The sequence below is a fragment of the Streptomyces sp. NRRL S-1813 genome, assembly GCF_000719605.1.
Taxonomy (GTDB): domain Bacteria; phylum Actinomycetota; class Actinomycetes; order Streptomycetales; family Streptomycetaceae; genus Streptomyces; species Streptomyces decoyicus.
The window spans coordinates 112,493-530,783 of record NZ_JOHB01000002.1 but is presented as its reverse complement, the minus strand read 5'-3'; the positions used below and the strand labels follow the sequence as shown (position 1 = coordinate 530,783).

Sequence of the window (418,291 nt, the reverse complement as noted above, 5' to 3'; positions counted from 1 at the left end):
CAATGGCTGCATACCTACAATCACCACCGCGGACACACCGCGCTCGCAGGCAAACCACCCGCCAGCCGCGTCCCCAACCTCACAGGGCAATACACCTAGAGCTGAGCGCTGGCCGAATCCGCGAGCCGGCGCCGCACCGCGCGGGCGGCCGGCAGGGCCGAGGCGATTGCGGCGATCGTCACCGCGACGGCAATGACCAGCAGCAGCATGCCCGTGGCGGGACGCTGGGCGATGCCGGTCCCCCAGCCGCTGGTGCGGCCCTGGAGGTTGATCAGCCACTCGGAGGCGAGCAGGCCCAGCGCCGTGCCGGCCAGCGCGGCGGCGAGCGTGACGAAGGCGGTGGCCGAGACGATGACCGCGGTGATCTGGCGGGGAGTGAGGCCGACGGCCTTGAGGGCGAGCAGGTCACGACTGCGGTCGCGTACGGCGGCACCGACCGTCGTCGCCAGTTCCGCCAGCCCGATCAGGATCAGCACCGCCATCAGGCCGATGCTGACGGCACGGACCGCCGACAGCTGGTCGGCGGGGTTGGGGACCTCGCGCACTTCGAGACGGCCCGCGGACGCCTCGGTCAGCGCGTCGCGTACGGCGCCGGGATCGGCACCGTGGTTCAGGACCAGGTTGTAGAAGTCCGGGCGGGGCGGGTGCGGGCCGGAGGGTGTGCCGTCGGCGGTGTCGCCGTCGCGCAGGGTGTCCAGGCTGGTGGAGATGACCCGGCCGGCGTCGGCGGTTTCGATGTTGCGGCCGACGATGTGGAGGACGTAAGGGCGGCCGGCGACGGTCATCCGGACCCAGTCGCCGACGTGTGCGTCGAGGAGTTCCAGCAGGCCCTGTCCGGCGACCGCTTCATCGGGGCCGTGGGCGGCGCGGCCTTCCACGACGGCGAAGGGGTACGGCTGGGTGTCCGTGCCGAGCCCGCGCAGGGTGATTGTCCCGGTTTGCCCCGGTACGAGCGCCTGTTCCTCGGCGCCGGGGTAGGCCTTCATCCGTGGCCTGGAGGTGAGGAGTTGGCTTAGCTCCCCGTCGCCGAGGGTGTCGGAACGTGCGGTGAGAGCGGCGGGCAGGCCGACGTTCCCGGGGTGGGAGGTGAAGCGGTCCAGGGTGGTCCAGGTGCCCAGCGCGATGGTGATGAGCAGCAGCGGGACGGCCAGCCGTGCCACTGCTGCCGAGGAGCGCAGCGGGCGGTGGAAGGCACCGCGCCAGCCGAGGACCAGGGCCGGTGGGACCCGCAGTCCGAGTGCCCGCCGGGTGAGGCCGGACGTCCGGCTGCCGGTGACGGCGGCGGCACGGGCGACGGGCACCGGTGGTACCCGCCCGGCACGCCAGGCGGCCAGACAGGTCGCCGAGCCGATGAAGACCACCACGCCGCCGGAGATCACCAAGGGCAGCCAGGTGTGCTCGGGAAGCCGGTGCCACAGGGCCATCGCTTCGCCGATCCGGCCGGGGACCAGCGTGCCGAGCCCCTGGGTGAGCAGTGCCCCGAGGGCGACGCCCAGCAGCGCCAGGCCGAGGTGGAGCGCGAGGAACATCCGGACCACCTGACCCGGCGTGAACCCGATGGCCTTGAGGACCGAGATGTCCCGCAGATGTCCGCGGATCCGGGTGCTGATGGCGCCGCCCACCGCCAGGGCGGCGGCGAGCAGCGCGCCGAGTCCGAAGAGGCCGAGCAGCCGTCCGAGGAGTTGGTTGTCCCCCTCGGCTTCGGCCTTGGCCTGCCGCCAGGTGGAGACATCGGTGATCTGATCGGCGCCGAGCCGGGTGACCGCCCGCTGGACGACGTAGTCCGTGTCCGCGGGGTCGGTGAGCTGGAGGCCCATGGTGCGGCCGCGCTGGTCGCGGCCCGCGTCGGAGGCGGCGAGGGTCTCGGGGAGCACCCAGCCGACTCCCGGGGACTCGCCCGCGCGGAAGGCGACCTCGGCGGTGTCCGCGACGCCCACCACTCGCAGATGTGCCGGGATCCCGCTCAGCGCGAGGGTGTCGCCCGGCTTCGCCCACATCGCGCGGGCGACCGAGCTGTCCAGCACGATGCCCTTGGTGGCCCCCGTATCGGCGCCCGCGTCGAGCCAGCGGCCCGCCACGATCTGGGGCGTCGCGGTGGCGGGGCGCTTAGCCGCACCGCGCAGCTCCACCGTCGCCTTGGCGCCGCCGGGCTGGAGGCTCGCGGTGGTGCGGACCGTACGGAACGGTCCTGAGGTGGCCCGCACCTCGTCCAGTTCGGCGAGCGACCCGGCGGCGGTGCCGGCTTGGGTGTGGATCCATACATGGGCGCCGGAGGACTGGGTGAAGACCCGTTGCCAGGGGTCGGTCGCATAAGCGAACAGCGCGGTGGCCAGCAACAGCGAGATGGTGATCCCGGCGGTGGCCAGCACGATGAGGACCGCGGCCGGTCGGTGTGCTCTCAGGTGCGCCTGTGTCCAGCGTGCCGCTGCTCGCACGGGTCAGCCCTTGAGCTTGAGTACGTCGGCCACACCGGCCGCGGGGCGGTTCCGGCTGCCGCCGAGGTGAGCGTCGTCGGCCACCTGGCCGTCGTAGAAGCTGATCACCCGGTCCGCGGCGCTGGCCATTCTGGCGTCATGGGTGACCAACAAGATCGTCTGGCCGCGCTGGTGGAAGCGGGCCAGCAGCCGCAGCACCTCCCTGGTGCCCTTGCTGTCGAGGCTTCCGGCGGGTTCGTCGGCGAGCAGCAGGCTGGGGGTGTTGACCAGGGCGCGGGCCAGGGCGACGCGCTGCTGTTCGCCGCCGGACAGCTCGCCCGGAGTGCAGTTCTCCTTGCCCGTCAGGCCCAGTTCGTCGAGCAGTTCCGCCCGGTCGGTGCGGGCCCGCCGGGGGGACCTGCCGGCCAGCAGTGCGGGGAGTTCGACATTGTCGGCGACGCTGAGGTTCGAGACCAGGTTGAAGAACTGGAAGACGATGCCGATGTGGTGGCGGCGCAGCTCCGCCCAGCGTGCCTCGCTGTAGCCGTCGACCTGGCGGCCGTCGAGCCAGAGTGCACCGCTGTCGGGCCGGTCGAGGCCGCCGAGGAGATGCAGCAGAGTGGATTTGCCGGCTCCCGAGGGCCCGGTGACGGCGACGAACTCACCGCGTTCGATGGACAGGTCGACGCCCCGCACCGCGGGCACGGGGGCGGCGCCTTCCGGCCGGTGGGTCTTGACCAGGCCGGCTGCCCGGACTATCGGGCCGGACGGCTCGTCCCGGTTCATTCCAACTCCTCTTGACAGCGCTCCAGCCAGTCGAGATCCGCCTGTAGATGCAGCATCGCGCCCTCTATCAGCAGTTGCGCGACCCGGTTGTCCCGGTCCTCGCCCGCCGCGAGTTTCGACAGGTCACGCATGGTGTTGAGGTAGTGGCGGCGCTGCTTGTTGATCAGGGCGATCTGGTCTGCGGTCCCGGTGTGGGGGGCCAGGGCGAGCTTCATGAAGAATTCGTCCCGTACCCGTGGTTCGGCGGTGGATTCCTCGAACCAGACGTCCACCGTCTCGCGTCCCGCCTCGGTGATCCGGTAGATGCGCTTGTTCGGGCGGTCCGACTGCTCGACGTCCTCCCCCGCGATCAGGCCCGCTTTCTCCAGCCTGCCCAGGGTGACGTAGATCTGGCCGACGTTAGGCTGAGGGTATGCCGCGCCCAGAAGGTTCTCAAGGGCCTGTTTGAGTTCGTAGCCGTGTGCGGGGCCGCTGACCAACAGCGCCAGGAGTGGCAGCCGCACGCTCTCCCTCTCCCTCCCCGCCCTAGTTGACCGTCATCTGGACGCATCCGACTGTGAGCCGGGTCGCCGTCGCATCTTCCTGCTGCATCTAGTATCCCGCATGGCTAACAGGTATACATGGGGCGGGCTGTCGGTCCAGTGTCCCGTCGACGCCTGGTATGAGGAGGAGCCCATGCGGTGGAAGCGTGCCGCGGGAAGGGCTCTGCTGGTCTGCTCCTTGCTGTTCGCGGGCCAGGCCGGTGCGCGGGCCGGGGAGCCGGCCGTCGGTCCGGACGGACGGGGCCCTGTCACCCTGGTGACGGGCGGCGACCTCACGGGCTACCTGCGGGGTGTCCTCGACGGCTGGAACGACCGCCACCCACGCGAGAAGGTGACGCTGGTCGAGCTGCCGGACGCGGCCGACGAGGTCCGCGCCCAGATGGTCACGGAGCTGCGCTCCCACAGCGACCGCTTCGATGTGCTGAACATCGACGTGGCATGGACGTCGGAGTTCGCGGCCGCGGGCTGGATCAAGCCCGTGAACAGTGCGCAGTTCCCGCTGAAGCGCTTCCTTCCTCCCGTCGTGGACACCGCCACCTTCCGGGGGCGGCTCTACGCGGTCCCGTATGTCACCAACGCCGGGCTGCTCTACTACCGCAAGGACGTGCTCGCCCGTGAAGGTGCGCGGCCGCCCCGCACCTGGGCCGAGCTGGAGCAACTGGCGAAGACGGTCGCGCCCAAGTACGGGATGGACGGTTACGCGGGCCAGTTCCTGCCGTACGAGGGGCTGACCGCCAATGTCGGCGAGGCCGTCCAGTCGGCGGGCGGCACGGTGCTCGCCGGCGAAGGCGCGCGCGTGACGGTGGACTCCCCCGCGGCCCGCCGTGGCCTGTCCTTTCTGCTCGACGGGGTACGCGAGGGCTGGATCCCGCAGCGGGCGCTGACATACAAGGAAGAGGAGTCCCGCAAGGCCTTCCAGGACGGCCGACTGCTGTTCCTGCGGAACTGGCCGTATGCCTACGCGCTGGCCAACGCCCGGTCGTCGAAGGTGGCGGGAAAGTTCGGCGCGGTGCCGCTGCCGGGTCCTGACGGACCGGGCTCCAGCGCGCTGGGCGGCTCCAATCTTGCGGTCAACGCGCAGTCGCGGCACCAGAAGACGGCCACCGAGCTGATCTCCTATCTGACGACCGAGTCGGTGCAGCGCCGGGTGCTCACCGAGGGCGCACTGCCACCGGTGTGGGCCGACCTGTACTCGGATCCGGAACTGGTGCGTCGCTTCCCGTACCTGCCGACGCTCAAGCGGGGCGTCCTGGCGGCCAAGCCGCGCCTCAAGAGCCCGCATTACGACCAGGTGAGCCTGGCGGTTCAGGCGGTCATGCATGACGCGCTGCTCCATCGCCGGAGCACGGATGCCACCGTCGCGCGGCTGACGAGGGAGTTGCGGGCCATCGTCGGCCGCGGCTGACCCCTCGCGGCTGTCAGCAGTTCCCTCTCCGGCTGCCCTAGTTACTTGTTAGGTACAGGCTGGCCACCCAATCTCCCATAAATCCGGGCATCTCACAGCGACTTTTGACCATTTCGTTGACACTCGAACGACACACCTACTTAACATGCATGCATAACAGCGATTGCAGCCGCACGGCATGCCCATGCAAGAACGGGATCACGGCAGATGCTCATAGCCACGGCAGGGAACGGCTCCTCCGCCGACTCCACGCCCTCCCCCACCCCCACCGGTCCGGCCTCCCCCGCGCTCTCACCGGCCGCCACCGGGACCCCGTCCCAGGACTCGGCACAGCGCTGGTGGCGCGACGCGGTGATCTACCAGGTCTACGTCCGCAGCTTCCTCGACAGCACCGGCGACGGCATCGGCGATCTGGCCGGCGTCCGCACCGGGTTGCCCTACCTCAAGAAGCTCGGGGTGGACGGCATCTGGCTCAGCCCCTTCTACCCCTCCCCCCAGCACGACCACGGCTACGACGTCGCGGACTACCGCGATGTGGACCCCGTATACGGCGACCTCGCCGAGTTCGACCTCCTGGTGGCCGACGCCCACCGGCTGGGTCTGAAGCTGCTCCTGGACATCGTCCCCAACCACTGCTCCAGCGAGCACCCGTGGTTCCGGGCCGCGCTGGCGGACGTTCCGGGCAGCCCGGCACGGTCGCTGTTCCACTTCGCCGACGGGCGCGGGGAGGCCGGTGAACTGCCGCCCAACAACTGGCGGGCGATGTTCGGCGGGCCCGCCTGGTCCCGGATCAAGGAGGAGGACGGCACGGAGGGCCAGTGGTACCTCCACATGTTCACGCCCGAGCAGCCCGACCTGAACTGGCGCAACCCCGCCGTGGCCGCCGACTTCGACCAGGTGCTGCGCTTCTGGCTGGACCGCGGTGTCGACGGCTTCCGTATCGACGTGGCCGCCGGGCTGTTCAAACACCCCGAGCTCCCCGACTCCCCCGACCCGGCGGCCGACGAGCGGACCCGCGACTCGGTCAATCCGCTGGCCTGGAACCAGCCCGAGGTGCACCAGGTGTGGCGCGACTGGCGTGCCCTGTGCGAGGAGTACACGGCGCGCGACGGCCATGACCGGCTGCTGGTCGGCGAGGTATCCGTACGGACACCGAGCGAGCAGGCCGCGTACGTCCGCTCGGACGAGCTGCACCAGGCGTTCTTCTTCCACCTGCTGACCGCGCTCTGGGACGTCGACACCTTCCGCCGGGTCATCTCCGAGGCGCTGACCGACATCGCGGGCACCGGCTCCACGGTCACCTGGGTGCTCAACAACCACGACCAGGTCCGCACCGTCACCCGGTACGCGACCGAACCCGGCGGCAGGGCCCGGAGCACCGCCCTGGAGGCAGCCCCAGCGGCAGCCGGGGAAGAGTCCGAGGGAGGGCTGGGCCCGGCACGCGCCCGCGCGGCCGCCCTGCTGATGCTGGCGCTGCCCGGCGCCGCGTACATCTACCAGGGCGAGGAACTGGGCCTGCCGGAGGTCGTCGACCTGCCCGACGAGGTCCTCACCGACCCGATCTACCACCGTACGGGCAGCCGGGAGCACATCCGCGACGGCTGCCGGGTGCCGCTGCCCTGGTCCGGGCACGCCTCCCCGTTCGGCTTCACGTCCGGTACCGACGCGGCGCGGCCATGGCTGCCGCAGCCCGCGTGGTTCGCCGATCACGCCACGGACCGGGCGCTGGCCGACACCCGGTCGTTCTGGCACCTGTACCGCGAAGGGCTGGCGCTGCGCCGCAGTCTTCCGCAGCTCGGCGAAGGCACCCTGCGCTGGCTGGAGTCGCCGCCCCAGGTCCTGGCGTTCGTCCGTGGCGACGGCCTGGTCTGCGCCATCAACTTCGGCACCGAACCGGTGCCGGCCCCCGTACCCGGCACCCCGCTGCTGGCGAGCGGCGACTGCCCCGCAGGAACGCTCCCGGGCTCCACCGCCGCCTGGTGGATGCACGCTCCCGCCCCCCGATAGCCCCACCTCTCCACAGCCCCCTCCCCGCTAGTCCTCCGAAGGGAACCCACGATGAGACGACCCGCAGTACGACACACCCGAGCCGCCGTGTCCGGCGCCGCCGTGCTCGGTCTGGCGCTCTGCGCCACCGCATGCGGCGGCAACGTGTCCGCCGGTGGCAAGAAGCAGGAACTCAACGGCCAGACCGTGAGCGTGGCGGGCGTCTGGACCGGCGTGGAACAGCAGAATTTCAAGAAGGTCCTGGACGCGTTCTCCGAGAAGACCGGCGCGAAGGTCACCTTCTCCTCCACCGGCGACAACGTCTCGACGGTCATCGGCAGCCAGGTCGAAGGCGGCAACGCCCCCGATGTGGTGATGGTCCCCCAGGTCGGTGTGCTCCAGCAGTTCGCCAAGAAGGGCTGGCTCGCGCCCCTGTCGGCGGAGGTCGGTGCCGAGGCCGAGAAGAACTTCGCGCAGGTGTGGAAGGACTACGGCACGGTCGACAAGACCTACTACGGCCTGTACTTCAAGGCCTCGCACAAGTCGACGGTCTGGTACAGCCCGGAGGCGTTCACCCAGGCCGGGGTCACGCCCGCGAAGACGTACCAGGAGCTGCTGACGTCGGGCCGTACGCTGTCCGACTCGGGTGTGCCGGCGTTTTCCGTCGCGGGCGAGGCCGGCTGGCCGCTGACCGACTGGTTCGAGAACGTCTACCTCTCCCAGGCCGGTCAGGAGAAGTACGACAAGCTCGCCGCCCACAAGATCCCGTGGACGGACCCCAGCGTGGTCAAGGCGCTCACCGCGCTCGGCAAGCTGTTCAGCGACAAGAGCCTGGTGGCGGGCGGCGGTTCGGGCGCACTGCGCACCGACTTCCCCGAGTCCGTCCAGCAGGTCTTCGGCCCGGAACCGAAGGCGGCCATGGTCTACGAGGGTGACTTCGTCAGTGCGCTGGTCACCGATGAGCTCCACAAGGAGGTCGGCAAGGACGCCAAGTTCTTCCCCTTCCCCGCGGTCGACGGCGGCAAGGCGCCGGTGGTCAGCGGCGGCGACGCCGCGGTGGTGCTCAAGGCCGGGAAGAACAAGAAGGCCGCGATGGAGCTGGTGAAGTACCTGGCCACTCCCGAGGCGTCCGGTGTCTGGGCCAAGGCGGGCGGCTACATCTCGCCCAACAAGAAGGTGCCCGCGGACGCGTACCACGACGAGGTCGCCCGCAAGGCCGCCACGTCGCTGACCGACGCCGGCAACTCCGTGCGCTTCGACATGTCCGACCAGGCCCCCGCGGCGTTCGGCGGCACCCAGGGAGCCGGCGAGTGGAAGCTGCTCCAGGACTTCCTGCGCGACCCCTCGGACCCCAAGGGCACGGCCCACAAGCTCGAGGCCGCCGCCGCCAAGGCATACGGAAAGTAAGGACCAAGGGCCCGAGCCATGCCTGTCACCACTCCCGCGGTGCCGCCCGCCACGACGCGCGGCACCGCGTCCCTCCCCCCGGGCGGCACACCCGGCAGGGCACCTGACCCCGTGCGGGGCGCCGCCCGGCGCCGTCGCCGGATCGCCGTGGCCTTCCTGTTTCCCGCGCTGCTGCTGCTGGGCGCCCTGGTCGCGTACCCCATCGTGTTCTCGGTCATCCGCAGCCTGTACGACGCCTCGGGCGACACCTTCGTCGGCGCCGACAACTACACCGCGATGTTCCAGGACCCCGCCACGCTCCGGGCCATCCGCAATAGCGCGATCTGGGTCGTCTTCGCCCCGGCCCTGCTGACCGGACTCGGCCTGGTCCTCGCCGTCCTGACCGAGAAGATCCGCTGGAAGACGGCGTTCAAGCTGCTGATGTTCATGCCGATGGCGATCTCCTTCCTCGCCGCCGGCATCATCTTCCGCCTCGCCTACGAGCAGGATCCGCAGCGCGGTGTGCTCAACGCGATCACCGTGGGCATCCACGACAAGGTCCAGGGCGAGTCCGTCTCCTTCCCCACCGCCAAGACGCGCATCGGCGACAAGCGTCTGGTCAAGGGGAACGACGGCTCCTATCGCACCGCCCGTAGCGCCGGCCCGGGAAACACCGTCAACCTCGGACTGGTCGGCGTCGCGCCCAAGGACATGCCCCCGCAGGCACGACCGGCCGCCCCGGCGGCCAAGTCCCCGGCAGGCGAAGGGGAACTGCGCGGTGTGGTCTACCTCGACTTCACCCCCCGTGGTGGCGGCACCCCCGGCACGGTGGACCGCGACGAGCGCGGACTGCCGCAGCTCTCCGTCGAGGCGGTCGACTCGCATGGCAAGGTGGCGGCGACGACCACCACCGCCTCGGACGGCTCCTACCGCCTGCCCCGTCTGGCCCCCGGGTCCTACAAAGTCCAGCTCCCCGCCAAGGACTTCGCCGCCCCCTACGAGGGCGTCTCCTGGCTCGGCCCGGCCCTCATCACCCCCGCCATCATCGGCGCCTATATGTGGATCTGGACCGGCTTCGCGCTCGTCCTCATCGGCGCGGGACTCTCCTCGATGCCGCGCGATGTGCTGGAGGCCGCCCGGATGGACGGCGCGAACGAATGGCAGGTCTTCCGCCGGATCACCGTTCCGCTGCTCGGCCCCGTCCTGGGCGTGGTGTTCGTGACGATGGTGATCAATGTGATGAAGGTCTTCGACCTCGTCTACATCATCGCCCCCGGTCCCGTGCAGCAGGACGCCAATGTCCTGGCCCTGCAAATGTGGCTGGTCTCCTTCGGCGGCGGTAACAACCAGGGCCTCGGCAGCGCGCTCGGTGTCCTGCTGCTGCTCCTGGTGGTCCCGGCCATGGCCCTCAACATCCGACGTTTCCGCAGGAGCCAGTCATGACCACCGCCCCCGGAACCGCCGCACCCCGCAGGCGGGCGACGGCACGGCCGGTGAAGCGTCTCAGCCGCGGCGCGATCCAGCTGTTCCTGCTCCTCGTCGGCCTGGTCTGGGTCACGCCCGCCGCCGGACTCTTCCTCTCCTCGCTGCGTACGGAGGAGAAGAACGCCGGCAGCGGCTGGTGGACCGCGCTCACCGCCCCCGGTCAGCTGTCCCTGGACAACTACACGGCCCTGCTGAAGGAATCAGGCATCGTCCAGGCCTTCTTCAACACCGTGCTGATCTCGGTGCCCACCACCCTCGCCGTCGTCGTGATCGCCGCACTGGCCGGTTACGCCTTCGCCTGGATGGATTTCCCCGGCCGGGACTGGATCTTCCTGGTCGTGGTCGCCATGCTGGTGGTGCCGGTCCAGATCGGACTGCTGCCGGTGGCCCAGATGTTCGGTGCGCTCGGCCTGTTCGGCTCGATCCCCGGCGTGGTCCTCTTCCACACCGCCTACGGGCTGCCGTTCGCCATCTTCCTGCTGCGCAACTACTTCGCGGAGATCCCCAAGGAGATGCTGGAGGCCGCGCGCATGGACGGCGGCGGCGAGTGGCGGATCTTCTCCCAACTGGTCCTGCCGCTGGGCCGCCCCGCCATCGCCAGCCTGGCCATCTTCCAGTTCCTGTGGGTCTGGAACGACATGCTGGTCGCCCTCCTGTTCGCCGACAACACGTCACAGCCGCTGACGGTGGCCCTCCAGTCGCAGATGAGGCAGTTCGGCAGCAACATCGGTGTACTGGCGCCCGGCGCGTTCTTGTCCCTGATCGTGCCGCTGATCGTGTTCTTCGCCTTCCAACGGCATTTCGTGCAGGGAATCATGGCGGGTTCGGTCAAGTAGCGACCCCACCGCTGACGGTGCGAGATCCGGGCCCGCCGACGGCGCCGTTACGGCGCGGGCGGGCCCGCCTCGCTCTTCGCCCGGCTCGCTCTTCGCCCGGCTCGTTATTCGATCGTCCCCTCAGCCTGCGCGGGTTAGATTGGCGGGATGTCCGAACTGCGAACCGAGCGTCTCCAGCTGCGCGGCTGGCGGGAGTCCGACCTTGCTCCCTGGGCGGCGATGAATGCCGATCCCGAGGTCCGGGCGCACTTCCCCGGGGTGCTCACCCGTGAGCAGAGTGAGGCGTCCGTCGCTCGTTTCCAGGCGGCTCTCGAGGCGCGCGGCTGGGGGTGGTGGGCGGTCGAGGTGCGTGCCACCGGAGAATTCATCGGATTCACCGGGCTGGATCCGGTGGAGGAGGCCATGCCGTTCACCGGAGTGGAGGCCGGCTGGCGTCTGGCCCGTCGCGCCTGGGGGCACGGCTACGCCACCGAGGCCGCCGAGGCCGCATTGGCCTACGGCTTCACCGCCCTCGCCCTGCCGGAGATCCTCGCGGTGACAACCACCACCAACCTCCGCTCGCAGGCCGTGATGCGCCGCATCGGTATGACCCGCAACCCCGCCGACGACTTCGACGACCCCGGCGTGCCCGACGGCCCGCTGCGCCGGAACGTGGTCTACCGGATCTCCGCCGAGGAACAGCGGACCAAGAAGCCCGCGTGAGACCGGCCGGCGGCGGTGCGGTGCGGTGCGGTCGGCAGGCCACGCGCAGATGCCGGGACCGTTGCGTGCCCAGGAGAGCAAACAGGAGAGCAAAGGAGCACGGCCGCTCATGGGTGAATCCCTGCACCATCCGTGGAAGGCGGTCGAGGAGCCCTTCCTGATGCCGGTCTCCGACGTCGTCCCCCTGCGTCAGGGCAGGGCGGTCATGTTCACCGGTGCCATCGAGCGTGGGCACGTACACACGGGCGACACGGTGGAGTTCGTCGGCCTGGGCAACAGTGGGTGCGCCCTCGTGACGGAGATCGACGCAAGGGGGACACGCGTCGACGAGGCCGGTGTGGGCAGGAACGTGGGCCTGGTGCTGCGCGGAGTGGAGGCAGGCGGGGGCAAGCAAGGACAGGTGCTGGCCGCGCCGGGATCGGTCGGCGCCCATGCGCACTTCACGGCGGAAATCGAGCTGCTGCCCGAAGATGAGGGCGGACGGGACGTCGTCACGGGCAGCCGTTTGATCTTCTACGCCTACACCGCCGCGCTGCGAGGCACCGTGACGCTGCCGCAAGGCCTCGACACACTACGGCCGCACGGGAGCGCCACGGTGACGGTCGCACTCGACAAGCCCCTCGCTCTCGAAGAAGGCCGGCCGTTCGCGTTCCGCCACTACGGCCGTGCCGCCGGCTCCGGGATCGTGACCCGGCTCCTGGCGCAGTAGCCCCTCGCGGCGGGTCACGAGTGAAGGCCGGCCCGAGCCGGAGAAACCGTCACTCCGCTCCCCTCACCCCGGGCGCCGCATGTGCCCATACGGCGCCCGGGCAGTGCGCGGTCACCGCCCGGAGAGGGCGGCGGCCGGTGTGGGCAGTGTCTCCAGTCCGGCGGGCAGGGGCGCGGTGTGTATGACACCCAGCCGTTGCGTGGCCCGGGTGAGTGCGACGTACAGGTCGCTGGCTCCGAGTTCCGCCGGTTCCACCACGATCACCGTGTCGAATTCCAGGCCCTTGGCCTGCCGGGGGTCGATCAGCACCACGGCGCTGGTCAGATCCGGGGAGGCGCCGGCGGAGGCGGCCGGGAGGACAGCGGAGAGGGCCTCGTGGTGGGAACGCGGGGCGATCACCGCGAGGCGGCCTTCCTCGCCGGTCTCCCGTGCGACGGCCTCGGCGACCGCGTGAGCGAGGTCGTCGGTGCGGTACGCCCAGGGGCGGACGCCGGTGGAGCGGATGGAGCGCGGCGGTTCGAAGGCGGGATCCGTGGACCGGGGAACCCGCGCCGCCACCTCCATGATCTCGGCCGGCGTCCGGTAGTTGACGCCGAGCCTGACGTGCTGCCAGCGGTCTTCGACGTATGGCGCAAGGATGCTCTCCCACGACCCGCAGCCACCCGGCTCGGCGGTCTGCGCCGGATCGCCGACCAGAGTCATGGAGCGGGTGGGACAGCGGCGCATCAGCAACCGCCACATCATCACGGACAGCTCTTGCGCCTCGTCCACGATGATGTGGCCGAACGCCCAGGTCCGGTCGGCCGCGGCGCGTTCGGCGGCGGTGCGGTGGTCGGCCTCCTCGTGCCGGTCGGCGAGCCGTTCCGCGTCCAGCAGGTCGTGGGCGGCCAGCACCTCCGAATCGTCGTCGTCACGGTCCTCGAACTCCTGGGTGCGGGAGCCGTAGGAGAGTTCGAGCACGCCCTGGGCGTACTGGATCTGCTCCTGGCGTTCCGCCTCGGCGGCGGCGCGGGCCGCCGAGTCGTCCTCGCCGAGGAGTTCGGCGGCCTCGTCCAGCAGGGGAATGTCCGCGGGGGTCCAGTCGCCGTCCGCCCGGCGGATCGCCTCCGCGTCGGCCTCCGGGAGGTGGGCGGGCACGGCGAGGAAGTCCGCCACCAGTTGCTGCGGGGTCAGGAGGGGCCACAACTCCTCGATGGCACCGTGCACTTCGGGGTTGAGGGCGATCGCCTTGCCGAGCTGGGCGAGGTCATCGGGGCCGAGGAAGTTCGGCCCGCCGAAGGGGTCCGCGCCGAGCCGGTCGGCCAGTTGCCCGGTGAGTGCGTCGATGATGCGGAACGCGAAGTGGGGGCGGGCGAGGTTGTGCGGCAGCTTGGTCTCGCGGGCCAGGCGTCGTGCCTCGTGCGCCATGTCCGCGTCCAGCCGCAGTTCGCCGTCCTCGTGGTCGATCACGATCACGGGGTCGGGCAGGGTCTGCCGGTCATGTACGAAGCGCGCCAGGGCGTCCGCCATCGCCGCACCGCCCTTGACCGTGGCGGCTTCGGCGGTGTCGGTTCCGGTCGCCGTCACGCCCGGGAAGAGCTCGGCGGGTGTGGCGAGCAGGACGCCCGTCTCGCCGAGCGAGGGCAGCACTTCCTCGATGTAGCCGAGGAATGCGGGGTTGGGCCCGACGATCAGCACGGCACGGCGGGCCAGCAGTTCGCGGTGCGCATAGAGCAGGTACGCGGCGCGGTGCAGCGCGACAACGGTCTTGCCGGTGCCGGGGCCGCCCTCCACGACGAGGACGCCGCGGTGCGGGGCGCGGATGATCCCGTCCTGCTCCGCCTGGATGGTCTGCACGATGTCGTGCATCCGTCCGGTGCGCGCCGCGTCCAGCGCCGCCAGCAGCACGGCGTCCGCGTCGGCGCCCTCGTGCCCGGTGCGCAGGGTGTCGCCGAGATCGAGGATCTCGTCATGGAGGGCGGTGACCCGCCGGCCCTCGGACGTGATGTGCCGCCTGCGCCGCAGCCCCATCGGAGTGTGGCCGGTGGCGAGGTAGAACGGGCGGGCGACCTCGGCCCGCCAGTCGATGACCAGCGGGGTCCGGTCCGCGTCGTCGCGCCGGATGCCGATGCGGCCGATGTGGTGATCGCGGCCGTCCCGGAAGGCCAGCCGTCCGAAGCACAGGCCGTGCTCGCCGGCGTCGAATGCGGCCAGCAGGCCCGAGTGCTCGGCCACCAGCACATCGCGCTCCAGTCGCGCCTGGGCGTTGGTCCCGCCCAGCGGCAGGGCTTCGTCGACCGCCCTTTCGGCGCCGACCCGCAGTTCGGCGAGGCGTTCATAGAGCAGATCAATGAATTCCTGCTCGTCCTGCCATTCCTCGTTTGACAATTCGACTCCGCTCAGATAAAGTTCGGAATGAAGTTGGGCTTGCTTCCCGCATTCATGAAGACACAGAAGCCCTCAATATACACAGAGAAATACCCCGGCCGTCAATTCGGTCCGGGGTATTTCTCTGTGTACTGCGCGAGCTTTACGCGAGAGCCCGCCCGGTCACCTCGCGCCTTCCATCGGAGCGACCGGGCAGGCCTCGGCGACGCGTCCGGTCAGCCCTTGTGGGCGACGTCCACAATCAGCTGGTGACCGGACTGGTGCACCCGGAACGGCAGCTTGGTGCGCACGCCCAGGCCGACCTGGGTCTGCCCCTCGAAGCTCGCTCCGAACTTGGTGTCCTTGAACGTCTTGTATCCGGTGATGTTCACCCCCGGCAGCGCCTTGCCGGCGGTCCCGGCATAGGTCTGCTTGCCGGTCGCCGGGTCGTGGCTGGGCGCGGACACAAATATCTCAAGAATGGCGCCGCCCTTGACGGGTATCCGGTCGCCCGAGCCGTCCTGGTGGAACGCGTCGACGTAACCGACGTGGTAGCCGGCCTTGCCGGTGGCGCCACTGATGTCGAAGACCATCCGGTCGTAACACGTGGTGCGGCTGGTCTTGATGTTCTTCAACGGCTTGATGTTCGCGTCCGTCGCCGACTTGTTGCCGCTGCCCCAGGCGGTCGAGCAGGCCGAGGTGGCCTTGCCCGCCGGGCCGGTCGCGGCTCCGGCCACCCCGGCCGTGGCCGCCACCCCGGCGCCCGCCAACACGCACGCCGCGGCCATTGTCGCCAACCGTCGCATGAATTACCTCCAGAGAGCTGAATACAGTGCGTGCGGTAGGACGGGCGGGATTGCGGAGGCGTTGTCCGTCCGTCGACTTTCGGCCGATGGCCGGGCCAAGTTGTCGCGAAATCGAAGTTGTTGATCAGTCGGAGCCTTCCGTGCGGGACCCCTCACCGCCACGCTCGGTTCGCCCGATGCCTCCAGTGTCCTTCCGGCCGGCCAGGCGGCGCACCCGCAGCGCGACGTCTGTCCAGACAGGTTCCGGGAGGTCATGGCCGACCCCCGGCAGCGAGACGAAGTGCGCACCGGGGATGCGGGCTGCGACGGCGCGGCCTGCGGCCGGTTTGACGAGGGGATCGTCCGCGCCGTGCAGGACCAGGGTCGGCACCTTGATCCGGCTGATGGCGGGACCGTGCCACTGGGCGCCGATCTGACGGCTCTGGCTGTGCCGGTCGCGGCTCCCCGCATCGGCGAGACCGGTGATCATGTCCCTGGCGGCCTGCTCGTCGAGCGGATGGGCGGGTGAGTGCAGGAGGCGGACGAGGGCGAGCCCGGCCTCGACGTCGCCTTCGGGAGTGGCGGGGAAGCGCATCCGGGCGAGCTTGCCGAGCGTCCTCAGCCGGATGTAGCGCAGGGTGCCCAGGCCCGCGACGTCACCGGGAACGGCCGACACCGACGTCAGGGTCCGTACCCGCCGGGGATGACGCAGTGCGATGCGCTGCGCGACCGCACCCCCGAGCGACTGACCGAACAGATGGGCCGAGTCCCAACCCAGCGCATCCAGCACGGCGATGGCGTCGTCGGCCATGTCCTCGGCGGTGTAGGACTCGCCGCGTTTGCGGAAGAGCGCGGTGAGGGGGTTGCCGGTCGCGGTCGGCGGCAGACGGGTCGACTCTCCCCCGTCGCGCTGGTCGTAACGGGCCACCGCGAAGCCCTGCGCGGCCAGCGCCTCGGCGAGGCCGCCGGGCCACCAGAGCCGGGAGACGCCGAGTCCGGTCACCAACAGCAGTGGTTCACCGCCCTGTTGTTCCGTCAACCGGTCGTGGGCCAGCTCGATGTCGCCGTTGCGAGCCCAGCGGACGGGAGTCCAGGTGGTCATGATGCCCCCTCAATACTGCGATCGGTGTTCGCAGTTATTAGCATAGCCGCCGGACGACGGAGAGACGTAGGTGAGGCCAGTGGCCGAGGAACCCGGGACGGTGTGGGAGCGCCCCGAGCGGGGAGCGCGAGGGCCTGCACCCGTGCGCAGCCGCGGGCAGATCACCCGCGCCGCGATCCGCCTGGCCGACGCGGACGGGCTGACGGCCGTGTCCGTACGGCAGGTGGCCAAGGAGCTGGGCACCGGCCCGGCGTCCCTCTACCGGTATGTCGCCGGCCGGGACGATCTGGTGGATCTCATGGTGGACGCCGCGACCGGCGGGATCGACCTCACCGTGGCCTTGACCGGGGACCCGGTGACGGACCTGGTGGCGTTGGCCGCCCGTACCCAGCAGGTCCATTTCCGGCATCCCTGGCTGCTGGAGGTGACGCCGGAGGCGATGCGGGTGGGCCCGTGCGGCCTGGACTACCTCGAATACGCCCTCGGCGCCCTGGCTCCGGTGCGGATGACGGGCCCGGCCGAACTGGAGGCCGTCGCCGTGCTGAGCGCGCTGGTCGCGATGCTCTCCCGTGCGGCGCTGCACAGCCGCAGGGCACCCACTGCCCGTCAGGCGGCGCAGGCCGCCTACCTCACGACGGCGGCCCGGCAGGGTGCACATCCGCTGCTCGCAGAGGCACTGGCCGGGCAAGCGGCGGCAGACCCGGCGCGGGATGCCCAGGCCCTGTCCGAGCGGGTGGTCCGCCGGGTGCTGGCGGGCCTGCTCTCCCCCGATGCGGGGGCGCCGTCGCCGCTGCCGGGGTAAGCCTCAGGGCGGCGCCCGGCGCACTCCTGCGGGACGGCGCCGCGGCGAGCCGTCAGGCGTCGACCAGGTCCACGCTCACGCCCCTGCGGCGCAGTTCGGCCAGCTCCTCGGCCGGCGCGCCGCGGTCGGTGACGACCCGGTCGTAGCGGGCGATGTCGCTGTAGGCGTGCGTGGCGGTCTTGCCGAACTTGGTGTGGTCCACCAGCAGCAGCGACCGCTGGGCACAGTCCAGCACGGCTTCCTTGATCTCGGCGTAATCGCGTATCGGGTGGAAGAGCCGGCCGCCGAGGACGGACACCGCCGACATCACCGCGAGGTCGGCGTGGATACGGCCGAGGGCGCGCAGCACGTCGGGGCCGACACAGGAGCCGAACTCGCCCCGGTAGCGGCCGCCGAGGAGGGTGACATCGGCCCCCGGTGCCTCGTCGAACAGCCGGGCCACACCGAGGGAGTTGGTGACCACGGTGACCGCTTCGGTCCGCGCGATGAGGGCCGCGAGGGGGAAGACCGTGGTCGAGTCGTCCAGCACGACGGTGCTGCCGGGCCGGATCTCGTCGGCGACGGCGGCACACAGCGCCTCCTTCACCGCGCGGTTCACGCCGATCCGGAAGCGGGTGGCGGTCTCCATGGTGAGGGACGGGAACGGCGCGGCCCGGCCGCGTTCCTTGCACAGCAGGCGGCGTTCGGCGAGCTGGTCCAGATCGCGGTGCATGGTCGCGAGGCTGACCCCGAAGTGTCTGGCGAGGTCGTCGATGCGCACTTCTCCGTGCTCGACGACATGGGCCAGTACGTCCTGCCGTCGCCGGTCGACCTCGGCCAGCGACGACCGTGTGGAAGCCATCGGGGCCGCCCCTTTCCGGTCGGACAGCGGCGGTGCGCCTACCGCTGCGGATAGATGACGGCCTTCACGGCAGTCGCGTCGTGGGTGGCGACGGTCAGTGCGCTCTCGGCCTCGGCAAGACCGTAACCGTGCGAGACCAGGGAGTCGAGCCGGACCGTTCCCGACTCCACCAAGGCCGTCGCGGCGGGCCAGGTGTGGGCGTAGCGGAAGGTACCGGTGACTTCCAGCTCGTAGTTCTGCACCCGGCTCACGGGCAGGGGCACCTCGGCGCCGCCCATGCCGATGAGCACCACCCGGCCGGCCCGGCCCACGGTACGGATCGCCTCGCTGCTCACCTCGGGAACGCCGGAGCACTCCAGCAGGACGGTGGGCGTGTAGTCCGCCGCGGACAGCGGGGTGCGGGAGACATCGACGACGGTGGCGCCGGCGGCCCGGGCGAGTTCGAGGCGGTGCGGCACTACGTCGGTGACCAGCACCTCCCGTGCGCCGTAGGCCCGTGCGGTCTGGGCGGCGACCAGGCCGATGGGCCCGGCGCCGGTGATCAGAACGCGGTCACCGGGGGCGACGCGGGCCTTGCGGCAGGCCCAGACCGCCACGGACAGCGGTTCCAGCAGCGCGGCCTCCTCGACGGTGAGGGAATCGGGGACCTCATGGGCGAAGTCCTGGTGCACGGCCAGGTATTCGCAGAAGGCGCCGTCGACCGGCGGCGTGGCGAGGAAGCGCATGTCCGGGCACAGGTTGTAGCGGCCCGGACGGCATTCACCACAGCTGCCGCAGGGTGTGCCGGGCTCGATGGAGACGCGCTTGCCCATCCGGCGCGCGTCGGCCCCCGGCCCGCAGGCGACCACCGTGCCGGCCGCCTCGTGTCCCAGCACCAGCGGCTCCCGTACGACGAAGTCACCGATGCGTCCGTGCCGGTAGTAGTGCACATCCGAGCCGCAGGTCCCGACCGCCTCGACACGGACCAGGACCTCTCCCGGGCTGGGGGCGGGCACGGGGCGTTCTTCGATGCTCAGCTGCGCGGGTCCGTGCAGTACGGCGGCACGCATGGTGGCGGGAATCCCGGATGTGACGGTCATGGCGGGCTCACGGCTCCCTCGGGGGCGGGGATGGGGCGGGGCGTGGCGCGATCCGGCTCCGGACCGGCGCGCGCCCTTCGGTTTCAGCACGGTACCCCTTCTTTTTTTATCAGAGGAGTCTTGACTTCACACAAAATGCGAGAAGACTTTGGCGGACTCACCACCAGCCGACGTCTGCGCCAGTGCGTCCGTCCCCCTTGCTCACCCGGTTCAAGATCAGCCCCTTGGAGAGTCCATGCGCAGCCCCGCTCACCCCCGACCGGTGCGGCCACCGGTCACCGCTCCCCCGCCGACCGGCCGCTCGCGCTCCGCCCGTCTGGGCATACCCCCGGCTCTGACCTGGGGATTCGTGGGAGTCCTGCTGTTCATGACCGGCGACGGCGTGGAGACCGGCTTCTTCTCGAAGTATCTGGCCGACCATGGTCTGGCCAAGGCGGACGCGGCGGTGATCATCGCGGTCTACGGCATCACGGTCGCCGTCGGCGCCTGGCTCTCGGGAGCCCTCTCGGACCTGTGGGGGCCACGGCGGGTCATGACCGCCGGCTTCGCCATCTGGCTCGTGTTCCAAGTGCTCATGCTGACCGTGGCACTGCCGGCCATGAACTATTGGCTGCTGCTGCTCATCTACGGACTGCGCGGGTTCGGGTACCCCTTGTTCGCCTACGGGTTCCTGGTGTGGGTCACCGCGGCGACGCCGCCGCACCGGCTGGGGACGGCGGTCGGCTGGTACTGGTTCGCCTTCACCGGCGGCCTGCCCACCCTCGGCTCACTGGTCGCCGGCACCACGATCCCGCTGGTCGGCTCCTACGACACCCTCTGGATCGCCCTCGGCCTGGTGGCACTCGGCGGCCTGCTCGCCCTGTTGCTGGTGCGCGAGCCCACCGGCCGGACCGGACTCGCGCCGGACGGCGGGCGTGCGCTCGCCACGCTGGCGGGCAGCATCTCGATCATGCGGCGGCGCCCGCGGGTGGCCGTCGGCGCCGCGGTGCGCGTCTTCAGCACCGGTTCGCAGTTCGGTTTCCTGGTCTGTCTGCCGTTCTTCTTCACCGAGACGGTCGGCTTCAGCACCTCGGCCTGGCTGCGTCTGCTCAGCGTGATGTTCGCCGCGAACATCTTCGCCAACCTGTTCTTCGGCGCCGTCGGCGACCGCCTCGGATGGCAGCGCACGATGACCTGGTTCGGGGCCGTGGCCTGCGCCGTGACCTGTCTGGCGCTCTACTACGTACCGGTCGTGGCGGGCCCGCACTTCGGCGCCGCGGCGGTGGCCGCCGCGCTCTACGGCATCGCCCTCGCCGGCTACGTACCGATCTCGGCTCTGGTCCCCGCGCTGGCGCCACGGCACAAGGGGCAGGCCATGTCCGCCCTCAATCTGGGCGCCGGAGCGAGCACCTTCGCCGGCCCGGCCATCGTCGCCCTCGCCCTGGGCCCGGTCGGCGTCGAGGGCATCGTGTGGGTCTTCGCCGCCCTGCACCTCGCCACCGCAGTCGCCATCCGCTTCCTCGAACCCGACCCGGAGTTCACCTCGCCCGACGCCTCACCGGCCGTCGATCACGCGGACCTTCCCGCGGGGCGCCACTGAGGGGACCACTCACGCCGACGCCTGTGCGGCGGCGCGTTCGCGGGCGGCCGCGGCGCGGGCCGGGTCGCCGTGCCGTTCCTCGAGCCGGGCCGTGGCCGACCAGTTGTACGGGCAGACCGGGCGCAGCTGGATACGCTCGCTGAGCAGCGTCCGCGCCAGGTCGGCGCGGTCCGCGCGGATGGCCGCTTCCACGAGGGTCCGCTGGATCGCGTCCCGCTGGGCGTGACTGCCGCCGAAGCTGTGCAGGCGGTGACGGACGGGCAGCAGCAGATCGACGGCCCGGCCGTAGTCCTGCCGGCCGTAGGCGATCAGCGCGCGGCAGACGGGCAGCCCGATCTCGGCCGTCATTCCGTGGTTGGACACGCCGGGCTCCGCCGCCACCCAGCCTTCCCGCTCCCGGACCAGGCGCTGTGCCTGGGCGACGCGGCCTGCCCCGACATAGGCCATGGCCGCATGTACGTCGTTGAAGGCGTAGTGCGGGCCGTCCTGGCGGCTCTCCCAGGCGTCGGCGAGCCGGGCCCACCGTGCGCTCTGTTCGTCCTCTGCCAGATACAGCCGCCACAACAGGGCCGCGGCGTCCAGCAGTTCCATCGCCACCCCCGCCGAACCCTCGTGATGCAGCGCGGAGTCATAGATCTCCAGCACCCCGGCGATGTCTCCCCGTTCCAGTGTGTAGAGGGCGTAGTGCCACCAGTTGTGCACGGTGAGCAGGCTGCCCTGGGCCCAGTCGTCCGTGCGGGCGTCGAGGAAGCGGATCCCGTCCGTGAAGCGTCCCCGCATCTCGTAGGTGTGCACCACGCCGTGGATGCCCCATACGTCGCCGGGATGCTGCGCAAGGGCCGCCAGGCCGACCTCCTCCGCCCGTTCGTAATGGCCCGACTCCTCCAGGCCGAACGCATACATACCGAGCAGTGGACCGTGGTGCGGGTCGTCCTCGTCCCAGGCGTGCAGTGCTCCGCCGACGCGGTCCCGGAGGCGCTGGGCGTCCCCGGTGAGGAAGTCGTGCTGATGCCCCGCGAAGAGCGCCAGCGCGTCGCGCGGAAAGGCGACGGTGAGGTCACCGAGGATGCGGCCGGCACCGTGCAGGTCGCCGTCCAGCCATGCCGTTGCGGCGGCGAGATGCATACGCTCGCGGGGTGTCAGCCCGTCGGCGTCCAGGCCGGAGCGGAAGCGGACGAAGTGCTCCCGGGCCTCGGCCGCATCCTTCTCCTCCGTTCCCAGCACCCCCAGATAAGCGGCCAGGGTCTGGCCCATCACCGACCGCGGCGAGTCCGCCAGTACGGACTGTGCGCTCTTTGCAACCTGGGGCCGGAAGAACAGCAGGTCGTCCAGAGCCTGTTCGTAGTGGGTACGGGCCTCGGCGCCGGTTCCGCTCATCGGGTGACCGTGGCGGTCCACTGTCATGGGTGACTCCTGTCGCGTGAGGAGAGGGTTCGGAGATCGTCCCGCATCGCGGGAACCGCTGCCGGCGGCAGCGGCGGGTGGAAGTCGGTCACATCACCGCGTCGGTCTTCAGCGGTCCTGCGGTGATGCGCAGTTCACGGACGCGGATCGCCTCCTCGTCGGCGAGGTAGAAGATATGCATGAACGGGGCGCGGACCACGCGGTCGGGTTCGGTCTTCCTGGCCATGGTGGCCTCGCCGCGCAGGAGGCAAACACCGTCGCCCGTGGCCCAGAATTCCAGGATCTTGTGGGCGATGTGCAGCGGCTCGTCAATCTTGACGAAGAACGCCTTGACGGCTTGGGCGCCGTGGACGTGTGCGGTGCCGAAGGACATGTCGGGGTCCTCGGTCAGGGGTCCAGCCAAGGTGAGCCTAAGGGCTTGCAGGGAATCAAGGTGTTGCTTCCCGCTCTGGGGCCTTCAGCGAAAGCGTCCTTGGCCGGGTCGTGCTGGTCTTCGTGACCGTCCTGATCGGTCCAGGTGCCGAAGGGGCCGGGCCGGCCGGGCTCGTCGGCACCGAGCAGGACGGCTCCGCCCTTGCGCCGGTGCTCGCCAGGGATCACCTGCTGCTCGCATCGAGTTGGGCCGGGATGCCGGTGCGGCTGGACCGCAGTTCCCGCAGGTCGGGGATGTGGTTACCGCGGGCGCGGGCAGCGGCCAGGCCCTCGCGGGTGCCGGAGACGATGAGCTCAGCGGTCCGGGCCGGGTCGCAACTGGTGTCAGGCGTTGTGCTTGGCGAGGAAGTCGGTGATGAGGTTCTGCCACTCCTCGGGGCGTTCGACCATGGGCAGGTGGCCGGTGGGGATCTCGGTGAGCTGGGCGCCGGGGATGTTCTCGGCGAGCTGGTGGTGCAGGGCGGGGGGAGCCAGGTGGTCGACGGTGGTGGAGATCACCAGGGTGGGGACGCGGATGCCGGCGAGGTCCTCTCGGACGTCGATCCGGCCGGCGAGGTCGGCCTGCTCGACGGTGCCGGAGGCGATGTCGGCGGCGGCGTAAGTGATGACCTCCTCCAGCTGCTCGGCGGGCATGGCCTCCATGGCCTGGGGGCTGAGGGCGTGGGGGAAGAGGAACTCGCTGACCAGGCGGCGGTCGCCGGTGGCGGCGAGCTTGCCCCAAACCCTGAGGGTCAGTGCCTGCTGGTTGTTGGGGTCGGCCATGGTGGCGGTCAGGACGAGGGCGGTGACGCGCTCGGGGTGGCGGGCGGCGGCGCGGATGGCGACCGGACCGCCGAGGGAGTAGCCGTGCAGGGCGAAGGTGTCCAGGCCCTCGGCGACGGCGGCGGCGACGAGCTGGTCTGCGATCTCGTCGAGGTCGAGGGGGGCGGTGGCGCGGGGGGTGTCGCCGCTGCCGGGGTAGTCGACGCCGACCACGGTGTGGTGGGCGGCCAGGCCGTCCAGGATCGGGCCGTAGGTGCCGGCGATGCTGCTGCCGGCGCCGTGGGCCAGGACAAGACCGGGGCCGGAGCCCAGGCGGGTGCGGGCGAAGGTCGCTTCGGGGAGGTGGCGTGCGGACATGAGTGATCGGTCCTTCCGGGTTGTGGTGATCAACGGGGGTCGGTTGTGGTGGCCGGAGTGCGCTGCTGCCACCAGTGGCGGATCTGTTCGAGTGCGGGCAGCAGGGCGCGGCCGTCGGCGGTGAGGGTGTAGGTGGCGGGGCCGGGCGGGAGCTGGGCGTGGGTGGCCATTCCCGCATCGACCAGTTCGCGCAGCCGGTCGGCGAGCATCTTGCTGCTGATCGAGCCGATCGCCGCGTGCAGTTCGCCGAACCGGGCGGGGCGGGTGGCCAGGTGTGTAGGAGGATCCCCTTCCACTTCTGGCCCAGCACCGCGAACGCGGAGGCCAGGTCCGCATCCGCCGTCGGTACGGGGAGGTTGGCCAGGGCCATCGGTTCGGCCTTCCGTCTCGTGCGTGCCAGTGCGGGGCATGCGTGATTCGGGCTTGGGGGTGGGGCCGCGGCCGGTCGGGGATGTCGGTTGGGCCCCGGGGGCCGCCTCGCTCGTTCCGGCGACACGAGGGGCGGCATCGGGGGTCAGGGCACCAGGACGGCCTTGCCCTGGTTGCGGTGGGCTTCCAGGTCGGCTTGCGCCTGGGCCGCCTCCGCCAGGTGGTAGGTGCGCCAGACCGGCACGGTGAGCTTCCCGGCGGCGGCCAGCTGCACCAGCTCGGGCAGGGACTCCCCGATCGGCTCGGAGGCACCGGCGCTGAAGCGGACGCCGTGCTGCGCGGCGGCCATGTCTGCGATGGTGATGACCTTGCCCGCCTCGCCGGTCAGGGCGACGGAGTCGGCGAGCACGCCGACGCCGGAGGCGTCGAAGACGAAGTCCACGCCGCCCGGGGCGGCGGCCTTCACCCGCTCCACCCAGCTCTCGCCGTAGCGGACCGCGGTGGATCCAAGGGCGGTGACGCGCTCCAGGTCGCGCTCGGCGGCGGTGCCGATGACGGTGATCCCGCGGGCGGCGGCCAGCTGCACCGCGATGACGCCCACGCTGCCGGCGGCGCCGTGGATCAGCAGGGTCTGACCCGCCCCCACGCCCAACTGGCCCAGAACCCGGGCCGCGGTCTGGCCGACCGTGACCAGCGAGGCGGCGACCCCCCACGACAGTGACTCCGGCTTGGCCACCGGCCGCTCCAGCAGGGCGTACTCGGCGTAGCTGCCGCCGACGGTGGCGCCGAGGACCTCATCCCCCACCGTCGCGTCGGCTCCCTCGCCGACGGCGTCGACGACACCCGCCGCATCCAGGCCGGGGATCACCGGGAAGTCGGCCGGGACCATACGGGCCATCAGGCCGGATCGGATCTTCATGTCGAGCGGGTTCACGGAGGCGGCCCTGACCTTGATCCGGACCTGGCCCGGCCCCGGCGTTGGCGGGATGACCTCCGACAGCCGCAGCACCTCGGGTGCGCCGTACTCGGAGAAAGTGATCGCTTTGGACATCGAAGGCTCCAGGGGAGAGGACCCGGATGCGAAGTGATCCGCATCACAGGAGTGGGGTCGGAGGGGCGAAACGCCCGGCAGCAGCGGGTCGTGTGCCCGGGCTGCGCGGTCAGCCGGCGAGAGCGGGGTAGTCGGTGTAGCCGCGGTGGTCGCCGCCGTAGAAGGTGCCTGGGTCCGGGGCGTTGAAGGGGCCGCCGGCCGCCAGGCGGGCGGGAAGGTCGGGGTTGGCCAGGAACAGCGCCCCGTAGGCGACCATGTCCGCAGCTCCGTCCTCGACCAGCTTCAGCGCCTCGGGCCCGGTGACCTCCGGGTAGGTGAACGGGTTGAGGACGAACGTCCCGGGCCAGGCCTTGCGCAGACGCGCGGTCAGGTCACGGTCCGGGCCCTCCATCAGGTGCAGATAGGCCAGGTCCAGGCCGGCGATCCGCTCGATCAGCACCTCGTAGGTCTCGGCCGGGTTGTCCTCGGCCATGTCGTTGTAGGGGTTTCCGGGCGAGATCCGCAGTCCGACCCGGTGGCCGCCGATCGCCTCGGCCACGGCGGCGGTGACCTCAGCGGCGAAGCGGATCCGGCCCTCGACCTCGCCACCCCAGGCGTCGGTGCGCCGGTTGGTGTTCGGGGCGAGGAACTGGTGGATCAGGTAGCCGTTGGCGCCGTGGATCTCCACGCCGTCGAACCCGGCCTCGATGGCGTTGTGCGCCGCGTCGGCGAAGTCGGCGATCGTCTGCCGGATCTCCGCCTCGCTCAGCTCCTTGGGCGTGACGAAGTCCTTCGGCCCCTCGTGGGTGAAGACCTGACCATTGGCGGTCACCGCCGACGGCGCCACCGGGACCAGGCCGTCGGGCAGCAGGCTGGGGTGGCCGATGCGGCCGGTGTGCATCAGCTGCGCGAAGATCACCCCGCCCTCGCGGTGCACCGCGTCGGTCACCGTCCGCCACGCCGCCACCTGCCCGGCTGTGTGCAGCCCGGGGGTGTTCGGGTAGCCCTGGCCGACCGCCGAGGGCTGGATGCCCTCGGTGACGATCAGGCCGGCGGTGGCGCGCTGCGCGTAGTACGTCGCCATCAGCTCGGCGGGCTCAGCGCCCGGCCCGTAGGCGCGGCTGCGGGTCATCGGCGCCATCACGACGCGGCTGGCCAGGCGGCGGCCGCCCAGGACGATCGGATCGAAAGGGGTGGTCATGATCAAAGCCCTTCACGCAGTGGCTGCTGCAGCGGCCGGTGACGGCCTCTGTCGGCGGGGTCCGATGCGACCCGGCCGATTTACTTGTTCGAACAGTAAAGCGGCCAGCAGCATTCCGCAAATGACGTGATGCACGTCACAGCGGCCTGCGATCCCCTTGTGATCGGGCAGGTTGCGCATGGAGAGCGAGAGAGCGAATCGGGAGATCCTGCACCGGAAGAGGGGTATCTTGTTTGAGCAGCATTCACTGCGAGGCAGGAGTGTCAGAGACCATGGCGGAGTCCGCAGCCAGCAGCGAGGGCCGCTCCCCGGCCTCGGCCGACGCGACCATCCCCCTGCCCGCAGCAGCCAGCGGAGGACCCATCAGTCACGCGATCTTCCGGGTGGCCCGCACCCACCGCATGATCGCCGGACACCTCCTGCGCCGCGTGGGCCTGCACCCCGGCCAGGAGCTGGTGATGATGCAGCTGTGGGAACTCGGCCCACAGCGGCAGGTCGACCTCGTCCGTCTGCTCGACTCCGACGCCGCCACCATGACCCGCACCATCCGCCGCCTCGAACACGCCGGCTTCGTCCGCCGCTCACCCTGCCCCGACGACAAACGCGCCTGGGTCATCGAGGCCACCACCGCCAGCCATGCGCTGCGCAAGGAAGTCGAACAGCTGTGGCGCCAGCTCGAAGACGCCACCGCCGGCGACACCACCGACGAAGAACAGGCCTCCGTCCTGCGCGCCCTAGAAGACATCGAGAAGCGACTCACCCGCACCGCCGCACAGCTCGGAACCTGACGGCGCACCACGGCGAAGAGCCGACCGGCACCTGCCCTGCACGTAGGACACCGATCGATGTCGAAGGGCCCTTCGACTTCGATCGGGTCCGGTGCCTACCCGGCGTACGGCCAGCCCGGCTTCTTCACCCACTCACACCGCCACTGCCTCGTCGTCGCCGAGCACGCTGAAGTCCAGGGAGGCCAGTCCGTTCGACTGGACCATCAGCCCCTCGGCCAGCAGTATCCACGGTAGAGGTGTGCCGATGATCGCCCCTGGGGCGGCGGCAGTGCTGCCCCCGGCGCTCGGTCGGGTATCAGCGGCGGGTCGGTGTGATCGCAGTGCATTTCGAGGTGCTGATGCCACGTCACGATCCGGACCAGCGGTTGGTGATCTACCGCGCCGCGGACGATGAGAGCCAGTCGGCATTGGACCGGTTGTGCGCACGGTGATGCCGAACCGTCCCTTCGTGCACTGAGCCGAACCAGCACGACGCCGGGCACGACGCAGGGCTCGACGCCAACGGCGTATACATCGTGCGGGAAGACCATGTTCCGGAGCAGTTGGCCTTCCAGGAGTTCGAGGAGACCCGGGAGACCGCTCGCCGGCAGATCGCCGCCCGGCCGTCATGACTCCGGAGGCGGGCGCGAGGAACTGCCACCCGTCCTGCGACACGAGCACCCGGTCACCGGATGAGACGGCCCAAGAACCCGCTGGTCAGTGCAACGCCCTGGTCACGAGCCGCGAGTCCCCACACTTCCACCGCCTTCCGGACCACCCTCCGGACCACCGTGGAAACGTCTGCTTCATCTGGGAAGACGTTGCGGGAAACACGGGCTCCCTAATGTCCCGCCATGGACACAGGACCCGATCGGGTGGTCCGGCACCACACCGTACGGGGCCGGGTCCCCCTCGTGCGCATCACCGCACTCCCGCTTGCCCACGCCCGCACGCGTGACACGGCCGCCCCTGCCGTGGGCGTGGACCGGCGTCGCATTCCCACTGCACCCTCAGGAGGTCCGGCATGAGCGTCGAGCCACAACTGACAGTCCCCGACAGCAGCCATCGGCCCCCGCCCACCGAGGCACCCGTCGGCAAAGCCACCGACGAGACCCTCGAGGACTACACCCTCCGGTTCGCCCCGCGCAGCTACCGCCGTTGGACACCGATGGTCGTGGCGACCACCGCGCTGGGCGGCATCGCGTACATGGCCGACTTCTCGATCGGTGCGGGCATCGGCCTGACGCACGGCACAGGGAACGCACTGGCCGCGATCCTCCTCGCCGCTGTGGTCATCTTCGTCACCGGCTTCCCTCTCGCCTACTACGCGGCGCGCTACAACATCGACCTGGACCTGATCACCCGGGGTTCGGGCTTCGGCTACTACGGCTCGGTCCTGACCAGCGTCATCTTCGCCAGCTTCACCTTCATCTTCTTCGCCCTCGAAGGCTCGATCATGGCGCAGGGCCTGAAACTGGGCTTCGGGCTGCCCCTGTGGCTGGGCTATGTGCTGTCGACCTGCATGGTGATTCCCCTGGTCATCTACGGGATGAAGGCGCTGAGCAAGCTTCAGGTCTGGACGACCCCGATCTGGCTGCTGCTGATGGTGGGACCGCTGCTCTACCTGGTCGCCACCGACCCCGGAACGGTGCACACCTTCCTCACGTACAAGGGCTCCCACGGCGACGGCGGGATCAACGCCGCCTCGGTGCTGCTGGGCGCGGGCGTGTGTCTGTCGCTGATCGCGCAGATCGGCGAACAGGTCGACTATCTGCGCTTCATGCCGCCCAGGACCGCGCAGAACCGGCGCGCCTGGTGGACGGCCGTGGTGATGGCGGGCCCCGGATGGGTCGTGCTCGGCGCACTCAAGCAGGCCATCGGTGTCTTCCTGGCCGTCTACATCCTCGCCGAGGTGGGCGCGGCCTCGGCCACCGAGCCCATCCAGCAGTTCACCGGCGCCTTCTCGGCCATGATGCCGTCCTGGCTGGTCATCCCGCTGGCCGTGGTGCTGGTCGTGATCAGCCAGATCAAGATCAACGTCACCAATGCCTACTCCGGTTCGCTGGCGTGGACGAACTCCTTCACCCGGGTCACCAAGCGCTATCCGGGCCGGATGGTGTTCGTGCTCGCCAATCTGGCGTTCGCACTGACGCTGATGGAGGCGGACATGTTCAGCTTCCTCAACAGCATCCTGGGCTTCTATTCCAATTGCGCCATCGCCTGGATCGTCACCGTCGCCACCGACATCATCGTCAACAAGTACCTGCTCAAACTCTCCCCGCAGGCCCCCGAGTTCCGCCGCGGGATGCTCTACGCGGTCAACCCGGTGGGAGTGGTGGCCTTCACCGCCGCATCCGGCCTGTCGATCGCCATGTACTTCCACGCCCTGGGTGACACTCTCCAGCCGTACTCACCTGTCGCGGCAGCCCTGATCGCCTTCGTCCTCACCCCGTTGATGGCCGTCCTGACGAAGGGCCGGTTCTATCTGCGGCGCACCACCGACGGGATCGACGCTCCGCTGCTGGACCCGGACGGCAACCCCAGTTCGGCCCTGTACGAGTGCCATGTCTGCCGACAGGAGTTCGAGCGCCCGGACCTCGCCGCCTGCCACCGCCATGCCGCGGTGGTCTGCTCCCTGTGCCTGAGCACCGACAAGACCGGCGCTCACGTCCTGCCGACGGCGCCTGCTTGATGCAACCGGGAACGACAGTCAACACCGACAGCCATATCACCTAAACGTCTGCTCTTCGTGTCCGCTGCCTCTGGAACGGGAGCCGGTGGGGAACGGCAGTCTTGTACGGGCGGCTCACAGCCGTGGCGCAGCGTGGCCTACGGGGGTGCCGCAGCGTCATGTGCCGTAGTTCTTCCACCAGTTAAGGAGACTGATCGATGGCTCACCGGATCAAGACTGCCCTCGCGACTGCGGGCGCCTGCGCCGTCGTCCTCGGCACGGCAGGTATGGCCACCGCCGACAGCGGCGCCCAGTCGGCCGCCGTCAACTCACCCGGCATCGTGTCCGGCAACGTCATCCAGGCCCCCATTCACATTCCGGTCCATGTCTGCGGCAACACCATCAGCGTCATCGGGCTGCTCAACCCCGCCTTCGGCAACCCCTGCGTGAGCGACTGACGCCTTCTCGGCGCACGGTCGTTCGGGCGGCAGACATGTCGTGGCGTCTGCCGCCCCGAAGCGGCCCCCGGATGCCGTCCCGGGGGCCGCTTTCACGCCTGAAAACCGCCTCATCCGCCCGGGGCGGTGAGCTGCACCTGCCGCAGAAACGTCGCATTGTCGGGCGTGCGCCGGACCTTGTCGAGCAGAGACTCCAGGCTCGTCTGTCCGTCCCCGGTCCGGAGGGCGCGCCGTAGTCGGCGCGTGGCGGTCAACTCGGCTTCCGGAAGCAATAGTTCTTCGCGGCGGGTGCCCGAGGCGGTGACATTGACCGCCGGGTAGAGCCGCTTGCCGGCGAGTGCGCGGTCCAGACGGAGTTCCATATTGCCGGTGCTCTTCAATTCCTCGAAGAAGTAATCGTCGGCCCGGGAACCGGTCTCCACCAGCGCCGTGGCGAGAATGGTCAGCGACCCGCCCTCTTCCGCGAGACGTGCCGCGCCGAAGAGCTTCTTGGGGCCGAGGAGCGCGGCGGCGTCCACACCTCCGCTCAGCGTTCGGCCGCCCGACGTGGCGGCATTGTTGTGTGCCCGGCACAGGCGGGTGAGGGAGTCGAGGAGCAGGACGACGTCCTGGCCCTGCTCGACGAGTCGTTTGGCGCGTTCCACTGCCAGTTCGGCGAGGGCGATGTGCTCTTGCGCCGGCCGGTCGAAGGTCGAGGCGAGCACCTCTCCGCGTACCGAACGGCGCATGTCGGTGACTTCCTCCGGTCGTTCGTCGATCAGCACGACCATCAAAGAGGATGCGGGGTGGTTCTCGGCGACGGCGGCCGCGAGTTGTTGCAGCAGTACCGTCTTTCCTGTCTTCGGCGGGGCCACGATCAGGCCCCGCTGCCCCTTGCCGATCGGTGCGAGCAGATCGACGATGCGCGGTGTCAGTCCGCCGCTCGGCCTTTCGAGGCGCATACGGTGCCGCGGGTGCAGCGGCGTAAGGTCACGGAAATGCGGCCGCCCGTGCAAGGCGTCCGGCCGGCGTCCGTTGACCGATTCGAGCCGCGCGAGCGAGCGCGGCCGGTTGCACGTCCCTACGACGAAATCGCCTTTGCGCAGACCCGCTCCACGGATCAACGCTGCGGGCACCCGGACGTCGACGGGCGAGGCAAGGCAGCCCTCCCCGCGAAGAAACCCGAATTCCTGCCGGTCCTTCGCGATATCCAGGACCCCGGCCACCGAGACGGCGGATTGCGCCGAGGCTGCCGCAGCAGGCTGTTCAAGGGGGACGGCAGCGGAACGGGAAACGTTCATGGTGGGCGTGCCGACATGGGTATCAGTCGTCATGATGTCCTCTCGGGACCTTCCTACAGGCGCCGTTGTGGGAGGGGAATCCGGCAGCAAAGGGCGGTGATGTCACGCCCCGCAGGCGGGCAGAAGGCCCGCGGCCGGAAAGGGAAAGTGGAGCCGCACCGGAGCCGCATCGCGGAACTGCGGGTGTGGAACTTTCGGTGCTGGATCGCCGGTCGAGAAGGACGGGCGCGACAGTGCTGCGCAAGCAATACGCAATACAAGGGAAGTTAAGCACCGGCGCCGAAATTGCGGCAAGCACAAATGCGTTCCGCTCGCACGGTACCACACGGCGCGGCCGATGCGGCATGGTGCGGACCGGTTCTATGCTGAGGGCGATGTTCGCACCTCAGGGTCCCACCGTCCGTGAGCTCGCCGTGCAGGCGCTGTCCTCCGTCGAGCGCGGCTATGACCTGCTCGCGCCGAAATTCGACCACACGCCGTTCCGGACCCCCGAAGCGGTGCTGACGCCCGTGTCTCGGGTGCTGCGGAGGCTCGGGCCGTTCGACAGCGGCCTCGACCTGTGCTGCGGGACCGGGGCGGGCATGGACGTACTGCGGCAGGTGTGCCGGGAGCGGGTCACCGGAATCGACCTCAGCGCGGGCATGCTCGCCGAGGGCCGCGCCGGTGAGCCGGTGACCGCGGGCGCGCCACGTACCGCGTGGGTGCGTGCGGACGCCCGGGCACTTCCCTTCGGGCCGGTCTTCGACCTCGCGGTGAGCTTCGGTGCGTTCGGGCATTTTCTGCCCCGGGAGCGGCCGGGGCTGTTCGCGCAGGTGCACTCCGTTCTGCGGCCCGGTGGCCGGTTCGTCTTCCCGATCGGGGCTCCGCCGCGGCCGGGGTCGCGCGGCTACTGGACGTTGCTGGCTTTCGACGCGGCGATGCGGGTCCGCAATGCACTGTGGCGGCCGAGCTTCGTCATGTACTACCGGACGTTCCGCCTCGCCGACGTACGTGCGGAGCTGATGCGTACGGGCTTCGATGTGCAGCTGTACGCCCTGCCGGAGCTCGGCCGACGCCCCGACGGCAGCCCGCGGTGCCGACTCGTGGTGGCCACCCGGGCTGCCTGAGAAGCGGGCGCGCCGTCACCACCGCACAGCGGTGAAGTCGACGGGCTGCGGACGGAGCTCGCGGGTACGCGCCGTCAGCTGTCCGAGGCGGCGCGTCATCTCCTCCGCGGGGAGCCGCTTGCGGTCGCCATGGCCGGCCAGCACCCACTCGAAGCGCAGCTGAGGGGCGGTGCGTGCCAGGGAGTCGGCCAGTTCCACGATCGAGTACCAGGTGACGGAGGCTGCCACCTCCAGATCGCCTGTGGTGCGCGACCAGTAGAAACTGTCGCCGCTGAAGCAGTAGCGCGTATCGGCGAGGTAGAGCACGCTGCCGCGCGTATGGCCGGGGAGCGGATACGCGGTGACGCCGTCACCGATCTCGACCGGGTCGGTGCCCCGCATGATGCGGTCCGCGTCCGGAGCGGCGTCGAGATCGCCCTCGTGGATCCACAGCCGGGCCCCGAACCGGTCGGCGTAGCGGCGGCCGTGCGCCGCGTGGTCCCGGTGGGTGAGCAGGACGTCGGTGACGGGGCCCAGCGCCTCGTAGCGGTCGGCCAGACCGCTGCTCCAACGGGGCGTATCGATCATCATCAGGTGTCCGGCGGGCCGGCGCAGCAGATAGGAGTTCGCACCCGCCGTGTGGCGGGAGTTGTGGCCGCAGAGCTGGACGGTGCCGTCCAGCGCGAGGGGAAAGGGGTCGAGGTCGGGGGTGAGGCGCTGGGCGGGGTGCCGGATCGACCGGGTGTGGCAGGCGAAGGCGGCGGCATACAACTGCCGTTGCTCCGCGTCGTTCTGCGGCTGCCGGAACACTTCCGCGCGGCCGTTCGTCTCGCGGATCACCTCGGGAGCGAGCTGTCTGGCGACATCACAGTTGGTACAGCGCGCGTCGACGTGCCAGCCTCCGTCGGCCTCCTCCGGTACCCCCACGGGTAACAGCTTCTCGGTCATGACGGGTCCGTCCCTCCTGGTCCGGGTTGGGCAGGTGAATGAGTGGTCAGCGCGCGCCACCAACAGGAGTACCCCGCCGTCAACCGGAAGCGGAAGAGGGGGCGGATCTTGTGCTTTGCGCCGGGAACGTCTCTTCCGGGCAGCCGGCGGAAGCAAAGAGGTGGGCGTTTTATGGTGGTATGCCTTGCCTGCCGTTCGGATGCCTGGAAATGGGAGGTCGACCGTACGTCCGACCCGAGGCGCGAGCCCGGGCCGATCAACTTGCAGCGGTATGCGTTCGTACCGGCTTACGCCGGGATCGCCACGCTCTTCGGGCTGCCGCTCTGCCTCAACCCGGACGACCTGCGTGCCGGCCACGTCGATGTAGCAGTTGTCGGTGCGCCGGTGGACATGTCGACCGGGCACCGGGGGGGCTGCCTACGGGCCACGTGCGATCAGGGCCGATGAGCGGATTCCCCGTCCCCCTGAACGACAAGCAGCCCGAGACGCTTTCGCACCTGAGGGCCGCTTTCCCCGACCGACGTCCAGGAGCCTGGACAAGTTCACCGTCCGGTTTGATCACTTGGTGTCCGAGGTGGCCCAGGGCCCGACGGGATTGCGGGCGAATCCACCTGGGGAAATGAGCGGCAGGGCCTCAAGTCCCCTTGGTACGGTGCACCGATGTCAGCGATCAAGAAGTTCCAAGTCACCTTTGACTGCGCAGAACCTGAGCGTCTCGCTCGTTTCTGGTGCGAGGTGTTGGGGTACGTCGTACCGCCGCCGCCAGAGGGGTTTGCCACTTGGGATGACTTCAAGCGTTCGCAGCCACCTGAGCAGCGGGATTCATGGTTCGCCTGCATAGATCCCTCAGGTGTGGGCCCGCGACTGTACTTCCAGCGCGTCCCCGAAGGGAAGACCGTCAAGAACCGGGTGCATCTTGATGTGCGGGTCGGCACCGGACTCGTGGGTAAAGAACGCCTCGCCGTACTTGAAGCCGAATGCGCACGACTGGTCCCGCTCGGCGCAGTACACGTGCAAACGCTGTATGACGGCAATGATTCATGCATCCCGATGCTGGACATCGAGGGCAACGAGTTCTGTATCGACTGAGCACATGGGACGGGAGTCATCCCGTGAGGGCGAGGTTGCGCAGCGGGGCGATGCCGAGCATGGCGGTGTGAACGCCGTCCCCTTTCAGGCGGCAGTCGCGAAGGATCTCCAGCTCGTCCTTACGGAACCGCTGACGGGACTGAAGCGCGAGCGACGGTCCGAGGCGGCCGATGATGCGGTCAGCGGCCGACTTCGACACTCCGAACGGCGGGGCGAGCCGCCGCAGCGTCAAGTTCGTACGCCAGTAGACCGCTACCAGCAGGATCCGGTCCTCCAAGGTCAGGCTCCACGGTCGGCCCTTGCGTACCGGGCTCGTACCTTCGCTCCGTATCGCAGTGACCAGCTTGCCGAACTGCCGCGGGCTCAGCCCGGTGAACGGGGCTATCCATGGCTCCGACGCCATGATCAGACCAGGAACGACAAGATCATGCCACCAAGATCAGCTGTTACGGGACAGCCCTTGGCCTGCTGAAAGCCCGAGGCTTGGCAGACCTCCCGCGACGCTTCAGACGGCCGTGCTGCACGTGGCGCGCAGGCGGCGAAGGGTCACCCGCATGCCGAGGCGATTGCGTGCGGCGCGGCGGGCGGCCGGGGTTCCGGTGAAGACCAGCCCCAGCAGTTCGGCGATCCAGCGACGCCATCCGCGGCGCCGGAGGTCGATCCAGTATTCGGTGACCAGGGTGCCGTGCTCCGTCGGGGTCAAGCGATAGCCCCAGCGCGCGACCGGCAGGCCGAACGTGATGTTGTCGAAGGCGAACTCCCGGCCGGGGTCGGCAATGACGATCCGGCAGGTGGCGAACCAGATCCAGCAGGCTTTCCGGTTGACTCCCACGAAGCGGTCTCCGCGGGGCCACACCCCGATGACCTCGGGGCTCCAGTCCTTCATCCGCCGGATGTCCGCGAGGGCCGCGTAGACGGCTTGCGGAGGGAGGGGGATTTCCAGGGATTCCTCCACGCTCCATACCCGGGCGGTCACTGCGCGGCTTCCGGCGCCGACGCGCCGCGCATCCTGGCCGTGACGACCCCTGCGGCATCGAGAACATGACGGGTGAGGTCCGGCGTATCGGTGAGGCTGGTGATGTGCCCGCAGCCCGGTCGGATGATGAGGCGCCCGTCGCGGCAGGCGTTGAGGAAGAGGCGTTCGTTGCGGCGGAAGTGGTCGCGCTCGCCGTTCACCAGCCAGACCGGCCCTGGATACGCGGAGAGCGATGCCAGCGGATCCATCTCACGGACGGCCTTGACGACGCTCGGTGTGACCTCGCTGCTCAGTCCGCCGGAGACCATGGCGTGCGCCTGTGGGCGGGGCAGGGCGCGGCGGAACGCGAACGCGCTGAGGCGATCGGCCTGTCGGGGGTGTCCGGCCGCGAGCCGCGCCGCTCCCCGGTAGACGGCACCGAACAGCCCGCGTGGGAGCGCCGTACAGCCCATGGCCACCGTGCCGAGGACACGGTCCGGATGGGCGCCGGCGGTGGCAAGAGCGACATAGCCGCCCAGGGACAGCCCCACGAGCAGTGCGCGGCCGCCGAGTTCGTCCACGGCGGCGGTCACCGCCGCCACGGCGCCGGGGATGCTGAACGGCTCACCTCTTCGGCCTCCGTGGCCGGGCAGGTCGGGCGCCGCCATGGGATGACGCTCTCCGATGGTGTGGATCACGGGTCGCCACATCGCACCGCTCACACGCGTGCCGTGCACGAAAACGATGGGCAGACCGGCTTCATTGGACTCCATGCCCGGCACGCTACATGAAATGCAACGCAACGTTGCGTTGTTTTTGATGCTAATCTCGCCCCATGAGTGAGAAGCGGAACGGGGCACGGCAGGGCGGCGGCCCCCGGAAGGCACAGGAAATCTTCGACGCCACACTGGATCTGCTCGCGGAAAAGGGTTACGAGGGGCTGACCATCGAGGGGGTCGCCCAGCGATCCGGCGTCAACAAGACCACGATCTACCGCTGGTGGCCTTCCAAGGGAGCCCTCCTGGGCGCCGCACTCATCGGCGCGCGCCAACTGGAGCTCACGGCCCCCGACACCGGCAGCCTCGAAGGGGACCTGGAGGCCCTGCTGCACACGATAGTGACCCTGCTCACCACGCGACCGGCCTCCGACATCGCCGTCTCCGTACTGGGAGCCGTCACCCACAGCCCGGAACTCGCCGCACACGTGAAGGGCTTCCTCGCCGACCGGATCGCCCGCGAGCAGCCCGTTTTCGACCGGGCCGTCGCACGCGGCGAGATCACGGCGGACACCGACCGCATGCTGCTGGTGGACCTGCTGGCCGGGGCCGCGTGGGTGCGTGTCGCGCTGCGCCAACTTCCCCTTGAGAAGGACTTTGCGGCGCGGGCCGTGAACACCGTTCTCAACGGGGCGCGCGCCGCCGGATAACGTCCGACGACCGGCTCTCCGGAGCTACGGCGGGACCTGATGCTGCCTCCGTTTCGGGCCCTTGTAAAGGGTCTGTTTCACTATCAACTACAACTTTACTAATTCTTGGTGTAGTTGTCACAGATTTCACACCAGTCTCAAACGCAACAGCGACGAATGCCACACGGACTCGTCGCTTCCACAAGGCTGGGCGAGAGGCAACAGCACGATGACGAAAAGCAGAACGATCCGCCACGGAAGCCGGCTGCTGGCGCTGTCCACGGCGTCACTGGGCCTGGTCGCGGCGATGGCCATGCCGGCTGCCGCGGACGACCAACCCACCCGGGACCAGCTCATAGCCGACTGCGCTTCCGGTGAAGGGAAGTGCAGCTTCAACGAGCCGACCCTCGGCGAGGCATATCTCGGGGACTTCCGCCAGGTCTCCAACTCCCTCTACAACTGCAGTACGTCGGACGCCACGCAGTCGATGGGCTGGGCGGACACCGTGGGCTCCACGGACTCCGCAGGCGTCTCCGTCACGGCCGGCGGCAACATCGCCGGTCTTATCGACCTGAGTGTCACGGCAACGTACAGCCACACCTGGTCGAGCTCGCACACCGAGAACAGCTCCCTGAACATGACGGTCAAGCCCGGCGAGGTGGGCTGGATCTCCCGTGCGCAGGTCATGCAGACCGTCTCCGGGACCTGGCAGACGCACTACGACAACCAGAAGTGGGGGCACTACTTCTGGTTCGTGCCGGACACGGTCACCGGCCCCGCGCCCAACGGAACCGACGGCAAGAGCAATGCGGTGACCGTCAAGACGCGCAAGATGACCGCGGCGGAGAAGAGCTCCTGCTCGGCCGACGCGAAGAAGGGCCAGGCGTTCGTGGTCAAGCGCTGAGCTGACCACGACCAAGCCGAACGGCCGCATCGGGGGGCTGCCTCGCGCACTTCGGGCACGGGGCAGACCATTGCGGCCGTCGGCGACCGTGCCTCCCGGCTCCTACGGGCCGGGAGGCACACTCATCTCAGCACCTCCCCCGCGACGCTCCGGCGCTTCTCCCGCCTCCCCCGGCCCGGCCGCGGCGGCGGGCCGACGGCCGAAGGGATGTCCTGCTCGTCCTGACCATCGAAGGCACCCAGCATCTGCAACTGCGCAGCGCCGAGGGCACCCGCAATCCCTGGCACGCCACGTCCTTGGGGTAGGCGCTGGTGGTACGGGCCCACGGCTGGGCGGCGGTCGCCGAGGAGAACGAGATCGGTGTGCGCTCCCTCGCGCTCGCCGTGCCGGGCAGCGAGACCTCCGGCCGCCCGCCCCTGGCCGTATTCCTGGGCGCGGCCGTCGTCCTCACCTCCCAGGACGAACTGCTCAACCATCTGACCGCGCTGCACTCCTGCGCCCAGGACATCGCCGACCGTCTGGTGTGAGCGAAGCGCTCCCGAGAGCACCCCACCGGCACCTCCGGGCACCGACCGCACATAGGCTCCGCCTGTGCACTCCTTACGCCCCCTCGCCGTCGGCGCCTTCGTCCTGGTCATGGCGCTCAGCACGGCGTGCTCCGCCGCCCGTCCCGGACAATCCGCGGACTCCGGGACATCGGCGCCGCCCGGCGGGGCGGCCGCCCCGACCGCGGTACGGCCGCCGGCCGCGAACGCCGTCTTCGACTACCAGCTGGGCGGCGCCTATCCGCCGCCCGCCGGGGTCCGGGCCGTCTCCCGCGACCGCACGGCCAAGCCCGCCCCCGGTCTCTACAACGTCTGCTACGTCAACGCCTTCCAGGCGCAGCCCGACGCCGATATCTGGGAGGACCACCACCCCGAACTCCTGCTGCGGGATGAGCACGGAAAGCCCGTCATCGACGAGGACTGGGACGAGCCCCTGCTCGACATCTCCACCGGCGCCAAACGCCTCGCCCTCATGGACATCGTCGGTCCCTGGATCGACGGCTGCGCCAAGGCCGGTTACGACGCGGTCGAACCCGACAACCTCGACTCCTACGAGCGTTCCGACGGCAGGCTCACCTCCCGGCACGCCGCGGCCTTCGCCCAGCTCCTGACCCGCCGCGCCCACCAACGGCATCTGGCAGTCGCCCAGAAGAACACCACCGACCTGCTGCCGCAGCGCCATCGCATCGGCTTCGACTTCGCCGTCGTCGAGGAGTGCGCCCGCTACAAGGAGTGCACCGACTTCGGCGACGCCTATGCGAACAGGGTCTTCGTCATCGAATACCGGAAGAAGGACTTCACCGCCGCCTGCCGCGCCTGGGGCAAGGCCCTCTCCCTCTCCCTGCGCGATCGCGAGGTCCGCCCTGCCGATGCCGAGGGCCATGTCTCCGAGCACTGCTGACAGCCAGGCCGTTTGGGGAGGATCAGCTGTCGTCGGCCCGGGAGTGTGCCGTTGCTCGATGGCCGTCGGGTGGGGGTGGGCGGGTCGCAGTGGGTCTCGCCGGGTGTCTGTTACGCGGCGCTGTCCGCGCGCTCGTAGACGCTGATATGGCGCCAACTTGCGGCGGTGTACGGCTCGCCGTTCCACCCGCCCCACCGTTCGCGCAGCCGGAGGCCGGCGATGCGGGCCATGAGGTCGAACTCGGGCGGGTGGGCCAGGCGCAGCCTGATGGGAGAGAGCCTGATGCCCCCGCTGCTGATGCGGATGTGGTTCAGGTCGAGGACCTGGGTCAGTGGGTCGTACCGGCCGGCATCCAGGTCGACCTGATCGAGGCGGACCTGCTCGGTGTCGAGGTACTGATGACCGGGGCGTGCGGGCGCGGTCGGGACGCGGCATTCGACGACGAACACACCGTCGTCGGTGAGATGGCAGGCCGCGTTCTGGAAGCATCGGACCTGGTCTTCCTGGGTGAGCAGGTTACCGATCGTGTTGAAGACCAGGTAGGCCAGTCCGTAGGTGCGGCCGGTGGTGACGCGGGACATGTCGCCCATGGTCACGTCGACTTGATCGCCACCTGGTTTCTCGCGCATCCGGTCGACCATGTCCGGCGACAGCTCGATCCCGTCCACCCGTACCCCCGCCTGCATCAGCGGGAGCGCGATGCGGCCGGTGCCCACGGCGAGTTCCAGGGCGTCTCGCTGCCCGGCAAGCTTGGCCAGGAACGCGACCGTCTCGGCCTCATCACCGCGTGGCTCCTCGTCGTACCGCTGCGACACCTCATATCCGAAGCTCGTCCTGGGATCGAATCCCTCCACGGAACGCTCCTCTCATGATCAGCCGAATCGCTCGGCCGAGCCTGACGAAAGCTCGCGTGCGGGCCGGACCCTACCGCCGAAGTGGCGTGCACCTCCACGCATTTGGTGAGCCGTCCGATGCGGCAACAACGGCTCGGTCCGCACGCACTGCGCGTCAGCCAGGGTCCCTCGGCCCGTCAGGGCCCGGATCGGTCGTGCCGCCATGGACCGGGTCCTCCCGGTCGGCACGGCCCTGGCCTGGCGGGTCATCGCGGCCCGGCTCGGTCCGGTGCAGGTCGGCGTCGGAGAGTGGTTCGAGTTCGCCGTGGGTGTCCAGCCAGTACAGGAAGGCCACGGCCGGGCAGACGACCACGGCGGCCACGAGGGTGACCAGGCCGACCCAGCGCAGGCTGCTGGGAGGGCCGGCGCCCTCGGCCACGGTCAGGGAGGTGGGGATGAGGTAGGGGCGTTGGGCGGCCCCCCAGGCGAGGACCGCCGCGGCGACGACGCCGACGGCGGTCAGCCGCGACCAGGCTCCCGACCGGCGCAGCAGGAGCAACCCCGTGGCGAGGGAGCAGACTCCGGCCAGGACGACGAGGCCGAAGCCGACGCCGTGGGTGAGGCCGTGCCATACGTGGGGGGCATCGTTCCGGGTGACGGTCAGCATGACCCCCGCCAGTACGGCGAGCGCGACGAGACTGCCCAGTGCCCGCCGCCGGAAGTAGCCGACCAGGTCGGGTGCGTCGAAGCGAGCGGCGTCGGCGGCCAGGAACACGGCGCCGAGGAAGGCGGTCGAGACGATCGCGATCAGCCCGAAGAGGGTGGAAGTCGGGTTGGCCCAGGCATGAGCCGACGCCTCCGTGCCCGGTACCGCCCGTCCCGAGGCGATTCCGCCGACGGCCGCGCCGAGGAAGAACGGGGTGAGCAGTGAGGAGAGGGCGAAGGCGGCGCCGTAGAGGCGTCGCCCCGCGATACGGCGGATGGGCTTGCGCAGTGCGAAGCCGGCGCCGCGCAGGACCAGGCCGATGGCGGCCAGGGCCAGCGGCACCCACATCGCGGAGAACACGGTCTGGAAGAGGATCGGGAACCCGGTCCACATGATGACGAAGATGAAGACCAGCCAGACGTTGTTGACCTCCCATACGGGGGCCATGGCATGGTCGATCAGCCATCTGGGGCGCTTGCCGCGTTCCGCGCCCCCGGCGGTCAGGTCCCAGAATCCGGCTCCGTAGTCGGTGCCGCCGGCACAGGCGTAGGCGGCCACGGCGAGCAGCAGCGCCACGGCGATCACAGCGGCGATCATGGCCGGCCGTCCTCGGTCGGTGCCGCTCCCGTCTCGCCCGGCGGCCGAGGGTCGCCGGCCGGCACCGGCGAGCGCGGCCCGTAGGGTGTGCCGGTCTCCGGTCCCTCGTGCCGCTCCCCCGCCGCCGGTCGCGCGTCGGCGAGCCGCCAGCCGGTGCGCATCTTGAGCAGCACGGCGAGCATCGAGCCGAAGATGAACACATACACCACGATCACCAGGCCGAGCATGATCCACAGACTGGTGGACCGGGTCGCCGTCACCGCCTCGGCGATCCGCATGTGCCGGTAGACGATCCAGGGCTGGCGTCCCACCTCGGCGGTGACCCACCCGCATTCGACGGCGACGACGGAGGCGACACCCGCGCATGCCGCGCCGCGGAAGAACCACGGTGAACGGGGCAGCCGACGGCGCCGCAGCCGGCACCAGCCGTACCAGAGTGCGAGGAGGAGGAGCAGTGAGCCGAGCACGACCATGAGGTCGAAGGCCCAGTGCGCGATGGTGGCCTGGGCGGCCGTCGGACGGTCGCTCGCCGGGACGGAGGTCAGCCCGGTCACCCTGGTATCGGCGGTGAACCCGGCCAGATAGGAGTCGAGTTGGGGAATCTTGATGCCGCCGGAGATGCTGCCGTCGGGGTGCAGACGGCCGAAAATGTACTCCGGTACGCGGGTGTCGCTCCGCCAGACCATCTCCGTCGCGGCGAACTTCACCGGTTGCTTGTGAAAGACCGACCGGGCGATGGAGTCACCGAGCAGCATCTGCACCGGGGTGAACACCGCGGCGAGGGTGAAGGGAACGGTGAAGCCGAGCCGGTGGTAGCGGTCGCGGCGGCCGCGCAGCCAGCCGACGGCGTAGACGCCGGCAACGGCGTATCCCGCAGTGACCAGCATCGCCACGACGAAGTGCCAGTACTGGGGGCCGAACATCGGGGTGAAGATGGCCGACCAGATGTCGACGTCCACGGGCTTGCCCTCGGCATCGAGCGTGAATCCTTGGGGCGTGTTCATCCACGAGTTGGCCGCCAGAATCCCGAACGCACCGAGCAGGGCGGCGGCCGGAAGCGGCAGGCCGAGCAGGAAGTGGGTGCCGGGCTTCAGCCTCCGCCAGCCGTAGAGATAAATGGCGATGAGCACCGCTTCGAGGAAGAAGGCCCATGCCTCGACCCCGAATCCGATCCCGAAGACGCCGCCCCATGTGCCCATCAGTCCCGGCCAGAGCAGGCCGAACTCGAAGGACAGCACGGTGCCGGTGACGACGCCGACCGCGAACTGCACCGCCATGACCGCAGACCAGCGTCGGGCGAGGAGCAGCGCCACGGGGTCGTGGTGACGGAGGCCGCGGTAGTGCATCACCAGGGTGATCAGCGGCAGCGCCACGCCGAACGGCACCAGGATGATGTGGGACGCCAAGGTGAAAGTCATCAGCTGCCTGGCCGGGAGCAGTTGGGCCGGGGCGTCCGCCAGCAGGGTGACCGTGGTGTGCATGCCTACGTGCCTTTGCTGCTAGGGACGTTCAGGAGAGGGCCGCCTCGGTGGCGCCGACGGGCGGGCCACGCCGTCGGCCCGGCCCGCCGGGCCGGGCCTCCCGTACCTGCGCCGGCTGCCCCTCTCGTGCTGCGCCGGCGGTGGGGTTCACGATGGCCTGCCTCCTCGGTGCTCGGCCCCGTCCTGCGGACAGCGCCGGGCCCGGTGCTGCGGGACAGCGCCGGTTCGCGCCCGGCTCGTCACGGAACCACCGGCGGGCGCGGGCAGCACGCACCACGGCTCCGCATTGAGCCGTTGGGCCGATGAGCTTCGCCCGGTCGGCCCAGTCGGGCCCAACCCACGAGTGGACGGTGCCTCAGGAGGGGCCCGGTGCGACGCAGGAGAGATGTCAGCACTGGCGTCAAGAAAATAGGCAGGGGCAGGGGGTCCGGCAGTCCCGAACTGCCGAACCCCCTGCCCCAGGAGAGCAGGACTCATCGCCGCCCTACTCGGCCCGTCGCCCTGCTCGGTCCGTCGCCCTCCTCGGTCCCTCGTTGCCCTCCTCAGTCCGTCGCCGTGCTAGGCCGTCTCATGACTGGCGTTGCCGTTGATCTTCTCTATCGCCTGACGGGCCTGCTCCTGAGGAGAACGGGACGGCAGGGGTGACACCGTGGTGGACGCCATGGCGGGCTGCTGCACCCGCTCCTGTGTCACCGTTTTGGCGTGGGTGGCCGGCGGGCGGATGCGCAGCCGCTGGCTGGCGGCCTCATCAAGGGTCACGGGGCGCTTCCAACGAGCAGCCAGTCTGGCGGCGTCCTGACCGAGCGCGGCAACGTCCTCCCACTGCAAACGAACCACCAGAGAAACTTCGGCGTCTCCGTCCGGCAGGGCCTGGAGCTGCGGGATACCAGGGTCAGTCATGGTGCCCTCCTCACATCGTGGACCGGTGCCCCACGGGGCACGGATATGGAGAGATACGGAGCGGCGCCCGCGACCGTTCACATCCCGCCATCGGCAAAGATTTTTTGTGGCTTCCGCCCTCTGCCGGTGGGGGACAGCTCCCTTCCGCGCCACACACGCCTCACCCCCGCAGCCGGCGTCGACCGTCAGGATGGCGAGCAACTCCCCCGTGCGGGGCCGCTCTTCATCCGGAGGGCCGCAGAGGCGGGACGGCGGGCACATCCGAGGCGCGGTCGATGGCGTCGAGAGTCAGCCGGAAGCTCTCCGGGTAGGCGTCGCGCCGGGTGCGGCGGTCGGGCTCGCTGGTGCGCCAGCAGTAGAGGCACCGTGCGCACTGCAACACGTGCCAGGCGCCCGGGACGGGTGAGGTGAAGAGCTGCTCGATGGTGGTGTGTGCACAGCGCGGGCAGCAGGTGGTGGCATCGGTCATGGTGTGCCGGGGTTCCCTTCGTGAAGTGGGGGAAAGGTGGTGTATCGCACCCGCGGGTCGGGAAGCCGGACAACGCAGTCGGCTACGCCACGGTGTGGAAGAGCGCCGCCGCCTCGCCCCGCGACTCGACGCCCAGCTTGGTGAGGATCTTTGCGACATGGAACTTCACCGTCGACTCGCTGATGTGCAGCTCCTGCGCGATCGCCCGGTTGCGGTGCCCCAGCGCCAGCCGGGCCAGCACCTGTAGCTCCCGCTCGCCCAGCGCAATGAGGGGGTCCGGGGCCGGGTCCTGGGAGACCCGCAGCGGGATGGTCGCCGACACGGTGGTCCCCCACCCTGGTACGGCGTCGACATCCAGCCGCCCGTTCAGCACGTCAAGCCGCTCGATGACCCCGCCATGCGCCAATACGCCGTGGGTGAGCGTGCCGGGCCCGTCGTCCCGTACCGTCGCGCGCAGTTCGTCGTCGGTGATCTGCCAGCCGACGTGGACGCGGCCCACCGTCTCCTGTTCCAGCACCTTCAGCAGCAGCGTACGGACGATGGCCCGCGCGGTGTGCGCCACGTCGGCGGCCACGGTCCGCGTGGAGTCCGGAGCGCCCAACTCCAGCCGTACGGGGCTGTACCGCACGAGCGGCCGCAGCACGTCGGCGAGCCGGGCGAAGGCCTGGGCGGCCGGTTCCTCGGCGATCTCCTGGTCCCGTTCCGCCTCCGCACGCAGCTCCACCAGGGCCGTGACCGCCAGGTCCGTGGCGGTGGCGCGGGCCGCCGCATCGTCGAGGGTGCGGCTGCGCAGGACGGCCAGCAGGCCGGTGAGCCCGGCCGAGTAGGACTCGCCCAGCTCCGCGATCACCTGAGCCCGGGTCCCGGCAGCAGTCCGCGAGCGGGCCAGCGCCCCGGGCACGGCCTCCGCCGCCAACCGGTCGAAGTGGCTGGTGACCACGTCCCACAGCGCCTGCACGAGGGCGGCGGCGCGGTCGTCGACGGGGGTGGCGTCCGCGTCCCGTACCAGCAGCAGGACCGCGCCCCGGAGGGTGGCATGGCTCGTCGCGGCGAGGACACACCGCTCGGCGCCGGCGAGCGCGAGGGTGCCCTGCCACGGGCGGCCCGGAGTGCCCGAGGCGAGCAGCGGCGCCAGGTCGGCGGTGAACAGCCGGCCGGTGAGCTCCGCGTCGCCGTACGTCTTGAACGGTGAGTGCGCGCAGTGCGTAGACAGTTCCGCGGCTGCCCGGTGCGGCACCACCTCGGCCAGGACGACGGAGAGCCGGGGCAGGATCTCGCCCAGTGGCTGGCGGATCACCTCGTATGCGGCGGTCAGGGCGGGCACGGAACCGGTCAACTCCATGTGCGTCAGCGTAACCAGGGGCACCGGGGCAGGCGCTGGCCTTTCGACCAGGTCGGACTGTCCCGACGATCGGCGCCGTCTCCCTTCCCGGGGACGAGGCTGAAGTCATCGATCCAGTGCCTCCGGCACGACAGCCCGGGGATTGCGTACATCCCGACATTCCATGCAGCGAACGGGGAGACCCACATGCGAGCGATCATCTACAACGAATTCGGCGGCGCGGAGGTGCTCGCCCTCGGGCACACCGACAAGCCGGTGCCAGGACCGGGGGAAGTGCGGGTGAAGGTGGTGACGGTCGGCGTCAATCCACTGGACTACAAGCGGCGTTACGGGTGGGTGGAGCAGTTCTACCCGACGACGTTTCCTGCCGTGCCGGGGCTGGAATTCGCCGGGGTGGTGGACGCGATCGGTGACGCAGCGGACCGCGGCTCCGGCGGAGGGCCGGCGGACGCCCTCGCCGTCGGCGACGAGGTCTTCGGCTTGACGAGCACCGGTGCCTACGCGGAGTACGCCCTCGCGGGGGACATCGTACGCAAGCCCGCGGCGCTCTCCTTCGAAGCCGCGGCGACCCTCCCGGTGGCCGGTGAGACGGCGCAGCGCGTGCTCGACCTGCTGGGTCTGAGGGAGGGCGAGACCCTGCTGTTGCACGGTGCGGCGGGCGCCGTCGGCCAGGTCGCGGTACAGCTCGCGGTGGCGCTGGGCGCCTCGGTGGTCGGCACGGCGTCCCCGGCCAACCACGACTTCCTGCGCTCGCTGGGCGCGGTCCCGGTGGCGTACGGAGCGGGCCTTACCGACCGGGTCAGGGCGGCTGCGCCGCAGGGCGTCGACGCGGTCTTCGACGCGGCCGGCCAGGACGCGCTGCCGGTCTCGATCGCACTGCTCGGCGGAGAGACCGACCGGATCGTCACCATCGCCGATATGCACGCCGCGGATCATGGCGTGGTCTTCTCGGCGGGCGGTACACCCCCGGAGAAGGTCCGGGCAGTCCTTGCCGCGCACGCCCGCCTCGCCGTCGAGGGGAGGCTCGCCGTACCGGTCGTCGAGACCTTCGCTCTCGCGGACGCCGCCAAGGCCCAGGAACTGAGCGAAGCGGGGCATGTACGGGGGAAGTTGGTCATCAAGATCTGAAGTTGGTCATCGCGATCTGAGGACTGCGCCGGCCGGTGTGTCACGACGTCCGCCTGGACCGCCGCAACCGGCCACCGCCTGCACCCCCCGGTGCGCCGCAGGAAGCCTGCCTGTGGCGCACCGGGGGGTGCGGGTGGCTGCCGGGGTGGTGGCGGGGCCGCCCCTCTGGTGGCCGCGGGCCCGGGGGCGGGGGCAGGGTACGCCGTGGCCTCAACTCATCTGTCTTCTACGCCACTCGGGCCCCATCCGTTGCCTCAAGCCCCCGCAGCCTCTACGTTGAGCGCGCCTGAATTCGGATCAACCCGCCGCTCGTGCGGCGGGCTTCGGGAGGACCCCCCATGCGCAGACGCACCTCCGGACACACCTCGAAAGACACCTCCAGACGCACTTCCATACGCACCGCCGTGTCGGCCGGCCTTGTCGTGGTGACACTGGCGGCAACGGCCGCCGCGGCCACCGCCCAAGGCACCGCCTCGGCCCCGTCCCCGCACGGACAACGCACCCAGCAGGTCGAGTACTTCACCGGATCGACCGCTCACCCCCGGCACACCACCGTCCCGGCCTCGAAGCCGGTCTCCCCCTCCGACAGGGCCGCGATCGCCGCCGACGTCGACGTCACCTCGATCGTGCAGAACGGCCCCGTCGGCAGCAAGCTCGATGTGGTCTTCGTCGGTGACGGCTACACCGCGGCCCAGCAGGAGGACTTCCACGCCGACGTCCGCGCCAAGTGGGCCAAGATCTCCGCCGTCGAGCCCTACGCCTCGTACGCCGGCCTGTTCAACGTCTGGGCCGTCGACGCCGTCTCCAACGAGTCCGGTGTCTCCGGGGATCCGACGCAGGACGTCGTCCGCGACACCGCCCTCGACTCCGCCTTCTTCTGCGAGGGCACCGAGCGGCTGCTGTGCGTCGACACCGGCAAGGTCGAGTCCTACGCCTCCAAGGCCCCGGCCGCCGACCTCGTCGTGATGCTCGGCAACTCCACCAAGTACGGCGGTGCCGGCTACAACGACATCTCCTCGCAGGCCGGTTACGACGGGATCGCCACCGCCTCCTCCGACAACGACCGCTCCGACCAGATCGCGGTGCACGAGACCGGTCACTCGCTCGGCAAGCTCGCCGACGAGTACGACTACGGCCAGTCCGGCACCTACACCGGCCCCGAACCCACCGAGGCCAACATCACCACCCTCTCCGCCGACCAGATGACCGCTCAGCGGCAGAAGTGGTACCGCTGGATCGGCCAGGAGTCGCCGGACGGCGGCGCGGTCGGCGCGTTCGAAGGCGGCGGCTACTACCAGTACGGGCTCAACCGGCCCACCGAGAACTCGATCATGCGGACGCTCGGCCGGGAGTTCAACCTCCCCGGCCGCGAAGCGATGATCGCGGGCTTCTACCGCTATGCGACCGTGCTGAACAGCCCGGTGGCCACCGACCGCGCAGTGGCCCGCAAGGCTCGTCTCCGTGTCACCGTGCCCGCCTCCGCGCAGGTGAAGTGGTATGTCGACGGCCGGGAGCGCAAGGCCGCACGCGGCAGATCCACGGTCGTGGTGCGGGCCCTAGGGGTCCCTGCCGACGGCCGCAGCCATACGGTCACGGCCAAGGCCACCGACCGTACGGCCGCGGTCCGTGACCCGGCACTGCACAAGCTGCTGTCCGGCTCGCTGAGCTGGCGGGTCTCCCCCTAGCCAGCCCTCGCACACCACCCCCGGTCCCGGGCGTGCCGCAGCAACGCGGCCGCCCGGCACCGGGGGTTCGGCCTCTCACGGGCGTCCGCCCATCCTTCGCGGGCGACGTACCGTCCTGGCCATCTCGCTGCTGCCGTGATCTCCCGCCCGGCCGTCCGGCTGTCCTGCCGCCCGGCCGTCCTGCAGCCCTGCTGCCTGGCTGTGGAGGGACCGAAATCGCACGCCGTCCGGTGCAGCCGTCGGTGTCGTCCCCGGCGGGGCGAAGATCAGCGCGGTGCGGCGAGGTCCTGGGTCCACCAGGGCCCGCCCGTGCCCTCGACGACACCGATGCCGACCGCGGTGAACTTGCAGTCGAGCATGTTGTCGCGGTGCATGGCGTCGCCCATCCAGTCGTTGACCGCCGCGGCGGCGGTGCGCGGACCCCGGTCGAGATTCTCGCCCCAGCTGATCCAGCGAAATCCGGCGGCGGTGATCCGGTCGTCGGGGCCGGTACCGTCCGGAGCGTCGTGCTCGTAGTACTGACGAGCCGCCATGTCGGCGGAGTGGCGCCGCGCCGCGGTGTGCAGTCTCCGGTCGATCCGCAGCGGTCCGCAGCCGGCCCGTGCCCGCCGCTGGTTGATGAGTTCGGTGGCCTGTTCTTCGAGGCTGGGCGGGGTGGCCGACGGGGTGGGGGTCGGCGTGGCGGACGGTGTGGGGGACGCGGTCGCGGTGCGCGACGGGGTCGGTGTGTGCGTGGGGCGGGGCGTCGGCGGGGGCGCGGCCACGGTGGGTGCCGCCTTCGGCTCGTCCTTCCGTTCCTCCGGAGGTGGAGCGGACGACCACCACAAGGCGGCTGTGACGGCCACCGCGAGCGTGGCGGTACCCGTGACGGCGGTGCCCTTCTTCAGCCGGCGGGGCCTGGGGAGCCGCGTCGGCAGCGAGGGTGCGCCGGGCGCTCCGGACGCGTGGTGTGCGGGAGCCGCGGCCGCCGTAGTAGTCGCGGCGGTGGGGGCCAGGGCTGCGGGCGGGGCGAGGTGCGTGGGCAGCGGCAGGAGGGCGAGGCCGGCCAGGAGTCCTTCGGCGGGCAGCAGGTCCTTCCAGTGCCCGGAGCAGGCCGAGCACTGGCGTGCATGACGGGATATTCGTTTGCGCCAGAGGGCGCAGGGTTCGTTGTCCCAGGTGGCCGTCAATTCGGCCAGATCCGGGCATGGCGGACTCGCCGCGAGCGCGCGGACCACCACGCGCCCTGCCTCGAGTTGCTCTTTCATGCGCTGCACCCGGACGGCCGCGTGACGGGAGTCGATCCCGACGGCGTCGACCAGCTCCGGTCTGGTGATCTCGCCCGCGGCCTCCAGCCACCACAGGGACAGCAGCGACCGGTCGCCCTCGTCCAGCCACCGGGTGGCCGCGGCCACTTCGCGGCGCTGGCCGGACAGTCCCAGCTTCAGGATGGTCAGGTCCACGAAATCGGCGGAACGGTCGGGCCGTTCCGGTTCCTGTTCCAGGCCGACGACGGGTGCCTTGCGCTCGGTGGTCCACCGGCGGCGTACCTGGTTCATGGCGATCGCCACCAGCCAGGAGCGGAAGGACGCCGGCTCCCGTAGGTCCGCCAGCGATTCCAGGACGCGCAGCATGGTCTCCTGCACCACGTCGTCGACATCCGCGTGGCCGTCCAGTGCACGTCCCACGACGTTGTAGATCAGCGGGAGGTAGGAGGCGATCAGCTCCTCCCGGGCATGTTCGTCCCCGGCCTTGGCAGCCTCGACGGCTGCCGTCCCGTTTTCCTGCTTCACGCCCATTCATCCCTGTTCAGTCGTGCGTACTCGTAACCCCCGCGCTCAGGTGACTCCGTGGGCACGTCGCGATAACAGAAAAACCTACGCGGATCCGGAAGGCGCCCGCGCCCCGGCCCACGCGCATGGCTCAGCCCGGGGCCGACGGCCCGGCCACGCGCCGCGGCAGCGGTCCGTGGAGCGCCACCGGAGGTCCCCCAGGGACCGCCCATGAGGACGCACCAAAAAAATCTTGCGAGCTTTTCGTTATCGGGGCCCGCCCCCGGGATCTCCCATGTGTCGGACCACCCGGACCACACACCACGCGGCACCGCAGGCCCGACGGATCCCCAGCCCCCACAGGAAACGGAACCATGAACAACGACCACCTTCACACGGATCTGCACGACGAGGCCCCGACGGGGAGCGGCCGCCGGGCGAACGGGTCCGCCACGCACCGGCCTTCCGGCCTGCCCGGCGCCGGCGGCCGCTCGGGGGGACGGCACGGGCGGAACGGCGGTCTGCACCGCGGTGGCGGTCATCCCCGGCGGAAGGTGACGCTGCTGGCAGTGGCTTCCGTGATCGTCGTGGGCGCTACCGGTGCGGTGCTGATACGGCCCGACTCCGGAGCCGACCAGGCGCTCGCGGCAGAGGGCCGGTCCGCGCCGGTGACGACCGACGCCGCCACCTCCGCGTCCCCTGCGCCGAAGGCCTCGAAGCCGCCCAAGAGCCGCAAGCCCTCGGCCTCCCCGTCCGAAGCCAAGCGCCACGGCAAGCGGCACACCTCAGCCCGGCCGCACGCCAAGACCCCCGACCGCACCACGGACACGGTCAAGAGCACGACACCCCGCACCCCCCGGCGCGAGTCCGGAACCGGAGCCGGTGCACCGGCCGGAACGCGGGCGGCAACGGGCACCGCCGCGGCGTTCGCGCAGAAGGTCGTCGAGCTGGTCAACGCCCAGCGGGCGCAGCACGGCTGCGGCCCCCTCACCGTCGACCCCCATATCCAGGCCGCGGCGCAGGCCCACTCGGACGACATGGCCGCCCGCAACTACTACGAGCACAACACCCCGGAAGGCGTCGACCCCGGAACCCGGATGACCAAAGCCGGTTTCCAGTGGGGCAGTTGGGCCGAGAACATCTTCAAGAGCCCCAAGGATCCGTCCACGGCGGTGAAGGGCTGGATGGACAGCCCGGGCCATCGTGACAACATCCTCAACTGCTCCTACAAATCCACCGGAGTGGGCGTCAATCTCAGCGCCAACGGGCCGTGGTGGACCCAGGACTTCGGCACCCACGCCTGACCGCACCCGGCGATCGGTGCACTGGCTCCTTCGCCGGCCGGGGCGGTGAGCACGCGTCCCCAGCAGCCCCCGGGAGTTCCCAGCAGTTCGGGCCGGTCCGGTCCGGACTGCTGGGCCCCGCGACGCCGAGCAGATCAGCCACCCGAGGGGTCAGCCGCCCGCCGGGGCGAAGGTCCGGCCGAGGAAGCCGTCGAGACTGCGGCGGGCCGCGTCACCGTGCGGACCGGCGAAGATCTCGGCGGCGTGGAGCGTGCCGGGCAGGACCTTGACCTCGGCCTTCGGGAAGCCGTGGGCGACCTCGCGCAGCCGGCCTTCGTCGGAGAGCGGATCGTCGGCGGTCCCCAGGAGCAGCAGTTCGCCGTCGTAGGACGTGCCGTTCCCCGCGGTGTAGCCGCCCAACGAGGCGAGCGGGCTGATGCCGGCGACGCCGGCCGGCCGGGCGGTGCGGTCCGTCAGCATGCCGAGCATGAGCGTGCCGCCCATACAGCCGCCCACCCACGCCACGCTCTTGGTGCCGCGCGAGCGCAGCAAACGGGTCGCGTCGGACACGGTCCGGCGGCGGTCCGCTCCCCAGTCGAAGGTGACGACGTGGTAGCCGTCGGCGGCGAGCCGCTTGGCCTCGGCCGCCCATTCGCAGGCGTCACCCCAGGAGATGGGGGCGAAGACGACCCCGTGTGGTCCGGTGCCCGCGGCGACCAGGCGGCCGCCGCCCGAGGTGCCGGGCAGACGGTATGCGGTGGCGCCCCGGACGCCGCGGAAGCATGACGGCAGCCGGTCCGGTGCGGCGCTGAACTCTCGCATTCCGACGGTTCCTTCCTCGGCGGAGCGGCGGTTTTCCGCCATTGCGCTCCCTTGTGGGGCCTTTTCCGCGGTGTGGCCGGCACAGGCAGTGGCGCCGGTCAGAGCCAGAGCCAGGACCGCTGTCATGGCCAGAGCACGCCTCGACTCACGCTTGAACATGGGAGAAGCATAGAGAGAAAGCATTGGAAAAAGCTATATTGAAAGATAGATGGAAAGCTTTTCACAGTGTCTGCATCTGGCAATCACACAGTCTCCCCAGGTCAGAACGTGCCTGTCCGGACGGTGGGATATGTTTGGACTGAGCACTTAGGTAGAGGGAAGGCGGTTCTCAGTGGAGCCTGACCACGTAGACGAGATCATCTCGGCATGGGGACATGAACTGCCCGAAATCGCCGGTCTCCCGCTGGAACTCGCCAAACGGACCGCCCTGTTGGTTTCGGCCTTCGACATCGCCGCCGGAGCCGAGCTGGAGAAACTGGGGCTCACCCAGGCCGAGTACGGAGTGCTCGCCACCCTGCGGCGGATCGGCGCCCCCTACCGCCTCAAGCCGACCGATCTCACCCACGCTCTCCTGCTGTCCTCCGGCGGCACCAGCAATGTGATCAAGCGCCTGGTGGCCGCCGGTTATGTCACCCGCGCGGCGGCCGAGGACGATGCGCGCAGCAGCTGGGTGCAGCTCACGCCGAGCGGGGTGGAGACCGCCGAGGCGGCGGTGCGCGCCACCACCGCCGTGCACGCCCGGCTCGTCGACCGCATTCCGGCCCCCACCGCGAAGGCGCTCAGCGAGCAGCTGCGGATCGCCCTCGCCGCCATCGAGGAAGGCGTGCTGATCCGCCGCTGACCGGCGACGTCAGCGGGCGGCCAGCCGGTCGCGCACGCCCTGGGCCCGTGCCAGCAGCCGCGGCAGCCCGGCGTACTGCAACCGTCCCTGCCGCTTGACCACCCGCCCGGCGACCATCACGGTGTCGACATCGGCGCGGTCCATCGAGCACACGACGGCCGCGGTGGCGTCATGCACCGGCGCCACGCCGGGGCGGTCGGTCCGCAGCACGAGCAGATCGGCCTGCTTACCCGGGGTGAGGGAGCCGATGGTGTCCGCCATCCCGAGTGCCGCGGCGCCGCCGAGCGTCGCGAACCCCAGGACCTCCCGCGCCGTGAGCAAGGGCGCTTCCGGGCCCGCATGGCCCTGAAGCGCGGCGAAGCGCCCGATCTGGAAGGCGGCCCGCATCTGCGTGAACATATCGCTCGGCGCGGCGACTTCGACGTCCACGCTGAGGCTGGGCAGCAGTCCGGCTGCCGCCGCCGCGGCGAACGGCGGCAGCCCGTGGCCCATCGTCATTTCGATGGCGGGCGCGACCGACAGCGCGCCACCGCTGTCGTGGATCATCCGCAGCTCACCGTCCTCCATCCCGGTGCCGTGGATGAAGACCGTGCCGGGACGCAGTACGCCGAGGCGGTGCAGCCGGGAGACCGGTCTGCCGCCCCGGACGTGCAGGGCGGTCGGCAGGTCCAGTTCCCGTGCCAGGGCCCAGCCGCGCCGGATGGTCTGCGCACTGCCGGCCTCGGCATTGAGTGCCATGGTCACCAGGCTGTCCTTGGTGTGCAGCCGGCGGGTACGGACCCGGCGGGCATCCTGTTCCGTGCCGTGTCCGTAGGCGAAGACGCTGCGCAGTCCGGAGTCGGTGAGCGCATCGAGCAGGGCGTCGGTGTACTCCTCGGTCGGCTTGGCGACGTTGGAGATGTCCTGCACGGTGGTCACCCCCGCGTCCAGCGCCCCCAGCGCGCTCAGCAGGTTCCCGACGTGGAGATCGTCGGCGGTGAGCCGGGGCGCCAGGGCGTGCAGCACGGTCGCGAAATACTCGTCCAGGGTCTGGTCCGCGCCACTGCCGCGCAGTACGGCCTGCCACATGTGCCGGTGGGTGTCGACGAAGCCGGGCAGCACGAGGCACCCGCGGGCGTCGATCCGCTCGCCCACCTCCGTGGCATCGATGTCCGGGCGTACTGCGGTGATCCGGCCGTCCTCCACCAGGATGTCGGCGGACGGCAGTTCACCGATGGCCGGGTCCATGCTGAGGACGCGGCCACCGGTGAGGAGCGTACGGGCGGAGGTCATGCAGTGCCCCACCCCTGGGGCGGTTGCAGGCGGCCCATCTGGAGGTTCCAGTACTCGGTGTTGCGCCGGCAGCGGCCGTCGGGTGCGAAGAGCAGGATGTTGCTCTCCAGGAAGGTGACCCAGTGGTCGCCGTCGGGGTTGATGCCGGGGGCCCGCAGGGTGACCCAGAGTTCGACGGCCGCACGGTTGCCGGTGACGACCGGGGTGCCGTGACGGCCCGTCATGTCGCTTTGGCCGGCGGTGATGTCGCGCCAGTAGCGTCCGATGGCGTCGCGCCCGCGGAAGGTCTGTGCGGGAACGCCGGGCACTGCCTCGTACACGGCGTCGGGGGTGAACAGCCGGACCGCGGCGGTGTCGTTCTTGGTCCGCCAGGCCTCAAGATAGGCGTCGGTCCAGCTCGATACCTGGGCGGCGGTGAGCTTGCCGGACCGTTCGGCGGCGTGTGCGGCCGGGGTCACTGCCGCCAGGGGCAGCGCGGCGAAGCCGGCCCGGAGCAGGGTACGGCGGTGGGTACGGGGATTCACAGGTGTTCACAGCCCTTTCTGGCGGGTGCCCGGAGCGGCGGCGTCATGCCTCGTCCTGGAGGCGGAGGGAGAATTCGATGCCGTCGCCCAGCGGCAGCTGCTGGGAGAGGTAGCCGTTGCCGGCCGTGCGGACGTGGTCGGTGAACTCGGGCGGCAGCATCGGCAGGTTGTCGGAGACGATCAGGGAGCCGGCCCGCAGTGCGGGTTCGAGCACCTTGAGGACCGGGAGATAGAGCTCCTTCCATCCGTCCAGCAGCACCAGGTCCACCGGCCCGGGGAGCGCGGCGAGCTGTTCACGGGCGTCGCCGGTCCGGATCTCGGCGTAGGTGTCGAGCCCGGCGCGCTCCAGGTGGGCGCGTGCACGGTCGGCCTTGCCGGGATGCAGCTCCGAGCCGATGATGCGGCCGCCGCCATTGTCGCGAAGCGCCGCCGCCGCATAGATCGTCGAAGCGCCGAAGGAGGTGCCGAATTCCACGACGAGCGCCGGGCGCAGGCTCCGTACGAGCTGGAAGAGGAAGGTGCCGACCTGCGGGTGCACGGGCAGCGCGGCCTGGGCGCACAGCTCGGCGGCCTCCTGGGCGGTGGGCGGCTGCGGCCAGTCGGCCGCGGTGGCGTAGGCACCCTTCATCACGTCCGGGTCATGGTGCTCGGCGGTGCGGGCAATCTCCTCCAGGACGGCGCCGACACGCGCGTCATCGAGCCCGGTGGGCGTACGGGTCATCCTTGCGCCTTCCCGTTCCGCCCGGCGGCCAGCAGTGCGGGGTCCAGATAGCTCTGTGCGTTGTAGATGGTCCGGTCGGTGTCGAGGATCTCGCGGCGGCCGTGCATCACCCGCGTGTTGTCGATCAGCGCCAGGTCACCGTCCTGCCAGTCCAGCTCCTCGGTCAGTTCGGAGGTGAGCCGGCGGAATTCGGCGAGGAGTTCCTCGGGGATGTCGGTGCCGTCGGCGAAGGTGATGTGCGGGGTCTCGTAGTTGTACGAGGGGCCGAAGATGCTGTTGGCCCAGGCGAGCCGGCTGCCGAAGAGCGTGGCGCGGGCGGCGCCGGTGCGGTACGCGTAGTGGAGGGAGCCGTCGTCGTTGAGCTGGAGGGTGGTGGAGACATTGCTGCCCACCAGGTCCTTCATATCGGCGAAGGTGATGTCGTCGGGGTCCTTGCGGCCTTCCGTCTGGTGGCAGACGAACGCCTTCCACTTCGGCTCCTCCACCCGGCGGCTGTACATGATGTCCTTGATGCCGAAGACCGCGCGGGCGGTGTCACTGGCCGCGTCCCAGACGCGGTAACCGTCGCAGACGGTGGTCCGGGAGCCGCTGGCGGCGGCCTTCTCGCACAGGAACCACGTCAGGTCGGGTCCGAAGGGGCTGTTGCCGTTCTCCAGATGGAGGCCGACGGCGCCGGTGCCGGCGTCCACCTTCTGGGCGACCTCGCCGCCGTGGAAGGAGCGTGCCGGGTCGAGGGTGATCCGGCTGGAGTGCGCCTTCACGAACGAGGTGAACTCCTCCAGGTCGGTGTGGAAGCCCCGGAAGAGCAGAAAGCCGGCGTCGGCGAGCAGCCCGGTGACCCATGCCGGGTCCAGCGCACCCAGCGAACCGTCCCCGGCGGGCAGGACGAGCCGGCCCGTGGCGGCGCCGTAGGGCCGGACGTCAGCGATCGTGGTCATGCGTCAGCTCCTTGGTGGTCGTACAGCGTTCCGTTGGACAGAGCGGTGCGGACGGCTGCCCGCATGGGCCGGCCGGTGACGGTGAAGAATCTGCGGTAGAGGCGCTCGTCGGCCACGGTGAGGTGCGGTACGGCGACCCGTTCCACCTCGGAGAGGTGTGCTGCGCCGAACTCCCGGACGGCTGCTTCGGCTTCCGCGAGATCGGTGGACTCCTCGACCAGGAACAGACCGTGGAGGACGGTGAGTCCGTCGCCGACCACCGCGACGGCGCGGACGAACGGGAGTTGGGCGTACTGCGCCTCGACCCACTCGGGGGCCACGTTGCGGCCCGCCGCGGTGATGATGACGTTCTTCTTGCGGCCGGTGATGCTGAGGAATCCGTCCCCGTCGATCCGGGCCAGATCGCCGGTGCGGAGCCAGCCGTCGGCGTCGAGGACGAGGCTGGAGGGGTCGTCGCGGGTGTAGCCGGCGAACAACGAGGTGCTGTTGACCAGGAGTTCCCCGTCGTCCGCGAGCCTGACGCGGACGTGTGGCAGCGGCCGGCCCACGGTGCCCGTGCGGCGCGCGGCCGGGGTGTTCCAGCTGACCACGGAGCTGTTCTCGGACAGTCCGTACCCCTCGTGGACGGGGAGGCCGTGCTCCTCCAGGCGGCGCAGCAGCTCGGGGTGCACGGGCGCACCGCCGCAGCAGATGAGCGGCGCCTCGGCACTCCCGAACAGGGCCGGTGCCACGGCCCGTCCGCCGGCCGCGGCCTCGTCCGCGGCGGTGGCGAAGGCATCGACGAGCGCGGGCGTGGCGACCATCGCGGTCGGGCGGGACGCGGCCACGTACGGCATGGCGTCTGCGGGGGCCGCGGCCGCGGTGCCGACCAGGGCCTTGCCGGGCGGCATCAGGACGAGCGTCCCAGCGTCGAGCAGGACCATGTAGAGGCCGGTGACCTGCTCGATGAGCAGGCTGAACGGAACGACGGAGAGATAGCGGGCGAAGGCCCCGCGGGGCATCACCGACCGCAGTGAGCCCAGCAGTTCATTCAGCGCGGCCGCCCGGATCCGCACCCCCTTGGGACGTGAGGTCGTCCCGGAGGTGTGAATGACCTTGCACTCCCAGTCCGCTTCGCCGACACCGTCCGGCGCCAGTACCAGCGGCGCGGTCGGAACGGGCCCGTCGGTGGACAGCGGCAGCACCGTGCAGTCCGGGCGCAGCACCCGGTCCCTCCCCCACTGCGTCAGCCGCTCCTGCCCGGCCGCGTCCGCAAGACACAGATCGGTCTCCTCCAGCAGACCGGCGGCCTGTTCGGCGGAGAAGGCGAGCGGGACCGGCACCTCGATGGCGCGTGCGACGATCAGTGCAAGATCGGCGACCACGAATTCGGGGGTGTTGCCGCAGACCACACCGATGCGCAGCGGCCGGCCGTCCCGGGGGCCGATCTGTTCGGCGAGGTCCGCGGCCCGGCGCGTCACCTCCTGGTAGCCGAGGGTCCGTGCCGGGACACCGTCCTCCCCCAGCACCTCGATCAGCGGACGCGCCGATTCGCCGAACCTGACCAGGCTCTCCCTAATGGCCCGCATGGCCGGCCACCTCCATTGCGCTGATGCTCAGTTGGAGGTCGGTGACGGAGTAGCGCCCGGTGGTGTCGGAGAACAGCCGGTCCAGGGCGTTCAGCGCGATGACGCCGACCTGCGGCTTCTGGTCGTAGTACGAGCCCCAGCGCGCCGCCTCGTCGGGAGACAGCCGGCCCGGGTCGGCGGGTCCGAACGGTTCGAAGCAGATGCCGGTACGGGCCAGCGTCGTGATCAGGCTCCGGGTGGCGGTGCACAGGATGTACTCCATGCCCAGGCACCAGGAGATGATCGGGGTGGCTCTGATCAGTTCACGGCCGACCGAGGCGCGTCTGGTGGCCAGTGCCCCCACCTCCACCACCCGCCTGCGGTCCACCGTGACCCCGAGACGGTCCAGTGCGGCGGCCTCGATCCCGGTGTCGAGATACCGCTCGGAGAACAGTTCCTGGTCCCTGCCGAAGGTGAGCCCCGCGCAGGCCAGTGGCGGGCAGGGCTCCGCCGCCCCGCCGCAGTCCGGGCGGGCGACGATGAACGAGTCGGGCCGGGGCGCCACATCGGCGCCATAGGCCTGGGCGTACACCTCGCGAGCGAGGTCCGCGGCGTCCAGCCATGAGCTGCTCGCCCGGTGTGCCAGATCGATCTGCACGGTGCTCCCCCCTTCCCCGGCTGCCGGCTTACTTGGTGCCGACGACCAGAGAGACGGATGAGGGCAACGCGATCCGCTCGACGGTCTTCAGCCCCGCGTCGGTGAGCCAGCCGGAGATCTCCGGCAGGCTGTAGGTGCGGTCGCCGGAGCAGGCGTACATCGCCAGGGAGAACGCCGCGTTGTGCTCGTCGAGCTCCTCGCCGCGTACGTCTTCCAGCACCACGATCCGGCCGCCCGGCCGCAGCGCCTTGGCGGCCCGCGCGACCAGGTCCCGGTTCTCCTCGTCGGTGTGGTTGTGCACGATCTCGAAGAGGAAGACCACGTCATATCCGGTGCCGAGGTCGCCGCTGAGGAAGCTGCCGCGCTCCAGGGTGATCCGGTCGGTCAGTCCCGCCTCCGCAATCGCGGTGCCGGTGTCGGCGAGCGCCTCGGGCAGGTCGAGGATGGTGGCGGACAGCTCGGGGTGGCGACGGCACATGGCCATGGAGTGCAGTCCGTGCGAACCTCCCAGGTCCAACAGGCGCCGCGCGCCTTCGGGCAGCGGTACGGCGTCGACGATGGACTGCACGGTCAGCCGCGACTTGACCCGCATGTACGCGGAGAAGTCCCGCCCGGCATCGGGGTTGTCGGCCCAGCGCTCCCACAGCGACCGGTCGGGCTTGCCGTCCCGTACGGCCTGCGGCAGGTCCCACATGACGTTGGTGAGTTCGTACGCCCACAGCAGCGCCGGGGTGAAGTCGTACTCGGCGTTCTTGCCGAGCCAGCGTTCGGCGAGCGGGCCGTTGCGGTAGCGCCCGTCCTCCAGGGTGAGCCAGCCCAGGACGGCGGCGACGTCGGCCACCGCGCGGGTGCCGTCCGTGCTCGCGCCGATCGCCGCGGCCAGCTCGTCGAGCGTCTTCGGGCCGTCCTCCTCCAGGGCGGTGAAGATGCCGAGCTTGGCGGCGGAGGTGAGCGCCGCGTAGCGGATGGTGGAACCGATCACCTCGTCGATCGGGTTGCCCGCCAGCTCGGCGTCGGTAGTGGTCTTGAACATGGCTGATCTCCTCAGGATGGCAGGTGACAACAGCCGCGCCGACGGCGCGCGGCCAGGACACACCGTGCTCGCGGCGGCCCGCGGGCACGGTGAAGGTGATGGGACTGCCGAACGGGGACGAGCTTCAGCCGGCCGGGGCCGTGGAGCAGATGCGCCCATGGGGCGAACCGGCTCCGGCTGTGCCACGAGGGCGAGGGGGGAGGGTGCTGCGCGCCGTGGCGGGCGTGGTGGATCACACCGAGGTGCGGGGCCCATCGGAGTGGTGTTCAGCTTCGGTTCCGGCCGCGGCGCCCGCTGACGACGCCCCGTCCGTGACGGCACCGGAGGAACCGGCCGCCGCCCGGACAACGCGGCAACGCAGGGCATCAGCGGCAACGCAGGGCATCAAGGGGCCCGGCACTCCTCCGGTGGCCTCGTGTGTGCAGCCGGTACGGAGCCGGGCAGCGGCGACCTCGGCCGGTGTGCCGTGGATCGGGAGCGGTTCGGTGCTGGGGCAGTGGGCAACGCGTGGCGGAGCCGGTGGGGCGGCGATGTCATGGCGCCCCGGAACGCGCCGGACGCGGAGGGCGCGGGGCAGGAATCGCCCGGGGGACGCCCCTGGCACGAGACGGAAGACCGGCGCTCCACCGGGATGCGAGCGACTGACGGCACAGTCGATTCCACTCGCCCTGCCGGTCGTCGGATCGTCGCGGTCGGGGCGGGCGAGCCGGACGCGGGACCGGGCGGGCCCGCACCCGGCGATCCCCCGACAGGAGGCGGCGGTACGGAGAGGGCCGTCCCCACCGCCGGCACGGGAGACGGCGGCGGTCTGGGGCACGGCACCCCCACCGGTGCGTCGCGAGCCGCCCCGCACCCGTGCGGCAGCCGCCCCGATGCGTGGGTATCGGCTGCTCGCGTCGCTGCGGGCCTGCTCGGACGCGTCCGCATGGGGAACCACCGGTTCCTGACGGCTGTTCATCGGGCCCCCCTCCCGGTCTCAGCTGCCTCGGTACGGGCCTTCGAAGGTCAGTCGGAGACCTCGAACCCGACAGCCGCGCGGCCGGCCCGGTGGACGTGGGCGGTCTCGGCGATCCGGCGGCCGAGTGCCTCGGCGGTGCGCAGATCGCTGGCGCAAGGGGTGACGTCGGGTCCCTCGTCGTTGTTGGACTGGGACATCGCGCCCAGCCAGCTGCCGAGCCGGTTGATGTCCTCGGGGCTGCCCGAGGAGGTGTTCCAGCCGCCGTACTCGGCGAGGCCGACCCAGACCATGCCGTGCTGGGCGGCGAACAGCGCAATGTCGATCAGCGCGTTGAGCTTGTCGCCCGCCATGTTGCCGCTGTTGGTGAAGCCACCGGCGATCTTGTTCTTCCAGCGCATGTTGTCGCCCCAGACCTGACTGGTGGCCTCGACGAACGCGCGGAAGACGGCGCTGCTGCCGCCCATGTAGGTCGGCGTGCCGAAGATCAGGGCGTCGGACTCCTGGAGCACCTCCCACAGTTCGTCGTTCAGCTCGGCGAGGGAGACCAGGCGCACCTGGGTGTCGGGAACCTTCTCCGCGCCGGCCGCGACGGCCGCCGCCTGCTTTGCGGTGTGGCCGTATCCACTGTGATACGCCACCGCAACCTTGATCTGCATGCTTCTCCCCCACCCGGGACCGATACGATGTTTAGCTTTCACTAAAGCTGTTCAGAAAGCTTTAGGTGCTGGTTACGCTATCCATCCCCGCGCTTCCAAGGCAAGCGCCTCTGGACAACACCCTGAAAAGAACAGGTAAACCGGCAGGTCGGAATGGTTCACCCGGCCACCTCCACTTCTCTGAGCAGTTGCGCGCGACACCGGACACCCCGTCACCATGACCGGCCCGTGCGCGACTTCCCCCCAACCGGACGAAATCGGGCGGCGCATCGTCGGCGGCGCCGAACGCCCCGCGACACGCTTCACGATCACCCTGCGGGCGCCTCGGCGCCTCAGATGTCACGTCCCGGAACAGCTCCACAGTCCACCCGAGGCAGCTCCTCTACGCTTCCCCCGAGGGGAGCAACGGACAAGCGGCGGCGAGGACTTCGGTTGTGCCGGCTCCCGGGAGACCGGCATACGGAGGCGAAGCCAGGTGTTACCGATCGTCGCGGGCGTCATCGTGGCCCTTTGGATTCTGCTCTTCGCGTGGGCGGGCCGGCGGCGGCGCAAGTACGGAGGCGGCGGCGCGACATCCGGCCCGTGGGACGAGCTCTTCCAACCCTCACAACAGCACGTCCAGGAGGAGAAGGAGCGCCGCCTCGCCCTCCGTGACGACACGAAGTCCGGTGCGCCGCCGCGCAACTTCGTGGACCTGCACTCCGGCACAGCAGTGATCCGCCCGGAGCCCGGCCACCGGCCCGAACCAAGCTGATCTCGGCCTCATATCGGCTGCGCTCGTGGGGAGGTCTTGTGTGTGTGACCGACGCCGGCCGATAGCCTGAAAGGTTCCACTCCCGTGGATCCTGCCCTCGGACAAAGGAAGGAGTGTGCCGCCGTGAAGTGGCGAACCCAGCCGCCCGCCCGGAAGGTCTCCGGGAGTCCGGGCGGCGGTTCCGGAAGGAACGAGATGTCCCGTACGGACAGGACCAAGCCGTTGTGGGTGCGCTACGCGGAGCACAACCCCCGGCCGGTCCACGACCACCGCCACGGCGCCTGCGACCTGCCGCCGAACCCGACGCGTGCGGACGCGGACACACGCTGCCGGTGGGAGCACCCCGGCGCACTGCTGTTCGGCAGCACCTGCTGCTCGGGGTGCAATGTGCGCTCCTGCATCAAGGAGCGCCAGCAGATGGTCAGGGCCGACAACCGCAAGGACCGCTACGCAGGCCGCCGCGAGGCCCGCCTTTCCGTCACCGGAGAAGCCAGCGGCTGACTCCGCCCCGCATCGCCCGGAACCTGCGGAAACACCGCTCGGTTGCGGTGGCGCGCATTGCTCCCAGCGGCCTCCAGCGCGGGGCCCGGAGCGGCGGGCGCAACCCGGTCACGATGTCCCTGACTCAGCGTCAGGACGGCAGTGGGGGCCGTCACTTCTCTTCGGAGGTGGCGGCCCCCACCGGCTTGATCTCAAGCCTCGCACGATCCGCACACCGGTCCGGCTTGCGGTTTCCGCTGCGTCAACTTCTACGGTCGTCCGTGTGGCCGGAGGGACCGGCCCGGCGATGGGAGGCACGGCAATGGCCTGGTCGATCGCGGAGGTGGCCCGGATGTCCGGGGTGACGTCCCGGACGCTGCGGCATTACGACGAGGTCGGCCTGCTGCCGCCTGCATGGATCGGAAGCAACGGGCACCGCTTCTACGAGGAGGCCGACCTGCTGCGGCTCCAGCAGATCCTGCTGATGCGGGAGTTGGACCTGGGACTGCGCGAGATCCAGGCGGTTCTGGACAGCCAGGTCGATCAGGTGGCCGTGTTGCGCGAACACCACCGGCGACTGCTGAAGGAGCGGGACCGGCTGGAGACGCTGGCACACACGGTCGGGCAGACCATCGCCGAACTGGAGGAGGAAAAGGACATGGACGGAACGACAAAGATCAACAGGCCGGAGAACCTGTTCGAGGGATTCGAGCCCCACCCCGCCGAGGCCGAGGTGCGCGAGCGGTGGCCTCAGGAGTGGGAGCAGACCCGGCAGGTCATCGAGACGATGACCGCCGAGGACACGGAGCAGTGGCAGCGTGAGGTGACGGCGCAGATGATCCGCATCGCGGAGTTCATGGCGTCCGGCACACCGGCTGCCGATCCTGCGGTACAGGCCGAACTGGACGCCCACTACCAGGGCATCTGCCGCTTCTGGACCCCGAACTCGGCCGCGTACAAGGGCCTGGGGCAGACCTACGTCGACGACCCCGGGATCCGTGCGAACTACGACAAGATCGCCGACGGGCTGGCCGTCTACCAGCGCGATGCGATGGTCGTCTACGCCGACGCCCGGCTGAGCTGAACCGACAGCTCACGTTGCCGGGGTGCCGCGGACCCCGGCGACAGCGTCAAAGCCGTCATGTGACCCAGGTCACACAGCAAGGTGTCATACGCCGAAGCGGCCGCATCCGTATGCAAGGTGACGGGCCCGCACGGGGCCCGTCACTACGGGGAAAGGACCTCTCGTGCGTAACAAGCGAATTCTCACCACTGCACTAGCTGCCGCCGCGCTCACGGTCATCGGGCTGGGTGGCGCCGCCCAGGCCCACGCGACCACCGGAGCCGAAGCCGCGCCGGCCGCCTTCCACGCGCCGGCCAAGCCGATGGACGGCCCGCCCGGAACGGTGTGGACCGGCAAGAAGTTCTGGACCCTCGGCGGCTGCCAGGCCGCGGGTACCGACCTGGTCAACAGCGGCAAGTGGGCCGACCCCTTCTGCGACGGTACGGGTCTCCGGTGGGACCTGTGGGCCCGGCCCCTCTAAACCCTCTCCCGCTTGCGGCATTTCATCGGTAAGCCGCAGGTAGCAATCCCGAGCTGGACGGCCGTCCCCGTGCAAGTCTGCGGTTACGGGGGGGGGACGGCCGTCCGTTGTTCCACGACCAGGACAACGAGGAAAGCCGGACCGGTCGTTCACCGAGCGCATCGCTGCGGCGCTTGCACTCGCGCACACCACCACGCCCCGCCAGGACTTCGCGCTGCCGGGGGCAGTGGGCAGCGTGAGGACGAAGGCGTGAGAATGGCGGCATGAAACGCACGACGGTCGTCAATCTCAAAGGCCACCGGGACGACCCGGAGTACGCCGATGTGATCTATGTGGGGCGTGCCATGAACCGGGGCGGCTGGCACCTCAAAGCTTCACCCTTGGCCAGTCCGTTCCGTCCGGGCCCGGACGGGTCCCGCGCGGAGGTCCTGGCGAAGTACCGCGCCTATCTGCTGGAGCGCCCCGACCTGCTCGCGCTCCTGCCTGAACTGCGCGGCCGCCGGCTCGGCTGCTGGTGCCTCCCGGAGCCCTGCCATGCCCAGGTGATTGCCGAGATCGCCGACTCCATGGAGTGAGAAGGCGAGCGGGGCAGGGAGGCGCCGGGCCGTTTCCCGAGCCTGGGGCCCGGCCCTCCGCTGTCAGTAGTAGGAGCGCACCAGCTCGGTCGACCACTGCGGCTGCCGGAGCTCTCCGCGGGGGCCGAACTCGCGGAGGTAGGGCTTGATGCCATAGACCGCGGCATCCAGCCGGATCACCGCAGGGACCTCGCCCCAGTGGTCGTCGGTGAGTTCGCCCCGCGGGCTCATCACTTGACCGATGGGCCGCACGGTTACGGCACCGGGCTGACGCTGCGAGGTCGGGTCCATTCAGGCCTCCGGACGGGCACATGTCCGACAGAGACTTCAGTCTGCCCCGGCAGAGCCCCTAGGATCAGGCGAAACCGGATTTTGATCACATCCCCAGGGGCCGGCGGCACCGGCAGGAATGTGTGCGAGGGCCGCACTCGATATGCGGTACCGGCCGTTCGGCACGTCGGCGGCGGTGACGTGGACGGTGAGCGGCCCCGCCCATTCGTATCCGCGCTCGACGGCGTGCCGGGCCAGCACATCGGTCAGTTGCTGCCCCACCTGTCCGCCGCGTTCGGCCAGTTCATCGTGCACCTCTTTCGCGAGTTCGACGGTGTAGTCATTGGGCACGAGGACTCTGCTCTGGCTACAGACGACCGCATGGCCGTCACACTCCTGCCGTAGCGCGTCGAACAACTGGACCGGATCGGTCCGGAAAATCTTGGCCAGCAGCGCGCTCTCGCAGTCCTCCACCACTCGTTCCCAACGCATCAGCAATCCCATGGAGATCGTCTGCCCTGGTGCACCGTGCACATGCGGAAGGGTGTCGCTACGGAGTCATCGGAGACGGGGCGGCTACGAGGCGATGCACCGGGCCGGGCGGGGCGGTCGGGGCGGGGCGGGTCGGGTCGGACCGGACCGGGTCATAGAGCCGGGCAGGTCCGGTCTGATCGGGTCGGGTCACAGAAAAACCTTGGCCCTCCTCACACCGGCAGTCACAATGGCCGGGTGCCGATCATGACCTTCCCTGAAGCCGATGTCCCGCCGGGTCTCCACACGCAGGTGTCGGAGCTGCGGGACGAGGCCTGGCCGCCGGATTCCTCGTCGGCGCCCGGCACCTTCGCCCACGACCCTGCCTTGCGGCCGGTGTCCATGCTGCTCGTCGACGGTGGCGCGGTGCTCGCCGCGCTGGACATCCTCACCAAACCACTCGTCCATGACGGAGAGCGGTTCCGGGCCGCGGGGCTGAGCACGGTGGTGACCCGTGGCACCGCCCGCGGCCAGGGACACGGCCGCCATCTGGTGACGGCTGCCCGTGAAGCAATGGCAGCCATGAATCTGGATATCGGCCTGTTCACCTGCGACCGGCCGCTCCGGTCCTTCTACGAGAGCGCGGGCTGGCACCACCTGCCCGGCGCGGTGCTCGTCGGCGGTACGCCCCTGGCCCCGTTCCCCAGCGACCGCCCCGGCTTCGACAAGGCCACCATGGCCGACTTCTTCTCGCTCCGGGGCCGCCGGCATCGGTCGTCCTTTCCGCATTCCCGCATCGAGTTGTACCCGGGCGAGATCGACCGACTGTGGTGACGACGGCCCTCCGCGGGGCACGTAGCGTTCCCGTTGGACGGAATGACGGAATGACGGAATGAGGCCAAGCACCGCGAGAGCGGATTTCATGGTCGATCATTGATTTCAGCAGACGCGCGCCCGACGGCCCGGTGATGCCCGGCCGCCCGGCCTGACCGGGGGCCCCGCCCCGACCAGTGCGCCCGGCCCGAACAGCCCCCGCGGAGGATTGATGGTCGGTCATGGGGAGTTCCGCAAGGCGGCCGGAGACGTGCCCGGGGCCGGCCCCCGGAATCCGCGGACTCCCCGTCGCGCTCATCGGCCCGGGTGTCCCTTCTGCCTCATCGTCCGGGGCCGGGCACCGGCAACGGTGCTGCGCGAGTGGCCGGAGACCCTCGCCATCCGGCCTCGCCATGGAGGTGTCACCGACGGACATGTGCTGGTCATCCCCAAGGTGCATGTGGCCGATGTCGCCGAGGACCCGTCGGTCTCCGCGACCACCATGCTGCGCGCCGCCGAGCTCGCGGCGGAGGCCGGCGACTGCAATGTGATCACCTCACGCGGACCGTCGGCCACCCAAACCGTCCGCCATCTTCATCTCCACCTCGTCCCGCGCGCCGACGGCGACGGCTTGCTTCTGCCGTGGACCATCGCCCGGCCCGCGGAGAGATGACCACCGGGTCCACACCACTCAGGCGAGGAAGAGGACCGTCATGGTGTCGATGGCGACCAGGACGCCATAGGAGAGCAGCATCGTCCTGGACAGCGCCACCCCACGCCAGGGCACTCGGTCGCCGTACTGCTCGGCGTCCATGGTGAACGGCGGCACCTGCGGGGTGCGGCGGTCGGCGACCTTCTCGTAGAGGGTGCGGAACCTCCGCTCCTGGCCGAGGTAGTAGCTGTCCAGCAGCCAGAATCCCGCCGCCAGTCCCAGCGCGACCACCGCCGTCTTCCAGCTCGGACCGCGGGTGGCGACCGCGATGAAGGCACCGCTGACGGTCATGGCCCAACTCTTCACGACGAAGGAGGTGTTGGCATGCCGGGCGATCACGGTCTGGAGGAACTCCAGGTGTTTCACTTCCTCCGGACAAAAGCGCGGTGGCACGGTCATGCCGTCGTCCCTCCTTGCTCGGGCCTCGGGCTGTCGGAGCCGTCGTGACGGGACTCCCCCGGCGGGGCCGTCCTGGACTCACCGGGTGCCCGCTCCCGGTCGGCATGGGACGTCCGGGGCTCGTCCGGGACGTGGGCCTCGGCCGGTACGTGGGCGTCGTCGGGTTGCCCGGCCTCGTCGGTCGCCTGGGCCTCGCCGGGTATCCGGGTCCCGTCGGCTACCTGAGTCGCGTCGGCTGTGCGGGCCCCGTCGGTTTCCTGGGCATCATGAGGTACGTGGGCCTCGCCGGATGTCGTCGTGTCGGGCTGCTCCGTCCGCTGCTCCGGCGGTTCACGGAACTGTGCGTTCAGGTCGTCGGTGATGCCGTTGAGCCGGTCTTCGAGCGGCTCGGGGGCGTAGCGTTCGAGCACTGTGTAGGCCTGGTCGAGGAGTTCTAGACGCGCCCGGGGCGGTGTGGGACGGGTGGGAGCCCGCTCGTCGGTGGGCGGGGCGGCTCCGTTGCGTGCCGCTGCGGGGTACGGCCAGGCGGGCGTGGTGAGCGGAAAGTCGTGGCGGCCGGCGACGCCGGTGCGGGCGCGCTCCTCGACGATGCGGATGCATGCCTCGTCGAGCGTTCGGTGGGCGTCGCTCGCCGCCGCTTCGACCGCGGAACGCAGCCGCCACCAGGTCTCGGTGTGCCCCACCAGCCTGCGCCGTGCCTCCCCGAGCAGCTCCCGGCCGCGTTTCTCCGCGTCGGCTACGGACCGTCGGGCCTCCCGGTCGCTGTCGGCGCAGGGGTTGTGGGCGAGCACCTTGACCACGATCGCGGCGGTGCTGAGCACCAGGGTGAGGAGGACGACGGCGCCCTGGTCCGGTGCCAGGTCCACATGCTCGCGCACCGCGTCGGCCGCGCGCATACGGGCCCAGATGCCGACCATCGTGAGAATGGCCAGGGCGAAGAGCACCGGTCCGGCCGCATTCGGCCAGGGCAGTTCTCCGGCCTTCCGCCGCTCCGTACGCGAACTCTTGGGCCAGACCGCCTCGCGCAGGGCGGCGATCGGACCGCGGTGGGTCCGCTCCAGTGTGCGGGCGGCCCGGGTACGCCGCCGGAAGACGGACTCGGCCAGCAGACTGCCCGCGGCCAGCAGGCAGACGGCGACCCCGAACCCGGGCAAGTACGCCAGATAGTAGGCGAGTGCCTGCTCCTCCCCCAGCCCGAAGAACCGCTGCATCAGCGTGCCGATGAACATCGTGTCGAAGGCCACGCCGGCGACCAGGGTGGGCCACAGCAGACGCCGCCAGAGCACCGGAGGGCGGCGCAGGCTCTCCGGCCCGTCGTCGGCATGGCGGGTGCGCAGTTCCCCGACGCGCTCCTGGGCCCGCCGGGACGTCCGGGCGACGGTGAACCGCTCGGCCGCTTCGATGGTGGTCCGTGCCTCCTGGAAGGTGCGGGCGACCGCGGTTGCCGCGCTGCCGAGCCCCGGCTGCGCCGCGGTCAGCACGGTGTTGGCGTCGGTGAAGGCACGCATGAGGGCGGCCTGTTCGCGGTTGTCGGTCTGGTCCGCCGGCCGTGAGACCGGCCGCTTCTTGAGGTCCAGTTCGACGAACGTGGGGTCACTGCCGGGAGGGCAGTCGACCGCCGCCTGATAGCGGGCGGCCGGCCCTGGCCGGTGCTTTCCGTTGGTGGTGTTCATCGCTGCCCGCCGTCCTCACTTTCTGATGATTTCGATGTCGACGCGCCGGTCGCACTGGAGCTTTTCCTCGGCGGTCATCCGGCCCCCTGCGGCATGGGCCGGTTTCGAGCACCCCGTGGGCAGGCCCCGGCCGTGTGCCGTCACCCGCGTCACTCCGAGGCCGGTCAGGACCTTCTTGACCGCGTTCGCCCGTGCCTGCGAGAGCTGTTGGTTGTTGTCCGGGCGGCCGCGCGGATCGACATAGCCGAGGACGGCGACCCTGCTGCCGGGGGTGGTCCGGGCCCTGACCGCGACATCGTTGAGCAGCGGCAGGGCCTGGGGGCGGACGGTGGACGAGTTGGTGTCGAAGAGTGCGGCGCCGGGGAGTTGGTAGGTCTCGGGGCGGTCGTCGGCGTAGCGGATCACCGGGTCCTGGGGCGGCTTCTTGTCCGGCGCGCGATGTCCGGCGGCGCCGATGGCCGTCGGGGCAAGGGTGCAGGAGGTGCCGGGAGCGGCCGTGTCCGCGGCGCCGCACAGCTTCCGCCACAGGGCGGTCAGCCAGGTGCGCTGGGCCGCCGTGGGAGCGGGCTGGTCGGTGGCCGGCCGGCCCAGCCCGGCGAGCGTGAGGTCCACTCCGGTCAGGGACGGTGTCTCGTCGCGGGCGGCGCAGACCCGGGCGATGGCGTTGATCTCGCTCGTGTCCCGGAAGGCGGCCGCGCGCAGATCGGCGCAGCCGGTGGTGGAGAGGCCGTCGGTCAGTACGAGGAGACTGCGGCTGCCGGATGCGGCGTCCAGTGAGGAGACGCCTGCCGTGAGCGCCGCAAGGACGTTGCTGCCACCGCTTCGGGGGACGGCGCTTTCGGCCTTGCCGACGAGGCCGGTCAGACAGCCGACTGCTTGCTGCTTCCGCTTCTTCTGGTTGATCGCGTTGTCGTTGTCCTTGACCCAGTCGGTCGAGCGGTCCTTGGCGATCCAGGTGATCTGTGCCGAGTCGCCGCTGAAACTGCCCACCGAGACCATGTCCTTGCGGTCGACCACCTCCGCGAGGAGCCGGCCGATGCTGTGGGCGTAGTCGCGTCCGGCGGTCTTGCCCCGTACGGAGGCGGAGTCGTCGACGAGGACCACGGTGCGGCCCGCGGTGTCCACGGGCTCCTTCATCCAGGCGCAGGCGTCCAGGCGTGGCGCGTCCCCGCAGGCGCTGATGAGGCCGGCCGTGAGCACCATGCCGAGGGCTCCGGCGAGCGTGGGCGCTGGCTTACGGCGCCCGGGTGCCGGGAGTGCTGCGGTGTCCGGTGGGTTCACGGGGCCAGCTCCTCGACGTCGGCCGTGGAGTCCACCCACGAGAAGGGGCTGAGTCCCATCTGGCGGCAGAATTCGCTCAGTGCCTTGTCGTAGGCGTTGGCGTACTCGAACAGTCCGACCTGCTCGTGGTGCTTGGTCGCGGCCGTGAGGACGCCGGCGAGCGCCTCGGCACCGTTGCGGCGGGTGTTCTTGAGGGCTTGCATGACCTTGAAGAAGTCCTCGTCGGCGAGTGCCGCGGCGAACGGCACCAGCAGCCGCCGCTCGGCCGGGCCCAGCGTGCCGAGGAGCTCCAGTTCGCTCATCACGTGCAGCCAGCGCTCGGTGCGCGCCTGCACCTGTCCGGCCTTGAGCTCACCGAGGCGGTGCTCCTCCGTCAGCCTCAGTTCGGCGAGGTGGAAGGGCAGCACATGTTCGCGCAGGGCCGGGTCGATACGCATCCGCACCGACGGCCGGCAGCGGATCAGGCCTTTGTCGTCGTTGTAGCACCACCCGCCGCGCAGCTCCTTGTTGACGGCCTTCTCCGCGGCCACCGGATCGAGGGGATCGCAGGTCCGGGCGACGGCCCAGGCGCGGCGCAGCAGCTTGCCACGGGCTGTCTCCTCGTGGAGCGCCGCGCGCTCGCGCAGGGTGTCCAGCGGCATCTCCCGGCTGCTCCAGCGGAAGTGCGGAACGAGTTCAAAGGCGAACACATCGCCGCGCGCCGCTACCGACAGCGCCTCCTCGACCGGTGGCAGCTCCACCGCCGCCTCGGCCTGTGCCGCCTGTCCGGCGGCCGGGGTGCCGGTGCCGTCCGCCTCGTCGACGGGCTCGGGACCGTCGACGGTCTCCGCGCCGTTCTTGCCCGTTACCCGGTGCCACCAGTTGCGGAGCCGGGCGCGCAGTCCTATGCGCTCTGTCATGGTCTCTCCTCTTCGTATGGGCGTCGGTCAGGACGCGGAGTCGGTGGCGCGGCCGCCTCGGGGCGGCTGGGGGCGGAGCCGGCGAAGGGTGGTCGAGTCCGGGTGACGTCCGGCCCACATGCCCAGGTAGAACCCGGCGCGCAGGGACAGCGGCCGGGCGCAGATCCGCGGTACGAGTACCTCCAGGAAGGCGGCGAGTTCCTTGTCCGCGTCCCCTGCGAGCAGCCAGCGCCGCAGCAGGTCCCAGGCGCGTGTCGAGCTGTCCTTCCCCATCAGGGCGTGGCGCCAGAGGCGCACCAGGGCCTCGGCACGGTCCGGGTCGGTCATGGCGGTGTCGGCAAGGACGGGGCGGTCGCGGCGGTCCGGGCCTGCGCCGTAGCGGCTGAGGATCAGCAGGGTGCGGATGGCGTGCTGGGACAGATGGTCGTTGTCCGAGGTGATCCAGTGGTCCAGGGCGTCGGCTGCCGGGCCCGGGGCGCCGGCGAGATAGAGCCAGGACATCGAGAAGGCCACCGAGCTGCTGAAGGCAAGCTCCGGCCGACTGCCCAGTTCGCGCAGTGCCCAGAGGGTGTCCGGGACGTCCTGTGCACCGACCAGGGTTCCGTAGGCCCGGGCCGCGCTGTCCTGGAGCTGCCACCGGGGGCTGCTCAGCCAGCTTCTGATCTGGCCCCGTACCCGGTGCACCAGCCGCGGGTCGTGGGCCGCCATCTCCAGGGCCAGCGCGGCGGACTGCCGGTAGGCCGCGGACTCCCCGGCCCAGTGCCGGATCAGGTCCCGGTAGACGCTGTCGAAGTCATGGCTGAGCAGGATTCCGGCGATCTGCGCGGCACGGACCCGTATCCGCTCCAGCGGGCCGGCGACCAGCGCCGTCAGCCACTCCCGCAACGGGTGCCGCAGACTGTCGTAGTCGTGCCAGACGACCTCGATGACCGCGTGCATCAGCTCCTCGTCCACCAGCCGGGCGCGTCGGGGGTTGTCGTCGGCGCGGCCACCGGACGTGGCGTCGGCACTGGCGCGCATCTCCTGCGGGATCAGCTGGTCCAGTTCCCGTTCGAAGACGTGGTTGGTGGGTGCCGGTTCACGGGTCTCGTAGCGCGGCAGGACGGTCGCGCTGAGGACCTCGCCCGCTTCGAAGACGTCGGAGAGCGGATGACCGTGGAAGAACGCATAGGCGATACGGAACGCCTGGCGGTGCGGATCCAGGACCGGGCCCTGTGAGGTCTCGGCGGGGACGTGCAGCAGTTGCTTCGCCAGCCGGCGCAGCCGGTCACGCCACTGCCCGATGACCTCACCGAGACTGGTGTCCTCCGCGTGGACGCGCTGCGCCAGGACATCGGCGAACTCCACGACACTGCGCACGGACGGGGCCCCCTCGAGGGTGCGCTGCACCTGCTGTGCCTCCAGCATCCGGGAGATGAACGCCGCGGTGTGCTCGGCCGTGCAGTCCGGCTGTGTGCAGGCGCCGGGGTGCCCGGCGAGCAGCCTGCGCAGGTGCACGGCCAGGACGTCGCCGAGGGCCGGGCGCCGGTGCTCGAAGGCGTGGGGGCGCAGCCGGTCGGGGTCCACCGGGCCCGGTTCGCCGATGACGACGAGGAAGGCGCGCTGTTTGCGGGCGAGATGGCCGAGTGTTTCGAGCGTCGACAGTTTCAGTGGCTGGTCGTCCAGGTCCACCACGAAGCCGCCCGGGGTGAGCAGTTCGTCGGCGCGTCGGCACAGGGCCTGGAGGATGCCCTGGGCCTCGCTGTGCAGGATCTTGATGCTGTCGTCGGGGCAGCAGCCGGCGAGCAGCTTCAGGGCGGTGGACTGGCGACCGCTTCCCGGCTGCCCGGCGAGCACCAGGACGTGCTGCGCCGCGAGCCGGGACGCCATCTGTGCCTGCTGGTCGACGTCCTGGTGGGAGTCCAGGTGCTGGGCGACGGTCAGCGCGGAGACGCTCAGCACCTGGATCTCGATGCCGGTGTCGGCGCCGATGGTCAGCTGCTCGGCGTAGAAGGCGGAGCCGCTGCCGTTGGCGACGGCACTGCGCTTGAGCTTGTTCAGGGCGTTCTGCTGCCGGGCCTGCTGGTAGCGGGTGAAGTCGCCGCCGTCGCCGGTTTCCCGGCGGGGTGCTTGGCGGCCGGTCTCCTGGGCCGACGGGCGGGGGTCGCCCATCTTGGCTGCTGGGTGGTCGGGCGCGGCGCCCGCGGGGTTTGCTTCGGTGCCGTCGGACGGTGGGGCCGCGGCGGACTCCACCGGTTCGGGCGCGCTCGGTGCGGGGTCGTCCGCGGCCGGAGCGGAGTCCGCCGCCGAGGAGAGGTCCTCGCCCGGCCTCTCCGGCGCCTCTCCCTCCGCGACGGCCTGTTCGGTCTCACTCACGGCCTGCCTCCGCTCTGTGCGTCGCGGCCCTCGTAGTAGCTGGGGTTGCCGCTTCCGTTGTTGACGGCGCACCGGTCATAGGTGGAGTTCCCGCCCGGCTGCGCGGTCCCGTCCGCCGGGGCCGGCTGCCGGGCCGTCCGGTTCACGGGTACGTGGCTGCGCAGTGCCTCCGTGATGTCGGGAAGGTCGAGATGCGCGTACGGCACCCGCAGCTGCATGAACTGTCGCTCCGTCAGTTCTGCGATATCGGCTGGAAGTTGGTCCTTGCACGGCAGCACGGCCGCATCGATCAGCACGGGGATGACGGTCTTGCGCCACTGGAGGGCCGCGCGGATCTCGTCGTGGACGTAGTCGCCCGGTACATCGATCCGGCGCCGGCCGGCCTCGTCCCGCACGGAGAGCCAGTTCGGGCCGATGAGCACGAGGAGGACCCCGCAGTTTTCGAGGCGGCGCCACAACTCGGGCGGAAAGTGCACGCCCGGCGGAGTGGTGCGGCGGTCCCGGAAGACGTTTTCCGGCCCGAATACGTCCTTCAATTCCTCATCGAGCAGGACAGCCGCCACGGCACCGTCACCGGTCCGGTAGTTGATGAATACTCCGGCCATGATTGTTCTGCCTTTCCTCAGGATGACAGCGGTGGATTGCGGCAGCCGTGTGCTGCACGGGCCACTCGGGCTGTCGCGGGGCATAGGGGATGAAGCCGAGATTCACAGGGGTTTCAGGCGTGGTCAACGCGTTGCCCTCGGCCTTTTGGCCGGGCAACGGAACACCACGGATACGTCAGGATTACGGGTTCTTCGGGCAGCCTTCTGCGTACGGCGGTCCGGTCCGTCAGCAGTCAGGCAGGAGTTTCCGGCCCGGTCCGGTTGGCGTGCAGACCCATCGCGATATGCGGAAGGGTCCGTCGGACAGTGGGATTCTTTGGCCAACGATTGAGCGCGCGGCTCAGGCGCAGAAGATCGGCACGGATGGTCGCCGAGTCGATGAGGGCAACATGACCGGCGACCAATTCGGCGATCGCACAGGCCTGTTCGATTTCACCGACGTTCGCCAGTGCAAGCGCGAGCCGGGCGCCATATCGCGCCCTGGCCCGACGGGATTCCGGCGGAATGGCGTCCAGGCCGTCCCCGAGCAGGGTGACCGCCTCTGCCGGGGAGCCGAGGTCGTGCATACACCAGCCGGCGACGAAGGCCATCAGATCCGGCAGATGGATACTGCCGAGGACCGGGTCCACGCCACCCGGAGGCGCCGCGCCGGAGGTCAGTTCCGCACCGCGGTCGAGAGCGCGGCGGCAGGCGTCGCGGTCACCCACCAGTGCGTGCCCCTGCGCCTCGCGCTGCGCGGCGAGCCCGCGGATGCGTGCGCTGCGGGCCTGCTGTCCGGCCCGCCGGGCCAGTTGTATGGTGGCCACCGAATCACCGGTGTACAGGGCCAGTTCCGCCCGTCGGACCAGGGCATACGCGGCCAGCTCGTCGTCACCGCCGTCCGCGGCCAGCTGGACCGCCTGCTCGGTCCACCACAGCGACGCCGCGTCGCTGCCCGCCTCCTGCGCCATCCACCCGGTGTACTCGGCGAACCGGGAGGCGAGCCGGAGCACGACTTCACGGTGGCCCGGCTGCGCCTGATGGGCCATGCCCCGCAGGGCGCTGGTGGACGCGATACAGAGCTGGGCGACCACGGACGGTCCGAAGAGCTGCCCCATCCGGCGGAACTCGTCGAAGACAGTGCGGAAGTACGGCAAGGCCGAATTCGTCTCCCCGCTTTCGAGGAGCGGGGGCGCCAGCGACCAACTCACGAGGGTGGCGGGCAGGGCCCCGGCGCCGAGCGACGCCTGGTCGAATGCCACGAAGTCGCTCTCACCACCGGCGTGCATACGTAATGTCCAGGGCGTACCGACATCCGCTTCCGCGACGGGCACCACGACGGCGCTGCGCTCAGGTGCGGAAATCAGGCTGCTGAGTTGCCCTCCGGCGTTGAGGGCGCTGTCGCATAACTGGGCAAGATCATGGCTGGGCGCCTTCACACTGCGCTCGATCTTGCTCAAGTGCCCTTTGGAAAAGCAAATCAGAGTCGCCAGTTCTCCCAGCGACAGCCCCGCTTCAATCCTTCGCCGACGTAACTCCGCCCCGAACCGCACAGGAATCCGCTGCACCCCGCCCGCCCCCCTCATCGCTCGCGACCGGTGAAGGGAGTGTGCCACGCATCACACCGACTCTCGCATCCTCTTCACACATTGCTTGCTATCGGTTTCATCACGCTCCGCTTCGCACGAGGCAAATCCCCTTCTCCGCAGGAAGGAGCCCTTGCGCAACGGGTCACTTCACTGCCTGCGTCCGTTCCGAATCGTTGAGATCATTAGCGATGGCGGGGAGTTGGCCCGCATCCGCTGCCCCGGAATCGGCTACCGGCCGGCCCGGCCGGACTGTCAGACTCAATGGGGCGACTGCGGCCTCGAAGGCCATACTTGATCCTCCCCCTCCCCCTCCCCCGCCACGGCAGACGAATTCGGTTGCGGCGGGACCGGTGGGCCCGGTGAGGTACCCCCGTGGACGGTGCCACGGAGCAGGCGCAACCAGCGAGGTCAGAACGAGGCCGCATGATCACGGCGCAACCGGCCCGGTGGCACAGGCCGGTGGTACTCATAGCCCTGATGCTGGCCGCCTTCACCTTCAACACCGCGGAGAACCTGCCGGTCGGCCTCCTGGATCTATTGGTGGTTTCCTGCTGGCTGCGGCGCGGCAGGTGGTGCTCAGGTCGGGGCGTCCGGTGTGGCTGCGGCGCCGCCTGGCCGGCCGCACTCCAGCTGGTGGAGTGGGCCTGGGCGCCACCATGACTGAGGAACGGCACACGATGTGGAACGGCAACAAGCACGTACAGCTGGAACAGCGCAGGGTGGATCTGACCCTGTAAGACGACCAACACGACGGAGCTCCGCGCCGGACGGGCATCGACTTGGATGCGGGCAGAGCTGTGATCAGGCGGCGCAGTTGAGAGGTCATCTCATGTGGTGAGTCTGCGGTGACAGATGAGGGTGCTGCTCTGCCGACGAAGGCAAGGAAGTGCTCGGCCTTGCGCTCGTAGCAGGCTCGTCAACGCCCCCCTTTTGCCGCCCGGATGCTGACGGAATCGATCGCACAGCGCGACCGGTCCAGCTCCCCGCGGGCACCGAGTTCATCGAGTACAACGCGGTGTAGCCGCGCCCACACCCGCGCTTTCGACCACTGGGCGAAGCGTCGGTAGACCGTGGGCCAGGCCGGCCCGAACACCGGCGGCAACTGCCGCCACGTCCAGCCCGTGGTGGCAACGAACAAGATCGCCGTCGGCACTTCACGATCGCCCGCACCCCGTCGACCACCGCCTTGGGGACGCATCGCCTCCGTCGGAGGCACAACAACACCGTCCGCCGACGACGACACGTCCGCGGTCCTCCACCCCCCACCGGCCCGCGGAGTCGTACGGCAAGCGGGGCGGGAGGAAAGCGGGGGGCGGGGGAAAGCGGGGCGGAGGCAAACCACGCAACGATGGCTCGCCCCGCCCCCGAAGTGCGGGGTCGGTCCTAGCTGATGAGGTCCTGGGGACGCAGGTAGCCCGCGGCGCGCTCGTGTTCGCCGAACCACCGGTGGGCGGCGCGGGAGCGGGCGGCCTCGAGCAGCGCTTGGCCGTAGTGGCGGGTGGCGAACACGGGGATGCCGATGCGGTAGCGGCGGTCGGATACGCCGGGCACCCCGGACTGCTCCTCGACGACGAGCGGGGCCAGTGCCGGGTCGTGCTCCTGCACCCCGCCGGTGGGGCACAGTTCGAGACTTGCCAGCCGGTGCCCCGACTTGTCCGGCCCTTGGTGACACAGGAACAGGCCCACGCTGTCGAGCGAGTCCCACGGGATGACCGCGTGCGCCGTCTTGTCGTGCCACCACCACACGCCGGTCGCGTCGAACGCCAGGTACGCCTTGCGGTCCGACCACCCGACCCAGCCCATGAACACCCCGACGCCGCCGAACACCAGGAACCAGAGCACCGCGAACACCCAGGTACCGACGCCGTATCCGTAGACCACGCAGGAGATCGGCATCGACAGACCGAGGGCGAGAGCGGCGAGGGCACCGGGCATGGTCCGGCGCATCCGCTGCTTGCCGAAGGGGAACATGGCGGCATCAGGAGAAGGGGTACGTCCGGGAAGCATGCAGTGAGTGTACGGAGCCGGGACATCCCGTCCGGAGGCGGGCTCCGCGGCCCCGGACGCTGGTGTGACGGCGGGTCACCAGGCCATCGGGACCCTGCTCATGTCACCGCCGGGCTCGCCCCCGCACCGGTGGTGCGGCGACTGGTCGTGGCTCGCCCTCGCCGCGCCCGGAAGTGCATGCGGCCGTCCCCGGGCCGGTGCAGCCCCAGGCCGGCGCTGGGAGGGACCCGTCTCCGCTCGAACTGAGGGAAAACCTCCAAATGCATCACTCCAATACTGTGGCCGCCAAGACGATCATGGGGAGGTATGGGGTCGCAGACTTGCAGGGGCGGTGCGTGCTCCGGTGGCGGCCCGCCTCCTCCGCGACGACCTGAAGGACGTGCGTCATGAGCGAACGTGTCATCACCCCGCGAAGCCGGGGATTCCTCTTCCTCGACTCCCACCCGGCCGGCTGCGAGCGCGTGGTGCAGGAGATGTGGGAGGCCGCCCCCGCACCCGCCCGTGTCCCGGACAGCGCTCCGGTGGCACTCCTCATCGGCTCGTCAGCCGGCTACGGGCTGGCCGCGACGATCGCCGGACTCGCCCGGGCGGGGATCCGCGGCATCGGCGTCTGCTTCGAGAAGGCCCCTACCGAGCGGCGCACGGCCACGGCCGGCTGGTACCGCACCGCCGCCACCGCTGAACTCGCCCGGCGGCACGGCCACGACATGGTGTTCCTCAACGGCGACGCCTTCTCCGACGAGATGAAGGACCAGGTCGCGGACCTTCTCCGCCAGCGCTTCGGCCGCCTGGACCACCTGATCTACTCGGTTGCCTCACCGAGACGCACCGACCCGGAAACCGGTATCACCTACTCCTCGGCCCTCAAGCCCATCGGCGAGGCCTACTGCACCAAGACCCTCGTCTTCGACGGGGACGGGGCTCCGGAGGTCAAGGAGGTGGAGACGCAGCCGGCCGAGGGCGATGACGTCGAGCAGACGATCGCGGTGATGGGTGGCGCGGACTGGGAGCGGTGGATCGATCATCTCGCCGACCGCGGTCTGCTCGCCACCGGATTCTCCACCGCCGCTCTGTCGTACATCGGTTCCCCGCTGACGGACGGGATCTACCGGCAGGGCACCATCGGCGCCGCCAAGGCGCATCTCGAAGCGACCGCCCGCACTCTCGACGAGCGCTTGGACAAGCTGGTCGGCGGCCGAGCGGTGACCTCCGTCAACGGGGCCGCGGTCACACAGTCCTCCACCGCCATCCCCGGCATCGCCCTCTACGTCGGTCTGCTGCGCGGCGTTCTCGGCGAGGCTCTGGTGCCGCCGATTGCGCAGCTGTCCGACCTGTGGGACCAGCTGACCGGCGTCCGGCCGCTCGACACGGATGAGGACGGCCGGGTCCGTCTCGACGGCTGGGAACTCAACAGCGCGGTCCAGGCCGCCGTCACCGAAAGGTGGGACTCGGCCACCACCGAGACCATTACCCGCCTCGCCGATCTCGACTGGTTCCACGCCGAGGTCCAGCGCCTCTACGGTTTTGCGGTACCGGGAATCGACTACACGGCCCCGACCGCGACCCAGGTTCCCTGGCCGGACGCCACTTCCTGATCCCCGGGAAAACGACGACCGGATCCGGTGGTTTCGGCCGGACGCCACCACTTTCCCTGACGTCCCCTGACATCACCTGGCAGCAAGGGTGAGTTGGTCGACCTGACAGTAAGGGGTGAGTTCGTCAAGTTGAGGAAAGGGCTCGCTCGCCTTAGGGAAGTCCTGTCATGAGGAAGGAAGTTTCCCTGGTGATGAGGGGCGCGGCCAGGAGTGTGTGCGGACGTACGGTCGTTCGTCGTCTGCCTGCGCGGCGAATTCGGTTCCACCGTCAAGGAATTCAGGCGGCCGGGCCTGGTTTCATCGGACGGCCGGCGTCAGCTTATGACCGACTCCACCTGATGACCGGCGTCAGCTTATGACGGCTTCATCGGGTGGCCGGCTCCGTCGTGAGTGCATTCGAGGGAGCATTCGGGCGGCTGAGGGGGGTCGACATCCACCGCGTCATCAGCAGACCAGGTGGCCGGCCCGGGTGTCCGCCGTGGCGGACGGCTGTGTTCTCAGGTCGTGGCTCATCGGCCACGGCCTGGCCGGTCACGGTGTGCCGCGCCCCTGGCGGGGGACGATCGCGGTCACGGTTTTGCCGGCCTGTTCTCGCCTGATCTCCACGGCGGTCGCGATCCGGCAGACCATCGACCATCCAAAACCTCCGCCCTCTCCGGTGACGTCGGGGGTGCGGGGGCGGGGAAGAACAGGGCTGGAATCGCCTACGGTGACCACCACCGACTCCGGGCCGGCCCGCAGCCGCAAGGTGCAGGTCTTTCCGCCCGCGTGCCGTACCGCATTGGTAACCAGTTCGGAGACGACAAGGATCACCGCCTCCCTGGTGTCCCTTTCCACGGAGGGCTCCAGCTGCTCCAGGTAGCCGGATGCAAGGTGCCGTGCGGGCCCGACTGCTTCGGAATGGCAATCGAGTTGAAGCTCCAGCACCGGCGACGCCGTATTGGTGTGCGGAGCCTCGGCGGTGCTCATGATAAAGCTCACCTCATATCGCGTCGTCTTGCCTTCAGGCCGGAAAGCGTGCCCTCTTCCCGGGCCACCAATCCCAAATCTCCGAGGTGGGACGAAGTGGTTTCTTCGCCGCAACGGTGGAAAGACCGACCCCGCGCCTGTCCCGAACGGGCATGGCCAAGCGGAGCGCTGTGGAACACCTCACGCCGACCCGGCAGCTGGACGGCGAGTACGGCCACCGCCACGCCCTCAGGCCTGCCGTGCCCCTCCGGCGCCGAAAAGCTCAGCGCGCGAGCGGCAGCGGCAAAAGCGGAACCACCGTCATCCTCCTCCGGACAGTCGGGTGCCCGAATCCGCCGCGAGCAATCGGGCATTTCCCCGGTTTCCTTCACGGGCCGATGGGTAGGGGCTGGCCCTTTCCAGTCGTTGCGCGGCAGGTAGGGACGAATATCCGGCGGCGTGATGCGTCGAGCCCGACGCCACCTTCCCGCGCCGGGCTCAACACCACGTGACCGACCAGACCCACCCCTAATCAGTCAAATACGAGCAAACAAACCTATAGCTGCCCAACCTCACCACGTCGAATGATGCGCGCCCCTCGGCTATGTGACGACCACTCCCGGCCAACGGCGGACGGCCACTCCCGGCCGGCCGGGACAAGTCGCGAGCCGGCCCCTGTCCACACGCCGGCGCTGTGTGCCGTCGCCGCGGACGGGCGCCCCGGCCCACGTCGCTGCGCCCGCGCCCGCACTCGGGACGACACGACCCGCGCACCGACGAAGACCATCGCCGTGGCCGCCAGATATCCCAGTTCGAGAACCGCGGCGTGGGCCGGGGCAACCTTCGCCGACCAGCCTGCGCCACGCTGTACGCCCTCGAACACGACGCGGTTGACGCTGAGGAAAGCCACATGGGTGCCGATCGCCACCCACAGGGGCGCGGACCCCGGCGCCGTCCGCGCGGCCAGCAGCGTGAGACCGAAGACCGAGAGCAGCACGAGATAGGCAATCGGATCCTGACCAGCGGGAGTAACACCCATCGGCGGAGCCGCCACGCCCACGAGACGGGACACTCCGGCCTGCGCCACGGTGGATGCCGCCGGCACCAGCAGGAAGACCGCCGTCGTCCCCAGGGCCGAGATCACCCCGCCAAGCCGGTCGCGCAACGAGGCCCAGGCGTAACCACGCAGTGTCGCCTCCTCCGGCAGCGCCTCCAGCAGCACGGCCACCAAGGCGTTGCCCACCAGGAACGAGGCGAGGGCTGCCGGGTCAAGGGCGGACCAGTGGACCCACCCGAGGGCCGTACCGGCCCCGAGCGCGAGGGCGGCACACGAGGCGGTGACGCCCAGGCCACGAAGGAACCCGAGGGGCGCCGAGGAACGGGGCCCCAGACCCATGGGGCAGCGGCTTGTTGACCGCATGGCCCGTAAGCCCAGTACGGCCGGGACGGCCAGCAAACTCACCAGTGCGGCAGGCAGCAGCTGCCGCAGGTATCCCTCGGCGCCGAGCAGCCGCGCGAGCGCCTCCCCCAGCGCATTGCCCGCCCCCAGCGCACACGCCATCACCGCACCGCCGAGCAGCGCTCTCCCCCAGGCCCGCCATGCGGAGCCCCGAACCGGCGTCGTCGTGCCGCAGGTCGTAGCCATCAGCTCTCCCTTCACGATCAGCGGGAGGGATGTCCGGGTGCGTCCGCCGGAATCGTCCGTGCGCATCGAACCGGGCCCGGTGGCGGCTCGTCACCCCGACCGGCCACACCGGTCGGGCACCGGACCGCCGTACCCCGCAAGCTCTTCGAGAGCTACGTGTGCCCGCGGCATCGACGATGAAGCCGCACCCCGGCGCACCCGACACGAACGGCCCGGCAAACCCTCCTGCGGCATGACGTGTCGCGGCCAGGGACTACATCCCTCGATCCAGATCCCTCGGTCCAGCGGTCGTACGCGAAGGGTTCAGGCGCCCGGCGCAGTCACGGCAGGCTCGGACGTCCGGTCCGCACGAGCACCAGAAAGACTCCGCAAAGGTGCATATACGGCAACAGAGGCAATGAATGCGACGTAGTACGCAAAATCGGCGCCATGGAGCGCGGCCGCGACGGGGCCGACGAACAGGGTCGTATCCATGAAGGGCACGGCCGCCGCGAACGCGACGACGAAAGCGGCACACGCGGGCCACCACGGCTGAGGGCGGGCGAACTCGGCCTCGACGTCGATCGGCGCACCGCGGCGGGCCTTGGCGCGCAGCCTCGCGTCGACAAGGACGATGCCGACGAAACCGGGGATCCAGTAGCCCACGAACAACAACAGGTTCTGGAAGCGCGTCGTGGTGTCCGCGGCGTGCATCCAGAGCACCAGCAGGAAGCCGAGTACGGCCGCTGCCGCCGCGGCGAGCGGCCGGGGAACCCGTATGCCGGCCGTCTGGAGCGCCAGGGAGCCGCTGTAATCGTTCATGGCATTGCTGCACACCGCGGCGGCCGCGATGGCCAGCAGGCCGAAGGCACCGAGCACCCCGCCGCCCAGCAGCCCGTGCACCCCGGCGGCCGTCTGGTCGGTGAAGAGCTCGGCCCCCCACAACCCCAGCGCCTGCACCCAGGCGAAGGACAGCACCATGCCGAGCACGGAGTACCAGAACATCCGGGGCCGGGATGTCGTACGGGGCAGGTAGCGGCTGAAGTCCGAGGCGTAGGGGGCCCAGGAGATGGCCAGACTGAGTGCGATGGTGCTGGTCAGGATAAAGGCGCCGAGACGGTCGGCACCGTGCGCGGAACCCGACAGGGGAAGCGGCACGCCGGACAGCAGCTTGACGCTCAGGACCAGGAAAGCGGCGCCCAGCACGAAGGTCATCACCGTCTGGAGCTGATGCAGCGCCTCATAGCCGAAGACGCCGACGGCTCCCTGGAGGAGCAGGACCACCAGCGCGCCCAGCCAGAACGGCCAGCCGAGCAGCTGGGCCAGCGCCTCGCCGCCGAAGAGGCCGATGAGCGCGTCCCAGGCGACGGAGGAGAGCCACTGCATGATGCCGGGCAGTGCCACTCCACGGCCGAAGGCCAGCCGCGACAGCGGCAGCTGGCCGGTCCCGGTCTGGCTGCCCCAGGTGCCGAGGTAGGCGGCAGGTACCGCGCCGACGATCGTGCCGAGCACCATGGCCGTGAGGGCCGTCCAGAAGTCCAGCCCCAGGGAGACGCCCACGGTGCCGGAGAACACTCCGGTCATGGTGAGATTGGGGGCGAACCACACGGTGAAAAGTCGGGCAGACCTTCCATAGCGGTTGCTTTCAGGCACCGGCTCGATACCGTGCCGCTCGACCGTCAGGTCACCGGGCCGGGCAGGCATCCGCCCTCGGAAGGCGGATTCTTCGATGGTCATGACTCTCCAGGCTCAACAGATGCGCGCCCTACCGTAGGCCGGACAGCCGGCCCGCCCGCAACGGCCCCCTGGCCCGGCACCACCGGCCGGTGGTGCCGGACGGAGGCGGAGACGGAGACGGCCCCAGAGGCTCAGGGCCCACGCCTCACGCCTCACGCCTCACGCCTCACGCCTCAGGGATAAGACACCACCGTCGACGGCACCGTCGAGGTGCCCGTAGTGGGAGCCCCGATGCCGTTGATCACGTGCTCGTACTGGCCCTTGCCGCCCAGGGAGACCACGAGCAGATCGTGGAACTTCACACCCGGCTTGTTCGGCGCCTCGAAGCCGTGGTCCTGGCGGATGGTGGGATCCACGTTGTAGAAGCAGTAGCTGCCCAGGCCCCACCCCTCGTGCGTGGTCACGTCGTCAGCGATCTTGTACGCGGCGTACCCCTTGATGTTGCCGTTCTGCACCGCGGCCTGATCGGGAGCGTCGTACGCCTTCTCGTTCTGGAAGAAGACGGTGCGCCCGCGCTCGCCGCGCCACTCCACGTCGTACTTGTTGAAGTGCTCGACGAAGAGCCCGGTCGCCAGGACGTCGTCACCGTTGACGCGGACCCCGTAGTCGGCCCGGTTGGTCTCCCAGCCCACTCCGTCCCCGTGGTCGGCGCGCCAGACCCAGGTGTGATCGACGATGGTGTGGTTGCTGTTGATCACCATGTTGGTGGTCGCCTTGCCGGGGCCCGCCCCGCCGATCCGCAGGAAGACGTCCTGGACCGTGGTCGGGTTGGCGGCGTGGCTCGCGGAGGAGCCCTCGGGGCCGACCTCCAGCAGCGTTGCGGAATTGACCGGACCGGCATCGATCAGGAACCCGGCGAGCCGCACACCGTCGACGTCGGCCACCTTCAAGGCCGTCGCCCCCTTGTCCGGAACAATCGTCGCGTACCCCAGCCCCAGGACCACCGTGTTCGCGCGCTGCACCTCGATCGCCCGGTCGACGTGGTAAATCCCGGGCGTGAGAAGCAAGTTGAGGCCCTGGGCCAGCGCGGCGTTGAGGGTCGCCGCGTCGACGCCGGGCTTGGCCACATAGAACTGGCCGAGCGGAAGGGACTCGCCCCGTGGTGTGCCGTTACCCCAGGTGGTGCCGCGAGCGTGGGTCCGCTTCTCGGGCAGGAAGACCTTGTAGTCGGCCCCGTCGAGATAGAGGAAGGGCTTTTCACGGGAGACCGGAGTGGTGTCGAGGGTGGTGTACGGCGGGTTGGGGAAGCTCTGCGCGGGGGCTCCCTCGACTCCTGAGAACACCATGTTCCACACGGCGTTGTTCCAGCCGCCCACCGAACTGTCACGGGTGTACCACTGCTGCTGCGAGTACGGGCCCACCGTGCCGTCGATACGGCTGTCGGCGATATAGCCGCCGCTCGCCCAGCCGTAGCCGTCGGGCGACAGGTTCAGCCCGCCCCTGACGTGCATCCGCCGGAACGGTGCCGCCTGGGCCACGGCCCACCGGTTGGTGCCGTTGACGGGACGGAGCGCGAGGTTCTCCGCCGAACGCCAGAAGTTCTGTGTCGCGTTGCCGTTGAACCACCCGGCGTCGACGGTCACATCACCGTTGAAGGTCGTGTCGTCGGGCGACAGACCGAGGCCCGCGATCGCGGTGTAGAAGCCGAGCTGGGCGTTCAGACCGTTGTATGTGCCCGGCTTGAAGAGGAGCGCGTACCGCCCGTTGCCGAACTGGGCCGACTCCTGCCGTTTGAAGATCTCGTCGAGTCTTCCCTGGATGTTGGGCGTGGCGGGGTCGAAGACCAGGACGTTCGGGCCGAGATCGCCCCCGCCCGGAAGTGCGGCGGCTGCGGCGGGCGCCGCGGACGCCCGGGAGGACAGCACCGGGAGGCCTGCGGCGGGAAGCGCGGCCGCCATCGCGGCCAGGACCCTGCGGCGTGAGGGCTTCGGTGTGCGAGGGGCCGTGGCGCCTGTGGGGGGTGTGGGCATCGCAGCTCTCCTAGTTCAGGAAGTGAACGAGTGAAGTGCATGGGAGCGCTCTCTTGCCCGATGCATGTTCATCACATGTGAACGGCACGTCAAGACTTCTGTCGGGAATCCGCAAACTTGGCACTGACCAATCCTCAAGCGCCAGGCTATTTAGCCTAGTTACGGGGTTTCTGCGTAAGCGCGCAAGCTCCCACGGAGCCCTCGCCGCGTTCAGTAGATGTCAATGGGGGGCAGGGCAAGGGGAGTTCGTCAGCCCAGTGCCCGGTCGAGGTTGAACGCGGCGCTGATGAGTCCCAGATGGGTGAAGGCCTGAGGGAAGTTGCCGATCTGTTCGCCGGTACGGCCGATTTCTTCGGCGTACAGCCCGAGGTGATTGGCGTAGGTCAGCATCTTCTCGAAGGCGAGCCGGGCCTCGTCCACCCGGCCGGCGCGGGACAGCGCCTCGACGTACCAGAACGAGCAGATCGAGAAGGTGCCCTCCTCACCTCGCAGTCCGTCCGGGCTGCGGCGCGGGTCATAGCGGTAGACCAGGGAGTCGGACACCAGCTCCTCGCCCAACGCGTCCAGGGTGGAGAGCCATTTCGGGTCGGTGGGAGAGATGAACTTGGCCAGCGGCATCATCAGGACGGACGCGTCGAGGACGTTGTCGCCCTCGTGCTGGACGAAGGCTTTCCGCTCGGCGGACCAGCTGCGCTCCATGATGCGGTGGTAGATCGCGTCACGGGCATGCGCCCAGCGGGGCATGTCCGCCGGCAGGCCCCGGTGGGTGGCGATCCGCATCGCGCGCTCGATCGCGACCCAGCACATCAGCTGCGCGTACAGGAAGCGCTGGGTTTTGCCCCGGGTCTCCCAGATCCCTTCGTCCGGCTGGTCCCAGTTGTCACAGACCCAGTTGACCAGGGTGCCTACGGTGTCCCAGTGCTCACTGGACAGCGGCTCTCCCCATTTGTCGTAGAGATAGAGGGAGTCGATAAGGGCCCCGTAGATGTCCAGTTGGAGCTGGTTGACGGCGTCGTTGCCGATCCGCACGGGCGTCGAGCCCAAGTGGCCCTCCAAGTGGAGGAGTTCCTCCTCGGGGAGTTCGCTGCGGCCGTCGATGCCATACATGATCTGAAGCGGTCCGCCGGAACCGTCATTGAGGCCGACGTTCTCGGACAGGAAATGCACAAAGGCCTTGGCCTCGTCGGTGAACCCCAGTCGGAGCAGCGCATAGATGCAGAACGCGGCGTCTCTCACCCACGCATAGCGGTAGTCCCAGTTGCGCTCGCCGCCGACCTGTTCGGGCAGGCTGGTCGTGGGCGCGGCCACGATGGCCCCGGTCGGGGCGTAGGTGAGGAGCTTGAGGGTGAGCGCGGAGCGGTGCACCATCTCCCGCCAGCGCCCTCGGTAGCGGGATTTCGACAGCCATCTGCGCCAGTACCGCACCGTGGCACCGAAGAGTTCTTCCGCCTCCGTCACCGGACAGGCCCGCGGCTCCAACCCCTCGCCGATCCGGTCGAGCGCGAACACCGCGGTCTCCCCCTCGGCCAGCGTGAACGAGGAGGTGGCATCCGGGCCGTCGGTCTCGACGGGAACGCTGGAGGTCAGCGCAAGAGAGAGATCCGGGGAGTCGAACACGGTCTGGCCCTGCCGCGTACTCACCGTGTGCGTGCTGCGCCCGTAGTCGAAGCGGGGTGCCACACGGACGGTGAACGGCAGCGCCCCGCGCACGCAGAGCACCCGCCGGATCAGCCGGTGGCGGTCCGCCTCGCGTGAGTCGTCGACGATCGGCATGAAGTCCTGGACCTCGCCGACACCGTGGTCCGCGAAGAACCGCGTGATCAGGATGTTGGTGTCGGGGAAGTAGAACTGCTTCGTCCGCGCGGGTACGTCCGGGGCCAGCTCGAAGGCCCCGCCACGGTCGGCGTCCAGGATCGCCGCGAAGACACTGGGTGCGTCGAACCGTGTGCAGCAATACCAGTCGATAGTGCCGTTGGTCCCGACGAGCGCGGCCGTACGCATGTCCCCGATCAGGCCGTGCTCGGCGATGGGGGTGTAGCGAAGTGCGTCCGCCTTGCTGGGGCGGAGGCTCACAGCGGCGGTCATCCGACCTCCCCGGGACGGGGCTGCGGGAGCAGTGGATTCAGGTTACCTCCGCACGGTTGCGGGCGCCGAGCCGGCGATGGGCGGTCGGCGCCCGCAACGGCGCGTCACTGTGTGTGATCGAGGCGCGGGATCCGGAGGCCGCCGCCACCAGCGCGGACACCGCCGGCTACGCCCATGACCTGGAGACATCCGGTCAGTCGTGCGTACCGCGCGTTCCACCCCGGCGCCGCACCAGCAGGTTCCCCAGAGCAGTGCGGCGGTGCAGGACCGCGCGCCCCGCGCGAACCGTGGTGATCAGGCCCGCGCCGCGCAGCGCGGCGGTGTGGGCGGACACCGTGGCATTGCTGACGGCCAGCCGCCGGGCGAGCTCGCTGGTGGTGTGCCCGTCCGCGAGCAGGAGCAAGATCTCGACCCGTGTGCGCCCGAGCACCCCGGCGAGCGCGTCGTCCGTGTCATCCGGCTCGGCCGGCGGGAGCGGCACCCCCGGACCGGCCGGGTAGGTCACGGTCAGCGGACGGTCGGGCGGGTGGGAGATGAGGGGCCGGCCGGTCCAGTGGAAGGTGGGCAGAAGCAGCACGCCGCGACCGCGCAGCTCGATGTCCTGCTCGTAGGGTGCTTCGAGCTCCCAGCGGCTCTCGTGCACCCGGGCGCCGGGGACGAGTGCGGCAAGTGCGGCGCCGGTGCCGTGCTCCGCCACGGCCAGCGCATGGCGGAGGAACTCCCTCTGGTGGAGGTCCTGCACCAGGGGCCACACAGGACCCAGTGCCGTATCGAAGGCCGCCCGCTGCGCGCGGCCGAGGAGTTGCCAGGCCTCGGCGTCACCGCGGTGCAGACCACGGATCCACAGCGGAGCCGGGGACGCCTGCCGGGCGTACACGCGCTCCAACTCGGAGCGCACCAGGTCCGGGCGTGTGGCCCGGACGGTGTCCGCTCCCTCCTTCAGCGTGTCGCTGAACACATCGAGGAAGGCGGGGGCCGCCTCCGCAGGGACCACGTCCCTCAGCGGCAGGACGGCAGGAGGAAGGGACCGGAGCAGGCGTCGTCTCCAGCGGCCGAAGAGCAACTCGTCGTCCGGGCGGCACATTTTCCTGAGTGCCACGTTCAGCTCCTGCAAGGGAGCCGGCCGGGGCGCGAAACGGACCTGGGCGAAGTCGGCGGTCGTGAAATGGATCCGGATCACTACTCTCCCTGGTGACAGCGCGCCATCGTTCAGGGCAGGGCCTCAACGATCGCCGGCCCTCCCCACCGGCTGCCAGCATCCAGGTCGTGCCCCCTTCCCTCCACCCAGGGGGCGGCCGGAAGGCACAAGGACTGACGTCACAGCGGAAGAAAGCCGCGGCACAAGGGAGAGTCATGTTGCGCAAGAAGGCGGTCGACGACGGGCGGGCGGGACGAACCTCCGCCGTGGGAAAGGGCGTTGATGTCACCGCGGGTGGTGAGGGGGTGGCGGCCGCGCCAGACCGACGAGCCGTCACCAAGTCAGCGGTGCTGGCGGCCGCGATGCTGCTCACGGGCGCCGGGCGCGCGCAGGCACGACCCGCACAAGCACGGTTCCAGGCACACCCCACACAGGCGCAACCCGCCGGCGAGGTCACCGTACGGTTGCCGGCGCCCACCGGACCGCACCGGACCGGGGTCACCGCACTGCACCTGGTGGATCGCTCCAGGCGCGACCCATGGGAACCGCTCCCCGTTCGGGAAGTGATGGTCACGGTGTTCTATCCCGCCCGCACCGTCCGCGGCTACCCGGTCGCAGCGCAGATGACCGAGGGCGCCGCGAAGACTCTCCCCCATGTCGATCCCCTCTTCCATGGGGAGTTGCCGACCCGCGGGGTGAACTGGGCGGCCACCAGAACCCATTCCCACACGGGGGCGCCCGCACTGCCCGCGCGACGACCGGTACTGCTGTACAGCCCGGGAGGCGGCGACCCGCGCACCCTGGGCACCGGTCTCGCCGAAGAGCTGGCGAGCCACGGCTACGTGGTCGTCACCATCGACCACCCAGGCGATGCCAGTGAGGTCGAGTTCCCCCACCGGATGAAGGGGAGGAAGAAGGTCCGCACCACCGTCTTCAGAGGAGACCCCCGGAAGGAGCCGGCGCTCTTCCGCAGCATGATCGACACCCGGATCGCGGATACCCGCTTCGTGCTGAACCAGCTGGAGGCGCTGGCAGGCGGGCGGAACCCGGACGCGGAGCGACACCCGCTGCCGCACGGCCTCGGTCGTGCGCTGGATCTGCGGCGGACGGGCATCTACGGGCACTCGGCCGGCGGCACCACCGCGGCCCAGGCGATGTACGAGGACCGACGCATCGTCGCGGCGGTCAACCTGGAAGGGTTTCTGGACCATCCACCGGAGGTGCCCGGCCGGGAAGGGAAGCTGTACCCGGTCGCCCGGTACGGGGTGGACCGGCCGCTGCTCCTGCTGGGAACGGATGGCTTCCGCTACCAGAAGGAACTGGAGCGTTCCTGGTCGGCGATGCTCGCCCATCCGCACGGCCGCACCCACCGGCGTCAGCTCGACCACGCCACGCACGGGGTGTTCACCGACTACGCCACCATCGCCCCCCAGCTGCAATCCGCCGGGCTGATGACCGCCGGCAACCGGAACAAGCTGGTCGGCGCCATCGACCCCGCCGTGTCGGTTCCCCTCCTGCGCGGCTACGTGCACTCCTTCTTCGCCCGGCATCTGCCCGCGCACTGACAGAAGTCGGCGGGAAACCGATGGGCCCCGCACACCGCGGTACGGCTGAGGCCTTCGCCGTACCGCGGCGGAGTGCGCAGCCCCACGACCGGAACTGCGACAGTGCGGTAGGAAGAACGCATGAGCTTCGTCCCTGTCTGCGGTCCCGAAGGTCCCATCCGCGTCACAGCCGCCTCGGCAGCACCGCGCCCGGCCGCCGTTCGCGCCGTGCTCTTCGACTTCTCCGGCACGCTGTTCCAGATAGGAACGTACGAGGACAGGATCCGGGCAGCACTCGCCGAGCCGGTGGACGACGTGATGATGGACCGTCTGCTGAACGGGCTGGAAGCCAACCTGTCCCACCCTGACGTCGTCGAAGCCCAACGCGCTCGGGACGTCTCCTCGAAGGCCCACCGGCACGCCTTCACCACGTGGTACGCCTCGGTCCCCGAGCTCGTTCCCTGCGCCGAGGCGCTCTACGAACAGCTGCGGGCTCCCGAGCAGTGGCTGCCCTACGCGGACACCGCACCCACGCTCGCCCGCCTCACCCAAAGCGGCCTCCCCCTCGGAGTGGTGAGCGACGTCGGCTGGGACCTCCGGACCACCTTCGCCCACCACGGCCTCGACCGGTTCATCTCGGCCTGGGTGCACTCCTATGAGCACCGCACGGAGAAGCCCGACCCGTTGCTGTTCCGCCACGCCTGCCGCGAACTGGGCGCGGATCCGTCCGAGACGCTCATGGTGGGCGACCACCCCGCCAAGGACGGCGGCGCGGTAGGGGCGGGCCTGCGTTCCTATGTGCTTCCTGCGGGAGCCGCTCCCGGTTCGCTACGAGGACTGGACGCGGTACTGCGGCTGGCGGGGCTGATCTCGGCCTGAACGTGGCCTGGATGCCCGGAGCCATGGCCGCTCCCCGGCAGCCGCCGGCTGACCCGTCACGGGCATCCCACTGCCCACTCGGCGCCCACTCGCTCCACCACCGGCGGGAATTCCGGCCCGGCCTCTCGCCATACGCCTCCCCGGCGTAGGACCATGGCACGCTCGCCTCGCATCTGTCTCCCGTTCCGTACGCCGTGCCCTGGGGAGGACCCGGATCATGAGCAGACCGATTGCTGCACGCGGCCGCTTCACCCTGCTGCTCACCCCCCTGCTTCTCGGACTCGCGCTCACGCTCCCGCCCGGACCGCCTGCGCACGCGGCGGCCGCACCGGGCGGCTCCGGCCGCCCGGCCGCGTCCGCCGACTCGTACTGGAGCCCGCAGCGGATGAGGGCAGCGGAACCGGCCGCCGTCACCAGGAGTTCGAAGACGCGGCCCCCGGCAGCGGGACCCACTCCACCACCGAGCCACCCGTTCGACGGCCTCCCCCAGGTGGGAACCTTCTTCTGGACGGACGGCAGCAACACCGGCCGGTTCTGCGGCGGCACGGTCGTGCGCAGCCCGCACCGCGACCTCGTGGTCAGTGCCGCACACTGTCTCCGCTCCCCCGACCCGAAGCGGCACCTGTCGTTCGTGCCGCAGTATCACGACGGCCTGAAGCCGCACGGGATCTACCCCGTCGACCGCATCTACCTCGACCAGCGGTACTACGACCTCGGAACGAACGCGGGCGCCCGCTGGGACTACGCGGTGGTGCGGCTCGCGGCGCGGGAGGACGGAGCCGAGGTGGAGACGGTCACCGGCGGCTTCGACCTCCTGCCGTACCCGGGATATGACCACCGGAACGTTCGGCTCATCGGTTACCCCGGGAACAGCGACACCAGCCATCCCAAGCCCCTTGACTGCACCTCCTCCACGCACCGGTACACCAGTACCGACCCGGCCGCCCCCGGCAACTTCCTGGAGATCGCCTGCGCGGGCTATATCGGCGGCACCTCCGGCGGGCCCTTTCTGGTACGGGACTTCACCGGTTACGCCCTGATCGGCGTCATCGGCGGCTACCACACCGGGGGCGACTTCCCGGACGTCTCCTACAGCTCGTACTTCACGGGCGACGCGCTGGCGCTCTACTTGCATGCCGTGCGCGGCGATACGCCTGCCGGACCGCGCCGGAGTCCGCCGTCGAAGTGAGCGAAAAGTGTCGATGAGTGGACGGCGGATGAATAGATGGTGGATGAACGCCGGACGCGTCATCACCCTCCACATATCCGGGCATTGCCTTGGCCCCTGTTAATGTCAGCGATGACTAAAGGCTCTTTGCCCACCAGGCCCGCCCGCAGTGGAAGGTGACGCCCGTTGGTGCCGTCATTTCTCTTGTCCGTACTGAATCGCCTCTTCGGCAATGAATCGTGGCGCCGACTTCATGCACGAGCGGCGTTCTGGGTCACCGTCGTCATGACCGCGGCACTTCTCGGGGGTGCCGCTCTGGTCGTGGTCGCCGAATCCGGCGCGCCACGCGCCAATATCACGTCCTACCCGAGGGCATTGTGGTGGTCGATCGAGACCGCTACCACAGTGGGTTACGGGGATTTCTATCCGGTCACCCTGTGGGGCCGCGTCATTGCTTCCTTTTTGATGCTCAGCGCCATTACGGCATTCGGCGTCATCACGGCGGCCCTCGCCACCTGGTTCGTCGGCCACGCGGAGCAGGACATGATCCGCCTGGGCAAGTCAGTGGGAAGCCACGCACGCGTGGACGCGGAGGCGATGCGTTCGGAACTGCGCACGCTGCACGCGCGTTTTGACCACGTCGAGAATCTGATCCGGGACAAAGGTACGCACTCCGCCCCTTGAGCAAGGAGGGCGGCGACTCTTGGCCGAGGAGGGCCGAGGAGGATTGGCGGGCCCTGAGCATGGGCGTCGCGCCGTCGGCGGGGGGACCCCGCGGCCGCCAACGGCGCCATGGCTTCACCTTGCGGGAAGCTCCAGGAAGCGCTGGGAAGCCCGAGGAAGCGTGTGTGGGGGGAAGCCTGTTAGCTCATTCCCTGTGTGTCTAAGCTGGTGAGCGTGATCGATTCCGCTGATGTCCGCCGTATCGCCCTTTCCCTCCCCGAGACGGTGGAGAAGGAAGCCTGGGAGATGCCCACGTTCCGGGTCGCCGGAAAAATGTTCATCACGATCCCCGACGATGAGACGTCGTTCGCCGTGAGATGCCCGATACATGAGCGGCAGGAGTTGATCGCCGCGGAACCGCGAAAGTTCTGGGTGCCGCCGCACGAGGCCGGCTCCGCCTGGGTGCGGGTGCGGCTCGCCGAACTGGAAGACATGGACGAGCTGCGGGACATCCTCGTGGACTCCTGGAAGCAAGCAGCTCCGACGCGGCTGGTGGAGGCTTTCCCCCGGAAAGAATGAGCCGGCCGGCAATTGCTGCCCGACGCCACTCCCCCGCCGGAATCGCTCACCACGGTTCCGGCGCGACGTCCGCAGATATCAGTGCCGGCGGCGCAAGTCGCTCCAGTCGAGCGCTTGGGACGCCGTCTGCTGGGAACGCTCGGCGGCCTCGCGGGCTTCGGCGAGGATATCTCCGTGCTCCTCGACGAGCTCTTCATAGATCGGGGTGGGGCTGGAGGTGTGCGTGGAAGTAGTCATGTCAGTGTCCCGTTCCCTTGTGATTCTTGGATTGCGGCTCGGTAGGTTCTCGCCGCCCTGGGAAGTAGGGAGCACCACAGTGGAATACTCGGTGCACAAAGGGAGGTTGTCCCCACTCGTCCGCCGCTCCCCCGTGCGGCGCTGGACATCGTGTCATGAGCGCGGCGACCACGCAAAGATCACCCCGCGCCTGAGACCGTTGATGAGGGAACGTCCGTTTCGCGTAGGCCTTTACTGCTCTTGCTCGGTCTCACGCGCCACGTTAGTTCCGACTTGCACTACTGGACTACGACGTCCTGTCCGCTCTCACTCCCGGCGGAACCCCGAAATCCATTCGCCCGTGATGTGGCGACCTGCGCACTGAGCACCCGGACCCCGTGCAGATGAGGCTGCCTCGGGAGGGTGAGCTCCACTCCGCAGAGTGTGCGACAGCGGTGACATTCTTCGATCGAGGGCGACCGACCTGGCCGAAGGGCCGACGAGCCGGCTCCGAAACCACGCTCGGCGTGCATTTCCCTTCAGCGGATTGACCGGATACGCCTCTTCTCACCCATGGGTCCGGATGGCGAATTACCCGATCGGCACCAGGTCGCCGAAAACCGATGGATTCCGCCGCCGGCACCGTCGGTCCGACAGTGAGCCTTTCCCGGCTTGCGCAGGGTCAGCTCGTCTTCCGCTCCGGCGGCCCATCCGTGCCGTACAGCTTCGCCGAGGCGTCCACATGGGCCAGCCTGCGCAGCGCGCTGAACACCGCCTCACCCAGTACCGTTCCGATCACCACACTCTCCACCATGCCCTCGACCGACACCCGCCGGTCCACGTACGCGAGGTCGGCGCGGGCGACCTGCTCGGCGGCGTCGGCGTAGTCGTCGAGCACCTCGACGAACGCTTCGTGCCCCAACCGGGCCATGGAGGCAAGGGCCTTGGACAGGTCGGCCGCGGCGGGGTCCGACTCGTGCGTCCGCCAGCCACGCCGGGAGATGAGGTCGGCGACGACGGCATGCGCGGCCGCAGACTCGGAGTCGTCGTGCTCGATGTTTGCGCTGCCGAGGCGGTCCGCGGCGACACCGAGCACTTTGTGCAGCGGACGCGCCGGATCGTCGATGGCGGTCAGTACGTCCGCGATTTCGGCCACCTTCATGCCGCCCACATCGAGCAGGGCGCGGATGAGCCGCAGCCGGCGCTCGTGCGCCTCGCCGTAGGTCGCTTGATTCGGGCTGGTCAGCTCGCCCGGAGGCAGCAGCCCTTCACGGACGTAGTACTTGATCGTCGGCACCGACACTCCGGTTGTTCGGCTCAACTCTCCGATTCGCACTGCCGGTTCACTCCTTGACCTTCGCTCTGCTCACCTCGCCGGCCCTTGCCAGCTCGCCTCCCATCATAGATAGTTGGGCTATCAGATAGCAGATAGTGCTGCTATCTATGAGGGAGTAATCCATGTCTTCGTCACTTCCGTCTTCGCGGTCTGTGCCGTCGTGGTGGTCTTCGGCTCCATGGCGGTCGTGGCATCGGCCGCTGGTGCTGTTCTCGGCGGCAATGGTGGTGATGGCGGTCGTATCGGCAGTGGGGCTCGTCGCCGACGACCGCATGCTGGTGGGCGCGCCGATCTGGTTCAAGCCGTTCAAGTTCTCGGCCTCCTTCGTGGCGTACTGCCTCTCCCTGGCCTGGATGCTTTCGCTTCTCCCCCGAGGCCGACGCGTGGGCTGGTGGGCGGGGACGGTCGTCGCGCTGGCCGGCCTTGTCGAGATGGTGATCATCGCCGGGCAGACGATGCGCGGGAAGCGCAGCCACTTCAACCACGAAACGCCCTTCGACGAGGCGCTGTTCAACGCGATGGCCGTCACGGTCGTCATCCTGTGGCTCGGTACGCTCGTCGTCGCCGTGCTGTTGCTCCGCGCCCGAATCGCCGACCGTGCGTCCGCCTGGGCGATGCGCTCGGGCATCGTCCTGGCGCTGGCCGGGGCTGCCGTCGGCTTCCTGATGACACAGCCCGCGCCGGGGCAGCGGCGCGGCGTCTCCAAGGTGGTCGGCGCGCACAGCGTGGGCGTGCCGGACGGCGGTCCCTCCATGCCGCTGACCGGCTGGTCGACGACCGGCGGAGATCTGCGGATCCCGCACTTCGTCGGCATGCATGCACTGCAACTCCTGCCGCTGCTGGTCATGGTGCTGACCGCCCTCGCACCGCGCTTCGCCCGCCTTGCCGATGACCGGGTACGGTTGCGCCTGGTGCTGTTCGCCTCGGGCGTGTACGCCGCCGCGTTCGCCCTGGTCCTCCGGCAGGCGCTGCGGGGTCAGCCGCTGATCCAGCCGGACGGCGTGACTCTGGGGGCGGCCGGCCTGATCCTGGTGGCCGTCATTCTCGGTACGTATGGATGCCTGCGGGTTCCGACTCCCCTTGCGGGCAAGGCAACTGCTGAAGACGTCAGTGCCTCGGACGTCAGCGCCTCGAAGGAACTCGTGTCATGACCGGATTCCTCTTCGAGCTCTCCTTCTGGCTGGCCGCACCCGTCTGGCTGCTCATGATCTTCGCCCCCGGGTGGGGCCCGACCGCCCGCATCGCCGGGTCACCGCTGACCGTGGTGCCCGTACTGCTCGTCTATCTCGCGCTCGCCGTCCCGGTGTTCGGCGAACTCTGGACCGCGGTCAGCAGCCCGGACCTCGGCACCTTCCGCGAACTGACGGCACTCGCGGACGGCGCGGGAGCCATCTGGTCGCAGGTCATCGCCTGGGATCTTCTCATCGGGCAGTGGATGTACCGGGAGGCCAGACGGCTCAGGATCCCCGCCCTGCTGATGGGGCCCCTGCTGGCCTTCACGATCCTGCTGTCGCCCTTCGGGCTGCTGGTGTTCCTGGGGCTGCGAACGGCGTGGGCACGGCGTTCGACGCGCGACGACCTCGCGATTGCCGCATCCCGCGGGGCCACGTAGGCCGAGCACGGCCCCGCCTCGCCCGCCACAGACGACTGATCAGCAGCTCGAGCCCACTTTGGACTCCGAAACGGACAGTGGCCTCAACCTGACTGTATGCGGCGGGAGTTGAGCGCAAAGGCGGTGTCCAGATGTGGAGAGTCTCCTGGCAGATGGGTGATTGTCGAGATCAGCTGTCCAGCCAGGAGCCTCCGCCTGCTCGTCTGCCCATCGGGGATCGATCTGCCCTCCGCCTCCGGCACACTCCGATGCGGCACCACCCGCATCACCACCATCGTCGCCAAGCGGTACTCGCCCTCCGCCTCGCGTCAGCCTCAGGCGGGAAAGGGCTCAGTGCCGCTCAAGGGTTCTTCTGTTCGTGGGCGGCAAGGATGGCGGCGACGGCGCTGCCGATGTGGGCTTCGGAGGTCGCCTTGTCGACACCGAGGCCGGTGAGTATGCCTGCGCCGTCCTCGAGCTCCAGCAGCGCGAGCAGTATGTGCTCCGTCCCGACGTAGTTGTGGCCCAGGCGCAGGGCTTCCCGGAAGGTGAGTTCCAGTACCTTCCGCGCCGCGGCATCGAACGGGACGAGTTCGGGCAGTTCGTCGGCCGCCGGCGGCAGCACCCTGGCCACTGCCTGGCGCACGGCATCCAGCGGCACATCCTGCGCGGTGATCGCCCGTGCGGCGAGCCCGTCCGGCTCCCGCAAGAGCCCCAGCACCAAGTGCTCGGGCCGGATCTCGTCGTTGCCTGCGGCACGGGCTTCGTTCTGCGCCGACACCACCACGTTCCTCGCCCGGTCGGTGTACCGGCCGAAGCCCTGGCTGGGGTCGAGGCCTGACGGTTCGCCGGAAGCCTTGGGAACGAAGCGCTTCTGCGCCGCTTGCCTGGTCACCCCCATGCTCTTGCCGATGTCCGTCCACGACGCGCCCGAGCGTCGTGCCTGATCCACGAAGTGACCGATCAGGTGGTCCGCCACATCGCCGAGGTGATCCGCCGCGATCACCGCGTCGGAGAGTTGTTCCAGTTCATCGGAGTGGACCTTTTTGATGGCTTCGATCAGGTCGTCGAGCCGGACCGAATTGGTCATGCGAAGGGGATTCACCATGGGGGCAACCCTAGGTTGACAGCCAGGGGTCGTCAACCCTGAGTTGACACCTATCTGCCCCGCCACGGCCTCCAGTTGGGCACCGCGCACACCGCCGTAGCGACATGACGGGAGCGACATGGGGGGTGACATGCCGGGAGCCCAAATCGGCGAAGAAGCATGAGGCGCCGCGGCCTCCTCGACGAAGATGAGCCCGGCGACAGCTTGGGCCGCGGCCGGTCCGCTTCCTTCCCGACACATCAGCTGGAGGAGTTCTCGTGGGTGAGGCGACCCCACGATCTACGATCACGACCTCAACCCGGGGGCGGTGGCGTGGTTCAAGGCCACCGCTGTGCATCTCATCGACCGGGTGGAGGACTACTTGGAGATCCTGGCGGCGCATGATGTGAGCTGCGAGCGGGTCGAGTCCACCAACCCCGGAAGATCATTTATCCAGCGCCGCGGTCCGAGCCCTCCGTACGAATCGGCTGACGTTCCGCGCCGGTCTCGTCGACTGAGACAGCTGCGCGCGGCTGGGCGGATCCCGGACGTGCCGGAGAGCAACGCTGGTGCGAGTGCCGCGCGTTAGGCAGGATGCCTGGTGTGGCGAAGTCGCAGGGATGTGAAGCATGTGGTGCGCCGCTCCCGACGCCCTCACGGGCGACAAGCGGCGGCAAGGCTCCGGGCGGCCGGCCCGCGCGGTACTGCTCCCGTGCCTGCCGGCAACGCGCGTTCCGGCAGCGCGCGGTGCGTCACGCCCCGGCGCAGGCGGAGCCGGCAGGTCGGGGACTGCCGCCCTCGCTCGATGCCTTCGTAGGGCGCGAGCGAGAGCTGTCCCGGTTACGTACGCTGCTGAGGTCCTCGCGACTGCTGACGCTGACCGGACCCGGCGGAGTGGGCAAGACACGCCTGGCACTGGAGCTCGTCGGCAGTGTGCGGGGCGCGCGGGCGGGCCGCGCGCAGTGGGTGGCACTGGACTCACTGCGAGACGGCGAGCTGCTGCCGCAGGCTCTTGCCGCGGCCCTCGGGGTGCGCGAGCGCGGAGGCCGGGCAGGGGTCGAGGCGTTGGTCCATGCGCTGGGGACCCACACCATGCTGGTCGTGCTGGACAACTGCGAGCATCTGGCGGACGCCTGCGCACAGTTGGCCGCTACGCTGCTCGCCCGTTGCCCCCGACTGCGGATTCTCGCCACCAGCCGGGAGACGTTACGGGTCCCCGGCGAGGTCGTCTTCCGTGTCGCCGAACTGTCGCTGACGCCCACAGGCGAGGACCACGACCTGGCCGGGCTGCTGCGCTCGGAGGCGGTCAGGCTGTTCCTGGAGCGCGCCCGGACGAGCGACGCGACGTTCGAGCTCGGGCGCGGCGAGGCTCGCACCGTGGCCGAGATCTGCCGACGGCTGGACGGGCTGCCCCTGGCCATCGAACTGGCGGCGGGCCGCGCGGGCTCACTCTCGCTGACCGGCATCCTGCACGGCCTGGACGACCAGTTGTCCCTGCTGACCGATGGCAGCAGGACCGGACCGGGCCGGCATCGTGAGCTGGGGGCGGCGATCGACTGGAGCCATCGACTGCTGGATCCGTTGGAGAGAGTGGTGTTCCGGCGGCTGTCCGTGCTCGGGGGCGGCTTCAACGCGGAGGGAGCGGCCGCAGTCTGCGCCGACGGAAAGAGAAGCGGTGACGGGGCCGAAGACAGAGGTCCCCACGACATCGTCGGCCCCCACGACATCGTCCCCCGCACGCACGGCATCGGTCACCCGGGCCCCCACCACCTCATACGCCCCGAGCAGGTGTTGCGCGTGATCTGCGCGCTGGAGGCCAAGTCCCTGATCGTCCGGGTACGCGGGGACGAGCCGCGGGACGCGGCGAGGTTCCGGCAGCTGAGTGCCATCCGGGCCTATGGGATGGACCGGCTGGCGGAAGCCGGAGAGCTGCACGACACCTGGGGCCGGGCGCTCGACTGGCTGGCCGGGCAGGCTGCCGGAGCCGCCGTGTCAGGGGCGTTCCCCGACACCGCAGAGGGGCCCCTCATCGAGGAGCAGGAGAACCTCGCGGCGGCCGTCGCCTACGCCGCGTCGCGTGCCGACGGCCGGCATGTCCCGCTCGCGTTCGCGCTGGCCCGTTTGCAGTACCGGCAGGAGCAGTTGACGTCCGCGCGTGCTCTGTTGTCGGGGGTGCTGGAGCGGGTGCAGGAGTACGAGGACCGGGGCGCGGCGCTGGCGCTGGCCGCGCGGTCGGCCTGTCTTCAGGACGACCATGCCGCGGCCCTCGACCTCGCCCGGGAGGCCGTCGCCGTCGAGCGCGCGGGGCGGCATCCGGCCAGGCTGGCCAATGCCTTGGATGCGCTGGCGGCCGCTCGGCTGTGCCGGGGCGAGTTCTCCGACGCCGTCGCCGTCTTCGCCGAGTGCCTCGCTGTGGTCCGTACGCTCGGCCGTCCACTGGATCTCGCACTCTGCCGGCACCATCTGGCCTGGGCGCTGCTCCAGACGGGCCGGACCGCGGAGGCCGAGCGGCTGATGCAGGAGTGCCTGCCCGCGCTGGAAGCGGATGCCCCGGCAGGCCAGTTGACGGCCGCTCTGCACACCGAAGGGGCGATCCGGCTGGCGCAGGGCGACTTGGCAGCCGCCGAGCGGCGGTTCGCCGAGGTGCTGCTCAAGACGCCTGCCGGGGAGAGCTTTCATGCGCTCTATCCGCTGGAGGGTCTGGTCATGGTGGCAGCCGAACGTGGGGAGCTACAGCGGTCGTTACGGCTGTACGCGGCGGCCGCCGCGATACGGCGTCGGATCGACACGGAGCCGGAAGCTCACTGGTGGGGGCAGGTGGAGGCGGTCGTGGCACGGGTCAAGGAGCGGGTTCATCCGTCCGGAGTCAGTGCGGCGATGGCGGCCGGACGTCGACTGCGCGGCGCGCGGCTGGTCGCGTATGCACTGCGCGGCACTCAGGTCCGTTCCCTGGTCCACGGCAGCGACCACGACGAGATCCGTGATCGGGTCGCCACGGTCGGCCAACCCCCGCTGACCGGGCGGGAGTCGGCCGTCGCGGAACTCGTCGCCGAGGGCATGACCAATCAACAGATCGCCTCCCATCTGGGCCTCTCCAAGAGCACCGTGGCCGCCCATCTGGACCGGGTGCGGGACAAGTTGGGGGTCAGGTCCCGTACGCAGATAGCCGTCCGGGTTGCGAGACGGCCGGGAGGCTCCGAGCCCGGCAACTGAGCCTGGTTCAAGCCGGCCGCCCCGGCTCGTCCGGTCCTCCGAGTGCCCGCAGAGAGCCATGGACGCGGCGGCTCAGTAGGCCGGGAACGCCCATCCTCCCGGGTAGAACGGTTCCCGGTCTCCGCGGAAGGCGCTCGTTGCGCGTGCCAGGGCACCCGGTTGCAGTTCGCTGACTCGGCCGACGGCCGCAAGGGAGGCCAGAGTGGTGCCGCCGAGGAAGGCAGCGCCCAACTCGGTTGAGGTCAGCCGGAGACCGGCGGGGTCATGGGTGCGCTCGCAGGCGACCACGTCACCGTCGGCCTGAAGCCGGTAGCGCCCGGTGTTCCAGGGGCAGAAGCTGTCTTCCACGTCCAGGACGAGGTCCAGCGGCGTTGCGTAGCGGCGCCCGGCCGGCGCCCGGTCGACGTCGACCAGGCGTACCCACAGCCGGTCCACTTGCGTCGAGCGCACCGCACGGGGATCGGTCAGCAGGTGCGGCAGCGGTTCGTCGACCGCCGCCTCGTACTCGATCCATGGCACGAGGTCGATACCGGCGAGGAAGCGCCACAGTGCGGCGTACGCCTGGTGGCAGGTCGTCACGAACTCCATGACCTGCACCGCGCTTGCGTTGTTGGCTGTCCCAGGAGCGGCCGGTACCGAAGCGGTCGTAGATGGCGGCTTCGGAGGGACGGAGCACAGCGATCGGCTCGCCGCCGCACTCATGCAGGTCGGTGAGCTGCTTGCGCATCATCGCGGTGAGGATGCCGCGGCGCCGGTGGGTGGGGGCCACGCCGACCCAGGTGACGCCCGCGACCGGGAGGACGGCGCCGGGGACGGCCAGGCAGCGGGCGTAGGCCGCGGTGCCGCCGACGGGGGTTTCGCCGGCGAACGCACCGATCGTGCGCGCCAGTTCCACAGTGGCTCGACTGTCAGCCAGTTCCTCGTCGGACCGGTCCTCGTTGTAGGTGTTGGCGACCATGCGGGCCCATGGTGCGAACTCGTCATCGGTGACGGGACGGAGCAGATAAGGGTCACTCACCGTTCCTGTGTAGCGGAGATCGCGCCGCCGCACGATCGAATTGGCCGGTCGAGACGCTGACCCGGTGCTGCGCTCTGTGCGGTCGCCGGGGGCCAGTCCGCCTCAGCCGACCGATTCCCGTTCGTCGGAGTAAATCACCAACGTCTGTTCCGGCTGTTCGGCCAGGTGGAATGCGGTATACGCGAAGTCGATCGCGCCGCGTCCCGGGCGCCGCAGCCGCTTCCGTCCGCCGTGCCGGGCCTGTACGTCGTATCGCGGCCACCAGTCACGCACTTCCGGGCTGCCCGCGTTCAGCTCGTCGATCAGCCGGGTGTAGCGGGGGTCGCCGGGGTGGCGTCCGGCCAGCGTGCGCAGCCGGGCGAGCAGGCCGCGCGCCTCGGGCTCCCAGTCGACCACAACATCCCGGGCCGCAGGTTCGAGGAACACCCAGCGGGCGAAGTTCGCCGGTCGGTCCACGGCCGCGGTGAGGCGCGGGAACAGCTCGTCGGCCGCCTGGTTGTAGCTGAGCACGTCATAGTTGCCGCCGATGATGTACGCCGGGTGCGGCTGGATCAGCAGCGGGACGGCCGCCACCTCGGCAGCGAGCGGCTCGGATTCCTCGGCCTCGGCCGCCGGCGCGTGACCGGCGAGCTGGAAGAGGTGCCCGCGTTCGTGGCGGTCGAGCCGAAGCACCGAGGCGAGGGCGTCGAGCACCTGGTCCGAGGCGCGGATGTCCCGGCCCTGTTCGAGGTAGGTGTACCAGGTGGCGCTGATCCCGGCGAGCAGTGCGAGCTCCTCGCGGCGGAGTCCCGGCGTCCGGCGGCGACCGGTCTGTGGCAGGCCGACCTCGTCGGGGGTGATCCGCTCTCTGCGGCTGCGCAGGAAAGCGCTCAGCTCACGGCGTTGGTCCGGCTGTTTCGGCATGGTGGATGGCACCTCTGGTTCCAGAATGAACGCGCTCTGTATACCAGGCTAAAGCCGGCGCAGACTGGTGCCTGAGTGGGGGTTGCAGCCCTCACCGAGAGCCGGTGGACGGCTCATCCCGGCGTCCGGCGCCCCTGGCGCGCGGACGGGTTCCGGCGCTTGCCCGGATCCCGGTAACGACCGGACCCGGTAACGACGGGAACCGGTAACGACGGGAACCCGGTAACGAGAGGGAAGAGGAAGTCGTCATGTCGGAAACAGACATCATGTCGGGGATCGACGGCAAGGTCGTGGCGATCACGGGGGCCAGCAGTGGCATCGGCGAGGCGACCGCACTGCTGCTCGCCGAGCGAGGCGCGCGGCTCGTCCTGGGCGCGCGGCGGTCCGAGCGGCTCACGGATCTGGTGGCCCGGATCGAGAAGGCCGGTGGCTCGGCCGTGCAGACGCGCACGGACGTGACCCGGCGGGACGACCTGCACGCCCTGGTCGCGCTGGCCGGTGAGCGATTCGGCCGGCTCGACGTGCTGGTCAGCAATGCCGGGGTCGGTACGATCTCGCCGCTCGACGATCTGCGCGTCGACGAGTGGGACCGGATGGTCGACGTCAACATCAAGGGTGTGCTGCACGGGATCGGTGCCGCGCTACCGGTCTTCCGGGCGCAGGGCACCGGACACTTCATCACCACTGCCTCCACGGCCGCGTTGCGCATCGTGCCGAACATGGCGGTCTACGCCGGTACGAAGTTCGCGGTCCGCGCCCTTTGCGAAGGCCTGCGCCAGGAGGCCGGCGACTCCCTGCGGGTGACCACCGTCTCGCCCGGCATAGTGGGGACCGACTTCGCCGAGACATCAACGAATCCGCAGGTCAGAGCGCAGATCACGGAGATGAGGGACCGGATCGCGATTCCGCCTGAGGCGATCGCCCAGGCCATCGCGTTCGCGATCGAGCAGCCGGCCACGGTCGATGTGAACGAGATTGTCGTCCGGCCCACCGCCCAGAGCTGACACTCCTCGCCTGTGAGCGGTTCCGAGGCCCGGGCCGTTGCGGGGAGTCCGCTACGGCGGGACTCCCCCACCGGCCCGGCCGTGGCCGTGGCCCTGACCCTGGCTGTGGCCGTGACCCCGGCCCTGGCCCTTCCCCTGCCCCCATCCGAGGTTTCGTCACGCGGGCAACTCACCGGTCATCCGACCGATGTGGGGACTGGCGCGGCACCGGAGGCTGAGCGGGAGAGCGCACCTCACGTGGGGCGGCCGTACCGCGGTCCTCCGCCATCCCGCCGAGGGCCGTCCGGCACAGGGACGACCGTCAGGAGGGGGTGTGGGCGTCACAGGCATGACTGTCACAAGGACACCGCCGAGGACAGTCATCGTCAGCCGTTCGTCACGTCATCATCGCTGACCCGGCCGTCAAGGACGACCCACACCCGTGGGGTGCCCCGTCAACGAGTTCCTTCCGGCAAGGAGATGCGATGCGGTACGCCGACGATACGAGCCCGGGGGCTGCGACCGGCCCGCAGCCACCGTCACGGGCAGGCAGCGAGCAGGGAAGTTCGAGGAGGTCCTTCATCAGGTCCACTTCCATCGGCGTGACTTCGGTCGCGCTCGGGGCGGGCGTGGCTGCCGTGGCCGGCCCTGCGGCCGAGGCCGCGGAGACGAGCCGCCCCTCGTCGCCACGCCGAGCGACGCTTCCCCTCGCCGTCACCCCGGCCTGCTCGGGCCAGGAAACCCCGGAGTCCATCGAGGGCCCGCTGTTCAAGCCCAACTCCCCCGCACGGGGCGATCTGATCACGCCGGCGACTCGCGGAGTACGGCTCGGCCTCAGCGGAGTCGTGTACGACACCGCCTGCACACCGCTGCCCGAAACGCTCATCGAGTTCTGGCAGTGCGATCAGAACGGCGACTACGACACTTCGGGGTTCTCGCTCCGCGGGCATCAGTACACGGACAGCAGGGGCGGCTATCGGCTTCAGACGATCATTCCCCGGGACTACTGGGGCCGTTGGGGCCAACGGGCACCGCATATCCACACGCAGGTGCAGGCGTCGGGCGGTCCCGTGCTCGTCACCCAGCTGTACTTCCCCGACGACACCCAGGCGTACGGCAGGGACTTCGCCGCCCTCAACGCCGCCGACCGGCTGCTCAACCGCGCCTGCACCATCGGCCTCACCGGCCCGAAGGACGGCCGCTACACCGGCACCTTCGACTTCGTGATCACTACCAAGGTCTGAAAAGCCGGCGGTCGGACGCTCCCCAGTCGCCGCCCCCGCTCGGACCCGAGCCCCCCAGACAAGAGGAAGTCCGTATGCCCTCGAGCACCTCCCTGCCCCGGCGGCGTCCCGGCCGGGTGCCACTGCTGGCGGCACTGGCCGCCACCGCGGTCACCGGAACGCTGGTGCTGACCGGCCTCAACGGTGAACCGGCCGCATCCGCGGCAACGACAATTGCTGCCTCGTCCCACACCGCCCCCGACTCGTCTCCCGCATCCTCCGCGTCACGTGCGGGCCGGTGGCAGACGACACCGGTGCCCATGACGAAGGGCGATCTCACCGCGATAGCGGCTCTGAGTGACCAACAGGCCTGGGCGGTGGGCTATCGGCTGAAGAGTGCCACCGCTCTCGAGGCCGTCGCGCTGCGCTGGAACGGTACGTCCTGGGCCCAGGAGTCCACCCTGCCGGAGAACAGCTTTCCGCAGGCCCTGGCCGTCCGGACGGCTTCCGATATCTGGGCGGTGGGCAGCGCGTCGGTGCACTGGGACGGCACCAGCTGGACCACCCGCCAACTGGACCGCGACCCGGGCGGCCGGGTCGTTCCCGACGCCGTGACGACGACATCCGACGGGAAGGCCTGGACGGTGGGCCGGGCGATGAACCGGTCGGTCAAGGACGGTGTCCCGGCCGTCCAGTCATGGGACGGCAAGAGCTGGCACCGGCAGACCCTGCCCGACGTCGGCAAGGGCGAACTCAGCAGCGTCACCGCCGTCGCTCCGGACGATATCTGGGCGGCCGGCACCGCGTACGCCGCCGACGCGAAGTCACCGCAGACGGCACTGCTGCTGCACTGGGACGGCACGAGCTGGAAGCGTGTCACCGTGCCCGGCCCCGAGGACTCCCACACCTGGCTCGGCGGGATCACCGCGTTCGCCCCCGACGACATCTGGGCGGTGGGCGGCAGTACGTCCGGCAGCGCGGAACGTCCCTTCGCCGCGCACTGGAACGGCACGGCCTGGACCACGGCCACGACGCCGAACGTGGCCGACGGCCGGCTGCGCGCCGTCGGCAAGGCGGCGAACGGCGAACTCTGGGCCGTCGGCGGTAAGGGCGCCGCGCCCGTGGCCCTGCGGTGGGACGGGCGGAACCACCGGTGGGACACGGCTTCCGCCCCGGGCATCGTCGTACGGAGCTTCACCACCGTGCCCAAGAGCGCCGATCTCTGGGCCGCGGGTATCGCCGAACACGGAGACCTCGTGCCGACGATCACCCGGCTGAAGGGCTGAGCCCAGGGCCACCGCTGGGATGGAGCGGGGGAGTTCGTCCCACCCCGGCGGTCGGCCCCGGCCCCTCAGGCCCGAACCGCCCTCGCTCACCCGAGCGCCGCCGCGGACCGCCGGGCGGCCCGCTCGGCCGCCGCAAACGCCCATGCCCGGATGATCGGATGAGGCCGCCTGCCGTCGCCGGCGAGTTCCGGCTGGAACAGGGTGGCGAGGAAGAAGGGGTGGTCCGGCAGCTCGGCGATGCGTACGTCGCCCGCCTCGTCGACGCCGCTGAAGTGCATTCCGTGCGTACGCAACACGTCCGGACAGGCCGGGTCGGCGCCGTACGCACAGTGGTAGCGCTCAACGGTCCGCTCGGCCCCGAGCACGCGCTCCGCCAGCGATCCGGGGGTCACCTCGACCGCGCCTTCATGGCCGACGAGGGAGCAGGCCAGCGGGAGGGCTGCGGTTCGGACATACGGGCATCCTGACCCGGCAACCGAGTTCAGCGCCAACGATGATCCATGACCCTCCCATTAGCGATACTGATGAGAGGGGTCGGGCCGAATCAGGCGGCGGTGGCTCGATACCGGTAAAGCCAACAGGACTTGGGGGCAGGGCATGGATCCGCATCTTCTCCGTACGTTCGTTGCGGTGGCCGGCCACGGATCGTTCTCCGAGGCGGCCCGCGAGCTCGGCTATACGCAGTCGGCGGTCTCCCAGCACATTGCCGCGCTCGAAAAGGATCTCGGAGCGGTCCTGCTGCAACGGCGGCCGGTGGCCCCGACCGGCGCCGGCATCCGGCTCCTCGAACACGCCAGGCCCCTGCTGCTCCGATGGGACGCCGCCCGCGCGGACATGGCCCGGCTGACCACGGCGCCCACCACCCGGGAGGCACCCGACACCGCGATTCCGCTCGCACAACTACGGACCGCGAGCGGATCCGACGGCTACCACGCATCCCTGCGTTACGAAGGCACCGATGTCCGCGGACTCACCGCGCTCATCGCCGCCGGACACGGCCTCGCCCTGCTCCCCCAGCGGGAGTTCGACGATCTGCCCGGCATCCATGCGGTTCCCCTCCGCACCCCACGTCTGGTCCACCGCATCGAGGCACTGCACAACGAGATGCCGGACGGGCCGACGGCTCGGCTCGCCGCTGCCCTCGTGGCGGCATCCTGACGGTCGGCCGGGCGCGCGAGGGAGGCAGGACGGCATCGGCACGGGAGGGGACCGGGCACATGCCGACAGCTGCCGAGGCCCCTCGCCGCCGGCCCCGGGCCAAGACACCGAGCCGGGGTCCGGAGAGCACGGAGTCCGGAGAGAGCACGGAGCCCGGAGAGCCGGTGCCGGCCACCCCGTCCGAGGAACCAGCCCTCCGGGGAACGGACTTCAGTGCGCGATGCCGTCGATCAGCTCGCGGGCGCCCTGGCGCAGCAGGGCGACGGCCACGGACGTGCCGAGCGTCTCCGGGGTGAGCGGCCCGGCCCATTCGTGCGCGTTGAGGACCGTCTTGCCGTCCGGGGTGAAGACGCAGGCCCGCAGGGACAGTTCACCGCGGCGGTCGGTCCTGGCGTAGCCGGCGATCGGGCTGTTGCAATGGCCCTGGAGAACGTGCAGCAGCATGCGTTCGGCGGTGGTCTCCCGGAACGTCTGGGGGTGACCCAGCCCGCTGACCACGTCGATGGTGTCGGTGTCGTCCTCGCGGCACTGGAGAGCCAGCACGCCCGCACCGATCGGCGGGCACATCTCGTCCACGGACAGGACCTGGGTGATCACATCCGTACGGCCGATACGCTCCAGCCCCGAGACGGCCAGCAGCAGCGCATCCGCCTCACCGGCTGCAAGCTTCTCCATCCGGCGGTTGGCGTTGCCGCGCATCGGCACGCACTGAAGGTGCGGGTGGGAGGCGGCGAGCTGTGCGCTCCGGCGGACCGACGAGGTGCCGATCCGGGTGCCTTCGGGGAGTTCGTCGAGGGTGAGCCCGCCGGGGTGGATCAGCGCGTCCCGGACGTCATCGCGTTCGAGGAAGGCGGCGAAGGTGGTGCCGGCCGGCAGCGGGCGGTCACCCGGGATGTCCTTGACACAGTGCACCGCGAGGTCCGCCTCGCCGGCCAGGAGGGCGGCATCCACCTCCTTGGTGAACGCCCCCTTCCCCTCGACCTGGGAGAGGGCGCCCATCCAGCGGTCGCCGGTCGTCTTGACCGGGACGACCTCGGTGGCGATGCCGGGGTGGAGGGCGCCGAGCTCGGCGCGGACCCGCTCCACCTGGGCCAGGGCCATCGGCGAGTCGCGGGAGACGATACGGATCAGTTCAGGGGCGGACATGCGCCCACGATAGACCGTCAGATCGGTCCGACGGCCACCAGCAGGCCCCGAGTCCACCGGCACTCCGGTACGGTCCCAGCATGTCCCGATCAACCGAAGCCGAACTCCCGCCGTCCGCCGTAGCCGCGGACGATCTGGACCGCGCCGTACAGCTCGCGGTGACCGTATTGCGCGAGGCGCCCCCGACGGCGTGGGACGGCAAGGCGGGCTCACTGGAGTGGGACTGCTGGGAGACCGTCGAGCACCTCAGCGACGACCTCTTCGCCTACGCCGTCCAACTGGGCCCGAGGAAGCCGCCGTTGGAGGGCAATGTGCCCTTCGTCTGGGAGAGCCGACGGCCCGGCGGCCCCGCCAATGCCGTGCACGCCGACCGTGCGGCGGGTCCTGGCGGACTGCTCCAGGTGCTGGAGGCGAGCGGCGCGCTGCTGGTGGCCATGGTCCGTACGATGCCACCGCAGGTGCGCGCCCATCATGTGTTCGGGGTGTCGGATCCCGAGGGCTTCGCCGCGATGGGCACCGTGGAGACCCTGGTGCACACGCACGATCTGGCGGAGGGACTCGGGCTCGCCTGGAACCCGCCCGCCGATCTGTGCACACGGGTACTGGCCCGGCTGTTTCCGGACGTGACGGAGGCGGCCGACCCCTGGCGCACCCTGCTGTGGGCCACCGGACGCGCGGAACTGCCGGGGCGCCCTCACCGCACCACGTGGCGCTGGTACGGGGAGGTCCGGGCATAAGTACCGGGCGTCGACGGTTCGGTTCCGGACGAAGGGTCAGTCCCGGGCGAAGGATCGCTTACTGGCGAAAATCAGTCCCGGGTGAGGATCGGCCCTGGCGAAGGATCAGTCCGGGGCGGTTGCGCCGGCCGGGTGAGCGTCGGGCCTGGCCGAGCCGTTGAGCACGCTGCCCGTCGGCACGCTCAGCGCCGCGCCCATGGGTGCCGCAGCCGCAGCCAGAGGTCCCTGGCCCGCTGCCCCGCTTCGGTACGGCTCTTGGCCACCAGCTCCTGGGCCTGCTCCTCGCTCTCCACCATCGGGCCGGAGCCGCGCAACGGCTTTCCCGCCGTCTCGTGCAGGAAGAAGGTGGCGATGAGCCCGATGACACCGGCGACCATGAGGCAGTAGGCGGGGACCAACTGGTCGCCGGTCGCCTGCACCAGCGCGGAGGCGATGAGCGGTGTCGTACCGCCGAAGAGCGAGACCGAGATGTTGAAGGCGATCGACAGCGCGCCGTAGCGCAGCCGGGTCGGGAACAGTGCGGGCAGTGTCGAGGCGGACGTACCCGCGACACCAGCAAGAGCCCGAGGATCAGGCATCCGAAGGCCGGCAGCAGGATGCCGCCGCCGCGGATGAGAAGCACGGGCGGGCACGGCAAGGATGACGCGAAGGTGCTGATCGCCATCATGATCATGGTGGCGGCGAGTACGCGTTTACGGCCGATACGGTCGCCGAGCGGGCCGAATACCAGGCCGCCGAGCGGCCGGACGAGAAACGCCGCGGCAAATGTGGCGAACGTCGAGACCACCTGGGCCCCGGGGGAACTCGACGGGAAGAAGACCTTTCCCAAGGTGCGGCCAGATAGGCATAGACCCCCAAGTCGAACCACTCCAGGGTGTTGCCCAGTGCCGCCGCTGACACTGCCTTGTGCACGGCGGGCCGGTCGGTGAGCGTCACATCCTCGGCACTCAGCGGCCGTTTGCGGCAGCGCAGCAGAATGCGGAGCATGCGGTCGGTGGCGGGAGTGCCTCCGCGGGCCGGCTTCCGGCCCTTGCGCGGATTCGACGGGTCTTGGCGTCCAGCGCTCATGTCATCCCGTCAACAGGCCTGAATCGGGTGCCTCATGAATGCCTCGTCGGCAGATCAGCGGCGCGCCAATGGTTTCATTGACGGTTCGTTATTCCCCTGGCATCCGTATCGGCAGAATGCCACGGCACCGCGTGTCGCACCGGCTGACAGCCTGTCGGCTTCATGGGGCGGGAGAGGCCCGGGGGCGGAAGGGATTGTCGGAATCCTTAGGAGTTGGCACCGCCGCCATTCATGGGCCATGGGATTCCTGATGATCGGCCTCAAGCGGTGATGGCCGGTCTCGAAGGTCACAGTCTCCGGGAGAAGGCCTACGTGGTGCACCTGGCGCCGGGGGTCCCGCTTGCCCGGCGCAGCCCGCCCCCCCAGCGGCGCGCTGCGCTCATTTCCCGTGCTCCGTCTCAGGTGGCGGAGCACGGGATCTGATAAGGCCATGGGTGCCGGACCGCGAAGGGCACCGCGAACCGGAAAAGTTGTGCGCCCGGGTCATCGCCCCGTTCGCGGAAGACACAGTTCAACGGACAATTTATACGGGTCACGGTCGCGCATTGCGCTGGCCGGCCGGCCCCGGATGAGGGTGGGGCCCCGTCAGGCTCGGGCGCGCCCGACCGCGTGGTCCGGCCGGAGCGCCCCCTCTCCGAAGCGGGTCACGCCCGGCCCCCTCCCCCGCCCTCTGTCTCGTACGCGAGTGAGTCGGCCGATCGCGGCCGCATCAGCACACCGCCGCATCAGCCCGTAGCCACGCGCGGCCGACGGCTTTGCCCGGTGGGACGCCCGCCCCTGGCCGCGCCCGCTACCTGAGCGGCTCACCCGGCTGCTCCGGTCCGGTCCGGCGCCGACCATGACAAAGCCCAGGCTGACCGGGGGTCAACCTGGGCTTGCCATGGGGTGCGGTGCCTGCGTGGTCTGCGGGGCCTGCGGGATACGAAGCGAGCCCGGCCCGGCGTGAGGAATCGATTCAGGGTGCGGGACGCGTCAGGCGAGTGAGGTGAGTCCGATGACTCAGCCCTGCCGGATGACTCATGCGCGTCGCGGGGATCAGCCCTGTCTGAACGAGGCGAGGTGGGCGAACACCACAATGTTGTCGACGTAGTCCTTGACCTTCCTGTCGTATGCACCACCGCAGGTGATCACACGGAGCTGCGCGGTGGAAGCATCGGCGTAGACCCGGTCACTGGGGAACTTCGCCTTGTTGAAGGTCTCGACGGAGTCGACCTTGAAGGTCGCGATGACGCCGTCTTCACGGGTGATGTTGATCGTGCTGCCGGGCTTGAGCGATTCCAGTTGCAGGAACACCGCGGGGCCGGTCTTGGTGTCCACATGCCCGGCGATGATCGCCGAGCCGCGCTCGCCCGGCGCCGCGCCGTCCTTGAACCAGCCGACGAGATTCTTGTCCCCCGCGGGCGGCGCACCGAGCTGTCCGGTCGGGCCGATGGTCAGCTGGGTGAAGGGCGCGTCGACGGCGATCTCCGGAATCCGCACCCGCTTCGGCGCGGAACGGGGCAGAGCCAGGTCGGGGAACGCCGGGGAGGCGGACGACCTCGGAGTGGCGGAGGAGGCCACGGCGGACGGGGACTGCGGCTTGGGGTCTGCCGACGTGTCCACGGAGTTGTAGACGAGCAGGGAGCCCAGCAGAAACGCTCCCGCAGACCACAGCAGGCCGCGGCCGACGGGGCGGGACGCGGAGGCGGTCCGAGGTGGGTGCGAATTCGGCTGGGGCGACTGCTGGGCGGTCATGTGAGGTGCCTTTCATGAACGGGGCGGGGAGGCGCGAGGAGCGGCGGTAATGCCGTCGCCGCGGCCACCGTCCGCGAGGAACGGTGGCCGCGACAGCACAGCGGCTCCCGCATGGGGCAGCCGGGTCAGGCCGCCGCAGCGCCCGAGGTGTTGCGACGACGCAGCATGTACGCACCGGCACCGAGGCCACCGAGCATCAGCACCGAACCGGCGGCCAGACCGCCACCGGTCGCCAGGCCGCCACCACCGGTGTGGATGCCGCCGTGCGGCTTGCGGTGCTCGCCGTAGCCACCGTGGTCGCGGTCGCCGTAGCCACCGTGGTCACGGTCGCCGTAGCCACCCCGGCCGTGGTCACGTCCGTTGTCGCGGTCGCCGTACCCGCCGCGGCCGTGGTCACGGTCGCGGTCGCCGCCGCGCCCGTGCTTGTCGTGGTCGTCGCCGTAGCCGCTGCTCTGGTCCCAGTCGGCGAGCACGGTCTTGGCCATGGCGCCGCCACCGGTGTGCATACCGCCGCTCGGCCTGCGGTCGCAGTTGTCACCCCAGTGGCCGTGGCCGTGGTCGCGGTCGCCGTATCCACCGCGGCCGTGGTCACGGCCGTTGTCACGGCCGTTGTCGCGGCCGTTGTCGCGGCCGTTGCCACGGTCACGTCCATTGTCGTGGCCGTTGTCACGGCCGTACCCGCCGCGACCGTTGTCACGGCAGTTGTCACGACGGTGGTCGCCACGGCCATTGTCACGTCCGTGGTCACGGCCGTTGTCCCGCCCGTGGTCACGGTCGCGGTCGCCGTTCCTGTCGTGGTCGTTGTTGCTGACGGAAGAAGCGCTGTCCGAGGCAATGTCCGCCGTGATCATGGCGTTCGCAGCGGGAGCGGAGATGGCAAGCACCGCCGTAACGGCGGCTGAGGCGAACAGGGTGCGAGCAGTGCGCATGGGGACATGTTCCTTTCGGCGCGACTGCGAAGGCTGACTCTTTGTCGGCTCATCGGATCGCAGTGGCGACGTCATCACCGTCAGCCGGATCGCGGCCTCGCACCACCGGAGAACGTCGCATTCGAGGGACGCCATGGGCTCTTCGGGTGGCCCAAGGCGGTGGATTCACCCATTGGATGGCGCGCGTCGTCGGCGTGTCGCGTAACGGTTGGGCTAGAGGCACTTTCGCAGCCCTCCACGGCGGTCCAATTCAGCCGTGAACGAGCGCGGCGAGCGGGGCTTTCCGCGACACGCCGATGGTGCGACAGCCCCGTGCGTGTGCCGGGACGAGGGCCGGTCGGCGAGTGAATTTCGACGGGGAACCCGACGCGATGGATGCGGGGCAAGCCCACGGCCCCCGCCCTGTGTCTCGCGGATGCCGGCTCTGGCGGGCTGCCGTCACTCCGTAGCGCACGTAGCACACGTAGCGCATGAATTGAGACGAACTCCCGTACAGCAAAGGCTAGTTCAGCAGACCGCCCAGGCGGACCCTGGTCCGGCCCAGGGGGGAAGATCCTCAACAGCCCTTTTCCGCCGCGTCGTTCAGCCGCGCCTCACAGGTGGTCCCACCCACCCGAATTGCGGAATCCGTACGCCCGTGGGGCCGATCCGGCAGGCGGTCTCTGCTTCTCCTGAAATCATCGAGGGCCGCATCTCCCCTCGCCTGACCTCACCTCAGGTGGCGCTGTCCCGGAGTGCCTCTTCGACGATTGCCTCCAGGCGGGCATGGTGGGCCCCCCGCCAGTAGACGCGCCCGCAGGCAGTGCACTGCGCGAAGACGTCATAGGTGTGCTGAGTGCCGTGTTCGAGGTGCTCCCGGACCGAGTTCTTGTCCGCGTCCGCCAGCCGGCCGTTGCAGGCGGTGCAGCGCGTCCACGGGGCGAGTGCGGGAGCGAAGCGGCCCAGTACGTCCCGGAGTTGGTCCTCGGGCCGGTCGCTGTAGACGAAAGCGCCCGCCCAGATCTCCCGGCGTCGCAGCAGCCCCCGGTCCCGGGAGAGCAGCACCCGTCGCTCTTTCGCCGAGAGCGCCGCCAGCGCCGCGTCGCCGGGGTCCTCGTTCGTATACGCCGCGTCGACGCCGAGCAGCCGCAGCCTGCGCGCAAGGGTTCCGAGGTGCACATCGAGCAGGAAGCGCAGGGGAGCGCCGGGGATCCGCTGCGGGCGCTCGACAGCGTGCACCGCGATGGTCTCACCCGCTCCCGGGACATGGGAGCCGGGAACTTCCGCACCGTCCACGACGAGACGCCCGACCTCGGTGAGCGGAACGCCGAGCGACTCGACGACATGGCCGAGCGTCGACGCCCCGTCGGTCACCACGGGCGCAGGTGCGGTGGTGGTGTGCTTCGACGCGACGAAAAGGTGCAGCTCAGGGGCGAAGCTGACATGAATCTCAGGACCGTTCACGCCGGACAGCATGCCATCGCGCGGACCGGGCCAGCCAGTGCATTCTGGCCGGTCACAGGGGAGAGCCAGGCCCGGGTGCCCCACCTCCGACCGGGATCCGCCGGACCGGTCCTGAGCCTGTCCGCAAAGTCCCGCCTGGCAGCCCGGGTGCGGCGCGCCGCGGGCCGACCGCAGCCACGGCGGATCTGGCTACGTACGGACCGTAGCGATCCGCGTCCCGGATTGTTCACGATGGAGCGGGACCCGCTCCCCCGCCGCCCCTAGCCTCACTGCCACCACATCACCAACATCACCAACATCACCAATGAGGGGCGGTACCGGTGAACTGGCTCATCCACGACTACCGCGAGAACGATCTCGCCGAAGTGGTCCACCTGATCGACTCCACGGCCGAACTCGGGCAGGAGTCCGTCTTCTCGCTCGCCGAGTGCATCAGCGCGCTGACCTCTCGGCAGCCGGCTGTGGTGGCCGTCCACCAGGGCGCGCCCATCGGGGCGGCGCTCGCGTGCGTCGCAGGTGAGCGGGGCTGGGTGATGCGGATCGCGATCTCTTCGGCCTGGCGCGGCCGGGGGCTGGCGAGTGCTCTGCTGGTGGAGCTGGAGCGGCGGCTGATCGCCGCCCGGGTGAGCCGTATCGCGTATGTGCTCCCCGAAGAAGATCTTCTCGGGGAGGGACTGCTCAACGCCGGCTATACCCGGCAGCCTGCCGTGGCCTACTTCGAGAAGGTCGAGCCGCATCACGGGCCCGCGGCCAGCCTCCTGGAGGACCTCGGTGGACGGTTCCTGCCCACCGACCTGTGGGCCAAGGTGGCCGGCATGGAAGCGGAGAAGGACCTGATCGAGCGGCGTGTCGTGCTGCCGCTGGCGGAGCCGGAGCGCGCCGCCCGGCACGGGGTCAGGCCGCCGCGGGCGATCGCCCTGTTCGGTCCGCCGGGAACCGGGAAGACCACCTTCGCCCGTGGTATCGCCGCCAGACTCGGCTGGCCGTTCGTCGAGCTCCTGCCGTCCCGGCTGGCTGACGAGGGCAATCTGGCAGCTGCCCTGCGCAGCGCGTTCGCCCGGATCGCGGAGCTGGAGCGGGTCCTCGTCTTCATCGACGAGGTCGAGGAGATCGCGCCGCTCCGCAGCGAGCCCGCACAACCGGGCGGGCTGCACGGCGTGACCAACGAGCTGCTCAAACTGATACCCGGCTTCCGGGAGCGGGACGAACGGCTGCTGGTGTGCGCGACCAACTCCATCCGCTCGCTCGACCCGGCTTTCCTGCGCCCCGGCCGGTTCGACTACTTGATCCCGATCGGTACGCCGGACACAGCGGCCCGAGCGGCCATCTGGTCCCGGTACACGGACGGCCGGGCCGATGTGGATGTGGCCGCGCTGGTGGCGGCCAGTGACTTGTTCACCCCGGCCGACATCGAACACGCCGCCCGGGTGGCCGCCCAGACTTCCTTCGAGCGGGATCTGGAGGCGATCGGCGTCGGCGCGGGCGTGCACGGGCGGCTCGGGGCGAGCACCGAGGACTATCTCGCCGCCATCGCCCAGTGCCGGCCGAGCGTCACCCCCGCAATGATCGACGAATTCGACGCGGACATCACAGCCCATGCCCGTTGCTGACGCCCGTACGCGGCGCAACGCTCCTGGCAACGGCCTGCGCTGACCTGGCCTGGCCTGGCCTGGCCTGGCCTGGCCGTGGATGAGGGACCGCCCGGGGCCGGCCCCACCCGACCACTCCCTCGTCAGCAGCTCAAGTTGCCGCCAGGCGTGGTCCCCAGGATCTGCACAAAGCTCTGGTAGGCGTTGATCCTGCTCTGCACCTGGCCGGGGTTGCCGCCGTTGCACTCCAGGGAACCGTTGATGCTGCGGATGGTCTCACCGAACCCGGCGCCACTGACCATCGCGTGGTGTGGGGTCATGGTGCCCGGCCCGGTTTGTGTGTTCCAGTACCAAAGGGCGGTCTTCCAGGCGACGGCGGCATCCTGCTCCACCAGGTAGGGGTTGTTCAGCAGGTCGATGCCGAGCGCATCACCCGCTGCCTTGTAGTTGAAGTTCCAGCTGAGCTGTATCGGGCCGCGGCCGTAGTAGGCGGCCTGCCCTGCCGGGCACCCGTACGGCTGGCTGGTATCGCAGTAGTGGGGGTAGTTCGCGGTGTTCTGCTCCACGACGTGGACGAGGCCACCGGTCTCGTGGCTGACGTTCGCGAGGAAGGCCGCGGCCTCCTGGCGCTTCACGGTGTCGCTCCCGGTGTTCGCGAATTCCGGATAAGCGCTGAGCGCCGCGGTCAGTCCGCTGTAGGTGTAGAACGCATTCCGGTTCGGGAACATCTGGTTGAACTGCGCCTCGCTGACGACGAACCCCTCGGCGCGGGTGTCGGTTCCGGCCGGGGCCACGGCGCAGCCGGAGCAGGCCGGCGTGGCGGCCGCGGGCATCGTCGGCCCGACGAGGGCCACGCTTGCGGCTACGGCGGCGGCGCCCAACAGTGCGGCAATACGCGATCTCATGTGCGGTGACTCCTTCGCGCGGCCGGCCTCCGGACAGGAGCGGCCACTGCATGTGGGGGAAATGCCGAATGAGCGAATCGCCTTACAGGACACGCGAGTTGACGTGGATCGACTTGCCTCGGCGACGAATCAACTCCTCTCCCCCGCGGCACGAGGGGGGAGCGCGGATCGACCAAGCGGCACGTTCAGGGACAGGTACGGGCACGGCTCAGCTGCGACGGACTGGGACCACGAGGAGCTGCGGTCTAGACCAACGCCAGGTTATGGGCAGCACGTTGAACATGTCCATACCAATGCGCCGTCCCATCGCCCCCTCCATGGAGAGGCCCGGGAGCGGTCGTCGTCAGACCCCCGCGAAAGACCGGGACCACGGCAAGGCCGACCACGGCCCCGTAGTGCTGACGCAACAGCCCGCGTCCTGTGCGAAGGTGGCCCGATGAAGACGATCGGGTTGCTCGGAGGCATGAGCTGGGAGTCCACGGCGGAGTACTACCGGCTGCTGAACCAGTTGACGCGCGAGCGGCTGGGCGGCCTGCACTCCTCGAAGTGTGTGCTCTACTCCGTGGACTTCGCAGAGATCGAACGCCTCCAGGTCGAGGGACGATGGGAACAGGCCGCCCAGGTGCTCGCCGAAGCCGCCAGGGCACTGGAATCGGCCGGCGCGGACATGCTGTTGCTCTGTACCAACACCATGCACAAGGTCGCCGACGAGGTGTCCGCTGCCGTGACCGTCCCGTTGGTGCATCTCGCCGACACCACAGCGGACGCCGTACGTTCCAGCGGTCTGCGCCGCATCGGATTGCTGGGCACCGCCTTCACCATGGAGCAGGACTTCTACCGCGGGCGACTCGAGAGCCACGGTCTGGACGTGCTCGTCCCGGACGCCGCCGGGCGGAGAACCGTCCACCGCGTAATCTACGAGGAGCTGTGCCAGGGCATCGTCCACGAGACATCCCGGCAGGCATTCATGGCCGTCATCAGCGATCTCGTCGCCGCCGGAGCCGAGGGCATCGTGCTGGGCTGCACCGAGATCGAGCTGCTCATCGAGCCGGAGCACAGCCCGGTCCCGGTCTTCCCCACCACCCGGCTGCACGCCGAAGCAGCCGTCACACGCGCCCTCGCCGACGCCCCGTAGCCCGTAGCCCGTAGCCCGTAGCCCGTAGCCCGTAGCCCGTAATGCCGTCGCGCATCACGGGTTACGGGCCCCGCGAGCAGCTACTCGACGGGTTCGGCGATCAGTGCGGTGGCCACGGGGCGGAAGCCGAGCCGGGCGTAGATCCGTGCGACATCGTCGTCGCCCGCGGACAGGAAGAGCGTCTCGATGCCTCGCGAGCGTGCGTCCGCCACCAGCGCCGCGGTGACCGCGAGCCCGAGACCGCGGCGGCGTGCGGTCGGCAGAGTTCCGACTCCGACGATCTCGCTGACCTTCCCGACCGGCTGGTGCTGACCGGCGCACAGCGCCGTGCCGTCCTGCACCGCGGCGGCGACACACGTCAGGCCGGCCCGCATGCGTGCGGCCGAGCGTTCCACCGACCCGTCACCGGCGCTGCTCCGCACCGCCTCGTCCAATTCCGCCACCCCTGCCACACCCACACCGGTCCCGGGATCGGCGAAGGCCAGGTGAGGGACGGCCAGCGCGCCGGGCAGCACAGGGTCGTCCGGCCCGACGGTCCGCAGCACCACACCCTCGGCCACCTCGGGCACCTCAGGGGTCGGAGCGTCCGGGCCCAGCACCATCAAGGGGTGCGCGTGCACCGCAAGCCCCGTCTGCTCGACCGCGGCCTTCAGCGTGGGCGCGGTCTCGGCAACCCACTCGAAACTCTCCGGGATGCCCAACTCCCGCTGCCGAGCGCGCACTCGGGTCACCTCGTCAGCGCTCGCCACTCCTTCCCGCCCCAGGGTCGGGCGGGCGTAGAAGGGCCACCCCTGCCCCTCCCGGACGAACAGCGTCAACGACCCGAAGTCCTCGGCCCGGGCGCCGGAACGGGGGACAGCGTCGTAGTACGCCTCGAGCTGGTCCAGCAATGCACGACGATCGTCAAGATCTACAGAAGTCACACCGCGCATCCAAGCAGCAGACCGCAAACCACTGCCACGGATTAATCCACCCCGCCACCGGCAGCGGCGGCCCGCCCCCATGAACGCCCGGCAACGAACAGCTCTTGGACGGAGCGCTGGTCAACTGCCGACCGCCCTCTCGCGAACGAAGCCGTAAGGCGGAGCCCTCTAGCCAGGGCCTGTCTTCAAGGTTGGGATCGCCCGGGTTGAGCGCAATGCGACCACCAACTCCCCCATCGTCACGGATTCTTGGGTCATGCCGAGGTTTGAACTCGCGGCAGGTACGCTGACGTGGTGTCGCGTACCGAGTTAGAACGACTGGCCAGGATCCGGATGCAGGTCACCGGTGAGACGCTCGAACGCGCCATGGCTGCCCTCGAAGGCCGGACCACCGCCCCCGGGTCGCAATCCGAGCCCCAGGCCGATCCCGACCCCGATACTGGCTCCGCTCCCACCGGGAACGGTGAGGCCAACGCGGTCGACGTGGACAGCGCGCACGGCGAGAGCAATGAGGACGGCGAGAACGCCACCATGCCCGACGGTCGACGGACACCCAAAAGGCGAAATCATCTGCGCGGGCTCTGATAACCGTGCAGGCGTGGGGGCGGCGGCGGAGAGGACAACCTGACGGGCGGAGCGAGCTGCGCGCCTGTGCCGCTCGAGATGACTGATCGATGATTCTCGCCCCGCGAATTGCACGCAACGCAAATAGGCGCTTACGCAACGTAAGGGTAATTGCCCGTCCAACACTGCCGGACGAGACTCCGGAAAGCCCTCACGGCGTGAGAGGTCGCGCCAGCAGCGGCGTCCTGAGCATCTGATGTCCCCCGCTGGCCAGCATGCGGACCTCTCCCCGGTCGCTGATTTCCGCGCGCACGATCCCCGACTCGTCCTCGTAGACCGGATAGCCGCCCGCTCCGGCCCGCTCGGTGCGACGGACGATCACCACGTCGTCCTCGACCGCAGGAGCTTGAAATACCAGCTCATAGCATTCCGGATAATCCATCGAGGCCTCCGACAAGACTGGGCAGGTGCTCCGGGCGTCCCCCGCCGCCCCTGTACGCGCGCCACTGCACCGCGGTTCTTCCATCCTCGCCCACACGGGCCCTGCGCGCCTGAGGAGGACGCGGACGGTCGCTTCCTCGCCTGGCGGGCGTATGTCGCCTCGGGGGCGTATACCGAGCTGCCCGCCCAGGAGGCCGGCCGGCTGGGCTCGATCTACGGCGGACGATCGGCTGGCGCCGCGCTGCCCGCGTTGCCTGCACTGCCTGCGCTGCCCGCACTGCCCGCACTGCCCGCACTGCCCGCACTGCCCGCACTGCCCGCACTGCGTGCGCCGGGCGGACTGGGCGGGCCCCGGGGCCTCAGCGGGCCCGGCTCGGCCGTGCGGCCTGGGCGAGACGCTCAAGGAATTCCATGAGCGGGGAGGCACGGCACGCTCTTTGCGGTGCGGGGCGGTGCGCGGCGGTACGGGGCAGCTCGATGCCGGGCGGGGCGGGACGGCGCCGCGCAGCGGCAGGGGTGCGGGCCGGATGTGTGGCCCCGCTCCCGTGCGCTGTCACAGGAGCGGGGCGGGTCCGAGTAGCGCCAGCAGCTCGGATATTTACGGGAGCCACCGTATGGGGCACCACTGACAACGGCGGGCACGGCGGAACTCGGCGGCGTGCTCATGGAGAGCCATCCCGCCCGAGAAAGATGAGGTGACGGTCGCACCCGCATGCGATGAAGCGGGGCCAGGCCCTCGCCACCGGCCGCGACGGAAGGTGTGGGCCGTCGGCGCCAGCCGCGAGAGCCCAGGACGAGCATCACCCGATCGGGCTATCGTCCGCGCAGCCACCACCCAGCCACCGCGCCATCTTCATCAGCCTCGACCAGGACACGGCCACGGGCCCTGCCGCCGTATGGCCAGCTACGGTATTGGCCGTCCACCGTATGGACAGCCGCTGACGATTCCGAGTCCCCTGGGTTGTCGCGTTGGCTTATCGAGGCGGCGTTTCCGGTTGGTGTGTCAATTCGGTCTGTTGATAGGAGCGATGGTGGCGAGAAAACCTCGGTTTTCGCTTACGACGGTGGTCTTGGATTGCCCGGACGCTCATGTGCTTGCGGACTTCTATGGGCGACTGCTCGGCTGGGAGGTGAAAATCAGCGAACCGGACTGGGTGCTGCTCAGATGCCCGGAGGGAGGAACGGGGCTCTCTTTCCAGTCCGAGCCGGAATACGAGGCCCCGGTGTGGCCGGAACTGCCCGAGGAGCAGCAGAAGATGCTGCATCTCGATATACGCGTCGACGACCTGGCCGAGGCCGAGGCGTATGCGGTCGCAGCAGGTGCCACGCGCGCCGCACACCAGCCGCAGGACGATCTTCGGGTGCTCTTTGACCCGGCGGGGCACCCCTTCTGCCTCTTCCTCCATTGAAGGACGGAGAGAGGCGTGCCGGGGCGTGCCGGGCTACTGGGCTACTGGACTACTGGGCTACTGGGCTACTGGGCTACTGGGCCGGCGATACAGGCCTGGTTCCGGCGACCGGGGCTACCGCCGCTGAGTGACCGAGGGTGACCGCGGAGCGTGTGGGAATGGACACATGCAGGCAGCAAAGGCCGAGCCGAGGGCCGACTGTCTCTGCTGGTCAGGAAGTTGAGATGGCGCAGGGGCGTCGGCCGGGGCACCGGCTGCAACCACCGGGAGGCCGCGAGCGGGGCCGCGTTGTCAGTGTCTGCCCCTAGCATGGCTCATATGTCCCCAACTCCTTCTGCCCCTACGGGGGCGCCCGTTCCTGCTTCCGAGGCGAACGAATCGATCCGGCGATTTGTGCGCGCCCGCCGCGGCGTGGCGTGGTCGGCTCAGGACATGGCGGAGTATGCGGTCCTGCTGGAGATCTGGACGTTGGCGGTGCGCTCGGAGGTTGTCGAGGCGGCGTAGGTTCGCGCACGGTCAACGCAACGGCCGCGCCCGGCCTGCGTGCCGTCCGCCTTCTCCCGCCTCCCGCCTCCCGCCTCCCGCCTCCCGCCTCCCGGACAGTGTCTGTGACAGCCCCACGCTCCAGGCTCGGCCTGCGGTGAACAAGCGGCTGCGAAGACTGCGTTAGTGGTGCGTTAGTAGATCGGCAGTGGCCGGCGCCAAGCTGGCGCCTGTACCGCTCACGAAAGCGGAACGAAGGCCGTACCCATCGTCCATCGCCCGAACCACACGCACACGCACGCGCCTGCGCCCATGCCAACACCGACTCCACGCGGCCAACGGCGCATTCCCCAGAGAAGCTGTGCGGCACCTTGCACATAAAAGGGGTTTCATGTCCTGGAAGAAGGTCTCCGACGTCGACGCAGACGCCCACAGCGCCACCGGATCCGCCCCCACCGCCGGCTCCGCCTTACGCCGTGGGCGCCGGGTCGCCGCCGCTTCGCTGGTCGCCGTGGCCGCACTCTCGTTGACCGCCTGCGGCAGCGGCGGTGACGACACGAAGGCGAGCACCAAGGTCTCGTCGAGCCCCGATCCTTCACGCCTGGCGGACGAGGCAGCGGCCCTGGGCGATGTTGCGAACGAACCCCGCGCCAAGGACAAGTCGACGCCGAGCCGGAAGCCGTCTGCACCTGGGAAGGCCGGCGGTGACAGCGGCGGGGCGAGTGATGACAAAACGGATCGCGACGGTGGGACGGGCGGCGCCGACCACACCGGCGGTACGGACGCAGGTGGCGGCTCGGCGGCCGGGGCCGGGTCTGCGTCCCAGGGCAAGGGTGTGAGCGGCACCTGGAACGGCGTCCTCAAGTACCTGGCTCCCGGCAAGATGACCGTGGCTCCAGACTCCGGGCCCGAGCAGGGGTTCTTCGTCGGCTCGCAGACCAAGAGCCTGGGTGCGGCCGCGATGTGCGCGTCGAACGGCAATGTCACCATGGACGAAAGCGGTTACGGCACCTCCCCGTGCACCGATGCGCAGCTGGAGGAGGCGGCCAAGATGAACTCGCTCGAGGTCCGGGTCACGGTCGAGGGCGGCGTCGCGACAAAGATCGTCGAGCACTACCACCCCTGAGAGCGTCGAAGACAGGGCTCAGCACTCCTGGTTACGCCTGGCCGTGCGCCGGCACCCCTCCCTGGCCGGCCCGCCGCTGCGGCCCCCGTCCGCGGCGGCGTCGTCGCCCAGCCATCACGGTGCCCAAACCGGCCACGGCCCCTCTTGATGGCATCAACTCCCTTAGTGGACACGGCAGATAACGCCCACCCTCCAGCCTTGACTCTCCCCCCGAGGCGCAGTAGTTTCCGGGGCCGAAACAACAGGAAACTCGCCTATCAGCACGGCGCTACTGATGCTCATCCCGTGGAACGCCTCGTCGCATCGTCCTGACTGGAGGACTCCATGCGCATGCGCACCAGACCCGCGCACCGCACCACTTGGACCGTGGCCGTCACTGTCGCCCTGGCTGCCGGACTTCTCATCTCGGCCCCCGGCACAGGCCGCGCCACCGGTACGAGCCACGTGGCCGGTCCGAGCCACACCGCCGGCACGAGCCACATAGCCGCTCCGAACCACACCGCCGGAAGCCCGGACCCGGCCCCCGCCTCCGAGCCCGGCTCCCCGAAAACCGTCTCGTCCGGCTGGTCCATCCCCTGGGGCCTGAGCTGGCTGCCGGACGGCTCCGCCCTCCTCACCGAGCGCGACTCGTTCAAGGTCTACACGCTCACCCAGGGCGGTACGAAGCAGCAGATCGGCGAGGTCCCGAACGTCGTCACCACGGGCGGCGAGGGGGGACTGTTGAGCATTGCCGTATCGCCGTCCTGGAAGAGCGACCATTACGTGTATGTGATGCACACCGCCGCCGACGGCAACCGCGTAGCCCGCATGACCTTCGACGGCAGTGCCCTCAGCGACTACAAGGTGCTGGTCGACGGCATCAGGAAGAACACGTACCACAACGGCGGGCGCATCAAATTCGGTCCCGACGGCTACCTTTACGCCACCACGGGCGACGCGCAGTCGCCTGATCTCGCCCAGGACAAGACATCCCTCAACGGCAAGATCCTGCGGATGACTCCCGACGGAATGCCCGCCCCCGGCAACCCCTTCGGCTCACTTGTCTACTCCTACGGCCACCGCAACCCTCAGGGCATCACCTGGGACGCCGAAGGCCGTCTGTGGGAAGGCGAGTTGGGCGACAGCAAGTACGACGAGCTGAATCTCATCGAGCCGGGCAAGAACTACGGCTGGCCCACATGCGAGGGCGGATGCTCGACCACCGGGATGACCGACCCCAAGCGTCAGTGGCCCGTCGCGGAAGCCTCGCCCAGCGCGGTCGCCTACGCCGACGGGGCGATCTACATGGCCGCGCTGCGCGGCGAGCGGCTGTGGCGCATCCCGGTCGCCGGCACCAGCGCGGGCACCCCGAAGGCGTACTACACCAACCACTACGGACGACTGCGTACGGTCGAGTCCGTACCGGGCACGAAGTCCCTGTGGCTGACCACCACCAACGCCGACAACAACGGCGATGGTGAGGCGGGCTCCGACAAGGTGTTCCAGATCGACCTCACGTAGCTCCCCCACGGAACGTGGTCGGCGCGTCGGCCGCTACCCGGGCAACGGGGGTACACGCCGGTGGCCAGAGCGCGGGTAGGGCGAGTGAGGGGAGCGAGTGATCGGTGGCGGTCGATGGGGAGTGGGCGACCGACGGGTGGTGGCAAACCGGCGGGCTGCGGTCAGCGGTCAGCGGTCAGCGGTCAGCGGTCAGCGGTCAGCGACTGTGACCGGCCAACGCCCACCGTGACGTCCGTTTTCCGCCAGCCGAGGCGAGGACGACCCCGCAGACTCGAAGAGTGAAAGCAGTGGACACGAACGAGGAAGCGCCATGACCTCCACCGCGGCGACCACCGCCACCCCCACCCTCAGCTACACCACGCTCGACAGCCCTCTGGGTGAGCTGCTGCTCGTCGGCGAAGAATCGCCCACCGCGCCCGGCGGCACCGCCCTGATCTCCCTCTCCCTGCCGCAGCAGCGGGGCGCCGCCACCGTGCAGCCGCACTGGCGTCGCGACGCCCGGCCCTTCGCCGAGGTCCTCCGCCGGCTCCGCTCCTATTTCGCCGGCGAGCTCACCCGCTTCGCGCTCGAGTTCCGTACGACCGGTACGGAATTCCAGGAGCCGCGTCTCTCGGTGTACCGCGCAGCGACGTACGGGCTAGGGGCCGCGATCGGCGCGAATCCGCTGCCGATTCTGCGCCCGTGCCATCGTGTGATCGGCGCGGATGGCACGATGCGCGGCTACGCGGCAGGCGTCGAACGCAAAACCGCGCTGCTCACCCACGAGGGCGCGCTCCAGCCCACACTCATCTGATCCCGCCCCTCCCCCGGGACGTCCCTCCCCCATGACCTCTCCCATGATCTCTCCCCTCATTTCCCCGGCGGAGGCGGCCGCGTACGGCGACCTCCCCTCCCCCGCCCCGCACTCCGACGCCGAACTTGCCGCCCTGCTCGCCCTGTTGACCGTGCCCGGCACTCGTATCGCCACAGTGGTCGTCGGGCACAGCCGGGACACCGCGTCGCGTTCGGCGGCGGCAGCGTTCGCCGAAGCCTGGCGCGCTCTCGGGCGCCTGCCGGTGCTCTCCGTGGTCGACTGGCCGGAGTCCGCCGCGTCCTGGCTCCGGGCAGCCAACCGCTTCACGGCCGAGGCCCCTGATGCCTGGGTGGTGGCCGCCGCACCTCTCGGCTGGGCCCAGATGAGCCGGCGGCTGCGCCACAGCACCGACTGGGACCCGGCGCGCACCTACGGCTTTGCGTTGCTCGGCGACTCCCGCGTCCCCGCCCTGGCCGGCCCGACGACGCTGCACGGCATGCGCGGTGTCACTGCGGACGGCGGCACCTGGGCCATCGACCGCGCCTGGGTGACCCAGCAACTACCGGCCCGTCGGCCGACGGCTCATCCCCGTGGCACGCTGTAGGCAGCGAGCGATCAGGCAAGGCAGGAGTACATGAGCACGCCACTTCCCGGCTTCGAAGATCTCGGGGAACCTGTGGGCGGCCCGACAGGATCTGAAGGGGCTGACGGACCCCACGGAGCTGACGGCCCTCATACCGCCGGGCGCTTCCACCCCACCGCGCCCGACCAGGGCCACGCCCGCGCAGGCCGCCGAGAAATCGCCCCCGGTGCCTTCCACCTCCCCGGCTGGCTGACCGTGGCCCAGCAGCGCGAGCTCGTCACCGCCTGTCGCGACTGGGCCCGCGGCCCGGCCCCGATCCGGCACACCAAGCTTCCGCGCGGCGGTGTGATGTCCGTCCAGACCGTGTGCATCGGCTGGCACTGGCAGCCGTACGCATACACCCGCACCGCCGACGACGTGAACGGCGCCCGGGTGGCCGAATTCCCGCGCTGGATGGTCGAGTTGGGCCGTCGCGCGCTGGTAGAGGCCCATCAGGACGCCGCCGCGGGCGACGGCTACACGCCGGACACCGCGCTGATCAATTTCTATGACAGCCAGGCGAAGCTCGGCATGCACCAGGACAAGGAGGAGCGCTCCGGCGCTCCGGTGGTCTCCCTCAGCATCGGCGACACCTGCGTCTTCCGCTTCGGCAACACCGCGACCCGCACCAAGCCGTACACCGACATCGAGCTGGCCTCCGGTGATCTCTTCGTCTTCGGCGGGCCCTCTCGCTTCGCGTACCACGGCGTACCCAAGGTCAGGCCGGGTACCGGCGACCCGGCGACCGGCCTGACCAGCGGGCGGCTCAACATCACGATGCGGGTGACCGGCCTGGAGGGATAACTGCCACACCGCGAGGCAGACTGGACTCATGTGCCGCAGCATCAAGACGCTCCGTCCGCCCACCACCCCCGAGGTCACCGACGAGGACATCCGGGCCGCGGCCTTGCAGTACGTCCGCAAGGTCTCCGGATTCCGCGCCCCGGCCGCACACAACCGCGAGGTGTTCGACCAGGCCGTGGACGCCGTGGCGGCAGCGACCCAGGAACTCCTCGACGGCTTGCAGATCCGCGGCTCCGCCGCCCGCCGGCACGCACACCCCTGAAACAGCAGCGCCGGCATCGCCAGTACGGACAGCCCCCGGGCAGACCGACGACCCGGCCGCCGCCGCGCCCTGCGCATGCGGCTTGCCCCCCGGCACGCAATCGAAGGGTGCGCGCCCGAACACCGACCGTACGCGGAAGAGGGGTGCAGGTGACGCGCCGCGTACGCCCCCCGACTCCCGGCCCCGCCCCCGGTCCCGACTCCCGGCCCGCGCCAAGCCCCAAGCCCACCGACTCTGCGGGCCCCGTGCCCCCTATCGGCCGCCCGCCGGCCCCCGCCAGTCCGCATGCCGAATGCGCGAGATCTCCCGCACGCCGCCGACCGTCCCCCATTCGTCCTTCCCCAGCCGCGACACGGGCTTCAGCCTGGAGATCTCGGGGTGCCCGTCGACCAGCACGTCCTGCGATACGACGGCATGCACCACACGCCCGAACACCACGGTGGAATCTCCGATACCCAGCGTGCTGTGCACCTCGCACTCCAACGCCACCGGCGAGGCCGCCACCCGAGGCGGCTTCACCCGCAGACTCGGCTCGGGAGCGATCCCGGCCGCCTCGAATTCACTCACCCCGTGCGGGAAGTCGGTACCCGTGTCATTGATCTGCTCAAAGAGCGCCTCCGATCCGAGGTTGACCACGAACTGCCCGGTCGCCTCGACGTTGCGCAAGGTGTCCTTGCGTCCGACCGAGCTGAACTGCACAACGGGCGGCGCGACACTGGCGATCGTGAAGAACGAGTGCGGCGCGAGGTTGTGCGTCCCGTCCGCCGAGACCGTGGACACCCAGGCGATCGGCCGCGGCACCACCGTCGAGGTCAGCAGCTTGTAGAAGTCGTTGCGGGACATGACAGCGGGATCAAAGTCAGTGCGCATGGTGATCAGTATCCAGGAGGGCGCCGCAGACCGTACAGCGGCTCTACGGCGCCACAAAACCCCTGAGCTCGACAGAAAGTGCCAGGTATCGGGGCCACGGAGCACCAGGAGCCGACACCGTGCCCACAGCGGCCCCCACCATCTGGGAGGACTTCGAGGTCCCCGCACACGCCCGCGGCGGACAAGCCACCTCAACCTCTACGACCACACCGGCGGTATGGCGATGTCATCAGCGAACCGCCACGACAGGAAGCGCCCTCGGCCAGTTGAGACTTGGCCTGTGCGCGGAGGATTCCAGCAGCAGGCCGCTACGCCACCCGGTGTCGGCAGCTTCACGCTCGGTACACAGCCGTGAGGCCTCGGGGTCCTCGTCGTCCTCATAGTCCATAAGCCGACCAACTGGCTGTAGAGGAAGCGGGTAGGGCAAGGGCGAGGGCGACACAGCCGGCCGCTGCGGGCACCGCGCCCACCGAGCCGAAGCCCTCGCCGAACAGCGCGATGCCCGTCCCGACGACGATGATCGGGTCGACCACCGTCAGGCACGCCATGGCGACCGCGGGCGGGCCGTGCGCGAACGCTCGCTGGACGAACCAGCCGCCCGCCGCCAGCACGAGTACGACGGCCAGTGCGTCCGCGACGATGTCGCTGTCCACCTCTTTCGCGGACAGGGCGGCGAACGAGGACGCGCCGACTAGGGTCACCACCATCGCCGGCCACGCCGGGCGCTGGGATGCGCGCCCGTGATCGCGGGCGCTCCGCACAGCCGTGATCGGCCTCCAGTACACCCAGGGGTGTACGACCGCCAACGGTGCGAGAGCGGGCGCGGCGGCGCGCAGTACGCCACCTGAACCCGGCAGCAGCCATCCCGACATCCAGCGGCGGTCGCGGACGCGCGACTCATGCCACGGCCGCCCCCTGCCCGCGAGACCTGGGAGCAACGCTGCCGAGCCGACGGCCAGAGACAGCACACTCGTGTTGAACAGCCATGTCGCCTCGTTGAAGAGCACATAGTCACCACTGAACGTCCGGCTCACCGGGTTGAGCGACCGTCCCGGCCAAGGTGGAGCAGGCCGGCACACACCACGGACCCGGCAAGCCCGGTGTGGGCGAGTGCGATCAAGTGCCCGCCACCCGGTCCGAGCGGGGGCCGGGCGAAGCTGTCGGGGGCGAGGTGCTCCGTGCCGCGGGAGGCAGGGGTGTGGTGGAGGGAAGTGTTCGCCGGCATGGCTCACTCATGACATAGGCGATCTGCGAGCCAGTGAAGGTGTCGCTGATGTGGCTATGGGGAGGTGTCGGATGAAGACCGCGTGTCCTTGTGACACCACAGCAGGAGCGGACGGCGTGTAGCGGGTCACGGTCACCGCCGACCCCCACAGCGCTTCCCACCCGATCCGGCGCGAGCAGGAGGGCGGCAAGCTGGTGGCGATGACCGGTGACGGTACGAATGATGCGCCGGCGCTGGCCCAGGCGGATGTCGGTGTGGCCATGAACACCGGTACCTCGGCCGCCAAGGAGGCCGGGAACATGGTCGACCTGGACGAACGGGTCTCCCCTGCCTCCGTCCCTGTGGACGCCGTGACTGTCAGCGGCTCCGGACTCGACCCGGCGGTCTCCCGGCGTACGCGTACGAGCAGGTCAACCGGGTGGCGAAGGCTCGCCGACTGGCTCCAGCCCGGGTCCGCAAGCTGGTCGCCGAGCACGTTTCCAAGGCCGCGTCCTGGGGTTCCTGGGTCAGGAAAACGTCAACATCGTCGAGCTCAACCACGATCTCGCCGGGCTGATGTGACCATGGAACACCACCTATGCCGCTCGGCCGCCCGAGGTCCGTCCTCCTCGCAGCACAGGCGACGTGGGGCTGTGCAGGACCGGTGAGGGAGGGGCTTTCGGTGGCGCCGAGCGTTGTCGCAGCCGATACGCCAGGCGTGGGCGTACGGCCAGGGAAGCTCAAGGTGTTCCTCGGGGCAGCGCCCGGAGTGGGCAAGACCTACCGGATGCTGGACGAGGGGCGCCGCCGGGCCCGGCGCGGCACCGATGTGGTGGTGGCGTACGCCGAGTGCCACGCCCGGCCGCACACCGAGGAGATGCTCGAAGGGCTGGAGATGCTGCCCCGGACGCACCGCGAGTACCGGACAGGCACCTTCAGTGAGTTGGATCTCGACGGTGTCCTCACTCGCCACCCCGAGGTCGCACTCGTCGACGAGCTGCCGCACACCAATGTTCCCGGCGGACGTAACGCCAAGCGCTGGCAGGACATCGACGAGCTGCTCGCCGCGGGGATCGACGTCGTCACCACCGTCAACATCCAGCATCTGGAATCGCTCAACGACGTCGTGGAGAAGATCACCGGCGTCCCGCAGCGCGAGACCGTCCCCGACGAGGTCGTCCGCCGCGCCCACCAGATCGAGCTCGTCGACATGCCCGCCGAGGCGCTGCGCCGCCGCATGGCGCACGGCAACATCTACCAACCGGAGAAGGTGGACGCCGCGCTCGCCCACTACTTCCGCGTCGGCAACCTGACGGCCCTTCGGGAGCTGGCGCTGCTTTGGGTCGCCGGCCGGGTGGACGAAACCCTGCAGAAGTACCGTTCCGAGCATGGCATCGGCACGGTCTGGGAGACCCGCGAACGCGTCGTGGTCGCGCTCACCGGCGGCCCGGAGGGCGAAACGCTGATCCGCCGGGCCGAACGGATCGCGGACCGCTCGTCCGGCGGCGACCTGCTGGCCGTCCATGTCGCCCGCAGTGACGGCCTCGCCGACGCCTCTCCCGCCGCCCTCGCGAAACAACGCGAACTGGTCGAGAGCCTCGGCGGCAGCTACCACTCGGTCGTCGGCGACCATGTGCCCACCGCGCTGCTGGACTTCTCGCGCGCCGAGAACGCCACCCAGCTCGTCCTGGGCACCAGCCGCCGCAGCTGGCTCTCCCGCCTGCTGGCCCCGCGCGGTATCGGCGAGGACACCGTCGAGCTCTCCGGCGACATCGACGTGCACATGGTCACCCACGAGGGAGCCGGCCGCGGACGCCGGCTGTCCGCACCCGGCCGTCAGCTACCGCACGCGCGCCGCGTCGCGGGACCGCTGGCCGGCCTCGCCCTCCCCCTCCTCCTGACCGCCGTTCTCACCAACCGCGGCTCGCTCAACCTGACCAGCGAGGCCCTGCTCTTCCTGGTCACCGTCATCGGCGTGGCCTGCCTCGGAGGTGTGGTCTCCGCGCTGCTCGCCTCCCTCACCGCCTCTCTCCTGCTGAACTACTACTTCATCCCGCCTAGCGGGCAGTTCACCATCACCGAGCCCAACAACGCGCTCGCCCTTGCGGTGTTCGTGGTGGTTGCCGTCACGGTCGCCGCGCTCGTCGACCGCTCGTTGCGCCTGGCACGGCGCGCGGCGAGCGCCACCGCGGAAGCCGAGACCCTGTCCTCCATGGCCGGGAACATCCTCCGGGGCGACCAAGCGGTGTCGATGCTCCTGGAGCGCACCCGTGAGACCTTCGGCATGGAGTCGGCCGAACTCGTTCCGCGTTCGGATCAGGAAACCGATGCGTTGGAGGGTGATAACGGACTCGTGAAGGTGCCCGCCGGGCCGGACCGCGTGCTCGTCCTACGAGGCCGCAGCCTTCCCGCCTCCGAGCACCGGGTGCTGACCGCCTTCGCCGCACACCTCGCCGCCGCACTGGACCACGCCCGCCTCACGGAGGCCGCCGCGGAGGTCGAACCGGTGAAGGCGGCGGACCGAATGCGTACCGCGCTGCTGGCCGCGGTCAGCCACGACCTGCGGACGCCACTGGCCGCCGGACGGGCCGCCATCAGCTCGCTGCGCAGCACGGACGTGGACTTCTCCGCGGCGGAACGGGACGAGCTGCTGGCGACGGCCGACGTGGCGCTCGTCAAGCTCAACCGCCTGGTGGACAACCTCCTCGACATGAGCAGGCTTCGGGCCGGCGCGTTGACGTTGCACCTTCAGCCCACCGCGTTCGCGGACGTCCTCCCCCTGGCACTGGACACCCTGCCCGCTACATCGGTGCCGGTCGAGTCCCAGGGGTTGGCGGAGATCTGCGACGTCCTCGCGGATCCACCGCTGCTGGAGCGGGTCATCGCCAACCTGGTGATCAACGCGGTGCGCCACTCGCCACCACAGCGACGGGTGCTCATCAGTGCCAGCTCCCTGGGCTCGCGAGTCGAACTGCGGGTCATCGACCGGGGGCCAGGGCTCCACCCGGAGGACCGGGACCGGATCTTCGTACCCTTCCAGCGCCTGGGCGACAACGACAACACGACCGGCCTTGGGCTGGGGCTCGCGCTCTCCCGGGGCCTGGCCGAGGCGATGGGTGGCACGCTCACCCCCGAGGACACACCCGGAGGCGGGCTGACCATGGTCCTCTCCTTGCGTGCCGCCGGCGCGGAGGAGCCCGCTGGGCTCACGTACGACGGGCGGGCGTAGTCATGGTCACCTCGGAGATCGGATAGACGTGGACGCAGGGGCCGTGGCCGTGCTGGCGGGGATTGCCGCATTCGGCGGCCTGCTCGCCATGCTGGCAGGTGCGTACGGCCTGCGTCAGGCCCGGCACGTGAGGCGGACCGGCGTACGCGTTGAGGCCCTGGTCAAGCGTCCTCCGGGGAATGTTTGCGACGAGCCGGCCGTGCCGCGCCCGCTGCTCCAGTTCGTCACGGACGACGACCGCGTGAGGGAAGTCGTCTGCCCCGTGGCCCCGACCCGCCGACGTCCGCTCAACGATGGCGACCATGTGCTCGTCCTCTACGATCCCGTCGAGCCGCGCACCGTCATTCCTTCACGACCTGGAACGCCCGGGTCTGGACTTGCTTGTTCATCACCGGGGGCGCCTTGGTCATGCTGCTCTCGCTGACGTTGGTGGCTGTCGCGGTGGCGAGCCGATGACCAGGGTTTCTCCGCTCCCTGACCGCCGTATCAGTCGATTTGCGCTCGTCATCGGTCGAAACCGCAGCTCATCAGGGGTGCGTCAAGAGCTGCGCGGTTCTCTTGAAGCCGGGTGCGGCACGGCATTTGATGGGTGATGTGAACAGCGCCTGGCTCCTTCTCGACCGCCCGCCGTCATGGCGAAGCCGTGCCATGTCACGGTCGGCGGGTCCGTGTCGTGCGCCGCGCTGCCCGGAGACCTCGGCCGTGAGCTGAGACCTCTCCTGTATCCCTGCGGGGCGCCGTGATCTGATCCGGCGCCCCCTTTTGCACCCGCACGCCTCAGCCTCTGACGGGGCCGCGTGCCGCGCCCGTCCCCTTTCTCCCTTCCTGGAATGGATCATGTCCGCTTCCGACCTTTCCTCCCGTACCGTCCTGGTGACCGGCGCCACCTCCGGCATCGGCTTCGAAACCGCCCGCCAGCTCGCCGAGCGCGGGGCCACCGTCCTCGTACACGGCCGCACCGCCGAAGAAGCCCAGGCCGCGACCGACAAGCTGATCGCCACCGCAGGCATCGACGCCGCCCAACTGTGCGGATTTGCCGCGGACTTCACGCATCTGGAGGAGGTCGAGATCATGGCGCGGCGCGTCGTCGCCGAGCATCCCCACCTGGACGTCCTGGTCAACAACGCCGCCATGGCCGCCCCCGAACGCCACACCGTCACCGCCGACGGCAACGAGATCGCCTTCCAGGTCAACTTCCTCGCCCACTACCTGCTGACCTGCCTCCTGGAGCCCGCCCTCACCACCGACCCGGGCGGCCGCGTCGTCAACGTGTCCTCCTCGCTGCACCGCACCGCCTCCATCCAGTGGAGCGACCCGCAGCGCGCCCGCCGCTACTCCCGGCTCGCCGCCTACGCCCAGTCGCAGCTCGCGCTCACCGTCTTCGCCGCCGATCCCCGGGTGACGGCCGTATCCGTCCACCCGGGCATCTGCGAGACGGACCTGCTGTCGCTCTACGCGAACAGCGGTGAATCCGCGGCCGAGGGCGCCGCCCATGTCGTACGCCTCTGCGACCCGGCCACCGAAATCGTCAACGGCTCCTACTACGACCGCGACCAGCGCGTCGAGCCCGCCCCCGCCGCGACCGAGGAACGCACCGTCAAGCGCCTCAACAAACTCGCCGACCAGCTCGTCGGCCACAGCGTCTGAAGAACGCCGCCGCCTGACGAGCGCCCCAGACCACCACCCCAGAGCGAAAGGCCCGTACGCCCGTGTCCAAGCGCGCCCCCAAGAAGAAGGCCCGCCGCAAGAAGAAGGCCAACCACGGCAGCAAGGCCCGCCAGAGCTGACCACCGAGCAGGGCGGCCCCGCCAGGGCCGCCCTGCTCGGACCACACCCACGACCGCCACAAGGAGCCTCCGTGATCGAGCTTTTCCCCGGCCAACTTCCCGCTCTTTCCGACTGGTTCGCTACCGGCCCTCCCGGAGCGGCGGCACTGGCCGAACATGCGTTGGTGCCGGGAGCCGGTCGCTGGTGGGCGGACCGCGCGGTCGATCCCCGTGCCATTGCCGTGGCCTGTGCCGATCACCTGCTGCTCCGCGGGGACCCGACCACCCTGGCTCCGATCGCGCTCGCCCCCTTCGCCGCGCACTATGTGCAGGCCCCGGCCCGCTTCCTGCCCCTGCTGGGCAGCGCCTTCGATCTGCTCGTACCGTGGGAGCGCATGGCGTACGTGCACCACGTCCGCGTGTCGCCTCCACGCCCACCCCGCGGTGTGACGGTGCGCCGGCTGGCACCCGGGGACGCTCCGGCGCTCGCCGCGCTGGACCCCGACATGGCGTGGATTCACGCAAGTTGGGGAGGACCTGCCGGTCTCGCCGCCTCCGGACACGGCTGGGCGGCCTTCACAAAGGACCGCGTGCTCGCCGTAGCCTGTACCTACTTTGGTGGCACCACGTACGAGGATGTCGCCTGCGCGACCGTCCCCGAACTCCGGCGCCAGCGCCTCGCCCTGGCCTGCGTCACCGCCCTGTGCCAGGACATCGCCGCTCGCGGCCACACCCCGAGTTGGAACTGTTCCCGCGACAACCGCCCCAGTCGGCTCCTCGCCTGGACCGCCGGCTTCCGCCTGGAGCACGAGTACGTCCACTACTTCACCGGACAGCCGGCGCGCCGCGTCGCCGGTCTCACCGCCTGAACACCACCCGAAAGCCAGGAGCCGCCATGAAGCCGCACCGCACCCCCCTCGCCTCGGTGAGAATCCTCGACGGCGCCCACGAGCTGTCCGTCCACGACCTGAAACGGCGGGACGATTCCTTCACCCTTCACTACACGATCGCCCCACCCCTGCCGGACGCAGCCGACAACACCCCCGTGCTCCTGGCCCTTGAGGCCATGGACGACGTCGGCAACGAATACTTCGACTGGGGTGGCGCCTACGGAGCCGCTGGCGACGGCACGCACACCGACGGCAGCATCTCCGCACAGCCCGCCCTGGCGGCCAAGGCATGTGAGATCCGTATGCGGATCACCTTCCTCCGCAACGGCGAGGAGCACCCGTGCCATCTGATGCTGCGCACCTCGGCCACCAAACCCTGAGGCCAAGCCCGTCCATAGGACCGGCCCACCCCCGCCGTATCCTTCTCCGCTCCGCAGTGCCCCCGGCGTACTGACCACCGTTCCGGGGACACAGGGTGTCGCATCGCCGAACACCGTGGCGAAAACGCCGCAGGTGTTGTGTAGCCTGACGCGGCCATCGCGTCGATGGCTGGATCTTTTCGCGGTACGACAGGAGCACACACGATGGCTGCCTCCGCCCCTGCGGGTTCTTCGTCCGGGGCCGCCGTACGGCATCGCTTGCGGGCGTGGATGCTGGAAGGCCTGACCGATATGGCCAAGCGCCATCCCGGTCCGCACGCTGGCCCACAGGCCGCCCACAAGGGGCAGCGGTGGTGGCGGGTGATGTGTCTGACGGGTGTGGACTACTTCTCCACCCTCGGCTATCAGCCCGGTATTGCCGCCCTCGCCGCCGGCCTGCTGTCGCCGATCGCCACCATCGTCCTGGTCATCGTGACCCTCGCCGGCGCGCTCCCGGTCTACCGGCGGGTGGCCAAGGAAAGCCCGCACGGCCAGGGCTCGATCGCGATGCTGGAGCGGCTGCTGTCCTTCTGGAAGGGCAAGCTGTTCGTCCTGACCCTGCTGGGCTTCGCCGCCACCGACTTCCTCATCACCATCACCCTGTCGGCGGCCGACGCCTCCACCCACCTCGTGGAAAACCCCCACGTCAACAGCGTCCTGCACAACCAGCAGATGATCGTCACCCTGGTCTTGGTCGCCCTGCTCGGCGCGGTCTTCCTCAAGGGCTTCCTGGAGGCGATCGGGGTCGCGGTCGCCCTCGTGGGCCTCTATCTCGTGCTCAACGTGGTGGTGGTCGTCGTCGGACTGTGGCATGTGGCCACCGCCCCGCACGTGGTCACCGACTGGTCCCACGCCCTCACCATCGAGCACGGCAACGCCGTCGCCATGGTCGGCGTGGCTCTGCTGGTCTTCCCGAAGCTGGCGCTGGGCCTGTCCGGTTTCGAAACCGGCGTCGCCGTCATGCCGCACGTCGAGGGCTCCCCGGACGACACCGAAGAGCGCCCTACGGGCCGGATCCGCGGAACGAAAAAGCTGCTCACCACCGCCGCCGTGATCATGAGCGGCTTCCTGATCCTCACCAGCTTCATCACCACCCTGCTCATCCCGGAGGGCGCGTTCAAGCCGGGCGGGGAGGCCAACGGCCGCGCGCTGGCCTACCTTGCACATGAGTACCTGGGCTCCGCCTTCGGCACCGTCTACGACGTCTCCACCATCGCCATCCTCTGGTTCGCCGGTGCCTCCGCCATGGCCGGACTGCTCAACCTCATGCCGCAGTACCTGCCCCGGTACGGCATGGCGCCGCACTGGGCGCGGGCGGTGCGCCCGATGGTGCTGGTCTTCACCCTCGTCGCGTTCCTGGTGACCTGGATCTTCAACGCCGACGTCGACGCCCAAGGCGGCGCCTACGCCACCGGCGTCCTGGTCCTCATCAGCTCCGCCGCCATCGCCGTGACCATCGCCGCACACCGCGCCGGTCAGCGCGGCTGGACGATCGGCTTCGCGGCGATCTCCCTGGTCTTCCTCTACACCACCGTGGTGAACGTCATCGAGCGGCCGGACGGAGTGAAGATCGGTGCCTGTTTCATCGCCGGCATCATCCTCGTCTCGTTCCTCTCCCGCCTCGCCCGCGCCTTCGAACTGCGGGTGACCGACGTCGCGCTCGACGAGATGGCGGAACGGTTCATCCGCGACATCGCGCACCGCAAGGTCCGCTTCATCGCGAACGAGCCCGACCAGCGGGACGTGGCCGAATACCGCGACAAGCTCCAGCAGATCCGTACCGACAACGATCTCCCGGCGTCCGAGGACTTCATCTTCGTCGAGGTCACCCTCGGCGACCCCTCCGAATTCGAGAGCGAGCTGAGGGTCCGCGGCGAGGTGCTGCACGGCCGCTACCGCGTGCTGTGCCTGGAGAGCTCCACCATCTCCAATGCGCTCGCCGCCCTGCTGCTGCACGTACGGGACGCCACCGGAGCCCGGCCGCACATCTACTTCGAGTGGACCGAAGGCAACCCCTTCGCCCAGTTCCTGCGCTTCTTCCTCTTCGGCCAGGGCGAAGTCGCCCCCGTCACCCGAGAGGTCCTGCGCGAGGCCGAACGCGACCGCGAGCGCCGCCCCCGCGTCCACGTCGGCTAAACACACACAGCGACTTCGTGTCAAGGATGCGATAAAGACAAGCGACACGACATCAAGGAGTCGTCAGGAGAGCCGACGCCCACGCGCATCCTGCGTAGTGTCGGCGGAATGGGACGGCGAACCGCTCCCGCCGCGGCGTCGCACGCCGGACGGCCGGACACAGCCGTCGACCGCCACTGGCGTGCGGATATGCGACGCGCCCTGCAGTACTCCCTGGCGTTCGTCGGACTGCTCATGGTGCTCGACTGGGGCGAAGGCAGCCTCACGCTGCCCCGCGCCATGCTCTGGGCCGTGCTCGGGATCGGTGTCCTCGCCGTCTTCCTGCCGTCGCGCGTGGCCGCGGGCGACGGGTGGCTGGCGGTACACGGCCTCGTGCGCGAACGCCGGGTGCGTACCGACGCGCTGGTCTCCGTGCGGCGGTACGGCGGCATCGCTGCGCACCTCGTGCTGCGGGATACACACGGGAAGTGGCTGGAACTGGACCCTCGTGTCCTGGAAGCCAATCCGCTGATCTGGCACCTGCTCGACGCCGGCGCCCGCCGCTCGCTGGCGAGTGGAACGCTGCGCCACGGTACGCAGGTGCTACAGGAGTTGACAGACCGGATCGACGGACAGGAAGCGCGCGCGGTGCTCACAGCTTCCGGTCTGCTGTGAGCGCTGCGGTGCGCACGAGGTGGGCAGGCAGGTGTGGCACACGGGGGGCAGGGACATGGGGCGGCACGCGAAAACGGTGCGGTCGGGTGCCACACGGCAGCGAGCGGGTAAGGGAACCGCACTGAGGTCGGCGCTCTCCTCGTACTCGGCGTCATCGCCCTGGCGGGCCTGCTGCTGCGCATGCCGCTGAACGACTTGCGCTACACGACCGGCCTGTCCGGGACGCCCGGTACGTTTTCCGCCGAGCATTGCCACGCCGTTCGCTCGGGCCGTGTCACGTCGCTCACCTGCACGGGCAGCTTCGTCGCGGCGGACGGCCGAGGTACCGACCACACGGCACAGCTCATTGACGTGCCGGCCGACCATGACCAGCCTGCTCGCCATCGGGTGCTGTACAGCGGCGGTGCTGTCATTCATCGTCGCGGTGGTGACCGTGTGGTTCCCCGTCTGACCCGCTCCCCGTGCAAGCCGTGAGCAGCCCCGAAACAAGCACGCAGAGAGGAATCATTGGTGCGACCGGAGCCGGCGGACGTCTTCGCCCCCATCAGCCAGACCCGCACGTCTGCGGACTGCGGCCGCGCCTGGTCTTCACCGCCCCACCCGGCGAGGATCCCCAGCAGTGGCGCGATCTCGTCGTGCCGGGCGTGCGGCTCGGCCCGCTGGAGTTCGAGCCGGAACTCATCGCGGAACCGGAGCCGGGTGCGGTGGTCACATCCATCGCCTTCCACACCCAGACAGCCGTCCTCGAAAACCTTCAGCTGATCGACGGGAGCTGTGCCTGGCCCGCATGCCGCGGCACGCACGAGCATCCGATGAGCCTCGCATCGGACGGCGAAGGGGGCTGGCCGTGCTGGCGCTGCCCCCCGACCCGTCCTACCGACGGCCGGTCGGGCAGCATGCCGGGTGGGGTGACAGGCATTCCGGGCAGGCCGGCGCCCGAGCCGGAGTCCGTCACAAGGTGTTAAGGCGGTGGCAGGAACCCGACAACACCCGGTAGGTTTCCTTGCGGAGTGCCGGGAAGTCTGGTCGGCGGCGGTTCAGCAACAGCCAAAAGCCATCGAGAGACGAGTACGTGACCGACCTTACTGCCCTCCTTCTCCTCGTCGTCTTCGCCACCTTGGTGGCCACGGGCGCCCGCCACTGGCGCATTCCCGCTCCCTCGCTACTGGTCGTCGGCGGCCTGCTCATCGGGCTATTGCCGTGGATCCCGGACATCCAGGTGGCGCCCGAAGTGATCAGCGTGGTCGTACTCCCGCCGCTGCTGTACGCGTCCGCCGAGGAGATCCCGTGGCGCGAACTGCGCGTGGTGTGGCGGCCGGTGACCGTCCTCGCCTTCGGCCTGGTGCTGGCCACCGCAGCCGCCGTGGGGGCGGTGGCCTCCGCGGTCACTCCGCTCAACACCACCATGGCGTTCGTTCTGGGCGCGGTGCTGGCCAGCACCGACCCGGTGGCGGTGACGGCCCTCGGGCGCAAGATCGCGCTGCCGCCCCGCATCCAGGTGCTCGTCCAGTCCGAAAGCCTCTTCAACGACGCCACCAGCCTGGTGCTCTTCAAGGTCGCGGTGGGCACCGCCATCGCCGCGCATGCGGTGACGCTCCCCGCGGCCGGCGGTCAGTTCCTGGCGCTGGGCGGGGGTGGGGCACTGGTCGGCGGTGCCGTCGCGGGGGCGGTGGCGCTGATCCGGCGGCGGACCGAGGACCCGATACTGGAGACGGTGATTGCCCTGGTCACGCCGTACGCCGCGTATGTACTCGCCGAGGACCTGCACACCTCCGGCGTTACCGCGGTCGTGGTTGCGGGAGTGGTGCTCGGCAGCACCGGTCACAAGCTCACCAACGCCACCATCCGGCTCCAGGTGCACGCCGTCTACGGCACGGTGATCTTCCTGCTGGAGAGCGTCGTCTTCGCCCTCATCGGCCTGGAACTACCCGCTCTCGTACGTCAGTTGAACTCGGGCGAGCACAGCTGGCCGCTCGGTGTGCTCGCGGTGGCCGCCACCGTGATCGCCGTACGGCTCCTCGGAGTCGTCCCCCTCTCCACCGTCATGCAGCGCCGCCGCGGCAACGGCCCGGTCACCTGGCGCATCCCCGCGGTGGTCTCCTGGGCCGGCACCCGAGGCGTCATGCCGCTGGCCGCCGCCCTCTCCATCCCCCTGACCGCCGACGACGGCAGCCCACTGCCGCACCGCCCGCTGATCCTGGTCCTCACCACCGGCGTCGTCGTCCTCACCCTCGTCCTGCAGGGCTTCACCCTCGCCCCTGTCGTCCGCTGGTCCAAGATCGCGCTGGAGCCGGAGCACACCGCCCGCGAAGAAGCCCGCGCCCGAGCCGGCCTCGCCAAGGCCGGACTGGACTGCCTCGACGAACTCGAAGCCGTCGAGGCCGCGCCCGTCACTCTCATCAACCAGCTGCGCCGCGGGCTCCTGGCCCGCCTCGACCAGGCCGACGCCGACCAGGACGACGACACCGCGCCCTCCTCGTCCTCCGCCACCGGCTACCGGGAACTACGCCGCACCGTGATAGCCGCCGAAACCGCCACACTCCAGCGCCTGTACGCGGACAACCACATCAGCGACCTCACCCGGCGGCGGCTGCAACGCAAACTCGACCTCGAAGAGGCCGGACTCGGCGACGAGTGACCCGGGCGAGTACGCCACCGAGCCCAAAAGCCAACCTCAAAACCGGTCCCGGAACTTGACGCCGACCACCAGAAGCCCGACAAGTGACACCGCCACCAGCAGCCCCACGATCCGCTCCACGCTCACGACACCACCGCCGACATCATCGCTCCGCACATCACGGACCTCCTCAGTGCTCGACTCATCCCGATCGACTCCACCGTGTAGGCCGAGGGGCTGGCATACGAACACCGAGGCCGGTTCCCTAACGGAACTCGTACGGGTATGTGCCCGACTGGAGGACACCTGCGTCGCAGGCGTCGGTGCCCCGACCCATAGGTGTCCTGTGCCATCGAAGAAACGGTGAGCCCTCAACACCATTACCGTCGCGAAGCATGAAGCGCAAAAGGGGAAGTAAAGGGCGGGATTGCTGGTTCGGGCAGTGGGCGCAGCTTCCGGAGCATCTGGTGGCCGCGTGGCCCTGGTCCTGAGGCCCGGACCGGATCAGGGCCGCTCTGTTCTTGCTGCCCGCTGCGGCCGGCCCGGCTGCGCACCCTCGCTCCTGCTCGCCGGAGCCCTCGGAGCCGAGTCTCGGACAGCCGCCCGCATGGCGCCGCGAACACTCCGAAGCCGAGATCATCGCCAGCCTGCCCGGCCCCGGCGCTGATCAGCGTCCACTGCTGCGAGGTGCGGCGCCGCTTCACCCCATCTGGAACACATCAAGAACGCCGGCAGCCACCACTGAAATCAGGCCAGGCAGGGGAAGCCGGAATAAGGTCCGTACGCCACCACACGGACCGACGGCGCGCGGCTTGTGCGCGGCCGGTTCACGAGGCGATCCGGGATCAACGGGGAGGGACAATATGACAGTCCACGACGCACGCATGGCGCACACGCCCCGCCTGTCCATGCCGGATGTCTCCGATTCTCAACTCCGGTCCTCAGAACCCCTGCATCGCGCGATACACGCCGCGCACCACACGTTGCGCGACGCCTCCGTGGACCCCTCCGACCTCGACGCGATCATCTACGTCGTCCAGCGGCGACAGGTCCCGACCCGCTGGCAGTCCGCCCGCGTGGCGTACGCCCTGGGCGCACGGGAAGACGTCGCCGCCTTCGATGTCCCCGGGCCACGGGCCGCCCGGAGCATGGCCACGGCGCTGAGCACGCCCGGCGAACCGGTGCGCCGGGTGCTCGTCATCGAAGCAGAGGGAACGGGACAGCCGTCCGCGTCGCTCATCTTGGGCTGAAGCCGTGCGCCGAACCCTCCACATCCGGCTTATGCCGGATGTCTCATGCCTTGTCTCTCATATCTCGTGCCTCATGTGCGGCCCTCCTGTCCGGTGGGAATCGCGACCGGAACCGGTGCGGCCGGCAGGGAGACGACCATCGTCAGGCCGCCTCCGGGGGTCTCTTCGGGGGTGAGGGTGCCGCCCATCGCCTCCGTGAGGCCGCGGGAGAGGGCGAGGCCGAGCCCGAGGCCGGTGGTGTTGTCGGTGTCGCCGAGTCGCTGGAACGGCTCGAACGCCCGCTCCCAGTCGGGGAGTTGGATGCCGGGGCCGCGGTCGATGACCCGCAGTTCCACGTGCCCGGCCAGCGCGCTGGCGCCGATGGTGACCGGGCGCCCGGCGGGCGAATGACGTACCGCGTTGGAGACCAGATTGGCGATGACGCGTTCCAGCAGCGGCGGGTCGGCGAGCACATCGGGGGTGGTGTTCAGGCCCTGGGTCACCACGTGTACGAGCATCTGCGGGGATGAGTCGGGCAGGGTGTCGAGGGCGGTGGAGAGCACCTCGGTGAGTGCGGTGGGCTCCAGGCGCAGGGTCAGCGCGCCCGCCTGGAGCCGGCTCATGTCGAGGAGGTTGTCTACCAGGCGGCTGAGTTTGGCCAGGGATTCCTCGGCGGTGGCGAGGAGTTCCTCGCGGTCCTCGGGTGAGAAGTCCACATCCCGGCTGCGCAGCGAGCTGATGGCGGCCCAGCAGCCGGCCAGGGGTGTACGCAGGTCGTGTCCGACCGCGGCGAGCAGTGCGGTGCGCATCCGGTTGGCCGCCTTGACGGGTTCGATCTCGGCGGCGGCCTCGGCGAGCCGGCCGCGGTCGACGGCGGCGGTCAGATGCGCGGCGAAGGCCGTGAGCACGCGGTGCTCGGAGGCGGGGAGGCTGCGCCCGCTGAGCACCAGCACGCTGTCGTCTCCTATCGCGACCTTGGTCTCGTGATCGTGGTCGGGCACCGGGCCGCTTACGGCGGCCGGCTCCGGCTCTCCCTTCCGGGGGCGTAGCTCGATGCTGTCCATGCCGAAGGTCTCGCGGGTGCGTTCCAGGAGTGCGGGTACCGCCCGGTCCCCGCGGAGGATGCCGCCCGCAAGCGAAGTCAGGGTCTCGGCCTCCGCGGTCGCCCTCGCGGCCCGTCGGCTCAGGCGCAGTGACCGGTCGACGATGGCGGCGACGGTGACGGCGACGATGGTGAAGGTGGCCTGGGCGACGACGATATTGGCCGAGGCGAAGGTGAAGTGGCCGATGGGCGGGATGAAGTAGTAGTTCAGCAGCAGGGATGTCGTGATCGAGGCGAGCAGGGCGGAGACCACGCCGCCGATGCAGGCCACGCCCAGCACCGTGAGCAGGAAGAGCAGCGCCTCACTGGTGAGGTTGAGAGCGAGAGGGCCTGAGACGGCCCGCAGGGCCAGGGTCAGCAGCACGGGCAGTACGAGGCCGACTACCGGTCCGGCCACGCGGCGTGAGCGCGGCAGACCGCTGCCGGGGGTGGCCCATCTTCTCCCCTGACCGGCATGTTCGTGGGTGACCGTGTGGACGTCGATGTCTCCGGAGAGCTCGACCACGGTCTCCCCTACGCCGCGGGGCATCAGCACCCGCCGCAGCCGGCCTCGGCGGCTGGCGCCGATGACCAGTTGGGTGGCGTTCTGGGCACGGGCGAAGTCCAGCAGGGCGGCCGGCACATCGTCACCGACCACCGAGTGGTAGCTGCCGCCGAGGCTCTCCGTGAGCTGCCGCTGCCCGGCCAGCGCGGCGGGTGAGGAGCCGGACAGGCCGTCGCTGCGGGTGATGTGCACGGCCAGCAGGTCGCCGCCGGAAGAGCGGTCCACGATGCGGGCGGCGCGGCGGATCAGGGTCGCGCCCTCGGGCCCGCCGGTGAGCGCCACCACCACCCGTTCACGGGTCTCCCAGACCCGGCCGATGCGATGCTCGTCCCGGTACTTGCGCAGCGCCTCGTCCACCCGGCCTGCCACCCACAGCAGTGCCAGCTCCCGCAGCGCGGTGAGGTTCCCCAGCCGGAAGTAGTGCGAGAGTGCCGCGTCGACCTTCTCCGGCGGGTAGACGTTGCCGTGCGCCATACGGCGCCGCAGTCCCTCGGCCGGCAGGTCGACCAGCTCGATCTGGTCGGCACGGCGGACGAATTCGTCGGGCACGGTCTCGTGCTGCGGCACCCCGGTGATCTTCTCGACCACATCGCTGAGTGAGTCCAGGTGCTGGACGTTGAGCGTGGCCGCGACGTCGATCCCGGCGCCGAGCAGTTCCTCGACGTCGCGCCACCGCTTGGCGTTCCGGCCGCCCGGTGCGTTGGTGTGGGCGAGCTCGTCGATGAGCACCACCTGCGGGCGCAGCTCCAGCACCCGGTCCAGGTCGACCTCGGCGAAGTCCGTACCGCGGTGTCTGCGCGTGACCCGCGGCAGGACGTCGAGTCCGTCGAGCATCGCCTCGGTGGACGCACGGCCATGGCACTCCGCGAAGGCCACCACGACGTGCGTACCCCGCGCGGCCCGGCGCCGCCCCTCGTCCAGCATCCGGTACGTCTTGCCCACCCCGGGAGCAGCCCCGAGGAAGACCTTGAGTCGGCCGGGACGCTTCCCCGGCCCGTCGGTCACATCGCCGCCCCGCGCCATCACGTACTCCTCCACGTACCCCCTTCGGGGAAAGCGGCACGCCGGGCGGCATGGCGAAGGGTGTCCCATGGCATGGCACCGGTCGGCGTGCAAGGTTCCTGGAGGAATCGTCACTTCGCGTCGGCAAATACCGGGAGAGAGTTCGAAGACGTTGACGCAACTCTGACCCACCCGCCGACGCTCTGCCGTCCTCCCACCGGCTCCTTCGGCCGATGCAGGGCACTCGTCCGCGTACCGCTCCCGCCCGTCCCCGCTCCCCCAGGCGCCCGGCCACCGTCATGGCGCCGGTCGGGGCCTCCCATGCCGACGTAAGGGAAAGCCAACGAACCGCGGCGGCCCCACCAGCGACATTTCGATGAACCGAGCCCGTTGCGCCGGCGCGGCAGCGGAATCATGCCCCGCACCGTCAACAACGCGTGAAGAACACTCCTTCGCCCGGCAAGGGAACGCAAAGGCCCGCAGACGGCTGCCGCCGTGCCGCGCACCCTGAGCTGGTCCAAGAGCAGCACAGCACCACTGCACCACCATGCCGTACGGAGGTAGACGAACGATGTCGACGGTGTCCCAGCCCGACGGCCGGTCCGGCGCCCGACACGACGACCGGCCGGAGGAACCGCCGGATACGGCCACCGCCGCCCCCGGCGCCACGCCGACCCCTGAGCCCGACGCCCGCCACCGCCTCACCGCCCTCCAGGGCCTGGCCGCGCTGTCCCTGGACGCCATGGCGTCCGTCGCGTACGGCCCCGAGTCGATCGTCCTGGTCCTGGCCGCGGCCGGCGGCTACGGCCTCGGTTTCACCCTCCCCGTGACACTCGCCATCGCCGCGCTGCTGACCGTACTGGTCGCGTCCTACCGCCAGGTGATCGCCGCCTTCCCCGACGGCGGCGGCTCGTACACGGTCGCCAAGGCCCACCTCGGCCGGCGCACCGCCCTGGTCGCCGCGGCCTCCCTCATCCTCGACTACATCCTCAACGTCGCCGTCTCGGTGACCGCCGGCGTAGCGGCCCTGACCTCGGCGTTCCCCGCCCTCTACGACGACCGCGTCGGGCTCTGCCTCGCAGTCCTGGCCCTGATCACCGCCCTCAACCTGCGTGGGATCGTCGACTCGGCGAAGGCGTTCCTCGTCCCCACCGCGGTCTTCATCGGGGCGGTCCTGACGATGGTCGTCGTCGGCCTCTTCCGCACCGCACCCGCCTCCACCGCCACCGCCGACGGGCACCCCTCCCTCCTCGCCCACCAGGCCACCGCCGTCGGCGCCCTGCTGCTGCTCAAGGCATTCGCGGCCGGCTGCTCGGCGCTGACCGGCGTCGAGGCGGTCGCCAACGCGGTGCCGTCCTTCCGGGCCCCCGCGGCCCGGCGCGCCCAGCGGACAGAGGTCGCACTCGGCGCGCTGCTCGGGGTGATGCTGATCGGGCTGTCGGTCCTCATCGGCCGCTTCCACCTCCAGCCGGTCCAGGGAGTCACCGTCCTCGCCCAGCTGGCGGACGCTTCGCTCGGCCACAACTGGGCTTTCTACGTCGTCCAGTTCGCCACGATGACCCTCCTCGCGCTGGCCGCGAACACCTCCTTCGGCGGCCTGCCCGTCCTCATGGGCCTGCTCGCCCGCGACAACTACCTGCCGCACGTCTTCGGCCTGAAGGCGGACCGCCAGGTCCACCGCCACGGTGTGCTGGCCCTCGCCGCCGTCGCCGCGGCCCTCCTGGTCTTCTCCGGCGGCGACGTCAACAGCCTCGTGCCGCTCTTCGCCATCGGTGTCTTCGTCGGCTTCACGATCTGTCAGATCGGCATGGTCCGGCACTGGCGCCTCGAACGCTCCCCCGGCTGGCGCGGCAAGACTCTGCTCAACGGTTTCGGCGCGCTGCTCACCGGCGTCTCGGCGGTCGTCGTCACCGCTACCAAGTTCACCGAGGGCGCCTGGCTCGTCCTCCTCGCGCTGCCGCTTCTGGTCCTCACCCTCGAGGCCGTACACCGGGCCTATGCACGGATCGGCGAACGCCTGGGCCTGGGCCGGGTACCGGAGGCCCCACGCCGCGCCCAGTCCCTCGTCATCGTGCCCGTCTCCCACCTGTCCCGGCTGACCTACGAGGCGCTGAATGCGGCGGTGTCCCTGGGCGATGAGGTGGTGGCGGTCACCGTCACCTGCGGCGCGCCCGAGGACCGCCCGGCCGCCGAGGCCCTGCGTCGCGACTGGGAACTCTGGGACCCCGGCGTGGAGCTCCTCGAACTCCCCTCCACGGCCCGCTCCCTAGGCCGCCCGATAGCTGATTACGTCACCGGTCTGACCGCCCGCCGCCCCGACACCCGCATCACCGTCCTGATCCCGGAAGCCGAACCCGCCCATCTGTGGCAGCGGCTGCTCCAGAACCAGCGCGGGGCGGTCGTCGCCCACGCGGTCCGCCGGGACACCGACGCGGTGATCTGCCGACTGCGCTTCCGGCTGGAGAGCCCGGCTGGACAGTGAGCCGGGCCGGGCGGGCCGGCGACACCCGTTGTCGGCCCGCCACCGTCATGGAGCTATCAGGGTCGCCGCTCCCCACGTATGGGAAGCGCCAACAAACCGGTGACCGCTCCACCGGGGACGTTCGATGAACCGAGACAGAAACGCGGGAGACGGAGTCGCGGAACGGAATCGCGGCACGGTCGTTCGATCGCGGTACAGAACAAGGAGCGTGGCGCATGGGCGGCCCCCTCGGTCGGCGCGTCGTGGTCGGTGTGAGCGGCTCGCTGGGGAGCCTTACGGCTCTGCACCGGGCGGCCGCCGAGGCCCGGGTGCGGGGCCGGGGTACGGAGCTGTGGGCCGTGCTGGCCTGGGAGCCGCCCGGTGGCGACATCCTCCACCGCGGCGGGTCCTGCCCCCCGTCATTGACCGCCACCTGGCGCCGGATGGCGAGCGAGCGGCTCGCTGAGGCACTCGCTACCGCCTTCGGGGCCGAGGGGCCGGGAGTCCCGCTCCAGCGCCTGGTCGCACCCGGCAAGCCTGGCAAGGTACTGCTGGCGGCCGCCGACCGGAGCGACGATCTTCTGGTGATCGGTGCCGGAGCCCGCGGCCGGCTGCGCCGCGCGATGTGGCCCTCCGTCTCCCGGTACTGCGTGGCCCGCGCCTCCTGCACCGTGCTGACCGTGCCGCCTTCTCCTCTGCACCAGGCGCTCGCGACGGTGCACCGCCGGAATGTCTGGAAACTCCCGCTCAGCACAAGGGAGCTGGCGGACTGACTGTCCCTCTGGGGGGGGGTACGCCAACTGTCGCCGCCGTCATCTGCAGGGGGGATCGCCGCCGAGGTGAGCCCAAAAGGGGCCTTGGGTGATCTTGGTCAGTGGCGCGGACGTCAGCGGGGGAGCACGCCCTGCCCCTTCGGCGGTGCGGCGGCATCGGGATCATTCATACTCTCCTTCCTGCCGAGCCTGCGCCGGCAGCGCCTCCGCGACGTCATTTCGTCCCGTCTTCGGCCTGGTCAACGCCTGTATCCGCCGCTTCGTTGGCGGTGTCGCCAAGGATCTGCCGAGCGAGAGGTGCCACCAGCTCGGGATCGGTGCCACTGCCGGGTCCGGTCATCCGTGCGTGGACCGTCGAAGGTGGCGTCAGCGGCTGTCTTGAGCCGCTCATGGAGCCGATCGTTGCGCAGCGGGCGCGGACCGCCGCTGGCCGAAATGGAGGCACAGGTCGCCTCGCGGACGTTAGAGATGCGTCAACGTCGCGCTAACGGCCGTAAGGGCCCCGTCAAGGACGGGCGAGAACCAGCCACCGGTGCGATTCCCTCTTCTGGTCCGTTCAACCAGACCTCTCCTCAGGAGTTCACGATGGCCGATGTGGCCTTCGTCGTCACCACGATCGCGGTCTTCGCGCTGGTGGCCCTTGTCGCCAAGGGGGTGACGAAGCTGTGACCGCCGAAAACCTCATCGGCCTGATCGTGGCCGTCGCCCTGCTGGGCTATCTCGTCCTCGCCCTTGTGTTCCCGGAGAGGTTCTGAGCCGCAGATATGAGCCCCGTTCTTGCTGATGTACTCCAGGTCACCGCGCTCATCGGCGCGCTCGCCCTGGTGCACCGCCCGCTCGGCGACTTCATGGCCGCCGTCTACTCCTCCAAGAAGCACCTGCGCGTAGAGAAATGGATCTACCGCAGCGTCGGCGCCAACCCCGACGCCGAGATGCGCTGGCCCGCCTACCTGCGCGGCGTCCTCATATTCTCCGGCGTCAGCGTGCTCTTCCTCTACCTGCTGCAGCGCGTCCAGGACAAGCTGCCGCTGTCGCTCGGCTTCAAGCCGATCACCCCGGACCAGGCCTTCAACACGGCCGCCTCCTTCATCTCCAACACCAACTGGCAGTCGTACTCGGGTGAGGTGGCCATGAGCCACATCACCCAGACCGCCGGTCTGGCCGTACAGAACTTCATCTCCGCCGCCGTCGGCATCGCGGTCGCCGTGGCGCTGGTACGCGGCTTCGCCCGCTCCCGCACCGGTGACCTGGGCAACTTCTGGGCCGACCTGGTACGCGGCACCGTCCGCATCCTGCTCCCGCTCTCGGTGGTCGCGGCGATCATCCTGGTGGCGTGCGGCGCGATCCAGAACTTCGGCGACATCCACCACATCACCACGCTCAGCGGTGCCAAACAGGCCATCAGCCCCGGCGCGGTGGCCTCCCAGGAAGCCATCAAGGACCTGGGCACCAACGGAGGCGGTTTCTTCAACGCCAACTCCGCGCACCCCTTCGAGAACCCCAACGGCTTCACGAACCTGCTGGAGATCTTCCTGCTCCTGGTGATCCCGTTCTCGCTGCCGCGGACCTTCGGCAAGATGGTGGGGTCGATCAAGCAGGGTTACGCGATCGTCGCGGCCATGGGCATCATCTGGTTCGGCGCCGTCCTCGCGGTGACCTGGCTCGAGTACGCCCACCCGGGCACCGCCTCGCACCTGGCGGGCGGCGCGATGGAAGGCAAGGAGCAGCGGTTCGGCGAGGGCGCCTCGTCGCTCTTCTCCGTCTCCACGACCATGACCTCCACCGGGTCGGTCAACTCCTTCCACGACTCGTTCAGCGGTCTGTCCGGCGGCGTACTGCTGCTGGGCATGATGCTCGGTGAGATCACACCCGGCGGCACGGGCTCGGGCCTCTACGGCATGCTGATCATGGCCATCATCGCGGTGTTCCTCGCCGGCCTGATGGTCGGCCGTACTCCGGAGTACCTGGGCAAGAAGATCAGCACCCGTGAGATCAAGCTCGCGGCCTGCTACATCCTGATCACCCCGGCGCTGGTGCTGATCGGCACGGCTGTCGCCATGGCCCTGCCGGACGGCAAGGAAGCCATGACCAACATCGGGGCGCACGGTTTCTCCGAGGTGCTCTACGCATTCACCTCGGCCTCGAACAACAACGGCTCCGCCTTCGCCGGCTTCGGTGCCAATACGCCGTTCTTCAACACCGCCCTTGGTCTGTGCATGCTGCTCGGCCGGTTCCTGCCAATGGTGTTCGTGCTCGCCCTGGCCGGCTCGCTCGCCGAGCAGAAGCCGGTTCCCGAGACTGCGGGCACCCTCCGTACCGAGAAGCCGCTCTTCACGGGGCTGCTGGTCGGCACTCTCCTGATCGTCACCGGTCTGACCTTCTTCCCGGCGCTGGCCCTGGGCCCGCTCGCCGAAGGGCTGTCGTCATGACCACCGATTCAAAGAAGCACGAGGACGACATGTCCACGGTTACCCCGACCCGGGCGCCGCACAGCGATGTGCCCACCGGGCACAAGGACGACGGGCGCGTGGGCGCCGGTCTGTTCGACCCGAAGCAGCTGGTCAAGTCGCTGCCCGACGCCTGCCGCAAGCTCGACCCACGGGTGATGGTCAAGTCCCCGGTGATGTTCGTGGTCCTGGTCGGCTCGGTGGTCACCACCGCCTTGGCGCTCAAGGACCCGGGCAGCTGGTTCGGCTGGGTCATCGCGGCCTGGCTGTGGCTGACCGTCGTCTTCGCCAACCTGGCGGAGGCGGTCGCGGAAGGCCGGGGCAAGGCACAGGCCGACACCCTGCGCAAGGCCAAGACCGACACGGTCGCGCGCCGGCTCAACGGCGATGCGGAGGAGCAGGTCCCGGGCACCGAGCTGCGCATCGGCGACCTGGTGGTCTGCGAGGCGGGCGACATCATCCCCGGTGACGGCGATGTCGTCGAAGGCGTCGCGTCGGTCGACGAGTCGGCCATCACGGGTGAGTCGGCTCCGGTCATCCGGGAGTCCGGCGGTGACCGCAGCGCGGTCACCGGCGGCACGAAGGTGCTCTCCGACCGCATCGTCATCAAGATCACGACGAAGCCGGGCGAGACCTTCATCGACCGGATGATCAACCTCGTCGAGGGTGCAGCCCGCCAGAAGACGCCCAACGAGATCGCGCTGAACATCCTTCTCGCTTCGCTCACCATCGTCTTCCTGCTGGCGGTCGTCACGCTGAAGCCGTTCGCCCTCTACGCAGGCGCGGACAAGCAGACGTCGTTGATCGTGCTGACCGCGCTGCTGGTCTGTCTGATCCCGACGACGATCGGCGCCCTTCTGTCTGCCATCGGCATCGCCGGCATGGACCGGCTGGTGCAGCGCAATGTCCTGGCGATGTCCGGGCGCGCCGTCGAGGCGGCGGGCGATGTCTCCACACTGCTGCTCGACAAGACCGGCACCATCACCCTCGGCAACCGCCAGGCCGCCGAGTTCGTCCCCGTACGCGGCACCACCGAGGCCGAGGTCGCGGACGCCGCCCAGCTCTCCTCGCTGGCCGACGAGACCCCCGAGGGCCGTTCCATCGTCGTCCTCGCCAAGGAGAAGTACGGGCTGCGCGAACGGCACCAGGGGGAGCTGACCGGCGCCGAGTGGGTGCCCTTCACCGCCCAGACCCGCATGTCGGGCGTGGACGCGGACGGGCGCAAGGTCCGCAAGGGCGCATCCGGTTCGGTCATCGCCTGGGTCCAGGAGCACGGCGGCGAGGTCGCCGAGGACGCCCAGCAGCTGACCGACGCCATCTCGCAGGCCGGCGGCACCCCGCTGCTGGTCGCCGTCGAGGACGACAAGGGCGCCCGAGTCCTGGGTGTCATCCACCTGAAGGACGTCGTCAAGGAGGGCATGCGGGAGCGGTTCGACGAGCTGCGTCGGATGGGCATCAAGACCGTCATGATCACGGGTGACAACCCGCTGACGGCCAAGGCCATCGCCGACGAGGCGGGCGTGGACGACTTCCTCGCGGAGGCCACGCCCGAGGACAAGATGGCGCTCATCAAGCGCGAACAGGCCGGCGGCAAGCTGGTGGCCATGACCGGCGACGGTACGAACGACGCCCCGGCCCTCGCGCAGGCGGACGTCGGTGTGGCGATGAACACCGGTACGTCGGCCGCCAAGGAGGCCGGCAACATGGTCGACCTCGACTCCAACCCGACCAAACTCATCGAGATCGTCGAGATCGGCAAGCAGCTCCTGATCACCCGAGGTGCGCTGACCACCTTCTCGATCGCCAACGACGTCGCGAAGTACTTCGCGATCATCCCGGCGATGTTCTCGATCGCCTATCCCGGCCTGGACAAGCTCAACATCATGGGCCTGGCCTCGCCCGAGTCCGCGATCCTGTCCGCCGTCATCTTCAACGCGCTGATCATCATCGCGCTGGTGCCGCTGGCCCTGAAGGGCGTGCAGTACCGGCCGATGAGCGCCGACAAGATGCTCCGCCGCAACCTCGGCATCTACGGCCTGGGCGGACTGATCGCCCCGTTCATCGGCATCAAGATCATCGACCTGCTCATCACCCTCATCCCCGGAATCGGCTGATCGCCATGAACAACTCCGTAGCAAGCACCCTCCGCCTGGCGTGGGCGTCGCTGCGCATCCTGCTGGTCCTCACGGTCGTCTGCGGCGTCATCTACCCGCTGGCCGTCACCGGCATCGCGCAGGGCCTCTTCCACGACAAGGCCAACGGTTCCGAGGTGAAGGTCGACGGCAAGGTCGTGGGCTCCGAGCTCATCGGGCAGAGCTGGAACATCAAGGGGACGGACAAGCCCGACCCCAAGTGGTTCCAGGGCCGACCGTCCAACAGCAAGTACGACCCGATGGCGACCGGCTCCAGCCAGCTCGGTGCCAGCGACCCCACGCTGGTCAAGAACGTGAAGGCGGCGAAGAAGCAGGTCGCTGATTTCAACGGCGTGCCGCAGTCCGAGGTCCCCAAGGACGCGGTCACCGGTTCGGCCTCCGCCATCGACCCCGGTATCTCTCCCGATTACGCCGAGATCCAGGTCAAGCGGGTGGCCAAGGCCAACAAGGTGGGCGTCGAGCAGGTCGAGAAGCTGGTGAAGGCGAACACCGCGGGCCGTACTGCCGGCTTCCTCGGCGAGCCCTCGGTGAACGTCCTGAAGCTGAATATCGCGCTCAAGGAACTCGCCCAGAAGTGATCGTGTCGCGGGCGGCCGTCGGAAGCCGGCCGCCCGCGGCGCCACGTACGTACAGAAAGGTGACACCGATGACCCGGGTGCTGGCGGTCGAGGACGAACCACCGCTCGTTCGGGCTCTGGAGATCAATCTGAAGGCGCGCGGCTACGACGTGGAGACCGCGCCCGACGGTGCACATGCGCTGCGCCGCGCCGCCGCACGCCCGCCGGATGTCGTCCTGCTGGACCTCGGTCTGCCGGACATGGACGGCATCGATGTGATCAAGGAGTTGCGGGGCTGGAGCCGGGCGTCCATCTTGGTGGTCTCCGCTCGCCGGACCTCCCAGGAGAAGGTCACCGCACTCGACGCGGGTGCCGACGACTACATCACCAAGCCGTTCGACATGGATGAGCTGCTGGCGAGGCTGCGCGCCGCGGCTCGCCGGGCCGAGGCCGGGAAGCCGGCCGTCGGCACCGCGGTCATCGAGACCGAGGGCTTCACCATCGACCTCCTCGCCAAGAAGGCCCGGCGTGAAGGGCGTGACATCCGGCTCACCCCGACCGAGTGGCATCTGCTGGAGGTGCTGATACGCAACAGCGGCCGGCTCGTCGGCCAGCAGCAGCTGCTCCAAGAGGTATGGGGTCCTTCCCACAGCACCCAGACCAACTATCTTCGCGTCTACATGGCTCAGCTGAGGCGCAAACTGGAAGCGGATCCGGCACATCCGCGGCACTTCTTCACCGCGCCCGGCATGGGATACCGCTTCGACCCCTGACCATGCGGGCCTCAGCCCTCAACCGAAGAATCACAGGCACGACACGGAGAGCGGGACCACGTGGCACGCGGCAAGCTTCGAATATATGTCGGCGCGGCACCCGGCGTCGGCAAGACGTACGCGATGCTGTCCGAGGCACATCGGCGTGTGGAGCGCGGTACGGACTGCGTGGTCGCCTTTGTCGAGCATCACGACCGGCCGCGCACCGAGGTGATGCTGCACGGCCTGGAACAGGTCCCCCGCAAGGAGCTGGCGTACCGCGACACGGTCTTCACCGAGATGGATATCGACGCGGTCCTGGCACGCCGGCCGGCCGTGGCGCTGGTCGACGAGCTGGCGCACACCAACGTCCCCGGATCGCGCAACGAGAAGCGCTGGCAGGACGTCGAAGAGCTGCTGGAAGCCGGGATCCATGTGATCTCCACGGTGAACATCCAGCACCTGGAGTCGCTCAGTGACATCGTCGAGTCGATCACCGGCATCCGGCAGAAGGAGACCGTCCCCGACGAGGTGGTGCGCCGCGCCGGCCAAATCGAGCTCGTCGACATGTCACCCGCGGCGCTGCGCCGCCGGATGGCACACGGCAACATCTACAAGCCCCACAAGGTCGACGCGGCCCTGTCGAACTACTTCCGGCCCGGCAACCTCACCGCGCTGCGTGAACTGGCGCTGCTGTGGGTGGCCGACCAGGTCGACGAGTACCTGCAGGAGTACCGGAGTGAACACCGGGTCTCGAAGATCTGGGGCTCACGGGAGCGGATCGTCGTCGGCCTGACGGGCGGCAGCGAGGGCCGTACGCTGATCCGGCGCGCCGCCCGGCTCGCGGAGAAGGGCGCCGGCGGCGAAGTGCTGGCCGTCTACATCGCCCGCAGCGACGGGCTGGCCGCCGGCTCGCCCAAGGAACTCGCCGTCCAGCGCACCCTCATCGAGGACCTGGGCGGCACCTTCCATCACGTCATGGGCGAGGACATCCCCTCCGCCCTGCTCGAATTCGCCCGCGGTGTGAACGCCACCCAGATCGTGGTGGGATCCTCCCGGCGCAAGGCATGGCAGTACATCTTCGGCCCCGGTGTCGGCGCGACCGTCGCCCGCGATTCGGGACCCGACCTCGATGTCCACATCGTCACGCACGAGGAGGTCGCCAAGGGACGCGGGCTGCCCGTCGCCCGCGGCGCACGGCTCGGACGGTCCCGGATCATCTGGGGCTGGCTGGTCGGATCGGTGGGGCCGGCGCTGCTGACCCTGCTGCTGTCGTACGTCGAGGCGAGCCTCGGTCTCGCGAACGACATGCTGCTGTTCCTCATGCTGACGGTGGCGGCGGCGCTACTCGGCGGGTTCTTGCCGGCGCTGGCGTCGGCCCTGATCGGCTCGCTCCTGCTGAACTGGTTCTTCACACCACCGGTGCACCGCATCACCATCGCGGACCCCAAGAACATCCTCGCTCTGGTCATCTTCGTGATGGTGGCGATCTCGGTCGCGTCCGTCGTCGATCTCGCGGCCCGGCGTACTCATCAGGCGGCGCGGCTGCGTGCCGAGTCCGAGGTCCTCTCCTTCCTGGCAGGCAGCGTGCTGCGCGGTGAGACCACACTGGATGCCCTCTTGGAGCGGGTGCGCGAGACGTTTGCGATGGAGGCCGTTGCCCTGCTGGAGAGGGAGGACGAGACGGCACCCTGGACCTGTTCGGGCAGCGTGGGCGACGTCAGTCCGCTGGAACGCCCCGAGGACGCGGACGTCGATATGCCCGTCGGCGACCACATGGCGCTCGCGCTGTCCGGCCGCGTCCTGCCCGCCGAGGACCGCCGGGTTCTGTCGGCCTTCGCGGCACAAGCCGCCGTCGTCCTCGACCGCCAGCGCCTCCAGACCGAGGCCGACCACGCCCGCAAACTGGCCGAGGGCAACCACATCCGCACCGCCTTGCTCGCCGCCGTCAGCCACGACCTGCGCACACCATTGGCAGGCATCAAGGCCTCCGTCACCTCCCTGCGCTCCGACGACATCGAATGGTCCGACGAGGACCAGGCCGAACTCCTCGCGGGCATCGAGGAAGGCGCCGACCGCCTCGACCACCTCGTCGGCAACCTCCTGGACATGTCCCGCGTCCAGACCGGCACCGTCACCCCCCTGATCCGCGAAATCGACCTCGACGAGGTCGTGCCGATGGCGCTCGGCGGCGTGCCGGAGAGCAGCGTCATCCTCGACATCCCCGAGGAGCTGCCGATGGTCGCCGTCGACCCGGGCCTGCTGGAGCGATCGGTCGCCAACATCGTCGAGAACGCGGTGAAGTACAGCCCCGACGGCGAACCCGTGCTCGTCTCCGCCAGCGCACTCGGCGACCGCGTCGAACTGCGCGTGGCCGACCGCGGCCCCGGCGTCCCCGACGATGCCAAGGACCGCATCTTCGCGCCCTTCCAACGCTACGGCGACGCACCGCGCGGCGCAGGCGTCGGCCTCGGCCTGGCCGTCGCCCGCGGCTTCGCGGACGCCATCGGCGGCACCCTCACCGCCGAGGACACGCCCGGCGGCGGTATGACGATGGTGCTCACGGTGCCCACCGCCGCGGGTCATCTGCCGACCCAGCCTGACCTTCCGGCCGCGGTCACCTCGTGACCGGCCGGAGCCGGGCCCCTCTCCCGTACGCGTAAGACGCCTTCGGCGCCACTCAGGTACGCGGGTCCCTCGGATGCGGGTGCGGTTGCACCCCCGTCATCAGGAAGTCCAGGCCGCGCCGGGTCGATGCCACCACGACCCGGTCGCCGGCGCGCAGGACCCTGCCGTGAGAGGGCCGCCAGTCGAAGCCCGGCCGGTCGAGACGGAGGCCGCCGAGCGTGTCACCCGAGGCAGAGGAAGGAGGAGCGGCCGCGGAGCCGATCGCCAGCACCCGCCATTCGTTCTCGCGGAAGGCCTGGTGGAGGGAGCGGCCCTCCAGCTCCGGGTGACCGGCGACGTCCACGGTGGTGAAGAGGAGGGAGCCGCGTTCCACCGGCATGACGCCCAGGACATGACGGCCCATCATGGCGGCGGCGAAGGACGGTGCGGCGAGCGCCGAGACGCTGCGGCTGCGGGTGGTGGCATCAGGGTAGGAGGCGCGCATCGTACGGGAGACGGTGGCGGCGAAGTCGTCGTCGTACAGCCGCATCACCACCCGCACCTGGGGGTTGCTCTCGCGGGCAGCCATCGCGATGTCGAGGTTCTCGCCGTCGTCGCGGGTGAGAACCAGCAGCGACTTGCTCTGGCTGATCCGGGCGCGGTCGAGGACACCGGGGCTGCCGGCGTCCTCCAGGAGCAGCGGCACACCGAGTTCACGGGCGAGGGCGACGCCGCGGGCGTGCGGATCACGCTCTATGACGACCATCTGGTGTTCGGTGGTGCGCAGTTGGGCCAGGACGCGGGTGCCGATCTTGCCGAGGCCGACCAGCACGATGTGATCGGTGAGATCATCGCCCGGAGGGTGTCCGACCGATGCCGTACGGAACGCCTCGGTGGCTTTCATCGTGGCGGCCACCACAAGCGGCAGTACGGCCAACCCCACGAATCCGGCGATCAGCTGGAGCACCCGGCGGGCCGGGGACTCGTCGGTCGCCGGGTCGCCCATGGTGAAGATGTCCAGCAGCGGCAGATAGAGCGACTTCCACAGCGGTTCGGACTCGAACAGGGCAGTGGCCCCCGCCAGCACCAGCACCACCGCCGCCAGTACCCCGAAGACCGCCAGCACCTCGCGGGAGAGGAACACCTTCCACGGCAGATGCGCCAGCCGGTCCCGCAACCAGGCACCGTAGCCGCGCCGGTCGCGCGGCGGTGCAACGGGCGGGTGGTGATGGGTCACCTCCTCCAGCATCAGCCGGCCGTGGGTGAACTGCCGGTGGTAGGCGGTGAAGGTGTCGGGCAGCAGCTGGGTGCCCTCCTCCCCCGGCGTCTCAGGGCTGTCCTCGCTCGCCGGGTCGTCCTGATGGGCGCCGGACAGTACGGCTAGCGTGGCCAGGTCGGCCGACCGGAGCGGGGTGCGTGCAGCGCGTACGACGCCGCGGAAGACCTGGCCCTCGACCTGGAGGGTGTGTCCCTGACCGACCGCCGCGGCGGACACCAGCTCCGGGACCGCGGTGTCGGTGTCGGACAGCACCGTGGTGGACATGTCCAGCGACGCGTCATCGGTCCGGCCGAGCGCCAACACGGCCCGGTCCAGCAGTCGTTCGAGATGGCTGCCGCGCTCTCGGTTGTACATGCGGATGACCAGGCGGATGGTTGGGTTGAGGGTGCGGGCGAGCAGTGCGGCGGTCACGTTGACCTGGTCGTCACGGTAGGTCAGGGCGAGCGCGGCGGCCCGCTCCACCCCGGCGGCACGCAGCATCTGTTCGTCCGGATGGGCGGCCACCAGCAGTTCGACCGGCGACTGCGGATCACGGTGCAGGGCGGCGATCTCCGGCGCATGGCCGTCGCGCCCCGAGGGCAGCACCACGGTGACCGCCTCACCGCAGACAGCATCCAGCGTCACCGCCAGACGGTGCGCGAGTCCGTCGTTTCCGCAGATCACCATGTGCTGCGAGCGCTGCCCGAAGGGCATACGCAGATGGAGAGTTGACATCACGTCATCAAGATTGCCGGGGCGGGGCGCGCGGTTCCGGTGCGCACAACAGTTCGGCATCAAGATTGCGTATGGCCTGATGGCGCCGATCGTGGCACACCGTCAGAGAGCCGCAAATTCCGTACGTGACATGACGTGCGCCGCTCGGTGGCGCCATAGGTTCGATCACGGCCGGCGGATGCGCGAGGCGACGGCGCTCCGCCCACCGGCCTGCCCGACCTCGGCCACTGTCTCTCAGACCACCCGGCCGCCCGCGCACGCAGGAGGCCGCACTCCCAGAAGGTCCCCGTATGGCTCCCGCCCCCTCCCCCGCCCCGACGACTTCGCCGAGCGGCACAGTCACCGTCTCTCCCCAGGGCACCCCCAGGCCAGGAGGCCGACGGCGGCGACGGACGCCGGGCGGGCTCTTCGACCCGAAGGCACTGCTGACAGCCCTCCCCGAGGCGCTGCGCAAGCTGCATCCGCGGGCTCTGGCCACCAACCCCGTGCTGTTCGTCGTGGCCTGCGGTTCGCTCCTCACCACCCTCTCCGCACTCCTCAACCCGTCCGTCTTCACCTGGGTGATCAGCGGCTGGCTCTGGCTGACGGTGGTCTTCGCCAACCTCGCCGAGGCGGTCGCCGAGGGCCGCGGCAGAGCGCAGGCCGCCTCGCTGCGCAAGGCGCGTATGGACATCACCGCCCGTCGGCTGCGTAACAACTGGCGGGTCGGTATCGACCTCCGGGGCGCCGAGACCGAGACCGTCGCCGCCGACGATCTGCAGCCGTTCGACTTCGTCCTGGTCGAGGCGGGCGAGACGATCCCGGCTGACGGTGATGTCGTCGACGGCGTCGCCGCGGTCGACGAGTCGGCGGTCACCGGCGAATCCGCGCCCGTCATCCGCGAGTCGGGCGGTGACCGCTCCGGTGTCACCGGCGGCACCACCGTGCTGTCCGACCGCATCGTCGTGCGCATCACCTCCCGCCCCGGGAACTCCTTCCTGGACCGCATGATCGCCCTGGTCGAGGGCGCGACCCGGCAGCGGACCCCGAACGAGATCGCGCTGCACATCCTGCTGGCCGCGCTCACCATCGTCTTCATCCTCGTCGTCGTCACCGTGCAGCCGATGGCCGCCTACGCCGGCGCGGCGCAGCAGACGGCCGTGCTCGTCGCCCTTCTCGTCACCCTCATCCCCACGACGATCGGCGCGCTGCTCTCCGCGATCGGCATCGCCGGCATGGACCGCCTCGTCCAGCGCAACGTCCTGGCCATGTCGGGACGCGCGGTCGAGGCGGCCGGCGACATCAACACCCTGCTGCTCGACAAGACCGGCACCATCACCCTCGGCAATCGTGAGGCGGCCGCCTTCGTCCCGCTCCCGGGCCTCGACGAACTCCCGCTCGCGGACGCCGCCCAGCTCTCCTCACTCGCCGACGAGACGCCCGAGGGCCGCTCCATCGTCGTCCTCGCCAAGAACAAGTACGGGCTGCGGGCACCGGCCGAAGGTGAGCTCCAGCACGCCGAGTACGTCGCCTTCAGCGCGCAGACCCGGATGAGCGGCGTCACCCTGCGCTGGACATGGGGGCACCTCCCACGCCCTTCAGGCAGTGGGGGAGGTTCGGGGTGCGCGATCCGCAAGGGCGCGGCTGCCCAGGTCATCGATTGGGTGGTGCGGCGCGGCGGCCAAGTACCCGCCGAGGCCCGCATGTTCACCGACGCCATCGCCGCGTCCGGCGGCACCCCGCTGCTGGTGGCGGTGCACGACCGTTACGGGCCGCGGGTTCTGGGCGTCATCCATCTCAAAGACATCGTCAAGGACGGCATCCGCGAACGCTTCGCCGAACTGCGCCGCATGGGCATCCGTACGGTCATGATCACCGGCGACAACCCCCTCACGGCCAAGGCCATCGCCCAGGAAGCGGGCATCGACGACTACCTGGCCGAGGCCACGCCCGAGGACAAACTCGCCCTGATCACCCGGGAACAGGAGGGTGGCAAGCTGGTCGCGATGACCGGCGACGGCACCAACGACGCCCCGGCCCTCGCCCAGGCGGACGTCGGCGTCGCGATGAACACCGGTACGTCGGCCGCCAAAGAGGCCGGCAACATGGTCGACCTCGACTCAAATCCCACCAAACTCATCGAGATCGTCGAGATCGGCAAGCAACTCCTCATCACCCGAGGCGCGTTGACCACCTTCTCGATCACCAACGACGTCGCAAAATACTTCGCGATCATCCCGGCCATGTTCGCCGGCGTCTATCCGGGCCTGGCAGACCTGAACATCATGGGCCTGCACAGCCCGACCTCGGCGATCACATCCGCGATCATCTTCAACGCGCTCATCATCATCGCCCTGATCCCGCTCGCCCTGCGCGGCGTGCGCTACACCCCCGCCTCCGCCCACGACCTGCTGCGCCGCAACCTCACCCGCTACGGACTCGGCGGCCTCATCGCCCCGTTCATCGGCATTAAACTCATCGACCTGCTGATCTCCCCGATCCCCGGCCTCGGCTGAGCGTCGCCGCAGCTGCACGGGATGCGCGCTACGGCTACGGCGGCCTGAAGGTCTCAAGCCTTGGGGACGCACCCGGCACGCCGCCGAAGCCTTGTCGCGTTCTTCACGCTCCCCACCATACCGCTGTCCGCTGTACTGTTCTATAAGAGCTATAACAGAACGACAGTGGGAGTCCGAAGGTGATCCTCAGCCTCGACCTGGACAGCGAGGTACCGATCTACCAGCAGATCCGGAACCGGATCGTTGAGGCCATCGCGTCCGGCGAACTGGTCAAAGGCAGTTCGCTGCCCTCGACCCGGCAGCTCGCCGTCGATCTGGGCATCAATTTCCACACCGTGAACAAGGCGTATGACCTGCTGCGGCGGGAGGGCCTCCTGCGGATCAACCGCAAGAGCGGCGCCCTGGTGCAGCGTGACGCCAGCACCGGCCCGCCGGAACCCGACTTCACCGACGAGTGGGAGACACGGCTGCGGACGCTGCTCGCCGAAGCGGTCGCCCACGGCGTCGGCGATCCGGCGGTTCTGGACAGCTGCGGATCCGTCCTGACCTCGTTCACGTCATCCGCACGTACCGCAGGCGGCGCCGACCACGGCGCAGAGCAAGGAGATCCGGCGTCATGAACAGCGGAGCACTACTGGTCAACGCGGCCATACCACTGGTGGTGTTGGCAGTGGCGTGGCTGACCCCCTCACTGACAAGTCCGACGCTGCCCTTCGGAGTGCGCATACCCGCCGCGCGGGCGGACGCTCCGGTGATCGCCGAGCAACGCAAGCGCTATCGATGGCTGGTGGGCATGGCCGGCGGAGCGCTGGTCGCTCTGAACGTCGGACTGTCGGCCACGACCCATCTCGTCCGGCCCGGCGTGGTGCCCGTACTGATCCTCGCCGTGTTCCTGGCCGCCTTCAGCCGGACCCGGGTGGCGATCGCGGCGGCCAAGCGGGACGAGGACTGGTACCGCGGCCTTAGCCAGGGCGTGGTGACCGACACCTCGCTCCGCACCGATCCGGAACCCTTTCCGTGGCTCTGGTCGATCCCGGCACTGCTGATCGTCGCGGGCACGGTCATGACCGCCCTCGTCCTGTACCCGTCGGTACCCGACCGTCTCGCGGTGCACTTCAACGCTTCCGGCATCCCCGACCACTTCGCCACCAAGTCGGTCGGCAGCGTGTTCTTCCCGGTCTTCGTGCAAGCCGGGGTGACCGCGACGATCCTGGTACTGGCCTGGTTCTCGTTCCGCGCCCGTCCGGAACTCGACCCGGCGCGCCCCGCCGACTCCGCACGCAGGCACCGCCGTTTCTCGGTGCGTGCCGTGATCTCCCTGCTGGTGCTGGCCGCCTGCGTCGACCTGTCGATGCTCGCCGGGGCCTGGCCGATCTGGCATGCCGGCCAGAAGCTGTCACCGGTACTCGTGATGCTGCCGATCCTGGTCGGTCTCGCCCTCGTCGTCGGCGTCGCGCTCCGTACCGGGCAAGGGGGCAGCCGGCTGCCCGCCGCGGACGGCGGGGTACCGGAGGAGAACACCGGTGTGGTACGGCGCGACGACGACCGGTACTGGCGCGGGGCGGGATCGCTCTACGTCAACCGCGCCGATCCCGCGCTGCTCGTACAGAAACGGTCCGGATTCGGCTGGACCTTCAACTTCGGCAACCCACGCGCGCTGCTGCTGCTCGCGCTCATCGTGGGCCTGCCGCTCGCCCTGCCGCTGATCGTCCGCTGACGTCTGGCGAAGTCACACAGGCGACCACCACCTTTCCTGGATCCACCACCCGTTGGGAGAACACATGCGTGGGACCACTACCACCTGGCGGCGCTGCACACTGGCCGTACTCATGGCCACGGTTGCCATCACCACGACCGGGCCGGCGTTAGGGGCGGCCGAAGCCGCCACAACAACCCGCTCCACACCGCTCATCCCCGCCAGTGATCGCCAGGTGCGGTTCACTGCCGACAGCACCACCACGTACGGCACCCTGCACATCCCCGCCCATCGCGCGGGCCGCCGCCTCGCCGCAGCCCTCCTCATCCCCGGCAGCGGCCTGACCGACCGCAACGGCGACCAGCCACCCGCGTCCACCCCGCACACCCTCGCCCTGTTCGCGAGCACCCTCGGCGATGACGGCGTGATGAGCCTGCGCTTCGACAAGTACGGCACCGGCCGTACCGGATGGGGCCGGTACAAGAACTCCGACCACATCGACATGGCCGCGTACACCGCCCAGGCCGTCGCCGCATACAACGCCCTGCGCGCCCAGCCCGAGGCCGACCCGAACAAGCTGCTCATCGTCGGGCACAGCGAGGGAGGCCTCCAGGCCCTGCTCGTAGGCCGCGCCGTACGGCCGAAGCCCGCCGGGCTCGCGCTCATCGCCCCGCAGGACACACGACTCCTGGACGCGATCGACTATCAACTTGCGGGTACCTTGGACCGACTCGTCGCAGCTGGTGAACTCAGCCCTCAGCAGGCGCAGTTGAACAAAGCAGGAGTATCCCGGGCCATCGCGGACTTCCGCGCCGAGCGCCAGGTGGACACCTCAGGACTGCTGCCGTTCATCGCCTCCTTGCTGAACGGATTGTTCGGTCCGCACAACGCCACGTTCGTCCGCAGCGACGACGCCATCTATCCGCCGGACACCGCCCGACGCGTCGCCCACGGCACCCGCACCCTGGTCACCTGTGGCACCGCGGACACCAACGTGCCGTGCCGGACCACGCCGCCCCTGCTCACCGCCTTGGCCGCGGCCCGCACCACCGGTCCCGGGCTACGGGTCCTGCCCGGCCTCGACCACTTCCTTCACCCCGCGGGCACCCCGGTCAACGACCAAATGATCGCCCCGGCCGCGCAGAGTGCCCTGCACGACTTCGTCCTCCCCTGGCGGCACCTCACGGCGAGCTGAACAACTCGCGTACGGCCGCGACGAGGCCGGCGGGTTCGCTCTGGTGGACCGTGTGCCCGGTGGAAAGTTGAGCGCGCCGTCTGTTCGGGCGCCGAGCCGCCATTTCCTTGGCGTGCTCGGCGTCCAGCGTGTCGCTGAGACCAGTTCATGTGCGCCGCAGCCCCGCCGCCCCCGATCCCGACGTCGTGCTGCAGGCCAGGCGCCGGTATGTGCTGGGTTCTGCATCACCCCAGGATGCCGTCGAGGCCCGGTCACTCCGAGGTGACGTCCTCGATGACGGTCTCGGCGAACCGCCATCTCCCCGCGTTTCCGAACGCCTCGGCCCGTAGTCCCTCTTCCCGTGCGATACGGGCGGCGCGGGCGTGGGAGATGCCGTCGAAGGCATCGGGGTTCACGATGACGTAGCCCCGCTCGTCGCGGTCGCCGGTGCGCAGCAGATCGCGCAGGGCCACCTCCTGGGCCCGTGCCTCGACGGTTGCGTAGCCCAGTTCGGGCGGCAGATGAGCGATGCGCGTCATCCGCCTCCGGTCGATGGCAGCCAGCCCCACAACGCTCAGCATGGACAGCAGCGACAGGGCACAGAACACAACGGTGCGCGCGGTTTCGTCGACATCCGCCGGAAGGCGGGGCACAACTCGGCCCTCAGGGTCCGCCACAACGGTGATCACGTCGCCGCGTTCGGCCCCCACGCCCCGCGACCGCATGGCAGCGCCGGGAACGGGCCTGCCGCGCGCATCGGCCAGCTTCAGATAGCCGACGGAGCCGTTCCTGGCCTGCACCGTGTACGTTCCGACGACCTCGGCCCGTATGGCTTGCCCGTCGCGCTCCAGCAGATGTCCCTCGTACGCGCCGGAGCCGGCGGCCAGGGAGGCCAGGGGGAGGACGAAGACCAGCAGGAGCACCAGTACGGCCGGGCCCTTCACCCGACTCATCGGCAGCACCGAGGTGACGAGGCCTAGCAGGCACAGCACAGCGGCGGCCCACGCCAGGGCCTCGGGCACGTTCGGCATCATCATGGTCAGTACGGCCGGGCCCAGGCTCCCGAACAGGCATCCGCTCGCCACGGGGTACCAGGACAACGCCGTCCGCCGCACCTCGTACCGCGCGCGGGGCGGCTCGACCCCGGGCCGGAACCTCAGTACCCCGCCCAGGTCACCGCCATCAGCCCGCGCCGCGGCCGCAGTGTCGCCCTCGGGCAGCCGTACGTACCCCGCCTCGCGTGCGGCCGCGGCCAGGTCGGCCGGGGCCAGGGCCGCGTAATGCTGGGCCCCGATCCGGACCAAGCCGGTGTCATCAGGCCGGGCGGCGGCGAGTTCCGCACGCAGATCGGACATGGCCTCAAAGCGGCGCGGGTCCCTCGCCTGGGCCCTGCGGGTCCGCAAGCGCTGGATGCCGGCGCCCAGGGTCACAGCGACGACTGCGGTGCAGAGCGCTCCGACGACGGCGGTCCAGGTCCCCCCTTCCACGACGCGCCAGATGTCCGTGCCCGTCATGTGCACCCCCACTGCCACGTTCTCCGTTCCTTGCCCCATGTTCCCCGTCAGAGGGCACCGATCCACGGCACTACCAAGGCTTGGGATCAACCGACCGAATGCGGGGTGGACTTCGCGAAGAGTCCCTTGCGCTGCCGCTGGCTGCGGCCACTCTGTACGACGAGCGAGCGTTTGTGTTCCAAGGGCGATGGCCGTCGCCGACGTCCGCCTGCGGTCCACCCATGCATGCCGGACGGTCCTCAGGGCCTGTCGTCGGTCGGGGGCGGCCCCTCGGCGGGGAACAGGATCGGGCTGATCAGGTGGCGGGTGCGCTCGGCCGAGGGAGTGTTCCCCATCCGTGAGACGAGCGCTTCGCGCATCTCGCCGATCAGCTCGGCGAGTTCGTCCCGGCTGAGCCAGAGCGCGTGCTGGCGGTAGCCCACCAGGTCGGCGGTCGGATCGGCGCCGTCCCGGTCGAGATAGGCATTGAACTCGGCCAGCAGGGTGGCCATGGCCACGGCGAACACGCGCCGGTGATCCTCCACCGATACCGATGCTGCGGTGTCGGCGTCGATCACCGCCCGCTCCCCCTGCAGCCGGTACCGGCGCTCGACGGCGCCGCGCACCCGCTGCTCACCCACCACTTCCAGGAGGCCACCGTCGGCCAGCAGGCCGACGTGCCGGTACACGGTGGCCTTCGACACGTCGGGCAGCAGCGCGCACACCTGCGACGTGGTGAGCGTCCGCCCGCCGGACATGGCGTGCACGATGCGCAGCCGTACCGGGTGCAGCAGCAGTTCGACCGTATCCATGAGCCCACATTCTCACAGCTGATACTGTTCTCAAAGTTAAGAACAATGGCTCGTTGAACAGTGCCTTCGAGTGAACGGGGAGAGTCGACCATGCCGCACCCATCGCTACCGCTGGGACGCCACTACGACATCGACGGGCGACGGCTGATGCTGCACCGCTCCGGCAACGGCGGCCCGACCGCGGTGTTCCTGGCGGGAGGCGGGCTGATGAGCCTGGACTACCTGAACATCCACCACCGTGTCGCCGAGCTGACCGGCAGCGTGCTCTACGACCGTGCCGGCAACGGCTGGAGCGACCCGGCCGAGCTGCCCCGCACGGCGGCCCAGGTCACCGACGAACTGCAAGCGCTTCTGCACACGGCCGCCGTACCCGGCCCGTACCTGCTGGTCGGCCACTCCCTGGGCGGCGCCTACGCGCGCCACTACACGAGGCGCTTCCCCGGCGAGGTCGCCGGCCTGCTCCTGCTCGACCCGTTCCACGAGGACCTGGTCGTACGCGCACCCCTGGCGGCGCGGGAGCGGCTGGACCGGATGCTGGAAGAGATGCGGGACCAGGAGCTGACGGAGCTCACGCAGGAGCAGATCCAGCAGTCCCGTGACCAGATGGCCCCCCACTTCGCAGCCTGGCCGGAGCCTGTGCGCGAGCCGCTGATCGAACGCCACCTCGCCACCTGGCGGGTCGCCTCACAGGAGAACCAGAACCTCTACGACAAGGTCGCCGACGAGTTCCGGCGCGCACCGAACACCCCCGACGTGCCGCTGATCGTGCTCTCCGCCATGGGGCACGACGCCACGCAGGCCCACCTCTGGCCCGAAGAGCTGCTGCGCGAGCTCAACGAAAGCAAGCGCACCCTGCACGCGGAACTGGCCGCGGAGGCCCCGCGCGGCGAACACCGCATCCTCGACGACGCAGGCCACGGCTGGCTCCATGAGGAATGCCCGGACGCCGTGCTCCAGGCGGTCAACGACCTTCTTCGGACGGAGAGTTCAGCGAGATGACGGTCGGCCAACCTGAGCCAGAGGCTCTCTGCCGGCTCTCTTCCGGTGGGCCGCCGTGGCATGTTCGCGCAGTATCCGTAAGCATCGCCGGCTGGGCCGGATCGCTGCGCACGGCACCTCACTGCCGCCGGCCCCGCGTCAAGGACGAGGCCCAGTGCGCGAGCGTGGGCGCGCAGACGGGTGGCGGGGTCGGCTTCTCCCTGCACACCGCGGGCTCATAAGCAGCCGGCGGCCCGGCTTGCCAGTTCCCCGCCGCGGGTGGTTCACGCCTGGAAAGGAGGTCAGCCACCGGTGTTCGTCACAACGTTCCCGGGAGCGGTCTCGCCGCTCCCGACCACCGTGGCGGGCACCCGCAGCCAGCGGGTGGCCCAGGTCGCGGGGAGCGCGACGGCAGAAACCACCACAGCGGCCAGCGGCACGTGCTCGAGACCGTACGCCGCCACCGTCCCACCTCCGATCGCGGCGCCGGAGGCGATGCCGGCGTTGACTGCCGAGGCCCCGAGGGTCGCGGCGAGGTCGCCGCCCTCGCCGGCCAGTGAGATCACCCGTAGTTGCAGGGACGGGGTGATGCCCATGCCGACCAGGCCCCAGGCGGCGAGTGCCACGGCGACGAATAACGGATGCGGGCCGGAAAGGTAGAGGCCGCCCAGAGCAAGGACCAGTACGCCGTTGCCGACCAGCAGGGTGCCGGAGGCGTTCCGGTCGGCGAACCTGCCGCCGGCGAACGTACCGATCGCGCTGGTCACTCCGAAGATCAGCAGAAAGGCGCTGACCGCTCCGCCCGGGATTCCCGTGACGTCCTCGAGAAGCGGCGTCAGATAGGTCAGGGCGGTGAATTGCGCGGCCATCAGCAGCACTCCTGCGCCCAGCATCGCCAGCACCCGCGGGGCGAAGGCGTGGCGGGCCTGGGCGGCCAATCCGCCGGAGCCGCTGCCTGCGGCGTTCGGTACGAAGAGGAAGGTGGCTGCCAGGGCAACGGCGCAGAGGATGGCGACGCCCGTGAAGGTGGCGCGCCATCCGAGTGTCTGCCCGACCAATGTCCCCAGCGGTACGCCGAGCACGGTGGAGACCGCGATCCCGCCGAAGACCAAGGAGACGGCGTGGCCACGGCGTTCGGCCGGCACCAGGCCGGTGGCCACGGCGGAGGCCGCCCCGAGGAACAGGCCGTGGAGGGCTCCGGTGATCGCGCGGGCGGCCAGCAGCACCCCGAAGGCGGTGGCGGCCACCGCGATGAGATTGCCGGCGATGAAGGCGACCAGGGCCAGCCGCAGCAGCAGGCGCCGGCCCAGCCTGAGGGTCAGCGCGGTCGCGATCGGACCACCGAACGAGATGCCGAGGGCGTAGGCCGTGACCAGCAGTCCGGCGGTGCCGATCGAGACGCGCATATCGTCGGCCATCAGGCCCAGTACGCCGACGATGACGAGTTCGGTGGTCCCGATGGCGAAGGCACCCAGGCCCAGGGCGGCCAGCGCCCGGCGTCATCCGGTCTCGCTGACGGCGAATCCGTCGACCCCGCTCATGGACCGGTCCTCTCCAAGGTCGGTACGGGAGCGGACAGTTGTTGGTGGATGCCCCACAGGTCCAGCTGCGCCCACTGCCCGGTGACTTTGCCGTCGTTCACGTGCACGATGCGGATGGCCTGGAACGAGACCCTGCGCCCCGTCGCCGGCACACCGAGGAACTCTCCGGTGTGTGTCGCCTCCACACGGAAGCGGATGGTGACGGCGTCCCGTCCCTCGACGACCTCCTCCTCGTGCATCTCCAGCCCGTCCCAGGGCCTGACCATGTTCTTCACGTAGTGGGTGAGAGCGTCCTCGAAATCGGTGAGCCAGTCGGTCAGACCCAGGCATTTTTCGCGCCATCTGCCGGGGTCGATCAGGCGGGCCGCGCCTTGTATGTCTCCCGCGAGCAGGAGTTCGTTCCAGGCGCGATAGATTTCCAGCGGTCCGGACTTCACAGGAGGTGCCATGGGAGTTTCCTTTCGCTGTGGCCCCGTTGAGTGTTCAGCCGAATGGTCAGCCACCGAGGAATACGGCCGCCTGTCGCCAGATCTTTCCGTCCCGCAGCACCAGCATTCCCATGGAATCCTTCTGCTGACCGCCCACATTCATCACGGCTCGGTAGAAGACCGTGTCCATGTATTCGGCGTGGTGCAGCAATTCCACAAGCCGCGGCTTCAGGGTGAGGTAGGCGGAGAGCGTTGCGCGGATCCGTTCGGTCCCGGCGAATACTCCGTCGAATCTGACGAGAGCAGCGTCCGGGGCGTAGTTCTCCATCACTGCTTCGATGTCGCCCGCTGCCAGGGCCGCCAACTGGCGTTCGAGCACGGCATGCATATCAGGCATCTCCCTTCGTGGGTGATTTGTTGACCGGTATCCGCACGACCATCCAGGTGTCACCCGGGGCCGAGCGCGCAGTGAGGGACCCGCCGTGCCGCTGGGTGACGATCCGGTACGACAGATGCAGTCCCAGGCCGGTCCCTTTGCCCACGTCCTTGGTGGTGTAGAAGGGCTCGAAGATCCGGGAGAGGGAGTCGGCCGGGATTCCCTGGCCGGTGTCGCCGATTTCGACGGTCAGACAGCTTCCCTCGAGGCAGGTGCGCAGGGTGAGCGTTCCCTTGCCGTCCATGGCGTCGAGCGCGTTGTCGATCAGATTGGTCCACACCTGGTTGAGTTCGGTGGGATAGCCGGTCACCGCCGGGACGTCCGGCGCGTAGTCACGGACGATCCGCACTCCGGCCAGTTGGGGCCGCATCATGGTCAGGGTGGCTTCGAGCCCGTCGGTGACCAAGAATTCCTGCCGGGGAGCGCGGTCAAGGTTGGCGTAGTCCCTGGTAGCGGCCACCAGTGCGGAGATCCGCGGGCCCGCCGACTGCAGCTGGTCCGTCAGCGCGCGGGCTTCGAGAAGTACGGACAGCTGGTCGAGTGCCGCCGCAACGGCCTCCGGGCGCATGCCGGAGGCCCGTACGGACAGCCACTCCTGGCCGAGTCCCCGCTCGGCCAGGGCGGTGGCCAGTGGCGCCGACTGCTCAGCGCCCAGTTCCGCCGCCCAGTCGCCCACGGCGTCCTCGAGGTCCGCGAGGGCGACGGGATCGGTGTCGGCAGTGGGCGGTGTCCGTACGATCTCGCCGATCATTTCCCTCAGGGCGGACCGTTCCCGGTCATTGGCCACGCTTCCCCAGCGCTGTGCGGTCTCCCCGAGCCGGTCGATCACCGGCCCCAGGTCCTGTGCGGCACGCGCCACGGCCGCCGCCGGGTTGTTGAGCTCGTGGGCCAGGCCGGCGGCCAGCGTCCCCAGAGCGGTGACCGTGGCCCGGTTCCTGGCCTGGATCTCCGACGAGGTGATACGCCAGGCGAGGACGGGCAGCAGGACGCGCGCCACGGTCGGGCAGCGCACGAGCATCTCGAAGAAGGCCTGCTTGGGGCAGACGAGAACCGCTGTCTCGCCCGCAGCCGTGGCAGTGGCCAGATAGCTGCCGTCGGTCAACAGCGGCAGCTCTCCGGTGAAGCGGTGGGCAGCCGACGGCTTCGCGTCGTGTCCGTCGCCGGGGCGTGGGCGGGTGCTGTGCCGGGTGAGCAGCTCCTCGCGGCCGTCCACGACCTTGGTGACGACGAGTTCTCCCTCGAGGAGGACGTAGAAGTGGGCGGCCGGCTCGCCGTCGCGGAACAGGGTTTCGCCGTCCCGCAGCCGGCTCTCCTCGGTCTCCGAGGAGAGCCAGTCGAGCTGGTCATCTGTCATCTGCGCGAAGAGTTCGATCTCGCGAAGTCGCATGCCGCGCTGCACGGATGCATTCGCTGCCCCGGTGTCCGTCAACGTCCTTGCGTTCGCCGTCGTCCTTGTGTTCGCCGTCGTCCTTGTGTCCGTCATCGCGATCCGATCAGCGGGAGTAAGGGGGACGCCGACGAGTACGGCACGCGGGTGCGGCGGTCCGCGCGGGAGAGGACGGATATCGCATGCGCGATGGAGACGAGGGTGGCGTGATGGTGCCAGCCCCGGAAGGACCGTCCGGCGAAGTCGCGGACACCCACGCGGTCACCTATCTCGTGCAGGTCCCGGGAGACCCGCCGGGAGAGCTTGGCGATCCGGAACAACGCCGAGGACGAGAGGTGGCTGACATTGGACAACCAGAACTCCGTGGGGCGCGCGCTTGCCGGATCCGTCCAGGCGCCGACCAGAAGGAGGGGCGGCGTGCCTGTTCCGCGTGCCGTGTGACCGGCGGGCGTGGGCAGCGCGACGCGGCCGCCGACCACCTTGGTGACCCGGTGCCGTGACTGGCCGAAGTCCCGCCACTCCACCGCCCCTGCCTGCTCCTTCAATGCCTCGGTGAGCCGGTGTGCCGGCAGAATGCGCTGTTCGCACGATGCCGGTCCGCTGCCGGCGACGACCGGGAGGGAGCCTTCGATCCGGAGCACGAAGGGGATGCGGTGTCCGGTGAAGGCTCTGGCGGCGCCGGGCAGGTCCGCGTTGGGCACGGCCATCACCACCGGCCGGGGCATGAGGCGCCACTCCTTCGCCATCTCGACCACGGAGTCGACAGCGCACTGCACCGGTGTCTTGGCTCTGATGTGATCGGGGATCGCGGCCCGTTTGCGCTGCTCCGGCCCCGCCACCCAGCTGGCGGGCAGGGCAAGCTGCCAGTCCACGGGGCAGCTCGATTCCTCCGACGCCAGCCAGACGCCGGAACTCTGCTGGCAGTTGGTCACCTTGCCCAGGCCGGTGGCGAATTGGCGCTCGACTCCGACCGAGTGCTTTCCGGCCTTCGGTACGGCGAGTGGTTCGACGATCCAGGAAAGCGGCCGGATCTCGCGGTCCAGATAGCCGGCGAGCGATTGCCGCACGGGTCTCCAGTCCCACGGTGAGGTGCTGATGAACTGCTGGAGGCTCTGCATGGCGGCGCTGCCGACGACGGCCGCGATGCCCTGCATCGTCTTGCGCCCCTCCGCCAGCAGGAGTCCGCGCACGTACAGTTCGCCCCAGCGTCGCTGGTCACTCCTCGGGATGGAGGCGAGCAGCCTCCCGCACAGTTCGTCGACACGGTCGTGAGAAAGCCATTGCGGATCTAGCCCTTTGAACCCGGCGTCCACACAAATCCCTCCTCGCAGCACAGTGCGAAACCAAAAATGGTGGGAAAGATTCACTGAAACGGGCGGGCCACGGCATGCAAAAATGCCCTTCGGCCGGTGGGGTTCCCGGATACAGTTTGCACTCCTGCACTCAAGGAAACGTCGAACGACTTCTGAGAGTGCTGACCGTCAAGCCGCATCACACCGATCGTGAGATCGTCTCTGGATATCCATGCGCTCGGCACATGGTCGGTTTCCCGTCAGTCATTAAACTGGACCGCGCAACTTCGGCCAACCTGACGGGTCACGCCTTAGCGCGTTCCATATACGCCCCGTCACGTCATGGCTGATCGGCGGGAATGGGTACGGTCCCCGGCAAATAGGGCGACAATCCGTGGCACTTGACAAAGGTCGATGTTTGTTGGCCCTCTCGGTCGCACTGGCTCACGGGACCGGGTCCGCGGAGGTAAGGGGCTTCGCCTTTGGGGACGTCGGCTTGCTCGCGGCGGCTTGGCTGATCCATCGGCTGCTGCGCCGCGCGGCACGAACAACCCCGCTCTTCGCGGGAAAGGCCGGGCCGGCACTGGCCGCAGCCTTCGCCCTCGCAGCCGCCCGGGCAGCCGAACGTCGGTTTGACGGCCGGCCTTCTCGACCGGGCGATGTACACCGGCTTCGTGATGATGGCGCTGGTCACCACGGCCGTGACCGGTCCCCTGCTGGCCGGGCGCGGCATGGCGCGCGGCGCCGTCACTCGCGGCAGAGCACCGCTTCCTCCAGATCGAGATCGTGCATGACGCGTCGCAGCACCTCGTCGTTGATACGGCCCTCCTTGCAGAGCCGGACGAACACCTGGCGCTCGGCCGCGAGCATCTCCCGTCGTAGCCGCCGGTAGGCCGCGGTCGGGGGTTCCGTACTCCCTGGCTGGTCGTGGACCGAGAGCCGTTCCCATGCCGTGTGACGGCGATGCTCCGCCAACTCGCGTAGTTTCTCGACCACATGGCCGGGAGTCGTACCGCGGCCGGCCGTCACGAGCTCCTCCACGCGGCTCCAGGCGGCACGGGCGGCGGTGTCCTGCGCCAGCGCCTCCGCGAGGTCGTCGTGGTGTGCTTGTCGGTCCTCCTTCAGGCCGATCCGGCGCACCACGACCGGGAAGGTGAGCCCCTGTAGCAGCAGAGTGCTCAGGACCACCGTGAAGGCGAGGAAGAGGAGGAGGTCGCGACGGGGCATCCCGGGAGGGACCGCGAAGGCGGCGGCGAGCGAGACCACTCCCCGGATACCCGCCCAGGAGATCAGCGCGGGAAGCTGCCAGGGCGGCGACGGGTCGCGCTCCCGGATCCGCGCGGACAGCCGACGGGGCAGGTAGGTCGCCGGGAAGATCCAGCAGATACGGGCGAGTAGCACGGTGGCGAGTAGCGCGCTGGCGTACCAGCCCAGAGCGACCGGATCGGTGGTGTGCAACGCTGTGAGAACGGGGCGCAGTTGGAGTCCGATGAGGGCGAAGACGACGGATTCCAGCAGGCAGGTGCTGAGCTTCCAGGTAGCCCTCTCCTGCAATCGCGCCTCGTGCGACGCCCCGGTGGAATGGTGGCCGAGATAGAGACCTGCGGCGAGCACCGCCAGGACGCCGGAGGCGTGGCACGACTCGGCGAACGCATAGGCCGCAAAGGGTACGACCAGCGACACCGCGTTCTCCGTGACGGCGTCGGAGAGCCACAGCCGCAGTCGCCGGACCGGTACGGCGAGCAGCAGGCCGACGGCTACACCGCCGCAGGAGGCGAGCAGGAACTCGCCGACGCCCTGGAGGAAGGTGGTCGCGCCGCCGAGGGCCACGGCCACGGTGAGCCGGAAGGCCGTCATCCCGGTGGCGTCGTTGACGATGCTCTCCGCCACCAGGATGGTGGCGATCCGCCGCGGCAGCCCGAGGCGCCGGGCGATGGAGACGGCGGCCACCGCGTCGGTGGGCGCGAGGATCGCGCCGAGGACGAAGGCCACCGTCCAGGGCATGCCGGAGATGACCAGGTGGGCCACGACTCCGACGGCCACCACGGTGAACAGCACCAGGCCGACGGAGAGCAGGCCGATCGGGCGTGCATTGGCCCGCAGGTTCAGATACGAGCTCTCCAGCGCGTCGGAATAGACCAGCGGCGGCACGAAGACGAGCAGCGCGACATGCGGTTCGAGGTGGTAGTCGGGCACTCCCGGAAGGAAGGAGACCAGAAGCCCGGTGACGACGAGGGCGATGGGCGCCGGGATGCCGGCCCGCCGGGCCGCGGCGGCCAGCAGGGTCGCGCCGACGACGAGGAGCAGGACTTCCGTCATGTCCGCTCCGGGGTGAGCCAGAGTGCGCCGAGCGGAGGCAGTACGACGGATGCGCGGGCCGGGAGTCCCTGCCATGTGCGGGGCTCGGCCCGTACGCCGCCGAGGTTGCCCGCCCCGCTCCCGCCGTAGCACAGCGCGTCGGTGTTGAGGACTTCGCGCCAGGCACCGGCCTCGGGTAGCGCGAGCGGGAAGGAGCATGTGGTCTGCGGCGCGAAGTGGTAGATGCACACGAGTGGGTTGCCGCAGGCGTCGTAGCGGATGAAGGACAGGACGTTGTCCCCGGCCGCGTCGGCGTCGATCCACCGGAAGCCGTACGGGGCGGAGTCTCCCTGCCACAGGGCTTCGGTGCCGAGATAGCGCCGGTTGAGGTCGCGGACCAGATCACGTACCCCGCGGTGGTCGGCGGCCCCCGCCTCGGAGGCATCAAGCAGGTTCCAGTCCAGCGCCCCGTCGTGCCACCACTCCGCCGGCTGGGCGAACTCCTGGCCCATGAAGAGCAGTTGCTTGCCCGGATGGGCCCACATGAACGCCAGATAGGCGCGCAGGTCGGCGAACTTCCTGCCTCGTTCGCCGGGCATCTTCCCGACGAGCGAACCCTTGCCGTGCACCACCTCGTCGTGGCTGATCGGCAGGATGTAGTGCTCCGCGTGGGCGTAGGCCATCGGGAAGGTCATGTTGGTGTGGTGGTGCTGCCGGTGCACGGGGTCCTGGCGCATATAGCCGAGGGAGTCGTGCATCCACCCCATGTTCCACTTCAGGCCGAAGCCGAGCCCGCCGGCGTCGGTGGGCCGGGTGACGCCGTCCCAGGCCGTGGATTCCTCGGCGATGGTGAAGACTCCGGGGCACCGCCGGTAGACGGTGGCATTGAGCTCCTGGAGGAAGGCGATCGCGTCCAGGTTCTCCCGTCCGCCGTGGGCGTTGGGCCGCCACTGGCCGTCTTCTCGGGAGTAGTCCAGGTAGAGCATGGAGGCGACGGCATCCACCCGCAGCCCGTCGATATGGAACTCCTCGCACCAGTACACGGCGTTGGCGACCAGGAAGTTGCGGACCTCGGGGCGGCCGTAGTCGAAGACCAGGGTTCCCCAGTCGGGGTGGACGCCACGGAGCGGGTCGGGGTGTTCGTACAGCGGGAAGCCGTCGAACCGGGCCAGTGCCCACTCGTCCTTGGGGAAGTGGGCGGGCACCCAGTCGAGGAGCACGCCGATCCCGGCCCGGTGGCACGCGTCGATGAGGTGGCGGAAGTCGTCGGGGCTGCCGAGCCTGCCGGTCGGGGCGTAGTACGAGGTGACCTGGTAGCCCCAGGAGCCGCCGAAGGGGTGCTCGGCGACGGGCATCAGCTCGATGTGGGTGAAGCCCAGGTCCTTGACGTACGCCGGGAGGATCTCGGCGAGTTGGCGGTAGGACAGGCCGGGGCGCCATGAGCCCAGGTGGACTTCGTAGATGCTCATCGGGGCCTCGTGGGGCAGGCGCACACTTCGTCCCGCCATCCACTCCGCGTCCGTCCATCGGTGCCGGGAGGCGTAGATCCGCGATGCCGTCCCCGGCGGGCACTCGGCGGAGAACGCGAAGGGGTCCGCTTTCTGCCGCCACCGGCCGTCCACGCCGCGGATCTCAAATTTGTAGAGGTCCCCTTCCCCCGCCTCGGGGACGAACAACTCCCATACGCCGGACGATCCGTGGCGCCGCATCGGGTGGGCGCTGCCGTCCCAGTCGTTGAAGTCGCCGACCGCCCGGACGGCGTGCGCGCCCGGTGCCCACACGGCGAAGCGGGTACCGGACGGACCGGGGTGCGCGCCCATCACTCGCCAGAGCTGCTCATGCCGGCCCTCGCCGATCAGGTGGAGGTCAAGCTCTCCGAGGGACGGGGCACGGGTGTCGGTGAGGGTGTCGGTGAGGGTCACCATGAGGTCCTTGTCAGAGGGCGGATGGTGAAGACGTGGGCTACTTGGTGGCGCTGCGGATCGAGCCGTACGAAGTTGTCGCGGCCCCACCGGTACGTCGCTCCGCTCAGCTCGTCGTGCGCGTCGAAAGCCTCGTCCGGGGCCAGGCCGAGTGCGGACAGGTCGAGGGAGACCGTGCCGTGCCGGGCATGGTGCGGATCGAGGTTGATGACGACCAGCACGGTGTCCGGGCCTGCTCCGTCCGGGGTGTCCAGATGCTTGGAGAAGCAGAGGAGCGCGTCGTTGTCGCTGCGGTGGAAGCGCAGATTGCGCAGGTGGCGCAGGGCGGGGTGCTGCTCGCGGATCCGGTTGAGGGTGGTGAGGAGCGGCGCGAGGGAACGGCCTTCGGCCTCCGCGGCGGCCCAGTCGCGGGGCCGGTACTCGTACTTCTCGGAGTGGGCGTACTCCTCCCGGCCGGGGGCGATGGGCTGCGCCTCGCACAGCTCGAAGCCGGCGTAGACGCCCCAGGCCGGGGAGGCCATCGCGGCCAGTACCGCGCGGACCTGGAAAGCCGGGCGGCCGCCCTGCTGGAGGTACTCGGGGAGGATGTCCGGGGTGTTCACGAACAGGTTGGGGCGCAGATAGGCCGCGGACTCCTCGCCTTCACCGCCGGACAGCTCACGGTCGCCGCCGGACAGCTCGCTCAGGTACGACTCCACCTCGTCGCGGGTGTTACGCCAGGTGAAATAGGTGTACGACTGGTGGAATCCGACCCGGGCGAGGGTGCGCAGCATCGCCGGGCGGGTGAAGGCCTCGGAGAGGAAGAACACGTCCGGGTCGGTGGCGTGGATGTCGGCGAGCAGGCGCTCCCAGAACACCACCGGCTTGGTGTGCGGGTTGTCCACCCGGAAGATCCGCACACCCTGGGCGATCCAGTGCCGCAGCAGGCCCGCGCAGGCGGCATGGATGCCCACCGGGTCGGCGTCGAAGTCGAGAGGGTAGATGTCCTGGTACTTCTTGGGCGGGTTCTCGGCGTAGGCGATCGAGCCGTCCGCGCGGTGGTGGAACCATTCGGGGTGTTCGCGGACCCAGGGATGGTCCGGCGAGCACTGCAGCGCGAAGTCCAGGGCGACCTCCATGCCGAGGTCGTGGGCGGTGCGTACGAAGTCACGAAAGTCCGCGGCGGTGCCCAGATCCGGGTGGACGGCGTCGTGACCGCCGGCCGGCGAGCCGATCGCCCAGGGAGATCCGGGGTCGTGCGGGCCCGCGGTGAGGGTGTTCCCGGGGCCTTTGCGATGGCTGGTGCCGATCGGGTGGATGGGCGGCAGGTAGACGACCTGGAAGCCCATGGCGGCGATCGCGGGGAGCCTGCGTGCGGCGGTGCGGAAGGTACCCGAGCGGGGTGGGCGCTCGCCGGTGGGGTCGATCACGGCGCCTTCGGAGCGCGGGAAGAATTCGTACCAGGCACCGTAGAGTGCGCGTTCCCGGTCCACACGGAGGGGCAACTCCCGTGATCGGGTGAGGAGTTCGCGGATCGGATGCCGCTCCAGTGCCTGGGTCACCTCGGACGCCAGTGCGGCAGCGAGCCGTACGGCCTTCGGGCGGCCGGTGTCCCGCAGGGTCTCGGCCGTGGCGGCGAGCAGGAGCTGTGCGGGGGTGCCTGCCACGGACATGCCGAGCGCTGCCTGGTCCAGCAGCCGGGCGCCCTCTTCCAGGGTCAGCTCCACGTCGGTGCCCGCCGGGATCTTCGTCTTCGCCGTGCGCCACCAGGTGGCGATCGGGTCGCCCCATGCCTCCACCCGGTATGTCCACTCCCCCGTCCGGTCCGCGGCGATCCGGGCGGTGAACCGGTCGGTTCCGGGCACCTGTTCCGTCATCCGGACCACGGGGGCACGCAGACCGTCGGGACCGGTCAGCACCACATGTGCGGCGAGCTTCTCGTGGCCCTCGCGGAAGATCGTCGCGGAGACCTCGACGGGCTCGCCCGGTATCGCCCGAACGGGCCTGCGTCCGCTGTCGACCGAGGGCCGAATGTCGGTGATCAGGATGCGCCCTACGGGGGCGGGGAGCCGGACGCGCCCCGGATGCGGCGGACGGAACTCGTCGTCGAGCAGGCGCGCCAGGACAACCTGCCCCGGCAGCCTCTTGTCGGTCGTAGCGGCCGTCTCTGTTCTCATCGGACGTGGAACCTCCCTCTTCCGTTGTCGGCTCACATCGCTCACACGACTCACACCACGGCCCGGTAGATCCCGTGGACCTGTGCGGCGATCGAGGCCCAGGAGAAGTGCTCCGCCGCGCGGCGGCGGCCGGCCCGGCCCATCTGGCGGGCCCGCTCCGGATCCGCCAGCAGCTCATTGACGCGGGCCGCGAAGTCCTCGGCGAAGGCATCCGCATCTGCGGGCTCGCCCCCGCCGCCCGGGGCGACGTCGATGGGCACCAGAAGGCCGGTCTCCCGGTCGGCGACCACCTCCGGGATGCCGCCGACAGCCGTCGCGACGACCGCGGTGCCGCATGCCATGGCCTCCAGATTGACGATGCCCATGGGCTCGTACACGGACGGGCAGGCGAAGACATCGGCGTAGGTGAGGAGTTGCCGCAGGGCACCGCGCGAGAGCGGCTCTTCGACGTGCACCAGGTCGACGCCCTGGTCCCGTATCTCCTGCGCCAGTGTGGTGAACTCGTCGGCGATCTCCGTGGTGTCCGGGGCGCTCACGCACATCACCAGCTGGGTGCCGGGGGGCAGATACGGTGCGGCCCGCAGCAGATGGAGCAGTCCCTTCTGCCGGGTGAGGCGGGCGACGCAGGCCACGGTGGGCCGGTCGGTGCGGATGCCGAGCGGCGTCAGTTCCGTGGTGCCGGGATCGGGGGCGAAGGCCTCGATGTCGATGCCGTTGTGGATCACCACCACCCGGCCGGGGTCGAGTTCGGGGTAGCAGCGCAGGAGGTCCTCCCGCATCGCGCGGGAGACCGCGATCAGCCGGTCTGCGCCGAGTACCGCGGTGCGTTCGCAGAACAGCGACAACTGGTAGCCGCCGGCGAGCTGTTCGGCCTTCCACGGGCGCAACGGCTCCAGGCTGTGCGCGGTGAGGACATGAGGTGTCCCGTGCAGCAGCTTGGCGAGGTGACCGGCTAAATTCGCGTACCAGGTGTGGCTGTGCACCACGTCGGCGCCGGCCGCCGCCGCTGCCATGGCCGGGGCGATGCCCATCGTGTGGAGTGCGGGGTTGGCGTCGGCCAGTTCGGGCGGTGTCCGGTGGGCCGTGACGTACGGTTCCGGGCGCGGCTCGCCGAAGCAGTGGATCCGCAGGTCGACCAGCCGCCGCAGCTCCCGGGAGAGCTGCTCGACGTGGACGCCGGCACCGCCGTAGACGTGCGGCGGGTACTCCCGGCTGAGCAGGGTGGCCCGCATCACGCCGCCTTTCCCAGTCCGCGCAGCACGTCCTGCAGGCAGGACAGTTCGGTGCCGGGCGGGATGCCGACGCCGCTGTGGATCTCCAGCCGTGGATACGCCCTGACGCCGCTGAGGCGGGTTCCTGCCCCTACCCGCATCTCGTCCCCCAGTGCGCAGAAGTCCTCCAGGACCACGGGGCGGTCGGCGGTGGAGCGGATGTCGACCATGGCGCCCAGGAAGGAGTCAAAGATCCTGGCGGCGGGGCCGACGATGCTGTGGTCGCCGCAGGCCGCGCCCCGTAGCACACTGCCCGCGCCGATGTCGACGCCGTCGCCGATGTCGGAGTCGGTGAGGTCCACTCCCGGACCGATCTCCACGTCCCGGCCGATGCGCACGCCGGGTCCGATGCGGACGGTGCCGTCGGCGATCTTCTCCGCCAGGGTCCGCCCGGTGGTCTCGTCCTTGAGCTGCAGGCTGCTCTCATGGATCCGGGCGTGGCCGCTGAGCATCGGGTATGCGTCGCGGAGCACGTCCCGCAGCGTGGTCAGGTAGTCGCGGGGGCTGCCCAGGTCGCCGAATCTGGTGATGGGGAACGAAGCGACCCGGTGACCGTGGCCCGCCAGATACGGCAGCAGGTCGCCGCCCCAGTCCAGGCTGCGGCGGGCGAGCGCCGCGAGGGCCGGTTCCCGCCCGGCCATCCGGAGCCGGTCGCAGTCGACCAGATACATCCCCGCGTTCGTCTCGACCTGGCTTCCGCAGTGCGCGATCGTGTGCAGCTCGGGCTTTTCCAGGAAGCCGGTGACCATGCCGTCCGGCCCTTGCTGCACCACCCCGTACTTGCGGGCCGCCTCGGCGGGCGAGCGGAGCACCGAGGCGACGGTGACCACGGCGTCGGCGGCCCGGTGAGCGCGGACCATGGCCTCCAGGTCGAAGTCGAAGACCGAGTCGGAAGGGAAGACCAGGGCCAGGCCGCCCAGGTCCCAGTGCTCCAGGCAGCGCAGGGTGGCTTCCCCGGAACCGGTGTTGCTGTCGTCGAAGCGGGTGCGGGAGTACCGGACCGAGACGCCGAGCCGCTCCCCGTGCTCCAGGATCGCCTTGGTCTGGGCACGGTTCTGCCCGCCGTTGGCTGCCACGAAGAACCAGTCGACGCCCTGGCTGTGCAGGCTCTCCACAGCCCACTCGATCAGGCTGCGGCCGGCCAGGCTCAGGGCGGCCTTGCTGCGCAGACAGTCCGGGGAGTTCAGCGTCAGCGGCCGGGCCCGTACGCCTCGTCCGCCCACCAGGGCTATCCCGGAAACTCCGTCCATGGTTACCGTCACCTCGCTCATTCCTCGTCCATCAGGGAAGGGATCACCGCGCGGAACTGCGTCACCAGCGGGTGGTCCGGGTGGGCCGCGGCGAACAGCCGGTCGCCCGCGACGCAGGCCAGCTCCGGCGCGTAGGGGAGCACGGCGGTCGCGATCGTGCCGTAGGCGGCTTCGGCGCGCTGCCTGGCCTGGTCTCCGTTCACACCCGGCGGCACCATGTTCACCACGAGCACACGGCGCGGGCACCCGATCTGGTTGGCGAACTCGATGGTCTCGCCCGCGCCGGTGAGATCGAGCCGGCAGGACCTGGTCACCACGATCAGGGTCTGTGCGCTGGCCACCGCGGTGACCGTTTCGTTGTTGATGCCGGCGTGGGTGTCGAGCAGGAGCACATCGAGCCGCAGCGCCTTGATGAGCCGGTCGAAGCCTTCGCGCAGCAGGCCCACGTCGTACCCCTGGGCGATGATCTCGTGGATGCCGGAGGCCTCCGCCCGCGCCGGTACCAGGAAGAGCTCTCCGCCGCCGGGCGCGGTGGGTACGGCGACTGCCGCGTCTTCGACCTCGCACCGGCCGATCAGGTAGTCGGCGAGGGTGGTCCTGGGCGACAGGTCCGACACCCCGAAGAGGACATGGGCCGCCGGCGACTGGATGTCGGTGTCCACGAGGGCGACGCGGTGTCCGGCGTCGGCCATCAGCCGGGCGAGGTTCGCGGCGATGCTGGATCTGCCGGTACCGCCACGGTGCGAATGCATTGCGATGATGTGTGCCATGGGCCGTCCGATCCTGCCGGTCCTGACCGGTCGTCGCGGTGAGTGGAGCCGTGCATGCTGCCGAGACCTGGTCAGCCTGGCGCGACCGTCCGGTTGACGGCCAGCATGGTGATGTCGTCGTGCTGTTCGGCGGACCCACTGTGCTCCCGGAGGGCCGCCTCCATGCGGGCGAGCAGCGCCCGGCCGGACGACACCGGCTCCCGCAGCAGATCCAGGACACGGTCGTCGCCGAAGAACTCGCCCTGTGCGTTGCGGGCTTCGGGCACGCCGTCGGTGTAGACGAAGAGCGTGTCCCCTGGCCGGACCCGCGCGTAGCCCAAGGAGAAGACGCAGTCGGGGATGACGCCGACGGCCGGACCGGTGGGCTCCAGGGGATGCGGCTCGCCGCCTTCCCTGGGGACCAGGAGTGGCGGGTTGTGGCCGCCGTTGATGTAGACGAGGTTGCCGGTGGCGGGGTCCAGAACGCTGAAGAACATCGTCGCGAAGTAGCCCTGGCCGCTGTGGTTGCGGGTGAGGTAGCCATTGGTGCCGACCACCGCGTTCATCAGCGGGGTGGCGCCCACGACCGGGATCATGTGGGACCCGCCCGGCCGGCCGTCACCCGGACCTGCGGTGGGCATGGCCTGAGGTGTCGTCATCAGGCTTTGCAGCCCGCTGTGTTCGGCGGTGTGCCGGAGCAGGCTGCGGATGAGTGCCATGAACAGGGCCGCACCGACGCCCTTGTCGCACACATCGGCCACGACCAGGGCCAGCCTGCGCCGGTTGACCATCTCGAAGACGTCGTAGAAGTCACCGGCCACATTCCGGGCCGGGCTGAAGCGCACATCGAGATCCCAGCCGTCGAGCGTCGGAAGTCCTTCGGGCAGAAATCCTTCCTGGATCTCCCGGCCGATCCTCAACTCCCTTTCATAGCTCAGGAGTTCAGCCTGGGCCTCCACCTCCTCCATCGTTTGGCTCAGCTTGGCCCGCTCGTAGCAGCTGCGCAGTCGGGCCCGGACGAGAGAGGGGAGGAAGGGCGGTACGAGGTAGTCGTGGCCGAGCTTGATGTGCTGGTCGATGGCGGCGAAGTCGCGCTCGGTGTACACCACCACGATCGGGGTGGGGCCCGTCTCGCTCATCCGCCGGCTCACCGCCCGTACGCCGCGCGGCGCCATCTCCGCCGGTGCCAGCAGCACTTCGGCCGCGGGAGCCGGCTGCCCGGCGGCGTCCAGTGCTTCGTCCGGGGTGCGCACCACGACGGTCACGTCCTCGCGGGCGAGGGCGGTCAGCAGGTCGGGGGGCGGGTTGCGCTCCGGGTGTACCAGGAGGGCAGTGACATCGGACATGTCCGCCTCACTTCACGGTGGCGTTGTCGCTGTGGGTGTTGTGGTCATGGCGCCGCATCACCAGCGTGCTGCTGTTGTGACCGTCGGCGTAGCGGTGGCTGAAGTCGTCGAGCGCGGTGAGCGCGAGGTGGATCCCCAGCCCTCCGATGGCGCGCTGGGCCAGCGGCAGCTGGGTCTGCGGCGGCACGCAGTGCGCACCGGGGTCGAAGCGGGGCGCGTCGTCCTCCATGCGGATCCATACGGTGTCCGCTTCCATGCCGCCGACGAGGCGCAACTCCCCCGCGTTCCCGCGGTAGCCGTGCATGACCACGTTGGTGGCCAGCTCGTCGGTGGCCAGACGTAACCGGTAGGTGGTCTCCTCCGAGAGCCCGGCCCGCCCGGCGAGGTCCAGTACGTAGCGCGCGATCTCATCGAGGGAGGTCAACGCGGCAGACAGGCACAGGGCGTTCATCTGCACGGTCGGCTCGCCGTCACTCGTCGATGAGGGTGACACTGCGGTCGAAGCCGGCCTGCCGGATCGTGCGGGCCACGGAGACGCTCGCGCCGGTCACGGTGATCCGCACGTCGTCGCCCATTTTCTGCCGGGCGAAGACGAGGGAGCGCAGTCCGGCGCTGGCCATATAGGTGAGGTCATGGGCCCTGATGGCGACATGGCTGACGCCGGCGGCCGCGGCCTTCTCGATCGTGTCGTGGAAGGCGGGGGCGCTGGAGGCGTCCAGTTCGCCGCTGAGTTCGATGGTGGCGATGTCGGCCGAGGTGGTGACCGAGACGGAAAAGGGCATGGTGGGACTCCGCTTCTATGGAAGGCCGGTAGGGCTGGGACGCTCCGCGCGTCGGGGGTCAGGCGGCGCGGGCGAGCAGGATGACCGTCGAGCGCGGTGCGATCCGGTAGTGCCCGGGGACGTCCAGGGGCACTTCCTCGCCCGGACCGTGGATGTCGTACGGCGACTCGGCGGCGGTGTCCGCGACCAGATGCCACTCGGTTCCGGCTTCCGGCCGCGGCAGTTCGAGGTCATGGGATTCCCAGTGGGCGTTCATCGCGACATAGATCTGCTCGCCGCCGCCGGAACGCATCAGCGCCAGCAACCGGCTCTCGGTGGACCAGTCGGGCTGCCAGGCGCGCACTCCGTGCCAGCTGATGTCGCCGGATCCTGCCCTCTCCGTGCCCGGCCCACCGGGATGGCAAGGGCTGCGCAACAGCGGGTGCGCGTGCCGGAAGGCGATCAGGGAACGGACGAACCGGTACAGCTCCTCGTGGGTGTCGCGGCGGCTCCAGTCGAGCCAGGACAGCTCGTTGTCCTGGCAGTAGGTGTTGTTGTTACCGGACTGGGTGCGCGCCGTCTCGTCACCCGCGAGCAGCATGGGCATGCCCTGGCTGGTGAGCAGGACGGCCATGGCGTTCTTCATCTGGCGCATGCGCAGCCGCAGGATGTCCGGGTCGTCGGTGGGGCCCTCGACGCCGCAGTTCCAGCTGTAGTTGTCGTTGGCTCCGTCGGCGTTGCCCTCACCGTTGGCCTCGTTGTGCTTGATGTCGTACGAGACCAGGTCGTGCAGCGTGAATCCGTCGTGCGCCGTGAGGAAGTTGACGGAGGCGGAGGTTCCGCGCCCGGTGTACAGGTCGGGTGAACCGGCGATACGAGTCGCCAGCTCGCCGACGGTGCCCGGGTCGCCTCGGAGGAACCGGCGCACCGCATCCCGGTACTTGCCGTTCCACTCCGCCCAGCGTCCGTAGGCGGGGAAGGTCCCCACCTCGTAGAGGCCGGCGGCGTCCCAGGCCTCCGCGATCAGCTTGCAGTGGCGCAGGACCGGGTCGTGGGCGAGCTGTTCCAGCAGCGGCGGGTTGGCCAGCGGGGTGCCGTCCGGTGCCCGGTCGAGGATGGCGGCCAGGTCGAAGCGGAAGCCGTCGATGTGGTACTGCGACACCCAGTGGCGCAGGCAGTTGAGGACGAAGTCGCGGACGACCGGGTGGTTGCAGTTGACGGTGTTGCCGGTGCCGCTGAAGTTGTAGTAGTCACCGGCCGGGGTGAGCATGTAGTACGTGGCGTTGTCGAGGCCGCGGAAGGAGATCGTCGGGCCCTGTTCGTTGCCTTCGGCCGTGTGGTTGAAGACGACGTCGAGGATGACCTCGATACCGGCCGCGTGCAGCTCCTTGACCAAGGTCTTGAACTCGTCGGCCTGCATGCCGAAGCGGCCGGTCGCCGCGTATCCGGCCTTAGGGGAGAAGAAGCCGATGGTGTTGTAGCCCCAGTAGTCGAGGAGGGGCTCGCCGGTCTGCGGGTCGCTGCGCGGGTTGTCGTGCTCGTCGAACTCGAAGACCGGCATGAGTTCGACGCAGTTGACGCCCAGCTCCTTCAGGTACGGGATCTTCTCCCGCAGCCCCGCATAGGTGCCCGGAGCGGTCACCCCGGACGAGGGGTGGCGGGTGAAGCCACGCACATGCAGCTCGTAGACGACCAGGCCCTGGGCCGGGATGCGCAGCGGTGCGTCGTCCCCCCAGTCGAAGTCGTCGAAGACCATCCGGGAACGGTAGGGACAGGGGCGGTCCCGGTCCGGTTCCGTGCCCCACTCGTCGCGTCCCGAGATCATCCGGGCGTACGGGTCGGTGAGGACGCGGGTGGCGTCGAACCGGTCGCCGCGCTCCGGGTCGAACGGCCCGTCCGCGCGGAACCCGTACTCCAGACTCTCGGCATCCAGCCCGAAGACGGTCATGGCGTAGACGCTGCCGATTTGGAAGGACGGAAGGAACTCCAGCTCGGCCAGCGGTTCCCGGGCGCCGGGCTCGAAGAGGACGAGCGACATCCGGGTGGCGCGGTCGGAGTAGACCGAGAAGTTGATCCCGCCGGGGACGAGGGTCGCGCCGAAGGGGAGGGGGCTGCCGGCCCGGACGCCGTAGCCGGCGATGCGGTGGGTGGGGTAGGCGTCGATGCGTGCGCGGTTGTCGGTGGTGGTCATTCGCGGAGCGCCTCCGGGTCGCAGGACGCCTTGTCGCGGACGTCGAAGAAGCCGAGGAATCCGGTGGAGGACATCACGAACCGGACCTCGTCCGACAGCCCGACCAGGACGGTCCGGGTCTCGGCCCGCAGGGCCTGACGGTGCACCAGGAGCAGGGTGCGCAGTCCGGCGCTGGAGATATAGGGCACCTTGGTCAGGTCAATGAGCGTGGTGGGGCTGCGCCCGATGAGCGGCAGGATCCGCTGCTGGAGTGCGGCCGAGGTCACGCTGGTGATCTCTCCGTCGAGTTCCAGGACAGTGACGCCGTCCTGGTCGTGGGAACGGACCGCTACCTCGGTCGTCATGATCGGGGCTCCTGGGCCTGGGCCGGCTCGAGGCGGACGCGTACCTTGATCCTCCCCCAGCTACCTCCCCCAGACTCCGTCTGGGCGGTGCCCCCAGGAGGTGCCCCCACGGTGGACTGCGGCAGACGCACGGTGAGCGCGTCGGCGTCGTAGTCGTAGTACGGGTTGCCGTCGGTCTCGACCTCCGCGATCCGGACCGAACCCGCAGGAAGCAGATCGGGGGCGACACGCAGCACTCCGCCCTCCAGCCCGGCCGGGTCCGGCTTGAACCAGAAGTCCATCGGCCTGCCGTTGATCAGCAGGTTGTTGTAGACGGCGGCGAGGAAGCACAGTTCGGCGGAGTGGTACATGCTCATCGAGTGGCTGCCCTTGAGCCGTTCGGTGCCGAGCAGATAGGGCAGGCCGGAGGCGAGGACGTTGAAGTAGACGGCGCCCTCGTCGTGGTCGAGGAAGAAGGCGTTGTAGAAGGACTCGGCCTGGCGTGCTTCGCACAGGAAGTCCTCACGCCTGGTGACCCCGTTGAGGATCAGATAGGCGAGGATCGCCTGCTCCTGCTGCCACCACGCCTTGCGGTCGTGCCAGGCGAAACGGTGGGACTCGGCACCGTCGCGGCGGACCCGCTCGACGACGTCGTACCAGCCGCCGCGTTGCCGGTCGCTGCCGACCGCGGGCATCACCTCACCGATGTTCACGGCGGTTTCGAGGTACTCCGCCTTGCTGCGGAGCGAGTGCATCCGCAGCAGGTTCCAGGCGATCTTGAGGTTGTGGCCGACGACCGCGCGGTCCTGCTGCCAGCCGTGCGTGGTGTCGTGCGACCAGTCGCGGTGGAATCGTTCCTGCACGAAGGGGCTGTTCTTGCGGTCCGGGAAGTGCTCGACGATGGTGTCGAAGGTGTACTCCAGCATGCGCGCGTAGCGGTCGTCGCCCGTCGCCAGATAGAGGTTGATCAGATAGGCCGGCGCGTGGTCACCCACCGAGTTCCAGTTCTTGCGGTCCTTGTTGGGGCCCAGCGACTCGTGGTCGGCGCGGAAGAGGATCGGGTCGATGTGGGAGTAGTAGCCGCCGTGCTCCCGGTCGAGGAAGAACTTCTCGAACAGCCGCAGGGTCGCATCGGCGTCACTCTTGATCCTCGGGTCGGCGGTAACCCGGTAGGTCTGGACGGGCCCGGCGAGCGCATAGATCTGCTCGTACATCGGGATGGCGTCGTAGTCGTCGGAGAACTCCGAGGTGAACAGCTTCTTCTCGGTGTCCCCGTCGACGCTGAGCCCGTGGTACCAGTACACGACGTCTTCCTCGGGGTCGACGACGCGCATGTGCTCGCGAAGGTACTCCGTGCCGCGCTCGGCAACCTCCAGGTACTCCTCGTTGCCGGTCAGCATGAAGGCCGAGGCCATGCCGTAGACCAGCCGGGAGATGGTGTCGGTCTCCTGGATGTGGCTGGCGGTCTTGTCGCCGCCCAGCCTCAGCTGTGTCCGGTACTGGGTGTAGTCCACCGGCCCGTCGCCGAACTGGGCCCGGCGGTAGAAACCGGCGATGCTCTCCAGCTGCCGGATCCACCAGTCGGACTCCTCGAACCGGTACGTGCCGGGCCGACGGCCGGGGAATGTAAGCCGCTTGGCCTCGACGACGGTCTTTCCGCCGTCGGGGTAGAAGATCGCGTAGACGAAGAGGAACCGGCCGGGTTCCAGCATGGCGTCGAGGTGCGCGCCGGCGTCGGCGTACGGCTCCTCGAGGTTGTGCAGGAGTTCCGCGGCCACCTCGTCGGTGAGGGTGACCTCGACTTCCCGTTCGTCCGCGGTGGAGAGGCGGAGGAGGCGGGTGTCGGGGTCGTACGCGGTGACCCAGCCGGCGATGGTGTCGGAGAAGGTGAAGTGCACCGCATCGGGTATGTCAGGCATGGAGGGAGCCGTCCCTTTCGCTGAGGGGTGCCACATGGTCACTGCTACGGGCCGCGTCGAGTTCGAGCGCGTCCTGGTCCCGGAATCCCTGGCCGACCTCGACGATCACACCGTCGGGGTCGCGCAGCCATACGGTCCGCCAGCCGGGGATGACGTCGTCGAAGCCCAGCGGCCCGAGCGTCACCTCGGCGGCGTCGCCCAGCGCGGCGAGGAAGTCGTCGACGCTGTCGGTCTGGAAGGCGAGATGGCGGACGCTGCCGGCATGCGGCGGCCCGTCGGCCCGGTCGGGGCTGTACGGATCCTGGTTCGCCGGCGCATCCCGGGCCGGGAAGAGTTCGAGGTAGGCGCTGCCATTGCGGAGGAAGACGATCTGCCGATCGCCCACCGGCACCACACGAGCCCGGCGGAAGCCGAACCAGCGGGTGTAGAACTCCTCGGTCCGCCGCTGATCGCGGCAGTTGAGGCCGACGTGTGCCCAGTGCATCAGGCTTCCTTCCGCTGCGTGTTCCGCCGGCTGAGCAGATCGATGAGGGTCCGGGCGAAGAGGTGGTGGTGCTCGCCGGTGCGACCCGTGACCAGATCCCCGTCGACCACGACGTCCTGGTCCACGTACTCGGCGCCCATGTTCCGTACGTCGCCGAGGAGGTTGTTGTGGCAGACGATCTTGCGGCCGCGGACCACCTCGGGGATGGCGGAGGCCAGCCACATGCCGTGGCAGATGATCCCCTTGACCACGCCTGGATCGGCGAACGCGCGGCGCAGCAGCTCGGTGGCGGGCGCCAGGCGTTCGACGTCGTCGGTGTAGCGCAAGCGGTCGGCCACCATGCCGGAGGGCACGATCAGCGCGGCGTACCGCCGCAGTCCGGTATCGGTGATCCGGTCCAGGCCGCGGTCGACGGTGAACGGGGCCCGGTACTCGTGGCCGGTGAAGGTCAACTCGGACTGGCCCCACAGGCGGGTGAGGAAGTCGACCCGGGCGCCCTCCTCCGCGAACCGGTGACGGTAGTAGAAGATCTCGGGCTCGTAGAAGTCGCTCTCCATCAGCACCGCGATACGGGTGCCTGAGAGCGGGCCTTCCCTGAGCGCCACGTCAGACATGGGTGACTCCCCCTGATCAGGTCGGCCGCCTTCTCGGCGATCATCACGACGGCGGTGTGCGGGTTACCGGACGGCACCGCGGGCATGACGCTCGCATCCACCACCCGCAGGCCCCGCACCCCGTGGACGCGCAGCTGTGGATCCACCACGGACAGGTCGTCGATGCCCATACGGCAGGAGCCGGCCTGGTGGTGGTAGCTGTCCGCGGTGCGCCGTACGAAGGCACGCAGGTCCTCGTCGGTGGTGAGCGTGGGGCCGGGCCAGAGCTCCTGCTTGTTCCAGGGAGAGAAGGCCGAGGCGGCGGTGATCTCCCGGGCCAGCCGCACGCCCTGCACCAGACGGTCCACGTCGGAGCGGTCGGCGAGGTAGTTGGGGTTGACCAGCGGCTTGGCGAGCGGGTCGGCGTGGGCGAGCCGGACCCAGCCGCGCGAGGCCGGGCGCACCACACCAGGCAGGATGCTCACCGTGTTGGGGTGCGGCCCGGCGAGGGAAGCGTCGAACGGCGCGTGGACGAAGGCCAGTTGGAGATCGGGGCCCGGCAGTCCGTTCGCGGACGTGGTGAACAGCGCACTCTCGGAGAGATTCTGCCGGGCCGGCGGCACCGCGGTGCGGGACTCGGTCATGACCGCGGTGAGCACGTGATTGTGGAAGTTCTCCCCCACTCCGGGCAGCGCCGCGATCACGTCGATGCCGACCTCCCTGAGGTGGTCCGGGCTGCCGAGGCCGGAGAGCATCAGCAGCTTGGGGGACTCGATGGCGCCCGCCGCGAGGATCACCTCACCTGCCGCGCACGCCTGGTGCAGGCCCGGCCGGACCGGATCGCCGTGCCTGTCCCGCACCTCCCGGCCGTCGGTGCCTGGCTGCTCCGGACGCTGGAGATATTCCACCCCCACACAGGTGTCACCGCCCACGGCGAGCCCGACGACCTGGGCGTTGCAGCGCAGGGTGAGGTTGGGGCGGTCCAGGGCCGGCTCCAGGTAGGAGGCGAGGACACCACGGCGCCGCCCGTCCGCGACATCGAGATGGTGCCATCCGGCGCCCTGCATGACACCTGCGTTGAAGTCCGCCGCCCTCTCGTGGCCCAGCTCGGCGCAGGCGTCGATGAACGCCTGGGAGGCAGGGTTCGGGTCGTGATGGGAGGCGGGGGTGGGTGGTTCGGCCTCCAGGCGCTCGAAATACGGCCGGACATCCTGGAAGGACCAGCCGGCGGCGCCCTGGTAGGCCCAGTTGTCGTAGTCCGAGGGGTGCCCGCGCACATGCATCATCAGGTAGAGGTTGCTGCTGCCGCCCACCGCACGACCGCGTGGTTCCCGTGTCACCCGGCCGTTGAGGCCCGGCTGCGGAGTGCTGCGGTAGCGCCAGTCGATCCGGCTGCCTAGGAGGCGGAGCCAGGCGGTGGGGTCGTCCACCTCCCCTGGGATGCGGCCGGACCCTGCTTCCAGTAGCAGGACCCGTGCGTCGGGGGCCTCGGTCAGACGGTTGGCCAGCACGCATCCGGCCGTGCCTGCTCCGACGATGACGTAGTCGTACTCTTCCTTCATGGGTCTCTCCGAGCGGTTCGTGCAGGGGTGCCAGGCGGTGCTAGCTCTGGGAGAGCACCTGGAACGGCAGCGTGTCGTGGTGGTTGGCCAAGTACGTGATGAGGCCGTTCTCGATGCGGAAGTAGTTCATGACGGCCGCCTCGACGGGCTTGCCCGAGGAACTCCGCGCTGAGATGTGGGAGACCACCGCCGCCTCGTCCCCATCGACGAGGAAGTGCGAGGGGATGTTCTCGAAGGAGGAGTACAGCTCCCCCATGCCGGCCATCATCGAACGAAGCTTGTCGCGGCCCTCGATACGGCCGGCCAGCTGTTCGTCCATCACCATGTCGTCGGCGAACAGGTCGCACCAGCGGTTCCAGTCACCGGCGTTGGCGTAGAGGTAGTAATGGGCGAGCACTTCGCGGGCGTCCGTCACGTTCCCCAACTCCTCACAGGGAGGCGGAGCCCGGCATCGGCTCCAGCCTGTTGCAGATATAGGTCCTAATCAGCGGAACGGGGCCGCCGTGACCGGCCACCACGATCCAGGTCTGGTCGGCGTCGAAGCCGAGCCACTCGCTCCTCGCGGCCGGCGGGTTCCACGCCCTGGCCTGCCAGTTGACGCGGACATGGACGCGGGCCTGGGCACCGTCGACGACGACCTGGGTGTCGGTCACCGTGTGTTCCTCGTCGAAGAACCGGTGCGAGACGGCCGCGTACCACGTGGCGAAGCCGGCGTGCCCCCGGAAGGTGCCTTCGGGGAAGCGCATCATCAGGCCGTCGTCGACGACGAACGCCTTCATCTCGTCCAGGTCGTCGTGGCGGTCCAACGCGGCGTACCACCGCCCGGCCAGCGCGCGGACAGCCTGTTCGGTGAGCCCTCGTACGGCGGGGGCCTCCGGCATGGCGGGACTCCTCGGGGTGTCGGTCAGATCTGGAGGTCGACCAGGAAGGGCCCCGTCGCCGCGAGCATCCGCTCCACCGCGTCCACGGCCTCCTCGGGCTTCTCGACCCGGACGCCGTCGGCGCCCAGGGCGCGGGCCAGGTCGGCGAAGCGGATGTCGGGGCGGGACAGATCGAAGGAGGACGGGAAGCCGTGCCCGGGGATGTCCCGTTCCTTCCAGTACTGCGCGATGTTGTCGTCGAGCAGCCGGTACTTGCGGTTGTTGCAGACCACGAACTTCGCCGCGACGGAGTGCCGGACGGCGGTCCACAGGGCCTGGTACGTGTACATCGCCCCGCCGTCGCCGGTGAAGCCGACGACGGTGCGGCCGGGGTGGGCGAGCTTGGCTCCCACGGCGCCAGGGATGCCGACCCCGAGGGAGCCGCCGCGGGTGAGGAAGTAGTCACCGGGGCGGTCGGGAGGCAGGTGCTTGACCACGGCGGGCGAGGAGGTGAGCGCCTCGTCGAACACGATGATCTCGTCCCCCGCCCGGCGGGCGAGTTCCCGCAAGAAGTGCTCAAGCGTCGAGCCGTCGGGCGACGCCTCGCGCAGGCTCCGCTGCCGCTCGTCCTTGTGTACGGCCAACCGCCGGGCGGCCGCCTGCCGTTGACCGGGCGTGAGCCGGCCGTTCAGCTCGGCCGCAAGCGCCGTGAGAGCCGGCCGCGGGTCCGCCACCACACCGAGATCGACTGGGAAGTTCTTGGCGATCTCGTAGGAGTCGAGGTCGATGTGGACGATGCGGGCGTCCGGCCGGAAGGGGCCGGTGAGCCGTGGGAAGACCTCGGGGAAGACATACGTGCCCACGATCAGCACCGCGTCCGCCGCCGCCACCGCGGCAGCACTGCGCTCGCCGAACATATGGCCCAGCTGGCCCCGGGAGAGAGGATGCGAGGCCGGGAAGTTGACCTCCGAGGAGTCGACGGACCAGACATCCGCCCCCAGCAGCTCCGCCACCCGGACCAGTTGCTGCTGCGCTCCGGCGAGGGAGACACCGTCGCCGGCCAGGACGAGCGGCCGCTGCCCGGCGGCCAGCAACTGAGCGGCCCGCGTCACCGTCTCCGCCGACGGGGCGGAGACGGTGACGGGGACGGTGGAGGCGATAACGGGCTCGTCGTTGAGCTCGTCGAGCACATCCATCGGCAGTGCGACGAATACGGGGCCGCGCGGCGGTGTCAGGGCTATCTTCACGGCCCGGCGCATCACCCGCAGCACCGAGCGCGGATCGGTCACCCTGGTCGCGTACTTGGTCACCGGGCTCGCCATGGCGACGAGGTCGGCCGCCATCTGGGCGTCCATGGCGTCGTACCGCACCCCGGCGTCGCCGGCGATGGCAACGAGCGGCGTGTGCCCGCGCATCGACTGGTAGAGCATGCCGATCGCATTACCCAGGCCGACCCCGCTGTGCAGCTGCAGCAGCGCCGCGTTGCCCGTCGCTCGCGCATAGCCGTCCGCGATTCCGGCCGCCACCGTCTCCTGGAGAGCCAGCACGTACCGGAATCCCGTGGTCTGTTCGGCCGCGTCGAGCAGACCCTGTTCCACGGTTCCCGGATTTCCGAACATGACATCGAGACCGTCGGCCTTGAATTGCTCGATGAGTTTGACGTTTCCTGACTTGCCCGCCACCGAATACTCCCTGTGGTTTGCCTTTTACCGGCTTCGTTACCAGCCGAACCGGGTGAGCCCGCTCTCCAGAACCTCGACCATTTTCCGACCGGTCAGGAAGGAATCGGGCGTGGAACGGCCGGTGATGAACGGGAAATCGACGATCACCGAGAGCGGCTTTCCGAAATTTCCGTGATAGGCACCGTCAGGCCCCGTTGCGTCACGCAGGATGTACTCCAGCGGATACGGCGGCGGGCCCATGACGAAGTCGGTCCCGAGGAACCCGGTGCCGTCCTTGTAGTCGTACTCCTTGCAGTGGCCGGTGACGTGTTTGCCCCAGATGATGCTCTTGCGGTCGTCCCAGTCGCGGGCGAAGGCGAGGCAGGCGACGCCGTAGCACTCGGCGCCGACCGGCTTGCCGGCCCGGACGAACGCCAGGATCAGGTCGTGCAGCCGCTCGTTGTTGGCGAGGTCGACGATGGGCCCGCTGCCACCGACGATGAGCAGCGCGTCGTACTGCTCCAGCCGGCTTTCGACCTGCTCCAGCGCCCGGTGGTAGTCCTCCAGTTTGCGGAGGTGGTCGGGGGCGCTGGTGTAGGGGCGCTCGGGGATCCAGCCGGCGAGGCTCAGCGGATTGTCGAGCCGGTTGCCGCTTTCCACCTGCCGGCCCAGCGCGGCCACCTCGGCGGTGGTCACGGAACGGCCGAGCGGCGGGTCGACGTATTCCTCGTCGAGGCTCGGCGGAAGGGCGTGTGCGCGCTTTCCGGTGGGCGTCGCGAAAGTGACGCGGTATCCGCGCTCGTCGAACTTTCGGAGCGGGCCGACCAATTCTTCGGCCCAGTATCCGTACTCGGAAAGAACGATCAGAATGTGCTTCACGTGAATCCTCCGACGTGGTCGGTCGTTGTCCGGCATTGACAGTGGGCCAGCAAGCGAACGCCTGTCAAAGGGAATCGGAAGCAGTTTGTTAGGTGGTCGCGACTTGGTGAGGTCGTGACCGTCCGACGTCAAGACTCCGCAGTAACAATTGAGAGTTTGTGAGGTCGTCGCATGGGGTGGTGGCCGCCTGGCTAATCTCCGTTCGCCGGCTCATCCCGAAAGAAGGCAGAAGAGGATGACGACTCCAACGCGCGAGGAATTCATTGCCGCGGTACGCGACGGCGATACCGACGGCGTCTCCGGGCTGCTCCATCTCGGGGCCGACCCGAGCGCACGCGACAGGGCCAGCGGGCTGACCGCCCTGATGATCGCGGCGGGCCGTGGGGACGCAGTGACCGTACGGCTTCTCCTGAGGTCCGGGGCCGACCTGTACACCGCGGACTCCCGCGGCGGCGGGACGGCCCTGCACAAGGCCGTCCAGGGAGGCGATCCCGAGACCGTCCGGGTACTGCTGGAGGCGGGCGCCTTCGTGGACGCCGTTGCGCCCACCACGGGACACACCCCGCTCATGGACGCCCTTTGGTACAAGTGGCCGGAGGTCGTGGCCGTGCTCCTGGACCATCAGGCCGGCCTGAACCTGTCGACGCACTACGGCTTCTCCATGCGCGAACACTTTGCGTACGAGCTGAACGTCAACACCCGCGGCAAGGACAAACTGCTCGCCGCGGAGCGCCTGTTGACTGACCGTACGCAGCGCGACACCGACGCAGCGCAAGCGCAGCAGCTGATGGGCGCGGTGGTCGCCGGCGACCTCGATGCGGTTCGGCGGCAACTCGCCGACGGCGCCGAGGTCGACGCCCGCTTCCCGGTGGTCAACGGCTTCAACGACGGCCACACCCCGCTGCTGGTGGCCTGCCGCGACGGCCACGAGGAGATCGCCCGCGAGCTGCTCGCCGCCGGCGCCGACGTCAATGCCACCGAACCGACCTTCGGCGCCGTACCGCTGCACAAGGCCGTCTACAACGGCCGCGCCGGGATCACTGCCCTGCTGGTCGACGCGCCCGGCATCGACCTGGACTTCCAGGGCATCACCAACGGCTACACCCCACTGCACGACGCTCTCTGGCACGGCTACGAGGAATGCGCCCAGGTCCTGATCGACGCCGGCGCACGACGGGACCTCGTCGGTCACGACGGCAGGACGCCGGCCGACATCGCCCGCCAAAGCCTCGGCTCCACACACCCCCTCACCCACACCCTGGCCGCCGCCGGCAAGGCCGCTGCCCTTCCCACCGCCTGACAAGGAGCCACCGTGCTGTTCTACGTGCAGATGAAGTGGAACCACGAGGGTCGCATCTCCCTGGACGAACTCTGGGAGGTCGAAGCCCAGGAGACCGTCCACGCCAAGGAAACGATCGACTCCGGCATGGTCGTCGGCATCTGGAAGGTCGCCGCCCAGAAGCGGGTCATCGCGGTCGTGGACTGCGAGGACGCCGAGGAGCTCGACCGCACCGCACTGGGCCGGCTGCCCATGCGCGAATACCTGGAGTTCGAGGTGGTCTGGCCGCTGCGCGACTACCCGGGCTTCGCCGAGGACGTGAACGCCCACTACCGGGTCTGACAGTTCAACCCTCATCCCTCATCCCTCATCCCTCATCCCTCATCCCTCAAGGAGACCTACGTGATCCACCAGATCATCCTGGCCCACCCCAAGCCCGGCATGTCAGAAGAGGAGTTCCAGCGCTACTGGGTCGAGCAGCACGCGGTCCGGTACGCGGTCAAGATCCCGCAGATCAAGCGGTACTGCGTCGACACCCGCATCCCCCGGCCCGGCGACGAGGACGACCCGCTGTGGAGCGGGGTGGCCGAGATCTGGCTGGAGAACGAGCAGGAGCAACTCGCCTCCCTGCAGAGCCCGGAGTTCCTCAAGGGTGCGCGCCTGGACGAGCCCCGCTGGGCGGCGTTCTGGCGCACCGTGGTGCTGGACACCGAGGCCCACGTCATCGTGCCAGGGGACGACGCCGACGGCGCCCTGACCAAGGTGCTGATCCTGGTCAAGCGCCGCGAAGGGCTGCCGCTCAGGGGATTCCGGGAGCGCAGCCTGACCCGGCAGGCCCGGCTGGCGGAGAAGATCCCGGGCCTGCGCAGGTACACCCAGAACCACACCCGTGACGCCTTCTACGGCGTGGGCGAGGCCGTACTGGACGCCGCCTACCAGCTCTGGTTCGACGATGTGCCGGCCTTCGAGGCCGCCCGGGAGACCCCCGAGTACCGGGACATGCTTGCCGACCTCACCCTCTTCACCGAACCGCGCTACGTCCACACACTCCTGCTCAAGGAGAACTGGATCACCGGCCGCGAGGGAGCCCTATGAGCGAGGCGGATCTCCAGGACCGCCTCGACATCACCGAGGTGTGCACCCGGATGTGCTGGCACACCGACAAACGCGAGTGGGAGCTGCTCCGCTCCGCCGTCTTCGCGGAGAAGGTGCAGGTCGACTACACGAGCCTGAACGGCGGCGAGCCGGCCGAAATGGCCGCCGGCGAACTGATTGACGTCTGGCGGACCCACCTCTCCGGCCTCGCCTCGACCCAGCATCTGCTCACCAACCACCTGGTGCGTGCGGCGGGCGACACCGCGGTCGCCACGTCGGACTTCCAGGCCACCCACCTGCAGCCCAACGCGCTCGGCGGTCCCCTGTGGACGCTCGGCGGGCACTACCGGTTCACGCTGCGCCGCACCCCGGCGGGATGGCGGATCGACGGGCTGACGATGACCGCCGACTGGGCCACCGGCAACCGGCAGATCATGGAAGGAACCACGCGATGACCCGCACCACACGCGAGACCGCCACCGGGTGGTTCTCCGCGCTCACCAGCGGCGATGCCGACCGGGCGCTGGGATATCTGGCCGACGACATCGAGTGGGTCAACTTCACGCCGGTGCCCGGCTACAACGACCGTATGCCGTGGATCGGCACCTATCACGGTCCGGCGGCGGTGCTCGACAGCCTGAAGGTCTTCCTGGACACGGTGGACGTCGGCACCGAAGAACTCGTCGAGCTCATCGTCGAAGGCGACCAGGCCATCGGCATCCTCTACGAAAAGTCCGTGGTCAAGAAGACGGGCCAGGCCTTCGAGATCGAGTTCATCCAGAGGCTCACGGTGCGCGACGGCAAGATCGTGCGCTGGAAGTCGTACACCGATCCGTCCCAGATTCTGCGGGCGATCGACGGGAGGGCGGCATGACACACACCGTACGCACAGAGCGGGTCACCTTCGACAGCGACGGCGAGACTCTCGTCGGAACCCTGTACCGGCCCGAGCGGCCCGACGGCCAGAGCCTTGGGCCCGCGATCGTCGTCACCGGTTCCTGGACGACCGTCAAGGAACAGATGCCGGCGGTCTACGCACAACGGATGGCCGAGGCGGGCTTCCTCTCACTGGCCTTCGACTTCACGGGATTCGGCGAGTCGGGCGGCCGGCCCCGCCAACTGGAGTCGCCGGCCCGGAAGACCGCCGACACCCACAACGCCATCACCTTCCTCGCCCGGCACGCACTCGTCGACCCCGGCCGTATCGGCGCCCTGGGGGTGTGCGCGAGCAGCGGATACACCGCCGTGAACGCCGCAGACGACCCGCGGGTCCGCAGCCTGGCGCTCGTCGCGCCCTGGCTGCACGACGCCGGCCTCGTACGCGACATCTACGGAGGCGCCGATGAGGTGCAGAAGAAGATGGACCTCGGCCTCGATGCGCTCGCCCGCTACGAGAACGGAGAGGCCCCGCAGTACGTGCCGGCCGTCAGCACCACCGACCCACAGGCGGCGATGTTCGGTCCCTTCGACTACTACCTGGACGAGAAACGCGGGGCGGTGCCCTCCTGGGACAACCGGTTCGCCGTGATGTCCTGGCCGCAGTGGCTGACGTTCGACCCGCACCCGGCGGCCCCCCGCATCAAGGCGCCGACCCTGCTCGTGCACAGCCGCGACGGGGCGATTCCCCAAGGGGCGGAGAAGTTCTACGACGCCCTCGACGGCCCGAAGCGGCTCGTCTGGACGAGCGGCACCCAGTTCGACTTCTACGACCAGGACGCCAAGGTCACCGAGGCCGCCGGAATCGCCGCCCGGCACTTCACGGAAACCCTGGCATAGCGCGTAGCGCGCCAGATCGATCATTCGGCGGGGCGCAGCGGTGTGTGACAGAGCACCGCTGTGCCCCGGCCCTTGCCTTCGCCCTGCCTTGCTTCGCCCTGTCCCGCTGCCCTGACGGAGACACCCATGCCCACCTGCTCACACCTCGACCAGATCACCGCCGTGGCCGCCCCGTCGTCCGACGGCTGCCAGGAATGCCTGCAGTCCGGCGACGGATGGGTCCACCTGCGCCGCTGCCTCACCTGCGGCCACATCGGCTGCTGCGACTCCTCCAGGAACCGGCACGCGAGCCGCCACTACGAGTCCACCCGTCATCCTGTCGTCGTCTCCGCCCAACCGGACGAGAACTGGGGCTGGTGCTTCCCGGACCGGCTCTTCCTGGAGTTCACCGACGAGGCGTCCCGGTGACCGCGCCCCCGTCCGCGGCCCCAGCCAACGAGGCAGGCAAACCGGTGATCCTCGCGGTGGACGACGACCCCCAGGTACTCCGCGCCGTACGCCGCGACCTGCGCAGCGTCTACGCCGACCGCTACCGGATCCTCGGCGCCTCCTCCGCCGGCGAGGCGCTGAAGGTCCTGGACACCCTGGACGAACGGGGCCACGATCCGGCGCTCTTCCTCGTCGACCAGCGGATGCCCGACATGACCGGCGTCGACTTCCTCCTGGAAGCCGTGAGCAGATTCCCCGACGCCCGCCGGGTTCTCCTCACCGCCTACGCCGAAACCGACGCCGCCATCACCGCCATCAACAAAGTGCGCCTCGACTACTACCTCATGAAGCCCTGGGACCCGCCCGCCGAACGGCTCTTCCCCGTCCTCGACGACCTGCTCTCCGACTGGCTCGCCGCCTACCGCCCCGCGTATCAGGGCATCCGCGTCGCCGGCCATGTCGTCTCGGCCCGCACCCACGCCGTACGCGACTTCCTCACCCGCAACGGCCAGCCCTTCCTATTCCTGAACGTGGCGACCGACCCGGAAGCGCAACGGCTCCTCGACCAACACCCCGCCCCGAAGCCCGATTTGCCCCTGGTCGTCTTCCCGGACGGCACCGTCCTCTCGGCACCCGGAACCACCCAACTCGCCGATCAGCTCGGCCTCTCCACCACCGCCTCCCGCCCGCACTACGACACCGTCATCGTCGGCGCAGGCCCGGCCGGACTTGCCGCGGGCGTCTACGCAGCCTCCGAGGGTCTCTCCACCCTCCTCCTCGACGCCAACTCTCCCGGCGGGCAAGCCGGAACCTCCAGCCTCATCGAGAACTACCTCGGGTTTCCGGCCGGTCTGTCGGGCGGCGACCTGACCCGGCGCGCGGTGAGCCAAGCGGGCCGATTCGGCGCCGAGTTGCTCCACCCCGTAGAGGTCGTAGGACTGCGCCGGGCCGACCCCGCCCGCATCCTCACCCTCGCCGACGGCTCCGAAATCAGCGCCGAGACCGTGCTGCTCGCCACCGGAGTGTCGTACAACCGCCTGGACGTCCCCGGCGCGGACCGTTTCGAGGGCGAGGGCCTGTACTACGGGGCCGCAACGACCGAAAGCAGCTCCTGCATCTCCCACCACGTCTTCATCGTCGGCGGCGCGAACTCGGCCGGCCAGGCCGCAATCCACTTCGCCAAGTACGCGGCCAAGGTCACCGTCCTCGTGCGCGCCGACTCACTGGAGGCCGGGATGTCCCAGTACCTCGTCGACGAGATACGCCGGACCCCCAACATCGAGGTACGCCTGAGCACCCGGCTCCTCGCGCTCGATGGCGGCCGGCATCTGGAGCGCATCACTCTCCGGAACGACCGGACAGGGACCGAAACCGAGGAAGCGGCGCGATTCATCTTCACCTTCATCGGAGCACGGCCGCGGACCGGCTGGCTGGACGGTGTCGTGGAGTGCGACGAACGCGACTTCATTCTGACCGGCCCCGATCTCATGCACTCGGGCAAGCCGTCGGCCTCGTCGGCCTCCTGGCCGTTGGAGCGCGACCCCCTTCTGCTGGAGACCAGCGTGCCCGGGGTGTTCGCGGCCGGCGACGTACGCGCCCAGTCGATCAAGCGGGTGGCCTCCGGCGTGGGCGAGGGCGCGATGGCCGTGTCGCTCGTGCACCGCTACCGGGCGGTGGGCGGAGGCCGACGGGAGCAGCGCCCCACCAGGGTGGCTGGGCAACCGTGACGACCGTCTCCGTCATACCCGCTGCCGTGTCTTCTGCATCAACTGGCGCAAATAGCGCGTACGCCGATGCCCGATCGCCAGCACCCCCACGAGCGGCCCGGCCGCGGCGGCCAGGAGGCATGTGGTGCGCAGCGCCCCGCCGCCGTATCCGCCCCCCGACACCAGCAGCACCACAGCGAGGAAGGCGGCACCGAAGCAGATTGCGCCCGGTGTGTGTACCTGTGGCTGCCACACCGCGTACGGGAGTGCCGGGCGGGACGGTTCCGGGACGGGACGGGGACCGGCAACCGGTTCACCCGACGCGGCGTCCAGGGACGTGCCGAGGGGGGTCGCTCCCCGTACGTACCGGCCGTCATCCAGAACGAGCAGGGCGGGGGCGGACCATTCGGGCCGGTCTCCCGCCCTGGGCATCCAGTACAGCCGACCCTGACTTCCCCTGAGAGCCGCTGCGAGCGGGACGGGATCGAGGCACCGTTCGAGCAGCAGATCACGGTCTCCGCTCGACGAGGCGAGACGCAGCGAGGACGTCAGGAGCGGCGTGGGTCGCCTGGCACCATCGAGGGTGGTGGGGCGCCAGAGCCGGTCACCCGCACCGGCGCCAGCGATGCGGACCCTAAGCATCCGGGTTTCACCGGCGCCGAATACGCCCGCTGTGGCGCGCGCGGCGGCATGGGTACGGAGGGCCCCTGCGGCGCCGGCCAGAGTGAAGAAGGCGCAGACCCCCAGCACCATGAGCTCCTGTGGCCCGGGGGGCCCGCCGAGAAGCGAGCGCAGCTCGGCGCGGCTGTCCATGATGACCCAGGCAGCGGGATCGTCCGGAGCGTACAGGCCCGGGGACCGGTCGCCCGGGTGCGGCGGCTCAGGGGTCTTCAGAGTGCCCTCGAGCCGCAGCGTCCCTTTCCCGGCCCGGCCTCCGCCCAGGGCGGTCGCCGTGACCTCGGACTCGTAATGGCTGGAGCTCTTGCCGGTCTTCAGGACGGAGTGGTGAACCTGAGTGATGGTCACCTCCGCGATGCGCGGGCTGTGGGTGGTGATCGCGGCCAGCTGCGGCGTGCTCGCCTTCGTCGAGAGGAACAGCATGACGAGCGGCAGCGTCAGCGCCACCAAGGCGAGCAGGACAAGCTGGAACCGGCTCTCGGGCCACCACCTGGTCCGACGCCGCCCCGCCGGGGCGGACTGTCCCAAGGCCGCCGCCACACGCTCCGTGTCTACCAGTCGTCCGCTCGCCCGCAGCCACCACGCCAGGACCGCTCCCGCCGACACTGCCAGACAGGCCAGCAGGTCCCAGCGGGGATACGGGGCCACCTTGCGCACCCCCAGGCAAACCACAAACGCGGCAGCGCCCGCCCATGCCACCGCGGCAGCTGCCGCCACAGCGCGATCTCGTTCCCTCACCCGAATAGGTCCTTCATCTTGGTCACCTTTGACACCGTGGTTGCCGTGGGCCGGAGGCCCGTTCCGCCGCCTCAGCCGGGCTCGCCCGCCAACCGCCGCAGGAAGACCGTGCGCCGACGCTGAATCAGCAGAAGTCCCGCCACCGGCCCTCCCACAGCGGCGGTGAAGCACATGCCGAACACTGGTCCTGCGCCGTATCCGACCCCCGCGACGATCAGGCATACGGCGAGGAAGCCGAGCCCGAAGCCGTACATTCCCGGTCCGTGCACGGCCGGCTGCCACAGCGCATACGGCCCCACCGCGCGCAACGGGCGGGCATCCGGGAGGGGCAGGTCCACCGGCTCGCCCTGACGAGCGTCCGCAGCACTTCCCAGGGGAGTCACCCCGTAGACATACCGGTCGTCGTCGAGGACGAGCAGGGCCTCGACGCACCAGTCCGGCGGATCCTCCGCCTTCGGTGCCCAGTAAAGCCACCCGGCCCGCCCTTCGAGGGCTGCGGCAAGGGCTTGCGGGTCGAGGCACCGGTCGATGTACAGGTCACAGCTGCCTTCGGGGGACGAGAGGCGCAGGGCGGGGGACAGCGCGGTCCGGGGGCCTTGGGAGGGCTTCTTGGGATCGGGTGCCGTGCGGCATTGCCCGGCAGCCGCACCCGCGATATGGACGCGCAGCCTGCGCACTCGTGCGTCGCCGAGCACAGACTCGGGAGTCATCGGTTCCGACTTGTCCTTTGCGCTGATGAGGAAGACGGCGAGGGGGACGATGCTGAAAAGTGCCAGACCCCCCATCTCGCCCGGTGAAGTCGGGCCTCCCAGGAGGGAGGCGAGCTGCAGACGGCTGGTCAGGATGATTCCCAGGGACGGGGCGTCCGGGGCGTAGAGTCCACCCGTCAGCCGGTGACCGGTTGTCAGCCGGTCGGATGTGGTCACCGTTCCTTTCAGGCGCAGTGCTTTGCCGTGCGTGCCGTCTCCCGGTGCCTCGACGGTGACAAGGGATCTGTACGTCGTGCCGGTCTTGGACTGATTCCGGTACGAGTGATGGATCTTCATGATCGTGACGGGGGCGAAGCGGTAGTGGTGGCGGGCGATGGCGGCCAGTTGGGGAGTGTTGTCCGATGCCGAGAAAATCAGCAGCGCAAAAGGGATGAACAGGATGAAGCCCGCGAGTGCCGCGTGCAGATTGCGCATCGATGGCCACCACCGTCGGCCCGCCCTCAGCCCGAGCGCCGGAGGTACGTCCCTTCCCAGCCGGGAACGCCACCGTCCGGTCGCCCGCAGCCACCACGCCAGGAACGCCACTGCGGAGAAGCCCAGACAGGCCAGCAGATCCCAGCGCGGATACGGCGCGACTTTCCGCACCAGCAGACAGCTCAGGAACGCTGCGGCACCGGCCCATGCCAGGACCGGCGCCGCAGCGGTTCCAAGGTCCCGCTCTCTCACCCGAAAACGTCCTTTACCGACCCCTTCTTCGGGCCCTGTGGCGCGGCGGCGGCCTTGCTCTCCGTCTCGTCCCCCCCGGGGGGAAACATGGCCTGGTGCAGTTCGTAGCCGACGGCTCCGACGCCACCATAGGCGCCCCCCTGGGCAATACCCTCAATCGCGAAGTGCGGGCTCTCCCGGCCGGGTGGCAGCTGTGTGTTCGCACCGTGTACGGCGGCACCTCCCGCGGCGCCGCCGGCCCCGTTGACCATTCCGTCCCAGACCATGTCGCCCGGTGAGACGTCGTTCGACGGATCGTTGTCGTAGTTCTTCGCCACGTCGACGGCGAACCCGCCGGTCACGCTTCCCACGGCGCCGCCCACGACGTCGCTGCCCAGTGTGCCCGCATTGCCGCCTATTTTGCGGGCGGCGGCGAGCCCAGGGCCGGTACCGGCCAGGGCCGAGAGCCCGCCTTGCCACGTCGCGTCCCACAGGTTGGTTTCCTGTCCGGTGGCAACGTTGGTGATGACGGTACCGCCGGTGTTGCTGGCCCAGTTCACCAGGACGTTCTTCAAAAATCGGTGTTTTGCCAGCTGCTGGATCCCCTTGAAGAGTCTGCCGACCTTCGCCAGAAGGGTGCCCAGGGTTTTCGCGAGCTTGGCGGCCTTCGTGGCGAGCTGGGCGGCTCGGGCGGCCCCCGCGGCCGCCGAGAAACCCATCGTCATGAATGACAGGCCGACCGAGATGCCAATGGAGATACCGATCTCCAGGTAGATCTTGTGGATCTCGTCGTTTATCTCCTCGATGGCGTCCGCCGCGTCGTCGAGGCCTTTTGCGGCCTGCGGCAACTGCGGCAGGGTCTTGTCCATCCCTGCGTTGAGGTTTTTCCAGTGCTCCGCGAAGGAGTCGGCCGCCGGGCCCCGCCACCCGGAATCCAGGGTCCGCTGGACATCGCGGTCCAGCGCCTGGAACATGCTCTGGAGGTTGTCGTGGAGGTCCCGCCAGCCCTTGGCGGCCGAGCGGAGGGTGTCCGGATCGCCGCCGGGGTTGATGATCTCCAGGCCGGCCTCGAAGACCTGTTCCGCTACGGACTCGTCACCGCTCATGCGTGACGCCCCTGGTCGAAGCCGGTCGACAGGGACTCGTCCGTCGCCGTGGCGTTCTGCTGGACCTGGCGCAGCCCCTCACTGATCTGGTCGAGGTGCTTGCGCAGCTCGCTCAGCGTCTCCACCATGTCGGCGGACATCTCGATATATGCCGAGGTGACCTCCTCGGATTCGGTGAGAACGCCGAATCCGTCATGAATGACCTCGGCGTCGGTCTTCCCCTGGAATTCCTTGATATAGCTCTCCAGGTCCGACCCGTGGCTCCCGAAGCTCTTCGACAGGCTAGCGAGAGCCGCCACATCCACTAACGACTCATTTTTGGACATGAGCCCCCCTTACTGTTCCCGAAACGACCGACGGCATGACGCTGCTTTAGTTCCCTCATGACGCTGAGGAACCGTCGCACCGATCGAGCTTAAGGAGAGAGGATCATCAAAAGGGTGGCCGGAACCTTTCTTGTCGCGTTCTTGTTGGGTTCTTTATACGGAGGGGAGTTGAGCGGCAAGGCAGGATTGACTCCGGTCGTACCGGGAGTGGTAGCCCAGCAGCAGCGAAGCGCGCGGTGGCCTGCGGAGGTCCGGATCAATTGGGGATGCGCTTGCCCCCCGGCCCGGGCACCCAGCGTTCCCACTGGATCGGTTCCAGGCTGCCGACGATGGGCTGCCGGCGGTCGGCGAGCCGCGCCTCGATACCGGGCTTCGTGGTGCACTCAAGGCCCTCCAGCGGCAGCCGGTGCAGCTCGAAGGGGACATGGCCAGCGTTCGCCTGGCGGCGCCGTGTCATCGAACGCCGGATCGTCGAGCATGTCCCGGTGGCCCCGCCCTGTGTGGTGGCGCTCGCCAGGGATGAGCCGCGTCCACCCTCACCGGCATCAGTGGTGCGTAGTGCGAGCCGCGCATGTACCCAGCCACCACATATGGGAAGGCGAACGGCTCCAGCACCTCGCCCACCGTGGGAAGCCGGACTGGCAGCGCACCATCATCACCGGGTCGACCTTGCCCACGTGCTTCCCCGCGATCAGCGATTGCCGCTGGGTGCTCGTCGCCGGACCTCGCCCAGCGCCTTGGACCGCACGCTGTGGATCACCTAGCGCGCCGGAGCGCCGATGTACATCAGCAGGTCGTACAGGTCACCTGGGCAGTCGAAGAAGATCCGCTTCTGCATCTTGTACAGGGCCAGGTTCCACGCGCCCGGCTCGGTCTTGTCGGTGAGGAAGCAGATCACCGGCTCTGAGGGCCGCTCTTCGAAGTCCAGCTCCGCATAGCCCGGGCCCATTCCGCGCAGATCTCCGGAGTACGCCTCTGACAGCAGGTCCTCACCGGCTCCGTACAGAGAGAGGTCCTTCGCCAGGGCAGTGGTGGGGGTGAAGAGGTCCCCGGCGAACTCATGCATCAGCTGAGCAGCTGCGCCGTACGTGTGCGGCATGGGCAGGGCAGGTCGTCCCTGCCGGTGGGCACCATACCGTCGAGGAGCAGCTCACCGGTGCGCGCTTCGTCCAGGGCCCGCCGGGCGAGGTCGATCATGTCCGGGTGCACCGCCGAGTGCCCGGCACATCCGCCCGTGTCAGCTTTGATGATGCGCAGCGTCAGCACGGCCGACCTTTTCCGCGATCGGCTCTCTCCTCCACGTTCAGCGGTGTTCGCGCCCCGGCGCAACGGCCAAACGGGCCGGGACTCTGGGGCAACGCCGAGCGCCAGGTGTGAGCCGTGGAAAGGCGTTCCCTTCGCCGATGGCAGTGGCTGCCGGTTGCGGCGGCCAGGCAACCGGTCCGTCAGCGGCGCCGACGACACGAGTGATCGAGTCGGCGCAGCGCCGAGCGCAGTTCCGACTGTTCATCGGTGACCAGCCAGGCGTCAATCCGCACGGGGGGCGGCGCCGGGAGCGCCGTCAAAAGCGGTCCGCGGCTTCCCGTAGCGCAGCAGCAGGCCCGTCCGGCGCGAACCGGGGTGAATGCATCGCCCCACCCGGCCAAGGGGCGGCCGAGTGGGCGAGCTCGGGAACCGAAGGCGACGCCGAGTCGGGTCGGTCGAGGACCAGGCACGCACATCATGGTTTGCCGGGAGGCAGTATGCGCGGCCGGAGGCCGGCGCCCAGCACGCCTCCCTCGGGAAGCGGGGCAGTGGCGCACCGCGTCCGGGGCGACGGGCTCGGTGCCGAGCGCAACGACGGTCAGGCCGTGCGTGAGCAGGCTGATCTACAGGATCTGGGGCTGCCTCGCCGGCTCAGGGCAAGCCCATGACTTGTGAGCCGGGCACGATCAACATCATCGTCGCACTGCCTGTGCCGCTTTCCGACTCAGCGGCGTTCAACGCGGTCGCTACCGCCACCGAGGCCAAGGTCCAGGCGCTGCTCGATGCGGGGTACGACTGCTCGCGCACGCCGACCGATGCCGTGTGCATCGCCGCTCGTACCGCAGGGCCGGGAGACGAGGTTGGGACGCCAACTCGGTTACGCCCCCCTACCGCCCACCGTCTCCGGGAACGCATCGCTGCGGTCGCCCCCGTGGGCCAGCCGGCCGCCGGATGGGCCGTCGCGGGGGCCGTTCGGCCCCTGCATTCCTCGGCGATGCGCGTGATGCTGGACGCGAGGCACCGCCTACAGCTCAGCCGTGCTCCCGGCCTGCCCAGCATGGTCACTGGGAGAGAGTCACTGGGAGAGAGGAGCCCCGCTGGCTGTCACACCGGTGCACCGCAGGTCACCGCCGCGATCGCGGGGCCTTATGGAGGAGCGTCACATGGGACTTCTGATCCTTGTCCTGATCATCGCCGTCGTCCTGGCAGTGATAATTCTGGCCATGGCCATCAAGGTGGTCAGGCAGTACGAGAGAGGGGTCCTGTTCCGGTTCGGCAAACTCGTCGGCACACGTGACCCGGGATTGCGGTTGATCATCCCGTTCGTCGACGCGCTGCACCGGGTCTCGCTGCGTATCGTCACACAGCCGATCCAGTCTCAGGGCATCATCACCCAGGACAACGTCAGCGTCGATGTCTCGGCCGTCGCCTACTTCAGGGTCGTCGACGCGGTCAAATCGGTGATCGCCATCGAGAACGTCGACACGGCTATCAACCAGATTGCGCAGACCACGCTCCGCAAGGTCGTCGGCAAGCACTCACTGGACGAAACCCTCTCGGAGACCGACCGCATCAACCTCGACATCCGCGAGATTCTCGACGGCACGACCACTGAATGGGGCGTCGAGGTCACCCTGGTGGAGCTGAAGGACATCCAGTTGCCGGAGACCATGAAGCGGGCCATGGCCCGGCAGGCCGAGGCGGAGCGGGAGAAGCGAGCCAAGGTCATCAGCGCACAGGGCGAGTCGCTCGCCGCAGCTGCGCTCGGCGATGCTTCGGACACGATGATGCAGCACCCGCTGGCTCTGCAACTGCGCAATCTTCAGAGCCTGGTGGAGATCGGCGTGGACAAGAACTCCACCGTCGTCTTCCCGGCCCCGCTCATGAGCACCATCGGCGAACTCGGCTCCTTCCTCGCCAGGGAAAAGGGGGCGGCCGAGGCAGCCGAGCCCACCGCCGTACCCGCCGACCTCATCAAGAAACTCCCCAGCACGGCACCGAACGGGACAGGCAGCATCGGATGACCGTTCCCCGGCGAGCCGCAAGCCGGGAGCTGAACTCACCAGGAAGTCGCGTGAACGTGCGGCTGCCCCCGCGGGGGTAGCGGGATCAAAGCCCATGCGCATGGCGATCGGTATCCAGGTACACGACAGCGGACCGCACAGCTCCACGGCGCGACCAAACCCCCGGGTTCGGCAGAGTGCCCGGTATCGGAGCCACCGAACACCCGATCCTGCACCACCAACAGCACCCCACCGCCTGGGAGGACTTCGGCGTTCCCGCGCCCGCCCGAGGTGGAGCGGTCACCCTCGACCTCCGCGACCACCTCGCCGCCTACTGCCGGCCCTCGCCGGTCAGGACCCGGTCGCGGCCGTGGAGCCCGGCCGAGGGCGCCGCCTCCTGACCATCTTCGGGCGCCGGGGACGGCGGCATGAGCGGGGCGGTACTGGCCCGGGGGATCAGGTGCGTGGGCAGGACGATGTGCCGTTCCCGGTCGGCGTCCGGCGTCTCGATGAGCGCACGGGCCAGCTCGCCGGCGGCACGGCCGATCGCAGTGGGCGACTGCGCGATCGTGGACAACCCGGCCCAGCGGGCGATGTCGTGGTCGTCAAAGCCGAGCACGGACAGCCGCTCAGGGACGTCGAAGCCGCTTTTGCGCAGGGTCCACAGGACCGCGACAGCGAGCTCGTCCTGCTCGACGAAGAGCGCGGTGGGCGGATGTCGCAGGCTGAGCAACTTGCCGACCGCCTCCACTACCGTGCGGTCCTGGCCCAGGACGGCGCCGACCACCAGCTCGTCGTCCAGAGGGATGCCCGCCTCGGTGAGCGCCTGCCGGTAGCCGGTCAGCCGTTCATTGGAACTGAAGCTGAACCCGCTGGCCCCGATCGCCCGTAGGAAGGCGACCCGGCGGTGTCCGAGGTTGAGCAGATGCCGGGTCCCGCCGCACGCCCCGGCCGCATCGTCGACGTACACGCTCGGCCGGTCCTCGGCGTGTTGGCTGACATATATGACCGGCATCTGCAGATCGTCCAGACGGGCGCTCTCCTCCTCGGTGAGGTCGAAGGAGAACACCAGCAGCGCATCGGCGTTCCGCCGTGCGGGAAGGCGCTCGAAGAAGTCGGTCCGCTCGGCCATGTCGGGTACGTAATAGACCACCAGCTCCAGGCCCGCCGCGCGCAGCGCCAGCCCGAGCCCTTCCAGCGCCGAGCCGACGAACCAGGACTTGAGTATCGGGACCAGCACGGCCACCACCCCGGTCTTGCCGGTGACCAGGCTGGCCGCCTGCCGCGAGATGGCGAAGTTCAGGTCGCGGGCCGCGCGCTCGACCCTGTCCCGGACCTCGGCCGAGACGGAGGCGTAGCCGCGCAGGGTGCGCGAGACGGTGGAGGCGGAGACGCCGGCGCGTTCGGCGACATCGGCCATCGTGGGATGCCGTTGAGCTGGTGACATGCACGGACGGTAGCACGGTGAGCACGAGTTCCAGGCCATGGATGACAGCGCTGTCACTGGTGCGGCCGTCGCTCGATATCAGGCTTTTTCCTACATAGAGGCTGCACAGTACAGCTGAATGGCCGGCGCATTACCTGCACGTAACGCATTGACTTCCCTTGAGGGCGCTCTTAGCTTGAAAGCGCTGTCAGTCGATGCCGCCAGTAGTCGCCCGGAGTGATCCTCCAGTGCGTTGACCTGGGCATTCTCTTACCCGTGATCGAGACAGCGCAGTCAGGAACGTTTACACACCCCTGTCCATGCCATCCGGCGGCCGCTGCCGGGAAGGGATGAGCTCCCGCATGACCACAGTGAGTTTTGAGAAGGTCACCCGGTGCTATCCGGGTGCCGACCGGCCCGCGGTCGACGCACTCCATCTGGACATCGCCGACGGCGAGTTCCTGGTCCTGGTCGGCCCGTCCGGGTGCGGCAAGTCCACGAGCCTGCGCATGCTGGCCGGTCTGGAGGACGTGGACGACGGTGTGATCCGCATCGGAGACCGGGATGTGACCTCCCTGCCGCCCAAGGACCGGGACATCGCCATGGTGTTCCAGAACTACGCGCTCTACCCGCATATGAGCGTCGCCGACAACATGGGGTTCGCCCTGAAGGTCGCCGGCACTCCGAAGGACGAGATCCGCCGCCGGGTGCAGGAAGCGGCCAGGATCCTCGACCTGGAGCCTTACCTCCAGCGCAGGCCGAAGGCGCTCTCCGGCGGGCAGCGGCAGCGGGTCGCGATGGGCCGCGCCATCGTGCGGGAACCGCAGGTGTTCCTGATGGACGAGCCGCTGTCCAACCTGGACGCCAAGCTGCGCACCCAGACCCGGACCCAGATCGCCGCCCTCCAGCGCCGGCTGGGCGTCACCACCGTCTACGTCACGCACGACCAGGTCGAGGCGATGACCATGGGCGACCGCGTCGCCGTGCTGAAGGACGGAACGCTCCAGCAGTGCGCCGCCCCGCGCACCCTCTACGACGAGCCCGCCAATGTGTTCGTGGCCTCGTTCATCGGCTCGCCGACCATGAACCTCAAGGAGACCCGGATAGCCGACGACGGCGTTCAACTCGGCGGCGGCCGGATGCAGTTGCCCCGCCGCGTGCTCACCGCGGTCGCGGCCGAGGGCAGCGACCGCGTCGTGGTGGGCTTCCGGCCCGAGGCGCTGGAGACCGTCGCGCCGGGCGAGCCGGGCCTTGAGATGGCGGTGTCGATGGTGGAGGAACTCGGCGCCGAGGCGTACGCCCACGGAACTCTCCAGGGCGACAACGACAGCGGCAGGGACATCGACAGCATCACCACCGGCACCGGGGCCGACGTCGTCGCCAGGGTCGACCCACGGACCCCACCGCGGAAGGGCGAACAGATCACCCTGCGCCTCCGGCCCAACGGCGCGTACTTCTTCTCGGCCGCAACCGGCGAGCGGTTTCCCAGCGAGTGACCGGCCACCGCCCCGGTTCGCACCACCAGGAGAGACAGTGAAGATCAGAACCATCAGAGCGCTGCACAGCGCGGGCGCGGCCTTCGCGGGGCTCGCCGCCCTCGCCGCCTGCGGCCCGAACGGGGCCGCCAAGGCCGGCAGCCGGCCCACGCTCGAGGGGCGCGGCCCCATCACCTATGTCGCCGGCAAGGACGCCTCCGGGTCCGTCCAGGCGGTACTCGACCGCTGGAACAAGCGGCACCCCAAGGAGAAGGTCACCTTCGTCCAGCTGCCCACGGACCCCGACGCCCAGCGCCAGCAGATGATCCAGAACGCGCAGACGAAGTCCGATGCCTATACGGTACTGGCGCTCGATGCCGTGTGGACCTCGGAGTTCGCCGCGCACCGCTGGATCGACCGGCTGCCCGAAGCGCAGTTCCCGCTGCGGCAGATGCTCAAGCCGATCGTCGAGACCGGGAAGTACCGCGGTGGGCTGTACGCCCTGCCGATGAGCTCGGACGGCGGCATGCTCTACTACCGCACCGACCTGCTCAAGAAAGCCGGTATCGCAAAACCGCCGGCCACCTGGGCGGAAATGAAGGCGGACTGCGCCAAGGTGAAGAAGCTGCCCGAGGCACGGGGGATGTCCTGTTACGCCGGGCAGTTCCAGAAGTACGAGGGCCTGACCGTCAACTTTGCCGAGGCCGTGAACTCCGCGGGTGGTGTCGTCACCGACGCCAAGGGCACACCGCACCTGGACACCCCGCAGGCGAAGCGGGGCCTGGACTTCCTGGCCAAGTCCTTCAAGGACGGCACCATCCCGAAGGACGCCGTCACCTACCAGGAGGAGGACGGTCGCCGCGTCTTCCAGAACGGGAAGCTGGTCTTCCTGCGGAACTGGCCCTACGCCTACCCTCTGATGGCCAAGAAGGACGGCTCCAGCAAGGTCGCGGACCGGTTCCGTGCCGCGCCGCTGCCCGGCCTGAACGGCCCCGGCGCCTCCAGCCTGGGCGGCCACAACGCCGCCCTGTCGGCGTCGGCGGAGCACAAGGCGACCGCAATCGACTTCATGAAGTTCCTCGCCAGCCAGGAAATCCAGCGCTTCACCCTGTCCCGCGCACCGGGCGCGCCGACCTATCACGCGCTCTACAAGGACCCGAAGCTGGCCAAGCAGTATCCGTACCTCCCCACCCTCAGGCAGTCGATCCTGCACGCCGTACCGCGGCCACGGGTCTTCCGGTACGGCGATGTCACTGCCGCGATCCAGCAGCAGGCCTACGCGGCCCTGACCGGCAGCACGAGCAGCGCCCAGGCCCTCAAGGACCTTCAGCAGACCCTCCGGCAGCAGTCTGCAGGGGAGTGAGGAGCACCATGACGACAACGCAGAACCCGGCCGCGCCACGCGCGCTGTCCATACCGGCGAAGCCCCCACGGCGCCGGCCGCGGGCCACCTCCGGATCAGCCCGGCTCGCGGCCCTACTGGTCTCCCCGACGCTGCTGGTGCTGACGATCGTGGTCCTCTACCCGACGATCGTGGCGCTGAAGGACTCGCTCTACGGCACCCCCGGCCTCAACCCGAAGACCGGATTCGTCAACGAGACCGACCCGTTCGTCGGGTTGCAGAATTTCGGCGCGATCTTCGGTGCGGCCGGCGCCCGCTTCTGGAACGCCTTCTGGAACACCACGTTCCTGACCGTCACCACGGTCGTGCTGGAGACGGTCATCGGCATAGCCATGGCACTGATCATGCACCGCGCCTTCCAGGGACGGGCTCTGGTGCGGGCCAGCATCCTGGTGCCGTGGGCCATCCCCACCGCGGTGAGCGGTCTGCTCTGGCGCTGGATCTTCAACAGCAACGGCGTGGCCAACGCCCTTACCGGGCAGCACATTCTGTGGACCACCGAGGGCTTCCACGCCAAGCTCGCGGTCATCATCGCTGACGTGTGGAAGACCGCACCGTTCATCGGTCTGCTCGTCCTGGCGGGCCTGCAGGTGATCAGCAAAGAGGTGTACGAGGCCGCCAGGATCGACGGGGCGGGCGCGCTGCGCCAGTTCTGGAACATCACCCTGCCGCTGGTGAAGCCCGCACTACTGGTGGCCGTCCTGTTCCGGACGCTCGATGCGCTGCGGATGTTCGACCTGCCGTACATCCTCATCGGCGCGCAGAAGACCTCGGTAGAGACGCTGTCCATGCTCGCCCAGGACCAGGCGGCGAACGTGCGCTTCGGTCCTGCTGCGGCCTATGCGGTGATCCTCTTCGTCTATGTCTTCCTGATCGCGCTGGCCTTCGTCCGGCTGCTGGGCGCCGATGTCGTCGGTGACGACGGCTCGGCTCCCCGGCGCCGCCGGTGGCGCTCGCGCCGTCGCACGGAGGTGGCGGCATGACGCTCTCCCCGAAACTGCGCAAGTGGCTGCTGTACGCGGGAGTCGCCGCGGTCGTCGCCTACTGCCTGGCACCGTTCTACTGGATGCTGGTGTCCAGCCTGCGACGGACCTCCGACATCTTCGCCAACTCGCCCTTTCCCACCCGCCTTTCGTTCGAGAACTACCTCGCGGTCCTCGACCCGTCCGAATCCTTCACCAGGGCGCTGCTCAACAGCATCGTGGTGGCCGGCGTCACCACCGCCGTGGCGCTGGTGCTGGCCACCTTCACCGCCTACGCCATGGCCCGGCTGGAGTTCCGGCTCAAGCGGCTGGTGCTCACCCTGATCATCGCCACCTCCATGTTCCCCGTGGTGTCGATCGTGGTCCCGCTGCTGAAGATGTTCGTCGACTTCGGCTGGATCAACAGCTATCAGGCAATGATCGTGCCCAGCATGTCCTTCACGCTGCCGCTCGCGGTGTGGAACCTGACCGCGTTCTTCCGGCAGATGCCCCAGGAACTGGAGCACGCCGCCATGGTCGACGGCTGCACCCGCGGCCAGGCCTTCCGCAAGATCATCATCCCGCTGGCCGCACCGGGCATGTTCACCACCGCGATCATCACCTTCATCGCGGCCTGGAACGAATTCCTCATCGCCCTGACGATGACGAACAAGGCGGAGATGCAGACCGCTCCCGTGGCCATCTCCAAATTCTCCGGAGCGAGCCAGTTCGAGACCCCGTTCGGCAGCCAGATGGCGGCGGGCGTACTCGTCACCATCCCGCTCGTGATCATGGTGCTGCTCTTCCAGCGCCGGATCGTCGCCGGCCTCACCGCCGGTGCGGCGAAGTAGTCCCGCCCACCGCACACCGATATCCCCAGAGCACCGAGGAGCACTCAGCAGTATGCCCAGCAACCCCGCACCGTGGTGGCGCAGCGCCGTCATCTACCAGGTCTACGTCCGCAGCTTCGCCGACGGGAACGGTGACGGAGTCGGTGACATCGCCGGCATCCGCTCCCGGCTGCCCTATCTGAAGTCGCTCGGGATCGACGCCATCTGGATCAACCCGTGGTACAAGTCGCCGATGGCCGACCACGGTTACGACGTGGCGGACTACCGCGAGATCGACCCGCTCTTCGGCACCCTGGCCGACGCCGAGGCGCTGATCGAGGAGGCGCACCAGCACGGCATCCGCGTCATCCCCGACATCGTGCCCAACCACACCTCCGACCAGCACGCCTGGTTCAAGGCGGCGCTGGCTGCTGGGCCCGGCAGCCCGGAGAGGGCGCGCTACCACTTCCGCGACGGGCGCGGGCCCGACGGGGCCGAGCCGCCCAACAACTGGCAGTCCGTCTTCGGCGGTCCGGCCTGGACACGGCTGCCCGACGGGCAGTGGTACCTGCATCTGTTCGCCCCCGAGCAGCCGGACCTCAACTGGGCACACGCCGAGGTCCAGGCAGAGTTCGAGGATGTGCTGCGGTTCTGGTTCAGCCGCGGCGTCGACGGCTTCCGTATCGATGTGGCACACGGTCTGGTCAAGGACCCCGGACTGCCCGACCTGCCGACCCGCAGCGGACCGGGCGCCCCGGGGGCCGGCGAGCAGGCGGACCACCCGTACTGGAACCGCGACGAAGTGCACGCCATCTACCGCGCATGGCGCCGGGTGGCCGACGAGTTCCCCGGCGAGCGGTCGTTCGTCGCCGAAGCCTGGGCCGACACCCCCGACCGGCTCGCTGCCTACGTACGGCCGGAGGGACTGCACACCGCCTTCAACTTCGACTTTTTGATGACGAGTTGGGACGCCACCGCGTTGCGTGAGGTCATCGACCGCTCGCTCGGCACGCTCGGCTCCGTCGGCGCCCCCGCCACCTGGGTGCTCTCCAACCACGACGTAGTACGCCACCCCAGCCGCTTCGGCCGCACGGTGGCCAAGAAGTGGGTCGCCAACAAGCCCTACCGGCCCGAAGGCCCCCTCGACCTCGAACTCGGTGTCCGGCGGGCCCGCGCAGCCGCCCTGCTGATGCTTTCCCTCCCCGGCGGCGCCTACGTCTACCAGGGCGAGGAGCTGGGGCTGGCGGAGGTCGAAGACCTCCCCGAGGAAGTGCTGCAGGACCCCATCTGGGAACGCTCCGGCCACACCGACGCCGGACGTGACGGCTGCCGAGTGCCGATCCCGTGGTCCGGGCACAGCGCGCCGTACGGCTTCAGCCCCACGGGCGCCAGCGGCGAGCCCTGGCTGCCGCAGCCCGCGCACTGGAAGGACCTCAGCGTCGCGGCGCAAACCGGAGACCCGGCCTCGATGCTGGAGCTCTACCGGCGCGCCCTGCACCTGCGTCGGGACCACCCCGCACTTGGCGAGGGCGACCTGACCTGGCTCGACGCCCCGGCCGGTGTGCTCGCCTACCGCCGCGAGCCGGGCTTCGGCTGCATCGTCAACCTCTCATCGGAGCCGTACGAGCTGCCCACGCACGATGCGGTGCTGCTGGCGAGCGGCACGGTCGAGAACGGCCGGCTGGCCCCGGACCACGCGGTGTGGCTCGCGATGTAGCGGGCCGACGCCCTCTTCCAACGGCATTCGCCCCGCGGCGGGAGCCGGAATATGGCAGACCGGGATCGACGGGGCGGGGCCGGCGGCGGGAGCAGTAGACGCCGCTGCCGGCGGCCGCCCCGCCGTTGCCCCGGCACACCCTCACCGGCTCCACCGAGCCTGTGCATTCGGTGGCGTTCGCCCCCGATGGCCTGCCGAGGGCTCCCACCCGGTGCGAGTCAGTGCGGCCCGCCGTGGTGGCACCATCGCAGCATCAGGGACGCCAACACACACTGTTCACCGGCCACTTCCGGCAATCGGGGTCCCCGGCTCAGCACTCCGTGATCAGCTCATGAGTTGCCCGCAGAAGCCGCCGACGGCGGTGCCTGCAAAGCCGCCGCCGCGGCCTCCCCTTGCTCGGCCCGAGGCGGCGGGGCAGTGGACCCGCGGGGGACGAGGTGGGTGGGCAGCACCACATGCGGGGTGGGGTCGCTGCTCGGGTCCGCGAGGATGGACGAGACGAGCTCGGCGGCGATATGTCCCGTGCGCCAGGGTGACTGGGCAACGGTCGACAGGTTGAGGGCTTCGGCGAGCGAGTGGTCGTCGAAGCCGAGGACGGACATCCGACCGGGCACATCGATGCCGCAGGAACGCAGGATGCTGAGCACCTCAAAGGCCATCTCGTCGGTTTCCACGAAGACGGCGGTGGGCATTTGCGGCAGGCTCAGCAGGGAGCCGACCCCCTCGCGGATGCCCTGACGGCTGTATTCGGTACTCATCACAAGAGCGTCGTCATAAGGCAATCCGGCCTCTTCGAGCGCCTGGCGGTAGCCGGCCAGCCGGTCGTGCGCGCTCCAGGAGAAGGATTCCACGACGGCCGACTGCATGTGGGCGATGCGCCGGTGCCCGAGGTTGAGCAGATGTTGTATGCCTTTGTGGGCACCCTCAGCGTCATCGATGTAGACGCTGGCCCGCCCGGCCGTGTGCTGACTGACGAACACAACCGGGACACCAAGGTCATCGAGCCGCTCCCGCTCCTCCGCGGTGAGGATGAAGGAGATGACCATCAAGGCGTCGGCATTTCGCCGGGCCGGGAGCCGGTCGAAGAACGCTGCCCGCTCCGACTTGTTGTTGACGACATAGACCAGCAAGTCCAATTCAGCCTCGCCCAGCACTTCCGCCATGGCGGTGAGAGCAGTGCCGAGAAACCAGGGAGCCCGCTGGAGGCCGGGCATCAGGACCGCGACCCGACGCGTCTTGCCCGTCACGAGGCTCGACGCGCTGCGGGAGAGGGAGAACGACAGTTCCTTGGCCGCCCGTTCCACGCGGCTGCGCGCTTCCGGAGACACCGTCGCCACCCCGCGGAGAGCCCGCGAGACCGTCGAGACGGAGACCCCGGCCTCACGCGCGACGTCCGCCATCGTGGCCTGACGCTGCTCTCCCACCATGGTCCAAAAACTAGCACGCCCCCACCTGCCGAAGGGCCGCAAGTGCTGCTCAGGGGCCTCCCGCCCCGCGCGGCGAGTCCGGCCCGCGAATGATCCCGATCGGTGACACAAGGGGAGAGCCTGCTCACTCGCGGCGATCGAGCAGGGGTAGTGGGTTTGCCGACATCGCACAGCAGCTGTGATAGCGCTGTCTTGTGCTGACCTCCAGCAGCTCCATCGGCCAAAGTTTCTTATGGCGAAGAGAATGCAGGGTAGACGCTCTGACCTGCATAAATGTGCCCAGGTATCTGGTCGAGCGCCACTGGAAAAAGTTTTGGCAGCGTTGTCTTGACTTGCTTCACATCCGGTCGCAATCTGGATGTGAAGAAGACCGAAGTGCACCTCTGAAAACGTTGACAGCAATCGCTGTCACCACCAGAGAAGAGGCGAGGCCCGCAGCCGCAACGGCCTACCGTCCAAACCCGCATCCAACGACTAGGCACGACGCCATGCTCACCCTCACCCCGCCCCCGCACACCGTCCCGCGTCCGGCCGCCCGCCCCGGCCGCATCCCCTGTGCGGGCGCCGCCCCACAGCCCCAGCGGCGCGCGACGGTCGCTCTGCCCGCCGAGGAGGCATGGGTGGGCAGCGTCCGCCATTACGCCTCCGCGGTGATCACCCAGTGGCGCCTGTCCGACGAGGACCTGGACGCTGCGGTACTTGTCGTCGGAGAACTGGCCGCCAATGCGGCACGGCATGGATGCAGCGAGATGACCCTGCACCTCGCGCTCGACCACGGCCTGCTTCGCATCGTCGTTGACGACCACGGAAGGCCCTGTTCCCACCGGAAACCTCCCCGTGATGACGATCCGGACGAACACGGCCGCGGCATGGACATCGTCGGGCTGCTGGCGACCCGGGTGGAGACCCTGCGACGCGACAGCGGCCGGCGCGTCGAGGCAACACTGGCCGTCGAGCACGCTCGCGTGAGCGAGACCTCCCATGACGGCTGAAGCACGTCCTTGCGCCCCTGGACCGTAGGTCGCCCGGGGACACTCAACCCCCTTCCGCAGCCGGCGAGTTCACCTCACCCTCACCAGGCGGCAACGTTCACCCGGGCCGGATGCGGCGTGGCCCCACCGGGCCCGGCCCCGGACGTGGGCCGTTTGCGTCACACCCCAGGACACGCGGCGAGCGTGCTTGCCGACCACCCCGGCGCTGCCTACCTTGCACAGGAAATAAATCCAACTTCTATGCGGTATCGACTTGTCGGGCTGAGGAGGCGGCGTCGATGGGGCGTACCGTGCGCGGTTTCCGGCTGCGGACCGTCACGGTGGCGCTCCTGCTGGCAGCCGCGTCGGCCGGGTGCGGCGAACCTACGTCATCGGGCCGGACCGTGATCAACTGGCACACCTTCCCCGACGTCTCCGGCGCACTCCGGCAGACCGCTGCCAACTGCAGCCGGGCGTCCCACGGCCGCTATGTGATCGCCTACCACGAGCTGCCACGCACTGCCGACGGCCAGCGCGCGCAGCTGGTGCGCAGACTGGCCGCACACGACTCCGCGCTGGACATCCTCGGCCTCGACGTGACGTGGGCACCGGAGTTCGCCGAAGCCGGGTGGGTGCTGCCGTGGTCCGGCAGGGCGCGGCGGCAGGCCGTCCAGGACACCCTGCCGGCCGCGGTGCGCACCGGGACCTGGCGGGGCAAGCTGTACGCCGTACCGGCCAGCTCCAACGTCCAGTTACTGTGGTACCGCACGGACCTGGTGCGCAAGCCTCCGGCGACGTGGGCGCAGATGCTCGCGATGGCCCACCGCCTCGCGCAGCAGCACAAACCCCACTACGTGGAGGTCCAGGGAGCCCAGTACGAGGGTCTGACCGTGTGGTTCAACACGCTGGTGACAAGTGCCGGCGGCTCCGTGCTCACACCCAGCGCGAATGCGCCTGCTCTCGGCGCCGCGGCGCTGACCGCCGTCCGCATCATGCACGACCTCGCGACCTCCCCCGCAGCCGATCCATCCCTCGCCAACCAGCTGGAGGATCACAACCGGCTCGCCATGGAGAACGGCACCGCCGCCTTCGAGCTCAACTGGCCCTATGTGTATCCGGCGATGAAGGCCGACAACCCGTCGCTGTTCCGGCGGTTCAGGTGGGCGCCCTACCCGAGGGTGTCCCCGGGACGGCCCGCCCATCCGACGATCGGCGGCAGCGACCTTGCCGTCAGCTCCTTTTCGCCGCACCCGCAAGCCGCCTTCCAGGCGGCGCTCTGCCTGCGCAGTCGCTCGAACCAGAAGATCGCCGCGGTCAAGGGCGGTCTGCCCCCCTCGTTGCGCAGTCTGTACCACGACCCGGCGGTCGTCGCCGGATTTCCGTTCGCCGCCGAGGTACTGACCGCCCTGGAGTCGGCCGGTCTGCGACCGCAGACGCCCTTCTACCAGAACGTCTCGATCGCGATCTCCCACACTCTCTCACCCCCGGCCGCCATCAACCCGTCCAGTGCGGTCCGCCGTCTGAGGTCCCAGATCTCCGACGCCCTGCATTCCAGGGGGCTGATCCCGTGAGCGGCCCCCGGCAGGGGCACCCCCGGGGCGGACGCTCGGTGAGAGCCCGGCAGGAGGAGCGGCTGGCCTGGCTCCTGTGCGCCCCCGCGGTACTCGTCATGCTCAGCGTGGCGGCCTATCCCGTCGGCTATGCCGTGTACCTGTCGCTGCAACGCTACGACCTGCGGTTCCCGGCGCTGGCACACTTCGTCGGTCTCAGTAATTACGCGGCGGTGCTCTCCTCCCCCTTCTGGTGGCAGGCCCTGTCGGTGACCGCTCTGGTCACCTTCGTCTCCGTCTCGGTCGAGCTTGTCCTGGGCATGCTGCTGGCTCTGGTCATGTACCGAACGCTCGTGGGCCGCAACGCGGTGCGCACCCTGGCCCTGATCCCGTACGGCATCGTCACCGTGGTCGCGGCGTTCTCATGGCAGTACGCCTGGACCCCCGGCACCGGGTATCTGGCCAATCTGCTGCCGGCAGGCAGCGCGCCACTGACCGACCACTGGCAGTCCCTTGCGCTGATCATCCTGGCGGAGGTGTGGAAGACCACCCCGTTCGTGGCCTTGCTGTTGCTGACCGGGCTCGCCCTGGTGCCGGAGGACTTGCTGCGGGCCGCCCTGGTCGACGGTGCCACCGCCTGGCAGCGCTTCTTCATGATCACGCTTCCGCTGCTGAAGCCGGCCATCTTGGTGGCCCTGTTGTTCCGCACCTTGGACACCTTCCGGATCTTCGACAACATCTACGTACTGACATCGGGCGCGAACCGCACAGGCTCGGTGTCGACCCTCGGCTACGACAATCTCTTCACGGCGCTCAACCTCGGCATCGGGGCGGCGATCTCGGTGCTCGTCTTCCTCTGTGTCGCACTCATCGTCTTCGCCTCCCTTGCGCTCTTCGGCAGCGCCGCACCCGGCACGGAGGCATCACGTCGATGACTGCCGCCGGACGTGGCCGCATCGTCGGTTGGAGCGCCGCGAACCTCGTCGTCCTGCTCTACGCGCTGACCCCGGTGGGGTGGCTGGTCTCGCTCTCCTTCAAGGACCCGAGCACGCTCTCGGACGGCTCGTTCATCCCGACGAAGTGGTCGCTCGCCAATTACCGCGGCATCTTCGCGACCGCCGCATTCACTCGCGCGCTCATCAACTCGATCGGCATCGCACTGATCACCACCGTGATCGCGGTCGCGCTGGGCAGCATGGCCGCATACGCCGTGGCGAGACTGCGCTTCGCCGGCAAACGGCTGCTCCTCGGGTCCTCGCTCCTGGTGGCGATGTTCCCTCAGATCTCGCTGGTCTCGCCGTTGTTCAATGTCGAGCGGCTGCTCGGGCTCTTCGACACCTGGCCGGGACTGGTCCTCCCTTACATGACCTTCTCGCTGCCCCTCGCGATCTACACGCTCTCGGCATTCTTCCGCGAGATCCCCCAAGACCTGGAGGAAGCCGCGAAGGTCGACGGCGCCACCGCCGTCCAGGTGCTCCGCCTCGTGATCGCCCCACTGGCGGTCCCCGGAATCGTCGCCACGTCCGTCCTCGTCTTCATCCTCGCGTGGAACGACTTCCTCTTCGCCATCTCGCTGACCGCCACCACCCGCGCCCAAACCGTTCCCGCCGCCATCGCGTTCTTCACAGGCAGCTCGGTGTTCCAACAGCCCACCGGTTCGATCAGCGCCGCGGCCGTGGTGATCACCATCCCGGTCCTCGTCTTCGTGGCGCTCTCCCAGCGACGCGTCATTTCCGGACTCACGGCCGGGGCGGTCAAGGGCTGACCAAGCTGCAAGGTCGTGGACGCAAGAAGCGAACAGGAGGACGAAGCCGTGCAGTCCCCGAGGTCTGAGCTGATGGACCTGATGGCGAGCAGGCCCGCGACGGAGAGCAATTCTCTGCGAGGTGCTCGGCGCGGTCTGTGGCGGTCGGCAGGCCCGAGGGGCCTTGGCTCGCGGCGCCTTGTCGCGCTTGTCGCCGCGCCAAAGCGCCGCGGCGACGGTGATCCGCTGGGCACCCGGACAGGCCCGACCCGCTGTGGACAACGTATGGACGCGCTGGGCCCTCCGGCAGTCACGGCTTGATGGTCAACACCTGATCCACCGATCGTCGCGGGGTGCTGGGCCCCCGTGGCCCGTACCCCAGACGGAGGATCATGTGCACATAGCCGGTGCCGGACTGCGGGTCGCGCAGGATCCATCGCAGGTCCGGCCATTCGACAGGCTGCGTCGCGAAGGAGCTGGCAAGCCCCTGGAGGGTGGCCAGGAGCAGGACACGCTCCAATGCCTGGCCGGCGCGTAGCCAGTCGGCCGGGGTGTCGCCCATGGTGCTGAGCACTGCCAGTTGGGGGCGTTTCTCGAAGTCGGCGTAGGCGCGGTCGGGCACGGTGCCCCGGCCGGCGAAATCCCTGACGGGCGTCGAGCCGGTGCGTTTCCGGGGTCCGAAGGCGTAGTCCGGGATGCCGTCGTCGACGGCTGGTTCGGCAGCGGCGTCGTGGGTCCAGCGGCGCTGTTCGGCGTCGCGGCCCTCGTCCATCCGGTTGTAGCCCTCGGCATGCATGATCAGGTCCAGCACGGTCTCGCGGTGCGGGGTGGTGAGGAAGCTCAGCTGTGCCCCTTCACTGGCCGCGGCTTCGGAGAGCACGGCGCGGACGTTTTCCGGGATCTGGCGTTCCGTGAAGGGGGAGCGGCTGGTGTGGCGGTTGCGGATGGCGGGATGGAGGCCGGGTAGGGACTCGTCCAGGTACGCATGAGGGTCGTCCAGCCGCATGGCGGCCAGCAGCGCCGGGGCGTGCGGGTCAGGGAAGAGGGTCGTTGATGTGCGATGGCCGACGTGAGTTGCAGCCACTCGCAGGTTCAGCAGGGCGGCTCCGCAGCCCAGGTGCAGGCCTCGGGTCGTGGGGTCGGCGTGCGGCATCGCGCGCTCGAGGTCGGCGGAGAGGGTGAACGTACGGCTGCCGCGTGCGTAGCTGAAGTGCCAGGGCTGGGCGTTGTGCATGGACGGCGCGGTGACGGCGTCCGCGACGAGGGTCTTCACCAGCGTGTCGTCGAGGGTCTGGGTGAACACGGGGGCCTCCCGGACGGGGCGGACGGTGGATCGGTGGGCCTCTTCAGCGTGGTGGGGCCGCTCCGGACGCGTCAGGGGCCATAGGTCCCTCGCCTCAGGCCACTCGGGCCTTTCGGGCCTGCCGGTCGGCCGATGGGGCCGAGTGGCTCATGCCGGGAGAGCCCCTGCTCCGGCCACGCTGGAGAGGTGGGGGCCATGCGCGTCGTCCGCCACGGTGAAAGGAGCCGGAGATGGAGCACCGCACGATAGGTGAGCTCATGTCGAGGCAGGTCGTGAGCGTTCAGCTCGATACGCCGTTCAAGGACGTCGCGCAGATCCTCGCCGACAACGCGGTGAGTGCCGTACCGGTACTCGACAGCCTCGGCAGGCCGGCCGGGATCGTCTCGGAGGCCGATCTGCTGCGGAAGGCGGCTGACCAGTCCGATCTCTCCGGCAGGACGCCGTTGCCCCACCTCGAGGCGTGGCAGCGGGCCCGGGCCGAGGGCCGCACCGCCGGCGAACTCATGTCCGCTCCGGCGGTCTGCGCTCATCCGGAATGGACCGTGGTGGAGGCGGCACGGCTGATGGAGGTGCAGAACGTGAAGCGTCTGCCGGTAGTCAATGAGACGGAGATGCTGCTGGGCATCGTCAGCCGCAGCGATCTGCTGCGCGTCTTCCTCCGCCAGGACAAGGCGATCCAGGAGGAGATCTCACGGGAGGTCATCGGGCGCACCGCCCGTCTCGGCGCAGCGGGCGTGACCGCCGACGTCATTCAAGGGCAGGTGGCACTGCACGGCTCCGTGGATGAGCCTCTCCTCACCCCCGTTCTCGTACGCATGTGCGCCAGCGTCGATGGCGTCGTCTCGGTCTCCGAAGACCTGAAGCCGGCCATGGCCGCCGGCTCGGCAGAAGGGAGCGGAGCACACTCATGAAGGACGTCATCACGGTCGGTCTGGACGGCACTCTCCAGTCCCTGTCCGCGGCGCTGTGGGCGGCGCGGGAGGCGGAGCTGCGCAAGGCGCGGCTGCGGCTTCTGCACGCCTGGATCCTGCTCGGCCCGGAGCCAGCCGGCGCAGCGTCTGAGGAAGCGGAAGAGAACTACTGGCCGCACCGGATCACCGATGAGGCTCAGGCAGCAGTGACGTCGTCCCACCCGGACCTTCCTGTGGACGTGAGCCTGGTGCGCGGAGACCCGTTCGACGCCCTGGCCCAGGCGGCTGAACAGTCGGACCTGCTGGTTCTCGGCTCGCGAGGTCTGGGCGCCGCCGCGCGCTTCACCCTGGGCGAGATCGGTCTGGAACTGGTGACCCGCACCGCCGTCCCGACGGTTCTTGTCCGTGCCCAGCAGGACACCCCGGCCCGTATCGGAAGCGGCAATGTGACGGTCGGCGTCAGTCTGCACGCCGCCTGCGACGGGCTGCTGGCGTTCGCGTTCGAAACCGCCGGCCGTCGGGCCGTCATGCTGCGCGCCGTACACGGCAGACACCTGTCTGCTTACGCCTACAACCGCGGCGGAGGCGTGGACCGGACCGCTGCCGAGGAATCGGCTCAGATCGCACGGGACGAGTTGGCTGCGGCATTGCGCCCGTGGAGGGCGAAGTTCCCGGACGTGCACGTCGACGAGCAGGTGATATTGGAGAGTCCGGCGCCGGCACTTCTGCACGGCACCCCGAACGCAGAATTGCTGATTGTCGGCCGTCGGCACCGGGGCCGTCTGTTGCCCCCTCGCATCGGCCACGTCGTACAGGCAGCAGTGCACCACGCCCCGTGTCCGGTAGCGATCGTCCCCCACGACTGATCCCCTGGCACTGCACGCTGCGGTTCCAGGGGGGATGCGCTGGCGTGTGGGGCCTATTCGCCTTGTGGACAGCGTCGGATACTCATCCACGTACCAGTACGTGCTCTCCGGAACGGGGAACTACTGCGGTCCATCCCAACGCGTCGTCGATGCGGTCCCTGAGGGCGGCCGCCGCGTCGGGCTCGCCGTGCACGAGATAGGTGACCCGCGGCGGTGATGCTGTACGCAGCCAGTCCAGAAGCTGCCGCCGGTCGGCGTGGGCGGAGAAGTGCGGCACGTCGGCGACTTCGGCGCGCACCGGTACGTACTCGCCGAACATCTTCAGGGCGCGTGCCCCGTCGACCAGGTCCCGGGAGCGGGTCCCCTGGGCCGCGAACCCGACGATCACCACGGCATTGCGCGGATCCGGCAGTCGTTTACGCAGGTGGTGCAGGACGCGGCCGCCGGTGGCCTCCACCAGTACCCGGGCGTGGTCGCTCTCGACGAGGAATTTGCTGCCCGTGACCGTGCCGACCCCGCCGAGAAACGTCAGCAATGCCGGTCGCAACCGAGGGGGCGGAGCAACGGGTGGCGGGGCAGCGGCATCCATGGCGAAACCTCCTGCCGCTGAGGGCACGGTGCATCGCCTTCAACGGTCACCCGCTCGGCGGCTGGGCAGATGGGGCCGATGCACCCCGCGTGGGGGCCGACCGGCCCATGCGCCGGGCATGCGCTCCGCCCGAGGCTGGGCATGAAGGCAACTCACCTGTCTCGTGCATGGAGATGCGCATCATGAAGGCACTCGTCTATCACGGGCCCGGACAGTCCTCCTGGGACCAGGTCCCGAATCCTGGCATCAAGGATGCGGGCGACGCCGTCGTCCGCGTCGACGCCGTCACCATCTGCGGTACGGACCTGCACATTCTCAAAGGGGATGTGCCCGACGTGGCGCCAGGTACGGTGCTGGGGCACGAGGCCGTCGGCGAGATCGTGGAGATCGGCGATGACGTACGGAGCGTCCGCCCCGGTGACCGGGTGCTGGTGTCGTGCATCTGTGCCTGCGGGCGCTGCCGCTTCTGCAAGGAGGCGCGGTACGGCCAGTGCCGGGGAGGCGGCGGCTGGATTCTCGGGCACCTGATCGACGGGGCCCAGGCCGAGTACGTACGTGTCCCGTTCGCCGACCTCTCCGTCCATCCACTGCCGCATTCCGTGGCGAGCAACGACGCGGTCATGCTGGCCGACATCTTCCCCACGGCTTATGAGGTGGGGGTCTTGAACGGAGCCGTCCGGCCGGGAGACACCGTCGCCGTGATCGGTGCGGGACCCATAGGGCTGGCTGCCATCGTCACGGCGCGGCTCCTCACCCCCGCCCGGATCATCGCCGTCGACCTGGCCGAGTCCCGTCTACAGGCGGCTCGCCGGCTGGGAGCGGACGCGATCGTAGAGGCCTCGGAGGCGCCCGAAGACCTGATTTCGGACCTCACCGACGGGTTCGGCGCCGATGTCGCCATCGAGGCGGTAGGGGTGGCGGAGAGCTTCGAGCTGTGCACCCGCGTCGTACGCTCCGGCGGCCATGTCGCCAATATCGGCGTCCACGGCAAGCCGGCGATGCTGCACCTCGAAGATCTGTGGATCAGGGACGTGACGATCACGACCGGGCTCGTGGACACCTGCACGACCCCCGTGCTGCTGCGGATGGCGTCAGCTGGACGGCTCGACCTGTCGTCACTGGTTACCCACACCTTCCCCCTCGACCGTATGGAAGAGGCCTACGACATCTTCTCCGACCCGGCCGACAGCGGCACGCTCAAGGTCGTCCTGAACAGGCCCGCCCCATGACGGGCCCGGCCGCGGCCCCTGGGCGAACCCCACGGCCGGAACGCCGCTGACACCGCTGACACCGCTCGACGAAGGGATGTGTACGTGATGACGAACAAGGAGCCCGACCCCCGCTCGGCGCCGGTCCGGACCCGCAGTGACCTTGGGCGGCGCGCCGCGCTGCGCCGGCAGCAGTTGGGGCTGACCCGCGAGGAGGTCGCGGCACGTGCCGCTGCCTCGCCCGGCTTTCTCCAGTACGTGGAGGAAAGCGCTGCCGAGCCTGGCATCGGATTCATGCTGCGCCTTGCCAGTGCGCTGGATACGACGGTGGCCGAGCTAGTAGGAGGGACGATGGAGCTGCCGGCCGGCTTCGGTAAGGCCGCGGCGCATCCCGAGGTACTCGTGCTCAGCCCGGCCGAGTGCCGGGAACAGCTCTCCACCCACGGCGTCGGCAGGATTGCGGTGACCATTGACGATGTACCCGCGGTCTTCCCCGTGAACTACACCGTCGCCGACGAGTTGATCGCCTACCGCACCGCTCCGGAAGCCGGCCCCGCCGCGGCGGCCGGCCAGGAGGTCGCGCTGGAGGTCGATCACATCGATGACGCCTTCAGCCAGGGCTGGAGCGTCCTGGTCGTGGGGCGCGCCCATGTGGTCACCAATTCCTACGAGTCCCGTCGGCTGGAGGAACACGCGCACACCGGCCCTTGGGTGGGCGACGGCCGTCACCAGTGGATCGCCGTCCACCCGAGGCGGATCACCGGTCGGCGCATTCGTGTCATGGGCTCGCATGCGCCATCGACAACCACCTCGTGATGACGAGGAGTTGAGAACTGGGGACACCACCACGACACGTCCGACGGTGCACTCGGCCTCCGACGGTGCACTCGCGGACGCGTCCGCGAGTGCACTCGCGCCGTTCACACCGACTGCGGCACGACCGCCACGGGGCACTCCGCGTGGTGCAGAGCCGTGTGTGCCACACGCCCCAGTTGGAGCCCCAGGTGGCTGTCACGGCGTTGTGCGCCGATCACCAGGAGATCCGCGGCGGCGGAGCGTTGCATCAGCACCTTGTGGGCCGGGCCCTCGACCGTGGCACGGCGTACCCGCACCGTCGGATACTCACCGACCGCCTCCTCCAGTGCCTCGTCCACCGCGGCCGATGCCCGGCCCTCGTGGTAGCGCTCCGGATCTCCGGCGAGCAGCGGGTGGTCGGTGGTCTCGTGCGCGGGGCAGCGCCAGGCGCGGACGGCATCGAGGGTGCAGCCACGGGCTGCTGCTTCCCGGAAGGCGAACCGGACGGCTTCCGAGCCTTTGGCGGAGTCGCCGACGCCGAGCAGGACGCGCTCATGTGTCCCGGCGAGCCCCGCCTTGTCTCCACGTACGACGATCACGGGGCAACGGGCCCGGCCTGCGACGGCCAGTCCGACCGATCCCAGCAACAGGCCGGTGAAGGCGCCGCGGCCGCGCGAGCCGACGATCACCGCGTACGCATGGTCGGATTCACGCAGCAGCACGGATTCCGGGTCGTCCCCCAGGACCTGTGTGGAGACGTTGACGTCCGCGTTGCGCAGGTTGGCACGTTCGACCGCGGCCCCGACGATGTTGTCGGCGAGTACTTCCCCGGCAGGGCGCTTCAAGCTCAGCCCGAGCGCCGCGTCCTCGTAACGCTCCCATCGGGAGGCGTACACCAGACGCAGCGGCACTTCATGGAGGGCAGCCTCATCCACCGCCCAGTCGAGCGCCAGGAAGCTCGCATCCGATCCGTCCACACCGACGACCAGGGGGCGCACCATCGTCCCCACCACCTTTCCCACATCAGCGAAGAAGCCCTTTCCGTCAGCCTTGCCTCGTCAGTCATCGGGGAGCAGGGCCGGATGGAGTCGGTCGGTTGGGTCGCTCGGCTCTCCTTGAAGCGGCCGTCGGGGCACTCAGTGTCCCGGGCATGTGAGGGGTGCGTCGCCTGGCTTCCTTCACGAGGGGGCCGGCATGGAGCTTGCTCCGGGCCCGTACATATCGACGAGACGAAGTCGCGTGGCCTGGAGACGGCGTGCGACCACATCGAGGACGCGACGGGTCACTGCCAGTCCGAGGACCGGATCCGCCTCACACAGGGCACGCACCGCCGTCGCATCGAACTCGTACGCCCGGACGGGGGTGAATGCCTCCGCGCCCATGCGCCAGGTGTACGGCGGCACCACCCATGACCAGCCCACCAGGTCGCCATGGCCCAGCATGTCGACAACCGTCCGTCCCCCGCTCGATAGCTGGACGTCGAGATTCACCGAACCGGTGCGGATGATCCAGAACCGGTCGGCGAGCCCGCGTTCCTCAAAGATCCGCGTCCCTGCCGGAAACGACACCTCATGGGCGAGCCGCATCAGGCGTTCGCGCCCGTCGACTGGAAGTGCATTGAGCAATGGCGTGGTGGTCATGACAGCTTCTCCCGGATCTCCGCCGGCGACGTGCGACAACCGGCTTTGCGCAAACCGGACACCACCAGAGTGCGCACGCGGTCGGTGTTCGGTGCAGGGGCTGTTCGGCGCGCTGTGGTGGGCCGAACAGCCCCAGGGCAGGGGAGCTCACCGGGGCGGGAGGCCGCCACCTCGGCCGACGGGAGCCGCTCGGAAAAATCTGCTCTGGACTCGCATCGCCAGATAGCCCCAGCACACAGAGGCAACGCCGAGGGCCAGATCGGGCCAGGCCAACGGCTCGGTTCCGAGCAGTGACCGCAAGGATGGCAGGAGAATGCCGGCCACCTGAAGAGCCAGGGCAGCCGCCACCGCAGCCAGCAGGAAGGGATTGGCAAGGCTGCGCGGGCGGCTGCGCGACCCGAGGGCCACGCCGAGCTGCGTCGCCCCGAGCACGAGGAAGACCAGGGACTGCCAGGGGCGTCCGGTCTGCTGTGCCCAGACGCCCACTGCCAGGGTGCCCACCGTGACCACAACCCCCATCGCGAGGATGCGAGGCCATAGCCCTGCCCCGAGAACACTCTGCTCAGGAGGGCGCGCCGGACGCCGCATGATGCCTGACTCGACCGGCTCGGCCCCCAGGGCCACTCCGGGCAGCCCATGAGTGAGCAGGTTGATCCACAGGATCTGTGCGGGGAGCAGGGGCAGCGCCAGGCCCATGAACGGTCCGATCAGCATGACGAGGATTTCCGCGGTCCCGCCGGCCAAGGCGTACAGCAGGTAGCGACGGACGTTGGCGTAGATACGGCGGCCTTCTTCCACGGCCGACACGACGGTGGCAAGGTTGTCATCGGCAAGGACGAGGTCCGCTGCCTGGCGCGCCACTTCGGTTCCACGCCGCCCCATGGCCACGCCGATGTCGGCCTGACGCAGGGCGGGTCCGTCGTTGACGCCGTCCCCCGTCATGGCCACCACATGCCCGGCGGCATGCCACGCCCGGATGATGTCCAGCTTCTGTTCCGGGCTGGTACGTGCATATACCCGAGAGCCGGTCATCGGCCCGCTGCTCCCCTCACGAAGACGTTCCCCGGTGGTGACCTGGTCGGTGCCGGCCACGATGCCCAGACGCCGCGCGATGGCGGTGGCGGTGGCGGTGGCGGTCAAGGGGTGGTCTCCCGTGATGAGGAGCGGCGTGATGCCTGCCGCACGGCAGGTGGCGAGGGTGGCTCGGGACGCTTCACGGGGAGGATCGAGAATGCCGATGAGGCCGAGGAGGGACAGTTGCGACTCCCAGCGCTCCCGTGGTGCGTCCTGCTCCGGTAGGTCGGCGGAGGCGATGGCGAGTACGCGGTAGCCCTCGGCCGACCACTCGTCGGCAAGCGCCACGGCACTCTCGCGCAGTGCCGCGCCGGTGCTGAGTACCTCAGGCCGCAGCACGGCCTCGGGAGCGCCCTTGCAGACGACCCGCGAGCCACCGGCCGGTAGGCGGTGGATGGTCGCCATGCGCTTTCGGCGTCGGTCGAAGGGGATGAAAAATCACCCGCCTGGTCTCAGTGGTCACGTCCCCGTACGACGACAACGGGGCACAGCGCGTGCTGGGTGCAGTGCTGGCTGACCGATCCCAGGAGCGCCCCGCTGAACCCGCCATGTCCCCGGCTGCCGACGACCAGCAGGGAGGCGTCCCGGGCCGCTTCGAGCAGCACCGCAGCGGCCGTTCCGTACGCCACGGTTGCTTCGACCCGCGAAGCCTCGCCCGTTTTCACGACCTCTCTGATGGCGTCGTCGAGTGCCTGGCCCGCCCACACCTTCATGTCCCCCGCAAGTTCCTGCGGCGCATCGAGCCAGCCGATCGAGCCATAGAGCGGCGGGTACTCCCATGCGATCACCGCGTTGACGGTGTCATCGGTCAGCTCCGCATGGCGCACCGCCCAGCGCAAGGCGTCTTTGGACGATTCCGATCCATCGACTCCGACGACGATGCGGCCGCTTTCCTTCGGCTGGCTGCTCATGGCTACCTCCGCGATACGACATCCGGCCGGCACTCCCGGCACCGCCGTGCACGCTCGTGCTCCAGCTTCCGACGCGGTGCGCCACCGCGCATGGGGACGCCGGTCCTCAGCCTTTCCCCCATCCGCCCCAAGGCCGAACGGCCCGCCGTTGGGCCGTTGAGCCCCTGTTATCCCTCCGTCGCCGGCCGCACGATGGCATCGGCCTGACACCCCTCCTCCCCTCAGGCGGTGAGCCGAATGGCCGCTCCCCTGGTCGCAGGCACCGACGGTTCCGCTGACGCCCTGCGCGCCGTGGACTGGGCCACCGATGAGGCCGCCCTGCGCGGATGCCCGTTGCGCCTGGTGTACGCCTCACTGTGGGCACGCTACGAGGTGCCGGCACTCCCCGGCGGCGGCTCACCACGGGCCCGGCGCGCCAGCGCCGCCAGGAGCATTGCCGCCGCCGCCGAAGAGCGGGCGCGAGCACGACGCCCGGAGGTGGCGGTGACGGCCGAGGTCTGCGGCGAGGACCCGGTGTACGCACTGCTCGATGCGAGCGACGGTGCCGCCGCGCTCATTGTCGGCAGCCGGGGGCACGGCCTCTCCGGAGTCATCCTCGGATCCGTGAGTCTGCCGGTCGCAGCGCGTGCCCACTGCCCGGTCGTCGTGGTGCGTGGCGGTGAACCAGCCGCCACGGGCGAACGGTGGGTCGTGCTCGGGCTCGGAGCACCGGGCACCACGACCGCGGCCGTCGATTTCTCCTTCACGGAGGCGGCGCTGCGCGGCTGTGGGGTCGAGGTGGTGCACGCCTGGACGCGTCCGCGCCAGGAAAGCGCCACCGTGCGCGTCGGAGAGTTCGACGAGACCCGGCTTTTCCATGAGCAACAGGCGAAGCGGTGGGTGGATGAGGCTCTCGCACGGCCCACGGCCATGCATCCTGATGTGCCCGTGCGTCGCATTGTCGTCGAGAGCCGTGCGCGGCCGGCGCTCTTGCAAGCCGCTGCCCACGCAGATCTGCTGGTCGTGGGAGCACGACGGCGAAGCGTCGCGCTCGCGCTGCAGCTCGGACTCGTCAACCACGCGATGCTGCACTACGCGCAGTGCAGCATCGCGATCGTTCCCGCCGAAGGAAGTGCCGACTGACCACCCTCACACGTAACGCCGTGGCCGGGCAGGCGCACACAACGGCGAGGAGGACTGCCCACTTCTCGCGGGCCCCGATTGCGCGGTGCGCGGTTTCGCTCCGCTGCTCCGCGTCTCCCTGTCCTCCTCGTCACTTTCAGTAAAGCTCACACGCCCGCCCTGCACGAGATCCGGTCGGGCCTTGTCCATAGGCCGACCGGCCCTCCTTTCGGGCGAGGACCATCCGGCCCCGTCCCGGGCGCTTCGCCCCATACTCGGCCGCCCCTCTCCGTGGCACGGTCGGAACACGGGATCGGCGCGCGCAGAGGAGTGAGGACCGTGAAGGCACACATCGGTGACCAGCTCGTGGTCGAGAGTCCGACCACGGGGGCCACTCGGCGGGACGGAGAAATCATCGGACTGCACCACGAGGACGGCACTCCGCCCTACGACGTGCGCTGGTCGGACACCGACCATGTATCGGTCGTCTTTCCTGGGCCCGACGCGCACATCCGGCATCTTGAGCACCCTCCAGGGGCTGCCATGTCCGGTCCCGACCGGACGACGAAGGCCGGCAGGAGGGAAGCCGACACCGCTTGAGGCCTGCCGTTCACTGGAAGGCCGACTGGACGTCCCGTTCCGTCGCTCGATGGGACACCAGGAGAACTTCGTCGCCGGGGCGCAGTCGCATGTCCGGTTCGGGGGCGGTGGGTTGCCCGTCGCGCACCACCGTGGCGATGACGGTCCCGTTCGGCAGCATGACGTCCGACAGCGCAGCGCCCGCCGTAGGGTGACATCGTTGTGGGCGGCCGCCAGGACCTGCGCGATCTGCGCTCCCAGGCGGCCCGCGCCGGCGATGAGCGCTCTCTCGTTCCCCCACTCCTTGTTCGAGCACGCCCGAGTGAGCGGCGGCACGTCAGCGCACCACGTGTCCCTCGGCAGGGCCCGCTCGGCCCATGGGATTGCTCCTGGGCTGCCGCGATGCTGGGAACGAGAGCGTTCGCACCCGTAGCCCTGTCTGCGCGGAGGTACGTCATGGGCGGCTCTGTTGTCGTAGGACTTGACGGAACCGGGAACAGCGTTCCGGCCTTGCGCTGGGGCGCCGCAGAGGCAGCGGCCCGACGGCTGCCGCTTCACCTTCTGCATTCCTGGATGTCCCAGCCACAGAACATCCCGATTGCTCAGGAGGCCGCCAATAAGAAGCGTTACGGGGCCGAGGTGCTCGGCAAAGCCGAAGCGATGGCGCTCGAGCTGCATCCGGGAATTTCGGTGACGACCGAGCAGGTCTCGGAGCCGGCAGTGGACGCGTTGGTGGACCGCAGCGGCCAGGCCGCGCTGATGGTTCTCGGATCGCGTGGGCACGGCGCAATCGCCGGTTTCCTGCTCGGCTCGGTCAGTCTGAACGTCCTGGGTCACGCGAAGTGCCCAGTGATCACCGTGCGCGAGGAGGAGACCGCCGCCTACAGGCGGCCCGAGATTGTGGTCGGCGTGCAGGATCCGGGCACACAGGGTGAGGTGGTGCTGAACTTCGCGTTCGCGGCCGCCGATGCCCACCATGCGCGTGTGCGCGCCGTACGGGCCTGGGAGCCTCTTGCGACTTTGGGAGTCGTGCCCACTGCACCCACGTCGAGCGGGCAAGAGTCCGCAGTCGGTGAAGAGAAGCTGCTGGCTGACGCCCTGGTGCCCTGGCGGGCGAAGTTCCCCGATGTGGATGTCATCGAACAGGTGGAGCGAGGCAGAGTTGCACCGGTGCTGCTGGGAGCATGCTCGCAGGCAGGCCTGCTGGTCGTCGGGCGTCGCATGCATCGCTCACCGATGCTTCTCGGTCCGGCCGTCTTCGCCGTTCTGCACCATGCCGGCTGCCCGGTCGCAGTCGTGCCGCGGAGCTGAGCTCCCCCGCCCTGGCGGTCAAGAACGCCCGTCCGGATGGGGAACGGTGACGATCGGACAGTGTGCGTGGTGCAACGCTCCCTGGCTCACCGAGCCGAGGAGCATGCCGGGGAATCCGCCCAGCCCCCGGGTTCCGGTGACCAGTGCGAGGGCGTGCCGTGACTCCCGGACGAGCACTTCCACCGGGTGACCGGTCATCACCTCATGGTGCAGGGCGACGTCCGGATGGGATTCCTTCCGTCCGGCGACCGCTTCGTAGAGCATTTCGCGGCACTCACGCAGAGCCGCCTCCTCGTCGAGAACGCCGAGCAACGGCCGTTGCCACACCGACACCGCGCGCAGCCGGGCGCGCCTCAGCTCCGCTTCCTCGAATGCGAAGTCCACGGCGGCTTGCGCGGCCGTACTGCCGTCAACACCGACCATGAGAAACGGCTCTTCCTCAAGCGCATGCTCCCATTCCCGTACGACAACCACGGGACAACGAGCGTGAGCCATCACGGGAAGGGCCACAGCGGTGGAGGTGAAGAGCTCCTGCCGGGCCGAGAGAAAGCGGGTTCCGAGCACGATCATCGACGCGTCCTTGCCTTGCTCACGCAGCACCCACGAGGGTTCGCCCTCGGCCAGCAGGCCGCTTCCTGGATCGCCCGGTCGCGCCGCAGGAAGAGCTGCACGAGGTCCCGGCGGCTGATCACACCGATGAGACGGCCCGAGTCGTCAACCACGGGCAGCCGTTTGACCTTTTTCTCTTCCATCATCCTGGCCGCCCGCACCACGCTCCACTCGGAGCGCGCCACCACAGCGGGGCTGGTCATGATCGCTTCGGCGGTGGTCCGTCCGAGCTTGTCGGTCTGCCGGCGCAGCAGATCGACTTCGGAAACGACTCCCAACGGCCGCTCGTCCTCGTCGATGACCGGCACGGCGGTGATGTCGTACTCCTCGAGGAGGTGCGCAATCTCCCTGAACGGGGTGCCCGGCTGGACCACGACGGCGTTGGGTGTCATCAGATCGGCAACGCTGCGATGCCTCATCTCGGGCCGGTCCTTCCGGGATATGTCTGTCCGGGGTTCATGGACTCCCGGGCAGGGAGCCCTGTGCTGCCGAGCCTGCCGGTCACCGAAGCTCCTGGGTAGGGCCGGGTGGGGCCGCACCGGGCCTGGTGGGCCCCAACGCCCTCAGGTGCGCGCGACGGTGAGGTCGAGGAAGTGTGTGGAGCAGGAGATGCACGGATCGTGGTTGCGGATCACCCGTTCGCACAGGGCGGTCAGCTCGGTGTCGGTGGGGTGGGTGCCGGCGCCGAGACGTTCTTGCACCGAGCGGTGCAGGTCCTGCTCGATCGCGGCCTGGTTCTGGGCCGTGGGCGGGACCAGGGCGGCCTCGGTGACGGTGCCGTCGGTGTCGAGGGTGTAGCGGTGGTAGAGGAGGCCGCGAGGTGCCTCTGTCGCGCCGTGGCCGGTGCCCGCCCGTGCGGGTACGTCGACGTACGGGCGCGCTGGGGCTCGTAGTCATCGATCAGGCGCAGTGCCTCGCCGACCGCGTACAGCACCTCGATGGCACGGACGATGATGCTGCGGAAAGGGTTACGGCACACCGTTCCCTCGCGCGGGTCTCCGAGTCCGGCCTCCCGTGCGGTCCGGAGCACGTCAGGGGGCAGCCAGCGGCCGCTGATGGCATACCGAGCGAGTGCTCCGGTGAGATGACGGTGCCCGTCGAGCGTGGAGTGCAGGGCGGTGGAGTGCGGCACCTGGGTCTCGATGACGTGGTCGGGAAAGGTACGCAGCGGGAAGGTACGGGTGGGGAGCGCACGGTCGCTGTCCGCGGGCAGTCCTGCGGCGCTCGGGGCGGCCATCGCGGTGGGGGTCCCGGAGGCGATGGCGTAGGTGACCGGTTCGGCGAGCGCGAGAAGTTCGGTGTCGATCCCGGCGTCGGGGAAGTCGAAGCCGGCGACCCAGCGTACGGTCGCCTCGGCGTCGTCCCGGGCACGCTTGAGCCGTTCCGCCAGGGGCCGCAGTTCCGATCTGGTGGGTACGCGGTGGAAGCCGCCGATGCGGACGTTGATGGGGTGGATGGCGCGGCCGCCGAGCAGTTCCATGATGGCGTTGCCGGTCTGCTTGAGCCGGAGCCCTTGCTCGACGTGCGTGCGGTGGGTGCGGGCGAGGTCGATGACGCTGTCGGCGCCGAGGAAGTCCGGGGCGTGCAGCATGTAGACGTGCAGGGTCTGGCTCTCGATCCATTCGCCGCAGTAGAGCAGCCGGCGCAGCGCGGCCAGTTGCCCGTCCACGACGATGCCGCAGGCGTCCTCGATCGCGCGGCAGGCGCTCATCTGGTAGGCGACCGGGCAGATGCCGCACACCCGGGAGGTGATGTCGGGCGGTTCGGTGTAGGAGCGTCCGCGCAGGAATGCCTCGAAGAACCGCGGGGGTTCATAGATCTTCAGCCGCGCCTCGGCCACCTCACCGTCCTGGAGCCGCAGATGCAACGCTCCCTCACCCTCGACCCGGGCAAGGGATGCCACCCGCAGCACCTTCGCTTCATGGTGGGTCACCCCGGCAGTTCCTTCCGTGCAGCCGCCTCGAATTCCGGGGCGGCGGTGTTGAACGTGCGCAGCAGCCGCACCACTTCCAGGGTGTCCATGCCGTCGCGGCGCAGCAGCGGAATGAAGGCAGGGAAGTGGGTCGAGTTCGACGGGCCGAAGCAGCCGTAGCAGCCCCGCCCGTACGCGGGGCACAGCGCGCCGCACCCGGCGTGCGTGACCGGGCCCAGGCAGGGGGTGCCGTGCGCGACGGTCACACAGACGGTGCCGCGCCTCTTGCACTCGAAGCACACGCTGTGCGCGGGAACATCGGGCGTACGGCCGGCCAGGTAGGCGGTGATGACCTCGATGAGCTGGCCGCGGTCGATGGGGCAGCCGCGCAGTTCGAAGTCGACAGGGACGTGGGCGCTGATGGGGGTCGAGGTGGCGAGGGTGTCGATGTAGTCCGGCCGGGCGTAGACCGCGGCCTGGAACTCCGTCACGTCGGCGTAGTTGCGCAGTGCCTGGACGCCGCCTGCGGTGGCGCAGGCTCCGATGGTGACCAGGCGGCGTGAGGCAGCGCGGATTTGCTGGATCCGCTCGGCGTCCTGTGCGGTCGTGACCGAGCCTTCGACCAGTGACAGTTCGTACGGCCCCGGGCCGGGCGCGCTGGACGCCTCCAGGAAGTGGGTGATCTCCACCCGCTCAGCGATGCCCAGGAGTTCGTCCTCGCAGTCGAGCAGGGTGAGCTGGCAGCCGTCGCAGGAGGCGAACTTCCACACGGCGAGCTGCGGACGCCGGCCGGTCATGGCTTTCATGTCACAACTCCCTTACAGAGAGGAGTGGTTCGGCTCGGGTCCAGGGGACGACCGGGCCGTCGCGGCACAGCAGCAGCGGGCCGAGCTGGCAGTGGCCGCAGTGTCCGGTGCCGCAGTGCATGGTGCGTTCCAGGGAGACCCGGATCCGTTCCGGGGCGAGCCCGCGGTGGGCGAGGTCGCGGGCGGCGGCCCGGATCATCACCTCGGGGCCGCAGAGGAACGCCGCCGCATTATCCGGGTCGAATGCGGCCCGGTCGAGGAGGGCGGTCACCACTCCCACGTCCCCGTGCCATCTGTCGTCGGGGCGGTCGACGGTGACCCGGACACGGGCACCGGCCGCCCGCCAGCCCTCGATGTCCTGGGCGCAGAGCAGGTCGCCGGGAGCGCGGGCGCCGATAAGAACGTTCAGCCGCCCATAGCGCTGGAGCACAGCAAGCGCCTCGTCGACCAGCGGCCGCAGGGGCGCCAGGCCCAGGCCGCCGGTCACGACCAGCAGGTCCCGCCCGGCAGCCGCGGACAGATCCCAGCCGGTGCCGAAGGGGCCGCGTACGCCCACGGTCGCGCCGGGCCGCAGGCCGTGCAGAGCGCCGGAGACCGCCCCGACCGCGCGGACGGTGTGTGTGAGCCGGCTCCCTTCGATGCGGCTCAGCGACAGCGGGATATCGCCGACGCCGAAGGCGTACACCATCGCGAACTGCCCTGGGACGAAAGGCGGCAATGCCGATGCCACGGGTTCGAGGACGATCTCAGCGGTGTCAGAAGTCTCGTCCGTGCGTCCCCTCACTCGGTAGGGGAACGGGGCCAGGGCAGGGCGGGCGGCCGTCAAGGCGCTTCGCCACCGGCCGCGGCGGCCGTGCGGCCAGGCGGGCCGTACAGATCCAGCAAGCGGGTACGGGCAGCCCGCAGCCGTCGCCCGATCGCCACAGCAGCCACGCACCGGGTCACTGCCAGACCGAAGGCGGGATCCTCGTCGATCGCGGCACGGACCGGGTACGCGTCGAACTCGTACGCCTCCACGGCGCGTCTGGTCTGTGCTCCCAGGTGCCATCGGTAGGGCTCGAACAGCCAGGACCAGCCCAGCAGTTCCCCCTCCCCCAGGGTCTCGACAACCGTGGTGCCCCGGCCCGGCTCGTGCACGTCGAGGGCGACCAGCCCGGAGCGGATGATCCAGAAACGGTCGGCCGCACCGCCCTCCTCGAAGATGCGGACGCCGGCGAGGAGGGAGACTTCACTGGCGAAACCGAGCAGCTGGTCACGGTGTTCGGACGACAGAGCGCTGAGAAATCCGTGTCCTTCCGCCGTCATGAAGGCGCCTCGCCCTGCGCCGCTCCTGCCGCGCGCTCCTCGTTCAGGGCATGGGCCTCCTCGGTGATGTCGATGCCGACCGGGCACCACACGATGCACCGTCCGCAGCCGACACAGCCCGAGCTGCCGAACTGGTCGTACCAGGTACCGAGTTTGTGGGTGGCCCACTGCCGGTAGCGGCTGTGGCCGGAGGCGCGCACCGGCCCGCCGGGCAGATGGGAGAACTCCAGGTCGAAGCAGGACTCCCAGCGCCGCCACCGCTCGGCGTGGTCCCCGGTCAGGTCGGTGACGTCCTCGGCGGTGGTGCAGAAGCAGGTGGGGCACGCCATGGTGCAGTTGCCGCAGGTCAGGCAACGCGAGGCGACATCGTTCCAGCGCTCCGCCTGCAGGGTGTCGCGCATCAGCAGCCGCAGATCCACCTCCGGCATGGTGCGGCCCATCCGGTCGGCTGCCTCGGCGACCCGTTCCCGGGCAGTGGTCTCGGTCGCACCGTCGGTGGGCCTGCGCGGTAGCTCGGCCAGTACGGCCGCGCCCTCCTCGCTGCCGGCCCGTGCCCAGAAACGGTGGCCACCGGCGTCGACAACCTCGGTGAGCGCCAGGTCGTAGCCGGGTTCCGCGGCGGGTCCGGCGCCCATGGACGTGCAGAAGCAGGTCGCTCCCGGCTCCGTGCACTCCACCGCAACCAGGAAGGCCCGTTCGCGACGGGCCCGGTATCGGCTGTCCGTGTGCGGCCCGCCGGACAGCACCCGGTCCTGTACCGCGATGGCCCGCAGATCGCACGGGCGCACCCCGAGGAACGCGTACGACGACGGCGGGGTGTCGTCCTCGGTCACCGTCATCGCGCCGTCGGCCCCGCGGTCGGCGGTCCACTGCCGCTCCCGCTGCGGGTGCAGGTACGTCTTCCAGGACTGCGGGCCCGCGCTGTGCGCGAATGCCGCGCCGTCGTCGCGGGGGCGCAGCCGGTAGTGTCCGGCCTCCAGCTCGACGCCCCAGCCGTAGGGCAGTTCGTCGCCGCCGGCGATCTCGGCCAGCACGATCGCACCATCGCGCACGGTGGGGCCGATGACCGTACGGCCCCCCGCGGCAAGCACGCGGATCAGCGCGTCCAGCCCGTCCGTGCCGATCACCGCGGTGCTGCGGTCCCCTGGCATCGCTCACCTTCCGTTGCGGATCATGCCGACGCGGCCAGTATGTGCCGACATGTCCCCCAGGGCTGACCGCCGGTCCTTGATGTGGCCCAGACGGCGCCGCCCGTGCCCCGGATGGGTCTGCCCGGACGACACACGGCCGCAGGAGGAGCCGCACCGCGGGGTACGGGGAAGACATCGGTCATGGACTTCACCGCCGCCGCCAGGCGAATCGCCGTCATCGGCGTCGGCAACGACTACCGGCACGACGACGGTGTGGGCTGGGCGGTCGTGACCGGCCTGGCGCAACGGGGGAAGCATCATCCGCTCTCCCGCGGGGTCAGGCTCATCTGTACCGATGGCGATCCGGCGCGCTTGATCAGCGCGTGGGAAGACGTCCACCTGGCCGTCGTCGTGGACGCCGCATACGCCCACCAGGGCCGGCGGCCCGGGCGCGTGCACCGTCTCCGGCCCGAAGGCGACCTACCGGGTATCTCCCGCGGTGAGACCAGCTCACACGGTTTCGCGCTGAGCAACACCGTCTGCCTCGCCCGCACGCTGGACCGGCTACCGGGAGAGTTGCTGCTCTACGCCGTCGAAGTGGCCGACACCAGCCTCGGCACCGGGCTGTCGCCGCAGGTCGCAGCTGCGGTCGGACCGCTCGTCCAGCAGATCGAGGAGGACATCGTGCGCCATGTTCCCGCTGATCGGTGACACCGGATTTCCTGGCATCGGGCGCCCCGGCATACCGGCCGGCGGCAGCTTCCCCGCAGGGGGCCGGTCGACTCCTCCCCACGGAAGTTCAGTCCCTCCCCGTCGGCAGTCATGCCGCCCCACAGTGGCATTGACGGCGACACCGAACCCCTCGGCGGTCTCAGTCGTGCGGGACCACGGCCACAGGGCACGTCACGTGGTGGATCGCGGCATGCGCGACGGGACCGACGCGGGGTGCGAGGAACGGGTGATGCCGCCTCCGGCCGACTACCAGAAGCTCCGCCCCTGGGACTGTCTGCACCATGGCCCGGGTCGGGCTCTCCGGCAGCACGGTCAGCTGTAGCGGCACGCCGGGGAAGCGCTCCCGCCAAGGATGTACGACTTCCCGCAGCTCATCCTCCGCCTCCTTGGTGATTTCCCCGGCGACTTCGGGGTCGATCCCCCAGGGCACATAGGCCTGCACAGGGAGCGAGCGTCCGTGCACGGCCTGCAACGGAAGCCCGCGGCTCGCCGCGGCCTCGAAGGCGAAGGCGAGCAGGGGATCGCAGGGGCCGTTGAGGCTCACGCCGACGACGATCCGCGGCTCGGGAGCCTGTGGGGCACTGTCCGCGGATTCAGGCGATGGTGGCTTCATCGACCAGCCCCCGCGGACCAGAACGACCGGCCGTTCCGCCTGGCCGACGACGTCCACGCTGACATCGCCGAGCACATAGCTCTCCCACGCCGTGAGAGCCCGGGACCCGAGCACGAGCATCCGCGACTCGTCCGCCGCGCGCAGCAGCGCCGGCAAGGCCTCGGACCCCACCAGGTCCTCGATGACCTTTAGGCGGGGATGGCGTGCACGGACCTCTTCCACGGCCTGACGCACGATCTGCCGGGCACCGGCGTTCTGGTCGCGGTCGGGGGGTGTGTCCGGCGCCTCGGCAGCCAGCAGGATCCAGGCGTGGAGGAGTCGCAGCACTGAGTTCCGTCGGTCCGCCTCGTCAGCTGCCCACTGTGCGGCTGCCAGGCTCTCCAGTGAGCCGTCGAGCCCGACAGTGATCAATTCCGGCTCCATGGCTGTCCTTCTTCCGGGGTGGAGAGCGGGAAACAGGTCTCAGTCACCCCTCCCACGCGTCGAGCCTGCTGGACGCCCCCTCCTTCGTTCAATGAGCCGATGGGCGCTGTCAGAGGGCCGGATGGCCCACTGTTCGCCTGCCCCTCGAATCTCTCGCCGAACGCACGATCGGGGCCCGTTCCGGTCTCCTCGGCGCCGAGTTCGTTGATCTTTTCTGTCTCCGCAATCTCTACTCTTCAATCTCTGCTCCATCCGCGCAGGCCTCGGCGAAGCTGAGCTCTTCGACGTGCTCGTCCGTCCGCGGTCACTACTGTGGAAGGTGTGACCGCGCCCCGGGCGGCCACCACGGAGGATGTGTTGTGGCTGACGAGCGAGCTGGCAGAACCGGAGCAGCGCGCCTGCCCCTGAACGCACTGCCTGACGAGCTGCAAGAGCGCCTCCGGGCGGTGGAACGGGGCACCAGCGGGTCGCCCCATCTGCTGCTCGAAGCAGTGATGTCCGTGGGCAGGGGGCTGGAGCTGCCGCAGGTGCTGCGCCGCATCGTCGAAGCAGCGGTCGTGCTCGTGGACGCCGAATACGGGGCGCTCGGCGTGATCGGTGATGACACCTGGCTCTCCCAGTTCCTGACTGTCGGGATCTCCGAGGAGGAGGCCAAGGCCATCGGTCACCTTCCGGCCGGCCACGGAATTCTGGGTGAACTGATCCGCCACCCGGCGCCTCTGCGCCTGACCGAACTGAGCGCGCACCCCTCGACGTACGGATTGCCGCCGCACCACCCGCCGATGCACTCGTTTCTCGGGGTGCCGATCCGGGTCGGCGACGAGGTCTTCGGCAATCTCTACCTCACCGAGAAGCGCGGTGGCAGGGAATTCGACGTCGAGGACGAGACCGTGCTGTCGACCCTGGCAGTGGCGGCCGGTGTGGCCATCGAGAACGCCCGTCTGTACGAGGAAGCCCGCTACCGACAGAGGTGGCTGGAGGCCAACGGCGAGATCGTCGCCGGACTGCTGCCCGGGGCGGGCGAGACCGATGTCCTGGAAATGATCGTCGACCACGCCGTGCGCATTCTCTCCGCCGATCTCGGTGTGCTGGCGCTGCCCGTCGACGGCGACAACGTGAGTGTCGCATTCGCTGTCGGTGTGGATGCCGATTCCCACCGCGGCCTGGTCCTTCCCCACCACGGATCCTTCGTCGGCGCAGCCCTCGCTACCCGAAGCCCTCTGATCAGTCTCGACGTCGAGCACGATCCCAGGATCACCACCGGTCCGCCCCGTTGGAGGGGGCTGGGTCCCGCGGTCGCCGTTCCGATGATCACCGACGATCGCGTGCGCGGTGTCCTGTTGCTGGCCCGGCTCCGCGGCCGCGATCCGTTCACCGAGCCGCAGACCGCGCCGCTGTTGACGTTCGCAGGTCAGGGAGCGCTCGCCATGGAGATGGCCGACCGGCGCCAGGACGCCGAGCAGTTGGCTCTGCTCAAGGACCATGAGCGAATCGCGCGCGACCTGCATGATCTGGCCATCCAACGGCTCTTCGCCACCGGCATGACGCTGCAGAGCGCGCTGCGTTTCGTCGATCACCCGGAGGCAAGCGAGCGGCTGTTGCGGGCGGTGGACGATCTGGACGAGACCATCAAGATCATCAGGTCCACCATCTTCGGACTCCGCGCCCACGACTCCGTCCGGGCCTCGCACGGCCTGCGGGTCCGCACGGTCACCGCGATGGAACGGGCAGCCCGCACTCTGGGCTTCACGCCGTCACTCCTCATGGAGGGACTCATCGACACCGATGTACCGCGGGAGATCGCCGAGCATGTGCTGGCCGTGCTCGACGAAGCCCTGTGCAATACGGCGCGGCACGCTCACGCCAGTGCCGCGGACGTGTCCCTGGTTGTCCGCGACCGGCGGCTGACGCTCACGGTCGAGGACAACGGCGTCGGCATCCCGGAGGACGGTCGACGCAGCGGCCTGAACAACCTCGCCAAGCGGGCGGAAAGCCTGGGCGGCGAGTTGGCGATCGAGGCGCCGGTGGAAGGCGCGCGCGTGGTGTGGCGCGTACCGCTGCCCTGGGCATAGAGCGCACCCGCGCCCCACGCCTCAGTCGTGATGCCGGCCGGTCGCCGCGCCCGGGGCTGCCTGGCTGGCGAGGACTGCCGCCTGAATACGCCGTTCCACACCGAGTTTGGCCAGCAGGCGGGAGATGTGGTTCTTGACGGTCTTCTCGGAAAGATAGAGTCGCTTGCCGATTTGCCGGTTCGTCAGCCCTTCGCCGATCAGGCCGAGGATCTCCCTCTCCCGTGGCGAGAGGCTCGACAGCGCATCGGCTTCGGGCTCCTCGTCGGAGTCCTCGCCGCGCAGCGCACTCATCAGCCGCGACGTCGTCGCCGGGTCGAGCATCGAACGTCCGGAGGCAATCGTGCGCACCGCCGCGACAAGATCTGCCCCCTTGATCTCCTTCAGCACATAGCCCGCCGCACCGGCCATGATGGCGTCGAGCAGCGCATCGTCGTCGTCGAACGAGGTGAGCATCAGGCAGCCCAGATGCGGCATGCGCGAGCGCAGCTCCCGGCACACGGAGACCCCGTCGCCGTCCGGCAGCCGTACGTCGAGCACCGCGACATCCGGCCGGAGCGCCGGTCCGCGGACGAGCGCATGGCTCGCCGTACCGGCGTCGCCCACCACCTCGATGTCCGGCTCCGCATCGAGGAGATCCTGCACACCCCGACGGACGACCTCGTGATCGTCGAGCAGGAACACGCGGATCGGGCGCTGCGGTGAGAATGCGTCTGCGTCGGTCATGGTGCCCTCCGGCCCGGGGTACACGTCGGCCCCCGCCTACCCCCCATCGTGAGCCGTCCCTGACGTGCTCGCCAGGGCCGAACGGTCCCGCGCCCGCCGCGCCGGCAGTCCCCAGCCGCCTCCTGGTGGGGCCGTTCGGCCCCTCACCCCCGCTCGTCAGGCGTGCCAAGGTCGAAGAACCGGCGAAAGGGGTGCGTCATGCCTCTGACGAAGATCCGCTGGCGGTGGCTGCGGAACCCGCTGAAGCGTGGCACGGACATGGCGGAGTCCTGGATGCTCCTGGCCACTGTGGTCCTGATCGCAGGGCTGGCCCCTGCCGCCGGTATAGCGGCCGCGAGCGCGGTGGACGCCGCGTCCCAGCGGCAGAGCCGCGAGTGGACGAGCGTGTCCGCCGTGCTCACGGAAGATTCCCCCGCTCGCATCGGTATTGATTCCACGGGCGGCGGCAGCGGCCGGGTCCACGCGACGGTGCGGTGGAAGGCCACGGACGGCACGCTCCGCACCGGAGAAACGGCTGTGGCGCCGGGTCGGCGGGCCGGCGATCACACCACGGCCTGGCTCGACCGGCGAGGATCTCTGCTGCGGGATCCCACCACCCCCGTGGACTCCCTCGCCCAGAGCGTCGCGGTCGGCGCGGTCACCGCGTCCACCACCGGTCTGCTGCTCCTCGGCGCGGACAAGGTCGGTGTCGTCCTGCTGAACCGCCGACGCTATGCCCAGTGGGAGAAGGAGTGGGGAGACACGGACGCCCAGGGGCGGCACCAGCAGCCCTGAATCGCGGCGCATGCGCATCGTCGCCGGAGGGCTGTGCCGCCTCTTCCGCACCGAGCACAGCCACGGCGAGGCACGGAGGTCGTCCGGATCAGAACGGCGTGGCCGCGGCTACGCAGGCTGTCGGTACGGGGCCTCGTGCTGAGAGGTGAGTCGATTGACCACTCCTGTGACGCCGTCGACCTGCTGCGTCATCCACACCGCTATGGCTACCGCGCCACTTGTCTCCAGACGTCCGCTGAGGGTCACCACACCGTCGGTCACGGAGACGGCCACGCTCTTCGGGCCCAGCCATAGCGCCCGCACCACGATCTCGTCGGTCACCTCGTCGCCGATGTCCGCGTCCGGACGGGCGAAGATCTGCAGCACATCGCGCCGGGTGACCATGCCGACCAGCCGGGCCTCCTCATCCACCACAGGCAGCCGTTCCATGCCGCTTGTACTCATGAGGCGGGCCGCACGGACCACGGAGTCGTCGGCACGGACCGTACGAGCCGGCGTGGACATCACAGCGCCGGCGGTGAGCACGCCGCCTGCGGCTGCCGCTCGCCGAGTGCGCTTCAGGTCCGTCGCGGAGACGACTCCAAGCACCCTGTCATCGGAATCCACCACAGGCAGACCGTTGATGTCGTACTCGGCCAGCCACCGCGCTATGTCAGCAACCGGCGTCCCGCTGAGTGCACTGATGACCTCGTCGGTCATTACGCTTCCGACCCATCGACGCTTCATCTCGGCCTCGCTCTCAGCTCGTGTCCGTGCCTCACGGAAGCCTGCGCAGATAGGGATCAGGGGCGCGGCGCGGCAGCAGGCGAACCCGGGCGTCAACGACGGTGATGCCGTCCGGCGGCCTGCTTCGGAGCGCCCGGCATCGACCGTCAGAAGCGGCACAGCGCGCGCGACGCGCCGGGCCGTACGGGAGAAGGCACGGGGATTGCCGAACGACTCCAGGTGCAGCAGCGCCAGATCGGTTCGGCCGTCACACTCCCACCACTGTAGGAGGTCGTTGCTGCTGACATCGCGTTTGTCGCCGAGCGAGACGAAGCTGGAAATGCCGATACCCAGGCGGGAGAGTCCGTCGAGGAGCGCGATGCCGACGCCTCCGGACTGCACGGCGACCCCGGCGGTGCCCGGCAGCGGGTTGGTGACGGCGAAGGTCGCGTCCATGCGGACCGGCTCTTCCGTATTGGCGATGCCCAGGCAGTTGGGGCCGACCAACCGTATGTCCCAGCGGCGGCAGGCCGCGGTCAGCTCCGTGCTCTGCCCCTCGTCGAGACCCGATGTCACGACCACCAGCGCTCTGACGCCGGCCCTGCCGCACTGGACCGCGGCCTCGGGAACACCAGCAGCCGGTATGGCGATGACGGCGAGGTCCGGCAGGCGGGGAAGATCGGCGATGGACGGGTACGCCGGGACGCGCAACACGGCGTACGCATGCGGATTGACGGCGTAGAGCAGCCCGGCGAAGTGTGCCTCGCGCAGGTTGTGCAGGATGGCCCGCCCGACCGAACCGGGCCGGGTGCCCGCTCCTATCACCGCGATGGAGCGGGGGCGCAGCAGCGGCTGCAGGCTCGCGGTGTCGGCGGTACGGCCCCGGATGTCCAGTGCCGAGAGGTAACGTTCGTCCGGTGCAAGCCGGATGATGCCGCGCACCGTGGCGCCGTCGTACTGCCGCGTGACCCGCAGGCCGAGGTCTGCGAAGACCTTGTGGATGAGGTGGTTGTCGGCGAGTACGTCGGCGGTGAAGGCTGCGATTCCGTTCTCGCGGGCGATGTGGACGAGGTGTTCCAGCAGCAGCGTGCCCACGCCTCGTTGGTGGAAGTCGTCGGCGACCGCCAGGGCGATCTCGGCGGAGGCGGGGTCCTCGATGGTCTCGTACTCGGCGGTGCCGATCAGCCGGTCGCCATGCACGGCGACCAGCGTGCGGTGTCCGGGGCCAGGGGGCGCGCAGAGCCTGTCCGCGGCCTGCTCTCCGGAGCGGCGGCTCACCACGAAGAACCTGCTGCGCAGATTGTCGGCCGACATCTCCTCGTAGAGCCGGAGCACCTGTCCGCGGTCCTGCGGGCACGCCGGGCGCAGCCGGACCGTGCTTCCGTCGGCCAGCAGTGCGCAGACCTCTTGTGTACGAGATGCAGTGTGTGTCATCGCGCTGGCCTTACTCCAGGGTCCTGACTCTCACCATGGGCTGTGGCGCCCCTGGCGCACGAGGGCCGTCCGGTGCTGTCCGCGGGGACCGACAGGCCCTGCCACGCGCCTGCTCCGTCGCCAAGGCCGGCTCAGACTTGCGGCCCCGCCACCGGCGGTCCCGTCGGGACAGGAGTGGGTTCCGTGACATCGAACGCCACGTCCACGACGCCCTCGACCGCCCGCACCAGGCGGGTCGCGACGGGGAGGAGTGAGGTGCTGCGGACCATGCCGTGGAGGGTGACCACCCCGTCGGTGACGGTGACCTCCAGGTCCTTCGAAGAGTCGCCGAACAGCCGGCCGACGATCTCCGTTCGTACTTCCTCTGCCAGGTCCTCGTCGGAGCGCAGAAAGACCTTCAGCAGGTCGGAGCGGCTGACGATGCCTTGCAGCAAACCTGCGCTGTCGACCACGGGAAGCCGTTTCACGGACTTGAAGGCCATCGTCCGCGCCGCCTGGGCAATGGTGTCGCCGGCGTGCACCGTCAGGGCGGGCGAGCTCATCAGCTCTCCCGCCGTCAGTGCACCGGCCTTGCGCACATCGTCCCGCCGTCGCAGCTGCTCCATACGGTTCGGCTCCGACTCCCGGAATTCTTCCTTCGGCAGCAGATCGGCTTCGGAGACAACGCCGATCACCCGCCCCTCCCCCACAAGCACGGGCAGAGCGCTGACCTTCCAGTGCTCCATGGTCTCGATGATCTCCTTGAACGGCGCTTCCTGTCCGACCGCGACAACTGTCTGGGTCATCACATCGCTGACGGTGTGCGGAGTGTGCTCCATGGCGTCTCCTCGGGACGGGACGGGCCGTCGCACGGCCGATGCGACACGTCCAGCCTGCTGTCGCCCGTCCGCACCGGGCAGGGGCCGTCCGGCCCCAACCACCGCCGGTCGGCCGGGTCCGGACATGCCACGCACTCGTACCTTCGCGCCTTCGCGTGCACGCGCCGTAGCACACGTCCCCTGTTGGGCCGGTCGGCCCGGGAAAAGGCCCTGCGGCTCCTCCCCTGGACCGTCCACGCCGAGCAGCGTGTGAAGCGAATGACGCCTTCGCTCTCACTGGAGGTACCCATGACGCGCCCCGTGGCTGCCGGTGTGGACGGATCGCCTGCGGGCCTCGCCGCCGCGGACTGGGGTGCCCGGGAAGCACAGCTGAGGGACGTGCCGCTACGGCTCGTCCATGCCTGGGAGTGGCAGCCCTTTGCACATGCACCGCCCGCCGGGCCGGAGGCCGCACGCCGCTGGTCCGAGGGGGTACCGCGTGAGGTGACCGCCCAGCTGCACCACCGCTACCCGGACCTCGACATCACGGCAGACCTCCTCACCGGTCCGCCTCCGGAGATGCTGTGCGCGGCGGCCAAAGAAGCCGAGCTCCTGGTGATCGGCACCGCCGGCGTCGGCGGGCTCGCCGGATTCCTGCTCGGCTCCGTCGCGATGGCCACGGTCGCGCACGCCGAGCAGCCCGTCGTACTGGTCCGTGCCCGGCGGCCGGACGAGGACGAGCATCCCGGACAAGGGCCGGTAAGCATGTCAGGCCGACGGGTCGTCGTCGGCCTGGACCTCGGCCGCCCCAGCGACGCAGTGATCCGCTTCTCCTTCGACGCGGCGGCGCTGCGAGCCTCCCCCTTGTTGGTGGTGCACGGCTGGAACCCCCCGGGCTACTACGGCGTACACAGCATCGGCGCGTATCCGAGCTGGGCAGCCGATATCGAGGCCGAGGAGACGGAAACCCTCCGCAAGGCACTCCTGCCGTGGCGCGAGAGGTATCCGGCGGTGGATGTGGTGGAGCAAGCCGTCATCGGTCAGCCGGCCCACCACCTGCTGGACGCCGCGACCGACGCCGACCTCGTCATCATCGGTCGCCGCACCCCCTTTTTGACGGCGGCACCGTTCCGCATCGGCCACATCGCCCACGCCGTCCTGCACCACTGCCCGGCGCCGGTCGCCGTCGTCCCCCACGACTGACCGCACCCGCATTCCACCACCGACCGCCCGAAGAAGGGTCACCGTCATGATCCGCTACGTGTACGACTTCACCGACGGCGGACAGGCCATGGCCAATCTGCTGGGCGGCAAGGGCGCTCACCTCGCGGAGATGACCCGCATGTGCCTGCCCGTTCCCCCCGGGTTCACCATCACCACCCAGGCGTGCCGCTCCTTCCTCGCCAGCGGCAGCGAACCGGAACAGCTCACCGCCGAGCTGTCCGAGCACCTCGCCACCCTGGAAGAGGCCATGGGCCGCCGTCTCGGAGACCCGAACGACCCGCTGCTGCTCTCCGTCCGGTCCGGAGCCCAGCACTCCATGCCGGGCATGATGGAGACCATTCTCGATGTCGGGCTCAACGACACAACCGTGCGCGGCCTGGCCGAGGTGTCGGGCAACGCCGACTTCGCCTGGGACTCCTACCGTCGGCTGCTTCAGATGTACGGCGCCACCGTGCTGGGAGTGGACCCGAGCCTCTTCGCCTCGGAACTGGCTCGCCACCCGGAGGCGCCCGAACTCCCTCTCGTCGTCGAGGAGTTCAAGGAGATCATCCGGACGGCGGAGGAGGAGTTCCCGCAGGACCCGGCCACGCAGTTGCGTCGCGCCGTGCGTGCCGTCTTCCGGTCCTGGAACGGCGAACGTGCGAAGGTTTACCGGCGCCGCGAGCACATCGCCGAGGATCTGGGCACCGCCGTGACCGTCCAGGCCACGGTCTACGGCAACCTCGGCCCGGACTCCGGAACCGGTGTCGCCTTCACCCACGATCCCGCGACCGGCCACGAGGGCGTGTACGGCGACTACCTGCCCAACGCCCAGGGAGAGGATGTCGTCTCCGGTGTCCGCAGCGCATGACTGGCTGGCCGCGCATGAAGCTAGCTCCCCTCATAGGCCCCTTGGAATCGATCATCTAGGCTGGCGCGGTGACTGATGAGCAGGAGCGGGTGCAGCCGTCGGGAGTGTGGGCCACGGCGGTGGGGGTGGCCAGGGTGCGGGCGCTGGAGACCGAGCGGGAGAACGCGCTTTTCCGCGACCCACTGGCACAGGCCTTCGCCACCGCCGGCGGCCTGTGGCCCTCCTCGCCGCCGCTGCCCGATGACGAGGCCGCGCGACGCCGACGGCTGGCCGTGTCGTTCTCCATCGTCATCAGGACGAAGTTCCTCGACGACCTGTTGCAGCAGGCCTCCGCGTCCGGGGTCCGGCAGGTCGTGCTGCTCGGCGCCGGCATGGACAGCCGGGCCTTCCGGATGGACTGGCCCGAGGGCACCCGGCTGTTCGAGGTCGACACCGCCGCGCCACTGGACTTCAAGGCTTCGGTGCTGCGCCAGGAGCAGGCCGTCGCGCGCTGCGAGCGGCTCACCGTCGCAGTGGATCTGCGTGAGGACTGGCCAGGCGCGCTGGCCGCCGCAGGGCACGACCCGGCCGTGCCGACCGCGTGGATCGCCGAAGGACTACTGATCTATCTGCCCGAGGATGCGGTGGAGCTACTGCTGGCCCGGATCAGCACGCAGTCGGCGGCAGGCAGTCGGATGGGGCTGGCATTGGGCTCGCGCGGCGTGATCGAGCGCTTCGGCGCGGACGCCGCGCCGGGATCGGCGGCGTCCATGTGGATCTCGGAGATGCCCGACGACCCGGTGGGCTGGCTGGCCGGGCACGGCTGGGAGGCCGACAGCCACACCCTGCGCGAGCGCGCTGCCGCCTACGGCCGCCCGATCAGCACCCCGCCGCAGCGCGAGGAGCGGCCCGGCGGACTGATCTCGGCGGTCCGCCGGTAGAGCGCCTCCCGGTTCCCTAGATGTTCCCTAGATGATCGATTCCAAGGGGGCCTGATGAGTGGAGCTAGCTTCATGCGCGGCCGGCCAGTCATGCGCGCACTGACCGCCTACGACCGCCGAAGTCCGCCCGAAAATCGCCTGGCTGGACGGTGGCGAGCTCCTGCGCAAACGAGTCCTGTTGGCGTAACCGAGAGTCACGCGACCACACGAAGTGGACCAGAGCCGAGTGACAACAGCACCTCGTCACACACCGGCTTCCTCTGGGCCGGCTACCGCCCGTCCCCCGCACCGCGCGGTCACATCTGCCGTCCCGCCACCGGCGGTTCGGGCCGTACGGACGCGGTGCCGGTCACATCGAACTCCACGTCCACCACCCCCTCGACCGACCGCACCAGGCGTGCGATCACCGGGACGAGCGAGGTGTCCCGGACCCGCCCGCTGAGCGTGACGACCCCGTCGGCGACCGTGACCTGGAGATCCTTGGTCGGCGCCGCGAACAGCGCGCCCACGATGTCCCGGCGGACTTCCTCCGCGAGGTCTTCGTCCGAACGCAGAAAGACCTTCAGCAGATCGGCACGGCTGACGATGCCTCTCAGCACCCCGTGCCCGTCCACCACCGGAAGCCGTTTGACGGACTCGTGCGCCATCATCCGTGCGGCCTGGGAGAGCGTGGCATCGGCTCGCACGGTCAGGGCGGGGCTCGTCATCAGCTCCCCCGCCGTCACAGCTTCCGCCCTACGAACGTCGTCCACCTGCCGCAGCTGCTCCAGACGGTCGGGGTCCGACTCCCGGAACTGCTCCTTCGGCAGCAGATCGGCCTCGGAGACCACTCCGACCACGCGGCTCTCCCCCGCCAGCACCGGCAGAGCGCTGACCTTCCACTCCTCCATGGTCTCGACAACTTCCTTGAACCGCGCCCCCCTGTCGACCGCGGCCACGGTCTTCGTCATCACATCCCTGACGATGTGCGGAGTGTTCAGCATGATGCCTCCTCGTACCCGGACCGACGTCACATGGCCGGCAACGACACTTCCAGCCTGAAATGCACCGAGCCGGCCGGGCAGGGGCCGTCCGGTCCCTTTCACTGCCGATCGGCAGGGGCGGGAAGATGTCGCACCGCTCACCCACGGAAGGCGGGGCCATTGGACCTATTCCAACCTGCAACCCAAGAGCCAGACACTGTCTATACGCCTCGCAGGGCGGCAGGCAGCGGATCACGCCGCGCTCTGCCGGACAAACGTGAAGGAGCCAGCGTTATGACCACCGCACGCGACATCATGCACAGCGGCGCCACCTGCGTGCAGGAGACCGAAACCGTGGAAGACGCGGCACGCCTCATGCACGACCTCGATGTAGGCGCACTCCCCATCTGCGGCCCCGATGACCGACTCCACGGGATCATCACTGACCGCGACATCGTCCTGAAGTGCCTCGCCAGGGGCAAGGACCCCAAGAGGATGACCGCCGGCGAGCTCGCCCAGGGCAAACCTTTCACCATCAGCGCCGAAGCCGGAAGCGAACAGGTCCTGCACGCCATGGCAGAACACCGGATCCGGCGGCTGCCGGTCATCGACGATCACCGGTTGGTCGGCATGATCAGTGAGGCCGATCTCGCCCGGCATCTGCCGGAAGAGAAGGTAGGGCACTTCGTCGAAGCCATCTGTGCGACTGCTTGACGACCACCACAGCATCCAACCGCCCAACAGCGCACAGCGCAAGATGGTGGATATCCATGGTCTCGTTCCAGCGAGCGAGCCCGACCGACAGCACGACTCCGGTCCGACCGTCGATCGTGCCGCGCACGGTTGTTCCGGGGGCCCTCCGACGATGTCGGGGGCCAGTTCACTCCACGGCCCGGCTCCGGCACAGCTGCAAAGTGCGGTGCGGCCACGGCAGAGCCGGGAGGGGCAGGGCCCCGGCGGCCACGCACTGGTGATGTCCTCCTTTACAGCGTCTCCTCGCATGCCCGGGACATGAGGAAGATGTTGCAGTCGACACCCAACGCGACCAGAAAGACGAAGCCGTAGAGCTCACGGATGCATCCGTGGCGCTGAATCCGAAGACGTGCTCAGAACGCGCTCCGCTGCTTCAAGCCCTCCCCCGGAAGCGATCGCGCAGCTCACCAGCCTGCTCGCACCTGGCTACCGCATACGCTGAGTCTGCCCGGCGGCGACGCTCGAGGGTGGGCGGCCGTACGGCGGCCTCACGCTGCGGTCGATCTTCAGGCCGCGGGCATGAACCCCTGGGGCCGTTCGGCCCACCACCGGGAGCCATGCGCCCGGTTTCCACCGAAGCCGTTCCTCATCCACGCTGGAATTGAGAAAACCGGCCGAGGAAGTGATCAGCATGATGTGGTATTACGGCGGCTGGGGCTGGGGCGGCTGGTTCGTCATGACCGCGGTCATGGTGCTGTTCTTCGCACTGGCGCTCGTCGGCATCGTTGCCCTTGTCCACTACCTGACCAGGGACCACCGTGGCCACCAGCCCGGCCCGCCTCCTCCATCGGGCAAGAATGGGTGGGGAGGCAGGCGAGCAGAGGATCTGCTCGCCGAGCGGTTCGCCCGCGGGGAAATCGACGAGGACGAATACAAGCGTCGCCTCGCGCTGCTGCGGGAACAGCGGTGAATGCGGACCGCGGACGCCGGATGTGGCTGGTCCTGGGCGGTGCTGCGGCGCTGCTGCTGGGCATTGCCACGACGGCGCTGTTGGCCACGACGCTCTCGCGGAAGCTCCCGGCCTGACGCTGACGGCCGACACCGCGAGAGCGACTTCGTCCTGCAGAGCTTCGGCCAAGTCGGCCCGGACGGGGTGTCGGCCTGCGTCGGCGGAGAGGGGCGGGCTGGGCGGTCGAGCATGCCAGCGGCGACGGTCGCATAGCCGAAGGCTCCGAACCGGCGCACTGGGCAATCCGGAGCCGTCGCAGGAGTCCGGAGGCCGTGCCAGGGCTGAACCAACTCCGGCGCCGAATCGCGCCGTAAAGCTCGTCGTCGAGCCAGCCACGGATCACCACACCGCGCTGAATCTGATCATGCGGCGGCGGCCCGAGTCTCTCCTGGACCGCGCCGACAGCCCGCCCTCCCCGCGTTCAGGTTGCCGACGCCAAGACCCGGTCCGTTCCCGGCCCAACCTCTGGCTCAGCCTGCAGTCACCGCTTCCTGGCTGACGCGGGTCCCTTCCTGCGCTTGGCGGACCCGGGAAGGGAAGCCCCCGCAGTGGGCGTTGCCGCGACTCGCAAGCCTGGACTATCGGGGCACCATTGCTCTGGCTCCCGTTCCGGACGTTCCCGCCATGAACAAGGTTCTGTGGCGGGACATCGCCCACGCCTCCGAATCCGGACTTGCGCCCACGGAGCATCAGATCGATCAGCCGGGCCTTTAGGCACATCCGCCCAAAGACTGCCTGCCCGGCCAGAGCACCGAAACCCTCCCGACCCGGCCCCGGACGATCCCCAGGCCGAAAGAACACCCGACCCACCCCACGCCACGACGTGCGCACACCCCGCAAAACGCAGCCAGCGCAACCGCGAGCGAAGAAATCGCCTACGCCACGGCCTCGCCGCACAAGTTAAGGATCAAGTCAGTGTCAACACGCGGAACTTGCCCGTTGCGAAGGAATGCTCTGGGGCTCTCTACTGGACGCTCGGACGCCAGATTTGCTTGGCCGTCTCGTATCCCAAGCGGCTGACTGATGGCCTCAGAGTGAGGCCCATGCCTCCCCGCCCGTCTCAAGTCAGAAGCTGACGCGGCGCGTCAAATCCCTGGTGAGCCGACTCGCGTGTAGGTCTTCGGGGCGCTGGTGCCGCCGGGCGTGCTGACGGTGACAGTGACCGGCCCGGCGGCTCCGGGCAGGGCGTCGACGACGATGTGGCTGTCGGAGACGACCGTGAACCCGGCAGTGGCGCCGCCAACGAGCACCGTGGTCGCCTGGGCGAGGTTGGTACCGGTGAGGGTGAAGGTGATGCCACCGGAGGTGGGCCCCTGACTTGGGATCAGAGTCGCGACAACGGGTGCCGGCAGGTAGGTGTACGAGGCCGCGTTGCTCGTCCCGCCGGCGGTGCTGACGGTGACATCGGCCAGCCCCGCGGCTCCTGCAGGAACCACAGCCGTGATCTGGGTGTCCGAGACCACTGTGAACGCTGATGCTGCGGTGGTACCGAAGCGCACCGCGGTGGCCTCGATGAGGTGGACACCGGTGAGGGTGACGGTGTTCCCGCCCGAGAGCGGGCCCGAGGGTGGGGCGACGCCGGTGAGGGCCGGGGCGCTGACGTAGAAGTAGGCGCTCGGGAGGGTGCTGGTGCCGCCCGGGGTGGTGACGGTGACACCGACCGGCCCTGCGGTGGCCGCAGGGACCACGGCGGTGATCTGGGTCGGGGAGACGACCGTGAAGGAAGTTGCCGGGGTGGCGCCGAAGGTGACCGCAGTGGCTCCGGTGAGGTTGGTGCCGGTGAGGGTGACGGTGTTCCCGCCCGAGGTGGGGCCCTGGTTGGGGACGACGCCGCTCAGGGTGGGCGCCACGGAGTAGGTGTAGGAGATCCCGTTGCTGGTGCCGCCCGGGGTCGTGACGGTGACCGGCACGGTGCCGGTGCCGGCCGGAGCGACGGCGGTGATGTGGGTGTCGGAGACGACGGTGAAGGAGACTGCGGGCGTGGCACCGAACCGCACCGCGCTGGCGGTGGCCAGCCCCGTGCCGGTCAGAGTGACTGTTGTGCCTCCGGCTGCCGGGCCCGATGTGGGGGCCACCGAGGTCAGGACGGGTACCGGAACTGTCGTGTACGTGAACGGCACACCGTTACTCGTCCCGCCCGGCCCCGTCACAGTGACCTGCACCGTGCCGGAACCCGCTGGCGCCGTCGCCGTGATCTGCGTCCCCGAATTCACCACAAACGACGCCGACACACCACCGAACCGCACCACCGTCGCACCCGAAAACCCCGAACCCGTCAACGTCACCGACGTCCCACCAACCGCCGGCCCCGAAGCAGGAACCACCGACGTCAGAACCGGCGCGGAAACCGTCGTGTACGTGAACGGCACACCGTTACTCGTCCCCCCGGGCCCCGTCACAGTGACCTGCACCGTGCCGGAACCCGCTGGCGCCGTCGCCGTGATCTGTGTACCGGAGTTGACGACGAACGACGCCGACACAGCACCGAACCGCACCGCGGTGGCACCCGTGAACCCCGAGCCGGTCAGAGTGACCGTCGTACCACCAGCCGACGGGCCCGATGTGGGGGCCACCGATGAGAGGACCGGCGCGGGCGTAGTGACGTAGGTGTAGGTGACGAATTGGTTGCTGATGCCGATCGGGGTGGTGACGGTGACCTGCACTGTGCCGGTGCCGAGTGGGGTGGTGGCGGTGATCTGTGTGTCGGAGTTGACGGTGAACGAGGGCGCCTGTGTGGCGCCGAAGCGGACTGCTGTGGCGCCGGTGAAGCCGGTGCCGGTGACCGTCACAGTGGTACCACCCACGGTGGAGCCCGAGGTGGGTGAGACGGAACTGACTGCGGGCGTGGCTGCGGCAAGGGGCTGCGCGGCGGAAGCGGTTGGCGAATGTGCTGAGCTATTCACGGCCGTGATCCTTCGAGAGCGTGAGCCCCGGCCAGCCGCAGGAGAGATGCGCCGGGCCGAGGCTCGTCAGGGAAGTGAGGTAGCCCGGGCAGGGGAAGGGCGCACCCTGTCCGGGCCTGATGTCCGCACGCCTGGTGGCCATGACCAGGCCGTCAGCGGCTCAGATGGTGGGTCAGATGCCAGGTCCGGCCACGTAGGTGTAGCCACCGGTGGCGGTGGCGCTACCACCGGTGGTGGTCACGGTGACGTTGGTGGCACCGGCAGCCCCGGGCGGGGTGACGACGGAAAGGGTGCTGTCGTCGATGACGGCGAACGGTGCGGGCGTGGCTCCGAAGGTGACCGACTGGGTGGTGCTGAAGTTCGTGCCGGGGATGGTCACCGCAGTTCCTCCGGACGCCGGGCCGGAGGTGGGGTTGAGCGTGCCCAGAGTGGGGCCGTCGACGTAGGTGTAGGACAGACCGTTGTTGGTACCGCCCGCGGTGGTGACACTGACGCCCACCGGCCCGGCCGCCGCGCCCTCCGGTACGGTGACGGTCAGCTGACCGTCGTTGACCACGGTCGGAGTTGCCGTCGCGGCACCGAAGTGCACCGCGGTGGCGGTGGTCAGGCCGGTGCCGTTGATGGTGACGGTATTCCCGCCGCCGGTGACGCCGGATACGGGGGCGATGCTGGACTTGAACGGTGCGCCGACGTAGAAGAACGTCAGCGGGTTGCTGGTGCCGCCGGGGGTGGTCACGGTCACCGGAACCGTACCGGTGCCGGACGGGCTGGTGACGGTGACCGATGTGGGGGTGTTGGCCGTGATGGTGGCTGTCTTGGTGCCGAAGCGCACGGCGGTGGCACCGCCGAGGTTGGTACCGGTGATGGTGACGGTGGTCCCGCCTCCGGTCGATCCCTGGTTGGGGGAAATAGGCATGGTTTTGCTCCTTCATTGCGGTGTGTGAGTGGGAATGACGAACCGAGACCGGACGGCTGGGACCGCCGCGATGGAGATCTGGGTTTGCCCGGTGGAGCATCCGGCCGCTACGTCGGCCGGGCCGTCAGGTGCAGCCGATGACGCTGCCTGACGGAGCACAGTTGTCCGGGGTGTTGCCGCTCACCGTGGTGGCCAGCAGGACCGCTCCCCCGGAGTTGACATAGATGCCGCCGCCACTGGAGGTGGCGGTGTTACCGGTGACGGAGCTGGCTGTCAGCGAGACGGTGCCGTTGTCGGTGTAGATGCCGCCCCCGGCAACGGCGGTGTTGCCGGTGACGGCACTCGTCAGCAGGGAGACCGTGCCACCCAGGTTCGAGATGCCGCCTCCCGGGAAAGGAGGCACGGCACTGCCGCCGCGCACGGTGACCCCCACCGCGCTCAACTCGCCTTTGGTTCCCGGCACGTTCGCGGCCCCTTGGACTTGTAGCACCCGGAAGGCCGGCGCGCTCGGGTCGCGGGCGATGGTGACTCCCATCCCCAGCAGGGTGATCGGAGTGGTGATGGGCGGCAGCCCCACCGGACCGGTGGGCCCGCTGCCGTGCGCGCTGGTGAGTTGGTAGGTGCAGAACGGCACCAGCGCCAAGGTGTCCCCGCCCGCGGCGTTGGCCGCATTGATCGCGTTCACCAGCGAGGTTTCGCTGCACAGCACGGGAGTCTGAGCGTGCGCCGTGTTCGGGACCGCGACCATCCCCAGGGTCAACGCCAGGGTCAGGGCACAGACACCGAGAATGGAGCGCAAGGTACGGAGAGTTCGCATGACATCCCCAGGAAGAGGTGACGTGAGCTACCCGCACCGACGATGCCGACGAACGGCACGGGACGATGCTTCACTTTCCCTGCGGGGAGGGCACCACCGCGGCGCCAGGGCTGCACCGCCGCCTACTCTCAAGTGGGATCACAGCAAGGTAGGCCAGTTGCTCTCCTCCGAGAGGGTGGGCGGCTCACCGGATTGGATGGTCATCAGTAACCCACCGGAGTGAGCATGCCTGCAACGCCCTTGACGGTTCGTCACTCGGATGGCAGAGCTCGCACCGGTCGAGACGCACAACACCGATGAGCCGGCGCCGGGTCGTTCCACCCCCGGGCCTCGTGCGGACGATCGGGTGACCCGCGCCGGGAGTGTTGCCCCTCAACTCACCGGATAGGTTCCTGAGTTCGTCCGATTCCGGTGGGCCGCCCATCCTCTCCGGGGGAGCAGAAGGCACCTTGCCTGGTTCGGAGCATCAGTGTGATGACGGTGCGGTCGAGCGCTCCTCCGTTGAGGACATGCCAGGGACCGGCCATGCCGGCACGCCTGCGGCGCCGAATGGTACGGCGGGCCCACGAACTGGTCTGGAGCCGTCATGCATGCTGTCCGTCCTGTTCGCCCCGTGGACGCCACCTTTCCGGCGTCTTCCCGGACCAGGGGTCCTACAGCGGCGGCACCCTGGTGACCCTCATCGGGCGCCACTTCACCGGTGCCACGGCGGTGCGCTTCGGTGCCCCTCCGGCGCCGAGCTTCGCCGTCCTCGACGACGAGACCATCGTCACGGTGAGTCCCCGGGCAGCGGGGTGGTCCCGGTCACGGTCACCACCTCCGGCGGAAGCGCGCACATCGGCTACTTCCATTACCTTTCCTGGCCCGGTCTGTCGGGCATCGTGCCCGCCACAGGGCCGGTCGGCGGTGGCAATACCGTCGCGCTCAGCGGCGTCAATCTGAGCACCGCGCTGGTGGTGCACTTCGGTGCTGCCGTCACCTTCCCCACGGTGGTCTCCGACCGGCAGATCCCACGACCACGGGCAGCCCGTTCACCCTCACGGCCACCTACAGCGGGGACACCAGCTTCACGGCCTCCACGTCACCGGCCGCAGCAGGGGGCTCCCGGCGGATCAGCCGATGTGCGATCCGGTCTTCTCGAGGGCCTCGCGCACGGGCTGGTAGAAGGACTCGCCGCCGAAGAGGCAGTCGCCCCTGCCTCCTGAGGTCAGGCCGAGTGCGGTGTCGCCCTCGAAGAGCGGCCCGCCGCTGTCCCCGGTTTCGGCACAGACACCGGCCTGGATCAGACCGTCGACCGACCCCTCCTGGTAGTTGGCGGTCACCTCGACCGCGGTGATGTCACCGCCGTGGATGTGCGTGCTGCTGCCGCTGCGCTGCACCTTCTCCCCCACGATCGGATCGCCGACCGTGGTGATGGCCTGCATGCGGCCGTTGTAGAGGTCCACCCGGCTGGGGTGCACGACGTCGGCGGCGGTATGCCTGACGATCCCGAAGTCGTCACCGGGGAAGGTGCCGGTCTCCGTCACGGCGATTTCCGGGCCCCCTTGTGTGGCGGACCAGCTCCGTACCGCGTTGGTGCAGTGCCCGGCGGTCAGGAAGTACGGCTTCCCGCCCTTGATGACGTTGAAGCCGAGCGAGCAGCGCGCGCCGCTGCCCCAGATGGCGCCGCCACCGGCGATCAGCGGCCGGAGCGTGCCCGCCGATTGCCGGAGGGCGGCCCGGTCACCGAGCGAGGTGGCGACGCTCTTGAGCTGCTTCAGGCGGTCGCCCGTGACCGTACGGTCAGCGACGATGACCACCTGGTTGGTCTTGGGGTCCATCGCCCAGGACGTCCCCGGGATCGTGGCTCTCGCCTTGAGGGTCGCGCGGGCGGCGTTCAGCGAGGTGAGGGAATGCTTGACGATCCTGGCCTCGGCGCCGGCGCCCCGGGCCTTGTCCGCGGCGGCCGCGGTGGTCACATTGACGATGAGCTTGTGGTTCCGGGCGTCGTAGTAGAAGCCCGCCGCGTCGGCGCCGAGGGCGGAGCTGATATCCCTGGCGCGTTGTGCGGCGGCAGTGGCCGTCGGGGGCTCCGGGGCCTTGGCGGGGGCGGCTTGGGCGCTCGGAAGGGTGAGTGCGGCGGCGATCAGGGCCACCACACCGGCGCCTCCGAGGACGGTGCGGGACATGGGTGCGCTTGTGTGCTTCAACTCAAGACCTCTGGTGTGGGGTTGGGCCCGCGGTGGATGTCCGAGTCCGCGGGAAGCAGGCTTTCCCCCTCCGTTAACCGAAGTTGTTCATTCATTCCTGTGCCTGCTGCGCGCTACACCCCTCCGGCCACAGGTCCGCAGGAATCACCTGGACGGCCGGTGGCGCAATCGGCCGCCGTCCGGATAGTGCGGCGCTCCTTCTCCACCGGCTCCCCGAGGAACGGATTCGAGGTATTCACCAACGGCCTTTGTTCCATGCGATGTTCCATGAGGTGTCCCATGAATGGCCAAGTGCCGCGATCCACACACCACCTCTGACCCATTGCTGCGGACGGGGCGCACGAGGCACTGCTCCGTACGAGTGAAATCGGGGCGGCCTCCCTATGCATGGGACGTGTCGCGGTGGGTCAATCGAGCTATCCGCGCGACGGGCCGCCCATTCCTCCGCACGGGCCGGATCAGTCATTCCATCCGATCCCCCGGGCGCCCCTGCCCGCGCACCCCTGCGCATGTGTGTGGTGGTCACGGTCCTGGGCGTTCTCTCGCAGGAGGCCTCTCGTGCACCATCTCCCCAGACCGTCGTCCCGGTCCGCCGCCACGGCGAACCGAGTTGTTGTCGGCCGCATCGGCAGGGAGAAGCCGTCGGCGAAGGACGGCGCACGGTCCGGCCGACCCAGGCGGTTGCCTTCTCTGACCGGTCTGCGTTTCGCCGCCGCGGGCGGAGTCGTCTACACCCACAGCTCGCTGATGATCAACCCGCACCTCGCCCAAACCCTCGGGCCCGAGGTGTGGGTGGGAGCGAGTTCGGTTTCGCTCTTCTTCATTCTGAGCGGATATGTGCTGACCCATTCCGCCCGTCCGACCGACACCGCACGTGCTTTCTGGCGACGACGTGCCGCCAAGATTCTGCCGAATCACGTACTGATCTGGTGTGTGGTCGTTGCCGCGCTCGCCAGTACCGGCGCGGCGCGCGCCACGCGGGGTTCCGGATGGGTGGCGGACCTCTCCAGCCTGTTCCTGGTGAATACCTGGGTTCCCAGCCAGCGCTTCATCTCCGCAGGCAACCCTGTTTCCTGGTCACTGGCCGCCGAGATGTTCTTCTATCTCCTCTTCCCCGTACTCCTGCCGTGGGTCGATCGGCTGTCGCGCCGTGGGCTTCTGATCGGTGCGGGCGCCGCCATCGCCGTCGTCTGGACATGCCCGGTGCTCTATGAGTTCGTCTTCAACCCCGGCGGGCCGTCGTTCCCCGGATACTGGTCCTTGTACATGCTGCCGATCACGCGGCTGCCCGAGTTCCTCCTCGGCATGTTGGCGGCCCGTATCTCCTCGGCGGGAATCCGGCTTCCGCGTGTGGGTGTTCTCCCGGCCGCGCTGGGTGTCGTCAGCACGATCGTGGTGAACAGCACCTTGCTGCCGCACAGTTTCCTCTACGCGGCCTCGACCGTGGTCCCGCTCGTCATGCTGGTTCACGCCACCGCCGAACTGGACCTGCGCGGCAGAAAGTCGCTGCTGCGCACCCCTGCTCTGGTGTTCCTCGGCGAGATCTCCTACGCCGTGTATCTGGTCCATTTCCTGGTGCTGGGCTTGATGTACCTGGCTCTGACGGGTCATGGCTGGAACAACCTCTCCGTGGTTCTGGCCGGTCTTCCCGTCGTACTGCTGACCTCGTGGCTGTTGTACGCAGGGGTGGAGCGGCCGTGTGTGCGCCGCTTCTCCACGCCTCGTGCTCGTGGTCGCGCGCGCGTGGCCGCAACCCCGTGAGCGCACCGGGGTGGTCCGCCGGCCCGTGCAGGGTGCGGCCGGCCTCCGGAGGCGGCCCATGGGGCCGCACCCGCCGACAGATCCGGTGTCCCACGCTCCTTCCCCCAGGCTCCCTCTGAAAGAAGCCCCCCATGACGAGTACCCGAAGCGAGCAGATCGCCGCCCACCGGCCCCGTTACCAGGACGAGCTGGCACACGGGCTGGAGCGGTTCTTCGAACCACGGCGCACCACATGCCCCTGGTGCACCTCCTCCCGGCTGCGCGGGCGCCTGCGCACCACCGACCATCCGCAGCACAAGCCCGGGAAATTCGCACTCGACCAGTGCCGCAGCTGCGGTCACGTGTTCCAGAACCCCCGGCTGAGCGCGGACGGGCTGGATTTCTACTACCGCGACTGTTACGACGGCCTGGGCGAGGCGACGATGGCCCGGCTGGCCTGCTCGCCGCTCGCCATCAGGCTCTACCGGGCCCGCGCCCGGGCCATGCTCCCGTTCAACCGCCCCCTGCTGTGGCTGGACGTGGGCACCGGTCACGGCCACTTCTGCGCCGAAGCCCGGAGAATCCACCAGGACACCGAATTCCACGGGCTCGACTGGGGCGAAGGCGTCGAGATCGCCGCACGCAACGACCGCATCGCGCGGGCCTACCGGGGCTCCTTCGTCGGGCTGGCCGGCCAGTTGGCCTGTCAGTACGACGTGGTGAGCATGCACCACTACCTGGAACACACCCTGGCGCCGCGGCAGGAACTGGCCGCCGCCCACACCGCGCTCCGGCCCGGCGGTCACCTCCTGGTGGAGGTCCCCGACCCCGAGTCCGCCTCCGCCCGGTTGCTCGGCCAGTGGTGGGGCCCGTGGCTCCAGCCTCAGCACCTGCACTTCATCCCGTTGGACAACCTCTGTAGTGCACTGGCCGAGCAGGGTTTCAGCGTCGTGGCCACCGACCGGCGGGAGCCCCATGTCCCCACCGATCTGACGTCCGCGGCGGTGAACATGCTCAAATCCGTCCTGCCGGGCGAAGATCTGCCCTGGCTGCCCGAGCGGCCCGGCCCGCTCAGCCGCTGGGCCCGCAGGTTGTCGCTGCTGGTCGTCGCCCCCGTGCTCCTCGTCCTCGTCGCACTCGATCTGCTGCTGGCGCCCCTCACACGCCGCACCCGGCTGTCCAACGCCTACCGGGTGGTCGCACGCCGCGACTGACCGCGTCCCCCGTCCGCTGCGCCGTCGCCCCGCGCGGAGCGTGTCACCAGGCCCCTGTCCACCACCAACTGCGCAGAGATTCCAGCAGGTTCGGACGGCAAACGCATTCGGCGAAGCGGCCGTCCGAGTGAAGCCCGCCGCGGTCGGAATCACCGCAGCCGAGGAAACGGAAGACTGCCGACCATGCACATCCTCATCGCTACCGCAGGTTCGCACGGGGACGTGGCTCCGTACACCGGTCTGGGGACCCGGCTGCACCGGGCCGGGCACAAGGTGGTGATAGCCACCCACGCGCGCTCGGCCGAACTGGTCCGTCGCAGCGGCCTGGGTTTCCACCCCCTTCCGCTCGACCGGTATGCCACGTCCGCAGCGGATGACAAGAAGGGCAACGGGCCGGGGAAAGCCGGCCAGGGTGCCGGTCTCTCCAAGGTCGAGCAAATGCGGCTGGCCCGGGAGCTGGCTCCGGAAATGGCCGACGCGGTGACCGAGGCCTGTGCATCGGGCCCAGAGGTCCTCATGTTCTCCAGCAGCTTGGCCCCCTTGGGGCTCGTGGCGGCGGAAGGTCTGCAACTTCCGGGCATCGGTGTGTTCTTGCAGCCCCTCGCTCCCACCGGGGAGTTCCCGCCGGTCATCTTCGACATGCCGTCGTTGGGTCCGTTCGGCAACCGGGCCCTGGGCCGGTGCGCCCAGTCGTTGCTGGCCCGGGCCTTTGCCCCTGGTGTGCGCCATCTCCAGCGACGACTGGGCGTGACGGAACGGGCCCTGGAGCGGCGGGGGGCAACGTGGCCCATCCACCACGGTTTCAGCCCGGCGGTGGTTCCCCGGCCTGCCGACTGGCGGCCGGGCATGGAAGTGGCGGGTTACTGGTGGCCGTCGGAAGTTCCCGACTGGACGCCGGAGGCCGGGCTGGCGGATTTCCTCCGGTCCGGCCCGCCACCGGTGTTTGTGGGCTTCGGCAGCATGGCGCCCAGTGACCCGGAGCGGCTCGGACGTCTCCTGGCACGGGCCTTCCGGCTCGCCGGAGTGCGCGGTGTGGTCCAGACGAGCTGGGCCGGCCTGTCCGTCGACGGGGACGATGTACTGACGGTGGGCGAGGTCCCGCACGCCCAGCTGTTTCCGCACATGGCGGCCGTCGTCCACCATGCGGGTGCCGGGACCACGGCGGCCGGGCTGCGCGCGGGGGTGCCCGCGGTCCCGGTGCCGATGATGCTGGACCAGCCCTTCTGGTCGTCGCGTCTCACCTCGCTCGGGGTCAGTCCGGGAAGGATCCCCTTCGGGCGGCTGTCCGCTGAGAACCTCGCGGCCGCGCTACGGAAAGCCGTGCACGACCCCCGGTACCGTCATCGCGCGCGGCAGGTCTCGGCGCTGATCGGCACGGAGGACGGCGCCGGCCGGGTTCTGGCGACGGTGGAGCAACTGGCCGGAGGAGACCGCGGGAAGGGCCAAGGTCCCGTTCGCTGAGGCTTCTGGTGGGCCGGTGCACCCCCGAGGCCGCCGCGGCGGTCCTCCGCCACCACCTGGGCCGGCTCTTCCCCGCCGGCGGGTGAACCGGCCCCGCAACAGGGCTGCTTGGAGCCGTCCGGCGAAACCGTCACCCTCGCGCTGCGGCCGGTGCGTACGGTGCCCGACAGCCCCCGGGCGAACCGACGTACCCTCGCCGGAGATCACGCTCCCACGGAAGGACTGTGCATGGCCAAGGCATTGACCGGACCACTCATCACTGCCATCCACGCGGACCGCGTGCGCCGGGTGGGCGCCCTCTTGAAGCTGGGGGCCTCCCCGTCCGCGCCGAATGCCGAGGGCGAGACGCCGTTGTACCTGGCCGCGGTGTCGGGGAAGACGGACATGGTGAGGCTGCTCCTCGAAGCGGGGGCAACACCGGATGCGGAGAGCCGGGGAGAGGGAACTGCGGGGCTGCCGCTGTGCGCCGCCGCCTGCTGGGACCATTCCGGCGCGGTGCACGAACTGCTCGCTCACGGCGCCGACCCCGACCGGCGGGAGGACGACGGCACTTCGTACACCGCCTTGATGTGGGCTGCCACGGGAGGCCATCAGCGGACCGCCGAGCTCCTGCTCGAAGCGCATGCCGACCCGGACGCGGGATGCGGCGGGCGCACTCCGCTGATGGCGGCGGCCGAGCGGGGATCAATTGCGGTGGTACGGGCTCTGCTGCGGCACGGCGCCGACCCGCACCGCACCGATGAACAGGGCCGGACGGCATCGGATATGGCCCGCGAACGGTGCGGCAAAGACGTCGAGAGCGAGCTGCGCGAGCGGGCGGGCGTCCTCCCGGATGCCAGGTACGAGGTCCGGCGCAGCCCTCGCGCCGAGGGCACGGAGCTCGTCGAGCTCACGGTCAGCTCACCGGACGGCACCGGTGGCGCCTCGTGGCTGGTGGAGACGGGGCACGCCCTGATCGCCGCGCTTCTGCGGGAAAACATGCAGGGTTGAGGCTCGTCGGCACGGCCTTGCGGGCGCCCGGGTCGGCGTCGCAGCCACCACGGGCAGCGCGCATCCGGAGGCGGAAGCCGCCTCGGGGCCGCCCCCTTCACGGATGGCGCACCCGTATTCTGCGCCCGCCGCTTTCCGTGCACCGGTTTTCAGAGCACCCGCTTTCAGCGCACTCCGTGGGGCCGGAACTGGATGCTGATCCGCGGGCCCGCCGCCCGTGTGCTCTTGGGGATCGCGTGCTCCCAAGTCCGTTGGCAGGAGCCGCCCATCACGATCAGGTCGCCGTGCCCCAACGGCCGCCGGACGGTGCCGCCGCCGTGGCGCGGACGGAGCAGCAGATCGCGTGGCGCCCCCACGGACACGATGGCGACCATCGTGTCCTCGCGGTCACCGCGGCCGATCCGGTCACCGTGCCAGGCGACGCTGTCGCGGCCGTCCCGGTAGTAACAGAGACCGGCCGTGGTGAACGGTTCGCCGAGCTCGGTGGCGTAGTGGGCGGAGAGCACGTCCCTCGCCTCGTCCAGCACGGGGTGCGGCAGCGTGTCGTCGGCCCGGTAGAAGGCCAGCAGCCGTGGTACGTCCACCACCCGCTCGTACATCCGCCGGCGCTCGGCCTCCCAGGGAACCTCGGCGGCGAGCTGATCGAACAAGGCGTCCGCCCCGCTCAGCCACCCGGGCAGCAGATCGATCCAGGCACCGTCGCCGAGCTCGGTCCTGCGCACCCCGCGCAGCGGACCGAGGCGGACCTCGTCGGCCTGGTCGAAGAGCGAGCCCTGAAGGTGCATGGCCATGCTTTCAGGGTACCCACATATTCGAATGAATGTTCTGGTGGGCGGTCGGTTCCTCCGGGACGGCCTTGCCTGTGCGGGGCGCCGGGCGCAGGCTGAAGACATGGGCAACGAAGAAGGCCCTACGCTCATCACTTCCGTCCAGCGAGCCTTCCGCCTGATGGAAGCCGTGGGTGCGCACGAGGGCGGCGCACCGGCGAAACAGCTGGCACGTGAGACAGGCCTGCCGCTGGCCACCACCTATCACCTCTTGCGCACGCTGGCGCACGACGGGTACATCCGGAAGCTGGAGGACGGCGGTTTTGTGCTAGGGGACAAGCTGGACACCCTCCAGGCCGGCGGGCAGGCGCAGGCGCTGCTCAACCGCGTCCGCCCCGCGCTCGCGGCACTGCGGGACGACCTGTCGGCCGCGGCCTACCTGACCTTCTACGAGGACGGCGAGATCCGGGTCGCCGAGATCGTCGACGGCCCCCGGGCGCCGCGGGTCGACCTGTGGGTGGGCTTCGAGGACGCCGGGCACGCCACGGCGCTGGGCAAGTGCGTGCTCCGCGAGCTGGACGACGAGGCCCGCGACGACTATCTCTCCCGGCACCCCCTCGCCGACCTCACCCCACGCACCATCACGGGCCGTGCCGAATTGCTGCGCAATCTCGACACCCTGCCCATGGCGCCGGTGGTGACGGACATGGAGGAGTACACCCTCGGTACGTTCTGTCTCGCGGTGCCGGTGTACAGCGGAGAGATGCTCGGGTCCCTCGGCGTATCGCTCCGGGCGGACCGGGTCTCCCGTATCGACGCGGTCCGGGACCGGCTGCTCCCGGCGGCGAGCCGTGTGACCAGGGGGCTCTCACTCACTATCTGAAATTCCGGCCCTTGCGCCTTCCCCTCGGATACCCGTTTCCTGGATGAAATGGACATTTGGGCATGTGAGTGCCCCGAGCAAGGAAGCGAGCCGCGGACCAGGACATGCGCCAAGCCCGGATCCATCACCACGACCACCAGCCGCGGTGGCAGCTCACCAAGCCGTTCTCCGCTCTGCGGGCCCCGATCCAGCAGGCAGTGCCGCCCCGGGGCGAGGCATCGTCCGGCGCGAAGGGTGCCCGCCGGCACTGCGCCTCCGGCGTGCCGCTTCTGATCATCGCGACCGTGGCGGTCCTCTGCCTTTCCGGGGGCACCGGCATGAGCTGGCTGCCGCTGCTCGCCGTGGGTCCCGCGCTGGCCTCCGCGACCAGCGGGCCGTGGGGCGTGCTGCGCATCGGTGTCCTGGCGGTGGCGCTCGGTGCGGCGCTCGGTGTGCAGGGTGGCGCGCCGGGTGGCGAGCAGGCGATTGTGCTCTCCACGCTGTCCGCCGTCACGCTGGCCGGCAGCCTGGCCAGCGCGCTGCGCAGGCGTCGCGAACGGGTGCTGGCCGCCGTGCGTTCGGTTGCCGAGGCCGCACAGCACGCCTTTCTCAAGCCTGTGCCCGCGACGGTCGGGCACTTCCAGACGGCGGTCCGCTACAGCGCCGCCGCTGCCGAGGCACGGATCGGCGGGGATCTCTACGCCCTGGTGCCCACACCGTTCGGGGTGCGGCTGATCGTCGGCGATGTGCGCGGCAAGGGGCTGCCGGCGGTGGGGATCGCCGCCCTGGTCCTGGGCGTTTTCCGGGAAGCGGCCTACGACGAGCCGGATCTCCTCGATGTCGTCCACCGGATCGAGCGGAGCCTGGCACGCAACCTCGGCCCGGACGACTTCGTCACCGCGGTGCTGGCGGGATACCCCGAGTCCGGCCGTATGGAGCTGGTCAACTGCGGACATGCCGCTCCGCTCCTGGTCCACGACGCGGGCGTACTGCCCGTCGAGCCGGTCCACCCGGCCCCGCCGCTCGGGCTGCGGGCCCTCTCCGGCGAGACTCCCAGCCTCCAGGAAATAGCCCTGACCGACGGGGACCAACTGCTCTTCTACACCGATGGCGTGACCGAGGCCCGTGACCACAAGCGTGAGTTCTATCCGCTGGTGGAGCGGCTGTCCCGGCACATTTCGGAGGAGCCTTCGCACACTCTGGCCGCGCTCCATGAGGACCTGCTCGCGCATGTGGGCGGCGAGCTGCACGACGACGCCGCCATGCTCCTCCTCCGGAAGCCGGCCGGCACCGCCTCGACGGCACCGCACGAGCCCGCCGACACCGCGTCGACGGCACCGCACGAGCCCGCCGGCCGGATGCCCTCCCTGCGGGTGGCCGCTGGATGAACGCGGCTCACAGGAGGGTGTGCGGTGTGGCGACGGAAGGGAGAGCCGGGTACCCGGTGGTGGGCTGAGTACAGTCGATCATGTTGATCGTCCCGAACGGTCAACCGCAATGTACTCACGTACGGAGGAGCGCCTCGTATGTCGAACCCACCGCTTCCCGAGCCGGCAGTCGCCATGTTGCGCAAGGCGAATCCGGCCGTCATCACGACTCTGCGGTCGGACGGGCAGCCGGTTTCCACAGCCACCTGGTACCTCTGGGACAACGGCCGGGTGCTGGTCAATATGGACGAAGGCCGCAAACGGCTGGAGCACCTCCGCAACGACCCCCGGGTCTCCCTCACCGTGCTGGACGAGAGCAACTGGTACACGCACCTCAGCCTCATCGGCCACGTCGCAGAAATCCGTGACGACGAAGAACTCGCCGACATCGACCGGCTGGCACAGCACTACATCGGCAAGCCGTACCCGCAGCGGGACCGCCGCCGGGTCAGCGCCTGGATCGAGATCGACCGCTGGCACGGGTGGGGCAGCATGAAGGACAGCGCCCAACCGGGCTGACGACGGGCGGCAACCGGTCGGCGGTCGTTCCGAACGGCGCGTGGGCCCCGTGCGACGACGGGCGCGGGCCGGTCCTCCCGCCCGCAGTGCCGTGAAACGGCGACCGCCCCTCAAGGGGCCGGAGCCGATGTATCGGCAGACGCGTCACCCCTCGGCCATGAGTCCCTTGCGCAGGGTGGTGCAGGCGCGGGTCAGGAGGCGGGAGATGTGCATCTGGGAGAGGCCGAGCTCCTTTCCGATCTCGGCCTGCGTCATTTCCGCCCCGAAGCGCATCCGGAGAAGGGTGCGTTCGCGGTCATCGAGCTTGGCCAGATGCGGCTTGAGTGCCTGGATGTCTTCGGCCAGGGCCAGGGCGGGGTCCTCGGTGCCGATGAGGTCGGCGACAAGACCGGTCTGCTGCTTGCCGGCGGCTTGGATGGGCCGGTCTATGGAGTCGCTGTCGTAGCCGTTGCTGGCCACGAGCCCCTCTGTCACCTCTTCCTCCTCGAGACCGAGGTGGGCGGCGAGGTCGGCGGCGGACGGCTCGTGGCTGCCCTCGTTCTCCAGGTCTTCCCGGGCGCGGGCGAGGTCGATGCGGAGTTCCTGAAGGCGCCGGGGCACCCGCACCGACCAGGTGGTGTCGCGGAAGAACCGCTTGATCTCACCCTGGATGTAGGGGACCGCCAGCGTGGTGAACTCCACATCGCGGGACGGGTCATAGCGGTCGACGGCCTTGATCAGACCGATCGTCCCGACCTGGAGGACGTCCTCCATGGACTCCCGCCGGCTGGAGAAGCGGTGGGCGACATAGCGCACCAGGGTCAGGTTCATCTCGATAAGGGTGTTCCGCGCGTACTGGTACTCGGGGGTCCCCTCCTCCAGCTCCTGGAGCCGCTGGAGGAACTGCTTGGACAACTCCCGTGCGTCAGAAGGGGCAACGCGCTGCGGAACCTGGATCTGCGGCAGCACCGTCGGAGCCGGAACGGCACACTCCGGCGACGTGGTCTCCGGCTCCGTTCCCGCGGTCAAGGTGCTGTTGCTGCTCATGCTCTGGCTCCCGCCTGTTGCTGAGCCCCCGTCGCACGCTTCCCTACCCGCCGCTGCCACAGGCATGTCCGGTCGCCTCCCGTCGATTGCCCGTCCCTCCCCGGCATCCCTGCACCCCTGTACCCCTGCACCGCCCGACGCGCCGGGCCTCTCCTCAGTGCCGGGGTACTGCCTCCGGTCCTGCGGAGAGGAACAGCGGTGTGACCGAGGGGCGGACGCGCACGGTGCCACCGTCCCGTTGGACGGGCACACGGGTGCCGAGCGCATCGAGTCCTTGGACGGCCGGGTGGGGCCACGGCCAGTCGACGGGTGTCCCCGGTTCGTCCTCACCGGTGAAGACGTCCCCGGCGGCCCACAGGACGTGGAGCGGCCCGCGGCCCGCGCGTGACATCTCGAAGGCGTACAGGTCCGGGCGGCCTTCGACGTCGATGCGCCGGACGTGCGAGGTGCCGTCGAGGCAGGCGGCCAGGAGGGCGAAGGTGTCGGCGGACGGGTGGCGCCGGGTGAGGCCGGTGCCGTCGTAGTCCATCAGGGCCAGTCTGCCGAACAGGAATCCCATCATGTTCAGGCGGTCGCGGTAGCCCGGGATCTCCGGGGCCAGATTCCAGCAGGCCGTCCGGGTCACACCGGAGGCGAGGGCGAGGACGTTACGGGTGACGATCTGACGGCAGTTGATCCGGTCCCGCTTCGCGGCGAGCTCGGGCGGCCAGTCCTCCATGAACATCTGTAGCTGCGGCGGGAGTTGGGCCATACGGGCGTAGAGCGTGCGCATGGTCCTGCGGTCCGGGGCCTCGGGGGGCGCGTCGGGCGAGGTCGTGTGCGGTGCCCCGTCCAGAGGCCCGTCCGAGGTTGCGTCCGCGGGCCGCGCCCCGGGGGCGGCAGGGCCCTGCCCCGCGAACGCCGCCATCATCGTCTGCTGGAACACGCTCTGGGCCTCGGGGAATTCGAAGAGCGTCGGCCCGTTGTGCTCCCCCGCCACCACGGGCCGCTCATAGCCGTGCCGGCGCATCATGCCGCGGACGGATGCCACCTGGCCGGGGATGTCGTGCGGGTCACCGTAGAGATGGACGGAGAACAGATCGAAGGCGTCGCGGCCGTGCTCGACGACATGGTCGAAGAACTGCCGGGCCGGACTGTCGGCGGGACTGGAGAGCACGTCGTAGCCGCAGCCCCCGAGCACCACCGTCGCCTCCGGGTCCGCGCCGCGCACACAGCGGTGGAAGGCGGTGAGCTGCTCCACGTAGTCCGCCGCGGTCCCCGCCCACAGGAGGCCGGTGTTGCTGACGGCGGTCGCCAAGCGGCTCGGGCCCTACACGCCGATGGCGCTGTACCGCTACGTGCTCAGCAAGGACGGCCTGACCGACCTGATGCTGGACAGCGTCACGGCAGAGGTCCCGGTACCCGACGGGCCGGGCGACGACTGGCGCGCCGACCTCCACGCCGGGCCGTGGAGACCTGGGCAATGGTCAAGCGCCACCTCTGGTACGCCCAGCTCATGCCCACGCGCCCACCCCTGGGTTCGAGCTCAGCCTGGCGTTCCTTCTCGACGGCATCGCGACGCGCCTGCCGGGCGGGGAGGGCGGCGCCACACCGTGAGGACCGCCGGGAATTCCCTTGCCTGCGCGGTGGTCGCCATGTCATTCTACTTAATGCAACATCTGTAGCGGTAACGAACCGCTCAGACAACCGCTCAGGGGAGAACCCAGCCAATGCCCCGCCGTGCCGCCTCGTTCGAACAGTTTCCGGTCTCCGACGCCGACGCGGGCCCGTACGCCCTCGCCGTGGGCCCCGACGACGCCCTGTGGTGCACCTTGGTCCACGCCGGGGAGATCGCCCGCTGGACGCCGGACGGACACCTCGACCGCTACCCGCTCGATTCCGCATCCTGCGGGCCCTCCGTCATCACCCCGGGGCCCGATGGCGCGCTGTGGTTCACCCGGAGCCGGGACCATCGGATCGGACGGATCACCGTGGCCGGGGAGGCGACCTCGTTCCCCCTCCCGACTCCGGACAGCGGCCCGTTCGGCATGGTGTCCGCCGCCGACGGTGCGCTGTGGTTCACACAGCTGCACACCGACCGCATCGGGCGTATCACCACGGACGGACGGGTGACGGAGTTCCCGCTGCCCCTCAGCGGTGCCTTCCCCTCGGCGCTCACGACCGGCCCCGACGACGCCCTCTGGTTCACCCTCAATCAAGCACACGCGATAGGCCGCCTCAGCTTGGCGGGCGACTTCACCCTCCACCCACTCCCCACCGAGAACGCCGCACCGGTCGGCATCACGTGCGGTGCGGACGGCGCGCTGTGGTTCGTCGAGATAGGCGCCGGCCGGATCGGCCGGATCACCACGGACGGCCGGATAGCCGAATTCCCGCTGCCCGACCCGGCGTCCCGACCCCATGCCATCGTCGCCGGCCCGGCCGGTGACTGCTGGTTCACGGAATGGGGAGCCAACCGCATCGGGTCCATCACCCCCGACGGCCACATCGAGGAGTACGACTTGCCGACCCCCTCTTCCGAACCGCACGGCCTGGCCTTCGGGCGCGACGGCGCTCTCTACGTGGCGCTGGAAATCGGAGCGATAGCCCGCCTCGCGCTCTAGGGCCGGTCTCCCAGGCGAGCGGAACGGTTCGGCCGCTCCGGGTCCGCTGGGCCGAGGTCTCGTCGCGACGCTGCGCGGCGGATTCGGGCCGCCGACTCGTACCTCACCGCGGTGTCGCTGTCGGCAAGCTCCGTCTCGGTGTCACCATCGACAGCACAAGCATCGCCGCTGGGAGCAATGGCGACCGACGGTGCCACGACAAGGACAGCGCACGGGGCGAACGGCTCGGCGAGCTGCAACCCGAGGAGAGGTGCCGGAATGAGCAGTGCAGCCGCCCGGGGACGAATGCTGGGTGACCTGATCACCGCCAGCCATGTGATCGCGCTGGAGCAGCTGCCGGATGTGGTCGCCAGGCACGCGGCCCGGGTCGGCTGGCTGGACGCGCTGATCTACCTGGCCGATCTGCAACAGGATGTCCTGTGCCGGCTCGCCGGCCATGGGTCCGGAGGCGGGCCGGAGACGCCGCCGGATGTGGTGCGGGTGGAAGGCACCCTCGCCGGGCGGGCGTTCCAGACAGGCGGCATCGTCGGGAGCACCGCATCCGGGGCCGAGCAGTGGTGGGTGCCGTTGCTCGACGGCACCGAGCGGCTGGGGGTGATGCGCGCCTCGACCGCCCCGGGCACGGAGATGGATACCGAGGCCGCCCAGGACCTGCGCAACCTTGCCGGGCTGGTCGCCTTGATGATCGTCAGTAAGCGTGGGGCGAGCGACACCTACGCCCGGCTGGTACGGCGCCGGCGGATGAATGTGGCCGCGGAGATGGAGTGGCGCATCATGCCGCCCAGGACCTTCGCCACCGACCGGGTGCTGATCAGCGCGGTGATGGAACCCGCCTACGAGGTCAGCGGCGACGTCTTCGACTACGCCATCGCCGGCGAGACCGTGCACCTGGCGCTCTTCGACGCCATGGGCCACGACACGGCAGCCGGGCTGACCGCGAACCTCGCGGTCGCCGCCAGCCGCAACCAGCGCCGGCAGAGCCCCGGCCTCCTGCGGATCGCCGAGGCCGTGGAACGAGCCCTGGTGGAACAATTCGGCACGCACCGCTATGCCACGGGCATCCTGGCCGAGCTGGACTCCACCACCGGGGTACTGACCTGGACCAGCCTCGGGCACCCTCCGCCGGTCATCATCCGTAAAGGACGCACCGCCCTGAGCCTGGTCGGCCCGCCCGCCCCGCCCATGGGCACCGACCTGGGTCTGCCGCCCACCCTGTACCGGGACCAGCTGGAGCCCGGGGACCGTCTGCTGCTCTACACCGACGGCATCACCGAAGCCCGCAACAGCGAAGGCCGGGAATTCGGCCTGGCGGGCTTCACCGACTTCCTCATCCAGCACCATGCCGACGGACTGCCCGTGCCGGAGACCCTGCGCCGTCTGATCAGGCGCCATCTCGCCCACCACGACGGGCGGCTCGGCGACGACGCCACGGTCCTGCTGCTGGAATGGAGCGGCCCCACCCCCTACCGCCCCGCCCGCGTCGAAGCCCTCGCCGGCCTCCCGGAGCACACCACCGCCGACACCACCATGCCCTCCCCCTGGACCGTGCCCGGCAGAGACGTCCTCTGAGGCGCCGGGGCCACGGGTCCCGGGCAGAACCAGCGGTTCCCTCCTCGGCCGGAGGCCACCGGAGTGCACCCCCGACGACGGGGCAGAAGCGCTCTGGAGGTCACACATGCCATCGACTGCTGCGGTACCCCGGATCGGACGACGCACAGCTCACCGTGCCGCACGCAGCCCGGCGGTACGGGCCGCGGCACGCGGTGGCTTCGCGGCCCGCGGCGTGATCTACCTCCTCGTGGGGGTGCTGGCGCTACGGATCGCCTTCGGCGACTCCGGTGAGCAGGCCGATCGCGGCGGGGCGCTGACGGAAATCGCCTCCCGGCCGTTCGGCAACGTACTGATATGGGCGCTCGGCCTGGGTCTGGCGGGGATGGCGCTGTGGCGCCTGTCCGAGGCAGGGTTCGGCGCGGCCGGGCCCGAGGGGCACAAGGCGGGAACGCGACTGCTGTCCCTCGCCCGTTGCCTCTTCTACGCCGTGGTGTCGTTCTCCGTGCTGTCGTTCGCGGCGGGGAAGCAGGGCAGCGGGAGCGGTGCGAGCGACCAGCAGTCCCGGGATGCCACGGCCAAGGCTCTGGACCTGCCCGGCGGTCCCTGGCTGGTGGCCGCCGCGGGCGTGGGAATCGCCGTGGCCGGCATCTGGATCGCGGTACGGGCGATCCTGCGCACGTTCCACAAGAACCTCGACCGGAGCGGAATGTCGCACCGCGTCAGGCGCGGTGTCGATGTCCTCGGCGTAGCGGGTGGCATCGCCCGCGGTGGTGTGTTCGCGGTCGCCGGCACGTTCGTCGTCAGGGCCGCGGTCACCTACGACCCCGGCAGGGCCAAGGGCATGGACGACACGCTCCGCTCCCTCGCCGACACCGCGGCGGGCCCCTGGCTGCTGGCCGCCATCGCCACAGGTCTGGCCCTGTTCGGCGGCTTCTCCTTCGCGATGGCCCGGTGGCGCAACGTCTGAACGGCCGAGGCGGGCCGGCCCCGCCGTCCCGCAGAATCATCACAGACGTGCAGCACATCCAACACGTCCCACCCGTCCAGCACTCCCCGCCCCATGACAGGAGCCCCCGTCGTATGACCGAGACCCACCAGAACGCCCCGGCGGCGCCGGCCGTCTTTCGCGCGGAGGCCTTTGTCCGAAGCGGCCACTGGCACCTCGAAGTCGCCAGCCTCGACAGCGAACCCGCCACCGGCGACACCGAAGCCCTGCTCGTCACGCTGTGGCCCGCCGAGGACACCCCCGACGGCAGCGGCTTCCCCGCCGCCTCCCTCGGCGAAAAGCTGCTCGACAACGGCTTCGCTCTCGCCGACCCCGGCCGGGGCACCGGCGGCTGGACGCCCACCGGCGACCGGGGCCGTTACGCCGCCTCGTGCTACGCGACGAGCGAGGCGACCGCTTGACGCGTCGCCGGTTCCCCGGCCGCCGGAAGACGTAACTCCCTCCCGTTACGGTCCTGTTCGCTGATCAGGGTCGAGGTGGCACCGGAGGGGCAAGCCGGGTGTTCCTTGCCCCTCCGGGCCCGCCGGTCAGCCGGTCTGGAGGGCCGCGTCGTCGATGACGAAGCTGGTCTGGAGGCTGCTGTCCTCGGCGGCGGCGAAGGTCACGGTGATCCGCTGCCCGATGTAGGGAGTCAGGTCCAGGGTGCGCTGGGTGTAGCCGCTCGATGCGTCGGTGTTGGAGAGGGTCGTCAGGGTGGTGCTGTCCACCTTGACCTTGAAGGTGTCGTAGGCGACGCGGTCGGTCTCGTCGGTGTCGATGTGCAGCCAGTAGGTCAAGGTGGCCTTGCTGCATCCGGCAGGCACGGTCACCGACTGGCCGAGGGATTCGGTGGCGGAGCGGCCGTAGCCGCCGAGCCAGGCGAACCTGCTGCCGCCGTGGGCGGACTGGCCGGCGTGCGCGCCGATCGCCCCGGTGTCGCCCGTCCAGGGTGTGGTGCCGTTCTCGAATCCGCCGTTCGCCACCAGCTGTTGGGCGGTGCAGCCTCCGGCCCCCTTGACCGTGAGGGTGTAGAGCGTGGTGTGGGTGACGGCCCCGGTGCCGGTGACATTGAGGGTGTAGGTGCCGGCTGCCGCGCCCGACGTCGTGGCGACGGTCATGGTGGAGCTGCTGCCCGAGGTCACGGAGGCGGGGCTGAAGGAGACGGTCACACCGGCCGGTGCGCCCGAGGCCGACAGCGCCACCGTCTGGGCGGACCCGCTGGTCGTTGCCGTGGAAATGGTGCTGGTGGCCGAGGCGCCCGGGTCGACGCTGCCGGAGGAGGGACCGGCGGTCAGGGAGAAGTCGTTCGCCGGGATGGTGCCGCCGACGGCGAGCTTCCACAGGGTGTAGGCGATGCCGTCGACGCTGCGGTTGAGTCCCGTGGCGTTGATGTTGCCCGTGGTGTCACAGGACTGGTGGTAGCAGGGGTCGTAGGCACGGCTGGCGGTGCCGCCCCACTTGGCCGCCTGCGCCGAGGTCTTCCGGGCGCTGGCGCCCATCGCATATCCGGAGGTGGGGATGCCCGCCTGCTCGAAGGAGTAGTCGTCGGAGCGGCCGGCGCCCTCGGTGTTCTCCTCGGGCTGGAGATTGAGGGAGTCCCAGTACGCCTTCATCGGCTGGGCCGCGGTGGAGGTCAGGTGGTTGATGAAGTAGCCGCCGTTGGTGGAGGCGATCATGTCGAAGTTGTAGTACGCCTTGATCTTCGACCGCTCGGCGGAGGAGAGCGAACGGACGTAGAAGTCGGAGCCGTTGAGGCCCTGCTCCTCGTCCGTCCACCAGCCGAACCGGACGCGGGCCGCCATGGTGGGGTGCTGTTCGGCGAGGGCGAGCGCGGTCTCCAGCAGCGCGGCCGAGCCGGAGCCGTTGTCGTTGATGCCCGGTCCCGCCCCGACGCTGTCGAGGTGGGCGCCGAACATGTACACCTTGGTGGCGTCGCCCTGCGGCCATTCGGCGATCAGGTTGGGTCCGGCCCCGGAGGCGCAGCCGGAGGTGCAGGGCTGCTCGGTGACGGTGTAACCGGCCGCCTGTAGCTTGCTCTTGGCGTAGGCGACGGAGTCCCGGTAGCCCTGTCCGCTGGATTTGCGGGTGCCGCCGTTACGGGTGGCGATGTTGTTCAGCTCGGTGAGGTGCGCCTGGACCTTGGTCACGTCGATGTCCGGGGCATCGGCGGCCCGGTCGACGGCCGATATCGCGGAGGCGGGCGGATGGGGTGGCGGGCTGGTCTCCGATGTGGCCGCTGCCGTGGGGGCTACGGCCAGCAGGGCCGCTCCCATGGTGACGGCGACGGATACGCCGGCCACCGCGAGTCTTCGAAACACCATGGCTCCTTGAGGGGGTAGGGAGTACTACCGACGGAGGTTCTGGTGGAGCACCGGGCCACGGCAGCGTCTTCGTCCGGCCGGCTTCGGCAACGTGGGGGCAGTCTCTGCGCGGCGGGAGAACGGCATGTCCATGACTCAGGCCGCCGTACCATCACACCGCGGCACCCGCCGCGTCAACGGATGTCCCAGCGCAACGCGGTATTTGTCGAAAAACGGCAGGTGGCGCCCGATATCCGGGCACGTGCCGCGGCCCGGGGGCGGCTTCGGACTCCCCCGGCCACGACGAACCCCCGCCCTGCGCACGGCAGGACGGGGGCGGTCGGCGGGGCAGACCGGGCGGGTGCGCCGCCCGCGGCTACAGGAAGCTGACGTTCTGGGCGAGGGCGAGCCTGCTGGAGTAGTTGATGGTGTTGGTGGCGGAGCGCATGTAGGCGCGCCAGGCGTCGGAGCCGGACTCGCGGCCGCCCCCGGTCTCCTTCTCGCCGCCGAAGGCACCGCCGATCTCGGCGCCGGAGGTGCCGATGTTGACGTTGGCGATGCCGCAGTCCGACCCCTCCGCGGACAGGAAGAGCTCGGCTTCCTGCTGGTCGCGGGTGAAGATGCTGGACGAGAGGCCCTGCGGGACGTCGTTGTGCAGGGCGATGGCCTGTTCCAGGGTGTCGTAGGTCTGCACGTACAGGATGGGCGCGAAGGTCTCTTCGCGGACGACGTCGGTCTGTTCGTCGACGCGGACGATGACCGGCTCGACGTAAGCGGCCCGGGGTGCGGCGTCGGCGAGGCGCCGGTTGCCGCCTGCGAGAATCTTGCCGCCCTCGGCCCGTGCCCGGGTGAGGGCGTCCTGCATGGTGTCCAGGGCGGTGGTCGAGACGAGGGGCCCGACGAGGGTGGTCTCGTCGAAGGGGTCGCCGATCGGGAGCTTCTGGTAGGCGGCGGTCAGCCGTGCGATCAGGGTGTCGGCGATGTCCCGGTGGACGATGAGCCGGCGCAGGGTGGTGCAGCGCTGCCCCGCGGTGCCGGCCGCGGCGAAGACGATGCCCTGAACGGCGAGGTCGAGGTCGGCGGAGGGTGCGACGACGGCGGCGTTGTTGCCGCCGAGTTCGAGCAGGCTCCGTCCGAAGCGGGCGGCGACGCGGGGGCCGACCTCACGTCCCATGCGGGTGGAGCCGGTGGCGCTGATCAGCGCGATACGGGGATCGTCGACGAGCTTTTCGCCGATGGCGCGGTCGCCCAGCAGCAGGCGGTGCACATCGCGGGGGGCGCCGACCTCTTCGGCCGCCCGGGCCAGCAGCCGGTCGCAGGCGAGCGAGATCAGGGAGGTGAGCTCGGAGGGCTTCCAGATCACGGTGTCGCCGCAGGCCAGGGCCACGGCGGTGTTCCATGACCACACCGCGGCGGGGAAATTGAACGCGGAGATGACGCCGACCACGCCCAGGGGGTGCCAGGTCTCGGCGAGACGGTGACCGGGGCGCTCGGAGGCGATCGTACGGCCGTAGAGCTGGCGGGAGAGGCCGACGGCGAAGTCGCAGATGTCGATCATTTCCTGGACCTCGCCGAGCGCCTCGGAGCGGATCTTGCCCGCTTCGATGGTGATGAGGTCGGCCAGCTCGTTCTTGTGGTCACGCAGCAACTCGCCCAGGCGGCGTACGAGTTCGCCGCGGCGGGGCGCCGGCGTGGTGCGCCAGGTGAGGAACGCCTCACGGGTGGCGGCGATGGCCTCCTCGGTGTCCTCGGCGGTGGCCGCGCGCAGGCCGAAGAGGTCTTCGCCGGTGATGGGGCTGCGGGCGGAGAAGTCGCCCCCTTCTGGGACGGTGACGCCGATGGTGGCCAGGCTGATGCGGGCACGGGTGCGCAGGTCCTCGGTGGTGGGGAGGATGGTGCTGGTCATGGTGCTCCCTTGGGGTGTTGAGGGGTGCGGGTGGCGGTCAGGCGGGTGCAGCGTCGAGTCCGAGTTCCCGGGCGACCTGCGCGAGGGAGCGGTTCTGCTGCTCCTCGTAGAGGTCGAAGGGGTCCAGGACGTCGCGGCCGAGGGCGTCGGAGAGCCATGCGCTGTCATATGCGGCGCCCTGCTGGTCCTGGTTCCTGGAGCCTTCGTCGCTGAGATTGGACTGGAAGATGCCGGCCGCGGAGCGGGGCAGGAAGTCCTCGTAGACGAGGGGTTCGGCCCGGACCCAGCCCTGCTCCAGCAGGTCATGGAGCCCGGCGGGCGGCCGGCTCCCGTCCTGCGGGCGGCCGGGCGCGACGTGATAGGTGAAGTGCGCCAGGCCTTGTACGGCGAGGGCCTGCTCGCTGTCGGGAAGTTCTTCCGCCCACAGGGCGCGGGCGAGTTCGGCCCGGTCGGTGTACGGCAGGCGGGCGGCCTGCTCGTCGACGCGGGCGAGCAACCGGTCGTAGCGGGCCCGGCCCTCGCGGCTGAGGGCGATACCGCGCGCCTCGACCTCTCCGAAACGCACCCGCAGGGCTCCGCTGATCACGTCGCCGTCCGGGGTGCGCAGGGCGCGGGGCTCGGCGAGTGCACGGAAGGAGGTCTGCCGCAGCAGGACGTCGGGGCCCTTCCAGCGGGGCGGTCCCTGAATGGTGTCGATCATCTCGATACCACGCTCGGTCATGCGCCGGTAGAGCTCGTCGATGTCCAGGACGCGCGGAGTGAGGTGGTTGATATGGGTGCTGCGCACACCCCCGATGTCCGCGGCGACGGCGGAGACCCGTTCCAGGGCGGCGTACCACGCCTGGTCGACCGGCTCCGGGGAGAGTTCGAAGGCCCGCACGGCGAGTTGGAGGAACCGTTCGGCGTCCGCTTCGGGCAGTTCCCCGGCGGCTTCCGCGCGGTCGGCGAGGACCAGCAGCTCCGAGGGGAAGAGCTGACGGCCGGCGAGGAAGTTCTCCAGGCGGGCGCGCAGGTCGGGGTCGAAGAACCGGGGGTCGGCGGGGGTGAGCATGGAGGTGAAGACGCGGAACGGGTTTCGGGCCAGTTCCTCGCCGTCGACGGGGCGGAACGCGGTCGACACGACGGGTACCGCGCTGGCGGCGGCTTCACGCAGATCGTAGAAGCCGACCGGGTACATGCCCAGGGCGCCGAAGATGCGGGCGACCTGCCGGAGTTCCTCGGGAGTGCCGACGCGGATGGCTCCGTGCCGTTCGGCGGTCACCCGGCTGATGGACCCCAGGCGCTCGGCGTCGGCCCCCTGCGCCCGTAGCACGTCCTCGTTGACCTCGCGTGAGACCTCCACGAGCGTGGTGTAGGCGGGCACCTCCCGCCCGTACATGTCCGAGAGCCGCTGGGCGAATGCGGCACGCAGTTGCCACTGGCTGATCATCGCGGGTCGTCCTTCCTTCGGGGGTTCACACCACGTGGATTTCGGGGCGGGTCCGTACACCGGTCGTGAAGCGGTCGGCGCAGAACGGGGTGACATCGATGAACGGGGTGCGCTCCAGGTGGATATCGCGCATGATCTCGCCGACGGCGGGGGCCTGGAGGAATCCATGGCCGGAAAACCCGGTGGCGTACAGGAAGTTGTGCGGTGCGCCGGCGCGTCCGATCAGTGCGTTGTGGTCCGGGGTGACCTCGTACAGTCCGGCCCAGCCGCTGGTGGTCTCCATGTCGGCGAGGGCGGGGGCCCGGCGCTGTACGGCGGCTCGGAACAGCGTGAGCCAGTCCGGTGTCCAGGTGGTGTCGAAGCCGTCGGCCTGGTCGGGATCGGCGAGGCCGAACAGCAGTCCGTCGTCGCTGTTGTGGAAGTAGGCCGTCGAGGCGAAGTCGATGGTGAACGGGATGCGCGGGGCGGGCGGCGTGAGCGGCGCGGTGAAGGCGAGCTGGCGGCGCACCGGGCGCACCGGGAGGTGGACGCCCGCCATCGCGCCGAGCCGCTCGGACCAGGCGCCCGCGGCGCAGATGACCGTGGAGCAGGAGATCCGGCCGTGGTCGGTGTGGACGGCAGTGACCCGGTCGCCGGTGGTGTCGAGGCCCGTGACGGTGGTGTGCGTGGCGAAGACGACCCCGGCCCGGGCTGCGGCGCGCGCGTAGCCCTGGACCGCGAGTCCGGGCCGGGCGTGGCCGTCGGTCGGCGAGTAGGCGGCGGCCACCAGCCCGTCGGTGCTGAGGTAGGGGCACAGCTGGTGTGCCTCGCGGGGACCGATCATGCGGCTGGGGACGCCGAGGCTGTTCTGGATCCGGACGGCGGTCTCGAAATCCGCGGCCTGCTGATCGCTGGTGAGCGCGAAGAGATAGCCGACGCTGTCCAGCCGGATGTCGGCACCGGGGCGCTGCCCGAAGTCCTGCCAGGCGCGCAGACTCCGGCTGCCGAGTTCGATGTTGAGCGGGTCGGAGAACTGCGCCCGTACTCCGCCGATCGGCTTGCCGGAGCTGCCGCTGCCCAGCTCGCCGCGCTCGACGACGACGATGTGGTGCACCCCGGCCTCGGCCAGGTGGTACGCGATGCTGGTGCCCATCACACCGCCGCCGAGGATCACGACGTCGGCGGTCGGCGGCACGGTGCGGGACATGGAGGACATGGACAAGAGGCCGATCCCTTCCAGAGGCCGAAGCCGGCGCCGGGGGCATCCGTCCGGCGCGTGGGCTGGGGCTGTCGGTGCATGGCAAGAAGCGCTGATCAGCTAGCTGCCCGTCATCGTGCAGCACCGCAACCGTTGACGTCTACGAACAGTTAGTGCGTCTGATCTATTACGATCTCTATATGGACTGGACGAGTGCCCAGCTGCGGTCCCTGGTGGAGCTGACCCGGCGCGGGACGATCACTGCGGCGGCACAGGCCCTTGGATACACGCCCGGCGGGGTGTCCCAGCAGATCGCCGCGCTGGAGAAGGCCGCGGGCATGGAGCTGCTGCGGCGGGTCGGGCGACGGGTGGAGCTCACCGACGCCGGCCGGACGCTGGCGTGTCACGCCGAGCGGATTCTGTCGACGGAGGCGGAGGCCGTCGAGGCTCTGGAGCGCACCCGCCAGGAGATTTCCGGGGTGCTCCAGGTGGGGCTGTTCGCCACGGCAGCCGCCGAGCTCCTGCCGCCGGCGCTACAGGAGGTACGGCGGGTCCATCCCGGACTGACGGTGCACAGCCGAGATATGGATGTGGACGAGGTGCACGACGCGGTCGCGTCCGGAGCGGTGGACCTGGCACTCGGCCTGGACTACCCGGACGTGCCCATTCCGCGCGAGCCCGCTCTCCAGGTGCGGCAGCTGTACCGCGAGCGGTTCGCGCTGGCGGTACCCGCCGGGTCGATGGACGGACGCGAGGTGGTCGGCCTGGCGGAGACACAGGATCTGGGGTGGATCCTGCCGTCCGCCGACAGCTACTACGGCCGCGCGGTGCGCACCGCCTGCCGACGAGCGGGCATCGAACCCCGTGTCCAGCACGAAGTGACCGATACCGCGGCCACGCTGGCGCTCGTCGAGGCGGGTATCGGGGTGAGCACGGTGACCGACCTGATGCTCGGCCTGCGCGCGTCACGCCTCGATGTCGTGCGGCTGCGGGAACGGGTCGAACGGCACATCGTGGTGATGTGCCGTTCCTCCGTCGAACACCGGCCCACGGTGGCGGCGCTGGTCGAGGTCCTGCGGGCGGTGTGCGGGGCCCGGCACGACACCCCCGCCCGGCCGCCGGACTCGCTCAACAAGCCTGGCCCGCGGAGGAGTTGACCCGACCCGCCGAACAAGGTGCCCTTTACACGAGAGCCCGGCCTTCTCACCCTGCGGCGCTCCGGCACCAGTACTGCTTGCCCTCAGCCACGCAAGTTGTCGCGCTGGGATCCCTTTTGCCGGGGAGGATCGTGAGTGATGGTTTCAGGCCAGTGGTGACCCACGCCACGACGGTGGCCCGTCGTGCCGCCGTTGCCTGACAGGGAGCGAGCGATGTCCCCCCATCACACCCCGAAGTCTCCCCTCTCCGCGTTGCCGGGAAGAGGACCCCAGGGAATTTTCAGGCGCACACTTCCCCATGAACAGCCCACCGATGAGCGTATGGTGCGCACCCTCGGCCTCACCCAGCTGACGATGATCGGCATCGGCGCCATCATCGGGGCAGGCATTTTCAGCCTGGCCGCGGCCGTCGCCCGGGACGTCGCCGGCCCCGCCGTCCTCGTCTCGTTTCTCGTGGCCGGTGCCGCCTCGCTCTGTGCGGCCTTCGCCTATGCCGAGTTCGCCGGAATGGTGCCGAAGGCCGGCTCGTCCTACACCTACTGCGCCGCGGTTCTCGGGGAGATCGTGGGCTGGATCGTGGGCTGGGACCTGCTGCTGGAGTACACCGCCATCGTCGCCGTCGTGGCGATCGGGATGTCGGGCTATCTGGGATTTCTGCTGGAGGCCGTCGGCATCCACCTGCCGGCCTGGGCGCTGGGCGCCCCCGGCACCGGAGCCGGCCACCGGGTCGATCTGCTCGCGGTGGCGATCTGTCTCGGCGTGGCCTGGCTGCTGAACCGCGGCACCCGCACTTCGGCCCGGGTGGAGACGGTGCTGACCGTCATCAAGATCGCCATCGTGCTGCTGGTGATCGTGGTCGGCTTCACCAAGGTCGACAGCGGCAATCTGCATCCTTTCGCGCCGTTCGGATTCGGCGGGGCCTTCACCGGGGCGGCCACGGTCTTCTTCGCCGTGTTCGGCTATGACGCGTTGAGCACGGCCGCCGAGGAATCGGTGGAGGCGCGGCGCAAACTGCCGAAGGCGATGATGCTGTCGCTGGCGGTCTCCATGGTGCTGTACGTGCTGGTCTGCATCGTGCTCACCGGGATGCAGCACTACAGCAAGCTCAACCCGAACAGTGGCATCGCCAGCGCGTTCCAGAGCGTGGGGATGACCGGGCTGGCCAACGTGATCGCCGTCGGCGCGGTCATCGGCATCGTCACCGTGACCTTCTCCTTCATGATGGGTGCCTCCCGCCTGTGGTACGCGCTCAGCCGCGACGGGCTGATGCCCGCGTGGTTCGGTGCCATCCACCCCCGGCGCAAGGTTCCGCACCGCGCCACCTGGCTGATCGGCATCGTCTCCGCCGTGCTGGCCGGTCTGCTGCCCATCAACGCGGTCGCCGAACTCACCAACATCGGAGTGCTTCTGGCATTCGTGGTGGTCTCCGCTTCCATGCTGCTGCTGCGCTACCGCAAGCCCCACCTCAAGCGCACCTTCCGCTGCCCTGGGATGCCGGTGGTGCCCGTCCTCGGCATGGCCTTCTCCGTCTGGCTGATGTCGTTCCTCCAGTGGGAGACCTGGGTGCGGCTCAGCGGCTGGCTGGTCGTGGGCCTGATCATCTACGCCGCGTACGGCTACCGCCGCACCCGCAAGGTCATGCCGGGCGGCTCGGTGGATCTCGACGCCCTGGACGACATGACCGAGTCCGACGAACCCGAGCCCGCACCGGCCCGTTGAGAGGCGGTCGGCCGACGCCGCCGGTGTGCCGCCGCTCCCCCGCCCCGGGAGCGGCGGTCCCCGCCGTCGGCCGGACCTCACTCGTCGTCCGCCGGGTGCAGATACGGCTCGCCGGCGGGCACCGCCCCCCGCAGACATCCGAGGACGGTGGGGAGCAGCGGGTTGCTGTTCTCGCTGCGGTGCAGCGCCATCACCCTGCGGTGTGCCGAGCGCTGGGTGACCCGGGTGGCCTCGATGCCCTCCCCGGGGACATGGCCGAGCGCCGGGACCACGGCCACGCCGAGTCCTGCCGACACCAGCTCCCGCACCACGTCGTAGTTGTTGCTGCGGAAGGCGACGGCGGCGTCGAATCCCGCTGCCGCGCAGAGGCGGACGAACGACCGGGCCCCGGCGGTGTCCTCCCGGCTGGTGATCCAGCGGGCCCGGGACAGCTGGGACAGCTGCGCGCTCAGGCCACTGTCGCGGGCCCTGAGCAGGACGAGGTCCTCGCTCAGCAGGTGATGGCGGGTCAGTCCGTCGGGCCACTGGCGGGGGCTGAGCCCGTACTCGTAGACGAGCGCGACATCGAGATCCCCGTGGCTGAGCGCGGTGATGAGCTCTTCGGGCTCGCCCTCCTCCAGCTGGATCTGTGCCCGTGGGTGGCTTTCGACGAGGGCGGACAGCGCGGCGGGCACCAGCCGGACGTCGGCGGTGGGAAAGCTGCCCAGCCGCAGCCGGCCGGTGACACCGGTGGCGAGCTCCTGCACCTGGTGGTCCAGATCGTCCATCGCCGCCAGTACGTGGGTGCTGAGGTCGACCAGTCGGTGGGCTGCGGCCGTGGGACGGATCCCGTGCGCCTCCCGCTCGAACAGCACCAGCCCGGTCTCCTTCTCCAGGGCGGAGATCTGCTGTGAGATGGCGGACGCGGTGTAGCCGAGGTCGCGGGCCGCCAGGGCGAACGAGGCGCTGTGGACGACGGCCTTCAGTGTGAGCAGATGCAGTGGCTTCAGCAACGCGGGCTCCCAAGAACGCGGGAGGCGAGCATAAACACCGGCCGCCCTCGGCGGCGAGCATAAGTTTTCGTTGCCCTCAAGCATGAATTCTTTCGCTCTGCTGGGCCTTGTCCCGCGCCCGCGGCGGCCCGCATCGTGAACGGGACCAGGCCGAAGGCGACCGGTGAGCACGAAGGAGCGAGCACGGTGACGACGACAGCGCAGGGCCTCGGTGGCCTCGACGCGGCAGCGGTGGCCGAGGCCCTCGACCAGGCGGACTGCGGCAAGGTCGCCGGCGACGCCGGTCACCGGGCTCAGTACGCGGCCGATGCCTCCAATTACCGCCATGTCCCGCTGGCCGTGGTCTTCCCCCGCGAGCGGCAGCACATCCTCAACGCGCTCGCCGTCTGCCGTCGCCTGGGAGTGCCGATCACCGCACGCGGAGCGGGCACCAGCACCTCCGGGCAGGCCCTCGGGTCGGGCGTGGTGCTCGACTTCTCCCGCTGCTTCCACCGGCTGACCGCGCTGGACCCGCACGCCCGGACCGCAACCGTGCAGCCCGGCATCGTGCTGGACGACCTCCAGAAGGCCGCCGCCGAGCACGGCCTGCTGTTCGGCGCCGACCCCTCCACGCACAGCCGCTGCACCCTGGGCGGCATGATCGGCAACAATGCGTGCGGCTCGCACTCGCTCGCCTGGGGCCGCACCGCGGACAACATCGTGGAACTCGAAGTGGCCACCTACCGCGGCACGGTGGTGCGGCTCGGCGAGATGACCCAGGACGAGATCGACGAGGCCATCGCCGCGGGAGACGAGCGCGGCGAGCTGATCGCCTCCCTGCACCGCCTCGCCCAGCGCAATCTGGCGGCGCTGCGCACCAAGCTGGGGCAGTTCCCACGGCAGGTGTCGGGCTATGCGCTGGAACATCTGCTGCCCGAGCGGCGCTTCAACCTCGCCAAAGCCCTCGTCGGCAGCGAGGGCACGCTGGCCGTCATCCTCTCGGCGACCGTCCGTCTCGTGGCGCCGCCGCCCGCGCGGGCCCTGGTCGTCCTCGGTTTCTCGGACGCCTGTGCCGCGGCCGACGCGGTCCCCGCGCTGCTCAAGCACGAGCTGCTGGCGCTGGAGGGACTCGACCACGCGCTGACCGACATCGTCACCCGGCCCGCCACCCGGGCCGCCATCGACAGCCTGCCGACCGCACAGGCCTGGCTGTTCGCCGAACTCGGCGGTCCGGCGGACGCACTGCCCCAGCAGGCCGAAGCGCTGGTGGAGACCGCGCACCGGGCCGCGGGCTGCACCGGCAGCGAGGCCATCACCGATCCCGTACGGGCCCGTGGCCTGTGGCGGATCCGCGAGGACGGAGCGGGCCTGGCCACCAGGACGCCCGACGGTTCCGAAGCCTGGCCCGGATGGGAGGACGCGGCCGTCCCGCCCGACCAACTCGGCTCCTATCTGCGCCAGTTCACCGATCTGCTGCACCGCTATGAGCTACAGGGCGCCGTCTACGGGCACTTCGGCGAGGGCTGTCTGCACGTCCGCATCAACTTCGACTTCACCACCGAGCAGGGCACCGCCGTCTTCCGCGCCTTCCTCGCCGATGCCGCCCGGCTGGTCGCCGCCCACGGCGGTTCGCTGTCCGGCGAGCACGGCGACGGCCAGGCCCGCTCCGCGCTGCTGCCCCTGATGTACGGCCCCGAGATCATCGCCCTGTTCGAGGAGTTCAAGACCCTCTGGGACCCCGACAACGGCCTCAACCCCGGGATGATCGTGCAGCCGCTGCCCGTCGACGGCGACCTGCGCGTCAGCCCGCACCGCACTCCCCTGCCCCTGGCCACCGTCTTCCCCTTCCACGCCGACGACGGTGACTTCGCCAAGGCCACCCGCCGTTGTGTCGGCGTCGGCAAGTGCCGCTCCGCCGACCACCGCGGCGACGTGATGTGCCCCAGCTACCGGGTCACCCGGGACGAGAAGGACTCCACCCGCGGCCGGGCCCGTCTCCTGTACGAGATGACCCAGGGAGAGGTGATCACCGACGGCTGGCGTTCCGCCGAGGTCCGCGACGCCCTCGATCTGTGCCTGTCGTGCAAGGGATGCAGCGCCGACTGTCCCGTCGGAGTGGACATGGCCACCTACAAGTCGGAGTTCCTGCACCACCACTACAAGGGACGCCTGCGGCCCGCCTCGCACTACACCATGGGCTGGCTGCCGCTGCTGTCCCGGCTGGCCGCCCGGGTTCCCGGCCTGGTCAACGCGCTGACCTCCTCCCGTCTGGCCCCGGCCCTCAAACGGCTGGGCGGCATCGCCGCGCAGCGCGACCTCCCCCGCTTCGCCGGTCAGACCTTCCTGACCTGGTTCCGCCGCCGCCCACCCGAGGGCGACGGGCGGCGCGGCCCGGTCCTGCTCTGGGTCGATTCCTTCAACAACCACTTCAGCCCCGACGTCCTCAAAGCCGGCGTGGCCGTCCTGGAGCACGCCGGCTACCGGGTGCAGGTCCCCGACGGCACCCAGTGCTGCGGGCTCACCTGGATCACCACCGGCCAGCTCGGCATCGCCCGCCGTATCGCCCGGCGAACCACCGCCGCTCTGGCTCCCGCCGCCAGCGCCGGCATACCCGTCGTCGGACTGGAGCCGAGCTGTACCGCGGCACTCAAGAGCGACCTCCCCGAACTCCTCGACGGCAATGGCGACGCCCGCGCCCTCTCCCGGGCCACCCGCACCCTCGCCGAACTCCTCGTCCACCACACCCCCGGCTGGCAGCCCCCACGGATCGAGGCCCGCTCGATCAGCCAGACCCACTGCCACCAGCACGCCACTTCCGGCTTCGGCGCCGACAGCACACTGCTGGCCCGCATGGGCATCGACAACACCACGCTCGATTCCGGCTGTTGCGGGCTCGCCGGCAACTTCGGTTTTGAACGCGGCCACTACGACGTGTCGGTGGCCGCGGGCGAACAGGTACTGCTCCCGGCAGTGCGCTCGGCCACCGACGAGACCCGGATCCTGGCCGACGGCTTCAGCTGCCGCACCCAGATAGCGCAACAGACCCGGCGCAGCGGCACCCACCTCGCCGAGCTGATCGCCCAGGCACTGCCGCCCACCGACACCTCCTCCTGACCTGCGCTCCCCTCCTTCGTCTTCCCTCCTCTTCATCCCGCTTCCTTCCTACCGACAAGGAACACACCCGTGACTGATGCACTCTCTCTCGTCGACGAGTGGGGCCCCGAGAAGATCGTCGTCGTCTCGCACCGGCGCACCGGCATGAAGGGCGTCCTGGTGATCGACAACACCGCCCGCGGCATCGGCAAGGGCGGCACCCGCATGAGCCCCGGCGTCACCGTCGACGAGGTGTCCCGGCTGGCCCGTGTCATGACGTGGAAATGGGCCGCGGTCGACCTCTTCTACGGCGGCGCCAAGGCCGGCATCGTCGCCGATCCCGCCTCCCGCGACAAGGAGGCGGTGCTGCGCGCCTTCGCCCGCGCGCTGTCCAACGAGGTGCCCCGCGAGTACGTGATGGGACTCGACATGGGCCTGACCGAGAGCGACGCCGCCATCATCCAGGACGAGCTGGGCGACCGCGGCGCCGCCGTCGGCACCCCCGAACATCTCGGTGGCGTGGCCTACGACAAGCTCGGTGTCACCGGCTACGGCGTGGCCGAGGCGGCCGACGCCGCGGCACAGCACCTGGGGCTGCCACTGAGCGGCTCCCGGGTCGCCCTCCAGGGCTTCGGCGCGGTCGGCAGCGCGGCCGCCCGGCGCTTCGCCGAACTCGGTGCCACGATCGTGGCGGTGTCCACCGCCCACGGGGCGCTGCACGACCCCAGCGGCCTCGACGTCGACGCGCTGCTGGCGGCGCGCGACGAGCACGGCGACCACTTCGTCACCCGCCACTCCGCCGCCACCGCGCTCGCTCCGGGCGCCGAACTCGCCGTGGACTGCGACATCTTGGTGCCCGCCGCCCTCCAGGACGTCATCACCCGCGCCACCGCGCACGAAGTGAAGGCGAAGATCCTTGTGGAAGGAGCCAATCTGCCCACCTCCGCGGAGGCCCAGCGCATCCTCGCCGAGCGTGGTGTCACCGTGCTCCCCGACTTCGTGGCCAACGCCGGAGGCGTGGTCGCAGCCGCCTTCGCCATGGACGCCCGCTACTCCGGCTTCCGGCCCGACACGGCCGGCATTGTCGAGACGGTCTCGACGAGGCTACGAGCCAACGCCGTGACCGTCCTTGACGCAGCCCGGCGGCAGGACGTCACTCCGCACGCCGCCGGCCGCCGTCTGGCCGAGGAACGCGTCCGCACCGCCATGCACAGCAAGGGGCGCATCCCGCGCGACTGACACCCGGCCGGCGGAACGGGCGGGCGCCCCCTACCGGCACGACTCCTCGCGCTTGACCACGGTGAGCGTGACCCGTCGGCCCTGGAGGGAAGTGCCCGCCTCCGGGTTCTGCGCACACACCTTCCAGGCCGCGGGCCACAGCACATGGCGGCCCGCGCCGCCCCCGTCCTTCAGCTGGACGGAGGTGTCGTAGCGGAGGGCAGCGTAGGCAGGGACCAGCCCCTGGCCCGCCACGTGCGGCATCTTCTCGGGCCCGTCGGCATGCGCCGGAACGGCGGGAACCAGGCAGAACAGGGCAAGGACCGAGGCAGTGACGATTCTCTTCATCACCGGAGAACGATCACCGGGGGCAACGGTCACCGCAGGACCTCACTCTTCCGGGCCCAGGACCATCACATTCCCGGGATGCGGGAAGGGGACGAAGCCGGCCTCGGCGCACACCTCGAAGAAGCACGTACCGATGCCGTTATGACAGGGGCCGGCAGAGCAGGGCATCGGGGCTGCCCCGGTGTCCGAGGCGGCTGGTGTAGGCGATGCCTGCCGCGTAGGCGTCGGAAGGGCACTGCCCTTTGTAGTGGCCGTGGGCGAAGTCGCCGCCGGGGTCGCCGGGCGGGCGGTGGTCGCCGCGGTCGAACCAGAGGGTCTCCCCCGCCCTGCCGAGCGAGGCGCGGGCGGGCATGCACAAGGCGGCGGAGACCTTCGCCCCCCGCAGGCTGTAGCCGGTGAGGAAGTGCCGTTCCGGGCACTGGAGTTTGGTGTAGCCAGGGGCCCAGTCGCCACCCGCGGGGACGTACCGCTCGTCACGTACGACCTCGGGGGCGCTTCCGGGTGTGCGCAGATCGCCGGCGGTGGGCGCATCGGTGCACAGGCCGCGGCCCTGGGTGTGGCTGAGGCCGATCAGCCGTTCGCCGTCGGGGCAGGCCGCTTTGCGGGCTCCGCTGTCCCAGTCGCCCAGGGCGCGTGTGCTCAGGGACTGGATGAAGTCGCGGTGGTCGAGGGTGAGCATGTGCCATGCGGGGGTCGGCGACACCGGTCCCGTCCGTTGCGGTGCCGTCGTCAGCCGGTGCCACGCGGCCGCCCGCCAGTCGCCGCCGTCCAGGACCCCGGTACGGCCCCCGGCGTTGTCGTACCGCAGCAGGGCCCAGCTGTCTCCGGCCGGGCGGCCCTGGCGGTCGGTGCTCCAGCCGACGAGCGGCCAGTAGGCGAAATCCGTGTCGGTGGCGGCAAGGTAGTCCGTCAGAGCGGCGAACCAGGTGCGGGCCGCCGTTCCCGACTCGTCGGAGCCGATACCGAATTCGCTGATCCACAGGGGTGCGGTGAAATGCTGCCCGCTCTCGGCGGAGACGAAGAACGCCTGGTCGTGCAGCACGGCACGCAGCTGATCGCCCGTCAGGTCCTGATAGCGGGGGTCGCTGGTCTCCCCGACGCCGGTGGCGCCGCTGTGGTGCGGGCCGGTGTAGCCGTAGAAGTGGGCCGAGTAGACGAGCTTCCCGGAGCGCACAAGGGTGTGCGAGAGCGTACGGACCGGGGCGAGGGTGGGGCGGCCGTGCGGCAGCCCGTCCACCGGCAGACCGGTCCAGTTGATGCCCTCGATGATGAGGAGAAGACGGGGGTTGGCCTCGGTCTGGATCCGGTCCGCCGCCTCCTGGGCGGCGGCCTGCCAGTCGTGGTTGTCGCCCAGGCCCCAGTTGGGGTCGTCCCAGATGTCGCGGCGCACCTCGTTGTAGAGGTCCGCTCCCACGACACGGCCGTGGTCCTGGTAGCGGCGGGCCATGAAGACCCAGTCGTCGGCCCATTGCCGCGTGGTCTGCCGGCTGTTCCATCGCTCGTTGCCGTCGAGGCCGCAGCACCAACGGGTGCTGTTCGTGTGGTTGTTGAGGATGACGGCGAAGCCCTCCGCGGTCAGGGCCGCGATCACCGCGTCAAAGATCTGGAGCGGGGTCTTGCCGCGCAGGTGCGGGTTGGCGGCGACCGCGGCATCGGGCACCGGGGCCACGGAGTGGATCATCTCGTTGGAGAACGGCAGCCGGATGCTGTTGAGGCCCAGTGCATGGAAGTCGTGCAGCAGGGAGGCGATGCGTACGCGGTCGAGGCCGAGCGGGATGCCGTGGGAGTTCTGGCCGCTGTGGTGCCCGGCGTCGTCGCCGATGTCCCCCGCACCGTTCCAGGAGCCCTGCGCGCCGTCCCAGTTCCCCGACTTCAGCCGGAACCGCTTGCCGTCGGCGTCGACGATGTAGCGGCCTCTGGTGGACAGCGGAGCCGTCCACGCCACGGCGGGTTTTCGTGCGGCCGACGGTCCGGCGGCGGAAGCGTCCGGCATGACCTGTGCCGCGGCCGTGCCGGGGGCGCCGAGGCCCGCCATGACAAGGGCGAGGCAGAGCGTTACGGCACCGCACGCCGAACGTAAGAAGGGCTTCACGTCATCTGCCTGTTTCGTCGGTGGTGCCCGTCGGTTCGTCCGGCGAGCAGCCCCGCGGTGGCGGCACCGCCGTCAGGGCATCGACAAGCTACCGACGAGTGGCTGACGGGGCCATACCCCTGCGACCGCTTTCGGCCCCGGACGCGGCACGGCCCGGCACGGTACGGCGCGATGCGGTGCGATGCGGGTGGGTGTCGGCTGGGCCCCGAGGGAAGCGCCGGCCACGCACCGGACATCCGCCCGGCAGGACGGCGCCGCCATAGGGCTGGGCGGCGTACAGCCCGGCCTGGCGCACCTCGGCCGCCACGGAACCGCCACGGTGAGCACATAGAGTGACCACTCCATCACGGAATCGGGTGCCGGGTAGGCATCCGTAGGCACTCGCTCCCACCGGAGAAAGGGACATGCATGCGCGCTCGCCCGCTCGCCACGGCTGCCGTTCTGGCGCTCACCACCGCTCTTCTCGCAGCCGCCGCTGCCCCGGCGTGCCCTTCCGCCGCCACCGTCGCGTCCGACGGCCGGGCCGCCGCCACCCGCCTCGCCGGAAACACCGAGGTCCCCGTCCGGGGCGGCTCGGCCCGCTTCGACGCGCCGCCGACCCTCCTCGCCGCGCTCAGGGCCCGCGGCGTGGCGGTCGCGGAGATCGACGCCCAGGGCCAGCTCAGCCCCCACTACTCCACCGGCGGCATGAGCCTCGGCATCAGGAGCGGTGCGGTCACCAACAGCGGCGGCAAGGTCGGCGGCGAGCTCCGGTTCACCCGCGCCGGAATCGCGTTGATCAACATCAAGACCAAGAAGGTCGCCAGGGTCACCGGCTTCGTCGGCAACCTCAGCCAAGGCACCCTCAGCGCAGTCGTGAACCGGGGCGCGAGAATCACCCTCGGTTCCTTCACCCGGCCGCGCATCAACCCATCCATCGACACCGAGGCCGCAGCACTGCGGATGAACACCGGCATCACGGTCACCGCGGCCGCCGCCGCCCGGCTCAACGCGGCCCTCGGCACCACATGTTTCCGGGGCGGCGGGCCGCTGTTGCGCGTCCGTATCGATGCCTCCCTCGACCCGTCCGTCGACCTCCCCACCGCCCTCAACCTGGGGCACGGTGCTCGCCGGGCCGGCCAGGAAGACCAGGAGGCCCATGGCTCATGGGGATGAGCGGAGCCCGCCTGTCCCGGCCGCCCGTCCCGCCCCGCCCGTCCCGGCCGCAGTGCCCGCCGGCCCCGCCGAAGTGACCATCAGGAGCTGCCGGCGGCGCTCTCTGCGCAGGTCGGCGGCTCCTTCATTCCGTCACTGCTGCTGCGGGGTCCAGGGCAGCGGCAGTCCGTCACTGTGGCGTCGGGGGACCAGATGGACATGGGCATGGAAGACCGTCTGTGTCGCCGCCGGGCCGACCGCCGTGATGAGGTTCAGGTCGCCCGTCAGTTCCGCGCCGAGCTCCGCCGCGCGCTGCATCACCGCGGCCGTCACGGCGGGGTCGGTCGTCACGTCCCGTACATGGCGGCGCGGGACGACCAGGAGGTGGCCGGGTGCGACCGGGCGGCGGGGCACGATCGCCAGGGCATCCGGCCAGTCACGGACGAGCTGGGCGGGCGCGGCGCCGGCGGCAATGCGGCAGAACACGCATGACTCCAGTTGTCTGGCGGGTTCGCGGTGGATCAGCGGGCGGGTGATGTCGCGGTGCTCGACGTCGGCGGCGGTGCCGTGCGCGGCGAGCCAGTCGCCGACGGCCCGGGCGACGGCGGGAGCGCGGTGGCGGCCGTACCAGCAGGCGACATACAGGTGAACAGCCTCCTCAGCGGCGGCCCGTTGCAGGGCGAGCACCTGACGGCCGGTGCGCTCGATGGCCCTCCGCGCCTCCGGATCGGACAGGACATAGTCACGCACGTCGGGGTCCAGGCCCGTCAGCGGGACCAGCGGCGCGGTGACCGCGGTGTCGGCCGGGTCCCATTTCCAGTCACGGACGTCCAGCACGAGTGCGCCGGTGTCATGCCGGGGCGGGGCACCCCAGCGGGCGCCGTAGGACGTGATCCGGACCGGGGCGACGGCAGTGGGCATGACCTCTCCTGTCATGAGGGGACGGGGGACCGCATGAACGGGAGACCCTTCCCGCGTGGTGCCGGCGCGTGAATGCCGTCAGCGGGCGCGGATTTCCCTCCGACAGATGTACATGACATGGCGTCGGCCGGCCCATGAGACCGGCACACAGCCAAGCCCTCTCCACTCCCCCTGGGGCTCCCCCTGCGGCCCGTGAACGACCCTTCCACGGCCGCTCCATCCGGAGGCAACGGCGGGGAGGCCGTAGCCCGGAGGCCGGAGGAGCGCGTTCCGGTCGCCACGGCCGAGGGGCCGCCGCCCATACCGACGGGCAATAGGTGTGCCCAGTTCCGGGACCGTTCAGCTTCTGGCCACGCTCACCCCGGAAGCTTTGGAATGAGACATTCCGCTTGGTGACACATGGCTGTGGTCAGGCAGACCGACCACGGCTCGGAGGGCCTCATGGCCGGTATGGCAACCCACCTTTCCCCCAACCGTCGTCGCTTCCTCCTCACCTCCGGCGCCGCCGTCGCCGGAACCGGTGCCGCCCTGGCACTGCCGGGCCAGCGCAGCAGCAGCGGGGCTCCGGGCACCGCGCACGCGCAGTCGCTCAGCCGTACGTCGCCGACCCGCCCCGGTGGGCGGCGAGCGGCACCGTTCGCGGCCACCACACTGGACACGGCAGCCCGGCTCGTCGGGAGCGGCGGCTACCGCCGCCTCACCTCCGGCCCCGGTTGGCCGCTGGTCGTCCGGGGCGAACTCACCTCCGCCGCGGCCGGACGCCAGGACCGGCGGACCGCTCTGGCGTGCTTCGTCCAGTTCACCGACCTCCATGTGGCCGACGTCCAGGGCCCGTTGCGCACCGAGTACCTGCGCGCCGGATCGCCGGGATCGTGGCGGGCGCAGGAGGCGCTGTCGGTGGCCGGTGCGGTGTCGCTGGTGGAGCAGGCCAACGCGGTCGGCGGCGGACCCCACACCGGGCGGCCGCCGGCCTTCGTCATGTCCACGGGCGACAACATCGACAATCACTCCATGAGGGAGCTGGAGTGGTTCCTCACCCTCATGAGCGGCGGCCGCATCACACCGAACACCGGTGACCCGACGTCGTTCGAGGGCGTACAGAACTCCGGCCTGGCGCTGTACTGGCACCCGGACGACGACCTGCGCGACCAGGACAAGAGACGCGGCCTGCCGGCGATCCCCGGCTACCTCGAAGCCGCGATGCGCCCGGTCGTCAGCCCCGGATTGCGCGTTCCCTGGTACTCGACGCCCGGCAACCACGACGACCTGCCGGGTGGCTGTCTGGCCCCGCAGGACCCCATGCTCGCGGAGTACGTCACCGGGGCGCGCAAACTGTTCGCCGTGCCGGACACCGACGTGGCCGCCTTCGCCAAGGTGCTGGAGACCGGCGGCGACCCCAAGAGCACCGTGCTCAAGGAGATCCTCCGCCACAACGCCGCCCGCGCACGCACCGTGACCGCCGACGAGCGCCGCCGGATGTTCACGCCTCACGAGTACCTGCGGGCCCATCTGAACCCGGCCTTCGCCGGGGCGGGACCGGTCGGACACGGCTACACCGAGGATCACCTCGACGACGACCGGATGTACTACTCCTTCACCGTCGCCGAGGGTGTCATCGGCATCAGCATCGACACCACGTACCGCAGCGGTCACTACGAAGGGTCCCTGGGCACCGAGCAACTCCAGTGGCTGGAGCGGACATTGGCCGCCCACAGCTCGCTCCACTACGACGCGGACGGCCGGCTGGTGCGCAATACCGGCGCCGACGACGCGCACATCCTGGTGTTCAGCCACCACCACAGCCCGAGCATGACCCGGCGCCCCGACGCGGCCCGTGCGGAGGAGAAGCGGCACGACGGCCAGGAGGTCATCGCCCTGCTGAGCCGGTTCCCGAACGTGGTGGCCTGGATCAACGGCCACAGCCACGTGAACCGCATCACGCCGCATGCCCATCCGACGGCCGCCCGCTCCTTCTGGGAGGTCAACACCGCCTCGCACGTGGACTATCCCCAGCACGCACGGATCATCGAACTCGTGGACAACCACGACGGGACGCTGTCCCTGTTCACCACCCTCATCGAGTCCGCCGCCCCGCACCGCACGGACTTCGACGACCTCTCGTCCGTGGGCCTCGCTTCGCTCTACCGTGAGCTGTCGTACAACGCTCCCGGCCTCGCCGCGGGTCTGACCGACGGCGTCCACGAAGCAATGGCGGGCACCGCGGCGGACCGCAACACCGAACTCCTGGTCCGCCGGGCCTGAGACGGGCCACCGGCCCTCTCCGCTATCCGCAGCTCCTTGCCGGTCCCCGCCGGTCGTCCTCAGCCGCGTCCCGACGGCACCGGCGGCGGGCCGGCCGCGCAGCTCACGTCACGGTCCGGAGCGGCTCCGCCGAGAAGATAGGCGTCCACGATGCCGTCCACGCAGGCATTGCCGTTCTGGTATTGGCCGTGGTCGCCACCGCCCGTCACCGTGACCAGCCGTGAACCGCGCAGCGCACGGTGCGCCGCGCGGGCACCCTCGTAGTACGTGGCCGGGTCGTGCACCGAGTTGAGCATCAAGGTGGTGGGCAGACCCCGTCCGGTGACGCGGACGCGGGGCGCGGCGGGCACCGGCCAGGCCGCACAGGTCGCCGCGTAGGCGAGCTCGCGCGCCCCGACGAGCGGGTGGGCCGCGGTGTCCTTCGCGCTGCGGTCGAGCCAGTAGCCGATGTCACGGCGCCACGGTGTGTCGTTGCAGGTCACCGAGAAGAAAGCGGCGGCGAAACCCGGGGACAGATAGTGCTCGAAGAGCTTCGCGACCAGGGCGCGCTCGGCCGGTGTGGCGGACGGCCAGTGGTCGAGGGTGCTGAGCGCGGAGGCCAGTTGCGGGAACTGCCGATGCGCGTTGTAGATGTTCTGGATCGTGGCGTTGTCCAGCTGGTTGGGCCCGATCGTCAGGGCACCGACGGTCAGTGGATGATCGCGCAGGGCACGGCGGCGCGCCTCCCACCTCGCCTTCGCCTCTGTCGCGGTGCGCCCGTAGTGGTACGTGGCGTCGTTCCGTGCGATCCAGGGCAGGAAGTCCTGCTCGAAGCGGCGCTGGAAGCTTCGCGGCTGGCCTCCTTCGGCCTCCTGCCATGTGCCGCTGAAGTCCAAGTTGCTGTCCAGTACGGCGCGCTCGATGCGCCCCGGGAACACGGTCGCGTAGTACGCACCGAGCCAGGTGGCGTACGAGGGCCCGTAATAGGAGATCTTGCGCACGCCGAGCAGCGCGCGGAACAGGTCCATGTCGCGCACCGCCTGGCCGGTGGTCAGCCAGGGGACCAGATCGCCGCTGTGCCGCAGACAGCCGGCGACGAGCCGCCGCGACCGGTCCAGGACACCCCGGAGGGCCGCAGGCGAGCGGTCGCGGAAGTCGTGGGCGTAGAAGTCCTCGAATTCGGCGTCGGTCTGGCACTGCGCGGGCGTGCTGCTGCCGACGCCGCGCTGGTCAAAGCCGACCACGTCATACACGGCCCCCACCGCGGGCGACCGCGCGGCAAAGTCCTCGGGCCGGGTCAGTCCCGACGCCCCCGGCCCGCCCGCCGCCATCATCAGCACCCCACGCCGCCGGGCAGGGTCGGCCGCCCGGTGCCGGGACACCTCGACGGTGAGATCGGCCCCGGCGCCCGGATGGTGCCAGTCGCGCGGCACGGTCATACGGGCGCACTCCAGTGACGGTTTCGCCGCGCAGGGCTGCCAGTTCAGGTGCTGCTGGACGTAGCGCGCCGGTACGGACGGCCCGGACGGGGCCGCCGCCCGGGCCGGCGGCGCGGCGGGCAGCACCGCGGACATCAGCACGGCGGCCACGGTTCCCGACAGGGCGGCCACCGGCCACCGTGGTTTTCTGAACGCGGACATCGATCCTCCCATCGGCGCGCGGGTGCGCTGCCATGACAGGGATCCTCGGCTCTCCGGGGCCCGCGTTCGATCACCCTGGTGCCCGTTTACGGGGTGGCACCAGCACCACCCCCTCGGGACGCGCCCGTCCCCACGGCCGACCCTGAGCCTCCGGCGGCAACTCCTCCTCGTACGGCGCCCCTTGCCCCCTCACACCCGGCCGGCCCCTCGCCGGACCGGCCGAGCACCCCCCTGCCGTCGGCCTGGGCATCGGCGGGGCGCGCCCGTCCGTGCTCGGGGGCACCCTGATCGACATCACCCTCACCGATGGCGGCGACGACCGCCCCTCGCCCGCCGCCGCCTCCGAAGGGCTGCTCTCCTGCGTCGAGGAGATCGTGCAGGTCCTCGAAGATGTCGGGGTCACCGTGGTCCTTGCGTGAGGACTGGCGGACGGATGGACGGGGCGGCAGCCTGAGGCGCCCTCAAGGGTGGCCCTGCGACCGCGCGGACAGGTCCGGGCGGGGTGGTTTTCGCCCCGCCCGGGCTGCATGCCCCCGGACCGGTGCGCTGAGGCGTCCGGGGGACCCCGGCCGACGTGGTGCGCCCCTGCGGTGGTGGTGAGCAGTACCTTCAGGAGGCCGATAGCGGTAGATATACGACAGATCAACACCATTGGTGGAGTCTGCATGTCACCCTCCGTCCCCCACAGGACAGCCCGAAGGCGCATCGCCGGCACCGTGGGCGTCCTGCTGGCCGTCGGCGTCGTCATCACCGGCCTCGTCCAGGCCGCGCCGCCCTCCGCACCCCCCACACTCGATCCCCGGATCACTTCGATCCTGCGGAAACCGGAGTACCGGCACGCCCAGTGGGGGCTGTTCCGGCAGAACCCGGAGACCGGCAAGGTGACGCAGTCCCGTTACGCCGACCAGTTCTTCGTCCCCGGGTCAACGGCCAAACTGTTCAGCGTCAGCGGCACCTGGCACACCCTCGGCGGCAGCCACCGCTTCGTCACACCCGTGTACGCCGTCGGGCAGCGCCGGGGCGCCACGCTCAGGGGAGACCTGGACCTGGTCGCGCAGGGCGACCTGACCCTCGGCGGCAGAACGCGCAAGGACGGTACCGTCGCCTTCACCGCCATCGACCACACCTACGCCAACGACGTCCCGGGAGCCACCCTCACCCCGCAGGACCCGCTGGCCGGTCTCCACCACCTCGCCCAGCAGGTGCGCACGTCGGGGATCCGCCGGGTCGACGGTGACGTGGTCGTCGACGCACGGCTGTTCCGGCCGGACCCCGCCCTCGATCCGACCCCCGCCCCGCTGATCATCAATGACAACCTCATCGATCTGCTGACCTCCCCCGGCGCCCGGGCGGGCGCCCCCGCCGGCCTCCAGTGGCGCCCGAAGGTCGCGCCCTACCACGTCACCTCCTCCGTCCGCACCGTCGCAGCGGGCAAACCGGCCGACATCACCGTGAGCAGCTCCGCCGACGGCACCCGCATCCGCCTGACCGGCACCATCGCCGCCGGCTCGGCTCCCGTCCTACGGGTGTCCGCCGTCAAGGACCCCAACGCCTTCGGCCGGACCGCCATGATCGAGGCATTGAAACGGGCGGGAGTCGAGGTCCGCGCGAAGGCGATCGGCCCCAACCCGTCCGGCCAGTTGCCGAAGTCCTACCAGGGCGCGCCCGCGGTGGCCCGGTACACCTCCCCCGCGTACGCCCAGTACGCCAAGCTCATCCTCAAGGTGAGTCACAACCTCGGGGCGAATCTGGGGATCTGTCTGATGGCCACCACCACGGGAAGCACCAACTGTGAGGACGGCTTCCCCGTACTGGCCAGGTTCCTGGAACACGCGCAGGTGGACCGCAAGGCCGTACAGCTCGCCGACGGCCGCGGCGGCAACCCGGCCGACCGGACCACACCCCGCGCGCTGGCCCAGATCCTGACGTACTGGCAGCGCACCCCCGACGCCCTGCGCTTCCGTCTGTCGCTGCCGATTCTGGGGATCGACGGGACGCTGGCCGATTCCTGCCACAGCTGCCCGTCGCGCGGCAAGGTCTTCGCCAAGACCGGTACCGCGGCGGGCGGTGACACCCTCAACGACCGGGTGGCCGTGGGCGCCGAGACCGCGGCCGGCTACCTGGAGACGCGTCCGGGCCACTTCGCTGTGTTCTTCGCCGGAGTGAACGGAGCCTCGACACCCGACGCCGACATCAACGGCGTCCTCGCCATCGGCAACGATGTGGCCGATGTCGCCGCCCGCCTCCAGCAACAGGCCTCCGCCCGGCACTGAACAGCCGGGCGGGCGCACCGGGCGGGGACGGCGCCGGCCCGTCGCTCTTCCGGACGGCTCAGGACCGCTCGTCCCTCCGGACGGCTCAGACCGCTCCTTCCTCCGGCGCGGAGAGGAAGGGGACGCCGCCGTATGCCCGTTGGAGCCGTACGGAGACACGGACCACCGGTTCGGCACCTCGCCGTCGATAGCCTCGGACCATGCAGCGAAAGCCTGAAGGAACGCAGCGGCTCCGGTGGTCGGCGCGCGCGGCAGGCGCCGTGGTCGGCTCGGCGGTGGGTGACGCCCTGGGAGCTCCCTTCGAGTTCGGCGCCGCGGGTGTGTTCTCCGCGCGCTTCCCTGATTCCGGCACTGCGGACGAGATGTGCGGAGGCGGCGGCTGGGACCCCGGCGAGGCCACGGACGATACGCAGATGGCCGTCCTGGTGGCCGAATCGCTACTGGAGCGCGGCGGTCCGGACCTGCCGGACATCTTCGCCCGTTTTCAGCGGTGGGCCGCGTCCGGGCCCAAGGATGTCGGCCTGCAAACCGAAGACGTCCTGACCAACGGCATGCCCTGGGACAGGGCCGCCGCGGTCCACTTCCAGGTCAACCGACGCGCCGCGGGCAATGGTTCCTTGATGCGGGCCACCACCTCCGCGGTGCACTTCGCAACTGCCGGACAGCAGGCCACCATGAACGCCGCCCGGCGCATCGCCGCGCTCACCCACGGCGACCGCGCGGCCTGGGAAGGCACCGCCGTCTTCCACGAACTCATCCGGGTCACGCTGGAAGGCGCCGATCCCCTCGCCGCCCTTCCCGGCATCGTGGCGCTCATCGACCCGGCCCACCGCCCGCGCTACGCCACGGTCCTCGCACCCGACTGGCACCCCGACCAGGCCACCGAGTTCAACGGAGCCGTCTGGCCATGCCTGGGCTCCGCCGTATGGGCCCTGCGCACCACCGCCACTTACGAAGACGCGATACGCGCGGCCATCGACCTCGGCGGCGACACCGACACCGTCGCCGCGGTCACCGGCGGTCTCGCGGGCGCCTGTTACGGCCCGGACGCGATCCCCGCGCGCTGGACCGCGCCCCTGCATGTTCCACTGCCGGGCTTCGGTGGACGGGAGCTCAGACTGCCGGAACTTCTGGACCTCGCGCGCCGCCTCACGGCATGAACCCCTTCCTCCTGTCCGCGCACGTTCGCTCCGCTCGCGGTCCCGCACGTTCCCTCCGCTCGTAGTCCCTCACGTTCCGTCCCGTCCGGCTTCGCCGTGCTCCCTCACCCGCGCCCTCAGCCGCGCCCCCACCCCGCGCACCATAAATTGGCATCTCGGATACCACTTCAGTAGAGTGCAAGTGTGCGACTCACCAAGAGCACCGACATCGCCCTGCGGATCACCATGCGCCTCGCGGTCCTCGGCGCCACGGACGATGCGCCCACCACCCGCGAGGTGGCGAGCGCCGTCGAAGTGCCGTACACCCACGCGGCCAAAGTCGTGAGCAAGCTTCAGCATCTCGGCGCCGTCGAGGCGCGGCGCGGGCGGGGCGGAGGCCTGACACTGACGACCGCGGGACGTACGGGCTCGCTCGGCCGGTTGGTGCGGGAGCTGGAGGGGGTCGATGACGTCGTGGGGTGTGAGGACGACCCGCCGTGTCCGCTGCGCGGTGGCTGCCGACTGCGCGGCGCACTACGCGCGGCCCAGGAAGCGTTCTACGCCTCGCTCGACCCGCTCTCCGTCGCCGACCTGGTCGAATCCCCGACCGGACCACTCCTCCTCAGCCTGACGCCCCGGCCCACGGACTGAGCGCCCCGGCCCACGGTCCGACCGGCCGGCGCGCACCGAACACACCCGACGGCCCGGGTCCGCCGCACGGAGCTCCCGTACCCACTCCACACGCACGCACGCCCCACGCCGCCCCGCCCACGCCCAAAAATACGAATCCAAGATACGAGTTTTCTCCCCTTCCCCCTCCTCCCCTTCCCCACCCCAAGAGTCCAAGAGTCCGGAGTTGCCGATGCTGTCGCCGAAGTCCGCCGAGACCGTACGTGCCACGCTCCCCGCCGTGAGCGGATCCCTCAGCGAGATCACGACGCTCTTCTACGAGAAACTCTTCGCCGCCCACCCCGAGCTGCTGCGCCACCTCTTCAACCGCGGCAACCAGGCCAACGGCAGCCAACGACAGGCTCTCGCCGGGGCCGTCGCCGCCTTCGCCGGGCATCTCACCGAGCACCCGGACAGCCGGCCGGACACCATGCTCACGCGCATCGCGCACAAGCACGCCTCTCTCGGGGTGCGTGCGGACCAGTATCCGATCGTGCGGGAGCACCTCTTCGCGGCCATCGCGGAGGTACTCGGCGAAGCGGTGACCGATGAGGTGGTCCGGGCCTGGGACGAGGTGTACTGGCTGATGGCCCACGCCCTGATCGCCGTCGAGAAGCGCCTCTCGGCCGAGGCCGGCGTCGCGGAGGACGCGGTGTGGCGTCCGTACCGAGTGGCCGCCCGCGTACAGGAGACCGACGAGGTCGCCACCTTCCTCCTGCGTCCGGCCGATGGCGCGCCCGTCCCCCCGGCCCGCCCCGGCCAATACGTCTCCGTGCAGGTGCAACTCCTCGACGGTGCACGGCAGATACGCCAGTACAGCCTCTCCGGGCAGCCGGACGGCGGCTTGCAGATCTCCGTGAAGCGGGTGGCGGCGGCCGGCCGGCCCGGCGCCCCGTCCGACGCCCCCGCGGGCGAGGTCTCCGGCTACCTGCATGCGCACGTCCATGGCGGCGAGACCCTGCACGTGAGCCCGCCGTTCGGCGACGTGGTGCTCGACGACGGCGACGGCCCCTTGCTCTTGGCCTCGGCGGGCATCGGGTGCACGCCGATGGTCGGCATGCTCGCGCACCTCGCCGCCGCCGGCTCCCGACGCCGCATCATCGCCGCCCACGCCGACCGGTCGCCCGCCACCCACCCGTTCCGTACGGATCTCCGCCGACTGACCGGCAAACTCACCGACGCGACAACGGAACTCTGGTACGAGGAGGGCGTCCGGTACGCGGAGGGAATGTGGTACGAGGACGGGAGCCGGCACAAGGAGGCGGTCCGGCACGGGGAGGAGCGCGCGGAGGCGGAGACGGGCGGCGCGGCGGAAGCGGTGACCGTGCGCACCGGGCGGATGGATCTGACGCAGATCGTCGTTCCGGCCGGTACCACCGCGTATCTCTGTGGACCCGTGCCGTTCATGAAGGCCGCCCGCGCCCAACTTCTGGCGTCCGGCGTACCCGCCTCGAACATCCACTACGAGGTCTTCGGGCCGGATCTCGGGCTCTAGAGGAAGACACCCCTGGGCACAGCCGCAGGTGCGATGCGTTCCGGGCCCCGTTACGCGTCTGCGAAACGCCGTACGTAGCGCCGCTGCCACGGGGTCTCCACGGCGCGATGGTGGTAGTGCCGGCGGACGAACGCCACGGCTCGGTCTGCCGGCACTCCGTCGAGAACAGCCATGCACGCCAGGGCTGTTCCTGTCCGCCCGCGGCCACCGCCGCAGGCGATCTCGACGCGGTCGTTCGCTGCCCGGGCAAGCGCCTCCTTGAACACCGCCCGAGCCTGCTGACCGTCCTTGGGGAGCCGGAAATCGGGCCAGTGCAGCCATCGGGCGTCCCACTCGGTTCGTGGAGGCTGCTTGCCGAGCAGATAGAGCGCGAAGGTTGGCGTCGGTCCTGTGGGGAGGGGGTGACGCAGGCCCCGGCCGCGCACCAGAGCACCGGAGGGGAACCTCATGACCCCGAGGTCCGACGAGCTCCAGTTCTCAGCCATATACGCGGCCTATCGGGGCCGGTTCAGGCTCCAGCGAGGGCAAGCACTACCCGCCCGCTCCCCTCCACGAGCCGCTATCTTGCAGCGGTGACCGGCTCCGCGGAACGCCCGCTCCTCTTTCTCGACGTCGATGGACCACTCATTCCCTTCGGGGCGGCGAACCACCAAAGTGCCGGCGGGTATCCGACTTACCCCACGGGCCACGAACCCGCGGAAGCCGGCGCGAATCCCCTGCTGGCCAGGATCGACCCCGCGCTCGGACCCAGGTTGGCGGCGCTGCCGTGCCACCTCGTCTGGGCAACGACATGGATGGCAGAGGCGAACGAATGCATCGCGCCGCGACTCGGGCTGCCGGAACTGCCCATGGTGACGTGGCCGGACCCGTCCTTCGATGAGGAGCGAGACACACGAGCAGGGCTGCACTGGAAGACCCGCACGCTCCTCGACTGGGCTGCCGGGCGCGTATTCGCCTGGGTCGACGACGAGATCACGGACACCGATCGGGCGTGGGTGTCGGCGCACCACGGTGAGCGGGCCCTGCTCCACCGCGTCGATCCCGGCCGAGGCCTCACGGACGCGGACTTCGCCCTCCTCGACGACTGGTTGCGCAGATGGGCAACGGGCTGACCGGGAACTGCGGGCGCCGCCGCGGCGGGTCGCTCCCCGGCGCCGCGCTTGTCCGCGAGGCCGGCCAGCGTCGACGAAGGGCATTGTCCGCGGCGGGTACGGACAGCATGATGCGGATCATGACCACGAACCTTCCTCCGGCCTCGCTCACTGCCGTCCGGCTCGCGCGCTACACCAAGACGGAACTGAGCGAGATCGTCGGGGACGACGACGACCCCTTCGGAGTCTCCGAGGCCGGTCTGACCTGGCTGCCCAAGCAGGAGCACTTCGGCATCAGACTCGACGGCCGCCTCGTGGCACACACGGGTCTCCTGCCGGTTCCGCTTTCGGTCGGCTCGGCCGAGACGCAGGCCGTCGGCTTCGGCGGGGTGGTCGTCGCTCCTGACCTGCGCGGGCACGGGCTGGCACGGCTCGTTGTCACCTCCGCCCTGGAACACGCCCGCACGATGGGACCGCCGTACGGAATCCTCTTCTGCCGGCCGCATCTCGTCCCGCTGTACCAGCGGCTCGGCTGGCGGATGCTGGAAGGGGACGTACACGTCGAGCAGGCCGAAGGGCCCGTGGTCATGCCGCTGCGGACCATGTGGACGCCGCTGCGCGACGGGGCGCAGTGGCCCGTGGGGCCGGTACGTCTGCTGTCCTTCCCCATGTGATCCGCCGCCCCCGGGACTCGTCGACGGTCCGTCCGTGACGGTTTGCGGCCGCCGACGCGGTGCGTCGGCGGCCGCCTCACCTCCGTCCCGTCCCAGGGCTCACCGTCCCTGGGACGGGATGGGAACGGCCTGGCCCGAGACCCGCACCCGCGGGTCGTCGGGGTGGAGGTCGACGTAGAGGTCGCTGGGCCGGCCCATGTCCTCGCCCTGCCGGATGTGCACCCGCAGGGGCTCCGTGACCAGGCCCAGGGCGCGCAGATAGCCGCCGAAGGCCGCGGCGGCGGCGCCGGTTGCCGGGTCCTCCACGACGCCGCCGACCGGGAAGGGGTCCCGGGCGTGGAAGTCGAGGCGGTCGGGTGCCGCGCGATGGACGAGGTGCACGGTGGTCCAGCCGTGGTGGCGCATGATGTCGTGCAGCGCGTCGAAGTCGTAGTCGAGGGCGGCCAGTTGTGCCCGGCTCCGGACCCCCAGGACGAGATGGTCGTTGCCCGCGAAGGCGATATGCGGCGGAAGGCTGTCGTCCAGGTCGGCCCTGGTCCAGCGCAGGGCCCGTAGCACCGGCTCGACCTGGGTGGTGTCCTCGGCCGGGCGGGAATGCGCCGGGACGCTGGTGAGCGTGGCGCGGATCAGCCCGTCGACGAGGCTGGTCCCCACCCGGATCTCACCCACGGGCGTGTCGAACAGCAGCTCACCGGTTCCGGTGCGTTCCGCGAGGGCAACGGCCGTGGCGATCGTGGCATGTCCGCAGAAGGCGACTTCGGCGCGCGGGCTGAAGTAGCGCAGCCGGTAGCGGCGTGCGGCGGTGTCCTGTGCCGTGATGAACGCGGTCTCCGAGTACCCGACCTCCGCGGCGACGCCGAGCATCCGCGCGTCGTCGAGGTCTGCGGCGTCGAGCACCACACCGGCCGGGTTTCCGCCGGCCGGGTCGCTGGTGAAGGCGGAGTAGCGCAGCACCTCGACGGTGCCGGGGCTCTGGAGGGCGTCCGGGCTCTCGATGGCGTCCGGACTCTCAGGGGTCTCGACGGGGTCCGGGAGCGGGATCGGGCCGGTGGGCGGCGTCTGTGTGGTCATGGCTCCACGATGGCAGCGCGATCCGATCGCGTCCAACGATGGTTCTCGCTCACCGCCATCGGATATTGCGATAGCGTGCGCCGGTGGACACCAGACTTCTGCGTACGTTCGTGACGCTCGCCAGAGTGGGAAGCTTCACCGCCGCGGCCCGCGCGCTCCATCTCGCCCAATCCACGGTCACCGTCCAGATCCGCAGCCTGGAAAAGGAATTGGGGACCCCGCTGTTCGACAGAATGCCCTCGGGGACGGTACCGACCCGGGCCGGGCAGCGCCTGCTGGAAGAGGCCGAAGAGGTGCTCGACGCGGTCGCCCGGCTCCGCGCGACGGCTTCGGCCGGACCGCGCGACGCGGACGGCGGGACGGTCGAGGGCCAGGTCGCCGTCGGCGCGGGCGATTCGCTGTGCTCCTCACGGCTGCCCGCGGTGATCGCCTCCCTGCGGCACGCCCACCCTCGACTGGATGTCCATCTGCACGCCGTCAGCACGGACTCGGCGGTGGACGGACTGCGGACCGGCCGGCTCGACATCGCACTGCTGCTGGAGCCGGAGGTCGGCGAGAGCGATCTGCTGGCCCGCAGGATCGCGGACGAGCCGCTGGCATACGTGGCGGCACCCGGTCATGCGCTGGCCGGGCGGGCGGCCGACTGGGACGCGCTGGCCCGCGAGAGCTTCTTCGTCCATGAGGAGGGGTGCTCCTACAGTGACCGGCTCGTACGCACCTTGCTGAGCCTGCCGGGTGCCGCACCCCGGATCACCCGGTTCGGCAGTATCGATGCCGCGCGGTCGTGCGTCGCGGCCGGTCTCGGCCTGACACTGCTCCCGCAGGTGACCGTCGAACGCCACCTCCACGAAGGCCGGTTGACAGTCGTGGACGGCCCCGAGGCCCGGCCCGTTCCCGTTCAGCTCGTCCGGCACCGGAGACGGTGGTTCGCGCCGGGCGCGCAGATCGTGGCCGAGGAGCTGACGCGCGCCTTCGCGGCGGCCTGAGGTCGTGCGGGCTGAAGGCCGTACGGGGGTGAAGGCCGTACGGGGGTGACATCGCGTCAGCCGGGAGCCCCACAGGAGTTCGGTGTGGTCCTTCGTCCGCGTGGCCGCTCGGCGCGTCGTTTGGACAGCCCGCAGGCCTCCGACACCGTGAGGACGTGCGCCTTCTACTGCTTCGCCTCGCCGCAGCGGCGGCCGTCCTCCTGACCACCAGCGGCTGCGTGTCCCTTCCGGCCGGCGGATCCTTGCACGAGCCCGGTCGCGCACCGGGCGGACGCACCGTCGCTCCGGCCCGGCCCTCACCGCTCCTGCTGCCCACACAGGGGTCGTCACGTGAGCGGCTGGTGGATGTGGCGTCCGCCGGGCGCAAGCCGAAACGGCCCTCGAAGTCCCGCAAGGGAGATGCCACCCCGCGGCACGCAACAGCGGTGCCCCGACGGCAACGGCATGTGGTCCAGGCGCCACCACACCTCTCGCACGCCAGGCCGGCGAGGCCCCGTCCGGTACCGGCACGCACGACACCCCGGCAGGGACACCACGCGCCCGCGCCCGCACATGAACGCCCGCGGCGGTCCCGGCCACGGCAGACGATCGATCCCGGCATGGTGTGCCGGATGGCATCCGGCCGCGTCCGTCCGGATCTTTTGCAGCTGTGCCACAGGACGTACGGACGCTGAGGGGTATCCGAGGGTGTCCGAGCGGGGTCCGTAGGCGGACATCCGTCGTGGCCGCGGTTGCCGGCTGGTCGGCGTCAGCCGGCGGCCGGCAGGTCCGGACGGAGCTTTGCCCTCAGCTGCTCGAAGGCGGTAGGAGCGGGTCGTCGCGGCAGGAAGTCCTTGATCTGCCGCGCACAGTCCTCCGGGCCGGCCGCGGCGGTGTCGCACTCGATGTCGTACAGGCCGTGGGCGTGGACCTGGTCCCACTGACGGGCCGCCAGCCCCACCGGACGGTCGCCTCGTTGGGTCTCGCGCCGTTCCAGTTCCTGGAGCGGACAGCGCACGCCGACCAGGACGACATTCCGGGGAGGGAAGAGCTCGAGGCAGTCCAGCAGACGCCACGGCTCGCTCAGCACATGGTCCACCACCACGTTGTTGCCGCCCGCCGCCATTCCGGCGACGGCGCGGTGGAAGCCCCTCCATGTGCGACGAAGAATGGCGGGCAGCTCTTCCGGTGATATCTCATGGCGGGATCGCATGGCGTGGAAGGCATCGACGGGCAGGTGGAAGTACGTCTCGTCCAGGGTGAGAAGGAGTTCCCGGGCGATGCTCGACTTTCCGGAGCTGGAGGTGCCGTTCAGGAAAATGATGCGCCCGATGTGCCCGCCATGAGGGGTGTCCGCGCCGTCGGCGTCGGGCGTCGGCGACTCGGTCAGGTGTCTGCTCCCTCGGGTCATCTCGGCTCCCTTTCGCTGACGTGCCCGCGGTCAGGAGAAGATCGCGTGGACCTGGTCAACCGCTTCGGGGCCGTAACCGACCACCCCCACGGGGACCGCGCCCTCGATCGCCTCGATGATCCGCCCGGCCCATACCGGGCCGAAACCGCCGCACAGTTCGATGAGTTGCACCCCCTCGTCGACGAGGCGGCGCGCGGCCTCGATGCCCTCCTCCGGCTTTTCGACCCCCACCAGCACGGTGCGGCACCGGCCGGTGTCGACCACGTTGATGCTGTTGCTCGCGTCGCTGCCTGCCGCGGTGTAAATGAAGCCCCAGTGGGTGAGCGCCATGAGCTCAGCCTCCTCATTCCTTGTCGACGTCTTCGCCACCCAACCAGACGGGAGTGAGCTCGCCCTCCGAGTGGCCGGAAAACGCTGCATCGTGACAGGCCCGGCGCGGCGGGCGGCGCGCGCAACGTCCCGCCCCGGGCGCTCCCCCGGCATCCGTGTCACTCCAGCCGGATGTCCGACCCTGCTGACTGTTCGCGGGCAGCCGCGACGACAAGGGCGGCGGCTGCCGCGTCCTGCACCGCCACACCTACGGACTTGTAGAGGGTGATCTGGTCCGGAAAGGAGCGGCCCGGCTTGCGGCCGGAGATGAGTTCGCCCAGCTCGGCGTGCACATGGGCTTCCGTGATGACGCCGTCGCGAAGCGGCAGCAGCAGGTCGTTGCTGCCCGCCGGGAAGGGTGCCAGTGCCGCCTGCCGCGACTCGACGCACACCAGCGCTTCGGCGACCGTGGCGTCGTCGATCTCGCGGCCGTCCGGGTTGAAGCCCACCGAGGTCACATGCACGCCCGGTGTCAGCCAGGAACGGCGGATCACGGGCTCGACGGCGTGGGTGGTCGCGGCGGCGATCTCCGCGCCGTCCAGTGCCTCGGCGTAGCTCGCTGTCGCCTCGGCGGGGATCTGGAGTTGGGATGACAGCACCTCGGCCAGGGCGGTCGCCTTCGCCCGGTCACGGCCCGCCACGCGAATGTGCCGGATCGGGCGGACCCGGCACATCGCCTCGGCATGCGACCGGGCCTGAGCTCCGGTGCCCAGAACCGCCAGCACCGAGGCGTCCTCCCGGGCCAGCAGGCGCGCGGAGAGAGCCGAACCGGCAGCGGTCCGCGCCGCGGTGATGGCCGTGCCGTCCAGCAGCGCCGCGGGCTCCCCGGTGTGCGGGTCGAAGACGACGATCAGTGCCTGGTGGGTCGGAACAGGGGTGCCGCCGTTGTGCGGGAAGACGGAGACCAGCTTGCTCATGAGGACCCCGGCCGAGGGTACGTAGCCCGGCATGGCTGCCAGGAAGCCGTCCCGTTCGGGTACCAGGGCGGCGACGCGGTCCGGCGAGGAAGCGCGGCCCGCGCTCAGGTCAGCCATCGCCGACGCCAGGGCGTCGATCAGCGTATCCAGATCGAGCAGCGCCTCGACCTGCAAGCGCCCGAGAACCAGCATTCGTCTCAACCTCCTGATCACAGCCGTACGGCCGACGTTACGCCGGGTCGAGGGAGCGGCCGTAGCCCCTTGCGTGATCTTTCTGGGATTGACGGGGGACGTCTCCGAGCAGGCCGTTGACGAGCACGGTGACCATGGAGCGACCCTGAGGGCGCTCTCCCACCGGCTCCCGGGTCCTCGACCGCGAGACCGGGGCGACCCCGTGGCCTGCGCGGTGCAGGAGTGCCGCGTGGAACTCGGGGTAGGCGGCGCGGTGGCCGAACGCAACGGTGGTCGCGCCGTGCCCGACCGGATACGCCGGCCGGCGACGGCGGCGCATTGCGGGCGCAGGATCGGGCACGCGAGGACAACAGGACGTCCGGGCACGGCAGTTGAGGACGTACACAGCGCCCGGCACCTCGCCGTAGTGGACTCGACCGCGCTCGGCCGCGGAGAATGGAGGCAATCATGGACTGGCGTCACGACGCGGTGTGCCGCGAAGTGGATCCCGAAATTTTCTTTCCCGTCGGCAATACCGGCCCGGCGCTCCTCCAGATCGAGGAGGCCAAGGCCGTCTGCCACCGCTGCCCGGTGATGGGGCAGTGTTTGCAGTGGGCACTGGAATCCCGCCAGGACGCAGGTGTCTGGGGTGGGATGAGCGAGGACGAGCGGCGCGCCATGCGACGTCGGGCCGCCCGGAACCGGGCCCGCAGCGCCTCCCTATAGGGGCGCCGGGCCGGGCATCGGCTCCTGCGGGCCCGGAGTCGGCCAGGACCCGGTGGAGCCGGTCAGGACATGGCGTGGTGGGTACCGGGTGTGCCGCCGGTGCGCCTGTACGCTTTCGTCACCCCAGGCGGTGGCCGCGTGAGTGCGGCAACGGGCACGCGCATGCATGTGCCGGAAGGACGTCACCATGCCCACGGATGCACACCCCGGACCGCTGCGCGTCCTTGTTCTCGGCGCCTCGCTGCGGGCCGGATCGAGCAATGCCCGGCTGGCTTCCCTCGTCGGCCGCATGCTGACGGACGCCGGCGCCGTCGTCGACCTCGCCGCGATGCGGGACTTCGACATGCCGCTGTACGACGGCGACGTGGAGGCCGCACACGGGCTGCCGGAGGGTGCTCTGGCGCTGCGTGACCGGCTGGAGCGATGTGACGCCTTCGTACTGGCCTCCCCCGAGTACAACGCGTCCGTGCCGGGAGTCGTGAAGAACGCGATCGACTGGGTGTCGCGGGTCCGGCCGCAGCCGTTCAAGACCAAGCATGCGCTGCTGGTCTCCGCTTCCCCCTCACTCGTCGGCGGCAACCGGGGGCTGTGGGCGCTGAGGGTTCCGCTGGAGCATCTCGGCACTCGCGTCTACCCCGACATGTTCAGCCTTGCCGCGGCTCACCAGGGCTTCACCGAAGACGGAGAGCTGACCGATTCCGCGCTACAGGAGCGGCTGAGTGAGACCGTTCTTGCCTTCCTCCGTCTCGTCGAGGCCGATGCGCGCTATGTCTGTCTCCAGCGCCGGTGGTACGAGTTCCCGGGAGACCGCACCGAGGCTCCTGTCACCCAGCGGGCGGAGGACTGAACCGGGTCGCCGAACCGAAGTAGGCGGCCCTGCCCAGGTGTTGGCGTCGCACCATGTGCTGCCCCTGTTCCCCGTACGCCCCTCCGGCATGGTGGGGCGTACGCGTCGTCTTCGGTGAGGGCTCAGCGGTCCGCGGCCGCCTCGGAGTCCGCGGCCGCGGCCGCGCTCTCGGCACCGTCCACCAGCTTGCGCATGTCCGACAGATCGGTGGGTGCCGGCGAGGCGGGCGACGGTGTCGCGTGCGGGGTGTCGCCCTCGGTGCGTACCCCGTTGCCGCATCCGGCGACGAGCAGCCCGCACAGGAGGGTGGTGGCCGCGAACACGGCGGCCTGGCCGGCGCGGGTCACGACGAGGCCGCGTTGTGGTGGGTGCGGCACCAGGTGGCGACCTTGGCGAGGTCCTTCTGCCGCTGCTGGAGGGTGGGGACGAGGGACTTGCGGCGGGTGAGCTTGTGGTCGAGGAAGTTCGCGATCTCGGTGTGCCCGGCGGCCTTGGCCTTCTCCACGCGCTTCTCCAGGCGGGCGACGGAGCCGCGGCGCCCGGCCTTGCCCTGGAGCCGCTGAAGTACCCGGTGGATGCGCTTCTCGATCTTCGGGACGCGCTTGCACAGCGCCTGCGCACCGTCGCCGGCGGCGGACTTGGCGGAGGCGGAGGGGGCCGGGGTGCTGTCCGCGGCGGCGGTGCCCGCGACGCCGAGCAGGGCGGTGGCCGCGGCCACCGAAGAGAGGGCGATGTTCCGGGTACGCATGAAGGTCCTCCTCAGGTGCGTGGCGGGCACGGTGCCCGCCTGCGAGGAGAAGTTAGAGGCGCTCTTTGTGGAAACCTTGTGGCCGGTCACCGGGGTCCGCCAGCCAGTCCCGGTGCGCGGGCAGTGCCGTGTGCTGAGGACGGTGGGCGGGCGCGGCGGGGAACGTCACCTCGAAGCGGGCACCCCGCCCCCCGGGGCCGTCCAGGACCCGCAGCGTTGCCCGGTGCAGGGCGGCCTGCTGCGCGACCAGAGTGAGCCCGAGGCCGGAACCCGGGCTGTCCGCACGGCGCTGGAAGCGCTGGAAGATCGCCTCCCGGCGCTGCTGCGGTACGCCCGGCCCGCGGTCCTCGACACCGAGGACGACGCGGGGCGAACCGCTCTCCTCACCGGCGCGGAGGGAGAGCGCGACATGGGCCCGCGCCTCGGCGGACCGGCCGTGGACCAGCGCGTTCGTCAGGAGGTTGTCCAGCATCGAGCGCAGACCGGGCTGCCATCCGTGGACCGTCAGCCCCGGGCTGCTGTGGACCACCACCTCGGCCCCGGGGTGCCTGCGCCGGATGTCGGCGACCGCCTCGTCGACGAGCTCTGCCAAGTCAATGGCGGCAAAGGAGTCCGCCTCGACCAGATCGCCCTGAGCAAGTGCTCTGAGCATCACCAGGAGGCCCAGCAGACGGGCGTGTTCGTGCCGCAGATCGTCGACGGTCTCCGCCCGGTCGGCGGCGTCGAGATCCTGGAACGCATCGAGGATGTCGAGGTTGGTCTGCATGCTCATCAGCGGTGTGCGCAGTTCGTGGGACGCGGCGGCGGAGAACGAGCGTGCCGAGGCCAGCGCCTCGGCGGTGCGGGCGGCCTGCTCGTCGTACCGGGTCAGGAAGGTCTGTAGCGTGCGGGCGAGGTCGTCGACCTCGGTGATCCGGGTCGGGGCGTGATCCAGCCGAGCGGCGCTGGTGTGCGGGTCGAGACCGCCGGCCGCCTGCTGGAGGCGCCGCAACGGCCGGGCCGCGCGGGCGGCGAGCAGCCAGGCCGCGGCGCCGGCCAGGGGTGCGGCGAGCAGTGCCACCGTGACGACTCTGCGGCGCACCATGCCGAGCTGTGCGTCGCGCGCCGTGTCCGGGGAGAACAGCCACAGCGTCCCCTGCACTCCGGCGCCGCGGCCGGTGACCGGCACGGCGAGCACCCGCCAGCTCCTGCCCTGTGACCGCACGGTGGAGGGGTGGTGCGTCCTTGTGGGCAGGGGAACCGACGCGGCGGGTTGCGGGCCGTCCATGACGGTGCCCTCGGGGCCGGACAGCCGGACGCCGACGTCCAGCGCCGCGGTGAACAGCTTCCGCTGGCGGGCCTGCTCGGCACGCGGGCGGTCGTGGGAGGTGGCGCGCAACAGGCCGCGCGCGGCGACGGCGACGCTCTGCGCACGTTCGGCGAGACGCTGATCCGCCTGGGTGCGCAGATCCTTGCCCACCAACTGCACCAGGAGCCAGCCGGACACCACCACCAGCAGCGGCACCACCATCCCGACCACGACCGCGATCCGGGTCGACAGCCTCATCGCGCCGCCCCGCTCTCGTCGTCCCGCAGCACAAAGCCGACGCCGCGCACCGTGTGCACGATCCGGCTCCGCCCGCCGGCTTCCAGCTTGCGCCGCAGATAGCTGACGAAGGTGTCCACGGCGTCGGTGCGCACCTCGAAGTCGTAGCCCCATACGCGCTCCAGGAGCTGGTCGCGGGTGAGCACCTGTCCGGCGTTCCGGGCCAGGACCTCCAGCAGGGCGAACTCGCGTCGTGTCAGCGCCACTTCCCGGTCGTCGAGCCGTGCGCGGTGCGCCGCGGTGTCGAGTGCGAGGCCGCCGACGCGCACGGCATCGGTGGGGGCGGGCGGCCTGCGCCGCAGCAGTGCGTGCAGGCGCAGCACCAGCTCGTCCAGGGCGAACGGTTTGACGAGATAGTCGTCCCCGCCTGCTTGCAGTCCGGCGACCCGGTCGGTGACCTCGTCGAGCGCGGACAGCATCAGCACGGGTATGTCGTTGCCGTTCTCCCGGAGCCGCCGGCACACCGCGATGCCGTCGAGGTCGGGCATCGAGATGTCGAGGACCATGACGTCCGGCGGCGCCTCGGCCATCCGCTCCAGCGCGGCCCGGCCGCCGTCCGCCAGGCCCACGGTGAAGCCGTTGAGCCGCAGGCCGCGCCCGAGCGACCGCCGGATCGCCGCGTCGTCATCCACCAGCAGGACCCGGCCGGTACTGCTTTGTCCGTACATGCGCGCCTCCGTGGTACCGCCGCCTGACGACATCATGCGTCATGGGCTCCGCGGGGCATCGGCCACGGTCCGGACCTGGGCGTGCGGCTGTGATCTGCGGTTGCCGGCCGCCGGCTCCCGGAGGCCGGCTGCCGGGCGCCGGGCGCCGGGCAGGACGGGAGCAGGGGCAGGGCAGGCGCTACAGCAGGTGCTCGATCCTGATCGGCAGTTCCCTGGCCCGGTAGCCGGTCGCGTGGAAGACGGCGTTGGCGATGGCCGCCGCGGCGCCTACCATGCCGACCTCTCCGAGGCCCTTGACGCCCAGCGGGTTGACGACCGTGTCCGTGACCTCCACGAACTCGATGTCGACGTCCGGAGCATCGGCGTTGACCGGTACGAGGTACTCCCCGAGGCTTGCGTTCGCCCAGCGGCCGTCGCGGGTGTCGACCAGACTGCCCTCCAGCAGTGCCTGGCCGAGCCCCCAGAGCATGCCGCCCATGACCTGGCTGTGGGCGGTCCTGGCATTGAGGATCCGGCCCGGGGCGAAGGCGCCGGCCATGCGGCGCACGCGGACCACCCCGAGGTCCGGGTCGACGGCGACCTCGGCGAACTGGGCTCCGAAGGTGGCGAGCCCGTAGGGCACGTTCGGTGGCGGCGGCTGCCAGCTGCCGAGCGCATCCATGTCGGTCATGAAGTGACGCTGCATCAGGTCACGGTAGGACTCGCCGCTGCCGGGATCGTCCCGCAGCTCCATCCGCCCGCCGCGGACCACGACGGCGGCCGGGTCCGCCTGGTGCAGCGGGGAGTCGGGGTCGGCGATCGCCTGCTCGATCATCTGGTCGCGGAGCGTGGTGACCGCCGTGTGCACCGCGGCACTGAGCATGCCGGCGCCTGCCGAGCCGACCGCGGCCGCGACGTTCGGCAGGTCGGTGTCGCCGTACTCGAACCGGACGTTCTCCACGAAGACGCCCAGGCCGTCGGCGGCGACCTGGGTCATCGCGGTACCCGATCCGGTGCCGAAGTCCTGTGTGCCGGCCTGCACCACGGCGGACCCGTCGGCGTACAGGCGGGCCCGAGCGCGTTGCGGCTGCATGGGGAAGAACACCGGGTATCCGGCGGTGGCCATGCCCTTGCCGATGAGCCAGTTGCCGTCCCGCTCGGAGCGGGGTTCGGGGTTGCGCGACTGCCAGTCGAAGCGGGCCGCGCCGCGGCGGTAGCACTCCTCCGCGCCGTCGCTCGACCACGGGTGGCCGGTGTTGGGGTCGGCATCGGCGTGGTTGCGCAGCCGCAACTGCACCGGGTCGACGCCGATGCGGTGCGCGAGCTCGTCCATCAGGCATTCCAGGGCGTACATGCCCGTGGTCTCGCCGGGGCCGCGGGTGAAGGTGGGCGTCATGGTGTTGCTGCGGATCAGCCGGTAGACGCCCTCGTAGTTGGGGCAGGCGTAGGCCTGCGAGGCGATGCTGAGCGAGGGTTCGGCCCATTCGTCGAAGGGTGAGGTCAGCGAGAGCTTGTGGTGGCGCAGGGCGGTGAGCCGGCCGTCGTCCGTGGCACCGAGTTCGACGCGCTGCTCCTGCTCTTCGCGGTGGCCGCAGGAGGTGAACATCTGCTCGCGGGTGAGCGCCAGCTTGACGGGGCGCCGCACATGCCGAGCGGCCATGGCCGCCAGGGTGACGTGCGGCCAGATCATGGCTTTGCAGCCGAATCCCCCGCCGACGTACGAGGCACGGACCCGTACCTTCGACGGGGGGATGCCCAGCAGCGCCGCCACGGTGCTCTGGCTGGCCACGATTCCCTGGGTGGCGTCGTAGAGAGTGAGCCGGTCGCCGTCCCAGACCGCTGTGGTGGCCGAGGGCTCGATGGGGTTGTGGTGATTCGCTGCGAAATGGTACGTCGCGTCGAGCCGGTGGGCCGCCGCCTCGAAGCCGGCCTCGACATCACCGCGCACGCTGCGTGCCGGGATGAACCCCGCGAAGATCGCCTCGGGTTCATAGGCCTGGTCCCGGCCCTCGTCGAGGGTGGTGGTGGAGGCGCTCCGCTCGTAGTCGACGTGCACCTGCCGGGCCGCGAACTGGGCGCGTTCGTGTGAGTCCGCGATCACCATGGCCACGGGCTGTCCGAAGTAGTGGACGACGTCGCTCTGTAGAGGGAAAAAGCTCTCCCCGGGGGCGGCGTGGCCTGCCAGGGACGGCAGCAGGTGGGGCGGGGCCGCGATTTTCGGCAGGTTCCGGTGCGTCAGCACGGCGAGCACACCGCCGGCGTTCTCCGCGGCACTGGTGTCGATTCCGACAACCCGCCCGCTGGCCGTGCGGGCGCCGACGAGGGCGGCATATGTGGTGCCGGGCAGCGTGAACTCCGCTGCGTAGCGGCCGCTTCCGGTGACCTTGGCGGGACCGTCGACGCGGGCGAGGGGCCGGCCGACGGCCGTGAGTGTGGCGCCCGTGGTCATGCTGTCCCTCCTCCTTGCGCGGCGACGGTCTGGAGCGCCCGGACGAGGGTCCGCCGGGCGAGTTCCGCCTTGAAGCCGTTCATCGGGCGGGTGAGGGCAGGGGCCAGCTCGACGGCCGCGGCCCGCACGAACACGTCCACGTCGGCGCGCTCGCCCACGAGGATGTCCTCGGCCCGGTGCGCACGCCACGGCTTGGTAGCCACGCCGCCCAGAGCGAGCCGGGCCTCGCCGATCACGCCGTCCTCCAGTGCCAGCGCCACGGCTGCCGAGGCGAGGGCGAACTCATAGGACTCGCGGTCGCGCACCTTGAGATACAGCGATCTGCGCGCCATGGGGACCGGGGGCACCTCGATCGCGGTGATCAGTTCGCCGGGGGTGAGGGGGTGCTCCCGCTCGGGGGTGTCCTCCGGGAGCAGGAAGAAGTCGTCGACCGGGATGGTGCGGGATCCCTTGGTGCCCTCCACGTGCACGACGGCGTCCAGGGCGACCAGCGCGACCGCCAGGTCGGAGGGGTGGGTGGCGATGCAGTGCTCGCTCGTGCCGAGGATCGCGTGACCGCGGTGGACGCCTTCCAAAGCGGAGCAGCCGCTGCCCGGAACGCGCTTGTTGCACGCGGATTCGGGGTCGCGGTAATAGGCGCACCGCACGCGCTGCATCAGATTTCCGCCCATGGAGGCCATGTTCCGCAGCTGGGCGGAGGCCCCGAGGAGCAGTGCCTGGGAGAGCATCGGGAAGCGCTCCACGACTGCGCGCGTCTCCGCCACGTCGCTCATCCGGGCCAGCGCGCCGATCAACAGCCCCCCGTCGGAACGGTCCTCGATGCCGGCCAGCGGCAGTCGGTTGATGTCCACCAGACGATGAGGGCGCAGCACATCCAGCCGGAGCAGGTCGACTTCCGTGGTGCCGCCCGCCAGGTAGGAACTTCCGGGGTCTCTCGTCACCGCCGCGACCGCAGCGGGGACGTCCGTCGCTCGGGTGTAGCTGATGGCACGCACGTCACTGTCCTGTCTTCCGGCCACGCACCTGGCGAATGGCGGCGCGGATATGGGGATATGCCGCGCATCGGCAGATATTGCCGCTCATCCACTCGGCGATCTCGCTGTCGCTCCCGGCGTGTCCTTCGTCGAGCAGGGCGACGGCCGACATGATCTGCCCGGGTGTGCAGTACCCGCACTGGAAGGCGTCGTGCTCGAGGAAGGCGCGCTGCATCGGGTGCAGCTCACCGTCCTCGGCGAGGCCTTCGATGGTGGTCACTTCCCGGCCTTCGCAGGTGAGGGCGAGCGTCAGACAGGCCAGCACTCTGCGCCCGTCGACCCAGACCGTGCACGCCCCGCAGGTTCCCTGGTCACAGCCCTTTTTGGAACCGGTGAGAGCCATGTGCTCACGCAGGGCGTCCAAGAGGCTCACACGGGGTTCCAGGTTCAGTACGTGGGAGACGCCGTTGACGACGAGGCCCACTTCCACGCTGTCGGGCCCTCGCGTCAGCAAGGCGGAGGACTCGGCGACGGATATTGACGCGCCTTTGTCTGCCACGACACTCACCTCGGAGTCGATGCCGTACGTCGAGCCTCCGTCCGGTCGTCCGGGCTCGCAACCGGACGGGGAAGGCCCCGGGGCAGCGGGCGCGGGCACACCCGGAAGTCCCGCGCCGCGCCCCTTACGGGATAATGCAGGGCATGCGGATTTCAGCCAGAGCGGACTATGCCGTGCGGGCGGCGCTGCAACTCGCCACCGCCCGGGACGCGGGGCCGCTCAAGGCGGAGGCCATCGCCCAGGCACAGGACATTCCGCATAAATTCCTCGAAGGCATCTTGAACGACATGCGCCGGGGCGGGCTCGTCGACAGCCGGCGCGGCGGCAACGGCGGCTACCGGCTGGCCAAGCCCGCCGAGGCCATCAGCATCGCGGATGTCATCCGGGTCGTGGACGGTCCGCTGGTGTCGGTACGCGGAGTCCGCCCGCCGGAGTTGTCGTACACGGGGCCCGCCGAATCGCTGCTGCCGCTGTGGGTCGCCCTGCGGGCCAACGTCCGCCAGATCCTCGACGGCGTATCCCTGGCCGATGTCGCCTCGGCCGAGCTGCCGGCCCAGGTGTCCGCACTGACCGAGGACCCCGCTTCCTGGACGAATCCCTAGGACCGTCCGGCCGGTCGGACGCTCAGCCGGGTCCGCCAGAGGCCGTCCGGATGCCGAGACCGGGCTGTCCACCCCTTGAACGCTCCTTGATCCGCCCGCAGTCCGGAAGCATTCTATTCCCTATCAATCCAGTGGGAAAACTAGGGAATCCGGGGTGGGCGAAGTGGGCGTGCGGGCAGCGATGCGTTCCGCTCCTCCGGTCGACGGCCCGGTCTCCCGGCCCGCGCCGGAGACACCCGACAGGACGGTGAACGGCGCAATGCCGAAGAAATCCGCAGCACGGCCCGCCTTCGTGGAGCTCAACCACCTTGCCGATGAAGGGATCCGGCTCCGGGTCACCCGGGAGATCGCGGATGACCTCGCCGTCGACGCCCTCAGCCGCGACCGAGCGGGCAAGCCTCCGTTCGACGAGGCCTCACGGCTGCGCGAAGCGGGGCTGCCCGCGCTGCTGACACCGCCCGGCCCGGCCCGGCGCGGCATCGACTGGCGCACCGCCTGCGCGGTCATCCGGGAGATCGCGGCGGCCGACAGCTCCATCGGTGAACTGCTGGCCCGGCACTACGTGTTGTCGTGGAGCGCACGGTTCTTCGGCACCCCGGAAAAGGCCGACGGACTCGAGCTCCGGACGGCCGCGGAGCAGTGGCTCTGGGGCGGGAGCGCCGACATTCCGGACCCGGAACCGACGGCAGGTCCCGACCTCACTCTCACACCGGCCGACGGCGGGTACCTCCTCAACGGGTGCAAGGCCCTTGCCTCGGGCGTCCTTGTCGCGGACCGGCTGGTGCTCGGCGCGGTGTGCACGGATACCGGCGATTCGCTGATCGCGTGTGTCGACCCGGACCGCCCCGGTGTGGTGGCCGACCCCGAGGACGACCGCCTCGGCCAGCGGCTCACCGGCGCCGGCCGGATCAGCTTCGACAGTGTCCGGGTCCCCGCCGATCACGTCCTCGGTGCCGTCCCCCGTGACGAGCACGCCGTCTCCCCCTTCGCCACGCTCGCCCCGCTGGCCCTCCGGCTCGCCCTCGTCCACGTCAGTCTGGGAACGGCCGAAGGCGCCCTTGCCGAGGCACGGGACCTCGACCGGGCCGCACCGCGCGGCTGGCGGGCCGCGGGCCAGGACGCCGACGCGTACCCGGAGCGGCTCGGTCCGGATCCCTACCTCCTCCTCGCGTACGGGGAAATGGTGACAGCCGCTCACACCGCCGCGGCGGTGGTCGAATCGGCGACGGAGGCGCTGGCGCGGGGCCTCCTCGCAGGGCAGGAGCTCGGTGTGGACGAGCGTGCCGACATCGCGGTCCTCGTGGCCGCGGCCGAGGCCGTCACCAGCAGGTCCGCGATGGAGGTCACCACCCGTGTCCTGGAACTCACGCGGGGCGCCGACTCCCCGGCCGGCGCTCCGGGATTCGACCGGTTCTGGCGCAACGCACGCATCCTGACAGCGCAGGCCTCCCCCACCCACCAGCTCCGCGACATCGGCGACCACTATCTGAACGGCACACACCCGCCCCTGACCTTGCGTGTCTGACATCGCTGCCGCCGCCCGCAGGGTGGCGCCCGCCCTCCCCCGCGATGCCGCGCTGCCGCGACGCGGAGGTAATTCGACGGCGTCGTCGGCGTAGCGTCGGACCGATCCGCACCGTGGGCTGCTACATCTCGTGGGTGCCCCCGGAGCGGGGGAAGCCCCGTCGGTCCTGTGAGGTAGCGCCTTGTCCGTAAGTCGCAGCGATTCCCCGCCGCCCGGCAGACGGGCGGAACCCCTCCAGCGATTGCTGTTCGGCGGGGTCTACGGTTCGGTGCTCGCCAGCGCGCTGGCCGCCGCGCTGAGCCATGAAGGGACACCGGCCAACCCGGGGTACGACGCGCTGTGGGTGGCGCTGTCGGCAGTGGCGTCGGCCGCGGCACACGGCTACGCCCACTCCGTCGCGCACCAGACGGGCGAGGACACCCACGTCACCACCAGCGCGGTCCGTTCGATGCTGACGGAATGGCCGCTGGTGGCCGCGGTGGTGCCGACCATTGCCGTGCTGCTCGGTTCCCACGCGAAGTGGTGGGGCGAGGCGAGCGCGATCGACGTCGCCCTGACCATCAATACGGTGGCGTTGTTCGGCTGGGGGGTGTGGGCGGCCCGGGTGGCGGGCCGGAACTGGCCGGGGTCCTTCCGGGTCGGTGGAGTGGATGTGCTGATCGGGCTGTTCATCGTGTTCGCGAATGTCCTGAGCAAGTAGCCGGGAGGCGGCCGGGGCGCGCCGTGCTCGGGCGTCGGCGCGCCGGGACCGCGGGGACGAGGGGGAGCGCACAGCCCGCGGCCTCGCGACGCCGCGGCCCCGGCGTCCGGCTCCGCTGCGGGGTCAGGTGACGGGTTCCACAGCCAACCAGGTGGCGATGGCCTGGGCGATGGGCTGATCGGTCTCCAGTTGGACGAACCCGAACTGCCCGCCCTGGTTGCATTCGAGGAACCACCATGCTCCGTCCGGGTCTTCGGCGAAGTCAAAGGCACCATAGGCAAGTCGGGCGGTTTTCATGTAGTGGTCCACCGCCCGGTGGATGGAGTCGGGCACCTCGGCAGGCTCCCAGGTGCCGTTCTGGGTGAAGCGGCTGTCCACTTCCTCGGGATCGGCTTTCTTGCGGGCGGCGAACAGATGCTCACCGACGCAGGTCAGCCGGATATCGGCCTCCTTGGGGATGTGCTGCTGGAGCAGGGTCGGACCGGCCGCGACGCCGCTGAAGTCCGCGTCCGGGCTGATGCGTGTGGTGGGCAGCACCAGCGGCGGGTCGCCGGGGTGCTTTCCGCTGACCGATTTCACCACCAGGTCCTGGTGGGCGGCCGCGAACTGCCGGGCAACCGCCGGGAACGTGGTGATCAGGGTGGGGGGCACGAGGAAGCCGCTGCGATGGGCGATCTGGAGCTGCCACGGCTTGTTGCGTGCCTGCACGGACGCGACGGGATGGTTCATCCAGCGTGCCGGGGTGCAGGCGAGCATGCCGTACAGCGCCTGCTCGGACTCGGCCGTGATCCAGGTGGACTGTTCGGGGGCGCGCGCGCCAGGGGTGCCGGGGCGGCGGACCCATACCGAGCGCAGACTGCTCAGGCTCACCATGCGTTCGCCCGATTTGAGATATCCGTGGAAATCGTTCTCGGCGAACTCCGCCGACAGGGCAACCCGCCCGGGCAGGTCGGCGGGGTCGAGGCGGACGAGCGGGACACCGAGGTCCTGCAACGTCGACACCACGATGTCCGCCGTCAAATCTTCCTCGCAGGTAAGGACCAGGACGGTCATCGGCGCTCAGTCGTCGAAGTGGGTCTTGGAACCGGCGGTGGAGGCGGTGGTGCCGGTTGCCAGCAGCACCGCCCGGCTACAGGTGGCCGGGCGACCGTCCGGAAGGACGTTGAGTTGCCGTGTGGCGTCATAGCTGTAGGGGGTGGTGGTCGGTGATTTCACCGCCGGACGGGCGTAGCTCAACGCAAACGGTCGCATACCTTCTCCTTCGGAAGCCCGGTTTCTGAGCCCTTGGCACGGGGCAGACTTCATGGCCCCGTTTGATGACTCTGCACGGAAGACGCGACAATCTGGTCAGTAAGTTGCCTCTTTTGCTCGTTTCCGGCGATCCTCTTGACTGAAAAGCGACGATCGCGTAATCGCCGGCCTTGCCAAGTACCGCCGTCGAGGCACGCCCTGACGGCCCGTTCGGGCAGGGAACGCTCACTTGCCCCCACCCCCAAGAAGGCTTCCCCACAAGGGACTTGGGCACGCGGAAGGGCCCCGGCACGGCGATCCAGGGGCGCGCGGCCGCGCGCCGGATCGCGCACTTCCGCCTCCGTCTCACCCCGTGAATAACTGACGAGACGTCAGAAAAAAGTGTGGCGTGTGGGGCTGCTGATGCGCGTGATGCGGGTCGTTCAGCCGGGGAACCGTCCGTCGGCCGATACCTCCAACGGTGTGCCGGCCAGGATGGCGGCGACGAGATCCACGGTCAGGCGGTGCCACTGGCGGGCGCCACGGAGCATGGTGTGTCCGCCGCGCGGCATGGCGACCGAGTGGGCCCGGGCCCCCGACTGCCGGGCACGGTCGGCGAAGGCCCACGAGCCCTCGGCGTCGGTGACCCGGTCGTGCTTGTCGTGCAGCAGTACGACGGTTCTGCCGCGCAGATGGGAGACGGGTTCGCCGGGCGGGCACCACGGGGCGAGCGCCACGATGCCGCGGACTGCCGGGTGTCCGCCGGTGAGCAGGGCGGCCCTGCCGCCCATGGAGTGGCCGACGAGCACGACCGGTACGTCCGCGGCGAGCGCGGTCAGCTCGTCGAGCGCCCGGCGGGCGTCCTGGGCGGCGTCCGCCTGGGGGCCGTTCCACCCCCGGCAGCGGTAGCGCACGGAGGCGAGCAACAGATCCCGCCCGCCCGGTGGCCGGGAAATCGCGGAGCCGAAGGGCCGCATCCGCAGCGCGGGGAGGTTGAGCCGTGGTGGCGGGGTCCGGCCGTCGGCCCTCCCTCCGTGCATCAGCAGCACCGCGGCCCGCGGCAGTTCCGGGCGGCGGTGGACCATCAGCGGACGGTGCGCGCCGCGCTGTCCGCCGCCGCTGTCGGGGTATGCGGGCTGTGCCGGGCCTGTCCTCATGAGCGGTGGTCCTCCGGGTGGGGGCGTCGGCGCGGTGGCAGCGGCAGGAAACCGCTGGTGCGGGCCGTGTAAGCGGCATAACCGGGGCGGTCGGCCAGGTGGTTCTCCAGCAGTCGCTTACCGCTGCCGTAGATCAGCAGGTACGACATCACCAGCGGCGAGACCACAGCGACCGCGGCACTTTGCAGGGTGCCGCAGGTCAGCACGAACAGTCCCCACCAGACGAGGAAGTCGCCGAAGTAGTTGGGGTGCCGGGTCCAGCCCCACAGGCCCCGGTCCATCACCCGGCCCCGGTTGGCCGGGTCGGCCTTGAACCGGGCGAGCTGGAGGTCCCCGACGCTCTCGAAGACACAGCCGGTCGCCCACAGCAGCCCGCCGACGACGGCACTCGCCCCCAGCGGCACCGCCACATACTGAGCCACCTGCACCGGCAGCGAGATCAGCCACACCAGCCCGCCCTGCAACAGGTACACCGTGCGCAGGGCGTAGGCGTCGCGGCTGCCGGGGGCCTTGGCCAGCATGCGGGCATAGCGCGGATCCTCACCGTGCCCGCGCCCCCGCCGGGCGATATGGACGGACAGCCGCAGCCCCCACACCGCCGTGGCGGCCATGACCAGGATCCGCCGGCCGTCGTCCCCGTAACCGGCGGACAGGGCACACGTCGTCAGGGCCACCGCGGTGAAGGCCGCTCCCCATGCAATGTCCACCAGCCGGTGCACCCCTTTGGCCCGGGCGACGGCGAACGTGATCAGCATGACGGCGAACGCGGCGCCGGCCGCCCCCGCGAGGTTGACGGCGAAGGCCGCCCAGGGGAATCCGGTCATCGCCCGCCGTCCCGCGCGTACCAGTCGTACGGCGTCGCCGGCAGGCCTGACTCCCCTTCCGGTGTGGGGCGTACGGCGAGGATCTGGTCGACGCCCATCCGGCGTTCGGTGAACGCCAGGCCGGCCCCGGCCAGATACAGCCGCCAGACCCGGGCGGCCGGTTCCCCGGCCAGTGCCACGAACTCCCCCCAGCGGGCCTCCAGTGTGCGGTGCCAGGCGGCGATGGTCCGTGCGTAGTGTTCCCGCAGCGACTCGGCGGACCGGACCTCCAGCCCGCCGGCCTCCAGCAGGCCGACGGTCTCGCCCAGCGGGCGCATATGCATGTCGGGAGCGATATACGAGGCGATGAACGCGCCGCCGCCGGGTGCGGCGGCGCCGCGGGACATCTGCTGGACGAGCACCCGTCCCCCGGGGCGCAGCAGTGCGTGCAGCCGGGCGGCGAAGGCCGGGTACTCGGCGTCGCCCACATGCTCGCCCATCTCGATCGCGCTCACCGCGTCGTAGCCGCCTCCCCTGATGTACCGGTAGTGCCGCAGCTGGACCTCGACCTGATCGCTCAGGCCGAGCTCCTGGACGCGGGCGGCCACAAAGGCGTGCTGCTCTCGCGACAGCGTGACCGCGGTGACCTGCGCGTGGTGCTCCCGCGCCGCGTGGAGCGCGAGACTGCCCCAGCCGCAGCCGACGTCCAGGAGTCGGGCGCCGGGACGAAGGCCCAGCTTGCGGCAGACCAGCTCCAGTTTGTCCCGCTGGGCGTCGGCCGGTCCGTAGGAGGGGTCGGCGGGGCGCGTCCAGTAGCCGCAGGAGTAGGCCATGGACTCGTCCAGCAGCAGGGCGTACCAGTCGTTGGACAGGTCGTAGTGATGGCTGATGGCTGCCCGGTCGCGGACGGTGCTGTGGGGCGTGCCCCGCAGCCGTGCCCGCGGGGCTCCGGGCGCGGGCGGGCGCGGGCCCAGGGCGCCGAGCCGCAGTGCGGTGACAGCCATCCTGGCCAGTTGCCGGGGGCCGGGGGAGCCGGGGGCCGGGCCGTGTTCCCGCACCGAACGCCACACTCTGCTCAGGCCGTCGGCGAGGTCACCGTCGATGTCCAGATCGCCCGCGATGTACGCCTGGGCCAGCCCGAGTTCACCGGGCTGCCACAGCAGACGGCGCAGGGCACGCGGTGAGCGCAGCACCACGACCGGCGCGGCCTTCGGCCCGGCCTCGCTGCCGTCCCAGGCCCGCAGCCGCACCGGCAGGCTGCCCGCGAAGTGGCCTGCGAGCAGTGCGGCGAGACGGGGCGCGACGCGCGTCATCGGACCCCGCCGTCCCGCGCCGTCGTGGCGGCCTTGGTCAGGAGCAGCTGGCGTACGTCCAGGTAGCCGGCGCGGAATCCGGCCTCGCAGTAGGCCAGATAGAACTCCCACATGCGGCGGAACACCGCGTCGAAGCCCAACGAGGCGACCGTGGCGGGCTGGTCCGTGAAGCGCTCACGCCACAGCCGCAGCGTTTCGGCGTAGTGGCCGCCGTATCCGTCGTTCTCCTGTACCCGCAGCCCGGCGGATGCGGCGCACTGCCCGATGGCCTCGACGGAGGGGATCAGACCGCCGGGGAAGATGTACTTGTGGATCCAGGTGTAGGTGGTGCGGGTGGCGAGCATCCGGTCGTGCGGCATGGTGATCGCCTGGAGCGCGATCCGGCCGCCGGGCACCAGCAGGCGTGCGAGGGTGTCGAAGTAGACGGGCCAGTAGTCCTCGCCGACGGCCTCGATCATCTCCACGCTCACCACGGCGTCGTGAACGCCGGTCACCTGCCGGTAGTCACACAGCTCGACCGAGACCCGGTCCGCGTAGCCGGCCTGCGCAAGACGCGCCATGGCGAGCTCGCGCTGCTCCTGCGACAGGGTCACGGAGACGACGCGGGCACCGCGGGCGGCGGCGCGCAGGGCCAGCTCGCCCCAGCCGGTGCCGATCTCCAGCAGCCGGGTGCCCTCTCCGACGCCGGCCAGGTCCAGCAGCCGGTCGATCTTGCGGTGCTGGGCGTCGGCGAGATCGCTCCAGGTGGCGGGACGCTTCCGGAAGAGGGCCGAGGAGTACGTCATGGTCCGGTCCAGGAAGAGCGCGAACAGCTCGTTGGACAGGTCGTAGTGGCGGTGGATGTTCTCCCGTGCGCCCTCCAGCGTGTTGCGCTGTCCGCTCGGCCGGCGGTGCGCCCAGGCGCCGCGGAGCCGTTGCAGGGGGCGGGGCACCAGCGCGGTGAGGTGGGAGGCGAGCACGGTCAGCGCGCCGACCGGATCGTCCGCGTCCCACTCCCCCGCCATATAGGACTCGCCGAAGCCGATGAGCCCGTCGGTACCGATCCGGCGGAAGAACGCGTCCGGGTCGTGTACCCGTACCAGGGGCCCTTCCTCGCCCGTGGCCGGGGCCTCGCCGAGCGCGACGCGCAGCGGCAGGGAGGCGAACGCCCGTCGGACGATCAGCCGGGTCACGGCGGTACGGACGGCCGAGCCGCGCGGACCGCGCGCCACATCCGGCCACCTGGCCGCGTCCACCCGTTCCCGGGCCGTCGTGCGTGCGGCGAACGGGGCGAAGGGGGCCCCGGTTTCGGTGCGGTCCGAGACGGAAGTCTTCACTGCATACCTTCCTGGAGACGGTGACGGGGGCGGGGCTGGACGGGCAGGCCGCGCAGGAACAGGGCGATGCCGTGGCGGCGGATCGCGGCCGTGAGCGCGGCTGTCGACCAGGGGTGGCGCAGCACGGTGGCCAGCAGTTGCCGCGTGGTCGCGGGCAGCCGGGTGCCGCGCACGGTCGCGGTGAACGGCCTGGTGCCGCCGCGTCGCAGCTGTACGGTCAGATCGAGCCGGCCGGCCGGCTCGGGCAGGCGCATCCGGTAGGCGCCGTCGACCGGGAAGAACGGCGAGACATAGAAGTCCTTGGGGACGTCCGCCCGGCCCTGCTCGTCGGTGTGCAGCAGATAGCAGTGGCGCCCGCCGTAGGTGTTGTGCACCTCGGCCACGACGCAGACGGGCGCGCCGGACCGGTCGTGGCACCAGTACAGGGTCAGTGGATTGAAGACATGGCCCAGGACCCTGGCGTGGGTGAGCATCAGCACCCGGCCGCCCTCCAGGCGTACTCCACGGCTCGTCAGGAACCGTTCCAGTCCGGCCCGGAGGGACGGCGCGGTGCCGGCGAAATGGTCCCGTGGGTCGAACCGGGCCAGCGGGCGCAGGGCGACGGGCAGGCGCGGCGGGCGGTCGAGGTCGACCAGCCACATATAGGTGCGGTGGCGCAGGGAGTGGCGCACCGGGGCGGTGCGGGCGTGGGAGACCAGGCACTCGTAGAGCGCGGGCGTGCGGACGCCGGTGGCGGGAGCGGCGGCGGGAGCGGCCGTGCGGGGCGTCACCAGCGCACCCCCAGTGCCGCGGCGGCCTGGACCCCGGAGCGGCAGCCGTCTTCGTGGAAGCCCCAGCCGTGATAGGCGCCCGCAAAGGCGGTGACGGCCGTGTTCAGCTGCGGCAGACATTGCTGGGCGGCCACCGACTCCGGTGTGTAGAGGGGGTGTTCGTAGACCATGCGCGCCAGGACCCGGTGGGTGGCGACCCGGTCGGTGGCATTGAGGGTGACGAGGTAGTCCTCCGGGGTGTTCAGCCGTTGCAGACGGTTCATGTGGTAGGTGACCTGCACCTTGTCCGCCGGGGTGGTGCAGGAGGCCATCAGGTAGTTCCACGAGGCCCGGGCCCCGTGGGCACGGGGCAGCAGCGAGGTGTCGCTGTGGAGCAGGGTGGAGTTGCGCGAGTAGGAGAACGCGCTCAGGACCCGGCGTTCGTCCTCGGTGGGGTCGGCGAGCATCCGCAGTGCCTGATCGGGGTGGACGGCCACCACCACCGCGTCGTATGTGCGCTCCGCACCGTCCTCGGTGACGACCGCGGCCCGGTCGTGGCCGCGGTGCACCGCCCGTACCGGCGTGCCGGTGCGGACCACCGTGAGCTGTTTGCCGACCCGGCCGACGTACTCCACCGAGCCGCCGGTCACCGTCTTCCACTGCGGCGACCCGCTGACGGACAGCAGCCCGTGGTGGTCGAGAAAGCGGAACAGATAGACGGCCGGGTACCGCATGGCGGTCGTGGGGGCGCAGGACCACACCGCGGAGACCAGCGGAGTGACGAAGTGGGTGACGAAGTACCGGGAGAAACCGCAGTCGGCGAGGAAGCGCCCGAGGGTCAGGGTGTCACCGCGGTCCGTGGCGAGCGTGGTGCGCGCCGCGCGGTGGAAGGCCCGGATCTCGGTCAGCATCCGCAGATAGCGGCCGCGCAGCGCGCTGCGCGGCTGGGCGAACAGGCCGGCCGGTCCGCGGGCGCCGGCGTACTCCAGGCCGCAGCCCTCGCACCGTACGGACATGCTCATCTCGGAGTCCTGGGTGGCCACCCCGAGTTCGCGGAACAGCCGCAGCAGCAGCGGGTAGGTGCGTTCGTTGTGGACGATGAAGCCGGTGTCCACCCGCACCACCCGGCCGTCCCCCGAGACCGTGTCGTGGGTGTGGGCATGGCCGCCGAGACGGTCCTCGGCCTCGTACAGCGACACCTCACATCCGCCTTGCTGGAGCACATACGCGGCGGTGAGGCCCGCCACTCCGCCGCCCACGACAGCTATCCGTCGACGCTCCACAGCAGGTGCCTCCTCATCTCGGGGCGGGGCCGCGTTCCGGGGACGGCAGCCCGCTCACTGAGGGATTCGGTGCCGGGGGCGGCGCGGATTGGTCCCGGTCTTCCGGACCACCGCAACGCGTGGGAGTGCGTAGCGCAGGGGGCCTGGTGGCCCGGACCGGACACACCGACGGGACCGGCGGCCGGCCGTGGAGGGCCGGCCGCCGGTCTCACCCGTCGTATCCGGAGGTCACACCCGCAGGAGGCCCAGCGGCGCACTGGTGGGACTGCTGGAGCCACCCGGGGGTTCGGCCGTGACACCGACCCCGTCGGCGCCCTGCGGTCCGCCGGTCAGCAGCATCGTGCCCGCCGAGCGGCCGGGTTCGACGAGTCCGGCGGGCACCATGGTGCCGTTGCGGCTGTACCAGAGTTCGTACACCCGCTGACCGGAGAGGGCCGGCAGGCCGTGGTAAAGGAAGGCGGCCCGTCCCAGTCGCTTGGAGGCCACCACGGTCCCGTTGCCCCCGCCCTTGAAGGCCGTGGTGTGGAAGGTGGCGTCCGGAGCGGCCATCAGGGCGCTGACCGCGGCCGCCTGTGCTTCGGCCCGGGTGGTGCGGTCCCGCTGCTGGTCGGCGTCTTGCCGGGCGTTGACGGCCAGACCGCCGGCGACCGCGGCGACGGCCAGACAGGCGGCGGCCGCGTAGTAGGGCAGGCGATGGCGCGCTCGTCGGCGCAGCGGGACCACGGTCGCCTCGTGCCGTATCGGCGGCAGTTGCCGGACCTCGGGCAGGGCCGCCATCACCCGGAGCCGCAGATCCGCGGGGGGCACCTCGGCGACCGCCAGGGCGAGCCGGGCCGCGGTTTCCTGCAACTCCCGCACTTCCTGGGTGCATGCCTCGCAGTGTGCGAGATGGCGGGTGAACTCCGCCGCCTCCTGCTCGGACAGCGCGCCCAGGGCATAGGCGCCGGTGAGTGTGTGCAGATCGACGGTGTTCATGCCGACACCCCCAGGCAGTCGCGGAGCCGGATCAGACCGTCGCGCAGCCGTGTCTTGACCGTGCCCAGCGCCGTGCCGAGCAGGTCGGCGGTCTCCCGGTAGGTGTAGCCGCGGTAGTAGGCGAGTGTCACCGACTCCCGTTGCAGTTCGGTCAGCTGTCCCAGGCAGCGGCGCACCTGCTCGCGTTCCAGCCGTCGCTCGACGTGCTCGCTGACCTCGTCGAAGGCCGCGGTGTAGGCGTGCAGCCCGGCCCGGTGGTCGCGGTCGGCCGCCGCCTGGACCGAGCGCACCCGGTCCACCGCGCGCCGGTGGGTCAGGGTCATGATCCAGGCCATCGCGCTGCCCTGCCGTGCGTCGTAGCGGGCCGCGGACCGCCACACCTCGATGAGCACCTCCTGCGCCACCTCCTCGGACTGGGCCGGATCCCGGACCACCCTGCGCACCAGTCCCAGTACGGAGCCGGCCACCGCTGTGTAGAGACTCTCGAACGCTTGCTGGTCACCGCGTGAGACGCGGTCGAGCAGTGATTCCAGCGCACCGGAATGGGGCGCTGAGGATCGGTCGCCGCGGGCTGCGACGGGCATGAACACCTCCGGACTGTGACGTGGTCACCAGTGATTCGGCGCCGGGCGACACCCGGATTGGTCGGAATGGATTCTGGCCCATGCCACGGCGGACACCGCAGGCGGGCCCGGCGCACGATGCCGTCGCCGTACGCCGGGCCCGGCCGGCCGGCGAGGCGGCGGGGTCGATCGGTCCACCGGTTTCCGCGCGTCGTACGCCTCTCCCCCGCCCGGTACTGAGGAAGGATCACCGTCGGGTACACCGGGGTACGGAGAGGACTGGGCGTGCAGGACGCGGATGCCGTCATCGTGGGCGCGGGAGCGGCCGGGCTCTCGCTCGCCTACCGGCTGTGCGAAGCGGCGGCCGGCGCCCGGCGGCTGCGGGTGCTGCTCGTCGACGCCCCGCGCGGGCCGCTCACCCCGCAGGAACGGACCTGGTGTTACTGGGAAGCGCCGGGCGGCCCCTTCGACTCCGCGCTGACCGCCTCCTGGGAACGGCTGCGCGTACACGGCCCCGACGGGGTGGCCACGCAGGGGCGGCCCGCGCCCTTCCGGTACAAGATGCTGCGGTCGCGCGACTTCGAAGCCCTCGTCGGCGCCCGGCTGTCCGGCCAGGACACCGTCGTCCGGGTGGGGGCAACGGTGGAGTCCGTACGGGACGTTGCCGGTGGCGCCGAGGTACGGGGCCGCGACGAGGCGGGGCGGCCGGTGGCGCTCCGGGCCCGCTGGGCCTTCGACTCCCGGCCGTCCGTCCGGCTCCCGCCGGCCCGCACCACGCTCCAACAGCACTTCCGGGGCTGGTTCGTCGACAGCCGACGGCCGGCGTTCGACACCACGACCGCGGATCTCATGGACTTCCGCACCCCGCAGCCCGCGCAGGGCCTGTCCTTCGGATATGTCCTGCCGCTGAGCGAGCACACCGCGCTGGTGGAGTACACGGAGTTCTCCCGCCATATCGCGGACACCGCCGCCTACGAGCGGGCGTTGGACCACTACACCGCGCGGGTGCTGGGGCTGGACGCGTTCCGTGTCACCGCCGTCGAGCAGGGCGCGATCCCCATGACCGACGCCCGTTTTCCGCGGCGGGCGGGCCGCTCGGTGTTCCGCATCGGGACCGCGGGCGGCGCCACCCGCCCGTCGACCGGGTACACCTTCGCCACCGTGCAACGGCAGTCCGCGCTCATCGCGGCCGCCCTCCTGGCGGGCAGGCCTCCCCTCCCCCCGCCTCCGCACCCGGCCTGGCACCGGGCGCTGGACGCCGTGCTGCTGCGTGCGCTGGACAGCGGCCGGGTGGACGGAGCCGAGTTGTTCACCGGGTTGTTCCGCACGGTGCCGATGGAGCGGCTGCTGCGGTTCCTCGACGGCCGCTCCCGCCTGTGGGAGGACGTCACCATCGGCCTGCGCACCCCGGTGCTGCCCATGCTCCGGACCGTCGCCGAACTTCCGCTGCTGCCGCGCCGGCCCGCCGTGCGGTGACCCGGCCGATCGCGCGTTCCCGGACCGGAGGAGAGACATCGATGGCACTGCTGATGGCGCTGCTGATGGCGCTGCTGCACGAGGGCGGGCACTTTCCCGCACGCGCGCTTCGGGAGGGATCGTGACATCCGGACGAGAACACGGCAGGGCAGCGCGGCACGGACGCGACCGCCGGGCGCAGCGGGTGCCGGGGCCACCGGGGCGGGACCGGGCCGCGGCCGACGGACCGGCCGTGGCCGTGATCGGCGGCGGGATCGCGGGCCTCTCCGCCGCGACCGCGCTGGCCGAGCGGGGGGTGCGGGTCACGCTGTACGAACGGGAGGGGAGCCTCGGGGGGCGGCTGGCGGGCTGGCCCGTGCGGCTCGCCGACGGTTCGGCGGCGACCATGAGCCGTGGGTTCCATGCGTTCTTCCCGCAGTACTACAACCTGCGGGGGCTGCTGCGCCGGGTCGATCCGGGGCTGGACATGCTCCGGCGGCTGCCCGACTATCCGCTGCACCACCGGTCGGGACTGCGGGACAGTTTTGCGCGGGTGCCGCGGACACCGCCCTGGAGCGCACTGGGTTTTGTGGCGCTCAGTCCCACCTTCACCTGGCGGGATCTGGTGCGGATGCGTCCCGGCGCGGCCCTGCCGCTGCTCGACGTGCGGGTGCCGCAGGTCTATGAGCGTCTGGACCGCATCAGCGCCGCGGACTTCCTCTCCCGTATCCGCTTCCCCGATGCCGCGCGCCACCTGGCGTTCGAGGTGTTCTCCCGGAGTTTCTTCGCGGACCCGCAAGAACTGTCCGCCGCGGAACTGGTGTTGATGTTCCACATCTACTTTCTCGGCTCCAGCGAAGGGCTGCTGTTCGATGTGCCCGCCGAGCCCTTCCCGCAGGCGCTGTGGCACCCCCTCGGCCGGTATCTGGCGGGGCACGGGGTCCGGGTGTGTACGGGCACGGAGGTGACTCAGGCCGAGCCGACGACGGACGGCGGGGTGCACGTCGTCGCGGAGGGCGCGGGCCGGCGGTTCGACGCGGTGGTTCTGGCGCTGGACCCGGGAGGGCTGCATCAACTCGTCGCCGAGTCAGGCGAGTTGGGAGACCCGTCGTGGCGCGCGCGGATCGGGCGGCTGCGGACCGCGCCGCCCTTTTTGGTGTCGCGGCTGTGGCTGGACCGTCGGGTGCGCGCCGACCGGCCCGGCTTCCTGGGCACCAGCGGTTTCGGCTCGTTGGACAATGTCAGCGTGCTGGAGCGCTGGGAGGGAGAGGCGGCCCGCTGGTCCGCCCGCACCGGCGGCTCGGTGCTCGAACTGCACGCCTACGCCGTCGCCCCGGAAGCCGACCGTGCGCGCGAACAGCGGTGCCTGGTGGACCAGTTGCATGCCGTCTACCCGGAGCTCCACGGCTCCCGGAGCATCGACCAGCGGCACGAGTGGCGCGCGGACTGCCCGCTGTTCCCGGTCGGCGGTTTCGGCGACCGGCCGACCGTGCACACACCCGACCCGCGGGTGGTGGTCGCGGGCGATGTGGTGCGGACGCATTTCCCGGTGGCGCTGATGGAGCGCGCCGCGACGACCGGTTTCCTCGCGGCCAATGCGCTGCTGGCGCGGTGGGGCGTACGCGGCCAGACCCTGTGGACCGTGCCGGGCAGGGGACGCTCCGCGGCGCTGCGGTGGGCGGCGCGGCTGGCGGACCGCTGACCGGGGTGCGCTCCGGCACCGTCGACGGCGGGGGGGGCGCCCGGCGGCCCGACGGTGTCAGCCCGGGTGGCGTCCGCTGCTGCGCAGCTCCCAGCGGCGCTCGGCGTAGGCCAGATCGTCCCGCCACAGCCTTCGCGAGGCGGCGCGCATCAGCGGGCGCAGGGCGGGCGCGGCCGCGCGCACGAGGGCGAATCCGGGGCGCCGGGAGGTGGCGACGATCGCCTCGGTGACCGCGGTGCGCGGGCGTCCCCGGTCGTCCGGGCCCAGCGGCGTGGCATGGGTCTCCACCACGGAGCCCTGCCCTTCGCCTTCCAGGATGTGCATCACCACGGTGCGGGGCTCGGGGGCGGTGAAGAGTGCCCTGACCGGTACCACCGCACGCCCGGCGACTTTGAAGGAGACCTCGACGGCGAAGCCCGCGGGCCGCTCGCCGTCGCTCTCCGCAGGGGTGTCGAGCACGGTGAGGTCGACGAAGGAGTAGGGGTGGAACCATGCGCCGTGCCACGGGTCGAGGCGGTTGGCCAGCACGTCCTCGGGTTCGCACCCGCCGGTGGTGGTGTGGACGGCGGTGACGGCGCCCTCCGGCCGCGGCCGGACGGGGATGACCGGCTGCCGCAGCGGCCGCTCTCCGCCGGCCTCGTCGAGGCGCACCCAGGCCAGCAGACCGTCGTCGTGGACGGGGAACGGCTCCCAGCCGGCGAACGGGGCGCCGTCCAGGGGCAGTCCGTGCCAGCGGCAGCGGAGGGTGCCACCGTGCACGGGGCTTTGGTCCAGTGGCGCGCCGAGGTGCGGGCAGGCGCCGGGCCCCGCGACCAGACGTCCTGCCGCATCGCGCCAGGCGACGACCTCGATGCCGGCCACGGTGCGTCCGAAGGCCCGGTGGGCACCGATGGCGTGTGCCGCGCCGAGGACGAACCAGTTGCCGGACGGGCGGGCGAGGGCGGCCTTGACGGCGTCGGCGATGAGCGCGGGTTTCGCGTCGCGCCACGTCGGGCGCTGCCGCTCCCACGGCACGGCTCCGCGGCGCAGCCGGAGCGGGAGGCGCGGAGTGCGGCGGGCCTCCCGGGTCATGAGGCTTCCTCCCGTACGTGGTGCGGCACCCCGGCCCGCCGCCCGGCCGCGTGGCGGGCGGCGACGCGGCCGGCGGCAACCCGGGCCAGACCGCCGAGGGCGGTGGCCGCGCGGCGTCTGCGGGGGACCACCGAGCGGCGGTGCAGCACGGCGTACCCGTCGTCGCGCACGGCGTCGAGGATGGCGCGGTAGAGGACGAACGCGGTGCGGATACACGGGCGTGAGACCGGGTCGAGCATGGCGAGGCCGGGCGCCGCCTCGCGATAGACACCGCGGGTGAGCTCGGCGGCGTCCTCCATGGCCGCGGTGATGCGCGGGTCCCGGATGCCGGTGTCCCGGCTCCACCGGAGCAGTGCGCGGTCGACGCCGTGCGCCGCGAGCAGATCCGCGGGCAGATAGATGCGGCCCCGGTCCAGGTCCTCTCCGACATCACGCAGGAAGTTGGTGAGCTGGAAGGCGATGCCGAGCGCCGCGGCGTGCGGCGCGGCTTCCTCCTGCGGCACGACCGTGCCGAGCACCGGCAGCATCTCCAGGCCCATCACCGCGGCCGAGCCGTGCATATAGCGCGCCAGATCGGCGTACGTCGGGTAGTCCGTCACCGTCAGATCGCTGCGCATCGACGCCATGAAGTCCCCGAAGTGCCGGTGGGCGATGCCGTACACGGCAGCGGTGTGCGCCACCGCGCGCACGACCGGTTCCGTGCTCTCGCCGCCGCGCAGGCCCTCCTCCAGACGGCGCCGGAGGGCATCGAGCGCCGGGGCACGGCCGGCGGCGGGGCGGCCGGGGCCGGGTTCGTCGACGATGTCGTCGGCCCAGCGGGCGAAACCGTACAGGGCGTGGACGGCCGGCCGGCGTTCCGGGGGCAGCAGCCGGGTGGCGAGGAAGTAGGTCTTGCCGTGCCGGGCGTTGAGCCGGCGGCAGTGGGCATAGGCGTCGCGCAGGAGGGGGTCGGTGATGCCTGCGGCGTCCAGTTCGCGAGCGGTCATGCGGGGATGCCTCTCGGGGTGGGGCGGGCGGAGCCTGCGGTGGAGCGAGCGGGCCGCAGGCCGGTGACCCGGGCCGCGGCGAGCTTGCCGGAGATCAGGACGGTGGGGATGCCGACGCCGGGGGTGGTGCCGCAGCCCGCCAGCACGGCGTTCGCCGTGCCGCGCACGAGGTTGCGGGGGCGGAAGGGGCCCGTCTGCGCCAGGGTGTGGGCGGCGGAGAAGGGGGTGCCGGCCGCGAGCCCCTGGGCGGTCCAGTCGGCGGGGGTGACCATGTGCTGCATCTCGATGGCGGCGCCGATGCCGGTGAGTCCCCGGCGCTCCAGTACGGCGAGCAGGCTGTCGCGGTACCGGGGGGCCAGGTCCTGCCAGGAACCGGCGCCGGGGCCGGTCTCGGTGTTGGGGCAGGGCGCCAGGATGTAGTGCAAGTGGCGTCCCGGCGGGGCGAGTTGCGGGTCGGATGCGGTGGGGCGGGTGAGGAGCAGGGAGGGGTCGCTCATCAGCTGCCCGGTGCGGGTGAGTTCGTCGAAGGTCCGCTCCCACGCGGCGCCGAAGGAGATCGTGTGGTGCGCCAGCCGTGGCCAGGTCCGGTCGGTACCGGTATGCAGGATCACCGCGGAGGGCGAGTGGCGCAGCCGGAGCGGGCGGCGGGGCCGTCTGCCGAGCAGTCGGTGGACGACCGGCAGGTCGGGCGTGAGGACCACCGCGTCGCAGGGAATGCGCTCGTGCGCGGTGACCACCGCCGTGATCCGGTCGCCGCTGCGTTCCAGCCGCGTGACCGGGTGGCCGTAGTGGAAGGCGGCCCCGGCGTCGGCGGCCGCGTCCGCCATGGCCCGGGGCAGGGCGTGCATCCCGCCGCGGGGGAAGTACACCCCGGCGACCGTGTCCATGTAGGCGATGACGGCATAGGCGGCGAGGGCGCGCGCGGGCGGTACGCCGGCGTACAGCGCCTGGAAGGAGAAGACTCTGCGCAGCCGTGGGTCGGGCAGGAAGCGGCCGATACGGTCGTCGAGCCGGCCGAATCCCCCGAGCGCGGCGAGGCGGACCAGGTCCGGGTGCATCAGCTGGAGCGGTGAGTCGAAGTTGGCGTCGATGAAGCGGTGGCGCTGGACCGCGTACAGCTGCTGGAGCCAGTGCCGCAGCCGGCGGTATCCCTGGGCCGCCGGGGCGCCGGCGAACCGTTCGACCTCGGCCTCCATGGCCTCCGCGTCCGTGTGCACGTCCAGTTCGCTGCCGTCGGCGAACCGGGCGCGGTACGCCGGGTGCAGTGCCTGGAGTTCCATCCGGTCGGTGAGGCGTTCGCCGACCGCCGCGAACGCCTCGTCGATCAGGTCCGGCATGGTCAGCACGGTCGGTCCGGTGTCGATGCGGTAGCCGTGACGCTCGATCCGGCCGGCCCGGCCGCCGGGCAGTTCGTCGCGCTCGACGACCGTCACCCGCCGGCCGGCGCCGAGCAGATGGAGCGCGGCGGACAGCCCGGAGAGACCGGCGCCGACCACCACCACGTGGTCGGTGGGACCGGTGACGGTTCTCATGAGCCACCCCCTGTGACCCTGCGGGCGAGCGGGTCCCCGGAGGGCCGGCCGGCGGGCGGCGGGCCGGTGTCGCACCGCTCGTCTGCGCACGGCGCCGCGCGGTGTGCTGTGGCCCCGGTGCGAGGGCGCATCGTGTTTCCTCTCGTCGCGTCGAAGGAGGAGGGCCCGGCGCGCACCGCGGGCTGTTCGCGGCCCGGCGTGCGCGTCAGGCGGACCGGAAGACGAGTGCGGCGTTCTGGCCGCCGAAGCCGATGGAGAGACTGGCGGCGGCGGACAGGGCCGTGGTGCGGGGGACCTTGGCCACGATGTCCAGATCGATGTCGAGGTCGAGGTCTTCGTGGTTGGCGGTGGGAGGGATGGTGTCCCGTTGCAGGCTCATGACGGTGACGGCCGCTTCGATGGCGCCCGCCGCCCCGATGGCGTGGCCGAGCGCGCCTTTGAGGGACGTGACGGCGGGGGGCTCGGGGAAGACGGCGTGCAGCGCCTTGGCCTCGGCCAGGTCGTTACGACGGGTGCCGGTGCCGTGCGCGTTGATGTGACCGATGTCCCCGGGCCGCAGACCGGCGTCCGCCAGGGCGGCGGTGAGGGCCGCCGCGGCTCCCCGGCCGTCCGGCTCGGGGGCGGCGTAGTGGTAGGCGTCGCAGCTCGCCCCGTAGCCGGCCAGATGTGCGCGCGGACGGGCTCCACGGGCGCGGGCGTGGTCGGGGTGTTCCAGCACCAGCACGGCGGCGCCTTCGGAGAGGACGAATCCGTCGCGTCCGGCGTCGAAGGGGCGGCAGGCGCCCGCGGGGTCCTCCCTCCGCCGGGAGAGCGCTCCCATGCGGTGGAAGCAGGCCGCGGGGATGGGGTGACGGGCGGATTCCGCGCCGCCGGCCAGCACGATGTCGCACGTCCCGGCGCGCAGCAGATCCCGGGCGACACCGAGGGCGCTGCTGCCGGAGGCGCAGGCGGTGGAGACGGCGAAGTTGGGGCCCGTGACGGTCAGGTCGAGGGCGATTTCGGCGGCCGCCATGTTGGGCACGCTGCGGGTGATGGCGAGCGGCGAGATGTCCAGGGGGCGGCCGGCCGCGAGCTTGGCGAACTCGCCGACATAGCGCTCCATGCTGGCCGTGCCGGTACCCATGACCACACCGACGCGCGCGGCGTCCCAGTCGGTGGGGCCGAGACCGGCATCGGCGACGGCATGGCGGGCGGCGAGCAGGGCCATGGCGACGAAGCGGTCCAGCCGCCAGGCCGCTTTCCGGCCGACCCTGGCGGCCGTGTCGAAGTCGGGCACCTGACAGGAGATGTCCACCGGCAGACCCGCGAGTTCCGGGTCCCGGGCGGCCGTGGACCGCCCTGTGAGCAGGCCGTCCCAGGTGGCCTGGGCGCCGATCCCGGCCGGGCTGATGACCCCGAGGCCGGTGACGGCGACCTCGCGGCACTGGCCGGGCATCAGGTGCCGCTGTTCGGCGCGGTGGTCAGGGCCTTGTCGGCGTCCTGGGCATCCATGAGCGCCGCGAGACCGCCGATGGTCGTCGACAGGGGAATGTCCTCCAGCGAGATCCCGGTGCGTTCCTGAAGCATCAGGCCCATCTCGACGAGAGCCAGCGAGTCCAGCCCCAGGTCCTCGAAGGTGCGCTCCGGGGTGACCTCGGCCGGGTCGAGATCGAAGGTATCGGTGAGGGTGCTGGTGATCAGCTCGGTACTGGTGGGCACGGGTGACTCCTTCGGTGGGTGAGGTGGTGCCGGCGAAGGCCACGGTCGCGGTGCTCCACGGCGCGTTCCGTCGGTGCGGACGGGCAGCGCGCGTCCGTTCAGCGGGAGCCCGGGGCGCCCTTGGACGTGCGGGTGCGGCCGGGGGTGGTCATCGCGGCTCCAGGCGGGCGGGCGGCGGTCGGCACCGGGACCGGTGCGCAGGGGGCGGTCTCGCGCTCCCTACTGTCGCCGACCTGACACTCCGTCAGCGGGCTTGAAGGCACCTCCGAACGAGTGATTTATCGCTCTATACCGCCAGACGGGCTTCCTCCCGGGGCTCCGGCCGCTGCCGGCTCAGCGGCGTGACCGTCGCGGGGGCGCCGGGCGTCGCGGGGACCTTCCGGCCGGCCGAGCCAGCGTGCGGCCGCGGCGGCGGTGACCAGGGTGACGGCTCCGGCGACGACAGCGGTGAGCGTCATCGCGTCCGTGAAGGCCCGGCGTGCGGCGGCCAGCACCCCGGCGCGCAGGGGGCCGGGGAGGCGCATCGCCTGTGCGGGGACGGACAGCATGCTGTGCTCGGCCGCTTCCGCCACGAGTGCGGGGGCGTGCAGACCGGTGAGGGAGGTGGTGAGCCGCGAGGTGAAGACGGCCGCGAGCAGCGAGCCCTGGACGGCCACCCCGAGGGCGGAACCGACCTGGCGGGTGGCGTCGTTGATGGCCGAGCCGAGTCCGGCGCGTTCGGTGGCGACCGATCCCATCACCGACTCGGTGGCCGCGGCCGCCACGAGTCCGGCGCCCACGCCCGCGACCAGCTGGAAGGCCGCGCAGTGCGGGTAGTCGGAGTCGGGGGTGGTGGTCGCGAGGATGGCGAAGCCGGCCGTCACCAGCAGCAGGCCGCCCACCACGGGAACCTTGCCGCCCAGCCTCGCCCGTACGGGCACCGCGCACACCGCCCCGAGAGCGAGTCCGGCCGGCAGGGGCAGCGTTCGCACGCCGGCCTGCCAGGGGCCGTAGCCGAGCACCCCCTGGAGGTACAGGGTCAGCACGAACAGCGCCCCGAACATGGCGAAGGACATCAGGGCGAGCGCCACCGCGGCCACTCCGATGCCCGGCACCCGCAGCAGGTACAGCGGGAGCATGGGCGCGGGCGCACGCAGTTGGCGGCCCACGAAGGCTGCCAGCAGCAGCGCGGCGACGGTGAATCCGGTGAGCGCGGCCGGGCTGGTCCAGCCGCGGTGCGGGCTCTCGGTGATCGACCACACCAAGGCCAGCAGCCCCGCGGCCGACAGTGCGGCACCGGGCACATCGAAGCCGGTGCGCCGCCGCGCATGGGACTCGGGTACCAGGGCGAGGGCCAGGACGATGATGACGGCGGCCAGCGGCAGATTGATCCAGAAGGCGGCGCGCCACGAGGAGTGCTCCACCAGCCAGCCGCCGATGACCGGGCCGCACAGGCCTCCCATGCCGCCGACCGCGGCCCACGCGGCGATCGCCCGGCTGCGCAAGTGGGCCTCGGGGAAGAGATGGTGCAGGACCGCCAGCGTCGCCGGCATCAGCAGCGCGGCCCCGGCCCCCATGACACAGCGCGCGGTGATCACCTGCCACGGGTGGCCGGACAGCGCGCCGCCCAGCGAGGCGCCCGCGCAGACCGCCACACCGCAGACGAAGGAACGCCGTCGGCCCCAGGCATCGGTGAAGGCTCCTACGGCCAGCACCGTGCCGCCCAGAACCACGGCATAGCCGTCCACGATCCACTGCACCTGCGCGGTGGAGGTGTCCAGGTCGCCCTGGAGGTCGGGGACGGCGACGTTGAGGACCGTGAGATCCAGGCCGAGCATGAACAGGCCGAGGCACACCACGGCAGCCGCTCCCACCCGGCGCGCGGGCCCGGCCGGTCCGCCGGCCGGCGCAGCGGCGGTCACGCCGTCGCCACGGGGCGGTTGATGACCGTGTCGAGCGCGCCCGTGAGGTGGTCGACCAGCGCCTTCGTCCCCGTATGCAGATAGGTGTGGCCACCGGGGAAGAGCTGGGCCCGGGCGGACGTGGTGACCAGGTCGTTCCACGCCTGGAGTTCCCGCACGGGGGTGACGGGGTCCTGCTCGCCGCCGTAGAGGGCCAACGGCACGTCGAGCGGGGGCTCGGGGCGGTGCCGGTAGTGCAGGAGCAGCAGACAGTCGGCCAGCAGCGGCGTACAGGCGGCGGCCATCAGACGTGCATCGGCCAGCAGTTGCTCGGGGATCGGGCCGACGAGTTCACGGATGCCCTCCAGGCCGGCCGTCAGCCGCGGCGGCAGACCGGCGCTGTAGGCGTCGATGTGCGGCGCCGACAACGAGGACAGCGCCAGCAGCGAGGGCAGCCGGCCGTGGGTGCGCCGCAGATGACGGGTCGCCTCGTAGGCCAGCAGCGCGCCCGCGCTGTGCCCGAAGACGGCGAACGGACGGGGGTCGGCCCAGTCGTCCAGCACCGCGGCGAGCCGGGCGCTGAGGTACGCGGGATCGGTCAGCGACGGTTCCGCGGAGCGTGTTCCCCGGCCGGGCAGTGCCACCGAGCACGGCTCGACCCAGGGCGGCAGCAACGGCGCCCACCGCAGATAGCAGTCCGGACCGGCCCCGGCGGGCGGCACGCAATACAACCGCAGCGCCGCCTGCGGACGGGCGGCCAGTACCACGCGCTGCGGCACCGCCGACGCCGCTACCGTCACCGACGTCGACTCTTCCGTGAAACCGACACCCACGACACACGCCCTTCGCCTCGCGCTCCACTGGTCCGGGCTCCGCCCTCGTACCGCCGGGCGCCCCGAACGGGGCCGCGTTCAGCCGTGGCGTCGGGGCCGTCCCGGCACCACCGCCGGCCGACGGGGCCCGGGAGCCGGCCGGCCGGGCACAAGACCGATGCCCACGCCGACCCTGCACTCCCCCGCCGTCTCACTCCACACACCACGCAAGGCACGGCCCCCCTCTGACACCAACGGCGGCAGCTTGCGCACCCATGGCTCGAAGCCGTACCCGGGCCCGCGGCGCACGTTTGGGTGCAAGGGCCCTGGGCCATCTGTCCGGAAGGCGTGTCGGTGCGAACCCTGGGGGACCGTGGTCATGCGCGGATCCATCGTCAAGGCGGGGACGGCCCTGGCATCGTCATCGCGCTGCTCTCCCCGGGCGCGGCACGCGCGGACGCGCCGCCGTCACCACCGCCGCTCACCGACGACCACGGGCGCACGCTCACCCTGCGCGGCTGGAACGTCGGGGACAAGGCGCACCGCGGCGCCGATGCGCTCAGCGCCCTCACCCAGCGGCACTTCCAGGATCTGCACGACCAGGGCTTCGACTTCGCACGCCTCCGGGTCTTCCGGGACGACCTGGAACCGCGCCCCGGCCACTACAGCGCGCGCTATCTCCGCAAGATCGAAAACATCCTCAACTGGGCCCACCGCCGGCGCATCCGGGTCGTCCTCGACGCCCACCAGGACGTCTTCGGGCCCGCGTCCGGCCATCGCGGCATCCCCGAGTGGGCGACCCGCACCGACGGGCTGCCCTTCACCCCGCATCCGGACGACTGGTTCGCGGAGTACTTCGAGCCCGCCGTGCAGGCGGCCTTCGAGCACCTCTACGAGGACACCGACCTCCAGCGGGCGCAGGCCCGTATGTGGCGCGTGCTCGCCCAGCGCTTCGCCCACCACCCAGCCGTGTCCGGCTACGACCTGATCAACGAACCCATGGGGCGGCTCCGCGCGGGCGAGGACCTTCCGGCAGCCGCCCACCGCATCGAGTCCGAGCAGCTGACCCCGATGTACCAACGGATCGCGGACGCGATCCGCACGGCCGACCGCCACCACAGGCTGTTCGTCGAACCGACCCCGATCGTCGGCGAGGGGCTGCCCACCGGCCTCGGCCGCATCCACGACCCCGAGGTCGTCTACGCGCCGCACTTCTACAACGCCACGATGGAAGCCGGCGGCGACTACGACCCCTCGGCGCGCTGGCTCGAAGCCTATGAGAACGCCGTCACCCGCTACCCGAGCGCCCAGCACATACCGGTCGTCGTCGGCGAGTGGGGCCCCCGGGACAGCTCGCTGCCCCACACGGCGCGCTTCTACGGCGATGCCCTCGCCTCCCTCGACCGCTACAGCTCCGGCTGGGCGGGCTGGGAGTGGTGCTACGGCGGCGGGTACTGCGCCGTCGACCAGGACGGCCGCTTCCTCGCCAACAAGGAACAGACCGCACGTCCCTATGCCCCCGCCGTCGCAGGTGCCGTACGCGAGCAGCGCTACGACCCCACGACGCGGACGTTCCGCCTTGTCTACGACTCCTCGGGGCGGGCCGGCGTCAGCGAGCTGACCGCGCCGCCCACGGCCGCGGGATGGCAGGTGTCGGTTCAGGGCCCGGCCCTGGCCCGGCCACGTGTCGTGCCGGCCGGGGAGCGGGGCACGATCCGGGTACGGACGCAGCCAGGTGCCTCCGGACGCGTCACGGTGACAGTCTCGGCACGGGGATAAGTACGGGCCCGTCCGCCCTCCTCGCCCTGTCAGCCGAGGAGGTAGATGAACACCCCCGGCGCGGTGGCACTGCCGCCCGTGGTGGTGAGCGCGATGGTGACCGCCCCCAGGGAATGGGTGGGCGCTACGGCGGCGACCCGGGTGTCGGACAGCACGGCGAACGGGGCCGGGACGCCGCCGAAGGTCACGCCGGTGGTCGTCGACAGACCCGTGCCGGTGATGTCGACCAGGGTGCCGCCCGCGGGGAGGCCGGTGAGGGGGCTGAAGCCCGTGACGGTCGGTGCGGCCACGAAGCCGCAGGTCCCGGACGCGGTGTCGCTCCCGCCGAGCGCGGTGACGACCAGGGCCACCTGCCCCGTCGCGTGGGCCGGGCTCACGACGGTGAGTTGACCGTCGGACTCCACCGTCGGCGTCACCGCCGTCGCGCCGAACGCCACGGACGTCGCGGTGGCGAGGCCGCGCCCGGTGACGGTGATCGTGGCGCCGCCCGCCACGGGGCCGGAAGGGGGCGAGACGTCGAGGATGACGGGCGGGGGAACGTAGTAGAAGGCCACCGGGTTGCTGGTCCTCCCGGGCGTCGTCACCGTGGCAGTGACCACGCCGGCTCCCGAGGGAGCGACCACCGAGACGGACGTGGCCGTATTGGCCGTGATGGTGGCCGGCTTGGTGCCGAAGCGCACCTCGCTGGCATTCTCGAGGCCGGTGCCGGTCAGAATCACCGCGGCACCGCCGCCGGTGGAGCCCTGGTTCGGATCGATCGGCATGTTCCCGCCACCTCTGCGCCGGTAACTCCCCTGTCATGCCTGTCACTCACCAGTTACCCAGGGACGTTCGAGCGTGACGAGGGCGCGCTCCGCATCTTCACCCGGATGGCACAGCGCGCGCCTGCCGCCTCTCACTCGTGCCCGGTGTGCCGCGCACGCCCTTCCGCAACCGGCGTGGGCCCGCAACCGTCCGCTGTGCCGGCCGTCGCCCCCTACCCCTAGTACCTGAGAGCTACGCGCGAAGTGCGCTCCACGGCGGGACGCCGACCAAGTGGGGTGATCCATAGCTTCGTTCCGGAAGCACGACCGGCTTCCGGTACGGAAGGACCCTCCCTCATGGCGCCCCGCCCGCCCGGCAGCCGCCCGCTGCGCACCCTGCTCGCCGCACTCGTCGCCGCCTCGGTGGCCGTACCCGTGTCGGGTGCGGCCCGCCCCTCGGCCGTTCCGGCACCTGTCCCCGTGTCCCTCGCACCGCTGCGGTCCCCCGGCCCCGGTGCCCTCGCCGAGCGGTACGCCGTCAACCGCGACAGCATCCGCGCGGCGGAGCGGATGGCCGAGGCCCACGGCGACCGGGCGCGGGCCGACGCACTGCGCGTGATGGCCGGTCCGGCACGGCAGTTCCTGTCCTTCGACGGCCGTAACGGGGGCCGCACCGTCGAGGTCGTCGGCGACCTGGCACGGGCCGACCGGATCGCCGTACTGGTGCCGGGGTCGGACACCAACCTCGACCGATACGGTCGTCTGCGGGACGGTGCGACGGCGCTCCGGCAGGAGCTGGGTGACCGGTCCGCCGTCATCGCCTGGGTCGGATACGAGACGCCGGCCACGATGAGCACCCGGGTCGTGACACCGGGCCTCGCCGAGGAGGCCGCTCCCCAACTCCGGGCGTTCGTACGTGAGACGGCCGCACTTCGGCCGCCCGCCCGGATCACCGTCCTCTGCCATTCCTACGGTTCCGTGGTCTGCGGCCGGGCCGCCTCGGGGCTCGACGCCTCGGACATCGTCCTGTACGGCAGCCCCGGGGCCGGTGCCGGCAGCGTCGCTGCGCTGCACACCCGAGCGACCGTGTGGGCCGGCCGGGGCGACGACGACTGGATCGCCGACGTGCCGCACGCCCAGGTGCAACTTCCCTTCTTCACATTGGGGTTGGGGGCCGACCCGGTCTCGCCCGCCTTCGGCGCCCGGCTCTTCCCGGCAGGCGCCGGCGGCCACAGCGACTACCTCGAACCCGGTTCCGTATCCCTGCGCAACCTCGCCCGGATCGTCTCCGGGCAGGACCCTGCCGAGGAGGGCCACCGTGCGTGACCTCGTCCGGCGGATCGCCTCCGCGACGCCGCCCGATCGTGACCGTGGCGTCGACGCACTGCGTGCGCTCGCCATCCTCGGTGTGGTGCTCGGGCACTGGCTGGTGACCGCCCTGGTCGCCGACAGCGGCGCGGTGCACGTCGCCAGCCCGCTGCACCACATGCCGCAACTCACCCCGGTCTCCTGGGTTTTCCAGACCCTTGCGGTGTTCTTTCTGGTGGGCGGCCGGGTGGCGGCGAGGAGTTACGCCGCCACCCGTGCCCGGGGCGGCACGTACGGGCGGTGGCTCCGCGCCCGGACAGCCCGGCTGTTGCGGCCGGTTGCGGCCGTCCTGGTGGTGTGGAGCGTGGTGGCGGGCGCGCTGCTCGCTTCCGGCGCCGGCCTGGAGACGGTACGCACGCTGGGCAAACTGGCGCTGTCCCCGCTCTGGTTCCTGGTGGTCCTCATGGCGCTGACGACGGCGACCGGGCTGGTCGCCAGGCTGCATCCGCTGTGGCCGCTCGCCGTCGTCCTGCACATCGACCTGATCCGGTTCGGCCTGGGCGGGCCGGCCTGGCTGGGCTGGATCAATGTCCTGGCGGGCTGGCTGGTGCCGTACTGCCTGGGGGCGGCCTGGGCCCGGGGCGGGCTGCGGAGCCGTCCGACCGGCTGGGTGCTCCTGCTCGGCGGCGGCACCGCCACCGCCGGCCTCGTCCTGTGGGCCGGCTACCCCGCCGCCATGGTCGGGGTGCCCGGCGCCGGCATATCCAACCTCAACCCGCCCACTCTCGCGGCCGTCACCTTCGGTCTCGCCCAGTCGGGGGCGGCACTGCTCCTGATCGGCCCGCTGCGCCGGATGCTGCAACGCCCTGCGCTCTGGGCGGCGGTGGCGCTGACGAACCTGTCGGCGATGACGGTCTTCCTGTGGCACCAGACCGCGCTGATGGCGGTGACGGCGGTCGGGCTGCTGGCGGGCGATCCCCTGCCCGGCCTGCACACCGTCCCCACCGGCTTCGGTTGGGTGCTCGCCCGGCTGGCCTGGCTGCCGGTGTTCGCGCTGACGCTGCTGATGTGCTGGGCCGCGTTCCGTACGTACGAGCAAGGACGTCGGGGCGGCACCCGGGTGGTACAGGAGGGGCGTCCCGCACGGACCACGGCGGTGCGGCGTGCTTAGGATGCGTCGTGTGAGCGAGGGGGGCGGGACCAACGGGGGGCGGCGGCTGCGGGAAGCCGTGCGGGCGGTGCCACGCACCCTGCGCGAGGACCTGTGCACCGTGGCGCGCGATCCACTGCCGAGCCTGCGCTGGCTGGGCCGGCTGCCGCACGCCCACGCGGTGCTGTTCGCGGTGCTCATGGGTCTGGCCAATGCGAATCAGTACGAGCCGCAACTCGAACCGGCCACGCCGTCGGCCACGACGACAGCCGTGGCGACGACCGTCGCGATGGCCGTGACGCTGCTCGTCGTGCTCCAGTCGGGCGCCGCCATCCTCGCGTTGTCCCGTCCGGTGCCCGCCTGGTGGCTGTCGACGCTTGCGCTCTTCCTGGCCAGGACCGTCGGCGAGACCAAGGTCAGCCACGCCCCGCTGTGGTCCTGGAGCTTTCCGGGTATCGCACTGCACACCCTTGTGCTGTTCCTCCTCGCGCTGCGGGTCCGCCCCCGGGTCGCGGCCGAGGCGCTGGGGCTCACCCTCCTTTCGGGATGGGCCGCACTGGCCTTCGCGGCCCCCGCCCAGCAACCGAGCCTCATTCAGGACGCCGTGGCCTGCACGACCGCGGTGGTGGTGGGCGCCTCGCTGCGCGGCCGCCGGGTGGCCCGCAGTCAACTCGTCGAGCAGGAGGTGCGGACCGCCGACGAGCGGGCGCGGCGCACCCTCCTGGAGGAGCGCAACCGGATCGCCCGTGAGCTGCACGACGTGGTCGCCCACCACATGTCGGTGATATCCATCCAGGCGCAGGTGGCTCCGCACCTGGTCAAGGAACCCACCGACGAACTCAAGGAGAATCTCGCGGGCATCCGCGAGAACGCCGTCGAGGCGCTGACCGAACTCCGGCGGGTCCTGGGCGTACTGCGCTCGGAGGACGCCCCGTCCGACGGAGTACGGCATGCCCCGCAGCCCACCCTCGGGCGGCTGGACGAGCTGGTCGGCAAGGTGCGCGGAACGGGACTCGCAGTCGTCACCGAGACCACCGGGCAACCGCGGCCGCTGTCGCCGGGAGTCGACCTGTCGGCGTTCCGCATCGTCCAGGAGGCGCTCAGCAACGCGATGCGGCACGCGCCCGGAGCGGCGGTGCGGGTGGACCTCGGGTACCGGCCCGGCGGGCTCACCCTGCGTGTCACCAACACCGCGCCGGACCGGCCCGCCCCGCCCTCGCCGGGCGCCGGCCACGGATTGCTCGGCATGCACGAGCGCACCGCCATGCTCGGCGGCGAACTGGCCACCGGCCCCACTCCCGACGGCGGCTACGAGGTGACCGCGATCCTTCCCACGCACACCGCCAAGCCTGCCGAACCCGGTGAGGATGCCCCATGACGCCCATCCGTGTGCTGATCGCCGACGACCAGATCATGGTCCGACAAGGGTTCACGGTGCTGCTCAACGCCGAACCCGGCATCGAGGTCATCGGCCAGGCGGTCGACGGCCTCGATGCCGTTGCCCAGGTCGCCGAACTCGCCCCGGACGTCGTCCTGATGGACGTCCGGATGCCCCGGCTCGGCGGCATCGAGGCGACCCGTCGGCTCACCGAACCGTCCGGCGCCACTGTCAAGGTCCTTGTCCTGACCACCTTCGACCTCGACGAGTACGTGTACGAGGCGCTGCGCGCGGGTGCCTCCGGGTTTCTTCTGAAGGACGCCTCGGCGGCCGAACTCGCCCAGGCGGTGCGGGTGGTGGCGGCCGGCGACGCTCTGCTCGCGCCGAACATCACCAAGCGGCTCATCGCCGAGTTCTCCCGGGTCACCAGCTCCCCTCGCACCCCGCTCAAGGACCGTGTCGGTGACCTGACGGAACGCGAGACCGAGGTGCTGGCCCTGATCGCCCAGGGCCTGTCGAACGGGGAGATCGCGGAGCGTCTGGTGGTGGCGGAGCAGACCGTGAAGAGCCATGTGGGCCGGATCCTGGTCAAGCTGGGCCTGCGCGACCGTACACAGGCCGCCGTCTTCGCGTATGAGACGGGGCTGATACGCCCGGCCGGATACTGAGCCGCCCTCCGGCAGGGCGCTGCCGCGGCGGCGGCCTCGGGGAGAGCCGACGAAGTGGGCGGCCCCGGCACGGCATCGGCCTGCGGTACCCCTCGCTCTTCCGCCGTGCGGCGGAGCGGCACCCACCTGGGGAGCGATGCAGGGCGTCGCGGCGAACGGGACCGTGGTGAGCGGCAGGGAATCGCCTCCCTGGCACACCGATTCCGGTCGATGACCGCATCCGCAGGAGGTAGCAATGCCCCGAATCCGCCGCCCGCTCGTCGTGGCCGCCGCCGCTCTCGCCGCCTGCACGGCGGCCGCACTGACCCTGGGCACGACCGGGCCGGCCGCGGCTGCCGAGGCCGGGCCCCGGGCCGTCCGGCACAGCGCCGACGCACCGTCGCTGACGGGCTCCGCCAAGCTCGCGCGACAGCCCGGCGACAACGTCCACTTCCGCATCAACGCCCACGGGTTCGCCGACAAGGCGCGCGGCACGTTCTACGTGAGCCATCATTTCGGCAAGGTCTGGGGCGGATATTTCCAGGGCCGTATCGACTGCCTGGTGACCGGTGGTCCGGTGGCCGTCGCCACCGGCATCGTGACCGCGTCGCACTTCAAGGGCGCACCGGGCATGCCGGAGATCGGGGACCTCAGGGGCAAGCGGTTCGGCTTCACCGTGCTGGACAGCGGCAAGAAGGGGGACCGGCTGGGCTACAGCTGGGCCATGGACGGCGTACCGAAGAACAGCGTCGGCAAGTGCCTGGGCTCCGCCCCGTTCGAGACCCTGGAGAAGGGCGACTACAAGGTGCACCACTGGATGCCGTCGCGCGAGGCCGCCAAGAACTGACCACCGCCCCTGAGCGACCCGGGGTGGCGAGCCTGCGCGCACCACCCCGGGCTGCCGCTCCGCCCGATTGCCTTCCGCCTCGCCCAGTTGCCCTTCTCCCTCGCCCAGTTGTCCTTCCGCCCCGGCCGGGCTCGCTCTCGCAGCGACGGCCGGCGCGAATGTGCGCCATGGCCCGCGGCTACAGCTGGAAGGAGTCGGCCAAGATGTCGAGCTGCGCGGTGAGCAGGGTCTGGGCCCGGTGCCCCATCCCGGCGTATTGGCCGGACACCTCCAGGCTGACCGTGCCGTGCAGTTGGGACCAGGCCAGCACCGTACCGGCGAGGGCGGTCCCGGCTGCCGCGTCGTGCGGAGCCGGCCCGGTGTGCTGCGCCAGCCAGCCGGCGACGTCGGCATCCCGGCGCACCCAGGCGTCCATTTCGTCGACGACCGGCCGCAGCGGCTCCGTGGGCTCGCCCTCGGCGAACACCTTCAGGAACGGGCCCAGGACGGCCCGCGCACGGAGCAGTGTGTCCGGCGGAGCCGCGTAGCCGGGGACCGGGGTGCCCTGGATCAGCAGATAGCGGTGCGGCTGCGCGACGGCCCAGCCCCGGTAGGCGTCGGCGAGGGCGTGCAGGGTGGCGCGCGCGTCGTCAGCGGCGGACGCACCGTCGACGTGCTCGACGGCCTGCGCCACCTCGTCGTAAGCGTCCCGGATCAGCTCGCTCAGCAGATCGTCCCGGCCCGCGAAGTAGCGGTAGAGGGCGGGACCCGACAGCCCCATGTCCTTGGCGATACGGGTGAGCGCCACGGCTTGCACGCCCCCTTCGGCAAGCTGCTGAAGCGCGGCCGCCTTGATCTCCGCGCGGTTCTGCTCGCGGTAGCGGGCCCGGGGACTCCGTGCCTCGGCGGCCATGTTCTCCTCCTGCGTTCGCGACGGTGTCCAGCGCGTATGAGCCGGGTGTGAGCGGCTGTGAGCGGGTGTCGCCGATCGTAGCCAACCCTCCTCTTGCGATGGTGCGTCGCTGTAGTTATAGTCTCTAACAGAAGCGAGAGGGCGAAACGAAACCCGCCCGCCGCTTCCCCGCCACAGTTCGTTGCCCATCGGTCATCGGCTCGTAGAGAAGGAACCGCCATGTCTGCCGCAGAACTTTCGCTCCACGCAGTGCTGGGCGCCGGCCCCGCAGGCACCACGCTCGCCGGTGAACTCGCCCGCCGCGGTCACGCCGTACGGCTGGTCAGCCGCTCGGTCCCGGACAGCGCCGCCGAGGGCATCGAGCGCTACGCCGCCGATGTGAGCACGCCCGACGGGGCACTGGCCGCCGTCGAGGGCGCCGCCGTCGTGTACCACTGCGTGAACGTCGACTATCACCGTCAGGTGGAAGTGATGCCCCGGGTCCAGGAGGCGGTACTGGCCGCCGTCGAGACCACGGGCGCCCGCCTGGTCGTGCTGGACACGCTGTACCCGTACGGCCCCACGCGCGGCGAGGTGATGACGGAGGAGACCCCGTGGCGGGCGACCAGCCGCAAGGGGCGGATGCGCGCACAGCTGGACGAGCGCTATCTCGCCGCCCACCGCGCGGGGCGCGCCCGTGTCGTCCTCGGCCGGTCGGCCGACTTCGTCGGTCCCGGCGTGCTCAACTCGTCGCTCGGCGGAGCGGTCTTCCCCGGCGCGCTGACCGGTGGCGAGGTCCTCGGCATGGGCGACATCGACCTGCCCCACAGCTACACGGACATCCGGGACGTGGCGACCGGACTCGCCACGCTCGGTGCCCACCCGGAAGGCGACGGCAGGGTCTGGCACCTTCCCACCGCGCCCGCCGTCACCACACGCGAGATCTACTCGATGATCGAGGAGCGGGTGGGGCGCCCGGTGCGGAGCGTGACCCTGGCCGAGCCCCGCCCCTTCGGGCCGTTCGACGCGACGTTCATGGACGAGTACGCGGAGATGTTCTACCAGCACACCGAACCGCAGATCGTGGACTCCGCCGCCTTCGAGCGCACCTTCGGGGTCCACCCGACACCCCTGGATGCGACCCTCGACGCCACCGTCGACTGGTACCGCGCGCTCCTGGCCGGCGCCCGGAGCTGAGCCGGCCGCACACACGCCGAAGGCCGACGCCCGGTGCGTCGGCCTTCGGCGTGCCAGTGGTGGTCAGGAAGCGCTGGGCAGCTTCACCGACCAGGCCGTCACCGACAGCGCCCCACCGTCCACGAGGGTGTCGAACGGCACGACGCTGTGCGAGTTGCCGCCCGTCGGAGACACCTGGAGGTACTTGGCCTGCGCGGAGGACGGACCCGCGTGCGTCCAGACCAGGTCCGCGAAGGCGCTCTTGCCCGGCTTCAGCGTGACCTGGTGCGCGCCCGGGTCCTTGGCGAAGTGGGTGTCACCGTGGTGCGCGGTGGTCTTCAGGGCCGTGTGACCGGCACCCTCCAGCGCCAGCCCCGGGTAACCGTTGATCGCGCAGGTGCTCTGACCGGTGTTGGTCACCTTCAGGTAGGTGCCCGAGTGACTCATTCCGGCCTGGCTCGACCCCGCGCTGGTGGTCGTGACCTTCAGGGTCCCCGGTGCGCACGAGCCGGCGGCCGCGCCGGGTCCTGCCGCACCTGCCGCGGAGGCAATTCCGGCGCTCGCTCCCACCGCAAGGGCGACAGCGGCGGTGACAGTGGCGGCGGTACGCAGACCACGGATGGTCATCAGTCATCAACTCCCTCTTCTCCGGAACCCGGAGAAACTTCGGTGCAACTCCCGCCGTGCGACCCGCTCGGCTCTCCCCGGCCGCCCGCGAGGAGCGACGCGCTGCGGAAGAGCCGGACCGCGGATCCGGGCGGTGAGTTCTTCTTCGTTCCGCGTCACTCACTCTCGGTGTGGCCACTGATGATCGGCTAACGCCTCGCTAATACCGGGGAAACCAGGGCGGGCGAGGAGGACAAAGGGGTTAGAGGGATGCGAGGAGTTCGAGGGGGTACGAGGAGTTCGCAGGTGGGCGCGGCTCCGCCGGGGATGATGCGGCTGAAGCCGTTCCGATCAGGCGTGCGATGCTGGAGCACTCCGGAGCACGACAAGAAGTGGGAGTGTACGGCAGCGTGATCGCAGCGATACGGCGGGCTGGGACGAGCACCTGGGACCGCTTCGCGGCATCCGACCCAGGGCTACTGCGACTGATGGCGGGGCTGCGGACGGTCGGAGCGATCGTGCTCACCCTCGTCTGTCTCGCGCCGCTCCACACCGACGTGACCTTGATGGTCGCGGGCGCCATGGCGGCGATGGTCGCCACCTTCGCGATCAAGGAGAAGGAGGTGCGCGGCCAGGCGATCACCCTTGCGCTGGGCCTGCCCGTCGCGCTGGCCGCCATGTCGCTGGCGGCGCTGCTGCACACCCTGGTCATCGCCGGTGATGTGTTCTTCGTCCTCCTGATCTTCGGCGCTGTCTACTCCCGGCGATTCGGTGACCGCGGCACCGCACTCGGCCTGATCGGATTTCAGGTCTACTTCGTCTCGCTGTTCGTGCATGCCACCGCCCCCGACCTCCCCGAGCTGTATCTGACCCTGGGCATCGCCTTCGCAGGCAGCGCGGTCGCACGGTTCGCGGTCGCCCCGGACACACCCCAGCGCACCCTGGGCCGCCTGCGTGCGGCCTTCCGGGCACGCCTCGCCCAGCTGCTGGCAACCCAGCTGGAGCTGCTGGACGCGGGCCCCGATGAACTGGACAAGGTCCTCGACGACCTGCGGCGGCACACCGCCCGGCTGCACGAAGCGGCCTTGATGATCCAGGGCCGCCTGGAGGAGGGGACGCGGGACGCGGCCGCGGCGGGGCTGGTGCAACGCCGCGTCGCGGATGCCGAGATCGCCGCCGAACGGCTGGGCATGCTGATACTCAACGCCCGCAGCGCGGAGCGGGCGGACACCCTCACCATGCATCTGCCGCACGCCCCCGTCCCGGCCACGGCGACCCGTACCCAGACCGAGGACGACGCGACCCGCACCCTGCGCCGGGATCTCAATGCCCTGCTCCTGCTGGTCGCACGGCGCGCGCCCGACGACCGCGGCACCGCGCTGGCCCATGTACGCAACCGGCTGCTCGGCTACCGGGACGAGGACAATCTGCCGCGCGCCTCGTCCGTCGTCCAGGACGTCTTCCGTGGGCTCGGTGAGGCCGCACGTGCCGTCCTGGGTCTGCGGCTGGCGCTGGACGGGCCGCAGGACGAATCGGACGACTCCCCGGCCACCACTCGCTCACGTGAAGAGTTCGACGCCGAGGATCTCGCGATCGTCGGGGCCGAGGAGTCCGACGACACGGAGGAGGACCGCACCGGGCTCCAACGGCCCACCACGCGGGCGGCGTTCCAGGTCTCCGTGGGCTCGACCCTGGCCATCATCGGCGGTGAGTTCCTCTCCAGCCAGCGCTGGTACTGGGCCGTGCTGGCCTGCTGGGTGGTCTTCCTCAACACCGCTTCCACGGGCGAGATCATGGTCAAGGGCTACCGCCGACTGGTGGGCACGGTGCTCGGCGTGGTCGCCGGTGTCGCCCTCGCCGGGCTGGTCGGCAACCACACCTGGGCCGCGTTCGCGCTCGTTCTGCTGTGCATCTTCGGGATGTTCTTCAGCGCGCCGCTGTCGTATGCGCTGATGTCCTTCTTCGTCACCGCGATGCTCGGGCTGCTCTACACCCTGCTCAACACCTACAGCCTGTCCGTGCTGGTGCTGCGCATCGAGGAGACGGCGCTGGGCGCCGCCTGCGGGATCATCGCCGCCATGGTGGTGCTGCCGGTGCACACCGACCGCCGTACGGACGAGCTGCTGGGCACGGTGCTGGTCCGGTTGCGGGATGTCGTCTCCGCCGCGGTGGAGCAGCTCAGCGGCGGCCCCGCCGTCGACCTGCTGGGCAAGGCGCGCGATCTGGACACGGCGCTGGACGATCTGCGCGCCTCCACCAAGCCTCTGACGCATCCGATCACCCCGCTGCGGGTCCGGCGGCAGACCGCTCGTTACCTGGTGGCACTCCTGGAGACCTGCGCCTACCACGCCCGTTCCCTGGCGGCGACGGCCGAACTGGTGCCGTACAGCAAGACCGTCGCGGCCGACCCGCGCCTGGAGCGCGCCGGCCGGCGGATCGGGCACAACATCGATCTCATCGTCGCGCGCGTGCTGGAGGAGAGCACCGAAGGCGAGGTCGAATCCGGCGTCAGCATCGCCGCGATGCTGGACGCGGCCGGCTCCGGCGCCCTGCGGTCGGGCTCCGTCACCTTCCGCGTGCTCCGGCATCTCCAGCGCCTCGACGAGGGCGTGGTGGGCCTCGCCCGCCCCCTCGACGTACCGGTGGCGGGACGGAAGGCGGGCAAGGGCATCTAGGGCCAGTTGGCGGCCGTCCGGCGCGGGTGCTGGTCGCAGTCCGCGACGAGTGGCTGCGACCAGCGTTTTCACACCGCCTCCTAGTCGGCCTGCGGCCACTTCCAGCCGAGCTGGAGGAAGAGGCCGAGGCGGTCGCTGACCGCCCGGATCTCGGTGATCTTCCCCTCGGTCACAGTGAAGATCCAGATCGCCTCGTTCTCGAAACTCCGGCCGGTCGGATCGGGCATGCGCGCGTGGGCCCCACGGTGGACACCGCGCTGGGTGACCCGGGCGACCACCCGATCCCCCTCGCCGACCAGTTCGTCCACGCGGACAGTGAGCGGGTCGAACGCGACCAGCTGCTGACGCAGGCCCTCGAACGCGGCCCCCGGCTCGTCGGCCTCGCCATAGATCATCTTGTTGTGGTCCACGACGTCGTGCGCCATGAACCGGGGCAGGTCCTCGAGCCGACGGTCACTGACCGCCTCGAAGAAGCCCAGGACTGTCTTCTTGTTGCCGTCCACCACGGTGGCCCCCCCCCATTTGATTGCCAGTCAGCTGCGGTGAGCCTAACCACGTGATGCACGATCCTTCCCCTGGCACAGGCAGTTAGCGACATGCACTGACCGGTAACTCGCAACAGGCCCTGTCTGGAGCGCATTTCGCAAGTGCCCGTCACACAGCGCCGTTCGAGGCAGTTGCTGTCGAATTCGCTTGTCCGCCCTTGCGGCGCCGCACTACCGTGCCGATGTGGATCTCTTCTCACGCTCTTGGACAGCGTTGCGCACGGCTGTCGCCGAACTCCCGGACAAGGACTTCGCGCAGCCGTCCGGCTGCACCGGCTGGCTCGTGCGGGACCTCGTGTGCCACCTGATCATCGACGCGCAGGACGTCCTGATCACCCTCGTCACCCCCGCCGAAACCGAACCCACCGTCAACGCGGTGACCTACTGGAACGTCGAGGACCAACCGCCGACCGGCGAGGACCCGCTCGACGCGCTGACCGTCCGGCTGGCCGCCGCGTACGAGGAACCACGCCTGCTCAAGTTCCACCTCGACGACGTCGGCTCCGCCGCCGGGCGCGCCGCCGCACTCGCCGACCCCGGCGTCCGGGTGAGCACCCGCGACGAGGTCCTCACGGCGGGCGACTACCTCACCGCGTACGTCCTGGAATGGACGCTGCACCACCTCGACCTGATCGCGTACCTCCCGGACGCGGCGGAACCGCCCGCGGAGAGCCTGGCCCGATCCCGCGCAACGCTGGAGAAGATCGCCGACGCCGCGTTCCCCGCGTCGTTCAGCGACAAGGACGCACTTCTGGTCGGCACCGGCCGACGGGCACCGACCGACGCGGAGAAGGCCGAACTCGGCGAGCTGGCCGCGAAACTGCCGCTCGTCCTGGGCTGATACGTCCCCTGTGGAGGGAACGGGTGGGTGAGGCAGGGCGTCCTGCCTCACCCTTCGGCGGTTCACGCCGACATCAGGGCCCATCCGGCGGCAGGCCCTGGGTCCCGTGCGCGTCCGGACCGGTACGCCCGTGAGCCTTCGTCGAAGGAGCTCAGTCGCCGGCCGCGCCGGAGCGGCACGCGGGGTGCCCCCAGCCCTCCGGGTTCTTGGTGATGGGCTCGCCCGCCGCGTAGGAGCGTCCGCAGCGGCAGCGTCCGGGAAACTTGGCGTTGAGTGTCCGCGTCGCATTCCCCGAGGCGCGCCGCTTCGGCGAGGACGCCGTTTTCGCCACCGCGCCGGAGGCCCCACGGCGAGATCCGGAAGGCCGGACGGTGTCAGGGGCGGGCGGCGGCTGCGGGGAGCCGAGCTCGCTGCCGGCGGCCTCCTGGACGATCGCCGACTGGCTCGCGGCCCGGTCGGCGAAGTCATTGAGCGGGTCGCCGTCCACTTGGTGCGCGGGCACGTACCGGAACTCCACGGAGCGGTCCGTGAGCAGTGCGTCGATGCGCATGACGAGTTCCTGGTTGGCGACCGGCTTGCCCGCCGCGGTCTTCCACCCCTTGCGCTTCCATCCGGGCAGCCAGGTGGTGACGGCCTTCATCGCGTACTGGGAGTCCATCCGGATCTCCATCGGAACGGCCGGATCGGTGTCCGCCAGGAGACGTTCCAGTGCCGTGAGTTCCGCGACGTTGTTGGTCGCGGTGCCCAGCGGGCCGGCCTCCCACCGGACGACGGTCTCCGCACCGTCGGCGATGACCCAGGCCCAGCCCGCGGGCCCGGGATTTCCTTTCGACGCGCCGTCACAAGCGGCGATCACGCGTTCAGCCATGCGCGCGATCATGCCAGCCGGTGGCGCCCCGAGCGAAGCCGCCTCCATCGGCGCCCCGTGTTCGGCCACCTCCTGAGTCCCAGGTCACACTCTGCACCACGGTCGACCGGGCGCCGCCACGGACCGTAGCCCCGCCACGGACCCGAGCGAGACGTCGCACTCCCCTGCGGCGCACCCACCCGGCCCGGATCAGTTGCCCGCTGTCTTCTCCGGGCGGAGCTCACTCGGCCGTACGATCACGAAGCCCTCGCCGTCGAGGCGGAGTTGGACGGCCTCGCCGGAACCGCCGCGGAGCATCGAACCGAGGCTCTGCGAACGGTGCAGCGAGGTCTGGAGGCCGCTGCTCCAGCCGACCACCGCATCGGTGTCGACGAAGACCGGGGACTGCGGGGAGACGGGGATGACGAGGGGATTGCCCTCGCACATCACGGCCAGCTTGCCCTGGCCGCTGAAGACGGAGTTGAAGAGCCCGCCGCCGACCATGCCGGCGCCCTTGACGACCTTGATCCCGTAGGAGAGGGACGGGTCGAAGCACAGCACATTGCGGCCGTTGACGGTGATGCCGTCGCCGGGGGCGAGGTCGATGATGAAGCAGTTGGCGGCTTCATGGGCGAACCACACCTCGCCCCGGCCCCGTATGGCCATCAGTGCCAGCCCCTCGCCGGTGACCGCGCGCTTGAGGAACTTGCCGACGCCCTGCCCCTGCTTCTCGAAGTGCAGATCCCCGCGGTAGGCGATCATCGAGCCCTGCCGCGCGTAACACTCGCCGTCCAGCGCGTACTTGATCGACTTGGCGTTCTGCTGGGTCATTCCGGGGGCGGTGGCCGGCGTGGCCATGTTCTCGGACGCGAAGAGATCACTGTTCATGGCAGCATGCTAGGCGGGTCCGGGAGAGGGCACACCGGAACGCCCGGCCGCGGGTACGGAGGCGCCTCGGCCCACCCGGCCGCGGCCTCCGGAGGGTCGGCGGAAACACGACCACGAGTCCGTTGCTTTGTAAACAATGAGACACAAGAACACTCAAAATAGGTAAACCACAGCAGTCGGGCGCAACGTGCTCTAGCGTCACGTCCGACACGGGGTGGTTGTGTGGCCGGGGGGCTCCAGCCGCGCCGGAAGTGAGGGGACGACCAAGTGGGGGGCCATGGGGTTGTTCGAAGCTGCCGGATCACGGGTGATCGAATCACCTGCCGGAACAGCCAAGTTGGATCGTGCGCCGGAGCGCAGCGAGAAGGACGGACACCGGTCGGCGGAACGACGTCTTGTGCAGGCGGCGTTGGCCGTGGACGCCGTGGGTGCCCTGGTTCCGGTCGGCGCGCTCTGCGCCGTGACCGGGCAGCCACAGCCATGGCTCACGGCGGTGCTGGCCTGCCTGTCGTGGCTGGCCGTCGGACTATCGAAGAATCGTTACACCAGGGATGAGCATGGCGGTGGCGCCGCGGTGATGCCGGTCGTGTGGGACTGGCTGACCATGCTCGGCGTCCTGGCCGTCGTCTGTGTCGGGGTGCGGGTCGAGGTGGGCCTCAAGGTCTGTGTGGTCGCCTTGTTGCCCTGCCTGGCGCTGAGTGTGGCCCGGCGCAAGCTCGTGCACCGGTACCTGCTCGCCATGCGGCGTCGTGCGCAGGCGTTGCGCCGGGTGCTGGTCGTCGGGGAAGCGGGCGCCGTCGACCTGGTGCTCGCCGAGCTGGCGCACGGTACCGACCACGCCTACGTCGTCGTCGGCAGCTGCATCGTCGGGGAGGGAGCCACCGAATCGGCGCTGCCCGTCCCGGCCCGGCTCGCGTCCGACGGTGAGGCACCCGAGGGTGCACTGGACGGGGAGACCGTGCTCGGGTGCGCCGCGGAACTCGATGCCGATGTCGTCTTCGTGGCGCCGGGCCGTCAGCTGTCCGCCGCGCGGGTGCGGCGGCTGGCCTGGGCGCTGCACGACGGAGGCCGGAATCTGGCCATACTTCCGGGCCTGATCGATGTGTCACAGCACCGGGTCCGGCTCGCCAAGGCGGCGGGCCTGACCGTGATGCACATAGACCCGGCGGCCCGACGGGGCCTTCCGGTACTGCTGAAGCAGGCCACGGACCGGTTGGGGGCCGTGCTGCTGCTCGTGCTGCTCGCCCCCGTGTTCGCCGCGGTGGCCGCGGCCATAAGGCTCACCACGGCAGGACCGGTGTTCTACTGGCAGATCCGGGTCGGCCGGGATCTGATGCCGTTCCGGATGTGGAAGTTCCGCACGATGGTCGTCACCGCCGACCGGATGCGGGCCGCGCTGGAGTCGGCGAACGAGCACGACGGGGCGATGTTCAAGATGCGGCGGGATCCCCGGGTGACACCGGTGGGCCGTCTGCTGCGCCGCTTCTCGCTGGACGAACTGCCCCAGCTCTTCAATGTCCTGGCCGGCCATATGTCGCTGGTCGGCCCGCGGCCCCCGCTTCCCGAGGAGGTCGAGCGGTACGACGGGACCGAGGTCCGCCGGTTATCCGTCAAGCCGGGGCTGACCGGCCTGTGGCAGGTCAGCGGGCGCTCCGATCTCTCCTGGGACGAGACCGTCGCACTGGACCTGAGCTATGTGGACAACTGGTCCTACGCCGGCGACCTCGGTGTGCTGATGCGGACCGTGCGTGCCGTCGTGGACGGGCGCGGTGCGTACTAGAACCATGGGACACCGGTGTGTGTCCGGCGCGCCGCCGAAGGGCGGGCGCCGGACACACACCGTGGGACCGGCCCGGTCACACCCGGGCCGGCTCCGCCTGCCACGCCCGGTAGGTCCGGGCGATGCCCTCGGCCAGCGGGATGGTGGGCGACCAGCCCAGGGCGCGCATCTTGCTGATGTCGAGCAGCTTGCGCGGGGTGCCGTCGGGGCGGGACGGGTCGAAGGAGATCCGCCCTTCGTATCCCACCGCGGAGGCGACACAGGAGGCCAGGTCGGCGATGGTCAGGTCCTCGCCGCATCCGACGTTGACGGTGTCGTCGCCGTCGTAGCGGCGCAGCAGCACCTCACAGGCCGCGGCCAGGTCATCGACGTGCAGGAACTCGCGCAGCGGTGTGCCGGTGCCCCAGAGCGTGAGCTCGGCCAGTCCCTTCTCCTTGGCCTCGTGGAAGCGGCGGATGAGCGCCGGCAGGACATGCGAGGTCTCGAGGTCGAAGTTGTCGCCGGGCCCGTAGAGGTTCGTCGGCATGGCGGAGATGAAGGAGGCACCGTATTGCCGGCGGTAGGACTTGACCTGGACCAGGCCGGCGATCTTGGCGATCGCATACGCCTCGTTGGTGGGCTCCAACGCCCCGCTCAGCAGGGCGTCTTCGGTGATGGGCTGGGCGGCGTGCTTGGGGTAGATGCAGCTCGATCCGAGGAACAGCAGCCGGCGGACGCCGGCGTGGTGCGCACCGGCGATGACGCTGAGCTGGATGCTCAGGTTGTCCTCCAGGAACTGCACGGGGTAGGTGCTGTTGGCCATGATTCCGCCGACTTTGGCGGCCGCCAGGACGACGGCATCGGGCCGGGCCGCACGCAGAAATGCCGCGGTGGCGTCGGCGTCACGCAGGTCGAGTTCCGCGTGCGTACGGGTCAGCACGTCATAGCCCTGGGCGGTCAGCCGCCGGGCCACGGCAGATCCCACCAGACCTCTGTGGCCCGCGACAAAGACGCGAGCAGGTGTGGGCAGCAAGTCATCCATGGGCCGGATTGTGTCATTGAACCCGATACGTCCACCGACTATTTCAGGAAATATCTGCCGCACTTCGCTCTCGACCACCGGCCACGGAGCGGGTAGCGTCCACGCCCCGCGGTCCGCCGGCGCGTGGGTATTCCATCGATCGATCCCGATGTACATCACTTCTCGTGGGGGGAAGCCATGCCGAAAACCGCGGTCATCACCGGAATCACCGGCCAAGACGGTTCATATCTCGCCGAATTGCTGCTGAGTAAGGGCTATGAAGTGCACGGGCTGATGAGACGCTCGTCGAGCTTCAACACCGAGCGCATCGACCACATCTACCAGGACCCGCACACCCCGGACCGGCGGCTGCTGCTGCACCACGTCGATCTGTCGGACGGGGTCGCGCTGGTGAACCTGCTGCGTGATGTGCAGCCCGACGAGGTCTACAACCTCGGTGCCCAGTCCCATGTCCGGGTCTCCTTCGACGCGCCCCTGTACACCGGCGATGTGACCGGGCTGGGCGCCGTACGGCTGCTGGAGGCCATCCGCGCCGGCGGGGTGCAGACCCGGCTGTACCAGGCCTCGTCCTCGGAGATGTTCGGCGCCACCCCGCCCCCGCAGAACGAGGCGACGCCCTTCCACCCGCGCAGCCCGTACGGCTGCGCCAAGGTCATGGCGTACTGGTCCACGGTCAACTACCGTGAGGCGTACGGCCTGTTCGGCGTCAACGGCATCCTCTTCAACCACGAGAGCCCGCGGCGCGGCGAAACCTTCGTCACCCGCAAGATAACCCGCGCGGTGGCCCGCATACAGGCAGGCCTCCAGGAGCATCTCTACCTGGGCAACCTGGACGCCGTCCGCGACTGGGGTTACGCCCCGGAGTACGTCGAGGCCATGTGGCTGATGCTCCAGCGGGACGAGCCGGACGACTATGTGGTGGCGACCGGTGTGGCCGCGACCGTACGCGACTTCCTGGAGGCCGCCTTCCGCACGGTGGGGCTCGACTGGGAGCGCTATGTGCGCTTCGACCCGAAGTACGAGCGACCCTCCGAAGTGGACGCACTCATCGGCGACGCGTCCAAGGCCAAGCGCCTGCTGGACTGGTCGGCGAAGGTGCAGTACGACGAACTCGCCCGGATCATGGTCGAGTCGGACGTACGGCAGCTGGCGGCCGAACTCTCCGGCCACCGGGTGCGGGTGGACCGATGACACCTGTCGCCACCACCCGCCGGCTGCGCGGTTTCACCGGCGCCGGCTATGACAAGGGCCGGGGCCTGCTGACCCAGGCCGCCTGGTTCGCCGTGCTCAACCTCCTGTTCCTGAAGTGGTGGTTCCCGCCGCGGCTGCGGCCCCCGCTGCTGCGGGCCTTCGGCGCCCGCGTCGGCGAACGGGTGCTGATACGGCACCGGGTGCGGGTGCAGTGGCCGTGGAAGCTGACGGTCGGCGACGACGTCTGGATCGGTGAGGACTCCTGGCTGATCAACCTGGAGCCGATCAGCATCGCCAGTGATGTCTGTGTGTCGCAGGGCGCCGTGCTGTGCACCGGAAGCCATCAACGGCGCTCGCCCACCTTCGAGTTCGACAATGCGCCGATCCGGCTGGAGCCGGGTTCCTGGGTGGCCGCCCGTGGCATGGTGCTGCGCGGCGTCACGGTCGGGGCGGGCGCGGTGGTCGGCGCCGGTGCGGTCGCCCACCGCGATGTGCCGGCGGGGGCCGTGCACACCACCGGGGGTGCCGTATGAGGATCACCCATGTCGTGACCCTGGTCAGCGATGACGGGGCGTACGGCGGTCCGGTGAGCGTGGCCACCGGGCAGCTGGGCGAACTGGCCGCGCGCGGCCACGAGGTGGAGCTGATCTCGCTGTGGCGGGGGCGGGGCGCGCCCCCGGGGTCCGTGGACGGCGTGCCGCTCCGCGCCCGCCCGGCCCGCACCCTGGTGCCGGGGCAGGGTTTCCTCGGCCTGTTCCACCCGGGACTGCTGCCGGTGCTCTGGCGGCGGGCGGGCCGGGCCGACGCCCTGCATCTGCACGCCGGACGCGATCTGGTCTCACTGGCCGCGCTCGCGGTGGCCGTGGTGCGCCGCCGCCCCTTCGTGGTGCAGACACACGGCATGGTCCAGCCCCGCCGCTCGGCGGTGGCGCGGCTCTTCGACCGGGTCTATGTCCCGCTGCTGCGCCGGGCGGTGGCGGCGCTGGTGCTCACCGACGAGGAGGAGGCCGGGCTGCGGAAGGTGCTGGGCCCGCGCGGGCCACGCCTGGTCCGGCTCCCCAACGGGGTCCGTGCCCGGCCCCTCGACGCGGAGCGGAGCGAGACGGATGTGCTCTTCCTCGCCCGCCTCCAGAGCCGCAAACGCCCCGAGGCCTTTGTGCGGATGGCGGCCCTGGTGCACCGCAAGCGGCCCGAGGTGTCCTTCACCCTGCACGGTTCGGACGAGGGGCGGCTCGCGGAGGTCCGGCGGCTGATCGCAGACGAGGGGCTCGGCGAGGCGGTGACGTACGGCGGGGCCCTCGATCACGACGCCGCGGTGCGACGGACCGCGCGGGCCACCGTGTACGTCCTGCCCAGCGTCGACGAGCCGTTCCCGATGAGCGTGCTGGAGTCCTTGGCGGTGGGCACCCCGGTGGTCTGCACGGACAGCTGCGGTATCGCCGCGGCTCTCCAGCGGCGCGAGGCCGCTCTGGTGACCGACGGTTCGCCGGAAGAGCTGGCGGACGCGGTGCTGCGGCTCCTGGAGGACCGCACGCTGCGGGAGCGCCTCACCGGCGCGGGCCGTGCGGCCGTCGAGGCGGAGTTCTCCATTGCGGCCGTGACCGACCGGCTGGAGGAGTGGTACGCCTCGCTCGCCCGGCCCGGCGGCGGGTGACCCGGGGCGGCGGGTGCGGACACCGCCCCCGCCGCCCGCGGCTACCGGCCGGCCGTCGCGGTCCGCAGCAGAGCGGTGATCCGCTCCAGGCCGGCCCGGCTGCTCAGCCGCTGCTCGACGTACTGCGGACCGCACGCTCCCAGCCTCGACGCCCGCTCGGGTTCGTCGGCGAGCGCCCGGACCTCCGCCAGCAGCGCCTTGGGGTCCTCCGGTGCGATCACCGACCCGGCGCCCGAGCGCAGCACCTCGTGGGCGGTGCCCCCTTCGGCGGCCACCGAGGCGATCACCGGCCGGCCCGTCATGAAGTACGAGGTCAGCTTGGACGGCAGGCTCATGTCCAGCACGGAGGCCTTCTGGGTCACCGCGAGCACATCGGCGGCGGCGAGCACGTCGGGGAACTCCTGGGCGTCGGCGGGCGGCAGGAAGGACAGCGCGGAGACGCCCTCGGCGAGCCGTTGCAGATGCGCGCGCTGGTTGCCGTCGCCCATCAGCACGATCCGTACGGGCGCGGCTTCCTGATCGGCGAGCCTGGCGGCCTCGACCAGGACCTCCAGTCCCTGCTTGAGGCCCATGTTGCCGGCGTGCAGCAGCACGGTGTCCTTCTCGGACCAGCCCAGGCGCGCCCGGGTCCGCTCCCGGTCACCGCTCGGGCCCTCCACATGCGTCCAGTTGGGCACCACATGCACCCGTGCGCGCGGCACGCCCATCGCCGTGACCCGGTCCACGAACGACTCGTGCACCACCCCGACGACGGCCGCCCCGCGCAGGACCCTGGCCTCCACCGCCCCCGCCAGAGCGGCCGCCCGGCCACCGCCCTGGATGCCGCTCTGTTCGGCGGCGGCTCCCATCAGGTCCTGGACGACCACGACATGCGGCACCCCGGCCTGTCGCGCGAGGCGCCCGCCCAGCACTCCCCCGGCCAGACTGGGCATCTGGGTGAGCACCACATCGGGGCGGATGCGCGGGGGCGCCACGGCGCCGTGGGCCAGGATGCTCGCCTCGAACAGCGCCCGGCGCAGGGCGGTCTGACGCGGCGGAACGGTGTGGCGCCTGCGGTGCACCGTGACCCCGCCGCGGCGCTCGCGTATCCGCCAGCGGCCGCGATAGCCCTCCGCGACCTGCCAGGCGGGGTAGTGCGGCATCCCCGCGAGGACATGGGTGTCGGCGCCGGTTGCGGCCAGGTGCTCGGCGATCTGCGTCGAGTACGGCCCTATACCGGTGTGTTCGGGTGCGTAGTTGGTCGAGACCACGAGCACACACCGGCCCGCGAACGAGTTTTCCACGACTGGTCCCCCTCTGAAATGTGCGGTCATCGTAGGAGCCCGCCGGGGCCCGCGGGCTGTGATTTGGATTGCGATTGTGTCCCGAAGGCGACCTTGTTTCCCGATGTCCCTTACATTGTGCTCGCTGGTGGGGAGTTGGGGGGAGGTGGGCGGATGCTGCACGGGAATCGGCCCGGTGCCATGACGCCGGTACGCACAATCGCCGCACTGTGCTGCTGGGCACTGCTGCTGGTGGTGCTGCTGCCGGTGCTGATCCTTCAGTCGCTGGACGCCCGCTTCGGTGCCGCGCTCGCCGTGCAGTGCGTGGTGGTGGTGCACACCGGTGCGGCGCTGGCGCGGGTGCTGACGGATGTCCGGGCCCGGGTGATCGCCTTCGGCTTCTGGCTCTTCTCGTACGTCTGGCTGGGGCTGGCGCCGCTGGCCATGCTCGCGACGGACGCCTATCCGCGGGGCTTCGTCGTCGACGCGAAGACCGCGTTCGTGACAACGGCCGTGGTGGAGACCGGACTTCTGGCCTACAGCGCGGGCTCGGCGCTTGCGTCGTGGCGTTCGGCGCGTACGTCCACGTTCCTCGAACCGCTCCTGGCCCGGCGGCTGTCGCCGGGGCGGGTGCTGCTGTTGTGCGGGCTGGCGCTGCTGCTGGCGGTCGTGCTGATTCCCGGTCAGGGCGGGCTGTCGGCGTTCTTCCTCAGCCGGCAGGCCGCCAACGAGGCCGCGGCGCAGGCGGCACCGGCCGGGTCGGCGGACCGGGCGATGGCGGCCTGGGCGCTTTCGGTACCGGCGTTCTGGGCACTGGTGGCGCTGCTGCACGTGCCGCGGTTCACCAAGGGCGACCGGACCCTGCGCGGGTTACGGTGGCTGCTGCTGCCGCTGATGATCGCGGTGAACGTCGTGGTCAACAACCCCATCAGCCAGCCGCGCTTCTGGGCCGGAACGGTCCTGCTGGCGCTGGTCTTCAGCGCGTCCTGGCTGCACGGGCCGCGGGCCTTCCGCTTCGGTGCGGCGGGCGTGGCGGCCGTCGTGCTGGTGGTCTTCCCGTACAGCGACTACTTCCGCTACGACAAACGGGAACCCGTCCATGTCGTCTCGCTCGCCGAGCAGTTCACCTCCAACGGCGACTATGACGCGTTCCAGCAGATCCAGACGGGCGTGGACTACGCCCGCACCCATGGCTTCACCCCGACGGCCGCGCTGGGCCCCCCGCTGTTCTTCGTGCCGCGCGCCGCATGGCCCGGCAAGCCCGACGACGCGGGGATCCTCCTCGCCCGGCACGCGGGCTACACCTTCACCAATCTGTCCGCGCCGCTCTGGGTCGAGACCTATATGTGGGCCGGGTTCCCGTCGGTCATCGCCGTGTTCGGCCTGATCGGCGCGGTGGGACGGCGCATCGACCGCCTCCGGCACCGGCTGCGGCGGCGCCGAGGCACCCTCGCGGCGCTGCTGGTACCGGCGTTCGGCTTCTACCAGCTGGTGTTGCTGCGCGGCAGTCTCATGGCCATCGTGGGCCCGCTGGCGCTGCTGGTGTGCATCCCGCTACTGATCACCCGTAAGGCGGGACGGCGGGCCCTGCCGCCGTCCGCGGCGCAGCCCGCGAACGCACCGGCGCCCCGGGCGCAGCGCGACGCCTTGTCGCTACCCACAGGAGGAGCACATACGTGAGCGTCTTCGACGAGCCCGCGGAGGAGCCGGACCAGATCCGCGACCAGCTGCGCCAGCTCTTCCGCTATCGCGCTTTGCTGGTGCTCGGGCTGGTGCTGGGCATGCTCGGCGGCGCCGCCGTGTCCGTGCTGGGCGGCTCGACGTACACGGCAACCGGTGAGGTGGTGGTGCATGCGATCAGTACGGCGCCCTTCGAGGCCGGCGGTGTCTCGGCGGACAAGCAGATCAGCATGGGCACCGAGCGGCAGATCGCGCAGAGCGCCTCGGTCGCGACCGCCGCGGCGAAATCCCTGGGGATCCGCACCGATCCGGCCGGGCTCCAGCGGGATCTGCGGGTGAGCAATCCACCCGAGACCCAGACCCTGATGTTCGAGTACAGCGCGGACTCCGCGGACCGGGCGTCCGCGCTCGTCAACGCCTTTGTGCATGCGTACCTCGACTACCGTCAGGACGCCGCGACCCAGCGGATCGACAAGACCGTCAGCAAGCTCGGCACGGAGCTGAAGCCCCTTCAGGACCAGCGCAAGGTGCTGGACCGGCGGATCGCGGGCGCGAGCGGCGGGGCGGGGCGGGCCACCGACGAGTCCGAGCGCAGCAATCTGGTGTCGGAGATAGCGGATCTCCAAGGCCGGATATCCAGCCTCAAGTCCCTCGACACCACACCGGGCGACATCGTCCGCAAGGGCGATCCGCCGGCCTTCCCGTCCAGCCCCGGACTCGTCATGCTGCTGCTCACCGGGGCCGTGATCGGTCTCGTCCTGGGCATTCTGGCGGCCTGGGTCCGCTCGGTGCTGGAACCGCGGGTCCGGTCGGTGGCGGATGTGCAGGACAATCTGCGGGCACCGGTGCTGGGCATCCTGCCGCGCCGGCAGGACAGTACGGAGCTGCTGGAGGTCGGCCGGAGCGGCCGCGGCAACCGTGCGGAGGCCTACCGCACGATCGCCTTCCGGCTGGTGCACGACCAGCGGTTCGCCGGGCGGGGCAGCCTGCTGATCGTCGCCCCCCGGGAGAACGCGGATGCCGTCTCGGTCGCGGTCAACCTGGCCGGTGCGTTCGCCGAGATCGGCAACGACATCCTGCTGGTCGAGGCCGATCTGCGCACTCCCCGACTGGCCCAGCGGCTCCCGCTGCACCCCGGTCACGGCCGGCCGGTGCCGGGCGGCTGGGCGGACGGCGAGCGGCGTGCCGTGGACGCGGGCGTCGACGGGCGCTTCGATCTGCTGCCCGGCCGCGAGGTGCCCAACCCCGGACGCGCCCTGTCCTCACCGCAGTTCACCCGGCTGCTGAACGAGCCGTCGGGGCCGAACGAGAATGTCGTGGTGGTCACCGGGCCGCTGCTGTCGCATGCGGACGGGCTGGCCGTCGCCAAGCAGGCGGCGGGCGTCGTGGTGGTCTGCGATCTGACCGAGGTCCGCCGGGACGATCTGGACCGGGTGTGGGAGCTGATCACCGGGGCCGGCGGGCACATCCTGGGCGCCGTCCTGGACAAGGGCAGCCGCGGGCCGTCGCTGCGCCGGCTGTCGGACGGCGGACCGACCCATCGCAAGCGCGGCCGCAGCCGCCCGCCCGCCGCCGTGGTGGCACCGCCTCAGCTGCCCGGCCCGCCCCCGCCCGGCTCCGGCCCCGCGGTGCCGGGCGGCGCGTCCCTCGATGCCGACACCACCTCACTGCGCAGGTGACGGGCATCCGCCCGGCCGGCCCCGGCGGCCGGCCCGCGCCGACGGCACCCGGGCCGGCCGCGGCCGCCGGGCGCGGGGTCGGCACGACCGCACGCGGCAGTCTCTTCGGTCTCGTGGGCTCGGCCGCAAACGCGGTGTCCGGGTTCGTCCTCGTCGCGGTCGTCACCCATGGCCTCGGAGCCCGCGGGGCCGGTGCGGTCTTCACCGGTGTCGCGGCCTTCACCATCCTGAGCAATGCGCTGAAGCTGGGCGCCGATACCGCCCTGGTCCGCTTCGTCTCCCGGGACCTCGAACTGAGCGGCGGCGCCGGTGTGCCGCGGCTGTTGCGGATCTCGGTGCTGCCGACGCTGGTGGCGAGCGCCGCCGGGGCGGCTGTGCTGCTGTTCTCCCCCGGGCTCGCCGGTCTGCTGCTGCCCGATCTGGAGCCGGGCCAAGCCGCCGCGCTGATGCGGCTGTTCGCGGTGTTCCTGCCGGTGACGACGGTGGCGCTGGTGCTGCTCGGGGCCACCCGGGGGTTCGGTTCGGTGGTGCCCTTCGTGGGCGTGGAGCAGATCGGCAAACCGGCGCTGCGGGTGCTGCTCGCCGTGCCGCTGGTGCTGCTCGCGCCGAGCGTGGCCGCGCTCTCCGCGGCCTGGCTCGTGCCCGGGGTGCTGGGGGCGGTGGCCGCGGGCATCTCGCTGCGCAGGTCCTGCCGTACGCACCCGGGCACCGGCCGGCCGCCGCCGCAGGCACGGGAGTTCTGGGCCTTCGCCGGTCCGCGGGCGGTCTCCTCGGTCTTCGACATCACCGCGGTGTGGATCGGTGTGATCCTGCTGTCGGTGCTGGGCACCGCCACCGAGGCCGGTGTCTACACCGCGATCGGCCGTCTGGTCACCGCGGGGACCCTGCTCCAACTGGCGATCCGGCTGGCGGTCGCTCCCCAGATCAGCCGTCTTGTCGCGGGCGGTGACGCACCCGGGGCCCATCATCTGCACCGGCTGTCGACACGCTGGATCGCGCTCTTCTCCTGGCCGGTGTTCCTGGTCCTCGCCGCCTACCCGCGCACCGTGCTGTCGCTCTTCGGGCCCGGTTTCTCCGGAGGTGCGCCGAGCCTGGTGGTGCTGGCGGCGGCCTGCCTGGTCAACGTCGGCGTGGGCAACGCGCAGACGGTCATCCTCATGGCGGGACGGAGTGTCTGGAATCTGGCTGTCGCCGGCACCGCGTTCGTGGTGCAACTCGGCAGCGCGGTATGGCTGGTGCCGCGGTACGGGGTGCTGGGGGCCGCGGTTTCCTGGGGCCTGGCGATCGTGGTGGACAACGGCGCCTCGGCGCTGCTGGCCCGCTACCGGCTGGGCTTTGGCACCGTCGACCGGGGTTATGTGTACGCCGCGCTGGTCGGCGTCGTGGCGGTGGCGCTCCCGGTGTTCGCCATGCGGACAATTCTCGGGGACAACGTTCCTGGTGCGTTCTTGGGAATTGTTTTGTCCATTGGGGCTTTCGGCACCGCCGTCTGGCGCTATCGTTTGCCGCTGGGGGTAGGGGAGTTCTTCGGGGCGCTACGCAAGCGTGGTTCGGAAAACTCGCGATGAACACTGGGCTCATTTCCGCACAGAGCTCGTCTCGTTCCCGCTTCCTATCCTGACAATTCCCATCGCGCCATGCTTCCAGGGGGGACCTGTGCGCCAAAGAAGCAGACCCGTCCATCTCTTGCTCGCGGCCGCGGTACTGGGTACCGCAGCAACGGCTCTTTCCGCCGGTCCCGCTCAGGCCACCGGCGAAACCACACTGACCGCCGATCCGCTGAGCACCTGGCAGACCGACGGCATCGTGTGGGCCATGGCCTACGCCAAGGGCATCGTGTACGCAGGAGGCACGTTCAGCCACATCCGGCCGCCGGGCGCCGCCCCGGGCACCCATGAGGTCGCCCGCACGAACTTCGCGGCCTTCGACGCCAAGACCGGTGAACCGCTGCCGTGTGCCCCGGCGTTCACCGGCGGTACGGGCACCATCCGGGCCATGAAGGCCTCGCCCGACGGCTCGACGATTTACATCGGGGGCTCGTTCGGGAAGGCCGGCACCGTGGGGCGGTCCAACACGGCCGCCCTCCACACCGCCGACTGCACGATCGGTGCGGACTGGAAACCGACGGTCAGCTCGACCGTACGGGCCATCGACGTCACCGACGACACCGTCTACATCGGCGGTGGGTTCGCCACCGTCCAGGGGCAGACCCGCGAGCGGATCGCCGCACTGCGGCCCGACAGCACACTGCTGCCGTTCAAGGCGACGATCCGTGGCTCCTCGGTCGGCAACGACCCCACACCAGGGGTCAACGCCATCACGGTCGCGCCCCAGCTCAACAAGGTCATCATCGGCGGCCGGTTCACCTCGGTGAACGGGAGTCTGTTCGGCGTGCACGCGCTGGCCGGGCTGGACGCGACCACTGGCAAGGTCGTCAACTCCTTCACCGGCTGGATCCCCAACCGGTCGGCCGTCAAGACGCTCGTCAACGACGGCACCAACTTCTACCTGGGCGCCGAGGGCACCGGCGGCGGGGTCTTCGACGGCCGGGCGGCCGGGCGGCTGTCCGACGGCGCGCAGTTGTGGAAGGACACCTGCCTGGGCGCCACCCAGGCGGTGCTGCCGTACAAGGGCGTGCTCTACAGCGGTTCGCACGCCCATGACTGCTCCAACACCCCGGGCGGCTTCACGGACATCAACAACCGCCAGCACTTCCTGGCGCAGTCGATCTCCGACAAGACCATCCTGCCGTGGTTCCCGGACACCAACGACGGGATCGGCGAGCAGATCGGCCCGCGGGCGCTGACCGCGGCGGACGGCATCCTGTGGGCGGGGGGCGAGTTCACCACCGTCAACGACGCACCGCAGCAGAGCCTCACCCGGTTCGCGGCGGGTCCGGACACCGGGGCGCCGCAGGTGCCGCTGCTCAGCGGCGCGAGCAGGTCCCGGGGCAAGATCACGCTGAACTGGAAGGCCTCGTGGGACCGGGACGACGGCGTTCTGACCTACAAGATCTACCGCGACGGCACGTATCTGACCTCGCTCGACCAGGACTCGCGCTACTGGAACCGGCCCGACATGAGCTTCACGGACACCGTGGAGCCCGGGTCCCAGCACCGTTACTCGATCGAGGTCACCGACGGTACCAATGTCTCGGGTCGCAACGGCCCGGTCTATGTGACCGCCAGAAACTGACCGCAGGGCGAGTGGGGGGTAAATGACACAGACACACCGAGTAGGTTATGCGCCCGGGGTCTACGACCTTTTCCACGTCGGGCACCTGAACATTCTCCGGCACGCCAAGAGCCAGTGCGACTATCTGGTAGCGGGTGTGGTGTCGGACGAAATGGCCACGCAGGCCAAGGGAAAGGCACCGGTTATTCCGCTCACCGAGCGGCTGGAGATCGTACGCAGTGTCCGGTTCGTGGACGCGGCGTTCGTCGAGACGGTGCCCGACAAATTGGAGACCTGGCAGCAGGTGCGGTTCGACGTCATCTTCAAGGGCGACGACTGGCGGGGAACGAGCAAGGGCGACAAGCTCGAACGGGATTTCGCGACCGTCGGGGTCGATGTGATCTATTTCCCCTACACCGTGCACACCTCCAGCTCCTTGTTGCGCAAGGTGCTCGACGGGCTCGCGAATTCGGCGTGACCCGTTGCGGCGGCCCGGCGCCCCGTCCAGGCCGCTCGCCCTGGTGAATTGTCCGTCCCCGGCCGTCAGCGGCCGGGGGCGGACAATTCGCGGTACCACTTGGCCAGGAAGGCCACCATGAAGAGGACATGGGCGGCCAACAGGGTGCAGTACAGCACCATGAACACCTCCCGGCTGCCGAACAACAGGAATATCGCGCAGAACACCCCGTAGTCGACCGGAAGCAGCGCGACGGAGCGCAGCGTGGATGCCGGTGCCGCGGGCGCGGGGCCGGCGCCGCTCTTCAGCCGGTCGGCGCGTTTGAGTTGTTCGGTGAGGATGCCGCCGAAGAAGACCATCACCGCGGCGAACTGGAACGCGACGGGAACCAGCAGATAGCGAGGGTCGGAGAAACCGAAGTGGCGGTAGAACGAGAGAAGCACGGCCATGTGGAGGGCCAGCATCTTCGCGCAGTCGACCACATGGTCCAGCCACTCCCCCGCGGCGCTGCCGTTTCCGGTCAGCCGGGCGAGCTGTCCGTCGGCGGAGTCGAGGGCGAAGCCGAGTACCAGGGCCGCGAATATCCCGGCCGCCACAGCGGGCGAGGGGCGCAGCGTCGCAATCGTGACCACGCCGGTGAAGGTGAACACCGCACTGAGCATAGTGACTTGATTGGGTGTCAGTTTCAGGGTGTAGCCCGCGGCGGCCAACACCCGTCCGGCCGGCCGGTTCACATAACGCGAGTAGAGGGACACCCCCTTCGCTGATTTCTGGGCCGCCGACAGCTGTCTGATCGCATACCCGAACTGGCTCATGTCCCCCACCTGATGAATGGCCCCCCGAAGGAGCAACATCATGGCAGGCAGAACCTCCCCGTCAACCGGTGACGCCACCCGCCGGACGATGCTGGCGGGCACGGCCGCCGCGCTGGCCGCCGCCCTCACCGGGTGCGACTCCCAGCCGTCCCCTGCCTCCCGGCAGTCCTCCGACGACGCCAAGGCCCCCGTGGTCACCGGCCACAAGCCCAAGGGCAAGGACGTCATCGACGTGGTGGCGGACTTCGGCGCCAAGGGCGACGGACGCACCGACGACAGCCGGGCGTTCGCCCGCGCCTACTCCTACGCGGCCGGCCGGGTGTGGGACCACGTCGGCCGGACCGTGATCGATATACCGGCCGGCACGTACCTCATCCGTGCGCCCAACGCGCTGCTCAACGCCCAGGGAGGAAAGCTCAAGGCCAACGGCTTACGGTTCCGCGGCGCCGGCAAGCGCATGACCCAGCTGCTCTTCGCCCCGCACCAGGCCGAGAACGCCTACCTGTGCCGCAACGAGGACAGCTGGGCCAATGTGATGTTCGAGCAGATCGGCTTCGCCGCCGCCACCCCCGGCGCCTCGTTCTTCTACTCCTACTCGACCGGCCAGGCACAGGACTACCGCTTCACCGAATGCGAGTGGACCGGCGAGTGGACCTACGGGGTCGCTCTAGACGGCAGCAACACCAACTCGGAGATGCGCTGGGACGCCTGCCGGGTGGGCGGCGCCTACCGCAAGGCGTTCCTGTACTCCGGCCTGTCCCAGAAGTCGCTGAGCCGCACGCAACAGGACCAGTTCCTCAACTACTGGTTCAACGACATGAAGGTCGAGTACGCCTGGGGCAACTTCCTGGAGTTCCCCTACGGCGGTTCCATCACCTGCCGCGGTGGTTCCTACATCGTCACCGGCCACCGCCCCGAGGACTCCGACGACTACGGGCGCACCAGCACCTTCTTCCGCTTTCCGCGGGGTCCGCACCACGACTCCGTACAGCGCTTCCACGCCGAGGACATCCGCTTCGAGGTGCGCGACCCGGACACCGTCGTGATCGACTGCGCCTGGGACAGCGGCACGGTGCACTTCAACGACTGCGACGACACCGCGAACGCGTTCAAGTCCTTCGCCGAGGAGAGCAGCCCGCACCGCTACCGCGTCGGAGCCCAGGGCCCGCTCGTGCGCTACGACTCGTGCCAGCTGTCCGGGCAGCACGCGTACGAGCCGGACGGGGGGTCCGGCCCCCGGGCCCGCTACGACATGTGCCGCCTGCGCAACCACTCCCCGCAGGACTTCATCAAGGGCGCGGGCGACCGGGTGCGGTTCGTCGACTGCCTGGGGGCCTGAGCGGGCCGCCGGCGGGCGGGAACCGGCGGCCGGGGCCGACGCCGCCCGCTGCTGCGGCACGGTGATCAACGGCACACATACTGGCCAGTAGCTTTCTCGTCGTGCGGGCCTAGAGTGAGGCGCGAATGGCGCCGCCGGGCACCCGGCGGCAGACCGCCCTCCGAGCCGACCAGGGAGACTGCATGCGCTCTCCGAAGGACTTCTTCCGCCCGCTGGCCGTCGGGGCGCCGACACCGGTACGCGAGGTACCGTTCCGGCCGTCCCGGATGATCCACTTCTTCGACCCTGGCAACGAGAAGATGGCTGCGAAGGTGCCGTCCATCGCGCCCACCGTGGACGTGCTGCTCGGCAATCTGGAGGATGCGGTCGCCGCCGACCGCAAGGAAGCGGCCAGGTCGGGCCTGGTGAAGATCGCCAAGGCCACGGACTTCGGCGACACGCAGTTGTGGACCCGGGTCAACAGCCTCGACTCCCCCTGGGCGTTGGACGACCTGGTGACCCTCGTCGGCGAGATCGGCGACAAACTGGACGTCATCATGGTGCCCAAGGTCGAGGGCGCCGAGGACATCCACTACGTCGACCGGCTGCTGGCCCAGCTGGAGGCGAAGGCACAGGTCCAGCGGCCGATCCTGGTGCACGCCATTCTGGAGACCGCCACCGGCGTCGCCAACGTCGAGGAGATCGCCGGCGCCAGCCCCCGGATGCAGGGCATCTCGCTCGGCCCCGCCGACCTCGCCGCCAGCCGCCGGATGAAGACCACCCGGGTGGGCGGGGGCCACCCCGGATACCTGGTCCGGGAGGACCCGCACGGCGCGGACGGTGCCGCGCCGCGGGCCACCTTCCAGCAGGACCTGTGGCACTACACCCTCGCGCGCATGGTCGACGCCTGTGCGGCGCACGGCATCCTGCCGTACTACGGGCCGTTCGGCGACATCAAGGACACCACCGCCTGCGAGGACCAGTTCCGCAACGCCTTCCTCCTCGGCTGTGTCGGCGCGTGGAGCCTGCACCCGGTGCAGATCGCCATCGCCAAGAAGGTCTTCTCGCCCGCTCCCGCCGATGTCGCCTGGGCCCGTCGGGTCATCGAGGCGATGGGGGACGGCACCGGCGCGGTGATGATCGACGGCAAGATGCAGGACGACGCCACCTACAAGCAGTGCCAGGTGGTCGCCGAACTCGCCGCCGCCCTCGCCGCCCGCGATCCCGAGCTGCGCGACGCCTACGCCGCGGCCGAAAAGGAGTAAGTACCGTGTCCGACGCGATCCTGCGGCCGCGCCGCTCCGTGCTCTACATGCCCGGTGCCAACGAACGCGCCTTGGAGAAGGCCAAGTCCCTGCCCGCCGACGCGCTCATCCTCGACCTGGAGGACGCCGTCGCCCCCGAGGCCAAGGCCGAGGCCCGTATGCGGGTCGCGGCGGCCGCGGCCTCGGGCGAGTACGGCTACCGCGAGGTGACGATCCGGGTCAACGGGCCGGGCACCGAGTGGCACGCCGACGACCTCCGGGCCGCCGCCGAGGCCGGTCCGGACGCCGTGGTGGTGCCCAAGGTGGACTCCGCCCAGACCGTACGGGACGTCGAGCGGGCCCTCGAGGCCGCCGGCGCTCCGGACCATACGGCCGTGTGGGCCATGGTCGAGACGCCGCGCGCGATGCTGGACGCCCGCGCGGTGGCCGCGGCCGGCGAGCGGCTCACGGTGCTGGTGATGGGCACCAACGACCTGGCGAAGGAGCTGCACGCCGAGCACGTCCCCGGCCGGGCTCCGCTGCTGACCGGGCTGTCGCTGGCGCTGCTGGCGGCCCGTGAGTCCGGCAAGGTGATCCTGGACGGTGTCTACAACGACGTGAAGAACCCCGAGGGGTTCGAGGCCGAGTGCGTTCAGGGGCGGCAGTTCGGTTTCGACGGGAAGACGCTCATCCATCCGTCGCAGGTCGAACCCTGCAACCGGGTGTTCGCCCCGTCCACGGAACAGATCGCCCGCTCGCGGAAGATCATCGACGCGTTCGACGAGGCCACCCGCGAGGGACGCGGGGTCGTCACCGTCGACGGCAGGCTGATCGAGAACCTGCATGTCGAGGACGCCCGCAGGATCCTCGCCCTCGCCGAAGCGCTCGCCGGGCGCGCATAGGGGTGTGCGGTCGACGGCCGTCCCGGTGAATCCCATCATCGGACAGGGTGAATACGTGGGACGGGCCGTTGCTCCTGCTTGGTGGATGCGGGCATCCGGGATAGCAACATCCCGGGGACCAACCATGAGGTGCAGGAGCACACTGTGAAGAACATGGCACGCATCAACGTTGTGATTACGGGAGCTTGCGGTCTGCTCCTGGCCGCCGGCGGGGTCGCACCCTCGGTGGCCTGGGCCGGTTCATCCGGCGGGGACAGGATCACGAACAGCGATACCGTCTCCAGGATCAACGCCTCGTTCCGCTGCGGACCGAGAGCCAGATTCTGCGTCAACGGGCCGCTGCGAAGCGGAAACGCCAGGGGACAGGACGTTCGCATCTCCGGCGGCAGCATCAGCAACAGCGGCAGCCCGACCAACACCAACGGAAACACCAACTCGAAGGACGAGACATCCGGCCCGACGACGAAGAGCAGCAATAACGCGCAGGCCCTCGGCGGCGGCAACACGCAGAAGGCTTCGTGACCCCACGCTGATCCGAAAGAACGGCCCCCGGCTTCCGGGGGCCGTTCTTTCGATTGGGGGGCCGGAAACGGCGATCGCCCGGCGGTTTCGCCGGGCGATTGTGTGACGGTGCACGAGCCCGACGTATCCGTCAAGCGCCGTATCCGGATCAGTGGAAGAGCACTCCGAGGACGCGCTGAATGTTGTTGCCGCTGCCCGTCGAAGCGCCCGAGACGGAGTCGGCGCTGTTGGTGGACCCGTTGGTGTTGGCGAGATTACCGCTGTCGTTCGGGTTCCCGTGGTTGACGAAGTTACCGCTGTGCAGGCTGTTGCCGCTGTTTACCGGCCCGTTGATGCAGCCGTGGCCCGACAGGAGCACCGGCGACTTGTAGTGGATATGGCCGAGGCGGTTGTTGCAGATCACTCCTTGGACCGTGCCGGTCACGGTGCCGATATCAGCGTCCGCCACTGCCGACAGCAGGGAGTCCGGAATGGTCACCGCTTGAGCGACCCCGCTGCCGAGCAGCACCAGGCCGCACGCCCCGACGATGGTTCCCGCCCGCATAGTTCTTCTCACGACGCTCCTCGCCTCTTCATCCTGCTGATGCCACACGTATCGTGCTGCCGTTGTCGGCCCGCACCACCGTTCAACCCGCGGGGAGTAAAACGCCCGTCGGCCACAATCAGCCGGGTGGCCCAACAATCAGTTTTTCGCCGCCCCGGGGGGACAGGGGCCCGGCGTGCCACCCCTCAAGTGGCGCTGTGCGGATGGCAGGCCGTGGCCGAGCGCGGCGGCCAGGTCTGGGGGTCGAGGATGCCCAGGACATAGGCGCGGGCGACGAGGGCGGGTCTGGTCGGGGCATCGAGGAGGTCGCGCAGGCGGCTGAGGTGGTAGTCGACGGTCTGCCGGGAGAGGTGCAGGGAGGTGGCGATCTCGGCGTTGCTGCGGCCTGCGGCCAGCAGGGACAGGATGCGGACCTGACTGGCCGTCAACTGAGGATGCGCGTCATGGGCGAGTCCCTGGTGGGTGACGACCGCCCAGACGCTCGTGGCGCGGGCCGCGCTCCGGCCGACCGTCGTCAGATGCAGCCGGGCGCGGCGCTGCCGGCCGCGGCCGTCCAGGAGCACGGCGGAGGTCTGGATCCGCCGGCTGCGGCGCGCTATCAGATCGTGCCAGCCGCGGCGCAGTCCCGGTAATTCCGAGGCGGGTGCCAGCACGGTGTGCGCACGGCGGCCGACGAGGTCCGACAGGCGGGTCTGCAACAGTTCGGCGGCCGCCGCGCTCGCCTGCTGGATCCGCCCGCCCGCGGAGATCAGCGCGCACGCCAGGCCGCTGTGATCGCGCAGCGCATGCAGACTCTCCTCGGCTTCCCGGCGTTGGCGCAGGGCGCGGGTGTAGTCGCTGATGTCGACGTAGATGCCCGCGACGCAGGTCTGACCCGCCTCCCTGACGGGGAAGCGATGGCCGGCCGCCTGCCCGCTGCTGCCGTCGGCGCGGTGGTAGGTGAGGGTGTGCCGCACGGGCTTGCCACGGGCCAGAACCTCCCGGTCCAGGGCGAGGACCTGCGCGGCGTCGGCCGGGCCGTCGACGTGCGCGACACACTCGCCGATGATGTGCTCCGGCGTGGTCCCGTACAGATGGGCGTAGGCGTGGTTCGCCCAGAGGTAGCGCCCGTCCGCGTCCCGGATGAAGGCCGCGGCGGGGGCGAGGTCCGCGAAGGCGTCGTAGCGGCGGGCACCGGCCGCGCGGGTGCCGACCTCCACCGCCAGGCCACGGGAGCGGCCCTGCCGGGGCACGCCGAGAGCCCAGTTCACATCGAAGACACGACCGTCGAACTGTGCCTGCCAATGGCTGGTTTCGGGCGCTGCGGCGGGCTCGGGGAGCTCTTGGCGCACGGTGTCGAGGAACCGCTGCGCCGTCATCGTGTCGTCGAAGGCTCCTCCGCCACTGTCGATCACGCGCAGCTCACGGTCGGCCTCCCACCAGGACACCGGAAGGTGTTCGAGCAGCGACTTCAGACTGGTCTCGTCCACGACGGGCCCCTTTTGTGGTGAAGAGTTCAACGGGTTTGGACGGCGCGCCATCGCCATGCGTATCCCTCAGCGTTGCGTGGCATGCCCGGTTCTCGGCCGATCTGGCGGCGTCCGCGCGCCTCTGCGCTGCTGCGCTGCCATACGGCATCACGGAACCTTCACAGCGGATGGACGGTATCCACAACTCTGGCATTTGCCTGAGCGGTTGCGGCCCGATGGGGGGAACCGTGTGCCGCACGGCTGCTTCGCTTGAAGCATGGCGTCCGGCGGTGAGATCCGGCGCCCTCGGCCGTTCGATGGCCCATACCCGTATGAAGAGGAGTCGGATTCCAGTGAGCAAGGTGCTGTTCGTGTATGCCAAGGGCGGACCGCCCTTGGGGTACGCCCTGTCACGGGTCGCCGCACGGTCGGCAGTGCACCTGCTGGCGCTCAGCGCGCTCCCGCCCTCCGTTGCCGCATCCGCGGACCGACTGTGTGCTTCGGTCCTGATCCCTTCCGAGTCCGAGCGACACGACCTGGTGTCCCTGATCGTCTCCCGGGCCCAGGAAGTGGGCGCGGACGCGGTCGTCACCTTCTCCGAGTACGCCGTCGTCGCGGTCGCGGAGGCCTGCGAGAAGCTCGGCCTGGCCGGGGCGGGCAACTCCTGTGCGCTTGCCCGCGACAAGCGGATGATGCGGCGCACCTGGCAGGACCAGGGGATATCCCAGCCCCGGTTCCGCCCCGTCGCCACCGAGCAGGATCTGCACGACGCGGCCGCCACGCTCCGCTTCCCGCTGCTGCTGAAGGCCGCCTGGAGCGCCGGCTCCACCGCGCACCGCACCCTCCGCTGCGCCGGCGAGGTGCGGGCGGCCTGGGAGCGGGCGCGCGAGGTGATGGCCGAATCCGCCCAGCTGGGGTACGCCGAACTGCACGTCGCCGGTGCCGGGGCGGACTTCATCGTCGAGGAGATCGTGCCGGGTACTGCGGCGGAGTGGTTCGACCAGGAGGGCTGGGGCGACTACGTCAGCGTCGAAGGCGTCGTCGTGGACGGGAACTTCCGTCCGGTCTGCCTCAGCGGGCGGATGCCGACCGTGGAGCCGTTCACCGAACGTGCCGGCATCACGCCCGCCGCGCTGCCGCACGACGCCCAGCGGCGCATCGTGGCCCTGGCGCGCGATGCCGTCGACGCGCTGGGGCTGCGCAACTGCGGTACGCATACCGAGATCAAGCTCGGTGCCGACGGGCGGATGTGGGTGATCGAGACCGCCGCCCGGTTCGGCGGTGCGATGACCGTCCCGCAGATCGAGGAGGTCTTCGGCCTGGACCTGATCGGCATGCTCACCGACCACCTGCTGGGTCGTCCGGTCTCCTGGCCCGCCGAGGCCCGCACGCCGCAGGAGGCGCGCGGCGCGGCCGGCTCGCTGGTCGTCCTGGCCGTCGACGGGGCCGGTGACGCCTGGCCGGACCGGCGTATCTGGGACTTCCCGACGGTGCACGACAACGTGCCGCTCAGCGCGGGCAGCCGGCTGTCCGTGGTGGCCGAGAACTCGCTCCCGGACGGGACGTCGGTGCCGGTGTACGACCCGGCCGCGGGCGCCAACACCATGGCGGCGCTGTGCCTGCTGTCGGCCACCGACCCGGAGACCGTGATCCGCGACTTCCGGACCCTGGTGGACGCCCTTCCCAAGGTCCTCCCCCACGGCACCACGGAGGCGCAGTCATGACCACCACCGTCCTGCCCGCCGGCGCGCCCGGCCCGCTCACCGATCGCACCGTCGTCGGCGAGAACCTCTCCCTGCCGCTCTTCCGCACCCTCTCCGGCGTCCTGGCCGGCCACCCGTACCTCAAGGTCGTGGTGGACCGCATCGAGAACACCTGGCATCTGCTCGACACCGCCACCCATCCGTTCCACGTCAACTACATCGCCACCCGTGTCCTCGGCATGGAGCTGGCCGCGCTGGACTCCTGCCTGGACGCCTTCAACGCCTCGGTCTACATGGACCCCGAGCGCCGCTTCCTGCTGGGTGTGCTCTCGCTGCACACCGACGAGGACGCCGAGGGACGGGAGCGGCCTTTCCTGGTCCTGGAGACCACCGAGGCCGACACCATGAACGGCCGGCTGCTGGAGGAGTTCTACACTTTCGTCCGCCACCGGGTCGACGGCCGGCTACCGCTGCTGCTGAAGCCGGCGAACCACGGGCAGGAGCACGAACTCGCCGCGATCAGCGATGTCCGGGTGCCGCGGATCCTCGGTCATGAACTCTTCGGCAACCGCACCCGTACCCCGCTGAACCCCGGCGAGGCCATCGGCCGGCTCCGCTACTTCCGGACCCCCGAGGAGTACGCGGCCGCGGCCGCCGAGCTCGGCTGGTCCGACATCGTGGCCATGCCGTCGCTGCCGGACGATGTGCCGCGGGTGGCCGGCTTCCTCAACACCGCACCCGGTACGCCGCTCTCGCACACCAATGTCCTCGCCTCCGGCTGGGGCATCCCCAACGCGATCGTCCGCGATCTGGACCGGCTCGTCGAGGCGGACGGCCTGGACGGCGCCTGGATCCGCTACCGGGTGCAGGACGACGAGATCACTCTCGCCCTGCTGGCCCATGTCCCGTCGCTGGAGGCCCCGGCCTGGCACCAGCAGCGGATCCGGATGGAGCCGCCGCTGCTGGAGGACGTACCCGCGCTGTACCTGCACCGGCTGCGCCGCGCCGATCAGGACCGGTACGGCACCAAGGCGGCCAGCCTCGGGGAGCTCCATCACGTCCTCGACAGCCGCTCCGCCGACCTCACCGCCTTCTACGGGCAGTCGAGGCCGCCCCGCGCCGACCTCTACGGCCACCTCGCGGCCCGCCTGGGCACCCCCGGCGCGACCCCCGCGGAACTACAGTCGCTGGCGGCCGACTTCGTGGCCGGCACCATCGCCGCGCCCGACGGGATCGCCCTCCCCTTCGCCCTCCAGCACCGCTTCCTGACGTCCTCCCCGGCCGTCCAACAGGGCATCGGCAAGCTGAAGATGGCGCTCGAACTCGATGCCGTCGACGTGGTGGACGCGCTCTGTCTGAACCTTCAGCAGCTCATCCGGAACACCCCCATGCCCGACGAGGTGACCCGCCAGATCACCCAGGCGCTGCCCGACGGCCCCGACGCGGCCAACCGTCTCGTGGTGCGCTCCTCCTCCAACGCCGAGGACCTGCCGGGGTTCTCCGCGGCCGGGGTCTACGACTCGGTCACCACCGTCCACGGCCCGGACGAACTCCTGGACGCGGTACGCCAGGTGTGGGCCTCCCTGGTGTCGCCGCGCAGCGTCCGGCTGCGCCACCAGGCGGGCATCTCGCTCGACGACACCTACATGGGCGTGATCATCCAGCGGTATGTGCCCGCTGACCTCGGCGGTGTCCTGGTCACCTGCAACCCGACCAAACGCACGGACTTCCGCAACGTCTACCTCAACTGCTCTCCCGGCTCGCCCGAGACGGTCGTCGACGGAACGACGCTGCCGCTCCAGTACCTGTACAACACGGTCGAGGGCGGCGGCCGCACCGTCGCACTCGGCTCGACCGGGCAGGACCTGCCCGTCGCCACCCGGGACAAGCTGGCCCGGCTGGCGCTGACCGGCCGGCTGCTCCAGTCCCACTTCAGCGACACCGATGTGGACCATCCGCTGGACATCGAGTGGCTGATGACCGATCAGGGGGACTTCCGCCTGGTCCAGATCCGCCCCTACGCGCTGTGATCCGCCCGTTCTCCGTTCTGCGAGGCTCCCGCGGTCCCCGGGCCGCGGGGGTGCCGCTGACGCCGCGGGCCCGCCGGATCATCAGGCTCAACAACGGCTTCCAGCTGCTGTTCAACCTGTTGTGGTGGATGCCGGTCTTCTACGCCTACCAGCGGGAGGCGGGGCTCTCCGACGGCCAGATCTTCGGCATCCAGAGCATCTACTACGTCGCGTTCTGCCTTTTCGAGATCCCGACCGGGATGGTGGCCGACCGTATCGGTGCCCGCAACTGTCTGCGGGCCGGTGCCGTCGTGATGACCGCGGCGAACCTGGCCCCGGTCCTCGCCCCCAGCTACACCGGCTTCCTGGTGCACTTCCTGGCCATCGCCGCCGGCCGCTCGCTGACCTCCGGCGCCGCCAGCGCCTATCTCTACGACGGCCTGGCGGCCGAGGGCGCGGGAGAGCACTATCTGAAGGCCGAGGGGCAGGCACGGGCGCTGGGTCTGGCCGCGAAGGTGCTGTGCTGGCCGCTGGTCGGCCCGTTGATGGCCGTCGCACACCCCACGCCGTATGTGCTCAGTGCCGCCAGCGCGGCGGGCTCGCTCGTCTGCGCCATGGTGCTGCCGCGGCACGCCGCGCCCGACCACCGAAACCGGGCCGCGAAGACTGCCCCCGGCGGGGTCGCGTTCCTCCGCGATGCCACCACGGCGCTGCGCTGTGTGTGCGCGACGCCCTGGCTCGCCCTGCTCATGGTGCAGGGCGTGGCCGTCTTCACGCTCTCGCGCATCTGCCAGGTCAACCTCTTCCAGCCGGTGCTGCTGGACCACGGCATCCCCGAGGGCTCGCACGGCGGTGTGCTGGCCGCCATGACCGTCGCGGAGGCAGTGGCCTCGGCCCGGCCGCAGTGGCTCGGCTCGCGGCTGTCACCGGTCGCCTGGGTCTCGCTGCTCAGCCTCGCAATGGCGGCGGCGCTGGCGGGCAGCACCCTCGGCGGGCCCTGGACCGTGATCGCGCTGCTGTGCGTGTTCGCCGCGGTCACCGGCTTCGCCTACCCGCTCCAGCGCAAGCTGGTGAACGACGCGATCCCGGCGGGTGCGCCACGGGCCACCCTGCTCTCCGTCGAGAGCATCGTGGACCGGGCCGTGTGTGCGCTGGCGGCCGTGGCCGCGGGGGCCTATCTCTCGGCCGGGCGACTGGACGCGCTGCTGTGGCACAGCGCGGTGGTGACCGGTGTGGTGATGCTCGTGCTGCAACTGATCCTGCGGCGGGCCCCGGGAAGGCCCCGGAAGCGGCCGAAGGAGGAGCCGGCCCTGGAACTGGTCACCACAGCAGGAAACCCCTGAGCGTCACCGTCATACTGGGGACGTGCGGGGTACCGATGCCGGGCGCTACGGCGAAGGCATGTTCCGCCCGGAAGAGACCGGCGAGGCCGGTCGTATCGACCTGGGAGCGCTCGCCTACGACGAGGTGAGCGCCGCCCGGTTGACGGCGTTGGGAGCCGGTCCCGGCTGGAACTGCCTGGACGTGGGCGCGGGCACCGGCACCCTCGCGCGGTGGCTGCTGGAGTCGGCCGGCGTCACGTCGGTCCTTGCGGTGGACCGTGACACCCGGTTCCTCAGGGCCGACGGCACACCGGGTCTGTCGGCGCTGAGCGCCGACATCACCGCGCCGGACTTCGATCCCGGCCGGTTCCAGCTGGTCCACGCGCGGTTCGTCCTGATGCATCTGCGCGCATGGCGCCGCATGATCGCCAAGCTGGCGTCGCTGGTCGCGGACGATGGGGTGCTGGTGCTCAGCGACGCCGTGGACCTGACGTCCGCCACCGCGCCGAGCACCCCGTACACCACGGTCATGCGGGCGATGTGGCAGGCACTGCGGGAGACCATCGGCACGGACATCTCCTGGGTACCGGATTACCCGCAGCTGCTGCACGAGGAAGGTCTGTGCCAGGTGGCCGCCGAGATCCGTGTGCCGCCGTTGGTGCCGGGCAGTGCCGTCAGCCGCTTCTGGGCCGAGACGTGGGAGCGGGCACGGGGCGCCATGCTGGCGACGGGGCGCGTGGACGAGGCACAGATCGAGCGGGCCCTGCGCGATCTGTCGTCGCCCCGCGGCGCCGGCCTCTCCCCCGGGATGCTCACCGCTTGGGGATGGAAGACCTAGGAGGCCGCCCGTGACCAGCACATCTGACCGGGAACGGGAGCGTGTCTGGGAGCTGCACACCACCAGCGAGTTCAGCACTCTCGATCTCGACACGACGATGGCCACCATGTCGGACGCCCCGGAGGTGGTGCATGTGCCCACGGCCATGGGCGCCCGCGGCAGGGCGTCCGTGCGGCACTTCTACCGCCGCTGGTTCGTGGGCCACAACGCGGCGGATTTCGCCATCGCCCCGCTGACCCGCACCACGGGCGGGACGCGGATCGTCGACGAAATGCTGGTCTCCTTCACCCATGACGTGGAGGTGCCGTGGATCCTCCCCGGTGTGCCGCCGACCGGACGGCGCGTCGAGATCCCGGTCCTCGCGGTGGTCTCGTTCGACGGCGCGCTGATCTCCGGCGAGCACATCTACTGGGACCAGGCCGCGGTGCTCGGCCAGACCGGCCTCCTCCCGGCGGAGACGATGGCGCGGCTGCCGGTCGTGGCGGATCAGCGCGGGACGCTGACGGACGGCCCGCTCAATCAGCTGGCCGGCGGACAGCGCCGCGGCTGAGTCCGCCACCGGGCACGCGGCCCCGCACTGCCACGACCGCAGCCACATCAGCGCCGCGACGGCCGTCCCGGGCAGTGAGGTTCAGCCTGCCTTCGGGAGTTGCTGGGTGGAGCAGTGGATGCCGCCGCCGCCCTCGCCGAGGTGGTCGACGGGCACCGGCACCACCTCCCGTCCCGGATACAGCTCCCGCAGCAGGGATGCGGCCTTGCTGTCGGCCTTCTTGTCGCCAAAGCGGGGCATGACGACCCCTCCGTTGACCACGTAGTAGTTCGCATAGCAGGCCAGGAACCCCTTCCCGCGGCGCCCGATGTCGGCCGGTTCGGGCAGCGCGACGACGTCGAGCCGCTTCCCCCGGGCATCGACCGCCCGGTCCAGGACCTTGCGGGCCTGTTCGTAGGCGCCGGTGAACTCGTTGGGGCGGGCGTTCTTCGCCGGGGTGCTCAGGACCACGACGCCGGGTTCGGAGAACCGTGCCAGCGCGTCGATGTGATAGTCCGTGATGTCCTTGCCCTTGACGCCCTTGACCCAGATCACCGTGGTGGCGCCGAACAGCTCCTTGAGCTCGCGCTCGATGTCCTTGCGGGACATACCGGGGTTGCGGTTGTCGTTGACCAGGGAGCTCTCGGTCACCATCAGGGTGCCCCGGCCGTCGCCCTCCACCGCCCCGCCTTCAGCGGTGATCGGTGCCTTGATCCTGGTGAGGCGCTCGTCGTCCAGGATCGCGCGGGCGACCCGGCTGTCGCGGCCGTGGTCCTGCTTGTTGCCCCAGCCGTTGAAGTTGAGATCGACTCCGGCGACGCCGTCGGGTCCGAGCACGAAGACCGGCCCGGTGTCCCGCATCCACAGGTCGTCCACCGGCGCCGGGACGACCTCCACCCCGGATCCGCACGCCCGCCGGGCCGCCTGCGCCTCCTGGTCGTTGGCCAGCAGGGCCACCGGCTCGAACTCGGCGATCGTCCGTGCGATACGGGCGATGTCGTCGCGCACGCCGGTGACCTCCGGCCCCCAGATCCCGCGGGTGGGCCAGGCCATGTAGGTCGCCTCGTGCGGATGCGCCTCGTCGGGCAGCCGCCACCCGCCGGCCCGCTTCGCACCCGCGGGGACAGCGCGCCCGTCGTGCGGCGCGGGCCCGCTGCTGTCCTTGGTGCCGCAGGCGCCCAAGGCCCCGCCGAGGGCGGCGACGACCGCCGCTTGCAGTGTCTGACGTCGGGATATGTCCATGATCAGCTCCCTGACTGAAATTTTAGTCAGGCCGATAGTAGGGCATGATCGGACCCGAGCCACCTAGATTCCTCGGACCGCGGGAGCATGCGATGCCGGACAGGCCCACCCAGATCCTCGAAGCCGCCGCCCGGCTGATCGCCCGGCGCGGCGTGCGCGGGCTGCGCGTCGAGGAGGTGTCCGCGGAGGCCGGCGTCTCGACCGCGCTGATCTACTACCACTTCAAGGACCGCACCGGACTGCTGCGCCGCACACTGGAGTTCATCAACCGGCGCGCGGTCCGCTACACCGACGCCGCCCTCGACACCTCCGACGACCCCCGTACACAGCTCACCGAGATCCTGCTGCTGGAACTCCAGGACATCCCCCACGTCAGGGAGAACAGCGCGGCCTGGGGCGAGTTGCGCGCCACCGCCGTCTTCGACCCCGACCTGCGGGAACTGCTGGCCACCGCGACCCGCGAGTGGATCGAGGACCTCGCCGACCTGATACGGCAGGCCCAGGCGGCCGATCCGGCCCTCGCCGGAACCGATCCGTACGCGGCGGCCGAGCGGCTCACCGCGCTGGCGGAGGGCCTGAGCGAACGCTGGCTGAGCGGCACCACCTCGCTGGAACGGGCGCACGAACTGCTGCGCGGCGCCGTCGACGCGGAACTCCGGCCGGCCTGAGCCGCGCTCCGGGCCGCGGATGCCACAGCGGACGCCATAGCGGATGAACTGAACGCTTCGACCAATAAGCGGACATCAGGAGCAGTTTTCGGTCGGATTCCGGCAAGTGACGGTCTGCACTCGATCACCCGATCTCGCCGTGCCACCACCGTGCAATCCCCTGCCCATCGGGAAGGGCGACATGTGCCGGTCATCCGGTGGTTGGCAGGATTTGACGGAGAATTTTCGGTTCCGGTGAGTAAATGGTGAAGAAAACCGGCTGAAAGTGTGCATCGGGTTTTGACCCGTGATCGTCCGTTCCGCGATGGTCGACCGCATGCCCGTCATACCCCGACCCGCGGCCAGCGGCCCGCTGCGTCTGCGCGATTTCCGCCTTCTGCTCGCCGGTGCCGCGGCCGGACAACTCGGTGCCCAGGTCACCCTGGTCGCCCTGCCGCTCGTCGCGGTGCTCGAGCTCAACGCCCCCGCCTTCCAGGTGGGGTTGCTCACCGCCGCGGAGACCGCCGCGTTCTTGCTGGTCGGGCTGCCGGCCGGGGCCTGGGTCGACCGGATGCGCAAGCTGCCGCTGATGATCCGCGCCGATGTGGTGCGGGCGGTGGCGATGGCGAGCATCCCGCTGGCCGCCGTCGCCGGAGTGCTGACGATGGTGCAGCTGTACATCGTCGCCCTGATCACCGGTGTGGCGACCGTCTTCTTCGACGTCGCCCACCAGAGCTTCCTGCCCCAGCTGCTGCCCAAGGACCAGCTGGTCTCGGGCAACGGAGCGCTGGAGACCATCCGTTCGTCGGCCCAGGTCGCAGGTCCCGGGATCGGTGGCGGTCTCGTCCAGGTACTCGGTGCGGCCCTGGCCATCGTCGCCGACGCGGCCGGCTATGTGCTCTCCGCGCTCTTCCTGTGGGCCATCAAGCGGCCCGAGAGCCGCCCGGAGCCCCGGCCGGAGGCCTCCCTGCGCCAGGACATCGCCGAGGGGCTGCGCTTCGTCTTCGGACACCGCCTGCTGCGGGTGATCGCCCTGACGACCGGGCTGGCCAACTTCTTCACCGCTGTGCTGATGGCCACACAGTCCGTCTTCCTGGTCCGCGTGCTGGGGCTGGCGCCGGGAGTGATCGGCCTCCTGCTGGCCGCCTCCGCCGTGGGCGGGCTCGCCGGCGCCCTGTGCGCGGGACGGCTCGCCGCCCGGCTCGGCCAGGCCCGGATCATCTGGCTGTCCGCGCTGGTCACCGGCCCGTTCGCGCTGCTGTGGCCGCTCTCCACGCCCGGCGCGGGGGCGGTGCTGTTCGCCCTCGGCTCCGGTGTGGTCTTCTTCGGCGCCGTCGTCTACAACGTCGCCCAGGTGAGCTTCCGGCAGGCCCTGTGCCCGCCCCGGCTGCTCGGCCGGATGAACGCCACACTGCGGTTCCTGATGTGGGGCACCCTGCCGCTCGGAGCCCTGGCCGGCGGTGCGCTGGCCGATGCCTTCGGAGCCCGGGTGGCGCTGGTGTGGTGCGCGGCCGGATTCCTGGCCGTCCCGCTGCCGCTGCTGCTCTCCCCGCTGCGCCGGATGCGCGAACTGCCCGTCACGGAGCAGGCCGAGGCCGGCCCGGCCGACACCACCGGCCCGTCCGGCACCGCCGACCCGGCCGAGCCCGCGTCCATCGGCTGACGGCGGGCCACCGCGCCGCGCCTCGCCCGCCTCCCCCGCCTGCCTGCCTTCGCGCACGGCCTTCCCACCCGCATCGCCTCCGGCGACGCGTGCCCGCCACGTCAAGAGAGGATCACGTGCTCAGCATCACGAGCCAGTACCTGGCCCGCTACCGGCGACTCGACACCGGCGACGGGGCCGCGGTCCTGCTGCCCGTCACGGGCGCCCAGCGTCGCTTTGCACTGGTGCGTGCCATGGACCCTGCCGGGCGGCCGGATCTCGTGCCGATGTTCTTCGCCTTCCCGCGCGGCACGGTGGATCCCGTACGCCTCGCGGCCGCCGCGAACCGGCTCGCCGCCCTGCACCCCGTGCTGCGCGCCCGGCTCACCGTGCAGCGCGGCACGCCCGCACTCCACCTGGAGGAGCCGCAGGTACCCGTGACCCGCACGGCGTGCGCGCCCGGTGAGGACGCGGCCACCGTGCTGCGTCGCGCCCTGGGCGGCTGGACCCCGCAGGGCCCGCCGCTGCGGCTGTTCCTGGTGCAGGACGGCCTGGAGGAGGTGCTCGCCGTCGTGCTGGACCACACCGCGTGCGACGGCCAGTCGCTGGCCCGGATCGTCGGGGAACTCGGCGCCGCCTACGACGAAGGTCCCGGCGCCGAGGGCGCCTCCCCCGCCGAAGTCGCGGCCGAGCTGGCCGCCTACCGGGACGCGGTTCTGCTACAGCTCGACGCGGAGGAGCGCGCGGGCGCGCCGGCGGCCATGGCGTACTGGGGCGAACGGCTCCGCGCGGTGCGCGAACAGGCCCCCGCGCCACGTCCGGAAGCCCTCTCCGCCGGGACGGCGCCGAGCGGTTCGGCGGCGCTGCGGATGCCCGCCCCGCCCGCCGGCGTGCCCTTCCCCGCGCTGCTCGACGCCTGCCGGGCGGCGGCAGCGGCGCTGTTCGGGGCGGGCCATGTGGTGCCGCTCGGCTACCCGTGGGGCGGCCGGCCGCCCGGTGCCGCGCCGGTGCTCGGCTGTTTCCTCAACACCATGGTCTTCCCCACCATGACCGGGGACGCGTCCGCGGCCTCGGCGACGGCCGAAGCCTGGTGGAACGACCTGGACCATGCCGCCACTCCCTTCGACGCCGTGGTGCACGCCGCCCGGACGGCCGGCTCCGGCTGGACCGGCCGGCTCGACGGCATGCTGACCGTCGACGACGCCCGCCGGCATCCCCCGCTCTGCCTGGGCGGTGTGACAGGCCGTGAGCTCTCCATCGACGGCAGGGCGGTGCGCGGTCCCTTCGCGGTCTCCGTCACCCAGGGCCCCGAGCTTGCGCTGCGCATGGTGTGGGACCGCACGATCCTCCCCGACCGCACCGCCGAGAGCGCCTTCACCGCACTCGCCGACGCGCTGCGGACCCCGGCGCCGACAGCCGCCTGACCCGCGCGGCGACACCGCCCCTCTCTCACCTTCCGACACTGCCGGACCTGCCGCGCGATCCGCGGCCCGGTCCGCGCGTCCCACCGGCCGGGCTCGACCATGCCCCGGGCCGGAGAACCCCCACCCCGACAACCTCAGGGATCGCCCATGCTTCCGCTCTCCTCCTCGCAGGAGATCGTCTGGCTGCACGAACAGGTGCAACCGGGCAGCCGCGCCTACAACTTCACCGCCGCACTCGACCTGTGGGGCACGCTCGACACCGACGCGCTGCGCCGCGGACTCGCCGCCGCCCTCGACCGGCACCCCGGTCTGCGGCTGGAACTCGTCGCCGTCGCCGGGGCGATGCCGGGGCAGCGGGTCGCCGAGGCCTGTGTGCCGCGGCTGCACACGGTGGATCTGAGCGGGGAGGCGGACCCGGAGAGCGCGTTCCAGGAGCTGTTGCGCACCGAGGCGGAGACTCCGCTCGACACCTTCGAGGCACCGCTGCTGCGCTGGACGCTGGTACGGCTCGCGGAGGACCGGCACCGGCTGATCCACGTCGAACACCATCTGATCCACGACGGCCATTCGTTCGCGATCCTGCTGCGGGATGTGTTCACCGTCTACCGGGGCCACGTTCTGGGCGAGCCCGTGGAGCTGCCGTCGGCGCCCTCGTACGCCGACCATGTCCGGGCCCGCTCCCAGGACGAGGCCGGCGGGGAGCGGCGGGACGGTCTGGACTTCTGGGCCGGTGAACTGCGCGAGGTCTCCTACGACATGCCGCTGCCCGGTCTGACCCGGCCGGGCTCCCGGCGCCGGCACCACGGCGGCCAGCTGCGTCAGTCGATCGGTGCCGATCTGGCGGAACGGCTTCGCGGCCATGCCCGTGAGCGCGGTCTGACGCCGTTCGCCACGCTCCTGGGGCTCTTCGCCGAGCTGCTGCGCCGGCACAGCGGCCGCTCGCAGATGGTGATCGGCACCGCGGTCGGCAATCGCCCGCGCGGTTTCGAGGAAGCCGTGGGCATGTTCGTCAACACCATCCCGCTCGCGCTGCGGCTGGACCCGGCCGCCCCGGCCGAGGAGTCCATGGACGAGGTGACCGACACCCTCATCCGTGCCCTGCCGCACCAGGAGGTGCCGATCCAGGAGCTGACCCGCGCGCTCGGCCTGCACACCTCGGGCGCCGACAACCCGCTGTTCAGCGTCATGTTCAGCGCCCACGACGCCGAGCTGCCCGAGGTCGACGTCCCGGGCCTGGACATCACCCTGTTCGAGGGCTTCAACACCGGCACCACCCGGTTCGACCTGGACGTGGTGCTGCTCCCGGACGACCGGCGCGGGGTCGGGCCCCGGCACGGTGCGGCGGGGATGACGCTGGTCTGGGACTACGACGCCGACATGTTCGGCGAGGATGTGGCGAAGCTGCTCGCCGGGCGGTTCCTCGACCTGCTGCGGGCGTATCTCGACGCGCCCGGCACCGCCCTCACGGATCTGGCTCCGCCGCCGTCACCGCAGGCCCTCCCGGCTGCCGCGCCGCCGGCACCGGAACACGATCCGCTCGACCCGGCCACCGCCCACGACCCGTCCCTGCCCGCGCTGCTCGTCGGCGCCCGCCGGATGACCTACGGCGACCTCGACGCCCAGGTCTCCTCGCTGGCGCAGCGGATGCGGGCGGCCGGAGTGACCGCCGGGCAGCCGGTCGCCGCCGTGCTGCCCCGCGGCGCCGACTCGGTCGTGGCGCTGCTGGCCTGTCTGCGGACCCGGGCGGTGTACTGCCCGCTCTCGCCGTCCGACCCGCCGGCCCGGCTGGAGCTGCTGCTCGGCCGGCTGGGCCCGGCGCTGGTCCTGACCTCAGCGGACGCCGCCGTCACCCTTCCCGACGGGATGCCGACGGCCACGGTCGACGCCCCGGTGCTGCCGCAGGCACGTGCGGCCGAGGTCGTGCCCGGTGCCGCGTACATCATTCACACCTCCGGCTCGACGGGCATACCCAAGCCCGTCGCCGTCGGCCGCGCGGCGCTGGAGAACCATCTGACCGGGGCGGCCGACCGGTTCGGCCTGGGCGCGGGTGACCGGGTGCTGCTCTTCGCCCAGCCGTCGTTCGACGTGGCTCTCGAGGAGGTGCTGCCGTCGCTGTACGCCGGAGCCTGCCTGGTCGCCCCCGAGCGCGAGGTGCCGACCGGCGCCGAGCTGGCCGGACTGCTGGTCGCCGCGCGGGTCACCGTGGCCAATCTGCCCACCAGTTACTTCCTCGCCACCCGCGAGGAGATGCGCCCCGTGCTCCGCGACGGTCACTGGGCGCCGCGGCTGCTGGTGCTCGGTGGCGAGCGCCTCCCGGCGGACGTGATGCGCGCGTTCCTGGCCGACAGCGGCAGCACCGTGCTCAACGTCTACGGCGTCACGGAGGCCGCCATCAGCTCCACCGTCCACGAGATCACCCGGGACGGCCTCGCCGACGGTGCGGAGATCCCGCTCGGCACCGAGCTGCCCGGCGAACGGGTCCACGTCCTGGACGCGCACCGCCGTCCGCTGCCGGACGGCGCGGTCGGTGAACTGGCCATCGCCGGGGCCGGGTTGGCCGAGGGATACGTCGGCAACCCCGAGACCACCGCCGCCCGGTTCGTCCACGTCGAGGCGCTCGGTGGTGAGCGGGTCTACCTCACCGGTGACCTCGGCTACCGCGGCCGCGACGGGCTGCTGTACTTCCTGGGGCGCCGGGACCACCAGATCAAGCTGCGGGGCTACCGCATCGAGCTGGAAGAGGTGGAGGCCGCCGCCTCGGCCGCGCTCGGCGGCCGCTCCTGCGCCGTCGTCCTGGACCGCGAGGCCCCGGGCGGGCCGCGGCTGGTCGGCTTCCTGGAGAGCGTGGACGGCGGTGAGCCGTGGGACGAGCAGGCGTTGCACACGGAGCTGGGCCGACGGCTGCCGAGCGCCCTCGTACCGGGGCGCTGGGCACGGCTCGACACCATGCCGCGACTGGCCGGCGGCAAGCCGGACCGCACCGCGCTGACCCGCCGGGCCGCCGCACTGGAGCCGGCCGCCCCGGCCGGGGAGAGCCACCGCGCTCCCGCGCAGCTGCCGGCCGATCCGATGACGGAGCTGCTCGCCGAGGGCTGGCGGGAGGCTCTGGGCCACAGCCGCTTCGACGCGTCCTCCGACTTCTTCCGGACCGGCGGCCACTCGCTGCTCGCCGCGCAGCTGGCGGCCTGGCTCGAACCGCGGCTGGGGCAGCGTCCGCCGCTGCGGCTGCTGTTCCAGAACCCGGTGCTGGCCGACCAGGCCCTCGCGCTCGCGGCCGTCGGCACCGCCGCCGCGCCTGCTTCCGCCGCTTCGACCACCGTGACGGAGTCCCGATGACCCAGCCGATGACCGCCCGTACGGCGGCCCCGACGACCGCTCCCGGCATGCGACGGCCCACGCCGGAGAGCCCGCTCAGCATCGCCCGCGGCGCCCTGCCCGCCACCGACGGCGCGACCGGGGTGCTCGCCCTCTTCGAGGAGTGGACCCAGCGCTCCCCGGAGGCTCCCGCGGTGATCGACGGGGAGCGCAGCTGGACCTACCGGCAGATCGACACCGCCGCCGACGAGGTCGCAACGGCCCTGCGCGACCGGGTGCGGCCCGGAGACCTGGTCGGCGTCTGCCTCGACCGTTCGGCCGCCCTCGTGGTGACCGCGGTCGCGCTCGCCCGGATCGGCGCCGTCTATCTGCCGCTGGGCCCCCGCCCCGGTGAGCGTCGCACCGACGCCGTCACCGAGGATCTGCACGTCGTCTGTCTGATCGGCGATCCCGAGGTGCTGCCGCCCCGTCACCGGACGGCCGGCCACCTGCGGCTGGCGCTGCCCGGGGAGGGCGCCAACGCCGCCGCCACGGTGGTGGCCGCTTTCGCCGCGCCGGGCACGGCTGCCCGTTCCGCACCGCCCGAGGCGTTCTACGCCGTGCTGACCTCCGGTTCCACCGGGCGCCCCAAGGCGGTGGCCGTCGGCGAGCCCGCGCTCGGCATGCTGCTGAGCTGGTACCGCGCCACGAGCGGCCTGGCCCCCGGTGACCGGCAGTCCCTGCTGATCGGCGTCGCGTTCGACCCCCATCTGCTGGAGCTGTGGGCCGGGCTGACGTCCGGGGCGGCTCTGGTGCCCGCCCCGGACGAGGTCCGCTGGGACCCGACGGTGCTGGCCGACTGGTGGCGTACATCCGCGGTGTCGGTGTGTGTGTCGGCCACGCCGATGGTGGAGCCGCTGCTGGAGCGGCCCTGGCCGAAGGACCTGAGGCTGCGTCATGTGTTCGTGGGCGGCGACCGGTTGCGGCGTCGTCCCGGCGCGGACGTGACCTCCACCGTCCACAACGCCTACGGACCGGCCGAGGCCACGGTGGCCTCCACCGTCCACTCCATGCACGGCACCGACAGCGCGGAGGGCGCGGAATCCGCACCGCCCATCGGCCGGCCCCTCCCGGGCGTGACCGTCGTCGTCGCCGATGCGGACGGCCGACCCGTCGCCCGCGATACGGAGGGTGAACTCCTCATCGGCGGAAGCGGTCTGGCGCTCGGCTATCTGGACCCCGAACTGACCGCGCGCCGCTTCCTCGCCGTGCCCGAGGAGCTCGATCTGCCGGGTGTGGAGCGCTTGTACCGCACCGGGGACCGGGTGCGGATGCCGGCCGACGGGGAGCTGGAGTTCCTCGGCCGCCTCGACGACCAGGTCAAGATCAGCGGCGTACGGATCGAACCGGCCGAGGTGGAGGCCGCGTTCGAGAAGGACCCGGCGGTCCTGAGCGCCGTCGTCACCGCGCCGCGTACCGCCGACGGCCGCACCCGCCTGGTGGCGTATGTACGGGCGGCGGCCGGCGCCGTGCTCACCGCGGACGCGCTGCTGCCGGGCGTACGGACCTGGCTGCCGGAGCAGGCCGTGCCCTCGGACGTGCGGATCGTGGACTCCTTCCCCTTGGACGCCAACGGCAAGGTGGACCGGGCCGAGCTGACCCGGCAGGCGGCCCACTCCGACGAGCGCCGCGGCGACGCCCCGGCGACCGACGACGGGCCCGACGACGCCACCCCGGGCGAGCGGCTCGTGCTGAGCGCCGTACGCGATCTGCTCGCCCGGCCGGGAGCCTCGCTGACGGACAACTTCACCGAGGCCGGCGGCACCTCTCTCCTCGCCGCACGGCTGCTGACCGTCATCGAGAAGGAGAGCGGTGTGCGGCTGCGCGCTCCCGAACTGCTCCGCCAGCCGGACCTGCGCGCCGTCGCCCTGCTCGTCGACACGCGCCGCGCCGCCCGGCAACCGGCAGGAGCCTGAGATGACCACCCGCACCCCGCACTCCCCCGACACCCGGAAGGAAGGCCCCGTGCCCACCGAAGGCACCCCGAAGGACGAGCGCACCGCATCCGGTGACCGCACCGCGTCCGCACCGGCGGCCGGCCGGCCCGCGCCCGCGGCCGGCCTGACGGCCCTCGTGGCATGGCATGCCGCACGGACCCCGCAGGCGCTGGCCGTGGCCGACGGCGACACCACCCTCACCTACGCACAGCTCGTCTCCTCGGCCCGCGCGCTCGCCGCCCATCTGCGCGAGCACGGCGTCCGCCGGGGTGACTCGGTGGCGCTGCTGATGCCCCGCTCGGCGCGCACCGTCATCGCCCAGCTCGCGCTGTGGTGGGCGGGCGCCGTGTGCGTACCGCTCGACCCGGCACATCCGCGCTCCCGTTCCGAGGCACTGGCCGCCGACGCCGGCGCGACCCTGACCGTCGGGGACAGCAAGCTCCTCGAATCGGCGGGGCTCGCCGGCGCCACCCTTGCGCTGCCCGGTGAGCCGCTGATGAGCGGCGACGACGTCGCCGGGGCCGAACTCGGCGCGGACGCCACGGCGTTCATCATGTTCACCTCGGGCTCCACCGGCCGTCCCAAGGGCGTGGCCGTCCCGCACCGCGCGATCGCCGAGCTGGTCTCCGATCCGGCGTACCTCACCCTCACGTCCCGCGACCGGGTGCTCTTCCACTCGCCGATGACGTTCGACGCCTCGACCTTCGAGGTGTGGGGAGCCCTGGCCAACGGCGCCGCCGTGGTCGTGTGCACCGCGGAGCGGCCCTCGTTCGAGGACCTGGCCCAGCACGTGGAACGCCATGGCGTCACCGTCGCCTTCTTCACCACCGCGCTCTTCCACCAGCTGGCCGGCCGCCGCTCGCGTGTCTTCTCGCTGCTGCGCACGGTGATCGTGGGTGGCGAGGCGCTGTCCACGCACCATGCCGGTGAGGTACTGCGGGCCTTTCCCTGGCTGGAACTCGTCAACGGCTACGGGCCGACGGAGGCGACGACCTTCACCACGGCCCACCGCGTCACCGACGCCGACTGCGACGGCCAGATGCCCATCGGCCGGCCGATCGCAGGCGCGACCGTGCACCTTCTGGACGACTCCGGCAAACCGGTCCCGGACGGGGAGCGCGGCGAACTGTGGATCGGCGGCAGCCGGCTGGCCCACGGCTACACCGGGCAGCCGCAGCTGACCGCCGAGCGCTTCAGCAACCACCCCGGACCGGGGCGTCTCTACCGCACCGGCGACCTCGTCTCCCTGCGTCCGGACGGCACCCTCGACTTCCACGGGCGGACGGACGACCAGGTGAAGATCCGCGGCTTCCGGATCGAACCGGGGGAGATCGAACACGCCCTGCGGGAACAGCCCGAGGTGGCGGACGCCGCCGTCATCGTGCACCGCCCCTCCCCCGACGACGCCCGCCTGGCCGCGTTCGTGGTGGCCTCGCCCGGACCGGTGCCCCGCCCCGACACCCTGCGGGACCGGCTCACCGCCGTCCTGCCCGCCCATCTGATCCCCGACGAGGTGCAGTTCGTCGACGCACTGCCGCTCACCGCCTCCGGCAAGGTCGACCGCCGCGCACTGACGGATCTCGTCGGCGCGGAGCGGCCCGACGTGCCGGCCCGGCCGCTGAATCCGCTGGAGCAGGCTGTCGCCGAGATCTGGGGCCGGTCGCTGGGCCGTGACGTCACCCACCCGGATACCGACTTCCTCGCGCTGGGCGGGCACTCCCTGCTCGCGCTCGCGGTCACCGACGACCTCCGCGAGGAACTCGGCGTCGAACTGACGCTCGCCGACTTCTTCGCCGCCCCCACGGTGGCGGGGCATGCCGCGCTGGTCGAGCGCGCGCTCCTCGCCGCGCACAGTGATCTGCGCCCCGGCGCCCCGGAGGACACCGATGGCCACTGACACCCCCGCCGCCGCGGCGCTCCAGGAGGAACTGCTGCGCCGGGCGCGCTCCCGCGCCGCCCGCCCCGCTGCCGCCCCCTCGGGCGTCCACGACGGGCCCGCGCCGCTCTCGCACGCCCAGCGCCGTATGTGGCTGATGGACCGGCTGGGCCGCGGCGACGCCTCGTACAGCGTGCCCTTCGCCACCCGGCTGCGCGGTCCGCTCGATCTGGACGCGCTGGCCGCCGCGCTGACGTCGCTGGTACGCCGCCACGAGATTCTGCGTACCCGTTACGGGCAGCACGACGGTGAGCCGTACCAGGAAGTGCTGCCGGCTCCGGAGGCGATCGCGCTCCGCGTCGTGGAGACGGACGCGGACGGCGCCGGCGCCCTGCTGGCCGAGGAGGCACGCCGCCCCTTCGATCTCGCCGCCGGCCCCCTTCCGCGCGCCCTGGTCCTGCGGCACGGCGCGCAGGACCACACCGTGCTGCTGACGTTCCATCACATCGCCATCGACGGTGCGTCGCTGGAGACCGTGGCCGGTGAACTGGCACAGCTCTACTCGGCCGCCGCCGGGGACACCGCTGCCGAGGAGCAGCCGGAGCCGGTGCAGTACGCGGACTTCGCGCGGCGCGAGCGGGCCGCCGCCGACCGCCTCGAACAGGGCCTGAGCCACTGGGCCGGCCGCCTCGAAGGTGTCTCCCCGCTCCGTCTGCCCCGCCCCGCGCACCCGCCCGCCGACACCGGCAGCCGCCCGGCCGGCACCCAGACCGCTCCGCTCGACCCGCGGGTGCCGGCCGCCCTGCGCGAACTGGGCCGGCAGCACCGGGCCACCCTGTTCACCGTGGCGCTCGCCGCGTCCTTCGCCGCCCTGCACCGCTTCACCGGCCAGGACGACCTGGTGATCGGGGTCGCCGGCACCCACCGCCAGGGCGCGGACATGCGCGGTCTGGTCGGACTGTGCGTCAACACCCTCCCGGTCCGGGTGGACACCTCCGGCGACCCGGCCTTCACCGCGCTCCTGGAACGCGTACGGGACGCACTGCTGGACGCCCAGCAACGCCGCGAGGTGCCCTTCGACCTCATCCTGGAGCGTCTCGGCGCCGCCGCCCGCGACACGGACGGTACGGCGCTGATCCGGGTGACCGCGGACGTCCTGGGCGCACCCACGACGCTGCGGCTGCCGGGCCTGGTGGACGAGTATGCCGAAGTCGGCGCCGGCCAAGCCAAGTTCGACCTCTCGTTCGGCATGGTGGACACCGATGCTCCCGCCGGACTCGTCCAGTACAGCCGGACCGCGCTGGACGAGGAGGCGGCGGCCGGCCTCGGCGCCGACTACGCCGCCCTGCTCACGGCGGTGGCGGACGAGCCGGGCCTGCGGCTGTCCCGGCTGCCCGGTGCGCCGCCGGCGCCTCGGGGCGAAACCGGCGGGCACCCGGCCGAGGTGCTGCTGCGGTCGGACCCCGAGGTGGCCGAGGCCGCGGTGGTGGAGCCGGCCGGCGGCCCGCTGCTGGCGTATGCCGTCCTGCGCGGCATCGGCGGGCCCTCCCCCGCCGAGCTCCGCTCCCGTCTGCGCACCGCGCTGGCCGCGGAACTGGTACCCGCCGCGGTGACCTTGCTGGACGCCCTGCCGCGTACGGCCGACGGTGCGCCCGACCCGGCCCGGCTCCCCGGGTTCCCGTCGGCCCCCGCACCGCACGGCGCGCGCGCCGAAGCCGTGACCGAAGGCTTCACCGAGCTCCTGGGCCATACGCCCGGACCGGACGACGACTTCTTCCTCCTCGGCGGCCACTCGCTGATCGCCGTCCAGCTCGCCGAGCGTCTGCGCCGGACCCTGAAACTGCCGCTGACCGGCCTGGACATCATGCAGGCCCGCACCCCGCGGGCGGTCACCGCCCTGTTGGACGCACGCGAGGCGGAGCGTGCCGCCGCGCCCTCGGCCGCCTCCGCCCGCCCGCGGCGCTCGCGCGAGGGCACAGTCCTGGTCACCGGCGGCACCGGCGGGGTCGGTGCGTTCGTGCTGCGCGAACTGGCCGCCCGAGGACGTCCGGTACTGGCCCTGGCCCGCCCGGAATCCGCGCATCTGGTCGCCGCGGAGGGCGTGGACGTCATCGAGGGCGACCTCACCGATCTGGCCGGTCTGCGCAAGGCCGTCGACAGTGCCGATGCGGTCATCCACGCGGCCTGCACCTTCACCCGCCCCGAGGTCGATGTGACGGCCATGGCGGCAATGGTCGGCGCCTGGTCGCGCGGTCCGTTCGTCTTCGTCAGCAGTGTGGACGCCTATGGCCACCCGGCCGGTGAGCGGGTGGCGGAGGAGTCCGCCCCGCAGCAGCCGCTGAGCGGGTACGGACAGGCGAAGCTGGACTGCGAAGGGCTGCTGCTGCGGGCGGCCGGCGCCCAGGGCCGGGGCGGCGCGAGCGCCGTCCGCTCCCCGCTCGTCTGGGGTCCGCACCACCGGCTGCGGGACCAGTTGCGCTGGGGTGCGACCGGCCTGCTCTACCAGGCGGCGCGGGAGGGCCGGCCGCTCGTCCTTCCGCAGCCGGGTACGCACGGTCATGCGTGGTACGGCGCGGCCTGGGTGCATGCCTCGGCCCTGGCCCGCGCCGTGGTCTCCTGCCTGGACTCGCCCGTGCACGGCGTCGCCAACGCCGTCAGCGGACATCTCGCCTGGCGGGACCTCGCCACCGGGCTGACCGAACTCCTCGGCAGCGACAGCGAGATCCACGAGTCGGACGAGGTCCACCCGGACCTGAACCACCGCTGGCACTACCACGCCGACCGCCTGGCCCCGTCCCTGCGCGCACAGCAGGGCGAGGACTGGCGCTCCGTACTGGCCGCCATGGTCGGTCTGTCGGAGCGCTGAGCGGCACGGCACGGCGGCGGGGCGACGCCCGATGGCCCCCCGGCCACCGGGTGTCGCCCCGCCGCCGACCTGCTCATGCCGTGCCGGGCAGCAGCGGTCTACTTGTAGCCGAAGCCCTGCGTCCAGTACGCCCGGAGCTTCCCGCCGAAGGCGACGCCCACGCCGGTGGAGTGCGACGAGCAGCTGAGGATGTTGGCCCGGTGCCCCGGGCTGTTCATCCAGGCGCGGAAGGCGCCCTCCGGCTTGGTCTCCCAGGCGTCGATGTTCTCCGCGTGGGCGTCCTTGTACCCCTGGGCCTCCATCCGTTCCTTGGGACCGCGGCCGCCCGGGGAGGAATGCGCGTAGTAGTGGCGGGCGGACATGTCCTGGCTGTGCAGGCCGGCGGCCTTCGCCAGGCGCGCGTCGCGCCGCAGCGGCCCGCAACCGTGCTCCGCACGGGCCTTGTTGACGAGCCGGAGGACCTTGGCCTCGTAGCGGGCGGCCCGCTTCGTGTCCTGCTGGGCGGCGGGCTTCCCGGCGGCGGACGAGGCGGATGCCGGGGCCGGGGAACCGGTGTACTCGGTCGCCTTCGCATCGGCCTGGGACGAGAGCAGAGCCAGCACGGCGACGAGCGCACCGGCCGAGACGACGATGCCGAGGGGAACTATTCGGCCCTGTCGCCGGTGTCCATCGCGAGGATCGCGCGCGGAGGGGGGCGAGCATTTCGTATTCAACTAAATATTCTCCATGCGTGGGGGGAAATGCCTGGGAGAGGGCGCACCGTATTCAACGCAGCACCCATTCACCGGAGGTGAAGCCCGGTCACGCGAACGGGCTCTTCCAGGAGCCGGATTACCGTAACAAGACAAGAGAACGAGCCACCCGCTCAAGCACCACCCAGCAACAACCTGTGCCCTGACCTGGAAGTCAGGGTGACGCAACCGCTCGATTCCCACCCCGGGCGGGCATTCGGCATCGGCGGAATGATTCTTCGACATACCGGACTCATTCCGACACAACTCCGCTTGCACAATGTGGCAATTTCCCCACCTCGACAGCCGCATTCGTAAGTGGCAGCCGCAATCACGGCCCGCGCGCCGGGGCATCCCGACGCCTTTCCGCCCACATCGCCGACGCGCGAACGGCACCGCACCGGAGCCCGGCGCACACGCTCCGTTCGGATAGCCACCGCTATTGACATAGCGATCACTATCTCTACAGTTGATGCCATGAGCCTTGACGCCGACGCGACCCCCAAACGGCGCCCGACCCGAGCGGAAGCCAAGGCCCGCACGCGCCAACTCCTGCTCGACGCCGCCGCACGGACCTATGCGCGCAAGGGATTCGCCGGAGCGTCCGTGGAAGAGATCGCCGAGGCGGCGGGGTTCTCCATCGGCGCGGTCTACTCGAACTTCGGCAGCAAGGAGCGGCTCTTCGTGGAGCTGCTGCGCGAGCGCGCCAGCGAGCATGTGTCCCGGGCGACGCGGATCGTGGCCGACGCACAGGCCGGTGTCGACGACCCGGCTCCGGCGCTCGGCAGGCTGCTGGCGCATGTCGCCGACGACGATCCCGACTTCGCTCCCCTCCAGGCCGAGTTCTGGCTCTACGCGGTGCGCAACCCCCAGCTGATGGAAACGCTGGCCGAACAGCTGCGCGGCCCCCGGGCCGAGATGGAAAGCCTGATGAGTACGGCCCTGGAGCACATCGGCGCACGTGAGTCCGTGTCCGCCGAAGCCGTGGCCACGATAACGATGGCGCTCTTCCAGGGGCTGGTGCGCCAGCGGCGGATCGACCCCGCCAGTGTGCCGGACGACCTGCTGGGCCAGGCCATGCAGTGGCTGTTCACCGGCATCGCCGCAAGCACCGGCCCGGCGGGCACCGCGGCCACGGACGAGACCGCGGCCGCCGACGACACCGCAGCCACGGACAACACCGCACCCGCCGATCCGCCAGAGGAGAAACGATGACCCGCATCGACACCACGGCGACCCTGCCCTCGCTCCAGGATCTGCTCGACCCACGGCATCAGGCCGACCCCTACCCCCTCTACGCCCGCTGGCGGGCACGGACGCCGATCGCCCGCATCGATGACCAGTTGATGGTGCTCAGCCGGTACGAGGACTGCGCCGCGGTGCTGCGCGACGGACGGTTCGGGCATGCCGAGGCCGACGATCCGCGGTTCACCGGCGAGCGGGCCCGCCCGGCTTCCAAGGTTCTGGTCGACGACAACGGCCGGCCCGTGCGCGGCTTCCTGAGCCTCAACCCGCCCGACCACACCCGGATGCGGGGCCTGGTCTCCCAGGCCTTCACCCGGCGCCGGGTGGATCGCCTCGCGCCGCGCATCGAAGAGCTCGCCACCGAGCTGTTCACCGGCCTGGAGTCGGCCGAGGCTCCGGTGGACCTGATCGAGGATCTGGCCACTCCCCTGCCGGTGGCGGTCATCAGCGAACTGCTCGGCGTCCCCACGGCCGATCGTCACCGGATGCTGAAGTGGTCGCACGCGGTGGCCCGCGCCCTGGTCCCCGACTTCCTGCTGCCTCCCGGCGCCGCCGAGGAGGAAGCCCAGGCCTGGCGCGAGTTCACCGACTACCTGCGCGAACTCGTCGCCGAACGCCGCCGCGTACCCGGCGACGATCTGCTCTCCGCGCTGGTCGCCGTGCACGACGACGGTGATGCGCTGAGCGAGAACGAGCTGCTGGCCACCTGCACCCTGCTGCTGATCGCCGGTCATGAGACCACCGTCAACCTGATCGGCAACGGCACCCTCGCCCTGCTGCGCCACCCCGACCAGCTCGCCCGTCTGCGCAGCGAGCCGGACCTGATCGAGCCCGGGGTCGAGGAACTGCTGCGCTATGACTCCCCGGTCCAGCTCATCGCCCGCTTCGCCCTCCAGGATGCCGAGGTCGCCGATGTGCCGGTGGCGCGCGGCACGACACTCCTGCTCCTGGCCGGTGCCGCGAACCGTGACCCCGCCGCGTACGACCACCCCGACCGGCTCGACGTCGGCCGCACACCGCTGCGGCACCTGTCCTTCGGCCACGGCATACATTTCTGTCTGGGCGCCCCGCTCGCCCGCCTCGAAACCCAGATCGTCCTGCGCCTGCTTCTGCGGCGCGCCCCGGACGTCCAGCTCGCCGGCGAGCCCCGCTGGAAGGACCACATCACCCTCCGCGGCCTGAGCCGGCTCCCCCTCTCCCTCGGCTGACGCACCGGCCGCCGGCCTGGCGGTCCCGTGCGCACCGGCCGCGGCGCCGCGCACTTCCGCGTGCGGCGACCGGAAAATCCCGCCTCTCGGCCTGCCCCTCGCTGATTCCTGCGCTCGGCTTGCGACGATGGGCGAATTGCCGGAACTGACGCCCTCCGGGTGCCTGACCGCCACGGAGCGCGACACATCGGTCAACCGGTACCGGTATCCGCGGAACTTCCGCGCGAAGACCTCCGTCGCCGCAAAGGAGCCCTGTATGAACGCCAGCACGGATCTGCTTGTCGACGCCTTCGGACGTATCCAGGAGGTCGTCGAGGACGTGGTCACCGGGCTCGACCCCGATGAGCTCAGCACCCGCCCCGACGACGCCAATTCGATCGCCTGGCTGGTCTGGCATCTCACCAGGATCCAGGACGATCATCTCGCCGGGGTGGCAGGCACCGAGCAGATCTGGACCTCGGACGGCTGGTACGACCGCTTCGGGCTCCCCTTCGCCGCCGACGACACGGGCTACGGCCACTCCGGCAAGGACGTGGCGGCCGTACAGGACCTGAGCGCACAGCTGTTGACCGACTACCACGGCGCCGTCCACGACAACACCGTGCAGTACCTCGCCGGGGTCGACGACAAGGACATGAAGCGCGTCGTCGACCGCGCCTGGACACCGCCCGTCACCCTGGGGGTCCGCCTCGTCAGCGTGATCGCCGACGATCTCCAGCACGCCGGACAGGCGGCTTACGTCCGCGGCCTGCTCGGTCTGTGAGAGCTGCCGGGACCGTTGGCGGTCCCAGCCGCCTCACCGTCTGCGGGGCAGGCGGTGCAGATCCACCGCGGTGAGCCGGCCCGCCGTCAGCTCCGCCGTCATGTACGTGCAGTACGGCTGTCGGCGGCGGTCGGTCGGCGAACCCGGGTTCAGCAGGCGCAGCCGGTCGTCCGCCGTGGAGTCCCAGGGGATGTGGCTGTGCCCGAACACCAGCACATCGAGCTCGGGGAAGCGTGCGGCGCAGCGGCGCTCCCGCCCCTGCGCAGGGCCGGTCTCGTGCACCACCCCGAGCCGCACCCCCGCAAGTTCCGCATACGCCACCTCGGGCAGCCGGGCGCGCAGCTCCGGGCCGTCGTTGTTGCCGTACACCCCGATCAGCCGCCGGGAGCGGGCCTGCAACAGGTCCAGCGTGGCGGTGTCGACCCAGTCGCCGGCATGCACGACGACATCGGCACGGGGCACTTCGTCGAGCAGCTGCACCGGCAGCGCCTTGGCGCGCTTGGGCAGATGGGTGTCGGAGATGAGCAGGAGTCGCACGGAGCCCTCCCTCGGCTGTGCTCGCGGACGCGGGGGCCAGGGCCTGATCCAAACGACAGGCCCCAGGCGGTCAGCGTTCCTGGGCGGTCGGCCGCACGACGATCTCGTTGATCGCCACATGCGCCGGCTGAGTGACCATGAAGGCGATGGCGCGGGCCACGTCGTCGGCCGCCAGCCAGGTCTCCGGTGGCATTCCATGGGCCGATGCGGCCTGGCTGGGGGCCCGTGTCAGCTCCGTCGAGGTCATGCCCGGTTCGACGAGCCCGACCCGGACCTGACGCCCGGTCACCTCTTGGCGCACCGCCTCGCTGAAGGAGCACACCGCGTGCTTGGTGGCGGAGTAGACACTGTTGTCCTTGCGCGGCACCCGGCCCGCGACCGAGCTGACGTTCACCAGGTCGGCCACACCCCGCGGGCCCTCGTGCGCCGCGCGCAGCAGATGCGGGAGCGCGGCATGTGTCATCCGCAGCACCGCCCTGAGGTTGAGGTCGATCATCAGGTCCCAGTCCTCGGGGTCACTCTCCTCCACCGAGCCCCGCACCCCGAAGCCCGCGTTGTTCACCAGAACGTCCAGCCGCCCGCAACGGTTCACCGCCTCCTCGACCACCCGACGTGCCTGCGTCGCGTCACTGAGATCGGCGGGCAGCGCGAAGGCCGAGCCTCCCTGCTCGCCGATCGCCTCGGTGAGCTGCTCCAGCCGCTCGGTACGGCGGGCGACCAATGCGAGGGAACAGCCTTCCCGGGCCAGTGCCAGGGCAGTGGCCGCGCCGATGCCGCTGGAAGCGCCGGTCACCAGCGCCACACTGCCCGACAGCGCCTTCCGGTCGGCGTCGGTGCCTGCCACCGCCCCGCTCTGACGTCCCGTCACGGCGTTTCCGGCCTCTGAGCTGCTGACCATCGCCTTCCCGCTCCTCACGCTCGATCCCGTCGGCTCACCGCAGCCGCATCTCCCGGTCCGGACACCCGTACCCCGACGGGCACCCGCTCTCCCTCCCGCTCTGCCATCTGCTGACACCCGCCCCCGCGGACGCGGTCCGCACACCCGGACAACGGGTATTACCCACGGGAACCCCCCTTTTGCTCCCGGGAGCTGCTCATGAAGCACACCCCTCCCCTGCCCGGCGACATCGGACTCACCCAAATATCCGGCGCTGCCGGCAAGTTGATCCGCTTCGGACAGTGGATCAACGGCGACGGCTTCGCCGACTACGAACACGCCTTCCTGGTCCTGCCCGACGACCGGCTGCTGGAGGCCGAACCGGGCGGGGCCCGCATCATGCCCCTCACCGCCTACACCGACGCGGACGTGGTCTACGTCTGCCCGGACCGGCTCACCGAGCAGCAGCGCACCGACATCTGCGCGGCCGCCGCCCGCTACGTCGGGGTGCCCTACAGCTTCCTCGACTACCTGGCGATCGCCACGCACCGGTTCCACCTGCCCGTTCCGGGACTGCGCCGCTATGTCGCCAGCACCCGGCACATGATCTGCTCCCAACTCGTCGATCAGTGCTATCTGGACGCCGGTGTGCACCTGTTCGCCGACGGCCGCTGGCCCGGCTATGTGACGCCGATGGCCCTGCACCGCCTGCTGGCCCACTGACCCTGCCGCCCGGCACGGCCGGGTCCAGGATCCGGTACGGGGTCCGGTACGGAATTCGGGTACGGGATCCGGTGCCGAATCCGGGTACGGGTTCGCCCGGCGGGGCTCGTTGAGAACGGGCCCCGCCGTGCGAGCCACCGGGTACGGCCGTACGTCTCCTCTTCCGTGACCTCTCAGGGTCCGGCACCGCCTGACCACGTCTCACCGTTCCTGGCCGATTCCCCAGATGCCGCCCCCTCTCAACCGCCACCCCCGCTCAGCCGCCTTCCTCGCTCAACCACCTTCCTCGCTCAACTCCCACCTGATCTCGCCTTCCTGCTCCTGGCTCGTGGGCGTGAGCCCGGCAGCAGCGGCGACGGCAGCGGATGCCGCGTGATCCGGGTGGATGTGAGCGACGAGAGTCCGCACGTGCTGCCGGCGGAGCCAGGCGACAAGTCCCCGGGCCGCCTCGGTGGCTATGCCGCGCCGCTGCCAGTGCGTCCCCACCACCCAGGCGATCTCAGCGGCCTTTCCGTTCCTCTCGGCGGTGACCGTCGCCTGGACGGTGCCGGCCAGGCAGCCCTGATCGCGGAGCTGGATCACCCAGTTGCACCAGGTGACGGCGGGGTCGGGCGAGCCGGCCACCAGTCGTTCGTGGCGGGTGCGCAGTGCCTCCGGGGTCGCCGGGGCTCCGCCGATGAAGTTGTGCAGGTCCGGATCGGACAGCGCCGCGGCCAGTTCCTCGGCATGCTCGACCAGCAGCGGCAGAAGGGTCAGCCGGCCGGTACGGATGACCTCGGCTTCCACGACGAGCGGCATATAGGTGCTCCGGGGGTGACGGACCACCGCCCCAGATCCCTCGTGGCGGCGATCGTGGTGGGGACGATTCACTTCAGGCCGCCACGGGAGCCAACGCGCCGCGATGGTTCCGGGCCGCTTCGTAGGCATGGCCGGCACGCAGCACGACGGCTTCCCCCATGGGCGGCCCCATCAACTGCATTCCGATGGGCAGGCCCGCGTGGTCACGGCCGACCGGCAGCGTCAGCGCCGGCACTCCGGTGATGTTCGCGGGGGCGGAGAGGCGCACGTAGGCATCGGAGACACTCTCCGTCGTGCCGTCCGGCCACTCGACCACCTCTTGTCCGGTCTTGGCCGCCGTCATCGGCACCGTGGGCGCAGCGATCACATCGACCCGGTCGAGCATCTCCGCCCATGCCTGGCGCATGAGAGTGCGGGCCCGCTGTGCCCGAAGATAGTCACCGGCGGAAACCAGCTCGCCGGCCTCAAGGAGGACCCGGACGTCCGGCGCGTACAGCTCGGGCGCCGACCGCAGCGTCTGCTCGTGGTAGGCGGTCGCCTCCGGGACCATCAGACCCCATTGGGTGGCCTGGACGTACTGGGCCATCGGAATCTCGACCTCGACGAGGTCGGCCCCGAGGTCCGACATCTGGGCGAGGGCACTCCGCACGGCGGCTTCGACCTCGGGGCTGACGCGGTCGAAGTAGTAGTTGACCGGTACGCCGATCCGCAGGCCCTTCAAGTCCCCGTCGCGAGGGAGGGGATAGTCGCGCGGGGCCGTGGGGAGGGAGGCCGGGTCCGCGGGGTCGTGGCCGCTGAGCGCGGAGAGCACGAGCGCCGCGTCCTGCACCGTGCGCGTGAGGGGGCCGACGTGGTCCAGGGACCAGGACAGCGGGATGACGCCGTGCCGGGAGATGAGGCCGTATGTCGGCTTGAGCCCGACGACTCCGTTCAGTGCCGCGGGTACGCGGATGGAACCTCCGGTGTCCGTGCCCAGAGCGAAGGTCGCCGCACCTGCGGCCACCGCGACCGCGGAACCACCGCTCGACCCGCCCGCGACGCGGCCGGGGTCCCAGGCATTACGCGTCTGAGGCGTCGTCAGCCCGTAGGCGAATTCGTGCGTCTGCGTCTTGCCCAGGAGGACCGCCCCGGCCTCGAACAGCCGCGTGGCGACGGTACTGTCCGCCTGCGCCACATGAGCCGCCCTGACCCGGGAACTGGCCGTGGTCGGCATGCCGGCGACATCGATGAGGTCCTTCAGACCGAAAGGGATGCCGTGCAGCGGGCCGCGGTACCGGCCGGCCGCGATGTCGCGTTCCGCTCGCGCGGCCGAGCCACGCGCCGCCTCGCTCGCCACGGTGACATACGCCCCGAGACGTTTCTCGACGGCGTCGATGCGTTCGAGCAGGGAAGAAGTCAGCTCCAGCGGGGACAGTTCCCCCTCCCGCAGAGCCGCGGCTGCCTGAGTGAGCGTCAGCTCATACGGACGCATCCGCCACCTCCCGTTCGACGACGTGGGCTGCATGAGCGGCATGAGCGGCATGAGCGGCGGGGAGCGTCTCCCCGAAGTCGAGGTCGCGCAAGGTGCTGATGACGGCGTGGATGTGGTTCGCGGTGGCGGCCACGTCGGCGTGACGTTCGCCCGCCAGCGGGAGCCCGGCGCGGAGCGCGCAACGGGCGGCCTCCGCGGCAGTGAGTTCGACGGCGCTCATGGATGCCCTCCGTGTAGGTGCGCGTGAACTGCTGAGCCACGACCCAGCCACCACGCGACAAAAGCTAAATCTTTGCCTTAGAGCAGAATAGGCCCTCGCTTCACCTAACGCAAACAAATAGCTTTTACCCGTAGCGGGAAGGGAGCCCCATGCAGCCGGGCCGCGCCGCGTTGTCAGTGGCAGGTGCCAGACTGCGGCCATGACTGACACCGTGAAGGGACCCGCCAGTTACTTTCCGTCGATCGAGACGAAGTACGGCCGGCCGATAGCCGAGTGGAAGCACCTCATCCACACCTCACCCCTGACCAAGCACATGGAACTGGTCAGCTGGCTCAAGACCGAACACAACCTGGGGCACGGCCACGCCAACGCCCTTGTGGCCCACACCCTCGCGGAGGCCAACGGCAAGTAGAACGCGCCGCCTGGGACTTGACCCCCGTGGCCAGGAACTGTCCGCCCCCTGCGGTTCATGGCACGTGCTGAGGCAAGGCCGGCGCCGGTCCTTCCCCCGCGAAGGGCGACCCGGAATCGGTTCGGGCCAGATAGTGGGCGGCCGACTCTGCCAAGGTGCGGACTGCCGGGTGCCAGGGGCGGGCATCCGGCCCGGTCAGGACGAGGCGGCGCGAGGTCTGGGGCGCCAGCGGCAGCAGGATCAGGTCGGGCGGGATCAACGAGCGGGAGACCTCGGACAGGACGGTCACGCCGATACCGGCCTGCACCATGCTGATCAGGGTCGCCAGATCCCGCACCCGGTGAGTGGGGGTGAAGCGCAGCCCGGCCAGATGGTGGATCGTACGGATGCGGGCCTCGCAGCCGTTGGGTGAGATCAGGAACTGGTCGTCCTCCAGGTCGCGGATGTCGACCAGCGGCTCACCCGCAAGGGGGTGGTCCCGTGGCAGCAAGGCCCGGTAGCCGTCCATGGCGAGCTGGATGCCGGGGCCGGGCGGAGGGTCGATCAGTACGGCGGCATCGGCCGTCCCGTCCTCCAGCCAGGCCGAGACTTCGCTGCTGTCGCCCTCGAAGACCCGCACGGTGATCCGCGGCTGGTCCTCGCACCAGTGCCGGAGCAGGCCGGGAATCAGTCCCTGACAGACCGTTGGTGTGGAGGCCAGCCGCACGGTGCCGGTCATGGTCCCGGTGGCATCGGCCGCGATCTGCTCCACGGACCGGACCGCCGACAGCGCGATACGGGCGTGCGGCAGAACCTGCTCGCCGAGCACGGTGGTCCGCACGGGGGTGGCCCGGACCAACAGCGGGGCGGTCAACTCGCGTTCCAGGGAGGCGACGGCGTGCGACACCGCCGATTGGCTCATGCCCAACTCGGCGGCGGCCGCACTGAAGCCGCCCGCATCGACGACGGCGAGGAAGGCCCTCAGCTGAGGAAGATTCACGGTCATGCGGCCGCCTCATATACCTATGACATCTATGCGTTGGATCTATGGTGCCAGCTCGGCGACGCTTGCTCCGTCCGCCGGCTCCGGCGGAGACATCCCCAGCTCGTACCGAGGAGAGCCATGCCGTATTTCCGGGTCACCGTCACCGACCCCGACCTCTCTGCCGACGTCCAGCGCGCCGTTGCCGAGGGGCTGACCCGGCTGGCGGTCTCGGTCCTGCACAAGTCCAGCGCGAGGACCATCGTCCATCTCAACCTGGTTCCGGCCGGCAGCTACTACGTCGACGGCAGGCCCCTGACCAGCGTCCGTGACGCACATGTGGAGGCCAGTATCACCATGGGCACGAACAGCGCCACGGAGAAGGCGGCCTTCATCGCCCAGGCCGGTGAGCTGCTGTCGGACCTCCTCGGCCCGCTTCCCCGGTCCGGCGTCGCGCTGCACGAACTCCACCCCGAGAGCTACGGCTACAACGGAGTGACCCAATTCGACTTCTACCGCCGGGCCGGGGGTGTACCGGCCGCCCCCACCGCCCGCTGAGCCGCCTGCGGCCGACCGAGCTGCATCGCGCCGGTGACGGTGCCGGTGTGATGCCGCCTAGTGCGCCACGTCCGTGGTGTGGCGCCCCGGCCGTCCCAGGCGCAACCGGCCCCGCAGCTTGTCCACCAACCGGAACTTCTCCCGCTGTTCGCGGGACTGGCGGTTCAGCTCCTCGACGAGCCGCTCGGAGCGTTTCGCCACGTCCAGCTCGTCGAGGATCCGGTCGATCTCGGCCAGCAGCGCGCCGTGCAGCTGCCATTGGCGCGGATGGTCCCGCACGGTGTCGAGGAGCAGGTGCGCGACGGTCTCGCGGCTCTCGCGGCTGGCGGCGAGCTCCTCGACGAGCCGGTCCTCGGCTTCCTCCGCATTGGCGCTGACCTGCGTGGTGATCAGAACCGCGAAGCTCTCGATCGCGCGGGCCATATGGCCGAACAGCTCCCGCAGGGCGGTGGCGATGGCCGGAGGGAAGAGCGACTCGTCGGTCCGCGCCTTGGCGAGGTCGGTCAGTGTGCGGCACGCCGTACGGAGCACCACCGCGGAGATCTCCAGGGTGTCCAGCCCGGTGCGCAGGACGACACGGGAGAGCAGGCCCTCCTTGACGCGGGGGTTGAGCCGAAGGCTGTCCTCCGCCTGCCGGAGCGCCTCGTCCACCTGCACGATGTCGTGATCCAGCCGCCGCGCCTCGTGCAGCCGGGCCGCGGCCTCCTCGACGGACGTATGACCCGTCACCTGGTCGCCCAGGCTCAGCAGCAACCGGCTCATCCGGGCGGCCAGGCCCTCGATGGCCTCACTGGCGGGCTGCACCCACAGGGGTGGCACGAACAGCATGTTGAAGAGCAGTCCGACGACCGCCCCGATCAGCGTCTCCAGCACCCGGTCCCAGGCCGTCGCCGCCACCCGCGTCGTCGTCACCCCGAGCACCAGCATCGCGCTGATCGCCACCTCGGGCACGAACTCACCGGCCCGGACAAAACGCCCGATCACCAGCGACGCGAGGATGATCAGCCCCAGACTCCACCAGGTCAGGCCCACCAGGGAGCTGAAGCCGATGGCGATGACCACCCCCACCACGACGGCGTTCACCCTGCGCACACTGGTGGTGAGGGTGGTGTACAGGGTCACCTGGACGACGAGCAGAGCGGTCAGCGGTGCGGTCAGGGGCGCCGGTTCGCTGCTCAGCAGCAGGGCGACGACATAGGAGATCACGGCGGCCACGGTCGAGCGGAACGTCTGGGCGACGATGGGCTCGCTGTGCCAACGGACGAGATCCAGCAAGGGGTCGGTGGCTTCGCGCACCCTCTATCCCTTTCCCCTTCTCCCCTCCTTCCCACCGGAGGCAACATCGGTCGCCGCGATGGCCCGCACATCTCACCCGACCGTGATCGTGTCCGCCCGTGCGGCGCGTGCCGGAGAACCACCCGCCGTCATCGAGAACCGGTGTCATACCCCCGTTCCCCCTGCGGTGACCCCTTGCGGCGTTCCGCCCGGTTTCGTAGGCGAGCACCTCGGCCGCCACGGTGCCGGAGAAGCCGGTGTTGGGGCGTGGGAGCGTGGTCATCGTGTAGCGATGGCCGACCTCCAGGCGGAAGTCCGCCGGCATCAGCCACTGGGCGATCAGGTCGGGTTCGGTGAGCGCACGCCAGACCTTGGCCGGCGGATGGGCGAGGAACTGATCGACCCGGACGGTGGTGAGATCTTCCGGATCACCTGGGTTTTCGACCGCCGAGGTCATGTCTCGTCGTCCGGCATATGGTCGAGAAGCTCCCCCAGGCCCTTGAGCCTGTCGCGCCAGAACCGCTCGTACGGATGGAGCCAGTCCTGCACCTCGGCGAGGGGCGCGGCCTCGAGCCGGTAGATCCGCTGGCGCCCCGCCCTCTCCTCCGAGACGAGACCGGCCTCCCGCAGCACCCTCAGATGTTCCGAGAGGCTGGGGCGGCGCATGTCGAAGTGGTCGGCGAGGGACTGGACGGGCTGCGGGCCGCGCTCGCGCAGCAGCCTCAGCACTTCGCGGCGGGTACCGTTGGCGAGCGCGGCGAACACGCGGTCCTCGTCGGCACCCGTCGTGACCATGGCCTCAGAGCCCTTCCTTCTCCGTGAGCAGCATCAGACCGTTACCGTCGAGGTCACGGAAGCCGGCCATCCGCCCCCAGGGAACGTCGTCCGGACCGTTCACCTCGATCCCGGCCGCGGCCAGGTTCGCGCAGTCGGCGTCGACATCGGCCGTGACCAACATGATCCCCTGCGTGGAGCCGGGCAGGAAATCACCCATCCCGGGACCGGAGAGCGTGAAGACGGTCTGGGCCCCCTTGGGCGCGACCTGGAGCCAGCGCATGGACCCGACCTGGCGGTCCACCCGGACCTCAAAGCCGAGGACCTCGGTGTAGAACGCCAGGGCCCGGTCCTGGTCGGAGACCGGGAGGGTGAGGAAGGAGGCGTGAGTGATGTTCATGGCACTCACGATAGGTAGGCATCTCCCTACCTGTCAAATGTAGGGAAATCCCTACGTATGCGTTGGCCTGTCGCAGACGTGTCCGACACGGGACTTGGGCGCGGCCACTCGGCAAGGATGTCCACGGTGGCCGGATCGGTCGGCGAGTTGCCGGGCCGGGCGGATCAGAGTGGACGAGCTGTTGGCCGTCACCGCGCCCTCTCCCCTGCTGCCGTGACGAGTTCGAGAAGAGTTCCGGCAAAGGCCGGCAGCAGTTGGAGGCAGGCGGACCACGCTTCGACGTCCGTGCCCAGATGCTCCCCGGTCAGGGCCGCGGCCCGGTCGCGCACGGACTGCCGGGCCGCGGCATCGGTCCGGTCGTCGGCGTACCGCCGCAGACAGGCGAGAGCGGCACGAGCGGGGGCGGCACGGGTCACGAGGTCTTCGAGGGTCAGGCGGCCGCTCCGCAGCGCGTCACGCATCCAGTCCGCCCCCGACTCGGGAGTGGTCGCCAGGGCGGCCAGCAGCAGTTCGCGGGGGCAGTCCGGGTGCTCCACCAGCTCGTTCACCAGCGGGGCAGGGAGGCCGTCGGCATGGTGGGCCGCCATGAGCCCCTCCCAGGGCCGCTGGTAGCCCTCGGCGAGAAGCCGGCGCAATCGTGTACCAGGATCCGTGGTCGCGGTGAGGAACTCGGTGAGCCCGGCCGGGGACTCCTCCTCGGCGAGCCGGGCGCGCAACCGCTCCAGGCCGTCCGGGGCGTCGAGCGCCCGCTCGGTCCACCGCTTCAGCCGGGCCGGAAGGCGGTCCATGGCCAGGATCTCCCGTACGGCATCCGGGCCGCCGCGCTCCCATACGGCGATCAGCAGCCGGGTCCGGCCGGCCGGCACATGGAGCCGCAGTCGGCCGACGACCGTACGGGCCACACCGAGGTCGCCGGATTCCAGACCCGCGAGGAACCGGTCGCGGTAGTCGTTGACCGTGATGTCCTCCAGCACCGCGAGCAGTTCCTCGGGCACCGGGCGGATACCGCCGCCCCGCAGCCGTCCGGCGAGCAGCCGCTCCCGTTCAAGCCGGTCGAGGGGGGCATGGTGGAACAACTGGGCGTCCACCGTCGGTTCGTCGAGATCCAGGAGGTAGTCCACCTGCTCTTCCGAGAGGTGGTGGGAGGCGGCCATCGCGGCCTGGGCCGGGAGCCCATGGGCGGCCACCACCGCGTCGCGGACCGCCGGGGAAGGCTCGCCGAACACCAGCAGATGCTGCACGGCCCGTGCGTCGAGGTGCGGGACGACGGCCTTCTGGACCTCTTCCGTGGCACACCGGAACATGGCGAGGAATGCCGCCCGGGAGTTCCGGGGGTGGCCGACCGGGAACTTCGCCTCCTGGGGCCACGGCCAGCTGGTGCAGCGCTTCTTGCGGGAGTTCGGTGAGGTGACGTCCACGATCAGCTCGGCGACGCTGCCGCGGGCGCGCCCCATCCGGGCGTAGCACGTCAGCCAGTTGACGGGATCCTTGCCCAGCCAGGCGAGCAGCCCGGCGACGGCCTTGCGGGTCGGTGCGTGGTCGTACGGCAGCGAGTCGAGCACGTCCACCGCCGGCCCCACCTCGGCCAGCACCCGGTCCACGGAATACCGGCCGCTGCCTATGCCGCGCTCCAGGATGGGCGAGAGGTACATCTCTTTCGTCTGCGCCTCGGGGCCGACGAGCGCCTCGAAGGGCAGCTCGGCGGCGTCCAGCGCGGTCCCGGCGGGGTAGTTGCGCAAGCTCTCCATCATCAGGTCCGCGGGACAGTCCTCCCACCGGGCGAGCCGGCCCAGCGGGGTGTCGTACCGGAAGCCCGGCCACCGGGGGTTCTCCGGGCCGAACGAGAGGCGCTGGTGTTCACGGCGGATCAGGTCCCAGTCGAGACCGTCGGGCTTCGCCCCGGGGACGTCCCGGATGTCACCGTAACGGAGCGCCAGCAGCGCGCGGAGATGCTCCGGGTCTTCCCACTCCCCGGCGGGCCGGTGCTCCTTCAGGAACGATTCCGGATCGGGGGCATCGAGGGCCTGCCGCAGGAGATCCGGCAGCCATGGATGCCCGGTGTCCAGGTCCGGCAGGTCATCGAGCAGGCCGAGGAACACGGCGAACGGTTCCGTGCTGCCCCAGATCTCCAGGAGGCCGAGGCAGGTGTCCACGACGACCGGCGGCGGGAGGTGCACCGCGAACGCCGCGAGGGAAAGCGCGTTCACGCCGGGGAACCCGCTGGTCAGGATGGCCACGAGCAGAGGGCCTGAGAGCTCCTCGTAAAAGAGCGGGAAGAGGCCGTCGTCCTCGTACCAGCGCGGATCCGCGAGGTCGGCGGCGTACAGAAGCGTCGCCAGGAGGCCGGGGATCTCCTCCATCGCGTGCTCCTGGTACCCCGCGTCATTGCGGTACATCGCATGCCACAACGCGCGGCCGACCACCGGATCGCCGGTCTCCGCCGCCGCCATGAGCCATTCCTTGGGATCTATGTCCAGCGCCGCCCGCATCTGCACGGGGTCCGCACCCAACAGCTCTTCCACCATCTCCTCCGGAAGCCCGAAGCGGTCGGAGAGAACACCCAGCAGCTGTGGCACCATCCGCTCGGCGAGCGCGTCGGCGGTGTCCGGATCGGCGAGGCTCAGCGCCAAACGGAGCGCGGAGCGGGAGCTGGCGGTCACAGGGGGTTGGTTCCCTTCGGGGGCGGTTGGCAGGCAGTGGCCCGTACGGCATCGGTCCGTACGCAATCGATCGTGGCATGGACCACTGACAATGCCCTGGCAGCACCAAACCGCCCGCTGGGTACGTAAGTTCAGCAGGCCGTACGCCCGTCTGCGCCCGGACCTCAGTAGGTGGTGTCCGGGCCCGCCGCGCCGCGCTCCGGACCGGGGTGGTGGTCACGGACGAGGGGGGTGCGCCAGTCCGGCGAACGGCCGAGAGCCGCCAGGATCTGCTCCAGGGTGCCCGTGTCGTTGGCCACGGACAGCCCCGGCAGGAAGGCACTGCCCGGGGCCCGCCGGGAGTCGCCGTCCGGGACGGCGCGGGCTATCGGCAGTGCGGCCCGGAGGAGGTCGGAGCCGGGTGCGTACGGGAGGTCCAGGGTGCGGGCGACATCCCAGCTGTGCACCACGTAGTCGATGAGGTGGAAGCCGATCGCGCAGGCGGCGGTGAACGTCCGCGCGCGGGTGATTTCGGGGAGGGCGAACGCACGGTCGGGGCTCTCCACGGTCGCGAAGGCCGCGACGGCGTGTTCCGCTGCGTCGCGGTATTGCGCGACGGGATCCGGGCCGAGCGGTCCGACCGACCAGTGCGACAGATCCTGCCCGTGCCCGAGCGCTGCCGCCGCGAACCCGTGGTGCTGGGCCGTCATATGGGCGAGCAGATCGGCCAGTGTCCACGCCGCGCAGGGGGTTGGCCTGCGGAGGTCGGCG

Annotated in this window: 371 protein-coding genes and 19 pseudogenes (1 of these 390 only partly in view); 190 read left to right on the top strand and 200 right to left on the bottom strand. The window is 70.3% G+C overall.

Annotation, left to right across the window (positions count from 1 at the left end):
* Positions 1-95: 95 nt before the first annotated feature.
* Genes IF67_RS0107125 through IF67_RS0107115 form a run of 3 tightly spaced genes read right to left on the bottom strand, consistent with a single transcriptional unit; the run spans position 96 to position 3,703 of the window.
* Complete coding sequence (locus tag IF67_RS0107125) at positions 96-2,435, bottom strand: ABC transporter permease (protein ID WP_030983220.1); 2,340 nt, start codon at positions 2,433-2,435, stop codon at positions 96-98.
* Between the two features lie 3 nt (positions 2,436-2,438).
* A complete protein-coding gene (locus IF67_RS0107120) occupies positions 2,439-3,200 on the bottom strand; it encodes an ABC transporter ATP-binding protein (RefSeq protein WP_030983218.1) in 762 nt (253 codons plus the stop codon).
* Entirely contained in the window at positions 3,197-3,703 is a 507-nt protein-coding gene (locus tag IF67_RS0107115) for a PadR family transcriptional regulator (protein WP_030983216.1), read from the bottom strand. Before IF67_RS0107115 ends, IF67_RS0107120 begins: the two co-directional genes overlap by 4 nt.
* A gap of 172 nt (positions 3,704-3,875) precedes the next feature.
* On the opposite strand from IF67_RS0107115, the gene IF67_RS0107110 reads away from it, so the two are divergent.
* The 7 genes from IF67_RS0107110 to IF67_RS0107080 all read left to right on the top strand — a co-directional run bounded on the left by IF67_RS0107110 (position 3,876) and on the right by IF67_RS0107080 (position 12,251).
* Positions 3,876-5,147 (top strand): ABC transporter substrate-binding protein, encoded by a 1,272-nt coding sequence (locus tag IF67_RS0107110; RefSeq protein WP_030983214.1) that lies wholly within the window; start codon positions 3,876-3,878, stop codon positions 5,145-5,147.
* A 207-nt stretch (positions 5,148-5,354) separates the two neighbouring features.
* Positions 5,355-7,154 carry a glycoside hydrolase family 13 protein gene (locus IF67_RS0107105; RefSeq protein ID WP_030983212.1) on the top strand — a complete coding sequence of 600 codons (1,800 nt, stop codon included), beginning with the start codon at positions 5,355-5,357 and terminating at the stop codon, positions 7,152-7,154.
* Positions 7,155-7,205: 51 nt separating this feature from the next.
* Positions 7,206-8,540, top strand: a complete 1,335-nt coding sequence (locus IF67_RS0107100) for an ABC transporter substrate-binding protein (protein WP_030983210.1) — start codon at positions 7,206-7,208, stop codon at positions 8,538-8,540.
* 18 nt (positions 8,541-8,558) lie between these two features.
* The gene (locus IF67_RS0107095; RefSeq protein WP_030983208.1) at positions 8,559-9,962 is read left to right on the top strand and encodes an ABC transporter permease subunit; all 1,404 of its coding nucleotides are present in this window, start codon (positions 8,559-8,561) and stop codon (positions 9,960-9,962) included.
* Positions 9,959-10,840, top strand: coding sequence for a carbohydrate ABC transporter permease (locus IF67_RS0107090; protein WP_051817695.1), 882 nt, complete (start codon positions 9,959-9,961; stop codon positions 10,838-10,840). Before IF67_RS0107095 ends, IF67_RS0107090 begins: the two co-directional genes overlap by 4 nt.
* A 147-nt stretch (positions 10,841-10,987) precedes the next feature.
* The gene (locus IF67_RS0107085; protein WP_030983204.1) at positions 10,988-11,542 is read left to right on the top strand and encodes a GNAT family N-acetyltransferase; all 555 of its coding nucleotides are present in this window, start codon (positions 10,988-10,990) and stop codon (positions 11,540-11,542) included.
* 109 nt (positions 11,543-11,651) lie between these two features.
* Positions 11,652-12,251, top strand: coding sequence for a hypothetical protein (locus tag IF67_RS0107080; protein WP_030983202.1), 600 nt, complete (start codon positions 11,652-11,654; stop codon positions 12,249-12,251).
* Between the two features lie 111 nt (positions 12,252-12,362).
* On the opposite strand, the gene IF67_RS0107075 is transcribed toward IF67_RS0107080, so the two are convergent.
* The 3 genes from IF67_RS0107075 to IF67_RS0107065 all read right to left on the bottom strand — a co-directional run bounded on the left by IF67_RS0107075 (position 12,363) and on the right by IF67_RS0107065 (position 16,484).
* Positions 12,363-14,618, bottom strand: coding sequence for a HelD family protein (locus tag IF67_RS0107075; RefSeq protein WP_037838879.1), 2,256 nt, complete (start codon positions 14,616-14,618; stop codon positions 12,363-12,365).
* Between the two features lie 215 nt (positions 14,619-14,833).
* Entirely contained in the window at positions 14,834-15,403 is a 570-nt protein-coding gene (locus IF67_RS0107070; protein WP_030983198.1) for an AMIN-like domain-containing (lipo)protein, read from the bottom strand.
* Positions 15,404-15,527: 124 nt separating this feature from the next.
* Positions 15,528-16,484, bottom strand: coding sequence for an alpha/beta fold hydrolase (locus IF67_RS0107065; protein ID WP_051817693.1), 957 nt, complete (start codon positions 16,482-16,484; stop codon positions 15,528-15,530).
* A gap of 79 nt (positions 16,485-16,563) precedes the next feature.
* Here IF67_RS0107065 and IF67_RS0107060 point away from each other — a divergent pair, with 79 nt between their 5' ends.
* A complete protein-coding gene (locus IF67_RS0107060; RefSeq protein ID WP_030983194.1) occupies positions 16,564-17,286 on the top strand; it encodes a TetR/AcrR family transcriptional regulator in 723 nt (240 codons plus the stop codon).
* A gap of 52 nt (positions 17,287-17,338) precedes the next feature.
* Here the strand turns inward: IF67_RS0107060 and IF67_RS0107055 are convergent, their stop codons facing one another.
* Positions 17,339-18,127, bottom strand: coding sequence for a DeoR/GlpR family DNA-binding transcription regulator (locus tag IF67_RS0107055; protein WP_030983192.1), 789 nt, complete (start codon positions 18,125-18,127; stop codon positions 17,339-17,341).
* Between the two features lie 38 nt (positions 18,128-18,165).
* A complete protein-coding gene (locus IF67_RS0107050; RefSeq protein ID WP_030983190.1) occupies positions 18,166-19,206 on the bottom strand; it encodes an NAD(P)-dependent alcohol dehydrogenase in 1,041 nt (346 codons plus the stop codon).
* Positions 19,207-19,441: 235 nt separating this feature from the next.
* Here IF67_RS0107050 and IF67_RS0107045 point away from each other — a divergent pair, with 235 nt between their 5' ends.
* Entirely contained in the window at positions 19,442-20,785 is a 1,344-nt protein-coding gene (locus tag IF67_RS0107045; protein WP_078889310.1) for an MFS transporter, read from the top strand.
* Positions 20,786-20,794: 9 nt separating this feature from the next.
* Here the strand turns inward: IF67_RS0107045 and IF67_RS0107040 are convergent, their stop codons facing one another.
* From IF67_RS0107040 to IF67_RS0107015, 6 genes are all read right to left on the bottom strand, one after another.
* On the bottom strand, positions 20,795-22,189 hold the full coding sequence (locus IF67_RS0107040; protein ID WP_030983187.1) for a tetratricopeptide repeat protein: 1,395 nt from the start codon (positions 22,187-22,189) through the stop codon (positions 20,795-20,797).
* 88 nt (positions 22,190-22,277) lie between these two features.
* Positions 22,278-22,562, bottom strand: coding sequence for a nuclear transport factor 2 family protein (locus IF67_RS0107035; protein ID WP_234341005.1), 285 nt, complete (start codon positions 22,560-22,562; stop codon positions 22,278-22,280).
* Positions 22,563-22,945: 383 nt separating this feature from the next.
* Positions 22,946-23,740, bottom strand: a complete 795-nt coding sequence (locus IF67_RS0107030; RefSeq protein ID WP_030983184.1) for an alpha/beta fold hydrolase — start codon at positions 23,738-23,740, stop codon at positions 22,946-22,948.
* 29 nt (positions 23,741-23,769) lie between these two features.
* Positions 23,770-24,036 carry a winged helix-turn-helix transcriptional regulator gene (locus IF67_RS38870; RefSeq protein WP_030983182.1) on the bottom strand — a complete coding sequence of 89 codons (267 nt, stop codon included), beginning with the start codon at positions 24,034-24,036 and terminating at the stop codon, positions 23,770-23,772.
* Between the two features lie 218 nt (positions 24,037-24,254).
* A complete protein-coding gene (locus IF67_RS0107020) occupies positions 24,255-25,160 on the bottom strand; it encodes an NADP-dependent oxidoreductase (protein ID WP_030983180.1) in 906 nt (301 codons plus the stop codon).
* 109 nt (positions 25,161-25,269) lie between these two features.
* Positions 25,270-26,340 carry an alkene reductase gene (locus tag IF67_RS0107015; RefSeq protein WP_030983179.1) on the bottom strand — a complete coding sequence of 357 codons (1,071 nt, stop codon included), beginning with the start codon at positions 26,338-26,340 and terminating at the stop codon, positions 25,270-25,272.
* Positions 26,341-26,612: 272 nt separating this feature from the next.
* Between IF67_RS0107015 and IF67_RS0107010 the strand changes: the two genes are divergently transcribed.
* The 3 genes from IF67_RS0107010 to IF67_RS0106995 all read left to right on the top strand — a co-directional run bounded on the left by IF67_RS0107010 (position 26,613) and on the right by IF67_RS0106995 (position 30,236).
* The gene (locus IF67_RS0107010) at positions 26,613-27,128 is read left to right on the top strand and encodes a MarR family winged helix-turn-helix transcriptional regulator (RefSeq protein WP_030983177.1); all 516 of its coding nucleotides are present in this window, start codon (positions 26,613-26,615) and stop codon (positions 27,126-27,128) included.
* A gap of 1,003 nt (positions 27,129-28,131) precedes the next feature.
* The gene (locus IF67_RS0107000) at positions 28,132-29,799 is read left to right on the top strand and encodes a purine-cytosine permease family protein (protein ID WP_030983176.1); all 1,668 of its coding nucleotides are present in this window, start codon (positions 28,132-28,134) and stop codon (positions 29,797-29,799) included.
* A gap of 197 nt (positions 29,800-29,996) precedes the next feature.
* Positions 29,997-30,236, top strand: a complete 240-nt coding sequence (locus IF67_RS0106995) for a chaplin (RefSeq protein WP_030983175.1) — start codon at positions 29,997-29,999, stop codon at positions 30,234-30,236.
* Positions 30,237-30,346: 110 nt separating this feature from the next.
* On the opposite strand, the gene rho is transcribed toward IF67_RS0106995, so the two are convergent.
* The gene (rho, locus tag IF67_RS0106990) at positions 30,347-31,516 is read right to left on the bottom strand and encodes a transcription termination factor Rho (protein WP_030983174.1); all 1,170 of its coding nucleotides are present in this window, start codon (positions 31,514-31,516) and stop codon (positions 30,347-30,349) included.
* A 374-nt stretch (positions 31,517-31,890) separates the two neighbouring features.
* On the opposite strand from rho, the gene IF67_RS0106985 reads away from it, so the two are divergent.
* On the top strand, positions 31,891-32,622 hold the full coding sequence (locus tag IF67_RS0106985; protein ID WP_030983172.1) for a class I SAM-dependent methyltransferase: 732 nt from the start codon (positions 31,891-31,893) through the stop codon (positions 32,620-32,622).
* Positions 32,623-32,637: 15 nt separating this feature from the next.
* Here the strand turns inward: IF67_RS0106985 and IF67_RS0106980 are convergent, their stop codons facing one another.
* Complete coding sequence (locus tag IF67_RS0106980; RefSeq protein ID WP_030983171.1) at positions 32,638-33,549, bottom strand: MBL fold metallo-hydrolase; 912 nt, start codon at positions 33,547-33,549, stop codon at positions 32,638-32,640.
* A 660-nt stretch (positions 33,550-34,209) separates the two neighbouring features.
* On the opposite strand from IF67_RS0106980, the gene IF67_RS41190 reads away from it, so the two are divergent.
* A complete protein-coding gene (locus IF67_RS41190) occupies positions 34,210-34,638 on the top strand; it encodes a VOC family protein (RefSeq protein ID WP_078889308.1) in 429 nt (142 codons plus the stop codon).
* A 100-nt stretch (positions 34,639-34,738) separates the two neighbouring features.
* On the opposite strand, the pseudogene IF67_RS0106965 reads toward IF67_RS41190, so the two are convergent.
* The 3 genes and pseudogenes from IF67_RS0106965 to IF67_RS0106955 all read right to left on the bottom strand — a co-directional run.
* Positions 34,739-35,041 (bottom strand): annotated as a pseudogene (locus IF67_RS0106965) (helix-turn-helix domain-containing protein); the annotation flags it as partial.
* Positions 35,042-35,143: 102 nt separating this feature from the next.
* Entirely contained in the window at positions 35,144-35,614 is a 471-nt protein-coding gene (locus IF67_RS0106960) for an SRPBCC family protein (RefSeq protein ID WP_030983162.1), read from the bottom strand.
* Complete coding sequence (locus IF67_RS0106955; RefSeq protein WP_030983161.1) at positions 35,611-36,366, bottom strand: alpha/beta fold hydrolase; 756 nt, start codon at positions 36,364-36,366, stop codon at positions 35,611-35,613. The genes IF67_RS0106960 and IF67_RS0106955 overlap by 4 nt, the downstream gene beginning before the upstream one ends.
* Positions 36,367-36,428: 62 nt before the next feature.
* Here IF67_RS0106955 and IF67_RS0106950 point away from each other — a divergent pair, with 62 nt between their 5' ends.
* From IF67_RS0106950 to IF67_RS0106930, 4 genes are all read left to right on the top strand, one after another.
* The gene (locus tag IF67_RS0106950; protein WP_030983159.1) at positions 36,429-37,019 is read left to right on the top strand and encodes a TetR/AcrR family transcriptional regulator; all 591 of its coding nucleotides are present in this window, start codon (positions 36,429-36,431) and stop codon (positions 37,017-37,019) included.
* 208 nt (positions 37,020-37,227) lie between these two features.
* Positions 37,228-37,902, top strand: coding sequence for a hypothetical protein (locus tag IF67_RS0106945; RefSeq protein WP_030983157.1), 675 nt, complete (start codon positions 37,228-37,230; stop codon positions 37,900-37,902).
* Positions 37,903-38,213: 311 nt separating this feature from the next.
* Positions 38,214-38,429, top strand: coding sequence for an IclR family transcriptional regulator domain-containing protein (locus IF67_RS40220; protein WP_051817689.1), 216 nt, complete (start codon positions 38,214-38,216; stop codon positions 38,427-38,429).
* A gap of 109 nt (positions 38,430-38,538) precedes the next feature.
* A complete protein-coding gene (locus IF67_RS0106930) occupies positions 38,539-39,348 on the top strand; it encodes an endo alpha-1,4 polygalactosaminidase (RefSeq protein ID WP_078889319.1) in 810 nt (269 codons plus the stop codon).
* Positions 39,349-39,458: 110 nt separating this feature from the next.
* On the opposite strand, the gene IF67_RS0106925 is transcribed toward IF67_RS0106930, so the two are convergent.
* The 7 genes from IF67_RS0106925 to IF67_RS0106900 all read right to left on the bottom strand — a co-directional run bounded on the left by IF67_RS0106925 (position 39,459) and on the right by IF67_RS0106900 (position 45,676).
* The gene (locus IF67_RS0106925; RefSeq protein WP_030983154.1) at positions 39,459-40,202 is read right to left on the bottom strand and encodes a class I SAM-dependent DNA methyltransferase; all 744 of its coding nucleotides are present in this window, start codon (positions 40,200-40,202) and stop codon (positions 39,459-39,461) included.
* Between the two features lie 154 nt (positions 40,203-40,356).
* On the bottom strand, positions 40,357-41,484 hold the full coding sequence (locus tag IF67_RS0106920; RefSeq protein WP_078889306.1) for a cytochrome d ubiquinol oxidase subunit II: 1,128 nt from the start codon (positions 41,482-41,484) through the stop codon (positions 40,357-40,359).
* Positions 41,481-42,965: a cytochrome ubiquinol oxidase subunit I gene (locus IF67_RS0106915; protein ID WP_030983150.1), complete on the bottom strand. Its 1,485-nt coding sequence runs from the start codon at positions 42,963-42,965 to the stop codon at positions 41,481-41,483. The genes IF67_RS0106920 and IF67_RS0106915 overlap by 4 nt, the downstream gene beginning before the upstream one ends.
* Positions 42,966-42,993: 28 nt before the next feature.
* Complete coding sequence (locus tag IF67_RS45685) at positions 42,994-43,116, bottom strand: hypothetical protein (protein ID WP_267959178.1); 123 nt, start codon at positions 43,114-43,116, stop codon at positions 42,994-42,996.
* 407 nt (positions 43,117-43,523) lie between these two features.
* Positions 43,524-43,865: a hypothetical protein gene (locus IF67_RS0106910; RefSeq protein ID WP_030983148.1), complete on the bottom strand. Its 342-nt coding sequence runs from the start codon at positions 43,863-43,865 to the stop codon at positions 43,524-43,526.
* Positions 43,866-44,088: 223 nt separating this feature from the next.
* A complete protein-coding gene (locus IF67_RS0106905) occupies positions 44,089-44,334 on the bottom strand; it encodes a non-oxidative hydroxyarylic acid decarboxylases subunit D (protein WP_030983146.1) in 246 nt (81 codons plus the stop codon).
* A gap of 82 nt (positions 44,335-44,416) precedes the next feature.
* Positions 44,417-45,676, bottom strand: a complete 1,260-nt coding sequence (locus IF67_RS0106900; RefSeq protein ID WP_030983144.1) for a LuxR C-terminal-related transcriptional regulator — start codon at positions 45,674-45,676, stop codon at positions 44,417-44,419.
* 186 nt (positions 45,677-45,862) lie between these two features.
* On the opposite strand from IF67_RS0106900, the gene IF67_RS0106895 reads away from it, so the two are divergent.
* Positions 45,863-46,804 (top strand): NADP-dependent oxidoreductase, encoded by a 942-nt coding sequence (locus IF67_RS0106895; protein WP_030983143.1) that lies wholly within the window; start codon positions 45,863-45,865, stop codon positions 46,802-46,804.
* Positions 46,805-47,142: 338 nt separating this feature from the next.
* Entirely contained in the window at positions 47,143-48,489 is a 1,347-nt protein-coding gene (locus tag IF67_RS0106890) for a M64 family metallopeptidase (protein WP_030983141.1), read from the top strand.
* 266 nt (positions 48,490-48,755) lie between these two features.
* Here the strand turns inward: IF67_RS0106890 and IF67_RS0106885 are convergent, their stop codons facing one another.
* Positions 48,756-50,261 (bottom strand): sigma-70 family RNA polymerase sigma factor, encoded by a 1,506-nt coding sequence (locus IF67_RS0106885; RefSeq protein WP_078889318.1) that lies wholly within the window; start codon positions 50,259-50,261, stop codon positions 48,756-48,758.
* 353 nt (positions 50,262-50,614) lie between these two features.
* On the opposite strand from IF67_RS0106885, the gene IF67_RS44680 reads away from it, so the two are divergent.
* Complete coding sequence (locus IF67_RS44680; RefSeq protein ID WP_234340997.1) at positions 50,615-51,544, top strand: CAP domain-containing protein; 930 nt, start codon at positions 50,615-50,617, stop codon at positions 51,542-51,544.
* Positions 51,545-51,694: 150 nt separating this feature from the next.
* Here the strand turns inward: IF67_RS44680 and IF67_RS0106875 are convergent, their stop codons facing one another.
* On the bottom strand, positions 51,695-52,345 hold the full coding sequence (locus tag IF67_RS0106875) for an alpha/beta hydrolase (protein WP_158713052.1): 651 nt from the start codon (positions 52,343-52,345) through the stop codon (positions 51,695-51,697).
* 331 nt (positions 52,346-52,676) lie between these two features.
* On the opposite strand from IF67_RS0106875, the gene IF67_RS0106870 reads away from it, so the two are divergent.
* Positions 52,677-53,186 carry a MarR family winged helix-turn-helix transcriptional regulator gene (locus IF67_RS0106870; protein ID WP_051817687.1) on the top strand — a complete coding sequence of 170 codons (510 nt, stop codon included), beginning with the start codon at positions 52,677-52,679 and terminating at the stop codon, positions 53,184-53,186.
* Between the two features lie 9 nt (positions 53,187-53,195).
* Here the strand turns inward: IF67_RS0106870 and IF67_RS0106865 are convergent, their stop codons facing one another.
* The 8 genes from IF67_RS0106865 to IF67_RS0106830 form a co-directional block, all read right to left on the bottom strand.
* Positions 53,196-54,458 (bottom strand): amidohydrolase family protein, encoded by a 1,263-nt coding sequence (locus tag IF67_RS0106865; protein WP_030983136.1) that lies wholly within the window; start codon positions 54,456-54,458, stop codon positions 53,196-53,198.
* Complete coding sequence (locus IF67_RS0106860; protein WP_030983135.1) at positions 54,455-54,982, bottom strand: nuclear transport factor 2 family protein; 528 nt, start codon at positions 54,980-54,982, stop codon at positions 54,455-54,457. The genes IF67_RS0106865 and IF67_RS0106860 overlap by 4 nt, the downstream gene beginning before the upstream one ends.
* A 43-nt stretch (positions 54,983-55,025) precedes the next feature.
* A complete protein-coding gene (locus tag IF67_RS0106855) occupies positions 55,026-55,703 on the bottom strand; it encodes an O-methyltransferase (RefSeq protein WP_030983134.1) in 678 nt (225 codons plus the stop codon).
* On the bottom strand, positions 55,700-56,641 hold the full coding sequence (locus tag IF67_RS0106850; RefSeq protein ID WP_030983133.1) for a TauD/TfdA family dioxygenase: 942 nt from the start codon (positions 56,639-56,641) through the stop codon (positions 55,700-55,702). Before IF67_RS0106850 ends, IF67_RS0106855 begins: the two co-directional genes overlap by 4 nt.
* Entirely contained in the window at positions 56,638-58,209 is a 1,572-nt protein-coding gene (locus tag IF67_RS0106845) for an AMP-binding protein (protein ID WP_030983132.1), read from the bottom strand. The genes IF67_RS0106850 and IF67_RS0106845 overlap by 4 nt, the downstream gene beginning before the upstream one ends.
* Positions 58,196-58,846 (bottom strand): thermostable hemolysin, encoded by a 651-nt coding sequence (locus tag IF67_RS0106840; protein WP_030983131.1) that lies wholly within the window; start codon positions 58,844-58,846, stop codon positions 58,196-58,198. Before IF67_RS0106840 ends, IF67_RS0106845 begins: the two co-directional genes overlap by 14 nt.
* A 28-nt stretch (positions 58,847-58,874) precedes the next feature.
* The gene (locus tag IF67_RS0106835; protein ID WP_030983129.1) at positions 58,875-59,879 is read right to left on the bottom strand and encodes a methyltransferase; all 1,005 of its coding nucleotides are present in this window, start codon (positions 59,877-59,879) and stop codon (positions 58,875-58,877) included.
* Positions 59,880-60,884: 1,005 nt separating this feature from the next.
* The gene (locus IF67_RS0106830; protein ID WP_030983128.1) at positions 60,885-61,493 is read right to left on the bottom strand and encodes a flavodoxin family protein; all 609 of its coding nucleotides are present in this window, start codon (positions 61,491-61,493) and stop codon (positions 60,885-60,887) included.
* 475 nt (positions 61,494-61,968) lie between these two features.
* Here IF67_RS0106830 and IF67_RS0106825 point away from each other — a divergent pair, with 475 nt between their 5' ends.
* The 5 genes from IF67_RS0106825 (at position 61,969) to IF67_RS0106805 (ending at position 64,846) form a co-directional block, all read left to right on the top strand.
* Positions 61,969-62,247 (top strand): DUF6191 domain-containing protein, encoded by a 279-nt coding sequence (locus IF67_RS0106825; protein ID WP_030983126.1) that lies wholly within the window; start codon positions 61,969-61,971, stop codon positions 62,245-62,247.
* A 123-nt stretch (positions 62,248-62,370) separates the two neighbouring features.
* The gene (locus IF67_RS0106820) at positions 62,371-62,748 is read left to right on the top strand and encodes a hypothetical protein (RefSeq protein WP_234340996.1); all 378 of its coding nucleotides are present in this window, start codon (positions 62,371-62,373) and stop codon (positions 62,746-62,748) included.
* A 301-nt stretch (positions 62,749-63,049) separates the two neighbouring features.
* Positions 63,050-63,811: a MerR family transcriptional regulator gene (locus IF67_RS0106815; protein ID WP_030983122.1), complete on the top strand. Its 762-nt coding sequence runs from the start codon at positions 63,050-63,052 to the stop codon at positions 63,809-63,811.
* A 163-nt stretch (positions 63,812-63,974) separates the two neighbouring features.
* Positions 63,975-64,271 (top strand): hypothetical protein, encoded by a 297-nt coding sequence (locus IF67_RS0106810; RefSeq protein WP_030983120.1) that lies wholly within the window; start codon positions 63,975-63,977, stop codon positions 64,269-64,271.
* Between the two features lie 263 nt (positions 64,272-64,534).
* Positions 64,535-64,846: a DUF4326 domain-containing protein gene (locus IF67_RS0106805; protein WP_030983118.1), complete on the top strand. Its 312-nt coding sequence runs from the start codon at positions 64,535-64,537 to the stop codon at positions 64,844-64,846.
* A gap of 63 nt (positions 64,847-64,909) precedes the next feature.
* On the opposite strand, the gene IF67_RS0106800 is transcribed toward IF67_RS0106805, so the two are convergent.
* On the bottom strand, positions 64,910-65,137 hold the full coding sequence (locus IF67_RS0106800) for a hypothetical protein (protein ID WP_030983117.1): 228 nt from the start codon (positions 65,135-65,137) through the stop codon (positions 64,910-64,912).
* A gap of 36 nt (positions 65,138-65,173) precedes the next feature.
* Positions 65,174-65,620 carry a DUF3662 domain-containing protein gene (locus IF67_RS41185; RefSeq protein ID WP_078889304.1) on the bottom strand — a complete coding sequence of 149 codons (447 nt, stop codon included), beginning with the start codon at positions 65,618-65,620 and terminating at the stop codon, positions 65,174-65,176.
* Positions 65,621-65,854: 234 nt separating this feature from the next.
* Between IF67_RS41185 and IF67_RS0106790 the strand changes: the two genes are divergently transcribed.
* Together IF67_RS0106790 and IF67_RS0106785 are read left to right on the top strand one after the other, a co-directional pair.
* Complete coding sequence (locus IF67_RS0106790; RefSeq protein ID WP_234340994.1) at positions 65,855-66,421, top strand: GNAT family N-acetyltransferase; 567 nt, start codon at positions 65,855-65,857, stop codon at positions 66,419-66,421.
* A 250-nt stretch (positions 66,422-66,671) separates the two neighbouring features.
* On the top strand, positions 66,672-67,073 hold the full coding sequence (locus IF67_RS0106785; RefSeq protein WP_420708615.1) for an HIT family protein: 402 nt from the start codon (positions 66,672-66,674) through the stop codon (positions 67,071-67,073).
* A gap of 18 nt (positions 67,074-67,091) precedes the next feature.
* Here the strand turns inward: IF67_RS0106785 and IF67_RS40210 are convergent, their stop codons facing one another.
* The 7 genes from IF67_RS40210 to IF67_RS0106750 form a co-directional block, all read right to left on the bottom strand.
* On the bottom strand, positions 67,092-67,511 hold the full coding sequence (locus IF67_RS40210; protein ID WP_158713051.1) for a hypothetical protein: 420 nt from the start codon (positions 67,509-67,511) through the stop codon (positions 67,092-67,094).
* Positions 67,508-69,184 (bottom strand): hypothetical protein, encoded by a 1,677-nt coding sequence (locus IF67_RS0106775; protein ID WP_030983112.1) that lies wholly within the window; start codon positions 69,182-69,184, stop codon positions 67,508-67,510. The genes IF67_RS40210 and IF67_RS0106775 overlap by 4 nt, the downstream gene beginning before the upstream one ends.
* A gap of 15 nt (positions 69,185-69,199) precedes the next feature.
* Positions 69,200-70,465, bottom strand: coding sequence for an OmpA family protein (locus IF67_RS40205; protein WP_158713050.1), 1,266 nt, complete (start codon positions 70,463-70,465; stop codon positions 69,200-69,202).
* Complete coding sequence (locus tag IF67_RS0106765; RefSeq protein WP_030983110.1) at positions 70,462-71,364, bottom strand: hypothetical protein; 903 nt, start codon at positions 71,362-71,364, stop codon at positions 70,462-70,464. Before IF67_RS0106765 ends, IF67_RS40205 begins: the two co-directional genes overlap by 4 nt.
* 27 nt (positions 71,365-71,391) lie before the next feature.
* Entirely contained in the window at positions 71,392-73,719 is a 2,328-nt protein-coding gene (locus IF67_RS0106760) for a hypothetical protein (RefSeq protein WP_030983109.1), read from the bottom strand.
* Positions 73,716-74,324, bottom strand: a complete 609-nt coding sequence (locus IF67_RS0106755) for a toll/interleukin-1 receptor domain-containing protein (RefSeq protein WP_051817683.1) — start codon at positions 74,322-74,324, stop codon at positions 73,716-73,718. The genes IF67_RS0106760 and IF67_RS0106755 overlap by 4 nt, the downstream gene beginning before the upstream one ends.
* A 233-nt stretch (positions 74,325-74,557) precedes the next feature.
* Positions 74,558-75,889 carry a helix-turn-helix domain-containing protein gene (locus IF67_RS0106750; protein ID WP_063754308.1) on the bottom strand — a complete coding sequence of 444 codons (1,332 nt, stop codon included), beginning with the start codon at positions 75,887-75,889 and terminating at the stop codon, positions 74,558-74,560.
* 426 nt (positions 75,890-76,315) lie between these two features.
* Here IF67_RS0106750 and IF67_RS0106745 point away from each other — a divergent pair, with 426 nt between their 5' ends.
* Both IF67_RS0106745 and IF67_RS46155 read left to right on the top strand, forming a co-directional pair.
* The gene (locus tag IF67_RS0106745; protein WP_030983103.1) at positions 76,316-76,552 is read left to right on the top strand and encodes a hypothetical protein; all 237 of its coding nucleotides are present in this window, start codon (positions 76,316-76,318) and stop codon (positions 76,550-76,552) included.
* 83 nt (positions 76,553-76,635) lie between these two features.
* Positions 76,636-76,710, top strand: a pseudogene (locus IF67_RS46155) (DUF6191 domain-containing protein); the annotation flags it as partial.
* Between the two features lie 107 nt (positions 76,711-76,817).
* On the opposite strand, the pseudogene IF67_RS41180 reads toward IF67_RS46155, so the two are convergent.
* Positions 76,818-77,135, bottom strand: a pseudogene (locus IF67_RS41180) (transposase); the annotation flags it as partial.
* A gap of 140 nt (positions 77,136-77,275) precedes the next feature.
* Entirely contained in the window at positions 77,276-77,899 is a 624-nt protein-coding gene (locus IF67_RS40200) for a hypothetical protein (protein ID WP_158713048.1), read from the bottom strand.
* 386 nt (positions 77,900-78,285) lie between these two features.
* Here IF67_RS40200 and fabV point away from each other — a divergent pair, with 386 nt between their 5' ends.
* Positions 78,286-79,494, top strand: coding sequence for an enoyl-[acyl-carrier-protein] reductase FabV (gene fabV, locus IF67_RS0106725; protein WP_030983100.1), 1,209 nt, complete (start codon positions 78,286-78,288; stop codon positions 79,492-79,494).
* A gap of 531 nt (positions 79,495-80,025) precedes the next feature.
* On the opposite strand, the gene IF67_RS0106715 is transcribed toward fabV, so the two are convergent.
* The 6 genes from IF67_RS0106715 to IF67_RS0106690 form a co-directional block, all read right to left on the bottom strand.
* Complete coding sequence (locus IF67_RS0106715) at positions 80,026-80,463, bottom strand: ATP-binding protein (RefSeq protein ID WP_030983098.1); 438 nt, start codon at positions 80,461-80,463, stop codon at positions 80,026-80,028.
* 535 nt (positions 80,464-80,998) lie between these two features.
* Positions 80,999-82,087 carry a type II CAAX prenyl endopeptidase Rce1 family protein gene (locus tag IF67_RS0106710; protein ID WP_158713047.1) on the bottom strand — a complete coding sequence of 363 codons (1,089 nt, stop codon included), beginning with the start codon at positions 82,085-82,087 and terminating at the stop codon, positions 80,999-81,001.
* 303 nt (positions 82,088-82,390) lie between these two features.
* On the bottom strand, positions 82,391-83,803 hold the full coding sequence (locus IF67_RS0106705) for a purine-cytosine permease family protein (protein ID WP_051817674.1): 1,413 nt from the start codon (positions 83,801-83,803) through the stop codon (positions 82,391-82,393).
* Between the two features lie 173 nt (positions 83,804-83,976).
* Positions 83,977-85,773 (bottom strand): hypothetical protein, encoded by a 1,797-nt coding sequence (locus IF67_RS0106700; RefSeq protein WP_030983093.1) that lies wholly within the window; start codon positions 85,771-85,773, stop codon positions 83,977-83,979.
* A gap of 249 nt (positions 85,774-86,022) precedes the next feature.
* The gene (locus IF67_RS0106695) at positions 86,023-87,858 is read right to left on the bottom strand and encodes a glycoside hydrolase family 15 protein (RefSeq protein WP_030983092.1); all 1,836 of its coding nucleotides are present in this window, start codon (positions 87,856-87,858) and stop codon (positions 86,023-86,025) included.
* Between the two features lie 193 nt (positions 87,859-88,051).
* Positions 88,052-89,038 carry an ArsR/SmtB family transcription factor gene (locus IF67_RS0106690; protein WP_030983091.1) on the bottom strand — a complete coding sequence of 329 codons (987 nt, stop codon included), beginning with the start codon at positions 89,036-89,038 and terminating at the stop codon, positions 88,052-88,054.
* A 320-nt stretch (positions 89,039-89,358) separates the two neighbouring features.
* Here IF67_RS0106690 and IF67_RS0106685 point away from each other — a divergent pair, with 320 nt between their 5' ends.
* The 5 genes from IF67_RS0106685 (at position 89,359) to IF67_RS0106665 (ending at position 93,829) form a co-directional block, all read left to right on the top strand.
* Positions 89,359-90,561, top strand: a complete 1,203-nt coding sequence (locus IF67_RS0106685; protein ID WP_051817734.1) for an alpha/beta hydrolase family protein — start codon at positions 89,359-89,361, stop codon at positions 90,559-90,561.
* Positions 90,562-90,681: 120 nt separating this feature from the next.
* Positions 90,682-91,419 carry an HAD family hydrolase gene (locus IF67_RS0106680; protein WP_030983089.1) on the top strand — a complete coding sequence of 246 codons (738 nt, stop codon included), beginning with the start codon at positions 90,682-90,684 and terminating at the stop codon, positions 91,417-91,419.
* A gap of 217 nt (positions 91,420-91,636) precedes the next feature.
* Complete coding sequence (locus tag IF67_RS0106675) at positions 91,637-92,608, top strand: trypsin-like serine peptidase (protein WP_030983088.1); 972 nt, start codon at positions 91,637-91,639, stop codon at positions 92,606-92,608.
* Between the two features lie 165 nt (positions 92,609-92,773).
* Positions 92,774-93,271 carry a potassium channel family protein gene (locus IF67_RS0106670; protein ID WP_030983087.1) on the top strand — a complete coding sequence of 166 codons (498 nt, stop codon included), beginning with the start codon at positions 92,774-92,776 and terminating at the stop codon, positions 93,269-93,271.
* A 213-nt stretch (positions 93,272-93,484) separates the two neighbouring features.
* On the top strand, positions 93,485-93,829 hold the full coding sequence (locus IF67_RS0106665; RefSeq protein WP_030983085.1) for an MmcQ/YjbR family DNA-binding protein: 345 nt from the start codon (positions 93,485-93,487) through the stop codon (positions 93,827-93,829).
* Positions 93,830-93,907: 78 nt separating this feature from the next.
* Here IF67_RS0106665 and IF67_RS44160 read toward each other — a convergent pair whose 3' ends face one another.
* A complete protein-coding gene (locus IF67_RS44160) occupies positions 93,908-94,066 on the bottom strand; it encodes a hypothetical protein (protein WP_199812690.1) in 159 nt (52 codons plus the stop codon).
* Between the two features lie 661 nt (positions 94,067-94,727).
* Positions 94,728-95,381 (bottom strand): MerR family transcriptional regulator, encoded by a 654-nt coding sequence (locus IF67_RS0106655; RefSeq protein WP_030983083.1) that lies wholly within the window; start codon positions 95,379-95,381, stop codon positions 94,728-94,730.
* 221 nt (positions 95,382-95,602) lie between these two features.
* Here IF67_RS0106655 and IF67_RS0106645 point away from each other — a divergent pair, with 221 nt between their 5' ends.
* Both IF67_RS0106645 and IF67_RS0106640 read left to right on the top strand, forming a co-directional pair.
* On the top strand, positions 95,603-96,532 hold the full coding sequence (locus tag IF67_RS0106645) for a hypothetical protein (RefSeq protein WP_030983081.1): 930 nt from the start codon (positions 95,603-95,605) through the stop codon (positions 96,530-96,532).
* Positions 96,529-96,993 (top strand): ABA4-like family protein, encoded by a 465-nt coding sequence (locus tag IF67_RS0106640; protein WP_030983079.1) that lies wholly within the window; start codon positions 96,529-96,531, stop codon positions 96,991-96,993. Before IF67_RS0106645 ends, IF67_RS0106640 begins: the two co-directional genes overlap by 4 nt.
* Positions 96,994-97,333: 340 nt before the next feature.
* On the opposite strand, the gene IF67_RS0106635 is transcribed toward IF67_RS0106640, so the two are convergent.
* Positions 97,334-98,080 carry a Clp protease N-terminal domain-containing protein gene (locus IF67_RS0106635; RefSeq protein ID WP_030983077.1) on the bottom strand — a complete coding sequence of 249 codons (747 nt, stop codon included), beginning with the start codon at positions 98,078-98,080 and terminating at the stop codon, positions 97,334-97,336.
* 573 nt (positions 98,081-98,653) lie between these two features.
* Here IF67_RS0106635 and IF67_RS38850 point away from each other — a divergent pair.
* A complete protein-coding gene (locus IF67_RS38850) occupies positions 98,654-101,272 on the top strand; it encodes an ATP-binding protein (protein WP_037838873.1) in 2,619 nt (872 codons plus the stop codon).
* 72 nt (positions 101,273-101,344) lie between these two features.
* On the opposite strand, the gene IF67_RS44670 is transcribed toward IF67_RS38850, so the two are convergent.
* From IF67_RS44670 to IF67_RS0106620, 3 genes and pseudogenes are all read right to left on the bottom strand, one after another.
* Positions 101,345-101,860, bottom strand: a complete 516-nt coding sequence (locus IF67_RS44670) for a sterol carrier protein domain-containing protein (protein ID WP_234340993.1) — start codon at positions 101,858-101,860, stop codon at positions 101,345-101,347.
* Between the two features lie 106 nt (positions 101,861-101,966).
* Positions 101,967-102,230 (bottom strand): annotated as a pseudogene (locus IF67_RS44665) (GNAT family N-acetyltransferase); the annotation flags it as partial.
* Between the two features lie 162 nt (positions 102,231-102,392).
* The gene (locus IF67_RS0106620) at positions 102,393-103,193 is read right to left on the bottom strand and encodes a helix-turn-helix transcriptional regulator (protein ID WP_030983073.1); all 801 of its coding nucleotides are present in this window, start codon (positions 103,191-103,193) and stop codon (positions 102,393-102,395) included.
* 266 nt (positions 103,194-103,459) lie between these two features.
* On the opposite strand from IF67_RS0106620, the gene IF67_RS0106615 reads away from it, so the two are divergent.
* The 3 genes from IF67_RS0106615 to IF67_RS0106605 all read left to right on the top strand — a co-directional run bounded on the left by IF67_RS0106615 (position 103,460) and on the right by IF67_RS0106605 (position 106,685).
* The gene (locus tag IF67_RS0106615) at positions 103,460-104,197 is read left to right on the top strand and encodes an SDR family oxidoreductase (RefSeq protein ID WP_030983071.1); all 738 of its coding nucleotides are present in this window, start codon (positions 103,460-103,462) and stop codon (positions 104,195-104,197) included.
* Between the two features lie 581 nt (positions 104,198-104,778).
* Positions 104,779-105,420, top strand: a complete 642-nt coding sequence (locus IF67_RS0106610; RefSeq protein ID WP_234340992.1) for a dioxygenase — start codon at positions 104,779-104,781, stop codon at positions 105,418-105,420.
* Positions 105,421-105,494: 74 nt separating this feature from the next.
* The gene (locus IF67_RS0106605) at positions 105,495-106,685 is read left to right on the top strand and encodes a hypothetical protein (protein WP_030983068.1); all 1,191 of its coding nucleotides are present in this window, start codon (positions 105,495-105,497) and stop codon (positions 106,683-106,685) included.
* 86 nt (positions 106,686-106,771) lie between these two features.
* On the opposite strand, the pseudogene IF67_RS0106600 reads toward IF67_RS0106605, so the two are convergent.
* Positions 106,772-107,119: pseudogene (locus tag IF67_RS0106600) on the bottom strand (hypothetical protein); the annotation flags it as partial.
* Positions 107,120-107,282: 163 nt separating this feature from the next.
* Here IF67_RS0106600 and IF67_RS0106595 point away from each other — a divergent pair.
* A complete protein-coding gene (locus IF67_RS0106595; RefSeq protein WP_030983065.1) occupies positions 107,283-107,843 on the top strand; it encodes a LysR family transcriptional regulator in 561 nt (186 codons plus the stop codon).
* Positions 107,844-108,053: 210 nt separating this feature from the next.
* On the opposite strand, the gene hemC is transcribed toward IF67_RS0106595, so the two are convergent.
* On the bottom strand, positions 108,054-108,989 hold the full coding sequence (hemC, locus tag IF67_RS0106590) for a hydroxymethylbilane synthase (protein WP_030983063.1): 936 nt from the start codon (positions 108,987-108,989) through the stop codon (positions 108,054-108,056).
* Between the two features lie 80 nt (positions 108,990-109,069).
* On the opposite strand from hemC, the gene IF67_RS0106585 reads away from it, so the two are divergent.
* The gene (locus IF67_RS0106585) at positions 109,070-109,726 is read left to right on the top strand and encodes a maleylpyruvate isomerase N-terminal domain-containing protein (RefSeq protein ID WP_030983060.1); all 657 of its coding nucleotides are present in this window, start codon (positions 109,070-109,072) and stop codon (positions 109,724-109,726) included.
* A 194-nt stretch (positions 109,727-109,920) separates the two neighbouring features.
* Here IF67_RS0106585 and IF67_RS40750 read toward each other — a convergent pair.
* From IF67_RS40750 to IF67_RS0106565, 4 genes and pseudogenes are all read right to left on the bottom strand, one after another.
* Positions 109,921-110,713: pseudogene (locus IF67_RS40750) on the bottom strand (MFS transporter); the annotation flags it as partial.
* Between the two features lie 1,116 nt (positions 110,714-111,829).
* Positions 111,830-112,528, bottom strand: coding sequence for a class F sortase (locus IF67_RS0106575; protein ID WP_030983057.1), 699 nt, complete (start codon positions 112,526-112,528; stop codon positions 111,830-111,832).
* Between the two features lie 125 nt (positions 112,529-112,653).
* A complete protein-coding gene (locus IF67_RS0106570; protein ID WP_030983055.1) occupies positions 112,654-113,457 on the bottom strand; it encodes a hypothetical protein in 804 nt (267 codons plus the stop codon).
* 714 nt (positions 113,458-114,171) lie between these two features.
* A complete protein-coding gene (locus IF67_RS0106565) occupies positions 114,172-114,900 on the bottom strand; it encodes a Mut7-C RNAse domain-containing protein (protein ID WP_030983053.1) in 729 nt (242 codons plus the stop codon).
* 320 nt (positions 114,901-115,220) lie between these two features.
* Here IF67_RS0106565 and IF67_RS0106560 point away from each other — a divergent pair, with 320 nt between their 5' ends.
* Positions 115,221-116,510, top strand: a complete 1,290-nt coding sequence (locus IF67_RS0106560; protein WP_030983050.1) for an ATP-binding protein — start codon at positions 115,221-115,223, stop codon at positions 116,508-116,510.
* Positions 116,511-116,632: 122 nt separating this feature from the next.
* On the opposite strand, the gene IF67_RS0106555 is transcribed toward IF67_RS0106560, so the two are convergent.
* Entirely contained in the window at positions 116,633-117,394 is a 762-nt protein-coding gene (locus tag IF67_RS0106555) for a chitinase (RefSeq protein ID WP_030983048.1), read from the bottom strand.
* A 436-nt stretch (positions 117,395-117,830) separates the two neighbouring features.
* Here IF67_RS0106555 and IF67_RS0106550 point away from each other — a divergent pair, with 436 nt between their 5' ends.
* Positions 117,831-118,529, top strand: coding sequence for an aspartate/glutamate racemase family protein (locus IF67_RS0106550; RefSeq protein WP_030983047.1), 699 nt, complete (start codon positions 117,831-117,833; stop codon positions 118,527-118,529).
* An 80-nt stretch (positions 118,530-118,609) separates the two neighbouring features.
* Here the strand turns inward: IF67_RS0106550 and IF67_RS0106545 are convergent, their stop codons facing one another.
* Positions 118,610-119,461, bottom strand: coding sequence for a GNAT family N-acetyltransferase (locus IF67_RS0106545; protein WP_051817669.1), 852 nt, complete (start codon positions 119,459-119,461; stop codon positions 118,610-118,612).
* A gap of 285 nt (positions 119,462-119,746) precedes the next feature.
* Between IF67_RS0106545 and IF67_RS0106540 the strand changes: the two genes are divergently transcribed.
* Positions 119,747-120,037, top strand: a complete 291-nt coding sequence (locus tag IF67_RS0106540; RefSeq protein WP_158713046.1) for a hypothetical protein — start codon at positions 119,747-119,749, stop codon at positions 120,035-120,037.
* A gap of 190 nt (positions 120,038-120,227) precedes the next feature.
* Here IF67_RS0106540 and IF67_RS0106535 read toward each other — a convergent pair whose 3' ends face one another.
* Positions 120,228-120,458 carry a DUF6296 family protein gene (locus tag IF67_RS0106535; RefSeq protein ID WP_030983041.1) on the bottom strand — a complete coding sequence of 77 codons (231 nt, stop codon included), beginning with the start codon at positions 120,456-120,458 and terminating at the stop codon, positions 120,228-120,230.
* A gap of 1,063 nt (positions 120,459-121,521) precedes the next feature.
* Between IF67_RS0106535 and IF67_RS0106530 the strand changes: the two genes are divergently transcribed.
* The 7 genes from IF67_RS0106530 to IF67_RS0106495 all read left to right on the top strand — a co-directional run bounded on the left by IF67_RS0106530 (position 121,522) and on the right by IF67_RS0106495 (position 127,456).
* On the top strand, positions 121,522-121,866 hold the full coding sequence (locus tag IF67_RS0106530) for a VOC family protein (protein WP_420708609.1): 345 nt from the start codon (positions 121,522-121,524) through the stop codon (positions 121,864-121,866).
* Between the two features lie 874 nt (positions 121,867-122,740).
* On the top strand, positions 122,741-123,475 hold the full coding sequence (locus tag IF67_RS40190; protein ID WP_030983037.1) for a hypothetical protein: 735 nt from the start codon (positions 122,741-122,743) through the stop codon (positions 123,473-123,475).
* 330 nt (positions 123,476-123,805) lie between these two features.
* Positions 123,806-124,975, top strand: a complete 1,170-nt coding sequence (locus IF67_RS0106515; RefSeq protein ID WP_051817732.1) for a PQQ-dependent sugar dehydrogenase — start codon at positions 123,806-123,808, stop codon at positions 124,973-124,975.
* Positions 124,976-125,285: 310 nt separating this feature from the next.
* Entirely contained in the window at positions 125,286-125,768 is a 483-nt protein-coding gene (locus IF67_RS0106510; protein ID WP_030983034.1) for a methylated-DNA--[protein]-cysteine S-methyltransferase, read from the top strand.
* 43 nt (positions 125,769-125,811) lie between these two features.
* Positions 125,812-126,372, top strand: a complete 561-nt coding sequence (locus IF67_RS38830; protein WP_051817667.1) for a hypothetical protein — start codon at positions 125,812-125,814, stop codon at positions 126,370-126,372.
* A 30-nt stretch (positions 126,373-126,402) separates the two neighbouring features.
* Positions 126,403-127,194: an alpha-ketoglutarate-dependent dioxygenase AlkB family protein gene (locus IF67_RS0106500; protein ID WP_420708608.1), complete on the top strand. Its 792-nt coding sequence runs from the start codon at positions 126,403-126,405 to the stop codon at positions 127,192-127,194.
* Between the two features lie 28 nt (positions 127,195-127,222).
* The gene (locus IF67_RS0106495; RefSeq protein WP_030983027.1) at positions 127,223-127,456 is read left to right on the top strand and encodes a DUF2277 domain-containing protein; all 234 of its coding nucleotides are present in this window, start codon (positions 127,223-127,225) and stop codon (positions 127,454-127,456) included.
* Between the two features lie 252 nt (positions 127,457-127,708).
* Here IF67_RS0106495 and IF67_RS0106490 read toward each other — a convergent pair whose 3' ends face one another.
* Together IF67_RS0106490 and IF67_RS43590 are read right to left on the bottom strand one after the other, a co-directional pair.
* Entirely contained in the window at positions 127,709-128,326 is a 618-nt protein-coding gene (locus tag IF67_RS0106490) for a flavin reductase family protein (protein WP_030983026.1), read from the bottom strand.
* Positions 128,327-128,703: 377 nt separating this feature from the next.
* Positions 128,704-129,033, bottom strand: a complete 330-nt coding sequence (locus IF67_RS43590) for a hypothetical protein (RefSeq protein WP_158713045.1) — start codon at positions 129,031-129,033, stop codon at positions 128,704-128,706.
* A 694-nt stretch (positions 129,034-129,727) separates the two neighbouring features.
* Here IF67_RS43590 and IF67_RS44660 point away from each other — a divergent pair.
* From IF67_RS44660 to IF67_RS0106475, 3 genes and pseudogenes are all read left to right on the top strand, one after another.
* Positions 129,728-129,865, top strand: a pseudogene (locus IF67_RS44660) (HAD hydrolase family protein); the annotation flags it as partial.
* Positions 129,851-130,107 (top strand): annotated as a pseudogene (locus IF67_RS44155) (potassium-transporting ATPase subunit C). The pseudogenes IF67_RS44660 and IF67_RS44155, both read left to right, overlap by 15 nt.
* 141 nt (positions 130,108-130,248) lie before the next feature.
* Positions 130,249-132,759 carry a sensor histidine kinase gene (locus tag IF67_RS0106475; RefSeq protein ID WP_234340991.1) on the top strand — a complete coding sequence of 837 codons (2,511 nt, stop codon included), beginning with the start codon at positions 130,249-130,251 and terminating at the stop codon, positions 132,757-132,759.
* Here the strand turns inward: IF67_RS0106475 and IF67_RS0106470 are convergent.
* Positions 132,737-133,063: a hypothetical protein gene (locus IF67_RS0106470; RefSeq protein WP_030983019.1), complete on the bottom strand. Its 327-nt coding sequence runs from the start codon at positions 133,061-133,063 to the stop codon at positions 132,737-132,739. The genes IF67_RS0106475 and IF67_RS0106470 overlap by 23 nt on opposite strands.
* A gap of 533 nt (positions 133,064-133,596) precedes the next feature.
* Here IF67_RS0106470 and IF67_RS0106465 point away from each other — a divergent pair.
* The 8 genes from IF67_RS0106465 to IF67_RS0106420 all read left to right on the top strand — a co-directional run bounded on the left by IF67_RS0106465 (position 133,597) and on the right by IF67_RS0106420 (position 142,491).
* Positions 133,597-134,406, top strand: a complete 810-nt coding sequence (locus IF67_RS0106465) for an SDR family NAD(P)-dependent oxidoreductase (RefSeq protein ID WP_030983017.1) — start codon at positions 133,597-133,599, stop codon at positions 134,404-134,406.
* Positions 134,407-134,617: 211 nt separating this feature from the next.
* The gene (locus IF67_RS0106460; protein WP_030983016.1) at positions 134,618-135,394 is read left to right on the top strand and encodes a GNAT family N-acetyltransferase; all 777 of its coding nucleotides are present in this window, start codon (positions 134,618-134,620) and stop codon (positions 135,392-135,394) included.
* A gap of 26 nt (positions 135,395-135,420) precedes the next feature.
* The gene (locus tag IF67_RS0106455; protein WP_030983014.1) at positions 135,421-135,795 is read left to right on the top strand and encodes a hypothetical protein; all 375 of its coding nucleotides are present in this window, start codon (positions 135,421-135,423) and stop codon (positions 135,793-135,795) included.
* Positions 135,796-135,999: 204 nt separating this feature from the next.
* Positions 136,000-137,970, top strand: coding sequence for an APC family permease (locus tag IF67_RS0106450; protein ID WP_030983012.1), 1,971 nt, complete (start codon positions 136,000-136,002; stop codon positions 137,968-137,970).
* Positions 137,971-138,159: 189 nt separating this feature from the next.
* On the top strand, positions 138,160-138,624 hold the full coding sequence (locus IF67_RS0106445; RefSeq protein ID WP_234340990.1) for a hypothetical protein: 465 nt from the start codon (positions 138,160-138,162) through the stop codon (positions 138,622-138,624).
* 180 nt (positions 138,625-138,804) lie between these two features.
* Positions 138,805-139,098, top strand: a complete 294-nt coding sequence (locus IF67_RS43585; protein ID WP_158713044.1) for a hypothetical protein — start codon at positions 138,805-138,807, stop codon at positions 139,096-139,098.
* 598 nt (positions 139,099-139,696) lie between these two features.
* Entirely contained in the window at positions 139,697-141,262 is a 1,566-nt protein-coding gene (locus IF67_RS0106430) for a Na+/H+ antiporter (RefSeq protein ID WP_030983006.1), read from the top strand.
* Positions 141,263-142,104: 842 nt separating this feature from the next.
* Positions 142,105-142,491: a hypothetical protein gene (locus IF67_RS0106420; protein WP_030983005.1), complete on the top strand. Its 387-nt coding sequence runs from the start codon at positions 142,105-142,107 to the stop codon at positions 142,489-142,491.
* Between the two features lie 71 nt (positions 142,492-142,562).
* Here IF67_RS0106420 and IF67_RS0106415 read toward each other — a convergent pair whose 3' ends face one another.
* Positions 142,563-145,139, bottom strand: coding sequence for an ATP-binding protein (locus tag IF67_RS0106415; RefSeq protein WP_030983003.1), 2,577 nt, complete (start codon positions 145,137-145,139; stop codon positions 142,563-142,565).
* 550 nt (positions 145,140-145,689) lie between these two features.
* Between IF67_RS0106415 and IF67_RS0106410 the strand changes: the two genes are divergently transcribed.
* The 9 genes from IF67_RS0106410 to IF67_RS0106370 all read left to right on the top strand — a co-directional run bounded on the left by IF67_RS0106410 (position 145,690) and on the right by IF67_RS0106370 (position 156,889).
* Positions 145,690-147,600: an APC family permease gene (locus tag IF67_RS0106410; protein ID WP_030983002.1), complete on the top strand. Its 1,911-nt coding sequence runs from the start codon at positions 145,690-145,692 to the stop codon at positions 147,598-147,600.
* A 215-nt stretch (positions 147,601-147,815) separates the two neighbouring features.
* Positions 147,816-148,352, top strand: coding sequence for a universal stress protein (locus IF67_RS0106405; RefSeq protein ID WP_030983000.1), 537 nt, complete (start codon positions 147,816-147,818; stop codon positions 148,350-148,352).
* A gap of 468 nt (positions 148,353-148,820) precedes the next feature.
* Entirely contained in the window at positions 148,821-149,021 is a 201-nt protein-coding gene (locus tag IF67_RS41165; protein WP_158713043.1) for a hypothetical protein, read from the top strand.
* A complete protein-coding gene (kdpF, locus tag IF67_RS40745; RefSeq protein ID WP_018542562.1) occupies positions 149,018-149,107 on the top strand; it encodes a K(+)-transporting ATPase subunit F in 90 nt (29 codons plus the stop codon). The genes IF67_RS41165 and kdpF overlap by 4 nt, the downstream gene beginning before the upstream one ends.
* Before the next feature lie 9 nt (positions 149,108-149,116).
* The gene (kdpA, locus tag IF67_RS0106390; RefSeq protein WP_030982998.1) at positions 149,117-150,781 is read left to right on the top strand and encodes a potassium-transporting ATPase subunit KdpA; all 1,665 of its coding nucleotides are present in this window, start codon (positions 149,117-149,119) and stop codon (positions 150,779-150,781) included.
* A complete protein-coding gene (gene kdpB, locus IF67_RS0106385; protein WP_030982997.1) occupies positions 150,778-152,913 on the top strand; it encodes a potassium-transporting ATPase subunit KdpB in 2,136 nt (711 codons plus the stop codon). Before kdpA ends, kdpB (IF67_RS0106385) begins: the two co-directional genes overlap by 4 nt.
* A 5-nt stretch (positions 152,914-152,918) precedes the next feature.
* Positions 152,919-153,530: a potassium-transporting ATPase subunit KdpC gene (kdpC, locus tag IF67_RS0106380; protein ID WP_030982994.1), complete on the top strand. Its 612-nt coding sequence runs from the start codon at positions 152,919-152,921 to the stop codon at positions 153,528-153,530.
* Positions 153,531-153,598: 68 nt separating this feature from the next.
* Positions 153,599-154,282 (top strand): response regulator, encoded by a 684-nt coding sequence (locus IF67_RS0106375; protein ID WP_030982993.1) that lies wholly within the window; start codon positions 153,599-153,601, stop codon positions 154,280-154,282.
* A gap of 60 nt (positions 154,283-154,342) precedes the next feature.
* Positions 154,343-156,889, top strand: a complete 2,547-nt coding sequence (locus IF67_RS0106370) for a sensor histidine kinase (RefSeq protein WP_030982991.1) — start codon at positions 154,343-154,345, stop codon at positions 156,887-156,889.
* 52 nt (positions 156,890-156,941) lie between these two features.
* Here IF67_RS0106370 and IF67_RS0106365 read toward each other — a convergent pair whose 3' ends face one another.
* Positions 156,942-158,861 carry an NAD-binding protein gene (locus tag IF67_RS0106365; RefSeq protein ID WP_063754306.1) on the bottom strand — a complete coding sequence of 640 codons (1,920 nt, stop codon included), beginning with the start codon at positions 158,859-158,861 and terminating at the stop codon, positions 156,942-156,944.
* 290 nt (positions 158,862-159,151) lie between these two features.
* Here IF67_RS0106365 and kdpB (IF67_RS0106360) point away from each other — a divergent pair, with 290 nt between their 5' ends.
* The 4 genes from kdpB (IF67_RS0106360) (at position 159,152) to IF67_RS0106345 (ending at position 164,247) form a co-directional block, all read left to right on the top strand.
* Positions 159,152-161,356 (top strand): potassium-transporting ATPase subunit KdpB, encoded by a 2,205-nt coding sequence (gene kdpB, locus IF67_RS0106360; RefSeq protein WP_030982987.1) that lies wholly within the window; start codon positions 159,152-159,154, stop codon positions 161,354-161,356.
* A gap of 179 nt (positions 161,357-161,535) precedes the next feature.
* The gene (locus tag IF67_RS0106355) at positions 161,536-161,976 is read left to right on the top strand and encodes a GntR family transcriptional regulator (protein ID WP_051817665.1); all 441 of its coding nucleotides are present in this window, start codon (positions 161,536-161,538) and stop codon (positions 161,974-161,976) included.
* Positions 161,973-163,073: a DUF1648 domain-containing protein gene (locus IF67_RS0106350; protein ID WP_030982983.1), complete on the top strand. Its 1,101-nt coding sequence runs from the start codon at positions 161,973-161,975 to the stop codon at positions 163,071-163,073. Before IF67_RS0106355 ends, IF67_RS0106350 begins: the two co-directional genes overlap by 4 nt.
* Positions 163,074-163,137: 64 nt before the next feature.
* On the top strand, positions 163,138-164,247 hold the full coding sequence (locus IF67_RS0106345; protein WP_051817662.1) for an alpha/beta hydrolase family protein: 1,110 nt from the start codon (positions 163,138-163,140) through the stop codon (positions 164,245-164,247).
* Between the two features lie 251 nt (positions 164,248-164,498).
* Here IF67_RS0106345 and IF67_RS38820 read toward each other — a convergent pair whose 3' ends face one another.
* Positions 164,499-165,758: a hypothetical protein gene (locus tag IF67_RS38820; RefSeq protein ID WP_158713042.1), complete on the bottom strand. Its 1,260-nt coding sequence runs from the start codon at positions 165,756-165,758 to the stop codon at positions 164,499-164,501.
* Positions 165,759-165,979: 221 nt separating this feature from the next.
* Positions 165,980-166,531, bottom strand: a complete 552-nt coding sequence (locus tag IF67_RS0106335; protein ID WP_030982979.1) for a helix-turn-helix domain-containing protein — start codon at positions 166,529-166,531, stop codon at positions 165,980-165,982.
* 90 nt (positions 166,532-166,621) lie between these two features.
* On the opposite strand from IF67_RS0106335, the gene IF67_RS0106330 reads away from it, so the two are divergent.
* Together IF67_RS0106330 and IF67_RS45940 are read left to right on the top strand one after the other, a co-directional pair.
* Entirely contained in the window at positions 166,622-167,530 is a 909-nt protein-coding gene (locus IF67_RS0106330) for an alpha/beta fold hydrolase (protein WP_030982976.1), read from the top strand.
* 134 nt (positions 167,531-167,664) lie between these two features.
* A pseudogene (locus IF67_RS45940) lies at positions 167,665-167,739 on the top strand (VOC family protein); the annotation flags it as partial.
* 72 nt (positions 167,740-167,811) lie between these two features.
* On the opposite strand, the gene IF67_RS0106325 reads toward IF67_RS45940, so the two are convergent.
* From IF67_RS0106325 to IF67_RS0106210, 24 genes are all read right to left on the bottom strand, one after another.
* The gene (locus tag IF67_RS0106325; protein WP_267959180.1) at positions 167,812-168,984 is read right to left on the bottom strand and encodes an MFS transporter; all 1,173 of its coding nucleotides are present in this window, start codon (positions 168,982-168,984) and stop codon (positions 167,812-167,814) included.
* Between the two features lie 62 nt (positions 168,985-169,046).
* Complete coding sequence (locus IF67_RS40185; RefSeq protein ID WP_158713041.1) at positions 169,047-169,499, bottom strand: ester cyclase; 453 nt, start codon at positions 169,497-169,499, stop codon at positions 169,047-169,049.
* Between the two features lie 46 nt (positions 169,500-169,545).
* Positions 169,546-169,866 carry a nuclear transport factor 2 family protein gene (locus IF67_RS0106315; RefSeq protein WP_030982971.1) on the bottom strand — a complete coding sequence of 107 codons (321 nt, stop codon included), beginning with the start codon at positions 169,864-169,866 and terminating at the stop codon, positions 169,546-169,548.
* A 1-nt stretch (position 169,867) separates the two neighbouring features.
* Positions 169,868-171,301 carry an ATP-binding protein gene (locus IF67_RS0106310; protein ID WP_030982968.1) on the bottom strand — a complete coding sequence of 478 codons (1,434 nt, stop codon included), beginning with the start codon at positions 171,299-171,301 and terminating at the stop codon, positions 169,868-169,870.
* A 92-nt stretch (positions 171,302-171,393) separates the two neighbouring features.
* A complete protein-coding gene (locus IF67_RS0106305; RefSeq protein WP_158713040.1) occupies positions 171,394-172,614 on the bottom strand; it encodes a transposase in 1,221 nt (406 codons plus the stop codon).
* A gap of 726 nt (positions 172,615-173,340) precedes the next feature.
* Positions 173,341-174,912 (bottom strand): Na+/H+ antiporter, encoded by a 1,572-nt coding sequence (locus tag IF67_RS0106300; protein ID WP_030982965.1) that lies wholly within the window; start codon positions 174,910-174,912, stop codon positions 173,341-173,343.
* Positions 174,909-176,816 (bottom strand): 1,4-alpha-glucan branching protein GlgB, encoded by a 1,908-nt coding sequence (glgB, locus tag IF67_RS0106295; RefSeq protein WP_051817653.1) that lies wholly within the window; start codon positions 176,814-176,816, stop codon positions 174,909-174,911. The genes IF67_RS0106300 and glgB overlap by 4 nt, the downstream gene beginning before the upstream one ends.
* Positions 176,810-178,969: an alpha-1,4-glucan--maltose-1-phosphate maltosyltransferase gene (locus tag IF67_RS0106290; protein ID WP_078889294.1), complete on the bottom strand. Its 2,160-nt coding sequence runs from the start codon at positions 178,967-178,969 to the stop codon at positions 176,810-176,812. The genes glgB and IF67_RS0106290 overlap by 7 nt, the downstream gene beginning before the upstream one ends.
* A gap of 50 nt (positions 178,970-179,019) precedes the next feature.
* Positions 179,020-180,201, bottom strand: a complete 1,182-nt coding sequence (gene glgA, locus IF67_RS0106285; RefSeq protein WP_030982960.1) for a glycogen synthase — start codon at positions 180,199-180,201, stop codon at positions 179,020-179,022.
* Positions 180,201-181,490: a nucleotidyltransferase family protein gene (locus tag IF67_RS0106280; RefSeq protein WP_030982958.1), complete on the bottom strand. Its 1,290-nt coding sequence runs from the start codon at positions 181,488-181,490 to the stop codon at positions 180,201-180,203. The genes glgA and IF67_RS0106280 overlap by 1 nt, the downstream gene beginning before the upstream one ends.
* Before the next feature lie 17 nt (positions 181,491-181,507).
* Positions 181,508-182,260 carry a MinD/ParA family ATP-binding protein gene (locus tag IF67_RS0106275; protein WP_030982956.1) on the bottom strand — a complete coding sequence of 251 codons (753 nt, stop codon included), beginning with the start codon at positions 182,258-182,260 and terminating at the stop codon, positions 181,508-181,510.
* 71 nt (positions 182,261-182,331) lie between these two features.
* Complete coding sequence (locus tag IF67_RS0106270; protein WP_051817652.1) at positions 182,332-183,585, bottom strand: PP2C family protein-serine/threonine phosphatase; 1,254 nt, start codon at positions 183,583-183,585, stop codon at positions 182,332-182,334.
* Positions 183,586-183,592: 7 nt separating this feature from the next.
* Positions 183,593-184,036 (bottom strand): ATP-binding protein, encoded by a 444-nt coding sequence (locus tag IF67_RS0106265; RefSeq protein ID WP_037838857.1) that lies wholly within the window; start codon positions 184,034-184,036, stop codon positions 183,593-183,595.
* Between the two features lie 19 nt (positions 184,037-184,055).
* On the bottom strand, positions 184,056-184,367 hold the full coding sequence (locus IF67_RS0106260) for an anti-sigma factor antagonist (protein ID WP_030982951.1): 312 nt from the start codon (positions 184,365-184,367) through the stop codon (positions 184,056-184,058).
* 58 nt (positions 184,368-184,425) lie between these two features.
* Complete coding sequence (gene glgX / locus IF67_RS0106255) at positions 184,426-186,537, bottom strand: glycogen debranching protein GlgX (protein ID WP_030982949.1); 2,112 nt, start codon at positions 186,535-186,537, stop codon at positions 184,426-184,428.
* On the bottom strand, positions 186,534-186,881 hold the full coding sequence (locus IF67_RS0106250; RefSeq protein ID WP_030982946.1) for an STAS domain-containing protein: 348 nt from the start codon (positions 186,879-186,881) through the stop codon (positions 186,534-186,536). Before IF67_RS0106250 ends, glgX begins: the two co-directional genes overlap by 4 nt.
* Complete coding sequence (locus IF67_RS0106245; RefSeq protein ID WP_078889293.1) at positions 186,878-188,779, bottom strand: AGE family epimerase/isomerase; 1,902 nt, start codon at positions 188,777-188,779, stop codon at positions 186,878-186,880. The genes IF67_RS0106250 and IF67_RS0106245 overlap by 4 nt, the downstream gene beginning before the upstream one ends.
* Positions 188,772-189,263 (bottom strand): VOC family protein, encoded by a 492-nt coding sequence (locus tag IF67_RS0106240; protein ID WP_051817649.1) that lies wholly within the window; start codon positions 189,261-189,263, stop codon positions 188,772-188,774. The genes IF67_RS0106245 and IF67_RS0106240 overlap by 8 nt, the downstream gene beginning before the upstream one ends.
* Positions 189,263-189,877, bottom strand: coding sequence for a DJ-1/PfpI family protein (locus IF67_RS0106235; RefSeq protein ID WP_030982942.1), 615 nt, complete (start codon positions 189,875-189,877; stop codon positions 189,263-189,265). Before IF67_RS0106235 ends, IF67_RS0106240 begins: the two co-directional genes overlap by 1 nt.
* Positions 189,820-191,418, bottom strand: coding sequence for a GMC family oxidoreductase (locus tag IF67_RS0106230; RefSeq protein WP_063754304.1), 1,599 nt, complete (start codon positions 191,416-191,418; stop codon positions 189,820-189,822). Before IF67_RS0106230 ends, IF67_RS0106235 begins: the two co-directional genes overlap by 58 nt.
* A 40-nt stretch (positions 191,419-191,458) precedes the next feature.
* On the bottom strand, positions 191,459-191,833 hold the full coding sequence (locus IF67_RS0106225) for a nuclear transport factor 2 family protein (RefSeq protein ID WP_030982938.1): 375 nt from the start codon (positions 191,831-191,833) through the stop codon (positions 191,459-191,461).
* A gap of 13 nt (positions 191,834-191,846) precedes the next feature.
* Positions 191,847-192,299 carry a YybH family protein gene (locus tag IF67_RS0106220; RefSeq protein WP_030982937.1) on the bottom strand — a complete coding sequence of 151 codons (453 nt, stop codon included), beginning with the start codon at positions 192,297-192,299 and terminating at the stop codon, positions 191,847-191,849.
* Between the two features lie 23 nt (positions 192,300-192,322).
* Positions 192,323-193,960, bottom strand: a complete 1,638-nt coding sequence (locus tag IF67_RS0106215; RefSeq protein ID WP_030982935.1) for a thiamine pyrophosphate-binding protein — start codon at positions 193,958-193,960, stop codon at positions 192,323-192,325.
* 36 nt (positions 193,961-193,996) lie between these two features.
* Positions 193,997-194,818, bottom strand: coding sequence for a type 1 glutamine amidotransferase domain-containing protein (locus IF67_RS0106210; protein WP_030982933.1), 822 nt, complete (start codon positions 194,816-194,818; stop codon positions 193,997-193,999).
* Between the two features lie 235 nt (positions 194,819-195,053).
* Here IF67_RS0106210 and IF67_RS0106205 point away from each other — a divergent pair, with 235 nt between their 5' ends.
* The 8 genes from IF67_RS0106205 (at position 195,054) to IF67_RS0106170 (ending at position 201,124) form a co-directional block, all read left to right on the top strand.
* Positions 195,054-196,118: an ankyrin repeat domain-containing protein gene (locus IF67_RS0106205; RefSeq protein WP_051817645.1), complete on the top strand. Its 1,065-nt coding sequence runs from the start codon at positions 195,054-195,056 to the stop codon at positions 196,116-196,118.
* Between the two features lie 12 nt (positions 196,119-196,130).
* A complete protein-coding gene (locus IF67_RS0106200; protein ID WP_030982929.1) occupies positions 196,131-196,439 on the top strand; it encodes a muconolactone Delta-isomerase in 309 nt (102 codons plus the stop codon).
* A gap of 60 nt (positions 196,440-196,499) precedes the next feature.
* Positions 196,500-197,192 carry an EthD family reductase gene (locus IF67_RS0106195; protein ID WP_030982927.1) on the top strand — a complete coding sequence of 231 codons (693 nt, stop codon included), beginning with the start codon at positions 196,500-196,502 and terminating at the stop codon, positions 197,190-197,192.
* Complete coding sequence (locus tag IF67_RS0106190; protein WP_030982925.1) at positions 197,189-197,647, top strand: nuclear transport factor 2 family protein; 459 nt, start codon at positions 197,189-197,191, stop codon at positions 197,645-197,647. The genes IF67_RS0106195 and IF67_RS0106190 overlap by 4 nt, the downstream gene beginning before the upstream one ends.
* Positions 197,644-198,066, top strand: a complete 423-nt coding sequence (locus tag IF67_RS0106185; protein WP_030982924.1) for a nuclear transport factor 2 family protein — start codon at positions 197,644-197,646, stop codon at positions 198,064-198,066. The genes IF67_RS0106190 and IF67_RS0106185 overlap by 4 nt, the downstream gene beginning before the upstream one ends.
* Positions 198,063-198,968 carry an alpha/beta hydrolase gene (locus IF67_RS0106180; RefSeq protein WP_030982923.1) on the top strand — a complete coding sequence of 302 codons (906 nt, stop codon included), beginning with the start codon at positions 198,063-198,065 and terminating at the stop codon, positions 198,966-198,968. Before IF67_RS0106185 ends, IF67_RS0106180 begins: the two co-directional genes overlap by 4 nt.
* A gap of 126 nt (positions 198,969-199,094) precedes the next feature.
* Positions 199,095-199,376, top strand: coding sequence for a UBP-type zinc finger domain-containing protein (locus IF67_RS0106175; RefSeq protein ID WP_030982922.1), 282 nt, complete (start codon positions 199,095-199,097; stop codon positions 199,374-199,376).
* Positions 199,373-201,124, top strand: a complete 1,752-nt coding sequence (locus tag IF67_RS0106170) for an FAD-dependent oxidoreductase (protein WP_051817643.1) — start codon at positions 199,373-199,375, stop codon at positions 201,122-201,124. The genes IF67_RS0106175 and IF67_RS0106170 overlap by 4 nt, the downstream gene beginning before the upstream one ends.
* 12 nt (positions 201,125-201,136) lie before the next feature.
* On the opposite strand, the gene IF67_RS0106165 is transcribed toward IF67_RS0106170, so the two are convergent.
* From IF67_RS0106165 to IF67_RS45680, 8 genes and pseudogenes are all read right to left on the bottom strand, one after another.
* Positions 201,137-202,429 (bottom strand): hypothetical protein, encoded by a 1,293-nt coding sequence (locus IF67_RS0106165; RefSeq protein ID WP_158713039.1) that lies wholly within the window; start codon positions 202,427-202,429, stop codon positions 201,137-201,139.
* Between the two features lie 161 nt (positions 202,430-202,590).
* Entirely contained in the window at positions 202,591-203,955 is a 1,365-nt protein-coding gene (locus tag IF67_RS0106160; RefSeq protein ID WP_158713038.1) for a hypothetical protein, read from the bottom strand.
* Positions 203,952-205,040 carry a WXG100 family type VII secretion target gene (locus IF67_RS40180; RefSeq protein WP_051817641.1) on the bottom strand — a complete coding sequence of 363 codons (1,089 nt, stop codon included), beginning with the start codon at positions 205,038-205,040 and terminating at the stop codon, positions 203,952-203,954. Before IF67_RS40180 ends, IF67_RS0106160 begins: the two co-directional genes overlap by 4 nt.
* Complete coding sequence (locus IF67_RS0106150) at positions 205,037-205,366, bottom strand: hypothetical protein (RefSeq protein WP_030982914.1); 330 nt, start codon at positions 205,364-205,366, stop codon at positions 205,037-205,039. The genes IF67_RS40180 and IF67_RS0106150 overlap by 4 nt, the downstream gene beginning before the upstream one ends.
* Positions 205,367-205,622: 256 nt before the next feature.
* Positions 205,623-205,823, bottom strand: a complete 201-nt coding sequence (locus IF67_RS44150) for a hypothetical protein (protein WP_030982913.1) — start codon at positions 205,821-205,823, stop codon at positions 205,623-205,625.
* Positions 205,820-206,073: pseudogene (locus IF67_RS46150) on the bottom strand (fructose 1,6-bisphosphatase); the annotation flags it as partial. The gene IF67_RS44150 and the pseudogene IF67_RS46150, both read right to left, overlap by 4 nt.
* A 53-nt stretch (positions 206,074-206,126) precedes the next feature.
* Positions 206,127-206,432, bottom strand: a complete 306-nt coding sequence (locus tag IF67_RS44140) for a fructose 1,6-bisphosphatase (protein ID WP_199812687.1) — start codon at positions 206,430-206,432, stop codon at positions 206,127-206,129.
* A complete protein-coding gene (locus tag IF67_RS45680) occupies positions 206,432-206,632 on the bottom strand; it encodes a fructose 1,6-bisphosphatase (RefSeq protein ID WP_199812686.1) in 201 nt (66 codons plus the stop codon). Before IF67_RS45680 ends, IF67_RS44140 begins: the two co-directional genes overlap by 1 nt.
* 652 nt (positions 206,633-207,284) lie before the next feature.
* Between IF67_RS45680 and IF67_RS41160 the strand changes: the two are divergent.
* A pseudogene (locus IF67_RS41160) lies at positions 207,285-207,464 on the top strand (adenosylcobinamide amidohydrolase); the annotation flags it as partial.
* 310 nt (positions 207,465-207,774) lie between these two features.
* A complete protein-coding gene (locus IF67_RS0106130) occupies positions 207,775-208,635 on the top strand; it encodes a slipin family protein (RefSeq protein ID WP_030982911.1) in 861 nt (286 codons plus the stop codon).
* Positions 208,636-208,945: 310 nt separating this feature from the next.
* On the opposite strand, the gene IF67_RS0106125 is transcribed toward IF67_RS0106130, so the two are convergent.
* Complete coding sequence (locus IF67_RS0106125; protein WP_324608870.1) at positions 208,946-210,061, bottom strand: LacI family DNA-binding transcriptional regulator; 1,116 nt, start codon at positions 210,059-210,061, stop codon at positions 208,946-208,948.
* 341 nt (positions 210,062-210,402) lie between these two features.
* Between IF67_RS0106125 and IF67_RS0106120 the strand changes: the two genes are divergently transcribed.
* The 5 genes from IF67_RS0106120 to IF67_RS0106100 are packed head-to-tail and all read left to right on the top strand — an operon-like array spanning position 210,403 to position 216,426.
* Entirely contained in the window at positions 210,403-211,536 is a 1,134-nt protein-coding gene (locus tag IF67_RS0106120; RefSeq protein ID WP_030982907.1) for an ABC transporter ATP-binding protein, read from the top strand.
* 37 nt (positions 211,537-211,573) lie between these two features.
* A complete protein-coding gene (locus IF67_RS0106115; RefSeq protein WP_051817639.1) occupies positions 211,574-212,878 on the top strand; it encodes an ABC transporter substrate-binding protein in 1,305 nt (434 codons plus the stop codon).
* An 8-nt stretch (positions 212,879-212,886) separates the two neighbouring features.
* Positions 212,887-213,900 carry a carbohydrate ABC transporter permease gene (locus IF67_RS0106110; protein ID WP_030982903.1) on the top strand — a complete coding sequence of 338 codons (1,014 nt, stop codon included), beginning with the start codon at positions 212,887-212,889 and terminating at the stop codon, positions 213,898-213,900.
* Positions 213,897-214,730, top strand: a complete 834-nt coding sequence (locus IF67_RS0106105) for a carbohydrate ABC transporter permease (RefSeq protein WP_030982901.1) — start codon at positions 213,897-213,899, stop codon at positions 214,728-214,730. The genes IF67_RS0106110 and IF67_RS0106105 overlap by 4 nt, the downstream gene beginning before the upstream one ends.
* Before the next feature lie 52 nt (positions 214,731-214,782).
* Positions 214,783-216,426: a glycoside hydrolase family 13 protein gene (locus IF67_RS0106100; RefSeq protein WP_030982900.1), complete on the top strand. Its 1,644-nt coding sequence runs from the start codon at positions 214,783-214,785 to the stop codon at positions 216,424-216,426.
* Between the two features lie 329 nt (positions 216,427-216,755).
* Here the strand turns inward: IF67_RS0106100 and IF67_RS0106095 are convergent, their stop codons facing one another.
* Positions 216,756-217,853 (bottom strand): LacI family DNA-binding transcriptional regulator, encoded by a 1,098-nt coding sequence (locus IF67_RS0106095; RefSeq protein ID WP_234340989.1) that lies wholly within the window; start codon positions 217,851-217,853, stop codon positions 216,756-216,758.
* Between the two features lie 488 nt (positions 217,854-218,341).
* Here IF67_RS0106095 and IF67_RS38810 point away from each other — a divergent pair, with 488 nt between their 5' ends.
* The 4 genes from IF67_RS38810 (at position 218,342) to IF67_RS0106075 (ending at position 222,139) form a co-directional block, all read left to right on the top strand.
* Positions 218,342-218,845, top strand: a complete 504-nt coding sequence (locus IF67_RS38810) for an ATP-binding protein (RefSeq protein ID WP_078889289.1) — start codon at positions 218,342-218,344, stop codon at positions 218,843-218,845.
* Positions 218,846-219,123: 278 nt separating this feature from the next.
* Positions 219,124-220,395, top strand: coding sequence for an ABC transporter substrate-binding protein (locus IF67_RS0106085; RefSeq protein ID WP_199812685.1), 1,272 nt, complete (start codon positions 219,124-219,126; stop codon positions 220,393-220,395).
* Complete coding sequence (locus tag IF67_RS0106080) at positions 220,392-221,309, top strand: carbohydrate ABC transporter permease (RefSeq protein WP_037838855.1); 918 nt, start codon at positions 220,392-220,394, stop codon at positions 221,307-221,309. The genes IF67_RS0106085 and IF67_RS0106080 overlap by 4 nt, the downstream gene beginning before the upstream one ends.
* The gene (locus tag IF67_RS0106075; protein WP_030982892.1) at positions 221,306-222,139 is read left to right on the top strand and encodes a carbohydrate ABC transporter permease; all 834 of its coding nucleotides are present in this window, start codon (positions 221,306-221,308) and stop codon (positions 222,137-222,139) included. The genes IF67_RS0106080 and IF67_RS0106075 overlap by 4 nt, the downstream gene beginning before the upstream one ends.
* A gap of 289 nt (positions 222,140-222,428) precedes the next feature.
* On the opposite strand, the gene IF67_RS0106070 is transcribed toward IF67_RS0106075, so the two are convergent.
* Positions 222,429-223,421, bottom strand: coding sequence for an Acg family FMN-binding oxidoreductase (locus IF67_RS0106070; protein WP_051817637.1), 993 nt, complete (start codon positions 223,419-223,421; stop codon positions 222,429-222,431).
* 230 nt (positions 223,422-223,651) lie between these two features.
* Between IF67_RS0106070 and IF67_RS0106065 the strand changes: the two genes are divergently transcribed.
* Positions 223,652-224,332: a CBS domain-containing protein gene (locus tag IF67_RS0106065; RefSeq protein ID WP_030982889.1), complete on the top strand. Its 681-nt coding sequence runs from the start codon at positions 223,652-223,654 to the stop codon at positions 224,330-224,332.
* Positions 224,329-225,198, top strand: a complete 870-nt coding sequence (locus tag IF67_RS0106060; RefSeq protein WP_030982887.1) for a universal stress protein — start codon at positions 224,329-224,331, stop codon at positions 225,196-225,198. Before IF67_RS0106065 ends, IF67_RS0106060 begins: the two co-directional genes overlap by 4 nt.
* 82 nt (positions 225,199-225,280) lie before the next feature.
* On the opposite strand, the gene IF67_RS0106055 is transcribed toward IF67_RS0106060, so the two are convergent.
* On the bottom strand, positions 225,281-225,733 hold the full coding sequence (locus IF67_RS0106055) for an MBL fold metallo-hydrolase RNA specificity domain-containing protein (RefSeq protein WP_030982885.1): 453 nt from the start codon (positions 225,731-225,733) through the stop codon (positions 225,281-225,283).
* Positions 225,734-225,969: 236 nt separating this feature from the next.
* On the opposite strand from IF67_RS0106055, the gene IF67_RS0106050 reads away from it, so the two are divergent.
* The gene (locus IF67_RS0106050; RefSeq protein WP_030982883.1) at positions 225,970-227,016 is read left to right on the top strand and encodes a zinc-dependent alcohol dehydrogenase family protein; all 1,047 of its coding nucleotides are present in this window, start codon (positions 225,970-225,972) and stop codon (positions 227,014-227,016) included.
* A gap of 87 nt (positions 227,017-227,103) precedes the next feature.
* Entirely contained in the window at positions 227,104-227,811 is a 708-nt protein-coding gene (locus tag IF67_RS0106045) for a helix-turn-helix domain-containing protein (RefSeq protein WP_030982881.1), read from the top strand.
* A gap of 104 nt (positions 227,812-227,915) precedes the next feature.
* Here IF67_RS0106045 and IF67_RS0106040 read toward each other — a convergent pair whose 3' ends face one another.
* The 4 genes from IF67_RS0106040 to IF67_RS0106025 form a co-directional block, all read right to left on the bottom strand.
* Positions 227,916-228,791 (bottom strand): universal stress protein, encoded by an 876-nt coding sequence (locus IF67_RS0106040; protein WP_030982878.1) that lies wholly within the window; start codon positions 228,789-228,791, stop codon positions 227,916-227,918.
* A 177-nt stretch (positions 228,792-228,968) separates the two neighbouring features.
* Complete coding sequence (locus IF67_RS0106035; protein ID WP_030982877.1) at positions 228,969-229,430, bottom strand: Crp/Fnr family transcriptional regulator; 462 nt, start codon at positions 229,428-229,430, stop codon at positions 228,969-228,971.
* Positions 229,431-229,577: 147 nt separating this feature from the next.
* Complete coding sequence (locus IF67_RS0106030; protein ID WP_267959179.1) at positions 229,578-230,936, bottom strand: HAD-IC family P-type ATPase; 1,359 nt, start codon at positions 230,934-230,936, stop codon at positions 229,578-229,580.
* A gap of 20 nt (positions 230,937-230,956) precedes the next feature.
* Positions 230,957-231,415, bottom strand: coding sequence for a universal stress protein (locus IF67_RS0106025; RefSeq protein WP_030982874.1), 459 nt, complete (start codon positions 231,413-231,415; stop codon positions 230,957-230,959).
* A 237-nt stretch (positions 231,416-231,652) separates the two neighbouring features.
* On the opposite strand from IF67_RS0106025, the gene IF67_RS0106020 reads away from it, so the two are divergent.
* Positions 231,653-232,537 (top strand): universal stress protein, encoded by an 885-nt coding sequence (locus IF67_RS0106020; protein ID WP_030982871.1) that lies wholly within the window; start codon positions 231,653-231,655, stop codon positions 232,535-232,537.
* A 318-nt stretch (positions 232,538-232,855) separates the two neighbouring features.
* Positions 232,856-233,086, top strand: a pseudogene (locus IF67_RS0106015) (DUF1918 domain-containing protein); the annotation flags it as partial.
* 40 nt (positions 233,087-233,126) lie between these two features.
* Here the strand turns inward: IF67_RS0106015 and IF67_RS41155 are convergent.
* The gene (locus IF67_RS41155; protein ID WP_078889286.1) at positions 233,127-233,276 is read right to left on the bottom strand and encodes a TrkA C-terminal domain-containing protein; all 150 of its coding nucleotides are present in this window, start codon (positions 233,274-233,276) and stop codon (positions 233,127-233,129) included.
* 221 nt (positions 233,277-233,497) lie between these two features.
* On the opposite strand from IF67_RS41155, the gene IF67_RS0106005 reads away from it, so the two are divergent.
* The gene (locus IF67_RS0106005) at positions 233,498-234,406 is read left to right on the top strand and encodes a universal stress protein (RefSeq protein ID WP_324608869.1); all 909 of its coding nucleotides are present in this window, start codon (positions 233,498-233,500) and stop codon (positions 234,404-234,406) included.
* 18 nt (positions 234,407-234,424) lie between these two features.
* Here the strand turns inward: IF67_RS0106005 and IF67_RS0106000 are convergent, their stop codons facing one another.
* The 7 genes and pseudogenes from IF67_RS0106000 to IF67_RS0105970 all read right to left on the bottom strand — a co-directional run bounded on the left by IF67_RS0106000 (position 234,425) and on the right by IF67_RS0105970 (position 240,189).
* Positions 234,425-234,976 carry a universal stress protein gene (locus IF67_RS0106000; protein WP_051817635.1) on the bottom strand — a complete coding sequence of 184 codons (552 nt, stop codon included), beginning with the start codon at positions 234,974-234,976 and terminating at the stop codon, positions 234,425-234,427.
* 62 nt (positions 234,977-235,038) lie between these two features.
* A pseudogene (locus tag IF67_RS0105995) lies at positions 235,039-235,434 on the bottom strand (CBS domain-containing protein); the annotation flags it as partial.
* 144 nt (positions 235,435-235,578) lie between these two features.
* A pseudogene (locus IF67_RS38805) lies at positions 235,579-236,948 on the bottom strand (Ni/Fe hydrogenase subunit alpha).
* On the bottom strand, positions 236,945-237,733 hold the full coding sequence (locus IF67_RS0105985) for an oxidoreductase (RefSeq protein ID WP_037838853.1): 789 nt from the start codon (positions 237,731-237,733) through the stop codon (positions 236,945-236,947). Before IF67_RS0105985 ends, IF67_RS38805 begins: the two are co-directional and overlap by 4 nt.
* A gap of 1 nt (position 237,734) precedes the next feature.
* Complete coding sequence (locus tag IF67_RS0105980; protein WP_234340988.1) at positions 237,735-238,463, bottom strand: FAD/NAD(P)-binding protein; 729 nt, start codon at positions 238,461-238,463, stop codon at positions 237,735-237,737.
* A 92-nt stretch (positions 238,464-238,555) separates the two neighbouring features.
* On the bottom strand, positions 238,556-239,038 hold the full coding sequence (locus IF67_RS0105975) for a cyclic nucleotide-binding domain-containing protein (RefSeq protein ID WP_030982857.1): 483 nt from the start codon (positions 239,036-239,038) through the stop codon (positions 238,556-238,558).
* Entirely contained in the window at positions 239,035-240,189 is a 1,155-nt protein-coding gene (locus tag IF67_RS0105970; RefSeq protein WP_030982855.1) for a 4Fe-4S dicluster domain-containing protein, read from the bottom strand. The genes IF67_RS0105975 and IF67_RS0105970 overlap by 4 nt, the downstream gene beginning before the upstream one ends.
* Positions 240,190-240,369: 180 nt before the next feature.
* Here IF67_RS0105970 and IF67_RS0105965 point away from each other — a divergent pair, with 180 nt between their 5' ends.
* A complete protein-coding gene (locus IF67_RS0105965; protein ID WP_030982853.1) occupies positions 240,370-240,879 on the top strand; it encodes a hydrogenase maturation protease in 510 nt (169 codons plus the stop codon).
* Positions 240,880-241,039: 160 nt separating this feature from the next.
* Here IF67_RS0105965 and IF67_RS0105960 read toward each other — a convergent pair whose 3' ends face one another.
* Positions 241,040-241,936, bottom strand: a complete 897-nt coding sequence (locus IF67_RS0105960; RefSeq protein ID WP_030982851.1) for a universal stress protein — start codon at positions 241,934-241,936, stop codon at positions 241,040-241,042.
* A gap of 446 nt (positions 241,937-242,382) precedes the next feature.
* Here IF67_RS0105960 and IF67_RS0105955 point away from each other — a divergent pair, with 446 nt between their 5' ends.
* Positions 242,383-244,008: a GAF domain-containing sensor histidine kinase gene (locus tag IF67_RS0105955; RefSeq protein ID WP_324608868.1), complete on the top strand. Its 1,626-nt coding sequence runs from the start codon at positions 242,383-242,385 to the stop codon at positions 244,006-244,008.
* Positions 244,009-244,029: 21 nt separating this feature from the next.
* On the opposite strand, the gene IF67_RS0105950 is transcribed toward IF67_RS0105955, so the two are convergent.
* Complete coding sequence (locus IF67_RS0105950; protein WP_030982848.1) at positions 244,030-244,731, bottom strand: response regulator; 702 nt, start codon at positions 244,729-244,731, stop codon at positions 244,030-244,032.
* A 198-nt stretch (positions 244,732-244,929) separates the two neighbouring features.
* On the opposite strand from IF67_RS0105950, the gene IF67_RS0105945 reads away from it, so the two are divergent.
* Complete coding sequence (locus IF67_RS0105945; protein WP_063754303.1) at positions 244,930-245,505, top strand: hypothetical protein; 576 nt, start codon at positions 244,930-244,932, stop codon at positions 245,503-245,505.
* A gap of 108 nt (positions 245,506-245,613) precedes the next feature.
* Here the strand turns inward: IF67_RS0105945 and IF67_RS44655 are convergent, their stop codons facing one another.
* The 3 genes and pseudogenes from IF67_RS44655 to IF67_RS0105935 form a co-directional block, all read right to left on the bottom strand.
* Positions 245,614-246,204 (bottom strand): CBS domain-containing protein, encoded by a 591-nt coding sequence (locus IF67_RS44655; RefSeq protein ID WP_234341003.1) that lies wholly within the window; start codon positions 246,202-246,204, stop codon positions 245,614-245,616.
* Positions 246,205-246,333: 129 nt separating this feature from the next.
* Positions 246,334-247,644: pseudogene (locus tag IF67_RS44650) on the bottom strand (GNAT family N-acetyltransferase); the annotation flags it as partial.
* 131 nt (positions 247,645-247,775) lie between these two features.
* Positions 247,776-248,462 carry a CBS domain-containing protein gene (locus IF67_RS0105935; protein WP_030982843.1) on the bottom strand — a complete coding sequence of 229 codons (687 nt, stop codon included), beginning with the start codon at positions 248,460-248,462 and terminating at the stop codon, positions 247,776-247,778.
* A gap of 288 nt (positions 248,463-248,750) precedes the next feature.
* Between IF67_RS0105935 and IF67_RS0105930 the strand changes: the two genes are divergently transcribed.
* From IF67_RS0105930 to IF67_RS0105920, 3 genes and pseudogenes are all read left to right on the top strand, one after another.
* Positions 248,751-249,644: a universal stress protein gene (locus IF67_RS0105930; RefSeq protein WP_030982842.1), complete on the top strand. Its 894-nt coding sequence runs from the start codon at positions 248,751-248,753 to the stop codon at positions 249,642-249,644.
* Between the two features lie 46 nt (positions 249,645-249,690).
* Positions 249,691-250,509: pseudogene (locus IF67_RS0105925) on the top strand (PEP/pyruvate-binding domain-containing protein); the annotation flags it as partial.
* Positions 250,510-250,583: 74 nt separating this feature from the next.
* A complete protein-coding gene (locus IF67_RS0105920) occupies positions 250,584-251,435 on the top strand; it encodes a class I SAM-dependent methyltransferase (RefSeq protein ID WP_030982840.1) in 852 nt (283 codons plus the stop codon).
* Positions 251,436-251,731: 296 nt separating this feature from the next.
* On the opposite strand, the gene IF67_RS0105915 is transcribed toward IF67_RS0105920, so the two are convergent.
* Positions 251,732-252,418 (bottom strand): CBS domain-containing protein, encoded by a 687-nt coding sequence (locus tag IF67_RS0105915; protein ID WP_030982839.1) that lies wholly within the window; start codon positions 252,416-252,418, stop codon positions 251,732-251,734.
* Between the two features lie 273 nt (positions 252,419-252,691).
* Between IF67_RS0105915 and IF67_RS0105910 the strand changes: the two genes are divergently transcribed.
* The 3 genes and pseudogenes from IF67_RS0105910 to IF67_RS45935 all read left to right on the top strand — a co-directional run.
* The gene (locus IF67_RS0105910) at positions 252,692-253,111 is read left to right on the top strand and encodes a CBS domain-containing protein (RefSeq protein ID WP_030982838.1); all 420 of its coding nucleotides are present in this window, start codon (positions 252,692-252,694) and stop codon (positions 253,109-253,111) included.
* Positions 253,112-253,781: 670 nt separating this feature from the next.
* A complete protein-coding gene (locus tag IF67_RS0105905; RefSeq protein WP_030982837.1) occupies positions 253,782-254,060 on the top strand; it encodes an SHOCT domain-containing protein in 279 nt (92 codons plus the stop codon).
* Positions 254,061-254,751: 691 nt separating this feature from the next.
* Positions 254,752-255,003: pseudogene (locus tag IF67_RS45935) on the top strand (transposase); the annotation flags it as partial.
* A gap of 181 nt (positions 255,004-255,184) precedes the next feature.
* Here the strand turns inward: IF67_RS45935 and IF67_RS44640 are convergent.
* The 4 genes and pseudogenes from IF67_RS44640 to IF67_RS0105885 all read right to left on the bottom strand — a co-directional run bounded on the left by IF67_RS44640 (position 255,185) and on the right by IF67_RS0105885 (position 258,717).
* Entirely contained in the window at positions 255,185-256,219 is a 1,035-nt protein-coding gene (locus IF67_RS44640) for an IPT/TIG domain-containing protein (protein ID WP_420708612.1), read from the bottom strand.
* A gap of 45 nt (positions 256,220-256,264) precedes the next feature.
* Positions 256,265-256,888 (bottom strand): annotated as a pseudogene (locus IF67_RS44635) (IPT/TIG domain-containing protein); the annotation flags it as partial.
* Positions 256,889-257,174: 286 nt separating this feature from the next.
* Entirely contained in the window at positions 257,175-257,918 is a 744-nt protein-coding gene (locus IF67_RS0105890; protein ID WP_030982832.1) for an IPT/TIG domain-containing protein, read from the bottom strand.
* 124 nt (positions 257,919-258,042) lie between these two features.
* Positions 258,043-258,717 (bottom strand): hypothetical protein, encoded by a 675-nt coding sequence (locus IF67_RS0105885; RefSeq protein ID WP_234340987.1) that lies wholly within the window; start codon positions 258,715-258,717, stop codon positions 258,043-258,045.
* A 492-nt stretch (positions 258,718-259,209) separates the two neighbouring features.
* On the opposite strand from IF67_RS0105885, the gene IF67_RS46145 reads away from it, so the two are divergent.
* Both IF67_RS46145 and IF67_RS46140 read left to right on the top strand, forming a co-directional pair.
* Entirely contained in the window at positions 259,210-259,677 is a 468-nt protein-coding gene (locus tag IF67_RS46145) for an IPT/TIG domain-containing protein (RefSeq protein WP_420708607.1), read from the top strand.
* Positions 259,617-259,940: an IPT/TIG domain-containing protein gene (locus IF67_RS46140; RefSeq protein ID WP_158713036.1), complete on the top strand. Its 324-nt coding sequence runs from the start codon at positions 259,617-259,619 to the stop codon at positions 259,938-259,940. The genes IF67_RS46145 and IF67_RS46140 overlap by 61 nt, the downstream gene beginning before the upstream one ends.
* Here IF67_RS46140 and IF67_RS0105880 read toward each other — a convergent pair.
* Positions 259,848-260,903, bottom strand: a complete 1,056-nt coding sequence (locus IF67_RS0105880) for a S1 family peptidase (protein WP_030982829.1) — start codon at positions 260,901-260,903, stop codon at positions 259,848-259,850. The genes IF67_RS46140 and IF67_RS0105880 overlap by 93 nt on opposite strands.
* A gap of 702 nt (positions 260,904-261,605) precedes the next feature.
* Between IF67_RS0105880 and IF67_RS0105875 the strand changes: the two genes are divergently transcribed.
* The 4 genes from IF67_RS0105875 to IF67_RS0105860 all read left to right on the top strand — a co-directional run bounded on the left by IF67_RS0105875 (position 261,606) and on the right by IF67_RS0105860 (position 266,329).
* Positions 261,606-262,685: an acyltransferase family protein gene (locus IF67_RS0105875; RefSeq protein ID WP_030982826.1), complete on the top strand. Its 1,080-nt coding sequence runs from the start codon at positions 261,606-261,608 to the stop codon at positions 262,683-262,685.
* 131 nt (positions 262,686-262,816) lie between these two features.
* Positions 262,817-263,878, top strand: coding sequence for a class I SAM-dependent methyltransferase (locus IF67_RS0105870; RefSeq protein WP_030982824.1), 1,062 nt, complete (start codon positions 262,817-262,819; stop codon positions 263,876-263,878).
* Between the two features lie 183 nt (positions 263,879-264,061).
* On the top strand, positions 264,062-265,339 hold the full coding sequence (locus tag IF67_RS0105865; protein ID WP_030982822.1) for a glycosyltransferase: 1,278 nt from the start codon (positions 264,062-264,064) through the stop codon (positions 265,337-265,339).
* Between the two features lie 228 nt (positions 265,340-265,567).
* Positions 265,568-266,329, top strand: a complete 762-nt coding sequence (locus IF67_RS0105860; RefSeq protein ID WP_030982821.1) for an ankyrin repeat domain-containing protein — start codon at positions 265,568-265,570, stop codon at positions 266,327-266,329.
* Positions 266,330-266,493: 164 nt separating this feature from the next.
* On the opposite strand, the gene IF67_RS0105855 is transcribed toward IF67_RS0105860, so the two are convergent.
* Complete coding sequence (locus tag IF67_RS0105855; protein WP_030982819.1) at positions 266,494-267,120, bottom strand: alpha-ketoglutarate-dependent dioxygenase AlkB; 627 nt, start codon at positions 267,118-267,120, stop codon at positions 266,494-266,496.
* A 100-nt stretch (positions 267,121-267,220) separates the two neighbouring features.
* On the opposite strand from IF67_RS0105855, the gene IF67_RS0105850 reads away from it, so the two are divergent.
* From IF67_RS0105850 to IF67_RS0105840, 3 genes are all read left to right on the top strand, one after another.
* A complete protein-coding gene (locus tag IF67_RS0105850) occupies positions 267,221-267,979 on the top strand; it encodes an IclR family transcriptional regulator (RefSeq protein WP_030982817.1) in 759 nt (252 codons plus the stop codon).
* 104 nt (positions 267,980-268,083) lie between these two features.
* Positions 268,084-269,346 (top strand): PP2C family protein-serine/threonine phosphatase, encoded by a 1,263-nt coding sequence (locus IF67_RS0105845; RefSeq protein ID WP_078889281.1) that lies wholly within the window; start codon positions 268,084-268,086, stop codon positions 269,344-269,346.
* Between the two features lie 138 nt (positions 269,347-269,484).
* A complete protein-coding gene (locus tag IF67_RS0105840) occupies positions 269,485-269,904 on the top strand; it encodes a PPOX class F420-dependent oxidoreductase (protein WP_030982814.1) in 420 nt (139 codons plus the stop codon).
* 144 nt (positions 269,905-270,048) lie between these two features.
* Here IF67_RS0105840 and IF67_RS0105835 read toward each other — a convergent pair whose 3' ends face one another.
* Together IF67_RS0105835 and IF67_RS0105830 are read right to left on the bottom strand one after the other, a co-directional pair.
* A complete protein-coding gene (locus IF67_RS0105835) occupies positions 270,049-270,930 on the bottom strand; it encodes a SigB/SigF/SigG family RNA polymerase sigma factor (RefSeq protein WP_030982812.1) in 882 nt (293 codons plus the stop codon).
* 154 nt (positions 270,931-271,084) lie between these two features.
* On the bottom strand, positions 271,085-272,227 hold the full coding sequence (locus tag IF67_RS0105830) for a hypothetical protein (RefSeq protein WP_030982811.1): 1,143 nt from the start codon (positions 272,225-272,227) through the stop codon (positions 271,085-271,087).
* 412 nt (positions 272,228-272,639) lie between these two features.
* On the opposite strand from IF67_RS0105830, the gene IF67_RS0105825 reads away from it, so the two are divergent.
* The 4 genes from IF67_RS0105825 (at position 272,640) to IF67_RS0105810 (ending at position 276,491) form a co-directional block, all read left to right on the top strand.
* On the top strand, positions 272,640-273,533 hold the full coding sequence (locus IF67_RS0105825; protein ID WP_030982809.1) for a virginiamycin B lyase: 894 nt from the start codon (positions 272,640-272,642) through the stop codon (positions 273,531-273,533).
* A 285-nt stretch (positions 273,534-273,818) separates the two neighbouring features.
* Positions 273,819-275,102 carry a PP2C family protein-serine/threonine phosphatase gene (locus tag IF67_RS0105820; RefSeq protein WP_030982807.1) on the top strand — a complete coding sequence of 428 codons (1,284 nt, stop codon included), beginning with the start codon at positions 273,819-273,821 and terminating at the stop codon, positions 275,100-275,102.
* A 106-nt stretch (positions 275,103-275,208) separates the two neighbouring features.
* A complete protein-coding gene (locus IF67_RS0105815) occupies positions 275,209-276,051 on the top strand; it encodes a DUF1206 domain-containing protein (protein ID WP_030982806.1) in 843 nt (280 codons plus the stop codon).
* A 113-nt stretch (positions 276,052-276,164) separates the two neighbouring features.
* Positions 276,165-276,491 (top strand): hypothetical protein, encoded by a 327-nt coding sequence (locus tag IF67_RS0105810; RefSeq protein WP_030982804.1) that lies wholly within the window; start codon positions 276,165-276,167, stop codon positions 276,489-276,491.
* A gap of 126 nt (positions 276,492-276,617) precedes the next feature.
* Here IF67_RS0105810 and IF67_RS0105805 read toward each other — a convergent pair whose 3' ends face one another.
* The 4 genes from IF67_RS0105805 to IF67_RS0105790 all read right to left on the bottom strand — a co-directional run bounded on the left by IF67_RS0105805 (position 276,618) and on the right by IF67_RS0105790 (position 282,899).
* On the bottom strand, positions 276,618-278,390 hold the full coding sequence (locus tag IF67_RS0105805) for a M28 family peptidase (RefSeq protein ID WP_030982803.1): 1,773 nt from the start codon (positions 278,388-278,390) through the stop codon (positions 276,618-276,620).
* A 355-nt stretch (positions 278,391-278,745) separates the two neighbouring features.
* Positions 278,746-280,275, bottom strand: coding sequence for an aldehyde dehydrogenase family protein (locus IF67_RS0105800; protein ID WP_030982801.1), 1,530 nt, complete (start codon positions 280,273-280,275; stop codon positions 278,746-278,748).
* Positions 280,276-280,312: 37 nt separating this feature from the next.
* Complete coding sequence (locus tag IF67_RS0105795) at positions 280,313-281,704, bottom strand: VOC family protein (protein ID WP_030982799.1); 1,392 nt, start codon at positions 281,702-281,704, stop codon at positions 280,313-280,315.
* A 25-nt stretch (positions 281,705-281,729) separates the two neighbouring features.
* Positions 281,730-282,899, bottom strand: coding sequence for an NAD(P)/FAD-dependent oxidoreductase (locus IF67_RS0105790; RefSeq protein ID WP_030982798.1), 1,170 nt, complete (start codon positions 282,897-282,899; stop codon positions 281,730-281,732).
* A gap of 182 nt (positions 282,900-283,081) precedes the next feature.
* On the opposite strand from IF67_RS0105790, the gene IF67_RS0105785 reads away from it, so the two are divergent.
* Positions 283,082-284,038 carry a LysR family transcriptional regulator gene (locus IF67_RS0105785; RefSeq protein ID WP_051817721.1) on the top strand — a complete coding sequence of 319 codons (957 nt, stop codon included), beginning with the start codon at positions 283,082-283,084 and terminating at the stop codon, positions 284,036-284,038.
* A gap of 321 nt (positions 284,039-284,359) precedes the next feature.
* Positions 284,360-285,757 (top strand): amino acid permease, encoded by a 1,398-nt coding sequence (locus IF67_RS0105780; RefSeq protein WP_030982795.1) that lies wholly within the window; start codon positions 284,360-284,362, stop codon positions 285,755-285,757.
* 77 nt (positions 285,758-285,834) lie between these two features.
* On the opposite strand, the gene IF67_RS0105775 is transcribed toward IF67_RS0105780, so the two are convergent.
* A complete protein-coding gene (locus IF67_RS0105775) occupies positions 285,835-286,749 on the bottom strand; it encodes a LysR family transcriptional regulator (RefSeq protein ID WP_030982793.1) in 915 nt (304 codons plus the stop codon).
* A 186-nt stretch (positions 286,750-286,935) separates the two neighbouring features.
* On the opposite strand from IF67_RS0105775, the gene IF67_RS0105770 reads away from it, so the two are divergent.
* A complete protein-coding gene (locus IF67_RS0105770; RefSeq protein ID WP_030982792.1) occupies positions 286,936-289,842 on the top strand; it encodes an FAD-binding and (Fe-S)-binding domain-containing protein in 2,907 nt (968 codons plus the stop codon).
* A gap of 69 nt (positions 289,843-289,911) precedes the next feature.
* On the top strand, positions 289,912-291,060 hold the full coding sequence (locus tag IF67_RS0105765; protein ID WP_030982791.1) for a Glu/Leu/Phe/Val family dehydrogenase: 1,149 nt from the start codon (positions 289,912-289,914) through the stop codon (positions 291,058-291,060).
* A gap of 30 nt (positions 291,061-291,090) precedes the next feature.
* On the opposite strand, the gene IF67_RS0105760 is transcribed toward IF67_RS0105765, so the two are convergent.
* Positions 291,091-291,387, bottom strand: coding sequence for a PASTA domain-containing protein (locus IF67_RS0105760; protein ID WP_234341001.1), 297 nt, complete (start codon positions 291,385-291,387; stop codon positions 291,091-291,093).
* A 139-nt stretch (positions 291,388-291,526) separates the two neighbouring features.
* Entirely contained in the window at positions 291,527-293,422 is a 1,896-nt protein-coding gene (locus IF67_RS0105755) for a glycoside hydrolase family 5 protein (protein ID WP_051817629.1), read from the bottom strand.
* A gap of 465 nt (positions 293,423-293,887) precedes the next feature.
* Here IF67_RS0105755 and IF67_RS0105750 point away from each other — a divergent pair, with 465 nt between their 5' ends.
* A complete protein-coding gene (locus tag IF67_RS0105750) occupies positions 293,888-294,634 on the top strand; it encodes a hypothetical protein (protein WP_051817627.1) in 747 nt (248 codons plus the stop codon).
* A 132-nt stretch (positions 294,635-294,766) separates the two neighbouring features.
* Here IF67_RS0105750 and IF67_RS41135 read toward each other — a convergent pair whose 3' ends face one another.
* Positions 294,767-295,534, bottom strand: a complete 768-nt coding sequence (locus IF67_RS41135; protein ID WP_158713035.1) for an HIT domain-containing protein — start codon at positions 295,532-295,534, stop codon at positions 294,767-294,769.
* 441 nt (positions 295,535-295,975) lie between these two features.
* Here IF67_RS41135 and IF67_RS0105740 point away from each other — a divergent pair, with 441 nt between their 5' ends.
* On the top strand, positions 295,976-297,796 hold the full coding sequence (locus tag IF67_RS0105740; RefSeq protein WP_030982781.1) for a TIGR03767 family metallophosphoesterase: 1,821 nt from the start codon (positions 295,976-295,978) through the stop codon (positions 297,794-297,796).
* 59 nt (positions 297,797-297,855) lie between these two features.
* On the opposite strand, the gene IF67_RS0105735 is transcribed toward IF67_RS0105740, so the two are convergent.
* Positions 297,856-299,415 (bottom strand): alpha/beta hydrolase, encoded by a 1,560-nt coding sequence (locus IF67_RS0105735; protein WP_199812684.1) that lies wholly within the window; start codon positions 299,413-299,415, stop codon positions 297,856-297,858.
* A gap of 269 nt (positions 299,416-299,684) precedes the next feature.
* Between IF67_RS0105735 and IF67_RS43575 the strand changes: the two genes are divergently transcribed.
* From IF67_RS43575 to IF67_RS0105710, 5 genes are all read left to right on the top strand, one after another.
* On the top strand, positions 299,685-299,834 hold the full coding sequence (locus IF67_RS43575) for a hypothetical protein (protein ID WP_158713034.1): 150 nt from the start codon (positions 299,685-299,687) through the stop codon (positions 299,832-299,834).
* A 246-nt stretch (positions 299,835-300,080) separates the two neighbouring features.
* Positions 300,081-301,688 carry a D-alanyl-D-alanine carboxypeptidase/D-alanyl-D-alanine-endopeptidase gene (dacB, locus tag IF67_RS0105725; protein ID WP_030982777.1) on the top strand — a complete coding sequence of 536 codons (1,608 nt, stop codon included), beginning with the start codon at positions 300,081-300,083 and terminating at the stop codon, positions 301,686-301,688.
* 200 nt (positions 301,689-301,888) lie between these two features.
* A complete protein-coding gene (locus tag IF67_RS0105720) occupies positions 301,889-302,848 on the top strand; it encodes an ADP-ribosylglycohydrolase family protein (protein ID WP_051817625.1) in 960 nt (319 codons plus the stop codon).
* A gap of 183 nt (positions 302,849-303,031) precedes the next feature.
* On the top strand, positions 303,032-303,478 hold the full coding sequence (locus IF67_RS0105715; RefSeq protein ID WP_030982773.1) for an RrF2 family transcriptional regulator: 447 nt from the start codon (positions 303,032-303,034) through the stop codon (positions 303,476-303,478).
* 211 nt (positions 303,479-303,689) lie between these two features.
* Positions 303,690-304,991: a globin domain-containing protein gene (locus tag IF67_RS0105710; RefSeq protein WP_030982772.1), complete on the top strand. Its 1,302-nt coding sequence runs from the start codon at positions 303,690-303,692 to the stop codon at positions 304,989-304,991.
* Between the two features lie 50 nt (positions 304,992-305,041).
* Here the strand turns inward: IF67_RS0105710 and IF67_RS0105705 are convergent, their stop codons facing one another.
* Positions 305,042-305,476 (bottom strand): protein-tyrosine phosphatase family protein, encoded by a 435-nt coding sequence (locus IF67_RS0105705; protein WP_030982770.1) that lies wholly within the window; start codon positions 305,474-305,476, stop codon positions 305,042-305,044.
* Between the two features lie 87 nt (positions 305,477-305,563).
* Here IF67_RS0105705 and IF67_RS0105700 point away from each other — a divergent pair, with 87 nt between their 5' ends.
* A complete protein-coding gene (locus IF67_RS0105700) occupies positions 305,564-306,103 on the top strand; it encodes an HAD domain-containing protein (RefSeq protein WP_030982768.1) in 540 nt (179 codons plus the stop codon).
* A gap of 119 nt (positions 306,104-306,222) precedes the next feature.
* Entirely contained in the window at positions 306,223-306,756 is a 534-nt protein-coding gene (locus IF67_RS0105695) for a GNAT family N-acetyltransferase (RefSeq protein WP_030982765.1), read from the top strand.
* Between the two features lie 99 nt (positions 306,757-306,855).
* On the opposite strand, the gene IF67_RS0105690 is transcribed toward IF67_RS0105695, so the two are convergent.
* Positions 306,856-307,827: a PhzF family phenazine biosynthesis protein gene (locus IF67_RS0105690; RefSeq protein ID WP_030982764.1), complete on the bottom strand. Its 972-nt coding sequence runs from the start codon at positions 307,825-307,827 to the stop codon at positions 306,856-306,858.
* A gap of 83 nt (positions 307,828-307,910) precedes the next feature.
* On the opposite strand from IF67_RS0105690, the gene IF67_RS0105685 reads away from it, so the two are divergent.
* Complete coding sequence (locus IF67_RS0105685) at positions 307,911-308,813, top strand: LysR family transcriptional regulator (protein ID WP_030982762.1); 903 nt, start codon at positions 307,911-307,913, stop codon at positions 308,811-308,813.
* Between the two features lie 748 nt (positions 308,814-309,561).
* Here the strand turns inward: IF67_RS0105685 and IF67_RS0105680 are convergent.
* The 3 genes from IF67_RS0105680 to IF67_RS0105670 form a co-directional block, all read right to left on the bottom strand.
* Entirely contained in the window at positions 309,562-310,203 is a 642-nt protein-coding gene (locus IF67_RS0105680; RefSeq protein ID WP_051817622.1) for a chloramphenicol phosphotransferase CPT family protein, read from the bottom strand.
* Positions 310,204-310,233: 30 nt separating this feature from the next.
* Complete coding sequence (locus IF67_RS0105675) at positions 310,234-310,533, bottom strand: DUF6506 family protein (RefSeq protein WP_030079125.1); 300 nt, start codon at positions 310,531-310,533, stop codon at positions 310,234-310,236.
* 158 nt (positions 310,534-310,691) lie between these two features.
* Positions 310,692-311,681, bottom strand: coding sequence for an ornithine cyclodeaminase family protein (locus IF67_RS0105670; protein ID WP_030982758.1), 990 nt, complete (start codon positions 311,679-311,681; stop codon positions 310,692-310,694).
* A 447-nt stretch (positions 311,682-312,128) separates the two neighbouring features.
* Here IF67_RS0105670 and IF67_RS0105660 point away from each other — a divergent pair, with 447 nt between their 5' ends.
* Complete coding sequence (locus IF67_RS0105660) at positions 312,129-312,386, top strand: WhiB family transcriptional regulator (protein WP_030982754.1); 258 nt, start codon at positions 312,129-312,131, stop codon at positions 312,384-312,386.
* A gap of 187 nt (positions 312,387-312,573) precedes the next feature.
* A complete protein-coding gene (locus IF67_RS0105655; protein ID WP_030982752.1) occupies positions 312,574-313,233 on the top strand; it encodes an NADPH-dependent FMN reductase in 660 nt (219 codons plus the stop codon).
* 122 nt (positions 313,234-313,355) lie between these two features.
* Here the strand turns inward: IF67_RS0105655 and IF67_RS0105650 are convergent, their stop codons facing one another.
* The 7 genes from IF67_RS0105650 to IF67_RS0105620 form a co-directional block, all read right to left on the bottom strand.
* Positions 313,356-313,580, bottom strand: a complete 225-nt coding sequence (locus IF67_RS0105650; RefSeq protein ID WP_030982751.1) for a hypothetical protein — start codon at positions 313,578-313,580, stop codon at positions 313,356-313,358.
* Positions 313,577-313,981, bottom strand: a complete 405-nt coding sequence (locus IF67_RS0105645) for a hypothetical protein (RefSeq protein ID WP_030982749.1) — start codon at positions 313,979-313,981, stop codon at positions 313,577-313,579. Before IF67_RS0105645 ends, IF67_RS0105650 begins: the two co-directional genes overlap by 4 nt.
* Before the next feature lie 52 nt (positions 313,982-314,033).
* Complete coding sequence (locus tag IF67_RS0105640) at positions 314,034-315,527, bottom strand: sensor histidine kinase (RefSeq protein WP_030982747.1); 1,494 nt, start codon at positions 315,525-315,527, stop codon at positions 314,034-314,036.
* Positions 315,524-316,234: a response regulator transcription factor gene (locus IF67_RS0105635; protein ID WP_030982746.1), complete on the bottom strand. Its 711-nt coding sequence runs from the start codon at positions 316,232-316,234 to the stop codon at positions 315,524-315,526. The genes IF67_RS0105640 and IF67_RS0105635 overlap by 4 nt, the downstream gene beginning before the upstream one ends.
* A gap of 178 nt (positions 316,235-316,412) precedes the next feature.
* The gene (locus tag IF67_RS0105630; protein WP_030982744.1) at positions 316,413-318,662 is read right to left on the bottom strand and encodes a xanthine dehydrogenase family protein molybdopterin-binding subunit; all 2,250 of its coding nucleotides are present in this window, start codon (positions 318,660-318,662) and stop codon (positions 316,413-316,415) included.
* Entirely contained in the window at positions 318,659-319,657 is a 999-nt protein-coding gene (locus tag IF67_RS0105625; RefSeq protein WP_030982742.1) for an FAD binding domain-containing protein, read from the bottom strand. Before IF67_RS0105625 ends, IF67_RS0105630 begins: the two co-directional genes overlap by 4 nt.
* Position 319,658: 1 nt before the next feature.
* Complete coding sequence (locus IF67_RS0105620; RefSeq protein WP_051817717.1) at positions 319,659-320,195, bottom strand: (2Fe-2S)-binding protein; 537 nt, start codon at positions 320,193-320,195, stop codon at positions 319,659-319,661.
* Between the two features lie 143 nt (positions 320,196-320,338).
* On the opposite strand from IF67_RS0105620, the gene IF67_RS0105615 reads away from it, so the two are divergent.
* From IF67_RS0105615 to IF67_RS0105605, 3 genes are all read left to right on the top strand, one after another.
* Positions 320,339-320,797: an RrF2 family transcriptional regulator gene (locus IF67_RS0105615; RefSeq protein WP_030982737.1), complete on the top strand. Its 459-nt coding sequence runs from the start codon at positions 320,339-320,341 to the stop codon at positions 320,795-320,797.
* Positions 320,798-321,056: 259 nt separating this feature from the next.
* Positions 321,057-322,322: an acyl-CoA dehydrogenase gene (locus tag IF67_RS0105610; protein WP_030982735.1), complete on the top strand. Its 1,266-nt coding sequence runs from the start codon at positions 321,057-321,059 to the stop codon at positions 322,320-322,322.
* Positions 322,323-322,503: 181 nt separating this feature from the next.
* Positions 322,504-323,022 carry a hypothetical protein gene (locus IF67_RS0105605; RefSeq protein ID WP_051817620.1) on the top strand — a complete coding sequence of 173 codons (519 nt, stop codon included), beginning with the start codon at positions 322,504-322,506 and terminating at the stop codon, positions 323,020-323,022.
* 123 nt (positions 323,023-323,145) lie between these two features.
* Here the strand turns inward: IF67_RS0105605 and tgmB are convergent, their stop codons facing one another.
* From tgmB to sigK, 10 genes are all read right to left on the bottom strand, one after another.
* A complete protein-coding gene (gene tgmB / locus IF67_RS0105600) occupies positions 323,146-324,075 on the bottom strand; it encodes an ATP-grasp ribosomal peptide maturase (RefSeq protein WP_030982729.1) in 930 nt (309 codons plus the stop codon).
* A 6-nt stretch (positions 324,076-324,081) separates the two neighbouring features.
* Positions 324,082-324,273, bottom strand: a complete 192-nt coding sequence (gene tgmA / locus IF67_RS0105595) for a putative ATP-grasp-modified RiPP (RefSeq protein WP_030079154.1) — start codon at positions 324,271-324,273, stop codon at positions 324,082-324,084.
* Between the two features lie 422 nt (positions 324,274-324,695).
* Positions 324,696-325,409: an alpha/beta hydrolase gene (locus IF67_RS0105590; protein ID WP_030982726.1), complete on the bottom strand. Its 714-nt coding sequence runs from the start codon at positions 325,407-325,409 to the stop codon at positions 324,696-324,698.
* A complete protein-coding gene (locus IF67_RS0105585; protein ID WP_030982723.1) occupies positions 325,406-326,233 on the bottom strand; it encodes a DUF1295 domain-containing protein in 828 nt (275 codons plus the stop codon). Before IF67_RS0105585 ends, IF67_RS0105590 begins: the two co-directional genes overlap by 4 nt.
* Positions 326,230-327,525, bottom strand: coding sequence for an SAM-dependent methyltransferase (locus IF67_RS0105580; protein WP_037838849.1), 1,296 nt, complete (start codon positions 327,523-327,525; stop codon positions 326,230-326,232). The genes IF67_RS0105585 and IF67_RS0105580 overlap by 4 nt, the downstream gene beginning before the upstream one ends.
* Positions 327,522-328,841, bottom strand: coding sequence for an SAM-dependent methyltransferase (locus IF67_RS0105575; RefSeq protein ID WP_037838848.1), 1,320 nt, complete (start codon positions 328,839-328,841; stop codon positions 327,522-327,524). Before IF67_RS0105575 ends, IF67_RS0105580 begins: the two co-directional genes overlap by 4 nt.
* Positions 328,838-329,611 carry a DUF1365 domain-containing protein gene (locus IF67_RS0105570; RefSeq protein ID WP_051817618.1) on the bottom strand — a complete coding sequence of 258 codons (774 nt, stop codon included), beginning with the start codon at positions 329,609-329,611 and terminating at the stop codon, positions 328,838-328,840. The genes IF67_RS0105575 and IF67_RS0105570 overlap by 4 nt, the downstream gene beginning before the upstream one ends.
* A complete protein-coding gene (locus tag IF67_RS0105565; protein WP_037838847.1) occupies positions 329,608-330,873 on the bottom strand; it encodes an NAD(P)/FAD-dependent oxidoreductase in 1,266 nt (421 codons plus the stop codon). The genes IF67_RS0105570 and IF67_RS0105565 overlap by 4 nt, the downstream gene beginning before the upstream one ends.
* A gap of 228 nt (positions 330,874-331,101) precedes the next feature.
* Positions 331,102-331,848 carry an anti-sigma factor gene (locus tag IF67_RS0105560; RefSeq protein WP_030982715.1) on the bottom strand — a complete coding sequence of 249 codons (747 nt, stop codon included), beginning with the start codon at positions 331,846-331,848 and terminating at the stop codon, positions 331,102-331,104.
* Entirely contained in the window at positions 331,845-332,432 is a 588-nt protein-coding gene (gene sigK / locus IF67_RS0105555; RefSeq protein WP_030982713.1) for an ECF RNA polymerase sigma factor SigK, read from the bottom strand. The genes IF67_RS0105560 and sigK overlap by 4 nt, the downstream gene beginning before the upstream one ends.
* 264 nt (positions 332,433-332,696) lie before the next feature.
* Here sigK and IF67_RS0105550 point away from each other — a divergent pair, with 264 nt between their 5' ends.
* Both IF67_RS0105550 and IF67_RS0105540 read left to right on the top strand, forming a co-directional pair.
* On the top strand, positions 332,697-333,887 hold the full coding sequence (locus IF67_RS0105550; RefSeq protein WP_030982712.1) for a lycopene cyclase family protein: 1,191 nt from the start codon (positions 332,697-332,699) through the stop codon (positions 333,885-333,887).
* 121 nt (positions 333,888-334,008) lie between these two features.
* On the top strand, positions 334,009-335,568 hold the full coding sequence (locus IF67_RS0105540; protein WP_030982710.1) for an NAD(P)/FAD-dependent oxidoreductase: 1,560 nt from the start codon (positions 334,009-334,011) through the stop codon (positions 335,566-335,568).
* A 57-nt stretch (positions 335,569-335,625) separates the two neighbouring features.
* On the opposite strand, the gene IF67_RS0105535 is transcribed toward IF67_RS0105540, so the two are convergent.
* From IF67_RS0105535 to IF67_RS0105505, 7 genes are all read right to left on the bottom strand, one after another.
* Positions 335,626-336,639 (bottom strand): DUF5914 domain-containing protein, encoded by a 1,014-nt coding sequence (locus IF67_RS0105535; RefSeq protein ID WP_030982708.1) that lies wholly within the window; start codon positions 336,637-336,639, stop codon positions 335,626-335,628.
* Positions 336,636-337,625, bottom strand: coding sequence for a phytoene/squalene synthase family protein (locus IF67_RS0105530; protein ID WP_030982707.1), 990 nt, complete (start codon positions 337,623-337,625; stop codon positions 336,636-336,638). Before IF67_RS0105530 ends, IF67_RS0105535 begins: the two co-directional genes overlap by 4 nt.
* Complete coding sequence (crtI, locus tag IF67_RS0105525; RefSeq protein WP_037838846.1) at positions 337,622-339,157, bottom strand: phytoene desaturase family protein; 1,536 nt, start codon at positions 339,155-339,157, stop codon at positions 337,622-337,624. The genes IF67_RS0105530 and crtI overlap by 4 nt, the downstream gene beginning before the upstream one ends.
* A gap of 205 nt (positions 339,158-339,362) precedes the next feature.
* Positions 339,363-340,592 (bottom strand): beta-ketoacyl-[acyl-carrier-protein] synthase family protein, encoded by a 1,230-nt coding sequence (locus IF67_RS0105520; protein ID WP_030982705.1) that lies wholly within the window; start codon positions 340,590-340,592, stop codon positions 339,363-339,365.
* Positions 340,592-340,855, bottom strand: coding sequence for an acyl carrier protein (locus IF67_RS0105515; protein ID WP_037838844.1), 264 nt, complete (start codon positions 340,853-340,855; stop codon positions 340,592-340,594). The genes IF67_RS0105520 and IF67_RS0105515 overlap by 1 nt, the downstream gene beginning before the upstream one ends.
* 278 nt (positions 340,856-341,133) lie before the next feature.
* Positions 341,134-342,756 carry an MFS transporter gene (locus IF67_RS0105510; protein ID WP_234340986.1) on the bottom strand — a complete coding sequence of 541 codons (1,623 nt, stop codon included), beginning with the start codon at positions 342,754-342,756 and terminating at the stop codon, positions 341,134-341,136.
* Positions 342,753-343,535: a thioesterase II family protein gene (locus IF67_RS0105505; RefSeq protein ID WP_037838900.1), complete on the bottom strand. Its 783-nt coding sequence runs from the start codon at positions 343,533-343,535 to the stop codon at positions 342,753-342,755. The genes IF67_RS0105510 and IF67_RS0105505 overlap by 4 nt, the downstream gene beginning before the upstream one ends.
* A 429-nt stretch (positions 343,536-343,964) precedes the next feature.
* Between IF67_RS0105505 and IF67_RS0105500 the strand changes: the two genes are divergently transcribed.
* Positions 343,965-345,326, top strand: coding sequence for a cellulase family glycosylhydrolase (locus IF67_RS0105500; protein WP_030982701.1), 1,362 nt, complete (start codon positions 343,965-343,967; stop codon positions 345,324-345,326).
* Between the two features lie 29 nt (positions 345,327-345,355).
* Here IF67_RS0105500 and IF67_RS0105495 read toward each other — a convergent pair whose 3' ends face one another.
* A complete protein-coding gene (locus IF67_RS0105495) occupies positions 345,356-346,090 on the bottom strand; it encodes an IPT/TIG domain-containing protein (RefSeq protein WP_030982699.1) in 735 nt (244 codons plus the stop codon).
* Between the two features lie 336 nt (positions 346,091-346,426).
* Between IF67_RS0105495 and IF67_RS0105490 the strand changes: the two genes are divergently transcribed.
* The 5 genes from IF67_RS0105490 (at position 346,427) to IF67_RS0105470 (ending at position 351,399) form a co-directional block, all read left to right on the top strand.
* Entirely contained in the window at positions 346,427-347,395 is a 969-nt protein-coding gene (locus IF67_RS0105490; protein ID WP_030982696.1) for an alpha/beta hydrolase, read from the top strand.
* Entirely contained in the window at positions 347,388-348,548 is a 1,161-nt protein-coding gene (locus tag IF67_RS0105485) for an acyltransferase family protein (RefSeq protein ID WP_030982694.1), read from the top strand. Before IF67_RS0105490 ends, IF67_RS0105485 begins: the two co-directional genes overlap by 8 nt.
* 1 nt (position 348,549) lies before the next feature.
* Positions 348,550-349,905, top strand: coding sequence for a sensor histidine kinase (locus IF67_RS0105480; RefSeq protein WP_051817614.1), 1,356 nt, complete (start codon positions 348,550-348,552; stop codon positions 349,903-349,905).
* Positions 349,902-350,573 carry a response regulator gene (locus IF67_RS0105475; RefSeq protein ID WP_030982690.1) on the top strand — a complete coding sequence of 224 codons (672 nt, stop codon included), beginning with the start codon at positions 349,902-349,904 and terminating at the stop codon, positions 350,571-350,573. Before IF67_RS0105480 ends, IF67_RS0105475 begins: the two co-directional genes overlap by 4 nt.
* A gap of 235 nt (positions 350,574-350,808) precedes the next feature.
* Entirely contained in the window at positions 350,809-351,399 is a 591-nt protein-coding gene (locus IF67_RS0105470; RefSeq protein ID WP_030982688.1) for a hypothetical protein, read from the top strand.
* 178 nt (positions 351,400-351,577) lie between these two features.
* Here the strand turns inward: IF67_RS0105470 and IF67_RS0105465 are convergent, their stop codons facing one another.
* Positions 351,578-352,291, bottom strand: a complete 714-nt coding sequence (locus IF67_RS0105465) for a TetR/AcrR family transcriptional regulator (protein ID WP_030982686.1) — start codon at positions 352,289-352,291, stop codon at positions 351,578-351,580.
* Positions 352,292-352,510: 219 nt separating this feature from the next.
* On the opposite strand from IF67_RS0105465, the gene IF67_RS0105460 reads away from it, so the two are divergent.
* Positions 352,511-353,467, top strand: coding sequence for an NAD-dependent epimerase/dehydratase family protein (locus IF67_RS0105460; protein ID WP_030982684.1), 957 nt, complete (start codon positions 352,511-352,513; stop codon positions 353,465-353,467).
* Positions 353,468-353,530: 63 nt separating this feature from the next.
* Here the strand turns inward: IF67_RS0105460 and IF67_RS0105455 are convergent, their stop codons facing one another.
* On the bottom strand, positions 353,531-354,073 hold the full coding sequence (locus tag IF67_RS0105455; RefSeq protein WP_030982681.1) for a DUF4232 domain-containing protein: 543 nt from the start codon (positions 354,071-354,073) through the stop codon (positions 353,531-353,533).
* 467 nt (positions 354,074-354,540) lie between these two features.
* Here IF67_RS0105455 and IF67_RS0105450 point away from each other — a divergent pair, with 467 nt between their 5' ends.
* A complete protein-coding gene (locus IF67_RS0105450) occupies positions 354,541-356,727 on the top strand; it encodes an FUSC family protein (RefSeq protein ID WP_051817612.1) in 2,187 nt (728 codons plus the stop codon).
* A gap of 80 nt (positions 356,728-356,807) precedes the next feature.
* Here the strand turns inward: IF67_RS0105450 and IF67_RS0105445 are convergent, their stop codons facing one another.
* Entirely contained in the window at positions 356,808-357,233 is a 426-nt protein-coding gene (locus IF67_RS0105445) for an ester cyclase (RefSeq protein ID WP_030982676.1), read from the bottom strand.
* Between the two features lie 223 nt (positions 357,234-357,456).
* On the opposite strand from IF67_RS0105445, the gene IF67_RS0105440 reads away from it, so the two are divergent.
* On the top strand, positions 357,457-358,113 hold the full coding sequence (locus tag IF67_RS0105440; RefSeq protein WP_030982674.1) for a maleylpyruvate isomerase N-terminal domain-containing protein: 657 nt from the start codon (positions 357,457-357,459) through the stop codon (positions 358,111-358,113).
* 151 nt (positions 358,114-358,264) lie between these two features.
* Here IF67_RS0105440 and IF67_RS0105435 read toward each other — a convergent pair whose 3' ends face one another.
* Together IF67_RS0105435 and IF67_RS0105430 are read right to left on the bottom strand one after the other, a co-directional pair.
* Entirely contained in the window at positions 358,265-358,993 is a 729-nt protein-coding gene (locus IF67_RS0105435) for a ribonuclease H family protein (protein WP_030982672.1), read from the bottom strand.
* Positions 358,994-359,170: 177 nt separating this feature from the next.
* Entirely contained in the window at positions 359,171-359,848 is a 678-nt protein-coding gene (locus tag IF67_RS0105430) for an AIM24 family protein (protein ID WP_030982671.1), read from the bottom strand.
* A gap of 277 nt (positions 359,849-360,125) precedes the next feature.
* Here IF67_RS0105430 and IF67_RS0105425 point away from each other — a divergent pair, with 277 nt between their 5' ends.
* Positions 360,126-361,628 (top strand): exopolysaccharide biosynthesis polyprenyl glycosylphosphotransferase, encoded by a 1,503-nt coding sequence (locus IF67_RS0105425; RefSeq protein ID WP_420708606.1) that lies wholly within the window; start codon positions 360,126-360,128, stop codon positions 361,626-361,628.
* A gap of 76 nt (positions 361,629-361,704) precedes the next feature.
* On the opposite strand, the gene IF67_RS0105420 is transcribed toward IF67_RS0105425, so the two are convergent.
* A complete protein-coding gene (locus IF67_RS0105420) occupies positions 361,705-362,649 on the bottom strand; it encodes a GDP-L-fucose synthase family protein (protein WP_030982667.1) in 945 nt (314 codons plus the stop codon).
* Positions 362,650-362,826: 177 nt separating this feature from the next.
* On the opposite strand from IF67_RS0105420, the gene gmd reads away from it, so the two are divergent.
* From gmd to IF67_RS0105405, 3 genes are read left to right on the top strand one after another with little or no spacing between them, the layout of a single operon-like run.
* Positions 362,827-363,840, top strand: coding sequence for a GDP-mannose 4,6-dehydratase (gene gmd, locus IF67_RS0105415; protein WP_030982664.1), 1,014 nt, complete (start codon positions 362,827-362,829; stop codon positions 363,838-363,840).
* Positions 363,837-364,373 (top strand): acetyltransferase, encoded by a 537-nt coding sequence (locus IF67_RS0105410; protein WP_030982662.1) that lies wholly within the window; start codon positions 363,837-363,839, stop codon positions 364,371-364,373. The genes gmd and IF67_RS0105410 overlap by 4 nt, the downstream gene beginning before the upstream one ends.
* Positions 364,370-365,494 carry a glycosyltransferase gene (locus tag IF67_RS0105405; RefSeq protein WP_037838842.1) on the top strand — a complete coding sequence of 375 codons (1,125 nt, stop codon included), beginning with the start codon at positions 364,370-364,372 and terminating at the stop codon, positions 365,492-365,494. The genes IF67_RS0105410 and IF67_RS0105405 overlap by 4 nt, the downstream gene beginning before the upstream one ends.
* A 41-nt stretch (positions 365,495-365,535) precedes the next feature.
* Here the strand turns inward: IF67_RS0105405 and IF67_RS0105400 are convergent, their stop codons facing one another.
* Positions 365,536-366,744 (bottom strand): glycosyltransferase, encoded by a 1,209-nt coding sequence (locus tag IF67_RS0105400; protein WP_030982659.1) that lies wholly within the window; start codon positions 366,742-366,744, stop codon positions 365,536-365,538.
* A 186-nt stretch (positions 366,745-366,930) separates the two neighbouring features.
* Here IF67_RS0105400 and IF67_RS0105395 point away from each other — a divergent pair, with 186 nt between their 5' ends.
* The 5 genes from IF67_RS0105395 (at position 366,931) to IF67_RS0105375 (ending at position 373,767) form a co-directional block, all read left to right on the top strand.
* Positions 366,931-368,436 carry a hypothetical protein gene (locus IF67_RS0105395; RefSeq protein WP_030982657.1) on the top strand — a complete coding sequence of 502 codons (1,506 nt, stop codon included), beginning with the start codon at positions 366,931-366,933 and terminating at the stop codon, positions 368,434-368,436.
* Complete coding sequence (locus IF67_RS0105390; protein ID WP_030982654.1) at positions 368,433-370,115, top strand: polysaccharide biosynthesis tyrosine autokinase; 1,683 nt, start codon at positions 368,433-368,435, stop codon at positions 370,113-370,115. The genes IF67_RS0105395 and IF67_RS0105390 overlap by 4 nt, the downstream gene beginning before the upstream one ends.
* Positions 370,112-371,683, top strand: coding sequence for an oligosaccharide flippase family protein (locus IF67_RS0105385; protein ID WP_030982653.1), 1,572 nt, complete (start codon positions 370,112-370,114; stop codon positions 371,681-371,683). Before IF67_RS0105390 ends, IF67_RS0105385 begins: the two co-directional genes overlap by 4 nt.
* 88 nt (positions 371,684-371,771) lie before the next feature.
* Positions 371,772-373,310 carry a hypothetical protein gene (locus IF67_RS0105380; protein ID WP_037838841.1) on the top strand — a complete coding sequence of 513 codons (1,539 nt, stop codon included), beginning with the start codon at positions 371,772-371,774 and terminating at the stop codon, positions 373,308-373,310.
* Between the two features lie 22 nt (positions 373,311-373,332).
* Positions 373,333-373,767, top strand: a complete 435-nt coding sequence (locus IF67_RS0105375; protein ID WP_030079248.1) for an adenylyltransferase/cytidyltransferase family protein — start codon at positions 373,333-373,335, stop codon at positions 373,765-373,767.
* Between the two features lie 65 nt (positions 373,768-373,832).
* On the opposite strand, the gene IF67_RS0105370 is transcribed toward IF67_RS0105375, so the two are convergent.
* Positions 373,833-374,561: a CDP-alcohol phosphatidyltransferase family protein gene (locus IF67_RS0105370; RefSeq protein WP_030982648.1), complete on the bottom strand. Its 729-nt coding sequence runs from the start codon at positions 374,559-374,561 to the stop codon at positions 373,833-373,835.
* 40 nt (positions 374,562-374,601) lie between these two features.
* On the opposite strand from IF67_RS0105370, the gene IF67_RS0105365 reads away from it, so the two are divergent.
* The 4 genes from IF67_RS0105365 to IF67_RS41130 all read left to right on the top strand — a co-directional run bounded on the left by IF67_RS0105365 (position 374,602) and on the right by IF67_RS41130 (position 378,547).
* The gene (locus IF67_RS0105365) at positions 374,602-375,900 is read left to right on the top strand and encodes a glycoside hydrolase family 55 protein (protein WP_234340985.1); all 1,299 of its coding nucleotides are present in this window, start codon (positions 374,602-374,604) and stop codon (positions 375,898-375,900) included.
* A gap of 182 nt (positions 375,901-376,082) precedes the next feature.
* Entirely contained in the window at positions 376,083-377,144 is a 1,062-nt protein-coding gene (locus tag IF67_RS0105360) for an HpcH/HpaI aldolase/citrate lyase family protein (protein ID WP_030982644.1), read from the top strand.
* Positions 377,145-377,149: 5 nt separating this feature from the next.
* Positions 377,150-378,025 (top strand): HpcH/HpaI aldolase/citrate lyase family protein, encoded by an 876-nt coding sequence (locus IF67_RS0105355; RefSeq protein WP_267959177.1) that lies wholly within the window; start codon positions 377,150-377,152, stop codon positions 378,023-378,025.
* Positions 378,026-378,106: 81 nt separating this feature from the next.
* Entirely contained in the window at positions 378,107-378,547 is a 441-nt protein-coding gene (locus IF67_RS41130) for a hypothetical protein (protein WP_234340984.1), read from the top strand.
* Positions 378,548-378,695: 148 nt separating this feature from the next.
* Here the strand turns inward: IF67_RS41130 and IF67_RS0105345 are convergent, their stop codons facing one another.
* Together IF67_RS0105345 and IF67_RS0105340 are read right to left on the bottom strand one after the other, a co-directional pair.
* Positions 378,696-379,091 carry a hypothetical protein gene (locus IF67_RS0105345; protein ID WP_030982639.1) on the bottom strand — a complete coding sequence of 132 codons (396 nt, stop codon included), beginning with the start codon at positions 379,089-379,091 and terminating at the stop codon, positions 378,696-378,698.
* Between the two features lie 185 nt (positions 379,092-379,276).
* Complete coding sequence (locus IF67_RS0105340) at positions 379,277-380,560, bottom strand: helix-turn-helix transcriptional regulator (RefSeq protein ID WP_030982637.1); 1,284 nt, start codon at positions 380,558-380,560, stop codon at positions 379,277-379,279.
* Between the two features lie 332 nt (positions 380,561-380,892).
* Between IF67_RS0105340 and IF67_RS0105335 the strand changes: the two genes are divergently transcribed.
* Genes IF67_RS0105335 through IF67_RS0105315 form a run of 5 tightly spaced genes read left to right on the top strand, consistent with a single transcriptional unit; the run spans position 380,893 to position 386,961 of the window.
* The gene (locus tag IF67_RS0105335; protein ID WP_030982636.1) at positions 380,893-382,263 is read left to right on the top strand and encodes an ATP-grasp domain-containing protein; all 1,371 of its coding nucleotides are present in this window, start codon (positions 380,893-380,895) and stop codon (positions 382,261-382,263) included.
* On the top strand, positions 382,260-384,272 hold the full coding sequence (locus tag IF67_RS0105330; RefSeq protein ID WP_030982634.1) for a PEP/pyruvate-binding domain-containing protein: 2,013 nt from the start codon (positions 382,260-382,262) through the stop codon (positions 384,270-384,272). Before IF67_RS0105335 ends, IF67_RS0105330 begins: the two co-directional genes overlap by 4 nt.
* Positions 384,269-385,594 carry an MFS transporter gene (locus IF67_RS0105325; RefSeq protein WP_030982632.1) on the top strand — a complete coding sequence of 442 codons (1,326 nt, stop codon included), beginning with the start codon at positions 384,269-384,271 and terminating at the stop codon, positions 385,592-385,594. Before IF67_RS0105330 ends, IF67_RS0105325 begins: the two co-directional genes overlap by 4 nt.
* 22 nt (positions 385,595-385,616) lie before the next feature.
* Positions 385,617-386,411, top strand: coding sequence for a class I SAM-dependent methyltransferase (locus IF67_RS0105320; RefSeq protein WP_030982630.1), 795 nt, complete (start codon positions 385,617-385,619; stop codon positions 386,409-386,411).
* Between the two features lie 10 nt (positions 386,412-386,421).
* Positions 386,422-386,961 carry a nuclear transport factor 2 family protein gene (locus tag IF67_RS0105315; RefSeq protein WP_030982628.1) on the top strand — a complete coding sequence of 180 codons (540 nt, stop codon included), beginning with the start codon at positions 386,422-386,424 and terminating at the stop codon, positions 386,959-386,961.
* An 81-nt stretch (positions 386,962-387,042) separates the two neighbouring features.
* Here the strand turns inward: IF67_RS0105315 and IF67_RS0105310 are convergent, their stop codons facing one another.
* Positions 387,043-388,182 (bottom strand): agmatine deiminase family protein, encoded by a 1,140-nt coding sequence (locus tag IF67_RS0105310; RefSeq protein WP_030982626.1) that lies wholly within the window; start codon positions 388,180-388,182, stop codon positions 387,043-387,045.
* Between the two features lie 92 nt (positions 388,183-388,274).
* Here IF67_RS0105310 and IF67_RS0105305 point away from each other — a divergent pair, with 92 nt between their 5' ends.
* The 7 genes from IF67_RS0105305 (at position 388,275) to IF67_RS0105275 (ending at position 401,928) form a co-directional block, all read left to right on the top strand.
* Positions 388,275-388,850 carry a TetR/AcrR family transcriptional regulator gene (locus IF67_RS0105305; protein ID WP_030982624.1) on the top strand — a complete coding sequence of 192 codons (576 nt, stop codon included), beginning with the start codon at positions 388,275-388,277 and terminating at the stop codon, positions 388,848-388,850.
* A gap of 316 nt (positions 388,851-389,166) precedes the next feature.
* A complete protein-coding gene (locus IF67_RS0105300; RefSeq protein WP_051817707.1) occupies positions 389,167-390,492 on the top strand; it encodes an MFS transporter in 1,326 nt (441 codons plus the stop codon).
* Between the two features lie 116 nt (positions 390,493-390,608).
* On the top strand, positions 390,609-391,895 hold the full coding sequence (locus IF67_RS0105295; RefSeq protein ID WP_030982620.1) for a hypothetical protein: 1,287 nt from the start codon (positions 390,609-390,611) through the stop codon (positions 391,893-391,895).
* Between the two features lie 147 nt (positions 391,896-392,042).
* Positions 392,043-395,231 carry a non-ribosomal peptide synthetase gene (locus IF67_RS0105290; RefSeq protein WP_030982619.1) on the top strand — a complete coding sequence of 1,063 codons (3,189 nt, stop codon included), beginning with the start codon at positions 392,043-392,045 and terminating at the stop codon, positions 395,229-395,231.
* Positions 395,228-397,165: a non-ribosomal peptide synthetase gene (locus IF67_RS0105285; protein WP_030982618.1), complete on the top strand. Its 1,938-nt coding sequence runs from the start codon at positions 395,228-395,230 to the stop codon at positions 397,163-397,165. The genes IF67_RS0105290 and IF67_RS0105285 overlap by 4 nt, the downstream gene beginning before the upstream one ends.
* Position 397,166: 1 nt before the next feature.
* Entirely contained in the window at positions 397,167-399,083 is a 1,917-nt protein-coding gene (locus IF67_RS0105280; RefSeq protein WP_030982617.1) for a non-ribosomal peptide synthetase, read from the top strand.
* Positions 399,073-401,928: a condensation domain-containing protein gene (locus tag IF67_RS0105275; protein ID WP_030982616.1), complete on the top strand. Its 2,856-nt coding sequence runs from the start codon at positions 399,073-399,075 to the stop codon at positions 401,926-401,928. The genes IF67_RS0105280 and IF67_RS0105275 overlap by 11 nt, the downstream gene beginning before the upstream one ends.
* Positions 401,929-402,026: 98 nt before the next feature.
* On the opposite strand, the gene IF67_RS38795 is transcribed toward IF67_RS0105275, so the two are convergent.
* The gene (locus IF67_RS38795; RefSeq protein WP_051817610.1) at positions 402,027-402,530 is read right to left on the bottom strand and encodes a CAP domain-containing protein; all 504 of its coding nucleotides are present in this window, start codon (positions 402,528-402,530) and stop codon (positions 402,027-402,029) included.
* Positions 402,531-403,136: 606 nt separating this feature from the next.
* Here IF67_RS38795 and IF67_RS0105265 point away from each other — a divergent pair.
* The 3 genes from IF67_RS0105265 (at position 403,137) to IF67_RS0105255 (ending at position 405,875) form a co-directional block, all read left to right on the top strand.
* Positions 403,137-403,874 carry a TetR/AcrR family transcriptional regulator gene (locus IF67_RS0105265; RefSeq protein ID WP_030982615.1) on the top strand — a complete coding sequence of 246 codons (738 nt, stop codon included), beginning with the start codon at positions 403,137-403,139 and terminating at the stop codon, positions 403,872-403,874.
* Complete coding sequence (locus IF67_RS0105260) at positions 403,871-405,112, top strand: cytochrome P450 (protein WP_030982614.1); 1,242 nt, start codon at positions 403,871-403,873, stop codon at positions 405,110-405,112. The genes IF67_RS0105265 and IF67_RS0105260 overlap by 4 nt, the downstream gene beginning before the upstream one ends.
* Positions 405,113-405,368: 256 nt before the next feature.
* A complete protein-coding gene (locus IF67_RS0105255; RefSeq protein ID WP_030982613.1) occupies positions 405,369-405,875 on the top strand; it encodes a mycothiol transferase in 507 nt (168 codons plus the stop codon).
* Positions 405,876-405,908: 33 nt separating this feature from the next.
* Here IF67_RS0105255 and IF67_RS0105250 read toward each other — a convergent pair whose 3' ends face one another.
* Positions 405,909-406,412 (bottom strand): metallophosphoesterase family protein, encoded by a 504-nt coding sequence (locus tag IF67_RS0105250; RefSeq protein WP_030982612.1) that lies wholly within the window; start codon positions 406,410-406,412, stop codon positions 405,909-405,911.
* Positions 406,413-406,482: 70 nt separating this feature from the next.
* A complete protein-coding gene (locus IF67_RS0105245) occupies positions 406,483-407,310 on the bottom strand; it encodes an SDR family oxidoreductase (protein ID WP_078889276.1) in 828 nt (275 codons plus the stop codon).
* A gap of 198 nt (positions 407,311-407,508) precedes the next feature.
* Between IF67_RS0105245 and IF67_RS0105240 the strand changes: the two genes are divergently transcribed.
* Complete coding sequence (locus IF67_RS0105240) at positions 407,509-408,012, top strand: hypothetical protein (RefSeq protein ID WP_030982608.1); 504 nt, start codon at positions 407,509-407,511, stop codon at positions 408,010-408,012.
* A gap of 273 nt (positions 408,013-408,285) precedes the next feature.
* On the opposite strand, the gene IF67_RS0105235 is transcribed toward IF67_RS0105240, so the two are convergent.
* From IF67_RS0105235 to IF67_RS0105225, 3 genes are all read right to left on the bottom strand, one after another.
* Complete coding sequence (locus tag IF67_RS0105235; protein WP_030982607.1) at positions 408,286-408,810, bottom strand: GNAT family N-acetyltransferase; 525 nt, start codon at positions 408,808-408,810, stop codon at positions 408,286-408,288.
* Positions 408,811-408,883: 73 nt separating this feature from the next.
* A complete protein-coding gene (locus IF67_RS0105230; RefSeq protein WP_030982605.1) occupies positions 408,884-410,281 on the bottom strand; it encodes an Asp-tRNA(Asn)/Glu-tRNA(Gln) amidotransferase GatCAB subunit A in 1,398 nt (465 codons plus the stop codon).
* Positions 410,268-410,501: a hypothetical protein gene (locus IF67_RS0105225; protein WP_030982604.1), complete on the bottom strand. Its 234-nt coding sequence runs from the start codon at positions 410,499-410,501 to the stop codon at positions 410,268-410,270. The genes IF67_RS0105230 and IF67_RS0105225 overlap by 14 nt, the downstream gene beginning before the upstream one ends.
* 199 nt (positions 410,502-410,700) lie before the next feature.
* Between IF67_RS0105225 and IF67_RS0105220 the strand changes: the two genes are divergently transcribed.
* Positions 410,701-410,913, top strand: coding sequence for a DUF4287 domain-containing protein (locus IF67_RS0105220; protein ID WP_030982601.1), 213 nt, complete (start codon positions 410,701-410,703; stop codon positions 410,911-410,913).
* 55 nt (positions 410,914-410,968) lie between these two features.
* Here the strand turns inward: IF67_RS0105220 and IF67_RS0105215 are convergent, their stop codons facing one another.
* Positions 410,969-411,898 (bottom strand): LysR family transcriptional regulator, encoded by a 930-nt coding sequence (locus IF67_RS0105215; RefSeq protein ID WP_051817608.1) that lies wholly within the window; start codon positions 411,896-411,898, stop codon positions 410,969-410,971.
* Positions 411,899-412,015: 117 nt separating this feature from the next.
* Here IF67_RS0105215 and IF67_RS0105210 point away from each other — a divergent pair, with 117 nt between their 5' ends.
* Positions 412,016-412,432 (top strand): tautomerase family protein, encoded by a 417-nt coding sequence (locus tag IF67_RS0105210; protein ID WP_037838838.1) that lies wholly within the window; start codon positions 412,016-412,018, stop codon positions 412,430-412,432.
* Between the two features lie 57 nt (positions 412,433-412,489).
* Here IF67_RS0105210 and IF67_RS0105205 read toward each other — a convergent pair whose 3' ends face one another.
* From IF67_RS0105205 to IF67_RS0105185, 6 genes and pseudogenes are all read right to left on the bottom strand, one after another.
* Positions 412,490-413,728 carry an FUSC family protein gene (locus IF67_RS0105205; RefSeq protein WP_030982597.1) on the bottom strand — a complete coding sequence of 413 codons (1,239 nt, stop codon included), beginning with the start codon at positions 413,726-413,728 and terminating at the stop codon, positions 412,490-412,492.
* A gap of 184 nt (positions 413,729-413,912) precedes the next feature.
* Positions 413,913-414,164: pseudogene (locus IF67_RS41125) on the bottom strand (SRPBCC family protein); the annotation flags it as partial.
* Positions 414,161-414,502 carry an ArsR/SmtB family transcription factor gene (locus IF67_RS0105200; RefSeq protein WP_030982596.1) on the bottom strand — a complete coding sequence of 114 codons (342 nt, stop codon included), beginning with the start codon at positions 414,500-414,502 and terminating at the stop codon, positions 414,161-414,163. The pseudogene IF67_RS41125 and the gene IF67_RS0105200, both read right to left, overlap by 4 nt.
* Before the next feature lie 4 nt (positions 414,503-414,506).
* Positions 414,507-414,881, bottom strand: coding sequence for a VOC family protein (locus IF67_RS0105195; protein WP_030982595.1), 375 nt, complete (start codon positions 414,879-414,881; stop codon positions 414,507-414,509).
* Positions 414,882-415,069: 188 nt separating this feature from the next.
* On the bottom strand, positions 415,070-417,541 hold the full coding sequence (locus tag IF67_RS0105190) for a hypothetical protein (protein ID WP_030982594.1): 2,472 nt from the start codon (positions 417,539-417,541) through the stop codon (positions 415,070-415,072).
* A gap of 164 nt (positions 417,542-417,705) precedes the next feature.
* Positions 417,706-418,291, bottom strand: partial view of a TIGR03086 family metal-binding protein gene (locus IF67_RS0105185; RefSeq protein ID WP_078889275.1) — the 3' portion only. The gene runs 122 nt beyond the window's last position; the window shows 586 of its 708 coding nt (coding positions 123-708); its start codon lies off the right edge, out of view; its stop codon occupies positions 417,706-417,708.

What these genes read in the sequence shown, in the direction of transcription:
- IF67_RS0106190 (WP_030982925.1), top strand. Translation starts at nt 197,189, where the DNA reads ATGAGCGAGGCGGATCTCCAGGACCGCCTCGACATCACCGAGGTGTGC.
- IF67_RS0105425 (WP_420708606.1), top strand. Translation starts at nt 360,126, where the DNA reads ATGGGGTTGTTCGAAGCTGCCGGATCACGGGTGATCGAATCACCTGCC.
- IF67_RS0105405 (WP_037838842.1), top strand. Translation starts at nt 364,370, where the DNA reads ATGAGGATCACCCATGTCGTGACCCTGGTCAGCGATGACGGGGCGTAC.
- IF67_RS0105950 (WP_030982848.1), bottom strand. Translation starts at nt 244,731, where the DNA reads ATGACCGACGCAGACGCATTCTCACCGCAGCGCCCGATCCGCGTGTTC.
- IF67_RS0107010 (WP_030983177.1), top strand. Translation starts at nt 26,613, where the DNA reads ATGGCGGAGTCCGCAGCCAGCAGCGAGGGCCGCTCCCCGGCCTCGGCC.
- IF67_RS0106495 (WP_030983027.1), top strand. Translation starts at nt 127,223, where the DNA reads ATGTGCCGCAGCATCAAGACGCTCCGTCCGCCCACCACCCCCGAGGTC.
- IF67_RS0105480 (WP_051817614.1), top strand. Translation starts at nt 348,550, where the DNA reads ATGCGTCGTGTGAGCGAGGGGGGCGGGACCAACGGGGGGCGGCGGCTG.
- IF67_RS0106025 (WP_030982874.1), bottom strand. Translation starts at nt 231,415, where the DNA reads ATGAGCAGCCAGCCGAAGGAAAGCGGCCGCATCGTCGTCGGAGTCGAT.
- IF67_RS0106895 (WP_030983143.1), top strand. Translation starts at nt 45,863, where the DNA reads ATGCGAGCGATCATCTACAACGAATTCGGCGGCGCGGAGGTGCTCGCC.
- IF67_RS0105210 (WP_037838838.1), top strand. Translation starts at nt 412,016, where the DNA reads ATGCCGTATTTCCGGGTCACCGTCACCGACCCCGACCTCTCTGCCGAC.
- IF67_RS0106705 (WP_051817674.1), bottom strand. Translation starts at nt 83,803, where the DNA reads ATGACCATCGAAGAATCCGCCTTCCGAGGGCGGATGCCTGCCCGGCCC.
- IF67_RS0105195 (WP_030982595.1), bottom strand. Translation starts at nt 414,881, where the DNA reads ATGAACATCACTCACGCCTCCTTCCTCACCCTCCCGGTCTCCGACCAG.
- IF67_RS0105635 (WP_030982746.1), bottom strand. Translation starts at nt 316,234, where the DNA reads ATGTACGGACAAAGCAGTACCGGCCGGGTCCTGCTGGTGGATGACGAC.
- IF67_RS0105290 (WP_030982619.1), top strand. Translation starts at nt 392,043, where the DNA reads ATGCTTCCGCTCTCCTCCTCGCAGGAGATCGTCTGGCTGCACGAACAG.
- IF67_RS0105275 (WP_030982616.1), top strand. Translation starts at nt 399,073, where the DNA reads ATGGCCACTGACACCCCCGCCGCCGCGGCGCTCCAGGAGGAACTGCTG.
- IF67_RS0105475 (WP_030982690.1), top strand. Translation starts at nt 349,902, where the DNA reads ATGACGCCCATCCGTGTGCTGATCGCCGACGACCAGATCATGGTCCGA.
- IF67_RS0105880 (WP_030982829.1), bottom strand. Translation starts at nt 260,903, where the DNA reads ATGTCCCGCACCGTCCTCGGAGGCGCCGGTGTGGTGGCCCTGATCGCC.
- IF67_RS0106175 (WP_030982922.1), top strand. Translation starts at nt 199,095, where the DNA reads ATGCCCACCTGCTCACACCTCGACCAGATCACCGCCGTGGCCGCCCCG.
- tgmB (WP_030982729.1), bottom strand. Translation starts at nt 324,075, where the DNA reads ATGACCGTCCTGGTCCTTACCTGCGAGGAAGATTTGACGGCGGACATC.
- IF67_RS0105790 (WP_030982798.1), bottom strand. Translation starts at nt 282,899, where the DNA reads ATGTCCTCCATGTCCCGCACCGTGCCGCCGACCGCCGACGTCGTGATC.
- IF67_RS0106260 (WP_030982951.1), bottom strand. Translation starts at nt 184,367, where the DNA reads ATGCCCTTTTCCGTCTCGGTCACCACCTCGGCCGACATCGCCACCATC.
- IF67_RS0107085 (WP_030983204.1), top strand. Translation starts at nt 10,988, where the DNA reads ATGTCCGAACTGCGAACCGAGCGTCTCCAGCTGCGCGGCTGGCGGGAG.
- IF67_RS0105240 (WP_030982608.1), top strand. Translation starts at nt 407,509, where the DNA reads ATGAAGCACACCCCTCCCCTGCCCGGCGACATCGGACTCACCCAAATA.
- IF67_RS0105975 (WP_030982857.1), bottom strand. Translation starts at nt 239,038, where the DNA reads ATGACGGCGGAAGGACACGGATTTCTCAGCGCTCTGTCGTCCGAACAC.
- IF67_RS0106465 (WP_030983017.1), top strand. Translation starts at nt 133,597, where the DNA reads ATGTCCGCTTCCGACCTTTCCTCCCGTACCGTCCTGGTGACCGGCGCC.
- IF67_RS0105220 (WP_030982601.1), top strand. Translation starts at nt 410,701, where the DNA reads ATGACTGACACCGTGAAGGGACCCGCCAGTTACTTTCCGTCGATCGAG.
- IF67_RS0105845 (WP_078889281.1), top strand. Translation starts at nt 268,084, where the DNA reads ATGCGCCAAGCCCGGATCCATCACCACGACCACCAGCCGCGGTGGCAG.
- IF67_RS44160 (WP_199812690.1), bottom strand. Translation starts at nt 94,066, where the DNA reads ATGACTACTTCCACGCACACCTCCAGCCCCACCCCGATCTATGAAGAG.
- IF67_RS0105915 (WP_030982839.1), bottom strand. Translation starts at nt 252,418, where the DNA reads ATGCTGAACACTCCGCACATCGTCAGGGATGTGATGACGAAGACCGTG.
- IF67_RS0106500 (WP_420708608.1), top strand. Translation starts at nt 126,403, where the DNA reads ATGAGCACGCCACTTCCCGGCTTCGAAGATCTCGGGGAACCTGTGGGC.
- IF67_RS0105965 (WP_030982853.1), top strand. Translation starts at nt 240,370, where the DNA reads ATGGACTTCACCGCCGCCGCCAGGCGAATCGCCGTCATCGGCGTCGGC.
- IF67_RS0106920 (WP_078889306.1), bottom strand. Translation starts at nt 41,484, where the DNA reads ATGATCGCCGCTGTGATCGCCGTGGCGCTGCTGCTCGCCGTGGCCGCC.
- IF67_RS0106345 (WP_051817662.1), top strand. Translation starts at nt 163,138, where the DNA reads ATGCGTGGGACCACTACCACCTGGCGGCGCTGCACACTGGCCGTACTC.
- IF67_RS0106185 (WP_030982924.1), top strand. Translation starts at nt 197,644, where the DNA reads ATGACCCGCACCACACGCGAGACCGCCACCGGGTGGTTCTCCGCGCTC.
- IF67_RS0106035 (WP_030982877.1), bottom strand. Translation starts at nt 229,430, where the DNA reads ATGACCACCACGCCATTGCTCAATGCACTTCCAGTCGACGGGCGCGAA.
- kdpA (WP_030982998.1), top strand. Translation starts at nt 149,117, where the DNA reads ATGAGCCCCGTTCTTGCTGATGTACTCCAGGTCACCGCGCTCATCGGC.
- IF67_RS0105695 (WP_030982765.1), top strand. Translation starts at nt 306,223, where the DNA reads ATGACCACGAACCTTCCTCCGGCCTCGCTCACTGCCGTCCGGCTCGCG.
- IF67_RS0105345 (WP_030982639.1), bottom strand. Translation starts at nt 379,091, where the DNA reads ATGCGGGCGGGAACCATCGTCGGGGCGTGCGGCCTGGTGCTGCTCGGC.
- IF67_RS0106615 (WP_030983071.1), top strand. Translation starts at nt 103,460, where the DNA reads ATGTCGGGGATCGACGGCAAGGTCGTGGCGATCACGGGGGCCAGCAGT.
- rho (WP_030983174.1), bottom strand. Translation starts at nt 31,516, where the DNA reads ATGAACGTTTCCCGTTCCGCTGCCGTCCCCCTTGAACAGCCTGCTGCG.
- IF67_RS0106130 (WP_030982911.1), top strand. Translation starts at nt 207,775, where the DNA reads ATGGGACTTCTGATCCTTGTCCTGATCATCGCCGTCGTCCTGGCAGTG.
- IF67_RS0107080 (WP_030983202.1), top strand. Translation starts at nt 11,652, where the DNA reads ATGGGTGAATCCCTGCACCATCCGTGGAAGGCGGTCGAGGAGCCCTTC.
- IF67_RS0106775 (WP_030983112.1), bottom strand. Translation starts at nt 69,184, where the DNA reads ATGAACACCACCAACGGAAAGCACCGGCCAGGGCCGGCCGCCCGCTAT.
- IF67_RS0105855 (WP_030982819.1), bottom strand. Translation starts at nt 267,120, where the DNA reads ATGGCCATGCACCTTCAGGGCTCGCTCTTCGACCAGGCCGACGAGGTC.
- IF67_RS0106265 (WP_037838857.1), bottom strand. Translation starts at nt 184,036, where the DNA reads ATGAACGCCCTGTGCCTGTCTGCCGCGTTGACCTCCCTCGATGAGATC.
- IF67_RS44655 (WP_234341003.1), bottom strand. Translation starts at nt 246,204, where the DNA reads ATGACCGACGAGGTCATCAGTGCACTCAGCGGGACGCCGGTTGCTGAC.
- IF67_RS0105805 (WP_030982803.1), bottom strand. Translation starts at nt 278,390, where the DNA reads ATGGTGTTTCGAAGACTCGCGGTGGCCGGCGTATCCGTCGCCGTCACC.
- IF67_RS0105615 (WP_030982737.1), top strand. Translation starts at nt 320,339, where the DNA reads ATGCGGATTTCAGCCAGAGCGGACTATGCCGTGCGGGCGGCGCTGCAA.
- IF67_RS0105560 (WP_030982715.1), bottom strand. Translation starts at nt 331,848, where the DNA reads ATGAACACCGTCGATCTGCACACACTCACCGGCGCCTATGCCCTGGGC.
- IF67_RS0106900 (WP_030983144.1), bottom strand. Translation starts at nt 45,676, where the DNA reads ATGGAGTTGACCGGTTCCGTGCCCGCCCTGACCGCCGCATACGAGGTG.
- IF67_RS0105755 (WP_051817629.1), bottom strand. Translation starts at nt 293,422, where the DNA reads ATGGCGGGCCTCGGCGCCCCCGGCACGGCCGCGGCACAGGTCATGCCG.
- IF67_RS38810 (WP_078889289.1), top strand. Translation starts at nt 218,342, where the DNA reads ATGCTCACCCTCACCCCGCCCCCGCACACCGTCCCGCGTCCGGCCGCC.
- IF67_RS0106085 (WP_199812685.1), top strand. Translation starts at nt 219,124, where the DNA reads ATGGGGCGTACCGTGCGCGGTTTCCGGCTGCGGACCGTCACGGTGGCG.
- IF67_RS0106570 (WP_030983055.1), bottom strand. Translation starts at nt 113,457, where the DNA reads ATGCGCACTGCTCGCACCCTGTTCGCCTCAGCCGCCGTTACGGCGGTG.
- IF67_RS38850 (WP_037838873.1), top strand. Translation starts at nt 98,654, where the DNA reads ATGCCTGGTGTGGCGAAGTCGCAGGGATGTGAAGCATGTGGTGCGCCG.
- IF67_RS0106545 (WP_051817669.1), bottom strand. Translation starts at nt 119,461, where the DNA reads ATGCGCGGTGTGACTTCTGTAGATCTTGACGATCGTCGTGCATTGCTG.
- IF67_RS0106020 (WP_030982871.1), top strand. Translation starts at nt 231,653, where the DNA reads ATGGCCGCTCCCCTGGTCGCAGGCACCGACGGTTCCGCTGACGCCCTG.
- IF67_RS0105735 (WP_199812684.1), bottom strand. Translation starts at nt 299,415, where the DNA reads ATGTCCGCGTTCAGAAAACCACGGTGGCCGGTGGCCGCCCTGTCGGGA.
- IF67_RS0106510 (WP_030983034.1), top strand. Translation starts at nt 125,286, where the DNA reads ATGACCTCCACCGCGGCGACCACCGCCACCCCCACCCTCAGCTACACC.
- IF67_RS0105710 (WP_030982772.1), top strand. Translation starts at nt 303,690, where the DNA reads ATGCTGTCGCCGAAGTCCGCCGAGACCGTACGTGCCACGCTCCCCGCC.
- IF67_RS0106995 (WP_030983175.1), top strand. Translation starts at nt 29,997, where the DNA reads ATGGCTCACCGGATCAAGACTGCCCTCGCGACTGCGGGCGCCTGCGCC.
- IF67_RS0105890 (WP_030982832.1), bottom strand. Translation starts at nt 257,918, where the DNA reads ATGCCTATTTCCCCCAACCAGGGATCGACCGGAGGCGGGACCACCGTC.
- IF67_RS0105850 (WP_030982817.1), top strand. Translation starts at nt 267,221, where the DNA reads ATGGGCAACGAAGAAGGCCCTACGCTCATCACTTCCGTCCAGCGAGCC.
- IF67_RS0106645 (WP_030983081.1), top strand. Translation starts at nt 95,603, where the DNA reads ATGGTGGTGATGGCGGTCGTATCGGCAGTGGGGCTCGTCGCCGACGAC.
- IF67_RS0105825 (WP_030982809.1), top strand. Translation starts at nt 272,640, where the DNA reads ATGCCCCGCCGTGCCGCCTCGTTCGAACAGTTTCCGGTCTCCGACGCC.
- IF67_RS0105750 (WP_051817627.1), top strand. Translation starts at nt 293,888, where the DNA reads ATGCGCGCTCGCCCGCTCGCCACGGCTGCCGTTCTGGCGCTCACCACC.
- IF67_RS0106375 (WP_030982993.1), top strand. Translation starts at nt 153,599, where the DNA reads ATGACCCGGGTGCTGGCGGTCGAGGACGAACCACCGCTCGTTCGGGCT.
- IF67_RS0106865 (WP_030983136.1), bottom strand. Translation starts at nt 54,458, where the DNA reads ATGACCTCCGCCCGTACGCTCCTCACCGGTGGCCGCGTCCTCAGCATG.
- IF67_RS0106100 (WP_030982900.1), top strand. Translation starts at nt 214,783, where the DNA reads ATGCCCAGCAACCCCGCACCGTGGTGGCGCAGCGCCGTCATCTACCAG.
- IF67_RS0106700 (WP_030983093.1), bottom strand. Translation starts at nt 85,773, where the DNA reads ATGCCCACACCCCCCACAGGCGCCACGGCCCCTCGCACACCGAAGCCC.
- IF67_RS0105330 (WP_030982634.1), top strand. Translation starts at nt 382,260, where the DNA reads ATGACCACCACCGTCCTGCCCGCCGGCGCGCCCGGCCCGCTCACCGAT.
- IF67_RS0106110 (WP_030982903.1), top strand. Translation starts at nt 212,887, where the DNA reads ATGACGACAACGCAGAACCCGGCCGCGCCACGCGCGCTGTCCATACCG.
- IF67_RS0106830 (WP_030983128.1), bottom strand. Translation starts at nt 61,493, where the DNA reads ATGCAGATCAAGGTTGCGGTGGCGTATCACAGTGGATACGGCCACACC.
- IF67_RS0105935 (WP_030982843.1), bottom strand. Translation starts at nt 248,462, where the DNA reads ATGGAGCACACTCCGCACACCGTCAGCGATGTGATGACCCAGACAGTT.
- IF67_RS40185 (WP_158713041.1), bottom strand. Translation starts at nt 169,499, where the DNA reads ATGGCACCTCCTGTGAAGTCCGGACCGCTGGAAATCTATCGCGCCTGG.
- IF67_RS0106680 (WP_030983089.1), top strand. Translation starts at nt 90,682, where the DNA reads ATGAGCTTCGTCCCTGTCTGCGGTCCCGAAGGTCCCATCCGCGTCACA.
- IF67_RS0105285 (WP_030982618.1), top strand. Translation starts at nt 395,228, where the DNA reads ATGACCCAGCCGATGACCGCCCGTACGGCGGCCCCGACGACCGCTCCC.
- IF67_RS0105260 (WP_030982614.1), top strand. Translation starts at nt 403,871, where the DNA reads ATGACCCGCATCGACACCACGGCGACCCTGCCCTCGCTCCAGGATCTG.
- IF67_RS0106240 (WP_051817649.1), bottom strand. Translation starts at nt 189,263, where the DNA reads ATGCACTGGGCACACGTCGGCCTCAACTGCCGCGATCAGCGGCGGACC.
- IF67_RS0107090 (WP_051817695.1), top strand. Translation starts at nt 9,959, where the DNA reads ATGACCACCGCCCCCGGAACCGCCGCACCCCGCAGGCGGGCGACGGCA.
- IF67_RS0106685 (WP_051817734.1), top strand. Translation starts at nt 89,359, where the DNA reads ATGCTGCTCACGGGCGCCGGGCGCGCGCAGGCACGACCCGCACAAGCA.
- IF67_RS0105970 (WP_030982855.1), bottom strand. Translation starts at nt 240,189, where the DNA reads ATGCCAGGGGACCGCAGCACCGCGGTGATCGGCACGGACGGGCTGGAC.
- IF67_RS0105910 (WP_030982838.1), top strand. Translation starts at nt 252,692, where the DNA reads ATGACCACCGCACGCGACATCATGCACAGCGGCGCCACCTGCGTGCAG.
- IF67_RS0105225 (WP_030982604.1), bottom strand. Translation starts at nt 410,501, where the DNA reads ATGAGCGCCGTCGAACTCACTGCCGCGGAGGCCGCCCGTTGCGCGCTC.
- IF67_RS0107055 (WP_030983192.1), bottom strand. Translation starts at nt 18,127, where the DNA reads ATGGCTTCCACACGGTCGTCGCTGGCCGAGGTCGACCGGCGACGGCAG.
- IF67_RS0105360 (WP_030982644.1), top strand. Translation starts at nt 376,083, where the DNA reads ATGCGCTCTCCGAAGGACTTCTTCCGCCCGCTGGCCGTCGGGGCGCCG.
- IF67_RS0105375 (WP_030079248.1), top strand. Translation starts at nt 373,333, where the DNA reads ATGACACAGACACACCGAGTAGGTTATGCGCCCGGGGTCTACGACCTT.
- IF67_RS0105300 (WP_051817707.1), top strand. Translation starts at nt 389,167, where the DNA reads ATGCCCGTCATACCCCGACCCGCGGCCAGCGGCCCGCTGCGTCTGCGC.
- IF67_RS0106980 (WP_030983171.1), bottom strand. Translation starts at nt 33,549, where the DNA reads ATGACCGAGAAGCTGTTACCCGTGGGGGTACCGGAGGAGGCCGACGGA.
- IF67_RS0106450 (WP_030983012.1), top strand. Translation starts at nt 136,000, where the DNA reads ATGGCTGCCTCCGCCCCTGCGGGTTCTTCGTCCGGGGCCGCCGTACGG.
- IF67_RS0106815 (WP_030983122.1), top strand. Translation starts at nt 63,050, where the DNA reads ATGGCCTGGTCGATCGCGGAGGTGGCCCGGATGTCCGGGGTGACGTCC.
- IF67_RS0105450 (WP_051817612.1), top strand. Translation starts at nt 354,541, where the DNA reads ATGGCGGGGCTGCGGACGGTCGGAGCGATCGTGCTCACCCTCGTCTGT.
- IF67_RS0105985 (WP_037838853.1), bottom strand. Translation starts at nt 237,733, where the DNA reads ATGAAAGCCATGACCGGCCGGCGTCCGCAGCTCGCCGTGTGGAAGTTC.
- IF67_RS0106945 (WP_030983157.1), top strand. Translation starts at nt 37,228, where the DNA reads ATGACGAAAAGCAGAACGATCCGCCACGGAAGCCGGCTGCTGGCGCTG.
- IF67_RS38830 (WP_051817667.1), top strand. Translation starts at nt 125,812, where the DNA reads ATGATCTCTCCCCTCATTTCCCCGGCGGAGGCGGCCGCGTACGGCGAC.
- IF67_RS0105690 (WP_030982764.1), bottom strand. Translation starts at nt 307,827, where the DNA reads ATGACCACACAGACGCCGCCCACCGGCCCGATCCCGCTCCCGGACCCC.
- IF67_RS0106150 (WP_030982914.1), bottom strand. Translation starts at nt 205,366, where the DNA reads ATGTCCAAAAATGAGTCGTTAGTGGATGTGGCGGCTCTCGCTAGCCTG.
- IF67_RS44140 (WP_199812687.1), bottom strand. Translation starts at nt 206,432, where the DNA reads ATGCATGAGTTCGCCGGGGACCTCTTCACCCCCACCACTGCCCTGGCG.
- IF67_RS0106420 (WP_030983005.1), top strand. Translation starts at nt 142,105, where the DNA reads ATGACAGTCCACGACGCACGCATGGCGCACACGCCCCGCCTGTCCATG.
- IF67_RS43585 (WP_158713044.1), top strand. Translation starts at nt 138,805, where the DNA reads ATGCCGCTGAACGACTTGCGCTACACGACCGGCCTGTCCGGGACGCCC.
- IF67_RS0106930 (WP_078889319.1), top strand. Translation starts at nt 38,539, where the DNA reads ATGGCGCTCAGCACGGCGTGCTCCGCCGCCCGTCCCGGACAATCCGCG.
- IF67_RS44680 (WP_234340997.1), top strand. Translation starts at nt 50,615, where the DNA reads ATGAACAACGACCACCTTCACACGGATCTGCACGACGAGGCCCCGACG.
- IF67_RS0105470 (WP_030982688.1), top strand. Translation starts at nt 350,809, where the DNA reads ATGCCCCGAATCCGCCGCCCGCTCGTCGTGGCCGCCGCCGCTCTCGCC.
- IF67_RS0106515 (WP_051817732.1), top strand. Translation starts at nt 123,806, where the DNA reads ATGCGCACCAGACCCGCGCACCGCACCACTTGGACCGTGGCCGTCACT.
- sigK (WP_030982713.1), bottom strand. Translation starts at nt 332,432, where the DNA reads ATGCCCGTCGCAGCCCGCGGCGACCGATCCTCAGCGCCCCATTCCGGT.
- IF67_RS0106455 (WP_030983014.1), top strand. Translation starts at nt 135,421, where the DNA reads ATGAAGCCGCACCGCACCCCCCTCGCCTCGGTGAGAATCCTCGACGGC.
- IF67_RS0105420 (WP_030982667.1), bottom strand. Translation starts at nt 362,649, where the DNA reads ATGGATGACTTGCTGCCCACACCTGCTCGCGTCTTTGTCGCGGGCCAC.
- IF67_RS0105740 (WP_030982781.1), top strand. Translation starts at nt 295,976, where the DNA reads ATGGCCGGTATGGCAACCCACCTTTCCCCCAACCGTCGTCGCTTCCTC.
- hemC (WP_030983063.1), bottom strand. Translation starts at nt 108,989, where the DNA reads ATGTCCGCCCCTGAACTGATCCGTATCGTCTCCCGCGACTCGCCGATG.
- IF67_RS0105235 (WP_030982607.1), bottom strand. Translation starts at nt 408,810, where the DNA reads ATGCCGCTCGTCGTGGAAGCCGAGGTCATCCGTACCGGCCGGCTGACC.
- IF67_RS0106490 (WP_030983026.1), bottom strand. Translation starts at nt 128,326, where the DNA reads ATGCGCACTGACTTTGATCCCGCTGTCATGTCCCGCAACGACTTCTAC.
- IF67_RS40190 (WP_030983037.1), top strand. Translation starts at nt 122,741, where the DNA reads ATGTCCTGGAAGAAGGTCTCCGACGTCGACGCAGACGCCCACAGCGCC.
- IF67_RS44150 (WP_030982913.1), bottom strand. Translation starts at nt 205,823, where the DNA reads ATGACACGGCGCCGCCAGGCGAACGCTGGCCATGTCCCCTTCGAGCTG.
- IF67_RS0106220 (WP_030982937.1), bottom strand. Translation starts at nt 192,299, where the DNA reads ATGCCGGAGGCCCCCGCCGTACGAGGGCTCACCGAACAGGCTGTCCGC.
- IF67_RS0107095 (WP_030983208.1), top strand. Translation starts at nt 8,559, where the DNA reads ATGCCTGTCACCACTCCCGCGGTGCCGCCCGCCACGACGCGCGGCACC.
- IF67_RS0106790 (WP_234340994.1), top strand. Translation starts at nt 65,855, where the DNA reads ATGACCTTCCCTGAAGCCGATGTCCCGCCGGGTCTCCACACGCAGGTG.
- IF67_RS0105280 (WP_030982617.1), top strand. Translation starts at nt 397,167, where the DNA reads ATGACCACCCGCACCCCGCACTCCCCCGACACCCGGAAGGAAGGCCCC.
- IF67_RS0106005 (WP_324608869.1), top strand. Translation starts at nt 233,498, where the DNA reads ATGCTGGGAACGAGAGCGTTCGCACCCGTAGCCCTGTCTGCGCGGAGG.
- IF67_RS0106000 (WP_051817635.1), bottom strand. Translation starts at nt 234,976, where the DNA reads ATGATCGTGCTCGGAACCCGCTTTCTCTCGGCCCGGCAGGAGCTCTTC.
- IF67_RS0106095 (WP_234340989.1), bottom strand. Translation starts at nt 217,853, where the DNA reads ATGGTGGGAGAGCAGCGTCAGGCCACGATGGCGGACGTCGCGCGTGAG.
- IF67_RS0106950 (WP_030983159.1), top strand. Translation starts at nt 36,429, where the DNA reads ATGAGTGAGAAGCGGAACGGGGCACGGCAGGGCGGCGGCCCCCGGAAG.
- IF67_RS0106675 (WP_030983088.1), top strand. Translation starts at nt 91,637, where the DNA reads ATGAGCAGACCGATTGCTGCACGCGGCCGCTTCACCCTGCTGCTCACC.
- IF67_RS0106290 (WP_078889294.1), bottom strand. Translation starts at nt 178,969, where the DNA reads ATGAGAACAGAGACGGCCGCTACGACCGACAAGAGGCTGCCGGGGCAG.
- IF67_RS0106120 (WP_030982907.1), top strand. Translation starts at nt 210,403, where the DNA reads ATGACCACAGTGAGTTTTGAGAAGGTCACCCGGTGCTATCCGGGTGCC.
- IF67_RS0106805 (WP_030983118.1), top strand. Translation starts at nt 64,535, where the DNA reads ATGAAACGCACGACGGTCGTCAATCTCAAAGGCCACCGGGACGACCCG.
- IF67_RS0106410 (WP_030983002.1), top strand. Translation starts at nt 145,690, where the DNA reads ATGTCGACGGTGTCCCAGCCCGACGGCCGGTCCGGCGCCCGACACGAC.
- IF67_RS0105835 (WP_030982812.1), bottom strand. Translation starts at nt 270,930, where the DNA reads ATGAGCAGCAACAGCACCTTGACCGCGGGAACGGAGCCGGAGACCACG.
- IF67_RS0106620 (WP_030983073.1), bottom strand. Translation starts at nt 103,193, where the DNA reads ATGCCGAAACAGCCGGACCAACGCCGTGAGCTGAGCGCTTTCCTGCGC.
- IF67_RS0105455 (WP_030982681.1), bottom strand. Translation starts at nt 354,073, where the DNA reads ATGACCATCCGTGGTCTGCGTACCGCCGCCACTGTCACCGCCGCTGTC.
- IF67_RS0106315 (WP_030982971.1), bottom strand. Translation starts at nt 169,866, where the DNA reads ATGCATGCCGTGCTCGAACGCCAGTTGGCGGCCCTGGCAGCGGGCGAC.
- IF67_RS0106415 (WP_030983003.1), bottom strand. Translation starts at nt 145,139, where the DNA reads ATGGCGCGGGGCGGCGATGTGACCGACGGGCCGGGGAAGCGTCCCGGC.
- crtI (WP_037838846.1), bottom strand. Translation starts at nt 339,157, where the DNA reads ATGAGAACCGTCACCGGTCCCACCGACCACGTGGTGGTGGTCGGCGCC.
- IF67_RS0106985 (WP_030983172.1), top strand. Translation starts at nt 31,891, where the DNA reads ATGTTCGCACCTCAGGGTCCCACCGTCCGTGAGCTCGCCGTGCAGGCG.
- kdpC (WP_030982994.1), top strand. Translation starts at nt 152,919, where the DNA reads ATGAACAACTCCGTAGCAAGCACCCTCCGCCTGGCGTGGGCGTCGCTG.
- IF67_RS0105200 (WP_030982596.1), bottom strand. Translation starts at nt 414,502, where the DNA reads ATGGTCACGACGGGTGCCGACGAGGACCGCGTGTTCGCCGCGCTCGCC.
- IF67_RS0105490 (WP_030982696.1), top strand. Translation starts at nt 346,427, where the DNA reads ATGGCGCCCCGCCCGCCCGGCAGCCGCCCGCTGCGCACCCTGCTCGCC.
- IF67_RS0105645 (WP_030982749.1), bottom strand. Translation starts at nt 313,981, where the DNA reads ATGCGTACCCGGAACATCGCCCTCTCTTCGGTGGCCGCGGCCACCGCC.
- IF67_RS0106050 (WP_030982883.1), top strand. Translation starts at nt 225,970, where the DNA reads ATGAAGGCACTCGTCTATCACGGGCCCGGACAGTCCTCCTGGGACCAG.
- IF67_RS0106835 (WP_030983129.1), bottom strand. Translation starts at nt 59,879, where the DNA reads ATGTTCAAGACCACTACCGACGCCGAGCTGGCGGGCAACCCGATCGAC.
- IF67_RS0106955 (WP_030983161.1), bottom strand. Translation starts at nt 36,366, where the DNA reads ATGGAGTCCAATGAAGCCGGTCTGCCCATCGTTTTCGTGCACGGCACG.
- IF67_RS0105460 (WP_030982684.1), top strand. Translation starts at nt 352,511, where the DNA reads ATGTCTGCCGCAGAACTTTCGCTCCACGCAGTGCTGGGCGCCGGCCCC.
- IF67_RS0106445 (WP_234340990.1), top strand. Translation starts at nt 138,160, where the DNA reads ATGCGACGCGCCCTGCAGTACTCCCTGGCGTTCGTCGGACTGCTCATG.
- IF67_RS0106695 (WP_030983092.1), bottom strand. Translation starts at nt 87,858, where the DNA reads ATGACCGCCGCTGTGAGCCTCCGCCCCAGCAAGGCGGACGCACTTCGC.
- IF67_RS40210 (WP_158713051.1), bottom strand. Translation starts at nt 67,511, where the DNA reads ATGACCGTGCCACCGCGCTTTTGTCCGGAGGAAGTGAAACACCTGGAG.
- IF67_RS0106710 (WP_158713047.1), bottom strand. Translation starts at nt 82,087, where the DNA reads ATGGCTACGACCTGCGGCACGACGACGCCGGTTCGGGGCTCCGCATGG.
- IF67_RS0105960 (WP_030982851.1), bottom strand. Translation starts at nt 241,936, where the DNA reads ATGGAGCCGGAATTGATCACTGTCGGGCTCGACGGCTCACTGGAGAGC.
- IF67_RS0106250 (WP_030982946.1), bottom strand. Translation starts at nt 186,881, where the DNA reads ATGACGACCGAGGTAGCGGTCCGTTCCCACGACCAGGACGGCGTCACT.
- IF67_RS0107065 (WP_051817693.1), bottom strand. Translation starts at nt 16,484, where the DNA reads ATGACCACCTGGACTCCCGTCCGCTGGGCTCGCAACGGCGACATCGAG.
- IF67_RS0106555 (WP_030983048.1), bottom strand. Translation starts at nt 117,394, where the DNA reads ATGAGATCGCGTATTGCCGCACTGTTGGGCGCCGCCGCCGTAGCCGCA.
- IF67_RS0106535 (WP_030983041.1), bottom strand. Translation starts at nt 120,458, where the DNA reads ATGGATTATCCGGAATGCTATGAGCTGGTATTTCAAGCTCCTGCGGTC.
- IF67_RS0106105 (WP_030982901.1), top strand. Translation starts at nt 213,897, where the DNA reads ATGACGCTCTCCCCGAAACTGCGCAAGTGGCTGCTGTACGCGGGAGTC.
- IF67_RS0105430 (WP_030982671.1), bottom strand. Translation starts at nt 359,848, where the DNA reads ATGAACAGTGATCTCTTCGCGTCCGAGAACATGGCCACGCCGGCCACC.
- glgX (WP_030982949.1), bottom strand. Translation starts at nt 186,537, where the DNA reads ATGACCACCACCGACAACCGCGCACGCATCGACGCCTACCCCACCCAC.
- IF67_RS0107105 (WP_030983212.1), top strand. Translation starts at nt 5,355, where the DNA reads ATGCTCATAGCCACGGCAGGGAACGGCTCCTCCGCCGACTCCACGCCC.
- IF67_RS0105870 (WP_030982824.1), top strand. Translation starts at nt 262,817, where the DNA reads ATGACGAGTACCCGAAGCGAGCAGATCGCCGCCCACCGGCCCCGTTAC.
- IF67_RS0105760 (WP_234341001.1), bottom strand. Translation starts at nt 291,387, where the DNA reads ATGAAGAGAATCGTCACTGCCTCGGTCCTTGCCCTGTTCTGCCTGGTT.
- IF67_RS41155 (WP_078889286.1), bottom strand. Translation starts at nt 233,276, where the DNA reads ATGCTGCCGAACGGGACCGTCATCGCCACGGTGGTGCGCGACGGGCAA.
- IF67_RS0105435 (WP_030982672.1), bottom strand. Translation starts at nt 358,993, where the DNA reads ATGATCGCGCGCATGGCTGAACGCGTGATCGCCGCTTGTGACGGCGCG.
- IF67_RS0106230 (WP_063754304.1), bottom strand. Translation starts at nt 191,418, where the DNA reads ATGAAGGAAGAGTACGACTACGTCATCGTCGGAGCAGGCACGGCCGGA.
- IF67_RS0105395 (WP_030982657.1), top strand. Translation starts at nt 366,931, where the DNA reads ATGCTGCACGGGAATCGGCCCGGTGCCATGACGCCGGTACGCACAATC.
- IF67_RS0106905 (WP_030983146.1), bottom strand. Translation starts at nt 44,334, where the DNA reads ATGACCGATGCCACCACCTGCTGCCCGCGCTGTGCACACACCACCATC.
- IF67_RS0105215 (WP_051817608.1), bottom strand. Translation starts at nt 411,898, where the DNA reads ATGACCGTGAATCTTCCTCAGCTGAGGGCCTTCCTCGCCGTCGTCGAT.
- IF67_RS0106060 (WP_030982887.1), top strand. Translation starts at nt 224,329, where the DNA reads ATGAAGGACGTCATCACGGTCGGTCTGGACGGCACTCTCCAGTCCCTG.
- IF67_RS0105815 (WP_030982806.1), top strand. Translation starts at nt 275,209, where the DNA reads ATGCCATCGACTGCTGCGGTACCCCGGATCGGACGACGCACAGCTCAC.
- gmd (WP_030982664.1), top strand. Translation starts at nt 362,827, where the DNA reads ATGCCGAAAACCGCGGTCATCACCGGAATCACCGGCCAAGACGGTTCA.
- IF67_RS0106875 (WP_158713052.1), bottom strand. Translation starts at nt 52,345, where the DNA reads ATGCGAGAGTTCAGCGCCGCACCGGACCGGCTGCCGTCATGCTTCCGC.
- IF67_RS0105785 (WP_051817721.1), top strand. Translation starts at nt 283,082, where the DNA reads ATGGACTGGACGAGTGCCCAGCTGCGGTCCCTGGTGGAGCTGACCCGG.
- IF67_RS0106715 (WP_030983098.1), bottom strand. Translation starts at nt 80,463, where the DNA reads ATGAGCACCGCCGAGGCTCCGCACACCAATACGGCGTCGCCGGTGCTG.
- IF67_RS0105840 (WP_030982814.1), top strand. Translation starts at nt 269,485, where the DNA reads ATGTCGAACCCACCGCTTCCCGAGCCGGCAGTCGCCATGTTGCGCAAG.
- IF67_RS0106605 (WP_030983068.1), top strand. Translation starts at nt 105,495, where the DNA reads ATGCCCTCGAGCACCTCCCTGCCCCGGCGGCGTCCCGGCCGGGTGCCA.
- IF67_RS0105590 (WP_030982726.1), bottom strand. Translation starts at nt 325,409, where the DNA reads ATGAGGACAGGCCCGGCACAGCCCGCATACCCCGACAGCGGCGGCGGA.
- IF67_RS0105305 (WP_030982624.1), top strand. Translation starts at nt 388,275, where the DNA reads ATGCCGGACAGGCCCACCCAGATCCTCGAAGCCGCCGCCCGGCTGATC.
- IF67_RS0105520 (WP_030982705.1), bottom strand. Translation starts at nt 340,592, where the DNA reads ATGCCCGGCCAGTGCCGCGAGGTCGCCGTCACCGGCCTCGGGGTCATC.
- IF67_RS0106330 (WP_030982976.1), top strand. Translation starts at nt 166,622, where the DNA reads ATGCCGCACCCATCGCTACCGCTGGGACGCCACTACGACATCGACGGG.
- IF67_RS0105820 (WP_030982807.1), top strand. Translation starts at nt 273,819, where the DNA reads ATGCTGGGTGACCTGATCACCGCCAGCCATGTGATCGCGCTGGAGCAG.
- IF67_RS40200 (WP_158713048.1), bottom strand. Translation starts at nt 77,899, where the DNA reads ATGCTTCCCGGACGTACCCCTTCTCCTGATGCCGCCATGTTCCCCTTC.
- IF67_RS46145 (WP_420708607.1), top strand. Translation starts at nt 259,210, where the DNA reads ATGACGGTGCGGTCGAGCGCTCCTCCGTTGAGGACATGCCAGGGACCG.
- IF67_RS0106245 (WP_078889293.1), bottom strand. Translation starts at nt 188,779, where the DNA reads ATGCCTGACATACCCGATGCGGTGCACTTCACCTTCTCCGACACCATC.
- IF67_RS0106300 (WP_030982965.1), bottom strand. Translation starts at nt 174,912, where the DNA reads ATGACGGAAGTCCTGCTCCTCGTCGTCGGCGCGACCCTGCTGGCCGCC.
- IF67_RS44670 (WP_234340993.1), bottom strand. Translation starts at nt 101,860, where the DNA reads ATGGAGTTCGTGACGACCTGCCACCAGGCGTACGCCGCACTGTGGCGC.
- IF67_RS0105905 (WP_030982837.1), top strand. Translation starts at nt 253,782, where the DNA reads ATGATGTGGTATTACGGCGGCTGGGGCTGGGGCGGCTGGTTCGTCATG.
- IF67_RS0106765 (WP_030983110.1), bottom strand. Translation starts at nt 71,364, where the DNA reads ATGACAGAGCGCATAGGACTGCGCGCCCGGCTCCGCAACTGGTGGCAC.
- IF67_RS0105630 (WP_030982744.1), bottom strand. Translation starts at nt 318,662, where the DNA reads ATGACCACGGGCGCCACACTCACGGCCGTCGGCCGGCCCCTCGCCCGC.
- IF67_RS0106270 (WP_051817652.1), bottom strand. Translation starts at nt 183,585, where the DNA reads ATGTCCGATGTCACTGCCCTCCTGGTACACCCGGAGCGCAACCCGCCC.
- glgB (WP_051817653.1), bottom strand. Translation starts at nt 176,816, where the DNA reads ATGGTGACCCTCACCGACACCCTCACCGACACCCGTGCCCCGTCCCTC.
- IF67_RS40180 (WP_051817641.1), bottom strand. Translation starts at nt 205,040, where the DNA reads ATGAGCGGTGACGAGTCCGTAGCGGAACAGGTCTTCGAGGCCGGCCTG.
- IF67_RS0105655 (WP_030982752.1), top strand. Translation starts at nt 312,574, where the DNA reads ATGCCCACGGATGCACACCCCGGACCGCTGCGCGTCCTTGTTCTCGGC.
- IF67_RS0105370 (WP_030982648.1), bottom strand. Translation starts at nt 374,561, where the DNA reads ATGAGCCAGTTCGGGTATGCGATCAGACAGCTGTCGGCGGCCCAGAAA.
- IF67_RS0105580 (WP_037838849.1), bottom strand. Translation starts at nt 327,525, where the DNA reads ATGACGCGCGTCGCGCCCCGTCTCGCCGCACTGCTCGCAGGCCACTTC.
- IF67_RS0107100 (WP_030983210.1), top strand. Translation starts at nt 7,206, where the DNA reads ATGAGACGACCCGCAGTACGACACACCCGAGCCGCCGTGTCCGGCGCC.
- IF67_RS0106595 (WP_030983065.1), top strand. Translation starts at nt 107,283, where the DNA reads ATGGATCCGCATCTTCTCCGTACGTTCGTTGCGGTGGCCGGCCACGGA.
- IF67_RS0105535 (WP_030982708.1), bottom strand. Translation starts at nt 336,639, where the DNA reads ATGACCCGGGAGGCCCGCCGCACTCCGCGCCTCCCGCTCCGGCTGCGC.
- kdpB (WP_030982987.1), top strand. Translation starts at nt 159,152, where the DNA reads ATGGCTCCCGCCCCCTCCCCCGCCCCGACGACTTCGCCGAGCGGCACA.
- IF67_RS0106910 (WP_030983148.1), bottom strand. Translation starts at nt 43,865, where the DNA reads ATGACTGACCCTGGTATCCCGCAGCTCCAGGCCCTGCCGGACGGAGAC.
- IF67_RS41135 (WP_158713035.1), bottom strand. Translation starts at nt 295,534, where the DNA reads ATGCCCACTGCCGTCGCCCCGGTCCGGATCACGTCCTACGGCGCCCGC.
- IF67_RS0106275 (WP_030982956.1), bottom strand. Translation starts at nt 182,260, where the DNA reads ATGGCACACATCATCGCAATGCATTCGCACCGTGGCGGTACCGGCAGA.
- IF67_RS0106335 (WP_030982979.1), bottom strand. Translation starts at nt 166,531, where the DNA reads ATGGATACGGTCGAACTGCTGCTGCACCCGGTACGGCTGCGCATCGTG.
- IF67_RS0106470 (WP_030983019.1), bottom strand. Translation starts at nt 133,063, where the DNA reads ATGGTCGCCATCGTTGAGCGGACGTCGGCGGGTCGGGGCCACGGGGCA.
- IF67_RS0106405 (WP_030983000.1), top strand. Translation starts at nt 147,816, where the DNA reads ATGGGCGGCCCCCTCGGTCGGCGCGTCGTGGTCGGTGTGAGCGGCTCG.
- IF67_RS0106365 (WP_063754306.1), bottom strand. Translation starts at nt 158,861, where the DNA reads ATGTCAACTCTCCATCTGCGTATGCCCTTCGGGCAGCGCTCGCAGCAC.
- IF67_RS0106550 (WP_030983047.1), top strand. Translation starts at nt 117,831, where the DNA reads ATGAAGACGATCGGGTTGCTCGGAGGCATGAGCTGGGAGTCCACGGCG.
- IF67_RS0106845 (WP_030983132.1), bottom strand. Translation starts at nt 58,209, where the DNA reads ATGCGGGCCATTAGGGAGAGCCTGGTCAGGTTCGGCGAATCGGCGCGT.
- IF67_RS0105230 (WP_030982605.1), bottom strand. Translation starts at nt 410,281, where the DNA reads ATGCGTCCGTATGAGCTGACGCTCACTCAGGCAGCCGCGGCTCTGCGG.
- IF67_RS0106755 (WP_051817683.1), bottom strand. Translation starts at nt 74,324, where the DNA reads ATGGCCGGAGTATTCATCAACTACCGGACCGGTGACGGTGCCGTGGCG.
- IF67_RS0105860 (WP_030982821.1), top strand. Translation starts at nt 265,568, where the DNA reads ATGGCCAAGGCATTGACCGGACCACTCATCACTGCCATCCACGCGGAC.
- IF67_RS0106745 (WP_030983103.1), top strand. Translation starts at nt 76,316, where the DNA reads ATGATCACGGCGCAACCGGCCCGGTGGCACAGGCCGGTGGTACTCATA.
- IF67_RS0106045 (WP_030982881.1), top strand. Translation starts at nt 227,104, where the DNA reads ATGACGAACAAGGAGCCCGACCCCCGCTCGGCGCCGGTCCGGACCCGC.
- IF67_RS0105810 (WP_030982804.1), top strand. Translation starts at nt 276,165, where the DNA reads ATGACCGAGACCCACCAGAACGCCCCGGCGGCGCCGGCCGTCTTTCGC.
- IF67_RS0105800 (WP_030982801.1), bottom strand. Translation starts at nt 280,275, where the DNA reads ATGACCAGCACCATCCTCCCCACCACCGAGGACCTGCGCACCCGTGCC.
- IF67_RS0106310 (WP_030982968.1), bottom strand. Translation starts at nt 171,301, where the DNA reads ATGCGACTTCGCGAGATCGAACTCTTCGCGCAGATGACAGATGACCAG.
- tgmA (WP_030079154.1), bottom strand. Translation starts at nt 324,273, where the DNA reads ATGCGACCGTTTGCGTTGAGCTACGCCCGTCCGGCGGTGAAATCACCG.
- IF67_RS0105795 (WP_030982799.1), bottom strand. Translation starts at nt 281,704, where the DNA reads ATGATCAGCCAGTGGCAACTGCGTGCCGCATTCGCCCAGCGGCTCTCG.
- IF67_RS0105780 (WP_030982795.1), top strand. Translation starts at nt 284,360, where the DNA reads ATGGTGCGCACCCTCGGCCTCACCCAGCTGACGATGATCGGCATCGGC.
- IF67_RS0106235 (WP_030982942.1), bottom strand. Translation starts at nt 189,877, where the DNA reads ATGTCTGACGTGGCGCTCAGGGAAGGCCCGCTCTCAGGCACCCGTATC.
- IF67_RS0107020 (WP_030983180.1), bottom strand. Translation starts at nt 25,160, where the DNA reads ATGTCCAAAGCGATCACTTTCTCCGAGTACGGCGCACCCGAGGTGCTG.
- IF67_RS0105675 (WP_030079125.1), bottom strand. Translation starts at nt 310,533, where the DNA reads ATGGCGCTCACCCACTGGGGCTTCATTTACACCGCGGCAGGCAGCGAC.
- IF67_RS0106635 (WP_030983077.1), bottom strand. Translation starts at nt 98,080, where the DNA reads ATGGTGAATCCCCTTCGCATGACCAATTCGGTCCGGCTCGACGACCTG.
- IF67_RS43590 (WP_158713045.1), bottom strand. Translation starts at nt 129,033, where the DNA reads ATGGTGGTGACCCTAGTCGGCGCGTCCTCGTTCGCCGCCCTGTCCGCG.
- IF67_RS0105365 (WP_234340985.1), top strand. Translation starts at nt 374,602, where the DNA reads ATGGCAGGCAGAACCTCCCCGTCAACCGGTGACGCCACCCGCCGGACG.
- IF67_RS0106800 (WP_030983117.1), bottom strand. Translation starts at nt 65,137, where the DNA reads ATGGACCCGACCTCGCAGCGTCAGCCCGGTGCCGTAACCGTGCGGCCC.
- IF67_RS0105705 (WP_030982770.1), bottom strand. Translation starts at nt 305,476, where the DNA reads ATGGCTGAGAACTGGAGCTCGTCGGACCTCGGGGTCATGAGGTTCCCC.
- IF67_RS0107110 (WP_030983214.1), top strand. Translation starts at nt 3,876, where the DNA reads ATGCGGTGGAAGCGTGCCGCGGGAAGGGCTCTGCTGGTCTGCTCCTTG.
- IF67_RS0107035 (WP_234341005.1), bottom strand. Translation starts at nt 22,562, where the DNA reads ATGTCCTTCGGCACCGCACACGTCCACGGCGCCCAAGCCGTCAAGGCG.
- IF67_RS0106065 (WP_030982889.1), top strand. Translation starts at nt 223,652, where the DNA reads ATGGAGCACCGCACGATAGGTGAGCTCATGTCGAGGCAGGTCGTGAGC.
- IF67_RS0106075 (WP_030982892.1), top strand. Translation starts at nt 221,306, where the DNA reads ATGACTGCCGCCGGACGTGGCCGCATCGTCGGTTGGAGCGCCGCGAAC.
- IF67_RS0107040 (WP_030983187.1), bottom strand. Translation starts at nt 22,189, where the DNA reads ATGACAGTGGACCGCCACGGTCACCCGATGAGCGGAACCGGCGCCGAG.
- IF67_RS41165 (WP_158713043.1), top strand. Translation starts at nt 148,821, where the DNA reads ATGCGTCAACGTCGCGCTAACGGCCGTAAGGGCCCCGTCAAGGACGGG.
- IF67_RS0105265 (WP_030982615.1), top strand. Translation starts at nt 403,137, where the DNA reads ATGAGCCTTGACGCCGACGCGACCCCCAAACGGCGCCCGACCCGAGCG.
- IF67_RS0105310 (WP_030982626.1), bottom strand. Translation starts at nt 388,182, where the DNA reads ATGGACATATCCCGACGTCAGACACTGCAAGCGGCGGTCGTCGCCGCC.
- IF67_RS0105465 (WP_030982686.1), bottom strand. Translation starts at nt 352,291, where the DNA reads ATGGCCGCCGAGGCACGGAGTCCCCGGGCCCGCTACCGCGAGCAGAAC.
- IF67_RS0105640 (WP_030982747.1), bottom strand. Translation starts at nt 315,527, where the DNA reads ATGAGGCTGTCGACCCGGATCGCGGTCGTGGTCGGGATGGTGGTGCCG.
- IF67_RS41190 (WP_078889308.1), top strand. Translation starts at nt 34,210, where the DNA reads ATGTCAGCGATCAAGAAGTTCCAAGTCACCTTTGACTGCGCAGAACCT.
- IF67_RS0107120 (WP_030983218.1), bottom strand. Translation starts at nt 3,200, where the DNA reads ATGAACCGGGACGAGCCGTCCGGCCCGATAGTCCGGGCAGCCGGCCTG.
- IF67_RS0105670 (WP_030982758.1), bottom strand. Translation starts at nt 311,681, where the DNA reads ATGCTGGTTCTCGGGCGCTTGCAGGTCGAGGCGCTGCTCGATCTGGAT.
- IF67_RS0105945 (WP_063754303.1), top strand. Translation starts at nt 244,930, where the DNA reads ATGCCTCTGACGAAGATCCGCTGGCGGTGGCTGCGGAACCCGCTGAAG.
- dacB (WP_030982777.1), top strand. Translation starts at nt 300,081, where the DNA reads ATGTCACCCTCCGTCCCCCACAGGACAGCCCGAAGGCGCATCGCCGGC.
- IF67_RS0105930 (WP_030982842.1), top strand. Translation starts at nt 248,751, where the DNA reads ATGACGCGCCCCGTGGCTGCCGGTGTGGACGGATCGCCTGCGGGCCTC.
- IF67_RS0105245 (WP_078889276.1), bottom strand. Translation starts at nt 407,310, where the DNA reads ATGGTCAGCAGCTCAGAGGCCGGAAACGCCGTGACGGGACGTCAGAGC.
- IF67_RS0106040 (WP_030982878.1), bottom strand. Translation starts at nt 228,791, where the DNA reads ATGGTGCGCCCCCTGGTCGTCGGTGTGGACGGATCGGATGCGAGCTTC.
- IF67_RS0106180 (WP_030982923.1), top strand. Translation starts at nt 198,063, where the DNA reads ATGACACACACCGTACGCACAGAGCGGGTCACCTTCGACAGCGACGGC.
- IF67_RS0107000 (WP_030983176.1), top strand. Translation starts at nt 28,132, where the DNA reads ATGAGCGTCGAGCCACAACTGACAGTCCCCGACAGCAGCCATCGGCCC.
- IF67_RS0106575 (WP_030983057.1), bottom strand. Translation starts at nt 112,528, where the DNA reads ATGACCGCCCAGCAGTCGCCCCAGCCGAATTCGCACCCACCTCGGACC.
- IF67_RS0106855 (WP_030983134.1), bottom strand. Translation starts at nt 55,703, where the DNA reads ATGACCCGTACGCCCACCGGGCTCGATGACGCGCGTGTCGGCGCCGTC.
- kdpB (WP_030982997.1), top strand. Translation starts at nt 150,778, where the DNA reads ATGACCACCGATTCAAAGAAGCACGAGGACGACATGTCCACGGTTACC.
- glgA (WP_030982960.1), bottom strand. Translation starts at nt 180,201, where the DNA reads ATGCGGGCCACCCTGCTCAGCCGGGAGTACCCGCCGCACGTCTACGGC.
- IF67_RS0106585 (WP_030983060.1), top strand. Translation starts at nt 109,070, where the DNA reads ATGTCCCGATCAACCGAAGCCGAACTCCCGCCGTCCGCCGTAGCCGCG.
- IF67_RS0105410 (WP_030982662.1), top strand. Translation starts at nt 363,837, where the DNA reads ATGACACCTGTCGCCACCACCCGCCGGCTGCGCGGTTTCACCGGCGCC.
- IF67_RS0106280 (WP_030982958.1), bottom strand. Translation starts at nt 181,490, where the DNA reads ATGGACGGAGTTTCCGGGATAGCCCTGGTGGGCGGACGAGGCGTACGG.
- IF67_RS41185 (WP_078889304.1), bottom strand. Translation starts at nt 65,620, where the DNA reads ATGGGATTGCTGATGCGTTGGGAACGAGTGGTGGAGGACTGCGAGAGC.
- IF67_RS0105865 (WP_030982822.1), top strand. Translation starts at nt 264,062, where the DNA reads ATGCACATCCTCATCGCTACCGCAGGTTCGCACGGGGACGTGGCTCCG.
- IF67_RS0105660 (WP_030982754.1), top strand. Translation starts at nt 312,129, where the DNA reads ATGGACTGGCGTCACGACGCGGTGTGCCGCGAAGTGGATCCCGAAATT.
- IF67_RS0106125 (WP_324608870.1), bottom strand. Translation starts at nt 210,061, where the DNA reads ATGTCACCAGCTCAACGGCATCCCACGATGGCCGATGTCGCCGAACGC.
- fabV (WP_030983100.1), top strand. Translation starts at nt 78,286, where the DNA reads ATGAGCGAACGTGTCATCACCCCGCGAAGCCGGGGATTCCTCTTCCTC.
- IF67_RS0105530 (WP_030982707.1), bottom strand. Translation starts at nt 337,625, where the DNA reads ATGACCGCTCGCGAACTGGACGCCGCAGGCATCACCGACCCCCTCCTG.
- IF67_RS0107030 (WP_030983184.1), bottom strand. Translation starts at nt 23,740, where the DNA reads ATGTCCGCACGCCACCTCCCCGAAGCGACCTTCGCCCGCACCCGCCTG.
- IF67_RS0106850 (WP_030983133.1), bottom strand. Translation starts at nt 56,641, where the DNA reads ATGACCACGATCGCTGACGTCCGGCCCTACGGCGCCGCCACGGGCCGG.
- IF67_RS0105495 (WP_030982699.1), bottom strand. Translation starts at nt 346,090, where the DNA reads ATGCCGATCGATCCGAACCAGGGCTCCACCGGCGGCGGTGCCGCGGTG.
- IF67_RS0105585 (WP_030982723.1), bottom strand. Translation starts at nt 326,233, where the DNA reads ATGACCGGATTCCCCTGGGCGGCCTTCGCCGTCAACCTCGCGGGGGCG.
- IF67_RS0107045 (WP_078889310.1), top strand. Translation starts at nt 19,442, where the DNA reads ATGCGCAGCCCCGCTCACCCCCGACCGGTGCGGCCACCGGTCACCGCT.
- IF67_RS0105610 (WP_030982735.1), top strand. Translation starts at nt 321,057, where the DNA reads ATGCCGAAGAAATCCGCAGCACGGCCCGCCTTCGTGGAGCTCAACCAC.
- IF67_RS0106750 (WP_063754308.1), bottom strand. Translation starts at nt 75,889, where the DNA reads ATGAGGGGGGCGGGCGGGGTGCAGCGGATTCCTGTGCGGTTCGGGGCG.
- IF67_RS0106640 (WP_030983079.1), top strand. Translation starts at nt 96,529, where the DNA reads ATGACCGGATTCCTCTTCGAGCTCTCCTTCTGGCTGGCCGCACCCGTC.
- IF67_RS0105720 (WP_051817625.1), top strand. Translation starts at nt 301,889, where the DNA reads ATGCAGCGAAAGCCTGAAGGAACGCAGCGGCTCCGGTGGTCGGCGCGC.
- IF67_RS0106915 (WP_030983150.1), bottom strand. Translation starts at nt 42,965, where the DNA reads ATGCACACCACGGTCACCCTGCTGGCGGACGCCCCGGCCCAACTGCTC.
- IF67_RS0106890 (WP_030983141.1), top strand. Translation starts at nt 47,143, where the DNA reads ATGCGCAGACGCACCTCCGGACACACCTCGAAAGACACCTCCAGACGC.
- IF67_RS0106205 (WP_051817645.1), top strand. Translation starts at nt 195,054, where the DNA reads ATGACGACTCCAACGCGCGAGGAATTCATTGCCGCGGTACGCGACGGC.
- IF67_RS0105680 (WP_051817622.1), bottom strand. Translation starts at nt 310,203, where the DNA reads ATGACCCGAGGGAGCAGACACCTGACCGAGTCGCCGACGCCCGACGCC.
- IF67_RS0106350 (WP_030982983.1), top strand. Translation starts at nt 161,973, where the DNA reads ATGAACAGCGGAGCACTACTGGTCAACGCGGCCATACCACTGGTGGTG.
- IF67_RS0107015 (WP_030983179.1), bottom strand. Translation starts at nt 26,340, where the DNA reads ATGACCACCCCTTTCGATCCGATCGTCCTGGGCGGCCGCCGCCTGGCC.
- IF67_RS0105255 (WP_030982613.1), top strand. Translation starts at nt 405,369, where the DNA reads ATGAACGCCAGCACGGATCTGCTTGTCGACGCCTTCGGACGTATCCAG.
- IF67_RS0107070 (WP_030983198.1), bottom strand. Translation starts at nt 15,403, where the DNA reads ATGCGACGGTTGGCGACAATGGCCGCGGCGTGCGTGTTGGCGGGCGCC.
- IF67_RS0107050 (WP_030983190.1), bottom strand. Translation starts at nt 19,206, where the DNA reads ATGACCGTCACATCCGGGATTCCCGCCACCATGCGTGCCGCCGTACTG.